The organism is Luteibacter sp. SG786, assembly GCF_011759605.1.
In the GTDB taxonomy this organism is placed as follows: Bacteria; Pseudomonadota; Gammaproteobacteria; order Xanthomonadales; family Rhodanobacteraceae; genus Luteibacter.
This window is the reverse complement of the sequence record NZ_JAAOYX010000002.1, coordinates 229443-686660: the sequence shown is the minus strand read 5'-3', so window position 1 is coordinate 686660 and position 457218 is coordinate 229443. Positions and strand designations below refer to the sequence as shown.

Genomic DNA, 457218 nt, shown 5'->3' with positions numbered 1-457218 from the left:
CGAGGATGAAGGTGGCGATCATCGTCCGCCCGGACGCCGGCGGCGGACGGCCGGAGTACGCACCGAGCATCAGTTCGGTTCTGACGCCCAAGCCGACGAACAACACCGTCGAAGTTTCCGGAGAAGGTTCGAACAGCAACGTTACGGTCGACGTCAGCAGCATGAGGATGCTTCTTGAACGTCTCGCAACGGAAAACAACCAGCAGCGAGTGGCGATGGCAATGCAGACGAAGGCATTTTCGGAAGCCAATGCAGCGAGAGCGAAGCTCTATGCCGCGTTGACATCCACACCGGAGTCAGTGAGGCCAGCGATAAGCAAGGTTCTAACCTCGCCCAATGGCGAAGGGGCAGCAGACGAGATATGTCAGGGGGCGAGCCCGACCGTCTGCGGCTGGGCCCGTATGGCGAATGGCGATGTCGCGTCCGCCAAGGAATCCTTCGCCGTCGCAGCAAACGACGGATCCCTACCGAGCGCAGAGGTGGCGTCTGCCCAGAAGGCGCTCGGCTACGTGTTTCTGACCGAGGGAAAGAAGAGCGAGGCTGTGGAACTCACACGCAAGGCCGAACAATCGGGCGACATCGGAGCAAGCAGACAGCTGCGTGCGATCGAGGCCGAAAAGCAACGGATTACCGCGCCCTCCGGGCAGCCGTAACGGCTGTCATCTCGTCATGCCGACGTCGTAGTCCGTTCCGGCTGCGGACACGAAGGCGTCGCGAACGTGTGGGCGGGATCGCCACGCAGCGATGCCACGATGGGGTGCTCGCTGTCGGTGAACCAGTGTTGCGACGGCCACCACCGTGCGATCGAAGGATGTGTCGTGGGTTCCACGGCCTGTCCCGGCTCGGGCACAAGGACCTCGGCATGGCTGCATCGCGCGGCCGCGAGGATGCGCTCCGCGGGCTCCGTCCACGGGTGATGCGCCAGTTTGATCAGCCCCCAGTGCACGGGAATGAGCACGCGACCGCGAACTTCTTCGTGCACGCGCATGGCCTGTTCCGGGCCGAGATGCCAGTCGGGCCATTGCGGATCGTACTGACCGGATTCGATCATCGTGACATCGAAGGGTCCGAATCGGTTTCCGACATCGGAAAACGTATCGTTGAGGCCCGTGTCGCCCGAGTAGAACGCGCGATGGGCAGGACCGACGATCGCGTAGCCGGTCCATAGCGTCTGGTTGCTGCGCGGCGACAGGCGTCCCGACGCATGACGCGACGGCGTGGAGGCCACGCGCACGTTGCCTACCTTCGCTTCCTGCCACCAGTCCAGCTCGGTGATGCGTTCTTCGGGCACGCCCCATCCGATGAGATGCGCACCCACGCCCAGCGGCACGATGAAGCGGACACCGCGTACGTTCAATGCCTGGATCGACGCGCGATCGAGGTGGTCGTAATGGTCGTGCGACACGAGCACGGCATCGATGCGCGGCAGGTGATCGATCGGCACCGGCGGTTCGTACCAGCGCTTTGGGCCTAGCCACGGAAAAGGCGAGGCTCGCTCGCTCCAGAACGGATCGACGACGAGGTTGGTGCCATCGATCTCCAGCAACATCGACGAATGGCCGAACCAGGTGACACGAAGCCCGCTTTCCGGCGGACGGGCGTACGCCGCCGAGGAATCGACCGTCGGTACCGGTCGGTCGGGTTCCTCGCCGGGTTTCGACTCGAGGATCTGGAAGATGCCGCCCTTGATGTTGCTGTACATCGGCAACGGGTTGTCGAAGCGGTCGCCATGCCATTCCGGTGACGAGGCATAGCGCGACAGGTGCGCTCCGTCCGGGTGTGTGCCGATGTTCGGCCACGCCGAGACGGCGGCAAAAACGACGAAGGCGCCGACAAGTGCGGCGCCGACGCCTATGCTGCGGACGATGCACCTCAAGCGGGCATCGTCGCCATGTCGATCACGAAGCGGTAGCGCACGTCGTTCTTCACCAGGCGCTTGTAGGTTTCATTGATCGAGGCCATGTCCACCACCTCGATGTCGGAGACGATACCGTGCTCCGCGCAGAAATCCATCATTTCCTGGGTTTCCGCCATGCCGCCGATGGCCGAACCCGCGATGGTGCGGCGGGGAAGCATGAGGGCGCCACCGATCATGCCGTCGATCGGGGTGAGCACGCCCACCAGCACCATCGTGCCGTCGAGCCGCAGCAGGTTGATGTACGGGTTGAGGTCATGCGACACGGGAATGGTGTTGAGCAGGAAGTCGAAGCTCGACGCCGCGGCCTTCATCGCTTCGGCATCGGTGGAGAGCAGCACCGCGTCCGCGCCCAGGCGCTTCGCGTCGTCGCCCTTCGCGGCCGAGGTGGTGATCATGGTGACGTGCGCGCCCATCGCCTTCGCAAACTTCACGCCCATGTGGCCGAGGCCGCCGAGACCGACGACGCCCACCTTCTGCCCCGGGCCGACGTTCCAATGGCGCAGCGGCGAATAGGTGGTGATGCCGGCGCACAGCAGCGGTGCCGTGGCCTTGAGGTCGAGCTTCTCGGAGATCTTCACGGCGAAGCGCTCCTGCACCACGATGTCGGTGGAGTAGCCGCCATAGGTGGGCGTGGTCTTATCCTGCTCGGTGCCGTTGTAGGTGAAGCTGGTATGAGTGAGGCAGTACTGCTCGAGGTCGCGCTTGCACGACTCACACTCGCGGCAGGAATCCACCATGCAACCCACGCCGGCGTAATCGCCCACCTTGAACTTGGTGACGCCGGCACCGACGGCCTTCACCCGGCCGACGATCTCGTGACCCGGCACCATGGGGAAGATGCCCGGACCCCAGTCGTCCCGCGCCTGGTGCAGGTCGGAATGGCAGACACCGCTGTAGAGAATTTCGATGTGGACGTCGTTCGGGCCCACGTCGCGGCGCGGCACCTTGAAGGGAGCGAGGGGCGCGTTGGCCTGGGGAGCGGCGAATCCGCGAACTTCGAACATGGGAGTCATCCTTATCGTGGGTGGCTTGAGGCCGCTCACGATAATGGCTCAACAATCTCTTGCGCCAACGGGGATTTCTCGATGAATCGTTGAGTTATCCTTGATAATCATGCGCCCCGACAACCTCTCCCACCTTGCCGCCTTCGCCGCCGTGGCCCGCCATGCGAGCTTCCGCAAGGCGGGTGCCGAGCTGACCCTGACCACCTCGGCCATCAGCTATGCCATCCGCAGCCTGGAAGAGCGGCTCGGCGTGGTGCTGTTCCATCGCACCACGCGCAGCGTCTCGCTGACCGAAGCCGGACAGCGCCTGCTGGAACGTCTCGAACCGGCACTGGCGGACGTGGGCGAGGCACTGGAGGAAATGAACAATTTCCGCGCCACCCCGGCCGGGACGCTGCGGATCAACATGCCGCGAGTCACCGCACAGCTGCTGCTGCCGGGCCTGCTGCCGCGTTTCCTCGCGTTGTACCCCGACATCCACTTCGAGGCTGTCGATAACGACGGACTCATCGATATCGTGGCCCTCGGTTTCGACGCCGGTATCCGCTTCCACGAGCAGGTGCCGGAGGACATGATCGCCGTGCCGATGGGCGGCCAGCAGCGCGGCGCGTGCGTGGCATCGCCCGATTACATCGCGCGGCACGGTGTTCCAGAGCACCCGAACGATCTGTTCCAGCACGACTGCATCCGCTTCCGCTTTCCCAGCGGTCGACTCTACAAGTGGGAGTTCGAGCAGGGACCGAAGAAGCTGGAACTGGACGTCCGCGGCCGCGTCACCTTCGGCGACCTGCGCCTCGCGCTCGATGCCGCTGTTGCAGGCATCGGCTTCACCCTCGTGCTCGACGACCAAGTGACCGAGCTCGTGGCGGAAGGCAGACTGGTGAAGGTACTCGAGGACTGGTGCCCACCCTACCCAGGTTTCATGCTCTATTACCCTCGCCAGCGCCGGATCACCTCGGCGCTGCGGGCCTTCATCGAATTTGTGCGCGAAGAGCTCTAGCAGGCCGCTGTAGGAGCCGCCATGGCGGCGATCCCGCGGCAGTGGGCAAGCTGGCCGCATAGGCCATCCGGGCGTATGCTAGGTCGATGCTGCGACGCATCACAGCGTCGCGCCCCACATCCCCGAGCAACCCATGACCTCCAACGCTCCCGTCTCCCAGCCGGGCACGCCGCCCGTTCGCGCTCCCCACGTCGGCCTGGTGATCCTGGCGCTGGCCGTCGGCGGCTTCGCCATCGGCACCACCGAATTCGCTTCCATGAGCATGCTGCCCCTGTTCGCACAGGGCCTCGGCATCGATGCCCCCACCGCCGGCCATGTCATCAGCGCGTACGCGCTGGGCGTGGTCGTCGGTGCGCCGATCATGACGGTGCTGGGTGCGCGTGTGCCGCGCCGCCGGTTGTTGCTCATGCTCATGGCGATGTTCACGGTGTTCAATGGTCTCACGGGCCTGTCGCCGAGCTACCACTGGATGCTGGTCTTCCGCTTCCTGGCCGGACTGCCGCACGGCGCGTATTTCGGCGTCGCCGCCTTGGTCGCTTCGTCGCTGGTGCCGGCGAACCGTCGCACGCGGGCGATAGGCCAGATGTTCCTCGGCCTCACCATCGCCACTGTGGTCGGCGTTCCTCTCGCAAGCTGGCTCGGACAGGCGGTGGGCTGGCGCTGGGCCTTCGCGCTGGTGGCACTGCTTGGTATCGCCACGATGTCCGCCGTCGCGGCGTTCGCGCCCGAAGTACCCGCCGATGCAGACGCGAGCCCGTTACGCGAACTCGGTGCATTGAAGCGCCCGCAGGTGTGGCTCACGCTCGGCATCGGTGCCATCGGTTTCGGCGGCCTCTTCGCGGTGTACACCTATCTCGCCGACATCCTGCTCTCGGTAACGCACATGCCGCTCAGCGCGGTGCCATGGGTCATCGGCGTCTTCGGCATCGGCCTCACCGCAGGCAACATGATCGTGCCTGCGTTTGCTGATCGCGCGCTCATGCGCACGGCCGGCGTGCTGCTGGTATGGAGCATGGCGATGCTGGCGGCCGTGCCGTTCACCGCCGGCAACGTGTGGACGCTGGGCTTGAACGTTTTCCTCATCGGCGTCGGCGGTGCACTGGCTACCGTGCTGCAGACGAGGCTGATGGACGTGGCCGGCGACGCGCAGGGTCTTGCCGCCGCGCTGAACCATTCGGCGTTCAACACGGCGAATGCGCTCGGGCCGTTTCTCGGCGGGCTGGCCATCGCGCACGGTTATGGCTGGACGTCACCGGGCTGGGTGGGGAGTGCGCTCGCGCTGTGCGGCCTGTTTATCTGGGCGATGTCGGTTACTGCGGATAGCCGCGAGCGGGACATGGCGGCCGAGTCGTGCTGACGAACGTCACTTTCCGATACAGAACGAACTGAAGATCGCACCCAGCAGATCGTCGGACGAATAGGTGCCCGTGATCTCCCCCAACGCCTGCTGCGCCTGGCGCAGTTCTTCGGCAGCCAGTTCACCCGCATGGCTGTCGTGCAGTGCATCCGCCGTCCTAGCCAGATGATCGCGCACGACTTCGAGCGCCACTACGTGGCGTCGTCGCGCGCTGAAGGCACCTTCGCCTGCGCCAGCGGTGGCTAGGTCACGAAGCAGTGCGCGAAGCGCATCGAGGCCTTCGCCGGTGCGCGCCGAGAGCCACAGCGTCTCGTGATTTCCGCGTGTCTCGCGATGCGCGACTTTGTTGGCAAGGTCGATCTTATTGATCGCCACGATGCGCGTGGCGTGTGCCGGCGTGCCGTCGAAGAACGCGAGATCGCTGTCGACGTGGTCCACATCGGTAACCAGAAGGGCAACATCGCAGCGTTCGAGTTGCGCGCGTGCGCGGCGGATGCCTTCGCGTTCCACGATGTCTTCCGACTCGCGCAACCCGGCGGTATCCGCCAGTTCGAGAGTGGCGCCGTCGATGGTGACGGATTCGCGCAGCACGTCGCGCGTGGTACCGGGTATGTCGGTGACGATGGCGCGTTCCTGCCCCGCCAGTGCATTCAGAAGGCTGGACTTGCCGGCATTCGGACGGCCAACGATCGCCACGGCGATGCCGTCGTTCAAACGCACGCCACGGCGCGTTTCCACAAGTAACGCATCCAGGTGCGCGCGTAGCGCGGCAAGCTTCTCGCCGATGACGGGATCGGCGAGGAAGTCGATTTCCTCTTCGGGGAAATCGATGGCGGCTTCGATGTGCACGCGCAATCCGATCAGTTCGGCAAGCAGCGATTCCACGCGCGCGGAGAACACGCCTTCCATGGAACGCAGCGCGGCACGCGCACCGGCTTCGGAGGTGGCGGCGACCACGTCGGCCACCGCTTCCGCCTGGGCGAGATCCAGCTTGCCGTTGAGAAACGCGCGCTCGGTGAATTCGCCAGGACGGGCGAGGCGGGCGCCAAGTGCAACGACGCGGCGAAGCAGGGCATCCAGCAACACCGCGCTGCCGTGGCCTTGCAGTTCGAGCACGTGCTCGCCGGTGTAGGACGCCGGCGCAGGGAAGTAGAGCAGGATGCCGCGGTCGATCAGCTCGCCGTTACCGTCGCGAAACGCGGCGAAGTGCGCATGACGCGGAAGCGGTTCGCGACCGAGCATCGCGCGCGCGATCTCCGGCACCCGTGGCCCAGACACGCGAACGGCGCCGACACCCGCCGCGCCCGCGCCGGTGGCGATGGCTGCGATGGTGTCGTCGCCGTGGTTCATGCGTTGCCTTCGATGGCCGGACGGCGCGCCTTGCGACGCGCCGTCCGGAAGATCATGCCGTCTTGGCCTTGAGGTCGGCCTTGTCGACGCTACGGTTGATCCACCACTGCTGGAGCAGGCTGGTGGCGCCGTTCACCGTCCAGTAGAGCACGAGGCCGGCCGGGAAGAAGGCGAAGAACACGCCGAAGATCAACGGCATCACCTTCATCATCTTGGCCTGGGTGGGATCCATGCCCGCGGTGGGCATCATGCGCTGCGTGAGCAGCGTGACCAGGAAGTAGAGCACCGGCAGCACATAGAGCGGATCGGGCGCCGACAGGTCGTGGATCCAGCCGAAGAACGGCGCCTGGCGCAGCTCGATGGATTCGGAGAGGACGCGCAGCAGGCCGATGAAGATGGGGAAGGTGATGAGGATGGGCAGGCAGCCCGCCATCGGATTCACCTTTTCCTTCTTGTACAGCTCCATCATCGCCTGCTGCATCTTCATGCGGTCGTCGCCGTAACGCTCTTTGAGCGCGGCGACACGCGGCTGCAGCTTGCGCATGCGCGCGCCGGAACGGAACTGCGCATCGGTGAGCTTGAACAGCGCGGCCTTGATGAGCAGCACGAGCAGGATGATGGCCACGCCCCAGTTGCCGCTGATGGCGTGCAGCTTCGACAGCAGCCAGTGCAGGGGCTGGGCGATGATCGTCAGCCAACCGTAATTGCTGGTGAGTTCGAGGCCCGGCGCGATGACGTCGAGCGTGCCCTGCAGCTTGGGACCAACATACAGGCGCGCGACGCTATCGGCACTCTGGCCGGGCGCCACCTGGATGGCGGGGCCGAAGGCGCGCACGAGATAACGCGGGGTGGCGGAGTTGGGATCGACGATGTTGCTGCTGTACGTCACGCCCTGGTCGGCCGGCGGAATCCAGGCGACGAAGAAGTAGTGCTGCAGCATGCTGATCCAGCCGCCGGTGATCTGGCGATTGAGCGGCTTCTTCGCGAAGTCGTCGAAATGCAGCGACTCGAACTTGTTGTCGGGGCTGTACCACGCGGCACCGAAGAAGCTGTGCTGCTCCGGATCGGTGTAGGCCTTGAGCCAGCTGGCCTTGGGTGCGGGCACGCGTTGCAGCTGCTGGTACGCATTGCCCGTCCAGGCGGCGGCCGAGCCGTTCTCGATGCGCTGATCGAGGTCCACCACATAGTTGGTGCGGTTGAGCGTGTAGCGCTTCACCACCTTCACGCCGGACGGGTCGGTCCAGGTGAGGTCGATGCTGGCCGTCTTCTGGCCATCGGCCAGCGTGACGTTGGTCTGGTCGGTATGGAAGAGGGCGCGATGATCGGGCGCGGCTCCGGTGCTGCTGACGAGGCCGTTCTGGGCCGCGAAGAAATGCGCGGGGTCGTCGTTGAGTAGGCGGGCCGGCGGCGGATTCGGATCCTTCTTCGTCACCGGGTCGCGCGGGTAGGCCAGCAGTTCGGAACGCACGATGCTGCCGCCGCGGGTGTCGATCGTCAGGCGCAGCACGTCGTTCGACAGCGTGACCAGTTCTCCCTTGCCGTCGGCCGGCGCTGCCGTCTCGTTCGGCACGGCGGCCGGAGCGGTGGAACCCGGGACGCTGTTGTCGGCGTTCGCCTTGCCGGCGCCGGCGGCCGCATCGGTCTGCGCGGCGGGCGTCGGTGCGACCGGTTGCGGGCCGTAGTCCTTCTCCCATTCCGTCCACAGCAGGTACGCCACGAACATGAGCGCGAAGAAGAGGAGCGTGCGCGTTTGATTCATTGCTTAGGCCAGATCCGAAGGGAGTCACGGCCTGCTGGCCGGGAAAGGCGGGAAAACGGTGAGGTCAACGCACGATTGTGCCGTCGGCACCCTCGCGCTTCAACGGCCGGATACGGCGGAACAGACCATCGAGCTCGGCCAGCAGGACCGTGCCCGGCTCGCCGACGGCGCTGTCGCGGGCCATGACAAGGATGTCGACCGGCGGCAGCGCGGGACGCGCGCGACGAAAGGCCTCACGGGCAAGGCGCTTGATCCGGTTGCGATCCACCGCGCGCTTGGAACAGCGCTTGGAGATGGCCAGGCCGAGCCGGGCGGTGCCGGCATCGTTGTTTCCGAAGCGCAAAAGAAAACAGCGGCCGCCGAGGCGACCGCTGACTGTTCGCAATGCAGCGAAGTCGGCGGCGCGGCGTAGCCGCGCATCGCGCGGCAAGGCGGCGGCGCGCACGACAGGCGAGCCGCTTACGGGATCAGGCGCTTGCGACCCTTCGCACGACGGGCGTTGAGGATCTTGCGGCCGTCGGCGGTGGCCATGCGGGCGCGGAAGCCGTGCGTGCGGGCACGCTTGAGCTTGCTGGGCTGGAAAGTACGCTTCATGGCGCTACATCCGGATGAAGATGGAAAAAGGCCTGAGAGTATGCGTGACATTCCGTAGGACTGTCAACCGCTTGGGCGAAGGACGACATGCCGGCCTTGCGATGGCCGGAGCCCGAGGTGGGGGCGGAACACTGGTAGACTTCGTCGTCCACCCCGCGCGCACGCGCCCTAAGCTGTGGCAAGAATACCTGATGAGTGATCTCTGGAGGCGCTGTCTCGAGCGTCTTGAAGGCGAGTTGACGTCCGAGGACGTCCATACCTGGCTGATGCCGCTGCAAGCCAGGGAGGACGGGCACGGGCTGTTCCTCTACGCGCCGAATCCCTATTCGCTGGACACCGTGCGCGAGCAGTACCTGGGCAAGATCCAGTCGATCGTCGAACACCTGAGTGGTCGCGCCCTGCCCGTTCGCCTGGAGGTCGGCTCGTCCGGCACCCGCGCGATGCCCGGCCGTCCGGCGTCGTCCATCGCACCCACGCCGTCCCAGGCGGCGCCGCGCGTGGCGGAGCCGGCGCACGAGCCGCCGCACGTGCACAACCTCGACCCGCACTACACGTTCGAAACCTTCGTCGAAGGCAAGTCGAACCAGCTGGGCAAAGCCGCAGCCATGCAGGTGGCCATGAACCCGGGGCGCGCGTACAACCCGCTGCTGCTCTATGGGGGCACCGGCCTCGGCAAGACCCACCTCATGCATGCCGCCGGCAACATGCTCATGCAGAACAATCCGGGCGCGAAGGTGCTCTATCTTCGTTCGGAGCAGTTCGTCAGCGGCATGGTGAAGGCGCTGCAGCAGAAGAACATGGACGACTTCAAGCGCCGCTTCCGTTCCGTGGACGCGCTGCTTATCGACGACATCCAGTTCTTCGCCGGCAAGGACACGACGCAGGAGGAGTTCTTCCATACCTTCAATGCGCTGTTCGAGGCGAAGCAGCAGATCATCCTCACCTGCGACCGCTATCCCAAGGAACTGGACAAGCTCGAGCCGCGCCTGAAATCGCGTCTGGGCTGGGGGCTGTCGGTAGCCATCGAGCCGCCCGATTTCGAGACGCGCGCCGCCATCCTGCTTTCCAAGGCGGCGGAGAAGGGCATGGAAGTGTCCGAGGACGTGGCGATGTTGCTGGCCAAGCGCATCCGCAGCAACGTGCGCGACCTCGAGGGCGCGCTGAACACGCTGGCGGCCCGCGCCAACTTCTATCGCAAGCCGATCACCACCGACTTCGCCGAAGAAACCCTGCGCGACCTGCTCAACACGCACGCGCAGGCCGTCACGGTGCCGAACATCCAGAAGACCGTGGCCGATTACTACCAGGTGCGCCTGTCCGACCTGCTCTCGAAGCGCCGTGTGCGCTCGCTGGCGCGTCCCCGGCAGGTGGCCATGGCCCTGTCCAAGGAACTGACCGAGCACAGCCTCCCTGAAATCGGAGAGGCGTTCGGCGGTCGTGACCACACGACGGTGCTGCACGCCTGCCGCACGATCCGCGGTTTCTGCGAGAAAGATGTACGCATGCGCCAGGACTGGGAGCAGCTCATACGTATATTGACGGGCTGAGAAGCTGTGGATAATAGGTGGATGGACGGAGGACGGTTTCGACGCCCAAAGTTATCCACAAGGCACCCACACGAAACCGCGTGTTGGAGCCAGTCGATATCTTGAATCAAGTTTTTGAATCTTAAATGGTTTTCTGGCTTTTCAAGATATCCACCGGCCCAACAACTACCACCAATAAAATCTTAAAAACTTAAAAGCAGGAGTAGGGGACGCATGCAATTCAGCATCCAGAGGGAAGTACTGCTCAAACCCCTGCAGCAGGTGGTGGGCGTCGTGGAACGCCGCCAGACGCTGCCCGTGCTGGCCAACCTGCTGGTTCGCGCCTCCGGTAGCGAGGTGTCCTTCACCGGTACCGATCTCGAAGTGGAGATGATCGCTACCACGGCGGCCGATGGCGTGCAGGAAGGCGAGATCACCATTCCCGCCCGAAAGCTCTTCGACATCGTTCGTGCGTTGCCCGACGGCGCGAAGATCGACATCAAATTGAACGGCGAGCGCATTGCGTTGAATGCCGGGCGTAGCCGCTTCACGCTGGCCACGCTCCCGTCCAGCGAATTTCCGACCGTCGACGAGATCGAACTGGTCGAGCGCGTCACGCTCCCGGAAGAGGTGCTGCGCGATCTCATGGACCGCACCGCCTTCGCCATGGCGAACCAGGACGTGCGCTATTACTTGAACGGCATGCTGCTGGATCTGCAGGAGCACACGCTTCGCTGCGTGGCCACCGACGGCCATCGTCTTGCGCTCAAGGAAACGAAGCTCGAAAGCTCCGTGTCGGCACGCCGCCAGATCATCATTCCGCGCAAGGGCGTGAACGAACTGATTGGCCTGTTCGAATCGGGCGAGGGCTCCGTCGAACTGGAATTCGGCCGCAACCATTTGCGTGTACGCCGGGGTGGTGTGGTGTTCACCTCCAAGCTCATCGACGGCCGTTTCCCGGACTACGAGGCCGTGATTCCGCTCGGTGCCGACAAGACGGCCACGATCGAACGCGATGTGCTGCGCAGCGCCCTGCAGCGCGCGGCCATCCTCTCGAACGAGAAATACCGCGGCGTGAAGCTGGAGCTGACCCCGGGCCGCATCAAGATCGTCGCGCACAACCCTGAGCAGGAAGAGGCCCAGGAAGAGGTGGAGGCGGAGACTGTCGTCGACGACCTGGCCGTGGGTTTCAACGTGGGTTACCTGCTCGACGCCCTGGGTGCCCTGCGTGGCGAGAAGGTGCGCATCAATCTTCGTGACGCGCAATCCAGTTGCCTGCTGCAGGAAGAGGGCAATGACGAGGCCCGCCACGTGGTGATGCCGCTCCGTCTCTGATTCATACGGCCGAAAGGTCGTGGCGAAACAAACCGTGGGAAGCGCGCTGGTGCGCGAAGGGCATTGCCGCAAGCCTCTTCGCCCGCCAGAGCGCTTCCCACAATGTTTTTCGGCGCCCGTCGCCGGATGGGCTAGGGTCCCCTGATGAAGTTCGAGTCGCTCCGGATCTCTGGATTACGTTGCCTTGAAGGGGTGGCCGTGACGCCCGCTGGCGGGATCAACGTGTTCGTCGGCCCCAACGGCGCGGGGAAAACCAGCATCCTGGAGGCTGCCTACCTGCTCTCCCATGGCCGCTCGTTCCGGGCAGGCTCGCGCGATGTGCTGTTGAAACGTGGCGCAGCCTCGCTCGCCGTCTATGCCGAGGTGAGGAAGGCTGACGGGAGCCTCCGCCGTCTGGGGCTCGGCCGTGAGGGCGGACGGTGGCAGGCGAGGGTGGACGGAGACCCCGCGGCCTCCCTGGGTGCCCTGGTGCAGGAATGCGCGGTGGTCTGCTTCGAGCCCGGGTCGCACGACTTGATCGCTGGCTCGTCCGACGAGCGGCGGCGCTATCTCGATTGGGGCATGTTCCACGTGGAACATGGTTTCGTAGGCCAGTGGCGGCGCTATCAGCGCGCCCTGAAGCAGCGAAACTCGCTGTTACGCCAGGGAGGCTACCCGGACCCCTCGCTTTTGGAACCCTGGGAGACGGAGTTAGCAGCTGCCGGGGAGGCGATCACGGCTTACCGGCGCGATTACCTTTCCAGGGTGATTCCCCATATCCAGGGCTTCATGGGGAATGTACTGCCGGAGCTGGGCGCCTTTTCACTCAGATACCGCCCCGGTTGGGACGAAACCTCCGATCTCTCAACCACGCTGGTCGAACGCAGGCAGAGGGATCTTGCTCGGGGACACACGACCGTCGGACCCCACCGGGCCGACTTCTCCGTCGCATTCGAGCATGCGCCGCTACGCGAACACCTTTCCAGGGGGCAGGAAAAGCTCTGTGCACTGGCTTGCCTGCTGGGGCAGGCTTCGCTGCACGCGGAACTGCGTGGTGAGTGGCCGGTCGTCTGCCTCGACGACCTTGCATCCGAGCTCGATCGCACCCATCAAGAGTGGGTAGTGGGGCAACTTCTCGGGCGCGACGCGCAGGTGTTCGTAACGGGCACGGAACTGCCGTCGGCTCTTGCTGGGCAGCCCATTGCGTTGTTCCACGTGGAACATGGAACGGTTGGGGCAAGCTAGGGACAGAAGACGGCAAGCGGGGCTAGCGGCCGCCGCGCTAGCGACCAGTCACTTGGGTTGTACAAGGCCCCTTCCACAGCCCGACGCACCCACATGGCCGCCCCCGACTGTTCCACGTGGAACACGAAGCGACGGACGTCCCATCCCGGCCACTCCAAAGAGCCACCCCCCAAATTTGCTATAATTTATGGATTGCCCTGCCGCCCATCTACGCTGCGTCGGGGCCCCATCACTGGGTATCGCATGAACGAACCTCTCGATCCGACGACGAATTCGACCGCCTACGACTCTGGCAGCATCAAGGTCCTGAAAGGGCTCGATGCTGTCCGTAAGCGCCCCGGCATGTATATCGGCGATACCGACGACGGCACCGGCCTCCACCACATGGTGTTCGAGGTGGTGGACAACGCCATCGACGAAGCTCTGGCCGGCTACTGCGACTACGTCAAGGTCACCATCCACCAGGACGGTTCGGTCGGCGTCGACGACAACGGCCGAGGCATTCCGGTGGACATGCACCCGGAAGAGGGCAAGTCCACCGCCGAGGTGGTGATGACCGTGCTCCACGCCGGCGGCAAGTTCGACGCGAACTCCTACAAGGTTTCCGGCGGCCTCCACGGCGTGGGCGTCTCGGTCGTGAACGCGCTCAGCGAGAAGCTGTGGCTCACGATCTGGCGTGACGGCAAGGAATACCGGCAGCAATACGCCCACGGCGAGCCCCTGGCCCCCATCGAGGCCGTCGCAGACGCCAATCGCCGCGGCACCCTCGTGCGCTTCCTGCCCAGCCCGGCCACCTTCACCAACAACATCGAGTTCCACTACGACATCCTGGCGAAGCGCCTGCGCGAGCTGGCCTTCCTGAACTCGGGTGTCACCATCGAACTGGTGGACGAGCGGAATGACCGTAAGGACATCTTCGCCTACGAGGGCGGCATCAAGTCGTTCGTGCAGCACCTGGCGCAGCTGAAGACGGCGCTGCATCCCAACGTGATCAGTTTCAGCTCGTTCTCCGAGGGCATCACCGTCGAAGTGGCGATGCAGTGGACGGACGCGTACCAGGAAACGATGTTCTGCTTCACCAACAACATACCGCAGCGCGACGGCGGTACCCACCTCACGGGCTTCCGCGCGGCGCTCACGCGCACGCTGCAGAACTACATCGAGAAGGAAGGCCTGGCCAAGAACGCCAAGGTGGGCCTCTCCGGCGACGACATGCGCGAAGGGCTGATCGCGGTCCTCTCGGTGAAGGTGCCGGACCCGAAGTTCTCCTCGCAGACCAAGGACAAGCTGGTTTCCAGCGAGGTGAAGACGGCGGTCGAGCAGGTCGTGAACGACAAGCTCGCCGAGTTCCTGCTCGAGCACCCGGCCGAGAGCAAGGCCATCGCCTCCAAGGCGGTGGACGCCGCCCGTGCCCGCGAGGCTGCCCGCAAGGCGCGCGAGATGACCCGCCGCAAGGGCGCGCTGGACATTGCCGGCCTGCCGGGCAAGCTCGCCGACTGCCAGGAAAAGGATCCGGCGCTTTCCGAACTGTTCCTGGTGGAGGGTGATTCCGCCGGCGGTTCCGCTAAGCAGGGCCGCAACCGCCGCACGCAGGCTGTGCTGCCGTTGAAGGGCAAGATCCTCAACGTGGAGAAGGCCCGCTTCGACAAGATGATTTCCTCCGCCGAAGTCGGCACGCTGATCACCGCGCTGGGCACGGGTATCGGCAAGGAGGAGTACAACCCGGACAAGCTGCGCTACCACCGCATCATCATCATGACCGACGCGGACGTGGACGGTTCGCACATCCGCACGCTGCTGCTCACTTTCTTCTACCGCCAGATGCCGGAGCTCATCGAGCGCGGCCATGTCTACATCGGCCTGCCGCCGCTGTACAAGGTGAAGCAGGGCAAGCAGGAGATGTACATCAAGGACGACAGCGTCCTGAACGAGTACCTCATCGCCAGCGCCGTGGACAACGCCTCGCTCGCGCCGGAAGAGGGTGCACCGGCCATCGACGGCGTGGCGCTCGAGAAGCTACTTCGCGATTACCAGGTGGCGCTCGACCAGATCCAGCGGCTCAGCCATCGCTTCGACGTGGTGACGCTCACTGCCATGATCGAACATGCACCGCTGGACGAGGGCCACTGGACGGATGCCGCCCGCATGCAGGCCTGGCTCGACGGCATCGCCACGCGCCTCAGTGCCAGCGGTTTGGGTAAGCCCACCTATGCGCTGCGTTTCCGTCCGGCACTGAACGAGCAGGGCGCTGCGATCGAAGTGGAGCGCATGCAGCATGGCCTGAGCCACACCTGGGTCATGCCGCAGGCGTTCTTCGCCGGCACCGAGTTCCGCGCCATCCAGGCGATCGCGCAGCAGCTCTCGCAGCTGGGCCTGCAGCCGGGTGCCGTGGTTCGCCGCGGCAATGCCTCGCGCGGTGTGCTCTCGTTCGCCGACGTGCGCAACTGGCTGCTCGACGAAGCCAAGAAGGGCCGCACCATCCAGCGCTTCAAGGGCTTGGGCGAAATGAATCCGGAGCAGCTGTGGGAAACCACGGTGAATCCCGAAACCCGGCGCATGTTGCAGGTAGGCATCGAAGACGCCGTGGCCGCCGATCAGATGTTCTCGATGCTGATGGGCGAGGCCGTGGAGCCGCGTCGCGACTTCATCGAATCGAACGCGCTGAAGGTTGCCAATCTGGACATCTGATCAGCCCTTAAAACAGCGCGCGGCAGCCTAAACGCCCGGTCGGACAGCGACCGGGCGTTTTTTATGCGCTCCGTCACAGTTCCGCGCCAGGTGGATAAAAATGGCGTTTTCAAGGCAACCTTTTACCTACAAATCGGTAAGCGCCAACATTCTCCTAACAAGTCATTGTTTTGACTCCTCTTTTTTCTTGCACTGCGACTTGTTCTTAGGAATCGAATCGGGTTAACCTCTGTAGTCCCCCGGAGAGCTGCCTTGTGCGGTGACTCCTACAACCGAGGTCATTCAATGAAACAGGGTTCCCTCAGCAAGTTCGCGCTCGCCACGGCCATCGCGCTTTCCCTCGTCAGCGGCGCGGCTGTCGCTCGCGACACCAAGTCCCAGGACAAGAAAGAAGCGCTGTACCCGAACGCAACCCGTACGGAACCCAAGCTCGACCTCAAGAGCGAAAAAGACCAGAAGGCCCTGAACGAAGGTCTGGACGCTGCGAACAACGGCGAGAAGGACAAGGCCATGCAACTCCTGCAGCCGTTGGCCGACGGCTCGGGCACGAGCAGCAAGTACGCCCAGGCGCTGGCCCTCCAGGGCATCGCCAACATGAAGTACAACGACGGCGACGTTAAGGGCGCCATCGCCACGCTGAAGCAGGCCCTCGACATCGGTGTGATGCCGAACGACACCTACTTCCAGCTGAAGTACATGTACACGCAGTTCCTCGTGGCCGACGAACAGTACGCTCCCGCGCTGCAGTCGCTGCAGGAATGGCGCAACGAGGGCAAGAAGGAAACCGCCGACTCCTACGGCCTCGAGGGCAACATCGACTATCGCCTCGAGAAGTATCCGGAAGCGATTGCCGCGATCACCAAGGCCAAGTCCATGCCGGACGCGAAGCCGCAGGGCTCGTGGGACCAGATCCTCGCCGCCAGCTATGCCGAGACGGGCCAGGGCGACAAGGCCGCCGCGCTCGCGACCGAAGCGCTGCAGAAGAACCCGAACGACGCCACGGCCCTCAACAATGCCGCCTCGTCGCTCATCCAGGCGCAGAAGTATCCGGAAGCCATCCAGCTCCTCGAAAAGGCGCGCAGCGCCGGCGCCTTCAAGGACGAGAAGCAGTACGTGAACCTTGCGAAGGTGTACCTCATCGACGGCCAGGATCACTCCGAGCGTCAGGTGGCGAATGCCGGCAAGGCCGCCGCGGTGCTGAAGGAAGGCTTCGACAAGGGCGTGGTGCAGAAGACGGGTGAGAACTACAACCTGCTCGGCGACTCCTACGTCACCGGCGACGACATGAAGAACGCACTCGCCGCCTACCAGGAAGCCGCGAAGGTCGCCACCAACGGCGAGCCGGCCCTGAAGGTCGCGCGGGTGCAGCTCCAGGAAAACCAGTACGCCGCCGCTGAAAAGTCGGCGACGGATGCCATCAGCAAGGGTGTGCAGCATAAGGGCCAGGCCTACATGCTGCGTGCGGAAGCCAAGCGTGGTCAGAAGAACAAGCAGGGTGCCATCGCGGACATGAAGCTCGCGGCCCAGGACCCTGAAACGTCTGCCAAGGCCAACGCCTGGTTGAAAACCGCAGGTACCGGCAAGTAAGCGGTTGTAAAGACCCGGAAGGGGGGGATATGAATCGATATAAATCCGCCCTTCAGGTGCTATACAAACGCCATATGCTGGTGTAACTTGCATATCTTTCCGCTTGCAGAAACCTGCGTTTTCGGCATTGTCAAGCCGTCGACGCCGGACGAGCAGTGCGGGCTCACTTCCGCTTGATTAGCTCTTGATAGTGACTGATGGCCTCAAGTAACGAATCAACCGGCCAAGCGCCGTTCAGTTGGGGGCGCACAAGTGCGTTGGCAGTAGCCATCGCGCTGCACTCGTTCGCCTTCCTGCTGCTGGTCGCGCCCATGGCGCCGCCCAAGACGCAGGAAAAGCAGAAAGAGAAGGTGGTGCAGGTCGACTTCATCGAACCGCCGCCGCCTCCCCCGCCTCCCCCGCCGCCGCCGCCGGAACCCCCTAAGCAGCCGCCGCCGAAAATCATCCAGCAGGTGAAGCCGCCGCCGACACCGCCGCCGCCGGCCCCGCCGCCGCCGGCCGTTGAAGAGGCGAGCACGAATGCCGTTCCGGCCCCGCCGCCGGCGCCTCCCGCGCCGCCAGCTCCGCCGGCCGACATCGCGCCTAGCGAGAATCTGTCGTACCGTCAGCGTAATCCGCCAAGGTATCCGCCGCAGGCGATCCGTCAGCGGCATGAAGGTACGGTGGTACTTCTGGTCCTCGTGGGTGTCGACGGTTCGCCGAAGGACATCAAGGTCGACCAGTCGAGCGGTTTCCGCGAACTGGACAAGGCAGCGCAGGATGCGGCAAGGAACTGGCGATTCAACCCGGGCAAGCGAGGCGGTCAGGCCGTCGAAGGCTATGCACGTGTCCCCGTTACGTTCAACCTAAACCAGCTGTAAGTTAGTCCTCACACTTACTTACATCTCTGTTCACGCTTGACTTCCCAAGGGTAGCGTTATGTTGCAAGACACCTCCGCTCAGCCTGCTAATCCAGGTCAAAACTCCAATGCCGACGCCCTCAAGCAGATGGGCTTCGATCACCTGATCCACAACTTCGACTTCCTCGGTTGGATTGTGTTCGTGGTGCTGGTCGCGATGTCCGTGCTCTCGTGGTACTTCATCGTCGCCAACTTCATCCGTAACAGCATGGTGCGTGCTCGCGCCGACAAGGTCATCCAGGGCTTCTGGAACACCTCGTCGACGCAGGAAGCCATTCGTATGCTCGAAGAGCAGCCGAAGGGCGAACCGTTCTCGAAGATCGCTCTCGATGCCGCTTCGGCCGTGGCTCACCACCAGCAGGCTGCTGGCGGTCGTCTCGCCGAGACGCTGTCGCGTTCGGAATTCATCGACCGCGCCCTGCGCCAGGCCGTCGCTCGCGAGAGCCTGCGTCTGGAAGGCGGCCTGACCCTGCTCGCCACGGTCGGTTCGTCGGCCCCGTTCATCGGTCTTCTCGGTACGGTGTGGGGTATCTACCACGCGCTGATCGGTATCGCCGCTTCGGGTTCCGCGTCGATGGACAAGGTGGCCGGCCCCGTCGGTGAGGCGCTGATCATGACCGCGTTCGGTCTGTTCACCGCTATTCCGGCCGTGCTTGCGTACAACTTCTTCATGCGCTCGAACCGCCTCACCTACGCCCAGTTCGACGAATTCGCGCACGACCTGCACGACTTCTTCGCCACCGGCGCCCGCGTCGAAGGCACCGCTCCGGCTGCCGTCGTCAAGAAGTAAGAGGAACTGACCCATGGCTATGAGCAGCGGGGGCAACTCCGGTGGTCCGATGTCGGAAATCAACGTCACGCCGCTGGTCGACGTGATGCTGGTTCTGCTGATCATCTTCATGATCACGGCGCCGCTGATGTCCCACAAGGTCCAGATCGATCTGCCGAAGGCTAATCCGAACGTTAAGGATGACACCCCGGTCGAACCGATGGATCTCGCGGTCAAGCCGGACGGTACGTACTTCCTCAATGACGGCGAAGTCACTGAGGCTGAACTGAAGGCCCAGTTCGCGGTTGCGGCGGCGAAGTCGCCGCAGCCGGAACTCCAGATCCGTGCCGACCGCACCACCGAATATCGCGTGGTGAAGAAGATCCTTGGCGATGCCAAGGAAGCCGGTATGGTCCACGTCGGCTTCATGTCGACTGGCAAGGCGGGGGAGTAACGAACATGGCATTCAGCTCAGGCAACTCCGGTGGCCCGATGTCGGACATCAACGTCACGCCGCTCGTCGACGTGATGCTGGTGCTCCTGATCATCTTCATGATCACGGCTCCGATGCTGTCGCATAAGATCAAGATCGATCTGCCGCAGCCGAACCCGAACATCGTCAACCCAGAGAATCCGCCGGATCCCGTCCGGCTGCAGATCCGCCAGGATGGCTCGCTGTATTGGAACGACACACCGGTCGACGAACTGGGCCTGCGCGCCCAGATCGCGGTGATCGCCCAGCAGTCGAACCAGCCGGAACTGCAGATCGACGCGGATGACGCGGTTCAGTACGAGGTCGTGGCACGCGTGCTTTCCGACGCTAAGGGCCAGGGCCTGACCAAGATCGGTTTCGTCAACGCGCAATAACCGATCGGTTTGTCCGGTAAGACGAGAAACCCCGCCTCACGGCGGGGTTTTTTTGTGTTCTTGTGATCTGTGTGGGAGCCGCTTCAGCGGCGATGGGTGCTCGCGACAAGCCTGCCCGCTGCCGCGGGATCGCCGCTGAAGCGGCTCCCACAGAGTGCTATTCGGCACTACTTCAGGATGTCGAGGTAAGCACGCACCGTGTTGCCGAGGCCCTGATAAAGCGCCTCGCTAATCAACGCATGCCCGATCGACACCTCGGCCAAACCCGGAATGGCGGCCTTGAACGTGCCGAGGTTCGCCTGGCTCAGGTCGTGGCCCGCGTTCACCGCAAGGCCTGCCTGTTGCGCCCGCCGTGCGGTATCGGCGAAGGCGGCCAGTTCCGCGCGCGCGTCGCCGTCGTGGAAGGCCTTCGCATAAGGTCCTGTATAGAGTTCGATACGCTGGATACCGATGGCCTTCGCCGCTTCGAATCCATTGCCGCCGGCGTCGACGAACACGCTGACGCGGCAACCCAGTTCGCGAAACGCCGCAACCACCGGCTTCAGCGTCTCGATGTCCTTGGTGAGGTCGAAACCGTGATCGGAAGTGATCTGCCCATCGCCGTCCGGCACGAGCGTCACCTGCGTGGGGCGCACTTCCCTAGCCAACTCCAGCAGGCCCGGATAGGCGCCACGCGGCCCCGCGAACGGATTGCCCTCGATGTTGTATTCCACCCGCCCGCGCAGCAGGCCGGCCAAGGTGCGCACGTCGTTGGGCGTGACGTGACGCATGTCGGGACGGGGGTGCACCGTGAGACCGCCGCACCCGGCATCGATGCAGCAATTGGCGGCGGTGGCGATATCGGGTTCGTCGCCACCCCGGGAATTGCGCAGGACGGCGATCTTGTTGAGGTTGACGCTGAGGAGGGTCATCGACGGTCCATAAAAAAATCGCACGCCGCCAAGCGCAGCGTGCGTAATGACTGTCATCCCAGCATAACTCGCCACGTCCCTGTGGCGCACTCCACGGTCACACTCACACACACAGGTAATCAGACACGGCTCGCCGGGAAAAGGTTCAAAGCGGAAATGTGAAGACGCGGAGCGTGCGTGCTTCGCCGCGCCAGGCGACGGCAGCCACCAGTCCGTCGTTCAGCGAGAGACGGTGTACCTGCCACTCCCCTGCGCGGCCCACGTCTCCGTCGAAGGTGGCGGGCAAGGCGCCTTCATCGTCCAGCGTGAATGAGACCCGATGCAGGCCATACGATAGCCCGCCGCCGTGCGCCTTGAGCACGGCCTCCTTCGCCGTCCACAAGGTGAGGAAGCCCTCCAGGCGCGCACTCTCGGGAAGCGCCCGCAGGCAAGCCGTCTCATCGGGCGCGAAGAACCTCTGTGACAGTTCCAGTGCGCGCGCCCGCGGCCGCACTGTCTCGACGTCCACGCCCACCTCGAAGCCTGCGCCACCACGGCCGAGGGCCAGCAAGGCCACGTCGCCGCTATGCGACCAGTTGAAGCCCAGTGTGTCGTGCGGCGGCGCGAAATGCGGCTTGCCGTGCTCGCCCCGGACGATGGCCGCGTCCTCGGCGCCGGCATAGCGCTGGAGAATCCCGGCAAAGGCGCGCTCCCCGGCACCCCCGGCCCAGCGGCAGCGCCAGATGTGGATGTCGTCGGGGGCCAGCGGTGGCAGTTCGAGTTCTTCGTGGTTCATCGGGGTGAATCGTAACGCGGCAAAGACAAGAAGCCTTCCCTACAATGGGGCCGTATCGCCCAGGGGAGGACATAAGTGATCGCAGGCTGGCTATTGCTGCTGGTGTCGCTGCTTTATGTGGGCTTGCTGTTCGGCATTGCCTGGCTGGGCGATCGTCGGCCGCTCTACCCCCGCCAGCCGAAGCTCCGGCCGCTGGTCTACAGCCTTGCGCTCGCTGTGTACTGCTCGTCGTGGACCTTCTACGGCGCGGTGGGCACCGCCGCCGTCTCCGGTCTCGCCTATTTGCCGATCTATCTCGGCCCCCTGCTGCTGTTCGTGCTCGGCTTCGGCTTGTTCGAACGCCTGGTGCTCGTGGCGCGCGAACGCAACATTACATCGATCGCCGACTTCATCGCGGCACGCTTCGGCAAGTCGCATGGATTGGCGGCGTTGGTGGCCGTCATCGCCGTGGTCGCTGTCATTCCCTATATCGCCCTGCAATTCAAGGCAGTGGCCATGTCGTTCACCGTGCTCGGTGCCGGCAATTCCGCCTGGTGGTTCGGCGACACCGCGCTGTGGTGCGCCGCGCTGCTCGCCGTGTTCGCCATCCTGTTCGGCACGCGCAACATCGACGCCACCGAACACCACCACGGCATGATGTTGGCGGTGGCTGCGGAGTCGTTGGTGAAGCTGCTGGCCTTCGTTGCCATTGGCGTCTATGCATACATGCACGGTCCCGGCTTCGTCGAAACGCTGCGCGCACCCATGCTGCAGCTGGACAAGGGCAACATGCCGCCGGGATTCGTTGCGCAGACCTTGCTCGCGTTCTGCGCGATGTTCTGCTTGCCGCGGCAATTCCAGATCGGCGTGGTGGAATGCGAAGACCCTCGCGACCTGAACCGGGCGCGCTGGTTCTTTCCCATCTACATGATCCTGATCTCCGTGGCGGTGCTGCCGATCGTCAGCGCGGGATTGAACCTCCCGCAGGTGACGCAGGGCCATGTGGATGCATGGGTGCTCAACTTGCCGATCGCACTCGGCGACAGCGGCGTGGCGTTGCTCGCGTTCGTGGGTGGATTCTCCGCCGCCACCGGCATGGTGATCGTCGCGGCCGTCGCACTCGCCACCATGATCAGCAACGACCTCGTCATGCCGGCCCTGCTTCGCGTGAAGCGGTTCGACCTGGAGCGTCGTGGCGACCTGTCCCATATCGTTCTGCTTGTGCGCCGCGTGGCCATCGTGGTGTTGGCCGCGCTTGCGTATGTCTATTACCGCATCATCGCCGATGCCGAAAATCTCGCGGCAACAGGCCTGCTCTCGTTCGCCGCGGTGGCACAGTTCGCGCCGGCCATCGTGTCGGCCTTGTACTGGCGCGGTGCGAGCCGCGTGGGTGTCTACGTCGGCTTGCTGGCCGGCTTCACCGTCTGGGCGTACACGCTGCTGCTCCCCGCCATGACGCGTGCCGGCTGGCTGCACTCCGCGTGGATGGACGAAGGTCCCTTCGGCATGAGCTGGCTCAAGCCGACCGAGTTGTTCCACCTCACGGGATGGGAGTCCGTCACGCACGGCACCTTCTGGTCGCTGCTGTTCAACGTGGCGTTCCTCGTGTTCATCTCGCTGCGTTTTCGTCCCAGTGTGGCGGAACGACTGCATGCCGCGCTCTTCGTCGATCCCTTCGTTCGCAGCGCTACCGGCGCCGGCGATTGGCGCGGCCGGGTGACGGTACGCGACCTGGGAACCATCGCGGGACGTATCGTCGGCGACCGCGTGACGATGCGCGCCTTCAACGAATACGGGCAGCGCCATGGCGTGACGCTCTCCCCCACCGACTCGGCCGACCGCCCACTTATCCAATTCACCGAACGTCTCCTCGCCAGCGCCGTGGGTGCCGCGAGCGCGCGCCGCATCCTCATGGGCGCGCTCTCGGGTACTGGCCTCGACATTGCCGAAGCCATGGCGCTGATGGACGAGGCATCGCAGGAACTGCGCTTCAATCGCGAACTACTTTCCACGACGCTGGAAAACGTATCGCAAGGCATCAGCGTGGTGGACGGCGAGATGCGCCTGGTCGCCTGGAACCGGCGTTACCTTGAACTCTTTGGCTATCCGGACGGCATGGTGTACGTGGGCCTGCCCGTGGCCGACCTCATTCGCTGGAATGCGGAACATGGGGAATGCGGCCCCGGCGAAGTGGACGAGCACGTAGCCAAGCGCATCCGCTACATGCGCGCCGGCTCGCCACACGTGTTCCAACGCGTTCGCCCCGATGGCACTGTGATCGAAATGCGCGGTCGCGCCCTGCCGGGCGGCGGCTTCGTCACCACGTTCACCGACGTCACCGCGTACAAGAGCGTGGAGCAGGCGCTCATCGACGCGAACGAGACGCTGGAACAACGCGTGGAAGACCGCACGGCGGAGCTTTCGGAAGCGCTGAACGCCACGGCCATCGCGCGGCGTGAGGCCGAAGCGGCCAACGCGTCCAAGACGCGTTTCCTCGCCGCGGCGAGCCACGACCTTCTGCAACCGCTGAACGCGGCTCGTCTCTTCACTTCCGCCCTGCGCCAGCATCCGGGGCTCGATGGCGAAGTGGCCCAACTGGCGGAACGCATCGATGCGTCGTTCCGCGCGGCGGAAGACCTGCTCGATGCACTGCTCGACGTATCGCGACTCGACGCAGGAAGCTATCGTCCCGAAGTGGCTCCCTTCGCGTTGGCCGACCTGTTCGATTCGCTGCGACAACAGTTCGCCGTGGTGGCCGAACAGCGTGGCCTTACGCTGCGCGTTGCCCCCACCTCGCTCGCCGTGCGCTCCGACGCGCAGCTGCTCCGCCGCATCGTCGCCAACTTCCTGTCGAACGCGCTGCGCTATACGCGCTCCGGTGGCGTGCTGCTTGGCGTTCGGCGCACGGGAAGCACCGTGCGCATCGAAGTATGGGATAGCGGCCCCGGCATCGCCGACGAACAGCAGGCGAGAATCTTCGGCGAGTTCCAGCGCCTGGAGCGTCCGTCGCCGTGGGGAGAAAAAGGACTGGGCCTCGGTCTCTCGATCTGCGATCGCCTTGCCGGCATCCTCGACCATCCGCTGGGCCTGCGCTCCCGCGTGGGTGCGGGTAGCTGCTTCAGCATCACCGTGCCGCGGGCGGAAGCGGTATCGCGCAAACTCGTTCCCGCCGTCGTCCGGCCCGGTAGCGAGCAATTGCCGCTGACCGTGCTGTGCCTGGACAACGACGAGGCGATTCTCGAAGGCATGTGCGCCCTGCTGGGGCGCTGGGGTGTGGACTGTCGCGTTGCGCTGGACGCCCACGCCGCGCTGGAGATCCTCACGGCCACGCACGTCGACCTGATCCTGGCGGACTACCACCTCGGCGATGGCATGGACGGCCTGGAGGCTCTGCATTTCATCGGCAGCAAACTGGCACGCGTGCCGCCGGCGGCCATGGTCACAGCCGACGGGAGCACCGAACTGAAGCAGCGTGCCCGCTCGCTCGGCTATCCCCTGCTACACAAACCCATACGCCCGGCGGCGCTGAGAGCCTTGCTGGTGGCGTTGGTGAAGCGCGCAGGAACGCACGCGGCCTGACGTTCAGCCTTCCTGCGATACCCCGGGAAACGCTTCCTTTTCCACATCCAGGTGGCTGGCAGCCAGCGCCACCTGCGTGCGGTTGGACACGCCGAGCTTTCGCATGATCGCGGTCATGTGCGCCTTCACCGTGGCCTCCGACACACCGAGGTCGAAGGCGATCTGCTTGTTGAGCAGGCCCTCGGCGATCATGTTCAAGACCCGGAATTGCTGCGGCGTGAGCGAGGCGACGCGCGCGGCCACGTCGGCTTCGTCGGCCTTCAGCTCCACGCTGCCGCCAACGAGCTGATGCGGCAGCCACACATCGCCGTCGAGTACCGCGCGCACCGCTTCCACGATCTGTTCCACCGCGGCCGACTTGGGAATATAGGCCGACGCCCCGTGTGCCAGCGCGCGTCTCGCGATCTGCCCTTCCTCATGTCCCGACACGACGATCGTCGGGAGCCCCGGGTACTGCCCGCGGATATGCGCAAGCGCGGAATAGCCCCGCGCTCCCGGCATATGAAGATCCATCAAGAGCAGATCCGCATCCGGCAACGACTCGATCAGCGCGAACAACGCCGGCACATTGTCCGCAGTGTGCACCGTGGCACCCGGCACCGCCGCCAGCACCGCGCGCTGGAGTGCATCGCGGAACAGGGGATGGTCGTCGGCGATGAGGACATGCATGTCTTGAGTAAACCGTAAGAGAGTGAGCAGTGAACCGTGAACAGTGAACCGTGAACCGTAGCAGCGAGTCGTGACGCAGGCGGAAGTGGAACGGAAACAGCATGCAGTGAATCGAGGGCTTGACAGTGAAGCGCCAGTCCTACGCTTCACTGTTCACTGTTCACTGTTCACTGTTCACTGTTCACTGTTCACTGTTCACTGTTCACTGTTCACTGTTCACTCCTTGATCAATCGCTCTTCCACGAGGTTCTTCACCACACCGGGATCGGCCAATGTGGAGACATCGCCGAGCTGGTCTGGCTGGTTCTCCGCGATCTTGCGCAGGATGCGGCGCATGATCTTGCCCGAACGCGTCTTGGGGAGGCTCGGCGCCCATTGCAGATAGTCGGGCGCGGCAATCGGGCCGATCTCCTTGCGCACGCCGGCAATCAATTCCTTCGACAGGGCTTCGCTGCCGGTTTCCCCGGCCACCAGGGTCACGAACGCATAGATGCCCTGTCCCTTGATGTCGTGCGGGCAGCCGACCACGGCGGCCTCGGCAACCTTCGGATGGGCCACGAGGGCGCTTTCCACTTCCGCCGTGCCGATGCGGTGGCCGGACACGTTGATCACATCGTCGACGCGCCCCGTGATCCAGTAATAGCCGTCCTCGTCGCGTCGCGCGCCGTCGCCGGTGAAGTAATTGCCGGGATAGGTCTTGAAGTACGTGTCGACGAAGCGCTGGTGGTCGCCGTACACCGTGCGCATCTGGCCAGGCCAGGAATCGGTGATAACAAGGTTGCCGCTGCATGCGCCTTCCTGCGGCTTGCCGTCGGTATCCACGATGGCGGGCTTCACGCCGAAGAAGGGCAGGGTGGCGGAGCCGGGCTTGAGACCGATGGCGCCGGGCAGCGGGGTGATCATGAAGCCGCCGGTTTCGGTCTGCCACCAGGTGTCCACCACCGGGCAGCGCTCGTCGCCCACCACGCGGTAGTACCAGTTCCAGGCTTCCGGGTTGATCGGCTCGCCCACTGTGCCCAGCACGCGCAGGCTCTTGCGCGAGGTTTTCTTTACCGGCTCCTCGCCCTCGCGCATCAGCGCGCGGATGGCGGTTGGCGCCGTATAGAAGAGCGTGACCTGGTGCTTGTCCACCACCTGCCAGAAGCGGCTGTAGTCGGGATAATTGGGCACGCCGTCGAACATCACCACCGTGGCGCCGTTCGCCAGCGGGCCGTAGACCACATAGCTGTGCCCGGTCACCCAGCCGACATCGGCCGTGCACCAGTAGATGTCGTCTTCGCGCAGGTCGAAGGTCAGTTCATGGGTGAGGCTGGTATAGACGAGGTAACCGCCGCTGGTGTGCAGCACACCCTTGGGCTGACCGGTGGAACCGGAGGTGTACAGGGTAAATAGCGGATCTTCCGCGTTCATCGGCTCCGGGTCGCACACCGCGGACTGGCCTTCCATCAGCGTGTGGTACCAGCGGTCGCGCGGCGATTGGAACTGCACGGCCCCGCCGGTACGCCGCACCACCACCACGGTTTCCACGCTGTTCGTGCGCGGACGGGTCAGCGACTCGTCCACGTTCGCCTTCAGCGGAATCTTCTTGCCGCCGCGGCAACCTTCGTCGGCGGTGACGATGAGCTTGGCGCCGGAATCCGCGATACGGCTGGCGAGGGAATCCGGCGAGAAGCCGCCGAACACCACGGAATGCACCGCGCCGATGCGTGCGCAGGCGAGCATGGCCACGGCCGCTTCGGGAATCATCGGCAGGTAGATCACCACGCGATCGCCCTTGGCGATGCCCAGGTTCTTCAGCGTGTTCGCGAACTTGGATACCTCGGCATGCAGCTCGCGATAGGTCAGGCTGCGCGTCTCACCTGGGTCGTCACCCTCGAAGATGATGGCGGTCTTGTCGCCGCGTTTTGCCAGGTGGCGGTCGAGGCAGTTCGCCGACACGTTGAGCTGGCCGTCTTCATACCAGCGGATGTAGAGGTCGGCCGGGTCGAACGAGACGTTTTTGATCTTCGTGGGCGGCACGATCCAGTCCAGGCGCTGGCTCATGTCCTTCCAGAAGCCTTCGGGATCCTGGACGGACCGGGCGTACATGCGCTCGTAGTCGTCCTTGCGGATGCGCGCGGTGGCGGCGAAGGCGGGATCGACCGGGTGAAAATCGGACATGCTGGCTCCAGAGGGCTGTGCTATGGCATGAAGTTTAGCGTCGCGGCGCAGCATTAAGGTGCGGAGCCGCTACGACTTTGGTCGAGGTTCGACCTTTGGCGAATGGCAGCCCCAACGGGTGTGTCACATGCTCGGCCTGCCAATGGTTGGGGAGACCATGATGAAAACCACTCGCTCCGGTGGCCGCAAGGCCATCGCCCTCAGCGTCGCCTGCGCCCTGATGCTGCCGATGGCGGCCATTCCGGACCAGGCTCATGCCCAGTCGAGGGCGAAAAAAACAACGCGCGAAGCGCAGCTCGAATCCCGCGTAAGCCAGCTCGAGCAGCAACTGGCCGAGCTGAAGGCAATGATCCAGGAGCAGAAGACGGCCACGAGCCAGGCCACCGCAACCGCCCAGGCGGCGCAGAGCCAGGCACAGCAGACCGACGAAAAGGTGGCCAAGGTCGAGAAGACCGTGGCGGCCGTGCCGGCGAAGCCCACCTTTACCTCGGCACCCGGTGTTTCCGTCGCGCTGCACGGCTTCATCAACGCCAACGCGTTCAACCAGAGCAAGGCCTTCACCTACGGTAACGGCGCCAATGCGGAATACCCGATTCCCGGCCAAGGCGGACGCGTGAACGATTCGCTGAGTGGTGTGGACATACGCAACACCCGCTTCTGGCTCGACTTCACCGGGGCGAAGTTCAACGAGAACTGGGCCGGCAGCGGCCGCATCGAGATGGACTTCTTCGGCGGCTTCAACGGCACCGGTCCATATAGCCAGCAGCAGCCCACGCCGCGCCTGCGCCAGGCGTACATGGACCTGGCCAATGCGTCCACGGGCACCACGTTCCGCATCGGCCAGATGTGGGATCTCATGTTCCCGCTCGAATACGTGCCGCAGTCGCTCTCGCACATTGCGTTCCCGCTGGGCTACGGCACCGGCATGATCGGCTGGCGCTATCCCGGCATCATGGTGATGCAGGAACTCAACCACGGGTCGGAAGGCGTGAAGTGGCGCTTCGACCTGGGCGTGTTCGAAGGCAGCTGGAATGGCCCGGGCCTCACGACCAACTACCTCACCGCGGGCAATGCGGGCTTCAAGCCGCAGGTGGAGGCACGCCTCACCGCCAAGGGCAGCAACTGGCAGGTGTTCGGTTCCACGCACTACAGCAAGCTGGACCTCCACGGCGTGGACGGCCAGACCGTCACGCCGATCAAGAGCAACATCAAGAGCACGGCGTATGAAGTGGGCGGCATGTGGATGCCCGGCAACTTCATCGTCAAGGGCGCCGTTTACACCGGCACCGCCATTGCGCAGATCTTCGGCGACCTGTCGCAGTTCGGCGACATCAAGGACAAGGGCGGCTTCCTCCAGGTGGGCTACAAGTTCACGCCGAACTGGAGCCTCTACGGCACGCTTGCCGCCAGCAAGCCGAACGAGAACGACGTGCTGCGCTGGCGCGCCGCCAATGCTCCAGGTCTGCTGAAGAACCGCCAGCAGGCGCTCAGCCTGCAGTACACGGCAGGCGCTTACGACTTCAGCGTGGAGTGGCTGCACTCCAACCTCGACTCGACGACGGCCAACGGCCTTGGCCGGCAGAAGACATCGGCCAACGAAGTCACCCTCAACGGCAATTACCGGTTCTGATCGGAGACCCACATGGCAACTACGGCAGGCGGCCTTCGCGCCGACGGCACCATCGGCAGCAGCCACAAGCGGGTGATCTTCGCATCCAGCCTGGGCACGGTATTCGAGTGGTACGACTTCTATCTCTACGGCTCGCTGGCCGCGATCATCGGCAAGCAGTTCTTCACCGGCCTCAATGAAACGAGCCAGTTCATCTTCGCCCTCCTCGCGTTCGCCGCTGGCTTCTTCGTGCGCCCGTTCGGCGCGATCGTCTTCGGCCGCGTGGGCGACCTCATCGGACGCAAGTACACGTTCCTCGTCACCATCGTGATCATGGGTACGTCCACGTTCCTCGTCGGCGTGCTACCTGGTTATTCCACCATCGGCGTGGCGGCGCCCGTGCTGTTGATCCTGCTGCGATTGCTGCAGGGCCTGGCACTGGGCGGCGAATACGGCGGCGCCGCCACCTATGTGGCGGAACACGCACCGATGGGCAAGCGCGGCCTGTACACCAGCTTCATCCAGATCACGGCTACCTTCGGTCTCTTCCTGTCGCTGCTGGTGATCCTGGGCACGCGCATGGGCATGGGCACCGAGGCCTTCGAGGCCTGGGGCTGGCGCATTCCGTTCCTGATCTCGTCGGTGCTCGTGGGCATCTCGGTCTACATCCGCATGCAGTTGCAGGAATCGCCGGTCTTCCAGCAGATGAAGGCGGAAGGCAAGCACTCCAAGGCGCCGCTTACCGAAGCCTTCGGTCGCTGGCCCAACCTGAAGCTGGTGATCCTCGCGTTGCTGGGCGCCACCGCAGGTCAGGCCGTGGTCTGGTACACGGGCCAGTTCTACGCGCTCTACTTCCTCACCCAGAGCCTGAAGATCGACGGCACCACGGCCAACCTGCTGATCGCCGCCGCCTTGCTCTTCGCCACGCCCTTCTTCGTGTTCTTCGGCTGGCTGTCGGACAAGATCGGCCGCAAGACGGTGGTGCTCGCAGGCTGCCTGATCGCCGCGCTCACCATGTTCCCGATCTTCAAGGGACTCACCCACTTCGGTAACCCGGCCGTGGAAGCCGCGGCCGCCTCGGCTCCGGTGGTCGTCACCGCCGATCCGAACGCCTGCACCTTCCAGTTCGACCCCGTGGGCAAGAAGACCTTCACCAGTTCGTGCGACGTGGCCAAGAGCGTGCTGGCGAAGAAGGGTATTCCGTACTCCAATGCGCAGGCACCGGCGGGCACGCTGGCGACGGTGAAGATCGGCGACGAAGTGATCGAATCGTTCGAGGGCGGGCAGCTGGACAAGGCCGCGTTCGCTGCGCAAAGCAAGGAGTTTACGGCGAAGGTCGGCGCACAGGTGAAGGCGGCGGGTTATCCCGACAAGGCCGATCCTGCGGCGATGAACAAGCCGATGCTGGTGGTGCTGCTGTTCCTGCTGGTGCTTTACGTCACGATGGTCTACGGCCCGATCGCCGCATGGCTGGTGGAGATGTTCCCCACCCGCATCCGCTACACGTCTATGAGCCTTCCGTACCACATCGGCAACGGCTGGTTCGGCGGATTCGTGCCCACCATCGGCTTCATGCTCGTGGCCTGGAAGGGCGATATCTACTACGGCCTGTGGTACCCGGTGATCGTTGCGCTCATGACGGTCGTCATCGGCCTGTTCTTCGTGCGCGAGACGAAGGATCTTCCGCTGGAACACTGAGCCCGGATAGCCGGCGGGGCTGGAAGCGCCGCCGGCTACACCGTGAACCTTGTACGATCGCCATTCCTTACCTTCAAGGATAGGCACGCGTGACGCTCGAAACGGTTGAGATAAAAGCTTTCGTTCCCGCTAAAGACTTCGAGCTTTCCAAAGCTTTCTACACCGACCTGGGATTCGAGGTCGCGTTTTCCGACGACAGCCTGGCTTATATCAAGGCCGGCGACTGCGCCTTCCTGTTGCAGCGTTTCTACGTGAAGGAACACGCCGAGAATTTCATGATGCACATGCTGGTGACCGACGTAGATGCCTGGTGGCGTCGCTTGGAACAGAGCGGCTTGGCAACGAAGTACGGCGTGCAGGCTTCTCCTCCGCAAGACCGGCCCTGGGCCATCCGCGACTTCATCATCAAGGACCCCACAGGCGTCCTCTGGCGCATCGGCACCAACATCGATCGCAAGGGCTAGCGGCCGAGCCCCGTCGTGCAGTCACTACGGCAGCGGCAGGCTGATCGCATGCGACTTCATGGAGGCCGACAGGCTGGGGAATGGGTCCACGCCCGACATCGTGGTGATATCGCTCACCGACACCACCGTGCAGGCGTACTGCTGAAGGTTGGTGCAGAGGTAAGCACCCGTGCCGACACCCGGCTCGTAGATGGCCTTCCACGTATAGTCGGGCACCGCTACCTGGTCGGCGCCGATGGTGGCGGTGGAACCCGGCTCGAACGCGGGACCGGTCACCACATAGACTTCGCCCTGGTCGGTCGCGACCGAGCGCACGTAGTTTTCGATGCGCTCCCACTGGCCTGCGTTGAGCGAATGGAACTGCGGCACCACGTTCGCCATCGAGAAGGTTTCCTTCTCGTTCGACAGCGTTGAGGCGTCGCCGGCCGGGGACATGTGGCCGCGGTCGTAGTCGCTGTTGGTGTAGTCGGACGACTGGGAGCGATCGGCGGTCGGGATGCCGGTTTCCGCGTGCCACGTGCCGGTACGGCCGATGGATTCCGCGCCGGCGATCTGCTTGGCGGTAAGATGTTCGGCCGAGTAAATCGGGCCCTTGGTGACGCCCGACGCCAGAAGCACATATTCGGTATGGCATACCTCGGTGGTGCGCGCGGTCAACGACATATCGATGGCCGGTTCGGCGCCGCCGGTGAACAGATCAGGACACGCGGTACCCGCATAGCACGAGCCGGACACGACGAAGCACGCGACGAACAGCCAACCGCTCAGACGATTCATGTGGTTTTCTCCCCAGGGGTGTCGTCCGGCGAGTCTAGGCGCGTCATGTTTCAGACCCGCGCAAATCGTGCGCATGAACCTGCGGAATCGCTCGTTTTGTGACAAACGGCACGTCGGTCGTGCTCTTGCCGGATCGGGGTATGACGAAACGATACTGTTGTGCATTGGCAGCAACACCGATCCGTATCGGCCGATTGAAAAGAAGTGGCTTGCGCGAGATCTCAAGTAGCGACCTTGGCCGCCGTTAACCTGACCAGAGGACGATATATGCAGATTCCCGTTGTGTATGTCCAAGGATTCATCGGTCATCTCGACTTCCCGGAGTTGAGGGAGGGACTCGATGCAAGCCGCACGCTGAGTCCTACCCTCCTGGGCTACGGCGCGCTCGCAGGCACGTTGCCAACTGGGCTTGGCGACCAGGTGGCGCACCTCGATCGAACGTTGAAAGCCCATTTCGGTGAGGAGCCCGTCGTTCTCGTGGGACATTCCGGCGGAGCGGCCATCTGCGTGGAGTTCGCCACCCAGTTCCCGGAGCGCGTGGCGGCTTTCGTCAGTGCGGAAGGAAATCTCGCCCCCAGCGATGCCTTCCTTTCGTCCCGCCTGGCGCCGATGACCCGTGCCCAGGTCGAACAGTGGTTGGTCTCCGCCCAGGCGGATCCGGCCGCCTTTTCTGCTCGCAAGCGCCTGGACGTGGACGACGCGTTGCTTGATCGCCTGCGCGACTGGTTACACCACCAACCCGCGGCAACCATTCATATCATGGCGCGCTCGCTCCTGATGGAGACGGTCAGCCCCAGATATGCATCCCGTGTGGTCCAGGTCATGACCAACATCCCCACCTATCTGGTTCGTGGTGCCCGCTCGGAGGTAGCGCTGGGTGCTCCGCCGCGGCTTCGCACATTGGCGGCCGGGTCGTTCGCCATTCCGGACACCGGGCATTTGATGATCCTGGAGCAGCCCGGCGCGGTGGCGGCCATCGTGCGCACCATCCTCGAGAGCATCACGGCAGCCAGCGATACGCCCACGCGGCCGCGCTGGACGGGGCAGTCGATCGAACCTGCAGACTCGTCTGACGAGGTGAGCTAAACGCGACCCCAAATCACGGACCGTCCGTCGAATCGTCACGTTCGAACGCCTAACGTTGGCGAATGCACCCTTCCTCGCCATCTGTGAGGTGAAACGGTGAAAGACGACGAGGCATCGCCGTCCCGGCGCAACTTCCTGCGACAGAGCGTCGCTGGTCTCGGCTATATCGGTGCGGCCGGCATGAGCGGGGCGTGGCTGATGGATGGTGCGGCTCGTGGCAGGGCAACGCCGGCAGGCGCTGCCATCGTACGAGCGCCGCGCGAGCTGATCATGTTCCATGGCCAGTCCAATGCCGTGGGTACGGGCGGCAAGCCAGCGCTTACGTTGCAGGAGATATACGCTAACGTCACCTTCAACGGCGGCGTGCGGCCGGGTACCGACCCCGCCGCGATGACCGGCTTCTCGCCGCTCGTGGAATACGACGGTGGTCACGGCACAGGCGGTGAAGTCGGCACCAATGCGTGTGCAGACGGGCTCGTGGAATACACGGCCGCACTCGCTGGTCTTCCATTTGCGGCGCAGTTCAGCCGGTATGCCACATTCACCAGCGGCGAGGGCGGGCGGCCGATCGGATACTTCTCCAGCTTCCTCGACGACGAAAACCTCGGTGGCTACCAAGGATGGAAGAACAGCGAGGTAAGACTGCGCAACATGATCGCGCTGATGCGTGCGGAGGCGACGGCGAATGCCGCCAACTTCAGCTGGCTGGCTACCACATGGCAACAAGGCGAAGCCGACTCCACCGGCCTTACCGAGACGCGAAGCAGCTACGCATCGAAGCTGACCCGGCTCGAACGTGCACACTGGCTGAAGCTTTGCCAAGTATTGATACCCGAGCAGGCATGGCGGCCGCTATGGCTGGTGGCCCAGGTTTGCAGCCATAACAGTTATGGCAGTGATAGCGCTGCCTTTTGCAATCCCTTCATAGCACTTGCGCAGCGGGACGCCTGCCTCGCCAGCACAACGATGAGGATGGTGAACCCGCAATACATTTTCGATTACTTCGATGAGTCGGAACTCGGGCAGCCGATGCTGCACCTCACGAACGAAAGCCATCGCTGGCAGGGCCGCTACTTCGCACGTGCGATCTACCAGCTGATCCAGGACAGCCAGGCGGGACGGGCCCTGCGCCATCCCGCGCTGGACATGGTGTCCGCTACGGTGTGGAGTCCCAACACCATCTATGTCACGTTCAATGTGCCGGCCGGCATCCTCACGCTGGATACGAGCTGGGTTGCACCAACCCGAAACCACGGATTCGATGTGCGCGATGCGGCAAATACCGTGGTACCTGCCAGTGCCGGTCAGGACAACCTGATTGCTGCCATCACGGTGGTCGCGAAAGACACGTTGAGGCTGAGCTTGAGAACGAATCTTCCCGAGGCGGCGACCAAACTGACGCTGGGCTGGGGCGATGCGACCGAACCCGCATCGATCGCGGGCCGCCATGGCGGCCCGCGCAGCAACATCCGTGATTCCGCAGGCGATGTCGATGTCTACACCGCAAGCGACGGTACCCTACGCCCCATGCACAACTATGCGCTGGTAGGCGAAGTGCCGCTGACGATGTCGCGGCCCACACGCCAGGGGAGCGTTACGCGGGCGACTCCGTAGGGCTCTCCTCGAAGTACTTCCTGATCGGCTTGCCAAGACACATGGCATACGCATAGAGGGCAGCCGGTCCCACGAGCATCGCCCAGACGAGCACTTCCGCCCCGATCGTCGGAGGGCGGCTCGTCGCCGCGACGATGACCAGGAAGGCGGCGACGCACAACGAAAACACCGCCGCCAGGACGCGTCCCCACGCGGGCTTCTGGAAGATCGCGTGGAACGTCATCGCCACCAGTATCAGTGCGGCCGCCCGGAATGCGAAGAAATAGAGATTCGCGCCCACCCAACCCATGACCACCTTGTACAGGACGGCAAGGCACAAAAACGCGGTGACCCAGATGGCGAACGGCCGCCTGAGGTTCACGCCCAGCACCATGATCGGCTTCTCTTCCGGCACGAAACCTTCGGGCACGAAGCGGTGATACGCGAAGTTGCCTCGCACGGCGTTGACGAACCCCATCAGGAGAACCAACGCCAGCGCCAGACCCATAACGGACTTGGGCTGGGTGATCAACTGGTAAACCTTCTCGAACAAGAAGAGAAGCAACCCGGCTAGGGCAGCCACACGCGATCGCCGGCGTATGCCCCAACCGGCGAGAGCGAACAGCGTCGCATCCACGTATGCACTCGCGTCGACACCGATAATGGCGGTGTGTAGAACGAGACTCAGGGTGGCGGCGATCGCATTCACGCCGGCCACCAGCAACGCCACCACGAAACCCATGTCGGACGCGCTGGAAGCCTGGTCTAGACTCCCGACATCCGGCCACCAGACGTTGGCAGGTTTACTTTTTCTGGCCGACACTCTTCCCTTCATCGCTTCCGCGAATTCTTCTGGCGTCTTCAAGCACTTCCCCTGGCAGAGTGACACGTCTCTACAGCCCCCTGTGGTCGCACGGATTGCCCAGGCGCCACGCGTCGGCGACGTTCTCAGCAGCGGGTACGGACGTCAAGCAGCAAGATATTGCGCGATGGAACAGGTGACCTTGATGCCGACCTGCGCCCCTCCCCCCCGACCGCGGCAGGCGCGAAATCGGCAAAAGTGCGGAAGTGAGGGGCGTATCGCGCCACCTGAGACGAGAGATGCGTACATTTGTACGTATGTCAGACCCGATTCCCATGATCCGCCGACACAAGGGCCGCGGCGCCGCCTCCAATCCGGAAGGTCGTTTCGAGTCCACGCGGTACCAGGCCGAAGACGACGGCTGGCACCGCGAGGACGACGAACGCCGTCCGGCCACGGAAGTACGCGAGGAACTGGCCCGCAGCGTCATCAGCCGCAACGACTCGCCCGACGTCGGTTTCGACCAGGCGACCAACCCCTACCGGGGCTGCGAACACGGGTGCATTTATTGTTTCGCCCGCCCATCGCACGCCTACCTCAACCTCTCGCCGGGTCTCGACTTCGAGACGAAGCTGTTCGCCAAGACGAACCTCGAAGAGATCCTTCGCGGCGAACTCTCGAAGCGCAACTACGTGTGCAAACCGATCAACATCGGCAGCAACACCGACCCGTACCAGCCGATAGAGAAAAAGTGGCGGCTCACGCGCGCCGCGCTGGCATTGCTCAACGAGTGCAACCACCCGTGCACTATCGTCACGAAGAATGCGCTGGTGGAACGCGACATCGACATCCTCGCACCCATGGCCGAGCGCAAACTCGTGCAGGTGTTCGTGTCGATCAACTCGCTCGACAACAAACTCGCCTCCAAACTGGAGCCGCGTGCATCCGCGCCGCATCGGCGCATGAAGGCAGTGGAAACGCTGGCGAGCGCCGGTGTACCCGTGGGGGTTCTCGTTGCACCGATTATTCCGGCACTCAACGAGCGTGACGTCGAAGCCATCATCGAACAGGCCGGCGCAGCCGGCGCCAACTCGATCGGGTATACCTGCGTGCGGCTACCGTACGAACTGAAGCAGCTGTTCCGCGAGTGGTTGGACCTGCATTACCCCGACCGTGCCGCGCACATCATCAGCCTGATCCAGCAGATGAATGGCGGGAAGGATTACGACTCGAACTTCGCCACGCGTATGCGGGGGCAGGGGGTGTTTGCGGACATCATTCGGAAGCGGGTGCAGGTGGCTACGCGTAAGGCTGGGTTGGATCGGGCTTGGGATACGGTGTTGGATACGTCGAGGTTTGTGCCGCCACGGGTTCATTCGCCGCAGGGGGAGTTGTTCTAGACACGGCAAGGACGTGTATCGAAGCGTTTCGAGAAACATCTGCTCACAAATTCACTGGCGCACGACGTAGTTCGCTAACAATTTGAACTTAATCTCTGCGTCTTCCACCGTGTGAAGACGATCATGCCCGAAACAACAGATATGTATCGCCGCACGTTGATGCAGGTGGCCGTTGGCGCCCCTCTCCTGCTTGCGGCCGCCGCCGTTGCGCATAAAGCTGAGGCGCGGCCGGCGGCTGCGGGCCCGGCGGCCCGCAACACCTTCGTCAAGCACGGGTACGAGGAGCACTCGGTGAATCTCGGCGAGGTCACCATGAACTATGTGACGGCTGGGTCCGCCAGCAAGCCTGCACTGCTGCTAATCCCCGGTCAAACCGAGTCCTGGTGGGCTTATGAGAAGGCCATCGGTCTGTTGGCGCCCGACTTTCAGGTGTTCTGCGTGGACCTGCGCGGCCAAGGCCGGACAACCTGGACGCCCGGGCGCTATACCTACGACAACATGGGCGGCGACTTGGTCCGTTTCATAAGCTTGGTTATCCAACGCCCTACAATTACGAGCGGCTGTTCCTCGGGCGGCGTTTTGTCTTGCTGGCTTTCCGCGTTCGCCATGCCAGGCCAGATACGCGCCTCGCACTACGAGGACCCGCCCCTTTTCGCGTCGGAGTTTAACCCGCTTTACGGCCAATCCATCCGACAAGCTGCGGGGCCGCTGTTCGAAGGCTTGTCGCGCTACTTGGGAGACCAGTGGAGCGTCGGCGACTGGGCCGGTCTCGTGGCTGCACGCGCCCGACAACTCGGATCGTTTGCGCGTGGCGCAGGCAAATCGACTGAGCCGCCGCAAAACCTCAAGGAATACGATCCGGAATGGGCACGCGCCTTTTACGAAGGCACGGTCGGTCAAAGCTGCCCGCACCAACACATGCTCGCACAGGTCAAGGTTCCCGTACTCGTCACCCATCACTTCCGCAGCATTGACCACGCTACCGGCCACCTGATTGGCGCTATCTCGGACTTTCAGATGGCTAAGGTGCGAGAACTGATCGCAGCTACGGGCCAACCCCTGGAGTATGTCGATCTTCCCACCGCGGCGCACACCATGCACGAGGCCGATCCCGTGCTGTTTGCCAAAGTGCTTGGCGGATGGGCGAAGGGTCTAAAGGCCTAGTGAACCGCGGCTTCCGGCAAAGGACACCCAAATGTCTACCCTGAAAGCGAAAACAAAAACAGCGTCACTGTCGCTACTTTGCGCCTTGGTGGCGTTGGGTTGCGGGGCAGCGCGGGGGCAGTCAGCGAAATCTGTTTGGGTTGAGCTTGGCACCCAGGCTGGTCCGATCCCAAACCCGACGCGCTCAGAACCGGCCCATGTTCTTCTCTGGCGGGATCAACCGATTCTTGTGGACGTTGGTGATGGCGCCGCTGAGCAACTCGCGAAGGCGCACATACCGATCGATAGTATCCACGCGGTTTTTATCAGCCATCTCCATTTCGATCATACCGGTGGCCTGTTCGCATTCCTTGGCATGCGTGACCAGGGCGGCGGCCCGGGCAGGAAGTTAATTACGATCTACGGGCCACCCGGCACGAAGGCCATGGTCGACGGTCTTCGTTCCGCAATGCAGTCGGGAAGTGCGCTGCTTCCCCAGAAACCGTCCGACTATAAAGTCGTCGAACTCAGCGACGGCTCATCCGTTTCCGTAGGAGACGTTAAGGTCACCACTGTAAGCAACAGCCACTATCTTCTTTGGCGCGGATCAGGCGCGCAACCGGTCTCGCTATCCTATCGCTTTGATCTCCCTGATCGATCAATCGTCTATACCGGTGACACTGGCCCAAGCGCCAACGTTGAAAAGCTGGCCCATGGAGCCGATCTACTGGTGAGCGAGATCATGGATGCGGACACTGCGCTCGATGAGCTAAAGCGCGACCGGCCCGGCATATCAAAGGTCACCTACAACTTCGTTCGTGACCACTTCACCAAGGAACATCTTACGCCCAATCAGGCCGGGCTTCTGGCGGCTCATGCCGGGGTCCGCGCGCTGGTCCTGACACATTTCGGCGGCGCGACGGGATATCCCGATCAGATCGCTCGATTGACCAAAGTAATCGGCGAAAACTTCCACGGATCGATTCGTTTCGCGACCGACCTGGACCAATTTTGACCATGACGACTTTGTCAGAAATGCCATACGGATGCGACAAGGTTCGTGCCGCCGAGGGTTAATTTGCCTCAAGGCGAACTCTTTTAGAGCGCTACGCAAGCTGCGTCGGCGGGGGCGGGTGACATGCGTCCCGGGCAGCATCCGCTGCAATGAGCCGCCTTCAAGATGTGCCATGCTGCCTCGGTCAACCACCCAACGGGGGATTCACCATGGCAATCTCATCCGATGCAGCGATCGACTACGACGGCCTCATGCAGGCCAATCTATTCCAGGTCTTCAGCGAACGCGATGCGGAGAAGCGTCTTCTGGCTATCCAGGAGTTGTATGCCGAGGACGCCGTGCTGAACGATCCGCAGGCTTCCGTTCGGGGTAGTGCGGCGATTTCCGAAGCCGTCACCACCTTGCTGTCGTCCCTGCCGCCCGACTTCAAATGGCTGCACGTGTTCATCGATCCCGTGACAGGCTGACCTTGCAGCCCTTTGAGCGAAGAAGGAGAGACAAGCGTGAAGGTGGGGAAAACAGCTAGTGCGATGCGCTATGCCGCACTGAATTTGGTTCTCGGCACAACCCTTTGTCTTCCAGCAAGCGCCACCACCCTGTCCGAGCTTCGTGGAAGCTGGGCCCTCCATATCGACGGGAAGGCGATGATGGTGCTGCGACTGGCGGATAACACGGCCACGCCCACCGGCGAGATGGTCCAGCCGAACGGAATGAGCGTAACCAACGGACTTTTCTCCGTCGGCGACAGCAATCCGGATATTCGCCGGTTATCCCGGTTCGAAGATAAAGGGGACTATGCCCTGGTCACGTTTCGTGATGCTACCGGCAAAACGTCTGACTTCGAGCTGCGCAGCAAGGCAGGTCGAGTCGAAGTAGCTATTGCTGGCGTTCCATCCGGTGTGGGCCTGGGGCCGTGGATATTCGACCGCGCGCGTCCCAACGAAAGCGTGGCAAGCGATTGGCAACCTGGCCGCTCGTACGTCGTGGGAGACACCGACGAGCCGAACGCGGAGATGGCGCGGTTGTACCGAGAAGATCAGGAGGCGCGCCAGAAAACACCCATCGATTGGGCTGTCGTGTTGCCGGCTGACGAATCGCGCCGGAAGCGGACGCTCGAACTGATCGGGAAAGGTTTGCTCCACACGGGAGCCGACTTCAGGGAAGCCGCATTCGTCATGCAGCACGGCACGACGTCTGACGATTACCTACTCGCTCACTCGCTGGCATTGGCCGCTATGGCAAAGGGCGACGCATCGGCCGCCTGGATAGCAGCTGCAACGCTGGACCGATTTCTTTGGTCCAAGAACCTTCCCCAGATCTACGGAACGCAGTTCAAGGAAGACGCAAACGGTGGGAGGACAACTCAACCGTCGAATGACAACCTCATCGACGATCACCTGAGGGAACAGCTCGGCGTAGCCAGAGCGGTGCCGTAAGGCCCATGGCACGGCTGCAGCCCGGTCGCTAATCTGAGCGGAAACAAGGGGGAACAAAGCGATGACCGTCGAGGACATGCTAAAGAAAGGAATCGACCTGGCCTGGTACACACTGCTGGCGTACTGGCTGTGGAACGCACGGGGCAACAAAGCCGCGATTCGTACGGAAAGCTGGCTGGTGCAGGCATTGCTGTACTGGGCGCCGCTCGTGGTCGCCTTCCTCCTGCTGGGCCCGGGCGACTGGTTCGGTCATAGCTGGCTGCGCGAGGGCATCGTGCCGCACACGGTGCCGTTCTTCGCGCTGGCATTTGTCCTGGTGGTGAGTGGCGTGGGCTTGGCCTGTTGGTCGCGCTACCTGTTGGGACGCAACTGGAGCAGCGTGGTGCAGGTCAAGCAGGAGCACGAACTCGTGGAGGATGGCCCTTACCGCCATATCCGCCATCCGATCTACACCGGGCTATTGCTTGCCTTCGTGGGAAGCGCGGTGGCTGTCGGTGATGTCCGTGGCATCTTCGCGGTACTGATCGTGTTCGTATCGTTCTGGCGCAAACTCAGGATGGAGGAGCGCCTGCTCGAAAGCACCTTCGGCGACACCTATCGGCATTACCGGAGTCGCACGGCGGCGCTCATTCCGGGATTGCTCTGATAGTTACGATAAAGGCGCAACAGCCGCCGGCGTCCCGCCCGGCGGCTGTTGCGTAGCGAACGACGAGACGTCAGAAACGAACACCGACATCCACAGCGGCGAGGTTCACACTACCGCCATTCCGACGATCAACCTGGAAGCGATCGAAGTTCACGCTCACATCCATGTTCGGGCTGATGGCATAACCCACACCGACACCCGCGAAGGCGTCGATGCGATGCGTGTTGCGCTCGTGGCGGGTCACGTTGGTACCGACCGTGTTGCTGCTCAGGCTGGACACCACGGTGGTGTCGGTGGTGAGCCTGGAGTGGGCACGGAATGCACCCAGCTCGGCGGTGGCGAACAAGTCGCCGCCGAAGGACATGCGTGCGTTCGCGCCGACGAAAGGTCCATCGAGGCGAAGCGTGCTACGCGCGGAGACGGTGGCGTGCGGGTGCACTGCCGCCGCGGCGCCCTGGCCGATGGCGGGACCCGGCCCGGTGACGAGGTCCGGGCCATGATGGCCGGTGGTGCGCGAGGACACGCCGCGCGCACGCGCGGAGCGCAGGTAGCCACCTTCGGCGCCGAGCGAGAAGCTGTCGCTCAGGTTCCAGCGATAGCCGCCCTTGATGGCGAAAGCATTGACGGTGTGCTTCGACAGACCGCTGTTGGTGAAGTTGGCACGGCCTGCGGCGAGATCGACGAAGGCGCGACCGTCGGCCGCGTGGCTCACAAAAGGCGCTGCCGACAGGACGGCCACCAGTGCCGTGGAAACGAGAAGCTTGTTCAAGAAAAATCTCCGGTACGAAGGTTCGGGGTTGGCCGGATAGGACCAATGGCAGGCTAGGGAAACACCGAACAGTCGTGGATGGGATTTGTCTCCTTTTCACCAGGTGCCGATATCGAATTTTCCGCGGCAACCGTGCGCGGCCCAGATGCCTCTTTCGGTGAATCCGTAGCTATAACCCTCTTCGCAGCGGGCCTTGGAAGTCTGCTCGACCAAGCGCGCACCCGGACCTACCGGCCAGCTGCAGAACACGCGGCGATTGTCGTTGCTGTCGCAGGAAACGATCTTCCCGTGCCTGGGCTCGGGACGCGACATAGGTTGGGTCCCGCCACCGATCGGCGGATACGGGTCGCCGCCACGGCGGTGCGGACGATTTCCCCAATGGTCATGGCGGTCGTACGTGGCGTCGGCAAAGGTCCCGCGGCAGCCATCGGTCACCCAGATGCCCCGGCTGCTCAGATCCCAGTTCTCGCCGCGAATGCACGGCGTCTTGGACTCTTGCTCCAGCAGCCTGGCATCGCCCCACATCACCCGGCAGAACGATCGCTGGCCGTTCACGCTGCCGCAGCGAACCGTGTTCGGGTAATCCTGACCATGCGCCGTCGTCGACGTCAGGCTGAGCACGCCGATGAACGATACCGCCACCAGCCACCAGATATAGAACGCCGCCACCGCGGGCCGTTTATGAGTCTGCATATCGCGATCCTCGAAAGTGATAGGAACGCGCAGAGGATCGTCCGGGCGTAGGCGACGATCCCAGGGGATTCGTCTCAGATGAGACTTTTCCGCCCGTTGCCGGAAGGACCGCCGCTTATCGTGGAGAGTTACTCCATTAGACCCCCAAGGCCATGCGAAAAGACAACTACATCGCTGCCATGCAGCGCCTTATCCGATCGACGCCTATGAACGGAAAGGACCGGGACGCTCTCCTGAGCGAGTTCGAAACCCACGGACATGCGGCATCGATTCCACCGGACGAGCCCCTTCCCGAGGTGTGCGCCGTATTGAATGCGACGATGCTTGCGCTCCTGGCGCGCGCCGAGCACCTTTATGGCCGTGCGCCGGCCGGAAGCCTCGCCTCAGTCATCGACCACCCCGGTACGGACCGCCTTCCGGTTGCACTGGACTGCAAGGATCCCCGTCACTACTGCGTGCTCGTCAACAGCCTCGCAAACACCTGGGAAGAAGCGTTCTATGTGCTCGCGCACGAGGTTGTCCACCTGCTGAATCCGGCGTCGTCGGAAAGCGATGCCGTGGCAACGCTGGAAGAAGGCGTCGCCATCGCTTTCGCGGAAACCGCGTATACCGAATACATCACGCCGTATACGGGGAGCGGCGCACAACGCTCGCCTCTCCGTGGCGAATACACCGCCTACATCGCCGCCTACGACGCCGCTGCGCTCATTACCGCGAGCACATTGGCCCGCGTGAGAGAAACGTTCGGAAGTTTTGCGCATGCCATGGACAAGGCAACGATGCAGCGCATCTGCGGCGATGAGATCACGGATAAACAGGCGCGCCTGTTGACCGCGCCCTTCGAGTTCTGATCCGGATGAGACAAGTCACCTGTTGGCGCACCGCCGCAATTTGAACAATACATCCACTCGCCGGACGCAAGACGCCTGCGGGGACGATGGAGGCGCAGGGGGGTTCCCGCCCGTCGCCTTCGGGCTGGCAGAAGCCAAACACCATTCACTCAATCAAAGGTCTCTTTACCATGAATGCCAAGTTCCTCACCTCCACCATCGCCGTCGCTCTGCTCGGTGCCGCTTCGCTCTCGGCCAACGCCGCCGGTGCGAGCACGCTGGCCCATCCGGACGGCACGCTGTCGGTTTCGGGTTCTGTATCGGACACCACCTGCGACCTCGGCGGCACGCCGGGCGCGAACGACATCAGCGTTTTGCTGGCGACGGCTCCTGTCGCTTCGCTGGGCACCGCGGGCAAGACATACGGCGAGAAGGAATTCGACATCAACCTGACCGGTTGCACCGCGGGCGCTCAGGCCAAGGCTCCGTCGGTTCGCTTCGACGCTTCGGGTGTGTCGGCGAACGGAAATATCAAGAACATTGCCACCGGCGGCAATGCAGCGAGCAATGTGGAACTGCAGCTTCTCGATGGTCAGAACTCGTGGGCTCCGTTGAACCTCGGCACGCAGGATCCTGCCGACGGCGGGAACCTCGGCACCGGCTCGGGCACGCTGAAGTACAAGGTCCAGTACATCGCCACGGGTGCCGCCACCGCCGGCGACGTCCAGGGTCAAATCCCGTACGAAGTCATCTACAACTGATGAACCCGGCATGGCTCCTCGTAGGGCGGGGAGCCAGCCGAATCCACAGCACGCAACGTCATTCGAGCCACCGTCTCTTCAAGGGGTAAACCATGAAACGCACGAACCGACTCCTGGCAGCCATCGCACTCACTCTCGGTACCGTCAGTGCCGCCCATGCAGGTGTGGTCATCATGGGAACCCGTGCGGTTTATCCATCCGATGCCAAGGACATCACCATTCGCCTGACGAACAAGTACGACCGCCCCGCGCTGGTGCAGAACTGGATCGACAAGGGCGAAGCGAACGAGTCGCCGGACAACCTCAAGGTTCCCTTCACCATCACGCCGCCGGTGGCACGCATCGAAGCCGGTAAAGACCAGGCGCTGCGCGTAATCTTCACAGGCGACCGCAGCAAGCTGCCGTCCGATCGCGAATCGGTGTTCTGGTTCAACATGCTCGACGTTCCGCCGAAGACCAGGACCGAAGGCAACTTCCTCAAGCTGGCCTTTCGCACCCGTATCAAGCTCTTCTACCGTCCCAGCGGTCTCCCGGGTTCGCAGCTGGACGCCGAGAAGGGCATCCGCTGGAGCCTCGTGCCGAAGGGTAATGGCTACCTGCTGCACGGCGTCAACGATTCTCCGTACTTCGTCTCGTTCAATCACCTCGAGGTGAAAGCCGACGGAAGCACCTTCCCAGTGGAACTCGGTACGACCGGCATGGTGCCGCCGAAAGCGAGCGCGGACTTCCCCGTGACCAATGCTTCGGGAAATCTCTCGGGCGCCACCGTTTCCGGCGCCGCCGTAACCGACCTCGGCGCCTTCACCGACATCGAGCAGCCGATCGCGCGCTGATGCGCTGATGCGCGGCCCCGGCCGGGGGCCATGTCCCTTCTCACTCAGACGCGGCGGCAAAACGCTCGCGGCGGATGAGTCATGCCCAAATCCTGGATTCGCCATGTTCAACGCCGCACGCAAATCGACGAGCAACACCACGATGCCGCTGTCCGGCATGCGCGTGAAGATGTGTGCCGCGGCCCTCGCCGCGGCCATCTGGGGTGGCCCGGTATACGCGGAGGCACCTGCCGCCGCGGCCGCCTCTCCCTCCGAAGTGGACTTCGATTCGTCCTTCCTGATGGGCGGCGGTACCGCGGTGGACGTTTCCCGGTTCGACAAGGGCAATGTGGTGCTGCCGGGCGAATACAGCGTGGACGTAGTGGTGAAGGACGGCTGGTCCGGGCATCGCAACGTCACCTTCAAGGCGCCGACTGCGAGTGCTAATGCCGAGCCCTGCTTCGACAAGAGCATGCTCACCCTGTTCGGCGTGGATCTGGCGCGGGTACAGACGGAGGCGCGGAAGAGCGGCCACCCGGTACCTGCGCCGTCGGATAAGCTGGAATGCGGCACCATCGCTACTTACGTGCCGGGTGCCAGCACCAGCTTCGATGCCGGCGAGCAGCGGCTCGACATCAGCGTTCCGCAGATCTATCTGCTGCGTAACGCGAAAGACACCGTGAATCCGTCGCAGTGGCAGCACGGCATCGATGCCGGCCTGCTCAACTATGATTTCAGCAGCTACAGCTCGCGTGTCGGTGGCATGCGGGACGACAGTGCCTTTGTCGGCCTCATGGCCGGCGTGAACCTGGGCGGCTGGCGCTTTCGCCACCAGGGCAACCTGCAGTGGTCCAATCGTGGCGGCAGCCAGTACGTTTCAGGCCTGGCTTATGCGCAGCACGATCTCACTCGCTGGAAGGCGCAGCTCACGGTCGGCGACACCGCCACGGACGGCAGCATGTTCGACGCGGTACCCGTTCGCGGTGCGAGCATCACGTCCGATCCGCGCATGCTCCCGAATCGCGACAACGTGTTCGCACCCATGGTGCGTGGCGTCGCCGACAGCAATGCGCAGGTCACCGTGCGTCAGCACGGCCAGGTGATCTACCAGACCAGCGTGCCGGCCGGTCCGTTTGAGCTTTCGGATGTGAACCCGATCAGCAACGGTGGCGACCTCGATGTGTCCATCAAGGAAGCCGACGGTCGCCAGCACGGTTTCACAGTGCCGTACTCCGTGGCGCCGGGCATGCTTACGCCTGGCACCCAGCGCTTCAGCCTTGTAGCGGGTACCGCGAACCTCACGAACATGCATCGCCGCGTGCCGATGTTCCAGGCCACCCTCCAGCGCGGCTTGTCCAATCGACTGACGGCCTATGCCGGCCTCACGGGCGCCTCCGGCTATGCGGCGGCGGTTGCCGGTGCTGCGCTGAATACGCACCTCGGCGCCTTCAATGCCGACGTGACGGTGGCGCACCTGCAACTGCCGGGCGGTCCGACGGAGCAGGGCCACAGCATTCGCCTAGCCTATTCGAAGGGCCTCAACGATCTGGGTACCAACCTGTCGCTCGCCGCCTACCGGTATTCGAGCAGCGGTTACCACTCGCTCAGCGATGCGGTGACGCTGCGTGGCAACTGGGCGCATGGCGCCGGCAGCGATACGTTCCAACCCGTGCGTGAACGTAACGAATTCCGCGTTAGCCTCAGCCAGCGTATTGGCGAGCGCGGTTCACTGTATCTCCAGGGTTCCTCCACGCAGTACTGGCACGGCGATTCGCAAGTGACCTTCAGCGCGGGCTACAGTGCGCAGATCCGCTCGGTGAGCTACGGCGTGACGCTGCAGCGCACCCGGGTCACGCGCGATACTGCTGCGTTCGGCCGCCTGCCGGGTCCGCCACCGCTCACTGCGATGCCGCGCCACCCGATGGACACGCAGATCATGTTCAACGTGAGCATGCCGCTGGGTTCCGTGGGCAGCGCGCCGATCCTCTCCACGAGCTACACCCGCAACACGAACGGTTTGGCGAACGCCCAGGCCCAGCTCACTGGCACCGCCGGCGCCGCTCGCGCCATCAATTACGGCGTCGCCGCCAGCCAGGCCAGCAGCCGCGGCAGCCGGAGCAACAGCGTCCGCGCCTACGCCGGCTACACCGGCAGCAAGGGCATGGTGATGGCGAACGCATCGACGGGCAGCGGCGCCACGCAGTTCGGCTTGAATGCCTCCGGTGGCCTTGTGGCCCATTCGGGTGGTATCACGCTGTCGCAGTCGCTGGGCGAAGCCGTGGCCATCGTCCATGCGCCAGGCGCTGCCGGCGCGAAGGTCGAGCAGGGTTCCAACGTCCGGGTGGATCGTCGCGGTTACGCCGTGGTGCCGTACCTTACGCCATATCGCAACAACACGGTGAACCTCGATCCGAGCGGCATGTCGCTGTCGGCAGAACTTAAGCAGACCAGCCAGATTGTCGCGCCACGCGCCGGTTCGGTGGTCCGCCTCGAATACAAGACGGTAACCGGGCGCAGCGCCATCATCGACGCGACGCAGCCTAATGGCGCACCGCTTCCCTTCGGTGCCGAAGTCACCGATGCCAACGGCCAATCCGTGGGCGCCGTGGGGCAGGGTAGCCAGGTGCTGGTACGTGGCGTGCCCGATGCCGGCCACCTCGACGTGCGCTGGGGCGGTGCGCCCACTGATGCCTGCTCGCTGGAATACAGCATCGCGCCGGACAGCGGCGACGCCTACGCCCAGGCCTCGGGCACGTGTGTCGCGCCGAAGGCCGCGGCTTCCCAGACAAATCCCGGTCCGGTCGTCAAGGCGGATTGAGACCATAACGGCATAACCCGAGGCATACCAATATGAAGACGCTCTTCAAGGCCGTACCGCTTCTCTGCTGTCTCGCACTCTCCGGTGTGAGCGGGCAGGCTCGAGCCGATGCGCCGACCGAGGTCGATTTCAACTTCTCGTTCAAGCTCGTTCCGCCGACGTGCGATATCAGCGGCCTGGCTTCGCAGACCGTCACTCTCGCAGACGTTCCTGCCTCGATGGCGCAAGGTTCGGCGGGCGCGTGGTCCTCGGCGAGAGTCTTCCTCCAATTTTGCGATGCGCGTATCAGTCAGCTGCAGTTCGAATTCGATGGCGCGCCTTCTCCTGGCAATCCCGATGACTTTCGTCTGGGGGCGCAGGATGCCCTCGCCCTGGAGATGTACCAAGGGCAGAACGGCAGCGGCGAGCGGGTCAGGCCTGGGGTCCCGCTTGCGCCAGTCGACTGGACTAGCGCGATGCAGAACAGGTGGTACTACTTCAGTGCGCGTGCCGTGCACGTTGGCTCACAGCAGTTGACGGCCGAAGCGAACGCGACCGCCACGTTGACCGTCAAGGTCAGCTACCTGTGAGGGGAACACGATCATGAACTGGACAAAGCCAACCGTGATGGTTGCGGTAATCGTCGCAATCGCCGTGTGCGGCATCCCGTCGGCACGTGCGGCGCAGGCACGACCGCTGCTCAGCGGCACGTGGACGTTCACCACGAACGTCGTCGCACCCACCTGCAACTTCACGACATCCGGCACCACCATGAGTTTGCCTGCTGTGGAAGCCAATGACCTGCGGGCGGCGCATGTCGACGAGATGGTGGGTACCAGCAATACGGCCACCATCATCGTCGACCATTGCCAGAACGCCACCCATATCGATGTGGCCTTCTCGGGTACTACCGATGCATTGACACCCGCGCTCTTCAAGAACACCGCGGCCAGACCGGCCGCCGGCGTCGGCGTGTACCTGAAGGACAAGGACACCGGAACGCGCGTCGCCGCAAACGACAACGGCGGCCAACCGACCATCGTGAAGCCGGTGGTCGGCACCGGAACCGGCGCCGGCGCCACGTTCAACCTCGTTGCCGGCTATGCGCGCACCGGAGCCGGCAGCGTCGGTCCCGGCGACGTGCAGGCGGCGATCGATTTCCAGGTGACTTACAAGTAACCCCGCGTCAGAAGGAACAGGTGATGTCCCAGGCCATATCCGTGGATGACGCGGCGCCGGTTGCCGAGCAAGGAGAAGGCCAGCTCCGGCGCGTACTCACGGCGCGCCATCTCGTGATGCTCGGTGTGGGCGCCGTCATCGGCGCCGGCATCTTCGTGGTCACCGGCCAGGCGGCAGCCGTGCACGCAGGGCCTGCCCTGGTCATCAGCTTCGTCATCGCGGGTATCGCTTGCGCTCTTGCCGCGCTGTGCTACGCAGAGTTCGCTGCGATGCTTCCCGTCTCAGGCAGTGCCTATTCCTACGCGTATGCCACGCTTGGCGAATACACGGCCTGGTTCGTCGGATGGAACCTGGTGCTCGAATACCTGTTCGCCGCCTCCGCCGTGGCAGCGGGCTGGTCAGGGTATTTCAACGACGCCCTTCGCATGCTCGGCCGCTCGCTCGGTGTGAGCCTGCAGTTTCCGGGCGTTCTGGCAGAAGCGCCCATCGATATAGTGGGCGGTCAATTCCACATGACCGGCGCGGTGGTCAACCTGCCGGCGGTGATCATCATCGGACTGCTGTCCTCGCTTTGCTACCGCGGCATCACGCGCTCGGCGTTCGCCAATGCGGTCATCGTGGCGCTGAAGGTCACCGTTATTGCCTTGTTCGTCGTATTCGCTGCGAAAGCCATCAACATCGCCAACTGGCATCCCTTCATCCCTCCGTCAGAGAGCGCGGGACACTTCGGATGGGGCGGGGTGTTCCGCGGCGCCACCATCGTCTTCATGTCGTATATCGGATTCGACGCGGTCTCGACGGCCGCGGGCGAGGCGCGGAACCCGCAGCGCGACATGCCCATCGGCATCCTCGGTTCACTCGCGATCTGCACCGTGCTGTACATCGTCGTATCGCTGGTACTCACGGGCATTGCGCCATTTCGCTTGCTGAACACGGCCGAGCCCGTTGCTACGGCGCTGTCCCTCCACCCCAGTCTTGCGTGGCTGGAGGACATTGTCGTCGTGGGCGCCATCTGCGGTCTGGCCTCGGTGATTCTCGTGCTGCTGCTCGGCTTGCCGCGCGTCCTGCTGGCCATGGCGAAGGACGGGCTGTTGCCCCGCCGCCTCGGCCACGTGCACGTGCGTTTCGGTACGCCCTCCACCGGCACGGCTGCAGTGGGCGTGGTGGCGGCGGCGATCGCGGCGCTGTTCCCTATCGGTATGCTGTCGGAACTCGTGTCGATGGGCACACTGTTGGCGTTTGCCACGGTCTGCATCGGCGTGCTGGTACTGCGTTACACGAAGCCCTCGTTGGAACGCGGCTTTCGTGTGCCGTGCGTGTGGGTCACATCAGTAGGCGGAGCTGCGGCCTGCCTTTATCTCTTCTGGCAGGCCTTCGAGTCGCACTGGCAACTGATGATCGCCTGGGCGGCGATCGGGCAGGCGATCTACTTCGCTTACGGCTATCGCCACAGCGTGCGTCGTCGCTTAGCGCAATGAGGTCGCTTCGAGCGGCCCCGGCGGTGGAAGCGTGATCTTGCAGCTCTCCGGCAGCCGTTCCAGATGTGCCGTGGAACGCTCATAGCCTGCGCAGTGGCTGTGCCGCACTTCGAACTGTTGTTCCATCATGCAGGCAAAAACGAGAAAGAAAGCGAGCGCAAGAGCGATGAGCGGCAAGAGGTCGGCAAGGCGGCGCATGGGGTGCCTCCAGGCGGTGGAATCAGTGGATGCGGCGCCCGGCGATCCAGCGGCGCGTGTCGGAGAAGCTCATCGGCCGTGCCACGGCAAATCCCTGGATCACGGTGTTCGCAGGGCAGCAAGCGTGAGCCCAGGCCAGATCGTCGGGTGCTTCCACGCCTTCCAGCACCGTTCTGAGACCGAGACGCCGGCCGACGTGCATCAGCCGCGCAAGTCGGCGCGCGCGCGTGCCGCACTGCGACACGCCATGCACCAGTTCGCGTGCGATCTTCCATTCGTCGATGGGCAGGCGGCGCACGCGGCGCATGGTCGAAGCCTGTGTGCCGAAATCGTCGATAGCGATGCGTACCCCGGCCTCGCGCAGGCGTTCGAGTGCCCGCACCAATCGGCGTTCGGAGCCGTGGTACGGCGTTTCGAGCAGTTCCAGGGTGAGACTTCCATCGCCGGCGGTGCCGGCGAGCTCGTGCGTGAGCCAGGCGACGAAGCCCGGGTCGGCAATCACGTCGGGCGGCGCATTGACCGAAACATTGAGGGGGCGGCCGACCGCCGTCTGCCACGCAATCAGGGCCAGGGCACGCACGCACATGCGACGGGTAAGCGTCGCTGCGCCGCGCTCCCTGCCTACTCGCGGCAGGAACTGGTCCGGCGTGAGCAAGTCGCCGTTGGGACGTTCCCAGCGGGCGAGTGCTTCCGCGCCGTCCACCGTGCCGTCCAGGCGCTGCTGCGGCTGGAAGTAAGCGATGGGCGTGCCTGACAGTTCAAAGGGATGATCGGTGGACATGCGGGCCAGCCGTATTTGGTTGGCCTTAGCGTAGGGAGGGGCGCCGCCGCGATCGCCGGGACTTGTCTCATCCTCTTCGCATGGAAGGCGGCAGATGCCCGGCACAGCCGCTCACCAGGTAATACACCTCCATGTCGAATCCTGGCTGGTAGATCAGAGATGCACGGATGACACCGCGCTGCTTGAGGCGACTGATGATGTTCATCGCGCGCAGGTGCGTCATGGCGCACTCGCGGGCGAGTTCCAGGGATGTCGAAGCACTATCGAGCCGTCGAATGCGTTCCAGCAGACAATACACGTCCTGGCGCCGTTCGGCACCGTCGGGGTCGCTCGCGCTGTCGGGATGGTTCGACATGTGTCCTCTGCTTGGCGAGTCGACGTCCGTGGGTTGCATGAGCCCATCGTAACGAGCGCTGCTTGCATTCGCCGGGCGACATGTCTCATGTTTGTGCCACACCGGCAAAGGAGATCCACATGCTTCACATGAATCGGTTTGGTGTCCTGCTTGGCATGACCATCGCCTTCGCCATGCCCTGTTTTGCCGACCAGGCAACGTCTGCCGACGCGTTGCCACCCGCGGTAAAGAAGCGGGTGGAGGCGTCCATCGCCAAGCTTCGGCACCCGGAAGAGCGCGCACTGGCACATGATTGGTCGCCGGCCAAACAGGTGGCGGAGACGCTTTGCTCGCCGTTTGCGCTCAAGCAGTGGAAGAAAATGGACCCTACCGCCGACCGCATGGTGCTGGGCGACGACGGCGAGAAGTCTCTCGAATTGAAGGACGGTGGTTCCATTGCGGGGCATGGACAGGTGCGACACAAGGACGGCTGGACGTCGTTCCGCTTCACGTGCACGGTCGATGCGCGTGACGGTTCCGTGAAATCGTTCCAGCACACCGACGAGAACAAGTGAGACAAGTCTCATCATTCTCGCGATTTCTTGCCTCGCGCCAGCCAGGGGTGGTCTCCTGCACATGTCAGGTCCGCCATGCGCGTTACCCGTACCGGCGGGAAGCCGGCACAGCGCTACCGGGTATCCCCCCCCCGGTGCAGCCCTGGACAGATACCCCCTGTCCGCTGGCCTAACCTGGCATGGGGCCGCCTTCACAGGCGGCCCTTTTTTTGCCTTGGTGACAGCGGTCGAAGAATCTCAATATCCTTGGGCCGGATATGGGAGCTCAAGGCAGAGGGCGATGATGAACGAGTACGCCGTACCGAAAGTCTTTCTCGCGGACGATCATCCAATCATCCGCTATGGAGTGCGCATGGCCCTTGAGGCGCAGGGCGCCGCGAAGGTGATAGGCGAGGCCGGTTCCGCGAATGAGTTGCTGGAACTCCTGCGCCAGTCCAGATGCGACATCATCGTCACCGACTTCTCGATGCCCGACGATCAGGGCCGCGACGGTCTCTCGCTGATCGAGCGGTTGCGCAGGCTCTACCCCGACATTCCAGTGGTCGTCATCACGGCCTTGCGCAACGCGGGTTTGCTCGCATCGCTGATGCGCCAGGGTGTAGCCGGTCTGGTCGAAAAGGAAGGCGACGTCGGAGAGCTGGGACTGGCCCTCCAAGCGGCCTCCAAGGGCCGCGAATTCGTGAGTCGCAACCTGCGCACGCTTCTCCTCGAGAACGAGGTGGCCATGAAGGGCAAGGACACCCCGAAGCTAACCGATGCGGAAATCGAAGTGCTGCGCCTGTTTGCGTACGACGGGCTCACCTCACAGCAGATATCGGAACGGCTCAACCGCTCGCGCAAGACCATCAGCCGGCACAAGCGCAGTGCCCAGGCCAAGCTCGGCCTGAACACCAACCAGGAACTGCTCGACTATTGCCGACAGGTGGATCTCAAGGGCTAACCCTTGAGGAACGCATTCACGGCGGCTTCGAGTTCCGCCAGGGCTTCTTCGTGACCGCGTTCCTCGCTCGCGGCATCCTCGAAGCCTTCCGCGGCGTCGATAATGCTTTCGAGCTTGAACCATCGCGCCGCGCCGAGAATGCGGTGTGCCGCGGCGGCTGCATCCGTCAGGTTGTCGTGCGCGTAGGTCTCGCGGAGCTTGCGCATGTCATCTACGAAGCCCTCTCGCAGGCGCGCCAATAGCGCCGGCATCTGCTCGGCAGGAATGCCCGGTGGTATGTGCACCGGCGGCGCGTCGGTCGTGGACGGCGTGCTCTGAGCTTTGTCCGAACCCGGACCCACGGCCCGCTTGAGCAGGGAGGACAGCTGCTCGAGTTCGACCGGCTTGATCAGCACTTCGTCGACACCCGCCTCCATGCATTCGGTCTTCTGCGTATCGGTGGCGTTGGCCGTGAGCGCTACGAGGTAAGCACGCGGGGCGCCCCCGGCTTCGCGAGCCCGGATGCGGCGGATCAATTCCACGCCGTCCATCACCGGCATGGCGCAGTCGGTGATCACCAGAGGGAAGTGGCCCTTGTCGAGTGCCTTCAACGCTTCCTGCCCGTTTCCGGCAAGTTCGTAGTCCGTCACGTGCAGCGCCGCCAACTGGCGCAGCAATAGTTCCTGGTTGATCGGCTGGTCTTCCACCACGAGTACCCGGCCGGGGAACGAAATACTCGCCACTCCGGCGCCCACGTCCGACGAAAGGCTGTCGAGCGCCGGCCCGTCCGAGTCTTCGGCGTCGGCCACGCGCAAGGCGGCCACGATCTCGGCCCAGCGTAGCGGGTTGATGCTCAAACGGTGGTCCCCACCCTGCATGCCCAGCATCGGCGCCTCCACATCCCGGCTTACCTCGAACACGACGAGCGGGCGTTCGATGAGCGGTAGTGCGAGCCGCGTTTCGCGGAACACCAGAAGGGTCTCCTCGCTGGCCTTCACGAGATCCGCCGACGTAACGATGCGCACGTTCAGCGCTTTCAGGTACTCGGCCAGGGCGCGCTGGGCCGCCTGATCGCCGATGGAAAGCCATGCCTCCCGTGCCCGCTTCGACCGCGTGGTATCGCGGATCACCGGCAGTGCGATCTCCACCACGACCTCGGTGCCTTCGCCGGGGCGGCTGTGCAACGTCACCGTGCCGTCCATCGCCTCGGCAAGCTGGCGGCAGATGGCCAGCCCCAGACCCGTACCGCCGAAGCGGCGCGAGGTCGACGCGTCGGCTTGGCTGAAGGGCACGAAGAGGTGGTCCTGGTCTTCCTGGGCAATGCCGATCCCGGTGTCGCGCACCTTCAGGCGCAGGCGCTGGGAGCCGCCCTTTGTCTCGTCCCCTTCCACCGCGATCGACACCCCACCGCTCTCGGTGAACTTGAGTGCGTTGCTCACGAGGTTCAGCAGCACCTGGCTTACGCGGTGCTGGTCGCCCACGTGGCGCATGGCCACCTCGGAGCGTACCTCCACGTCGAAACGCAGGCCTTTGCGATGCATCTCGGGCGCGAAGAGCCCGGACACTTCGTCCACCAGCTCGCGCATGGCGAAGGGGATAGCCTCCAGCGCAAGATCGCCGCGCTGGTTCTTGGAAAAATCGAGAATATCGTTGAGGATGCGCATCAGCGTACCGGCCGAACCGCGCGCCATGTCGAGCAGGTGCTGCTGGTCGGCTGACAGCGCCGAGCGGTTCATGAGGTCGAGCACCCCGATCATGCCGCTCATCGGTGTGCGTATCTCATGGCTCATCGTGGCGAGGAAGGTGTCCTTCACTCGCGAGGCTTCTTCCGCCGCATGCTTGGCGGCGGCGAGCGATTCGGCCTGTCGCTTCGCGTAGGTCACATCGATGAGGTAACCGCTGAGGATGTGCGCCGATCCGGTATCGGGCCGCGACACCGCTTCCAGTCGCACCCACGCCTCGTCGCCGTCGGCTCGGCGCAGCGGAAACTCCAGCTCGCGCATGCTCTGGCCGCGCACGGCTTCGAGCAGCGCGCGTTCCACACGGCGCCAGTCGGCCGGTGGCACCCTTTCGAGGAAAAGCCGTGGCTCTTCCACCAGTTGCTCCGGCGATAGGCCCACCAATGCGCGTGCGTGCTCGCTCACGAAGATCGGCGTGAAGCCCCAGTGTGGCGTGAAGCGCAGCTGGAAGGTCACAGCCGGCAACATCTTGGTCAATTCCTCGAGCTGGAGCTTGAGCTCCATCTCGCGCCGCTCGATGTTGCGCAGCTCGGTGAGGTCGATGGAGGCGCCGAGCACGGCACGAGGTGTCTTGTCGTCGGCGTAGCAAAGGCGAAGCCAGTACATGGCGTCGCGCGTCTCGCCGCGGCTCGACACGTATTGCAACGAGCCATGGGCCGGTTCGCCGGTGGCGATCACCTGCTCGCTGAGCTGGTTGAATCGGTCCGCGCCTTCCTTTGCCACATGGGAGGCCTGCAGGCTGGTCTTGCCCAGGAGGTCCACGGCACGGACGCCCACCGTTTCCTCGTAGGCCGGATTGATCGCCACATAGCGGTTGTCCAGGTCCTTGACGAAGATCGGAATGGGCACCGTGTTCATCAGCATCTGCTGGAACTGCCATTGGTAGCGCAGCTCGCGCTCCGTCCAGCGCCGCTGCCGCACTTCGCGCCGCAGGAAGAAGATGATGACGCCCAGCACCGCGATGAATGCCAAGGTGACGATCGCCACCGGCACGATCACGTGCCAGAGCGTACGCGCCGGCAGCTTGTACTGCACGCGGGTGGAGAGCCAGGTGTTCTGAATTCGCTCGTGGTCGTCCTGCGACACGGCCTGGAGCACACGATCGATAAGCGGCAGCAGATCGGCGTATTGGGACGAGACGGCAAAATGCAGCGACTCGCTGTACCCGGTGGGCGCAGCGACCCGCAGCACCCCGGGGTAGTTCCTGCGAATAAGGGTTTCCACCACGCCGAGGTTGCCGATGTACGCGTAAACGGAACCGTGTGCCACGCGCGCGAGGCCATCCTCGGCGGATGTCGCGGTAATGAACTGCACGTTCTGCGTTTCCGGCTCGAAACCGACGTCGCTGCCTTCGATCACCGCCACGCGCGACCCAGTGAGGTTGCCGATACCGTCTACGTAGGGCGCTTCCTGCCGCGTGACGATCACCGAAGGATATTCGTTGTACTGACGGCTCAGGAGGAACCCGGATCCCAATGCGGTGTTCTGAGTGACCGACGCGAGCAAGTCCACCCGGCCCTGGTTGGCGAGCTTGAGGGTCTCCGGCCACGTGGCACTCGGCACGCGCTCCACCTTCAGGCCGAGCGAGGTGGTGATGTAGCGCAGATAGTCACCGGAGATACCGCTCGGATGACCATCGGCGTCGACGAAGGCGAACGGCTGCCAGTCGGGCGCGATCCCCAGGCGCAACGTCGGCAGCGAGGCCAGGTACGCCTTCTCGTCGTCCGTCAGCGGGATCTTGAGATCGAAACGTTCGTCGAACGCTTCCGCGTGCGGGTCGGATTCGACGGGCGTTGCGTGCAGAAGCGGCGTCGCCAAGGCGAGGAAGAGGGCAACCAGGCAAGGCACGATGACGCGCAGAGCGGGGGCCCTCACCCAGGACGACATGGTTCCCGAACTCATGGACACCCCCTGTTCGATGTATCGCTGCAGGCTACAAGAGCTTGATTCGCACAGGCAACCCGGCAATGGAACGGTTCGGGTTTCATAGGAGATGAGCGATGGTCCGGGAAACCCGAGCGATCCTCCACGGGATTTGTCTCAGGCGTACCTGATGCAGTTCGACACTGCGAGACAAATCCCATCGGAAGGAAGCGCCTGCTTCGTCAAGATGGCTCCCATCCAGGAAACGGCGATTCGCCGCGGGAGCCCATCACCATGCGCAACACATGCATTACTCTTCGAATCTTCGCCTCGCTATTCCTGCTGGCGTGCGCTTTCGCGTCGTCGCACGCAACAGCGGCGACGACGTGCGACGCGGCGCCGTCCTCGAAGGGCTCGGATACCGGCACGTCGATCACGAGCTCCCGTCGAAGCTTCGGCGCGAGAGAGGTCATCACGCCGAATCTCGTCAACTTGAATTGGCTGCGTAGCGGCAACGGATCCACCGTCGTGACCGGAGGATTTCAATCGTGCTCTGAAGGCGGGGAAGACACAGGAACGTTGCAACTGGCGATAAACGGCACGCCGGATGGGCTTACGCTGATCGGAAATTCGCCTGCCATCACGTTCGACATCGGAAACCCCGACTATCTGGTAGCGATCGCCATCGAGGCGAGCAGTCAAGGCCGATCGGGCGGCTGGCAGTGGCTGAACAATCAATCGTTGACGTTTACCGCACCCCGCATCAATGCAGGCGGCAGCATGGTCTTCAACACCCGCGCGATCCTTGTATCCAGTCACGCCCTGTCCCCGCCCGTCGACTTCCCATCCAGCGCAGATATCGGGATCACAATAAGCGGTACGGCCACCTACGGTGGCACCACTGTGCCCCTGTCGTCAGGGCCGCTCAAGATGCAACCGGTGACATTCGTGCCAGTTACCTGCGACTGGTCGCCTTCCGACACGGATGTGTCGTTCGGTGACATAAATATCCTCGGTCTCGAGACACAGCCAGTGACGAAGCCCTTCAACATCGCGGCGAACGGCTGCAACGCGGAGAGCGTGAAAGTCAGCTTCAGCGCCGTTCCAAACATGGAAGACCCTACCCTGTTCGAAACATCCGACGAGCACCTCGGTCTGTATATCCAGGATGACAACGGCACCATCGTGGCGCCCGGCAACACCCGCACCTGGCCGGTCAATAGCAGCATCAGCCATACGTTCACCGCGACGCTGAAGAAAACAGGCACCGCACCGCTCACGCCGACGGATAGTGGAACGGCACAGATAAAGATGCTGATCGATTATCCCTGAAGTCCGCCGCGTTCGCCGCGGTGTCAGAACGACAGTGCGCCACACATGAACACACCTGGCGAACTGCTGCCACGGCCGTCGGCCAGGCAACGGAAGGAAAAGTCCACACGCCGGGTTTCGATCTCAATCATGAGACAAATCGAATCGTATCGGCGCCCGCGACCGGATGTAATTCAACTGCTTTGGTCTTACTGAGGCAATCAATCAACCAATCAATGGAGTCTGCAAAGTGGAAATCAACAAGTCAAAGCGTCGCTTCGACAGCCAGAAGGGTTTCACCCTGATCGAGGCCCTCGTCGTGATGATCGTGGGTATCGTGATCCTGGCCGCGGCGGCCGCCGGCATCGGCAAGCTGTTCCGTACGTCGGAAATATCGACCGAAGCGGCGAACATCACCCAGATGGCGGCCAACCTGCGGTCGCTTAAGAACGGTGCGAATGGCTACACGGGCCTCGATACGAAGCTCGCAGTCCAGTACAAGGCCGTGCCCGCCAACATGTCGCAGACCAGCGCTGGCGTGGTCAAGAACAGCTGGAACGGCGACGTGACCATCGGTGAGACGACGACTCACCAGGAATACACCATCGAGTACGCGAACGTTCCGGACGACGCCTGCATGCAGTTGGTGCAGAAGCTCGCCAATGCCGGTTGGTCGAAGGTCGAGGCAGGCGGCAAGACGCTCACTCCGACCTCGTCGCTGTCCGACATCCAGGCCGGCTGCACCGACCCCACGGCCAACGCCATCACCTTCACCTCCGCCAACTGATCCCGCGGACCGACGGCGCGGGCAGTCATGTCCGCGCCGCTCCCGGGTCCTTTACGAAGAGCCTTTCCATGATCTCCAGCCCGACGACATCGCCATGGTGGACCACCGCCTTCGCAGGGTTCGTGGGTCTGTGCGTGGGAAGCTTCCTAAACGTGGTCATCCATCGGCTTCCGCCGCTGCTGTTTGCCCGCGCTGCCGATGAAACGGTTACCGAAGGGCTCTGTTTCTCGCGATCGCGGTGCAATGCGTGCCGCACCGCTATCGCAGCACGCGACAACATTCCGCTGCTCAGCTACGTGTTACTTCGGGGGCGTTGTCGTCGGTGTCATGCGTGGATTTCCCTGCGTTACCCCATCGTCGAAGGATCGGTAGCGCTGCTTTTCGGTTACCTCGCTGCCGCGAAGGGCCTGAGCTACACGACCGTCGGGCTGGGGGCGCTGTTCGCCTGCCTCGTCGTCCTGGCGGCCATCGACCTGGACCACATGTTGCTGCCGGACGTCATCACGCTTCCGCTGCTGGCAGCAGGTTTGGCATTCAATGCGGGCCCGGGCCTGGTGGCCTTCCCGGCCGCGGCCGTCGGTGCGGCGATGGGACTGCTATTCCTGTGGGCCGTGGCGCTGGTAGCGAAACGGCTGGCCGGCCGTGAAGCCCTCGGCTTTGGCGATGCGAAGTTGCTGGCAGCCGTGGGCGCGTGGCTCGGCTTCGCGTGCATCGTGCCGACGGTGCTCATCGCCATCGTCGTTACATCCGCGGCCATGCTGGGTGCACGCTCCTGCCCGCGTCTGCGTCACACGTCGCCCATGCCATTCGGACCCGGCCTCGCCCTCGGCGCCGTCCTGGTGGCGCTCTACAACCATTGAGACATGACTATGCAGTGCATGAATACAACTTATGGACGATCTGCACGAGGCTTCACCCTGGTTGAGGTGATCGTCGCGCTCATCGTGCTCACCTCAATGCTCGCTGTTGGCGCCGTGTTCCTGGCGCGGCACGATGACCAGGTGGCGAACGAAACCGTGGCTGGACAGATGAAGCGACTGGGCGACGCCGTGTCGCACTACGTAGACGATAATTACGCATCGCTGACCGGGGGCGCGGGCACTGCATCGATCAACTGGGTAGACGTCAAGCCTTACCTTCCCGCGGGCATCGATCAGAACACGGTCAACCCATTCGGCACGCGTTATGACGGCGCCCTCCGCGTCGTGACCATGCCCGGTGGCAAGAAGCGCGTGGACGCACTGATTTATACGGTACCTGTGGCTGGTGCCACTCAACCTGATGTGGCGACCCACTCCATGAAGGTGGCGCAGATCATCGGTGCGGGTGGCCTGTACCTGGATCACGACAGCCGCAATCCAGGCGCCGGCGCGAAGTACTGGGGCAGCTACGGAGAGATCGCCGATCAGGCCAGCATGGGCGGTTTCTTCGGCACCGCGCCCACTGCCATCGGCCAGATCTTCTATGCGCCCTTCATGCGCGATACCTCCACCTACGGCCCGGGCACGCTTGCCGGCGACCTGCTCCATCGCAAGGCCACTGCCGGTCATCCGGAGTGGAACCGCATGGAGACCGACATCGACATGAACAGCCACGAGCTCAACAACGTGGACACCATGGCGATGCAGGGTAACGGTGTGATCAGCGGCGTGAATCGCGTGGAGTTCGGTGGCGGTACGCATTCGTACATTACCCAGAGCACGACCGGTGACATCGTGGCGACACCCGCGGGCATGCCCGGCAGGCCCGGCACCTTTATCGTGAGCGACGGCGCCGGGGGTACTGGCGCAGTGCTCGCGAAGAGCGTGCATGCGGAGGCCGGTGTTCTTTCCGATACCGACGTCGAGGCGACGAACGACGTGGTCGCCGGAAACGATCTGTTCATCGGCAAGCACGACAAGGTCGCAGGCGCGACCTGCCCAAACCTCGGCCACGTCGGCATGGACCGCGACGGCGACGTCATGATCTGTAAGGACGATGGCGCAGGCCTCGTGTGGAACAGCGTCTTGACCCAGAAGCAGTTCGATCATCCGTACGGCGGCGGCATGGCGTGGTATGGCACGAGCGGAGGGGACTCCAGCTTCGGACAGACGAAGGGAAATACCCAGCCGATGGAGAACCCGCTGGACGTGCCGATCTTCGTCACCGCCGCTACGGGCGGAGTTTCGGACAAGTGGCACGCACGGTGCGCGATCTTTGTCTATGAGGCCAATTCGTCAGGCAACACGCCCGATGGCGCCTGGCCGATCGCCCTTCAGCAGGTCGGCATGCATAACACATCCTATTCATCCGGTTTCCTTCGCATGGATACCTGCAGCACCAGCTTCATGGCCCGTCCGCACGCGCGTTACAACATCACAACGCTCAACTCGACGGGCATCAACTTCGCATACACGTACTGAGCCGAACCCAGGAGAACGGCCATGTGGCCCCTAGCTATCGTCCTCGTCATCGCCTTGTATTTCATGCACATCGTCACCGGTGTGTCGTCGAATGAGCAACACATCCAGAACGTTCGTGAAAGTGAAGGCGCCGCGTCGCTCTTTCGCAGCTACGACGCTGCCGGTGCGTCGATGATTGCGGCGAACCCTGCGTTGTCCGGAGCGATCGACAGTGCGCATATGAACAGTGCGCTGCGCGATGTGCACATGGACTGGGCCGGCACCGCCGGGTGGTGCGACCGCGGTGTCGTCAACTGTAGCTGGGGCGCGATCGCCGACAGCGGACAGTTCTACGTTTACCGCAACGATCTTAGCGAGGGTACCTTGCTGAGGAGCGTTTATCGCGACTTGCTGACATGGACGTCCGCACCCGATCAACTCGGCTTCAAGCGGGGCAGCAACCTGCTCGGGGCCGACGGCATACCCCTTCGCGGACGAACGTTGCCCTTCTCGGTTCAGAGCAAGGTGCCCGATGGCGCGTTGCTGAAGATCCTCTGATCGACCACCGCCGACGTATCCAACCTGCCGCATGCGTGCGGCGGGCCAGGCTTCGACGGCCCGAAGAATCCCCAAAGGAACCCACGACGATGAAAAACCCGATGATTTACGCCCTGGTGGCGGTGGCCTGTGCGATGAGCGCCTGCGCCTGCGCAGCTACCTCGACCAACGATCCCACCGAGCCGCCGACGGCCCCGGCGACGGCCGCGCATCCCGCGAGCGTCTGGCAGGCCGTACCCGGCCAGAGTCTGCGCCAGGTCGCCAAGACCTGGGCTTCCCGTGCCGGCTACGAAGTCGTCTGGGACGCAGGCTTCGACTACCCCGTTCGCGCAAGCCTGCGCATGGACGGTGACTTCATCAACGCCATCACCGGCTTGTTCGACGCGTATGCCGCGGCCGATCGCCCGCTGTCGGTGGACATCTACAAGGAACAGAAGCTCGTGCACGTGCAGGCACGGGGAGAATGACCATGACCACGATTCGTACGCTCGTCCGGCTCACCATGGCCGCTTCCATCGCCGTCGCGCTCAGCGGCTGCGCCACCTCCGCCCTGCGCAGTGCCGAGCGCACGAACGACCAGGACATGTCCCTCGCGGGTGCGCAGGTTGCCACCATGCGTGCCATACAGGCTCCCACGGTGCGCGTGCACGAGCATGGCTACTGGGTAGCCAAGGAATCGCAACCGCTGTCCGCGGCGCCGGAAACGGTCTCCTGCGACCTCACGATGTTCGAGGCCAGCCCGGTCACGCTGAGCCAGTTCGCCGACAAGGTGTCGCGCATCTGCAAGATTCCGGTGCATGTGAGCGCCGATGCATTGCACGTGCCGCAAGCTTCGGGCAAGGGTGGCGATGACAACGTCGCCGGACACACCGTGATCCTCGGGCCGCCGCAAGCGAGTGCAAACAATGCGCCGGAAGAACCGCGGGTGTCGCTCAACTGGCAGGGTTCCCTCGTCGGCCTGCTCGATTCCGTGGGCGCGCAGCTTGACCTGCACTGGCGTGTGCGCAACGGCGCGGTGCACATCTTCCGCACCGAAACGCGCACCTTCCAGATCTATGCGCTTCCGGGCACGGACGCGCTGTCGAGCAGTGTCACGACGAGCACGATGTCGTCGATGGGCATCGGTGGCGGCTCGAGTGGTGGTGGCGGCAGCGGCGGAGATTCGGGCGCTTCGGCGGGTGCGTCCCCGGGCGGTGGTGCCGGCGGTGCCGGTGGCAGCGGTGGCGGCGTCAGCGGCCAGGCAGGCAGCGCGCAGTCGGTGGCGACCACGCTTACCAGCTCGGTGATGGACGACGTGTCCAACGCCGTATCCGGCATGCTCACGCCGGGCCAGAGCAAGTTCACCCTGTCGAAGGCCACGGCTTCGATCACGGTGACCGATTCCCCTGACGTACTGGACCGCATCGCCTCGTATATCGACCACGAGAACAAGCTGTTGACCACGCAGGTGGTCCTGAACGTAAAGATCCTGAATATCACGTTCGACCGCACCGACCAGTACGGCGTGGACTGGAACCTCGCCTACAACAGCGCCCGTGCCGGCTCGATCGGCACGGCAGCGACCGACGTGAAAGGCAACACGGCCAACGTCCACATTCTCAAGGGCCCGTTCAAGGACTCGTCGCTGCTGATCAAGGCCTTGTCCGAGCAGGGTAAGGTGTCCGTCGTGACGCAACCTTCGGTGACCACGCTCAACCTTCAGGCGGTTCCCATGCAGGTGGCCACGCAGAAGGCTTATATCGCCTCGGTCAGCAACACCGCGGTTGCTCAGGTCGGTACGTCGACGGGTATCCAGCCCGGCACGGTGACCACCGGCTTCAACATGATGCTGCTGCCATACGCCATGGCCGACAACCAGCTGCTGCTCCAGTACAACATCAGCCTGAGCGACCTGGCGGACCTGGTCACCATGGGTGACAAGGATTCGCCCACCTCTATCCAGCTGCCTACCGTGGACCTGCGTGCATTCGCGCAGAAGGTGCGCCTGCGTTCGGGCGAGACTTTGGCGCTGTCGGGTTTTGAACAAAATACTGACGACAGCCAGCGCTCCGGTGTGGGCAGCCCGAACAACCAGTTCCTCGGCGGTAGCCGCAAGGCGGTGAAGAACCACAGCGTGATCGTGATCCTCATCACGCCGGTCGTGGCGAGCTGAGCCATGGCCAGGACCGACAAGGGGGCGGCGCAAGCCGCCCAAACGAAACTGTACGGCAAGGCGCTGGTGGCGGGCCTCGTCTGGCAGCCGCCCGTGCCGAAGATCAGCCGCGCGGCCATGCAACGCCAGGGCAAGGCCGCCGACTTCGGCCTGGCCGTACGGCACATGGCGGGCGCGGCCACGCAAATCGGCTATGGGCCGAAGGACATCGGCGAGCCGGGCTTCCATTCGCTGGCCGCCGTGCTGGCGAAGGCGGTGGACAAGCCGGACTGGATCGGTGCGTTCCGCCTGCCCGATACCCGCTACGCGCTGGTCGGTGTACGGCAGGGTGCCATCATGGCCGGTCGCGACATCATCGGTACTCGTGGCGAGGTGGAAGCGCTGTTGCGCGACACCGTGCAACTCGTGGAAGACGCGGGCGAAAAGTGGGATGCCATCTACGCGCCGAAGGAGTTCGAAACACCGTGGCCGGAGGCGCCGCTGGTATCGCTCCTGCCGCGATCGGCGCTGAAGTCGGCCGGCAAGCTGGAATCGCTGACGGGCGAGATGACCCGGCAGCAGAAGAACCTGCTGTTCGGTATCGCCGCGGGTGTGGTGATCCTCGGCGCGGCGGGCTGGGCGATCCACGCGTATCGCGACCGGTTGGCGGCGCAGTTCGCCGCGCGCTCGAATGAAACGGTCCAGGTGCCGCCCCCGCATCCGTGGAAGTCGCAACCGCGTCCGTTGTTGCAGCTCGCCGTGTGGAAGCAGGCGATGAATCGCATTCCGTTGACCCTCGCCGGTTGGCGTGCGGATTCGATCGCACTCGATGCCGGCTCGGCAACGGTGGACTACCGCCGCGACAACGGCATGCCGGTCGCCGTGTTCCAGGCTGCCGCCGTCGCCGCTTTCGGCCAGGGACCGCAGGTCTCGCAGATGGGTGAACAGGCGCAGGTCAGCTTGGCGCTGCAAGCGGCGCCAGGCGAAGAGGAAGCACTGCAATCACAGGACACAGCCCTGATCGGACTGACCTCGCACTTCCAGTCGCTCGGCCTCAAGGTGCCGTCGCTGACGAAGGGCCAGGCCCAGCTTCCGCCACCACCACCCTCCGTACCCGGTTCGCCGCGGCAAGTATGGGCACCGGCCGACTGGCAGACCTACAACTGGACGCTCACCACCACGATGCCGCCGGACACGCTGCTCGCACAGCCGTTCCCGGGACTGCGCGTGACCACCATGAAAGTTCTCTTTTCTGACAGCGCCCCACAGTGGTCGCTCAATGGAGTGTTTTATGCGAAAGACTAATGTTGTGCTGCTTGCCGCGACGGGCCTGCTGGCCGCCTCCGCGATCCATGCACAGACTCTTCCCGTTGCGCCGGCGCCGGCCTCTGCGGCAACTACTGCCCCGGCCGTTCCGGTCGCACCCATGGACGACGCTGTGGCCACGCAGCTCGAGAAGCTGCAGACCGAAGTGATGCTGCTGAAGGCACAGACCGCCCGCGCACAGGCACAGGCGGATCTGGACAAGGCCTCAGGGGTGGGTGCCCCCGGCGGTACGTCCGCCATCGGCATGCCTGCCGTGAAAGCCATCTACGGCCGCGGTGGGGCGCTGAGCGCCACGCTCCGCCTGAACAGCGGTAGCGTGATGGACGCCCGCGTCGGCGACAGCGTACCGGGCGGCTATCGCGTGTCCCGTATTTCGGCCGGCACCGTCACCTTCAGCAAGGGCGGCCGCGAATACAGGGCCGGCCTCACGGCCGACATGCCGGCACTGCCGGGGATGCAGGGTAACGGGCTGATGGTCGCGCCACCCTTGCCAGACCGCAGTTGACGGGGAGGACGGTGCGATGAACTACACGCTTTCCGACCTGATCGCGTTGGTCCTGAATGGCGCGCGCATCCTGTCTACTGAGAAGGGCGCGCTCGAGGTCGAGGAAGACAACCGGGGGTTGATGTGCCTGGTCGAGATTCCGAGGCAGCCGGGCCGTTGCATCCTGGCCGTGTCGTCCTCGCACCGTCTCGACCCGCACGTGCTCAGCTACCACGAGACCGCGCGCCGGCATGGCTTCGAGTGCGAGGTGATCACCTGCGGCATGCGCAATGTGCTGGACCTTTACCGCCTGGGCAAGGGCCGGCAGCGTCAGTCGGTGGGCAGCGAGAGCGAAGCGCAGCGCTACATCGTGGACCTGATTCGCGAAGCGACCGCGATGCGCGCGTCCGATCTGCATATCGTGGCCCGCCACGACTACTGCGAAATCCGTTGCCGCATCGACGGCTACCTGCGCCCCGTGGAACAGCTTCGCCCCGACGAAGGGCTGCGCATCTGCGCCACGATCTACCAGAGCATGTGCGACGTCGCGGAGCCGACGTTCAAGCCCATGCAGGCGCAGCGCGCGCGCATGAAAGACGAGTTCCTGAGCGAGTGCGGACTGTCCGGCGCACGCATCAATACGCGTCCCCTGGACCGCGGCATGATGATGGTGCTGCGCCTGCTGTACGCCGACAGCCCGGGCGCGGCGCCCAAGCTGGCCGACCTCGGCTACCTGCCGGAACAGTGCGAGGCCATCGAGGAACTGATGGAACATCGTACCGGCGTGGTGCTGCTCTCCGGCCCCACCGGCAGCGGCAAGAGCACCACGCTCAAGGTGGTGATGCAGAAGCTGATGGCCGAACACACCGGCATCCACCTGCTCACGCTGGAAGACCCGCCGGAATACGAGATCGAGGGCGCCAACCAATCGCCCGTGAGCGGCGAGCGAGGCAGCAGCGCGGGCGTGGAACAGGAATGGGCGAACGCCATCGCGGATGCGATGCGTCTCGACCCGGATGTGATCATGGTGGGCGAGGTGCGCGATGCCGTGACGGCCAAGATGGCCTTCCGTGCCGCGATGACGGGCCATCTCATCTGGACCACCATCCACGCCAACGATGCGCTGGCCATTCTGCCGCGCCTGGAAGACGAAGGCGTGATGCAGTCGCTGCTCACCGATTCCAGCCTCGTGATCGGCCTCGTCAACCAGTCGCTGGTGCAGCGCCTCTGCAACGAGTGCAGCATTCCGCTCAAAGGCAATGAGGAACTGCTGGGCGAACGCCTGATGAAGCGCCTGACGCGTTACTGCGACCTCGACGGCGTGCGCCTGCAAGGCGACGGCTGCGAGCGCTGCAAGCAGCAGGGAACCGCCGGCCGAACCGTGGTGGCCGAGGTGATACGCACGTCGCCGGGCCTTATGCAGGCCTACATCCGCGGCCACCACCTGGAAGCCACGCGTCACTGGATCCAGGAAGGCGGTGGCATCGGCAAGGCCGATGCGCTCATTCGCAAGATCAACCAGGGCATCGTGGACCCGCGCGCCGGCGAACGCATTGTCGGCCCCATCCGCTCGACGGGAGCTTCGTTCCACCTGCCGGACGCCATCTCATGAGCAGCGCACTCGAACGACTGAACCACAAGATGGCCAAGTTCCAGTTTGGAGCGAAGAAGCGCATACGCTTCTATGGCCACCTCACCATGATGCTGGAAAACCGCATCATGCTGATCGACGCGCTGCGCGAGATGTACAACGTCGCCAGCGAGGAAGGCAAGAAGCCGGGGAACGGGTACGCCATCATTCTCGACAGTTGCTACGAGGCCGTGAGCCAGGGCAGCACGTTGGCCGAAGGTCTGCGTCCCTGGGTGAACGCGAACGAGGTGGCGGTGATCGCCGCCGGCGAGCAATCCGGTGACATGCGCAGCGCGTTCCAGGATGCCATCGCCATGATCGAGGCCGGCTCCAAGATCCGTGGTGCGATCATCGGTGCCTCCATCTACCCGGTGGTGCTGCTGGCCATGCTATGCGTGCTGTTGCATATCGTGGCGGGCAGCCTGGTGCCGAAGCTCTCGGCCATCTCCAATCCGCAGACGTGGTCGGGCGCCGCGTATTTCCTCTACGAACTGGGCACCTTCGTCAATGAATGGGGCCTCTATGCGCTCGCATTCATCCTGATCCTGGCCGTCGGTATCGGGCTTTCGCTTCCCTTGTTGGGCGGACCCGTACGAACCGTGGTGGACCGCTTTCCACCGTGGTCGCTCTATCGAACGATCCACGGCAGCATCTTCATGCTCAACGTCTCGCTGCTGATCCGCTCGGGCATGATGCTGCAATCGGCGTTGGAGCTGCTTCTCGAACGGGCCGGCTCGCGATGGCTGCGCGACCGTATCGAGGCCACGCTGGAAAACATCGCGGCGGGCTCCGGCTTCGGCGATGCGCTGCGCGACACCGGTTACAACTTCCCCGACGGCGAGGCGATCAGCTACCTGCGCCTGCTGTCGCGACTGCAGGGTTTCGACCAGTCGATGGCCAAGTTCGCACGGCACTGGCTCGACGAGACCATCGCCAAGGTGCAGGCGGCCGCGCGCGGATTCCTGCTGGCGTCGATCCTGCTGATGGGCGGCATGCTCGTGCTGGTGGTGACGGCGGTGTCCGACATCGAGAACACCATCCAGCAGTCCGTCTCGCAGCCGGCCGGTTAAATCATCCTTTCCTATCGAGATTATTTCCATGAACGTTTCATCCGCTGCGCAGGACCTGCGCGAAAATGACCTGGCGGCCCTGCGCGCCGCGTGTGGACCCGTCATCCTCGAAGCCCTCGACGACACCGACGTGGTCGAAGTCATCGTCAACCCCGATGGCAAGCTGTGGATCGAGTCGCACAAGGCGGGCATGTGCCTCGTCGATCCGGCCTTTCCCGAGGACCAGGCCGCGGCCATCCTTCGTCTGGCCGGCAGCTTGCAGACCTCGCCCATCCCAGCTACCGAGTCGATCATCGAGGGAGAATTCCCGCTCGACGGCTCGCGCATCGCGGGGCTGCTTCCGCCGCTGGTGACCGCGCCGACGTTCGCACTGCGCAAGCGCTCGCCCGCGGTGTTCTCGCTCGGCGACTACAAGGACAACGGCATCATCAAGCCGATAGGCGCGGCACCGTTACGCTCGGCCGCCGAGGCGGCGGCTGGGCGGCAGCGCAGCTTCGAGCACCCGGTCGATGCGATTCGCGAAGCGGTCGCCTTGCGCAAGAACATCCTTATCGTGGGCGGCACCGGTAGCGGCAAGACCACATTGACCAACGCGATCCTGCACGAGATTGCCGAACAGTGCCCGCGCGACCGCATCGTGGCGCTGGAAGACACGATGGAACTGCAGGTCACGGCGCAGAACCATGCGCTGCTGCGCACGGGCAAGGACGCCGACATGCGTCGGTTGCTGCGCGTCACCATGCGTCTCCGCCCCGACCGCATCGTGGTGGGGGAAGTGCGCGGCGGCGAGGCATATACCATGCTCAAGAGCTGGAACTCCGGCCATCCGGGCGGCGTCGCCACCATGCACGCCAATTCCTCCGAGGAAGGCCTGCAGAAGCTGGCGCACTACATCTACGAAGACCCGGCGGCGCAGAGCTTCACGCCGGAGGCCATCGGCTGGATGATCGCCAGCGCCGTCAATCTCATCGTGGTGATCGAGAAGACCGCCGCGGCCCCTGGACGCATGGTGAGCGAGATCTGCGAAGTCACCGGCTATATGAACGAGCGTTACACCCTCAACGTGCTCCGCCTGCAGACGGGTACGGGGCGCAACGAGTTCAAGCTCAGGATCTGACGCGGCGGCCATGACCATGTTTCCGGCCACCTGGCGCCGCCTCGTCGTCGCAGCACTCGTCGTGCTGAGTGCCGCGTGCGCGCCGTCCTCGCACGCGGCACCCGCGCAGGAACGTATCGTCTGTTCGATCGTGGCCGCGGTGAAGTACCAGATTCCGGTCAACGCCATGCTGGCCGTGGCGGAACAGGAAGGCGGCCGGCCCGGTCTTCGCGTGAAGAACCATAACGGCACCTACGATCTCGGTGCGATGCAATTCAACACGGCCTACCTGGGCGAACTACGGAAATACGGCATCTCGGAACAGGACGTCTCCGGCGCCGGCTGCTATCCCTACGAACTGGCCGCGTGGCGTATCCGCACGCATATCGTGAAGGACGGCGGCGACCTCTGGACCCGTATCGCCGATTACCATTCCCGTACTCCCAGGTACAACGCCGAATACCGGCAGGCCGTGATGGCCCGGGCGGCGCGCTGGGCGGAATGGCTCAGGGCAAGGTACAGGACCTACGACGCCTACTGAGATAGGCGTCGATGCGGCGCCCCGGCTCATGTCGAAATCGGGAGCGCCCGTTCGACGGTACAGTCAGAGGGCCTTCCTCTGCCATCGTATCGAGGTGAAACCATGGGTACCGTCAACCTGCATCGCGTCCTGCGCACCACCCCCGAGCGCCTGTTCAAGGCCTTCACCGATCCCGACGCCATGGCCAAGTGGCTGCCGCCGTACGGGTTTACCTGCAAGGTCTTCGAGATGGACGCGACGGTCGGGGGCAGCTTCCGTATGGCGTTCACCAACTTCAGCACGGGTAACGGCCACGCTTTCGGCGGCAAGTACCTCGAACTGGAGCCGGGCAAGCGGCTTCGCTATACCGACGTGTTCGAAGACGCGAACCTCCCGGGCGAGATGGTCACCACCGTGACCATGACGGCGGTGAGCGTGGGTACCGCGCTCGAGGTGACGCAGGAGGGCATCCCCGACGTCATTCCGACCGAAGCCTGCTACCTCGGTTGGCAGGAGTCGCTGATGCAGCTGGCACAGCTCGTCGAGCCCAACATCCCGGGCTGACCTGCCGCAGCTGAAGATGTGCCGGAAGTTGGGGAGCCAATGGCACATCTCCCGGCATGCCCGAGCGTATACCTTGGTCGCCGTCATGACGTGGGGGTACGCATGCTCGGCTATTACCTGGAACTGGCACTGCGCCATGTGAGGCGTAACCCCATGCTCACGGCTTTGATGGTGCTGGCCATCGCCGTGGGTATCGGGACCAGCATGACCACGCTCACGGTGATGCACCTGCTTGCGGGGGATCCGCTTCCCGGGCGCAGCCAGCACCTTTATTACCCCCAGATAGATGTGAGCCCGGAATCCAAGGGACGCGAGCCTTACGACGTGCTCGATTACCGGACGGCCATCGACCTGTGGAGCTCGCGCAAGGCAGATCGGCAGGCATTGATCGTCAACAGCCCGGTGAAGCTGGAGGCGCCGGAAACCACGTTGCCGCCCCTGATGCTGCCCATGCTGTCCACCACCGCGGACTTCTTCCCGATGTTCGACGTTCCGTTCCGCTACGGCAGGGGCTGGAGCGCGGAGGACGACGAGGCACGGGCCCGCGTGGCCGTCATTTCCTCGGATCTGAACGAAAAGCTCTTCGCCGGTGCCAACAGTGTCGGCCGCACGCTGCGGCTGCGCGGCAAGGACGTTCGCATCGTCGGTGTGCTGGCGCCCTGGCGGCCGTCCCCGCTGTTTTACGACGTGAGGGGCGGGCGCTTTTCCAACGGCGACACGGCGGACTTCTACAGCAAGCCCGAAGACGTGGTCACGCCGCTGAACACGGCGCTGGAAATCAACGACGGCAACTTCCAGCAGTTCACCTGCTGGGCCATGCCGCCCACACCCGGCCACCTGCAGAATTCGCCATGCGTATGGGTGGCGCTATGGGTGCAGTTGGGCGACGCGACCAAGGTGGCCGCCTATCGCCGTTATCTCGACGACTATGCGGCGCAACAGCAGGCCCTGGGGCGCATCAAGCTGGGGAACAACAACCGGATGCGGTCGCTCATGGAGTGGCTGGACTTCAACGGCGTGGTCCCCAACGACGTGAAGCTCCAGACCATGCTGGCGTTCGCCTTCCTGGTCATTTGCCTGTGCAACGTGGTGGGCCTGCTCCTGGCCAAGTTCCTGCGCCGCGGTGGAGAGATCGGCCTGCGCCGGGCTCTCGGCGCCACGCGCCGAACCGTCTTCGCGCAATACCTGGTGGAGGCGGGCGTCATTGGAGTCGTCGGTGGCGTGGGCGGCTTGTTGCTCACCCTGCTGGGACTCGCACTCGTACGTCGGCAGCCGGTGCCCTATGCCGATTTCATTCACCTCGACGTGTCGATGTTCCTCACGACCTTCGCGCTTTCGGTGGGCGTCAGCCTGCTCGCCGGCTTGCTGCCGGCCCTGCGCGCGAGCCTTGTCGAGCCTGCACTGCAGTTGAAGGTGATCTGACATGACCATGGTGCAGGTCCAACCTGTTCTCGCCGCGCTCCGCAAGCACCGCATCGCCACCGTGCTCATCGCCCTGGAGATCGCGCTGGCATGCGCGGTGCTGTGCAATGCATGTTTCCTCATCATGCAGCGCGTGCAGGCGATGCATATCGTCAGCGGCGTCGACGAAGACGCACTGGGCACCCTCAAGCTCGACGGCTTCGACCCGGAGCAGGCCACCGATCTCAATGCGCGCGTGCTGTCGGCGTTGCGTGGGATAGCCGGCGTACGCGCGGCAACTGTCGTGAACGCTGTGCCCTTCAGCCAGCACGCCGGGCGTGCCGGCGTGTTCCTCGACGCGGACAAGGCTCAGTTCGGCGGTGTCGTGGAGTTCTATCTCGCGAGCCCGGGTTCGGCGGAGGCATTCGGGCTGCGTCTCGTCGCCGGGCGCTTTCCGACGCAGGAGGAATATGCCCCGGTCGGCACGTTCGTGCCGAAGGATCCGCCGGTCGTGATCACGCGCGCGTTGGCCGAGCACTTCTGGCCCGGCGAGAACCCGCTCGGAAAGACCTTCTGGAGTGGCGACACCTTCCGTGTGATCGGGGTGCTGGATCACCTGGCTGTGCCGGAGCCCGGTGGCGGGGAAGCAAAAGATCCCGACTGGTCGGTGTACGTTCCCGCCCAGCCCGGGCCGCAGTTCGCCGGCAGGTACCTGGTGCGCGCCGATCCGGCCGACCTGCCCGGTGTCATGGCGCGCGCCAGGGAGGCGGTGCTCAAGGCCGCGCCCGAGGCGGTGCTGGATCAGGCGCAAAGCCGGACCATCGCCGAGTTGCGCCACTCCTATTTCCTGGCTTCCCGCGTCATGGCCGGATTGCTGGCCGGCGTGGTGGTCGCATTGCTGGGCACGACGGCGCTCGGCATCGTGGGCCTTGCGAGCTTCTGGGTGGCGCAGCGCAGGAAGCAGATCGGCGTGCGCCGTGCCCTGGGCGCTACAAGCGGCGACATCCTGCGCTATTTCCAGATCGAAAACTTCCTCATCGTCACCATCGGCATCGCGCTCGGCATGGTCCTGGCCTTCGGCATCAATGCCGGCCTGATGAAGTTCTACGAGTTGCCGCGTCTTCCCGCGTGGTACCTGCCTGTCGGCGCGGTGACGCTGTGGGCGCTCGGCCAACTGGCCGTGCTCGCACCCGCGCTGCGCGCGGCCGCCGTTCCGCCCGTTGCGGCGATGCGTTCCGCCTGATGGTGACCGAGGGTGTCCGCGCTCGGCGTCCGCGGACAGGTTCCGCGGCGGACGCGGCGCGCCTCGGGCGGCCCGCATTGCGCGCGTCGGTCGTTTCCGGCATCCGGCACGCTTCTTGCTGATCCGGCCCCATCGATACGTACGTCATAGGGGTAGACATGCAGAAGCGGAAGCTAACCACGTGCCTCGGCCTGTTGCTGGCACTTGCCGGCGGCGTGCCCGTCGCGGCCCGTGCCGAGGATCTCCTCGACATCTACCGCGAGGCGGTGGCCAACGATCCCGTGCTTGCCACGGCCAGTGCGCAGCGCCAGGTGGTAGCGGAGGGCGTGCCGCAAGCGCGGGCCGCGCTGCTTCCGCAGCTGTCGGCGGGGCTCAGCCTGCAACAGTTCCACCCCGGCAACGCCGGCGTCGTGAACGACAACAACGGCAATCCCGAGGTTGTTGCGGGTGGCGGCCATAGCCGCCAGCGCGACTTGTCGCTCAACCTCAATCAAACGGTGGTCGACCTTTCGAAATTCGCACGCGAGCGCCAGGCCAAGCTGACGGCCGAATCGCAGGATGCGACCTACGAAGGCGAATTGCAGGACCTCTACGTCCGCGCGACATCGGCGTATTTCCGGGTGCTCGTTGCGCAAGACCAAGTGGAGGTGTTCCGTTCCTACGAGGACGCGTACAAGCAGCAGTATGACCAGGCCACCACGATGTTCCAGCAGGGTCTGGCGCCCGAGGCGGACCTCACGCAGTCGCAGGCGTATTACCTCTATATCAAGTCGTCCCGCGTCGATGCGGAAAACTCGCTGAGGGACGCGCGCCGTGCCCTCCAGCAGCTGACCGGCAAGGAACCGGGCACCCTCAAGACCTTGCGCGACGACCTGCCCATGGAAAAACCGACGCCCGACAACGCCGATGCATGGGTACAGCAGGCGATGGCGCAGAGCCCGGCCGTGCTCGCGGCGTCGCACCTCGTCCATGCCGACGAGCATTCGATCAATGCCGCGCGTGCCGGCCACCTTCCCACGGTGAACCTGTCGGTGGGTTACGACAAGGCCGGCGCGTGGTCGAACCGGCTTCCGGGGAGCGCGAGCTATGGCACCGGCAACACGACGGTGGGCCTCGTGCTTTCGGTGCCGCTTTTCAGCGGGGGCCTTACCCAGTCACAGGTTCGCCAGGCCATCTCCCAACGCGATGCCGACCAGGGACAGCTGGAAACGGTGCGCCGCCAGACGGCGCGCGACGCGTACAACTACTTCAATCTGGTGGAGACGGGCATCGGCCAGGTGAACGATGCACGCAACGCCGTCGATGCCGCGAAGAAGGCTCTGGCCTCCATGCGCGCCGGCTACGACATCGGTACACAGAGCCTCACCAACGTGGTGGTGGCGATCCAGACGGTGGCGGAGATCCGCAGTCAGTACACCGCCCTGCGCCATCAGTTCATCCTCAACAAGCTCCTCCTCAAGCGCACCGTGGGCGCGGCCACGCTGAAGGACGTCGAGGACATCAACCGGTTGCTTCAGTGATATTGGCCGGGTGCCGGCCGCCAAAAAAGGATGAAGAGATGCAAAGTAAAAGCACCCGCCTGTTGCAGGCTCTGGGCTTTTGCGCCGTCGCGATGCTTTCCTTACCGGCGCATGCCGCTGATGATGACGAATCCCGTATCCGCGCCGTGGATGCGAAGTTCTGGCAGGCATACAACGCCTGCGATCTACAGGCGATGGATGGATTCATCACCGAGAATGTCGAGTTCTACCACGACAAGGGTGGCCTTACCGCCGGCCGCGAAGCGTTGATCGAATCGCTACGCAAAGGTCCTTGCGGCGATCCGAAGATGCACCTAAGACGCGTCGCGGACGAGAAGAGCGTCGCGTTCCATCCCATGAAGGGCGGCTACGGCCTTCTTACCGGACACCACTTCTTCTACGTCACCCATGTAGGAAGTCCCGAACGCCTCGACGGACAAGCCGAGTTCACCACCCTCTGGAAGCTCGACGGCGGGCAATGGCGGATGCATCGCGTGCTCAGCTACGACCACGGACCAGCCACCTATACGCCCCCCGCCCGTACGTTCAACTTGCCCGCCTCCGCGCTTGCTGCGTTCACGGGCCGGTACCGGTCGCCGCACGTGGGCGACATCGTGGTGGTGGTGGAGGGCGATCACCTGAAGCTGACCGCGGGCAATCTGATCGTCACCCTCTACCCTGAAGCGGCAAACCGATTCTTCGCGAAGGAACGCGATCTGCGCTTCCAGTTCGACGTGGGCAGCGAAGGCAAGGCAGGCGCGCTGGCAGTCTATGAAAACGGCACCGTGAGCGAACGCGCGCAGCGCCTGCCTTAACGCGTTGCCGATACCGAAGGCACGCCGTCTTTCAGCTCGAAGCGGAACGCGTAGTCGAGGCTGAAAGGTGCGGTGGTGCGCGTCGTATTGAAGTTGCCCTTGGCGTCCTCGTGGTCCTGTACGACCGTCATGGGCGTATAGCGCCAACGGAGCACCGCATCCCGCACCGCCGCGAAGAACGCCGCGTGGTGTTCGCCGCCCATGGTGTCGAGGTCGCGCACGTCGGTGACCTTGCCCTCGCCGTCGACGATCACCTTGGCGTGGATCGTGGCGGCGAGGTTCGCCGATACCAGTTCGGGCGGATACACCGGCGGCGGATTGTCGATGGGCTGTGCGCCGAAGGTGTGCTGGCTCTTCGTCATCTGATACCGGTTGGCGTCGCTTTCCGGCATGGCGTCGTAGCTCACCTTGGCATCTTTCGTGGGGCCGGGAGCGGCGGCGTGCATGGACGGCTGGTCATGGGCGCAGCCCGCCAGTGCGAGCATGGCCGCGACGGGGATCGCGGTGCGCAGGAAGATCCTGGTCTGCTTCATGGAGTACCCCTGGTCGATGTGGCGCCATCATATCCATGCGGGAGGCGCTCGGGGGCGCTCTCAGGTAGCGGATCTTGCGCGCTGCCGGTGTGCCGTCTGCTTCGCCCGGTTTCCGCACGCCGCCATGCTGCACCAGCGGCGAACGTGGCCGCGCGTGTGGTCGGCAAAGAGCAGGGTGCAGGTCGGGCCCTCGCAAGCCTTGACGTATGAGAAGTCTTCTTCGGCGACGAGCTTCGCCATGGCTTCGCCGATCGGCTGCAGCAACGACTCCGGCGACGACCATCGACGCGTGCGAACGAACCGAAGTTTGCCCCCACCTTCGCTCGGCACGATCGACGCATAGCCCTCGTCGCGCGAGAGCAACTGGTTGAGGGGTTCCAGCTCCTTCAGGTCGTCGGCACCCAGCGCGCGGCCCTTCTTAGTGCGTACGAAACCCCGGAACCATTCGCGCAGGCTGCGGGCCTGACCGGCAAGGCGGTCGAGTTCGCCCGGCATGGCGCGCTCGCGCATGGCATCCAGAACGTCCGAAGGAACCATCCCGGCCTGTTCCAGCCAGGCGAGAAGCCCGGCGCCGTCGTCGATCCAGTCGACAGGCGCGTCCACGGGCGTCGCCACCGAATTCAGAAAGTCCAGGCCGGGGGCGTCGGCGATGAACATGGGGGGCAGGGACTGGGACATGGATGACGACCTCCGGCTGAGGAAAAGTAACCGCCTAAAAAACGCTTGACAAGTTACTACGAGCAATCATAACCTCCTCAAAAACATTTAGGCGGTTACAGTGGACTTCAAGCGGAGAGGTTAGTATGTATACGTCCGACACGACATTTGTCCTGGCACACGGCGCATGGGCGGACGGCTCAAGCTGGTCCAAGGTGATCACACGCCTCCACCACGGAGGGCACAAGGTGGTTACGGCCCCTCTGCCGCTGACGACATTTGCCGACGACGTGGCCTCACTCGAACGCACTGTGGAAAGGGTTGGCGGACCGGTCGTCCTCGTGGCGCACGCCTATGCCGGCGCCGTCGTCGGCGCGGTACGACATCCGGCCGTGAAGGGCCTGGTTTACGTGGCCGCACTCGTGCCGGACGAGGGCGAGACGGTTGCGGACGTCTTCTACCGGGCCGAGCCGCACCCCATGGCGCCGCATCTGGCAGCGGATGGCCATGGCGTCATCTGGCTTCCCGAGCGGGCGTTCGCCCAGGCCTTCGCGCCGAACGCCACAGAGGAGGAGCAAGCGCTTCTCGCCGCCACGCAGCGCCCGATATCGGGAGGCTGCATCACCGTCGCCGTGCCTCGACCACTTTGGAAGGACGTGCCGACCTGGTACCTGGTGGCCGAGCAGGACCGGATGATCGTGGCAAACACCCAGCGATTCATGGCGGAACGCGCGAACGCGAGAATCGTGTCGCATCCGGTCGATCACGCACCCGGCGTCACGGCGCCTGATGCTGTGGTGGACCTGATCCTCCAAGCGGCCCGGACCGTTTCGGCCTAAGCCTGTGGACGCCTCATTCGCCGACAAACAACGACGCCACGACCTGAGTTCCATCACTTACGGAGGCAATGCCATGAGCACGATCAACTACCGCACCGCCAACGTCGACGGCTTCAACGTGTTCTACCGCGAGGCCGGCCCGGCGAACGCGCCGAAGCTGCTTCTGCTCCACGGCTTCCCGTCGTCGAGCCATATGTTTCGCGACCTGATCCCGCTGCTTGCGGATCGTTTCCATATCGTGGCGCCGGATCTGCCGGGCTTCGGTCTCTCCGACATGCCGCCGCGCGAGACCTTTGCCTATACCTTCGACCACCTGGCCGACGTGATCGACCGTTTCACCGAGGTGGTCGGCTTCGACACCTTCGCCGTCTACGTGTTCGACTATGGCGCGCCCACGGGCTTCCGCATCGCGGTCCGCCATCCCGAACGGATCACGGCGATCATTTCGCAGAACGGCAATGCCTACGAGGAAGGACTGAGCGAAGGCTGGAACCCGATCCGCGCGTATTGGCAAGACCCCACCCCGGCGAATCGCGAGGTGTTGCGAGACATGCTGAAGCCGGAGACCACGCGCTGGCAGTACGTGCATGGCGTGGGCGACGAGTCGCGGGTGTCGCCCGACGGCATAGCGCTCGACAACTACTACCTGGCCCGCCCCGGCGCCGATGAAATCCAGCTGGACCTGTTCGGCGACTACAAGAACAACGTAGCGATGTACCCCGCCTTCCAGGCGTATTTCCGCGAGCACAAGCCACGCTTCCTCGCCGTTTGGGGCAAGAACGATCCGTTCTTCCTGCCGCCGGGTGCGGAGGCGTTCAAGCGGGATATTCCCGGCGCGGAAGTGCGCTTCTTCGACACCGGACATTTCGCGCTGGAAACCCATGCGCCCGACATCGCGAAGGCCATCGGCGACTTCCTTTCGCGATGAACCCGTGCGTCGTTGGGGCAACCGCTTTTGTTCCGGGCGGAGAAGAAATTACTCATAAGCGTCATATAAGTGGGCGTCGGCAGGCTGTGCATCCTTCCCCATGCCGAGTGTTCCGATGTTCCTCGCTTTGCTTTTCGTTACCAGTGTTGTTGCGTTCGCGATAAGCACCGTGAGCGGCGGCGGCGCAGGCCTCGTCCTGATGCCTGTCCTTGGCCTCGGCCTTCCTGCAGCGCACGTACCGGCGGCGCTGTCGTTGGGGAGCGCGATCAGCAGCACCGCGCGCTTGGGTATATTCGTAAGACATATCGAGTGGTCTGTGGTCCGGTGGTTCGTGCCGCTGTCGCTTCCCGGTGCCTTTCTCGGCGTCTGGCTGCTGGACCATATGAGTCCGATCTACATCGAGGCGATGCTTGGCCTTTTCCTGCTGGGCAATCTTCCGATGCTGTTCCGTCGGTGCCCCGAGCATGTGGCGGGGCAGGTCGCGCCGAGGAAGATCATGGCTCTTGGTCTTGCCGCCGGGTTTGTCTCCGGCCTTACGGGAGCCGTCGGTCTGCTCTTCAACCGGTTCTATTTGCAGTACGGTCTGAGCAAGCAACAGGTGGTGGCCACGCGCGCGGCGAATGAGATCATGCTTCACCTGACAAAGCTTGCGCTGTACGCCGCCTTCGGCCTGCTCGACAAACATACATTGGGAGCCGGAGCCCTTGTCGGTGTGGCCGCGGTGGCGGCGGCCTTCGGTTCGACGAGGCTCCTTCCTCACCTGAGCGAAGGGCTGTTTCGTCGCATGGGCTATGCGGCGATGATCGTCGCCGGAGCCGTCATGACCGGCAAGGCCGGCCAGGGGCTGGCGGCCAAGCATGAAATAAGTATCGAATCGCGCCATGTGCGCGACGGCATGAACATATCGCTAGGCGGCTTTGGCGGATGGGTCACGTTCGAGCTCCGCCTGCATGTCTATCGTGATGGCGTGCTGGAGAAGTACGAGATCTGATTTGCCATGAACAACCAAGGCGGCCGATACCGCGTCCGTTATCGGAGGTTTTGGGAGAACCGAGCGATGGCGTCCGCTGCGATTGAGTTTGGAGTAACCGCTTTTTCGCTGTCGCTTCACGCGTGCAGTCGGATGTTCCCCAGGTCCAGGTTGGTCTGTTCGGCCTCCGCCGCCGTGGCAGTCCCCGCGACGATGTTTTACGCTCCAACGGCTAGTCCAGCCCGCCTGTCCAGGCTAAATCCCCAACAGCGCTGAGGACTCGATCATGGCTCCATCGAACGACTGGAAGTTCACGCGGCGCGATGTCCTCAAGATGGGCGCCATGTCGGTCACGGCCCTGGCGGCCCCCCGCCTGGTCACGGCTGCCTCCGAACCTGGAGCCACCGGCAAGCCGGTGACGGCGAAGGTTGCCCTCGAGGTCAACGGCACGCCGCAGGCGCTGGAACTCGATACGCGCACGACCCTGCTCGACGCCCTGCGCGAGCACATGCACCTGACCGGCACCAAGAAGGGTTGCGACCACGGGCAATGCGGTGCCTGCACCGTCATCGTCGACGGCCGCCGCATCAACAGCTGCCTCACGCTGGCGGTGATGCACGAAGGCGCGAAGGTCACCACGATCGAAGGCCTGGGCAAACCCGGCAGCCTCCACCCGATGCAGGCTGCATTCGTGAAGCACGACGGCTACCAGTGCGGGTACTGCACGCCGGGACAGATCTGCTCCGCGGTGGCGGTGCTGGACGAGATCAAGGAGGACATCCCAAGCCACGTGACGGGCGATCTGACGGCGAAGGCCCGATTCAGCCGCACGGAGGTCCGGGAGCGCATGAGCGGCAACATTTGCCGCTGCGGCGCCTACTCCAATATCCATGACGCGATCGAGGAAGTGGCGGGGGGTGCGGCATGAGGCCCTTCACCTACGAGCGCGCCGAATCGCCTAAGGCAGCCGCCGCAGCCGCCGCGATGACGCCGAACGCCAGGTTCATCGCGGGGGGTACGAACCTGCTTGACCTGATGAAGATCGACATCGAGCAGCCGGCCCACCTGATCGACGTGAACGGCCTGGATCTTGCCCGGATCGAAGGCACGGACGATGGCGGCGTGCGCATCGGTGCGCTGGTGCGCAATACCGATCTTGCCGCCGATGCACGCATCCGGCGCGATTACCCGCTACTCTCCCGCGCCTTGCTGGCTGGCGCATCGGGCCAGTTGCGGAACAAGGCGACCACGGCCGGAAACCTGCTCCAGCGCACCCGTTGCCCGTACTTCTACGACACCAACCAGGCATGCAATAAACGCCTGCCGGGCAGCGGCTGCGCCGCACTGGGCGGCTTCAGCCGATCGCATGCCATCGTTGGCGTCAGCAAGGCCTGCATCGCGGTGCACCCGAGCGACATGGCGGTGGCGATGCGCGCCCTCGACGCCACCGTGGAAACCATAAAGCCCGACGGCAGCGTGCGCCGCATTCCCATCGCGGATTTCCACACGCTCCCGGGCAACACGCCGCACATCGAGAACGTGCTGACGAAGGGTGAGCTCATCACGGCGGTCACCCTGCCCAAGCCCATCGGCGGGCACCAGCTCTATCACAAGGTGCGCGACCGCGCGTCGTATGCCTTTGCTCTCGTATCGGTCGCCCTGGTGGTACAACCCGACGGTAGCGGACGCGTCGCGCTCGGCGGCGTGGCACACAAGCCCTGGCGCATGGAGGCTGCGGACGCCGAACTGCCAAAGGGCGCGAAGGCTGCGGCGGCACGCCTGCTCGCCGGCGCACAGACTACCGACGACAACGCGTTCAAGCTGACGCTGGTCGAACGCACCCTGGCTGCGACGCTGGCCGAAGCGAAGGAGCGGACCGCATGAAATTCGACACGCCCGCCACCACCAATCCCATCGACCGTCTGAAGGTAGTCGGCAAGCCCCTCGACCGCATCGAAGGGCCGCTGAAGACCACCGGTACCGCGCCTTATGCGTACGAGCGACACGACGTGGCGCCGAATCACGCCTATGGCTACGTCGTGGGGTCGTCGATCGCGAAAGGGCGCATTGTCGCTATCGACACGTCGAAGGCACGCAGGGCTCCGGGCGTGCTCGCCGTCGTCACCGCCCAGAACGCCGGCAAGCTGGGAAAGGGCAACTTCAACACGGCGCGCCTGCTCGGCGGCCCCGACATCGAGCACTACCACCAGGCGGTGGCGGTGGTGGTGGCAGAAACCTTCGAGCAGGCGCGTTCCGCGGCGCAGCTCGTCCACGTGGACTATGCGCGCGCCAAGGGCACATTCGATCTCGCCGCAGCCAAAGGTTCCGCCACCAAGCCGAAGGACGGCAAGCCGGACACGGCGGTGGGCGACTTCGATAAAGCCTTCGCCGCGTCGGCCGTGAAACTGGATGCCACGTACACCACGCCTGACCAGAGCCACGCCATGATGGAGCCGCACGCGACTATTGCGGCGTGGGAGGGCAACAGGCTCACCCTGTGGACGGCAAACCAGATGATCGACTGGAGCCGCGGCGACGTGGCGAAGACCTTGGGTATTCCGAAAGAGAACGTACGCCTGGTGTCGCCGTACATCGGCGGGGGCTTCGGCGGAAAGCTCTTCGTTCGCGCAGACGCGATCATGGCGGCGCTCGGTGCGCGCGCCGCGGGCAGGCCGGTGGCCGTTGCCTTGCAGCGTCCGCTCATGATGAACAACACCACGCACCGTCCCGCCACGATCCAGCGCATACGCATCGGCACGTCGAAAGACGGCAAGATCGACGCCATCGCGCATGAAAGCTGGTCCGGCGACCTTCCCGGCGGCGGTCCGGAAACCGCGGTGTCGCAGACCCGTCTGCTCTATGCGGGCCCGAACCGCATGACCGCGATGCGCCTGGCGGTGCTCGACCTGCCCGAAGGCAATGCCATGCGCGCCCCGGGCGAGGCGCCGGGCATGATGGCGCTGGAGATCGCCATCGACGAGATCGCCGAGAAAGCGGGTGTGGATCCCGTAGAGTTCCGCATCCTCAACGACACGCAGGTGGACCCGGAGAATCCGAAGCGGCCGTTCTCGCAACGCCGCTTCGTGGAGTGCATGCGCACGGGGGCGAAGAAATTCGGTTGGGAGCGGCGCGCGACGCGTCCGGGCAGTGTGCGCGAAGGGCGTTGGCTGAAGGGCATGGGCGTAGCCTCCGCTTTCCGCAACAACCTGGTGATGAAGTCTGCGGCCCGCGTGCGTCTGGAGCGCAGCGGGCGCCTCGTCGTCGAAACGGACATGACCGACATCGGCACGGGCAGCTACACCATCATCGGCCAGACCGCCGCGGAAATGCTCGGCCTGCCGTTGGACCGCGTGGACGTGCGCCTGGGCGATTCCAGCTTCCCGGTGTCGGCGGGATCGGGCGGACAGTGGGGCGGCAACAGCTCCACGGCCGGCGTCTACGCGGCCTGCGTGAAACTGCGCGAGGCGATTGCGCAAAAGCTTGGTGTCGATGCGAACACGGCGGTATTCGACGGCGGCGACGTCGTGGCGAACGACCGGCGTGTGCCGCTGGCCAAGGCCGTGGCGGACGGAGATATCGTGGCCGAGGACGGCATGGAATACGGCGACCTCGACGAGCGCTACCAGCAATCCACGTTCGGTGCCCACTTCGTGGAAGTGCGGGTGGACGCCGCCACCGGCGAGATCCGCATCGATCGCATGCTGGCCGTTTGCGCCGCAGGGCGCATCCTCAACCCCAAGTCGGCGCGCAGCCAGGTGATCGGCGCGATGACCATGGGCGTTGGCGCGGCGCTCATGGAAGACCTGGTGGTCGACAAGCGGCTGGGTTTCTTCGTGAACCACGACCTCGCCTCGTACGAAGTGCCGGTGCATGCCGACATTCCGCACCAGGAGGTGGTATTCCTCGACGAGACCGACCCGATCTCCTCGCCCATGAAGGCCAAGGGTGTCGGCGAACTGGGCATCTGCGGCGTGGCTGCCGCGGTGGCGAACGCGGTGTACAACGCGACCGGCGTGCGCGTGCGCGATTACCCCGTCACGCTGGACAAGTTCCTCGACAAGTTGCCGCCGGTTTGATGTAGGAGCCGCATCAGCGGCGACGGGTACTCGCGGCAAGCGTGCCCGTTGCCGCGGGATCGCCGGCATAGCCGGCTCCCACACGGCCCCCCTCGCCCAACGGCAGTCCCGCTATGCTTGGCGGAAACCGCACTGCACCGGTGAGACCATGGCCGCCTGGAAAGACCGCCGTATCCTCGATCTGCTCGCGATTGAGCAACCCCTGCTGCTCGCGCCCATGGCGGGCGCCGGGCTGGCGCCCCTGGCCATTGCAGTGGCGAAGGCCGGCGGCCTGGGTGCGATCCCGTGCTCCTCCCTGCCCGTGGAGAAGGCGGCGGCCGAGGTGGTCGCATTCCGGGACGCGGTGGACGGCCCGATCAACCTCAACTTCTTCGCCCATCGGCCCGAGGCACCCACGGCGGAAGCCAACGCGCGATGGCTCGAAAGGCTGGCGCCGTATTTCGAGGAATTCGGCATCGACGCGAGCGACCTGCCGCCCGCCGGTGGCCGCGCGCCCTTCGACGAGGCCATGTGCACCATGGTCGAATCGTTGCGGCCGGAGGTGGTGAGCTTCCACTTCGGGCTGCCGCAGGAGCCGCTGCTCGCCCGCGTGAAAGCCACCGGGGCCGTCGTGCTCTCCTCGGCCACCACCGTGGCGGAAGGCCGTTGGCTCGCGGAGCGAGGCTGCGATGCAGTGATCGCGCAGGGCTACGAGGCCGGCGGTCACCGCGGCAACTTCCTCACCGACGACATGGCCACCCAGCCCGGCACCATGGCCCTCGTGCCGCAACTCGTCGATGCACTGCACGTGCCCGTGATCGCCGCTGGCGCCATCTCGGACGGGCGCGGCATGGCAGCGGCGCTATGTCTGGGTGCGTCGGCCGTGCAGGTGGGCACCGCGTTCCTCCTGGCCGAGGAAGCGACCACGGTGACGGTGCATCGCCAGGCCCTGCGAGAGGCTCGCGACGACAACACCGCGATCACCAACGTTCTCACCGGTCGCCCCGCGCGCGGCGTGTTGAACCGCGTGATGCGCGAGCTGGGCCCGCTGACCGGCGATGCCCTGCCGTTCCCGCTCGCGGGCGGTCCGCTCGCACCGTTGCGCAAGGTGGCCGAAGCGCGGGGCCTTGGCGACTTCCAGCCGCTATGGGCAGGTCAGTCGGCGGCGCTGGCCCGGGACGGTTCGGCCACGGCCATCACCCGCGACATCGTCGAAGTGGCCGCGCGCTTGTTGCGCGTTTGAGGCAAGCACCCATCGCCGCTGAAGCGGCTCCCACAAAAGGCCAGGCCGCTCGGGCTGATCTGTGTGGGAGCGGTTCCCACACGAATGCCAGGTTGCCCTGTGTGGCAGCCGGCTCTGCCGGCGATCCCGCGGCAGCGGGCAACGCGCCTAGGGCTTCTGCCCCTGCTGCAACAACCAGAGCTTCACGTACTTGCGTCGCACGTATTCCACGCGCAACAGCGCGTAGACGATGCCCCGCCAGCCGTCGAGGAAGCCGGCGCGCAGCACATAGCCGCGGAAGAAGCGCCACATCGGGCTGAGCACGATCTGCGCGAGCGTGGCGCGTTTGCCGGCGGCGAATTCCTCGGTGGCCATCATGTGTGCATACCGTTCCTGCTTCGCCATCAGTTCCGACAGCGAGCGGTACGGATAGTGGTCGAGGAAGCCGGATAGCATGCGCACCTCGCCGTCGACGCTCACCGACTCGTGGATCTCGCGCGGGCCACGCCAGCCGCCCCGGCGGCGATCGAACAGCCGCAGCACTTTGTCCGCCCCGGCGTTGCCGTAACGCATGAAGCGGCCGAAGAAGTCGTTGCGGCGATGGAAACGGTAGCCGGCGGCGTCGAAGCCCTTGTCGCAGGCCGCTTCGATAGCCGCGCGGAGATCGGCACCGACGCGCTCGTCAGCGTCCAGGCAGAGCACCCAGTCGTTCTTCGCCTGCGCCACCGCGAAGGCTTTCTGGCTGCGGAAGCCGTCGAAGGGCCGCGACATGACGCGGGCCCCCGCCTTCCGGGCGATATCGAGGGTGTCGTCGGTGGAGCCGCCGTCGACCACCACCATGTCGTCGCAGAAGCCGGCGGCGGAAGCCAGGCAGTCGTGGATGCGATCGGCCTCGTTCTGGGTGATCACGCAGAGGGAAATGGGCCGTAGGGTCATCGAGATGCGGGGTCGGGTAGCGAGCCGTCATAATGCCACGTCGTCCCTTGCGGAGTGCCGCCCTTGCCCGCGTGCCTGATGTTCGCCACCGAGTCCTACGGCCTGCCGATCCTGCGTCCCCTGGCCGCGGCGGCGCGCGCGCGAGGCATCGATGTGGGCTGGGTAGTGCCGGCGGCTGTCGCGGCGCAGCTCGCGCCAGACGAGCACCGCGTGCGCAGCCTGCGCGAAGCGCATGCCCTGCGGCCGGACGCCGTGTATTGCGCCGCCAACTGGGTGTCTCCGGCGTTGCCCGGCATCAAGGTGCAGGTGTTCCACGGATTCAATGCGCAGAAGCGTGAGCCCGACCGCGGCCATTTCGCCATTCGCGGGTTCTTCGACCTCTACGTGACCCAAGGGCCGGCGACCACCGTGCCGTTCGAGGCGCTGGCGCGCGAGCATGGCTATTTCGCCGTGGTCGAAACGGGCTGGCCGAAACTGGATCCGCTGTTCGCGCCGTCGTCGTCGTCGCCTACCGGACTTCCGTCGCGCGACGGGCGGCCGGTAGTGATGTACGCCTCGACCTTCAGCCATCGCCTCAGCAGCGCACCCGCCATGCTGGAGCCGCTACGCGCCATGATCGCGCGCGGCGACCGCCAGTGGTTGCTCACGCTGCATCCGAAGTGCGACGAAGCACTGTTCGCCGCATATCGCGGACTGGAAGCGCCCAACGCGCGTTTCCTCACATCCGATCACCTGGTCGAGATGGAACGGGCCGCGGATGTACTGGTGTGCGACACCTCGTCCGTCGTCCACGAGTTCGCGGTGATGGGTAAACCGGTGGTCACGGTGGCGAATCGCGTGCCGCAACCGTTCATGCTCGACGTGCCGACACCCGCCGACGTGGACGCCGCCATCGACCTCGCGCTGTCGCACCCCCCCGAACTGATGGCCGCCATCCGCGCGCACGGCGACGACATACACCCCTACCGCGACGGCCACTCCAGCGACCGTGTGCTGGACGCGGTGGAAGCCTTCCAGCGTGGCGAATTCGGCATGCTGAAACGCAAGCCGCTGAACCTCGTGCGGCGGTTCAAGGCGCTGCGGGACATTCGCGAACTGCTCGACCTGGGCTGATACGTCGCCTTCCGGGGGCGCGCCCTCTTGAGATTAAGCTCATCATCCATAAAAGTATGGGCGTAATTCTTTCCCCAGGTAAGCGCCCGTGTCCGCCATCGCCGATTCCGTCATTGCCAGTTCGACCAGAAAGAAACCCTGGAAAATCCTTGCGTTAGGTTTAGCCGGATGCGGCGTCGCGCTTTATGGAATCCATTGGTGGACGGCGGGGCGATTCGTGGTCGATACCGACGACGCCTACGTCGGCGGAGACATCACGGTGATCGCTCCGAAGGTGTCGGGGTACATCCAGACGGTGGCGGTAACCGACAATCAGTTTGTCCACAAGGGCGACCTGCTGGTGAAGATCGACGACCGGGATTACCGGGCGGCCGTGGAGCGCGCGGACGCGGCGGTAGTGGCCCAGGAGGCCGCGCTGCGCAACCTCGACGCGGTGGAACGCCTTCAGCACAGCAACATCGCCCAGGCCCGGGCGGGGCTGGACGCCGCGCAGGCAGAAACCACGCGTTCCAGGCTAGACGACGAACGCAGCCGCCAACTGGTGGCGCGCGCGGCGGTGTCCGTGGAAAGCGCCCAGCGCGCGACGGCGACCTTCCAGACCGCGCGCGCCGCGACCGACCGCGCCGCGGCTGCCGTGCTTGGCGCGCGGCAGCAACTGGACGTGATCGCGACGCAGAAAAACCAGGCGCAGGCTGCGCTGGACCAGGCACGCGCCGAAGCGGAGGTGGCGAGGCTCAATCTCTCCTATACCGAGCTGCGCGCGCCGGTGGACGGCGTGATCGGAAATCGCCGCGCGCGAGTGGGCAGCTACGCGGCAGCCGCCACACAGATGCTCGTGGTCGTGCCGGCGCACGGGCTGTGGGTGGACGCAAACTTCAAGGAAGACCAGTTGGCGCACATGCGCGTGGGACAGGTGGTGGACGTGCGCGCGGACGTCTTGCCTGGGCGGGTGTTCAAAGGGCGCGTCGCCAGCCTGGCTCCGGCAACCGGCGCGCAGTTCAGCGTGCTGCCGCCCGAGAACGCCACCGGCAACTTCACGAAGATCGTGCAGCGTGTACCCGTTCGGGTGACGCTCAATGGCGCGGATGGTGATCTCGGCGTGCTGCGGCCCGGCCTGTCCGTCACCGCGCGCATCGACACGAAAGCCCCATGAGCCCCGTCGCCCACCTCACGCAAGGGCAGAAGATCTTCGCCTTTGCCACGATGTGCCTGGGCATGTTCATCGCCTTGCTGGATATCCAGATCGTGTCGGCATCGCTGCGCGATATCGGCGGCGGACTCTCTGCCGGCGCGGACGATACGGCATGGGTGCAGACGAGCTACCTGATTGCCGAGATCGTGGTGATCCCACTGTCGGGCTGGCTAAGCCGGGTGTTCTCGACGCGCTGGCTGTTCGCTGCGTCGGCGGCGGGATTCACCGTGACCAGCCTGCTTTGCGGTTCTGCATGGGATATCCAGAGCATGATCTGGTTCCGCGCCGCGCAGGGCTTCCTCGGTGGCTCCATGATCCCGCTGGTGTTCACCTCCGCCTTCGTTTTCTTTGAAGGCAAGCAACGCACGATCGCTGCGGCCACCATCGGAGCCATAGCCTCACTGGCACCCACGCTGGGCCCCACGCTGGGCGGATGGATTACCGACAACTATTCCTGGCACTGGCTGTTCTTCGTAAACCTTCCGCCCGGGATCTTCGTGGCCGTTGCCGTACCCCTGCTGGTCAAGATCGACGAACCGAACCTCGCGTTGCTCAAAGACGGCGACTGGATCGGTATCGCCCTGATCGCCATCTTCCTCGGCTGCCTGGAATACACGCTGGAGGAAGGGCCGCGATGGAACTGGCTGGACGACGGAACGATCCGCGCCACGGCATGGACCAGCGCCGTGTCCGGCCTGCTTTTCGTCTGGCGAGGGCTGGCGGCCGAACATCCCGTCGTCGACCTGCGTGCGCTTCGCGACCGTAATTTCGCCCTCGGCTGCTTCTTTTCCTTCGTGACCGGCATCGGCCTGTTCGGCACGATCTACCTCACCCCGCTATTCCTCGGGCGCGTGGAAGGTTATAGCGCGCTCCAGATCGGCCAGGCGATCTTCTCCACAGGCGTGTTCCAGATTCTCGGCATTCCCGTTTACGCATGGCTGGCCGGCCGTGTCGATCTTCGCTGGATCCTCATGGGCGGCCTTGCCCTGTTCACTGTCTCGATGTTCGAGTTCACGCCGATCACGCACGACTGGAGTTGGCGCGAACTGATCTTTCCGCAGGCGTTGCGTGGTTTCGCGCAGCAGTTCGCCGTGGCGCCGACGGTGATCCTGACCCTTGGAGGCCTGCCTCCGGCCCGCCTCAAGCAGGCGTCGGGCCTGTTCAACCTGATGCGCAACCTGGGCGGCGCCATGGGCATCGCGGGTTGCGCCACCATCCTCAACGACCGCACGAACCTGCATTTCCAGCGCATGGCGGAACACCTCACACCCGCCAGCGAGCCGCTCAACCATCTTATGGAGGGTATCCAGGCCGATACGGATGCCTACACGACGGCACTTAAATCGCTCTGGCAACTGACGTTCCGCGAGGCGCAGACACTGACCTTCAGCGACGCCTTCGCTTCCATCATGGTCTGCTTCGCCCTCGCGACGATCATGGTGCCCCTGATGCGAAAGGTAAGGCCGCCGTCGGCTCCGTCGGCTGACGCGCACTGAGCCGGCGTCAGCAGGTACGTTGCCGTTATGGGAATGAGAAGAATTCGCAATATTGCGTAGGCGTGGGCCCTTCGGTCATAATTGTAATGAGATTCATTCGCAATAATGACCACGTCACCGATCCGTCGGTGACGTCCGTTCCCGCGGAAGTCCATGACCTTGAACAGAAATATCCTCTTCGTGCTGCTCGCCGGCACATTGGCGCTGCCGACGTCCGTCCTCTCCCAGGATGCCTCCCCTCCCGAGGCGACCGGTGGAAAGGCCATACAACTCGCGCCCGTGGACGTGCACGGCCAGCGGCTGGACGAAGGCTATGCGCGCACCGATGCCTCCGGCGCCACCAAGACCGACACACCGATCGTGGAGACGCCACAGGCCATCTCGGTGATCTCGGCCACGCAGATGCTCGACCAGGGCGTGCTCACCGTGCAGGACGCCTTGCGCTATTCCGCCGGCGTTCGCGCGGACGCCTATGGCGTGGACAGCCGCGGCGACGATGCCTTCGTGCGAGGCACCTCGTTCACGCAGTACCTCGACGGGCTTCGCCAGTACTTCGGTTATGCCTACGCGCGCACGGAACCGTACTTCCTCGACCGCATCGAGATCGTGCGCGGCCCTTCATCGGTGCTGTATGGGCAGGGCACCACGGGTGGCCTCATCGCCTTGAACTCGAAACTGCCGCAGTTCACCGCCTCGCACGAGGTGGAAGCGCAACTCGGCAATTCGCAGCGCCGGCAGGTCGCCTTCGATTTCACCGGACCGCTGGACGCGGCGGGACATTGGGCTTATCGCCTCATCGGCGTATACCGCGATTCGGATTCGCAGATCGACCACGTGCCGGACGACCGTAAGGCCATCGCGCCCTCCATCACCTGGGCACCCGACGGCGACACGCGCTGGACGCTGTTGGCGAACCTGCAATTCGACCACAACGGCACCTCGCTCAACTTCCTTCCGCATGCGGGCACGCTGCTACCCAACCCCAACGGCCGGATAGACACCCACCGTTTCGTGAGCGAGCCGGGTTTCGATCGCTACGACACGAACCAGCGTTCGGTGACCTCGCTGTTCGAGCACCGTTTCAACGATACGTGGAAACTCGTGCAGAACATGCGCTACTCGCACGACAACGTGGACTACCGCACGCTCTACCCCGACGTCTATTCAAACCCGGCATATCCCTTCCTGGATGCCGATGAGCGCACCGTGGCGCGGTACAGCTACATCTCGATCGACCGCCACAAGCGCTTCGTCACGGACACCCACACGGAAGCCGACTTCGACTTCGCGGGCATGCGGCATCGGGTGCTCGTTGGCCTCGACATCGGCTATTCGCATACCGACAGCCGCCAGGGCAACGGATACGATGGCGTGCCGTTCGACCTTTACGCGCCGGTGTACGGCAACGGCTTCGTCGCGCCCGACGTCTTCCCGATCGCAAGCAGCCGCACTCGCCAGACAGGCCTGTATGCGCAGGACCAGATCAACTGGGGCGACCACTGGATCGCCACCGTGGGCATCCGCCACGACCGCGCCACGCTCACTACCGGCGACGACCGCTCGGTGGACAATGCCACGACCTCGCGTTTCGGCGTGATGTATCGCTTCGACAGCGGACTGGTGCCGTACCTGAGTTACACGGAATCCTTCCAGCCGCTCGACAGCCTGGACTTCTACAACCGTCCCTATGAACCCCTGCGCGGGAAGCAGTATGAGGCGGGCGTGAAGTACCAGCCGCCCGGCTCGGCGACGCTCCTCACCGCGACCTACTACGACCTTCGCGAGGAAAACCGCCTGGCGCCCGACCCGGAAAACCCGCTCAACCAGATCCAGGCCGGCAAGGCGAAAACCCGCGGCGTGGAGCTGGAAGCATCGACGCGTATCGCATCGCACCTCGACCTCATCGGCACGTACACCTGGACCAAGGCGCGGCCCGACGATGGGACCATCGTGGCGGGTTTACCGAAGAACCAGGGCTCGGTGTGGGGCGTCTATCATGTGAACGATGCGGAGAGCGACGGCCTGAGCTTCGGCGTCGGCGCGCGCTACATCGGCGTGAACTACGACGAGACCGGCACGCTGCGGGTGCCGCACAAGACGCTGTTCGATGCGATGGTCGCGTACACACAGGGCCCCTGGCGGTTCTCGTTGAACGCGGCGAACCTTACCGACCAGGTCTACAACGCAAGTTGCCTCGCACGCGGCGACTGTTTCTACGGACCGCGTCGCAGCATCCTGGGTAGTGCCCGCTACCGCTTCTGAGCCCACGGGTTGGCATCCGGACGTCCAAACCCGCTAGGATCGGATGTTCGAATCTGGCCGAAGGGGTGTGGGGATGGGCTTTCGCAACTTGCTGGGGGGCGCGCTGCTGGCTGCGCTGACGTCGACGGCGGCTTTGGCCGCACCGCCTCCGGGCCACGCCGGCAATCCCGTGTTCCCCGGCTGGTACGCCGATCCGGAAGCCGCGATCTTCAACGATACCTATTGGATCTATCCCACCACGTCGCTGAAGTACGCCGAGCAGCGCGGCTTCGACGCGTTCTCGTCGCCGGACCTCGTGCACTGGACAAAACATGCCGACGTCCTGGACATCAAGGACATTCCCTGGGCGAAGAAGGCGCTTTGGGCGCCCGCGCTCGTCGAGAAGGACGGCAAGTATTATTTCTTCTTCGCTGCGAACGACATCCAGAGCGACAAGGAGCTCGGCGGCATCGGCGTGGCGGTGGCGGACAAGCCCGAGGGTCCGTTCCGCGACTTGATCGGCAAGCCGCTGATCGGCGCGTTCCACAACGGTGCGCAGCCGATCGACCAGTTCGTGTTCCACGACGACGACGGCACCTGGTACATGATCTACGGCGGCTGGAAGCACGCCAACATCGTGAAGCTGAAACCGGACTTCACCGGTGTCGAGCCGATGGCCGACGGCACCGTGTTCAAGGAGATCACCCCCGCGCCCGAATACGTGGAAGGGCCGCTGATGTTCAAGCGCAACGGCAAGTACTACTTCATGTGGTCGGAAGGTGGTTGGACGGGTCCGGACTACTCGGTGGCGTATGCCATCGGCGATTCGCCGCTGGGGCCGTTCAAGCGCATCGGGAAAATCCTCGAGCAGGATCCGAAGGTCGCCACCGGGGCGGGGCACAACTCGGTGTTCCATGTGGCGAAGGACGATTCCTGGTACATCGTTTACCACCGGCATCCGCTCGGCGACACGAACGGGAACCATCGGCAAACGTCCATCGAGCACATGTACTTCGACAAGGACGGGAAGATCCTCCCCGTGAAGATCACCAATGAAGGGGTGAAGGCCAACCCGCTGCGACCCTAACCTAGGCAGCTAAAGCTCGACCTTTCGACACGCAAGGATTCGCTACAATCCCCGCGGGGCAGGACCATTCCTGCGGGAGTGAGGCAGCATGCGTTACGAGAAAGGGCATAAAGAACAGACGCGCCAGAAGATCGTCGAGGCAGCGTCGCAGCGCTTCCGCGCCGAGGGCATCGACGGGGTCGGTGTCGTCAGCCTCATGGGCGAGGTGGGGCTCACCCAGGGCGGCTTCTACAATCATTTCGGATCGAAGGAAGACCTCGTCCGCGAAAGCGTGGTGGCGGGAGCCGCCTGCGCCATCAAGCGGCTCACGGCGAAGGTGAACGCGTCGCGCGGCGAGAGTTACCGTGCGTTGATCAATGGTTATCTGTCCGCCGAGCACCGCGATCAGCCGGAAACCGGCTGCGTCGCCGCGGCGCTGTCGGCCGAAATGGCCCGCCGGCCGCTGGAGACGAAAACCGCTTTCACCGACGGCTTCGCCGAAATGGTGGATCTGATCGCCTCGACGTTGCCCGCCACGGTGCGTGGCAAGCGCCGTCGCACGCTGTCGATGGCGGTGTTCGCCTCGCTGGTGGGCTCGATGTCGCTGGCGCGTGCCGTGGCCGACAAAAAACTCTCCGACGAGATCCTTTCGCTGGGTCGCCAGGCTGCTCTGGAGCTGGTGGAAGCGGGCTGACTACTTCGTGGTGGGCGCGTTGCCCATCGCGGCGGTTTTCGCGGCCAGCTTCGCCTTGATGGCCGGCATGGCCGCGAGTGCCGCACGCTCGCCTTCGAGGATGGCGACGTTCTTCTGATCGAAGTCGGTGGGCCCGATCTGGCCCACCTTCGGCCGGATGACGATGTCGGCGCGCCCGAGCTCCTGTTCGGCGAGTTTGCGGCCCATGATGGTGATCGACTGGCCCACGATGCCCACCATGCTGTCGGGATTGCTGCCGTCGGGCCGTGCCGAGATGTCCACGGCGATGACGATGTCGGCACCGAGCTGGCGCGCGGCATCCACGGGAACCGGGCTCACGACGCCGCCGTCGACGAAGTGCTTGCCCGCGATCTCCACGGGTTCGAACACGCCCGGAATGCTGCTCGAAGCGCGCACGGCCTGTCCGGCGTTTCCGCGGATGAAGACGGCGCGTTCGCCGTCTTCCAGTTCGGTGGCCACGGCGGCGAAGGGAATGCGCAGTTTTTCGATCGGTGTCTGCCGCAGCAGCTGGTTCACGTAATCCTGCAACTTTTGCCCCTGCACCAGGCCGCCGGAGAAGAACCGCACGTCGCGGATCTTTCCTTCGTCGAGCGAGAACGCTGTCTCCTGCAACTGGAACGCGTCCATGCCGCTCGCGTACAACGCGCCGACGACGCTGCCGGCGCTGGTGCCGGAAACCACGTCGGGGTGGATGCCGTTCGCTTCCAGCATCTTGATGACGCCGATATGCGCGAAGCCCTTGGCGGCGCCGCCACCCAGCGCCAGCCCCACGCGCGGTTTCGCCGCCAGGACGGGCAGGGCGTTCTCGGGGCGGGCATCCGGCTTGCTGCCGCCGAAACAGCCGGCGAGCAGGGCCGCGCAAAGGAGCGGAAGCCAGGAACGGGGGCGGGGAAAGCGCATGGGGGGCACGGTAGGAGAGAAAGGCAGCGGCATCATCGGGCCTCCGCGCGGCGGAGGCCTGACAGGTTCATGGCGAAAGCAGGGCCGTTCAGCCGCGGGTGTCGTCGGCTTCCAGGTGATAGCGGGTGACGATGTCGATCTCGTTCCGCGAGCCGAGGAATACCGGCACCCGTTGGTGCAGGGCCGTGGGCTGGATATCCATGAGCCGCTGGCGGCCGGTGGTGGCTGCGCCGCCGGCCTGTTCGACGATGAAGGCCATGGGATTCGCCTCGTACATCAGCCGCAGCTTGCCCGTGCCGCCCTTCGCCGTGATCTTCGCGTCCAGCGGATAGATGAAGACGCCGCCGCGGGTGATGATGCGGTGCACGTCAGCCACCATGGACGCCACCCAGCGCATGTTGAAGTCGCGGCCGCGCGGTCCGGTGGTGCCGGCCAGCAGCTCGTCGATGTAACGCTGCATCGGCGCTTCCCAGTGGCGCTGGTTCGACATGTTGATGGCGAACTCGCTGGTGTCGGCGGGAATGACGATGTCGCGGCGGGTAAGCACGAAGCTGCCGTGCTCGCGGTCCAGCGTGAACTCGTGCACGCCATGGCCGAAGGTGAGCACCAGCAGGGTGCTGGGGCCGTAGACCACGTAGCCAGCTGCGACCTGCTCGGTACCGGACTGGAGGAAATCGCCCACCTTGGGCTCGGTGACACCGTCCGGGCAGCGCAGCACCGAGAAGATGGTGCCCACGGAAACGTTCACGTCGATGTTGGACGAGCCGTCGAGCGGGTCGAACAGGAGCAGGTGGTTGCCCTTCGGGTAGGCGTCGGGAATGGGCTGCGGATCGTCCATTTCTTCCGATGCGCAGGCAGCGAGGTGGCCGCCCCAGGCATTCGCTTCCAGCAGGATCTCGTTGGAGATGACGTCGAGCTTCTTCTGCGCCTCGCCTTGCACGTTCTCCGAACCGGCATTGCCGAGCACCCCGCCCAGGGCACCCTTGCCGGTGGCGACGGAGATGCGCTTACAGGCGCGGGCCACCACCTCGATCAGCAGGCTGAGCTGGGCATTGATGTGCCCGGCGCGCTTCTCTTCGATCAGGAACTGGATCAGGGAAATCGGTTTCGTCATCGGGCGGGACTCTGGCGCGAAAGCCGGCATTGTCCGCGTCGGCGATGAACCGCGCCAGTGGGACTGCTGACAGTACGTTGTCAGCAGCCCCCGGTCAGACTTTCCCCTCAAGCAACGGGGAGGACATGCCATGAACCGCTTTCTCGACCGGCTCGCCCGTCTTTATGCGCCGCTGGGCCGCCGCGGCCTGCTGATGGACGGGCAGTTTCGCTTCGCGCCCGACGCGCCGCGCCGCACGGGCGGGCGGAAGGCAAGGGCTCGCGCGCCCACCACAAACGCTGTAGGAGCCGCTATGGCGGCGAGAGGGAAGCTTTCGCCGCTATAGCGGCTCCTACCGTTTCCGGCTTCCACAGACATCGCTCCAACGACCATCGACAAGGACCCTCGCATGAACACGCCGCATCGGATCAAATTCCATCACGCCCCGAACAGTCGCTCGGGCAGCACCTTGATGCTGCTGGAAGAACTCGGGGCGCAGTACGACATGCACGTGATGGATCTGAGGAAAGGCGAGCAGCGCCAGCCCAGCTACATGAAGGTGAACCCGATGGGGAAGGTGCCTGCCATCGAACACCTTGGCGGTCTGGTGACCGAACGCCCCGCGATCTTCACCTACCTCGCCGACCTCTATCCCGCCGCCGGCCTGGCGCCCGCGCTCGACAGCCCGCTGCGCGGTCCGTACCTGCGCTGGCTGGCCTTCTACGGTTCGTGTTTCGAGCCGGCGGTGATGGACCGCTTCATGAAGCACGAGCCCGGTCCGCCGATGACCTGCCCCTACGGCGACTTCGACACCGTGATCGACCTGATCGAGGCGCAGCTGGCGCCGGGCCCGTGGCTGCTCGGCGAGACCTTCACCGCCGCGGACATCCTCTGGGCCAGCGCACTGGACTGGACGATGAAGTTCGGCATCGTTCCCCGCCGCGACGCCTTCGAGGCGTATGTCGCCCGCCTCATGGTGCGTCCGGCCATCGTCAGGGCTGCGATTCAGGACGAAGCGCTGGCCCGTGCACAGTCCCTGGCCGCCGCGTGAGCCGCGGCGATGCGGCCTGCCCCGAAGAGGTTCGGCCATGCCCTGGTCACCGGCGGGCCGCACCGTGACTTCCATCGCTTCCCGCGCCGCGCGCGGGAAGCGATGATGTGCGAATGCGCCGTGCCGACCGCCTGTTCCTCATCATCAACGCCCTTCGTGGCCGGCGAACGGCGCTGCCTGCCCGGCAGCTGGCGAGCACGCTCGAAGTGTCGTTGCGCACGGTGTATCGCGACGTCGCGGACCTGCAACTCTCGGGCGTTCCGATCGAAGGCGAGGCCGGTGTGGGCTACCTCCTGCGCAAGGGCTCGGACATCCCCCCGCTGATGTTCTCCGCCGACGAACTGGAAGCCCTCGTGGCCGGCACGCGTTTCGTTCGCGCGTTCGCCGGCGAACGGCTGGCGCGCGAGGCACAGGCCGCGCTGATCAAGATCGAAGCCGTGCTGCCGTCCGAGCTGCGCGAGAAGGCGGCGCAGTCGCGCATCTTCGCGCCGATCTGGCGCGACCCCTTCCAGAACCACATCGCCACCATGCTCGACCGCCTGCACGAGGCCGTGCTCGCGCGCCGGGTGCTTTGCCTGGAGTATTGCGACGCCGAAGGACGAAGCAGCACGCGCGAGGTGGAGCCGCTTTGCCTGTCCTTCTGGGGCGGGGCCTGGACCCTGGGCACGTGGTGCCGCCATCGCCAGGCCTTCCGCAACTTCCGCCCCGACCGCATCGCCGAGTGCCGCGACGCCGGCGAAACCTTCCCCGACCTGCCGGGCCGCAACCTCGAGGCCTATCTGGAAACGATGCGCGGACACTACGCGGGGCTGGAATAAATCCGTGTGGGAGCCGGCCAGGCCTTTGTGGGAGCCGCTTCAGCGGCGATGGGTGCTTGCGGTTAGCTTGCCCGCTGCCGCGGGATCGCCGGCATAGCCGGCTCCCACAAAGGCGCAGCCGGCTCCCGCCGCGCGGTACGGGATGCGATGATCGGGAAATACGTCCCCCGATAACGGAGCCTGCATGTCCCCCTGGATTCGCGCCATCGCCTTCGCCGGCCTGTTTGCCGGCGCCGCTCATGCCGCCACGACCCCCGACGATTCGTTCCGCGCCATCTACACGAAGGAATGGGCATGGCGTAACGGGCAGGCCGGGATCCTCACCTCGGGCGAGGCCCAACCGGGCGACGGGCGTCTGGATACGGTGGACGCGGCGAACCAGGCGAAGCGGCTCGCCTATTGGAACGACGTGCTTGCCCAGCTTGATCACATCGACACGAAGGGCTTGAGCGGCAAGGCTCGCGTCGACTACGAGGTCTATCGTGCGCAGATCGCCAACCTCGCGGCTGCGCAACGCTTCCAGCAATGGCAGATGCCGTTCAACAGCGATTCGGCGTTCTGGTCCGACATCGGCTATGTGCTGCACGGCGACGACCTGCGCACGCGCGACGACTATCGCCATTACGTGGAGCGTCTGCGCCAGATTCCGGCGTACATGGACCAGGAGATCGCAAACATGCGCCTGGGCCTTGCGCGCGGGTTCACGGTGCCGCGCGCGGTGCTCGACGGTCGCGACGTTTCCATCGCCGCGGTGGCCGAACTGAAGCAGCCGGAAGACAGTGCGCTGTACAAGCCGTTCAAGTCGATGCCGAAGAACCTACCGGAAGCGGACGCCGAAGCGCTGCGGAAAGAAGCGCGCGAAGCCATCGCGAACGGCGTGATTCCCGCCTACGGCCGCCTTCTTGCGTTCTTCCGCAACGAGTATGTGCCGAAGGCGCGAACCACGCTCGCGGCCGAGTCGCTCCCCGACGGCAAGGCCTACTATCGGCAGCAGATTCGCGAGTACACCACGCTCGATCTGTCGCCCGACGACATCCACGCCATTGGCCTGCGTGAAGTGGAACACATCCACGCGGCCATGCTGGAGACGATGAAGGAGACCGGATTCAAGGGCGACTTCCCGGCCTTCCTGACGTTCCTACGCAAGGACCCGCAGTTCTACGCGAAGACGCCCGACGAACTGCTGATGCGCACGGCATGGGTGGCGAAGCAGGTGGATGCCAAGTTGGGCAAGTTCTTCGGCCTGCTGCCGCGGCAGCGTTTCGCCATCGAGCCGGTGCCGGCCGACATCGCGCCGTATTACACCTCCGGTCGCGGCGGTGCCGACGTCTATATGGTGAACACGTACGACCTGCCTTCGCGCCCGCTGTTCAACATGCCGGCGCTGACCCTGCACGAATCGATGCCGGGCCATTCGCTGCAGCTGGCGCTTTCCGCCGAGCAGCAGGGGCTGCCGGAGTTCCGCCGCGACGGTTACATTTCCGCGTATGGCGAGGGCTGGGCGTTGTATTCGGAGTACCTCGGTAACGAGATGGGCATCTACCACACGCCGTACGAGCGCTTTGGTTATCTCACCTACCAGATGTGGCGCGCGTGCCGCCTCGTCGTCGATACGGGCATCCACCACCTCGGGTGGACGCGCCAGCAGGCGATCGACTACCTCACCCAGAACACGGCGCTCAGCGATCGCGAAATCGCCAACGAAGTGGATCGCTACATCAGCTGGCCGGGCCAGGCCCTGTCGTACGAGCTGGGTTATCTGAAAATCCGGGAACTGCGGGCCAGGGCGGAACAGCAGCTGGGCGAGAAGTTCGACCTGCGGGCATTCCACGACACGGTCCTGGCCCTGGGCTCCGTACCCCTGCCGGTACTCGAGCAACACGTCGACGCCTGGATCGCATCCCGCAAGTAGGGGCGTTGGTACAGCATTTTCTCTCTGTATGGAGTACACTGCGTCACAACTCCACAGGTGAAGCGACGATGCAGAACGCCATCCATGCCGAACCGATCCACCTCGCCGACGCCGGCGGCCCGGCGCTGAGGGCCTTCTTCGCGCTCGCCGAGCGCTGGAAGCTCCGTCCCCCCGAGCAGCGCACGCTGCTGGGGGAGCCGCCGGAATCCACCTATTTCAAGTGGAAGAAACAGCAGGACGGTACGCCGTCGCGCGACGTCATCGAGCGCATCAGCTACCTGCTCGGCATCTGGAAAGACCTGCAGATTCTCTTTCCCGACCCGAACCAGGCGGACGCCTGGGTGCGCAAACCGAACGATGCGCCCTTGTTCGGCGGGCGCTCCGCGCTCGACCGCATGCTCTCGGGCAACGTTGCCGACCTCTACGTCGTCCGTCAGTACCTGGACGCCCAGCGCGGCTGGAACGGATGAGCGCCGCGCCTCCGCTCCGCCGCATCCGCTGGAGCCAGGCCTATCGGATCGTGTCGAGCCGCTTCCCGCCCGTCGGCCTTTTCGACCGTATCGCCGATCCGAAAGACATCGACGCCGTCATGGCCATCGAATCGATGACGAACCCGCGCCTGCGGGAGGAAATGGGCGCGTTGCGCCTCGTACCCCCTGACCGTCGCGTCTCGGGGCAGGGTACGTCGCCGATCATGGCCGCCTTCACCCATATCTCGCCCGAGGGAAGCCGATTCAGCGACGGCCATTGGGGCGTGTTCTACGCCGCGCACAGCGTGTCGACGGCCATCGAGGAAACGGTATTCCATCGCGAGGCGTTCCTCGCGGCCACGCGCGAACCGCCGATGGACGTGCAGGTGCGCTGTTACAAGACAGCCATCACGGGCCGCTTCCACGACATCCGCGGCGGCTGGGCCGCCGAGCACGATCCGGATTCCTACGCGGCCAGCGTGAAACTTGCCCGCTCGCTGCGCGAGCAGGGCTCCAACGGCATCGTCTACGACAGCGCCCGTCATGCCGGCGGCGAGTGCGTGGCCGCGTTCTATCCGGACGTGGTGGCGCCCTGCATCCAGGCGGAGCACTTCATCTACCGCTGGAACGGCACCCGAATCGAAGCGGTGTTGAAGGTGACCCCTGTGGAGCGGCATGGGGGCAGGGGATGAAGGCACGTGGTGCAGCGCAATTTGCCCCGGCATCTCCATAGGTTTACGGTGGAGCGGATGAAAAAGCTCGCGCTCCTCCTCACCCTCCTCGTCCTTTCCTTCGGCACTTACGCCAAGGGCCCCGACCACAGCCAGTGGGAACACGACATCCAGGCCTTCGAGGCCGCGGACAAGGCGTCCCCGCCCCCGTCGAACGCCGTGCTCTTTATCGGCAGTTCCTCCATCCGCATGTGGACGACGCTGGCGCAGGATTTTCCGAACTACCGCGTGATCAACCGCGGCTTCGGTGGCTCCGACCTCGACGACAGCACGGCTTTCGCCGATCGCATCGTCACGCCGTACCACCCGGTGGCCATCGTGCTGTACGCCGGTGACAACGACCTGCAGAACGGTGACACGCCCGAGCAGGTGCGTGACGACTTCGCCGCGTTCGTGGCCAAGGTGCGCAAGGACCAGTCCGACCTGCCGATCGCCTTTATTTCGATCAAGCCGAGCATCGCGCGGCTTGCCCTTCTGGGGAACATCCAGCGCGCGAACAAGCTGGTGCGCGACTGGTCCATGGGGCAGAAGGGGGTGGCATTCCTCGACGTGGCGCCCGCGATGCTCGACGCGAACGGTCAGCCGAAGCCAGCGCTTTTCCGCGACGACGGCCTGCACATGAACTCTGCGGGCTACGCGCTCTGGGTGGCGCAGGTGCGCCCATGGCTGGCCGACCACGCGCAGGCCGCCGAAGTTAAACGGGAACCAAATGCTCCTGTGCAGTGAGACGGGAACTTCACGGGATTGGCCTTATCTAAGTATTCGATCGCCGAGAGGCGACCTGTTGGCAAGCGACGCTTCAATGAGTCGATTGTCCCGGGTCCCGCTATTTCCCCTGATAGCCTGGACCCGACGCGACCCCGGCAGCTCCTCCCCTGGCTGCCGGGGTTTTATTTTGTCTGCTCGTCGCGAGCACCCATCGCCGCTGAAGCGGCTCCCACAGAAAGCGGGGTGTCTCTTTAGAGAGCGGGCTGCCCTTGTGGGAGCCGGCTATGCCGGCGATTCCGCGGCAGCGGCAAGCTGGCCGCGAGCACCCATCGCCGCTGAAGCGGCTCCCACAAAGAGCCATGCCGCGGCTTCCACAAAAAGCCGGGCCGGTCTTTGAAAAAGACGGTTGCTCCCGCCCGGAGCGGGTCAGGCGTGCTGCGCCCGCGGGAAATACGGCTTGATGGACGTGTCGAACGCGCGCCAGACACCGTCGTTGCCCTGGATGTTGAGCACGATGTCGGACGCCGCATTGGCGGCCTCGATCCGGCGAGCCTCCCTGAGAGCGCATTCGAGTGCGTCGTCCCGCGAGCAGAACTCGCCGACCTCGCACTCGTTCTTCTGCAGCAGCCACAGACCGGGACCCACGGACTCGAAAGGAATATCGAAGACAACCACGGCGGAATCACCCCTGTTCATTGCACGTAGCCCCCATCCTAGGGAGCCACGTGTTAGGTCTCCGTCGAGCCTTAGTTGTCCCCGCCCGAAGCGAAGCCTTCGCGGGTGCCCCGGCGGTACACCTTGTCGGTCGGAAGGATCTGGGCCGCGGCGACCGGGGTGCCCTGGGCCAGCCTGGCATAGATGGGGGTGAAGTCCGGGCCGGTGGCTTCGAACAGCTGCTCGAAGTCGTCGATGACGAAGTAGGTCTGCTGGTAGGTGTCGATCCGGTACTTCGTGTTCATGACCCGCTCCAGGTCGAAACCGATGCGGTTCGGCGCCGGGGAGTCGATGGAGTAGATGGATTCGCCCTTGGAGCTGACGATGCCGGCCCCGTAGATGCGCAGGCCCTTATCCGTGCGGATAAGCCCGAATTCCACCGTGTACCAGTACAGGCGCGTGAGGTTCATCAGTGCCTCCGGCCCGATGGCATGCGCCTTCATGCCGCCCTTGCCGTAGGCCTGCATGTAGTCGGCGAACACCGGATTGAGCAGCAGTGGCACGTGCCCGAACAGGTCGTGGAACAGGTCGGGCTCCGACAGGTAGTCCAACTGGTCCGGCTTGCGGATCCACCAGCTCACCGGGAAGCGCCGGTTCGCGAGGTGGTCGAAGAACACCTCGTCGGGAAGCAGCCCTTCCACGGCCACGAGCTGCCAGCCGGTGGCCTTGCCCAGCACCTTGTTCAGTTCGTCGAAGCGCGGGATGCCGCCGTCGCCGAGGCCGAAGCGTTCCACGCCATCGAGGAATTCCTGGCAGGCATAGGCCGGCAGCAGTTCCCGCTGGCGGCGGTACAGGGTGTCCCAGACCTCGTGGTCGGTCTTCGAATAGCTGGCCCAGGGTTGCTCGACCGTGCCGGTGGCATACACGGGCACGTATCCACGGTCGGTCTGCTGGTGTTCGACGCGGCGGGGGGTGTCCATGGCTGTCTCCGGTGGTTGAAGCAACAGCATAGCGACGGACGGGCGCAATAGGCTTGCAATGTTGCGCGTGTAAGGGGCGGTATGACAATAATGAGCGTCATAAACCCAATATGACGAAAGAATCGTGCAAGCCACCCTCGATCGAACGGACCTGCGCATCCTGGCCACGCTCCAGGCCAACGGTCGGATGAGCAATGCGGAACTCGCCGCCGAGGTGAGCCTTTCTCCATCCGCCTGCCTTCGCCGCGTGCAGAAACTCGAATCCGACGGCGTCATCGCGGGGTACGGCGCCCGGCTGGAGCCACGTGCGCTTGGGCTGGGGTTGCAGGCTTTCGTGCGCGTGCAGCTCTCACGCCACGAGTCCGACGCCATCGATTCGTTCACCGAGCGGGTGGCCGCATGGGACGAGGTGGTGTCCTGCTATGCCCTCACTGGCGACATGGACTACCTGCTCCAGGTATACGTGGCGGACCTCGATGGCTTTTCTCGCTTTCTGCTCGACCGCCTGCTCAATGCGGCGGGGGTAGCGGACGTGAACACCAGCTTCGTCCTGAGGACCGTCAAGGCCTCTACCGCCTTGCCCCTCGGTAATGTCCGCCCCTGAAGTACCTCAACCACCCGTTCCCTAAGAATAAAATCATGCTCCCCTAGCGGCAGGCAGCGCCCCTCGTTAATCTTGTGCGCTCGATGGAAGCCGCCTCCGCCAACCCGACGCCCCCCGACCGCATGCGACCGCTTCGCTATCTGTGGCGGGTGCCGCTGTTGCTGCTCCACATCCTGTTCGGCATCGTCATTTGCGCGCTGATCCTGAGCTGGGCCGGCGGCGTGATGAAAGACGGCCGCGAACCGCTGGCCCATCGCACCATCCGCATGTGGTCCACCCTGCTCCTGCGGGTGTTCGGGTTCCGCAGTCGCCGCTTCGGCACGCCATTGCCGGATCCGGTGCTGTTCGTCGCCAACCACACCTCGTGGCTCGACATCGAACTGCTCCATTCGCAGCGGGCCGCCTGCTTCGTCGCCAAGGCGGAGATCGCCAGCTGGCCGCTGGTGGGTTGGATGGCTTCCCGCGGCGGCACGATCTTCCATCGCCGCGGGAACAACCACTCCCTGTCGTCGGTGATGGCCGCCATGGTGGAGCGCCTGCGCGAAGGCCGTTCCGTGGCGGTGTTCCCCGAAGGCGGTACCGGCCACAACGGTGTGCTGCGTGTGTTCCATGCGCGCATCTTCCAGGCCGCCCTCGACGCCGAGGTGCCGGTGCAGCCGGTGGCCCTGCGCTTCGCACGGCACGGCCGCCGGGTCGTCGACGCCGGTTTCCGCGAGGGCGAAAGCTTCATGGGCAATTTCCTGCGCCTGCTCGGCGAGCCGCCGCTCGACGTGGAGGTGCACTTCCTGGAGCCCGTGCCGGTGTCGCCGGAGGGGCGCCGCCGCATGGCCGAAGCCTCGCGCGAGCGCATCGCGGTGGCCCTGGATACCGACACGCCGGCATGAGCCTGCCGACGGGCTCCGACTTCCGACCGCCGTGGCCACTCCGCAGTGGCCACATCCAGACCATGTTGTCGTCCAGCGGCATCCGGCGCCGGCTGTTGCCCAAGCAGGCGCGGCGGGTGCAGGAAAACGCGCAGGAAGTGCTGGTGGATGTCGGCCACGGCGACCGCCTGAGCGGCCGCTACACCGCCCAGCGCACCGGTCGCGAGTCGCGCGGCCTCGCCATCCTCTTCCACGGCTGGGAAGGCAGTGTGGATTCCACCTATGTCCTGCAGACGGGCAGCCGCCTGCTCGACGACGGCTGGGACATCTTCCGCCTGAATTTCCGCGATCACGGCGATAGCCACGGCCTCAACGAGGCCCTGTTCCACTCGTGCCGTATCGACGAGGTGGTGACGGCGATGGGCGAGATCGCGCGCATGTTCCCCGCGAAGGCCATCGGCGTGGCGGGTTTCTCCCTCGGCGGCAACTTCGCGCTGCGCGCCGGCATGCTGGCGCCCTCGCAGGGCGTGCCGGTGGATTATGTGCTGGCCGTGTGCCCCATCATCGATCCCAGCGAAGGCCTGTTCTCGCTGGAAAGCGAGGCGCCCTGGTTCTACCAGGCGTATTTCATGCAGAAGTGGCGCCGCTCGCTGCGCCTGAAACAGCAGGCATTTCCGCAGCAGACGTATTTCGAGCTGGAGGAACTGCGCCAGAACATGCGCGACCTCACGCGTTCCCTGGTGCTGCGCCACACCGACTTCGGTTCGCTCGAAGCCTACCTGGACGGCTATTCCGTTGCCGGCGACCGGCTGATGGACCTGCACCTGCCTGCCACGATCCTCACGTCGCGCGACGATCCCGTGATTCCGGTGGCCGCGTTCGACCAGCTGCGCCTGCCGCCCAACGTCGAGCTCGACATCGCGGCCTACGGCGGCCATTGCGGTTTCATTCGCGACTACAGCATGACCAGCTTCACCGACGACTACATCGCCGCCCGTTTCGACGCCATAACCCGCTGATTCCAGTCGGGCGCCATCCCAAGGAGTCCCGTACATGCGTAGCGTTCTCGCACTCGCCCTGGTCCTCCTCGCCAGCCATGCCGTTGCCGCCACGCCGGACATGGCGTCGCTCAAGCTTCCGCCCGGCTTCCATATCGCGGTGTGGACCGACCAGGTACCGGATGCACGGGAAATCGCGCTCGGCACCGACGGCACCGTGTTCGTCGGCTCGCGCGACGCCGGCAAGGTGTATGCCGTCTCCTACGATCCCGACGGGTCGGTGCGAAAAGTGCGCACCGTCGCCACCGGATTGCAGCTTCCGGTGGGGGTGGCCTTCCACAACGGCGATCTCTACGTGTCGGCCGTGAGCCGGATCTACGTGCTGCGCGACATCGAGAACCATCTCGACGCGCCGCCGAAACCGGAGGTGGTCACCGATAAACTGCACACCGAAACGGCGCACGGCTGGAAGTTCATCGCCTTCGGTCCCGACGGGAAGCTCTACGTGCCCGTGGGTGCGCCGTGCAACATCTGCGACCGCGGCGACGAGGGCTTCGCCCAACTGCTGCGCATGAATCCCGACGGCAGCGGCGTGGAAACCGTGGCCAAGGGCATCCGCAATACCGTGGGCTTCGACTGGCGGCCCACCGACAAGTCCCTGTGGTTCACCGACAACGGCCGCGACATGCTGGGTGACGACCTGCCGAGCGACGAGCTCAACCGCGTCACGAAAACCGGTGAACATTTCGGATATCCGTACTGCCACCAGGGCGACACGCCGGATCCGGAGTTCGGAAAAGGCAAAAACTGCAAGGACTACACACCGCCCGTGCTGAAGTTGGGACCGCACGTGGCCGCGTTGGGCCTCCGCTTCTATGAGGGCAGGCAGTTTCCCGCCGCCTGGCACGGTGCGCTCATCGTCGCCGAGCACGGTTCCTGGAACCGCTCGGTCAAATCCGGTTACCGGGTGATGACGGTGCGCCTCAACGGCAACAAGGTCGCCAGCTACGAGCCGCTGGTGGAAGGTTTCCTCAAGGACGGGAAGGTGTCGGGCCGGCCGGCCGACGTGCAGCCGCTGCCCGATGGCAGCCTCCTGGTGAGCGACGACGACAACGGCGCCATCTATCGCGTGACCTACAAGAAGTAAGAAGGAGTTAAAGCATGCGTCTCAAGAGCGACAGCATCGAGCACGGCAAGCCGATTCCGGCAAAGTTCGCGTTCATGGAGCAGGGCGAACCGGCAAAGCCGGCCGGCAACGTCACGCCGCACCTCGCCTGGATCGAGGTGCCCGAGACCGCGAAATCCTTTGCGATCGCCGTCATCGATACCGACGTGCCGTCGAAGCCCGACGACGTGAACGTGGAAGGCCGCGAGGTCCGCCGCGACCTGCCCCGCGTGGAGTTCGTCCACTGGCTGATGGCGAACATTCCGCTGGAATGCCGAGAGCTGGGCGAGGGCGCGTGCGGCGAGGGCATCGTGCCGCGCGGCAAGCGGGAGCCCGTCGGCCCGCCCGGCTCGGTCCAGGGCCTCAACGACTACACCGGCTGGTTCAAGGGCGACCGGGAGATGGAAGGCCATTACCACGGCTACGACGGCCCTTGCCCGCCGTGGAACGACACCATTCCGCACCATTACCATTTCCACGTCTATGCGCTGGATGTGGAGCGCGTACCCCTGGAAAACGGGTTCTCCCTGGCCGAACTGCGCGACGTCATCAAGGGCCACGTGGTAGATGAGGCGGTGCTCACCGGTACCTACTCCCTGAACCCGAAGGTGAAGGCGTGACGGGGCGGTGAACCCGTTGCCTGAACGCGTATTGAGCGGGGGCGTTCGGCTTCACGCGGCCTGCGCGGGGCGCGGGACTAAATGGTCCCGCGTCACTCCACGGAGAAGCCATCATGCTGCACTATGCCCTTGTCTTTCTCGTCATCGCGATCATCGCGGCCGTGTTCGGTTTCGGTGGCATCGCGGGTACGGCGGCCGGTATCGCGAAGATCCTGTTCGTCATCTTCCTGATCCTGGCGATCATCTCGTTCTTCCGGGGCCGCAGCGTCTAGCGGCCCGTGACCCAGGCGTCACTTCCTTTGACCTAACGTGCCAGACCCCGTAACGGAGAGAACTTCATGAACAAGCCCGCCGACCATGTCGCCAACGCCGCGACTGCCGCAGCGAACACCGTATCGGCTGCCGAGCGCATCGATGCGCGCGCGGAGCGCGTGAAGCAGGCCACGTCCGAGGCCGTGGACCGCACGAAGGATGCCGTCGAGCGGGCCGCGGACAAGGTCGAAGCCGGCCTCCACACCGCCACCGACAAGGCAGCCCACGGCGCCACCCGCGCCGCAGAGAAAGCCGAGGAAGTGAAGATGCGCGGCAAGGAGGCCTACGACGAAGCCGTGGACAAGACCAACGACTGGCTGGACACCGCACGCGAATACGTGCGCGAGAAGCCGGTGCAGTCGATAGCCCTCGCACTGGCCGCGGGCTGGTTGGCCGGCCGCATCCTGCGTAACTGATCGACGACCCCAGGGGACGCAAGCGCATGTTGGACGACGGTCCCTCGGGGCGACGGGAAGCGGACGGGCCGGTTCCGGGTGAAGGCGCCGCCGCGGGCGGCGCCAAGCCGGAATCGCCGTCCTGGCTGGACGATCTTCGGCGTCTCGGTGCCGGTGCGAAGGAGCTTTTTGCCGCGCAACTGAGCCTCCTCTCCGCCGAAATCGGGCTCGCCAGAAGCGGCATCGTGCTGATGCTGTTCATGGGCCTGGCGGCCATCGTCTTCGCGGTGGCGCTGGGCTTCACTCTGCTGGCGCTCGCCGGCTGGGGTCTGGCGCAATGGTTCGGGTCGTGGGCATGGGCGCTCACCGTGCTCGCGGCGCTACAGCTCGTGTTGCTGATCGGCGCCATTCTTGCCTTCCGCCGCGCCATGCACTGGCTCACACTGCCAGCCTCGCGAGCCGAGATCGCCAGTCTGGCGCGCGAAGCTGCGCGGCGTGGAAAAGCGGAAGGCGAGCGGGGGGAGTGAGCACATGAGCATCTTCAAAAGCATGGCCAAGGTCACCGCCGCCCGTGCGCGAGTCATGGCGGCACGGGAAGAAACGGTGCGCCCCGCGGCGGCCCTTATCGCTCGCGGTTACGAACACCCCCTCACCGTGGTCGGCCTCGCGGCCGGGTCCGGCTTCCTGCTCAGCAATATCAAGCTCAATCCGCTCGCAGTTCCGGGCATGAGCGGCGTGGTGGCAGGCGGCGTCGCCGATCTCATCGCGCGGGGCGTTTCCGTCGCCGCCGGGAGTTTCCTCGGCGAATTTGCCAGCGACGCAGCCGACGTCGCCGACGAGGCCCCGTGAGCGACTTTCCCAGCCCCCTTCCCACGCCACTGCCATCCACCGCAGCACCCGGCGTCGCGGTGTCGACGCTTGCCACCCGCCCCCGCCGCAAGCCCGGCAGTAGCCGGAGCACCCGGCGCATTTCGCGCCACCTGCGTTCCATCCGGATTTCGCTCACCGGCATCATCCTGCTGGCGCTGCTCTATACGGTGGCTATCGGCAAGTCGATCCTCGTGCCGTTGGTGCTCGCCGCATTTATCGGCCTGGCGCTCAACCCGATCGTCGCCTCCGCGGCACGGGCCCGCATACCGCGATGGTTGGCGGCGGTGACGGTGATGCTCCTGCTGGGCGCCGGTCTTGTGTGGGGTGTGTCCACGCTATCCACGCCGGCGCTCAACTGGTTTCACGAAGCGCCGACCGCAATGCGCGCTTTCGCACCGAAAATCAAACCGATGACGCAGCAGATCGAGGCGGCCAGCCGCGCGACGCAGACGCTCGTCGGTGGCACCGTCGCGCGTGCGGCACCGCAGAGTCCGAACTCCTTCGCCTTCACCGCATGGGACGTGGTGGCCAATGCGCCGAAAGTGCTGGCGAGCATCCTCACCGTCGCACTGCTGGTGTTCTTCTTCCTCGTGTACGGCGACGAGATCCTTCGACGAGCGGTGGAGATATCGCCCACCTTTTCGTACAAGCGGCATACGGTAAGCATCGTACGCAGCATCCAGGAAGAAGTGTCCAGCTACCTGCTGATGACGGCGTCCATCAACGTGACACTCGGGCTCGTCACCGCCGGCATGCTCTACATGTACGGCGTGCCCGATCCGCTACTCTGGGGCACGGTTGCGACGGTCGCCAACTTCATTCCCTACGTGGGCGCCATCACCACCACGACAATCCTCGCCATCGTCGGTGCGCTGCATTTCCAGGACCTGGGCGCCGCGCTCATCCCCGCGGGAACGTTCGCGGGGATCACCGCCATCGAAGGCAACCTGATCACCCCCATGCTCCAGGGCCGCCGCTCGCGCTTGAGCCCCGTGGCCATCCTGTTGTGGTTGCTGATCTGGGGATGGCTATGGGGCATTCCGGGCGCACTGCTCGCCGTGCCGATGCTTACATGCGTGAAACTGATCACCGCGAAGCTGCGCGGGTGGCAGTGGTTCGCGCACATCATTTCGCGCTGAGGCGTCTATTCTTCGCGACGGCCAGACTATGAGCCGTAACTTGGCTTACGCATACATCAGGCATTGAACCTTCGAAAAATCGTAGGTTATTTTCAGAATTTTCCCGTATCTTTTGAAGTCTTCGGCCTTCAGCCTGGCGGCTCTATAGTTCGCAGGGAAGAAAGCCATGCCGTTCTATCGGTTGTCGCGCACGCGGTTTGCACTTCATCTACCTGAAAAACTGCTGCTCCTTATCGTTTCGATGTTGCCATCGACGAGCCTTGCCGTGCAGAAACGCGACGCTGCACCCTTCGTTGAGTACAAGTCTCCTACTGCCGAATTCTTCCTGACTCACGAAGAAGCGGCAGCAGTAGCCATGGCCTATCATTGTGCGCGGAGTGGCTATGCCGAATGTATCCTGGAGGCATCTGAGGACACGGATATCGGCTACGCTTACACCTATTCCTATGTTTTATTCGGACAACGTCTGACTGGGAGGCAAGTAGGTGCGGCCTACTACTCCTGCCCATCGTCCTACGCCCTTTACACGCAAATCGGCAACACTCTATTCGGTCCCCATGGCAACCGAGAGATTGTGCGCTCGCAAGGCGGACTGGATCTCGTCTGCTTGCGCGCACAGCCCCCCGAAACCGCAAGTGAATTCCAGAGCGATCTGGGTAGCAATCAATGCAACGCCATGGTCGGCAATCCGATCAATGTCGGAGCCGGAAACAAGTTCGAGACTCACATTGATATCGCGCCCACGAGCGCATCGCCACTGACGTGGGAACGTTTTTACAACAGCGGCGTCGTCTGGGCGGATCGTGAGAATAATCAATCGATCGGTACGACCACCCCCGCGACCGCGAGGCTCGGCAGCCGCTGGCGTGGCAGTTACGATCGTTCCCTCGCGTCCACCACCGTGTCGACCCCAGTGGGTCCTGTTCTAGGCATCCGCTTGTATCGCCATACGGGAGAGCGCATCGATTACGTCGAGAGTGGTTCACGCTACGAGAGTGTTGTCGATCCCCGAGGTCTCCTTCGCAGAGTCGGCGCGGGATGGATCTATCGCACACCGGCTGGGGAACTCGAGACATACGATGTGGCGGGCCAATTGGTAAGCATCGAAGGGACTGCAGGTCGACGCATCGATTTCACCTACAGCGACGCCTCGACGCGACCGGAGGTAGCACCCGAGAGCGGACTCCTCATCCGCGCCACGGACCATAATGGCCGACACCTGGCCTTCGACTACGATGCCGAAGGACGCGTGGCGTCGATTCGCCAGGCTGGCGGCGCTACGGTCACCTATACCTATTCGGAAGAGGACGGGGGCGGACTTAAGGCGGACCTGTCCAATGTCATGTACGTCGATGGACGCTCGATCGAATACCGCTACAACGAGGCGGAGTACACGCAAGGGGCCGAGTTGCCCCATCACTTGACCGGCATCATCGACGAGCATGGACGCCGCTTTGCGACCTACTCGTATGACGAGGCAGGCCATGCTCAAGGTAGCGAACATGCGCTCGGTGCCGGCAAGGTCATGGTGGGCTACTCGATGGACCCGGCACAGAGCATCGTCTTCGGCCCCACCGGAGGCATACACACCTATAGCTTCGAGACCGTCCGCGGCTCGCAACGTCTTGTCGGCATCGACCAGCCTGGGGGTTCCGGCTGTGACCCGGCGTCGTCGAAACTGGAGTACGACAGCAACGGCAAGGTCGCGGCACGGACGGATTTCGACGGGGTGGTGACCCGCTTCATGTACGATGACTACGGCAACGAGACCGAGCGCGTCGAGGCTGCCGACACGGCGCAAGCGCGCCGCGTGACGACACAGTGGCACCCGGACCTCCAACTGCCGGTGCGCACCGCGGCGCCGGGATACGAAGAGACGCTGGCCTACGATGCGCGCGGCAACGTAACCCAGCGACGTGTCGCCGGTGCGATCGATCCGTCCGAATCGGCCGCGACGCCAAGTGTGGTCCGCACCTGGACATCGACTTATGACTCGTCTGGGCATCTTCTGTACGTCGATGGCCCGCGTAGCGACAGCACGACTCCACAACGCCTGCTCACCCATGCCTATCGGCCAAGCGCCGACCCCGGCTGCGCCGCCGGCGGCGCCTGTGCCTATCGCCAGGGCGACCTGTGGAAGGTCGAAAACGCCCTCGGACAGGTCGAAGAAATCCTCGCCTACGATGCGGCCGGCCGCGTCCTTCGCCGACGCGACGCCAACGGCGTGACCACCGCATACACCTATACGCCACGTGGTTGGCTGGCGACCGAGACCGTCACCGATGTCCAAGGAGCCGTGGCCGTTACCCGTTTCGACTACACGGCCAGCGGGCAGGTGGAGCGGATCACGGACGCCGATGGCGTACCGGTAACCTTCGAGTACGACGATGCGCAGCGCCTCATTGGCGTCACTGACGCTGCGGGCCACCGCATTCGATACACGCTTGACGCCGCCGGTCAACGCACGGCCGAACAGATCGAAGACAAGGACGGCACCCTCGTTCGCCGGTTGAACCGGACGTACGATGCCCTGGGTCGTGTCGCCACCCAAACGGACGCTTACAACCACACCATATCGCATACTTACGACACCATGCATCGCTGGACGGGTTCGACCGATGCACGCGGCACGCGCACGACAGCTTCCTATGACGCGCTCGGCCGGCTGCGCGAAACCATCGGCGACATCGATGGCGTAAAGGCGCGCATCGCGACGGAGCATGACCCTCTTGATCAGTTGATCTCGCTCACCGATCCGAAGGGACTGACCACGGCTTACCTGACGACTGGCCTGGGAGACCTCTTGTACCTCGACAGCCCGGACACCGGAAAGGCTTGGAGCGAATACGACGCTGCCGGTCTGCTTACCCTGCACGAAGCACCCGGCGGCATCGGCAGCCATTCGGTTACTCGCGACGCCCTGGGCCGGATGTTGACGAAGACATTCGCCGACCCCGCCCTAGCCATCACGATGACTTACGATGTCGCGGACAGCCGATGCCCGGCGGACGAGCGGTACGTCATCGGTCGCCGGACGTCCATGAGCGACGGCTCCGGCAGCACCGCGTATTGCTACGACTCGGCTGGCCGTATCGCGCGAAAGTTCCAGACCGCGGGCGGGCGCGACCTGAGCGTGGCCTACCGATACACCAAAGCCGGACGCCTCGCGGGTGCCACGCTTCCTGACGGCAGCATGGTGAGTTGGCGTCATGACAGCTTTGGTCAGGTAACGGGCATCGACGTCGCTCCCGCAGGAGGCATTACCGCCCCGCTGCTATCCGACGTCACCTGGAACGCACTCGGCAACGCGGCCGGTTGGTCCTACGGTAACGGCCGTCACCTCGCACGCAGCTATGACGCCAACGGCCGCCCCACCGGCGTCACCGACATGGCACCTGGTGGGCTCCGTCACACATTGAGCTACGACGAGGTGGGCCACGTCGTGGGCCTCGATGCCGACGGCGCCTCACGCTCCTTTACGTACGACGGGCTCGGCCGCCTCACGGAAACACGCGATGCCGGCACCAACGTTGCGCTTCATCAGTACACCTATGACGCCACCGGCAACCGGACCTCGCTCACCGTTGGCGGCGCCACAGACCACTATGTCTATGCAACGGAAAGCCATCACCTCACCACTGTCGACGGAGCCTTGCGTCGTTACGATGCAGCCGGTAGCACGATCGCCATCGGCGCCCTGGAATCGATTCACGATGTGACGGGACAACTGGCTTCCATCCGCCAGACCGGAACCACCCTGGCCAGCTACCGCTACAACGGCGACGGCCAACGCGTAACGCGGATTGAGGGCACCGACACCACACACACGTTCTACGACGAAGCGGGCCATTGGCTTGGCGACTACGATGCCGATGGCAAGGCTATCGGCCAGGCGATCTGGCTAGGAAACTACCCGGTCGGCCTGATCGTCGATGGCCGCGTCCTGTACATCGAACCGGATCACTTGGGCACACCGCGTGCGATCATCGATCCAGTGCGTAACGTGGCGGTGTGGCAGTGGAAGCTCGAAGGTGAGGCCTTCGGTGCGGATCGGCCGAGCGAAGACCCCGATGGCGACGGCCAGACATTTACGTTCGATCTGCGCTTCCCAGGGCAACGGTACGACGCGGTCTCCGGCCTGTACTACAACTACTTCCGCTATTTCGATCCGGTGAGTGGGCGATACATCCAGAGCGACCCGATCGGATTGGCGGGTGGCATCTCTACGTATGCGTATGTGGCGAATAATCCGTACGTGCGAACCGACAGGTTCGGATTGGATGACTCGGCCGCAATGTACAACCCTGAATTTTGGGGGCGACCGCAACCGTCACATCCCGATTATTACCATGTAACCATCAACTACCTCATTGGAACTGCCAGCTTTACGCTGACCCGCAGCGGAACGGTTTACTCCGGTGTTGGGCCCGTATACGGGGGACCGAAATCTTCGGTGAACACTAGAGTCCCAGGTTTTTCGGTCTCTAGCGGTCTACTCGGAGGATGCGACCACAGCCCGGAAACCGTTGATGGATACGTGCAAGGCGCGGCTACGGGAGCATCAGCCTATTACGGTGTAGGTGGTGGCATGTCGTACAACAGTTCAGGCTGGGCGATCGAGACAGGATTTGGAACGCCAGGCGCAGCCTATCAGGTGTACGAATACAATAGGCCCGTTCTTGACACAGGAATATCATGGTGACGGTGGCCGTGAGCAGGTGGCTGATCGGAACATTCATACTGTCGGCCGCAGCCTTTCTGTATCTACATATTTCGGATTGGTATGTGTGGCAGGGCCATGTTGAGTCACGTCCGCAGCCGACAATTGCCAAGCTGAAGGAAGGATTTCGGGAATTCCCGTTTGCCAATGAAGCCAGATTGATTAGTTCCTTCGATAAGGACGAATCGGTGTCAGTAAACTACAAATTTCAAAGCGACTTGCCTCCGGCACAGATCGCTGGGGCATTCAAAGTAGGATTGAAGCGGCTTGGCTGGCATATGGAAAGGGAGAATATTGCTAGAGATGCCATGCTCAAATTCTGCCGTAGCGGAACCGCTACGACTATCAGGTTGATTTCTATCGACCCTGGAACAGAGGCAAACGTGCATCTTTCCTGGACGTACAACGTCCGGTCACCAGATTACTGCGCGGTAGCGCCATGATCGCTTTCCATAGGGCAGTTATCGGCTACCGTCGCCACGCCCGAGCGCAACGTCCGCGATGCGATGATGAAATCGATCCAGCGACAACAAACCTATTCCAGGGCAGCGGCACGATGCGGCCTCCGGCCTGCACTACAACTACTTCCGCTATTTCGACCCGGCGAGTGGACGATATGTCCAGAGCGACCCGATCGGATTGGCAGGCGGCATCTCTACGTATGCCTATGTCGCGAACAATCCACATGTGCGGATTGATCCGCGGGGGCTGCGGGCCGATATGGATCTATGTGCCGGGCTAAGCGCCCACGCTTGCATGGCGATGGGTATCAACTTCTTGCCCGATTACGTAGTGATCAATGCAACCGTCCCGTCTCTCTTCGAGTTTGGGTACACCTTCACGAAGTCAGGAGCGGTGTTCAGTCACGGCGGAGGCGCCGTCGGAAACCCAAAGGGTATGCTGACTGGCAAGAACTGGGGCTTTTCGGCAGCTGCGGCTCGGATGACCAAGACTTGCACCGCCGAAGAGGTCGATAGCTTTATACAGGGAGGGACTTGGGGTGCTTCGTTGTACCGAGGGATCGGTGGCGGGATTGCAACAAACCGATCGGGTACAGCATTTGAAACTGGGTTTGGATTTGGGGGAGGCGCTATCGACTATACATACTCGGAGCAGATCGTTCTCCCTGGTGCTGAACGGTGAGATATCTGTTCTCGGCGCGCTCCCTCGCTCTAGGCCTCTATTGGTCATGTGCAGTAACTGCACTATGGCTAGTGGGTAGAGCTATTGATAGGAGTGAACAGCAAACCTATCCGGGAGAGCCCGATCGGGAGCTAATCTTGAGTAGTTTCAACGAGGCTGTGTCGTCAATTGAAGGCGTTCCTGCTGGTTCTCCGAAGAACTTCCACAGGGGCGGTGAATCTGGGATCAGCCAAGTATTCTCGCTGCATACGCCTCTCCAAGTGTCAATGATTAGGATCGAGGCGTTGATGAGCGGTCGCGGATGGAAGGTTGTGAAAAGAGGAATGTATAAAGGCTACCCCAGTTACCTGAAACTCTGTAGGAGTGAGCTTTCCGCGATGTTCAGTGCGGACCGAACCTACGCGGAGAAGCGTTTTGACGTCCGCGTCGTCTGGGCAAAGGAATCACACCAATCGGGATACTGCCCCAGATGATGGCCAATGAATGCGATCGATAGAAAGCAGACACCCTGCCTATGCTGCTTTCGTTCCAAAGATCCGCCACGCCCCAAGGAGCCGGCGGCCGCCGTTTCCGGAGCGATTCCGCAGGGAGGCGAAGGCCGGACGAGGACTTAGCGACGGAAATGGCGGCCGTCGGCGACGCGCCGCCACGTCCGAACGCGACAACAGCAAGCGCGATGGCGAAGCCGAGCCAGCGACAACAAACCTACCAGGCGATCTTCGTCCGATCCCGAAAGAACCCGCCCGTCGCCGCCTCGCGTTCCGGTAGCAAGGCAGCCCACACGATGCCTTCCGCGCTTTCGGCCGCAGGCCTGCCGCCACCGCCGCCTAACTCGGTGGCGGTCCAGCCTGGGCAGACGGCATTCACGAGGATGCCGCTGCCTTCGAGTTCGCGGGCCAGTACCTGCGTGTAGGCATTCAGCGCCGCCTTCGATACCCGATAGGCGGGACTGTTCTCGCCGCACATGGCGTGGAGGGCGCATTCGCTCGACACATTCACCACGCGGCCATAGCCGTGCCGCTTCATCAGCGGCAACGCTGCCGCGGTAAGACACCATGCGCCGATCAGGTTCACGTCCAGCGCGCCGCGGATCATCTCCAGGTTCGGCGCGGAAGGTACGGCATCGGGGTCGTAATACCCCCCGGCATTGTTGATCAGGATGTCGAGCCGGCCGAAATGCTCGCCGATATACGCCACGACGCGGTCGATGTCCTTCGACTTCGTGACGTCGAGCTTGATGGCATGCGCGTCGCCGCCGAGTTCCCGGATGATGCGCGCCGCCTTCTCGCCCTTGCCGGGTTCGCGCATGCCCATGAATACCGTGACGCCGAGGGAGGCGAGCTGTTTAGCCACCTCGAGGCCAATGCCGCGGTTCGCGCCGCTCACCAGCGCGACGCGCTGGCTGAGCGGCGGCTCTACCGATACGGCTTTGCTGCGCCGGTTCTGCACGGGCAAGTGATGGACCTTCGCCGCGCTCATGGCACCTTCGCAACCTCGCTGCACGCGTCGTTGCCACATGCCTGCCAGCCGCCACCCAGCGCCTTGTAAAGTTGCACGGCGCGCAGGTTGATGCCGGCTTCCGCTTCCGCCAATTGGTCTTCCGCCGCCAGTTGCGTGCGCTCGGCGTCCAGCAGCTCGAGGTAGTCGGTGCGGCCCGCGTCATAACGCAGTTTCGCAAGCTGGGCGGCCCGGCGGCTCTCGGTCGCCTGCACCACCAGCTTCTCCACCCGCTCACGCTGGCGGTTGAAAGCCACCAGCGAGTTGTCGACGTCCTCGAGCGCGGTCAGTACCGTGCGATCGTAATTGGCGCGTGCCTCGTCGGCACGGGCTTCCGCGCCCTTCACGCCGGAACGCACGCGCTGCACGTTCAGCCCCGACCAGGAAATGCTCGGCGCGATGGACCATGCCCGCGAATCCGCACCGCCAAAGTCGTTGCTGCGGCCAGCGAGGAAGCCGATGAAGCCACCCAGCGAGATGTGCGGGAAATAGTCGGCCTTGGCGACACCGATGCGCGCGTTCGCGGCGGCGAGCTCGCGCTCCGCGATGCGGATGTCCGGACGGCGCTGCAACACCTCGTCCGCGCCGCCGATGGCCAGCGTGGCGTCGATCGGCTTGAACGATGCGGGCGAGAGATCGATGTCCAGTTCGCCGGGACGTTCGCCTAGCAGCACCGCCAGCCGGAACTGATCGGCACTGGCCTGGGTTTCCAGCACGGGAAGCTGTGCTTCGACCGCCGCGAGGCGGGCCTTGGCACTGGCGAGATCCTGCTCGGCGCCCGTGCCCACTTCCACACGGGCCGAGATCACCTTCAGCGAATCCTGCTGATTGGTGATGTCGCGCTTTGCCACATCGATGCGCAACTGGGTGCCGCGCAGGTCGAAGTAGTTGCGCGCGACTTCCGCGAACAACGTCACCTGCGCGTCCTGCAACGACGCCTGGCCGGCCGCGGCATCGGCGCGCGCGGCTTCCACCGAGCGACGGATACCGCCGAACAGATCGAGTTCCCACGACGCGTCGAAGCCGGCCTGGTAAGCCGTGACCGTCTGTCGCTGATCGCTGAAGCCCGGTTGCTGCTGCCGGCTGCGCTGATACGACACGCCTGTTTCGATATCGGGAATCTGCTGCGACTTCGCCGTGCCCAGCGCCGCGCGTGCCTGGGCAAGGCGCGCCACGGCGATCTTCAGGTCCGGGGCATTCTTCGCGGCGCGGACGATCAGCGCGTCCAGCGTGGGGTCGCCGAACTGCTTCCACCACTGCGCCTGGAATCCTGCGTTGTCCTGATGGGCGGCATCGACGCCTTGCAGCGCCACCGGCGCTTCCTTCGGCGCGTGGTAATCGGGACCCACGCTGGCGCATCCGGCGAGGACGAGCGCGGCGAAGAGGGCGGTACTGCGGAACATCGTTTTCATGATCAGGACTCCCGTGCCGCATGTTCCAGGAGACGGCGCTCGCGGCGCGCCTGGCGGCGGGCCTCGGAGCGCTCGTTCCAGGCGCGGATCAGCACGTAGAAGAGCGGGGTGAAGATAAGGCCGAAGAAGGTGACGCCGAGCATGCCGGAGAACACGGCCACGCCCATGGCATGGCGCATCTCCGCGCCCGCGCCGTGCGACGTCACCAGGGGCACCACGCCCATGATGAAGGCGAACGACGTCATCAGGATCGGGCGCAGTCGCAGGCGGGCGGCTTCGAGCACCGCGTCGACGCGGTTCATGCCTTCGATTTCCGCTTCGCGTGCGAACTCCACGATCAGGATCGCGTTCTTGCAGGCAAGGCCCACCAGCACGATCAGGCCGATCTGGGTGAAGATGTTGTTGTCGCCGCCGGTGATGAACACACCGAAGATCGCGGACAACAGCACCATCGGCACGATCAGGATCACGGCCAGGGGCAGGCTCAGGCTCTCATAGAGCGAGGCCAGCACCAGGAAGACCAGCAACACCGACAGCGGGAACACCAGCACGGCGGTGTTACCGGCGAGGATCTGCTGGTAGGTCAGCTCGGTCCACTCGAAGCTCATGCCGTTAGGCAGGTTGGCTTTCACCAGCGCTTCCATCGCGTCCTGCGCCTGGCCGGTGCTGTAACCCGGTGCCGGGCCGCCGTTGATCTCAGCGGTGGGGTAGCCGTTGTAATGCTGCACGCGGTCGGGGCCGTTGGTCTGGCGCACGGTGAGGAACGAGCCCAGCGGCACGAGGTCGCCGGCGGCGTTGCGGGTCTTCAGGCCCACGATGTCGGACGGCTCGTGACGGAACGACGGCTCGGCGGACACGTTCACCTGATAGGTGCGGCCGAAACGGTTGAAGTCGTTGACGTAGAGCGAACCGAGGTAGGCCTGCATCGTCTGGAACACGTCGCCCAGGTCGATGCCTTCCGACTTGGCTTTCTCGCGGTCCACATCGGCGTCGAACTGCGGCACGCTCACCTGGTAGCTGGTGAACAGGTGCGCGAGTTCGGGCGTCTTCTGGCTGGCGGCGATGATGCCCTGCGTCTGCTTGAAGAGTTCCTCGAAGCCCAGGCCGCTGCGATCCTCGATCTGCATGCGGAAACCGCCGATCGTGCCGAGCCCGTTGACGGGCGGCGGCGGGAAGATCGCGATGTACGCATCCTGGATGGAGGCGAACTTCTGGTTCAGCGCCGCGGCGATGGCATCCGCGGACACGTCGGCATTACGGCGTTCCTCGAACGGCTTGAGCGTCACGAAGACGATGCCGGCATTCGTGCTGTTGGTGAAGCCGTTGATGGAAAGGCCCGGGAACTGCACGGCACTTTCCACACCGGGTTGGGCCAGGGCGATGTCGCCCATGCGGCGGATCACGCTCTCGGTGCGATCCAGCGAGGCCGCATCCGGCAGCTGGGCGAACGACACCAGGTACTGCTTGTCCTGCGAAGGCACGAAGCCGGTCGGTACCTTCGAGAAACCGAGGAAGGCAAGGCCAACCAGACCCGCGTACAGGACCAGCACGATGCCGGAGAAGCGAAGGATCTTCTTCACGCCGCCGACGTAGCCGTGCGCGCCGCGCTCGAACGTGCGGTTGAAGGGACGGAACAGCCAGCCGAGGCTGCGGTCCATCCATACCGTGAGCTTGTCCTTCGGTTCGTCGCGGCCCTTGAGCAGGATGGCCGACAGCGCCGGGCTCAGCGTCAGCGAATTGAACGCCGAGATCACCGTGGAGATGGCGATGGTGAGCGCGAACTGGCGATAGAACTGTCCGGTGAGGCCACTGATGAAGGCGGCGGGCACGAACACGGCGCAGAGCACGAGGGCCGTGGCCACGATGGGGCCGGTGACCTCGGTCATCGCCTGGCGCGTGGCCATCTTCGGATCGAGCCCGTGCTCGATGTGTCGCTCCACGTTTTCCACGACCACGATGGCGTCGTCGACCACGATGCCGATCGCCAGCACCAGGCCGAACAGCGACAGCGCGTTGAGCGAGAACCCGGCGAGATACATCACGGCGAACGTGCCGATCAGCGACACAGGCACGGCCACCAGCGGAATGATCGAGGCGCGCCAGGTCTGCAGGAACAGGATCACCACCAGCACGACGAGCACGATCGCTTCGAACAGCGTGTGCACCACGGCGTCGATGGAGCCGCGCACGAACACCGTGGGGTCGTAGACGATGGAGTAGTCCACGCCTTGCGGGAAGTCCTTCTTCAGCTCGGCCATCTCCTTGCGCACTTCGTCGGAAATGGCGATGGCGTTGGAGCCGGGACGCTGGAAGATGGGAATCGCCACCGCCTCGCGGTTGTTCAGCAGGCTGCGCAGGGCGTAGTTGTTCGAGCCCAGTTCCACGCGCGCCACGTCGCGGAGATGGGTGACCGAACCGGACGCGTCGCTGCGCACGATGATGTTGAGGAAGTCGTCCTCGGTAATGAGACGGCCGCGCGTGTTGATGTTCATCTGGAACGCAGCGGTGCTCGGGCCCGGGGGCGCGTTGAGCGAACCGGCCGCCACCTCGATGTTCTGCTCGCGGATGGCCTTGATCACGTCACCCGTGGTGAGGTTGCGGATCGCGAGCTTTTCCGGGTTCATCCAGATGCGCATGCTGTACTCGCCGGCGCCGAACAGCTGGACGTCGCCCACGCCGTCCAGACGGGCAAGCTGGTCCTTGATGCGCGTGCGGGCGTAGTTGGACAGGTACAGCATGTCGTAGCGGTGGTCCGGCGACGTGAGGTGCACGACCATGGTGAGGTCGGGCGAACTCTTGTTCGTCGTGACACCGAGGCGCTGCACTTCCTCGGGCAGGCGCGGCAGTGCCTGCGACACGCGGTTCTGCACCTGCACCTGCGCGTTGTCGAGGTCGGTGCCGAGGGCAAAGGTGACCGTGAGGGTCATCGCGCCGTCGCTGGTGGCCTGCGAGGAGGTGTAGAGCATGCCTTCCACGCCGTTGATCTGCTCTTCGAGCGGCGTGGCGACGGTTTCGGCGATCACCTTGGGGTTGGCGCCGGGGTAGGAGGCCTTCACCACCACGGTTGGCGGGACGACCTCCGGGTATTCGCTGATCGGCAGCTTGAACACGGCGATACCGCCCGCGATCAGGAACAGCACCGACAGCACGCCCGCGAGGATCGGGCGGTCGACGAAGAATTGGGCGATTTTCATGGATGGATCAGTCCTGGTTCTGCGCCACGCTGTCGACGCCGGCCGGGCGCGACGCGACATTGCGCGCGCTATCCGGTACCAGCGACGCCATCGCGACACGCTTCGCATTCACTTCGACACCGGGGCGCACCCGCTGCAGGCCGTTCACCACCACGACGTCATCGGCGCCAAGGCCCGAATCGACCACGCGCAAGCCGTCCACCAGTGCGCCGGTGGACACGCGGCGGTATTCCACCTTCTTATCCTTGCCCAGCACGTAGACGAACTTGTTGCCGAGATCGGTGCCCACGGCCTTGTCGTCGATCAGGGCGCGAGGCTGGGTGTCGGCGCTACGCAGTTCCACGCGGGCGAAAAGCCCGGCGGTAAAGGCGCCGTCGGCGTTCGGGAACACCGCGCGCAGGCGGATCGTGCCGGCGCCGGAGCGCACCTGGTTGTCGATGAAGTCGATCTTGCCGACGTGCGGATAACCGTCCTCGTCGGCGAGGCCCATTTCGACAGCCGGTGCGCGGCCGCTCTGGCGGCGCAGGCGGTCGAGCTTCAGGAAGGTCTGCTCGTCCACGTCGAAGTAGACGTACATCGGGTCGACGCTGACGACGCTGGTGAGCGTGTCGTTCGGCGTGACGAGGTTGCCCGCGGTGATCTGGGCGTTGCTCACCTTGCCGTCCACCGGTGCGCGCACCTGGGTGAACGAGAGATTGAGCTGCGCGGCATCGAGGGCGGCCTGCACCGACGCCACCTGCGCCTTGGCGCTGGCCGCGGCGGTATCGAGGCGGTCGGCTTCCTCGCGCGACACGGCATGCTGTTCCACCAGCTTGTTGCCGCGACCGGCGTTGGCTTCGGCATTCTTCGCCTCGGCCTTCGCCTGGGCCAGGTTGGCGGCGAGGCGGTCCACTTCGGCGCGGTAAGGACGCGGGTCGATGGTGAAGAGCAGGTCGCCCTTCTTCACGGCGGCGCCTTCGCGGAAATGGATCGAGTCGATGTAGCCGCTGACGCGCGGCTTCACCTGGATGGTGTCCACCGCCTGGATGCGGCCGGTGAAGGCATTGGTGTCGGCCACCGGGCGCAGCAGGACCTGGGCCACGGTGACTTCCGGTGCCGGCGGCGCCGCGGCAGGCTCGCTGGCGTGGCTGGCCGAGCTGCCGGCGCTCAGCCAGACCGCCGACGCGATGGCTACCGCGAGGGCGGACGAACCGAACAGGATTTTCTTCTTCATGGGAGGTCCTGGAGCTTCGATTGGGATGGGTAAGGGGGGCGGGGCCGGCAGCCTGAGGCCTCAACCTTGGTTGAGGTCAAGCCGGTCCATCGCAGGCTGCGAAATCTAGGTCTTGCTTCGAACGCGAAAAATGGGTCTACAATCATTCCGGCTGTGACCCTCAGTCACGAATCACGATCCCCGGAGTTAGCGATGGAAGACTTTTCCGCTATCAGCGTTTTTGTCCGCGTGGTGGAGGCCAAGAGCTTTTCCTCGGCCGCGCAGCACCTGCAGATGACCCCGTCCGGGGTTAGCCGCGCCATCTCCCGCCTGGAGGAAAGCCTCGGCGCGCGGCTGTTCTTCCGATCGACACGTTCGCTGCGGTTGACCGACGATGGCTCCGCGTTCTATGCACGATGTAAGGAGATTCTTGCCGATCTGACGGAGGCCACCGAGGCCCTCGGGTACGCCAAGACCAAGCCGGCAGGCAAGCTGAGGGTGGCCGCGTCGTCGGCGGTCGGGCGCGCCGCAATCATTCCGAATCTGGCCGAGTTCGAGCAGAAATACCCCGACATCCGGCTCGAATTGACGATGTGCGATTTCCCGTTCGATCTGAACGAGGAAGGCTTCGACTGCGCCATCCGCATGGGGGAACTGGCCGATTCCAGTCTCATCGCACGCAAGATCGGCCACTTCAGCAACGTGCTCTGTGCCGCGCCGTCGTACCTCGCAAGGCACGGCACGCCCACCTCGATCGAGCAGTTGAGGAACCACAAGGCGGTGAACTTCGTGCACCCGAGCACGGGCAAGCCGTACCAGTGGCAGTTCGACTCCCCGAGCGGCCGCGTGTCGGTCGATGTCGACGCCCACATGCTGATCAACGACGGCGAATCGGTGATCCAGGCGGCCATCGCCGGTCTGGGCATCATCCAGGCGCCGCATTGCCTCGCCAGCAGCGCGCTCGAAAAGGGCCTGCTGGAGATCATCATGACCGACACGATCTCCACCGGCTCCAACCTTTGGATCGTGTATCCGCAGAAGCGGCACCTCTCCGCTCGCGTCCAGGCGTTCATCGAATGGACCAGCGAACTGTTCCAGCGCACCAGCGAGCCCAAGTGCAAGCTTGTGCAGCAACAGCAGGCGGAGCTGGCTCGCAAGCGCACCATGCGCCAGGAAGAGATCGCCGCGGTGGCGTGAAAGACCCTGTGGGAGCCGGCTCTGCCGGCGATCCCGCGGCAGCGGGCAACCTTGCCGCGAGACCCATCGCCGCTGAAGCGGCTCCCACAGAAAGCCGGTCTGCTCTGTGTGGGAGCCGGCTATGCCGGCGATTCCGCGGCAGCGGGCCAGCCTGCCGCACGCACCATCGCCGCCGAAGCGGCTCCACGACGGCCTTCATAAAACTTCAGACGCTTTTCAGGCGCTTCAGGCGCGGCTTCGCTTCACTCGGGCTCCCACGACAGGAGCCGATGCCATGCGCCATGCCTTCCGTACCCTCGCCGCCACGATGGCCCTCGCGGGAGCGCTGCCCGCCACCGCCGGAACGTACCGCCCACCCACGCGGGCCGACGATGGCTGGCCCGTGGCCGATGCCGGCACGCTCGGCTGGAACACGGCGAAGCTCGGCACCCTTGAGGACAAGGTGGCCGACGGCAGCTACAAGAAGATCACCAGCGTCCTCGTCGCCGACCATGGCCGGCTTGTCTACGAGCACTACTTCGACGGCGGCTCGCCGGATCTGCTGAACGACGTGCGGTCGGCCAGCAAGAGCCTTACGGCCATGCTCGTGGGCGCGGCCATCCAGCGCGGTGCAATCCCGACTGTGAAAGCGCCGGTATACGCCTTCTTTCCGGACATCCACATCGAGCACCCCGATCCACGCCGCGCTGGGGTAACCCTGGAAGACCTGCTCACCATGAGTTCCATCCTGGAATGTGACGACGAAAACGCGTTCTCGTCCGGCAACGAGGAACGAATGTACGTGAGCGAGCGCTGGCTGGATTTCGCGTTGAACCTGCCGATTCGCGGATATGCGCCGTGGGTGAGCCGCCCAAAGGATTCGCCATACGGCCGCACGTTCTCGTACTGCACGGCCGGCAGCTTCGTCGCCGGTGCAGTGGTGGAGCGGGCGACGAAGAAGCCGCTCGCCGCATTCGCCCACGAAGCGCTGGAGGAGCCGCTCGGCATTTCGAAGGTGAAGTGGAACGTGTCGAGCGAGGGCATCGGCATGGGCGGCGGCGGCACGCGCTACCGCACACGCGACCTCGCGAAGCTGGGTCAGCTCGTCGCCGACGGCGGCCGTTGGAATGGCAAGGCGGTGCTGCCTTCCAAGTGGGTGCACGCGATGCTGACACCGCACGCGCAGGCGCGTGACGATGCGGATTACGGGTACCTGTGGTGGCAGTTTCGCTTCCCGATCCACGGGGCGGAAGCCAAGGTCTGGGCGATGGGCGGAAACGGCGGCAATTACGTCTTCGTGTTGCCGGAACGCGGACTCGTGGCGGTGATCACCAGCCAGGCGTACAACCAGGGCTATGCGCACCCGCAGTCGCAGGCGATCTTCCGCGACATCGTGCTGGGTGCGATGCCGTGACCCTTCTGTAGCTCCTCTGGGGAGTTAGGATGCTTTGTGTGGGAGCCGGCTCTGCCGGCGATCCCGCGGCAGCGGCAAGCTCGCCGCGAGCACCCATCGCCGCTGAAGCGGCTCCCACAGAACTTACCGTGTACCGGAAGCGAGCAGCTCCTTCGGGCACCACGGCGCCGCGAGTACCCGCTCGCGTTCGGATGCCACGCGGCGGTCGATGGCATCGATCACCGCCGTGAAGCCCGGGTCCGCGCGTAGCGGCGCGAAAAGCGGCGACGCACGCAGATAACCCGCGTCGCGCCAGCCCTTGTCCACGGCGTCGGACAACGCCGCCAGCGCGCCACGCCGGTCGTGCGCTGCCTCCAGAAGCAGTGCCAGTTCCAGCCGGCTGCCCGGCCACGGATCGCTCGGCAAGGCAGCGCGTGCCATGGCGATCCGGTCGCGCAGCCACGCGGTGTCGGCCGGCGTCGGGCCGTACAGCGCGGCCAGCGTGGTGGGCAGGGTGGCCGACGGGCGCAGCGCCTTGGCTTCCGCGAACGCCTTCGCCGCCGCGACGGAGTCGCCTTGGCGCAACGCCAGCTCGCCCTCCATCTGGGCCAGCTCCGCGCGTGCCGTGCCGCGTCGTTGCGCTGCGGCGAGTGCCACGCCCGCTTCGTCGAAACGCTTCTGCGCGAATAGGAAGGCAGGCCAGGCGATGTTCGCGAAGACGTTGTCGGGCGACAGTTCGAACACGTGCCGGTAACGGGCCTCCGCTGCCGCGGCGAATCCCAGCAATTCGTATTCGCGCGCCACCTGCACGTCGCGGAAGCGGACCCTGGACGGGTCGCCGCGCATGTCCATGTTGGCGTGCAGCGCATCGGCCAGACGGCCCTGCTCCTGGTAGAGGTACGCAGCCGACGAGCGGGCGGCATCGTCGGCGGGATCGAGCCGCACGGCGCGCTCATAGGCCGAGATGGCGCCAGGAATATCGCCGAGGCAATCCCGTGCGTATCCAAGTGCGGACCATGCGCCGGCATGGTCCGTGCGGACGGAAACGGCACGCGTGGCCAACCGCAGTGCCTCGCGGGCTTCGTCCGGCCCGGCGTTGTAGAGACAGGTGCGTGCCGCGCGCGTACGGCTGGCGCCGGCGAGTGCGTCGACGTCATCGGGTGCTTCGCGCAAGGCGCGGTCGTAGAGCGCGAGGGCCCGTTCGTTGTTGTCGCGCTGGCCCATCGCGCCGTACCAGCGCGCGCGCTCGAGGATCTCGTGTTGCGCACTGGTGGCCGGTTTCTGTTCGCGCGCGAGGAAGCCCACACCCACGGCCGCGGCGGCAAGCACACCCACCGCGGCGAAGGCGGGCCAGAGCGTACGGCGCCGAGGGGTGTCCTCGGCGGGCATCGGCACGGGCGGCGCGCCCAACTGGTAGCCGCGGCTGCGCACGGTGCGCACGTAGCGCGGCTGGCGAGCGTCGTCGCCCAGTGCCTGGCGGAGCAGGCGCACGCGCTGGGTCACCGTTTCCTCATTCACCACCGCCGGTGCCCAGACCTCCGCCATCAGCTCGTCGAAACCGACGACGCGGTCGCCGCGCTCGACCAGGCACGCGAGCAGCCTGAAGCTGAGTCCCGCCACGTCCAGCGGCACGCCATCGCGTTCGACCCGCTGGCGCGCGAGGTCGATCGTGAGATCGAGCAGGCGGTAGCGGGTGGCCTCGGGCACCGCGTCAGCCGCCCGCGGGCAGGAACAGCAGAAGCGCGATGCCGAGCGCGATGCGATAGATCGCGAAGGCAGTGAAACGATGCGAACGGATGTAGCCGAGCAGCCATTTCACGGCCGCGAACGCGACGATCGTGGAGACGACGAACGCCACGGCCAGGCCGGTCCAGTCCTCCCCTGCCGCGCCGCCGTCGTGTACCGTCTTCAGCAGCTCGTATCCCGAGGCGGCGTACATCGTGGGAATGCCGACGAGGAAAGCGAACTCCGTCGCCGCGGCGCGGTTGTTCGTTCCGGCAAGCATCGCGATGAAGATGGTGGCCGCGGAGCGCGAGGTGCCGGGAAACACGCCCGCCACGATCTGCGCAAGGCCGACCAGAATCGCCACCTTCCAGGTAACGGCCGTATGGTCCGGCCGGTTCGCGGCGAACCTCTCGGCAAGCAGCATCCACACGCCGCCGACGACGAGCGCCCAGGCGATGGGCGTGACGGTCTCCGGAAGCTTGAAGCCCAGCTTGGACACCACGAGGCCGAGCGCGGCGGTGATGAGGAAGGCCACGGCCAGTTTCATCACGTAGTCGCGGGTTTCGGGGCGGCGCCAGTTCTGCAACATGCTCCACAGCGTGCGCCAGTAGATGAAGGTGACGGCGAGGATCGCTCCTGCCTGGATGGCGACGTTGAAGAGGTCGGAGCGGGCGCCGAGCCAGCGTTCGGCGATGAGCAGGTGGCCCGTGCTGGAGATCGGCAGGAACTCGGTGATCCCCTCGACAATACCGAGGAGGATGGCGCTGAGCAGGTCGTTCACGTGGTGGGGATTCCTGTGGGGACGCCTCCATAGCTTAGGGCCTGCCCTTGCCCGTGACACCCTCGCCCCGTCACGCATTGCCCACGCAGTGCGCTGATATGTTCGCCCGGACGCGGCGAACGGACGCGATATCCGGCCGACCGCAAGAATTCTCGAACGGACTTGCCATGGTGCCAGAGCCTTCCCCACCGGGCCGCCTGCGCGGTTCGCATGCTGTCGTTTTCGCTGTCGCGCTCCTGCTCGGCGCCTGCGCGCCGCCGGTGCGGCCGCCCGCGTTTGCGCCGCGCGAGGAGGTACCACTCGCGGGCATTTCGGTCGGCAAGGCTGGCTGGCCATCGCCCGAATGGTGGCGGAGCTATCGCGACCCGCAACTCGATCGCGTGGTGGCGCTGGCCATGCGTGGCTCGCCCGACATGGAACAGGCCGAAGCGCGTTACCGCGCCGCGCACCGGGCGGTCGACAGCGCCCGCGCGGAACTGAATCCGCAGGTGCGCGGCCTGTTGAACGGCGGCCACGGCTACAGCGATGTGGATGTGCGCGGCGAAGTGCCGGGCGCACCGGGCAACGCGCAGGGATTCCAGTTGAATCCCGGGCACAGCTGGAGCAACAGCGGCGCGGCCGGCGCCCTCGCCACCTGGGATCTCGACCTCTGGGGCAGGCAAAAGGACGCTGTGGCGGCCGCCGTGGGGCAGGCACGGGCCGCGGAAGCGGAACGCGCCGCAGCCGCCACCTCCCTGCAATACAACGTGGCCAACACGTACTTCGACTGGCAGGCGCAGCAGGCGCGGCTCGACGTGGCGCGGCACGCCGCGGCATCCGCCGCCGACTATCGGGAACTCGTGGCGCTGCGGGTGAAGCACGGACTGGACGACCCCACGGCCCTCGACCAGGCCGATGGACGATTGGCGGGGATGCGACGAGCCGTGGCCCAACTGGAAGGCGCGGCCAGCCTGGACCTCGTCCAGCTCGCGGCGCTGGCCGGTGTGTCGCCGAAGGAACTCGGCACGCTGTCGCCTTCGCCGCTACCCGTGCCGGACACGAGCCTGCCGCCCGACGCACGCCTGGAATTGCTGGCACGCCGCCCTGACATCGCCGCGGCTCGCTGGCAGATCGAGGCCTCGTCGAAGAACATCGACCAGGCACGCAAGGCGTATTACCCCAATGTGAGCCTCACCGCGCTGGGCGCCTTCCTGCGCACGTATCCGGATCTCGGCTCGGGTACGCGCACGGACCTCACCATCGGCAATATCGGTGCCGCCGTGCAGCTTCCGATCTTCAGTGGTGGGCGCCTGCGTGCGCAGTACGAGAGCGCGCAAGCCCAGCTAGACCTCGCCGTGGCGCAATACGACGGCGCCGTCGTGCAGGCGGCGGGACAGGTAGCGCAAGGCGTCGCGACGCTTACCGCGCTGGACGAGCAGCGCGTGCAGGTGGACCGCCAGTACGAGGCCAGCGCGGCGCAGAAAGGCAAGGCTGCCGACCGTCGCGCGAAGGGTCTCATCGACGACCGCACCTGGCTCGATGCCGACATGCAGCTGGACCAGCAGCGCGATGCGCGCCTGCAACTGACCAGCCAGATGCTCTCCGCCAACCTTTCCCTCATCCACGCGCTGGGCGGCGGCTACCGCGCCGACGACCTGCCCGAGCTTCCGGCCGCCCGCGGCGGCGAGGATTCCACCCGATGACCCCCGAAAACGACGACCCACGCGACACCGACGAGAGCGGCGCGCCGCTGCCGTACAAATACCGCTACAAGTACCTGCACAAGTACGGGGACGACTCGCCGCGCGGAGAGCGCGACGCCGATCGTGAGGACGACGACGAGGAGGACCGCAAGGATCGGTCTGAAGACAGCGACGACGAGGGCGAGAAAAAAGACGGGGAGAAGAAGGAAGACAAGGACAAGAACGACAAGGACAAGAAGGAAGACCCGAAAGCGAAGCGCCGCAAGGTCATCATCCTGTCGGTGATCGCCGCCGTCTTCCTGCTGGCCGGCCTTGCCTGGCTGCTGCTCTACATCTTCGTCTTCTCGCAGCGCGAAACCACCGACGACGCCTACGTGAAGGGCGACATGGTCACCATCTCCTCGCGCATCGCGGGCACCGTGATCGAGGTAGCCGTGGAGGAAACCGAGCGTGTGCACCGGGGGCAGGTACTGATCAAGCTGGACCCGGTCGATGCGCGCGTGAGCCTCATGAACGCGGAAGGCCAGCTCGCGCAGGCGGTGCGCGAAGCACAGGCACGCATGCAGCAGGCCAACCAGGCCGACGCCGCCGTCCCGCAGCGCCGTGCGCAGTACGAACAGGCGCGCGACGAATACAACCGCCGCCACCCGCTGCTCGCACGCCGTGCCGTGTCGGCCGAGGAAGTCGATACCGGGAAGCGGCAGATGCAACAGGCGCTCGCGGCGTTGCAGGCGGCCGAGCGCGAAGCCGCAGCGGCGCACGCACAGGTGGACGGCACCACGGTGGAAGATTTCCCAGCCGTGATCCAGGCGCGCGCGCAGTTCCGCAATGCCTGGGTGAACAACGGCCGCAACGCCATCGTATCGCCCATCGAAGGCTATGCGGCTCGGCGCCAGGTGCAGGTCGGCCAGCGCATCCAGCCCGGACAGGACCTCCTGACCGTGGTGCCTCTCTCGGACGTCTGGGTCGACGCGAACTTCAAGGAAACTCAGTTGGAGAACATCCGCATCGGCCAGCCGGTGAAGGTCACGACGGACATGTACTCGGATGTCGAATACCACGGCAAGGTGGTGGGACTGAACGCCGGCACGGGCAGCGCGTTCTCGCTGCTTCCGGCGGAAAACGCCACGGGTAACTGGATCAAGGTGGTGCAGCGCCTGCCCGTGCGCATCGCCATCGATGCGAACGAACTCGAGAAGCACCCGTTGCGCCTGGGACTGTCTGCCGACGTCAACGTGGATACGCACGATCGCGACGGACGCGTGCTCGCCGAAACGCCGCGAAACAAGCCGCTGGCCAGCACCGATGTCTACGCGCAGGAAATGGATCGCGCGGATGAACGCGCCGAGGAGATCATCCGCGCGAACACCGTCACCACCACGCCGAAACCGGTTCCGGCCCGGCCCGGCCACTGAGCGATGGCGAAGCCGCGGCAGGACAATGGCCGGAAGCCGCTGACCGGCGGTGCGCTCGCCCTGCTGACGGCGGGCGTGGCGCTGGCCACCTTCATGGAGGTGCTCGACATCTCCATCGTGAACGTATCGGTGCGCACCATCGCGGGCAACCTGGGCGTCAGCAGCAACGAAGGCACCATGGCCATCAGTGCCTATTCCATGGCGAGCGCCGTGATGCAGCCGCTGACGGGATGGATTGCCAAACGCTTCGGCGAGGTGCGCACCTTCTCCATCTCGGTGATGCTGTTCGTCGTGTTCTCCGCGCTGTGCGGGCTGTCGCAGAGCATGACGATGCTCATCGTGTTCCGCCTTTGCCAGGGCGCCGTGTCGGGGCCGATGGTGCCGTTGTCGCAGACGCTGCTGCTCAATAACTACCCCGTGGCGAAGCGACCCATCGCGCTGGCGCTATGGGCCATGACCGTCGTAGTGGCGCCGGTATTCGGTCCGATCCTCGGCGGTTGGATCACCGACAACTATCATTGGTCGTGGATCTTCTTCATCAACATTCCGGTGGGCATCTTCGCCATCGTCATAACTTATGCGCTGCTGCGCGACCGTGAATCGAAGACCGCGAAGTTGCCGATCGACGCCATCGGCCTGTTCCTGCTCGCAGTGGGTGTCGGGTGCCTGCAATTCATGCTCGACAACGGTAACGACGACGACTGGTTCACCTCGCGCACCATCACCGTGCTGGCCATCGTCTCGCTGGTGTGCCTCACCTTCCTCGTGGCGTGGGAGCTGATGCACAAGAGCCCGGTCGTCGACCTTCGGCTGCTGGGGAAGCGCAACTTCCTTGTCGGCGTGATCTGCCTGTCGCTCGGCATGTTCGCTTTCTTCGGCGGCACGGTCGTCATGCCGATGTGGGTGCAGGAGGTGCTCGGTTATACGGCCACCTGGGCGGGTTTCGTGGTCGCGCCGATCGGGTTGCTGGCCATCGTGATGTCGCCGCTGGTCGGCGCGTTCCAGAATAAGTTCGATCTTCGCCTGCTGAATACGGTGGGGTTCGCGATCTTCGCCGGCGCGTCGTTCTACATGTCGACCCTGAGCACCAATGCGCCGTACAGCGAATTGGCGCTACCCCGCATGTGCATGGGTGCGGGCGTGGCGCTGTTCTTCGTGCCGGTGAACCAGATTATCCTGTCCGGACTGCCGGACGAGCAGGTAGCCAGTGCGTCGGGGTTGTCGAATTTCTTCCGCACCCTGGCGGGCAGTATCGCGACCGCCGTGAGCACCACCATGTACTCGCACCGCACCACGTATCACCACGCGGTGCTGGCCGAACATGTGAGCGACGGAAGCCGGGCCACCGGCGAGTACCTGGAGCGCTTCCAGGCACTCGGCGCGCAGGGACCCACGGCGAATGCCGCGCTCAACCGCATTGTGGACATGCAGGCCGCCACCCTGGCGGTGAACGACGTGTTCTGGCTCTTCGGGCTGATGTTCGGCCTGGCGATGTTCGCGGTGTGGTTCGCGAAGCCGCCGTTCGCATCCGGCGGTACCGCCGGCCACTGAGGTCGGTGGAGTACCGCGCCTTGTGGGAGCCGCTTCAGCGGCGATCCCGCGGCAGCGGGCACGCGCTTTCACGAGCACCCATCGCCGCTGAAGCGGCTCCCACAGAGAGCGCTTCCGCAAAAATGCCAGCGATCAGGCGAACTGAAGCGTTTCGGTCAGGTCGCCCGGTGCGGGGCCACCCGCCGCCAGCATTGCCTTCTCGCGCTCGACGAGCCCCGGCAGTTTCTCCAGCTTGAAACGGCGGGTGATGAAGCGTGCGATCGACCCGGTGTCGTAGACGGTGTGCTCGACGTGCCCCTTCTTCGCGTGCGGCGAGATCACCAGGGCGGGGACGCGCGTGCCTGGCCCCCAGCGATCGCCCTTCGGAGGAGCCACGTGGTCCCACCAGCCGCCGTTCTCGTCGAAGGTGACGATCACCAGCATGTCGTTCCAGTGCGGGCTTTTGCGCAGCGCGTGCACCACGTTGGCGATATGTCGGTCGCCTGCCTCCACGTCGGAGTAGCCGGCGTGCATGTTGAGGTCGCCTTGCGGCTTGTAGAACGTGACCGGCGGCAGCTTGCCGGCCGCGACGTCGGCGAGGAAGTGGTTGGTGGATGGCGTTTCGCCGAGACCGCCATCGCGCAGGTGGCGCTTGCGCGCTTCCGTGCCGGGCGCCAGCGATACGAAATAATTGAGCGGCTGATGGTGCGGCTGGAAATTGGGCGTCTGCGGAAAGCTGCCGTCGTCGCCGTCGCCCTTGCCGTCGAGCGCGGCCTGGAAGGCGCCGCCGTACCATGCCCAATCGACGCCCTTCGCCGAGAGCATGTCGCCGATATGCCGGTGCGATTGCGGCGGCAGCGTGTTCGGGCTGCTGGCATCGGCCAGCAGCGGGTTCTTGCGGTCGACGTTGAAGCCGGGCGAGTAGGGCGGGCCGATGGTGTTCACCGCCCAGAAGTCCGGCGTCAGCGTGTTGTGGTGCGCGAACTTCGGTTTGCCGTCCATCGCGCTCTTCGGCGAGTCTTCGGCCATCTTCAGGCGATGGTCCTTGGGATCGCCGCTTTCCGTCACCGCGATATTGAATTGCGCCGGACTCTTGTCGGCATTCGGGTAGAACGGCGGCTGCGCCGCGACGAGGTACTGGTGATTGAGGAACGAACCGCCGAAAGCGCCCATGAAGAAGTTGTCGCACAGCGTGAACTGCTCGGCCAGGCGCCACAGCCGCAGGTGCACGGGCGCGCTGGCGTAGTGGCCCATGGTGAGCGCGCCGTTGTCGCCCCACGCCACGAACCCGTCGTTCCTGCCACCGTTGATCTGCAGTTGGTTGTTGTAGAACGCGTGCACGAGGTCGCGCGTGACGACGCCGTGCGGCAACGGCGTGTGGCGATCGCCGGTGTGCAGGGCCCACGGCGCATTCGGCAGCCCGACGATGTCCTTTTCGAGAATCTTGTACGTCTTGTGGTCGACCACCTGCTCGTGCGGAACGAGGCCGCCCCAGATCGGGGGCAGCGTGTCGAGCACCTTGCCGTCGCGATCGCGCTGGAGGTAACGCTCCTTCGGAACGGCGCTCAGCGGGCTCTGCAATCCGGGGAAGTCGGCGAACAGGTTGTTGAAGCTGCGGTTTTCCGCATAGATGACGACCACGTGCTGGATGTGCTTCTCGAGCAACGCATCCATTTCCTTGCCGCCCGGTGCGACAGGGGCCGCCTGCGCGGCATTCGCGGTTGCGTCGGGAAGGCCTCCCAGCGCCAGCAACGCGCCCGTGGTGGCCATGCCACCGAGCAGGCGGCGCCGGCCAGCGTCGAGGGTATCGTCGTCGTGCTTGTTCGTCATGTCGTGATCCGATGGGGGTCTGTGGCCGCCCATCGTCATGGAACGATCTGTACGACCTGTGACAGCGGAGAGACACCTCGCTCGTCGAAGGCCTCCACGGCCACGACGTAACGAACGCCCTTGTTGAGGCTACGAAGGGTAAACGAAGTCGGCCGATCCGCGAAACGCTGGTACGTGGAATGCAGGCGATCGGCGGCAAGGCCCCAGCGCACGTTGTACCCCACCGCGCCCGGTACGGGCTTCCACGAAATAGTGGCGTCCCTCTCGTCGCTGCCGCGTTTCGCCTTGACGCCCTGCGGAGCGGCCGGCGGCGCGCCGTCGGCATTGCCGAACACCCGCAGATCGGAAATCGCAAGATGCTTCGCGCCCACATGCTTGTGCACGTAGCGAATGAAGCGCAGCTTCTGCGGTTGTTCCAGTTCGATGTACGCGTTGGGGCGATCGCGTGTTTCCTTCGACAGGTCGGCCAGCGTGATCCAGCGTTCGCCGTCCGTCGATCCTTGCAGGACGAACTGCGTGACAATGTCGGGGGCGTCGCCGTAGCGGCCGGACTCGAAGTCGGCGTAGTTGACCTGCACCGCACGGACGGTCGGCGTTCCACCGAGGTCGAGCGTGAGCGTCTGGCCGGCTTCGTTCGCCTTGGCCACCCAGAACGTGCGCGGGTCCTCGTCGGTCAGCGTGGAAGCCGGGTGCGCGGGCAGCGACGACGACGCCACCACCGGCCTGCGGTACGACAGCAGCATCCAGCCGGTGAATGTGTCTTCGTTCTCGTGCAGCTTGTGGTCGGGCATGCGATGCGGGAAGTCGCCGAAGCGCGTGTCCACCCACATCTGCCCGTCGTCGTGCCACCCCGCGGGAAAAAGGTCGATGCGGCGTTCGAAGGTCCAGTTCACGCCAAGCCAGGCGGTGCCCGTGTTCCAGGCGTTGCCGTACACGTCCTCGAAGGTGGAACCGTGGCCGGCTCCGGTGACGAAGCCGCCGGGCTTGTACCCGACCGGGTTGTAAGGGGCGTATTCGAACGGCCCCAGAGGCGTCTTTCCGACGTACACGCCCGTGGCGTACACGTTGTATTCCGTGCCCGGGCCGCCGTATTGGAAGTAGTAGCGGCCGTTGTGCTCGTTCATCCAGGCCCCTTCGATATACGAGGGCTTGTCGCCCATCGTATGGTCCGGGCCGAAGCGCTCCCAGCCATGGTTCGCCGGATCGAGACGCAGGAAGGCGCGGGGCTTCGTCGCGAACGAGAGGCGCTTGCCCTCGCCCTCCGTGGAGGCAAGTTTCAGGTCAAGCTCCGCGCCGTAGAGCGGATAGACGTACGAGGAGCCCCAATACAGGTACACCTTGCCGTCCCTGTCCTGGAACAGGCCGGGATCCCACGGCCCCTGCGGCAGCTCATCGGGCTTCAGCAGCACGCCGGGTTGCTCGTTCCGCACGGCACCCGGCACGGGGGGCAGCAGGCGCGTCCAGAACTGCCACCGTCCGCTGGCCGGGTCCGTGCTGACCATGAGCGGCCGCGGCGCGACGGCCGACTGCATGAGGAACAGCTTGCCGTCCGCGACCAGCGTCGCCGGCGCCACCAGTCCGTCGAACGGCCAATGGTCCGGCTTCACGAAATCCCAGTGCACCAGATCCTTGGACATCCAGTACCCGTCGGCGAGCGTCTGGAACAGGTAATACGCGTCGCCGAAGCGCACCACGGCCGGATCGGCACCGGTGCGGTACGACACGCCCTCGTTCATCTGCTCGAAGTTGTAGCGGTAGTCGATGTCGATGGGGTTGGCGTAGGTCCGCTGCGCGGCATGGGCCAGGACGGGCGAGAGCCCGAGGGCGGCGGCCAGGGCGATGAGGGAAAGACGCATGCTCATTCCTGCGGGGTAATGACCGCATCCTGCCAGCGTAATCCGCGTTACGCCTAAGCCGGGCGTCCCTGGTCCCCGGTCTTTCCTGGTCCCGGGCTTGGTGCAATATCATGCCATTTGCACCAACGTGGTGCTTTTGCACGGGGCGCTTACGGCCGTTCTATGATGCGCCGGCTTGGTCCATGCCGGTCCGCCGTGCGCGACGGCGCTGGCATAGCGATTGCTAACCGCATCCCGCCCCATACCCATTCGAGGTTTGTATGTCCGCCGCTTCCAAAGTGCTGAACCTGATCCAGGACGAGGAAATCGAGTTCGTCGACCTGCGCTTCGCCGATATCCTCGGCAAGCACCACCACGTCACGTTCCCCGCCCACGCCATCGACGAAGGTACCTTCGAAGACGGCAAGATGTTCGACGGTTCGTCGATCGCGGGTTGGAAGGGCATCAACGAGTCCGACATGGTGCTCATGCCGGATCCGGACACTGCGCACCTCGACCCGTTCAGCGCGCACAAGCAGCTGATCCTGCATTGCGACGTGCTCGAGCCGAGCACCATGCAGGCCTATGGTCGCGACCCGCGCTCCATCGCGAAGCGCGCCGAGGCTTACCTGAAGTCCACCGGCATCGCCGACACCGCCTTCTTCGGCCCGGAACCGGAATTCTTCATTTTCGACTCCGTGCGCTGGCAGAACGACATGGGCCGCGTGTTCTATGAAATCGGCTCCGAGGAAGCGGCCTGGTCGTCGCGCTACAAGTACGACGGCACGAACACCGGCCACCGCCCGGGCGTGAAGGGCGGCTATTTCCCGGTCAGCCCGGTGGACAGCCTGGGCGACCTGCGCGCCGACATGTGCAAGGTGCTGGAATCGCTGGGTCAGGTGGTGGAAGTGCACCACCACGAAGTGGCCAACGCGGGCCAGTGTGAAATCGGCACCCGCTTCAACACGCTGGTGAAGAAGGCCGACGAACTGATGACGATGAAGTACGTCATCAAGAACGTCGCCCACCAGGCCGGCAAGACGGTGACCTTCATGCCGAAGCCGATCGTCGGCGACAACGGTTCGGGCATGCACGTGCACCAGTCGCTGTCGAAGAACGGCGAGAACCTTTTCGCCGGCGACCTGTACGGTGGCCTTTCGCAGACCGCGCTGTGGTACATCGGCGGCATCTTCAAGCACGCCAAGGCCATCAACGCGTTCGCAAACTCCACCACCAACAGCTACAAGCGACTGGTGCCGGGCTTCGAGGCGCCGGTGATGCTCGCCTACTCGGCGCGCAACCGTTCGGCCTCCTGCCGTATTCCGTACGTCTCCAGCCCGAAGGGCCGCCGTATCGAAATCCGCTTCCCGGACCCGATGCAGTCGGGCTACCTCACCTTCACCGTGCTGATGATGGCCGGTCTCGACGGCATCCTGAACAAGATCGACCCGGGTGCGCCGGCCGACAAGGATCTTTACGATCTTCCGCCGGAAGAAGAAAAGAACATCCCGCAGGTGTGCGCCAGCCTCGACGAGGCCCTGGTGGCCCTCGACAAGGATCGCGAGTTCCTGAAGGCCGGCGGCGTCTTCACCGACGACTTCATCGACGGCTACATCGCGCTGAAGATGCAGGAAGTCACGCGCTACCGCGCGAGCACCCACCCGCTCGAGTTCCAGATGTATTACGCCATCTGACGTTCGATCGGTCGGATGAAGAAAAGGGGCGCTTCGGCGCCCCTTTTTTTGGTTCTTCACGCGCCCTTTTAAAGACATGGGCGAGCCTGCCGATGAAGTGAGTGCGGGATTGAGCGGATTCTCAAGCACGCTATAGTCATTCATTGTCGCAAGCCGGTGCCGCCGGCTCGCTTGAGAGGGGTTTCACCGTGAAGAAGACCATCGTCGGCGCAGTCGCGCTGATCGCTCCCGTGCTCGGCGCGGTCGCCGCGCCGTTGCCCAACGACTACGACTGGCGCACCAACTGGCCCACCCACTACGTGTTCGCCGATGGCACGGACGTCGGCCTGTCGCTGAAGTATCAATACGATCTGGACCGCTTTTCGCACGACGAGGGTACGTACGAAGACGCGCAGACAAACCGCCGCAAGGAGTTCGGCTTTTTTGTCCGCAAGAAAGGTGTATACGACGGCACCGTGGTGTTCGACTTCCAGACGAAGACGTGGCTGGACGTGTTCTTCCGCATGCAGAGCAAGGCCCTGTTCGGCAATGACGTGGGCGCGTTCCGCGTCGGCTTCATGAAGACGCCCGTCGGCTTCGAAGGCAACACAAGCACCGGCAGCACCTCGTTCATGGAAACCTCGCTGCCGATGCAGGCGATCTACGCGGCCCGGCGCCTTGGCGTCGATTGGGCGCTGGCGCGGAAGGCGTACCTCGTGCAACTCGGCTACTACAAGGGCGGCAACCTCCAGGGCGATCTCGATGGGCGCATGGTGGCCGCTCGCGCTGCATGGACACCGATGAACAGCCCGGGCAATGTGCTCCATTTGGGTGGCTCGTACTCACGCGAAAACCCGGACGGCAGCACCGACGGCCGCGGGCGCTACAACCCGCCGAGCGTGCGCTTGCGCGCGCTGCCGGAGGCAGGCCTCGCCACGCGCCGGCTCATCGACTCCGGCGCGCTCAGCGTGGCCGAACACGTCGAGCGCCGCGGTCTGGAAGGCCTGTGGATTCGCGGCCCCTGGTCCATGCAGGGCGAGTACCTCTCCGCGCGCGTGAAGCTCAAGGACAAGCCGACCTATGACGCCCACGGTTGGTATGCGTTCGGCAGCTGGGTCGTCACCGGCGAGTCGCGCACCTACAGCGCGGGCAACGTTGGCGACGTCGTTCCGAAGGGGCCCTGGGGTGCGCTGGAATTCGTGCTTCGCTACAGCACGCTGGATCTCGACGACGGTCCCACGTCGGGTGGCACCGAGCATGACTGGACGCTCGGTGCCAACTGGTACCTCACGAAGTACCTGAAGTTGCAGGCCAACTACGTACGTGCCACCAGTGACCGACGTGACCTGCGCATCGATCCGCACATTTTCCAGATGCGTGCGCAGGTCATGTTCTGATTCACATCGCTATCGGAGTTCGTCGTGAGCCGCCGGTGCCGGCAGGGTCACGGCGACAGGCTCGACGACGGGCGGAGGCGGCTCGCCGGGAATGCCTTCCAGCGGGCTGCCGAGCGTGCCGTCGCAAGCGAAGGCCCGGGAACCGGTCTCGGGCAGCTGGCCGGTGGCGAGATAGCGTGCGGCGGTGAGCTCGATGCACGGCGACCGCGTGAAATTGAAGAGGCCGTGTTCATCCGAGTTGCGCACCAGCAGCATGCGAGCGTTGGCGAACCTGTCGAGCACGTTCATGGCGCCAGTGAGCGGAGTCGATGTGTCGGCGTCCGACTGCAACATCAAGAACGGTGGCGCGAGTTCGATGTTCGCACTCACCATGGGCCTTGCTGTCGGCGGGCCCCATCGCAGGCAGACGATCTCATCCAATACTTCGTGTCCGGTCGTGCTCAGGTAGCGACGGGCATTTTCGCGTGCCGCCCGACGAACGGCGCTTTCGCTGCGTGTCCACGGCATGTCGTTGCATGGAACGACGACGCGAACGGAGTCTCCTTCGGGTCCCGATTGGAACCTGGGCGTGGTGCCGGGCGGCGCGTACACCAATGTCGCCAGCTTGTTCGCCATGTGACGCAAGCGCGCGTCCATGTTCGGGTCAGGCGCCAACGGGTTCCGCAGCAGGCGCAACATGGCGTTCAGCGTGGCGGGTTTGCGCACCTCCCACAAGTTTGCGAGGTGCAATGTGGCCGCCAGTTCCTCCGGCGTTTGGATGGCCGCCAGACGCAACTTGCGCATGCGCGCGGGAAAGTTGTCGACGGTTTCGGCGACGATGCCAGGGTCGCTGCCGAAGCCGTACCGTGCGGGATCGCGGAGGATGGGCGCGAGTGCCTTGCGCATGATGGCCTCGTGCTGGGCGGCTACGGCGCTCTGGAGCGCAGTGGCATAATCGCGCGTGACGTCCAAACCGGAATCCCAGAGCATCCGCCCGGTGTGGTAGGGGTAGACCGACGCATACCATGCACCGACAAGGGACCCGTAGGAAATGCCGTAAAAATGGAGGCGCTGGTCGCCGAGCGCGCGACGCAACATGTCCATGTCGTGTACGTGCTGTTCGGTATTGATATAACGCGCATGCCATGGCGCGCGACAGGCGTCGGCGATGGCCTGCGCTTCCGAGAGCATCAGGTTCCAGTTGGCGTCGCTCAGGTCGCCTGACAGGGTCTCGTAGGAAGGCGGCATGCCGGTCACGCAGCGCAACTCGCCACTGCCGACGAGTCCACGCGGAATGACGGCGACGAGATCGAAGCGCTCGCTCAGGTGGTGCTGGTATATCAAGTCGGAGTCCGTCCAGGCCCTCGCGATCGCTTGCAGAAGCGTGCCCGGGTGCGCGCCCGGGCCGCCGGCCTGGAAGAAGATCGAGCCTTCGCGCAGCGCCGGCACGGCGGCGCGTACACGTATGACACCGATCTCCAGCAAATTGCCGTCAGGTGCTTCGTGATCGAGTGGCGCCGACATGCTGCCGCACTCGAGGCGGTTGCCGAGATCGGGTGACGCGGGACCGGTCCATGCATCTGGGCATGGACTCCACGCGATGGAGGGCACTGTAGCGGTGGTGTTGTTCACGCTGGCTTGTGCCGGCGAGATGGCGATGGCGAAAAGGGGCAGACAGGCGGCGTGGGCCACAAGGCGAAGTATTTTCATGGGGCGCATCCTTAGAGTTCCTCGTGCACGGCCGGGGCGGGCGAGGGTACGGGGGCGGCGGTGGGGCGCAGCGGGGCACTCGGAATGACGTCCACCGCGTTGCCTTGCGTGCCATTGCACGTGGCCACGCGTGTCGGTGTGTCAGGTAGCGCGCCCGTCAGCAGATAGTTGGCGGCGGTACTTTCGATGCATGGCGAGAGGGTGAAGTTGAACAGCCCATGGATGTTGGAATCCCGCACCATCAGAAGGTGCGCGTTCGGGAAGCGCTCCAGGATGTGTGCCGCACCGCTCGGCGGAGTTGTGTCGTCTTTGTCGGATTGAAGCATCAGGAACGGCGATGCCTGCTCCAGCGTGGCAAGGTCTGGCTGCCGGGCCGTGGACCCTCCCCATTGCAGGCACATAAGCTCCTGCATGGTGGTGTCGCCTGTGTAACTCCAGTAGCGGGTGGCATCCGCCTGCGCCCGCGCGCGGATTTCCTGTTCGCTTAGTGCCCAGGGGATGTCGTTGCAGACGACGATGGACCGGACGGAATCTCCCTCCGGAGAGTCGGCGAACAGCGGGGTGGTTCGCGGCGGGGCATACAGCTTTGTCGCCAGCAATCTGGCCGCGAGGCGGATCCTGTCGGCAATTCCGGCATCGGGAGTGATCGGCGCCCGCTGTATGAGCGTTTCCATGGCGTCGTAGCTGGGCGGCCGCGCGTCGCGCCACCACGGTGCAACGAGCAGGGCGGCAGCAAGCTCCACAGGGGATTCCATCCCGGCGAACCACACCTCCCTGATGCGAGAGGGAAGGTTGGCAATGGCCATGGCCACTGCTTGAGGGTCTCTGCCGAAGCCGAAGCGCGCGGGATTGTCGAGTACCGGCTGCACGACTTCCCTTTGGATGGTGTCGTGCCGCGCCCTCAGGTTAAGGCGCACCGCGGTCACATAGTCGTGGGTGAAGTCGAGGGTGGAGTCCAGGAGCATGCGCCCCGTGTTCTGCGGATAATTTGCCGCGTACCAGGCGGCGATCATGCCGCCGTAGGACGCACCATAGATGTGTATGCGTGCGTCGCCGAGCGAGCGACGGACCATGTCCATGTCGTGCACGTGCTGCTCGGTATTGATGTAAGGGGCGTGTGCAGGCGTGGCGCACGCCCGTACCGCCGAAGCCGCGGCAACGGTCATGAGACCCCAGTTGACGTCGTCCAGGTGCGTCGGTACGTAGGCATGTGCACCCGGAAGACCGTTAAGGCACCGGACTTCCGTGCTGCCCACCAGACCGCGCGGAATCACTGCGACGATGTCGAAGCGGTCGGCGAGGAGGCGTTTGCTGCCTTCATGCGGATCGCTTGCGTCGGTATCGGCCCAGCCCTTGACGATGGAACGAAGGAACCTGCCCGGGTGGATGCCGGGGCCGCCGGGATTGAAGAAGATCGATCCCTCGCGCTGCGACGGAACACCCGCGCGCACGCGAATCACACCCACGGCGAGTGTTCGTCCGTCACGAATCGCATGGTCGAGCGGCGCCTGGATCGTGGCGCACTGCAGACGGTCGCGAAGCCTGCCGGGCGTGTTCCCCACCCAGGCATCCGGACAGGTGCCCCAGGCGATGGGCAGGCTGGGAACGGGAGCGGCATATGCCGCCGTGGCGTGGGATGTCTCGGGCGCGACGAGGATGCCGAACATCCCCGCCGTCATGACGAGCGCGCGTAATCGGAGCATGCGTGTGTTCCTTCGACGATGAAGGACACGATGCTAGGTAGCGCTTATTTTCCGCCGTATCGGTGCAGCGCTCCGCAGCGTGGAGTCACGGCCTACGTGCGCCGTCAGCGGTCGCGCAGAGTGAAGCTCGCCGCGTTGCCTGTCGCGGACGAGCCGGCTATCCACACCAGGAATTCGCCGGGCTCGGCTTCGAACGTACGGCCGTCGCGATGCGTGAAAGCGAGATCGGCACGCGTGAGTTCGAATGCCACGTCTTCCGATGCACCGGGACCGAGCAGGATCTTCCGGAAGGCTTTCAGTTCGCGCACAGGGCGAACGCGACTGGCCACACGGTCGTGAATGTAGAGCTGCACCACTTCTTCGCCGGCGATGTCGCCGGTATTGGTCACGTTTGCGGACACGACGATGGTCTCGTCCCAGCCCACGGTCGAGGCGACGCGCGGCGATGAGTAGGCGAAGCGCGTATAGCTGAGACCGTGCCCGAACGGATACAGCGGCTCGAAGGTGACTTCCCGGTAGCGAGCCTTGAAGGCGGGCGGCTGGTCGGCCAGTTCGGGGCGGCCCGTCCGCGGATGGTTGTAGAAATAAGGCTGTTGCCCCGAGTCCTGGGGAAAACTGACCGGTAGGCGCCCCGACGGGTTGTAGTCGCCGAACAGCACGTCGGCAATGGCGGGGCCGGTCTGGCTCCCGAGGAACCAGGTCACGAGGATGGCACCGGCTTCGCGCACCGCGCCGGTCAGTGCGAGCGCCCGCCCGTTCTTCAACAGCACGACGACGGGTTTGCCGGTGCCGGCCACCGCTTCGGCCAGTGCCTGCTGCGCGGCCGGCACGACGATCTGCGTGCGCGACTGCGCTTCGCCGGAGTAGTTCTGCGGTTCGCCGATAGCCAACAGCACCACGTCGGCCCGGCGCGCGGCGGCCACGGCCGCCTCGATGCCGCCCTCCAGCGGAGCCTCCAGGCCCGATCCAGGCACCACTTCCAGTGCCGAGGCATCCGCCAGGGCGTCGCGCAGGCCGCGCTCGATGGTCACGTGCCGGGACGCGTCGCCGAACAGCGTCCAGCATCCCTCGAGGTTTTCGGTATCGGTGCCGAACGGCCCGATCAGTGCGATTTTCTGGCCGCTCTTGCGCAACGGCAGCACGCCTTCGTTCTTCAGCATGACGATGGACCGGCGCGCGGCGTCGCGTGCCAGCGCCGCATGATCGGCGTCGCGCGAACCGTCGGCCTCCGCGGCGGGGTCGAGCGAACGATACGGGTTGTCGAAGAGGCCGATGGCGTCCTTCACCGCGAGCACACGGCGCACGCCTTCGTCGAGCACGTCCATCGGCACCGCGCCGGATTCGACGAGCGCCGGCAGGTGGGCTGCGTAGAAGCCGCTTTGCATGCTCATGTCCACGCCGGCCAGGAACGCGAGCCGTGTCGCGTCGCGTTCGTCTTCGGCGAAACCATGCGCGATGAGTTCCATGTCGGCCGTATAGTCCGACACCACGAGCCCGCGAAACCCCCATTCACCACGGAGGATGTCGGTCATCAACTCGCGATTGGCCGATGCCGGCACGCCGTTGATGTCGTTGAACGCGCTCATGAACGTCAGCGCGCCTGCGTCCAGCGCGGCCTTGAACGGCGGCAGGTGGACGTCGCGCAGGGTCTGCGGCGAGATATCCACCGTGTTGTATTCCATGCCGGCTGCGACGGCGCCGTAGGCGGCGAAATGCTTGGGCGTGGCCAGCAGCGAGTCCTCGGCCATGAGGTCCGGACCCTGGAAGCCGCGTACGCGGGCGGCGGCGAATGCCGAACCCAGCACCACGTCTTCCCCCGCACCCTCGGCGACGCGGCCCCAGCGCTGGTCGCGCGCGATGTCCACGGCCGGGGCGAACGTCCAGTGCACGCCGGCGGCAGTAGCCTCGATGGCCGTGGCTCGCGCGGTGCGCTCGGCCAGGTCCGGTTCGAACGAGGAGGCTTCGGCCAGGGGGATGGGGAATACGGTGCGCATGCCGTGGATGACGTCGGCTCCGAGCAGGAGCGGGATGCCGAGCCGGCTCTCCTCCACGGCCACGCGCTGCGCCTCGCGGCCTTCGGCGGCGCCCACGCCGTTGAACAGCGCGCCTACGCGTCCCGCCCGGACCTGTTCGAGGACGTCGGCGGCCCCCCGTGCGTTCACCTCCGGATTGATGTCCGGGGCGAACGGACGCACGGCATCGGCGAACACGCCCAACTGGCCCACCTTCTCGTCGAGGGTCATGCGGGAGATCAGGTCTTCGATGCGGGAATTGCGGTTCATGGGCTGGCCTTGGGACGAGGCGACGGGGGATGGCGCGTCAAGCGGACAAGGATACCGGCATCGGGTACGCAAGTGCGCACGTAAATGACGTTACAGGTAAACGTTTACGCCCTTGGGCCCCAAGACGTTCAGGAGACACCGCAGCGTCGTCGCGGCCCATCGTTCGGATGAGCGGCGCCAGCGGCTCGATATGGGCAAATCGGCAGGCGATGCACGGCGACGCAACTATCGTTACGTCTTTCCGGCAACATCGGGAAGATTGCTATTCGAGACGGGTTTGGCCGCCATTACAAGCCATCGCGCTGCGTTATGTTGACCCCATACGGAGTCGTGCGATGCAGTGCTTCACCAATCCAACGATCATCGAGATGCGAGGCGTCGGGAAAGCGTTTCCCGCAGGCTCCGCCGACTGTCACGTGCTGACCGACATTCACCTGAATGTGCGGCAGGGCGAATTCGTCTCGGTGGCCGGGCCTTCGGGTTGCGGCAAGACCACGCTCCTGTCGCTGATGGGCCTGCTGGACGTGCCGACGAAAGGCGAGCTGCGGTTCGCGGGCCAATCGGTGCACCATCTGGGGCGCGCGGAGCGCGCCATCCTGCGCAATAGGCACATCGGCTTCGTGTTCCAGGCGTTCAACCTCATCGACGACCTGAGCGTGGCGGAAACGTCGCGCTGCCCCTCTCGTTTCGAACGGGCGTTTCGCGGCACGAGCGCCAGCGTCGTGTTCGGGATGCGCTGGCGGGCGTAGGCATGGCGCACCGCATGCGTTACTACCCGTCCCAACTGTCCGGTGGGCAGAAGCAACGCGTTGCCGTCGCGCGCGCGCTCGCCGGCAACCCATCCATCCTGCTGGCGGACGAACCGACGGGAAACCTGGACCTCCGGAATGGCGAAGCCGTCATGTCGCTTCTCTCTCGCCTTCATGCCGAGGGGCGGACCATCTGCATGGTGACTCACGACGACCGGTTTGGAGCCATGGCCGAGCGCACGGTGCGCCTGTTGGACGGACACATCGTTGACGAGAGCACGCACCAGCAGCGGCTCGCCGAATCGGAATCGGGCCTGGACCAGTACAGCCTCGGCGAGCCCGTGCAGTGAAGCGGCCTCCGCAGCCTTCTCGCGACGCGCATGCGCTCGCGCGCTGGCCGGCCTTCATGTTGCTGGCTGCCGGAACGCTGTCGTTGGGAGTCGCCGCCGCGATCGGCGGGGTCACCCCGCTCGACGCCGTGCTGCAACCCCCACCTTGGCCGAACCACGAGCGAGTGGCGATTTACGGGCGCCGCACGCCCGACGACCCCATGCGCGCGATCTCGCCGCAACTGTACGACGCCGTTGGCCAACCGGCGATGGTGCTGTCGCGTGGGATCGCGAGCATTCCCGAAACGGTGAACGTCGTAGCCGGCCGGCACAAGGAAATCCTTCGCGCCCAGCGGGTCGACACCGGGTTCCTTCGCACGCTTGGCGTGGTTCCGTCAGGCATCACGGACGGTGGGACGGGGCAGGGCGCCCTGGTGTCCGAATCCCTGCGCGATCGCCTGGCGGACATCGCACCGCAGGTTGTCGGCCAGACGATCGTCGTCGACGGGTCGAATGTCGAGGTGCGCGGCGTGCTGCCCGCGGACTATCGCTTCTTTTCCGATGTCGACCTGCTCCTTTCGCTCGACCCGTCGAACGGCTCGACGGCCCTGGCGGGCAACATGACGGCCGTGGCGCTGTTGTCGTCCGCGAGCGACATCGGGTCGTTCTCGGCCCACGTGGTGCGTGCCGCCCGCACCATCAGCCCGGACCCGCACGGTGAGGACGTCCGATGGAGCGGCGCCACGCCCATAGACGATCTTGTGGCGGACGGGGCGCGCGTGCCCTTGTGGGGCTTTGCTCTGTCGGGCGTGCTCGTGCTTACCGTGGCCGGGATGAATGTCTCGCAGCTGATATCGACGCGCATGTTCGGTCGCATCGATGGAACGGCGGTGAAGATGGTGTTCGGCGCGAGGTGGGAGCCCTGGCGATCGGCAGGGGGCGATGCCCTGGCCGTGGGCGTGCTCGCCTTCGCCGCGGGCCTACCCGCAGGTACGGCGCTGGTGCGCCTGTTCAAGCCACACATTCCTCCCGCATGGCTGGTCTCGGCCGCCCCTCTGGCGCCCGGCTGGCGCGTGCTGTTGCTGGTAGCGGCGATGACGCTCGTCATGCTCGTCCTGGCGACCGTCGTCGGAACGACACGCGTGATGGGACGCCTGCGCCATCGGGAACGCACGATGATGAGCGGCGCCCCGGCCATGCGTGCGGCGACCGGCTGGACGGCTTCCGCACTGGTTCTCGCCCAGGTCGCGTTGGCGACCCTGCTCGTCTCGTACGGCATGATCGCGGTGTCGCGGGCATGGCTACTGGCCGGCACGTCTCCGGGCTTCGACAGCGCGGACGGTGTCGTGGTGGAACTGCATCCCTCGATGCGCGCATATCCGGAGTCGAGCGGTGTTGTCCGTTTGGCCGATACCATCCGCTCGTCGGTATCGGCGTTGCCCGGCGTGAACGCGGTGGGCTGGTCGACCGACGTCCCGACGGGCCGGGGGTTCCGCATGCCCTTCCTGCTTAGCGACGGCGGCATCCGATTCATACCCTTCGCGGTGGTTTCGCCTGGCGGAAACGAGGCCATGGGTCTGCGGCTGCTCGCCGGCCGGACCATCGGCGACAGCGACGGCTCCGATGCCAGCCGCGTTGCCGTGGTGAACGAAGCCTACGTGCGTACGTTCGGCAGCCGCGGCATCGGCGATGTCGTCCGGCCGGCGGGCCGGGGCGCGAGCGACGCCCGTATCGTCGGCATTGTCGGCAATACCCGACGCGACGCGAACGATGCTGCGATGCCGGTGGTCTATGTTCCGCTCGCGCAGGTCGATCCGCATGTCTTCGCGTTGATGCGCCAGCTGCAACCCCTGTTCGTCGCGATCCGGGGCCCGGCGGCCGCCGTGGTTGCGAATGACGCATTGCCATCGATCGTCGACGGCGCCGCGCCGTCGCTTGCGCTGTCGCCGCCCATTCCGCTCGAACGGATAGCCGACGCGCCGTTGGCAGGAGCGCACCGCGACGTCGCACTCTTCGCCACGCTTTCCGGCTTTGCCGTGAGCCTGACCGCGGCGGGCCAGTATGCGATGCATTCCGTGGAGGTCGCCGCGTCACGCTATGCGTTGAGCCTGCGCATGGCCCTTGGTGCCACCCCGGGCCAGCTTTTTGCCCACGTGGTCCGGAAGGCGTTCCGCGTGGCCCTGGGCGGCATCGTCCTCGGCCTGTTCGGTACGTGTGTCATGCAGCACTTCTCGCTCGGAATGGCCATGCCCGTAGGTACCGCTATCGGCGTGTCCGTGGCCGCGGCCCTCGTCATGGTGTTGGGGACCTTGGTTGCCGTGGCCGCGCCCGCGAGCCATGCGGCGGCGCTCGAGCCTTGGCGAGTGCTCCGCAGCGACTGAAACGTGGGGAATGGCAGGTATGTCCAGAAGTCCAGAATCCGCAGCGCCGGTGCTCGTCGTGGACGATCATCCGGACGTCCGACTTGCGCTACGCATCCTGCTGCAATCGGAAGGTATCCCGTCGATCGACGTCGGCTCCGCGGCAGCGGCACTGGACGTCGCGGCACGGACCGAATTTGCCTGTGCCGTCGTCGATCTCAACTATGCATCGGACACGACGTCCGGCCTCGAAGGTCTCGAGCTCGTCACCCGTCTGCGTCAGGAAGTCCCGGAATTGCCGGTGGTGACCATGACCGCCTGGGGCAGCATCGATATCGCCGTGCGCGCCATGCGCCTGGGCGCATCCGATTTCATCGAGAAGCCCTGGAACAACGCCCACATGGTGCACACCATCCGCACACAGATCGCCTTGCGCCGGATGCAGGAGGAAAACCGGCGGCTGCGGGCCGAAGCCGCCTTGTCGAGGGAGGCGGGCGACATGCTTCGGCTCGGCGAATCCTCGTCCATGCGACGCGTACTGGACCTGATCGACCGCATCGCCGGTGGCGATGCCAACGTGCTCGTGCTCGGCGAGAACGGCACCGGCAAGTCGCTGGTGGCACGCGAGATCCACGCCTTGTCGCCCCGCGCGGAACATCCGGTCATTCGCGTCGACATGGGTACGCTGCCGGAGTCGCGCTTCGCGGAAGAAATGTTCGGAGAAGATCAGCCCACACCACGTCCCGGCCGATTCGAGCTGGCGCATGGGGGCAGCCTCATCCTCGAGGAGGTGGGCAGCATCCATCCGCTCCAGCAGGCGAAGCTGCTGCGCGTCGTGGAAGAGGGCGAACTTGAACGTTGCGGCGGCATGCGCACGCGACGCGTGGACGTACGTGTCATCTCCACGTCGAATGCCGATCTGGACGCCGCCATCCGGCACGATCGTTTTCGCCGCGACCTGCTCTACCGGCTTAATGCCATGCAGGTGCGCCTGCCGCCACTGCGCGAACGGCAGGAAGACATCGTACCCCTGGCTCGTCACTTCATCCTTCGCGAGTGCCGTCGACGGGGACGTGGCGCGATGCTGCTGACGCCGTCGGCCGAGAGGGCTCTTCGCGGCTATGCGTGGCCCGGCAACGTGCGCGAACTCGAACACACGATCGAACGCGCCGTGCTGTTGACCCCGCGTGACGACATCGATGCCGACGCCCTGTCGCTGCAGCGACGTGCGGACGAACCCGTGGTGCTCGACAGCCTCACCCTCCCCGAGGCCGAAGAACTGCTGATCAAGCAGGCGCTCGAACGCCATGGCCATAATCTCCAAAGGGCGGCCGACGCTTTAGGCATCTCCAGGCAGGCCCTGTACCGCCGTCTCGAAAAGTGGCGGGCCCGGACCGGGCTGGCGCCGATCAGCTGAAAGCTCAATCAACCTTTTTTTCGTCGGGATCACCTTGAACCTCGACGCACGTTCGACCAACCTGGCCTACGGAGCGATGCCTGCCGTAGGTATCGTGCTCCTGCCCGTGGCCGCGATGGGCGGGACGCTCGTCGTCATGGAGGGCCTCTCCTGGCAGCTTCGGCTGGGCCTTTTCAGCTCGGGCATGTCGCTCACCCTCGCGCTGGCGTGGCTCGTTGGGAGCCGCATGCTGCGGACGCTGGGCACGATAACCGAACTGCTTGGCGCGCTTCGTGAGGGAGACTTTTCGCTCCGGGGACACGTGCGGCCGGGAAGCGATCCCCTGCAGGGAATCGTGGCGGACGTCAACCTGTTGTCCGACGCGCTGAGTGAAGCACGGCGCAAGCGTACGGAAACCTCGCGCTTCCTGAGCAAGACGGTCACGGCGCTGAAGGACCCGGTGTTCGTTGCCGACGACGAAGGGAAACTGCGTCTGATCAACGCGGCCGCGAGGATCTTGATCGACGCGGAGAGCGTCGCCGTGCTCGGCCGAGACCTCGCGTCCCTGGGCCTCACGGAAGCTTTCGATATCCCGGACAACGCCATCTTCCATGGCCGCTTCCCGGGTGGCGAAGGGCGGTGGGCCGTGCGCCACGTGGCATGGCGAAGCGATGGCCGCGAGCATCGTCTGGTCATGCTGCGTGACCTCAGCGCGGCGCTGGGACAGGAGGAGCGCCGAGCATGGCAACGCCTTATCCGCGTGCTGAGCCACGAGCTCAACAACTCGCTGGCGCCGATCGCATCGCTGGCAGGCAGCCTCGCCAGCCTTCTGGAGGATCGCCCCGCGGAGGAGGTGCGTGCCGACCTGCACATCGGCCTCGACGTGATCGGGCGGCGCGCCAATTCCCTTGCTCGTTTCCTTTCCGGATATGGCAGGCTGGCCCGCCTGCCGCAGCCACGATCGACTCTGTTCCGCCTCGATCTTGCATTGTCCCGGCTGGCGCTACTGGAGCGCCGGATCGATGTCGTCGTGCTCGGCAGGGAAGCCGTGATGCTTTACGGCGACGAAGACCAGTTGGGCCAGGCATTCATCAATCTCGTGCGTAACGCCGCGGAGGCGGCGCTGCCAGTTCGCGGTGGTGTGCGCCTGAACTGGTTCACCGAGGGGCGACGCATCCGGGTGGTGGTGGAGGACGACGGCATGGGTCTGCCCGATAGCGACGCATTGTTTGTGCCATTTTTCACCACCAAACCCGATGGATCCGGCATCGGTCTCAGCCTGACACGGTTGATCATCGAAGCTCACGGGGGCACGGTCGAACTGACGAACCGGCCCGGCTCTCGCGGCGCGATCGCCACGGTACGGCTTCCTTTGCCCGATTGAGCCCGCGCTGTCCGTTGCCGGACACGACTGTCCGTTTCCGGACATTTCGGTGACCGTTTTCGATACGGCCCTGCGAAAAATCGCATTTTAGGCGACCGGAAACGGAATCCCCGCGAATTTCATCTTGAGCATGCAAGTATCCGGTGCCTAGATTCGCGCGGCGCAAAGGGTGCGCACGAATCGATCACAGAGGACGACATGAACCGGATCCTGGAACTGCAACTCCTGCAAGTCGACACCGCGACGCAGAACGAGACGAACGAAACCAACTACAGCACCTGCAGCCATAGTGCCTGCTCGACGGCGAACGGTGACGGATTCGAGGATCTCTGAGGCACGGGGCGGTGTCGGGAGAGCGCCGCCCCAACCGCAGGGCAAGGACTTTCGGGGGAGCGCGCAGAATGGAGCGGTACACGGAACTGTTGCAATACACCGCGGTCGATCGGGAATTCTTCGAACCCTACGGCAATCGCGAGATCGATCTCGCCGACTTCGCCAAGCCTGTGCAGAGCATCCTTCCCGCCACGTGGACGATGCGGCGATCGGGCATATGGATGTACTGTCAACCGCCCGGGGTCGATCTACCTGACCAGGGCTGGAAAATACACGTCTCCAGCGTGGCATCCACCGCACGCATCGTGCTGTCGATTGCCGCGGCGACGCTCGCGGCCTCGCACACCGCCTTCAAGTTCGCCGCCGACGCGCGCATGCTCGCGGCGATCAACGGAAAGCGCTGGCCGCGCGGTGGATCGGGGAAGTTCATCACCGTGTATCCGGTCAACGTGGAAGACTTCCGCCGCATCATCGACGACCTGCACGTGGCGCTGTCAGGCTACGTTGGGCCTTACGTCCTCAGCGACCGACGCTATCGCGATTCGCGCGTGCTCTATTACCGCTATGGCGGTATCGCGGGCCCATATCGCACTACCGCCGACGGCCGGCGTGAGTATGTGCTGCGCTCGCCCGATGGAAGTCTCGAACCAGACGAGCGCAAGCCACACTTCCACCTTCCCACCTGGCTGCGCGATCCGTTTCCCGAGGAAGACGCCGACCCGAGGGGGCAGCGCGCTCACCTCGGCGGTGGTCGCTTCCGCATTCGCCAGGCGATTTCCTTTTCCTCCGCCGGCGGCATCTACCTCGGTGACGATCTCGACGCGGGCCGCCGCGTGATCATCAAGGAAGCACGCCCTTACATAGGCGGCGGCGATACATCCGTGGCGACGCTGCGCAAGGAATTTCGCCTGTTGCGCCGTCTGGCGCCGCACGGTGTCGCCCCCTTGCCTGTGGCGCACTTCCGGGACTGGGAGCACAGTTATCTCGTCGAGGAATACATCGAGGGCGACACGCTCCGCCACTGGCTGGCGCGGCGGTACCCGTGGCTGAAAACGCGAACGACGCGCGATGACGTACGCCGTTACCTCGGGGAAGTCGTCGCCGTTTTCACGCGGTTCGCCGAAGCGCTCCAGCTGGCGCACGGTGCAGGCGTTTCGCTGGGCGACCTTTCGTTCCACAACTGCATCGTCACGCCACAAGGGAACCTTCGCCTGATCGACCTGGAGACGGCGGTCGAGGAGGGCCTGGATCTTCCGGTGGACGTGCGTACGCCTGGCTTCGCCTCGCCGCGGCCCCTGCGCGATCATCCCGACGGCGCACGCGCCGAAGATGCCTACGCTTTCGGCGCCAACCTGCTGGCCGCAGTCATGCCGATGAACGCCATGCTTTCTCTGGATCATCAGGCAGCGGAACGTTTCGTGTGCCGACTGAGCGAAGACCTCGGCTATCCGCACGAACTCGGCGCCATCATTGCGTCGCTGCTGGATACCGAGGCCACGAGGCGCACCTCGCCGGTGGCGGCGATGGAGCGCCTGCGTGCCGCACTCGACGCCTCATCGACGGCCCGCCCCACGGTGAGCCATGCGCCGCCGCCGGACCCTGCGGACGCCCTTTTTGCCTACATCGACGCGATGGCGAAACAGGCGCGACCGGATCGCTATGTACCCGCGGGGCCGGAAGTGTTTCAGACCCACCCCTGGGGCGTGGCGCACGGCGCGGCGGGCGTGCTGCACGCCTACCTGCGCGCCGGCCGGAAGGCGCCGGCAGGACTTCTGGCGTTCATTACCGATGGCGCACGGCGGAGGCGCGACCGCGGTACGAGTCTCATGCACGGCGACGCAGGCATCGCATGGGTGTTGTTCGACGCGGGTGAGGGCGAGCTGGCCGCGGATCTGCTGCGCGACCGGATGCCGGACACCACCCTTTGCGTGCGTGCCGGATTGCACGACGGTCTGGCCGGGTGGGGTCTTGCACGGATCAAGGCATGGCGCGAGACGGCGGAAGAAGGCTTTCTCGCCGCCGCCGCCGAAGCGGGCGAGGCGCTGCTCCGGAAAGCGGTGCCCGGTGACGGTTCCTTGTGCTGGCCAGCGGGCGACGTGCAGCCGGTCGGTCTTGGTCATGGGGCCGCAGGGGTTGCGCTCTTCCTTCTCCACCTGCACGTGGCCACGGGCGACGAGCGCTTCATGCGTGCCGCCGACGCCGCGCTGTCGTTCGATCTTGCCCAGTGTGGCAGCAATCCCGATGGCGATCCCACGTGGCCGAAGCAGGTCGGCGGCGCCACGATGTTCCCCTATCTCCGGCACGGTACGGCAGGCATCGTCGCGGTGGCGGCGCGCTTCCATGCCTGCACCGGCGATGCGCGGTACCGTCATGCCGTGCGCGGCGCCGAAGCCGATCTGATGCGCCGGCATGCGATTTCACCGGGCCTGTTCGAAGGCCTTGCGGGCATTGGCGAAACGCTGCTGGATCTTGCGGGGATGTTTCCGGATAGCGCTTCCGGCTATCTGGCAGCCGCGTGTCATATCGCACGCGGCATCGAGCCGTTCCTCGTCCCCCGACACGAAGGGCTTGCCGTGCCAGGCGTTGAACTTCTTCGCCTGAGTTGCGATTTCGCCACCGGCAATGCGGGCGTGGGTGCCTTTTTTGATCGTCTCCATCGCGGTGGCTCTGCGTCCTTCATGCTCGACGAGCACCTGTCGCTCGCCGCGTGGAAACCGGTGGCTGGCGTGGTGGTGAGCTCATAGATGAAACTTGACCTCGACCAGCCAGGTTCGCGAAGGGTACGGGTAATACACGTAGTAGCGCCGGTTGGTGAGGTTATCCACGCCTGCGCCTAGGTCCACGTGGTCGTTCGCTTTCCAGGTCACCTTGGCGTCGAAGGTCAGGAAGTCGCTTGCGCCACCGAATGTGTCGGGGTTCACGTCGCTGTGGTCGAGGGTGTTGTACTGCCGCCCCGAGTATCGCCCCGCCAGAGTGAGCGCGAGGCGTTCAGTGGCGCGCCAGGTGGCTACCAGGTTCGCCCGCCAGCGCGGGATGCGATAGAACTGCTTGCCTTCGGAGGCGGGGTTGCGGCGATTGCGCACCGTGGTCGCCTGCGTATAGGCCGCGTTCGCCGTGAGGTCGAAACCCTGCCACAGCACGTCGCGCGCGTCGTAGCTGGCTTCGGCGCCGCGGGTGCGCACCAGCCCCACGTTCTGCACGTTGGTGACGTTGGGAAACACGGTGGTGTCGGTCTGGCTGAAGAGGGTGTTCCTCGTGTCGCTGCGGAACACGCTGAACCGTGCCACGCCGTTCTCGCGATACCACTCCGCCGACAACTCGCGCGACAGGTCGTTCTCCGGTTTCAGGTTCGGATCGTTGTTCACGAGGGCGATGCCGTTGAACGTGCCCTGGAACAATTCGTTGACGGTGGGGAAGCGGTAGGCACGGGCCGCGGACAGGCGCAACAGCACGGCGTCGCTGGCCGACCACGCCAGCGAGGCTTTCGGCGAGGTGTGCGACTCCTTGCGCTCCGGGTAGCCGATGCGCGCCGTTGCCGTCGAACGCGTGCCACCGAAGGCACGCCACTGCTCGTAGCGTGCACCCACGGTGAGTCGCCAACGCTCCGCCAGCTGCCATGCATCCTGCAGGTAGACGGCCTGGGTTTGCGTGCTGCCGCCGTTCGCTGCCGTGAGCGCACCGGCGTCGTCGTTGCGCCACGCATCCAGCATGTAACTGGCGTTTACCAGCCGATATCCATCGTAGTGGTAGCCGAAACTCACGGTGTGCGTGTTCGCTCCCGCTTCCGTCGGCGTGTGGCTGGCGCGCAGGTCGAACGTACGCCAGCGGCTGCCGTCGCCGGCAGTGAGCAGGCCCGCGTCGTCGTAGGTCACCGCGGAGGCGACACGATCGCGGTTCCGGTCCATGTCGAAGTACGACAGGTTGCCCTCGACGTTCCAGCCCGAGTCCTTATGCGTACCCAGCGAAAGGCCATAGAGGTAGTTGCGGCTTTGCCGCGTGCTCGGTGCGAAATAGTTCGCGGGCAGCGTGTATTGCCTGCCGTCGATCGTGACGGGGCCCGACCACACGGGCTGTCCCTGCGCGTCGCGCAGGAATGTTTCGGTACGGTGCGACAGATCCTGTTTCCAGTAGCCCGCCGTGAATGCGCCGGTGAGTTCGGGGGTGACGTCGTAGGTGAGGCGCACATGCGCTTCGTCCTGGCGGGTCGCTTCCTGTCCCTCGCTGTTGATGCCGACCACCTGCCGGGGCAAACCGTTGGCACCGGTATCGGCGATCGCGCCTGTTACGGGGCGGGCAAGACCCGGGCGCGCCGAGGTGGCCTGCGTGGCGTATACCAGCGGTTGGCCGTTCGCCTGCAGGTGCGACACGCCGACGAGGAAGGCGAAGCGGCCCGAGCGGTTGCCGATGGTGGCCGCCTGGCGGCTGCCGCCGAAGTCGCGGTCCACGCCGTATGTATCGACGTGCTGGGTAAAGGCCTGGGCCTCGGCGGTGACTTCGAGCCTGTCGGGCATGCGCGTGGTCATGAGCACGGTGGCGCCGATGGCGTTGCCTGGGTAGAGCGCGGAATAGGCGCCGTACATCACGTCGACGCGCGCGAGGTTCCCCGGAAACGCCATGGACCAGCGCGGCGGGTTCGCCCAGTTGTTGCCGAGGAGGTTGGAGAGGAGCAGGCCGTCGAGGTAGACGAGTCCACGCGCGCTCTGCTGGTTGCTGGTGCCCCGTACGGAAAACGTCGCGTTCTCGTCGCCGATGAAACGCTTCCGGATGCCGAAGGCGGGCAGGTACCTCAGGGCGTCCTCGGTATTGACGATGTTGAGGTGGTCGAGCTTCGCTGCGCTGACGGTTTCCACCGCAGCCGGCATGTCGGGGTCGGCGCTGCTGGCGGCGTGCGTTGCCGAAACGCGTACCTCGCGTAATGTGGTGGCACGCTGGGGATCGCTGGCCGGGTTATCGGGCTCGGCGGCATGCGCGGCGAGCGAGGTGGCGCCCATGGCACAGGCGATGGCGCGCGCAAGCGCGCGCCCATGGAGGGAAGGCAAGAGCATGACAAAGGTCCATTGTCGTTGGCGTGGGTCGGGATCGGGTCGATCAGACGCGCGTGGACGGCGGACCTCGGGCGGGAGCATGGACAAGACGGATGGATGGCGCGGTGCGCCTTGCCGGCGTGGTGCCGGGCATGTGTTTCAGCGGCGCGAGCGCATGGCCGACGAAGACGCCGCCCGCCATCGCGGGCTGCTGCGCGAAGAGCGTGCAATAACCGCAGGCGTCGCAGTCGCCATCGTTCCGCGGCGCTTCCGGCATGGATGCGTGATCCATGTCGTGGTGGTGCATGCCGGCCATGGGCGCGGACGCATGCGCATGCGCGGGCATCGCCATCGTGCCGAGGGCGCGCGACGTGGTGGGGGCGAGCACGATGAGCCAGGTGGCGACGAGCGCCATCCAGTTCCACCATGATGTTCGCGCCGGGCCTCGTCGCACCGGAATCACCCTCGTTCAACCCTGGACATGGGTCCAGGGATCATCGCACGCCCCCCTGTGAACCCCATGCGACATGGTGTCGCTGCGCCGTGGCCTACCAGGGGCGGGGTGGCACCGCTGGAGGCGGCGTGCCGATGGCCGGCGCCTCACGCAGGCACAGCACGAGACACACGCCGAGCAGACCCACGACGGCCGCAAGCAGGAAGCCATCCAGTGCGGAAAGCGTGTATGCCTGCGCGCGCACCGCGGCGGCCAGCAGCCCGACGCCGCGTTCCTCGGCTCCGCCGGCGCCCTGGGTGAGAGGGCCCATGGCCTTTGCATAGTTCGCGATCCGCTCCATGGTGAGGGGATCGCCGTTGGCCACGTGCTGGCCGATCAGGTACGAATGCCACTGTTCCGCCTTGCGCGTGAACAGGATCAGCACCGACGTGCCCAACTGCCCGCCGAACAGCCTCGCCGTCTGGATGATCGCGCCGAACGTGATGCCATCGGCGGGGCCGAGATGGTGGCCGAAGAAGTAGATCACCGCCGTGAGTTCGAGCGTTTCGCCCATCGCCTGGAGGAGCAGGGCCACGCTGAAGTTCGATTCCACCCACTGCGAGGTGATGCCGGTCGCCAGCAGGAAGCCGGCGGTAGCGATGGCGAGCCCCGTGCCGATGGCGAAGCGAGGCTCGATGCGGCCGAGCATCCAGGCCACGGTGGGGGCGATCACGAACTGGGGCAGGGCCACCCATAGCAGCGCGTTGCCCACCTCGAGCGGACGCAGGCCGCGTACCTGGATGAGGTAATTGGCGACCAGTGAGTTGCTGGCCGTCACGAGAAAGCGCGTCACCAGCACCAGCACGATGAGAACCATGACGTTGCGCCGGATGAGTAGCGCGAAATCGAGGCTCGGCGTGTCCAGGCTGGCTTCGTGTAACAGGAAGAGGCCCAGCGCGACGACCCCGAGCGCGAGCAGGGTGACCACGAGTGTCGACGAGAACCAGTCCAGCCGGTCGCCCTGGTCGAGCGCGACGAAAACGAGCGTGAAGCCGGCGGCGCCGAGCAGCATGCCGCGGAAGTCGCCATGGCGGAGGTAATCGTGGTCGATGGGCAGGCGGCGCAGGCCGAACCAGTAGAGGACGAACAGCGGGCCGGCCACGACGGTGTTCTGCCAGAAGATCCAGTCCCAGGTCACGTGCTCCACGTACCAGCCTTCCAGCGAGGAGGCCACGTTCAACCCGAGGATGATGTTCATGGCATACGCCGCGAGGCCCCACGGCCACAGCGAGCGCGGCAGGCTGGTCAGGATGAACGCTGCCGTCAGCGGAATGAACGTTCCGGAGCCGAGCCCCGCCATCACCTGAAGCAGCAGGAATGTGCGCAAGTCCGGCGCCAGGGGCAGCAGGAACTCGGCCACGCCGTAGACCACGCAACCGACGAGAAGCACCCGGCGCGGCGTGAAGGCGCGTCCCAGGAAGATGGCCAGCGGGCCGATCATCATCTGCGCGGCTGAAAACGCGGTCGGAATCCACGCGCCTTCGTCGAAGCCCGCCCCGATCGCGCCGCGCACGTCGGCGAGGCCGATGGACGTCAGGCGGGAGGTGAGTGTCGTGGCCACCGCCCCCACCAGCACGGCCGCAATACCGAGCCACGGCAGGGGCGCCGGCTGTGCCGGCGCAGCAACGGCGTCGGCGGTGGCACTCATCGTGGCGCTCCGGCGGACGCCACCGGCTGACGGGGTATGGCATCGCCTTCCTGCCACCCACCGCCAAGGGCCTTGATCAGCGCCACCGTGGCAAGCAGGCGCTGCTGGTCGTTCTGAATGGCGGCGCGGCGGCTCGCCAGTGCCTGACGTTCCGAATCGACCACTTCGAAGTAACCCGCCAGGCCGCGGTCGTAGCGCGAACGCGAAACCTTTGCCGCGGAGGCAGCCGCATCCACGGTCGCGGCCAGCGCCTCGCCCTGCTCGCGCAGCCAGCGCGCATCGCTGAGGGCATCCTGCACTTCCCGGAACGCGACGATGCCGCCTTGCCGCCAGTTCGCCAGGGCGCCGCGGTATGCCGCTTCGGCCGCCTGCAGGTTGGCGCGGTTGCGGCCGCCGTCGAAGATCGGCAGGCGGACGACCGGGCCGATCGACCATGCGCGGCTGTCGCGACCGGTAAGGTCCCCAAGACTGTCGCTGGCAACGCCGCCAGCCGCGGTCAAGCGCACCTGGGGGAAGAAAGCGGCCCGCGCCACGCCAATCCGGGCACTGGCCGCCGCGAGCGCGCGCTCGTCCGCGGCGACGTCGGGGCGCCGTTCGAGCAAACTGGACGGCAGGCCAGCCGGTACGTCGGGCAGCACGGGCGTCCATTCGCGCGCGGCCAGCGTGAAGTCCGGCGCATTGCGACCTTCGAGTACCGCGAGCGCGTGCTCGAGGTTGTCCCGGCGGCGCCGGGCATCGGCGAGATCGGCGCGCGTCTGCGCGAGGTCGGCGCGGGCGCGCAGTACGTCCAGATCGCCGACCACGCCGGCATGCGCGCGTCGCTCCGCCAGCCGAAGCGCGTCGTCGCGCAGGCTTACCGTGCGCACCAGCACCTCGATGTCGCGGTCGCTGCTGCGTAGCGAGACATACGTGGAGGTCGCGGTCGCAGCGAGGCTGAGGCGGACGGCGGCAACGGTATCCGCGCTGCCTTGCACGTCGGCGCCCGCGGCTTCGACGCTTCGTCGCACGCGCCCCCACAGGTCCACTTCATAGGCGACGTCGACGGGTACGCGCCACAGCGTGGTTTCCAGTTCGGGGAGGCGGTTGTCCACGGTGCCCGACGTGCGCGCACGCGCATAGGCCGGATCCAGCGAAACATCCGGGAACTCATCGGCACGTGCCACGCCGAGCAGGGCACGGATGCGGTCATGCCGCGCAAGCGCGGCGGCGAGGTCCTGGTTGGCGGCGAGCGCCGCTTCGACATGGCGATCCAGCTCCTCGTCGCCGAACAGGGTCCACCAGCGGTCCGGCAGCGGGGCGCCCGGCGCGGATGCCTCGCGCCACGCGCCGGGCGCTGCGCTGTCGGGCCGACGGTAGTCTGGCCCGACGACGCAACCGGCGAGGGCGGCGACGAGTAGACACGGCAAGGCGGCGCGTAGCGTCATGGCGCGTCGTTCCCGCCGGCGCGGATCCGCACCACCGTGGACAGGCCCGGTGCCAGCCGTTCGCGGTAGCGGCGCAGATCATCGGCTGCGAAGAGGATCTTCACCGGCACGCGTTGCACTACCTTTGTGAAATTGCCCGTGGCGTTGTCGGGGGGAAGCAGGGCGAATTGCGAACCCGATGCCGGCGAAATGCTGTCCACCCGGCCTGCGAAGCGTATGCCGGGCAGGGCGTCGACGGTCATGTTCGCGACGGTGCCGGGGCGAATGCCCACCAGTTGGGTTTCCTTGAAGTTCGCCACGACCCACACGTCGTCCGCCACGATGGAGAGCAGCGTCTGGCCGGCATTCACGCGCGCGCCGACCTCGACGGTGCGGTGGCCGACATAACCGCTCACTGGCGCGATCACCTTGGTGTAGCCGTACGCCAGCTGTGCGTCGTGCAGCGCGGCTTCCCCCGTCGCCACCTGGGCCTGTGCCGATTCCCGCGCAGCCATGGCGGCCACCTTGCGCGCGGCGGCGCTCGCACGGTTGGCCACCGCGGAATCTGCCGCCGCTTTCGCCGCGTCGTATTCCTGCCGGGAGATGCCACGCGGGGTTTCATTCACCAGCTCCCCCGCACGGCGCAAGTCCAGCGTCGTCTTCCTCACCGATGCGTCGGCGGCGACGATGGCGGCGGAGGCTTCCGCCACCTGCGCCTCCGCGCTGGCAACCTGGCCCTTCGCCCGAGCGATTTCGGCGCGAGCCTGCTCCACGCGTACGTCGAAGTCGCGGGTGTCGAGTTCGAGCAGCACCTCGCCTGCCCGCACGTGCTGGTTGTCGTCCACATGCAGCGTCAGCACGGTGCCGGTGACGCGTGGTGCAACCGGGTGGATGCGGCCGGTCACATAGGCATCGGTGGTGGTTTCGGTGCGGTCCAGCCAGAAGAAAAGGAAAACGGCGAACGTGCCGAGCACGAGCACCCCCCCGACGATGCGCAGCGCGTGTTTCATGCAGAGCTTTCCTGGCGACAGCCCGTCACGCTGCCACCATGGCGCCGCGTTAGCTTGGCGATTCCTGTGTCACGGCGCGGCGGTTTTCACGTTGACCGGTCGCTATATAGGTTCCTATATTGCGATCCTTCCACTCGGGAACCGGCCCATGCGCCTCCGCCCCTTCGTCGCGCTGATCCTGCTCGCCGGGTCGCCGCTGGCCGGCGCCGCCGATCTCGTCGTATCGGCGGCCGCCAGCCTGACCGACGCCTTTCGCGCCACCGCCCAGGCCTACGAGACGGCCCATCCCGGCACGCACGTAGTGCTGAACTTCGCGGCATCGGACGTGCTGCTCCGCCAGATCGTCAATGGCGCACCGGCTGACGTCTTCGCCTCGGCCGATCAGGCGGCGATGGACAAGGCCGTGGCCGCGAAAGCCGTGGAGCCGGCTTCCCGTATCAATTTCGCCCGCAACCGGCTGCTGCTGGTCGTCCCGATGCCCCCGCGTGCGGCCGTCACGTCGCTCGCGTCCCTCGCCGAAAGCGGGGTGAAGCGCGTGGCCTACGGCGACCCGGCCTCGGTGCCGGCGGGCCGCTACGCGAAGGCCGCGCTGGAAGCGTCGGGCCTGTGGGAGGCCGTGTCCGCCAAGGGCGTACTGGCGCAGAACGTACGCCAGGCGCTGGATTACGTCGCACGGGGCGAGGTCGATGCGGGTCTGGTGTTCGCCACGGACGCGGCGATGATGCCCGACCGCGTGCAGGTGGTGGCCACCGTGCCCACCACCGCCCCGGTGACCTATCCCATGGCCGTCGTGGCCGGCTCGAAGCAGGCTGCGGAAGCCGCATCGTTCATCGCTTTCGTCAGATCGGACCCGGGCCGGCGGATCCTGGCCCGCTACGGTTTCGGGGCGCCCTGACGATCATGGACCCACTCTGGGTTCCGCTCGCACTCACGCTCAAGGTGGCCTTGTGGGCGACCGCGATCAATCTGGTGCTCGGCGTCGCCGTGGCTTTCGGGCTCTCGCGCTGGCGCTCGCACATGCGCGAGGTGGTGGACTCGGTGCTCACCCTTCCGCTGGTGCTGCCGCCGACCGTGCTGGGCTACTACCTGCTGGTGCTACTGGGCCGGCGCGGCACCTTCGGCGCGTGGCTCGATCGTCTTGGCATCGAGCTCGTGTTCACCTGGCAGGGTGCGGTCATCGCGTCGACGCTGGTTGCCTTTCCGCTGGTGCAGAAGGCCGCGCGGGCCGCGTTCGAAGCGGTGGACCCGCAACTGGAGGACGCAGCACGCGTGCTCGGGTTGGGCCGCGCGGCGACCTTCTTCCGGGTGTCGCTTCCCCTCGCGAGCCGCGGGATCACCGCGGGAGCCCTGCTTGCGTTCGCGCGGGCGATGGGCGAGTTCGGCGCGACGCTGATGATCGCGGGCAACCTGCCGGGCCGCACGCAGACACTTTCCGTGGCGATCTACGCCGCTGTGCAGGCCGGAGACGATCGTTCCGCGGGCGTCATAGTGGCGGTCACCTCGATCGTGTGTGTCGTGGCGCTGCTGCTGGCCGGCTGGCTGGCGCCCGATCACTTGCGGAAAACGCGGCCATGAGCGTCGACGTATCGATCCGCAAGGTGCTGCGCTCGGGAGACCGCCATTTCGAGCTGGACGTGACCTTCGCGTCGAGCCACCGGCGGATCGTGCTCTTCGGCCATTCCGGCGCGGGTAAGAGCCAGACGCTGCGCGCCATGGCGGGGCTGCTGACGCCGGACGCGGGGCATGTACGCGTCGACGGCGCCACCTTGTTCGACGCATCGGCGGGGGTGAACCTTCCGCCGCGCGAGCGCGGCGTCGGGTATGTCTTTCAGGACTACGCCCTGTTCCCGCACCTCACCGTGGCGCAGAACATCGGCTTCGCGCTGGAGCGCGGCTGGCTCAATCCTCGCCGCCGGGCGCGCGGCGAGCGGGTGCGCCGGTGGATCGACATGTTCGAACTCGGTCCGGTCGCGGAGAGCCACCCGTCGCGCATCTCCGGTGGGCAGCGGCAGCGTGTCGCGCTGGCGCGCGCGCTCGTGGCGGAACCGCGGCTCGTGCTGCTCGACGAACCCTTCGCCGCCCTCGATCCCGCGCTGCGCGCGCGCATGCGCAGCGAGTTGCGCGCGTTGCAGGCACGCCTGGACCTGCAGATGCTGGTGATCACGCACGACCCGGCGGACGTGGAAGCGCTGGACGGGCACACCATCGAACTGCGCGACGGGCGGGTTGTGACAGCGCCTCCTATCCGGCTGCAGGAGCCGCTATAGCGGCGAGGGGAGTGCGACCATTTCGCACGCGTTCTCGCCGCCATGGCGGCTCCTACAGCGTTACGGAACGCCCGTCAGCTCAGTCGGTCACTCCCAGAATCACCGACGATGCGTCGAAGATCGCGACGACGCGTTTTCCCTCGGCGAGTTCCAGCGTGTGCAGGCTCTCCATGGTGACGATGGCGGCGATGTTGCCGCCGCCGTCGAGGGCGATGCTCACCTCGCCGTTCACGGCGCCGGGTAACACATGCGACACCGTGCCCGGCAAGCGGTTCGAAGCGGACAGGCGCAACCCGTCGCCGGGTAGTCCGACCATCACCCAGCTCGCTTTCACCAATGCGACCACGGCGCGGCCCGGAACAAGGCCGAGACTCGCCGCGCTCTCGCGCGTCACCGTGGCGACGAGGCAGGCGTCGCCGGGCAGACGGATCTCGATGGTGTCGTTCACGACGCCCTCGACCACACGCGCCACGGTGCCGGCCAGCTGGTTGCGTGCACTCGTGCGCATCGTGAAACTCCTCAACATGTGGAGATCGTCGGCAGCGTTATCGCCCAATGCCGCGAGACGGTCGACGAAGCGGCGGTGTTCGGTTTCGATGCGGCGAAACGATTCGATCAGGCGTTCGGCACGCGGCGTCAGCCGGGCACCACCGCCGCCACGGCCGCCGGCGGAACGCACGACCAGCGGTTCGCCGGCGAGGTTGTTCATGGTGTCCACCGCATCCCAGGCGCCCTTGTAACTCATGCCCACGGCCTTGGCGGCGGCCGTGATGGAGCCGGTGGCGGCGATCTGCGCCAGCAGTTCCACGCGGTCGATGCCGCCCCAGCGGCGGGCGCCATCGGTCAGCCAGAGCGAGCCTTCGTAATGGAGCATCGTCTTCCCCCCAGGGGTCCCTAGGCCACCGTGGAAGTTTAGGCTTCCCGGCCCGGTCGTGGGATGATTCCCGGCATTCATGACGACACGACAGGCAGGCGCGGCGGTGCTCAGGCAGGACTCGAAGACTTCGAAGGCGATCGTGGCACGGACGGCGAAAATGTTCGTGATGGCCGCGATCGTCGGTGGCGCCGTGTTCCTCCTCCACCGCTATATCGAACGCATGGCCTGGCAGGACGTGCGCGAGGCCATCGACCGCATACCGCGCTGGCACGTGGCGGGCTCCATCGCCGCCACGCTGATCAGCTGGACCTGTCTTACCGCTTACGACGTGTTCGCCGTGGAGACCGTGGTTCCCGGAAAGGTGTCGATGCGGATGAAGATCTTTTCCGGCTTCACCACCCATGCCATCTGCAACGCGCTGGGCTTCCATGCCATCACGGGCACGGCGCTGCGTTACCGGATGCTGTCCACCCAGGGCGTGGGCGCGGCCGATGTCGCGCGCGTGGTGGGGCTGGTCGGCTTCGCGGTCGGCATGGGGTTTGCCTCCGCCGCGTGCCTCGCGCTGATGCTCGAACCGTCCATCGCACGCGGCTGGGGGCGCTGGCCCGGCGTGGCGTTGCTCGTCGCCTTCGTGGTCCTGCTGCGCTGGCTTGCCGGAAAGCACGACGAACTGAAGGTGTGGAAATTCAGCACGCCGGTGCCGTCGGCGCGCTCGGCGGGCACCCAGATAGCGATCGGCGTGGTGGAAATGATCGGCGCCACCGGCGCGATGTACCTGCTGCTACCGACCGAGATCGCCGGCAGCTTCCTCGACTTCGCGCCGATCTACGTGGGCGCGATCCTCGCCGGCATCGTCAGTAACACGCCGGGCGGCATCGGTGCGTTCGAAGCGATCACCCTCGCAGCATTCCCCCAGGAGCAGCGGGCGCAGGTGCTGGCTGCCTTGCTCGCCTATCGCGCGATCTATGGCCTGGGGCCGCTGGCGGTGGCGTCGCTGGCGCTCGCGGCATTCGAGGTGCGGCGCCGGGTGGCCAGCCCCGCATGAAGCACCTGACGATACTGGCCCTGCTGTTCCTGGCGGGCTGTGCGACGACGCATGCCCGGCGCACCGACGTGCTGTTCTGGAACCAGGCGCAGCGCGAAGCATCGTTCCGCGCGATGGAGACACATTACGCAAGCAATGTGGTGCGGCACGGGGTAGCCCACCCGCTGCCGGCCGGAGCGCCGCTCCAGCCCCGGTTCGACGACGGGGGAACGCTCGAAACGTACATGGCCGCTCACCATGTGGCCGGGCTCATGGTGGTGCAGGACGGCCATGTGCGGGTGGAACGCTACGGCCTCGGCGCCGGGCCGTCGACGCGCTGGACCTCATTCTCCGTGGCGAAATCCTTCACCTCGACCCTCGTGGGCGCCGCGCTTCGCGACGGTGCGATCCGCAGCCTCGACGACAAGGTGATCCGATACATTCCCGAACTGGCGGCAGGCGCCTATCGCGACGTCACGGTACGCCAACTCCTCGACATGACATCGGGCGTCCGCTGGAACGAGGATTACGCCGATCCGCATTCCGACGTGGCGATGATGTACGAGGGCACGCGCGAACCGGGCGTGCCGCTGCTCGTGACGTACATGTCGCGCTTGCCGCGGGAATTCGCGCCGGGCGAGCGCTGGGTCTACAAAACCGGCGAAACCGACCTGGCAGGCATCCTCGTCACGCGCGCGACGGGCAAGTCGCTTGCGGCGTACCTGTCGGAAAAGATCTGGAAGCCCTATGGCATGGCGTCGGATGCGCTCTGGCTGAAAGACGATGTGGACGGCACCGAGGCCGGAGGTTCGGGTGTGTCGGCCACTCTGGCCGACTACGCACGCCTCGGCCAGTTCCTGCTCGACGGCGGCGTGGCGGCGGGAAAGCCGGTACTGGCGAACGGCTGGCTCGCCGATGCCACGCGCCGGCACTCCGACATCGGCGTGCCGGGCCGCGGCTATGGATACCAATGGTGGACCTACGACGACGGCAGCTTCGAAGGCATCGGCATCTTCGGCCAGCTGTTGCACGTGGACCCGCGGCGGCACCTCGTCATCGTGCAGCTCGCCGCCTGGCCCGTGGCGACAAGCGACGCGGAAGCCGGCGCGCGCGCGGGCCTTGTCAGGGCGGTGAATCGGGCCGTGGACGGACGGTAGCTGCCGGGCGTCCGTCAAGCACCTAAACTATCGCCTTCCCCCGCAACAGGCGCCCCCCCATGGCCCTCTCCTGGAACGACCTCACCTGCACTCCGGACAAGGAGGCCATCGACGCGCTCGCCGAATCCTGGCGCTGGCGCATCGGGGATGCCTTTACACCGCTTCTGTTCACCGCGCTCGGCGACATGTTCTACGAAGCCGACGAGGGCGGCATCTTCTGGCTCAACACGGGCACGGCCGAGCTGGAACGCGTGGCGGAGAGCGTCGAAGGCTTCAACAACCTGCTGCGCGAGGAGGTTGCCGAGGACTGGCTGCTGCCGTCGCTCGTGGAAGCATTGATCGAGGCCGGCAAGGGCCGCACGGAAGGCGAGTGCTACACGTACGTGACCCTGCCGGTTTTCGCGGAAGGCGAATATTCGGTGGAGAACCTCAATCCGGTGCCGGCGAAGGAGCACTTCGAACTCACCGGCTCCGTGCTGCAACAACTCCAGGACGTGCCCGACGGCACGAACGTGAACATCGACATCACGCATTGAGCGTTCGTGCTGGCTATTCGTGCCGGCTAAAGGAAGTAGTCGTCCTCGCGCTGGTGGCGAAGTGCCAGCAAGGTGACGTGCTCGACGCCGATATGGAACAGCACGACATAGCCGTTGCCGCCGAACGGAACGACGAGCTCGCGGAGGAACGGATCGTCCGCGCCGGCTCGTCGGCAGGTGTAGGGAAATTCCTCGAGGATGCCCACGGCACGAACCAGCGTCTGGATCGCCCGGTCGGCCACGTCCGGGTCTTTCGCAGCGAGAAAATCGGTCAGTCGAAGTAGATCGGCCCGCGCGCCGTCCGTGTAGCGAACCTCGAACTTCATCCCTCTCCCTTTTTCCTCTTGGCGGCAGCGATACGCGCCGCGGCCTCCTTATGTACGTCCGCGGCGGCGTGGTAGCTGCCGGTGCGCTCCGCCTGGGCCAGTGAGGCAAGGCCGCGCGCCAGGAACTCTTTCTGCATGGCGCGTCGTTCCACCGCCTCCGCAACAGCCGTTTCGATGAATGCGGAGAGCGTTTCTTCCTGACCGAGCACCGCTTCCGCTCGCTGACGAAACTCGGGCTCGATACGGATCGAGGGGAAGGTGGCGGTCTTCATGGCGTGTCCTTGCATTGCATTTGCGATGCAAAGCTACCATGGCTGCCGCAGGGATTCCAACCTGGGGAAGGTCAGCTCTGGACGGGCAAGGCGCAGGCTTCGGCGCGGGATTCCAGGAGCCGGCGCTCGCGGTCGTTGCGCGTCATGCCGGCGGCGCGGAGAAAAGCTTCGCGCGCATCCACCGGCCGGCCCAGGCGGAAGAGAAGGTCGCCGTGCACGCTGGGAAGGAGGTGGTAGTCCTTCAACGCGGGCTCGTCGAGAAGCGACTCCACGATGGGCAAGGCCGCTCCCGGTCCTTCCGCCATCGATACCGCCACGGCCCGGTTGAGTTCGACCACCGGGGACGGAAGCACACCCACCAGTTCCGCGTAGAGGGCGGCGATGCGCGGCCAGTCGGTGTCCTCGGCGCGCGCGGCGCGTGCATGGCAGGCGGCAATCGCGGCCTGTAAGGCATAGGGCCCGCGCGCGCCACCCAGTTTTTCCGCCCGCTCCAGCGCCTTCAGGCCTCGGCCGATAAGCAGGCGGTTCCAGCGGCTCCGGTCCTGGTCGAGCAGCAGGATGGGTGCGCCGTCGGCGTCCGTGCGCGCGCCAGTGCGCGATGCCTGGATCTCCATGAGTGCGATCAGGCCGTGCACTTCCGGTTCGGCCGGCATCAGCTCGGCGAGCACGCGGCCCAGGCGCTGGGCCTCTTCGCACAATGCGGGGCGCATCCAGTCGCCACCGGCGGTGGCGGCATAGCCCTCGTTGAAGATGAGGTACAGCACGCGCAGCACCGACGCGAGGCGTTCCTTCAGGGCCTCGCCGCGCGGCACCTCGTAAGCCACCGATTCGGCAGCGAGGCTCCGCTTCGCGCGCACGATGCGCTGGGCCACCGTGGCCTCCGGAAGGATGAAGGCGCGCGCGATCTCGTCGGTAGTGAGGCCGCCCAGAAGGCGCAAGGTGAGCGCCACGCGTGCCTCGATCGACAGCACGGGGTGGCAGGCGGTGAAGATCAACCGCAGCATGTCATCGCCGATGTCGTCGTCGAGCGCGTCGATCAGTTTCTCGTCGTGCGACTCGAGCAGGCCTTCCATGTCCTGGCCCAGCGCTTCGAGCTTGCGTCCGGCCATGCGCTCGCGCCGGATGCGGTCCACTGCGCGATGTTTCGCGGCCTGGGTGAGCCAGGCGCCGGGATTGCGCGGCACGCCGTCGCGCGGCCATTGCTCCAGCGCGGAGACGAGTGCGTCCTGGGCCAGTTCCTCGGCCAGGTCGAGGTCGCGGACCATGCGCGCGATCGTCGCGATCAGCCGCGGCGATTCGATCTTCCAGATCGCGTCGATGGCGCGGTGGGTGTCGTGCGTGGTCATGACCACGCATGACAGCATTCGCCGTCATGCGTGGCAAGCCGCGTTGCGGCAATTACGCGGGGATCAGGTCTTCCATCCGCCACAGCTCGCGGATCTCGAGGCGGGCATCGTCGCCGTCCGGAAATGGAAAGGTTTCCGTCCAGGCAATGACGTCGTCGATGCTGCCCACCCTGAGCACCCAGAAGCCGGCCACCATTTCCTTGATCTCGGCGAAGGGGCCGTCGAGCACCGTCGCCTTGCCTCCGGAAAAGCTGACGCGTTTCGCATGCCGGCTGGAAGACAGGCCGTGGCCGGCGATGAGGAAGCCGGCTTCGTGTCCCGCCCGGTTGGCCTCGCTCATGCGGCCGAGGATCTCCGGACCGGGGTTCCAGTCGGTTTCGCTGCGCTCGTTCGCCTTGAGCATGACGATGTAGCGTGGCTTGGGCGAATCCTCCTCGCTCGGATTGCCGAAACCGGACAACCCCCCGGGACAGCCGATCGGGCGGATTTCTATCTCGGCCTGCCCATTGGCGTCTTCCGCCGGCCAACCCTTCACCCACGCCACGGCCTCTTCCATGGAATCGGCCTCGATGATGGTGAAGCCGGCCACCAGCTCCTTCGTTTCGGCAAAGGGACCATCCACCGTCACCGCCTTGCGCCCCGGAGCGAACGTGACACGCAGCCCGGTGCTGCTCGGCTTCAGCCCTTCGCCGGCCAGCAGCCGGCCCTCGGCCGCCAGCGTGTCGATGTAGTCGCCCATGGCGTCGATCAATTCGCGGCTCGGCTTCACGCCGGCCTCGCTGTCATGGTCCGCCTTGCGGACGATGAGGAACTGCATGGCTCACTCCTTACGGACTGGGTTTGTCGCCTGCGTTGACCATCCACGGCACGCCGAACTTGTCGGTGCACATGCCGAAGCCCTTCGCCCAGAAGGTTTCCTGGAACGGCATCTTCACCTCGCCTCCTTCGGATAGCGCCTCGAAGACCTTGCGGCCCTTCTCGACATCCTCGATGCCGATGGAGATGGAGAGGCCACGGACGGTACCTTCATCCTGCGGGCTGTCCGAGCCCATGAGCATCATCTGGCCGTCGACGGTGAGGTTGACGTGCATGATGCTCTCGTCGAATTTCGCCTTCTGCTCCGGCGTCATCGGGCCACAACCGTTGTCGTCGCCACCCTCCTGTGGGGGCATGTCCTTGTAGCGATGCAATTCGTTGATCTTCCCGCCGAGGGCCTTCTCGTAGAATTTGAATGCTTCTTCGCAGTTACCGTTGAAGAACAGGTAAGGCTGGATATGCATGTGTGGACTCCTTTCGTTTGTTGGGGGTACTTGTTATTGACGGGATGCCAGTTCGGCGCGCAGCCGTTCCTCCTGCGCGCGCGCCTCGGGCGTGAATTCCGCGCCGAAGTCGTCGGCATCGTAGACGCGGCGAATCTCAATTTCTGAGTCGATGCCGCCTTCGAACGGGTTGGGCGCTCGTTTCATCCACTCGATCGCCTCGTCGAGCGAGCGCGCCTGGATCAACCAGAATCCGGCGATGAGCTCGCGGGTTTCCGCGAACGGTCCGTCGATCACCTCGCGGCGATCGCCGAGGAAACGCACGCGGGCCCCGGCGCTGCTAGGGTGCAAGCCCTCGCCTGCCAGCATTACCCCGGCCCGGCACATCTCCTCATTGAAATGGCCCATGGCCGTGAGCAATGCCTCACTCGGCATCTCGCCGGCCTCCGAGGCGGATGTCGCTCTCACCATCACCATGAATCGCATCGTCGTTCTCCTACGCGAAGCCGGGACTCCGGCCTTTCATGGAGACGTCGATTGTGAACCCGTCGGATCGACAAGGGCGACCGACATTTATTCGATGCGTTGCCCGGGAGGGTCAGGCCGGTCGGGCGGGCGCCTCGAAAACGGCCCGAACCCCGTCCGGCTCGAAGCGTACGGCCGCCTCGCCATGCGCCTCGCACGCCAGCGTCCTTTCGATGAACCGGGTGCCGAACCCCCGACGGAGCGGCGGCTTCACCGGCGGGCCGCCGCGCTCCTTCCACTCCAGCCTTACCCGGCCGCCGTCTGTTCGGGAAGAGAAGGTCCAGGCGAGGGTCACCGTGCCGGAGGCTGTTGAAAGAGCCCCGTATTTGCTCGCATTGGTCATCAGTTCGTGCAGTGCCATGGCCACGGCCACGGCGGTTTCGCCGTCCAGCACCAGCGGCGGCCCGGAAAAGCTCACGCGGGCATTGCCCGGGTCGTGCGGTGCGATGGTGGATTCCACCATGCTGAAGAACGCTACGTGCCGGGAGGGCCCAGCCTGCAACAGGTCGTGGGCGCTGGCGAGAGCACGCAAGCGGCTCTCGAAGGCGTCCATCGAGCAGTCGAGGGGACGGTCGCAACGAAAGCTCTGCCGCGCCATGGCCTGCACGACCATGAGGATATTCTTCATCCGATGGTTCAGATCATCGATCACCACCCGTTGGGCGCGTGCCATGTTGCGCAACGTCATCACGTCGTTGAGGGAACTGGTCGCATCGTCGCTCATCGTTTCTACCGTCAGGCCCCTGCGTCCGCCCCCTGATTCCCCGGCGCCGGGCGTTCATGGCGGCAAGGGCGATCCCTGCGCGCCTGCCATTCCGCCCGAAAGCCGAGGGACGTGGCGAAGATAAAGCAAGATAACCACGCGTTACATGACGTTACGCGGTCAGCGTGAGCCACGTCACGCACGAAGTAATTCGGTCTTCTTTTCAGAATATTTCTATTGTGTATTCAGGAGGCAACGGCGCGCGCACTGCCTTTGCTGTGCCAGAATTCCGCCGTCGCTGCGGCATACGTTGCGCACAGCATTGTCCGCAAGGGGATAGGTGGGCCTTAATCCGCCCGTCGCAGTCGCGACGGACGGTCTGCTCGCGTATCCGCAGCGCGCCACGACGCCGTCAACTGGATTGAGGAAAGGAAGGGAAACGACCATGGACTTGCTTCGCTTCATCGCTTTATTGCCGCTGCGCCTCGTCCGCGGCCTTTTCCGGGCACTGGCCTGGGCGTTGCGGCCCCTTTTCGGCAATGTGTCCTGGTCGGCGCCGGCCTGGGTGCCCGCCACCGGCCGCGCGGCGCGCAGCCACCCCCTGAAATTTACCGCGACCGTTGCCGGTGCCCTGCTGCTGGCCGGCGCATGCTGGTTTGGTTGGCACTGGTGGCAGAACCGGCCGCGGCCTGCCGAACCCGAGCGCATCACCTTCGAGGCGCCCGCGCCGCAGATCACCGACTACGCCAATACCCCCATCACGATCCATCCCCTGGTCGTGACCTTCTCGGCCTCGGCGGCAAGGCTGGAATCGCTCGGCAAGCCGGTGACGGACGGCATAGCCATGGACCCGAAGCTGCCCGGCCAGTGGGCCTGGGAAAACGACCGGGTGCTGCGTTTCACCCCGGCGGGCGACTGGCCCGTCGGCCGGAAGGTGAGCGTTCGTTTCGACAAGGCGAAAGTGTTTGCGCCGCAGGCGCTCCTCGCCGACGACCAATTCGCCTTCGAAACCGCGCCGTTCACCGCTCGCGTGGTGAACGGCGAGTTCTACCAGGACCCGCAGGACCCGACCCGCAAGAAAACCATCGTGCAACTCGGGTTCAACTACCCGGTGGACTCGGCGCAACTGGAGAAACGGCTGTCCCTGGAACTGCGCAACGGCAACGAGAAGCGCGGCAGCGATCTCAAGTTCACGGTGACCTACGACGAGCAGCGGCTCAACGCCTTCGTCCATTCGCAGCCGCTGCAACTGCCTCGCGACGACGGATCGGTGGCCCTGAAGCTCGACGACGGCGTCCGTTCCAGCCGTGGCGGCGACGGCACGGAAAAGGAACTGGAAACCTCGGTGCGCGTGCCCGGCCTTTACAGCCTGAAACTCGACGAGGTGTCGGCCACTCTGGTGGACAACGAGCGCTTCGAGCCCGAGCAGGTGGTGGTGATGCAGTTTGGCGGCCCGGTGAGCGACGCCGAGCTGGCGAAGAAACTGCAGGTGTGGGCGCTGCCCATGGACGACCACAAGCACTACGGCGTCGACGCCATCGGCGATGCCGACCTGCGTGACTTCACGCGGCTGAAGCCGGAGATCGTTCCGACGGAAAACGACTGGTCCGAAACGCAGAGCTTCCGTTACCACGCCCAGCCGGGCCAGCGCATCTACGTGCGCGTGGACAAGGGCATGACATCCTTCGGTGGCTACGTGATGCCCAAGGCACGGGCAGACCTGCTCACCGTGCCGGATTATCCCAAACTGCTGCGCTTCATGGCCGACGGTTCCCTGCTGTCGCTGAGCGGCGACCACCGCGTTTCCGTGGTGTCGCGCAACATGCCGGGCATGCGCATCGAGGTCGGACGGGTGCTGCCCGACCAGCTGCAGCACCTCGTTTCGCTCAATTCCGGCACGTACACGAAACCTGAGATGTACAGCTTCACGCCGGATCACATCGTCGACCGTTTCGTGAGCAAGGTGTCCTTCCCGGACGAAGGACCGGGCAAGGCACATTACGAAGGATTCGACCTGGGCAAGTACCTTGCTTCAGGCAAGCGCGGCGTGTTCCTCCTGAAGCTCGCCGGCTTCGACCCGAAGGCCGCCGAGGCCGCACGCGCCGCGCGCGAAAAGGCGGCCCGCGAAGCCGCTGCCCGCGAGGCCGGCGGCGATCCCGATGCGGCGGCCACCGCGGCCGCCGCCGAGGAAGAGAACGACGGCATGATGTACGACGCGCCGCGGGACGAACGCCTCGTCGTCATCACCGACCTGGGCATGATCGCGAAGAAGTCGCTCGACGGCAGCTACGATCTGTTCGTCCAGTCCATCCGCAGCGGCGCCCCGGTTGCCGGTGCTTCGGTGTCCGTCATCGCCAGGAACGGCAGCACGCTGTTCACCCAGGCCACGGACGCCGGCGGAAGTGCGCATTTCGCCAATCTCGCAGGGTTCACGCAGGAGAAGGCACCGGCGATGTTCGTGGTACGCCAGGGCGAGGATCTTTCGTTCCTCCCGATCGGCTCGTACGACCGGTCCCTGGATTTTTCCCGTTTCGACATCGGCGGCGAGCCCAATGCGCACAGCCAGGGCCAGTTGTCGGGGTATCTCTTCTCCGACCGCGGCATCTACCGCCCCGGTGACCTTTTCCACATCGGCATGATCGTGCGGGCCAACAGCTGGACGCGCAGCGTGGCAGGCATGCCGCTCATCGCCGAAGTGGTGGACCCGCGCGGCACCACCGTGCGCCAGGAAACCGTGTCCATGGACACGGCCGGCTTTGCCGAAATGGCATATACGACCGCGGAAACCTCGCCCACGGGCAACTGGACGGTGAACCTCTACATTGCCAAGGACGGCAAGCCGTATTCCCAGATCGGCAGTACCACGGTGCAGGTGAAGGAGTTCCAGCCCGACCGGATGAAGGTGGCCGCGAAGCTTTCCACGACGGTGGCGGAGGGATGGGTGAAGCCCGCGGAGTTGAAGGCGCTGGTGGATGTGCAGAACCTGTTCGGTACACCGGCGGCAAATCGCCGGGTGGAAGGTTCGCTCGTGCTCCGTCCGGCGTTCCCGTCGTTCCCGAGCTATAAGGACTACCGCTTCTACGACATCCGTCGCGCCAAGGAGGGTTTCGAGGAGAAACTGGCCGACGCGAAAACCGACGACAAGGGCCACGCGGAGTTCGCGCTCGATCTCACGCGCTATGCCGACGCCACCTACCAGCTCTACTTCCTCGCCAAGGCGTATGAAGCCGAGGGCGGGCGCAGCGTGGCCGCCGCCACGCAGGGCATGGTGTCTTCCAACGACTGGCTGGTGGGATACAAGTCGGTGGACAACCTGGATTACGTGAGCCGCGATGCGAAGCGCACCGTGAACCTCGTGGCCATCGATCCGGGCGCGAAGCGCATCGAACTGCAGGGCCTGAAACAGGCCATCGTCGAAACGCGCTTCGTGTCGGTCCTGACGAAGCAGGACTCCGGCGTATTCAAGTACGAATCCAAGGCACGCGAGACCACGCTTTCCGAAACGCCGCTCACGATTCCCGCGGCTGGGCTCGACGTGGTGCTGCCGACGGACAAGCCGGGCAACTTCGCGCTGGTGGTGAAGAACGCCGACGGCAAGGAAGTGAACCGCGTGGCATGGTCCGTGGCGGGCGATGGCAACGTTTCACGTTCGCTGGAGCGGAACGCCGAGCTTCAGCTCACCTTGTCCAAGAAGGATTATGCGCCTGGCGAATCGGTGGACGTGGCCATCCGCGCGCCGTACGCCGGCTCCGGGCTCATCACGATCGAGCGCGACAAGGTGTACGCGCACGCGTGGTTCCACGCGGACACGACGAGTTCCGTGCAGCACATCACCGTGCCGGCCGGCTTCGAGGGCAATGGCTACATCAACGTGCAGTATGTGCGCGATCCCTCGTCGGACGAGATCTTCATGAGTCCGCTGTCGTTCGGCGTGGTTCCGTTCTCCGTGAACATGGATGCGCGCCGCGATGCCATCACCGTGGAATCGCCCGCGCTCGTGAAGCCCGGCGACACCGTGACCTTCCACGTCACGTCGCCCACGCCGACCCGCGCAGTGGTGTTCGCGGTGGACGAGGGCATCCTCCAGGTGGCCCGTTACAAGCTGGGCGACCCGCTCCAGTATTTCTTCCGCAAGCGCATGCTGGAGGTCTCCACCTCGCAGATCCTGGATCTCATCATCCCGGATTTCCAGAAGCTGATGGGCATGGCGGCTCCGGGCGGAGATGCCGAGGGCGCGATCGGGCGTCAGCTGAATCCGTTCCGGCGCAAGCGCGACAAGCCGGTGGCGTATTGGTCGGGCATCGTCGACGTCGACGGTTCGCGCGACCTCACCTACAAGGTGCCCGACTACTTCAACGGCAAACTCCGCGTGATGGCGGTGGCCGTTTCGCCCGAGCGCATGGGCACCTTCGAGGGCGCCACCACTGTGCGTGGCGACTTCGTGCTGTCGCCGAACGTACCGACCACGCTGGCGCCCGGCGACGAAGCGGAAATCAGTGTCGGGGTGGCCAACAACCTCACCGGCCTGGGCGGGAAGGACGTGCCGGTGGCCGTCAACCTGAAGCTCGGTCCGCAGTTGCAGATCGTCGGCGACGCCGCGAAAACGCTCAGCCTTGGCGAGATGCGCGAAGGCGTGGCGATCTTCCGGGTCCGCGCCACGGACAAGCTGGGTTCCGGCAACATGACCTTCACCGCGAACTACGGCGGCAAGTCGGCGAAGCAAAGCGTGGACCTCTCGGTGCGGCCCGCCTCGCCGATGCGCACCGACCTGGCATTCGGCCACGTGGATGCGCACTCGCGCGGCGACATCGCCAGCCTTCGCGACATGCACGACGAGTACGCCGTGCGCGACGCGGCGTTCTCCACGGTGCCGGCGGTGCTCGCACGCGGGTTGGCTGCGTACCTCGTGGACTTCCCGCACTACTGCACGGAACAGGTCATCAGCGCGGCGATGCCGGCGCTGGTGTTCGGCGAGCATCCGGAGTTCGGCGACGTGAAGCCGGCGCACATGCAGGACGGCTCGGCACCGCCGGCCGATCCAGTGGCTGCCTTGTTCGACACGCTGCGTGCGCGGCAGAACGGGCAGGGCGGCTTCGGTCTGTGGACGGCCACCCCCGACACGCACACCTTCGCCACCGATTACGCCGTGCATTACCTGGTCGAGGCAAGCGACCGTGGCGTGGCCATACCGCGTGACATGCTCACTTCGGCCGACAATGCATTGCGCCAGATCGCCGCCGACGACTCGGGCGACGCGCTGGCGGACATGCGGCAGCGTGCCTACGCCATCTACCTGCTCACCCGTCAGGGCAACGTCACCACGAACGATCTCGCGTCCGTGCAGCGGCGCCTGCAGGAGGCCTATCCGAAGGAATGGAAGAACGACCTGGCCGCTGCCTGGCTTGCGGCGTCGTACAAGCTGATGCATCAGGACAAGCTGGCCGCCGACCTGATGGCGGGGCCGCGAAAGCTGCTCACGCGTGCACCGGCGGACGAAGCGTACGTTTACTCGGACTACTACGACGCGCCTATTCGCGATGCTTCGGTGCTGTACCTTCTGGCGAAGCATTTCCCCGAAGAGGCCAGGGCGCTTCCGCCGCAGACGGTGGAAAACCTGGTCCGTCCGCTGGGCAAGGGGCATTACAACACCTTGTCGTCCGGCATGATTGTGCTCGCGCTCGACGCCTGGGCGAAGGAAGGCGGCGATCCCGCGAAGCTGTCGATCGGCGCGGTGGCCGCCAACGGCACGGTGACGCCGATCGGCGCGCCCAAGGGCGCCATCCTCGATGCGCATTGGACGGCGGGCACGCAGAGGCTTCGCCTCGTCAACGATGCCGACACCACCGCGTGGTACGGGGTGGCGCAGACCGGCTTCGACCGTAAGCCGTCGACCGATGTGCGCAAGGACGGCCTGGAAATCACCCGCACCTACACGACGCTGGACGGCAAGTCGGTCGACACCGTGAATACGGGCGACGAGGTGAACGTGCATGTTCGCATTCGCGCCACGAAGGACGATGGCGTGGCCGATGTCGCGATCGTGGACCTCCTCCCGGGCGGCTTCGAGCCGGTGCTGGACACGGCGCCCGTGGAGGCGGCGGCGCCCGAGGCCGCGGCGGCGGACGAATCTTCCTCGGAGGAATCGTCCGAGGAGGGCGAAACGGAAGGCAGCGAAAGTCAGGACGACACGCCGGCCTGGCGTTCGCCGGTCGGTCTTCCGGAGTCCACCTGGAAGCCCGAGTACGCGGACGTGCGCGAGGATCGCGTGGTGGTGTACGGCTACGCGAGCCGCGACGTGCAGGAATTCGTCTACCGTATCAAGGCGACCAATGCCGGACGGTTCGTCGTTCCGCCCGCGCTCGCGCAGTCGCTTTACGACCGCACCGTGCAGGCCCGCGCGCCGGGCGGCGGCACGATCACGGTGGAGCGCAAGCCCTGACCGCCCGCCTGTAGGAGCCGCCATGGCGGCTCCTACAGGCGGGCGCCGGTAATCGCATCGCATGAGGTTATTCCTTCCATTCAGGCTTCCCCGCTGGCACAACGCGCTGGCGGCGGTGCTGCTGGTCGCCGGTGTCTTGGTCGGATGTCGTCTCTGGCCGCACGATCCGCTGCGTGCGTCGTTCCCGTCGTCCACGGCGGTCTACGACGCGAACGGGCGGTTGCTGCGCCTCACGCTCGCCAGCGACCAGCAGTATCGACTCTGGGTACCCCTGGAAGATGTGTCGCCGGCGATGGTGAACGCGGTGCTCCTGCATGAGGATCGCTGGTTCCGCTGGCATCCCGGGGTGAGCGCCTGGGGCCTCCTGCGCGGTGCCTGGATGACCTATGTCCGCGGGCGCCATCCGCAGGGCGGATCGACCATCACGATGCAGCTGGCTCGGCTGATGTGGCACCTCGACACACGCAGCCCCCGGGGCAAGCTCGTGCAGGTGGGCCGCGCGTTGCAGCTGGAATTGTTCTATTCCAAGCACGACATCCTGGAGGCCTACCTCAATGCGGCGCCCTTCGGTCGCAACGTGGAGGGGGTTGGAGCCGCCAGCCTCGCGTATTTCGGCAAGGCGCCGTCGCGGCTCAGCCTGCCGGAGGCGCTTACCCTTGCGGTGATTCCGCAGGAGCCCGGCCGCGGCGTACCGGGGCGCATGGACGGCGCGGCGGTGATCGACACGTCGCTGAAGACCTCGCGCGACCGCCTGTTCGCCCGCTGGATAACGCGGCATCCCGAAGATGCCGCCGCGCGTCCTCTCTTCGAACTCCCGTTGCGTCTCAGGCCGTTGTCCCGGTTGCCGTTCGAAGCACCGCACTTCGTCGAGCAAGTACTGGCGGAGCGCCGCATCGACGGCGGCGACGACATGCGCGTTACCACGACTCTCGACCTGGGCCTGCAACACAGCCTGGAAAGACAGGTAAGGCAATACGTGGAGCGTGGGGCCGATCGTGGCATCCGAAACGCGGCGGCGATCCTGGTGGACACGCGAGACATGGGCGTCAAGGCCATGGTCGGCTCGGCCGATTACTTCGACGCCTCCATCCTCGGTCAGGTGAACGGCACACTGGCGAAGCGCTCGCCAGGCTCGACGTTGAAGCCCTTCATCTACGCACTGGGCTTCGATCAGGGGGTGCTGCATCCGGAAACCGTGCTGCGCGATGTGCCGTCCGCCTTCGGCCCGTATACGCCGGAAAACTTCGACGGCCACTTCCTCGGCCCGGTCACGGCCACGCAGGCGCTGGTGCGCAGCCGCAACATCCCCGCCGTGCAGATCGCGGCGAAGCTGGCCTCGCCGAACCTCTACCAGTTCCTGCGCGACGCCGGCATCTCGCGGATGGCCAGCGAACAGCATTACGGCCTGGCCCTCGTGCTCGGCGGTGGCGAAGTGACCATGCAGGAACTGGCCCGGCTGTACGCCATGCTGGCCAACCGCGGCGAGCTTCGGCCGCTTCGCCTTCTCCAGGACGCGCCGAAGGCACGCGGTACGCGCATGCTCAGCGAGGAAGCGAGCTTCATGGTCATGGACATGCTTCGGCAGAATCCGCGCCCCGACGATGCGCTGCCGGCACAACCGTCGCGTCTGCCTGTGTATTGGAAGACCGGCACGTCGTGGAGTTTCCGCGATGCATGGACAGCCGGAAGCTTCGGTCCCTACGTGCTCGTGGTCTGGATCGGCAACTTCGATGGTGCGGGCAATCCCGCCTTCGTCGGCATCGACGCGGCGGCACCGCTGTTCTTCCGTATCGCGGATGCGTTGCGCGCCGAGCGGCCCGGCCTGGCCGAGCCGGTCCGGCGCAATCCACCCAACCTCAGGCGCGTGCCTATCTGCCTCGCCAGTGGCGACCTGCCGAATGCCTGGTGCCCGCAAGTCGGAAGCACCTGGTTCATTCCTGGTAAGTCGCCCATCCGTGTGAGCAATGTGCACCGTCCGGTGGTGGTGGACATCGCCACCGGCAAGCCTGCGTGCCCGCCGTACGATCCTGCGAGGACGCGGGTGGACGTTTACGAGTATTGGCCGTCGGACCTCGCGCGTGTCTTCGCCCAGGCCGGCATGCCGAGGCGCACGCCGCCCGTGCTGCCCGACTGCCAGGGTGGCGGGCAGCCGGCCGGCGATCCGCCCCGGATCACGTCGCCCCTGAAGGGCAGCAGCTACCAGGTCCGCACGTCGCGCCTGGGCAGCGAGCGCATCGCCTTTGTCGCCACGGCCGACGCCGGGTCGCGCACGCTCTACTGGTTCGTCGACGACGCGTACCTGGGCAGCGTCCCGAATGGACAGCCGCTCATGTGGACCCCGGAACACGTGGGGCGCTTCCTCGTGCGCGTGGTGGACGACCAGGGTCGGACCGATTCGAGAACATTGGTTCTCGAAGCACGTCAGTAGGTCAAACCTGTGGGAGCCGGCTTCGCCGGCGATCCCGCGGCAGCGGGCAAGGTCACCGCAAGCACTCATCGCCGCTGAAGCGGCTCCCACACTACCTACGGTATCCACGGCGTGCGTTCCCGGCGTAACGTACGGTTTCCAACGGGAGGGAACTGCCATGAACAGCACGATCATTCCGTGTCTCCGCTACACCCATGCCCTGCAGGCCATCGATTTCCTCTGCAACGCCTTCGGCTTCGAACGGCAGGCCGTGTACACGAATGCGGACGACCCAGGCATCGTCGACCATGCACAGCTCACATACGGCGGCGGCATGATCATGCTGGGCTCAGTGCGGGAGGACACGGCCTTCGGGCGGCACATGGTGCAGCCTGGTGAGGTCGGAGGGAGGGAAACGCAGTGCGCGTGTGTGATCGTGCAAGACGTTCGGGCCCATTACGAGCGTGCACGCAAGGCGGGGGCCGTCATCGTCGATGCATACGAGGAAAAGGAATACGGCGGCGCCGGCTATTCGGCGCGCGATCCAGAGGGCCACCTCTGGTACTTCGGCAGCTATGATCCGTGGGTGCAGGGGGGCGGCGGCGACAACTGAGCGGACGGTCCCTTGACACCCCGGGCGGTCGCCCCGGGCACACGCGTGCCGCCCGGGCGGCGCGTACACAACTTCCATACATGTCACGGCATCCAATGCCGGGATTGCCACGCAAGGAACCGTTGATGGATGCCGCCACGCAGCAAACCCACGCCGCCCACCCCAAGGCGGCCATCGTCACCACCTGTATCCTCGCCGCCCTCGCGGGCCTCATGTTCGGACTCGACGTCGGCGTGATATCCGGCGCCACGCAGTTCATCCAGGCGGAGTTCAAGGTGTCGGACAACGTCATCGAGTGGATCGTCAGCGCGATGATGGGCGGCGCCGCCGTTGGTTCGGTGGGCGCGGGCTGGATGTCGGCCGCACTGGGGCGCAAGCGCTCCCTCATTCTCGCCGGCGTCCTCTTCGTCGCCGGCTCGATCTTTTGCGCCGTGGCGGGAACGCCCACCATTCTGATCGTGGCGCGCTTCGTGCTAGGCCTCGCCATCGGCATCGCGGCATTCACCGCGCCGCTTTATCTTGCGGAAGTGGCGCCGGAGAAGATTCGCGGTGCGATGATCTCCACCTACCAGCTGATGATCACCACCGGCATCTTCCTTGCCTTCCTCTCCGACACGGCCTTCAGCGCCAGCGGCAACTGGCGCTGGATGCTCGGCGTCATCGCCGCACCGGGCGTGCTGTTCCTCATCGGCCTCTTCTTCCTTCCGGACAGCCCGCGCTGGCTGCTGCTGGTGGGGCGGCGGCACGACGCGGAAACGGTGCTGACCAAGCTGCGCGGCGACGAGGACACGGTGCGGCGCGAAATCGCCGACATCGACGAACAGCTCAAGACCCGCCAGCACGGCTGGAGCATGTTCCGCGAGAATCCGAACTTCCGTCGTTCGGTGGGACTTGGTGTCCTTCTACAGGTGGTGCAGCAATTCACCGGTATCAACGTGGTGATGTACTACGCACCGCGCATCTTCAAGGAAATGGGTTACGACACCCACGCCCAGATGGTGTTCACCGCGGTGGTGGGCCTCACCAACATGCTGGCGACGCTCATCGCCCTCGGCTTCGTCGATCGCTGGGGCCGCAAGCCCATTCTCTACGCCGGTTTCGCCATGATGACCGTGGGCCTCGGTGCCGTCGGCACCATGATGTCGCTCGGTATCGCCACGCGCGTCGAGCAGCTGTTCACCGTCGGCATGCTGCTGTTCTTCATCGTGGGCTTCGCGATGTCCGCCGGTCCGCTGATCTGGACGCTGTGCGCGGAAGTGCAGCCGCTCAAGGGCCGCGACTTCGGTATCGCCTGCTCCACGTTCACCAACTGGATCACCAACATGGTGGTGGGCGCCACCTTCCTCAGCCTGCTGAGCGGCTTTGGCAATGCGAACACGTTCTGGCTCTATGCCGGACTGAACGCCGTTTTCATCGTCGTCACCTTCTGGCTGGTTCCGGAAACGAAGAACGTGAGCCTCGAGCAGATCGAGCGCAATCTCATGAGCGGCAAGGCATTGCGCAAGATCGGACAATAGATCGCGGGCGCGCGATAGCACGGCGGGTGCCGGTCTGTCATGAGAACGGCGCCCCATGTTTTACAAAGTGCGAGGCTCTTCGGACTTCCGAAAGGAAGTCCGATTTTTGAGCAATCTTCCATATGGCTTGTAGGCCAAATCCGACAAAATCCTTGTCGCTCGCGTAGACGAGCACTCGGCTGCGTGAGCACGGGGAAAGGCCCCGTGCCTCCCTACGGCCGACGACCCACCCTGGGTCGTTGCTTCTCTAGAACGTAACAAGGTTAATCGGATGAACCTCAAGGCAATCACATCGGCCCTGCTCATCGCAGGGCTGGCGGCTCCGGCCGCCTTCGCTTCCACCGGCACGATCACGTTCACCGGTTCCATCAGCAATGTCACCTGCACCGTCAGCGGCGGCGAGCCCGGCACGGGTAACCCCGACTTCACCGTGCCCATCGAAGGCGTAAACGCCGGCGATTTCCCGAGCGTGGGCAGTCACGCCGGCACCACCGGCTTCCGCATTTACGTGGGCAAGGCAGGCGAAGCGACCTGCACGAACGGCACCCAGGTATGGGCCGCGTTCGAGCCGGGTTCCACGGTCGACCCGCTGACCGGCGCGCTTGTCACCACCGGCGCCGCACAGGGCGTGCAGATCCGTCTGTTCAACAAGAACGGCGATCCCATCGACGTCTGGAGCCCGAACCAGAACGTGATCAAGGAAACGGTTGCGGACAATCAGGCCGTGATCGCCCACTCCGCGGCTTTCGAACGCACCGGCAACATCACCGCCGGTGACGCAAACAGCTCGGTCGTGTACTCGATCCGCTACGAGGCACCGTAAGCAAAAGATCGGCCGCCGGCATGCCGGCGGCCGAACTCCCTCGCCAAGGAATATCCGAACCATGCAAGGAACGATCCGCAAAGCGGGGCGCGGGACCTGTGTTGCCGTCGTCGCGCTGGCAGCCGCTGGCGCGGCGCAGGCCACTGTCGTGATGAACTCGACGCGCTATGTCTATACCGCCGACGCGAAGGAGATCACGGTCAAGGTGAGCAATGTCGGCAAGCTGCCGGCGCTCACGCAGGCCTGGATCGATAACGGCGACGCGAAAGCCACGCCTGAACATGTGGACGTGCCGTTCAACCTCACGCCGCCGATCGCGCGCGTGGAGGCCGGCAAGTCGCAGACCTTGCGCATCTCCTATACGGGGGCACCGCTTCCAGCGGATCGCGAATCGCTGTTCTGGGTGAATGTGCTGGAGGTGCCGCCGAAGCCGGTGGCAAGCGACACGAACAAGATCCAGCTCGCCTTCCGCTATCGCCTGAAGATGTTCTATCGCCCCGCAGGCCTTGCCGGTTCGGCCGACGCGGCCCCCGAGAAGCTGGCGTGGCGGCTCGCCGCGGGGGGCGACCTCACCATCAGCAATCCAACCCCGTACCACATCACGCTCAACGAAGTGCGCGTGAACGGCATCGAGGTGGAACCGTTCTCGGTCCCGCCGCTCGGCACGGTGACGGCGAAGCCGGCGCAGGCCGTCACGCCAGGCGTGGACACGCGCGTCGCCTACAAGAGCATCAACGATTACGGCGGCTTCGTGCCGCACAGCAAGACGGTCGAAGGTCCATGATCCCTCCAATACGACCTCGTTCGCGGCTCGTCCGGCGGCCGCTGGCCGTGGCGCTTGCCCTGCTGGCGCCAGCCATGGCCGAAGCCGTGGCCATCGGTCCGGCGCTGCCCGATCCGTCGCCCGAGCCATCGGCGCCACAGGCTGCCTTCAATGCCGATTTCATTCACTCCACGGGTGGTGCGGTGGACCTCTCGCGCTTCGAGCGCGGCAATGTCACCCTGGCGGGTATCTACAGACCCGATGTGCAGGTGAATGGCGAACGGATTTCCGGCAACCGGGAAATCGCGTTCCGCCAGGTGGCGGGCAGCGAGAGCGCACAGCCTTGCCTCGATCGCACCATGCTGCTTCGATTCGGCCTGGATACGGAAAAACTGGCGGCACGTACGGCCGACGAAGCAGCCGTGCGTCCCCTGGACGACACGCCCTTTTGCGGCAACCTCGCAAGCTACGTTCCCGGGGCGACGATGGACTTCGACGATGCGGAGCAGATCCTTCGCATCACCATCCCGCAGGCCTTCCTCGTCTCTCGCGCACGCGGTTACGTCAGTCCCGAATTCTGGGATCAGGGGGAGCAGGCGGCCATGCTCAACTACAACGCCAACACCTTCCAGGTGCGTCGCGACGGCCGGCGGTCGACGGAAAGCTTCGTGGGCATCAACGCGGGCGCCAACCTCGGCGGCTGGCGCTTCCGTCACGCAGGCTCGCTGTCGCTGGGCCACGGCGACAGCCGCTGGCGTAACACGCTCGTGTACGCGCAGCACGACCTCACCGACGCCAAGGCTCAGCTCACGGTCGGCGAGGCATACACGAGCGGCGACATCCTCGACAGTGTGCGTCTGCGCGGGGTCAGCATCGTCAGCGATCCACGCATGCTGCCGGCATCGCAGCGCGGCTATGCACCTGTCATCCGCGGCGTGGCGGAAAGCAACGCCCAGGTAACCGTGCGCCAGAACGGCTACGTGATCCACAGCACGACCGTGGCGCCCGGTGCCTTTGAGATCGACGACCTCTACCCCACGGGCTATGGCAGCGACCTGGAAGTCACCATCACGGAAGCGGATGGCCGCACGAAGCAACTACTTGTTCCTTACACCTCCGTGCCGCAGATGCTGCGCGAAGGCATGACACGGTTCGGTGTCTGGGCGGGCCAGGTGGACGAAAACAGCGTTTCGGAAACGCCGTTCGTCGCCCAGGGAACACTGCAGTACGGCGTGACCAACCACACCACGCTCTACCTCGGTGGAACGGCCTCCAACAGCTACACCTCGGGCCTCATGGGTGCAGCGTTCAACCTCCCCTTCGGTGCGGTGGCGTTCGACGTGACCGGGTCGCGGGCCGCATTCCGCCATGACGGTATCCTGCGTGGGGTAAGCACGCGACTGCGTTGGTCGCGCTCGGTCGCGGCCACCGGCACGACGTTCGGTGTCGCCGCCCAGCGCTTCTCGACGCGCGATTACCTTGGCGTGGTGGATGCGGCGGCACGCCGAAGCCGCCGGCGTCGCGGTTTGCCCGAGGACGGGCTAGGCGGTGAGCGAAGCCGCTTCGATGCCAATATTGGGCAGGCGCTGGGCAACGGTCAGCTTTCGTTGACCGGATCGGTAGTGGACTATTGGCGAAGCAGATCGCGCAGCGTCGATTACACCATAGGCTATGCCAACAGCTGGCGCTCGCTGTCGTACAACCTCTCCGTGCAGCGATCGCGTATCGGCGACGTGTTCGCGCGTACCGGCGTGCAGGGGCAGCGGGCCGTCACGGACACCACGGTGTACCTCTCCTTCTCCATGCCCCTGGGGACGACACCGGCCGCACCCTCGGCAGGTATCTCGTACAGCCGGAACGACAGCGGCAACAGCGCCTTGCAGGCACGCCTGAACGGCAGGCTGGCCGGCAACGACGACCTCCTTTACACGCTCGCCGCCACGCGGTCGGAGGGGAATGGCAGCATCGCTTCGAACAACGGCAGCGCCAGTCTTGCCTACCGCACACATGCCGGCACGTACCGCGCGGCCGTGGGTCGCGGCAGCCGCGGCAGTACGCAATATTCGCTGGCGGCCACGGGCGCCATCGTCGCCCATCGCGACGGCGTCACGCTTGCCCAGGAACTCGGGGAAACCAATGCCATCGTGCATGCACCCGGCGCGGCCGGGGCACGCATCGAAAGCCACGCAGGCGTTCGCCTCGACAGCCGTGGCAACGCCGTGGTCCGCGGCCTGATGCCATACCAGCTCAACACCGTATCGATCGACCCCCGCGGGTCGTCGCACGACGTGGAACTGGAAAGCACCAGCGAGTCGACGGCACCGCGTGCGGGTGCGTTCGCCCGCCTGGATTACCGTACATCGGTGGCGCAGGCCATGCTGATTCAGGCCATACGCCAGGACGGCAAACCCCTTCCATTCGGTGCTTCCGTCCTCGACGCCGACGGGCAGACGGTGGGCGTGGTTGGCCAGGGCAGCAAGATATTTGCACGCGGCGCACTCGCCGGCGCGCACTTGACCGTCAGCTGGGGCGATGGCGAGGGCGAAAGCTGTCACATTGTCATCCCCGCGACGATCGACGAACTGGAAACGCAGGGTCTGCACCGGTCGCTGTCGACCCCATGCTCGCCCGTCGCAGAAGGACCCGCCATGAAAAAGGCCGCCTGAAGAAGCACGCAGCATTGCGGGCCGCGGAGGCGCCCGCCGGCATCCGGCAACGATAGCGACCATGAGGGTCGCGTCGCCGCCACACGAAAAACGAACCAACTATGGATTCCGGACAAACCGGCGGGCACACCGCGGTCGTGAGAGAGCGCGCGCGTGAAAAGCTCATGCGCGATCTCGGCGACACCTTCATGAACGCATTCAACGATCCCACCACCGTGGAAATCATGCTGAATGCCGACAACCGTTTATGGCAGGAGCGGCTGGGCGAAGGCATGCGCTGCATTGGCACGATGCGGCCGAGCCAGTCCGAGGCCGTGATCAAGACCACGGCCGGGTATTACGGAAAGGAGATCACGCGCGCCAACCCCGTTCTGGAGTCGGAATTTCCCCTGGACGGCTCGCGCTTCGCGGCTCAGCTGCCGCCGATCGTCAGCGGCCCCACGTTCGCCCTGCGCAAGAAGGCCGTCGCCATCTTCGGGCTCGCCGACTACGTGGCGGGCGGAACGATGAGTGAGGCCCACCGCCGTGTACTGCTTAACGCCATCCAGGCGCACCGGAACATCCTCGTCACCGGCGGCACCGGATCGGGAAAGACCACGCTGATCAACGCCATCATTCGCGAGATGGTGGAGGCCGACGCCAACGAGCGGGTCTTCATCATCGAGGACACCGGCGAAATCCAGTGCGCCGCGGACAACTTCGTCCAGTACCGCACGTCGTTCGACGTGGGAATGACTCAGCTCCTGCGCACGTCCCTGCGCATGCGCCCGGACCGCATTCTGGTGGGTGAAGTGCGCGGACCTGAAGCGCTGGATCTGCTCATGGCATGGAACACCGGCCATGAAGGCGGTGCCGCGACGCTGCACGCGAACGACGCGCGCGCCGGCCTCTCCCGCCTGGCGATGCTCATCAGCATGCACCGCGACGCACCGCGCCCCATCGAGCCGCTGATCGCCGAAGCGGTGCACCTGCTCGTCCACATCACGCGTACCCCCAGCGGCCGTCGCGTCCAGGAAATCGTAGCCGTCGAGGGGTACGAGGATGGGCGTTATGTGTTGCGAAATCTCTAGAGGATGAATGACGTCATGAACAACCAAACCCGTAAACGACTGGCCATGGCTGCATGGAGGCTTCTTCCTCTCGTGGCCCTGCTTGTCTTTCCAGCCGTCGCACTCGCGCTTGAAGCGGGTCTCCCGTATGAATCCGGTCTCGACCTGCTGGAAGAATCATTCAAGGGACCTGTTCCTACGGTGATCTCCTTGGCCGGTATCGTCGGATGCGGTGCCATGCTGATCTTCGGCGGCGAAATAAGCGGGTTCATGCGGACCATGGTGTTCATCGTCTTGGTCGTAGCAGTGATCGTCCAGGCCAGCAACATCATTGAGATTTTCAAGCCAGCCTCGAGGTCAGTGGCGGCGGCCATCACTGCGACAAACAGCTCCGGACGCGCGTAAATGGCAATTCGAACTGTGCCGGTGCGGCGTGCGGGTAACCGCGATAACCTTTTTCTTGGCGGCGACAGAGAACTTGTGATGTTCACGGGCCTGCTGGCCGGGGCGCTGATCTTTACCGCGCAGGAAATCAAAGCCGCCATCTTCGGTGGCACGATGTGGGTCGTTGCTCTCCATGTCTTTCGGATCATGGCCAAAGCCGATCCCAAGATGCGCTTCGTCTACCTTCGCCAGCGTCGCTACAAGAGCTACTACGCGCCGCGCTCCACGCCCTTCCGCACGAACGGTCCGGCCGAGGAGCGGCAGTACCGATGATGCTCTGGATCATCGCGGGGATGGCGGTCGTGACCGCCGTCCTCGTCGCCCTGCTGCTCGTGCGCATCCGGCGCCTGGATGCCGAGCCGAAGCTCGACTTCCGCCGGCCGCACGGGCAGGCGGTGGCCGACCTTCTGAATTATGCGGCCGTGGCGGATGACGGCATCATCGTGTGCAAGAACGGCGCCTTCATGGCTGCATGGATGTTCGAGGGCGAGGATGCCGCAAGCAGCACCGACGAGCAGCGAGAAACCGCGTCCATGCGCGTCAACCAGGCGCTGTCGCGTCTGGGCAACGGCTGGATGCTCCACGTGGACGCCGTGCGCCGTCCGGCACATGAGTACGCGCCGGCGGCCACGTCGCACTTTCCCGATCCGGTGTCGGCGGCCATCGACGAGGAACGCCGCCGCCTGTTTCACAGCCTCGGCACGACTTACGAGGGTTACCTCGTGATGACGCTCACCTATTACCCGCCGCAGATCGCGCAGCGGAAGTTCGTGGAAATGATGTTCGACGACGACAGCGAGGTCGCGGGGAGCACGGAGCAGACGCACAGCCTCATCGGCGACTTCCAGCGCGAGTGCCGCAGCTTCGAGAGCCGCCTCTCCAGTGTGTTCCGCATGCAGCGCCTGAAAGGACAGGCGAGCGTCACCGAGGAAGGCCGCAAGGTTACCCATGACGATTTCCTCCGCTGGTTGCAGTTCTGCGTGACCGGGCTGGATCACCCGATCGCGCTTCCCGACAATCCGATCTATATCGACGCGCTGGTGGGTGGCCAGGAAATCTGGGCGGGCGTGGCACCACGCATCGGCCGGCGTTTCGTGCAGGTGGTGGCGATCGAAGGCTTTCCGATGGAGTCGTACCCCGGCATTCTTGCCTCGCTGGCCGAGCTGCCCAGTGCGTACCGGTGGTCCAACCGGTTCATTTTCATGGACCCGCACGAAGCGCTGCGGCAGATGGAGAAGTTCCGCAAGAAGTGGCGGCAGAAGGTGCGCGGCTTCTTCGACCAGATCTTCCAGACGAACACAGGCGCGGTGAACTATGACGCACTGTCCATGATGCAGGACGCCGAAGCCGCGATCGCAGAGATCAACAGCGGGCTCGTGGCACAGGGTTACTACACGAGCGTGGTGGTGGTTTCGGACGAGGATCGTGCCCGCTTGGACCGTTCGGTCCGGCAGATTGAAAAGGCGATCAATGCCCGTGGCTTTGCCGCGCGTGTGGAGACGATCAACACCATGGACGCCTTGCTCGGTAGTTTCCCCGGGCATGGCGTGGAGAATGTGCGCCGGCCACAGATCAACACGCTCAACCTGGCCGACCTGCTGCCGAGTTCCACGATATGGACGGGCGAGGCGGAAGCGCCGTGCCCCATGTATCCGCCGAACTCGCCACCGCTCATGCAGTGCGTGACGCAGGGTGCCACGCCGTTCCGGCTGAACCTGCACGTGAATGACCTGGGCCATACCTTCATCTTCGGACCTACCGGCGCCGGCAAGTCCACGCACCTGGGTCTCCTGGCGGCCCAGCTTCGACGCTACAAGGGCATGTCGCTTTTCTGCTTCGACAAGGGCCGGTCGCTTTATCCCCTGGTGAGGGCCTGCGGCGGCCTGCACTTCGATGTGGCGGGCGATGACGACACGCTCGCGTTCTGCCCGCTGCAGTTCCTCGAAGGCAAATCCGACCGCGGATGGGCACAGGAGTGGATCGACGCGATGCTGGCGCTCAACGGCGTGCAGACCACGCCGTCACAGCGCAACGAGATCGCCAACGCCATCCAGTCCATGCACCTCTCTGGTGCCACCACATTGTCCGAGTTCGTCCTCATGATCCAGGACGAATCGATACGTGAGGCACTGAAGGTTTACACGGCGGATGGCACCATGGGCCACCTGCTGGACGCGTCCGTGGACGGCCTTCGCCTGTCTGACTTCGCTGTGTTCGAGATCGAGGACCTGCTGAATCTAGGCGACAAATATGTGCTGCCGGTACTCCTGTACCTGTTCCGCCGAATCGAGACCTCCCTGAAGGGGCAACCTGCCGCGATCATCCTTGACGAGGCGTGGCTGATGTTGGGGCACCCCGTTTTTCGGGCAAAGATACGCGAGTGGCTCAAGGTGCTGCGGAAGTCGAACTGCCTGGTGGTGATGGCGACGCAGAGCCTTTCCGACGCCGCCAACTCGGGGATCCTCGATGTGATCGTCGAGTCCACCGCGACGAAGATCTTCCTGCCCAACCCTTTCGCACGCGACGACGACGCGTCGGCTCTGTATCGACGCATGGGCCTCAATACGCGGCAGATCGAGATCCTGGCCACTGCCGTGCAGAAGCGCCATTACTACTACGTGTCGGACAAGGGGCGCCGGCTCTACGACCTCGCGCTCGGCCCCCTCGCGCTGGCCTTCATCGGTAGCACCGACAAGGAATCCATCGCCACCATCCGCACGCTCGAGGCGCGCTACGGCGACGCGTGGGTGCACGACTGGTTGCAGCTGAAGGGCCTGCGCCTCGCGGATTACGGAACCTGACCATGAAGACGAAGAAGAAGCATCGCCCGATCGGACCGCTGTTGTCCGCTCCGCAGGGGGTGGCCCATCCCTACCTCAACGCACGGCGCACATGGAATTCACACGTGGGCAGCCTCATCGCGTCGCGCACGCTGTGGCAGGCCATGGCACTCATCAGCATGCTGGTCGCGCTGGCCGCGGTGGGCGGCGTGATCTACATCGGCAGCCAGTCGAAGTTCGTACCTTACGTCGTGGAGGTGAACAAGCTGGGCGAAGCCATGGCGGTGGCCCCTGCCAAACAAGCGGAGAAAGTGGACCAGCGCATCGTTCGCGCATCCGTCGCCGAGTTCATCGTCAACGCTCGAACCGTGACGCCGGACATCGCCATGCAGCGGCGCGCCATCTTCAAGGTGTATGCACTGATGCCGTCGGGCAGCAATGCCACACGCAAGATGACCGCGTACCTCAACGGCTCCCCGGAAACCAATCCATTCAAGCGGGCCGAAAAACAGACGGTGAACGTGGAGATCGTGTCCGCCATACCGCAGACGGCGGCCACCTGGCAAGTGGACTGGATCGAAACGCAGCGCACACGCAAGGGCGAAATCATGGGCAAACCGTACCGCATGCGCGCGCTCCTCAATGTGAGCAGCCAGCCCATGCCGCCCGACATCACCGAAGACCAGATCCGCCTGAACCCCATGGGCGTTTACGTCTCCGACTACTCCTGGTCCAAGCAGTTCTGACAGAGCAGAAACGATGAAAACAGCCCTCATAGTCACCGCGGCGATGCTCGTGGCAGGCACGTCAGCGGCCACCACGGAGACGGAACTGGCAAACCAGTTCTTTTCGACCGAGAACCCCAAGCTCACCGCGCAGGAGAAGGCGGGACTCGACATCTCGCGGAAGTGGATTGCCAGTACCGCTGCCTCGGTAAAGCCGGTGCCGGGCCCTGACGGCACCATCCGCTTCCTGTACGGGCAGTCGCAGCCGAGCATCGTCTGTGCCGTCCTGCAGGTGTGCGACGTCGAACTGGAACCCGGCGAGCAGGTGAGTTCCGTGAACCTGGGCGACGCCGTGCGCTGGCTGGTGGAGCCCGCGCTATCTGGGGCGGGGGACGACGCCGTGCAGCATCTCGTCATCAAGCCGCTCGACGTGGGCCTGGAGACGTCGCTGATGGTCACGACCAACCGTCGCACGTACCACCTTCGGCTTCGCTCGCATCGCACCGAGTACATGCCTCGCGTTGCGTTCTCCTACCCGGAGTCCGCTGAGCAAAAGTGGGCTGCGATGAAGAAGAGAACCGTCGCTTCGCAGACGCGCAGGGAAACTTCTGGCGGCACCGCGAACGAGTACCTTGGAAACCTCGACTTCGCCTACCGGGTGAGTGGCAACGCGCCCTTCAAGCCGACCCGGGTCTACAACGATGGCGTGAAGACGATCATCGAGATGCCTTCCACATTCTCGCAAGGGGAGGCTCCGACGCTCCTTGTCGTGCGCGACAGCGGCAGCGCCTTCAAGAAGGACGACCAGGTGATGGTGAACTATCGTGTCCAGGGCGGCCGATACATCGTCGACACGCTGTTCGAGAAGGCTGTGCTTGTCGCCGGCGTCGGGGTGGGTCAGCGCAAGATCACCATAGAGAGGCGCCGGTGAGCGGCGCGCGCCTGATCGTCGGCGCCATGGTCCTGGCTGTGGCCGGGTGCACCCCGGTGCCGACTCGGAAGCCGGTGTCAGCCGCCGACGTCGATCCGCTGCGCCGGGAGGTGGTCGCCGACGTCGTAGCCGGCTTGAGCGATATCTACGAGCCCACCGGGACCGTGCTGGTTCCGGTCCAGCCGATGTCCGGCGCCTTCGATACGGCTCTGCTGGCAGCCTTGCGTGCCAAGGGCTTCACCGTGAGGGAAGGCGGCAGCGGCGAGCGCTTCGACAGCCGCGTCGATCCGCTGGAAGGGCGCATGTACCGCGTGGTGACCACCGTCGACAAGACCGTTCTCTCCCGTCTGTGGGTGCTGGACGGCGCTACCGCATATCCCGGTGGCGAGTGGACGCGGCAGGAGTGAGCGCCATGGAACGACAACGAACCGGCAATGAAGGCAGTGCCCCAGACCCCGAAGCAGCCGCGCAGGTAGGCGATACGCCCACGGGCGTGCGACGCGTGAACAACATGCCGCTGCTCATCATTGGCGGGGTCCTTGTGGTGTTCGTGATCCTGGTTGCCTTGGTGGCCGCCCAACGCGGTGAAAAGAAGGTGGCCGATCCGGCGCCGGCGAGCGGCCCGCTTCCTGAAAACAGCCAACTGCTCGAACAGATGCTCGCGAACAGCGGTGCGGGAGGCATCATTCCCGATCCTGACGAGGAACGTGTGCCGTCGTTCCCGGTAGCGCGGGTGGAGGACCCTGATTTGCCGCCGCTGCCAAGCGTGCCGCACCCTGCGTCCACGAAAGACGACGACGCGATGGCGAAAGAGCGCATGAAGCTGTTCCAGACGGCCATGCACGCCAAGACCGCCGTGGCGAAGACGGAGGCCAACGTCTCGTTCGAGCCCGAAGCGCCAAAGGAGCCGGACTTGCAGGCCGAGCTTGGCAAGCCGGTCGTCATGCCCGGTTTCGGGCAGGGCCAGCAGCCACCTCTTGTGGCCGACGGCGACTATTCAAAGTTCGATCGCAAACCGCAGGCTGGCCGCCGTGACCGCTGGCTTCTTGGCTCGGATGTCGAAGCGCCGCGCACGGCCTATGAAGTCCGCACCGGCGCGGTGATCCCCGCGACCATGATCTCGGGCATCAATTCCGAGATTCCGGGGCAGATCGTCGCCCAGGTGAGTCAGGACGTCTTCGATACGCCCACCGGCCGCCATCGGGTCATACCGCAAGGCTCCAAGTTGGTCGGCCGTTACGACCACCACGTGCTGATGGGGCAATCACGCCTTCTCGTTGCCTGGCAGCGCATCGTGTTTCCCGATGGCAAGGCGTTGGATATAGGGGCGATGGAAGGCGCAGACGCGGCGGGTTACGCCGGCTTCGGTGACAAAGTGGATCGACATTACGCGCGTTTGTTCGGCTCAGCGATGTTGATGTCTGCGATTACATCCGGTCTTACGTCATCGCGCATCAACCCTGGCAACGATCCGTTCGGCTCGTCCAACCAGGCGAAGTTGAGCCAGAGCCTTGCACAGCAAATCGGTGAGGTAGCTACGAAGATGATCGAGCAGAACATGAACGTCGCTCCGACTCTGGAAATCAGGCCGGGGTACCGGTTCAACGTGATGGTCGTAAAGGACCTCGCCTTCGAAAAGCCATATACGCCGTTCGACTACTGAAGTACCGAGATATTTTCCGCAGGATGCAATGAGGTGCCTACCATGAAAAACGTGAGAAAGAAGATCATGCCATTGGCGACGGCCATGGCTATAGGGCTGACGACGACCTCGCATGCCGGTGTCGGCTACGGTTTGCCGGTCATCGATGCCGCAAACCTGGCGATGAACACAGCAAACACCTTGGCCAATGAGGCAAACGCCGCTGCAAACATCGAGAACGCAGCGGTCAATACGGCATCAGCGCTTTTGAACGGCTTTCAATTGTGGCAACTCAAGAAGATAAACCACCAGCTAAGTAGTAAAAACAAGGGGACGGTCATCCATCACACCGTCAATATCGACAAGAGCATCGAATTCAATACCGAGATAGATAACGATTTCACCTGGATCATCAACAAGGACACGGACAACGAAATCATTCCCATCCCCTTCGAGGTCAAGCAAAAGCTGGACGACGTAAAGGACGGGCAGTCGACGGCCGAGTATACGGCGCACTACCAGACTGTCGACGACTACACAGAGCAAGCGATGGGCAGGTTCGGCGATCCCTCCACCAGCGAATCCTCCCGTGCACGCAAGGCGGCGAACACGGCACTTGTCGAAGCGATATCGGCGGACGAGCTTGCACTGGATTCGGAGGCAAAAGCCATGAAGGATTTGGCCGAGCTGACCAAGACCGTCAAGGGCCACGGCAACCAGATGCAGGTGGCAAATGCGCTCTCGGCGGCCCAGATCAACCAGCTCGCAAAACTGCGCTCCATGATGCTTGTGGCAGAAACGGCGCGTGTCGCCGAGCTCCAGGCGAAGGCGGATCGGGAAGCTCGTGCCGTTGCGGTCGGCAAGCAGTTGCGCGCCGGTCTTGCCGATGCGATGGAGCGCACCAAGGCCAAGCCAGTCAGTTACTGACCCCACCGGTGGGCGGATGCGCCTCGCACCGCCCACTGTCGTCCTTATCGCAGAAGAACCCCATGTATTTCTCGTCAATCGGGCGCTGGCTATTCATTGCTGCCGTCGGCCTGTTCGCCATGCCGGCTGCGGCTGCCGTGTCCTTCGGTCCGGAAACGGTGGTGGGCGATATCATGCAGCTCTTCGAGGCGAGTCAGATCAGCGACACGATCCTCGAAGCCGCGAAATCCCTTTTCTGGTCGTTGGCGCTCATCAGCCTCGTCTGGACCATGGGCATGCTCATCGTCAGGCAGGATATCGGCGAACTGCTGATGGAACTGCTGCGCTTCATCATTGTCACGGGACTCTTTTACTGGGTTCTCGTCAACGCCAGCTCTCGCCAGGGCGGTCAGGGGTTTGTCCAGGACATCGTGATGTCGTTCCTGGGCATGGTCAACGACCAGGCGTCGGACGAATCCTTCAGGAAGAGCGCCAACGACATCCTTGCACGATGCCTGCATGTGTTCTTCATGGTGATCAACGAAACGGCCGATGGACAGGATGCCGATCGGTTGATCGTCGGCGCCATGGTGACAATGATTGTCTGCATTGGCGCCGTCATGGCGGCGCAGTTCCTGATAGCCCTGGTGATGGCGTGGATCCTCGGCTACGCAGGCATCTTCCTCCTTGGGTTCGGAGGAGCACGCTGGACGTCGCCTATTGCCGTCAATTACTACAAACATGTAGTCGCGGTGGGCATCGCCATGCTGGCGCTCAGCCTTATCGGTGCCATCACTGCCAGTTTCATCGATGAACTCGGCCTCTCGCCGAACGGCAGGAATTATTCGAAGTTCGACTACCTTGGCCTCATGCTCGTCGTGATGATCCTCATGCAGGCATTGGCGATCAAGGTGCCGCAACTGCTGTACACGCTCGTCACGGGCTCGACGCTCGGACTCTATGCCGGGTCGGCCAACGCGGCAGGCACGGCCATCGCCGCAGCGGGGAGTTCTGCCTACTCGACGGCTTTCTCGCGCCCATACGGCGGCGGTGGTGCAGGCGGTTCCGGTGCGCCGTTGGGTCCGTCGAGCGGTCCGCCGGGCCATCGCACCGAATCGGTCATGGACGCCGTGCAGCGCTCCGCCTCCGCGACCGGCGGCATGGCCGATCCGTTCCATGTGCATTCGGGCGCCGATCCATTCGGTGTTCGGCGTGCGCCCGATCCGGTGCGCGGCGGACGCGGCGGTAGCGTCTTTGGAAATGTGAGCGTCGGGGCCGCGGCGCCCGCACCCGTCACCGAGCCGTTGGCCGATGCGGCGGGCGTCTCCGAGGTATCGGCTTCGGGTACTCGCGATGCTTACCATGCCGGGCGCCCCGATCGGGAGGCAGGGAACGAGATGCCCACGGGTCCTGCCGCCGGTTCTGTCCCGGCAGCACAGGGCCCTCGCGTGACCGGCAACCACAGCGGTCGCAGTGTGGACGCGGGCGTCGAGAGAGGGACTGTGACCGTGGATCGGGACCTCGAGGATGCGATCGTCCAGCAACAGCACAGTGCGTCGGTAAGCGGTCATCAAGACGCTTCCGGCCAAGCGGTCGAAGACCTCCGTGCTCGAACCCTATCGGCGTCCGAGCCATCAATTGAAGCTCACATCGACACGTCTGCGACGATCCGCGAGGAGGCCTCCGGCATCGTCGGCGACGTGCCGCCGGGGAGTGGACGGGGCACCGGATGGCACGGATCGTCATTGCCGGAAGTGCGGCCAGGGTCGATGCCGGATGCCGGCACGGCGCCGGCAGTGGGGCACCCAGACGATACACGATGGTTCGCCGGTCACGCGGACAGAAAAGTTAAAACGTCCGACGTCCGACATGCGACGTCGCCGACGATGGAAAGTGCCCTGCACGATACAGAGCTTCACGCCGTTCACTCGGGCGCATCGGCGACACATGACTGGCACACGCTGAATTCAACGACGCCACTGCCGGATGCCGAGGTTAACGACGCGCAAGCCCGCAGCCAGGACATTCACGATCACGACGTCCGTTCCGTGGAGGTCCATCACGCCGGCGGGCACGGCACGATCGAGCTCGACACACCTGTCCACATCGCAGGCGTCCACAACGCGAGTGCCCAGGATACGGTTATCCACAACCCAGACATGCGGAACATGCAGTTCGCTCCTGTCCGTCCGCCGGCCGACACGGCAGTGGCTCGCACATCGGCGGCAAATGTCGATGTTGCGTCGATCTCGACCCGAGAAACCGACTCGCCGGTCGTGCCCGACCTGGTGGACCGACGCGCATCGCCGACGACGGTCGATTCCCCGCGGGAGCCAGTCGAAGCCCCCACGACTTCGATTGCCCAGGACGACATGAAAGCGACTCGGTCCGTCGAGGAAGCGCAGGTGGTCATGCCGGGAGCGACTGTCGAGACGCCGGTTTCGATCGACGCACATGTGCTGCCGGATACCGCCGGTGCGTCCGGTGAGATACCACCCCTCGGCCGCAAGCAAGATCGTATGCTGCGAAAGCTGGACCATGCCCCGTCCCCCATGCCGTCGGTGGATGGCGGGGAACGGCCGCAGGAGGACCAGCCATGATGGACACCCTTCCAGACGTCCCGGCGCATCACCAGGAGATGGTCGCCTGCTCGCTAGGCGCCGCGCTGGCCTACGACGTACCCGCCAACATCCTCATCGCTGTCGCCGAGAAGGAGGCCGGCAAGCCAGGCCAGTGGGTGCGCAACGAGAACGGCACGTTCGACATCGGCGCCCTGCAGTTCAATACGGCATACCTGCGCGAACTGGATCGATACGGCATCAAGGCGGCGGATGTGGCTGCGCCCGGCTGCTATCCGTACATGCTCGCCGCGTGGCGCATACGCGGCCACCTCCGCAACGACAGTGGTGACGTCTGGACCCGCGCCTCGAACTACCACTCGCGCACACCACACATCAACGCTCGCTACCGCGCCGACCTGGTCCGCCGTGCCATGCGCTGGACCGCGTGGCTCGATAAGCACTTCCCGACCCACGATGCCGTCGTCGACGTCACTCCTTACGGAAAGAGGTAACCATGAAACAACGGACACAACCATTCCTTCGCCATGCCCTTTGCGGCGCCATCGCCTACGGCGCACTGCACGCCGCACCGGTGGCGGCGTTGCCGGGATGCGTCATGAACAACCTGGCTACGTACCAGATCGGCCAGACGACGTATGTCGACGTGTTCAACGACATACCTGTGGGCACGATGGTGCGCGAGGGTCGTGCCACGGGCGAAGGCAAGCTGCTGCTCACCTGCGGCGCTGGCGACGCCACTTTTCGGGGGCGCTGGCAGGCCGGCAATCCACCCGACGGTCTGCTGCCGCTCACGGTCGGCGGCAAGCCCTCCGGGTTCGGTATCCGCCTCTTCCTTGAAGAAGGCGCAAGTGGCATCCGACGCACCTTCCCCCACGAATTCACGCGTACATTCAACGAAGGCGACACCATTCGCAGCGACCAGGACGTGGTCAGCTACGAGATCTACCGCATGAATGGTCCGGTGGAATTCGGCAACGTGGATGCCGGGGCCATCGCCCAGTCGAACGTGGACCAGCGCGGCGGCGGGCTCGTCGTCTTCCGTTCGATGGAAATCTTCAAGCTGATCTTCCGGCGGCCGGCCTGCTCGATCACCAGCGACAGCATCAACCAGGAGTTCGACATCGGCGACTACAGCGTGGCGAACTTCGCCACGCCCGAGCGGGCCACACCGTGGAAGGAATTCCGCCTCACGGTGGAGAACTGCCTGGAACCCGTGGGCATGGTCGCGCATTTCACCTTCGGCAGTGCCGCCGATGCCGATTCGGACACGCCTGAACTATTTTCGCTGCGCGGTAGCGATGCGCCCGAGAACGTGGGCATTGAAATAGGCGACAGCAGGCGGAACACCATCAAGCCGGGCGAAGAGGTCCGCTTCAACGCACTGGCGACGGGGGAGGACTTCGTTTTCAACGTGCGCCTGCGCGAAAGCAAGCCGACCGTGCGCGGCGGTCGCTTCCGCAGGCCCGTTACGGTCCTCGTCGACTTCATGTGAGCGCGGTCGTGTCTCGGCATCGCACGGCGTGGCTTCCGCGAATCGCACTGGTGTGGCTTGTCACATCGGTCACGGGCTGCGCATCGGTCGCAAACGTCGGCAAGCGCGTCGACGGGGGCGACGACGTCGTGGTTCGCAAGCTGGCGTTGTATTCGTTCGCACCGCTGCAGTCCTTGGGGTCCGAACGGCTGCATCGCGACGCACGGCGGCTGGACGGCGAGCTTGCCAGGCATCTGGCGGCGAACAACATCGATACCGTCGTCACCGACGTGGACGAATCCGTGCGCCGTCATGCGTTGGCCATCGACGTGCGCGTGGCCGACGGCGAGGGCATGCGTCGCAGCAGTGTGTTGCCGGAGAGAGAGTTGCTTGAGGCCCAGCGGCCGGAGGAATCGATGGCCGGCGTCACGCACCGGCTCGTCATCGTGCCTTTGCGCCTGAACGTAGATGCCGGCACGGGCGTGGCGCATGGCGTGCTCCGTTGGCGGGTGGAGGCCGTGGACGGCGCCTCCACCGTGGCCGTGGGCCTGATGCGCTATACGGCGGATGCCAGAGGCTATCCCTCGAGGCGAATGGCGGCCCTCCTCGTGGCGAAGCTTCGTTCCCTGGGCATCCGTTGAGGGGCCTTCGGCGCTAGAATCGAGGCACTCGCAAGCAACGAAGTACGCACCATGCGCAACCCCCTGCAAGAACAGCTCCTCAAGGCCGGCCTCGTGAAGAAGGACAAGGCCGCCAAGATCGTTCGCGACCAGGCGAAGCAGCGTCAGGGCAAGGCACCCGCCGCGCCCGCGGAAGAGCAGGTAGACGCTCGCCGGTTGCAGGCCGAGCGCGCCGAGCGCGACCGCGCCCTGGCGGCGGAACGCAACGCCGAGGCCCGTGCCCGGGAGATTCGTGCACAGGTGCGCCAGATCGTCGAGACCACTCGCGTGAAGCGCGAAGGCGATATCGCCTACCGCTTCCCGGACGGCGAGAAGATCGCCAGTATCTTCGTGAACGAATCCCTGCGCGGCCAGCTCGCTTCCGGCGCACTGGCTATCGCGCGTCTTGGTGACGGCTACGAGCTCATCCCTCGACTTCCGGCGGACAAGATCCACGCGAGGTCCCCCGAAACCATCGTGCTGGATCACGGCCGGAAGGAAGGCGCGGCCGTGCAGTCCGAGGAAGAAGTGGACGATTACTACAAGCAGTTCGTCGTACCCGACGATCTCATCTGGTAAGGCACGGTGGCCGTCCTCGTCACCGGTAGTGCGGGCCACCTGGGCGAGGCGCTGGTGCGCCGTCTGCAGGCCGAGGGCCGCGACGTGCGCGGCCTCGACATTAAACCGTCTGCGCATACGCATGTCGTCGGCTCCGTTCACGACGAGGCCTTCGTGCACGAGGCGCTGTCCGGTGTGGAGCAGGTCATTCATAGTGCCACCCTGCACAAGCCGCACGTGGCCACGCATTCCAAGCGCGAATTCGTCGACACCAACGTGGGCGGCACCGTGGCGCTGCTGGAGGCAGCGGTGGCGCATGGGGTGCGCTCCTTCGTCTTCACCAGCACCACCAGTGCGTTCGGTGCGGCGCTGTCGCCGGCGCCCGGCGAGCCGGCGGCATGGATCGACGAAGACGTGGTGCCGGTGCCGAAGAACATCTACGGCGCGACGAAGATCGCCGCGGAAGGCATGTGCGAACTGGTTGCCCGGAAAGAGGGGTTACCTGTGCTGGTGCTGCGCACCTCGCGCTTCTTTCCCGAGGACGACGACAACGCGCACGTGCGCTCCGCGTTCGACACGGCCAACATGCAGGCCAACGAGTTGCTCTATCGCCGTGCCGATATCGACGACATCGTGCAGGCGCACCTGCTGGCCCTCGAACGGGCCCCCGCGCTGAAGTTCGGCCGGTATATCGTGTCGGCAACGACGCCCTTTTCTCGCGACGACACAACGGCCCTGCGTCGTGACGCTGCCGCCGTGGTTCGCCGCCTGTTTCCCGACGTCGACGCGCTGTACGCGACGCGCGGCTGGAAGCTGCTGCCATCGCTGGATCGCGTCTACGACAGCAGCCGCGCCACGCGCGACCTGGGGTGGAAGCCGAAGCGCGATTTCGCGTTCGTGCTTGAGTGCCTGCGCCGCGGCGAAGATTTCCGCAGCGAGATGGCGCGCGCGGTGGGTGTGAAGGGGTACCACGACACCGTGTTCGAGCACGGACCGTATCCTGTGGTGGGGTGAGGCAAGCACCATCGCCGCTGAAGCGGCTCCCACAGAAAGCCGACAGCTCCAAGGGCAGCAGATATCCCGCCGAGTGCTCTTGGACTCGCCGCCTGTGGGAGCCGGCTCTGCCGGCGATCCCGCGGCAGCGGGCCAGCTACGGCAAGCCCGCGAACTTGCGCTCATGCCGCAGCAGCCAGTCCTTCCGCCACAGCCCGCCGCCGTAGCCCGTCAGCGAGCCGTCGGCACCGATCACCCGGTGGCACGGAATCACGATGGCGATCTGGTTTGCGCCGTTTGCCCTAGCCACCGCGCGCACCGCCGTGTGCCTTCCCGCGGACGCGGCAATCTCCGAATAGCTCCGCGTGGTGCCGGGCGGGATCGCCATCAGTTCGTCCCACACCGCGCGGGTGAAGGGCGAACCATGCATCGTCAAAGGTGTCTCGAACGAGTGTCGCGTGCCCGCGAAGTACTCGCGCAGTTCCGCTTCGATCCGCTCGATGGCGGCCGTGCGGCCGAACGTAACCGTGGAACGCGTGGCCGCGCGCAGGCGTTTCAGTTCGTTCGGCAAGGCGGCGCGGTCGAAGAATTCGAGCAGGTGCAGCGATCGTGCGTCGGCCACCGCGAGCATGCTGCCGATCGGCGTCTCGATCCAGTCGGCCTTCAGCCATTCACGGCCGCGCAGTTCGGCCGGACAGTCGCCCAGCAGTCTGGCGATCGCTTCGCGGAAGCCGCTACCCGACGCGTAGCCCGCCGCCTGCTGCGCGTCGATGACGCTGGCGCCGGCCGCCAACCGGTCCATGCCACGGCCGGCGCGGCGCAACCGGGCCATGTCGAGGAAGGTAAGGCCTAGGTGACGCTTGAAGGAGCGCCGCACCGTGGAAGGGTCATAGCCGAGGCGCACCAGGTCGTCTTCCGACCATATCCGCTCCGGCTCGTCCTCGAGATGGCGCAGCAGTGCGGAGACCATCGGCTCGCGCTCGCCTAGGGGATCAAGCGGCCGGCAGCGCAGGCATGGCCGGAAACCGGCCTCGAAACAGCCCGCGACGGAATCGAAGAAGCGGGTGTTCTCCAGCCTGGGCTTGCGCGCGGGGCAGGTCAGCCGGCAGAACACGCCGGTGCTGGTCACGCCGACGTATACATGGCCGTCGTACGCGGGATCGCGGTCCAGGAGCGCGCGGTAGAGGGTGTCGTGGTCGGGGAGATCGAAGAGCATGGGCGGTAGGGTAGCGCCCGAACGGCCGGCCGCGCCGCCGGAGATCGGGCGGCAATTTCCTACGCCGCGGCCTTATTGTGGGAGCCGCTTCAGCGGCGATGGGTGCTCGCGGCAAGCTTGCCCGCTGCCGCGGGATCGCCGGCGCAGCCGGCTCCCACAGGTAAAGCCTCCCACAGGATCACGCCTTGTTCTTGTCGGTTTCCAACGCCCGGTTGATGCGCAGGGCCAGCAATGTGCAGGCCACGCCGGAGAGCAGGTAGACGCTGACCGCGCCCAGGCCGAAGCGATGGGAAAGGCCCAGGGCCACCAGCGGGGCGAAGGCCGCGCCCACCAGCCAGGCGAAGTCGGAGGTCAGGGCCGCGCCCGTGTAACGGAAACGCCGGGCGAAATTGGCGGTGACCGTGCCGGCCGCCTGGCCGTACGACAGGCCCAACAGCGCGAAACCGATGACCAGGAAGGCGTCCTGGGCCACCTTGCCACCGCCGAGCAGCCAGGGCGAGGCGATGGCGAAGAGCCCGATCAGCACGGCCATGGTGCCGAGCGTGTTGCGGCGGCCCACCTTGTCGGCGATGACGCCCGAGGCCACGGTAGCCAGGATGGCCACGAAGGCGCCCACGATCTGCACGATCAGGACGTTGTTGATGTCCTGCGAGCGGGTCAGCGAGATCCACGACAGGGGGAAGATCGTGACGATGTGGAACAGGGCATAGCTGGCCAGGGCCGCGAAAGCGCCGATGAACAGGTTGTATCCCTGGGCGCGCACCATCTCGATGATGCCGATGGGCTCGAGCTGGCCTTCTTCCAGGAGCTGGGTGTATTCCTCGGTGACCACCAGGCGCAGGCGGGCGAACAGGGCCACCACGTTGATGGCGAAGGCCACGAAGAACGGATAGCGCCAACCCCAGCTGAGGAAGTCTTCACGCGACAGCTGGGTGTTCAGGAACAGGAACAGCGAGGCGGCGATCAGGAAGCCCGTGGGCGCGCCCAGCTGGCCGAGCATGGCGTACCAGCCGCGGCGGTGCTTGGGGGCGTTGAGCGACAGCAGGGAGGGCAGGCCGTCCCAGGAACCGCCCAGCGCAATGCCCTGCAAGAAGCGCAAAACGGCAAGAACCACAATCACCGCGTAGCCGTTCGAGGTGTTAGCGGGCAGGAAGGCGATGCATACCGTGGAGGTGCCGAGCAGGAAGAGGGCGGCGGTAAGCTTGGTGCCACGGCTCCAGTTGCGCTGGATCGCCATGAACAGGGTGGTGCCGATCGGTCGGGCGATGAAGGCGAACGAGAAAATGGTGAAGGCCAGCAGGATGCCGTCCAGCTGGTTCAGGAACGGAAAGAACACCGACGGGAACACGAGGACGGACGCGATGCCGTACGTGAAGAAGTCGAAGTACTCCGAGGCGCGGCCAATGACCACGCCCACGGCGATCTCGCCGGGCGCGACCGCCGCGTGGCTGGTCTGGTGCTGGCGCCGGACGTCGCGTTCGGCGCCCTCGGCGGCATGGTGATCGGCGTGTGAAATCGACATCGTATTCGGCCCGCTCGGGGAAGGTGGATGGCAGGATAGCCAAGGATCGCACTACTCGGCTTGCAGGGCCATGGGACAAAGTGTCCTATGGTGGCCGCGGGCCGTTCGGCGTATTTTTTCGTGTCCCCACGGTTGCCTCCATCATGCGAATGTCCATGAAGATGTTGCGCGGATTACTCGTCCCCGCCCTGGCCCTGCTCTTGTCGGGCTGCGACGCCGTGCTGCTTTCCCCGTCCGGCGACATCGCCCGGCAGCAGCGCGACCTGATCATCATTTCCGTGGTCCTGATGCTGATCATCATCGTCCCGGTGATCGTGATGATCCTGGCCTTCGCGTGGAAGTACCGCGAGTCCAACAAGGCGGCCCATGCCGAATACGATCCGGACTGGAACCACTCCACGGTGCTGGAGCTGCTGATCTGGTCGGCCCCGCTGCTGATCATCATCGCCCTGGGCGCCGTCACCTGGACCAGCACGCACAAGCTCGACCCGTACCGCCCCGTGGACCAGATCGATCATGCCCGCGCCCTGGCGCCGAACACCAAGCCGCTGGTGGTCGAGGTCGTGGCGCTCGACTGGAAATGGCTGTTCCTTTACCCGGAACAGGGCATTGCCACCGTGAACGAGATGGCCGCGCCGGTCGATCGCCCCATCGAGTTCCACATCACCGCCTCCACCGTCATGAACGCCTTCTTCGTCCCATCCCTGGCCGGCATGATCTATGCCATGCCGGGCATGGAAACGAAGCTCAACGCGGTCATGAACAAAACCGGCGATTTCGAGGGCATTTCGGCCAACTACAGCGGCGCCGGCTTCTCCGACATGCGCTTCCGCTTCCACAGCCTGTCCGACGCCGACTTCCAGGCCTGGGTGGCCAAGGCCAAGGCCAGCGGCACAGCCCTGGGGCGCGAGGACTACCTGAAGCTCGAGCAGCCCAGCGAGAAGGAACCGGTGCACTACTACGCCTCAGTGGCCCCGGGCCTGTACAACGCCATCCTCAACCGTTGCGTCGAGTCCAACCGCATGTGCATGAGCGACATGATGGCGCTCGATGCCCAGGGCGGACAGGGCATCGTCGGCACCTACAACGTCACGTCGCTCGATGCGGCCACGCGCTCGCGGGTGGGCATTGCCGACGACAAGCGCTACGTGGGCGCCCTGTGCGTTGCCAGCAATGCCGGCGGCCAGCCGATGACGCCTGCCGGACGGCCGCTTTGAGCGCCCCGGCTTCCAACGAACTCAAGCCTTGCCGAGCCCGGTAATGAACATGCCCGATCTAGCCAAACTGATCTTCGGACGCCTCACCCTCGAGGCGATTCCGTACCACGAGCCGATCCTCATCGGCACCTTCGTCGCGGTGGCCATCGGCGGCATCGCGCTGCTGGCGCTCATCACGAAGCACAAGCTCTGGGGTTACCTGTGGAGCGAGTGGTTCACCAGCATCGACCACAAGAAGATCGGCATCATGTACATGGTGCTCGGCATCGTGATGCTGCTGCGTGGCTTCTCCGACGCCATCATGATGCGCGCCCAGCAGGCCATTGCCTTCAACGGCAATCCCGGCTTCCTGCCGCCGCACCACTACGACCAGATCTTCACCGCCCACGGCGTGATCATGATCTTCTTCGTGGCGATGCCGCTGGTCACGGGCCTCATGAACTACGTGGTGCCGCTGCAGATCGGCGCGCGCGACGTGGCGTTCCCGTTCCTCAACAACTTCAGCTTCTGGATGACCGTGGCGGGTGCCATGCTCGTCATGGCGTCGTTGTTCGTGGGCGAGTTCGCGCGCACCGGCTGGCTGGCCTATCCGCCGCTGTCGGGCCTGGCGCAGAGTCCGGATGTCGGTGTCGACTACTACATATGGTCGCTACAGGTTGCGGGCGTCGGAACCACGCTATCGGGCATCAACCTGATCGCCACCATCGTGAAGATGCGCGCGCCGGGCATGTCGATGATGAAGATGCCCATCTTCACCTGGACCTCGCTCTGCACCAACGTGCTGATCGTCGCCGCCTTCCCGGTGCTGACGGCCGTGCTGGTGCTGCTCTCGCTCGACCGTTACGTCGGCACCAACTTCTTCACGAACGACTTCGGCGGCAACGCCATGATGTACGTGAACCTCATCTGGATCTGGGGCCACCCCGAGGTCTACATCCTGGTGCTGCCGGTGTTCGGCGTGTTCTCCGAGGTCACCTCCACCTTCAGCCGGAAGCGCCTGTTCGGCTATGCGTCCATGGTGTACGCCACGGTGGTGATCACGGTGCTGTCGTACCTCGTGTGGCTGCACCACTTCTTCACCATGGGCTCGGGTGCCAGCGTCAACTCGTTCTTCGGCATCACCACGATGATCATCTCGATCCCCACGGGCGCGAAGATCTTCAACTGGCTGTTCACCATGTACCGCGGACGCATCAAGTTCGACGTGCCCATGCTGTGGACGGTCGGCTTCATGGTCACTTTCGTCATCGGCGGCATGACCGGCGTCATGCTCGCGGTGCCGCCGGCCGACTTCCTGCTGCACAACAGCCTGTTCCTGATCGCGCACTTCCATAACGTGATCATCGGCGGCGTCATCTTCGGCTTGTTCGCCGGTATCAACTACTGGTTCCCGAAGGCATTCGGTTACCGGCTCGATCCATTCTGGGGCAAGGTGTCCTTCTGGTTCTGGCTGGTCGGTTTCTGGGTCGCCTTCATGCCGCTGTATGTCCTCGGCTTCATGGGCGTCACCCGTCGCATGAACCACTTCGAGGACCCGTCGCTGCAGATCTGGTTCCAGATCGCCGCCTTCGGCGCCTTCCTCATCGCGCTCGGCATCGGTGCCTTCCTGGTCCAGCTCTGGGTCAGCTACAAGCGCCGCGACGAACTGCGCGACGTCACCGGCGATCCGTGGCACGGCCGCACGCTGGAGTGGTCCACCTCGTCGCCGCCGCCGGAATACAACTTTGCGTTCACCCCGGTCATTCACGACACGGATGCGTGGTGGGACATGAAGGAGCGCAACGCCGGCCGCCGACTGGAAGGCTACCTGCCCATCCACATGCCGAAAAACACGGGCGCGGGCATCATCCTCGCGGGCCTCGCCTTCGTGTTCGGTTTCGCCATGATCTGGCACATGTTCCTGGTGGCCGGCCTCGCTTTCGTGGCCCTGATCGTCACGGCCATCGGCCACACCTTCAACTACAAGCGCGACTACCACATCCCCGCCGACGTCGTGGCCCGGACCGAGGCCGCCCGCACGGAAGAGCTTGCCGCCCATGTCTGATATGCACGCCACGCCTTCCGCCGCTGTCGCGGACCAGGACGTCGAATTCTGGATGTCCAAGGACCACCACCCGGCCAATGGCACGTTGCTCGGGTTCTGGATCTACCTGATGAGCGACTGCCTCATCTTCGCCTGCCTGTTCGCCACCTATGGCGTGCTGGGGCGGAGCTATGCGGGCGGCCCGTCCGGTGCGGACCTCTTCGACCTGCCGCTGGTGGCGGTCAACACCACCATGCTGCTGCTGTCTTCCATCACCTACGGCTTCGCCGTGCTGGAGATGCAGAAGAACCGCCGCGGCACGATGATGGCCTGGCTCATTGTCACCGGCCTGTTCGGTGCGGCCTTCCTCGGCATCGAGCTCTTCGAGTTCGCCCATCTGATCCACGAGGGCGCCGGTCCGCAGCGCAGCGCGTTCCTGTCCTCGTTCTTCACCCTGGTCGGCACCCACGGTCTGCACGTGACCTTCGGCATCATCTGGCTGATCACGCTGCTGTTCCAGGTGGGCCGCTTCGGTCTTACGCCCGCCAACAAGCGCCGCATCATGTGCCTGTCGATGTTCTGGCACTTCCTCGACGTGGTCTGGGTTGGCGTCTTCACCTTCGTTTACCTGATGGGAGTGCTGCCGTGAGCGCGCACATCGAATCGCACGACCACCACGACGCGCACGATCACCACGAGCACGACGACGGCCATGCCCCCAGCACGCTGAAGGGCTACATGATGGGGTTCTTCCTTGCCGTGGTACTCACGGCGATCCCCTTCTGGCTGGTGATGGACAAGGTCATCCCGAACTCGCAGACGCTGGCGGTGGTGATCCTCACCTTCGCCGCGATCCAGATCGTGGTGCACATGGTCTACTTCCTGCACATGAACACGAAGGCCGAAGGCGGCTGGAGCATGCTGGCGCTGATCTTCACGCTGGTCATGGTGGTGATCACGCTGTCGGGTTCGATCTGGGTCATGTACCACATGAACTCGAACATGATGCCGGGCATGTCGCACGAGATGACCGAGCAGCAGGCCAAGAACCTGCCTTGAGCACACGCGTGGATACGGGTAACGACAAGCAGACGCCGCGCCGACCGCGCGGCGTCTTCGTTCTGGGGGCGCTCGCACTGCTCGGCGCGGTGCTGTTCGCCGGCTTCATGGCGCTGGGCACCTGGCAGGTGCACCGGCGGGCGTGGAAGCACGACCTCATCGCTCGCGTGGACGCGCGGGTGCACGCGCAACCGGTGGACGCGCCGGCCCACGGCCAGTGGCCGGTGGTGACCGCGGCGAACGACGAATACAGGCGGGTGCGGCTCACGGGAACGTTCCTGCAGGACAGGAGCGTGCGCGTGCGCGCCAGCACGGAACTGGGCATGGGCTCCTGGTTGCTGACGCCGCTCCGGATGCGCAACGGCGACGTGGTGCTGGTGAACCGCGGCTTCGTGTCGCCCGGCTGGTGCGGCGGCAAGGCCACGTGCACGCCCGGTCCCTCCGGCGAGACCACGATCTCCGGGCTGCTACGCATCAGCGAGCCGCGAGGCGCCTTCCTCCAGGCGAACGATCCGGCCAACGACCGCTGGTATTCCCGCGACGTGGCCGCCATCGCGGCTGCCAAGGGCCTGGACCATGTGGCTCCCTACTTCGTGGATGCCGACGCAGCCTCGTCCCCCGGTCGCGGCGGTGGCGACGACGGCCCCGTGGGCGGGCTCACGGTGATCGCCTTCCCCGACAACCACCTGATGTACGCAATCACCTGGTACGCCCTGGCCCTGCTCACCCTGCTGGGGGCCTGGATCGTCTGGAAGGACGAGCGTCGCAAGCGCGGCGCCTGAGACAGCCCCATCGCCGCTGAAGCGGCTCCCACACAACGCTCGCAGCTTGCGGCGGCAGTTGGGTCACCATGGGGTGCCAGCATGTGTCGTAGGCAGCAGGGGCAGCCGTCGACCTGTGGGAGCCGGCTATCTGCCGGCGATCCCGCGGCAGCGAGCCATCTCGCGGTGGATTTCAATTCTTCGGGCCTCGCACGTCTTGTAAGGCATGCAGTCCCGATATCAGCACAGTGCGCCTTACGACGATCTCGCCCTGGGTTGGCCTCAGGAGCGCCCCGGACGCGGCCCTCTCGCCCTGGTTCTCGACCATGCCCGCCGGCGCGCGGCGCTGCGGCGGTCGCGGCCGATGCCCGAGCGCCGGCTGACGTACCTGCTGCGCACCCTCGCCGCCTTCCGGCGCCAGGCCCAGTGGCTGCGTCTCGTCGGGGCCTCCCGCACGATGCGGGCGGCGGCCGAGTCCAATCCGCGGGTGTACGAGCGCTGGCAGTCGCACTACATCTCGCGGTCTTTCGACCTGGCGACCCGCGCGCGGCTCATCGAGGCGCACTACCGCTTCGTGGCGCGCGAATTTCCGGAGCGTCTCAGCAGCCGTCTGCTGAAAGGACACGACGTGCGTCTCGCGACGCTGCCGCTTGGCGAGGGTGACGTAGCCTACCTGCACGCGCGGGCCGCCGAGCACGAGTGCACGGGCGAGCTCGGCCTATTCCTCCTGAATGGCGACAAGGAAGTGATCTCCTCCTGCACCATCACTTTTGGCGGGGATGACGGGCTGCTCATCGGCGCGGTGCGGGGCTCCTGGGCCTACCTCGGCCGCGGTGCGATCGCGCGGTTCACGCGCGCCACCGGCGGCGTCCGCCCACGCGACCTGTTGCTGTCGGTGGTGCGCGCGCTGGCCAGGCATTACGGGTTCGCACGGTTGCGCGGCGTGGGCCACGAGGCGCATCCCCTGGATCGTCGCGCAGGCGTTACCGTGGCGGCGTATGACCGGTTCTGGCGGCGTCATGGGGGTGTCGTGGGTGTCGACGGTTGCTACGACATTCCCCTTGTCGATGGGCCGACCGGTTTCGCCGCGAACGACGCATTTCGCAGGGAGGCATGCGATGTCGCGCTGAAGACGTTCGGCAAGTCCGCCTAGCGGGAAGCTTTTTTATGTGCCATCCAGGCCCCTTGTGGGAGCCGCTTCAGCGGCGATGCGTGCTCGCGGCAAGCTTGCCCGCTGCCGCGGGATCGCCGGCAATAGCCGGCTCCCACAAAAATCAAAAGTCGTAGACGCCGGTGAGGAGTACCACGCGGCCTTGCCGGATCGGCACGAAGGTCTCGTCGAAATTCACCGCGTAGAGCGTGCGCGCGAAAAGGTTCTTCACGCCGAGCGTCACGCGCCAGTTCGGGCCGTAGCGCGAGACGTTCGTCTCCACGCTCGCCTGGCCGGGAATGCCGAAATATTGGCCGTCCGCACTCGTTCGGCCGAGGCTCCGGCTGCGCGCCAGCACGCCGGCCGCCACGCCCCACGGCTTCAGCGTTCCGGCGCCGAAGCGGTAGCTTGCCCATACGGCGGCCTGGTGCTTCGGTGCGCCGGTGGGGCGGGTGTCGTCGTTGTTGCGGATGCGCGCCTCGGTGAGGCTCGCCAGCACGTCCAGCCCAGGCGCGATCCGTCCCGCGAATTCCACTTCGAGACCGCGGTTGGTCTGGCCCGGCCCTGGCGTGGCGAAGAAGGGCGGTTCCGGCGATACCAGATCCACGCTGTGGTCCACGCGGATGCGGTAGAGCGCGGCGGTGAGCCGTGCGCGCTGGTCGAACAGGTCGAACTTGCCGCCGACCTCCAACTGCCGCGACGTGGCCACGGGCAGCGGCTGGCCGTCCTTGCCCAGCAACGGGTCGGGCTGGAAACCCGTGGACGTGTCGGCATAGAGCGAGACGTCCGGCGAGACCTTATAGACCACGCCCAATTTGGGAATCCAGCGCGACTCGTCCACGCGGCGCGGCGACCCGTCTTCCCAGCGCGTGTCCAGGCGATAACTGGTGCGGCGCAGGGCGGCAAGCACGTTCCAGCGGTCGCCGATCGCCACCTGGTCCTGGAAATACAGCCCGGCATTCGTCTGCCATGAACCGCCCAGGTGCTGCACCGTGGTGTCGAGCGGCGCGACGAAGGTTTCGAACCTTTTCGAGTAGGCATCCGTTGCGCGCAGGAAGGCGACCGGCCGCGTGACGATCACCGCATTGCGGTTGTCGTCATCTGCGAGGTCGCCTTCCTCGATGCTGCCGCTGCCGTTGTCGCCGGCGTGCGTGCGCGCCAGGTCGAGGCCCACGAGAACGTTGTGAGTGACATTGCCGTGGCGGAAGCTGGCGCTCAGGTCGTTCTGCCAGGTCCAGTACGTGCCGGAATAACGGAAGCTGCGGGCCACGGCATCCAGCGCACCGACGAAACCGGTGGAGAGGTACGACAGGCTGCGGCCGTCGCTGCGCTGGCGCACGTATTGCCCCTGGCTGTGCAGCGTCCAGTCGCCGCCGAACTCGTGTTGCAGTTCGAACACGGCGCGGCTCGTGCGAAAGCGGGAGACATCGTTGGGCTCGTCGCGCGCGCGCGTCGCGAGTGTGGCGGTGGATACCGTGGGCCCGAAGAGCACCGAGTGGTCCGGGCCGGGAACCCGGTTGTCCACGTATTCCAGGCCCGCCATCACGCGGGTGTTCGCGCCCTGCCAGGCGAGCGACGGCGCGAGGTACGCGCCGCGGCCCCCGCCATAGCCTTGCGGGGTTTTCTCGCCGCGTTGTCCGGCGGCCACGAGGCGATAGCTCAGTGCGCCGTCACGCGACGCCGCGCCCGCCAGGTCGACGCCGAGCCGGCCGCCGTCGTATTCGCCGAGCGAGTAGGTGAGGGTCCGCACCGGGTCCGTCTGCGGGCGCTTCATCACCACGTTGATCGAGCCGCCGAAATTGTTGTTCTGCGACGCGTCGCCCAGGATGGCTTCCGGCCCGCGCAGGACTTCGACGCGCTCGATACCGATGAGCGGCGGAAGATCTTCCGTGCGGGCGATGCCGTTGGGCATGCCATCGGTCAGACCGTGCCCGGCGTCGAACCCACGAATGAGGAACAGCGGCGAGCCACCGTAGCCGTCGACGTACTGCACGCCGGCTACATAGCGGGCAACGTCGCCGATATCGACGGCCTGCTGCGATTCGATCACCTCCCGTGTCACCACCGTGACCGATTGCGGCACGTCCGCCAGCGCCGTTTCCTGGCGCGTCACGGTGCGGGTGGTGTCGGCCTTGAAGCCGGTGTCGGACACCAGGCCCTGCACGTCGACGGTGGCCAGGGGCACGACCGTGGTGGGGTCGAAGGGCGCCACCGGGTCGGCGGGCACGGGGGTGGCGTCGTTGGCATTCTGCCGCTGCCGTACGACAACCGTGCGCTGGTCGTAGCGCTCGCGCTCCAGGTCGGTGCCCTGCAGCAGTTCGTCCAGGGCGGCATCGGGTGTGAGGACGCCCTGGGCACCGCCGGAACGCCAGTTGGCGATGGAACCGGATGCGGTGAGCACTTGCACGTTGGCTTGCTTGCCCCACGCGAGAAGCGCCGTGGCGAGGGGCTGCGGGGCGATGGCGAAGGCCATGGCGGGCGGGCCGCCTTCGCCGGAGGCCTCGGCTGCACCGGCGGCCCGGGCGACGAGGGCCAGCGCGAGCGCGCCGGTGAGTACGCGCCGACGCCCGCGAAGCATGTACTGCAAGACCTGCGGCCCCAGTCTGGTTTTTCTACGTGTTCAGCGCGGTCGGGCACCCCGCGCGGCGGTGGTCTGGCGTGCGAGCTCCAGTCGGTCGGGATAGGCGTCGACGCGGACCGGGAACACCCGCGGGAGCGCCGCTACCCAGCTGTCGATGGTATCGACCTGGACGGTGCCGGTAAACGTCATCCGGCCCAGGGACGGATCGGCGAGGCGAATGGGGCGGGCGCTGTAACGGTTCACGTTTTCTACCACCGAGGACAGCGGCTCGTTGACGAATTCCAGCCGATGGCCGCGCCAGGCCGTGGCGGTGGCCGGATCGACGTCCAGGATGCGCATGGCCTGGGTTTCCGGATCGAAGGACACCTCCCGGCCGGCGCCGAGTTCGACCGTGGCGCCATCGCCCTGGCCCGCCAGCGGCGAAACCCGCACCCTGCCTTCCGTGACCGCGACGGTCACCCGGTCGCCAGTGCGGCGCACATTGAACGCGGTACCGAGGTCGCGAATGCGCAACGGCCCCGCATTCACCACGAACGGGCGCTCGGCGTGGGCCACGCGGAAGAAGGCCTCGCCGGATTCCAGGTCGATGGCGCGCTCCTCGCGCCCGTAGCGTGCGGTGACCGACGTGGCACCGCCCAGTTCGATGCTGGAGCCGTCCGGGAGGTCGATGTCGCGATGGCCTGCGCGCTCGCTGGTGTACTGCTGGGGGGCGTCGGACAGGCCCGGGCGCAGTCCGAGGAAGAGACCCGCCCCGAGCACGACCAGGGCGACGGCGGCGGCCAGGCCAAGCACGAAGCGCGAAGGGCCACGGCGGGCACCGCGACCGGAGGCGAAGCGGCCTACGAACGCGCTACGTGTTGCCGCGTCCATGGTGGAGGCGGACTCGGCCAGGGCACAGGCACGGTCGAAAGCGGCAGCGTGGCGAGGGTCCGCTTCCAGCCATTCGCTCCATTGCAGGAGGGCCGGTTCGGGCAGGGCCGGATCGCGCAGGCGTGCCCACCAGTCGGCGGCGGCATGCTCGATCTGCCGGTCGAAGGAATAAAACGTGGCGGTCATTGGGGGGTCTCCGCGTGGTCGCGGCGTTGGCGGCAGTGCGCCAGGGCATTGCCGACGTGGTAACGCACCATGCGTTCACTGAGGTTCATCTCACGAGCTATGGCGGCGAAGTCGCGGCCGTCGATCACATGCATCACGAAAGCCCGGCTCGTCTTCGGCGGCAGTTCGTCCAGGGCCTGACGCAGGTCGCGCCACTGTTCGTGGGCCGAGGCGTGCTGTTCCGGCATGGGCGTGACGTGCCAGTCGTCGTTGTCCGGATCGGCCGGCGCAGCGGCCCGGACGTTGCGCATGCGCAGGCGGTCCACGGCCAGGTTCGCCGCGGCGCGGAAGAGGAAGGCGCGAGGCGAATCGATCTTCATGCCCTCGTCGAGCGAGAGCAGTTTGAGATAAACCTCCTGCGCAACCTCCTGTGCATCGGCCAGCGAGTTGAGCCGTACGCGAAGGAATGCGACAAGGGCCGCGTTGTGCTCACGGAACAGGGCGACCACCTGGGCCGCCCGCGTACCCGGCGGGGACGCGCCCGTCTCGGATGGATCCATGGTCTGCCTGACTGCGTTCATGGGGGCGGTAACTAATGGTCGCACGGTGGGAAATCGGCGCCCGTACGGGCAGGGACGAACGCCGATTTCCGCACCGGCGAAACCCTTAGACGTCCCAACCTCCGAAAATTGAAATGGGCACGTGCCGAATTCGCGCGACAGCCGCTAAGGAAACGGTAGGGCAGGTGACGTCCCGGTCCGTTAGGATGCGTCGATCATTCGACCAGACCCCGCCATGCTTCCCATCGACGAACGCTCATCCCGCCGCGAGTTCGGCTGGTTCATGCTGATCGCCCTGGTCGTGCTGGCGGCGGGCATCGGCCTGCGTTCCCCCTGGCCGCCCGATGAGCCGCGCTTCGCCCTGGTGGCCCGGCAGATGCTCGAATCCGGCCAGTGGCTGTTCCCCCACCGTGGCATCGAGCTGTATTCGGACAAGCCGCCCATGCTGATGTGGACGGAAGCCTTCTGGATGTGGCTCACCGGTGGGTGGCGGGGCGCCTTCCTGCTCACCTCGCTGCTTTCCGGCCTGGGCACCCTGGCCCTCGTCTGGCACCTGGGGCGCCGTCTCTGGAACGCCCGCGTGGGTCTGGTCGCCGCCACCCTGGTGCTGGCGACCGTGCAGTTCGTGGACGTGGTCAAGCACGCCCAGATCGACCCGCTGAATCTCTTCTGGATCACCCTGGGCAACACCGGCATCCTGCTGCACTGCCTGCGCGGCCCGAACTGGCGCATGTACTGGCTGGGCTGCTTCGCCGCCGGCCTGGGGGTCATCACCAAGGGCGTGGGCGTCATCGCCCTGCTGATGCTGCTGCCGTATGCGGTCATGCGGATGCGCCAGTGGCCCGGGGTCACCCGCACGCAAGGCGACGGCTGGCGCTGGGCGGGCGGGGCCGTGGCGTTCCTGCTCGCCATCGCATTGTGGCTGGTGCCCATGCTCACGGCCGCGTACGGGCTGCGCACGCCGGAATACATGGCCTATGTCCAGGACATCCTGTTCCGGCAGACGGCCGAGCGCTATGCCAATTCCTGGCAGCACGAGGAAGCCCCGTGGTTCTTCCTGCTGGTGATCCTCCGCCTGTGGATTCCCACCTGGCTGTTGCTTCCGTTCGTCGTGCCGGGCTGGCGCGCCTCCCTGCGGCTGCGCGACCCACGCGTGTGGATGCCGTTGATGTGGGTTGTGCTCGTGCTGGTGTTCTTCTCCATACCCAGCGGCAAGCGCGCCATCTACATCCTGCCCGCCTTGCCCATGCTGGCGCTGGCGATGGCACCGGACGTGTCGGCCCTGCTGAAGACCCGCTGGCTGCCGAGGGCGGCATTCTGGATCGCCGCTGGCTGCGCAGTCGTCTTCGTCGGGGCGGGCGCCTGGGCGCTGCTGAAGGCGCCCAAGGCGGCGCAGCGCATCGCTTCGGGTTACGAGCTGGCCGGACACGGCGCGCCGTTATGGTGGTGCGTGGTCGCCGTGGGCCTGGGCTTCCTCGTCGCGGCTGCCGTGTTCCGTCCCCGCCGTGGCGTGGCCGCGCTGCTCGCCGGCATGGGCCTCGCCTGGATCATATGGCCCGTAGGAACGTATCCGTTGCTGGATGCGAACCAGTCCACGCGCCAATTGATGCAAGAGGCGGACGAGCACATCGGGCCCGACGGCCAGCTCGGCCTCGTCCTCTGGCGCGAGGAATGGATGTACCAGGCACGTCGCCCGGTCGCGGAATTCGGGTTCGCGCGCGACGCCGCGGACCAGCTCCGCGACGGCCGGGCCTGGCAGTCCGCCGATCCGGCGCATCGTTGGCTGCTCGTCAACGAGGAAGCCCTCGATGCCTGCGTCGTCCCGGAGAAGGTCGTGCGGCTGGGGGTCGCGAACCGCACCACGCTCGCGCTGCTGCCGGCGGATGCGTCGAAACCCGGCTGCGTGCCCGGCGCTGCCGCACCGTAGGGAGCGCGCCCTGTGGGAGCCGGCTATGCCGGCGATCCCGCGGCAGCGGGCAACCTTGCCGCGAGCACCCATCGCCGCTGAAGCGGCTCCCACACATGGGCATCGAGCGCCGTCACGGCACCTGGGGCGCTTCCGCCTTCGTCCTCCGCACCATCCGCTCGTACTTCTTCTTCGTGCGCGATGCGTTGTGCGTACGGCTCATGGAGCAGTGCGGGATGATGTTCTTCTCGCCGAAGCCGTCGATCATCACCAGGCGCGGTCCGCCGCGCGAATCCTCGCCGTACACCACGTTCCATGCATGCAGGTCGGCGGCGATGGTGTTGTGCGAGAGCAATCGCGCATAGAAGGCCTCCAACTCGGCCTGGGTCTTCCCGGTGAACCCTTCGGCCTTCACCCAGTCGTGCAGCGTCGGTGCGAGCCCGCCGTCGGGTGCGCGCACCTTCTCGACGATCTGTCCCAGGCCGATGTCGGTCATCTCCAGCCCAACCACGCGGGCGATGGGGGAAGTAGCGTAGCCCCCGACGTAGATGCCCGTGACGTATTCGCGGAACTCGCGGACGAAATCCTTGTAAGGCCCGCTGCGCGCCATGCGGCGGTACCAGGGGGCCTTGTTCCAGCGCTCCTCGATGGAGCCGCTGGCGATCACCTTGATCAGCAGATCGGCATCATCCGGGTGCTGGTACACCTCACGGACGTGCCCGGTGGCGATCGGCGTGGCCTCGGCCAGTCTGAACATCGTCGGTCCTCGCGCGGCGGCCGAAAGGCCCCCGTAAGTTGTCTGGAAGACCGGCAGTGTAAAGTCTCAGGGCTGTAACATGCGTCTTCCACGCGTGGCGGCCGCCGCGCCCACCCTGGATCACTCAACGTGCGCAAGCTTACCTGGCGCTTCATCGTCGCCGCCCTCGTGTTCCTGACCCTGTCCCGTGTGGGGCTTTCGCTGTGGCAGTGGACCCGCGTCCACGATGCGGGCGGCCTGTGGCCGATCCTCCTGGGCGGCTGGCGCATCGATCTGTCGCTGGTGGCCATGATCGTCGCCTGGCCCGCGCTGCTGTCGCCCTGGCTCGGCCATCGCGCCTGGCCCACGCGCATCGCCGCGTGGTGGTTGCGCTTCTGGTGGCTGGCCTTCGTATTGCTGGAAGTGTCCACGCCCCAGTTCATCGTGGAATACGACACGCGTCCCAACCGCCTGTACTTCGAGTACCTGACCAGCCCGAACGAAGTGCTGGCGATGCTTTGGCACGGCTACAAGTTGGTGGTGGCCGGTGCGCTCATCGTCTTTGCGTTGGTCGGGTGGGTGGGCTTCCGCCTGTTGCCCACGCGTCGTCCCGACCCTGTGCCGATGCGCGGTTGGCTGCGCCCGGTGGCGACGGTGCTGGCCTTCGTCGTCCTCTTCCTGGCCGGCCGCGGTACCTTGCAACATCGTCCGTTGAACGCGTCGCAGGTGGCGTTCACCAACGACGCGATGGTGAATGCGCTGCCGCTCAACTCCCTTTACAGCGTGCTCAACGCCGCCATCGCGCTGGGCAACGAACGTTCGGCGTCCGCCGTGTACGGCAAGATGCCCGAAGCGGAGATGCAGTCCATCGTGCGCGCCACCGCCGGTTTCGAAGGCGCGCCGCTCGATCCGCAATACCCGAGCCTGCATCGCCAGCAAGCCACGCGCCAGGGCGACAAGCCGCTCAACCTCGTCATCATCCTCGAGGAAAGCCTCGGAGCGCAGTTCGTCGGCAGCCTTGGTGGCGCGGGCTACACGCCCGAACTCGACAAGTTGTCGAACGAAGGCTGGTGGCTCGCCCGCACGTACGCCACGGGCACGCGCAGCGCGCGCGGCCTGGAGGCGGTGACCACCGGGTTCCTGCCCACGCCGGCCGAGGCCGTGCTGAAGCTTCCGCGCAGCCAGCGCGACTTCTTCACCCTCGGTGCGCTGCTGGATACCTTCGGCTACCACACCCGCTTCCTCTACGGCGGCGAGGCGCATTTCGACAACATGCGCTCGTTCTTCTTCGGCAACGGGTTCAACGAGGTCGTCGACCGCGCCACCTTCAAGACGAAGCCGGCCTTCGTCGGCTCCTGGGGCGCGTCCGACGAGGACATGTTCAACGAACTGCACCAGCGCCTGCTCGACGACGGCGACAAGCCGACCCTGACCGTCGCCTTCTCCGTATCCAATCACACGCCGTGGGAATATCCTGCCGGCCGCATCAAGCCGGAAGGCGATCCGGCGAGCAATGCAAATGCGGTGCGCTACGCCGACTGGTCCATCGGACAGTTCTTCGCCAAGGCGAAGCAGTCGCCGTACTGGAACCACACCGTGTTCCTTGTGGTGGCCGATCACGACGCGCGCGTATTCGGCGCCAGCCTGGTGCCAGTGCGCCACTTCCATATCCCGGCGCTGATCATCGGCGCCGGCGTGCCGGTGAAGAAGGACGATCACATCGTCAGCCAGGTGGATCTCGCACCGACCCTGCTCTCGCTCATCGGCATCAGCAGCGAACACCCGATGCTCGGCGCCGATCTCACCCGGCATTACCCTGACCGCGCCATCATGCAGTACGGCGACAACTACGGTTATCTGAGCAACGACACCCTCATGGTGTTGCGCCCGAACCAGCCTGCCGCGCAGTACCGCTACACGGTGGAGGGAGAGAAGCTGGAACCGGAGGCCGTGGACCCTCAGCTCGAAAAGGTGGCCTTGGCACACGCGCTGTGGCCCAGCTGGGCCTATGGGCACCAGCGATACCGCCTCCCGCAGGCCATCGGCAAGAAGGACTGAGCGCCGCCGGCCCCAGCACTGCGCGACTACCTCGTGCGCAACCTGCGACTCGGCGGCAAGGGCCTCACCATGGCAGGAGCCGCCACCCCTGCGGCGTTGGTGACAGCCGGTCCGTGAGGGCGAGCCGGTCGAGGAACGCCTCGTCGTGCGATACGACGACGAGCGTGCCTTCGTACTGCATCAGCATGGCCTCGAGGGCCTCGAGCGAAGCGATATCCAGGTGGTTGCCCGGTTCGTCGAGCAGCAGCAGCTCGGGCGGCGGGTCCGCTACCAGCGCGTGGGCGAGGGCCGCTTTCAGGCGCTCGCCGCCGCTGAGCGAACCTGTCGGTATACCGATCTTCTGCGCGTCCAGGGCCAGCAAGGCAAGGCGCAGACGCAAAGTGTCTTCAGCTACCGAAGGCGCGGCCTCGCGCATTTGGACGATAAGTGGACGTGCCGGATTCAGGGTGGCAAGGCGCTGATCGAGCCAGGCAACGCGAACGGGCACATCGATGCTTCCGGACAAGGGCGCGATCCTCCCTGCGAGCAGGTGCAGCAGCGTGGACTTGCCGCTTCCGTTCGGCCCTGTGACACCGATGCGCTGGCTTCCCCTGAGCACCAGGTCGATCGTTCGCGCGCCGCCACGCACGTGGGGGAGCACCACGTCCTGGAGCATCGCGACACGCTTGCGGGCAACCCGAGCGGTGCCGGGTACCAGCAGCGTGGGTGCCACGTCCTCGTTCACGCGGCGTGCCGCGTCAGCCACCTTGGCCGCAAGGGCTTCGCGAGTCGCTTCCCGCTGCTGCTCCAGCTTGCCGGCCGTCGCTTCGCTGCGGCTCTTCCTTCCGCCGAGCATGATGCGCGGAAGGTTGGCGTCGCTGGCGTCGCGCCGTCCGCGCGCCTGCCGCCGCGCCTGTCGTTCCTGCTGTTCGCGCATCGCCTGTGCGGCACGTTTCCGTTCGAGCTTGCTCGCATCCAGCGATCGCTGGGCAGCGTCCCGTTCCTGGGCGTGCATTTCCGCATAGAACGCGTAGCCCCCGCCGTAGCTGCGGAGCCCCTGCGGCGAAAGTTCGACAATGCGCGCCATGTCGCCGAGCAGTTCGCGGTCGTGGCTCACGACCAACAATCCACCCGTCCACGTGCGAAGCCAGCGTCGCAGTTCGCTTCGCGCCTCGCGGTCGAGGTGGTTGCTGGGCTCGTCGAGGATCAGGTAGTCGGCGCCACACAGACGTGCGCCGAGCAGGCCGACACGCATGGCTTCGCCGCCGCTCAGCGTATTCGTTCGCGCATCAGGAGCGAGATGAGCGAGCCCCTCGGCCTGCAATGCATCGAGCAGGCGTTCGCGCGTGTCCCAACGCTCGTCCACGACATCGAAGTCGCGTTGATGGCTGCTTCCCGCTTCGATTCGTGCCAACGCCGCAATGATCTCGCCGACACCGGCAAGCTCGGCCACCGAGTTCGCGGCGTCATCGGCGGCGCGTTGCGCCAGGTAATAGGTGGTGCCGCCCCGCCCGATCCGGCCGCGCGCAGGCGCGGCCTGTCCGGCCAGCATGCGTGCAAGCGTGCTTTTGCCCACGCCGTTGCGGCCGACGAGCCCCGTCGGGCGTTCGTCGAACGATTCGTGGAGATCGGAGAAGAGCGTCCGGCCGTCCGGCAGGACACAGGCGACGCCGTCGAGCGTCAGAAAAATATTCGTCATGCGTTCTTCCAGTCATGCCACACGGTCTCCCAGGATGGGGAGAGTTCGTTGTCGGCCCGAAGATCGGGCGCGGGCACTACTGGCGCATCGGATGAATACCTCGTTGAATGATCTACGAAATCATACTATGGCATCACCTGCTCCACCATCCGTGCCAAAGCTGCCTGCGAATAGGGCTTCGCAAGGCGCGGCAGGTCGATCTGCGGTCCGGCGGGCAGGTCGGCGTAGCCAGTGGCAAGCACGATGGGAAGCGTGGGATACCGTTCGCGCAGCCGGATGGCAAGTTGCGTGCCGGTCATCTGCGGCATGGCGTGGTCGGTGATCACCAGGTCGACCGCGGCTTCCTCGATCAGGTTCAATGCCTCCGCGCCGGAACGCGCGGCGACCACGGCGTAGCCTAAGTCTTCCAGCATCTCCACCGTGGTGGCGCGCACCAGCTCGTCGTCGTCGACGGTAAGGATGCGAAGGGTCCGCGTCGTGGGAATGCGGCAGAATGAGGGCGCGGCAACGGGCGAGGCAGGTGCGGCGGCCTGGAGCGCTGGGGCGGCCGGAAGCCAGATTTCCGCCGTGGTGCCTTCGTCCTCCTTGCTGCGCATCACCAGTGCGCCGCCGAGCTGTTCGGCCAGGCCGTGCACCATCGACAGGCCCAGTCCGGTGCCCTTGCCCACGCCCTTGGTCGTGAAGAAAGGCTCGATTGCGCGATTCAACGTGGCTTCGTCCATGCCCGAACCCGAGTCCGACAACGACAGGCGCACGTAGTGTCCGGGGCGAACGGGTCCATCCGTGTTGCGGACCCACTTCTCCGCGGTGGAGATGACAATGGTGCCGGCACCGTCCATCGCGTCGCGCGCGTTCACGGCCAGGTTGAGCAGTGCCGATTCCAGCTGGTTGACATCGGCCTCGACGGGAGGGACGTCGGGGGCGAATCGGGTCTCGATCACGATGGTGCCCCCGAGCGAGCGCTGCATCAGTTCCTTCATGCCCTCGACGAGCGCACGCAAGTCCACCCGCTCGGCCTTCAGTTCCTGCCGGCGCGCATAGGCGAGCATGCGCCGCGTCAGTGTGCTGCCGCGTTGTGCCCCGGCCATCGCGTTGTCCAGCAGGCGAAGCAGCAGCGGGTCCTGCGGCATGCGTTCGCGCAACAGTTCCAGGCTGCCGTGCACGGCCATCAGCAGGTTGTTGAAGTCGTGCGCGATGCCACCGGTGAGGTTGCCCAGCGCCTCCATCTTCTGCACCTGCATCAGCGCCTGTTCGGCCTTGCGGATGTTTTCCTCGCTGCGCTCCAGGGCGGCGGTGCGCTCGGCCACCTTCGCCTCCAGTTCCTCGCGGAAGCGCCGCTCGCTTTCGCGTACCTCCGCTTCGGCGAGCACGCGCTGGGTCGTTTCCACGACGATGGCGATGACGCCGGCCGGCTTGCCGTCCTCGCCCAGCACCGGCGAATAGTCGAGGTTCATCCAGACCGGTTCGGGTGCGCCGTGCCGGACCAGGGTCAGTTCCTGGTCCTTGTAGGCCAGGGTGCCCCCGGCCAGCCCCACCCGCATCACGTTGTCGTTGAAGTCGGCGACCTCGGCCCAGCCCTTGCGGACTTCCGAGCCGAGCAGCGACGGGTGACGGCTGCCCGCGAAGACGGAATAGGCGTCGTTGTAGATCATGATCCCCTTCTCGCCCCACAGCAGCACCAGCGGCACGGGTGAAAGCAGCAGCAGGGCGGTAACCGTGCGCAGGCTCTGCGGCCAACTTTCGATCGGCCCGAGCCCGGTGGCGGTCCAGTCGAACGCCCGGATCAGCGCCCCGGCCTCGCCACAGCCGTCGAGCCATGCAAGATCGCGGTTATCGGCTGGGGGGCTGCTCGGGGGCGTCATCGTGTCGATCCGTGCGAGTGGATGGCGGCTGGAGTGTATCCAGGGCAGATGTGACGAAGACCGCAACGCCTGACGGGTTCGTTAAGGATGCTTCGAGCGTTTCAGGGCGCCGCTAATGGAATGCCCGGCTCCGGGCTTCGTCGAGCACGCGACAGAGCGTGGTCACGCCGGACAGGATCGAGGGAGAGGGCAGCGCCAGCGTCGGCGCGTCGAGGGGGAGCACGTTGCCGTTCCGTGCGGCCGGGAGGAAGCCGGTGCGCTTCCACTCGTCCAGGGCGCCGCCGTCGCCGCCGCCGAGAATGACATCGGGACGGCGGGCGATCACGGCTTCACGCCCGACGGTGGGTGCAGCCTGGGTGAGGTCGGCGAAGATGTTGTCGCCGCCGCAGAGATCCAGCGCGTCGTCGATGATCTGGGCGCGTCCGACGGTCATCAGGGGCCGGTCCCATACCTGGTAGAACACTTTCAGCCGCCGTTTACCGGCGTAGGCGTTGCGCAGGGTTTCCAGGGACGACTCGAAGGCGCGGGCGTGCCGTTCCGCCGTGTCTTCCGTTCCCGCCAGCACGCCGAAGCGCCGCACCGCGGAAGGGATGTCGGCGAGCCGTGTCGTTTCTGCGTAGAACACGGGCAGGCCCAGACGGACGAGCTTGTCGACCTGCGCGGCGGCGTTTCCGCTTTTCCACACGATGACGATGTCGGGCTTCAGGCCCACGATGCGCTCGAGGTCGATCATCGTGGCGTCGCCCACTACCGGCACCTTCTTCGCTTCCGCCGGGTATTCCGTGAACCGCGAGGTGCCCAGCACGTAGGCGCCCGCGCCCGCGGCGAACAGCGTGTCGGTGATGTTGGGGGCGAGGCTGACGATGCGCCGAGCAGGCGCGGGCAGGGCAACGGTTCGTCCCGCGTCGTCGACCACGCTGACGGAGGCCGCGGCCGATGTGCAGGCGACGAGCAGGGCAAGGCAGGCCAGCAGGTGTTTCACGGGGGCGTTCCGTGCAGGCGCGCGGCGCGGAAGAAGGGCTCATTTCCGAGCAGCACGGCGTGGATGGGATGGTGGAATGCAGCGGTCAGGTGCTCGCTGGTCACCACGTCGTCCTTCAACCCCGCCAGCGCGCCGCCCTTGCCGTCGAGCAGCACGGCGTGCGTCGCATGCTGGAAGGCGAGATTGATGTCGTGCACGGTGTAGACCACCGCCTTGCCATGCGCGGATGCCGCGCGCATCAGTTCGTGCAGGGTCTTCATCTGGTGGTGAAGGTCCAATGACGACAGCGGCTCGTCGAGGAGCAGCATGTCCACATCCTGTGTGAACAGCGTGGCGATGTTCACACGCTGGCGCTCGCCGCCCGACAGCGTGGTCACGTCGCGGTCTGCCAGGGATTCCAGTTCGAAGGTGTGCAAGGCGTGTTTCGCCGGGCCGGTGTCGCGCTCGCCCCAAGCCCAGAAGGGCAAGCTGGGATGGCGTGCCGACATCACCGCTTCCATCACGGTGAGGCTGAACGCGTCCACGATCGTCTGCGGCAGGAAGCCGCGCCGGCGCGCGAGTTCGATGGGGCGATAGCCGCCGATATCGCGGCCACCCAGCAGCACGCGCCCGCCATCGGCCGCACGCAAACCGGCCAGCGTGCGCAGCAGAGTGGATTTGCCGGCGCCGTTGGGGCCGAGCACGCACCACACCTGCCCCGGCGCCACGCGCATGTCCAGCGCTTCGACGAGCGTGCGGCCGCGCATCGACAGCGCGAGCGATTCGGCGACGAGGTCGAGGCTCATCGCCGCCGTACCAGCAGGAACATGAAGGTCGGCACGCCGATGACGGCCATCACCGCGCCCACCGGCAACTGGATGGGATCGGCCACGACGCGCGAGATGGTGTCGGCAATGGTGACCACGATGCCGCCGCCGAGAGCGCACGCGGGCAGAAGCACGCGCTGGTCGTTGCCGACGAGGCGCCGCAGTGCGTGCGGCACCACCAGGCCGACGAAGCCGACCGTTCCCGCGGTGGTCACGGCGACGGCGGTGGCGAGCGAAGCGACGACGAAGATGGCGGACTTGACGACGTTCGGACGCACGCCGAGTGCGCTGGCCGACTCCTCGCCGCGCATCAACAGGTTCAGCTGGCGGCCGAGCGGCGCGACGAAGAGCACGCATGCCAGCAGCATGAGCACGGGCAGCCACGCATGCGCCACGCCGCTCAAGTCGCCCATCATCCAGAAAAGCATGCCGCGCAGGTTCCTGTCGGGCGCGAGCACCAGCATCATGCTGACGATGGCGCCGAAACCCGAGGCGAGCATCACGCCGATCAGGATGAGGTCGGTGGAATCCTCACGCTGCGCCGCGCGGGCGCGAGCGAGCAGGTCGCGATGGGCGAGCACGAACACGGTAACGCACGCGAGCAGCGCGCCGGCCGCGGCGCCCATGGCGGTGATCGCGGCTCCCGCGCCGGCCAGCATGGCCGCCAACGCGCCGACGGCGGCACCGCCGGACAGGCCGAGCGTATAGGGGTCAGCGAGCGGATTCCGCACGAGGATCTGCATGAGGCACCCGGACACCGCCAGCAGGCCACCCACCCCGTAGGCCGCGACGGCGCGCGGCACGCGCAGCTCCCACACGATGGCGTGCATGGCGGTATCCGCCGGCGACACCAGTGCCTGCCAGGACGACGCGATGGTGGAATCGGCACCGCCCAGAAGCACGGAACCCAGCAGTACTGCCAGGCCGCACACCAGCATCACGGCCCACAGGCGAAGGGCCGATGCGAAGGTGGTGGTGCGGGGTAGCGCCGGCTCGCGACGGGCGGCTGCCAGATCCAGGTGGTGTCGTCGATGCATGCCTCGGGAAGCGTAACATGAGGGACTTCATCCGGCCGTCCCCCACATCCCAGCGGAGTTCCCCAGTGACCTACCAGGCAGCCTCGGATCGTTACGACAACCTCATGCCCTACCGCCGCTGCGGACGCAGCGGCATCGACCTTCCCGCCATCTCGCTCGGCCTGTGGCAGAACTTCGGCGGTGCCGACGTGTTCGAGACGGGCCGTGCCATCCTGCGCCGTGCCTTCGACCGCGGGGTGACGCATTTCGACCTCGCGAACAATTACGGCCCGCCGTATGGCTCGGCGGAAGAGAACTTTGGCCGGGTGATGGCGAGCGACTTCGCTCCCTATCGCGATGAGATGATCATCTCCACGAAAGCCGGCTGGGACATGTGGCCGGGCCCCTATGGCGGCATCGGCGGCAGCCGCAAGTACCTCATCGCCAGCCTGGACCAGTCGCTGAAGCGCATGGGCCTCGACTACGTCGACATCTTCTATTCCCATCGCGTGGATCCCACGACGCCACTGGAGGAAACGATGGGCGCGCTCGCGCACCTGCACCGGCAGGGCAAGGCGCTATACGTGGGTATTTCCAGCTATTCCCCGGAACTGACCCGGCAGGCGGCCGCCATACTCGCCGACGAGCGCGTGCCGCTGTTCATCCACCAGCCCAATTACTCCATGTTCAACCGCTGGATCGAGGACGGCCTGCTCGACACGCTGGAAAGCCTCGGTACCGGTTGCATCGCGTTCTCGCCGCTGGCGCAGGGTCTGCTTACATCGAAATACCTCGGCGGCATCCCGGCCGACGCTCGCGTTACCCGCGAGGGTTCGCTCGGCAAGGCGCAGTTGAACGAGACGAACCTCGCGCGCGTCCGCGCGCTCAATGCCATCGCGGAACGCCGTGGCCAGACGCTCGCGCAGATGGCCATCGCGTGGGTGCTCCGCGATCCGCGCGTCACCTCGGCGCTCATCGGCGCCCGCACGGTCGCCCAACTCGACGATTCCCTGGGCGCCCTGCGCGGGCTTACTTTCTCGACGGAGGAACTGGCCGAGATCGATCGCTACGCGAACGACGGCGGAACCGATCTCTGGAAGGTATCGGCGGAACTCTGATCCGCGCTCGCAAACGCCGCAGCGTGCGTGGGTGCTCACCTCGCGCACGCCTGCGGTAACTCTAGTCCGGACGGGTTGAGTCGCTAAAGATTTCGACAGCCGGAAAAGGCTGCTTCGCCTGTACTGCGTACCTGTCTCCTCTCGGGTACGAACACATGCGAAACGGACTGTTCCTCATCGTCTTCCTCATGCTGGCACCGGGCATGGCCGCATGGTCGCCGGCGCGTGCCTCCGACCACCTCGACACGCCCACCGTGGCGAAAGACCCTCGCGCGGACATTGGCGACATCTATGCCTGGACGGCGCCCGACGGGCGCCGGCTGAACCTCGTGATGACGATTGTCGGGCGCAGTTTCTCCGATCGCATCGCCTACACGTTCCATGTCGACAGCGGCAATCGCTTCGGAGAGACGACGGCGAGCACGACGCTTACCTGTCGCTTCAGCGCATCCTATGTCGCACGGTGCGAGTTGGCGGGCGAACGCGCGGATGGCATGGTCGATGCACCAGACGGCTTCGCCTCGCCGAGCGGGCGGCTAAGAGTATTTATTGGCCGGCGCGACGATCCGTTTTTCAACAACGTCAAGGGATCGCGCAGCGCCTTCGAGGTCGCGGCGGCGGCGCTGAAAGGCGGCGTGTCGATGGACGAAGACGGCTTCCCTGCGTTCGATGCCGCGACTGTCGCGTCGATCCGTGAGCATTGGCGGCAGACCGACGGCGGGCCGGGAAGGAACTTCCTCGCAGGCTGGACTCCGTCCGCGATCGTCGCCACAGTCGACCTTGGCCTTGTGAACACCGGCGGCTCCATGCTCGCGGTGTGGGGCGAGACGGCGACCGACCACGGCCGCATCGATCGCGCCGGTCGGCCCCTCACGGGTAACGCGTTGCTGGCGCCGCTCGCTCCCGACACGGTGAGCGACCGGCTGAAGGAGCGCTACAACCGCGCTGAACCCGCCACGTCCGCCCAGTTCGTTTCGGATATCCAGCGCAGCCTCGGACTTTACGATGGGTACGACGGCATTCGTGGGAACCAGTGGCTGGCCGATACGCGGGCGCGCCCGGGGGAACGCTACAAGCGCCTTGCGGTCCTGCTGGCGGACGACCGGCTCTGGGTGAACGTCGCGGCGGTCACTTGCACGCAACTGTTCGCGGTGGAGCTCGCGGCGCTTTCCGGTCGCACCGATCTTGCCCATGACTGTGGCGGTCGCACGCCGAACTACGATGCGTCGAACGTCTACCGCTCCATGCTCGCCGCCGGCGACACGCGCAGCATCGACGACGGCGTACATCGCGACGACCGCGTTCATTCGCCCGTGCGATTCCCTTTCCTGGCCGCAGCCGAAAACGTTGTGCCTGCGACGAAAGCGGATACCGGGGCCAACCCAGGCAGTGAGTACCGTGAATAGGGTGGTTGCTCTCGTCGCCGCGACGATGGCGGCGGGCTGGGTGGAAACGGCCATGGCACACGCGGGAACAGGGCTTGCCGGCGGTTTCGCGGCCGGGTTCAGCCATCCCTTCGGCGGCATGGATCATCTGCTCGCCATGGTCTCGGTGGGCCTGTGGGGAGCCTTCCTCGGCCAGCCCCTGATCTACAGGCTGCCCGTCGTCTTCCCCGGCCTGATGGTCGTGGGCGCGATCTTCGGCATGGCCGGCGTGGCACTGCCACCGGTGGAGTGGGGCACCGCCTTCTCCGTACTCGTGCTCGGTATCTGCATCGCCGCCGCATGGCGGCCTCCCGCCTGGTTCGCGTTGGCCGTCGTGGCCGTGTTCGGCCTCTTCCATGGATACGCCCATGGCAAGGAACTGCCTTCGGCCGCCGATCCTGTCGGCTACGCGGCCGGGTTTGTGCTGGTCACGGGCTCCCTGCACGTGCTGGGCATCGGTCTTGGCGAGGTGAAGCGCCGGCGCGCCGGCATGCGACTGCTTCGCTGCGCCGGTGCGATCGTCGCGGCAGCAGGCGTCGCGTTCGTCGCGGAGGCTGCGCGAAGCGTGCGGGTGGGCCACACGCTGCTGCCGTGGATCGTGTTGGCGGTGGTCGTCGGGATCGTCGCCATGTCGTGCGCCGCCATGGCCCGGCATGCGACGGCGGGCCGCGCCACGCCCGCCGTCGCGTGGCGCGTGCTCCTGAGCTGGTTGCTCGCGGTAGCACTGCTGACTGCGACCCTGGCATGTCTTCCCGTCACCCCGGGGTACGCACCCGACCACCTGGAGTAAGTCCATGCGCCGCACGATCCTCTGGATGTTCCTTGCCGTCGGCGGCCCCGCGATCGCGCACGATTTCTGGCTGCAGCCGCAGGCGTTCCGCGTGCAGCCCGGCGCCGTGACCCCGTTCACGCTGCAAGTGGGACACGGGCCGTACCGGCAGCGCTCGCCTATTCCCGCGAGCCGCATCGTCAGGTTCCAGCGTATCGGACCCGCCATGCGGGACGACTTGCGCAGTTCCTTGCATCCCGGTGGCCGTGCGGACGACGGTACGGTCGCATGGACGGGCAGGGGCACCTACGTGTTGGCCCTCGATACCGACAACCGCGCCGAAAGCCATCTGCCGTCGCTGCGCTTCAACGATTACCTGGTAGCGGAGGGGCTTACGCCCGCGTTGGAACGGCGCACGCGCGAGCATCGCATGGACTACGACGAGACGGAGGTCTATAGCCGGCATGCGAAGGTCATCGTGCAGGCCGGCGATCTCGACCCTGCCGCGCGTGACCAGGTGACCGAACCCATGGGTATGCCGCTGGAAATCGTGCCCGAGGTGAATCCCCATGCGTTGCCGCGGCCGTCGGTGCTACCCGTTCGCGTGCTGTATCGGGGAGAGCCCCTGGCCGGCGCCACCGTGAAGCTTACCGACCTCGACCATGACGAGAAGCCAGTGGAGGTTCACCTCACGAACGCGGCCGGCCGTGCGACGTTCGCACTGCCGGTCCGGGGGCGATGGTTGCTCAATGTCATCTGGACGCGCCCCTTGCCGCCCGATGGAGAAGCCGATTACGAGACCGACTTCGCCAGCCTCAGCTTCGGGTTTTCATGACGCGGACCAGAGCTCCCTTGCTTCGGCAGCGATCACGTCGGGGAACTCCTCGGGAAAGAAAAGCTTCGCCTCGGCGATACGGTGCACGCCTCGGGAATGGGCGAACGTGCGGTCCAGATATGCCGCGCCGGCGGGCGAGAAGATGGTGTCCGACATGCCCCAGACCACGCGCACGGGTGCCGGACAGGCGGCTAACTTCGGCCCGATGCCGGCAAGCGAGTTCTCCTCCAGTGCCAGAGCGTAGGCGTGCGTTCGGTCGGGGTGGGCGACCAGCGGCGAGAGGTACATTTCCAGCGCTTCGTCGGTCGGTTGCCCGGGTTTGCAAAAGGTCATGCCGCCAAGGCCCTGCGACGAGCGTGCGAGCGCCTTGTCCTCCAGCCACGGGCGCAGCCATGTATCCACATAGGTGCGCTGGTGAGACATGGCGATCACCGGGGCCATGGCCGCCGGTGGACATTCGTGCTCGGTGTCGCAATTGGTGAGGAGCGGGCTGCGCACACGATCGGGGTGGCGCGTCGCCAGCAGTTGCGCCACGGCACCGCCACTGTCGTTCGCCACGACATCGGCCTGGCCGATCCCGAGGGTATCCATGAAGGATACGAGCATGTCCGCCTGTTCCGCCGGCGCCACGCTTTGGCCGGCGGCCGGTTCGGTGTATCCGAGCCCGAGGAAGTCGGGCGCGACACAACGGCGCACGTCCGCCAGTTGCGGCAGCACGGCTCGCCACTGGAACCCGTTCAAGGGGAAACCATGCAGGAAAAGGGCGGCGTCGCCGCCGCCTTGCTCGACATAGGCGATGTTGCCAAATCGCGTACGTGCGTATCGCCGCGCGGCGGTGAAGGCACGCGCATCCAGCGCCTTCCGCGACGCGGGCGGCGAGGCCAGCCTCGCTACCCCGGGGGCGCAGGCGGCCAATGTGCCTGCGGCCAGGCTGCCCACAGCCAGGCGTACGAAGGCACGGCGGCCGAAGTCGGTGGTTCCACTGTTCACGATCGCTCTCCCTTGCTGCCGCCCGATGCGGCGCACGTTAAGGAGACCACGGGTGCGTGGGCCGGGCTGTCGAAAAGTTTAGCGCCGCGTTTCCCTGCGGAAGTCGGCCGGGGTGCGCCCGTAGGCCTGGCGGAACGCGGCGGTGAAGTGGCTGTGGCTGGAAAAGCCCAGGTCGGCAGCGAGGGCCGACAGGTCGAGGTCCGGCCGCGCGACGAGATCCAGTGCGCGAGCCAGGCGAAGGCGCAACTGGTAGCGATATAACGGGATGCCTTCCACGCGCTGGAATACCTGGGTGAGGTAGACCGGCGATGCGCCGATTTCCGCGCCGACCTCGGCCAGCGACCAACGGCGCGACAGATCGCTGGCCAGCAGAAGTTTCACGCGATTGGCCAGACGGTGCTGGCCTTCGGTTGCCTGTGCGGCGTGCGTGCTGCGCGGTCCGAGACTGCGGCTCACGAGATCCAACAGCAGCGCCTCGGCTTCCATCGGCTCCATGGTTCCCTGTTCCAGGCCATGACGAAGCGCTGCCACCAGCGCCTGCGCATCGGTATCGATACGTCGGTGCTGGATGCGGAACCCTGGATTCGGCTGCCGATTGAGCAACGCGGCGGGAGCCAGCTCTTCGATGAGAGCGGGCGGCAGTTGCAACGAAAGACTGGCGTCGCTGCCCTGCACCGGATGCGCGATGCTGTAACCCTCGTCGGCGTTGAAGAAAACCACGTGATTGGCGTCGGCCACGGCCTGGTCGCGGCCGACGTGCCGCACGTAGACGCCGCGGTAGGGAAAGACGAGGTACGTCGAGGCGGCGCATTCCTCCGGTCCGCGATGCGCGCACCCGCCATGGCAGACCATGTTGCGCACCGACACGCTCGCCGTATCCAGCGAAGCGCTGACAGTCAGCTCGTTCGTGTCGGTTTGCGGCATCGGCGGGGCCTCCGCCGCGAGCCTAGCACGTGCTTTCGTGTCGCGACCCGGGTACCCGCAGATCAACCGGCCGGACGGGATCGCAGGTCGGCGAGATAGGCGCACACCATGTCCGCCAGTGCGTCGGCATACGTTTCGATTTCCTCGTCGCTGCGCGGTCGTTCCGAGAACTCCTTGCCCACGGCGCTCAGCGTCGTCTTGAGCAGGTCGCCGGCAAGGGCGCGAACCGATGCCGGAGTGTCGGGCAGCGCTTCCGCCATGAAGTCGGCCACGATACGCGCGCCAGCGGCGCGCACCTCGTGCGCCTCCGGCGCGTCGCGATAGAGCGGCGCGGCATCGTTCAGCGCCACACGCATGTCGGCTTCTTCGCATTCCGAACGGACGAAGGCGTGAACCAGCGTGCGCAACCGCTGCGGCGGCGATTGCGACGTGTCCTCGAGGATGCCCCGCAGCATGTCCGTGGTCTGACGCCACTCGTCGCTCTGCAAGCGGAAGAGGATGGCGGCCTTGTTCGGAAAGTACTGGTAAAGCGAACCGACGCTCACGCCGGCCTTCTCGGCAACCCGTGCCGTGGTGAAACGTTGCGCACCCTTCGCCGCCAAAACCTGAGCAGCCGCCTCCAGCACCGCGGAAACCAGATCGTTCGAGCGGGCCTGTTTCGGCTGTTTGCGCGAGGAAATAAGAGGATTCGGTCGCTCGGTCATGACGGTCGTCTCAATGCGAATAGGAAACCTGACGAATCAGTCGCATTCTAATCCGGCCGGCATTTCCTTTGTATTCCGACTGGAGCACGTCCCCATGACCACCCTTTCTTCCGCGCCCCTGGCTTCCCTGCTCGACCGCCTGTTCGAGGAGGCCGATGCCAACTCGCCGATGGCGGTGCCCTCCATCGCCGCCATACCCCGCGACGAACAAGAGCGCCTGATGCGCAGCAAGACCGATTACGCCGAGTTCTATGGGCGGCTGAAAGACTTCCCCCTGGCCGTGTCGCGGGCCACGGGCCGGCTGCTCTACATGCTTGCGCGCGGTTGCGGGGCGCGCAGCATTGTGGAGTTCGGCACGTCGTTCGGCATTTCCACCATCCATCTGGCTGCCGCGCTGCGGGAGAACGGCGGCGGACGATTGATCACCAGCGAGTTCGAGCCGTCCAAGGTCGCCCGCGCCCGGGGCAACCTCGAGGCTGCCGGGCTCATGGATCTCGTGGAAATCCGCGAGGGCGACGCCTTGCAGACGCTGGCGACGAACCTCCCCGAGACCATCGACCTCGTGCTGCTGGACGGTGCGAAGGCGCTCTATCCCGAGATACTGGATCTTCTGGAAAGCCGCCTCCGCCCCGGTGCGTTCGTCGTCGCCGATAACGCCGATTACAGCCCTGACTACCTGGCGCGCGTGCGCTCGGTGGACGGCGGCTACATGTCGCTGCCGTTCGACGAGGACGTGGAACTGTCGATGCGACTCGGTTGAGCCGACCCGGCTGGCGTGACACGATTCGTGCATGTCCAGCCGGCCCGCCACCGCCCAACACCTGCGCGATCTTGCCCGTCTTCGCCGCGTCCGCGACCGTATCGATCGCGACTATGCGCAGCCGCTCGACGTGGAAGCGCTGGGCCGTGCCGCGGGCATGTCGGCAGGCCACCTGAGCCGGCAATTCCGGCTGGCGTATGGGGAGTCGCCGTATTCGTACCTCATGACGCGGCGCATCGAGCGTGCCATGGCGCTATTGCGTCAGGGCGAACTGAGCGTCACCGAGGTTTGCTTTGCTGTCGGTTGCGCATCGTTGGGAACCTTCAGCACCCGTTTTGCCGAACTGGTAGGCGTGCCGCCAAGTGTCTACCGGGCGACGGAAGCGCGAGCCACGGAAGGGTTGCCCGCCTGCGTGGCGAAGCAGGTGAGCAGACCCGTCAGGAATCGAGAAGCGCCCATCGAGGAGTCAACCGTAGACTGATCGCCGTGGAATTCGCCACGCATGGGAATACTCGTGATGGATATCAGCATCTACTCCAGCTTCCTTCCGCAGGTCGACCCCGAAGCTTCTCTGGCCTTCTACCGCGACACGCTAGGCTTCGAGGTGCGCAAGGACGTCGCCTATGGCGGCATGCGTTGGATCACGGTGGGCCCCAAGGGCCAGCCGGACACATCCATCGTCCTGCATCCGCCCGGCGCCACTCCCGGACTCACCGACGACGAACGCCGCACCATTTCGGAGATGATGGCGAAAGGCACCTACGCCATGGTTATCCTCGCTTCGCGCGACCTGGACGCCACCTTCGATCGCATCCAGGCCACCGGTGCGGAAGTGGTGCAGGAACCGACCATGCAGCCTTACGGCATACGTGATTGCGCGTTCCGCGATCCGGCGGGCAACCACGTGCGCATCAATGAAGTGAAGTAACGCGCGAGGCGTGGCTCGCCACGATCACCCAACCGCCGTCCTTGCGTATGTACGTATCGGTGAACTGGAAATCCAGCGCGTAAGGTTTGCCGTCGCTCTTGCCTTCGACCCGGGTGATGCCGGTGACCACGGCGGCATCGCCGTATACACGCACTTTCGAGTCGCGATTGCGGAACACGTCGTACGTCGTGCCGCCGCGCAGGTCGGCCACCTCGTCTGCGCGCGTCGTCACCTTTCCGGTGGAACCGGTGAGCGTGAACGTCGGGTCGAGGTGTTTTTCCAGCCAGTCGGCGTCTTCCCTTTCGTACGCACTGCAGATCTCGCGCTCGGCCTGCAGAATCTGCCGCACGTCTTCGGTCTGCGACGGCGGCACGTTCTTTGCCGGAGCACCCTGGCTCAGGGCCAGCGCGGCGGCGGCCAGCAGGAGTGGCAACAGGCGGCGCGAGCGGGACGGGAGTTCGGCATGCATCGGCTGGCCCTCCTGGTGGGATGCGCCATGGTGCTACATGAACGGCCCGGGCGGGGTGAAGCTGGCCATACCGTGTAAAATCGCGGTTTTTTCTCAATAAGTTAACCGTGCAAGCTCTCCAGCGGACGACCGTCCGCGGCCCGACCTTCATCCGCCTGCTCGCGCGCCTCACGGCCGTCGAGGCCGGGGCATCGGGTCCGTCCCTGCCCGACCGGCTTAGCCGGTGGCTGGACTGGACCCACGCCATCGCGCTCTCCACGGCCCTCGACGGGCGTACGCCCCCGGCGCCGGAAGACGTTCCTGCCTTCGACAGCCGGGAGGAAGCCGAGTGCGCGCGTGCCCGGGCCACGCTGGTGAAGGCGATCGAAGGCGCACGGGAGCTGGCGCCCCGGGCGGCGAACCGCTCCGGCACGGCCGAAATGCTGGCGGATTTCGCGCCGTTCCGGCAGCGCTACCTCACGCTCCAGCGGTCGATGCAAGGCACCACGGGGCAGCTGCGTGGCCGCCTGCGCGACATGCTGGCGCAAGTTTCGCCGTCCACGGCCCGGCTGGCCGAGGTGGATGCGGTCATGGAGATGGCATTGAGCCCCCGCGAACAGAAGCTGCTGGCCACGGTGCCGGCGGTGCTCGGCGACCATTTCGACCGGCTGCGTCGCGCGGGCGAGGCGGAAGCCGCATCCGTGGAGGGCACGGTGCCTTCGCAGGACAGTTGGCTGGACAGGTTCCGCGGCGACATGCGCAGCGTGCTGCTCGCCGAGCTGGACGTACGTTTTCAACCGGTGGAAGCGCTGCTTGCCGCGCTTCGCACCCGCTAATCGGGTAGTCATGGTCAGGAATCTTCTCTACATCGCCGTTTTCCTCGTGGGCTTCGTCGCCGTGGGCTGGATCGGAGTGGGCTATGTCGGCTCCAACCCGCTCGGTGCCCTCGTCGCGGCGCTCATCGGTGCCTGCTATCTGGCGGGTGCCGTGGAACTGCAACGCTACCGCCGCGCCACGCATACGCTGCGCGACGCACTGGCTGGCCTGGACGACGTGCCACCCACGCTCGGACCATGGCTGGAGCGCCTGCACCCGAGCCTGCGCAGCCCGGTGCGCCTGCGCATCGAAGGTGCGCGCATGGCCCTGCCGACGCCTGCGATGACGCCCTACCTCGTCGGGCTCCTTGTGCTGCTGGGCATGCTCGGCACGCTCCTCGGCATGATGGCCACGCTGCGCGGCACCGGCGTCGCGCTCGAAAGCGCCACCGACCTGCAAGCCATTCGTGGTTCCCTCGCCGCACCCGTGAAGGGTCTGGGCTTCGCCTTCGGCACATCGATTGCCGGTGTCGCGAGTTCAGCGATGCTCGGCCTGCTGTCCGCGCTTTGTCGCCGCGAGCGTCTGCTTGTGGTGCAGCGCCTGGACGCACGAATCGCCACGACCCTGCGCCCCTATTCGCAGGCCCACCAGCGCGACGAGGCATTCAAGCTGTTGCAGCAGCAGACGGCATCGCTGCCCGTACTGGTCGAGCGGCTGGAAGCGATGATGGCGACGATGGAGCGGCAGAACCTCGCGGCGAGCGAGCGCCAGCTGGCGAACCAGGAATCGTTCCATTCCCGCACGGAAGCGGTGTACTCGCGCCTTGCATCGTCGGTAGAGCAATCGCTCCGCGACAGCGTGACCGAGAGCGCCCGCGCGGCCGGCGCAGCATTCCAGCCCGTCGTGGAATCGACCATGGCGGCGCTCGCTCGCGAAACCGCTGCCTTGCACGACACCGTGACCCAGGCCGTGCAGCGCCAGCTCGACGGTTTGTCCGGGCATCTCGACGCATCGTCGCGGTCGGTGACAAGCGCATGGAAGGACGCCGTCGCCGAGGCCACCGTGGTGTTCCGCGAAGGCGGCGCCTCGATGCTCCAGGCCGTGCAGCAGTCCCGGGCAGACCTCGAGGCAACCCTCGCCGCACGCGACGCCGAACGGCTGGCCGCATGGACGGATGCCCTCGCTGCCACCGCGGCGGAACTCAATGGGCGCATCGACCGCTCCGGCGAAGAAGCGGCCAACCGGCAGAAGGATATCTGCGACACTCTGGCCCGCACCGCCGCCGACGTGGTGGAACGCACGCAGGCACACGCGAGCCACACGATCGCGGAGGTGTCCCGACTGGTGGACGCCGCGACGGAAGCGCCACGCATCGCGGCGCAGGTGGTTGCGGAGCTTCGTGAAAAGCTCTCCGAGAGCATGGTGCGTGACACGGCGATGCTGGAGGAACGCAGCCGCCTGCTTGCCACGCTGGAAACCCTGCTCGACGCCGTGAACCACGCTTCGACGGAACAGCGCACCGCCGTCGACGCGCTGGTGGCCACATCGGCCGACCTGCTCGACCGCGTGGGCTCGCGTTTCGCGGAGCAGGTGGAGGCCGAGACCGGCAAGCTCGCGAACATCGCCGCGGGAATCACGGGAAGCGCTACCGAGGTGGCGAGCCTCGGCGAAAGCTTCGGCGTGGCCGTCGAGGCTTTCGGCAAGTCCAACGAGTCGCTCATGGAGCGCCTGGACCGCATCGCCGGCGCGCTCGACGCCTCGCTGGCCCGCAGCGACGAACAGCTTGCGTATTACGTGGCGCAGGCGCGCGAGGTGGTCGACCTCAGCGTGCTGTCACAGAAGCAGATCATCGAAGACATGCAGCGTCTCGGCAGCCGCGCCGAGCCGGCCGGAACGGACGCGGCATGAGCGACGAACTGGACATGGAAGGCGAGGCCGGCGTACCCATCTGGGCAGCCTTCGGCGATCTGATGTCGGTGCTGTTGGGCACGTTCGTGCTCATCCTCGTGGGCGTGATCGGCGTGCAGTTGCAGCTGTCGCACCGCCTGGACGAGGAAGTGAAGCAGCGACAGGCCGAGCAGCAGCGCCGCACGTCGCTGGAACAGGCCCTGGCGGCGCCGCTGGCGGCGGGCCGGGTCACGCTGGTGGACGGGCGTATCGGCATTCGCGGCAACGTGCTCTTCGCGTTGAACTCCGACCAGCTCCAACCGGAAGGCCGAGAGCTGTTGAAGAGCCTGGCCGGTCCGCTGACCCGCTACCTCACGTCGCGCGACGAGATCCTGATGGTCAGCGGATTCACCGACGACCAGCAGGTGCACGACGGCAACCGGCACTTCGCCGACAACTGGGAACTCTCCGCCGAACGTGCGCTCACGGTGACCCGCGCCCTCGTCGCCGAAGGCGTGCCGGCGTCTTCCGTGTTCGCGGCCGCGTTCGGTTCGCAGCAGCCGGTGGACTCGAACCAGAACGAAGAGGGCCGCGCAAAAAACCGTCGCGTCGAGATCGCGCCCATCCCGAAGCCTTCCGCCACCGCGGCGACGTCCCATGGCCCGTGAGCTCGACAAGGCCGGCACGTGCGCGGAGCGGCCACGCGGCCCGCTCGGCCGTCTCGTCGACGAACTCGCCGGCTCGGCACAGGCCTCCGTGTACCCCGAGCTGCCGGCACTGGGCGAGTTCCAGAAGATCTGGTCGCGCGTCCGCGCCGAGAGCCAGCTTCGGCAGTCGCTTGAAGACACCCCCGAGAACGCGGGCCCGCTCAATTCCAGTGCCCTGGTGCACCGGTCGATGGCCCTGATGCGCGAAACCTCGCCGGGCTACCTCCGCCATTTCCTTTCCTATATCGACGACCTGTCCTGGCTGGAGCGGCTGGGTGAAGGCAGGTCGGCCGTGGCTGGCACGGGCCAGACGGCGGCAAGCATCGGAAAGCGGCCAAAGAGTCCCAAGGCCCGAAAACCACGCGCGAAGCCGCAGGGCTGATCGACGGATTCCCGCGCGTGCTAGCGCGCGTCGGCGTCCGCTTTCCCGTCGCCGGCGTCGAACGCACCCGACCGAACGAATTCCACGAACGCACGCAAGGGCGAGGGAAGGTGCTTGCGGCCCGGATAGTAGAGGAAGGCCCCTTCGAAGGTCTGGCACCAGTCGTCGAGCACGGTCACGAGCTGGCCGCTGGCCACCTCCGGCGCCAACCAGTCGTCGAACAGGTGGACGATGCCCAAGCCCGCCACGGCGGCCTGTACGGCGAGGTCGAACGCCGCGCCGGTGCGCACGAGCAAGGGGCCGGGCGCATCGACACGGATCACCTCGCCGTCGCGCTCGAACTCCCATGGCGGCGTTGCGCCGCCGGAGAACTGGCCGCGCAGGCAGGCATGTTGCAGCAGGTCGCGCGGATGCCGCGGCACGCCGCGTGCCGCGAGGTACGACGGTGCAGCCGCCGTGATCAGGCGTTGCGCGCGCGGGCCGATGGGCAGGGCGATCATGTCCTGCTCCAGGCGTTCGTCGTAGCGGATACCCGCGTCGCAACCGGCCGCGATGAGGTCGACGAAGCTGTCTTCCACCACCACCTCCAGGCGCACGTCGGGATATCGCTGGAGGAAAGGCACGGCGATGGGCGCGAGCACCGTGCGCGCGATGTTGGCGGGCACGTTGATGCGCAGGGTGCCGGCGGGGCGGTCGCGATAGAGGTTCACCACATCGAGCGCGGCCTCCACCTCGCCCAGGGCCGGTACCAGGCGCTCCGCCAGCCGCGCCCCCACTTCCGTCGGCCGCACGCTGCGGGTGGTGCGATTGAGCAGTCGCACGCCCAGGCGGGTTTCCAGGCGGCGCACGGCCTCGCTCAGGCTGGAGGCCGACATGTCCCCCGTGCGCGCGGCTTCGCGGAAGCCGCCGGCACGCACGACGGAAAGAAAGGCGAGAAGGTCCTGAGGATCGGCGTTCATTGTTCGGTATTCCGTACAACCCGTGCCGATTCCAGCGGATTATCGAGCGACTGGTCAATCCCTATCCTCTGCGGCGTCCATCCACATCCTCCTCGGGAGACGCACATGAGCAGCTTGAGCAAGGCGGGTACGTACACCCTCGGCGACCGCGCCGTGAATCGCATGGGCTATGGCGCCATGCAGCTGGCCGGGCCCCAGGTGTTCGGGCCCCCGAAAGATCACGCGGGTGCCCTGGCCGTGCTCCGTGAGGCCATCGCCGCCGGCGTCAACCACATCGACACCAGCGACTTCTATGGCCCGCACGTCACCAACCGGATCATTCGCGAGGCGCTCGGCCCTTACCCGAAAGACCTGACCATCGTGACAAAGGTGGGAGCGGTTCGCGGCGACGACGCGTCATGGTTGCCAGCCTCCGAGCCGCATCAGCTCGAACAGGCCGTCCACGACAATCTGCGCAACCTCGGCGTCGACGTGCTCGACGTGGTGAACCTCCGGCTCATGGGCGACATTCATGCGCCCAAGGAGGGCTCCATCGAAGCGCAGTTCGCCACGCTGGCAGCGCTTCGCGAGAAGGGGCTGATCCGCCATCTCGGCCTCAGCAACGCCACCCTGACCCAGGTCAAGGAGGCCCAGGCCATCGCGCCGGTGGTCTGCGTGCAGAACCAGTACAACCTGGTGCAGCGAGGCGACGACGCCATGATCGACGCATTGAACGGCATGGGGATTGCCTACGTGCCGTTCTTCCCCCTCGGCGGTTTCTCGCCGCTGCAGTCGGAGGCGCTCAACGCCGTGGCGGCAAAGCTGGGCGCCACGCCCATGCAGGTGGCGCTCGCGTGGCTGCTGCAGCGTTCGCCGAACATCCTGCTGATCCCCGGCACGTCCTCGGTGGGACATCTGCGCGAGAACCTCGCCGCGGCGGAGCTGGTCCTGTCGGCGGAGGTGCGGGCGGAGTTGGAGACGATCTGATCGATCCGGGCCGGCGACGCATCGCCGGCCCGATCATCCACGAGGTCTTCACATGTCGCTGGGCTTAAATTCAAGGTTGCCTTCAGCCAGCGAAGACCATGGATTCCCATCTCCGGACGCGTGACGGCGTCGTCCTTGCCATCGTAGCGCTCATCCTGTTCTCGACCCTCTTGGCGGATGCCGTTACCCCCTTGGGCTACGCCGTCTGGTGCCTCTATTTCGTGGCGGTGGGGCTGACGCTCTTCCAGCGCCGCCTCGGCTTGCCCTTCATAACCGCGGCCATCGCCACGGCGTTCGTTGTGCTGGGCCTGAAACTGTCGCCCGACGGCGCGACGTCCAGCTATTCGTTCGTCAACCGATTCATTGGCGTGGTCTCGGCCTGGGCCATGGCGGCCGTGGTATGGCAGGCATTGCGGGCCCGCGAAGGGGCGGCGCGCATGTTGTGGTTGCAGGAAGGCCAGACAGCCCTGGCCGCGGCGCTGCGAGGCGAACAGACACCGCAGACCGTGGCGCTGAACGCGGTTCGTGCGCTCGCCGGGCGCATCGGCGCGGTCGTGGGCGCCCTGTACCGGATCGAGGGCGACAGGCTGGTGCTCGCGGGAGGGATGGCACTCGATGGTAGCCAGCCAAAAACCCTGCCTCTGCGCGAAGGGCTCCTGGGCGAGGCGGTTGCGCAGAACACTGTTCGCCGCCTCGGCAACCTGCCCGGGGAATACCTGCCGGTCGTGTCCACCCTGGGGCAGGGTAAGCCCGTGGAAGTGCTGCTCATGCCCGTGACGGCCGACGGCGTACCCATGGGCGCGATCGAACTCGGCCTGCTCGATGCCGACGATCCCTATCGCGCCCGCGAGGCGCTCCTGGACCAGAGCGCGGAAGTGGTTGGCGTCGCGATGCGCACGGCCCTGTTCCGCCAGCGTCAGGCGGAGCTGCTCGAGGAAACGCAGCGCCAGAGCGAGGAACTGCAGACGCAGCAGGAGGAACTGCGTGTCGCCAATGAGGAACTGGAAGAACAGAGCCGGGGCCTGCAGCAGTCGCAGGCGTCGCTGGAGGCGCAGCAGGCCGAGCTTGAGCAGACCAACGTGCAGCTCGAAGAGCGCACGCACGAACTCGAAGCGCAACGGCAGGCGCTGATCCGTGCACAGGCGGAGCTCACCCGCAACGCCCGTTCGCTCGAGGCCACCAGCCGGTACAAGTCCGAATTCCTGGCGAACATGTCGCACGAGTTGCGGACGCCGCTGAACAGCTCGCTGATCCTCGCCAAGCTGCTTGCCGACAACAAGTCCGGCACGCTCACCGACGAACAGGTGAAGTACGCCCAGGCCATCCATGCATCCAACAACGACCTGCTGGCGCTGATCAACGACATTCTCGACCTTTCCAAGATCGAGGCGGGTCACGTCGAATTCGCCGCAGAGCCAGTGGCCGTGCCCGCGGTGATGCAGCGCCTGCGCGAAACGTTCGAGCCGCTTTGCCGCGAGAAGGGGCTGGGCCTCGTCATCGAGCAGGCTCCGGGTGCGCCCGGCGAGATCGTCGGCGACATGCAGCGCCTCCTGCAGATCCTGAAGAACCTCCTCGCCAACGCGCTGAAATTCACCGAGGCCGGGCAGATATCGTTGCGCATCGAAGGCGCGGGCGACCGCGTGCGCTTCGTGGTCTGCGATACCGGCATAGGCATTCCGGCCGACCAGACGGAAGTGATCTTCGAAGCTTTCCGCCAGGCGGACGGCAGCACCAGCCGCCGCTTCGGCGGTACCGGGCTTGGCCTCTCCATTTCCCGCGACCTCGCGCGGCGTATGGGCGGCGACATCACCGTGGCAAGCGAGCCGGGACGCGGCAGCTGCTTCACGCTCGACGTACCGGTGGAGCCGCCGGCCGACGATGCCGCACCGCGCGCGGTGTCGCCGGTCGCGGCGGCGCCCATGCCGTTCTCCGGCCCGAGCGAAACCGCCGTTGCCGCGGCCGCTCCGGCATCGGAGCCGGTCTCGCTCGTGCCCGACGACCGGGCGGGCCGTACCCGGCCCGGGAGACTGATCCTCGCCGTGGAAGACGATCCCGTGTTCGCCGAAGCGCTGGTGGGCCTGGCGCACGAGCTGGATTTCGACTGCGTCGTGGCCGGCACGGCCGACGAGGCGCTGCGGCTCGCCGCCGAAATGGGGCCAAGCGGCATCCTGCTCGACATCGGCTTGCCGGATGTTTCCGGGCTCAGCGTGCTCGAGCGCCTGAAGCGCGACCCGGCCACGCGCCATGTGCCCGTGCATGTGGTGTCGGCGATGGAGCGCTCGCAGGTGTCCCTCGAACTCGGCGCCGTCGGCTACCTGCTGAAGCCCGCGAGCCGCGACAAGCTTGCCGGTGCCATTCGCCAGCTGGAGGAGCAGCACCAGCGCGTGGTACGGCGCCTGCTCATCGTGGAAGACGACGAGCAGCTTCGCGCCAATCTGAAGCTTCTGCTGGCGAGCCATCAGCACGAGATCGTCGCGGTAGGCACCATCGATGCCGCGCTGCGCGAGCTCACTACGTCCACGTTCGACTGCATGGTGACCGATCTCGCCCTTCCCGACGGGACCGGTTACGACCTGCTCGAACGCATGGCCGGCAGCGACGCCTTCGCCTTCCCGCCGGTCATCGTCTACACCGGTCGCTCGCTCACGCGGGACGAGGAACAGAAGCTGCGCCGCCACTCGAAGAGCATCATCATCAAGGGCGCCCGCTCGCCCGAGCGTCTGCTCGACGAGGTGACGCTTTTCCTGCACAGCGTCGAGGCGTCGCTCCCTTCCGACCAGCAGCGCCTGCTCAAGGAAGCACGCCAGCGCGACGCCATGCTCGACGGGCGCACCGTGCTCCTTGCCGAAGACGACGTGCGCAATGTCTTCGCGCTCACCAGCGTGCTGGAACCGCTGGGCGTGAAACTGGACATCGCGCGCAACGGCGTGGAGGCCCTGGAGCGGCTGGCCGCCAACGAGCCTGACCTCGTGCTGATGGACGTGATGATGCCGGAGATGGACGGCCTGACCGCCATGCGGCACATCCGTGCCGATCCGCGCTGGAAGAATCTTCCCATCATCGCGTTGACCGCGAAGGCGATGGCGAACGACCGGGAGTCGTGCCTGCAGGCGGGCGCCAACGATTACATGGCCAAGCCGATCGACATCGACAAGCTGGTGTCGCTCTGCCGTGTCTGGTGTTCGCGGCGATGACCGACGATGCCACCGAACTGTTCGACATTGAGCTGAAACTTCTGCTCGATGCGGTGTACATGCGTTATCACTACGACTTCCGCGGGTACGCCATGAGCTCGCTGCGGCGGCGCATGCGGCACGCCATGGGGCGGTTCGACTGCGAACGCATGAGCGACCTGCAACATCGTATCCTGCACGAGCCTGCCTTCTTCGCCGACGCCATGCAGTACTTCACCGTGCAGGTTTCGGAAATGTTCCGCGATCCGGCGTATTTCCTCGCTCTACGGGAGCAGGTACTGCCGGTGCTGAGAACCTATCCATCGATCAAGGTGTGGGTGGCCGGTTGCAGCAGCGGCGAGGAAGTATGGTCGCTGGCCATCCTGCTCGCGGAGGAGGAACTGCTCGAACGGTCCGTGATCTACGCCACGGACATCAATCCGGAAGCGCTCGCGAAGGCGGAACACGGCACGTTTGCCGCGGACCGGCTGCCGCTTTTCAGCCGCAACTACCTCGCCGCCGGCGGACGCGGTTCGCTGTCCGACTACTACACCTCCGCTTACGGCAACGCGATGTTCGATCGTCGGCTGAAGAAGCAGATGGTCTTTGCCGACCACAGCCTGGCGACGGATTCGGTGTTCTCGGAAGTGCACCTGGTGTCGTGTCGCAACGTGCTCATTTATTTCAACCGCGAACTCCAGGACCGGGCCGTGGGGCTGTTCCGCGACTCGCTCGTGCGCAAGGGCTTTCTGGGGCTGGGCGGCAAGGAGTCGCTTCAGTTCGGCGCCCACGCCGATGCCTTCGAACCCTTCGTGGCTAACCAGCGCATCTACCGTAAGGTGGCGCCGTGAGCGCGGACATGGCGTTGCCCCGCCCGTTGGAAGCGCTGGTCATCGGCGCGTCGGCCGGCGGTGTGAGCGCGCTGCAGACCGTGCTCGGCAGCCTCCCCGGGTCGTTCCAGCCGCCGGTGTTCGTCGTGCTGCACGTGCCCAAGGATCGCCCCAGCGGCATTCCGGAACTCCTCGGAGGCTACTGTGCGTTGCCCGTGCTGGAGGCCGACGACAAACAGCCGATTCGGCCGGGCCACGTGTACTTCGCACCGCCCGACTACCACTTGCTGGTGGAGAGCAGGGACGCCGTGGCGCTGTCGATGGACGAGCCGGTGCTCTTCTCGCGTCCGTCGATCGACGTGCTCTTCGAGTCCGCGGCGGCCGTGTACGACAGGGGCCTGCTTGCGATCCTGCTCACCGGCGCCAGTTCCGACGGCAGCGAAGGTGTCGCCGCCGTACGCGCGGCAGGCGGAAAGGCCTGGATACAGTGCCCCGTCGAAGCCGCGTCCCCCACCATGCCCAACGCCGCGCTGGCCCATGCGGGGGCCGACGCGGTCCTTCGCCTCGGCGAGATGTGCGAACGCCTCAAGGGAAGCACCGCATGAGCCTCGCTCCTGACATCGTATCCGTGTCGCCCGGCGGCTCGCCTGAGACGCATATCCTCATCGTCGACGACGTGCCGCAGAACCTCGTCGCGCTGGAGGCGCTGCTGGCCCAGGACGGCGTCGATATCCTGAAGGCCGGCTCGGGCGCGGAAGCGCTGGAACTCCTGCTCCGGTACGACGTGGCCCTGGCGTTGCTCGACGTGCAGATGCCCGAAATGGACGGCTTCGCGCTGGCCGAATTCATGCGCGGCTCGTCGCGCACGCGCCACGTGCCCATCATCTTCCTCACGGCGTCTCCGAACGATCCGGCACGCTCGTTCAAGGGCTACGACGCCGGAGCGGTGGACTTCCTGCACAAGCCCCTCGACCCTCGCGTGTTGCTGGGCAAGGTGAACGTGTTCATCCAGTTGCATCGCCAGCGGCTCGAACTGAAGGAACGCAACGAGCGGCTCGAGCGCTCGCTCCAGCTCAACGAGACGATGATCGCGGTGCTCACCCACGACCTGCGCACCCCGTTGTCGGCCATCAGCCTGTGCGCCGAACGGCTCGTGGAAGAGGCCGACGGCACGCCGCTCGCGCGGACCGCGTCCCACGTGATGAGCAGCGCCGGCCGCATGGCGCGGATGATCGAGCAGTTGCTCGATTTTTCCCGTATCCGGTCATACATCCTCAAGATGGATTTCCAGAAAGGCGACCTGGGCCAGGTGTGCGAGGACGTGGTCGCCGAGATGCGGCGTGCGCACGATGGCCTGCCGATCGGGCTGTCGACCAGCGGAAGCCTGCATGGCGTATTCGACGGCGTGAGGATCGCGCAGGCGGTGTCCAACCTCATCGGCAACGCCGTCCAGCACGGCGAAGCAGGCGAGGTGAGCGTGCACGCGGAAGGCATGGAGAAAGACTGGCTGGAGGTTTCCGTGCGCAATGCCGGCAGGATTCCGGAGCCGGTGCTCGGCCGCCTCTTCGAGCCGTTCAAGGGCAGCTTCCATCCAAGCAAGGGCCTCGGCCTCGGGCTCTACATCGCGGACCAGTTCGTGCGCGCGCACGGCGGAACGCTGCGCGCCGAAAACCTGTCGTCCGAGGTCTGCTTCCGCCTCCGGCTCCCGCGTGTTGGGGTCGCGGCGTAAGGTTAGCTATGCTGGCGCCGGTGCCATCCGGCCAGACATAGGCATTCCGACGCTTCGTGACTTCGTCGAACCACAACGCATGCGGCAGGAACGGTCGTCGCCATGGATGATCTGGAACGAAGTTCCGAAAGGGTTGCGGCCGTTTTCGTCGCACTGATGTCGCTACTGACGCTGGCGGCCCTCAGTGCGCCGCGTTACGAAGAGGAACGGTTGGCGGCCGCGCAAGCGGCCGAAGTCGCGCCCATCATGCCCGCGGTGGAGGTCTGGCTGAGCACCACGGGTAGCAAGCTCCGGCTGGCGCCGCAGCCCTCCCTGACGATGACCGCACGAGGCGATGCGCCCGTCGACATCGCCGTCGATGTCCAGGCCAGGTACCAGAGTGTCACCGGCTTCGGCGCGGCGATGACGGACGCTTCGGCGTGGCTGATCCGGAACCGGCTCGACGAGCCGCACCGCCAGGCCCTCTTGCACGAGTTGTACGGACCGCCGCCCAATCTCAATTTCAACATGATGCGCCTGACCATCGGCGCGTCGGACTTCTCGTTGAACCTCTACACCCTGGACGACATTCCGTTCGGGGAATCGGACCAGGAACTGCGCTACTTCAACGTCGCGGCCAACCTGCACGACCTGATTCCGACGGTGAAGGACGTACTGGCCGTGAACCCGGGCCTTCTCATCGTCGCATCGCCGTGGAGCGCCCCCGCCTGGATGAAGGACAGCCAGAACCTGATTGGCGGCGAACTGCTTTCCGAGTACGAGAGCGCCTTCGCGGACTACCTCATCAAGTACGTCGACACCTATCGCAGTCACGGCATTCCCATTTTCGCGCTTACCCTGCAGAACGAACCGGCCTATTCGCCGATCAGTTATCCGGGCATGATCATGGGCGCGGCGACGCGGGCGCGCATCATCGCGAACTACCTCGGGCCCAGGCTCGCGAAGCGCAAGCAGCGGACGCGCATCCTCGATTGGGACCACAACTGGAGCCATCCCGAACAGCCGCTGGCGGTGCTCGGCGACCCTGCCGCCGCGCCTTACGTCGACGGCGTGGCGTGGCATTGCTATGAGGGAAGTCAGCACGCACAAGGCCGCGTGCACCGCGCGCATCCCGACAAGGACGCCTATATCACCGAGTGTTCCGGCGGCGACTGGTCGTTGAACATGAATGGGGAACTGCTCTGGTCCGCGCGCAACCTGCTGGTGACCGGCATGCGGCAATGGGCGCGCGGCGTGATCTACTGGAACCTCGCCCTCGACGAGAACCACGGTCCGCACTTCGGCGGGTGCACGCTATGCAACGGCGTGATCACCATCGATTCGGTGTCGGGCGAGGTGACCCGCACCGACGAATACTACGCACTGGCCCATTTCAGCCGGTTCGTGTTGCCGGGTGCCGTCCGGGTGCGGTCCACCGATACCGACGCCGACAAGGGCATCGCCAATGTCGCCTTCCAGAACGTGTCCGACGATTCCGTCGTTCTGGTCATGGTGAACATCAGGAAGGAAGCGCGCACCGTCTCCGTCGCGCAGGGACAGACACGTTTCGACTACACCATCCCCCCGGAAAGCGTGGCCACGCTCACATGGAACCCGAACCCGGTGGGTGTATGGATGCGCCGGGCGATTGGCTGGCTCGGCCCGTCTGCGGCGCGCGGACGGGCCGAATAGGCGTGGCGACACGGCTGCGTGCCGCGCGCCACCGTTCGATCAATGCCAGATGCCCTTGATCTGCGACAAGGTCAGATTGTTGATGACGCAGTGGTTCGGGTTGCCCTTCTGGGCGTCGATGATCACCTTGCCGCCCAGGTTGACCGCCGTGGTGACATTGGATTCCATGTAAGCACCCCATGTGCGGGTGGTATCTGTCGCGACCAATCCAGCAGCAGTGTCGTTGCCGCACAGCACCGATACCTGTTGAAGCGTCCCGTCGCTTGCCTGGTCCTCCTTGTCATAGTTGGCTTTGGTGTTGGCCGCGCCACCTCGTACCAACACCCATCCCTTCGGAGCGGGGTCGCCGTTCTTCGCGACGGCAAGCGATGCGCTGCAAAGCAGGACGGCCGCGAGGGCGGTGGTGAATATCGTCTTCTTCATGGGAATGACCTCAATGTCGTGTCGTCAGCGGCCAGAGAGGGACTGCATACGCGCTCGTCCGGACGGTGGCTGGCCGACACGACGCCATCCGCCCGCCGTCAGCGTCGCTGTGCGGGCGTGCGGGGCGTATCGGCCATATGCTGATTTGCGGCGCGATCCTTGCCGATCGGGCGATGGAGATTTCGCGTGGGGCTACTTCGGCCGCAAGGGGTCGAGCAGCCGCTTCAGGCCGTTGTGATCGAGTTCCAGCGCCAGCGCGAGCAGGCTGCCGAGGCGGCCGGGCGGGAAGCCCTTGCGCGCGTACCAGGCCAGGTACGCGCCCGGAAGGTCCGCGATAAGGCGTCCCTTGTATTTCCCATAGGGCATCGCGGTGGTGACGAGGCTTTGCAGGTCTTCGGGTTGCATTTGCTACTCTGGACGACGTGATGCTGGCCGGGTGACCGCTACCGTGGGGAAGGGGGGATTATGAAGGTTGAATCGAAGGCAAGGTGCCTGTTCCTCGCAGCGGCGCTCGCGGCAGGCGGCGCGGCCCATGGCGCCGGTACGGTCAAGCCTGCGGCGCCGTCCCTGCTGGGCACGTGGTCGCTCGACACCTCGCGCATGCCGTTGCCGCCGGAGCAGCGACCGAAGAGCGTCCGCTTTGCCTTCGCCGATGCGGGGGCCGGCAAGCTGTCCGTGCACGTGGACATCGTCTACGCACCGGGCTCCGAGGTCCATTCCGCCTCGGAAGGGTCGGTGGACGGCGGTGCCGTCGCCGTGGAGAACAGCCCCGAAGCCGATCATGTGACACTTCGGCGCCCCACGCCCGGCGTACTGGTGATGGGACTGCAGAAGAACGGCGTGCTCGTTTCCACGCGCATCTACGCCGTGACGCCCGACAACCGCGGCCTGGTCGAAACCAACGTCCATCCGGGCGAAAACGGCGACCTCGTGATGCGCACGAACTACTTCGAGCGCTCGCGGTAGTCTGCCGAGCCGGGCCATGTGCCCCGTGGGCGGTCGGAACCATTCTGAAAGGTAGGACCGCCACAATCTTGCGACCCACGTTCTTGCGGCGGCATTCACCCCATGGCCAGATACCTGGTCTTCGCCCTGCTGGTCGGGGCTGGCCTGGCCGGTTGCGCCAGCCAGCCACTGCCCGATCTCCACGCACCCGTTCCCGGCGAGTGGCGGCACCCCGTGGCCGACGCTCCCGCGGGCGCGCCCGTCGACCTTCGCGGCTGGTGGCATAGCTTCGCCGACCCATCCCTGGACGCGCTGGTGGACCGCGCGCTGGCAAACAACCTCGACGTAGCGCAGGCAGCGGAACGCGTGCGTGCCGCGCGGGCGTTGCATGGCGTGGCCAGCTCGGCCTTCCTGCCGCAGCTGCACGCGAAAACCGAGGATGTGGAGGCCCCTGACGCAGGAGCCTCGTATTTCGTGGCCGGATTCGACGCCGTCTGGGAACTGGACCTGTTCGGCCGCGGCACGGCCTTGCGTCGCGCGGCCCAGGGCGACCTCGATGCGGCGGCGGCCGATCTCCAGGGCGCCAGGGTTTCCCTTGTGGCCGAGGTGGTGCGCGACTGGCTTCAACTGCGCGCCGCGCAACAACAGTTGCAATGGCTGCAGCAGGTGCGCGATGCCCGCCAGCGCCAACTCGACCTGTTGCAGGTGCGTGAGCGCCTGCGGCTGGCGGGCGCGGAAAGCGTGCAAAGGGCCGACGCCGCGCTCGCGCAGGCAGACGCGGCCATGGTTGAACCGCGTGAGACGATAGACGCGAACGCGCAGCGACTGGCTGTCCTGCTCGGCACGGCGGAGCCGGACCCGGCCTGGACGAATGCGGTGCCGCTTCCCACGCTGGGCGCATGGAGCCTGCAAGCCGCACCTGCCGACCTGCTCCGTTCGCGGCCGGAGATCCGGCATGCCGAGGCCGATGTGTTGCGCGCCGCCGGTGCCGCCGGCATCGCCCATGCCGACCGCTATCCGCGCGTCGCCATCGGCGGCTCGCTGACCTGGTCGGCCAGCTTGCAGTCGAACCGTGGTGGTGGATCCAGCCCGGTCGCGTCCATCGGCCCGCTTATCGACATTCCGCTATTCGACTGGGGCATGCGCGCGGCACAGGAGGATGCGAAGCGGCACGAGTTGCAGGCGAGCGTGCTGGCGTATCGGCAATCGGTGCTGGAAGGCGTGGCCGACGTGGAGACCGCACTCGGACGCCTGCAACGGCAAGGCGAGCAGGAACGGCAGTGCACCGAGGCGACGGCGGCGCTCGCGCGCGCCGATACCGTGGTGGCGAAGCGTGCCGCGTTACACCTTGCCGGTGCGGACGAGGAGATCGAAAGCGCCATCGCCCACGACGAGGCCTCGCTGGCGCTCGTGCAGGCGCAGGCCGGACACGATCTCGCGTTCGTGTCGCTGTTCAAGGCCCTTGGCGGCGCACCGCTCCCTCCTGCCGAGCGCGCGACCCAGGAGGGCCGGCACTGATGGTGGCCCTGGCGCGCAAGACACTCGTGCACGAATGGCGCCGCTTCCTGCCGGCGATCCTCGCGGTGGGTTTCGCGGGTATGTTGCAGTTGTTGCAGGCCGCCCTGGTGCTGGGCATCTTCAGCAGCGCGAGCATTTACGTCACGGGCTCGTCGGCAGACCTCTGGGTGGGCTATCCCGGCACGCAAAGCGTCAGCCTGGGTCGGTCCATCGACCCGAACGTAGAGGGGCGCCTGCTCATGGACCCGGCGGTCGAGCGCGTCGAACCCTTCATCTGGCTCGACGCCGACTGGCGCGGTCCATCGGACACGGGCGGCGAATCGGTTTACGTCTCGGGCATCGACCCGCGTCCCGACGGGCTCATGTTCGCGCGTGTGCTGCCGTCCGCATTGCGCATGCGGTTGCGAGAGCCCGATGCCGTGATCGTCGACGAGGCCGACATGGACAAGCTCGGCGTCAGGGTGGGAGACAGCGCCACGATCGACGGCCATCGGGTACGCGTCGTGGGCGCGAGCAGCGGCTTGCGTGCGCTCGGCGGCGTGAACGTCGTCGCCTCGTTGGATACCGCGCGCGTGCTCGATACGGACCCCGCCGATCGCGACCGGCCGACCTACCTCGTTGCCCGGCTGCACGACCCGGCTGCGGCCGATGCGGTGGCGCACCGGATCGCCGGCGCGCGTGGATTCGACCGCTACGAAGTGTGGACCGCCCCCGCCTTCGCTCGCCGCTCGGTGCTCTACTGGATGCTGGACACGGGCGCGGGTGCCGGTGTCCTCTTCCTGGCGGGCGTCGTCTTCGTGGTGGGGGCGATCATCACCAGCCAGACCCTGGTGGCCGCCGTGGCCGGTTCGGTACGCGAATACGCCACGCTCAATGCCCTCGGCGTGGGCATGCGTGCCCTCCGCTGGGTGGTGCTGGAGCAGGCAACCTGGGTCGGCGTGTTCGGGCTGCTCTGCGCCAGTGTGTTCGGCGCCGCGTTGCTCGCCCTCGCGCGGGGACAGGACGTGCCGGTGGTGCTGGACGTGCCGGTTGCGCTCGCGTGCGCGGTGTTGACGATGGGGCTCACCACGGTTTCCGGGCTTGCGGCGATTCGCAGCCTGCGCCATGCCGATCCGGCGAGCCTGTTGCGATGATGACCACCACCTCATCCACCGCTCGCGTAACGCTCCGTGCCGAGGACATCGGCAAGGCGTTCATGTCCGGCAAGGTACGCACGCCGGTGCTCGACGGCCTTTCGCTATCGGTGCGGGCGGGCGAACTCACGCTGATCTCCGGGCCGTCCGGCTGCGGCAAGAGCACGTTGCTCGCCATCCTCAGCGGTTTGCAGCGGGTGGACACCGGCCGTGTGTTCGCTCTGGATCATCGGCTGGACGACCTGGATCCCAGGGCCCTGGAGCGCTTCCGGCTGCTGCACACCGGCTTCGTCTTTCAGGGCTTCAATCTCTTTCCCGCGCTGACTGCCTGCGAGCAGGTGGAATTGCCGCTGCACTACCTCGGCATTCCCCGGCGCGTTGCGCGAGAGCGCGCGGCGCGTTCGCTCGAAGAGGTGGGGCTCGCGCATCGCATGGCCCTGAGGCCGGCGGAGCTTTCCGGCGGCGAGAAACAGCGCGTGGCGATCGCCCGTGCGTTGTCGAAAGAGCCGCGCCTGCTGTTCGCCGACGAACCGACGAGCGCGCTCGATGCCGCCAGCGGGCAGATCGTCATCGACATGCTGCATCGTATCGCCAGAGTGCATGGCACCACCGTGCTATGCGTAAGCCACGATCCGCGCCTCATCGGACATGCCGACCGCGTGCTGTCGATGGAGGACGGACGGATCCTCAACGACCGGCGCGAACCCACGCCACGTGTCCCGACGGAAGGGCTCGTACCATGACGCTTTCCATCTTTCGCCACGCGGCCGCGCTCGCGTTTGCGACGACCCTCCTTGCCGGGTGCGACGGCCACCGCGACCAGACCGCGCCAGCGCAGGTGCCTGCGCCTTCCTATGCGGCCGTGGCCCGAGGCCGCGTCGACGTGGAAGGCGGCCTGTTGAACCTGGGCATGCCCAGCGAGGGCACCCTGGCGGAAGTGGACGTGCACGAAGGCGACCATGTGCTGCGTGGCCAGCCGCTGGCGTCGCTGGATCTGGAGCCGGGCAAGCTCGCCGTCGCGGCGGCACAGGCCGAGTTGGATCAGGTGCAGGCGCAGCTCAAGCTGCTCGGCGACAAGCTGGCCACGACAAGGGAACGTGCCGGCCGCCTCGTCGCGGCGGAGCGGGCAGGCGCCGGCGACGGTCACAGCGCCGACGAGGCGCGCGAGCTGACAACCGAACTTGCCGCCCAGCAGACCGCCATGCGAGCGGAGGTGGCAGGCGCCGAGCAGAAGCTTGCCGCCGCACGCTTCGACCTTGCCCGCCGCACATTGCGTGCCCCGATGGACGCGGACGTGCTGCGTGTGACCGCCCAGCCGGGCGCGAATGTATCGCCGCAGGGCGGCCCATTGTTCGTGTTGCTGCCGCGCGCACCGAGGATCGTGCGCGCCGAACTGAGCGAGGCCTATGCCGACGCGGTACACCCCGGCATGTCGGCCCTCGTGACGGCGGATGCCTCGGCGGATACCGACCCGTGGCCGGCTCGCGTGTTGCGCGTCGGCACGGTGGTGGGACCTTCCTCCCTCGAGGACGATCCGCAGGTGCGTGCCAACAGCCGCACGGTGGAGTGCGTGCTGGCCCTGGACGCCGGGCGGACGCCACGCGTGGGCGAGCGCGTGATGGTCCGCTTCGGCCCCCGGGATTCGCGGATTCATGCGAAAGGCGAATGAAACGGCTGCGTGCGAGCCTTGTGACATCCCATTCGAGGTAGCCGCGTGATCCGCCAAGCCGAATTCTTTCTCGAAGGCGACAGCCGGGGTGTCCTGCTGATCCATGGCCTGACCGGTACCCCGACGGAAATGCGGATGCTGGGCAAGGGCCTGAACAAGGCCGGCTTCACCGTCCATGGCATGCAGCTGGCCGGCCATTGCGGCGATGTGGACGACCTGCTCGCCACCGGCTGGCGCGACTGGTACGCGAGCGTGCAGCGCGCGGCCGACGCGATGCTGACGAAGGTCGACACGCTGTTCGTGGGTGGCCTTTCGATGGGCGCGCTGCTCGCGCTGAAACTGGCGGCCGACCGCCCGGGGCAGATCGCCGGCGTGGGCGTCTACGGCGCCACCTTTCGCTACGACGGTTGGAGCGTGCCCTGGACGGCGAACCTCTCGTTCCTGCTGCCGCTTTTCAAGCGCCTTGGCATCGGGCGCGACCGCGCATTCCTCGAACAGCCGCCCTATGGCTTGCGCGACGAGCGCCTTCGCGAGCAGGTGAGTGCGGCGATGCGCAGCGGCGACAGCACCATGGCCGGGCTGCTCGGCAATCCCTGGCATTCCCTGGCCGACCTCTACCTGCTGTCGGCACAGGTACGCCGGCAACTTCGCGACGTGACCTCGCCCTGTCTGGTGGCGCACGCGAGCAACGACGACATCGCCAGCGTGCGCAACGCCGAGCTGGTGCTGCGCGAGGTGAACGCGCCCGCCGAGCTGCTGTTGCTCGAAGACAGCTACCACATGATCACGATCGATAAGGAACGGCGCACACTGATCGACCGATCCGCGCGATTCTTCGACACGATTGCCCCCGCGCGCACACTTACCGCGATGGCGGGCTGACGGTCATGGCGCCGCTGACGCTCGGCCTCTGGATCGCCAATGTGGTCTTCGACACAGTGGGCCAGCTTGCATTCAAGGCCGCGGCGAGCGGGCCGGACGAAGATGGAAGCCTGGCCCATTGGCGCGCCATGGCCATGCGCCCCTGGCTATGGCTTGGCATCGCCTGCTATGGCGTCGAATTCCTCGTGTGGATTGCATTCCTTTCGCTGGTACCGCTGTCCGATGGCGTGCTGCTGGGTTCCATCAACATCGTGGCGATCATGCTCGCCGGCCGGTGGCTGTTTGGCGAGAAGCTCACCGGGCTGCGTGTCGTCGGTATTGGCTTGGTGAGCCTGGGCGTCGCGATCGTGGGAGCGGGCGGATGAAGCGCTTCTACGTCATCGGGTTCCTGCTGCTTATGGCGTTCGACACGCTTGCGCAGCTGTCGTTCAAGCTGGCCGGCAGCCATGCGCTGCCGGTGACGGCGGATGCCGCGTGGGTGGCGCGCGTATTTGCGCAGCGGTGGGTGTACGGGGCCGTTGCCGGCTACATCGGCGCCTTCTTCACCTGGATGACCTTGCTGCGGCACGCACCCATCGGTCCGGCCTTCGCGGCATCGCATCTGGAAGTGGTGAGCGTGACCCTGCTGTCCGCATGGCTGCTGCACGAGCCGCTGACCTTGCCGCGCATACTCGGCGCGGCGACGATCGTGGCCGGCATCCTGTGCCTTGCCGCCGCTGAGCGGGAGACGCTTGCGGTCGCGCCCGGCACGGTTGGCTGAGTGCCATGCGCAGGCGGCCGTTCCACGAGGTTCCACCGACCGACGGCCTGCCGCTCCGCCTTGCCGACCTGCTGCCGGGCTCCGGTGACCTCGCCGGGACGCTTGCCGCGCAGCTCGGCACGCCGCCGATGCTGCTGACCTGCTCCGGTACCGCCGCGTTCATGGTGGCGTTGCGCACGCTCTCCGAACGCGAACCGCGGCGCCGCGAGGTAGTGGTGCCCGCATACACCTGCCCATTGGTGGCGATTGCGGTGCATGCGCTCGGTCTGCGCTTGCGGCTTTGCGATACACGCGCCGGACACTTCGACATGGACGAAGCGGCGCTGTCGAGCGTTTGCAGCGAAGAGACGCTGGCGGTGGTGCCCACCCATCTTGCCGGGTTGGTCGCCGACGTGGACGCCGCAAATCGCATCGCCGGACGCGTGGGTGCATGGGTGATCGAAGACGCCGCGCAGGCGTTGGGTGCGACGCAGCACGGGCACAGCGTCGGCCTGCGCGGCGACATCGGCTTCTTCAGCCTGGCTGCGGGTAAGGGCCTGTCGATCTATGAGGGCGGGCTGCTGACATCGCGAGATGCCACGCTGCGCGAAGCGATGCGGCGCACGCATGAGGCGATGCTGCCGTACGATCGCGGCTGGGAATGGCGGCGCAGCCTGGAACTGCTCGGTCTGGCAGCGCTCTATCGACCCGTAGGCCTGACTGTCGCGTACGGCATGCCGTTGCAGCGACGGCTGCGGCGCGGCGACACCGTGGCGGCGGTGGGCGACGATTTTCCCGCACGCATTCCCATGCACCGCGTGGGAACCTGGCGACAGGGCGTGGGTGCGAGGGCGGCGGCACGCTGGCCCGGTTTTCTCGCCGAACGTCGCGCGAGGGCGGCGCAGCGCATCGACCGCCTTCGGCGTATCGACGGCCTCGCTGTGCTGGTGCCGCGCGAGGACAGCGAAGGAAGCTGGCCCTTCCTGCTGCTGCGCTTCCCCGACGCGGCACGCTGTAATGCGGTGTTGGGCGACCTATGGTGTGCAGGCGTCGGCGTCAGCCGGTTGTTCGTGCATGCGCTGACCGATTACGCTTATCTCGCCGATCGTGTGCCCCGCGCCCCCACGCCCCATGCGCGCTCCTTCGCGCAATGCACGGCCACGCTGAGCAATAGCGCATGGCTGGATGACGCGACCTTTGAGCGTGTGGCCCAGGCGATGGAGCGCGTCCTCACGACGGACGAGGCGCCGGCTATGTCCCCGTGCGCTCCGCGATAGCGGCAAGCAAGCGCTCGTTGAGCCGCTGCTGTTGCGCCTGCCACAGGGCCAGCTTCCTCGTGTCCACGGTCGGCTGTGCGTCCCTCGCCGAAAGCAGGCGTTTCCACAGGCTGCGGTAGCGGTAGTGGGACACCTCGCCGGTGATGTCGCTGCCCACGAGACCGCTGCGCAGGGTGTCGATGATGGCGAGGGCGTCTTCGAGCTGGAATATGCCCTGGTCCCAGTTGGTGCGGGCCACGTCTTCGGCGAACACATCCTTGTCGATGGAAAGGTAGGCCGGTAGCGGACGGTCGGCCTGGTATTCGCGGAATGCCTCGGTCAGTGCCGCTGCGCTGTCGAATCCGCGGAACGCATGGCCGAGCCCCGAGCGGGCCGCCCACGAGACGTCGACGCCCACACTCCAGTATGTCAGCCGCCCGTCGCGCAGCGGCGCGCGATAGTTCTCCCAGGCGTGGCCCGCGCCGATGTCTCCGGAACCGATGCCCACTACGTGCACATGGGCGACCCGGGGCAGCATGGCCACGCGCCGCACCCACGAACCGCAGTGCACGCCGAACGGGAACAACATGTTGTCCGGGTGGTTGTCGAGGACGACGACCTGGAACGTTTCACTGCCCGACACCAGCGTGATCAGGGGCCAGCTGAGGTGGTGGAAGTCGCCACTGCCGAGCAGCACGGGGCCGCGCAGGGGAAGCTCCGCCAGCAAGAGCTCGAAGCGCCTGAGGGTACGCAGCGAACAACCGAAGCGCAGGGCCTCCTGCCAATGGTCCAGCGGCACCACGAGGCTTTCGGCAGGCGGATCGACCGAGTGATCGATGTCCAGGACCGTGAGGCGGCTCATGCGCAGACCCCCACGCGACCGTTGGCCACCGGCTCGCCCTCGAAGTGACGCGCGAACCGGCGCAGCAGCATCCGCAGCACCGGATTGCGAAGGTATACGGCATGCCGCGTATAGCTGAGTCGTGCGCCGAGGCGCGACTTCACTTCCGGGTCCGTCCAGCCGGCCACGTAGTGGCTCAAACCGTGCTGACGGGCATATTCCAGGTTGTGCATCCAGCTCACGGCGTAAAGGTTGTGCTCGCGCGCCTGCGGGTAGGCGAAGCCGATGTACTTGTCGATCAGCATGCCGCCGTATTCGTAGCAGAGGTTCCAGCCGATCAGGCCGTCAGCGCCCCGGTACATGAAGACAACCCCGTTGCTGTTCGCGTCGCGCAGCACGGCCGTGAAGAAGGCCTTGCTGAGGAGGTCGAAGTGGATCTCGCTCTGCGCGTGCACGTTGCGGTAGAGCGCGTAGCATTCATCGATCGCGGCATCGTCGTCGAAGTACGCCGAGCCCGTGGCCCATGCCTCCACCTGCACGCGATCCCGTGCCTTCAGCTTGCGCCGGACGTCCTTCCGCCGGCTGGACGACAGCCGGGCGATGTACTCGTCGACGGAGTCGAAATCGATCGGCACCCAGGCCAGCGGCATGCCTTCCAGGATGACGAAGCCGCGCGCAGCCAGGGCTGCCGCGAACGCGCCCGTCTTCGCGTTCGCGGAGGTGTTCAGAAGGGGCGAGTCGACCGCCAGGTCTTTGACGATGAGGAGCGGGCACTCGCGGCCGTACGTTGCCAGCAGTTCCGTCACCAGGTCGTCCGCCGCGGGACGCACCGGCACGGGTGCGTACTCGGCGACGGTGCAGCCGACGAAACGCACGCGCCAGTGGAGCAGGCGTCCCCACAGGCGATACAGCGGCAGCGACGTGATCCGCTGGCGCAAGGCTTCGTCGGCCGTGGTGAGTATGTCGAAGCGCGTGTGGAAGGTGGGCATGCCAGACGCGGAGCGATCAGCCGTGAACCCTTCGGGCGGATGATCCAGGAAGTGTTCGACGAGCGACACGGGCTCCAGGGCGGTGCAGAACGGCATGGCTGTGGTACTCAGATCCGTTTCAATGCGAGTACGGCGTTCAGCCCGCCGAACGCGAAGGAATGACTCAACGCCGCGCGCACCGGCCGATCGCGCGCGGTGTGCGGCACGTAATCGAGGTCGCATGCGGGGTCCGGCTGGTCGAGGTTGGCGGTAGGCGGTACGACGCCTTCGGCCATGGCACCGAGCACCGCGACCAGTTCCAGCGCACCGGAGGCACCCAGGGCGTGGCCGTGCATCGATTTGGTGGACGACACGGCAAGGCGTAGCGCATGAGGCCCGAACACCTGGTGGATGGCGCGGGTTTCGCTGAGATCGTTTGCTTGCGTGCCGGTGCCGTGGGCATTGATGTAGTCGATGTCCTCGACGTTGAGCTGCGCATCCGCCAGCGCCTGCGCGATGGCTGCGGCGGCACCGGCCGAGGTCGGCGCGACGATGTCGCCCGCGTCGGCGCTCATGCCTATGCCGGCGAGCTCGGCTAATGGCACAGCGCCGCGAGCGTGCGCGTGGTCCGCGGACTCGAGCACGAAGACCCCGGCGCCCTCACCGAGCACCAGGCCGCGCCGGTTGGCGCTGAAGGGACGGCAGGTATCCTCGGCGAGCACGCGCATCGCTTCCCACGCGCGGAGGGCGGCATACGTGAAGCACGATTCCGTGCCGCCGGCGATCGCCACGTCGGCCAGGCCCGCGCGAATCAGCAAGGCGGCCTGTGCGATCGCATGGTTGGACGAAGCGCAGGCACTGGCCACGCCGAACGCGGGGCCGCGCAGGCCATGCGCGATGCTGATCTGGCTTGCCGGTGCATTCGCCATCATGCGCACGATGGTGAGCGGGTGCACCCTCGGCGCATGTTCCGCGTAGAGTCGCTTCGACTGCTCGTCGTGCGATGTCTCGCCACCCGCGCCCGTGCCGATCACCACCGCCGTGCGCGAGCCGATGCCGTTCGAGGCGAACTCGATACCCGACTGTGCAATGGCCTCACGCGCGGCGACCATGGCGAACTGCGAGGTGCGGTCAAGCAGGGGCAGAACGCGCTCGTCGAACCGCGTCGAGGGATCGAAGCTTTCCGGCACCTGCGCCGCGACCTTCACCCGCAGCTCGCTGGCCTGCGCGTGACGCAGCGGTCCGATGGCGCTGCGCCCTTCCCGAAGGTTCCGCCAGAGGGCGTCGGCGCCCTCGCCGAACGGGCTGACGGCACCCATGCCGGTGATGACGACACGCTTCGCGACTGAACTCACACCACCGTCCCGGTGTGGCCCGACTGAGCCGTCAAGGCGGCCTGTACGGCGCTTATCAGGTGCCCGACGGAGTCGGACTCGAAATTCGCGCCTTCATCGGGAAAGTGGATGTCGAAGTGCTCCTCGAGTTCGAAGATCAGTTCGATGGCATCCAGGGACGATATGCCGAGATCCTTGAGCGTGGCCTCCGGAACGAGCGATGCGGGTTCCACGTGGGTCTGCCGGGCCACGATGGCGATGATCTGTTCGCCGACATGGTCGGCGAGTGGCGAGACGTTCATGGTGCATCCTCCGGTGGACGCGCTCGGCTTCAGGCACGTTTTGCGCGCGTCAGCAGTTGGTCGAGCAAGGCGATCGCCAGGTCGATCTCCTCGTGCGTGATGTCGAGCGACGGCGCAAGCGTGATCACGTTCTTGTACCAACCGCCCACATCCAGCACGAGGCCGATCTTCTTGCCGTTGTGCTCGAGATCACCGGCAAGTCCGATATCCACCATGCAGTCGAGCAGGGCCTTGTTCGGCGTGAACCCGTCCTCGGTGCAGATCTCGGCACGGAGCGCCAGGCCCAGGCCGTCCACGTCGCCGATTTCCTTGTGGCGCTTCTGCAGGTCGCGCAGGCCATCCAGGAAATGGGCGCCCTTGGCCGGCACGCTGGTCTCGTAATCCAACTCGTAGCCCATGCGGATGACTTCCAGGCCCACCGCCGTACCCAGCGGGTTCGAGTTGAACGTGGAGTGCGTGGAACCCGGCGGGAACACCACGGGATTGATCAGCTCCTCGCGCGCCCAGAGGCCGGACAGCGGATTGAGGCCGTTGGTGAGCGCCTTGCCGAACACGAGCACGTCGGGCGTCACGCCAAAATGTTCGATCGACCAGAGCTTGCCGGTGCGCCAGAAACCCATCTGGATTTCGTCCACCACCATGAGGATGCCGTACTGGTCCAGCACCTTCTTCAGGTCGCGGAAGAAGTTCATGGGCGGGATCACGTAGCCGCCGGTGCCCTGGATCGGCTCCACGTAGAACGCGGCATATTCCGCCTGGTTCACCTTTGGATCCCACACGCCGTTGTATTCGGTTTCGAACAGGCGTGCGAACTGGCGCACGCAGGCGTCCGAGTATTCCTCGGCCGTCATGCCCTTGGGCCGGCGGAACGGATACGGGAAAGGAATGAACATCGCGCGCTCGCCGAAGTGGCCGAAGCGGCGGCGATACCGATAGCTGGAGGTGATGGACGATGCGCCGAGCGTACGGCCGTGGTAGCCGCCTTCGAACGCGAACATCAGGCTCTTGCCGTTGGAGGCGTTACGAACGAGCTTCAGCGAGTCCTCGATGGCCTGCGCGCCGCCCACGTTGAAATGCACGCGGCCCTTGCGACCGAACTTGCTTTCCACGTCTTGCGCGATGGTCTTGGCGAGCTGGATACGCCCCTCGTGGAGGTACTGGCTGGCCACCTGCGGCAGCACGTCGATCTGGCGCTTCAGCGTATCGTTCAGGCGCTGATTGCCGTAACCGAAATTGACCGCGGAATACCACATCTGCAGGTCGAGAAAGGGCACGTCCGCCGTGTCGTACATCCAGCTGCCTTCGCAGCGGCGGAAGATCTTCGGCGGGTCCACGTAATGCACGGTGTCGCCGAAGGAGCTGTACTGGGCTTCGTCGCGCAGCAGCTGCGCGTCGTCGATGGCAGCGGAAGCGTGCTTGTCGAATACGTTCATGAGGGTTCCGTAAATCAGGCGAGGCTGTCTTGGATGGCGGGTAGCGTGAGGTGTTCTTCCAGCGTTCCATCGAGCAACGCGGGCAGCAGCGCCAGCGCGTCCTCGAAGCCGGTGATCGGCATGTAGGGAATGCCGGCGGCGCGGCAATGTTCGATCAGGCGGTGCTTGGCGAATACGTAGTCGACGCGGTCGGCGGCGCAGAAGTCCGAGGCACCGTCACCGATGAGGAGGGTCTTGCGGCCGTTGGAAGCGCGGCTGCGCTCGACGCAGGCGCATTTGCAGGTGCCGCTGCCGCAGCCTTCGGCCTGGAAGGGCGAGCTGAAGCTCCAGCGCTGCGGCGGAGTACCCGGCGCCAGGTGGTTCGCCGCCACGGGCAGATCGTCCAGGCCATGGCGGCGCAGGATGCGATGGATGGCGTAGTCGAGGCCATCGCTCACGATGTGCACGGGCACATCGAGTTCTCGGGCCCTCGCCACGAAGGCGGGGAACGCATGGTCGATGCGCACGTTGGCGAGTTCGGCGTCCAGTTCTTCCGCGCTCATGTCGAGCAGCGCCACCTGTCCGCCCATGCATGCGCGGGAGCCGATGAGGCCTGCTCGCCAATCGCGTTCCAGTGCTTCCCAGCCCGGGCGCCCGTAACGATCCAGCAGGGAGTCGATCACGTCTTCCACGGAGACGGTGCCGTCGAAGTCGCAGAGGATGGTCCAGTCGCGCAGGCTCATCGGGAGTTCGCAGTCGTTGCAGGTGGGTGTGGACGCTAGACCCACGATCTTTCCCGCCCCTTTCCGCGCTTTTCACTGGGTTTGCGCTAAGCCGCGGCTAAGGCAGCCGGTATGGGCCTGCTTGCTGCGGGGGGCGTCAGCGAGGCGGCCAGGACTAGCCGCGGCTGCGGGGACCCGGGTGGAATGGTGGTGGCGAAGGGGTTACGGTCGGTGGTGTCACATCATTGGAACGAGTGAATGCTTCCCATCAACGTCAAAGGTGCCCTCAATGCGGTGCTGCTGGGCACGATCGTCGCGGCCTTCTCGCTTCCGGCCGTGGCCGCCGACCTGATGAGTTTCTGGGATACGCAGCAGAAAGGCGCGAACAGCTTCAACAAAACCCCTCCGGACGAAGCCTACTTCAAAGCTTTGGCGGCTACGGGTGCGACATGGGTCCGTCTGACCTTCAGCAAATGGCACGGCGAAGACAGGGACTTCCTGATCGGCAACGCCGATCGCTACCAGGGGCTCAAAGAGAAGGATCTGGCGCTCTTGATGAGAGTGCTGGACGCCGCGTCTTCGGCAGGCCTCAAGGTGGTCATCGTGCCGTTGAGCCTGCCCGGCGCCCGTTGGACGCAGCAAAACAAGGGGAAATTCGACGACCGCCTGTGGCGAGGCGGCACGTATCCAGAGCAGGCGGTTCGCTTCTGGGCGGATCTTGCCGGGAGGCTGAAAGACCATCCCGCAGTCGCGGGGTACAACCTGATCAACGAACCGGCACCGGAGAAAACGACAGGCCTTGAGGAAAACGCGTCGATGGAGGTGCTTCGAACATGGCAGGAAACCCATCGGAACGGGCCCAGGGATCTTCAGGTGTTCTATCGGAACGTGATCGATGCCATTCGCAAGGTCGACCCCGCGACACCCGTGATGGTGGACGGTGGCTACTACGCCAACGCCCGCTCCCTCGCGGCGTGGCCCAAGCCGCTCGACGACGCCAAGGTTCTATATGCGTTCCACATGTACGAACCCTATGAGGCCACCAGCTTCCCCAATATGAAACACAAGTTTCAGCTGCGTTACCCCGGCGTGGAAACGCGTTATGGCGGCACCGAGATCAAGTGGAACCGGGAGGCAGTAGCTGCGCACATCAAGCTACCTTTCGAGTGGGCGAAGATGAACGGCTTAAGTGCGAACAGGATCGTCATGGCCGAGTATGGCTGCATGAGGCTCTGGCCTGATTGCGCCGCCTACCTCGTCGACGTCATGGACGCAGCCGATAAGTATCATGGGCACCGTGCCTTCTACGCATTTCGTGAAGACGAATGGGATGGGATGGACTATGAACTGCCGCCGAGCTTCAAGCCTGGGCAGTTTTACTGGCTCAGGGAGCAAGGAAAGCAAGATACGATTCCTCGGAATGGGAAACTTATGATGCTGCTTGAGAAGCGTATGTAGGGCGAGTGGGACACATGGCTGAACTCCGGATCGCCGTTTCTTCAAAGTCTCAGTCAAGTCGCGGCGATCGCAATCGAAGAGACACGCCGAACAGCCACGCGAACAGAACCAGTACGAAAAAACGGTTCGCGAGGCCATATGGCATCCCCTTGTGCAGGGTGAGGAACTGGATGACGAATCCGGCCAATATCAGGGAGGTCAGTATCCAGGCGGTTCGCCGAAAGGATCGCCACGCGGGGTGCGTTCCAAAACTCGCAGATAGCAGGATGCTTGCGATGAAGATGCTTCCGACATTCACGAGGAAGCTCTGATCGTGGATGGCCCCCGACCGGGTAGACGGCGCGCCGGGAATATCCGTGGGAAACACGGCCGAGACGACCAACCCAATCGCTGCGACCAGGAGCAGAAACATCCCCAATCGGGCGGTGATGGAGCGCAGGCCGCTGGTATGGAGGCCCGCCACAAGTGCCAGCAAGCCGCAGCTCATCGCCAGGAACCAGGTCGTCATGATCCAGCCATGGGGACCCACCGCGTAGTTGCTGATGAAGTTGGTTGCCGGAGCGTAATCGGGCCGCAGGATGTGCAGCGTCAAGAGAGCTACCGTGGCGTAGATGAAACAGGCCAAAGCGGTGGTCGCGAAGGCGACGGATGATGAACGTGATCCTTTCCCGGCGTTCTCGATGGCCATGAGCGAATCCCCTGGCTTCTGCAGGTTATTGGAAGGCTTCTTGATCCCTTTAGCTGTCGGTTGCCGCGGAGCTTGACGGTAGAGCGGTCGACGCCGATGGCGACTTTACGCGATTTCGACCCTCCCCCTTGGCCTGGTAAAGCAGCCTATCGGCCAAAAGGACTAGTTCGGTCACGGAGCGGCGCGGCTGACCGGAGGCCACCACGCCCACGCTGATGGTCACGCCCAGGCGCTCGCCTGAAATCGTCTGCAGCTGGCGCTCCGTTTCGGAACGCAGGCGCTCGGCCACGTTGATCGCTTCCTGCAAGGAGGTGTCGGGGAGCACACCCACGAACTCTTCCCCGCCAAAGCGGAAGATCCAGTCGCGTTTGCGAAGAACGCGCTCGGCCAGACGAGCCACCGCGACGATGACCTCATCCCCGACAGCATGGCCAAAGCGGTCGTTGATGCGCTTGAAATGGTCGATATCGAAGAACAGGACGGCCCGGTCCCGGTATGTCGGCTGCACGTCCCACTCGCGGAGCCGCTGGGTAAAGAATCGGCGGTTGTAGAGACCCGTCAAAGGATCCCGCGTGGACTGCTGGTAATACGAGTCCGCCGTCCGCTCCTTTCGGATGGCCACCATGAGAACGACGGCGATCAGGACTTCCGCGATCATCTGCACGTTGTAGAAGATCACCGCCCACGGCCTGGGCGGGAGCGCGCCGAGCGGTTCCGGCAGGATGGCGACAAAGGGAAGGCTGACCCACGCCAGCACCGCGGCCGCGGCAAACAGAATCGTCAGCGGACGCACCGACGGCAATCGCTCGCTGCGATGTTGCCTCAGTGTGAGTGCGGCGCGCGACATGTAGAAGGCGACCAGGGCGACGCGGAAGCCCGCGCTGATGCTCCGCAGTGGGAAATTGTCGAACACCGCGAACGCCAGGATGAGCCAGACGAGGGACGGCAGCGCGAGCCATCCCATGCGAGGCGGCTCGTCGAACAGCGCCCGCACCGCCTGCCAGCCGAACGCATAAGCCAGCGAGATGAAAAAGGCACCCAGGTGAAGGGCGCTGCGGCCAGGCAGCGCGTGCGGCTGAACCATGAAGAGACAGCCCACCCCGCCCATCAGGAACGGCAGCGCGAACCAGAGGCTGCGTTGCCCGGTGCTGCGCACGAGAGCGGCCACCACGGCCACCAGAATCAGGAGAACGCCGCTGTAACCGAGGAGCGTGGGGATGTCGACCATCGACCTCGCCGGAAGTCAGGAGCGGCCATTATTGCAAAGCAGGCAATGTCGGCGACAAATCCATATCGCCCCTGAAGCAAGCTTTTACGAGCGTGCCGCTGTCGTAAACCTTCGGGCAACCTGTCCGTTAGTTGGGAGTGTTACCCCTGTAACGGAGGTTTCATGCGACCGCTCGCCGCCTGCCTGCTGGCCCTGACCGCCCTGCCTGTCCTGGCGGATGACGCTGCACTGCCGAAGGAAGACGCCTATTGGCTCAACCGGGTTACTTTCGGCGCCGATTCGGCCACCCTCGCCAGCTTTCGCGATCTTGGCAAGCGGCGCTTCCTGGATCGGCAGCTTCACCCGTCGGGTGACGGTCTGCCGGCGGCGATCCAGGCGCGGATCGCCGGATTCGACGCGGTGAAGACGCCCGTGACCGTGCTGATGGCCCAGGTGCGTGACCAGGCCCAGGTCATCAAGGCCATGCCCGATGGCGACGCCAAGCAGGAAGCGCGCAAGGCCCAGCGGAAGCAGGGCAACGAATACGCCCAGCAGGCGCAATCCGCCGTACTGCTCGAAGCCATCTACGACGAGAACCAGCTGCGCGAGCAATTGGTGTGGTTCTGGCTGAACCATTTCAGCGTGTTCCGTGACAAGGGGCGTGTGCGCTGGTTGCTGGCCGATTACACGCAAAACACGATTCGCCCGCACGCCCTGGGCAAGTTCCGCGATCTGGTCATGGCCACGCTCAAGAGCCCGGCCATGCTCGAATACCTCGACAACGCGCAGAACGCACGCGACAAGATCAACGAGAACTACGCACGCGAACTCATGGAGCTGCACACGCTCGGCGTGGGTTCGGGGTACACGCAGGCCGACGTGCAGGCCCTGGCGCATATCCTGACCGGCGTGGGCGTGAACTTCGACGGTCAGCCGCGCAAGATCCGTCGCGACCTCCAGCCGTATTACCTGCAGGAGGGCGTGTTCGAGTTCAATCCCAACCGGCACGACTTCAGCGACCAGGTGCTGCTCGGCCACACGATCAAGGGCGGCGGCTTCGACGAGGTGGAGAAGGCCGTGGACCTCATCGTGAGCCAGCCGGCCTGCGCGACGTTCGTCTCCACGGGGCTGGCGAAGTATTTCGTGGCAGATGACCCGCCGCCCGCCCTGATCGAGGCCATGGCGAAGACCTTCCGGCACACGGACGGCGACATCGCGCAGGTGATGAAAACCATGCTGACCTCGAAGTACTTCATCGCTTCGCTGGGCAAGCGTTACAAGGATCCGACCCAGTTCCTCGTATCGGCCATGCGCCTGGCCTACGACGGTAAACCCGTGGAGAATCCGCGACCGCTGGCGAACTGGGTGCAGCAGCTGGGCCAGGCGCCGTTCGGACGCATCACGCCGGACGGCTGGCCGATGAGCAGTTCGGAGTGGACCAGCTCGGGCCAGGTGGCAAAGCGTTTCGAGATCGCCCGCTCGATCGGCAGCGGCGCCAATCATCTCTTCGATCTCACCGACGACGGCTCGCAGCATCGCGGCGGCTTTCCGCAGCTGACCACGCCGACCTACTACGCGACCATCGATCCCTTCCTCGGCCCGAAGACGCGCGACGCGCTCTCGCAGGCCACGTCGCAGCAGGAATGGAATACCTACCTGCTCTCGTCCCCCGAATTCAATTACCGCTGAGGTCCGCCATGGATCGTCGTCAGTTCCTTTTTACCCTCGCCGCCACCGTGCCCGCGCTGACCCTCGGGGGCAAGGTGTTCGCCGCGCCGGCCACCTCGCCTCGCTTCCTGCTCGTGTTCCTGCGCGGCGGCTACGATGCCAACAATCTTCTCGTGCCGTACGCGAGCGACTTCTATTACGAGTCGCGGCCGAACATCGCCGTGGCCCGGCCCGATCCGCAGAACGAGGGTTCGGCGCGCGCGCTTGACGCGAACTGGGCCCTGGCGCCGGCCGTGCTGAAGTCGATGGGGCCGTTATGGGACCGCAAGCAGCTGGCCTTCATTCCCTTCGCGGGCACCGACGATCTGTCGCGTAGCCACTTCGAAACCCAGGACAACATTGAATCCGGCGAGGCGGGCGACTCGCGCCGCTACGCCTCCGGCTTCATGGGCCGCTTGAGCGGTGTGCTGCGCGGCGTGCCGCCGATCGCTTTCACCGACGCGCTGCCGCTTTCGTTCCGCGGCGCGGGCGACGTGCCCAACGTGTCGCTGAAGGGCAACGGCAATGCCACGTTCGACGATCGCCAGTCGAAGATCCTCGCCGGCATGTACCAGGGCACCCCGCTGCAGGCACAGGCCGCCGATGGTCTGCAGTTACGCCAGGACGTGGCCAACGATCTTAAGATGGAGATGACCGCGGCCAGCCGCGGCGCGGTGAATGCCCGTGGCTTCGCCCAACAGGGCGAGCGCATGGCGACGCTGATGCGCGACCGCTTCCGCCTCGGCTTCGTCGACGTGGGCGGCTGGGACACGCATGTGAACCAGGGCGGCGCGCAAGGCCAGCTCGCGAACAATCTGGACAACCTGTCCCAAGGCCTCGCAGCCTTCGCCGACGGCCTGGGCGAAAAGGAATGGAACGACACTGTCGTAGTCGTCGTCTCCGAATTCGGCCGTACCTTCCGCGAGAATGGCAACAAGGGCACCGATCACGGGCACGGCACGACCTACTGGGTGCTGGGCGGCAAGATCGACGGCGGGCGCATCGCGGGGCAGCAGGTGGCGATCAACGCGGGGAGCCTGCTGCAGAATCGCGACTATCCCGTGCTCAACAATTACCGCGATGTGCTGGGTGGGCTGATGCGGCGGATGTATGGGCTATCGGACAAGGACCTCGGTGCGGTGTTCCCCGGGGCCAAGCCGGCCGACTTGCGCCTGGTTTAGGCGCCGTGACATCCCTGCGGCGCGCCACGGGCGCTCACGCGCTTATGCCGCCATCCACAAGAATGCCCGAACCGGTGACATAGGCAGCGCCTGGCCCGGCGAGGAAAGCCACCGCATCGGCTACCTCGCGCGGCTTTCCGTAGCGGGCAATGGATAGGTGCGGAAGGATGGCGGCAGCCAGGGTGCCGTCGGCCGGATTCATGTCGGTGTCGATAGGGCCCGGACGCACGAGGTTCACGGTAATGTCCCGAGGCCCAAGCTCGCGCGCGAGGCCGCGAGTAAAACTCTCCATAGCGGACTTCGTGGCCGCATACACCGCAATGCCTGGAAACGGAACGGCCAGCCCCGCATTCGACCCGATGGTAACGATGCGCCCGCCATTCGGAATGTGCTTCAACGCCGCCTGCGTGGTCACGAACACCCCGCGCACATTCACGTTCAACTGCAGATCCATCTCCTCCAGCGACAAATCCGCAAAAGGCCCTGCGACAAGGACGCCCGCGTTGTTTACGAGGATATTGAGACCACCCAGTGCGGCCACGGTCCGTTCCACAGCCGCCACAGAGGCCTCCGGGCTGGCAGCATCGGCCTCGATCGCAACGGCATTGCGGCCCAGCGCACGCATCTCCGCAGTGAGGGCTTCCGCCTTCTCCGCCGACTTCGAGTAAGTAATGGCGACATCGGCGCCGTGCTCGGCCAGCTTCAGGGCAATTGCCGCGCCGATACCGCGCGCAGCGCCGGTGACTAGGGCTCGCTTGCCGGCGAGAGGAAGAGACTGTAGGGTCACGGCGGCACCTGATATATGTATCGAGCGATACATAAAGACTACGCGCAACTGAGCGTAGCGGCAAGCGACTTGTGCATCGTCGGATCTGAATGCCTGCTCCCCCGCCTCACCGCCCGAGCGCCCCTGGCGTCAGTCCTCAGGACTAGTACACGCGGCGTACCGATCGCCCTCAATCCGCGTGATTTCGTCACCCCCTTCGGCGGTCACACTGCCCGTGTAGTGCTTGGCACTATCGAAGTCCACATGGGCCGAAGCCCGCGAAGCGCCTTTGCAACTGAGCGTCCACGCCAGCGAGGTGCTCCGGCGTTGCTGGTCCGCCGCGTCGCATTCGCCCGCGCCGGGCGTCCACGCAGCGAACGTGGTCCACGGATCGGCCCCCTCATCCACACAATGCCAATGCACCTCCGGTGTGCCGGCCTTGCCATGCGTCACGCGCCGCACCTGAACCTTCCATAGTCCCGGCATGGCGCCGAAGTCGCCTGCATCGGCGTGGACGGATGCGGCGCCGGCGAGCGAACTCAGAACCAATGCCCGCAAACCCCATTTGCACAGGGAAAGCCTCATCGTTATCTCCTCCTTCAATCGAGAAAACCCTGCCTGCTTTCGCGGGCAGGGTCTGTATCGAGCGAACAGTGAGCGCTCAGTCGGCGATCGCGGTGGCGTCGCTGACATCCTTCCGGGCGAAGTTGAACATGTCCATGAGGTTGCCGATGGCCGGCGCGTTTACCGGGACATACGGGTTTTCCCGGAATGACACCGGGTTCGGCAGGTTGTCGCGACTGCGGGCGGAGATCTGATCCCTCAGGTTCCAGTTGGCCTCGACGAATTTGTCGAACGAGACATGGTCGTAATAGGTGTGCACGACCTTGCCGCCTACGGAGTACTTCGACACCACCAGCAACGGGATGCGCGTGCCGTCGCCGAAGAAGTCGATCGGCTGGATGTAGCCGGAATCGTAGTAGCCACCACCTTCATCGAAGGTCACCATGATCGCGGTGTCGTCCCACACCTTCGGGTTGGCCTCGACCATTTCGACGATCTTGCGCACGTATCCTTCGAACAGATCAAGTTTCGACGAAGACGGATGGCCATCGAGGATGCCGTCCGGCTTGGCGATGGAGACGGCCGGCAGCGTGTCGTTCTGGATGTCGTCGTACAGGTCGTTGATGTCCTGGTTCTTGGCACGGAGTTCCGGGTTGGTCATGACCTGGGTGGAGTACAGGAACGGATTGCAGATGTTGCAGAAGGTGCCGCCCTCACCGTCTTCCTTGCCTCCGGCGAAGCCCTCGCCGTAGTACTTCCAGGAAACGTTGTGCTTCTCCAGCAGCAGCGCCAGGTTTTCCTGTGTGGTCGGCGGGATGGTGAACTGGTCGTCGCCCAGCGGTGCCGGCGTGCCGTCACCCAGGTAGCCCGGGTTGTAGTTGTTCACCAGGTAGTAAGCCTTGGGTTTGCAGTCCGTGCCTTTGAACGTCTGGTACGGCAACGAACGCAGATAGTTCTTGATCTGCTTCACGCCCGGCTGGCTTTCGTCGGAGCAATTGACGTAAGAGCCGCCGCTGTAACCGTCCTGCACCCACCAGTTGTTGGTACCGAACTGGGAATCCGGGTTCTCGATCTGGTTTTCCGGCGGCGTGGCGGGTTTGCCGTTCGCATCGGCGTAGTAGATCAAGGTGCCGTAGCCAAGCATGATGTGGTTGGCGCCCGTGCCGCCCATCACCGACTGGTGGAAGTTATCGCTCAACGCGTACTTCTGGGCCAGTTTCTTGAAGTAAGGCGCGTCGCCCTGGGCCATGTTCAGGAACTGCATGGCGGTGGCGCCTTCACCGGTGCTCTGGTCGGTGAAGTTCGCCGGCTGCTCCTTGCCGTTGCTGCCCGCGCCGATGGTGGTTTCCACCCAGGGGAAGAGATCGTTGCGACAGCCGCTGGGGTTGGATGGGGTAGCGGCCCGGGTATCGCAATCGAGCTGCTGCCACATCTGGAAGAAGCGATGCACGGGGCTGTTGGCATAGGCGTCGTAGCTGATCGACGCATGCAGGTCCACCGGCGCGTTGGGTAGCTCGGCCGGGAAACGGGTATCGACCACTTTCTTGGGCAGGCCGGTGCCGCCGGCAGCGAGCATGTCGTAGGTGCCGTCGGGCAGCGCCGGCTCGATGGCCTGCGCCTGCGCTGCGGACGCGAAAGGTGCTTCGGTAGGTGCGCCGCCGGTGTTCATCTGCGGAAGCGTCTTGTACTTGCCGGCCTTCTTCGGCGACATGTCGAACTTGCCGGTGCTCGAAGCCATGAACTGCGCGGCAAGGGCCACGTTCGGACCCGGCGTGCCATCGGCATTGACGATGCCCTTGGATAGGAGGTTGTCCACGTACTGCCCCTTCGGCGCAGTGTAGGTGCCGTAGACGTGGTCGAACGTGCGGTTCTCGCCGATCAGCAGGATCACGTGCTTGATCGGGGTGACGGTGTTGTTGCTGTTGTCCTGGCCACGCGGCGGCTTGTGCAGTACGACGATGCCACCGGGAAGGCCGGTCTGCCCCTTGAAGGGAGCCACAGGTACATTCTGGCGGAACTGCGCGTCGTGGTCGGGTGGAGTGGTGTCCTGTGCGCTGACGATGCCGGTAAGGCCGACAGAAAGCGCAGCGATCAACAGCGGCGAAAGCCGCGTGTGGCGCAACCATGTAACCATTGTGAGTCTCTCCCTACTGGAAGTCTTCCCCCTGATGCGTGTCGACTAAGGATGTGGGTGGCCCGTCGACAGCCGTGAGCATCTGCCCGGCATATGACGAATCGTTGGCGTGCAGGCGACAATGCGCGAGGACGTGATGACGCTCACGTGTCAACGCAAGATGTTGCGAACAATTCAGACCAGTTCGTAAGGACGCATCATTTCGTTGTCTTCGTGCTCGAGGTAATGGCAGTGCCAGACGTATTTGCCTGGCTCGCCGTCGAAGCACGCGATGATGCGTGTGACCATGCCGGGATCGCAGCGCACGGTGTCTTTCCAACCGGCTTCGTGCGCGGCCGGCGGTATCGATGGCCCGGTGAACTTCAGTTCCTTCCGCGCGTTCCACGCGAAGAGGTCGAACGGACGGCGCTCCACTATCTGGAAGCGCACAAGGTGCAGATGCATGGGGTGCGCATCGCCCGTCACATTGACGAACGTCCAGGTTTCAACCGTGCCTTTCCTGGGTTTTTCGCTGATGGGATCGCTCCACATCTTTCCATCGAGCACCATCGTCATCGGACTGCCGCCCGAATCGTCCTGTTCGCCCAGCGCAAGCACACGGTCCTGCACCGCGGTGGAAGGATCGATGCGTTGAACGTCCCGCAATGCTGCCGGTACCACGGAGGTATCGCGGCGACCCTTGGCGCGAACGCGGAACTCGACGATGCCTTCGGACTGGTGACGCAGCTGCACCGACTGACCTGCGTAGGCACTGAAGTCCACGATCACCTCGGCGCGTTCGGCCGGGTAGAGCTCGATGTTCGGGCGGTCGGTGGGCGCTGCCAGTAGCCCCTGGTCGCTGCCAATCTGCTGGAAAGGCTTGCCATGGGACAGCGACAGGTTGAAGAAGCTGGAATTGGCCACGTTGATCAGCCGCAAACGGTAGCGGCGCGGCTCCACGTCGAGATACGGATACAGCTTGCCGTTGCACAGCACCGCATCGCCGTGACATTCGGACACCCAGGGGGCCTCTGGGTCTTCCGAAACCGGGTAGTAGAGCTTGCCGCTCTTGGCGAGCAGGCGGTCGTACAGCACCAGCGGAATGTCGAATTCGCCGGAGGGGAGGCCCAGTGCCTGCTCTTCGTCGTCGTGCACCAGGAAGCTGCCGAAGAGGCCTGCGTAGATGTTCAGCCGTGTGATGCCCATGGCGTGATCGTGGTACCACAAGGTGGTGGCGTCCTGGTCGCCCGGGTAAAGGGAGGTTACCGACTTGCCTGGCACGTACCAGTCTTCGGGCCAACCGTCGTTCGGCGCCGAGACACGTGCACCATGCACATGGGTGACGGTGCGAACCTCGGGTTTGGATTTCTCCGCGCCATGAATGCCGTGATCGATAGGCAGGAAATGCCGGACAGGAAGCTCGTTGGGCCATTCCACAAGCACCGGCTCGCCACGGCGCGTGACGATGGTGGGGCCTGGCGTGCACCCGGCATAGCCCCATTGCGGCGTGGGTGGAAGATCCCGGTGCACCTTGGCGCTGAATGCCCGCATCGGCAGGCGATAAAGCGGCAGTTGTCGCGCAGCGAACGCGGGGTGGGCACGCTTGCCGACAGGCAACGCGATCGGTGGCACCGGCAGGGCATCGACGAACTTTGCCATGGTGACCGGATTCACCAGCGGCACGTTTGGCACGGCCAGCCCGGGCATGGTCATCCGCTGTTTCATCGGCATGGCCATCGACGCATCCATGGCGTGCGCAACGCGCCATGGTTCGACGAGAACGCATGCACCGGCGAAGCCGCCGGCGACGCCCAGGAAACGGCGTCGAGACTTATCCATGGGAGTTGCCGTTGTTTGCTGTCGAGCGACCCACCGTAGGTCGCCGGAATGACAGGGACGTTTCAGTCCACGGCATCAACCATGTGCAAGAAATTGCGTCGCGTTCCGCGCCGTCAGGCGCGCATCGAACCCGTGTCCAGCCAGCGCTGGTGCCACGACAGCGCTTCCGGCAGCAGGTGCGGCGTGTGCTTGCCGAAGCTAGCCCGCGAAGCCCGCTCGAAATAATCCTCAAGCTGTGCCCGGTACGATGGATCCACGCAATGATCCAGCATCTGCCGGGCACGATGTCGCGGCGGCAGACCGCGCAGGTCGGCCAGGCCGTGCTCGGTCACGATGATCGATACATCGTGCTCCGTGTGGTCGACATGGCTCACCATCGGTACCAGCGCCGAGATGCTGCCGTTCTTCGCCGTGCTCGGGCTCAGGAAGATCGACAGGAAGCTGTTGCGCGCGAAGTCGCCGGAGCCGCCAATGCCATTCATGATCTTGCTGCCCATGACGTGCGTGGAGTTCACGTTGCCATAGAGATCGGCCTCGATCATCCCGTTCATCGCGATACAGCCAAGGCGGCGCACCAGTTCCGGATGATTCGAGATCTCCTGCGTGCGCATGATGATGCGCTCGCGATAGAAGTCGATGTTTCGCTTGAACTCTTCGTTCGCGGCCGGGCTCAGGGCGAAGCCCGTGCACGAGGCCACGCGCAACACACCGTCGCGCAGCATGTCGAGCATGCCGTCCTGGATGACTTCGGTGAACGCGGCCATGTCGCGGAAGCCGCTTTCGGAAAGTCCCGCCAGCACGGCATTGGGAATATTGCCCACGCCTGACTGCAGCGGCAGAAGGTTCGCCGGCAGGCGACCCTTCTTCACCTCATGCTGCAGGAACTCGATCAGGTGCGAGGCGATGCGCTTGCTCGTTTCGTCCACCGGCGCGAAGGGGCTGTTGCGATCGGGGCCGTGCGTACGCACGACGGCCACAACCTTGTCCGAATCTACGCGCAACGACGTCTCGCCGATGCGGTCGTCTGCATGAAGCAGCGGAATCGGCTTGCGGTGCGGGGGCAGGGCGGTGCCGTAGTACACGTCGTGCATGCCGTCGATGCCTTCCGGCTGCCAGTCGTTGACCTCGATGATCACCTTCTTCGCGAGGTCCAGCCATGTCTTGTTGTTGCCGATGGAGGTGGACGGAATCAGCGAGCCGTCCTCGCGAATACCAGCCACCTCGACCACGGCGGTATCGATATCGCCGTAGAAGCCGAACCATACGTGCTGTGCCACGTGGCTCAGGTGGATGTCGATGTAATCGAGCGTGCCCGCATTGATTCGCTGGCGGGCATCCGGATCGGTCTGGAACGGCATGCGCAGTGCGATGCCGTCGGCCTTGGCCAGGGCGCCGTCGAGCTCCGGTGCGGTGGAGGCGCCGGTCATGAGCCGGATGCGGAACTCCTGCCCGGCCACGTGCGCATCCTCGATGCGGCGGGCCAGCGCCAGCGGCACGGCCTTCGGGTAACCGGAGCCGGTGAATCCGCTCATGGCCACGGTCTCGCCCGGCTGGATGAAGGCGGCGGCAACCTCAGCGCTGACCACGCGGTCGCGCAGGAGGGGGGAGCGGATGCGATCGGTGGACATGGATAGGATCGTAAGGCGAAAAGGACCGGGCATTTTCCCACCGGCCCTGGGGCAGCGCACGTTCGACCATGGTGGTATGGCAATGTGCCGCAGGGGTGGGCGGCTGACCTCCCCGGCAGGGCGGACTAACGCTCGACGGGGACGCCCTTCCGGGAGGCGGTGAGTAGGCCGAGAGAAACCATATCATTGCAAGGGAATGCCATCGCGACACCCGAGGATATACCGCACATGCCTGTCCCCAATCTAGATCCCGTCAATGGCCGCGATCGGTGCGTCGAACGGCTGCTCTCACGACATGTCGAATCACTCGACATTGCACGCACGCTTTCCTCGATGGGCGAGAGCTTCGTCGGCAAGCTGGAAATCGACGCGAACAACCCACTTCACGTCATCCCGGCATGCCTGCTCATTCGGCAGATCTCGGGCCTCAGGTCCCTGTGCCTTCTTGCCGTCAATGGCTTCTACACCGAGGCGCTGGGTCATCAGCGAAGCCTCATGGAAGCGTTGGCGCGCATCACTGCGCTCGCCAAGAATCCCGACTTGATTCACGACTATCTCGCCCAAGACGTCCTGAACAGGATTAAGCTCATCGGCGACATCCTGAACTTCCGTAGCGATTGGGGCCCAGAGATTCCCCGAGAGCCTTCGGACTTGGAGCTGCGGAAGAAAGTTACGAAAGGCCAGTCTTGGCTGGAGGGCTTCCAGAAAGCACACGGACGCAAGGCGCGCGACGTCAAGACATTTGACTGGGCGCAGACCGGTGGTGTGGCGCATCTGCTGTTCGGCAGGTTTGTCATCTCATCCGAGGCCATGCACTTCTCGCCTAAATCGCTCGACCACCTGATGGTCACCGATGGCGACCAGATTAAGGCGATCCGAGTCGGTCCCGAGGACAAAGATATCGACCACCTGATACTCAGCTCGTGCAAGTACGTGTTCGTGGGTATTCAGAGCTTGGCAAACTCCCTTTCCACGAGCGTTCCGGATGAGATCGATGTGCTGTACCGTCGCTTCGAGGCTCTTTACGTGCAGAAGGCGAAGGATGCACTCGGCGACCCGACCCGTGAGGAGCATGCAGACCCGACGCTTACCTTGCCTCTGCCACGGATGGACTAGGGCCCTGTGGAGTTACCTCTCTAGCAATGGGTGAGCATGGGACGCCTCCATTTCGCATCACAGAAGACGAATCAGCGCGAGGACAGACGGATCCGCAGCTTGCGGAGGACGGCAAGGGGGCTTCGGTGACGGAGCTTCTCAGTCGCTGGATTATGCTCGAACAATAGGCCGGCCGAGGAAGCGATCGGTCAGCAGGCCGATCCAGCGAACGCTACGCAGGCACCGCCTCAAGCAAGAAAGCGTTCGCCCAGCTGTAGGCGTGGACATGCGTCACGCGGACCACGCGAAACCCGGCGTCCGCAAGTTCAATGATCCAGGCAGTCTTGGACTGTTCGTGATTGGAAGGCGCGGCGGCGCGAAGTTGGCCCAGAAGCATCGGTGCAAGAAATCCGCCGGCGACGAGATCGGCGTCTTCGCCACAGTCCGAAGCTGCCTGCTCGTAGCGAGTCGCCAGGGAGGCGTGGTACTCGGGTGTGCCGGCCACGAGATTGGGCACGTCGAACTCGACGATGACCAGCCGGTCCACGTGCGCGGCAAGCAAGCGAAGCGCAGCCTGGCGCGCGGCAGGCGCGATCGACTGGAGCGCGAAGGTCGACTGCGCCATGTCCCAGTGCGCGGTGGCTGGCAGGTCGGAAGCAAATTGCTCCAGTGTCGTCTCGTGCCCCTCGACCGTGGGTAGGTTCGCCATCAGGCCGGCGAGTAACGTGTTGTTTGGTTCGACCACATCAAGGCGGGGGATGGCGTGATCAGAAGCGCGTATCGCCGGCGCGAGCGCCATGCCGTCACCTGCGCCGATGTCCAGCAATGAATGAGGGCGATGGGTGGCGTATATGCTCGCCAGTTCCGCGCTCACGGCGTCGTAGAGTGCACGATTGCCGTCACCTCGAATGAAGCGTTCGAACGCGCGTGGCTGGTCATAGGCATTGGAAACGTCGTTGCCGGCCAGTGCTCGGAGCAGGCCTGCGGCCATGGATGAGCCGCGCTCCGACGCCATCGCCAACAGATCGCGCGCGTCGCTGTCCTTTCCAGCTTCGAGTGCCGCGAGCGCGTTCGCAAGGAGAGTTGACCATTCCTGAGTATTCATGACCACCGATCCTCTACGTTTCGAAGGTGCCGGGAGCGAGGGCATCGACCATGTAGTCGATGAAGCAGGTGATGCGCGAGGCGAGTGTTGTATTCCGGTAGTAGACAGCATTGATCGACTGCCGGACATCGAGCGTCGACTTCGGCAGCACCTGCACCAGGTGCCCGGCTTTGCGATCGCCCGCTGTCATGAAATCCGATAGACAGACGATGCCCTCGCCAGCCAGCGCCAGCTGTCGCAAGGTTTCGCCACTGGACGATGCGAGATCGGGGCGGATATGCAGCGGGTTGCCCCCTGCGTCGCGCACCGGCCACTGGTTCAGGGACTCCGGCTGCGTGAACCCCAGCAGCGAATGGCCAGTCAGATCCGCGACTTGCTTGGGCGCCCCGGCGCGCTCCAAGTAGGCTGGGCTGGCCAGCAAACGCAGACGGCTGGTGCCGACCGGGCGCGCGTGCAGCGTCGAGTCCTTCAGCGGGCCTATGCGGAACGCCACGTCGGTGCGCTTCTCCAGAAGGTCGGTGATGCCTTCGTTGCTGGCAAGTTCCAGTTCCACCTTCGGAAATCGCTCCCGAAACCCGGCGATCCTCGGCACGATCACATGCAACATGAAGGGTGTGGCGGCATCCACGCGCAGACGCCCAACAGGCTGCTGCCGTCGCGCGGCCATCTGCTCCTCGGCCTCCTCGACCGAATCCAGGATGGCGCGGGCTCGGCCCAGGAAGGTCGCGCCCTCCTCGGTCAGTTCAAGTCGGCGGGTAGTCCGACGCAGCAACGTCGTTTCCAGTTTGGCTTCCAGACGGCCCAGGGTGCGGCTGATGCCCGATATCGTCTGTTCCAGGTGCTCGGCGGCCGCCGTGATCGAACCCGTGTCGACCACTGCTGCGAAGGCCTGAAGCTCAGTCAGGGTGATCTTCATTGTTGGCGCCAAGTCAAAGGTACTCGGGCTATTAGAATATTTCCGCGAAAAATGTAAAGGCCCTCAGATTGTTTGTTGAGGTCGAATTCTGTTGCCAATTCGCTGGTATTTATTCATGCAACGCCAATCCCGACACTGAGTTTCGTTCGAAGCATCCAGCTTCAAGGAGCGAGCTCATGTCGACCTCCCCGCGTATCCAGCCCCGCCAGATCGAAGCGAAGACCATCCAGTCACACCGCCACGCAACGTCGCGTGCGGCATGGAACCATCTTTGCGCACGAGCAGCGCCCATCGGCTATGCGCTGCTGCGGTTGGTTTTCGGCGCCGTGTTGTTTACGCACGGCCTGCCCAAACTGCTGCGCACGTCGCACGGATCGATGGCGGATCCGATGGCCGGATCGATCCATCTGATTGAGAATGTCATGCACTTGCCAGCCGCACCCGCGCTGGCGATGCTTGTCACGCTACTGGAGGCCATCGGTGGTGTGATGCTCGCCGTCGGCTTGGGCACTCGCCTGATCGCCCTGGGGGTGGCGGTAGAGATGATCGGCATCAGCTACGCGCTGGGACCGACCTGGCCGTGGATTGATCGCGGCATCGAGTATCCGGTGCTTATGGCGTTTTTAGCCGCGTACATAGCCGCCCATGGTGGCGGGCGCTGGTCATTGGATCGTTTGATCGAACGCAAGTTGTAACGGCAGCCTTGCAAGGAGCTCAATGGAGACTCGGTCTGGACCGCATACGCAGGGAGAGCGCTACGACCTGATCGACGCCTTGCGCGGCTTCGCGCTGCTGGGAGTGTGTCTGGCCAACCTCTCGCCCCTGAGCTTGTACGAGTTTCTCGGCCCAGAAGAGCAAGCGGCGCTACCCACCAGCGGGTTCGACGTCATTGCCCGACATGTTGTCGAGGAGCTGGTGAGCATCAAGTTCATCACGATCTTCTCCCTGCTCTTTGGTTTGGGTTTCGCGGTGCAGTTAGAGCGAGCGCAGGCACGGGGCCATGGCATGGTGCCAGGGTACGTGCGTCGATTGCTGGTCCTGCTGGGAATCGGGGCCATCCACGCCTGGTTTGTCTGGTGGGGAGACATCTTGTTCACTTACGCGGTGGTCGGCTTGTTGATGCTGCCTTTGCGGCATGCGTCCAACCGCTTGCTGCTCGCCGGCGGGCTTGTCGTAGCCATGCTGCCACCATTGATCGCCCCAGCGGTCCGCCCTCTATTACCCGACCTAGCCTCGCAGGCGCAGATGTACGGCCGCGCCTTGGAGGTATTCTCCGGCGGATCATGGGCACGTGCCGTTGAGTTCAACATGCAGATGTCCGGATGGGCGCGCCTGTCCAATTGGGCGCTCGTGTGCTTCGTTCTTGGCCGGTTCCTGTTGGGCTATTGGGCTGGTCGTGCCGGCTTGTTGCAGGAACCGGGACGACACCTGCCGTTGCTGCGTCGAATTTTGCTTGGTGCGTTGCTTGCGTGGATCGCCGCGACGACGCTCGCGCAGGTGCAAGCGCCCATGCGCGCGGCCTGGCCTCCCATCGACATCGAGCCCGTCAGGGTGGCGATACGCATGTTGGTCAGAATCGGGCCGTTGGCGCTGGGCATCGCATACGCCATTGGGTTCGCCTTGCTGTACAGGCGGCCGGCCTGGGAACGTCGACTGCGTTGGCTTGTACCCCTGGGTCGCATGGCCCTGACCAACTATCTGGCGCAAAGCCTGCTTGGCATCGCACTGTTCTATGGTTGCGGTGTGAACCTTGGTCCGCGCTATGGGATGGCGGGCATTCTCGCGGCTTGCGTGCTGGTGTTGACCCTGCAGGTGGGCTGGAGCCGCTGGTGGCTCCATCGATTTCAATATGGGCCCGTCGAATGGCTTTGGCGTTGGGCAACTTACGGGGAGCGGCCGCCCATGCGTCGCCGAACTTCTTTCTCGCACTAAGTTGCCCGTCGAGGACACCACGTTCCGGAGCCGGAAGAATGCCGCCGATCGCGTGCGCCTGGAACATGCGCTTGGCCTGATTGAATAACAAATTGGCACCAATTCGCCATCGAGCCTGGGCAGCTCCGTTGTTAAATACGGCGTCTAAATGATAATGAGTATTGTTTAAATGCCCAGGTCCACGAGCGCTGGAAAGTTTTTCAAGCATACGCGCGTCGAGCGTGCCCCCCATCTTCGGCCGTGGGGACCATGCGAGGGGTCACTCAAGGGCGCATCACGCACCACGCTGGTCTCGGTCATCGCAGTGGTCCTCGGCGTTGGCGCCCAGAGCGCTTTCGCCGTCGGGCTCGCGCCGGTCCAGGACAGCGCCGGAGAGCAGGCGTCCAAGGAAAGGGTGACCTTGCCGGTCGTTACCGTCACGGGCAGCGTGGATCCCGCGGCGACCGAGGGCACGGGCTCCTATACGACGAGCAAGACGGCGGCGGCCATGCGCCTGCCGCTTTCCTTGAAGGAGACGCCGCAGGCGGTCACGGTGATCACGCGCCAGCGCATGGACGACCAGCAATTGAATTCGGTGCAAGGCGTGCTGGACAACACCGCGGGCATAACCTCGTACCAGTCCGACAGTGAACGGACGAGCTTCTATTCCCGTGGTTTCCTGATCAATAACGTCCAGTATGACGGCATTCCCACCATCGTCGGCGACATCGTCAACGGTAGCGGCATCAGTTCTCTCGATACCGCGTTTTACGATCGCGTCGAGGTGGTGCGTGGCGCCTCCGGCTTGCTGACCGGCACCGGCAATCCCTCCGCCGCCATCAACCTGGTCCGCAAGCGGCCGACGCGCGATTTTTCCGCGTCCGCCTCACTCGGTGCGGGCAGCTGGGATACCCGCCGGGGAACGGCGGACATCTCGACACCCCTTACCCAGGACGGTCGTGTCCGTGCGCGCGTGGTGGGGACGTACCAGGACGGAAACTCCTACCTCGACGGGTACAAGCCGCAAAGAAAGGCGTTCTACGGCATCATCGAGGCGGATCTGACGCCCGACACATCGGTGAGCCTGGGCTATGACTACCAGGACAGCACTCCGAAAGGCCCCACCTGGGGTGGGCTGCCCCTCTGGTTCAGTGACGGCACGCAAGCGGACTATCCGCGTTCCAAGGCCTACTCGCAGAAATGGAGCCGCTGGGACAGCGGCCTCAAGACGGCATTCGCCGAGCTGGAACACCGCTTCGCCAACGGCTGGAATCTTCGGGCCATCGCCAATCAGTATCGCAGCGACTTCGATGCCCACCTGCTCGGCGTGGTGGGCCGTCCCGATCGGGCCACGGGCCTGGGCACCTACCCTTTCGGAGCCTATCCGGTCGCCCTGGCCTCGGAAAGTCGCAGCCATCAAAACAGCTTCGACGTGATGGCGAATGGTCCCTTGGAACTGTTCGGTCGCTCCCATGACCTGGTCGTCGGCGCGATGAGTTCGCGGCGCAACGCCAGCGAGCAGGATATCCCGCCTTTCTATCCGGGCTTCGTGCCGGTCAACGTCTACGACCTGAGCTCCCCCTACCCCCGGCCCGACTTCGAGTCGATGGCTTCGATACCTACCCAGACCCGGATCAAGCAAAGCGGGGTCTACGGTGCAGCCCGGTTTTCGCTCGCCGATCCGCTGAAACTCGTCGTCGGTGGCCGCTTCAGCACCTACGAGATCGACGAGAGCGTCAGCGGCGTGCCTTTCCACTACAAGAAATCCGGTGAGTTCGATCCCTATGCCGGCCTCATCTACGACATCGACAGCACTTACTCCGCCTACGTCAGCTACACCGGCATCTTCAACCCGCAAACCGACTACCGGGACAGCAACGGCAACGTGCTCACGCCGGCCAAAGGAAAGACCACGGAAATCGGGTTGAAGGGTGATTATCTCGATGGGCGCCTCAATGCCTCGGTCGCCCTGTTCGATACCCGTTTGGACAATGCCGCTCAGATCGTCGCTGGAACCTATACGCCGAGTGGTTCCCAAGCCTACAAGAGCGTGGATGGAACGAAGTCGCGCGGTATCGAGATGGACCTGCAGGGCGAGTTGGCGCGCGGCTGGAATATCTATGCGGGCGTCGCCCACTTCACGGCCAAGGACGGCGACGGCGTGCGCCTGAACTCGCAGCTGCCGCGCACCACCGCCCAGTTCTTCACCACGTACCAGTTGCCCGGAAGCTGGAACCGATTGACGCTGGGCGGCGGCGTGAAATGGCAAAGCCGGTTCTACGAGGCGGCGAACACCGGCACCAGCACGCTGGGCGGCGAGCAGAAATCGTATGCGCTGGTATCCCTGATGGGGCGTTACGTGATCGCGAAGGGTACCGACGTGGCCATCAACGTCAACAACCTGCTCGACAGGAAGTACGCGCTGCAGAAGGGCGACTTCGACACGGTGGGTTACGGCGCACCACGCAACGTGATGGTGACGCTGAATTTCAGGTACTGACGCCATGCGCTGCCCAAGGATCGCCCATGAATAGACACGACAAGTTCGCTTTGCTCTGGTTGACAACGGCCATCGGAGCCGTGCTGTTCGTGACGCTACAGTCGTTCTCCTTCGTAAACGACTACGTGAAGTCGCACGGATCGATGCCGGCGATCACGTTCGAGGCAGGAGCGCTGTGGATGTTCTCCGTGTTCTACGGCGCTTGGATCGTCACGGCGCTTCTGGCCATCGTCGGAACACGCACGACGCAATGGATTGCGCTGATCCTCGGTGGGACGCTCGTCTGCCTGAATGCCCTGGGAGGCATCGTCGACGGGCTGCGCGACGGCGGCCACATCGCCTTCTCTGCCGTCTTCTTCATCACCCTTCCCGGCGCGTTTGCCACCGTATCCACGTGGCGCCACATCAGGAACAAAGGAGCCACCCATGTCGATGAATAGTTCCGACTTCCCCTTGGTCTGGATGAGTTTTTCACAGCAACCTGGACAAGACCCTCAGAAGGACTTCGATGAGTTCGAGGCCAACCTGAGGCGCGGTGAGCCATTCGTCATCCTGAGCGATTCCACGCCCACCGAGGATCACGAGCACACGCCGGAAGAAAAGAAGCGCGTCTCGCTTTGGATGAAAAAGCACAAGCTCGAACTGCGAAAGCTTGTCCTGGCCATGATTCTCGTCGAGCCAAACCAGGCGAAACGCCTGGGCTACAAGGCATTTTCGGTCATGTTCGCCAAGTTCTGGGGCTACCCCATGCTTCTCGCGGCGTCGCGGGAACAAGCCGTCGATATGGCCAGGGAAGTACTGTCGACAGGTGTTGTGCCATCTCCGTGATCGCTCGAGGCATAGTGGCCAAGCGTCCAGGTGCCACTTGGCAGATGCCCTGTCACGCCCTCAAATTAAGGCAGGCTACTCATCTCCGCTACGAGGCGCGACACCTACCATGTCGGTCCATGCCACCACAGATATGATCGCACCGACGGACATCGACGACGTGCCAAGGCGTGTCGTCGCCTTGAGCGCCACGTCGGTGGGAAAAGACTGGGAAAACGCCAGGCATCGGCACCACAAGGCACAACTGATCTACTCCGTTCGCGGCATCCTTAACTGCGAGATCGAAGACGGTGTCTGGATCGTACCGCCGCAGTGCGCCATATGGATCCCGGGCAATTTGCCCCACTCCGCACGGGGGTCGGGTGAAACGGAATGCCATTGCCTGTTCGTGGAGCCCGATGCCGCATCGGATCTTCCGAAAACCTGTTGCACGATCTCCGTTTCGCCACTGCTGCGCGAGCTACTTTTGAAGGCAGTCAGTTTTCCTGCCTTATACGCACCCGGCGGGCGGGAGGATCGTCTGATTGCCGTCCTGCTGGACGAGTTGGGCCAGGCTCCCGTGGAGGGCCTGCATCTTCCCATGCCGCGCGACACCCGGCTGCGACGCCTCGTGGAATTGCTCCTTGGCGCCCCCTCGGACAAAAGCTCGAAGACCGACTGGGCTTCCCGCATAGGCATGAGCGAGCGAAGCATGAGTCGTGTGTTGCAAAACGAAATCGGAATGGGTTTCGGGCAATGGCGTCGCCAATTGCACGTGATCCTTGCACTCCAGCTTTTGACGAAGGGTGAAAGCGTGCAGGCGGTGGCTTTCACGCTGGGATACGAGAATGCCAGTGGCTTCGTCACCATGTTCCGCAAGGCCGTCGGCAAGCCGCCCGCACGATACCTCGCTGAACGCGTGGCCGATCGGGAACCTGCCTTGGTACCGGGTATTGTGCTGCCCGGTAGGGACTGATCCGATCGATGGCGACGGCGCCACGACGAGCGACCGGAATGGCGTCAGTCAGTCCAGCCCCGTCTTCCCAGGCGCCCAGTACGCCTTCGCCTGGAAGCGGTTTGGGCCGATGCCCAATCGCTTGAGCAACCTGCGCATGTGCTGAACCGAACTGGCAACGCGTGAACCCACTTCGCGCCTGGGGCATCGCCATGCATGTAGGCGAGGATACGCGTGCGCCCGCTCGCTTCATCCCATTCCATCGGCGTGAAGGTGCGCTGGACCCAACCGCCTAGTTGGACCTGGAGCTTGTCGCCGGCTGTCCACTGTACGTGTCTCAGCGCGTCCCCGCCCAGGGTGATGAGACGGAAGCGCCTACCGATATCGTCGATACCCACTACTTTTGCTTTGCGCGTGAATAGCTTGAGCACCGCCGATTCGAGCAGGCCGGCACGTTTCGTCATGACTGGGTCGTTCATGGCATGTGTTCCGGACAAATCATTCAGGTGATGGGAGGATGCGGAATCCTGTCACCTCTAGCGGCCGCGCTTGCGGAACTTCCGACAGCTTGCGCACGTCACGGTGACGGTAAAGGCGGACTCGCTGTCGAGATCGAAACTTTCCTTGACGGCGAGCGATCGCAGATGCTCACGCAATGTCTGGTCCTCGATAACGATCAGTCGCGTGCCACAGTGGCATCTCAGCGTGTCGCATTGAGTCACTTTCCCATAAGGTTTGAAGGCATAAAACGCGCGACCATATGCGCCTTCGGTACGAATCAGTAGCCCCGCCATCCATAAATCTTTCAGCGCGCGGTAGATCGTGGACGATGTAATGCTCTCGTACTGAGGGCTGAGAATCCGGTACACCTGGCCAGCGTCGAGACAACCAGGCACCGCCTTCTCCAGAACGTCCAGTGCACTGATGCGAGCGAGCGTGGGGCGTAAATCGCATGCCTGAAGACGCTGTTCGTGGGACGGGGTCACGACGATGTTTTCGATCTCATGCACGGGGCGCCTCATGCGCTTGGATACGAGGCTGCTCTTGCTTTCCAGTGATGTAATCAAGTCGATGATCCGCAGTGATTCGTCGTGCAAGGCCATATGGGTACCTTAGCTATGCCGACTTGCTCCGGTTGCCTGTCGCAACGTGGAACGGCTTGGCTGTGAACGGTGTTGCAGACCATGCACGCGGAATGAGGCATGACAGGCTACGACGACATGTAGCCTAGCCTCACAGCCGATCTTCTACATTTCGAAACCGGGTCAACTTGTTTCGCAAGGCGGCCATTAAAACGAACAGGCTGAACAGGTGCGCCGGTAGCGACTGCGGCATGGGCGGCCCTGACGAGAGCTCGGGGCGGTGGACACGAGTGCCTCAGGCGTTCGAAATCTAGCGAACGTTAGGTAGGGATTGACGCCCCGGGATTCAGGCCGTAGTCTACAACCAACCTAACGACAGGTAGGGTTCATTGGCGAGCCTCCCTTTCGCCGTCACCACCAAACCGAGATGACCATGAGCAACGAACTGATCTTCAAAGACGCCACCCGCCTTGCGGAACTGATCCGTACCCGGGAGGTGTCACCTGTGGAGGTGATGCAAGCCCACCTCGATCGCATCGCTGCCGTGGAGCCGCGAGTGAACGCGCTTGTGACGCTCGCCGATACCGCCATGGACGCGGCCAAGGCCGCCGAGGCGGATGTGCTGGCGGGTAGGGAACTCGGCCCCCTGCACGGCGTGCCGTTCACCGTGAAGGACTCGATCGATACCGCGGGGGTGCTCACCCAGCGCGGCTCCCCGATCTTCAAGGGGAGGCTGCCGGAGCAGGACGCGACCAGCGTTGCACGTATGAAGAAGGCCGGCGGCATCCTCCTGGCCAAGACCAATCTCCCCGAATTCTCCTACTGGATTGAGAGCGACAACCTGCTGTCCGGTCGCTCGAACAACCCCTGGGATCTGACCCGTACGCCGGGTGGCTCCAGCGGCGGCGAGTCGGCCGCCATCGCGGCGGGCATGTCCCCCCTGGGCCTGGGCACGGACCTCGCCATTTCGGTGCGCGGTCCGGCTGCACAGACCGGCATCGTGTCTTTGAAGGCCACGCATGGGCGCATTCCGATGACGGGTATCTGGCCGCGCGCCCCGCGCCGGTTCTGGCATGTGGGTCCCATGGCCCGCAGCATCCGCGATCTGAAGCTCGCCTTTGAGCAGCTCTATGGCCCCGATGGCCAGGACGCGTTCTCGACGATGACCGTACCGTTCGATGCCGGCATCGGCTCGGCACCGGTGCGACCGTTGCGCGTGGGCTGGTTGGTTGAGCCCGGCTTTGGCCCGGTGGATCCGGAAGTGTCTGCGGTGGTGAAGTCCGCGGCCGATGCGCTCGCAGGCCTGGGCATGGTCGTTGAGCCGGTCCGCATCCCGGCCCTGGAGCGTGACTTCGCGCTGGACGTCTTCAACCGCCTGCACGTCATGGAGATGAAGCCGGCGTTCGCCGAGGCCACGGCGGGCCGACGTCCGGACGAACTCTACAAGATGGCCAAGACCATGCTCGGCCTGCCGGATACCTCGATGGCGGACTATATCGACGCCGAACAGGCTGCCGAGCGACTGCGCGACGGATTCGCCGAGTACTTCTCGAAGTACGACGTGCTTCTGACTCATGTCCTGCCCATCCCTGCCCACAAGCACGGTGTGGAGCAGTTCGTCATCAACGGCCAGAGCGTCGATGCCACGTACCTGCAGGGCGCGACCGTGCCGCTCAACATCACCGGTCTGCCGGGTATTGCGATGCGCTTTGGTACGAGCTCGGAAGGCCTGCCGATCAATGTGCAACTGGTTGGCAGCTGGCTGGCTGAGTCGACGATCCTGCACGTGGCGGGCTTGCTCGAGAGCGTCAGCACCGTCCGTGATCTGCACGCGTCTCTTTAATCACCCTACCTGTCGCCCGGTAGGTTAAAATGCGGGCTTAGGCCTGGGCCCTTGTGGGCCCGGGCCTAACCGTTTGCATCGCTGGAGTATTTGCATGAGCACGAATTCCAAAGAGGCCATCCTGCAGGCCGCACGCAATACCGTGCAAGCTCACGGCTACAGCGGTCTTTCTTACCGCGACCTCGCTGCCGCAGTGGGTATCAAGGCAGCGAGTATCTACCACCACTTCGCGAGCAAAGCGGAATTGGGTGCGGCCGTCGCTCGCCGCTACTGGGAAGACGCCGCCGTCAATCTCGAGGCGATCGACGCTGAGTATCCCGATCCACTTGACCGCCTGCGAAACTACCCGCAGATGTTCCGGCGCTCGCTCGTCAACGACAACCGCCTGTGCCTGGGAAGCTTCATGTCGGCCGAGTACGACGATCTGCCCGATGGGGTGAAGACCGAAGTGCAGGCGTTCGCGGACGTCAATGTGGCCTGGCTCGCCAAGACGCTCACTGCCGCCGGCATCGTCGACCAAACCGAAAGCCGGGCGCGCGCCAAAGCCATCTTCGCTGCGATTGCCGGCGCACAGTTGCTCGCCCGCAGCCGATCGGATCTGAGTTTGTTTGATGGGTTGATTGCGAGCTACCGGCAGGCGGGGCTGTTCCCTGGTTAGGTGACCTCATCACTGAAGCGCGGCTACGACATCCTTTGGGATAGGCTGCGTGAAGGTCAGCTTGGTCAACTTGGTATCAACGTGGCGATGTCCCGATCGCCAATCATCAAAACCGAGGCTCCGTCGGTCACGCTGCTGGAGGCCATCGGTGGTGTGATGCTTGCTGCTGGCTTGGACGCTCGCCTGATTGCCGTTGCAGTGGCGGTGGAAGTGATCGGCATCAGTGGGCCCGACTTGGCCGTGGGTCGACCGTGGCATTGAGTATCCGGTGCTGATGTCGTTTTTAGCTACGTTCATAGCCGCCCATGATGGAGGAAGCTGGTCATTGGATCGTTTGGTCGGGCGTGAGTTGTGATAACCGGCGGTTACACGGCCTGCCAACGCAGCGTATCGACTGGCGTCGGGCAGCACCGTCCTGGAGCGCTATCGCTTACTGGCCTGCGAGCGCGGTCGCGAGGTTGAGCAGTATCGGTGCCGCGCCTGAGCGCGCGGGCACGATATAAAAGGTATTTAAAGCAGGAGGCGTGCCACCTCGTGGGCTGCGGGGTGCACCATTCGCGCTATTGCAACGGAAGGCATCCAGGCGTTCCATGGCGGCTCCGAATCAGGGGGCGACGTGATGGAAGGTGCGATACGCATGTCCAAGGCCATTGCGCGGTCGGGTATGGAAGGTCATCTGCGGACTCTGGTCACAGCGGCTTGCCTTGGTGTCTTGCTGTTAGCAGCCGGGTGCGCCAGGATCGTCCCCTATCGGACGCAAGCCACGTCCGCGTCCCCGATCGATTGCACGCCGCAAGTCGTGAGCGATTCAGGCAAACAGGACGCGGTCGATAGCCAATGCGATCGGCTCATCGCAGAGCACGCTGCGGGTCGGAGGGACGTCGGGCTAGGGCCATACGACCTGAACTTCATCGAATTCGACGACCAGGGGCTTCCGTTTCCGGCCATCCCTCAGTTCGGCGACGCTTCCCGGCAGATCGACCTTACCCTGGACTCACTCAGGCAATCGCCGCTCGAGCAACCCACGAGCATCGTCGTATTCGTTCATGGATGGAAGCACACGGCGCAAAGCTCGGACGAGAACGTCCGTTGGTTTCGCATTCTCCTTGGGCAGCTTAGTGCGATAGAAGCCCAATCCACCTGCAGGATGAAGGTCGTTGGAGCCTATGTTGGATGGCGTGGCGCAGGAACTCGTTTTGACCCGACAAATCTCATTGGTGATGGCATCGAGTCGACCACGTTCTGGAGTCGGAAGAATGCAGCTGATCGCGTCGCTAAAGGAAGTATCCGCGAGTTGTTCGGACGCCTTCGATCCTTCCAGGACGCGCGCAACGTTGCGTGGAAAAAGGAGGTCGAGAACGCGATAAACGATCCCGATTACATATCTGAAATCGGAGGCGATCACTGCACAAAGAAAGTTCGCCTCACCATTGTGGGGCACAGTTTCGGCGGGTTGATCGTCTACTCCGCACTGTCGCCGTCCTTGGTGCGCGACATGACCGATCTGAAAGAGAACATCCGTCGCCGGAAAGACGAGGGTCTACAGCATGACCCTCCCTTCAGTAGGGAAGGGGATGTCGTCATCGCCATCAATCCGGCTGTGGAAGCCGCGGTGTTCGCCCCTCTTCATCGCATTGCGTTCGATGAAAAGGACGGCAGTGAAAGGGTTGGAAGCTACCACTCGCCTGTCTTCGTATCCATCACGAGCACTAACGACAAAGCGACGGGAAAGGCGTTTCCCATCGCCCGCTTCTTCTCGACGCTGTTTCATCGCTATCCAAAAGGGGCGGGGGTGGAGCGAGTCGCGGCCAGGCAGACCATCGGACATGACGCGGACTATGTCGACTACGACTTGACTTATGACCAGCAAAAACTGAAAGCCACCAGCTACCTGACACTTTCTCCGGTGGAGGATGGCGGTTGGATAACGCAAAAAATAGTGAGAGAAAAAGACGGAAGCCAAGCGCTGGACTGGGGTGATCTCGACGTATTTGTGCGAAAGGTGAGGCGGGCGTCCGGCGACGCGAACACGGCGGGGGTTTATCCCCGCGTGATGTCCGCCTGGAAGACTGAGGGCCATGGCGGCGAATTTCGCAATGCCTTGATCCTGACCCCCCGGAACAAAGCGCTCAACGTTAACGTGCCAGTCTGGAACGTATCGACAGGCAAACCGATAGTTGACGGCCATTCGGACCTGGGAAATCCCCTCTTGAAGAGGTTCTTGCTGCAGCTATACGGAGAGGGAGTTCGGCCAGAGATCGCTCGCATGGTGTCTATTCCGGAGGGGCCGTAAGCACATAAATAGATTGCGAGTATCGCTATCTTTTCCGCTCGAAGCGCCGCGAGTGCTTGTGCTAGGAGGGACAAGCACGCTTGGGTAAGACCGACCACATCAGATCTCCAGCGCGAGGCCTTGAGCGGATACCCATTCCCTTCTCGATATCTCGGTCGCGCCTTCGTATGCGGGGCGTGCGGTTGTGTTAAATCCAGCAAATCAAAGGCACGGGGCTCATCGTAGCCGTAGCCTGAGTCAGCCGCGCGCAGGCGGAAAGACGGAGCATAGCGGTGCGAGCGCGGGCGGGTGCCATTTGCCCTTATCCAAGCGTTGTTGCACGAAGGCGCGGTAGGCGGCAGGTGGCGGCGGGAATTTGCGTCTGTGCCGGCGCGCGTTACATATCCAGCATGCCGCCGCGATGTTGCTGGCCATGTTCCTTCCGCCGTCCTGGCGTGCCGTCAAGTGCTCGGCAGTGCAGCGTAACATCGCGGCCGTTCGTGAATGTAGGCCGAAGGGCTTCAGTTCGTCAGGAGAGTCATTCCACATAGGCAGGCCGCAGTAGTAACAGCGGCCACGCTGGGCGTGGAACGCGCGGATCCTCAGGCTTCGGAGTTTGGGCATAGCAGATCCATGGCGGAATCAGGAGGCTTTCCCGCTGTCTCTTCAGAGAACGGACGGGCACCTGGCGCCTATGGCTATGCAGGCACAACACCGGCGCTTGAGCGAACCGGCAGTGGATTTATCGCGCCGCGGCCGCATCCGTGTCAAGAGCGTTGATTTATGGCGATCAGGGCTAGGCATATGGATAGGTGCCCTGCCTCAGCGAAGGCGACTGAGCCTGTGCGACGAGGCCGAGGTATCCTGCTGCGGGTACGCTGGTAGCTAAGATAGGAAGCCATAATGCACAGGGGGGAAGCACTTGGACGCCAATATCCGTCAACTCGAAGCCATCTTTGACCCGAACGTTTTTTTTCAAGTGCCGCTGTTCCAACGGCCTTATGTCTGGAACGAAGCCGAGAACTGGGAGTACCTGTGGGAAGACATCCGAGCGCTGCTTGATCGCCAGCTGCGCACCGGGAAAACCCGCACCCACTTCTTGGGCGCGATCGTGCTGGAGCAGTTGCCGCATCCAGCCGGCTCGATTGAAACGCGCCAAGTCATCGACGGCCAGCAGCGCTTCACAACACTGCAGATTTTCCTCATGGCAGCTCGCAATCTTGCCGGTACTCAAGGTGCTGGCAAGTACGCGGAACGCTTTGCGGCACTGGTCGAAAACAATCCCTCGAGGGTGGAAGACCCTGTCGAGAAATTCAAACTATGGCCAACGAACAGTGACCGGACTCCATTCAAGATAATTCACGGTTGCAAGTCGCTCCAGGACCTCGACCAGAAGGTAAAGGGCAAGCCCACCTTGGCCAGTAACAACTTGGTGGGGGCCTATCGCTACTTCCACGGAAAGCTCGCCGCTTGGCTGGTTGGGCAGGACGACGACGAGGATGACAAGGCCGAACTGGCTAGCAAGACCGTCGAAGACCGCATCGAATCGTTGTGGCAGGTGGTCAAGGGCGGTCTCCAGCTGGTGGTGATAAACCTGGACCCCGACGATGAGACCCAAGTAATTTTTGAAACCCTTAACGCTCGTGGCACGGAATTGCTACCGGCTGATCTCATCAAGAACTATCTCTTCCGCAAGGCGCTGGTGCAAAACGCGGAGGTGGAGGGACTCTACGAGGACCACTGGGCCCGTTTCGAGGCCGAGTTCTGGCGAAAGGAGGTTCAACAGGGCCGTATCAAGCGCCCGCGAATTGATCTATTTATCAACCACTACCTGACGTTGATGACGCGGGACGAGGTGAAGAGCACGCATTTATTCAATGCGTTCAAGTCCTTCGTGGAGAATGCCGAACCGTTAGCCGGGTCTAAGGTTCCGGTGCCGGCCGACGCAGCCGGGCATATTCGCCAGCTCGCACGGTACGCCGACGTATTCGACGCCCTGCAAAACCCGAATGGGCATCCGGTACTAGCGCAGTTCATGCGTCGGCTGGAAGCAGTGGACACGGCCACGGTGCTGCCCTTCCTGCTACACGCATATGCCGAGCTCATGCCGGACGATCAGAGCGAGTTCGACAAGGTGCTGTCGGTTCTCGAATCGTTCCTCATGCGTCGGCTCATTACCAATTTTACGCCCAAGAACTACAACCGCTTATTTGTTGACCTCATCAAAGCGGTCGAAAGGAGTGGGGAAACGATGGCGAAGGCCGTGGCCCTGCAATTGGGCAAGGGTACGGGCGAAAGCACTAAGTTCCCCTCCGATATGGAATTGCTCACGGCGGTGTGCGAGTGGCCGCTTTACGGGCGCATCGCACAGTATAAGGTGCGTGCGGTTCTCGAAGCGTTGGATGCCGCGGAACAATCCACTAAAAGCCCGGTGTTGGCTCTCCCCGCTAATCTGACGATCGAGCATGTGTTGCCGCAGACGTGGCAAACGCATTGGCCGTTGCCGGCGGAGGCGAAGGTCGACCCGGCGACTGAGCAGAAGGCTACTGCGCGGCGAGAGGTGATGCTCAACACCCTTGGCAATCTCACACTCATCACCGGCTCGTTCAATTCTTCGCTGCAGAATGCCGCCTGGGGTGCCAAGAGGCCCGAGCTGTTGAGGTACGCTAAAATCAACTTGACCCAATATTTTTATGGTCCGGAGGCGGATGACTGGCATGAAGATGCCATCCGCAAGCGCAACGAACACATGTTCGGATTGTTGCTCAAGGTGTGGCCGGACGCTGGAAAGTTCGCTGCTTAAGGCGAGAGCAGATGCCGATCCCATTGCTTTCGGCGGCAATGGCTTAGTGTGATGCAGCGGTTCGAACTTCTGGCCTTCTGCTTGGCTAGCTATAAAACAAGTTGGTCTTCCAGCAAAAGCTGTCAGCGGAATTACCAGCGGAACACGTCAAAACTGACGGCAATCGCTGGGAAGGCCACAAGTTGCAACTGTCAGCTGTCTATATGGTGGGCCCACCAGGACTCGAACCTGGAACCAAAGGATTATGAGTCCTCTGCTCTAACCATTGAGCTATAGGCCCTGCGCTGAGCGGGAAGTTTAGCCGATGCGGGGGAGGGTTTGGCGTAGGTATTTTTCGCCGATCTCCGCAGCTCTCGGCACCATGGGAGCCCGGAGGCGCTGGGTTCCTGCCTTCGCAGGAACGACGGTGGGTGGGAATTCGGCAAGCACAAAAGAAAACGCCCGCTTGCGCGGGCGTTTTCGTCTAGCCGGATGTCGTCGTCAATCAATCGATATCAAGGAACGACCGCAGCGTCTCCGAGCGGCTCGGGTGGCGCAGCTTGCGCAGGGCCTTGGCTTCGATCTGGCGGATGCGCTCGCGGGTGACGTCGAACTGCTTGCCGACTTCTTCCAGCGTGTGATCCGTGTTCATGTCGATGCCGAAGCGCATGCGCAGCACCTTCGCTTCCCGCGGGGTGAGGCCGGCCAGGACGTCGCGCACGGTTTCCATGAGGCCCGTTTCGGTCGCCGACTCGATGGGCGAGCTGGCGTTGGTGTCTTCGATGAAGTCGCCAAGATGCGAATCTTCGTCGTCGCCGATCGGGGTTTCCATGGAGATCGGTTCCTTTGCGATCTTCAGGACCTTGCGGATCTTGTCTTCCGGCATCTCCATTTCCTTCGCCAGCTCTTCCGGCGTCGGCTCGCGGCCGAACTGCTGGAGCATCTGGCGGGAGATGCGGTTCAACTTGTTGATCGTTTCGATCATGTGCACCGGAATACGGATGGTGCGGGCCTGATCGGCGATCGAACGGGTAATGGCCTGGCGGATCCACCACGTGGCGTACGTGGAGAACTTGTAGCCGCGACGGTATTCGAACTTGTCCACGGCCTTCATCAGGCCGATGTTGCCTTCCTGGATGAGGTCGAGGAACTGCAGGCCGCGGTTGGTGTACTTCTTGGCGATGGAGATCACCAGGCGAAGGTTGGCTTCCACCATTTCCTTCTTCGCGCGGCGGGCCTTGGCCTCACCCACCGACATGGCGCGGTTGATTTCCTTGATGTCGGTCAGCGGCAGGTACAGGGTGCGCTCGATCTGGGCGAGCTTTTCCTGCTCCGCGTCGATGGCCTCGCGGAAGTTCTTGATGTTCGGCGACCACTTCTGGCGCTTGCGCGACAGTTCGGCGGCCCACTCGAGGTTGCCCTCGTTGGACGGGAAGCTCTTCAGGAACTCGGCACGGGGCATCTTCACCTGCTTGACGAAGATGTCCATGAGCACGCGCTCGTGGTGACGGATGTCGTTCACCACCTCGCGCAGCTTGCGCACGAAGCTGTCGATCAGGGCCGAAGGGAGCTTGAGGTTGAGGAAAGCCTCCGACATCTGCTCGCGGATCTTCGCGACCTTCTTGTCGTTGATCTCGGCCTTCGGCGCAGCCTTCTGGAACTTCGCGTGCAGCGAGCGCAGTTCTTCCATGCGGCGCTTCACTTCTTCCGGGTCGGGACCGGTCGGACCGGTGTCCTCGTCCTCGGTGGCGGCCTCGACTTCCACGTCGTCGTCGTCGCTGTCGCCATCCACTTCGACAGCGGCATCGGCTTCGGCCTGGGCGGCGTCGGCGGCTTCTTCCAGATCGGCGAAGCCGGCCAGGATCTCGCTGAGGCGGCGCTTGCCTTCCACGTGCTGGTCGTATTCCTCGAGCAGCAGCTGGATGGTGAGCGGGAAGCTGGCCAGCGCGGTCTGCACCTGGCTCAGGCCTTCCTCGATGCGCTTGGCGATGGCGATTTCGCCCTCGCGGGTCAGCAGCTCGACGGTGCCCATCTCGCGCATGTACATGCGCACGGGGTCGGTGGTGCGGCCCACCTCGGCGTCGACGGCCGACAGCAGCGCCACGGCTTCTTCGGCCGCGGACTCGTCGTCCGTGCTGGTACCCGGGGCGGCGCCGTCGGAGATGGTGTCGGTGTCGGGTGCGGAATCGTGCACCTCGATGCCGACGCCCTTGAGCACCGCCATGATGTCTTCGATCTGCTCCGGATCGACGATGTCGTCGGGCAGGTGATCGTTGATTTCGGCGTAAGTCAGGTAGCCCTGCTCCAGACCCTTGGAGATGAGCTGTTTGATTTCAGACTGTTGCTCGTGAGCTTTATTAGTCATGCCGACCGCCGCGGGTTACAGGAACCGATCAGTATAGTCATTTGATGATTTTTTGACCAGTTTTCAAGTGGATCGGGCTCATCGTCGACACGCAAGAATCGCGCCATAGGGCCGTTTCGGCCGGGCCGATTCCATTGGCGATGAGAAGAGTGCGGACCTCGAAATCTCCGCGCAGTGACGCCTCAGCGCACCTCCAGGCGGAAAGTGACCGGGCCGTCGTTTATCAGATGTACCTTCATATGGGCACCGAACCGCCCGGTTTCCACCCCCGGCTGGGCGTCGCGGGCCAACGCCACCAGGCGGTCGAACCAGCGCCGGCCCTCTTCGGGAGGGGCCGCCGTGGTGAAGCTGGGCCGCATGCCCTTGCGGGTATCCGCTGCCAGGGTGAACTGGCTGACCAGGAGCAGGCCGCCACCGCTCTCGGCGAGGCTGAGATTCATCTTGCCCTCGGCGTCCGAGAACACCCTGTAGCCGCGCAGGCGCTCAAGCATGCGCACGCACTGCGCCTCGCCGTCACCGGGCTCCACGGCCACCAGGGCGAGCAGCCCGGCGCCGATGGCCCCTACGGTCTCGCCTCCGACGTCGACGCGAGCGGATTCGACCCTCTGGATGACTGCGATCATGAGTGCGTTAGCGGCTGGTGGGCGCCAAGCTTAATCGCGAATTACACTTCGCAGGATGCGTCCCGATATCTATGTGCTTTACCTGCTGCTCAGGCTCGTCAGCCTGCTTCCCCTGCGAACCGTCCACGCCATCGGCGCCTGGATCGGCCGCCGCTCCCTGCGTTCGAACTCGCGCAGCGCGCGTTTCACCGCGGTGAACCTGCGCCTTACCCGGCCGGAACTGGGGGAGGGGGAGCGTGCCGACCTGCTGCGCCGGACCATGGAGGAAGCGGGCAAGTCGGTGACCGAGGTCGCCGCCATCTGGGGCGGCGGGGCGGAAAAGTCCCTGGGGCTGGTGCGTGAGGTGGTGGGCGGGGAACTGTTCGCCGACGCACTGGCGTCCGGCAAGGGCGTGATCGTCGCCGCGCCGCACCTGGGTTGCTGGGAACTGCTGAACTATTGGCTCTGCAGCAAGACGCCCATGGCCATCCTCTACCGGCCGCCGCGCATCCAGGCCATCGAAGCCCTGCTGCGCAAGGTGCGCGGCAAGCTGGCGCCGGAGCAGGTGCGGGCAGAAGGTGCCGGCGTGCGCACGCTGTTCAAGCGACTCGGCGCCGGGGGCACCGTGGGCATCCTTCCCGATCAGAAACCGCGGGAAGGCGAGGGCGAGTTCGCGCCGTTCTTCGGCGTGGAAGCGCTCACCATGGTGCTGCTGCCGCGCCTGGCGGCGCGTACGGGCGCCATCGTGCTCTTCAGCTTCGCGGAGCGCCTGCCGGATGGTGCAGGGTTCCGCATCCATGTACTGCCGGCCCCCGAGGGCATCGACAGCACCGATCTCAAGGTGGCCTGCACGGCGCTGAACCGTGGCGTGGAGCAGTGCGTGGAGCGTGCCTTCCCGCAGTACCAGTGGCACTACAAGCGGTACACGGCCCACGACAGGCCGGACCCTTACAAGGTCACGGCGAACGCAACAGGCGGTTGAGGAAGACCGACATTTCCTTCGCAGCCTGGATGTCGCCACGGCCGCTGGCGGTTTCGATACCCGAGCGCCACGCGGCCGCGGCGCCCTCGGTGTCGTCGACGGCGAGCAGCGCCTTGCCCAGCAGCTTCCACGCTGCCGAGTAATGCGGATCGAAATCGATGGCGTCGCGGAAGGCTTGCGCCGCATCCGCGTATGCCCCCTCGCCCAGGAACGCGTTGCCCAGCGAAAAACGCAGCAGGGCCCCGTCGCGGGGGCCGCCGAGTTGCGCGCGCAGGCGTTCGACGAGGGGATCGGTCATCGCGCGGCGGTCCGGGTGCGCCAATAATCCTGCGGATAGAGGAGCGTCGGTTGCCGCGGTTCCGGCGGCAGGCGGCCGCTCTGCAACGCATTGAGCGTGGTTGCGTCCCAGATCATGAGCCAGCCGGTGCGCGAAGGCTGGATCAGGCGCGCGTAACGAAACGCATTGGCCGGCGGGTGCTTCGCGTACGAGACGATGAGGCCGTCGGGATGGTGGCTGGCGAAGTCGGCAAGGCTGTCGCCGTCGTGCACCACATCGTCGTCGTCTTCGTCGACTTGCGCGGCCATGCCCGGGGCGAGCGCGATCTTCGCGATGGGATGCATCAAGCGTCCGGCGAAGTGGTACTGGCCGTTGTACGACACACCCAGGTTGCCGATGGGGCGGCCCGCGGCATCGGCCTGGGCAAGGAAGAGCGCGGCGGGTGTCAGGTCGTACCGGTACCAGAGCCCCAGCGTGAACAGCGCATTGAGCGCCACGGTGCCGATGAGGCCGGCAAAGGCCAGCCGGCGCATCTCGCCTCGGCCGCGCAGGAGCAGCAGCCCGCCCAGCACGATGAAGATCACGCCGAAGAAGCGGGCATAGGGTGCCATGCCCACCAGCCAGATGTTGTCCGGGAAGCGCGTGGGCACCACGGAAGGCATCGCGAACAGCACGAGCGCGAGCAGGAACGCGCCCAGCGAAAGAGGCCACGTGCCCAGCGCATAGTGCGATGCCAGCCCGGTGTGGCGCTCGCGCAGATCGGCCACCGCCGCCGCCACGAGCATGACGGCCCCGGCCAGCTCCGGCAGCACGTAATAGAGCTGCTTGCCGGTGATGAGCGAGAAGGTGAGCAAGGTGGGCAGCAGCCAGGCCACGAGGAAACGCAGGCCCGGCTCCAGCGGCTGGCGGACGAGCGCCACGAACAGCGGCAGGACGAAGAGGACGACGAGGACGTTACTCACCCACGCCGGAACGTTCGTCAGTGCGGTGGCGAGGAGCAGAACCAGGGCTATGCAGGCAGCGACGATGGCGGCGCCGGTACCGGCGCGCCACGGCCTGCGGAACAGCGCCGTGGGCACCGCAACGATGCCGCGCAGCCAGCCGGACAGCGGAAAGAGAATGACGGGGAGGAAGACGAGGTAATACCAGGCGGGCCTTGCGTGGTTCTGCAAATCCGGCGACTTCGTATCGACCACCCGGCCCGCGGTTTGCGTGAAAAAGAGCCGCTGGCGATAGGCTTCGCCGCCCACTTCGGCGGCGGGAAGGGCCCAGGCCAGGAGCAGGGCGAAACCGAGCAGCAGGCCGAGCACGCCGAAGCCGTACCAACGCCCCTTGTTCTGCCGGGCCCAGTCGTTCCACCAGGGGCCGAGCAGGAACGGGAACAGCACGTGCACGATCATCACCGGGCCCTTGGTGAGCAGGCCGGCGCCGACCATCAGGCCGAACAGCCACCAGCGCGGGGAAGCGCGCGTGGCCGTGGGTGTAAGGCAGAGCAGCGCGGCCAGCACCCAGACCACGAGGAGTACCTCGTACATGATCTGCAGGCCGAACAGGAAGGAGTAGGCCAGGGCCATGAGCAGCCACGGTGTGGCCTTCGATACCCACGGATGCGACGGGAACAGGCGGCCCGCAAGTACCGAGGCGAGCACCAGTTGCACGCCGCCGAAGATGACCTCGAGCACGCGCGGCCACACGTCGCTGACACCGAACACCGCCCAGCCCGCGTGGATCATCCAGAACAGCAGCGGCACCTTCTCGCTGTACGGTTCGCCGTTGATGTGCGGCACCAGCCAATGGCCGTGTGCCCACATTTCCCAGGCCACGGCCAGCGTGCGGGTCGAGAACATCGGCATCGGGCCGTGCGCGAAGATGGCAAGCAGGGCCATCGCGGTCCACAGCGGCAGCCAGGGCCACAGGGCGCGAATGTGTTCCGACCGGGTATAGGCGCTGTTGAACAAGGGCGTCGTCACCGCAAAGGGATCATGAATTCTAAACGAACGATATCAGAGCAGTGCATCCAGCGCCCTGCGCAGGCGTTCTGCGAAACCGGCCTGATTCCTCTCGTACCAGGCACGCGCGTTCCGCCCGAGGCGGTTCACCTCCTCGTCCGGCATGGCCGCTGCTTTCGCCACGCAGGCCTCCAGCGCCGCCTCGTCGAACTGCCACAGTGCGGAGGCGTTGAGCGTGCCGCTCTCCGTGGCGCCCACCAGCAGGCCGCGGTCGCCGCTCACCAGCTCGTTCATGGGCGGGGCGTCCGTCGTGAGCACCACGGCGCCACAGCTCATGGCCTCCACGATGTAGTGCCCCCATCCCTCGGCCTCGGAAAGGCAGACATGGAAAGCATGGGCGTTCTGTAGCCTGCGGATGGTTTCGATATCGTCGACATAGGCCACGCGATGGTCGAGATTCGCGGCGGCCGGAGGCCGATCCGGCCTGGCTGTCGACGGCGACTGCAATACGTGCAGCGTCGGCCATTCGGGATGCCGTCGCCAGACGTCGAGCAGGCGCTCCGTGCCCTTCATGCGGCTGGCTCCCGCAAGATGCAGGAAGCTCCTGTCGCGTTCGATGCCCTCGCGGCGGCAGTCGATGCTCTGGAAACCGATCACGTGCACGGGCAGGCCTTGCGCCGCGAACGTGGCGCGCGCCACTTCGGTCTTGCACAGGATGGCATCGAAACGCCGGAGTTGGCGGCGATCGCGGCGCGACAGCCATTCGGGATTCGGCACCAGCGCGTTGCGTCGGGCGAGCGCCAGGTAGGCCGTGTGCACGTGTTCGAGCGTGATGCCGAGATCGTGACGGCGCGGGCCGCGGCCCGCCAGCCAGCGCAGGTGCATGTGCAGTGCCTGCCGCCACGCGCGCCACGGAATCCCGCGGCTGCGCCGCGGCACCGGCGTGATCGACACCGAGTGCCCGAGCTCGCGCAGCGCGGCTTCGAGCAGACGGATGTCGTGGCTCAAGCCCCGCCCGTTGTCGCAGGCGATCAGGTGGATCGACGCCATGTCAGCGCCCCGCCTGCCCGTACGGGGAGAGCTGCCGTCCGATATAGACGGCTAGGCCAAGGGTCAGGAAGAAATAAAGCGAATGCGGCATGGCCCGGTAGAACACGTTGTCCGTGAGGCCGCAGAGCGCATACATGCACGCAGTGCTGAGTCCGGCCGTTGCGGGCATGGCAATGGCGTTGTCCGGATGCAGTGCATACCGCCCGAAGAAGACAAGCGCGCCTCCGAACAGGAGAACGAGCAAGGCAAGGCCCGGAATGCCCCCCGTCACTGCCCACTCGAGGTACTCGCTGTGCGGGTGGTCGTAACGTTCCACCGTGGCGTTCACTTTGCCTTCGGCAATGCGAGCCCGCGCGTAGTCGCCGAACTGGTTGAGGCCGAGGCCGGCCAGCGGGTGGTCCGCCACCGCCATGCGTGCCGTGCGCCACATTTCCAGTCGCTCGCGCACGGCACCGGTCGCGTCCTGTTCGCTATAGGTGGACATCTCCTCGGACACCGCGGCAAAACGCGAAAACATTTCCCCGTGCAAGGTGGCCACGGCCACCACAGCGGTGCCGACCGCCAGGGCGATGAAGAGCAGCCCCTCGCGCCAGCGCCCGGTGCGGCGCGACTGGACCAGCACCACGACGGCGAACGCGGGCAGGAAGGCAAGCAGCGGTCCGCGGCTTTGCGTGAGAAGGCCGCCGTAGATACCCAGTGCGGCGCAAAGGCCATGGAGAAGGCGCTCGCCGTGCCGCAGTTCCTTGCGCATCGCCTGCGCCAGGGCAACCAGCGACAGCACGAGCATGAACATGCCGAATTCGATGGCGCCCCACAGGCCGTTATTGATGCCGTAGACCCGGTCTATGCCTTCGATGTAGTGCTGCTCAAGACAAATGCACCCCAGCACCGCCGCCGTCAGGCTGAAGCCCACGCGCAGTACCACGGTGCGTAGCGGCGCGGCGAAGTTCGCGGCGATCAGCAGGAAAGCCAGGATGTGCGAGGTGACGTCGAATTCACGCATGTCCACGCCGTGACCCGCAACGTTCACCAGCCAGAATACGAAGGCGAGTGCGGCGGGGACCACCACCCATGCGGCACGACGATAGGCGAGACGGGTTTGCGGATCGCGTAGCAAAGCCCACGCGCCGGCCAGGAAGAGGACGGCCGCCGGGACCGATTTGGCCTTGAGCGGTAGTGCGAACGTGAGTGGCATGACGGCAATGAGCACCGAGACGATCCACATGCGCCATGGATTGGAATTTTCGAACACTCGGCACCTTGCTGGGATCGGGACGGCACGACGGCCACGCCTCACGGCGACCCCGGCCGCCGGAGTGGCGCGAGGGCATGGTACTTTAACTGATGGCCGATGCCGCCCGGCGTGCGCTGGCACAGCGGCCGGAATTCAGCTTTCCCAATGGCCATCCGGAACCATGGCGCCCGATGAAGCTCCTCTTCACGAATTTTCACGATGGCGACGGCGGCGGCCACACCACTTACATCCTCGGGCTTGCACGCGGACTCGCCGCGCACCACAGCGTTCATGTCGCGGCGCCTCCCGGCAGTCGGCTGAACCGGGAGGCACGAGGGATCGCGGGCGTCCAGGTGTTGGACCAGCCGTTCCCTAACGGGCTGGGGCGCTTGCCGGCGCGACTTCGAGCCAGGCGCCAGCTGGCCGCCTGTCTGCGTCGTGAGCGTTTCGACGTCGTGCACGTGAACGGGTCGGCCGACCATCGCCTCACCATGTCGGCCTTGCGCGGCATCCGGCCGCGTCCGGCCATCGTCCTCACCAAGCACAACTCCAAACCGATGACCGGCATCGGCCACGCCTGGCGCGCGCGCTTCGGTACCGACCAGGTCATCGCGGTGTGCGATTTCGTGCGGCGCCAGGTGCAGGCGTCGCCGTATGCGCGTTGCCGCATCGCCACGGTCTTCAATGGCGTGGACATCCAGCGCTTTTCCCCCTTGCTACCCGACCCGGTGCGGCGGGCGAGCTGGCTCCAACCTGCCGAATCCGCTGAGCCTCTTCTCATCGGCAGCAACGCCGGCACGGCGCGCTACAAGGGTTGGATGGATCTGGTCGAGGCGCTGGCCTCGCTGCCGCCCGAGCAGCGATCGCGCTTGCGTGTGGTGCTTGCCGGTGGCCTGCCCAACGCGGATGACGTTGCGCGCATCGACACCCTGGGCGTCGCCGCGCAGGTTCATTTCACCGGACGGCTGGACGACGTGCGACCCATGGTGGCCGCACTGGACGCCGGCTTCGTGCTGTCGTGGGACGTGGAAACCATTTCCTTCGCATGCCGGGAGATGATGGCGATGGGAAAACCTGTGCTGGTCAGCAATTACGCAGGGCTGCCGGAAAACATCCACGCAGGCGAGGACGGCTGGATCGTGCCGGCGCGGAATCGCCAGGCGATCGCCGCGGCGCTGTCGGGAATGCTCGACGAGCGCGCGACCCTTCCGGCGATGGGGCGAGCGGCCCGCGCGCATGCGGAGGCCGAATTCGGCATGGATCGATTCGTGAGCGCGACCGAGGCCGTTTACGCAGCGCTCGTGCGCGACCTTTCCAGCAAGGCGTAGTACATGCCGTCGAGGTCGCCGTCGCCGGGCAGCACCTGCCAGCCGACCAGGGCCGGCCGGCCTACAGGAAGCGAGAAGGGTATGGGCGAGGCGTCGGGGGTGCCGGCAAGGAAGGCATTCACCACGCCCTCGTTCTCCCGTCGCAGCAGCGAGCACGTGACATAGAGCAGCCGGCCACCCGGCGCCAGCGTTTTCCAGCAGGCCGCGAGGATGCGTTCCTGCTGCGCCACCAATGCGTCGATATCGGTGGCCCGACGGTGCAGGCGCACGTCGGGCCGCCGGCGGATCACGCCCGTGGCCGAACAGGGCGCGTCGATCATCACGCGATCGAAAGGCTGCCCGTCCCACCACGCGGACGGATCGCCCGCATCGCCGACGACCACGTCCGCACGGAGGCCCAGGCGTTCCAGGTTCTGGCGGATGCGCGGCGTGCGTTTTGCCTCGAACTCCACGGCCAGGAGGTTGAGGCTTGCCCGCTCCAGCGCGTGGCAGGCCTTGCCGCCCGGGGCGGCGCAGGCATCGAGCACGCGCTGGCCGTCGGCAAGGTCGAGGAGGTCGGCGGGCACCTGTGCGGCGCCGTCCTGCACGGCGAAAAGACCTTCCGAGAATCCTGGCAGGCGCGTGACGTCGGTGCTGTGCGGCAGGACCAGGCCATCCGCCAGCCAGGGATGAAGCGTGACCTCCTGCCCTGCCTCACGCAGCCGTTCCGCCAGCGTGTCGCGCGTCGTCCGCCGCCGGTTCACGCGCAGCATCAACGGCGGCTCGGTGTTGGCGGCTGCCAGTACGTCGTTCACTTCTCCGGGCCAGTCACGCGCGATGGCCTCGGCAAGCCAGGACGGGTGGGCATGGCGCGTGGCGGGCGTGGCATCGAGCGTGGCCGACAAGGCCTCGCGTTCGCGCTGCCAGCGGCGCAGCACGGCGTTCACCAGCCCCGCGAGGCGAGGACGGCGAAGTTCGCGGGCCGCTTCGACCGTGGCGGCCACGGCGGCATAGCCCGGCAATTCGAGTACCTCGAGTTGCACCAGTCCGCTCACCAGGAGCGCGTGGATTGACGGCTCGCTGCGTCGGATCGGCTTGTCGAGCAGCAGGTCGAGCGCCGCGTCGAAACGCGGCCACCAGCGCGAACCGTCGTTCAGCAAGGCGGTGAGCAGGGCGCGGTCGCGCGGGTCGGGCAAGCGCGGCAAGGCACGGTCGGCCACGTCGCGCAACGAGTGGCCGGACAAGGCGATGTCGGCAAGGGCCTCGGCCGCCAGCGCGCGCACGGAGGGGGCGCGATTCACGAGGCGGCCTGCTTCAGCTCCGGTCGCGCGTTGAGGTAATCCGCGGCGCCGATCCGGCGGCCGCCGGCCCGCTGTACGGCGAGAAGACGCAGCGCGCCGTCGCCACACGCCACGTCGATGCCGTCGCGGGTGGCGGCGAGGACCTGCCCAGGCTCGGCACCGGGCACGCCTGGCACCGCACGCGCGGACCAGATGCGCAGGCGTTCGCCGGCGATATCGGCTTCCGCCACAGGCCACGGGTCGAAAGCGCGAACCTTGCGCTCCAGGTCGATGGCCGGTTGCGCGAAGTCGAGGCGTGCTTCGGCCTTGTCCAGCTTGTGCGCGTAGACGACGCCTTCCTCCGCCTGTGCGTGCGGCACGAGGGTTTCGCCCGCCATGACGCGGCGCAGCCCTTCCGCGAGTGCATCGGCACCGAGCGCCGCAAGGCGGTCGTGCAGGCTGCCGCCCGTTTCGTCTGCCGCGATGGGCGTGCGCCGTTCGATCAGTACGGGGCCCGTGTCGAGACCGGCTTCCATCTGCATGAGATCGACGCCGCTTTCCGTGTCGCCCGCGAGGATGGCCCGCTGGATGGGCGCCGCGCCGCGCCAGCGTGGCAGCAGCGAGGCATGCACGTTCCAGCAGCCGAGGCGTGGTATCGCCAGCACCTTGCGCGGCAGGATGAGTCCGTAAGCCACGACGACCATCAGGTCGGGCGCATGGGCGGCCAGCCGCGCGCGGTCTTCCTCGGCCTTGAACGATTCCGGCTGCTCGACGGGTATCCCGGCGGCGAGTGCGGCTTCCTTCACCGGACTGGCAGCGAGTTTGCGCCCGCGGCCCGCCGGGCGGTCAGGCTGGGTGTAGACGGCCACGATCTCCGCGCCGGAGGCGCGGCAGGCTTCGAGACAGGGAACGGCGAAATCCGGCGTTCCGGCGAACACCACCCGCAGGGAAGGGCTCGCCATCGGTCAGGCGCTGGCCTTGCGCTGCTTTTCCATCCGTTTGAGCAGCATGCCGCGCTTCAACGGCGAGAGGTAATCCACGAAGACCTTGCCGGCAAGGTGGTCCATCTCGTGCTGGATGCAGACCGCGAGCGGGCCTTCGGCCTCCACGACGATCTCGTTGCCCTCGACGTCCTGCGCGCGAACCTTCACGTGCAGCGCGCGGGTCACGTCGGCGTAGATGCCAGGGAACGACAGGCAGCCTTCCTGGTAGACCTGCTGGCCGTCCTTTTCGAGGATTTCCGGGTTGATCAGCACCATCGGCTCGTTGCGGTCGTCGCTCATGTCGGCGACCAGCACGCGCTTGTGCACGTTGACCTGGGTGGCGGCCAGCCCGACGCCGTTGGCGGCATACATGGTTTCGTACATGTCGGCCACGAACTGCTTGAGTTCGGCGTCGAAGACGGTGACCGGCGCGGCAACGGTGCGCAGGCGCGGATCGGGGAATTCGAGGATGTCGAGGGTGGACACGGTGTCACCTTGAACGTTCACGGGCCGGTGCGGCGCCTCGTCCGCGGATTTGCGGGCAAATCGGCGAAATCCAAGCAGCGGCGAAGGTAGGATGCCCGCGTATTCTAGCGCGGGGCACGTATTGTGCCCATTAACGATTCGGTTACACTCGCGACAGCACCGGGGAAGGGGGAAAACCCGCCATGATCAAGAAGTTCGCCATGCTGCTTGGCGGCATGCTGTTCACCGTGGCCGCTTATGCGGCAGTGTCCGAGCTCCGTCCCGACCATCCGGACACCTACACGGTGCGCAAGGGCGACACCTTGTGGGATATCTCGGCGCGATTCCTTCGCAAGCCCTGGCTCTGGCCGGAGATCTGGCAGGCCAATCCGCAGGTGCGCAACCCCCACCTGATCTACCCGGGCGACGTCCTCAACCTGTCCATGTTCGGCGGCGGTCCGCGCATCGGCCTGCAGCCGCGTGTGCGCAGCGAAGGCGAGCCGATCACGGCCATTCCGCTCAGCGAACTGCGTATGTTCCTGAAGGAACTGCGCGTGATGAACGCCGACGAAGTCGAACAGTCACCCTACCTGGTGGGCTTCGAGGAGGCACACCTGCGTGCCACGCCGGGCAACAAGATCTACGCCCGCGACCTCGACGCCGCGCAGCCGGGCCAGCGCTGGGCCATCGTGCGCCCCACCAACCGCTTCCGCGACCACGGCGGCGACCAGGGCGGCTTCGACATGCTGAACAACCCGTCGCACGGCTCCTTCGTGGCCGACGAACTGGACAGCGACGTGTCGATGGCGCCCAGCCCCTGGCGCGAGGATTCCCGCCACGACACCCACACGGGCAAGGGCGAAGACCGCGGCGTGGAAGTGTCCGTGATCGGCACGGCCGAGGTCATCGCCACCAACGGGGACGTCGCCAGCCTCGTGCTGGTCGATTCCACCCTCGAGGTGCGCAAGGGCGACCGCCTGATGCAGGTCGATGACAAGCCGTACGACCCCTATTTCTACCCGCACGCACCGAAGTCGATGCCGGCCGACGCGCGCGTCATCGGCTTCACCGATGCATTGAACGGCGTGGGCAGCCGTCAGGTCGTGTCCATTTCGGCCGGCTCGGCCGATGGCGTGGACAACGGCACCACCTTCACTGTGATGAGTCAGGGCGAAACCATCGCCGACGAAGTCAGCGGCAACTACAACCGCCGCGACACCTCGCGGAAGGTGAAGCTGCCGGACGAATACGGCGGCCACCTCATGGTCTTCCGCACCTTCGACCACGTGAGCTACGCCCTGGTGATGGACGCGCTGCGCCCGCTGAAGAAGGGCGACAAGCTGGTGATGCCGGAATAACTCCGGAGCCTGCCGTGCTCGCCTGTCTTTGCGAGCCGCTCTTCTGTGAGAGCCGCTTCTGTGGGAGCCGCTTCAGCGGCGATCCCGCGGTAGCGGGCACGCTTGCCGCGAGCACCCATCGCCGCTAAAGCGGCTCCCACACAAAGCTCGCCTGCGTGGCGGCTCCCACAGCGGGCGGCTTGCCGCATAGAGTTGTTTTTCCCACGGGATGCAGGGGCCCGTTCCGACAGGAACGAGCCCCCGGCCCCCTAAACTGCGCGGATGACCGAGCCCGACCACGACCTGCGCGACTGGCTGATCCTCCTCCGCATTCCCGACTTCAGCGCGCGGCGCCTGCGCGAGGGCCTCGTCGCCCGCGGCAGCGCGTCCGCCCTGCTGCACTGGCTGCAGCGCCACCCAGACGCCCTGGGCCCCGATGCCCAAGCCTGGATCGAGCGTCCCGATGAGGCCACGCTGGCCCACGACCTCGCCTGGCTGGCCGGGGACGACCAGCGCATGGTCCGCTGCACGGAGGAAGATTTCCCGCCGCAGTTGGAGGCCATCCCGGACCCGCCTGCCGCGCTGTTCGTGAAGGGCGACGCGTCGCTGCTCCTGCGGCCGCAGGTGGCCATCGTAGGTGCCCGCCGGGCCCAGGAGCCGGGCCTGGCCAATGCGCGGCGCTTCGCCGCCGAGCTGGCCAGCGCCGGGCTCCTGGTTACCAGCGGGATGGCCGACGGCATCGACGGGGCGGCACACGCCGCGGCCCTGGACGCCGGCCAGCCGACCGTGGCCGTGATCGCCACGGGCCCGGACCGGGTCTACCCGCGCAAGCACCACGCCCTGGCGCGCCGCATCGCGGCGGAGGGCGCCATTGTCAGCGAGTATCCGCCGGGGGTCCCGGCCCTGGCGCACCAGTTTCCGCAGCGGAACCGGATCATCGCCGGCCTCAGCCTGGGCGTGGTGGTGGTCGAGGCCGGGCTGCGCTCGGGCTCCCTCATCACCGCCCGCTACGCCGGAGAGCAGGGGCGCGAGGTCTTCGCCCTGCCGGGGTCGATCCACAATCCCCTGGCGGAGGGCTGCCACGCCCTCATCGGCGACGGGGCCCGTCTCGTCCAGCGTCCGGACGAGGTCCTGGCCGCCCTGGCCCCTGCCGCCATGGAACTGGGGGCCGAACTGCGGGCCAGGCTGGAGCACAGTAGCCCGGCAGGCGGGGCGGGCAGACGCAAGACCGGCCCCTTCGACTGGCGGCAGGATGAGGAATATCGCCGCCTGCTCGACGTCATGGGGTACGATCCCGCCTCCCTCGACGCCTTGGTGGGCACGACGGGCCTTTCCCCCGGGGCGCTGTCGTCGATGCTGCTGATACTGGAACTCGAAGGCGAGATCGCGACGCTGCCCGGCAACCGTTACCAGCGCGTGGTCCGGTAGCCACGGCTTGACAGCCGTCACGGCGATATGTTTCCAACTAAATATATACATGCGCTGGGGTTCACTCGCTCCGCGCTCTTGGGAATCGGTTAACGCATGGCAAAGAACCTCCTCATCGTCGAATCGCCGGCCAAGGCCAAGACGATCAACAAGTACCTGGGAGCCGACTTCCAGGTGCTGGCATCGTATGGCCACGTCCGCGACCTCCGGCCGAAGGAGGGCGCCGTCGATCCCGAGCACGGCTTCCGCATGGCCTACGAGGTGATCGACCGCAACGAGAAGCACGTCGACGCCATCGCCAAGGCCGCCAAGGCCGCCAGCAGCATCTATCTCGCGACCGACTTGGACCGCGAAGGCGAGGCCATCTCCTGGCACATCAGCGAGATCCTGCGGGAACGCGGCCTGCTGGAGGGCAAGGACGTCCAGCGCGTGGTCTTCAGCGAGATCACGCCGAAGGCGATCAAGGAAGCCGTGGCCAACCCGCGCAAGCTGTCGCACGACCTGGTCGACGCCCAGCAGGCCCGCCGCGCCCTGGACTACCTGGTGGGTTTCAATCTCTCCCCGGTGTTGTGGCGCAAGGTGCAGCGGGGCCTTTCGGCCGGCCGCGTGCAGTCGCCGGCGCTGCGCATGATCGTCGAGCGCGAGCTCGAGATCGAAGCCTTCAAGGCGCGCGAATACTGGACCATCCAGGCCAGCCTCACCCACCCGGAGGGCGCCTTCGAGGCCCGTCTGGTCAAGCTGAACGGCAAGAAGTTCGAACAGTTCGACCTCACCAACGAAGCCGACGCCATGGCGGCGCGCGGCGCGCTGGAAAAGGCCGCTGCCGGCCGGTTCACGGTCGGCGAGGTCACCAGCCGTGAGCGCAAGCGCCGCCCGGCACCGCCGTTCACCACCTCCACGCTGCAGCAGGAGGCCGCGCGGAAGCTCGGTTTCTCCACCAGCCGTACCATGCGCGTGGCCCAGGGCCTCTACGAGGGCGTGGCGCTCGGCAGCGAGGGCAACGTCGGTCTGATCACCTACATGCGTACCGACTCCGTCGCGCTCTCCGAAGACGCCGTGGCCGAGTTGCGCGACCTGATCGGGCGCGAATACGGCAAAGGCGCGCTCCCTGACGGGGTCCAGGTCTACAAGTCCAAGTCCAAGAACGCACAGGAAGCGCACGAGGCCGTTCGTCCCACCTCGGCCATGCGCACGCCCCGCAGCGTCGCCTCGTTCCTGAACGACGACCAGCGCAAGCTCTACGAACTGATCTGGAAGCGCACCGTCGCCTGCCAGATGGTGCATGCCACCCTGAATACGGTGTCCGTCGAATTTCCGGTGGCCGACTCCGCCTTCCGTGCCAGCGGCACCACCGTGGTCGACCCCGGCTTCCTTGCCGTTTACGAAGAAGGCCGCGACCAGAAGAACGAGGACGACGACGACCAGCGCCGCCTTCCGCGGCTGGTGCAGGGCGACGTGGTGCCGGTGTCGAAGATCGACGCCGACCAGCACTTCACCGAGCCGCCGCCGCGTTATTCCGAAGCCAGCCTGGTGAAGGCGCTCGAGGAATACGGCATCGGCCGCCCGTCCACCTATGCCAGCATCATCCAGGTGCTGCTCAGCCGCGAATACGTGCTCCTCGAGAATCGCCGCTTCAAACCGACCGATGTCGGCCGGGCGGTGAGCCAGTTCCTCTCCGGACACTTCGCCCAGTACGTCGATTACGACTTCACCGCGCGTCTGGAAGACGAACTCGACGCGGTCAGCCGCGGCGAAGAGGCCTGGGTGCCGTTGCTCGAACGCTTCTGGCAGCCGTTCAAGACCCTGGTGGACGACAAGACCGAATCCGTCGACCGCAGTGAAGCCACCGGCGCGCGTGAACTCGGTACCGATCCCAAGACCGGCAAGCCGGTGTCCGTGCGCCTTGGCCGCTACGGCGCCTATGCGCAGATCGGCAGCAAGGACGACGAGGACAAGCCCACGTACGCCAGCCTGCGCCCTGGCCAGAGCATGCACACCATCACGCTCGACGAGGCGATGGAACTGTTCAAGCTGCCGCGCACGCTCGGTCAGTCCGAAGCCGGCGAAGACGTCACCGTGGGCATCGGCCGTTTCGGTCCCTTCGTGAAGCAGGGCAGCACGTACGCATCGCTGAAGCCCGAGGACGATCCGTACACCATCGAACTGCCGCGCGCCTTGCAGCTCGTGCAGGAAAAGCTCGAAGCCATCGCCAACCGCACCATCCTCGATTTCGGCAACGGCGTGCAGGTGCTCAACGGCCGCTATGGGCCTTACATCACCGACGGCGAGAAGAACGCGCGCATCCCGAAGGACAAGGACCCGAAGACCCTCACCGAAGCCGAGTGTGCCGAACTGCTGGCCGCCGCTCCGGTGAAGAAGCCGCGTGGCGGCCGCGCCGCGAAGAAAACCGCCACGAAGAAAGCGGCGGCGAAGAAGGCCGTCGCCAAGGACGCTACCGCCAAGAAGGCCGCCGTGAAGAAAACGGCAGCCAAGAAGGCGACGAAGAAGGCGAGCGCGAAAAAAGCCCCGGCCAAGAAGACGGCTGCCAAGAAGACCGCGGCGAAGAAGGCTGCCGTGAAGACGGCGGCGGCCAAGGCCACGAAGACGGCGTCGCGCGCGGCGGACTGACATGCGGCGCTTGCAGCTCTCCGAACTCGACGCGGCCGTCGCGATCCTGCGCGACGGCGGCGTGCTCGCATATCCCACCGAGGCCGTCTTCGGCCTCGGCTGCGATCCTCACGACAGGACGGCGTTCGAGCGCATATTCGCGTTGAAGGGTCGCCCGGCCACGCAGGGCGTGCTGTTGATCGCCTCGGACTTCGCGCAGGTCGAGCCGTATATCGACCTCGCCCAGGTGCCCTCCGGCGTCCTGGCGCAGGTGCGCGCCTCCTGGCCCGGTCCGAACACCTGGGTCTTCCCGCGAAGCGCCGAGGTTCCCGATTGGGTCGCGGGCGCACATGCCGGCATCGCGTTGCGGGTGACCGCCCACGAACCTGCGGCCGCGTTGTGCCGTGCCTTCGGCCGGCCGATGGTGTCCACGAGTGCGAATCCGCATGGCGAGCCGCCGGCCCGGGATCTCGCCACGCTGGAGCGCTACTTCGGCAACCGCCTGGACGGTGCGCTGGACGCGCCCCTCGGCGGCCTCGATCGGCCCACCGTCATCCGCGACGCTCTGAGCGGCGCTATGATCCGCGCCTGAGCCGGGGGAAAGCCGTTGTCGTCGAACGTTCATGAGATCACCGGGCGCCTGCTGGGCGCATCCTCGCCATTGCTCGTCGGCGCGCTGAACCGGCCTGTGGCATGGCGTGAAGGCCGTCCGGTCAGCGCCGCGACCTTCCTGGGCCACGTGCGCCAGGTGGCGGCCCTGCTTCCCGAGGCCGACAGCGCGGTGAACCTCTGCGAGGACCGCTACGCCTTCCTCGTCGCGTTCGCGGCGCTGGTCGTCCGCGGCCAGGCCAACCTCCTGCCCCCCTCGCGCGCGCCGCATGCGGTCGACGAGGTCATGACCGGCCATCCCGGGTCCTACGCGATCGGCGAGCTTCCGTTGTCGCCCGCACCCGTCGGCTACGTGCGCATGCCGCCTCTGCGCGACGACGTGGCCCCTGGCCACGACGTTCCGTCCATACCGGCGGATGCCGTGGTCGCCATCGGCTACACGTCCGGTTCCACGGGCCGGCCGAAACCCAACATCAAGACCTGGGGCGGTTTCGTCGCCAGCAACGCGGGCAACGCGCGGATGCTCGACAAGGCGGTCGGGGGTTCCTTCGACCTTGTGGCCACTGTGCCCCCGCAACACATGTACGGCATGGAGATGTCGGTGCTGATGCCGCTTCTATCCGAAGTGAGCGTGCACGCCGGTCGTCCTTTCTTTCCCGCCGACGTGGCCGCGGCGCTGGGCACCATGCCCGAACCGCGCGTGCTGGTCATCACGCCCGTGCACCTGCGCGCCATCGTGGAATCCGGCGTGCAGCTTCCGACGCTCGCGGCGTTCGTGTCCGCCACCGCACCGATGCCGGCCGAACTGGCGGCGGAAGCGGAGAAACGTTTCGGCGCCCCGGTATGCGAAGTCTTCGGTTCCACGGAAACCTGCGTCTTCGCCAGCCGGCGCACGTCGGTGGATGAAGAGTGGACGCTCTACGACGGCGTCACCTTGCACCCGCAGCCCGACGGCACGCTGGTGCACGCCCCGCAACTGGCCGAACCGATCGCGCTTGCCGACATCGTCACGCTGCACGACGAAGGCCGCCGTTTCCGCCTGCGCGGACGCAACACCGACCTGCTGGAAATCGCAGGCAAGCGCGCATCGCTCGGCGACCTCAATCGCCGCCTGCTGGCCATCGATGGCGTGCGCGATGGCGTGCTGTTCCAACTCGACGAACCCGACGCCTCCGGCATCCGCCGCATCGCCGGCCTCGTGGTCGCCCCTGGCATGACCGAGCAGGCCGTTCTCGCCGTGTTGCGCCAGGCGATGGATCCCGTCTTCCTGCCCCGTCCGCTGCGTCTGGTGGAGGCCTTGCCGCGCAACGAAACCGGCAAGCTTCCGCGCGGCGACCTGCTGACGCTCATTCGACCGGCGCTTTAGTGCAGGCCCCTGCACCCAGGGGCCAAGTTAGAATGGCCAGCTCGACATCCGGAGAATCCCATGAAAGTCCTCGTCATCGGCGGCGGCGGGCGCGAACACGCGCTGGCCTGGAAAATCGGCCAGTCCCCGCGCGTGGACGAGGTGATCGTGGCGCCAGGCAACGCCGGAACGGCGCGTGAGCCCGGCATGCGTAATGCCGCGGTTGCCGTGACCGATATCGATGGTCTGGTAGCGCTGGCGCGCAGCGAGGGTGTCGGGCTCACCGTGGTGGGCCCCGAAGTGCCGCTGGTGGCTGGCGTGGTCGATCGCTTCAAGCGGGAAGGCCTGCGTTGCTTCGGCCCGACCGCCGCCGCCGCGCAGCTCGAGGGCAGCAAGGCGTTCGCGAAAGACTTCCTCGCCCGTCACGGCATTCCCACCGCGCACTACGCCGTGTTCACCGAACTGGCACCCGCGCTCGCGCACGTTCGCGAGAAGGGCGCGCCCATCGTCATCAAGGCCGATGGTCTTGCCGCCGGCAAGGGTGTGATCGTGGCGATGACGCTCGCCGAAGCCGAGGCGGCACTCGAAGACATGCTGGGCCAACAGGCCTTTGGCGACGCCTCGTCTCGCGTGGTCATCGAGGAATTCCTCGACGGTGAAGAGGCGAGCTTCATCGTGATCGCGGACGGCGTGCACGCCCTCCCGATGGCGACCAGCCAGGATCACAAGCGCCGCGACGACGGCGACAAGGGCCCGAATACGGGAGGCATGGGCGCGTATTCGCCGGCCCCCGTGGTGACGGACGAGGTATCCGCTCGTGTCATGCGCGAAGTGATCGAGCCCACGCTCGCGGGCATGGCGGCCGACGGCATGCCCTTCACCGGTTTCCTCTATGCCGGCCTCATGATCGACAAGACCGGTGCGCCCAAGGTCATTGAGTTCAACGTGCGCTTTGGCGATCCCGAAACGCAGCCGATCATGCTGCGCTTGCGCTCGGATCTCGTGGACCTCGTCGAGGCAGCGCTCGACGGCCGTATCGCCGCCGTGCAGGCGGAGTGGGATCCGCGCCCCGCGCTGGGCGTGGTGATCGCCGCGGACGGTTATCCCGGGAAGGTGCGATCGGGCGATCCGATCGAGGGAGCGGACACCGACTTCGGGCCGGACGTGAAAGTATTCCATGCCGGTACCGCGGAAGGCGCGGATGGATGCCCGGTCACCGCGGGCGGGCGTGTGCTCGCCGTCTGTGCGCTCGGGGCCGACCTGGTCGAGGCACGTGAGCGAGCCTATGCGGCTGTCGATGGCATTCGCTTCAGCGGCGCCTTCCATCGCAGTGACATCGCACACCGCGCACTGTCACGCCGGTAAGGAAAAGGGGCGGCGACGGAACGCCCGCTCGCCGCGCACGGCAGACCGCCACGCAAACTCCAATACGGCCCTTCTGATAGGAGTGCGTCAGCGCGACCGGCTACACTGCCGTGAACCCACACGGTGGCACCGGATGTCGCAGTTCTCCCTTCTCGCCAAGCGGCGCTTCGCGCCGTTCTTCTGGACGCAGGCGCTCGGTGCCTTCAACGACAACGCGTTCCGTAACGCGATGGTCATGCTGGTGGCATTCCAGATGGGGCTGCCGGACAAGCAGGTGTCGCTCTACACCAACCTTGCGCCCGCGCTCTTCATCCTTCCGTATTTCCTGTTCTCCGCCACCGCCGGTCAGCTCGCGGAGAAGTTCGAGAAGACGCGGATCATTCGCTACGTGAAGTTGTTCGAGATCGCGGCCATGGGGATCGCCGCCGTCGGCTTCTTTACCCACCACGTGTCCCTGCTGCTCGTGGTGCTGTTCCTCATGGGCGTGCATTCGACCGTCTTCGGGCCCATCAAGTACTCCATCCTCCCCCAGGCGCTGGAGCGCAGCGAACTGGTCGGCGGGAATGCACTGGTGGAAACGGGTACGCAACTTGCGATGCTGATCGGCATGATCGTCGGCAACTCGCTGATGCTGATCGCCGGCTATGGCACGCTGGCCGCCTCGCTCACGACGATCGGTATCGCGTGTGCCGGCTACCTCGCCAGCCGAGCCATTCCCGCCGCCCCCGCCACCGCGCCGAGCTTGCGATTCAACTGGAACCCCTTCAGCGAAACCTGGCACGTGCTGAGAATCACGCACGAAGACCGTGCGGTGTTCCATGCCGTGCTGGGCATCTCCTGGTTCTGGTTCTTCGGCACGGTGATGATCGCGCAGCTACCCACCTATACGCGCCACGTGCTGGGCGGTGACGGGTCGGTCAACACGCTGGTGCTCACGCTGTTCTCGCTGGGAACGGGCGTCGGTTCGCTCATGTGCGAACGGTTGTCACGCAAGCGCGTCGAAATCGGCCTGGTACCGATGGGCGCGTTCGGACTCACCGTGTTCGCCATCGACCTGTACTTTGCGCGCCCCGCCACTGTGCCGGGCATGGCGCTGGACTGGTTGGCCTTCGTCGGCGTGCCGGGCGCGTGGCGCGCCATGATCGACCTCACCATGATCGGTGCGTTCGCCGGTTTCTACGTGGTGCCGCTGTTCGCCTTCGTGCAGAGCCGCGCACCGCGCGAGCGCCTGTCGCGGGTGATTGCCGGCAACAACATCGTGAATGCGTTGCTGATCTGCGCCGCTGCGGCGTTCGGCATTGGCCTGACGGCGTTGGGTTTCGATGTGCCGACGATCTTCCTCGTCACCGGGCTGGTTAACATCGCGGTGGCCGTGTACATCTTCACGCTCGTCCCCGAATTCATGATGCGCTTCGTCACCTGGGTGCTCGTGAATACGCTCTATCGGGTACGCGTCGACGGATTGAAGAACGTGCCGGACGAGGGTGCGGCGCTGGTGGTGTGCAACCACGTGAGCTTCATGGACCCATTGATCCTCATGGCCAGCGTGCGCCGGCCGATGCGTTTCGTCATGTACTACAAGATTTACGACATTCCCGTGCTGAGTTTCGTCTTCCGCACTGCGAAGGCGATCCCGATCGCGGGGCGGCACGAAGATCCGCAGTTGATGGAGCGCGCGTTCGAAGAGGTGGACGAGGCGTTGGCCCGTGGCGAGGTGGTCTGCATCTTCCCGGAGGGTGGCATCACGCGCGACGGCGGCATCCAGAACTTCCGTCCCGGCATCGACCGCATCCTCGCTCGCCGGCCGGTTCCCGTCGTGCCGCTGGCATTGCGCGGCATGTGGGGCAGCATCTTCAGCCGCAGGGACAGCGCGTTGCACCGCACCCGCCTGCCAAGGCGCTTCTGGTCTAAGATCGAGCTGGTGGGCGGTGCGCCGGTACCGGCCAACGAAGCCAATGCGGCTGTGCTGCAGGCGCGCGTAAGCGAACTGCGCGGCGACGACCTCTAGGAGCGCGCAGGGCGCGCTCCTACGTCATGCGAACCAGGCCGCCAACACGATCACCGCCACCACTGCCAGCCACACGATGAGTACGCGGCGGATGACGCGGCGGGCGTCTTCCAGTTCTGCGATGGGATCGCTCACATCCTGCACATAGCCGTCGCCGGCTTCCACATCGGCGTCGACGCCCGCGCGTGCCACCGCGCCCAGGAAATCCGGCTCCAGCCGCGAGCGCGGGCTGCCCGAGGTGCGGTGCCATTGTTTCCAGGCGCCCATGACGGCGTCGAAGTCGGAAACAAGCGCCATCGCGAACACCATCAGGTGTGCCGGAATCCAGTCGAGCGCATCGGCCAGACGACGCGCGCTGGCGCGCGTGGCGGTATCCAGGCCCATCGCGGCGTCGCGGGCGAGGGTCTGTGCAAGCCGATAGCCGAGCGCGCCGGCGGGGCCGAGAAGGAAGAACCAGAGCAGCACGCCGAAGCGACGACGCAAAGCGCCGTAGAACGCGGCTTCCACGAGCACGGGCGCAAACCAGCCGAGTGGCGCGTCGTCGTGGCGCAGCGCCGCCACCGCTTCGTCGCGGCGCAGGGTGTCGCGTGCGCGAAGGACGGCGTCAATGTCGGTTTCGATTTCGCGTGGGCCCAGCGCGTAGACGAGCACGGCGATGGCGAAGACGAGCCAACCCAGATCGAAGAAGGGCAGGGAACGAAGGATGCCCGCCACGATGACGCAGGCGATCACCGGTACCAGCAGCACGACGGCGACCTTGCCCGGGCCGGAAATGTCGGCGAGACGGCCGACCCACAGACGGAACCAGCGGTCGTCACGCCAGCGGGCCAGTTGCGGCACGCTCCAGACGATGACGAGGGCGACGAGTACGGCGAGGAGACGTAAGGCCATGGGCAGACACGATCCGCGGGTCGATGCCTCGATTGTAGGCGAAGCAGGAGGATCAGCGCGCGGTGCTGGCGACCAATTCGTCGAGATCCACGCCGCGCATGCCCAGCCAGTGCTCGATCAGGCGGTACGACACCGATAGCGGTGGCGGTACGCCGAGCGTGCCCGACGCCATGCCTTGCACGATGTCGTCCACGGTGAACCAGCGGGCATCTTCCAGCTCGTCGTCGCGCAGGTGTATCTCGCGCGTTTTCGCCGTGGCGGTGAACCCGACCATCAGCGAGGCGGGCAGCGGCCAGGGCTGCGACGAATGGTAGGTGGCATGCAGTACTTCGACGCCGGACTCCTCGCGCACTTCGCGGCGCACGGCATCTTCCAGCGATTCGCCCGGCTCGATGAAACCGGCGAGCGTGGAATAGCGGCCGGGCGGCCAGCCACGCTGCCGTCCGAGCAGACACGCGTCGCCGTCTTCGACGATCACGATGATGGCGGCATCGGTGCGCGGAAAGTGCATGTGGGCGCCGTCGGGGTTCGTGCACTGCACACGATGACCTGACGCCACCACGAGGGTCGGTGCGCCGCACTGGCTGCAGAACCGGGTCTGCCGTTGCCAGTGAACGATACCCTTCGCATAGGCGAACAGCCCGGCGTCGAAGGCATCGAGGACGAGCCCGGCCTCGCGCAGCGACATGCGCCGGGCACCGGTGAGAGAAACAAAAAGCTCCGCCTGCACCTCGTCGACGACGAGCGCGAACCACGCACGGCCCGCGGCAAGGCCCAGAAAGGTGGACGGTATGTCGCCGAAGCGCTCGGCGCGCATCGTGGGCGACATCCACTGTGGGGAGTCGGCTTCCGCGAGAACGAAGGCGCGGCCTTCCGCGTCCAGCACGAGGAAGTGGCTGTCGGGCTGCGCCTCCATCTCCTCCACCCACAGGCGATCGTCGCGCCGTTCCGACATGCGATCGATGTCGATGCCGGCGAACACGTTTTCCCGGGCGCGCATGGCGGCGGCCTTGTCGCGCTCCTGCTCGACGCTCACGCCCAGGAACCGGTCATGCGCTGAAGGAGGACCCGCAGCCGCAGGTGGTCTTTGCGTTGGGGTTGCGAATGACGAACTGCGAGCCGCTGAACGACTCGGCGTAGTCGATTTCCGCACCCGTGAGGTACTGCAGGGAGAGCGGATCGACAAGAAGCGTGACGCCCTCGCGGGCCACGGCCAGGTCGTCCTCCGCCTGTTCCTCGTCGAAGGTGAACCCGTACTGGAACCCGGAGCAACCGCCGCCGCTGATGTAGACGCGAAGCTTGAGACCCGGGTTGCCTTCTTCTTCGATCAGCTCGTGCACCTTGCGGGCGGCGGCTTCGGTGAAGACAAGCGGAGCCGATCCCGAGCGGTAGTCGGGCGCGCCGGTCGGAGCCATGGGGAATGGGTTGTTCATGCCGGACATAATGGCGCCGTTCCGGTCCAGGTCAAGCCTCGTCCAGGGCCGGCGAGGTCTGGAGCGCTGCCTGGGTCAGCTGCCGGATGGTCTGCGGGGCATGGTGCACCATCTTTCCGTTCACCTGCGCGCCGGCCGCCATTTCCAGCACCTGGTAATGCACGTCGCCTTCGATCCGGGCCAGCGGAGCCAGTTCCAGCCGTTCGGTGACGTGAATATCCCCGGTGACGCCGCCGTTGATGACCGCGTGGGGCACTTCGATCCGCCCCGAAACCCGGCCGGTCTCGCTGATGGTGAGAACGCCGTCGCTTCCCGCATCGGCATGGACCGAGCCTTCGACGGCGCCGTCCAGGTGCAGCGCGCCGCTGAAGAAGACGTCGCCGCGAAGCGTGACGCCACGGGCGATGAGGCTGGTGGCCGCGGCGTTGACGGCGGGAGCCTGGTTCTTCCGGTTATTGCTGAACATCGTTGGCCTCTTCGTTGCGCAGGGCATCGGCCCACATCACCGTTCCGGTGATCGCCTGGCCGCCTTTCACATCGGCGACGAGTCGCAGCCGGGTCGGCTTGAAGCCGGCCGGCAGGATGAAACTGCCCTGGATCTGCTGGAAGTATTTGAAAGAAAAAGGAAGGTTGGTGGCCTGAGCCCCCTGCCCGAGCGCGGGCCCCTCGAGCGTGGCGACCTTGTTGTCCTGGATGCCTTCCACGGCGAATTTCAGCGAGCCCTCGACCACCTCGCCCCGCCGGGCGTTCTGGGTCAGCGTGACCACCAGGTTCCATGCGTTGTCGGCGCCCTTGACGGGCGTGCTGCGGGCGCCCTGGATCTTCAGGCCGTCGCGCTGGCCGCCGCCGCCCACCAGGCGCGAGTAAAATGCGAGGTCGGTGCGGAGGCCGCTGATCTCCTCGTCGCGTTCGGCAAGGTTCCGTTTGAGTTCCTTCGCAGCCACTTCGGCCACCTGGCCGGCGCGTTGCAGGTTCGCCACCTGCTGGCGAAGATCCTCGTTGTCCGCCTTCAACTGCCTCACGCTGCTGCGATCCCCTGCAACCGCGGGCGCGCGCTCCGCCGCGAACCACGCACCGAGGCCCACGAGGATCAGACTGAGCGCCCACGCGCCTGCCACCAGAAGGCGCGTCCGGCGCTGGCTGGCCGCGTCGTCGAGCGTGCGCACGACGAACCGTGGCGGTTGGCGTGGAGCCATGGCAATTCCGTGGAGGAGACGTGAAGACCGGGCATGGTATAGCCCCCGCCTCCTTCAATGGTCAAGGAACGGGTCCCGGAAAAAGAAAGGCCGCCTTGCGGCGGCCCTTGAATCCGGGTGGCGTGTGGGAAGCGCGCTCGCGCGCGAACGCCACGCCGCGAACGTTCAGTCGTGCAACGAGCCCACCTTGCTGAGCATGTAACGCTCGGGCCCGATATCGGAGATGAGGCTGAACTGCGTCTCCAGCCAGTCGATGTGCTCTTCTTCCTGGCTGAGGATGAACTTGAACAGGTCGCGGCTCACGAAATCGTGGATGCCTTCGCTATAGGCGATGGCCTCGCGCAGGTCCTTGGTGGCCAGGAGTTCGAGGTCCAGGTCGCCCTGCAGGGCCTCCACGACGTTCTCGCCGATCCGGAGCTTGCCCAGGTGCTGGAGGTTCGGCAGGCCGTCGAGGAAGAGAATCCGCTCGATCAGCTTGTCCGCGTGCTTCATCTCCTCGATGGATTCCTCGTACTCGTGCTTGGCCAGTTCGTTGTAGCCCCAGTCCTTGAACATCCGGTAATGGAGGAAGTACTGGTTGATGGCGGCCAGCTCGTTATAGAGGACCTTGTTGAGGTATTCGATGACCTTCGCGTCGCCCTTCATGGGTGATCTCCCTGGTTGTTCAGGGCACGACTATACGTGGCCGCTGAGGACCTTGGCGTAACGAGAATGAAGGCGGTTCGCGTCCTCACTGGGACGCGAACCGTCAGGCCGGAGACGGGATGAAGGCGAGCGCGGAACGGGCGGCGTCGACGGCTTCGCGCAGGCACTGCCGGGCTTCCGGTTCGCAGGCGCCGCAGCAGTCCGAACAACCCGTGCGGGCCTGGAGCTCGGCAAAGGACTGGACGCCCTCGGCCGCGGCGCGGCGGATGGCGTGGTCGGTAACGGCATTGCACATGCAGATGTACATGGGAGCGAATTCGAACGCGAATGCGAACGATTGTCAACTACCGAGGCGTGAAGGCGTTTAGGAACCGGTGTCCCGGGTTGCCACGGCCTGCTGCGGACAGCGCCCCACTTCGACCCGGCAGACCGTTTCCACGGTGGGCGCGAACTGGCGCAAGGCCCTTTCGTAGACCTGCCGTTTGAAGTTCACGACATGGTGGGCGGGATACCAGAAGTCGACCCAGCGCCAGAGGTCGAACTCGGGCTTCTCGCAGGCGTCGAGCCGGAAGGCGTCTTCGCCGCATTTCAGGCGAAGAAGGAACCAGACCTGCTTCTGGCCGATGCAGGTAGGCCGCTGGTGGTGGCGGACGAAGCGACTCGGCAGGCGGTAGCGGAGCCAGCCGCGGGTTTCCGCCAGGACCTCCACATGCTGGGCAAGCAGGCCGGTTTCTTCTTCCAGCTCGCGGTACATGGCCTCCAGCGGCGTCTCGTCGCTGCGCATGCCGCCCTGGGGGAACTGCCAGCCATCGCGATTGACGCGGCGCGCCCAGAACAGGCGGCCGTCTCCGTTCAGGAGCACGATCCCCACGTTCGGTCGATAGCCATCAGCGTCGATCATCCGTCCTCCGCGAGCAGGCTGCCGGCGGCAGGCCGGTACGCTCGTTGCGATCGATTCAACCACAGCGCGAGAAGCGCGGGCAAGGCGCCACTTGAATGGAAAGCCAGCCGCGATTAAACTGCCCGGCCTTCGCGGGCCTGCCCGCGGACGACCAGGTTCCATGGCTAGGTAGCTCAGCTGGTCAGAGCGCGGCACTCATAATGCTGAGGTCGGCGGTTCGAGCCCGCCTCTAGCCACCAAAACAAAAAAAGCCGTGCCCATGGGCGCGGCTTTTTTTTGTGGGAGCCGCTTCAGCGGCGATGGGTGCTTGCGGCAAGCTTGCCCGCGCGGGATCGCCGGCATAGCCGGCTCCCACAAGATGCCGGCTACAGCACGATCGGTTCCTCGTCCACGCGGGGCGCCAGATCGAGCACCGCGCGCGCCAATTCCACCACGTTGTGCACGCGCAGCTTGGCCATGAGGTTTGCGCGGTGGAGTTCCACGGTCTTGGGGCTGATGCACAGTTCGCTGGCGATCACCTTGTTGAGCTTCCCGCACATGATTCCTTCCAGCACCTGCGATTCGCGGCGCGTGAGCGAGACGTCCGGCCGCAGGGCAGCGAAGCTGCTCGCCGCCGGCTCGTCGGTATGTTCGTCTTCGGGCAGGGGCATCAGGAACACCGCGTGGAACGCTTCCGGGGGCACGTCGAGCAATTGGCGTGTCATGCGATAGCGTCGGGGCGGCACATGGGGATCGCGGAGCACAAACTCGTCCGCGGCACCGGTGGGATGAAGGTGTTCCTGGAGCCAGACGGGGCCGGCACGGCCCCGCGCCGTGCCGAATTCGCGTCGAAACGCTGCGTTGACCATCACGGCCCGCTCGCCATCCTGGCGCCACACCACACAGGGCCATGGCAAGGCGGCGAACACTTCCTCGGCCAGCCCGCACGTATGCGAGCCGTCGATTGAATCACGAGCAAGGCACATCGATGCCTCCTGGTGTGCGCATGGAAGCCGGCGATCCTCCCCCTACGCAGTCACGCCGGTAGTTGCCACTGCAACCGTTCGGCGGTGAAAAGTCCATGAACGACAGTCTACGAATTTCCCGAAGTGCGAACCCCGTCGTGAAGGGGCGCGGTTATCGGGAGCTATTTGCCACGTCCGCTACAATGCGATCCATGCGTATCTTCAAGACCTTCAACATCGAAGCGGCCCACCGTTTGCCGAATGTGCCCGAAGGGCACAAGTGTGCCCGCCTGCATGGCCACTCGTTCCGGGTCGAGCTGCACGTGGAAGGGCCCACCGACCCCGTGCTGGGCTGGGTCATGGATTTCGGCGACCTCAAGGCGAGGTTCCAGCCGCTCTACGACCGGCTCGACCACCATTACCTCAACGACATCGAGGGCCTCGAAAACCCCACCAGCGAGAACCTCGCCCGGTGGATCTTCGAGCGCCTGAGCCCGGACGTGCCCGGCTTGGCGAAGGTGGTGGTGCACGAGACCTGCACCTCGGGTGCGGAATATTCCGCATAGCTGCCATCGCAACAATTCGCGGTTGCTGCGCTGCGGCGCACGGGACTACACTCCGGCCTCCCCCGTTCCCCGACGGCCCGCACCCATGTCCGAAGTAAACGGTTACGCCGATCTTGCCCGGCTCGTGGAGCAGGCCGCAGCCGCGCAGGCCGTCGCCTGGCGCGGCATGGAGCGTGTCGCCGACCTGCAGTTGGCGGCGATGGAAGGGCACGCGCGCGCGGCAACGGGGCTGATCGCCGACGCCATGCAGGCAAACGATGCCGATGCCGTGCAGGCACTGATGCGCCGGGGCGGAGAGCTCCAGCGCGAAGGCGTGCAGCGCGCCGCATCCGCCGTGGGCGACATCCTCGACGTGGCCGTGCAGACCGCCACGTCCCTTGGCGTGCTGGCAGGTCAGCCCGCCAGGGCCTGATCGCCGGCGCCACCTCCACAACGACGCGACACAGGGTCGCGCCGGCGGGTGGTTATGGCCTTTCGCAGCTTGTCCCGTCGTTTACGGCGCTGGTATACTTTTCCAGATTAAACCGTGGCCCGTTGAACCAGCTGGTGCCGCCTTCGAGCGAAACCACGGGAGCCTCGCGTTGCTCAATAGTCTTGCCGCCGGTCGTCACCTCGCCATGCGCATCGTCATCGCGCAACTGGTGGTGGCCGTCGTCGCAGGACTCGCTTTCTCCCTGCAGGGTCGTCCAGCCGCGCTGGCCGCCTTCGGGGGCGCCCTGATCGTCGCTATCGCCACCGCGCTGCTTGCCGCGCGAGCGTTCAGCGCGCTGGGTGGGGCGGGAGCAACGTTCATGCGGTTCCTCGTGGGCATGATCCTTCGCTGGATCATCCTCATCGGTGGACTGGCTCTCATCCTGGTTCAGTGGAAGCTGCCACCCTTGCCCGCACTGGCGGGATTGGTGGCCGGCTACGCGGTCAACGTATTTGCATTCAGATTCAAGGGTTGAGGCATGGCGAGCGAACCGCAGGGCGGTCTGACCGAATACATCCAGCACCATCTGAACCACCTGACGGTGAATTTCAGCGCCGACCATTTCTGGTTCTGGAATCTGCGCGCCGATTCCATCGTCGTCTCGTTCGTCCTTGGTGCCGCGTTCTGCCTGTGGTTCTGGCTGTTCGCACGCAAGGCCACGTCGGGCGTGCCGTCCAAGGGCCAGGCCCTGGTGGAGCTGGCCATCGAGTTCGTCGACACCCAGGTGAAGGACACCTTCCACGGCGACCGCCGCACGGTCACGCCGCTGGCGCTGTCCATCTTCATGTGGGTGTTCCTCATGAATGCCATGGACCTGCTGCCGGTCGACCTCGCCGGCTGGCTCGTGCACACCTTTGCGGGTGACGAAGTCGCGCACCACACCTACTTCCGCATGGTGCCCACCGCCGACATCAACACCACGGTCGGCCTGTCGGTGGCTGTGCTGTTCATCGTCATCGGCCACGGCATCAAGGCCAAGGGCGGTTTCGGCTTCGGCAAGGAACTCCTCACCGCGCCGTTCCATGCAAGCAACCCGATCGCCAAGCTCATCCTGGTGATCCCCAACTTCCTTCTCAACGTCGTCGAAACCCTGTCGAAGCCCGTGTCGCTCGCCATGCGACTCTTCGGCAACATGTACGGCGGCGAACTGGTGTTCATGCTGATTGCCGGTCTGATGGTGAGCTGGATCAGCTTCGTGCCTGGCGTCGTGTTCAACACGGCGTGGGCGATCTTCCACATCCTGATCATCGCCCTCCAGGCGTTCATCTTCATGATGCTCACGATCGTCTACATCGCCACCGCGCGGGAACACCACTAACTCACCGCACCGACGTTAGAACCTTCGGCTCCATCCTTTTTCATTTCCACCCTTTCGTTATTCGTTATCCCAGGAGAACACCATGGAACTCGCCTCGCTTCTCGCCCACGTCCAGGGCATGACCGCCATCGCCATCGGCGTCATCATCGGCCTCGGCGCGCTGGGCGCCTGCCTCGGTATCGCCGTCATGGGCTCGAAGTTCCTCGAGTCGGCCGCTCGCCAGCCTGAACTGGTCCCGCTGCTCCAGGGCCGCATGTTCCTGCTCGCCGGCCTGATCGACGCGGCGTTCATCATCGGCCTCGCCGTGGCCCTGCTGTTTGCGTTCTCGAACCCGCTGGTCGGTGTCGTGCGCGCTGCCGTCGGCGGCTAAGCAACGTCCGTCCTGTCGCCGTGACCCTTCCGGTCACGGCGATCGTCAGTACCCAAGCGTTCGGAGTCTTTCGGAGAGATCATGGAAATCAACATGACCTTCCTGGGCCAGATGATCTCTTTTGCGATCCTGGTCTGGTTCACCACCAAGTTCATCTGGCCCCAGCTCAACGGCGCCATCGAAGAGCGCCAGAAAAAGGTGGCCGAGGGCCTCGCTGCCGCCGAGCGCGCGCGCGCCGAGCTCAAGGATGCCGACGCCAAGGTCGCCACCGAGATCAAGCAGGCTCGCCTGCAGGCGACCGAGATCATCGACAAGGCCCAGCAGCAGGCCAACCAGATGCTGGACAAGGCCCGTGCCGAAGCCACCGCCGAGATCAACCGTCTGAAGGCCCAGGCCCAGGACGAGATCGCGTCGATGGCGCAGCGGGCGCGCGAGCAGCTGCGTGAGCAGGTGGGCGCGCTGGCCGTGAAGGGTGCGGAGAAGATCGTCCAGCGTGAAATCGATCCGGCGGCCCACAAGGCACTGCTCGATCAGCTCGCTGCCGAGATCTGACCATGGCCCAGGCGCTCACACTCGCCCGTCCGTACGCACGCGCCGCTTTCGAAGTGGCGCATGCGTCGGGTGCGCTCGCCGACTGGTCGGCGGCGCTCGGATTCGCCGCCGCGGTCGCGGCCGACCCCCAGGTCGCCGGGCTCGGCAACGATCCGCGCGTGCTGCCGGCGCAGCTCGTCGCCCTCCATCTTCCGCAAGGCATGGCTGCCGATGCGCCGTTCGCCCGTTTCCTCGAGGAACTGGCGGAAAACGGCCGCATGCACCTGCTGCCCGAAATCGCCGCGCTCTACGACCAGTACAAGCTGGAGTCGGAGTCGACCCTGAAGGTCAAGGTCACGAGCGCGCTGGATCTCGACGCGGCGCAGACCGAAACGCTGCGCGCCTCGCTGAAGCGCCGCTTCAAGCGTGAGATCGAACTGGATACGCACGTCGATCCGGCGTTGCTCGGCGGTGTCGTCATCGACACGGGCGAGCAGGTCATCGACGGTTCGGCGCGCGGCCGCCTCCAGCGGCTGGCCGGCGCGCTGACGCACTGATTTCATATAGGAACCGACCATGTCCAGCACCACTCTGAACCCGTCCGAGATCAGCGAACTGATCAAGACCCGCATCGAGCAGTTCAAGCTCGGCGCCGAGGCACGCAACGAAGGCACGATCATCAGCGTGTCCGACGGCATCGTGCGCATCCACGGCCTTGCCGACGTGATGCAGGGCGAAATGATCGAACTGCCGAACAACACGTTCGCCCTCGCGCTGAACCTGGAGCGCGACTCGGTCGGCGCCGTGGTGCTGGGCGAATACCAGCACCTGCGCGAAGGCGACGCCGCCAAGACCACCGGCCGCATCCTCGAAGTGCCGGTCGGCCCGGGCCTGCTCGGCCGCGTCGTCGACGCGCTGGGTAACCCGATCGACGGCAAGGGCCCGATCGACGCCGTCGGCACCAGCCCGGTGGAGAAGGTCGCTCCGGGCGTCATCTGGCGCCAGTCGGTCGACCAGCCGATGCAGACCGGCTACAAGTCCATCGACTCGATGATCCCGATCGGCCGCGGCCAGCGCGAGCTGATCATCGGCGACCGTCAGACCGGCAAGACCGCCGTCGCGATCGACGCGATCATCAACCAGAAAGACTCCGGCATCCGCTGCATCTACGTGGCCATCGGCCAGAAGCGCAGCTCGATCGCCAACGTCGTGCGCAAGCTCGAAGAGAACGGCGCGCTGGCCAACACCATCGTCGTCGTCGCCTCGGCGTCCGAAGCGGCCGCGCTGCAGTACGTCGCGCCGTACTCCGGCTGTGCCATGGGCGAGTACTTCCGCGATCGCGGCGAAGACGCGCTGATCGTCTATGACGATCTGTCGAAGCAGGCTGTGGCCTACCGTCAGATCTCGCTGCTGCTGAAGCGTCCGCCGGGCCGCGAAGCCTATCCGGGCGACGTCTTCTACCTGCACTCGCGTCTGCTCGAGCGCGCCTCGCGCGTCAGCGCCGAGTACGTCGAGAAGATGACCAACGGCGAAGTGAAGGGCAAGACGGGTTCGCTCACCGCGCTGCCGATCATCGAGACCCAGGCCGGCGACGTGTCCGCGTTCGTGCCGACCAACGTGATCTCGATCACCGACGGTCAGATCTTCCTGGAAACCGACCTGTTCAATGCCGGTATCCGTCCGCCCGTGAACGCCGGTATCTCGGTGTCGCGCGTCGGTGGCGCGGCCCAGACGAAGATCGTGAAGAAGCTCTCCGGCGGCGTGAAGCTGGCCCTCGCGCAGTACCGCGAGCTGGCCGCCTTCGCCCAGTTCGCCTCCGACCTCGACGCCGCCACGCGTGCGCAGCTCGACCGCGGCCAGCGCGTTACCGAGCTGATGAAGCAGTCGCAGTACTCGCCGCTGTCGATCGCCGAACTCGGCGTGTCGATCTACGCGGCCGAGAAGGGCTACCTCGACGACCTGCCGGTCAACAAGGTGCTGCCGTTCGAAAAGGGCCTGCACGCCTTCATGCGCCAGAACCACGGCGAACTGATGGCGAAGATCGACGAGACCGGCGACTGGGACAAGGACATCGAGGCGACCTTCAAGGCCGCCGCCGACGAGTTCAAGAAGACCGGTAGCTGGTAATTGCGTAAAGCGTGAACCGTGAACAGTAAGTTACAGCTCGCAACTTACGGTTCACGGTTTACGGTTCACGTTCCTCAGTAATCAAGTAACACGACCACGGCGAACCTCATGGCAAGCGGCCGCGAAATCAAAACCAAGATCAAGAGCACGCAGAACATGCGCAAGGTGACGCGCGCGCTCGAAATGGTCTCGGCGTCGAAGATCCGCAAGGCGCAGGACCTGATGAAGGCCTCGCGTCCTTACGCGCGCCTGATGCGCAAGGTCATTGCGCACGTCGCCCAGGCCAGCACCGACTTCACCCATCCGTTCCTCACCGAGCGTGGCAACGTCGCGCGCGTCGGCTTCATCGTGGTGTCGACCGACCGCGGCCTGGCCGGCGGCCTCAATTCCAACCTGTTCCGCCGCACGCTCACGTCCATCCGCGAGTGGCAGGGCAAGGGCGCGGAGATCGACGTCGTTGCCGTGGGCCAGAAGGCCGTGCAGTTCTTCCGCCGCATCAAGGGCGTGAACCTGATCGGCACGGCCACGCACCTCGGCGAGAAGCCGAAGCTGGAAGACCTGATCGGCGTCATCAAGGTCGTGCTCGATGCCTATTCGGAAAACCGGCTCGACCGCGTGTTCCTGGTCTACAACGACTTCGTGAACACCATCGTGCAGAAGCCGCGCATCGATGCGCTGCTGCCGCTCTCGGTGGTCGCCACGGAACTGGAACATGCCGAGGGCTCGGCGTCCGAAGGCGTGAAGGTCGAGCAGGCGCACGACTGGGACTACATCTACGAACCCGACGCGCGCACGGTGCTCGAACACCTGATGACGCGCTACATCGAATCGGTGGTGTACCAGGCGGCGCTCGAGAACCTCGCCAGCGAACACGCCGCGCGCATGGTGGCCATGAAGGCCGCGTCGGACAACGCCAGCAAGGTCATCGGCGAACTGACGCTCGTCTATAACAAGGCGCGCCAGGCGGCGATCACGCAGGAAATCTCGGAAATCGTCGGCGGCGCCGCGGCGGTCTAACGAAAAGCGATGGCGACGCGTAAGCGGCGCCGCTACAGAACCTACATAGATTCATCCGGAGCATTCCATGAGCCAGGGTAAAGTTGTTCAGATCATCGGCGCGGTCGTCGACGTCGAATTCCCGCGCGACCAGGTACCGCAGGTCTACGACGCACTGAAGATCGACGGCACCGAGATCACCCTCGAAGTGCAGCAGCAGCTCGGCGACGGCATCGTCCGCGCCATCGCCCTCGGTTCCACCGACGGTCTGCGCCGCAACCTGATCGCCCGCAACACCGGCGAAGGCATCAAGGTGCCGGTCGGCAAGGCCACGCTCGGCCGCATCATGGACGTGCTCGGCAACCCGATCGACGAAGCCGGCCCCATCGGCGAGCAGGAAAAGTGGGTCATCCACCGCGAAGCCCCGTCGTACGACGACCAGGCCGCCGCGAGCGAACTGCTGGAAACCGGCATCAAGGTCATCGACCTGATGTGCCCGTTCGCCAAGGGCGGCAAGGTCGGCCTGTTCGGCGGCGCCGGCGTGGGCAAGACCGTGAACATGATGGAGCTCATCAACAACATCGCGAAGGCGCACTCGGGTCTGTCCGTGTTCGCCGGCGTGGGCGAGCGTACCCGCGAGGGCAACGACTTCTACCACGAGATGAAGGACTCCAACGTCCTCGATAAGGTCGCGATGGTGTACGGCCAGATGAACGAGCCGCCGGGCAACCGCCTGCGCGTGGCGCTCACCGGCCTCACCATGGCCGAGTACTTCCGCGACGAGAAGGACGAGACCGGCAAGGGCAAGGACGTGCTGCTCTTCGTCGACAACATCTACCGCTACACGCTGGCCGGTACCGAAGTGTCGGCGCTGCTGGGCCGCATGCCGTCGGCGGTGGGCTACCAGCCCACGCTCGCCGAAGAAATGGGCGTACTGCAGGAGCGCATCACCTCGACCAAGACCGGCTCGATCACGTCCATCCAGGCCGTGTACGTGCCCGCGGACGACCTGACCGACCCGTCGCCGGCGACCACCTTCGCCCACTTGGACGCCACGGTGACCCTGAGCCGCAGCATCGCTTCGCTGGGTATCTACCCGGCCGTGGATCCGCTGGACTCCACCAGCCGCCAGCTCGATCCGGGCGTGATCGGCCAGGAGCACTACGACGTGGCCCGTCGCGTGCAGGGCACGCTGCAGCGCTACAAGGAACTGAAGGACATCATCGCCATCCTCGGCATGGACGAGCTGTCGCAGGAAGACAAGGAAGCCGTGTCGCGCGCCCGCAAGATCGAGCGCTTCTTCTCGCAGCCGTTCCACGTGGCGGAAGTGTTCACGGGTTCGCCGGGCAAGTACGTGCCGCTGAAGGAAACCATCCGCGGCTTCAAGATGATCGTCGACGGCGATGTGGACTACCTGCCGGAGCAGGCCTTCTACATGGTCGGCGGCATCGACGAAGCGATAAAGAAGGGCGAAGAGATGGGCGCAAAGAAGGCTGCCTGACGGAGCCTTTCTTTGCGTGAAGCGTGAGCGGCGGCTGCGCCGCCTTGTAAACAGTGAACCGTGAACAGCAATCGCAACTTACGGTTCACAAGGCGGCGCCAGCCGCCGCTCACACTTCACCAAGCCATACCTCAACGCAACCTATAGAACGACAAAGCCGGAGCCCCCCATGCCCCACACCATTCGCGTCGACATCGTCAGCGCCGAAGCCGAGATCTACTCCGGCGAAGCCACGCTTGTGGTCGCCACCGGTGAGCTTGGCGAGCTGGGCATTGCGCCGCGTCACGCCCCGCTGATCACCCGCCTGAAGCCCGGCCATGTCGACGTGGTCACGGCCAACGGCGAGCGCCAGCAGTTCTTCGTCTCGGGCGGCATCCTCGAAGTGCAGCCGCAGGTGGTCACGATCCTCGCCGACACGGCGGCGCGTGCCTCCGATCTCGACGAAGCCGCCGCCCTGAAGGCGAAGGAAGAAGCGGAGGCCGCCCTGGCCAACCGCGGCCCGCAGATGGACGTGTCGGAAGCCCAGGCGAAGCTGGCCGAGGCACTCGCCCAGCTCCAGGCCCTGGAGCGCATGCGCAAGACGCTCAAGCACTGATCGCAGCAAACGAAGGGCCGGCGTTGTTCCTCAACGGAACGACGCCGGCTTTTTTTTTCGCCCTGTGGGAGCCGGCTACGCCGGCGATCCCGCGGCAGCGGGCAACCTGCCGCAAGCACCCATCGCCGCTGAAGCGGCTCCCACACAAAGCTCGCCTGCGTTTCTGGTTTGCGAACTCTTGTGGAGAGGCCTTGTGTGGGAGCCGGCTATGCCGGCGATCCCGCGGCAGCGGGCAATCTCGCCGCGAGCACCATCGCCGCTGAAGCGGTTCCCATAGGGCGCTATCGAAAACCTGGCGCAGCCATCACTGCCAGCCGCGCAGCCACTCCGAAAAGAGACGTGTATCCGCCGCCATCGGCTCGGCGAACGATTCGCGCTCCAGCATCGCCCTGAGTGCGTCCGGCACCTCCACGCGTCGACCGATCAGCGGCTCGACGATGCTTTCGAACTTCGCGGGATGCGCCGTGGCGGCGACGGTCCATTCGCGGCGGTCCCCTGCCATGCGCAGCCGCTCGAACACACGGATGCCGGTGGCGGTGTGCGGGCAGAACACTTCGCCGTCGCTGGCCGCGTGGCGGTGGATGGTGTCGCGGATCTCGGCATCGTCTACGCTCTCTGCGTGGCCGTGCAGGCGCGTGGCCTCGTCGCTGCCGAACAGGTGGCGCAGGCGCTCGAAGTTGCTCGGTGCGCCCACGTCCATGGCGTTGGCGATGGTGGGGACGGCATCGCGAGCGCGGTAAGGCTTGCCCGCGAAGAATTCCGGCAGCGTTTCGTTCGCGTTGCAGGCGAACACCACGTCCCCAATGGGCAAGCCAATCTCGCGCGCCCAGAGGCACGCGACGGCATTGCCGAGATTGCCGGTGGGAACGATGGTATTCATCCGCCGGGCGGCACTCAAAGCGGCGTGGCCGAAGTACGCCATCTGCGGCAGCAGGCGGCCGAGGCTGATGCTGTTTGCCGAGGACAGCGGTACGTCGGCCTGGAGCGCGGCGTCGCCCAGAGCGGCTTTCACCAGCCGCTGGCAGTCGTCGAAGCTGCCGGCCACGCGAAGCGCGCGCACGTTGTCTCCGAAGCTGCCGAGTTGGTGGGCCTGGCGCGGGGATACGCGCTGGTCGGGATAGAGGATGACTACGCGCATGCCGGGCACGCCGTCGAAGGCCGCGCCGACGGCAGCGCCGGTGTCGCCCGAGGTGGCGACGAGGATCGTCAGCGGCCTGTCCGCGTGCCTGCGAAGCCTGAGGAGGCAGGCGGCGAGGAAGCGCGCGCCGAAATCCTTGAAGGCCGCGGTCGGCCCGTGGAAGAGTTCGAGCAGGTACGCGCCGTCGATGCGCAACTCGCGTCGCGGCGCGGGATAGGCGAACGCTTCCGCGCAGATGGCCGGCAGTTCCATGGCGAGCGGATCGCCCGCGAAGAACGGCTCCAGCATGTGCACCGCCGTGCCGGCGAGGTAACCCGACGATCGCGGCATATCTACGCGCGGCATCGCCTCGGGTACATACAGGCCGCCGTCGGGCGCGAGGCCCGCTGCAATGGCACCGGAAAGCCCGACGGGCGCGGCATCGCCGCGCGTGCTGACGTAGCGCACGGTCACAGCACCCTGGCGGCGGGGCCGTCGATGGACCCCACCAACGCATCGCTGTCGTAACCGGCCGTTGCGAAGGCCTTGCGCATGTCGCTCGCGGCCGCCTCGGCGGAAGCGCGATCCTCGAACCAGCCGAAGACGCTGGGGCCGGCTCCCGAAATGCTGGCACCGAGCGCGCCATGATCGAGCGCCGCCTGTTTCACTGTCGCGAACCCCGGAATGAGCGGTGCCCGCCGCGGCTCCACCAGCACGTCGGAAAGCCCTTCGCGAACCAGCGCCGCGTTACCGGTGTAGCAGCCGGCGAGGACGAGCGAAAGATGGGCGCTCTGCTCGACGAACTCGCCGAGCGCATAGTGGCCCGCCAGCGCCGCACGCGCGCGCCGCGTTTCCAGCACCACATGTGGATGCACCAGCGCGCAGTGCCATTCCGGCGGCACGGGAATGCGCACGAGGCGCGAATGCGTGGCGAGCACGAGCCCACCCAGAAGCATCGGCCCGAGGTTGTCGCCATGACGGCTGCCGCTGGCGACGACCTCGCCATCGAGAGCGAACGGATACAACGCCTCGCGCGACAGAGGCTCGTCGAGCAGCGCGTTCGCCGCGACCACCGCAGCCACCACGGAGGCTGCCGATCCGCCCATGCCCGAGCCGAGCGCGATGCCCTTGTGCAGCGTGATCTCGAAACCGAAGGGAAGGTCGAGCCCGTGCGCCATCGAAAGCAGGGCTGCACCGGCGGTGTTGCTTGGCGCATCGTGCGGCAGATCGGTGACTACCCCGTGGATGGCGGCGATGCGCACTTCCCTGTCCGGAATACGCCGCACTTCGGCGCGATCGCCGGCGCCGGCAACGGTATGACCGAGGATGTCGAAGCCGATGCCGACGTTGCCGACACTGGCGTAGGCCTCGGCGATGGCGACATCCGCACGGACCCGGGGCGAGGTTTCTTCTTTCAGCATGCGCACCGTTTTACTCCCATCGCGCCCGCCACGCGCAGCAGGTCGGCGAATACCGCCGCCGCCGTGACTTCGGGACCGGCACCCGGGCCCTGGACGACCAGCGCATTGTCGCAGTATCGGCGCGTGGCGAAGCGCACCACGTTGTCGGTGAGGCGGGCATGGGCGAACGCATGGTCGGGTTCGACCACCTCCACGCCGACCGATGCACGCCGCCCGTCGAGCCGCGCGACATGGCGAAGGACTCCGCCGGCGAGGCGTGCCTCGGCGAGCAGGGCCGCCATCGGCGCGTCCAGCGCTTCGAGGTTCGCCATGAACGCTTCCCTGTCGCAGCCCCCCAACTCCGCCGGAACGAGTCCGCGGATCGCGACATCCTCCAGCGAGAGCGCGATACCGGCCTCGCGTGCCAGGATCACCAGCTTGCGTGCCACGTCCACGCCGGAAAGGTCATCCCGCGGGTCCGGCTCCGTGTATCCCAGCGCATGGGCTTGCCGGACAAGCGCCGAGAAGGGCAGGGTGCCGTCGTAGCGATTGAACAGCCAGGCCAGCGTGCCGGACAGCATGCCCTCGACGCCGGTCAATTCGTCGCCGGTGTCGAGAAGATCGCGCAGCGTGTGCACCACGGGTAGCCCGGCGCCGACGGTGCCCTCGTAATGCAGTCGCGCGCCACTGGCGCCTGCGGCGGCGCCGATCCTGAGCCAGCGGTCGAGAGGCCCGCTGACCGCGCGCTTGTTCGGCGTGACGACATGGATCCCAGCGGCAAGCCAGCCGGCGTAGCGATCCGCCACCGCGTCGCTGGCGCTGCAATCGGCGAGCACGGCGGGTGCGCCGCCATCGCCGGCCACATAGGCGGCGAACTCGTCCAGCTCGGCCGGACGCCAGGTCTGTGCACCATGGGTACGGCCGTTGAGCGCCTCGTCGTCGCAATCGAGCCACATATGGCGGCTGTCGCTGACCGCGCGCAGGCGCAGGTCGAGGCGGCAGTCTCGCAGCAGGCGTGGCGCGGCGAGCCGGAGCTGGGTCAGCAGCGCGCTGCCCACCTTGCCCGGGCCGATGAGGCCGACATGGACGACAAGCGGGGCGGCCGGCAGGCGCAAGGGCGTCGCAGGCGGAGCATGGCGTGGTGGTGCGATGGCGATGGACACGGTGGAAACCTCCTGATGGGAGGCCCGTCACGTCGCGTCAGGGGGAGCGGTGGAGCTTCGGCGCCGATCCCGTCCTGCGGGAGGGTCGGGGCCGGCAGCGACAAGGGACTAAGCGCGCGCGAACTCCGATCCTCCGACCAGGGTAGTGGTCGTGGTGGTCGTAGTCGCGGTGGTGGACACGGACGCGAGCGCGCCGGCCGGAACAGCCGGGGTGTAACGCAGCGCTGGCGAGAGGGAATGCATGGCCCGACGTTATGCCCCGACCGGGGGCGGTGTCAACGGCAGGGCCATAGGCCAGACGGCCGAGTCGGCCGCCTGGTTCCTCGTGTCAGTGCTTCGACAAGTCGATGGCGTAGACCGCCGTGCCGTCGCCGTTATCGCGCAGCTGACGGATGGGCAGGCCCAGCGAGGCGGCCACATTCGCCTTGCCGGCCGCCGAGGTGAACGTGACCGGACCCTTCGTGCGCACCGGCGCGAAACGCCACGAGCGCTTCTCCACGTCCTTGCTGCCGATCGTCTTCTTCGCCTCCACCCAGTGGATCACCACTTCGCGATTGCCGTCCGGCGCGCTGAGCACGATGTTGTCGCCGCTCATGCCGGGGAACTCGCCGCCGCCGCTGGCGCGGTAATTGTTGGTGACCACCACGAACGGCTGCGACGGCTTTACCGGCTTGCCCTTGTAACGCAGGTTGCCGATGCGCTCGCCTTCCGGCTTCGACACGTCGATGGTGTAGGTGAGGCCGCCCTGCATCTGGTCGAAGTTGTACCCCGGCAACTTGCCGATGAGTGCCTGCTCGCCGTCCTTCGCCGGATCGATGCGATTGAAGCGGGTGGCTGCCTTTTCGAGCCATGCCTTCACGCCCGCGCCGTCGGTTTTCACAGCCGCCAGCGTGTTGGGATAGAAATACAGGTCGGCCGCGTTGCGGATCGTCATGGGGCCGGCGGGCACGTCGGTGAAATCTTCGGGTCCGCCGAAGCCCGTGCGGAACGCAGACGCCGACGAAAGGACGGGAACGTCCTTCAGGTCGGGGCGCGAGCGTGCCAGCTCATCACGCGCGTAGTCGATCTGCGCGGCATTCACCACGGCCAGTGCAGACATGTTGCCCTCGTCGGCGAAATAGCTCGTGAGCGCATGGTCGGTCGCGCCGATGGGCGTGTTGACGTAGGCCACCGCGGCTTCATGCGCGTCGCGAACGATCGGTGCAATGGACGGGTCCGGCGCCACGCATTCGTTCTTCTTCGGGCAGATCGGGCGCACCTGGCTGTGGCTCTTGTCCTTCTGCACCACCCAACGCCCACCTTCGCGCTGCAGCGTCATCTGGATGACACCGAGGTCCTTGCCGAAGAAGCCGCCCATCACCGCAGGCACGCCGCGCACGATGCCGCGCTTCGCGTCGACGTCCTTCATGCCCGCATAGTGCGGCCCCGGGAACTCGGTGTGCGAGTGGCCGAGCAGAAGGGCATCGATCCCCGGTACGCCCGCGAGGTACCAGCCGCCGTTCTCCATCTGCGGGGTATACGGCGCGGTGTTGAGGCCGCCGTGGAGGATGGCGACCACGATGTCCGGTTTCTGCGCGAGCACTTCCGGCATGTAACGGTTCGCGGCTTCGACGACGCCGTCGACGGTCACCTTGCCGGCAAGGTTGCGCTTGTCCCAGTCGAGGATGGGCGGTGGCGTGAAGCCGATGATGCCGATCTTCAGCGTGGCGGACTCGGGCTTGCCGTCGCTGCCCGTGGCAGTGACCTGCTTCGTCACGATCGTCCACGGCTTGAAGATGGGCTTGCCGTCGCGCGCACTGTAGACATTCGACAGTACGAGCGGAAATTTCGGCCCGGCGCACTGGCGCGCGGAGACCCCGTCGACATTCATCGCGGTGTTCGTCACCTGCGCGAGGAACGGCAGGCCATAGTTGAATTCGTGGTTACCCGCGGTGCCACCGTCGTAACCCACGGCATCCATGGCCTTGTAGATGGCCAGTTCGGAATCGCAGCCGAGCGGCTTTACCAATGCCTGGTAATCCGCAAGGACGGTACCCTGTATGGTGTCGCCGCTGTCGAACAGCACGGTATTGGGGAACTCGCTGCGCGCCTGGCGAATCAGCGTGGCCACGCGCTCGTAACCGAGCGTCGGGTCGTCCTTCTGCTTGTAATAGTCGTACGACAGGATGTTGGAATGAACGTCGGTGGTTTCCAGGATGGCAAGATCCAGCGTCGCGCCGTCTTTCAATCCGGCGCCAGGCGCGGGTTTCTCGGCGGAAGCGCCGGCGCAGCCGGCGAGCAGGGCGGCCGAAAGCACGGCCAGGGCAAGGGGCTTGAACATCGTGGAGTCCGGCAGGAACAGGGGTCGGAGCGGAAAACTAGCAGAAACATCATGACGCTACCTACCGTGCCGCATCGAACGAGGTTTGCCCTATGCTCGGGCATCCTGGCCCTCGCCTTGGGAACGTTCGCCATGTCCACGCCTTCCGCACCGACGCGGCCCATCGCCGCGAAAGTGCTCGTCATCGGCCACCGCGGCGCCAGCGCGCTGCGTCCGGAGCACACGCTGGCCTCCTATGCCGTCGCCATCCGGGACGGTGCGGACTTCGTCGAGCCCGACCTGGTGGCGACCAAGGATGGCGTGCTGGTGGTGCGCCACGAGAACGAGATCGGCGGCACCACCGACGTGGCCGCGCATCCCGAATTCGCCGCGCGCCGCACCACGAAAACCGTCGATGGCCAAAGCGTCAGCGGCTGGTTCACCGAGGACTTCACCCTGGCGGAACTGAAGACGCTGCGCGCACGCGAGCGGCTTCCCGAGGTGCGGGGGGCCAGCGCGCGCTACGACGGGCAGTTCGCGGTGCCCACGTTCGAGGAAATGATCGAATTCGTGGCGGCGGAGGCCTCCGCGCGGGGCCGCGTGATCGGCATCATTCCGGAGATCAAGCATTCCACCTATTTCCGCTCCATCGGGCTTTCGATGGAAGACAAGGTGCTGGCGGCGCTCGCCGCGCATGCCTATACGCGCACGGTACCGGTGGAGATCCAGTCGTTCGAGGTCGGCAACCTGAAATACCTTCGGGAAAAGCTCGGCAGGCACACCCCCAACGTGCGCCTGCTGCAACTCATGGAGGACGCCGCCGACCGGCCGGCGGATGCGCCCGGCACCACTTACGGACAGATGATGACCCCCGCCGGACTCGCCGTGGTCGCCGGATATGCGGACGCCATTGGCCCGTCCACGCGCAGCATCATCCCGCTGGCACCCGATGGCCGGCTGGCCCCGCCCACGTCGTTGGTGCGCGACGCCCACGCGGCGGGCCTCGAGGTTCATCCGTACACGTTCCGGCCCGAAAACCGCTTCCTCGCTCAGGAATTCCGCAACGCGGCGGGCGCGGACGCGCGCAACGAGACCGGTTCGCTGGCTGAGATCCGGCGCTATCTGGCGACCGGCATCGATGCCTTCTTCACCGACGACCCGGCACTCGGGCGCCGGGCCCTGGATACGCCCTGAGGCCGACGTCCGGGTATTTCGGACGGTTCCCTGACGACACCCTGCGGCGGCCCCGTTATGATCCCGGGTCAGCCAGTCCAGGGGTCACCCGATGTCGTTAGCCAAATTCCTCCGCCACAAGTCCGTCGAGCAATTGCAGGCCGAGGTCGGCCAGCGCAAGGACTTCCGGCGCGTGCTGGGTTTGTGGCAGCTCACCGCCATCGGCATCGGCGGCATCATCGGCGTGGGCATCTTCGTTCTGGCAGGACAGCAGGCGGCACTCAACGCCGGACCCGCCGTGGCCCTCAGCTTCATCATCGCCGGCTTCGGCAGCGCCTGCGCCGCCCTCTGCTATGCCGAGTTCGCCGGGCTCATTCCGGTCACCGGCAGCGCCTACACCTACGGCTACGCCGTGTTGGGCGAGGGCGCGGCATGGATCATCGGCTGGGACCTCCTCCTCGAATACGCACTGGTGGTAGCGGTCGTGGCCATCGGCTGGTCGGGCTACGTGCAGGTGTTGCTCGCCACCGCCGGCGTCCATCTGCCGGAGTGGGCGCAGAAGAGCATGAGCGCCGACACCATGAAGTATTACTGGCAGCAGGGCATGGCCTCCGTCGGCATGCACGCGGCGCACCCGATCGCGGCGCCCACCGACGGCCATCGTTTCAACGTCATCGCCGCGGGCGTGTCGCTGCTCGTCGCCGTCCTTCTTTCGGTGAAGACCGAGTGGGGCGCGCGCCTCAACACGGTGATCGTCGGCATCAAGGTGCTCGGTGTGGCGCTGGTGATCGGCGTCGGCGCGTTCTTCATCAACACCGCCAACTGGCACCCGTTCATCCCCGAGCGCATCTTCGACGACAAGGGCGTGGGCCACTTCGGCTGGCATGGTGTGCTGACCGGAGCGAGCGTGGTGTTCTTCGCCGTGTTCGGTTACGACACGCTGACCACCGCCGCCGAGGAAGCGCGCAACCCGCAGCGCGATCTGCCGCGCGCCGTGCTGCTGTCGCTTGCGGTCGCGATGGTGCTCTACATTGCGGTGTCGCTCGTGCTCACCGGTATCGTTCCCTACGCCAGCCTCAGTGGGGAGGCTTCCGTGTCCGACGCGTTCAACGCGATCGGTCTGCCCTGGATCAGCAATGTGATCGCCGTGGCCGCGATGATCGGTGTCATCAGCGTGCTGTTCGCCTTCATGCTCGGTGCGGCGCGCATCTGGTTCGCGCTCTCCCGCGATGGCCTGCTCCCTGCCTGGTTCGCGCGCGTGCACCCGCGCTACGGCACGCCGGCCCGCCCGACGATGATCCTCGGTATCTTCACCGCCGTCGTGGCCGGCCTGCTGCCCATCGGCGAAGTGGCCGAGCTGGTGAACATCGGCACATTGAGCGCGTTCATCCTCATCTGCGCCTCGGTGCTCGTGCTGCGCGTGCGCAAGCCCGAACTGGAGCGCAAGTTCCGCACGCCGGCCGTGTGGTTCGTGGCGCCCCTGGGTATCCTCTTCTCGCTGGCGCTCATCTGGGGCCTGCCGTGGATCACGTTCGAGCGCTTCGCCATCTGGATGGCGCTCGGCCTGATCGTCTACTTCACCTACGGCGTGCGGCACAGCAAGCTCAACGGAAGCGACAGACGCTGAGCGGCGGTTTGCCCGCCCCCTTGCATGAGCCGGAGCCGGCGTATCGCTCCAGGCGTCGCCCGAAGCCATGCGGTTTTCCGCAATAATGGGTTGCCGGCGATGGGTCGGCAGGAACACATCAGGGGAAAGACAGTGAGGAAGTGGACCTATCTTGCGCTGCTCATGTTCGCTGCGGCGCCAGCGGCGTTCGCCGCGGACAGCGTGACCGTGCAGAAGCCCGTGAGCATCAACGACGACGCCGACGTGCCGCAGGCGGTGCTCGACGAATGCAAGCTCGACAGCGAAGTGCCCGATGCCGTGGCAGCCAAGGCGAAGGCGGCCGGCGTGACCACCACGTTCGCCGAGAAGGTGAGCGGCAGCGAAAAGGGCAGGACGTTGCAGATGGAGATCACCGACGTGGTCTCGGATGGCAATGCCTTCCTTGGCCATCACAAGTCGATGACCGTGAAGGGCAAGCTGTACCAGGACGGCAATGTGGTCGCCACTTTCAGGGACCGCCGCAACTCCATGGGTGGTGCGTTCGGCGGCTTCAAGGGCAATTGCGCCGTGCTCGCGCGCACGGCCAAGGCCATCGGCGAGGACATCGGCGAATGGCTCGCCGCGCCGAAGATGGACGCCAGGCTGGGCGACCTCGAGTGATGCGTTCCGATCGCACCGGTGGAGCGATCCACCGGTGCGTCGAGCACTTTTCAAAATGACGGAAGCGGTTCGCGCCGCCTCCAACGTGCATCAGAAGCGGTATGCCAGGCTCGTGGTGTAGGTGGTGGCGCTCCATACGCTGGGCTTCCCACCGGTGTGTTGCGGCCGAATGGCCTTCCTTCCGTAGCGGGTCAACTGTACGCCGAGGTCGAGCGAGTCGGTGAGGGCGTAGCTGGCGCCGAGACCGATGTAACGCGCATTGCGCGTCACCTCCGAGCCCTGGCGCTTCCACTTCCGGTCATCCGCTGCACGGTTCTCGAACTTGGTTACCGTCCAGGCGACGCCGACGCGGCTTTCGAGCGCGAACGTCTCGGTGAGGTACCACTTCGCATTCATGCCGATGACCCAGGCACCCGTCGTCAACCGGCTGCGGGTCGCACTGCCGTTGGCGGACGCGGAATGGCGGGACTGCGTGGTCTGGCCAAGGCCGACGAGGCCGCCATCGAATCCGAGCGCGAAATCGTTTGCCAGGCGCCAGCGGTAGCCGCCGAGGAGGGCGGAGGTGGGCGTCTTGCCGTCGTGGCCCTTGAAATCGGTGATGTGGTTGGCCCTGCCCAGGCCGAGGTGCACGAAGGCGCCGCTGGCGGCACCGCGTTGCGCGTAGGCCGCGTCGTCGGCGAACGAAGCGAAAGAGGCGAAGGAAGCGGAAGCCGCGAGTGTGGTCGCGACAATAAGCTTATGCATGACGAGTCCTTGTGTCGTTGAGGTTGCCTGCGAGAATTGCGCGCGCGGCCGGCGAAATCTTACGCAAGCCAGGCAGCGACAAAAGCGCAAGCGGGCTTGCGGCGGCGAAAGCCTACGCAACGTGAGGGAGTTGGCGTTCGTGAGCGTTCTGGCGCCGGTATCGCTTGCCCTGGCGAGGCATGGCTGGCGGCGGGCTGCATTGAATGGTGGTCGTACGCGCCTTATCTTCAGAGTTTCCGGCTCGAGGAAGCACCGCCATGCCCGATCTTTCCGCCTACCCGATCACGCAGCGCTGGCCCGCCGCGCATCCGGATCGCATCCAGCTTTATTCGCTGAATACGCCCAACGGGGTGAAGGCCTCGATCATGCTCGAGGAACTGGGCATTCCGTACGAGGCGCATCTCGTCGACATCATGAAGAACGAGAGCAAGCTTCCCGAATTCGAAGCGCTCAATCCGAACGGCAAGATTCCGGCGATGATCGACCCGAATGGCCCGGACGGGAAGCCGATCGGCCTGTTCGAATCCGGCGCCATCCTGCTCTACCTCGCCGAGAAGACCGGCAAGTTCCTTCCGAAGGATGCCGCCAAGCGGTGGGAAACCATCCAGTGGCTGTTCTTCCAGATGGCCGGCATCGGTCCGATGTTCGGGCAGGTGGGGTTCTTCAACAAGTTCGCCGGCCGTGAGTGGGAGGACAAGCGTCCCCTTGAGCGCTACGTCGCCGAGGCGAAACGTCTGCTCGGCGTGCTGGATCGGCAACTCGACGGTCGTCCATGGATCGTTGGCGACGAATACACCATCGCGGACATCGCCACCCTCGGCTGGGTCAACAACCTGGTGACGTTCTACAACGCGCGGGAGCTGGTCGGCTTCGACGACTTTCCGAACGTCATCGCCTGGCTGGAGCGTGGCATGTCGCGGCCAGGTGTCGAGCGCGGGCTGAAGATTCCGTCGCGGACCTGATTTCGACTGCGTCGGAGGATGGGCGCCGGCAAGGCGCCCATCCCTCGTTTGTCAGAAGCGGTATTCCGCCGAAGCACCAAGCACCCGGACTCGGGTGGTATGGAACCCAGAGACGAAACCGTCCTCGAACCGAACCCAGTACATATCGGCGTTGAGCGCAAGCGTAATGCTGGGCGTGAGATCATATCCGAAGCCAAGTCCAGCGTACTCGCCGTTGCTGGTGGTTTTCGTATGCCGGCTGCGCGTAAGAACGCAAAGGTCGTCGCGTTCGTCGTGGGTCGCGTGAGTGTGCGCAGCGCCCGCATGGGCCGTGAAAGTCCATGGGCCCGAAACGTTCCATTTCATCGCAGCGCCAAGTACAGCAGCGCGGCTGCTCACTCGCCAAGAGTCACCCACCCCGCAGGTGGCCGGAAATCCTGGAAGGGAAATTGGAAACGGAACGGACTGGATGTTATTCGATTGCGATTGGCCCAAACGGGTATAGCCGCCCTCGATTCCAAGCGAGTACGTGTCTGTGATAGCCCAGCGGTAGCCGATCAATCCACCTTTGGCGAAGTCGGACCTATCGGGGTGGTGCCTGCCTTCGAGGTGTCCCTCGTCATAGCTGGAATTCGAAGCACCAGCCTTCACCTGAATAAACCAGCCGTCAGGTGTGGTGGTCTGCCCGGTCTGGGTTACCGACGCGGAGTCGGCAAGAGCGGCGAGCGAGGAAAACAGCGCGGCGGCTGCGACGATGCTGAGCGTCAGTCTTTTCATTGAGTGTCCCTGTGTCCTTTGTTCCTGGATGGTGCAAGGCGGCCGTGCCCGGCCGGCGGCGATTATACGTTTGGCTCCTCGTCTCCATCTCCCTAGAGTAAAGACGAACGGCAGCGCATTTTCTGAAGACTCACGGCCCGCAACATATTGCGTTTCGCCATTGCGGCACGAGGGTCCACCCGTGACCTATGGCATAGGGCGCCCCGCACGGTGGCGTTTAGCATCGAGAGCTTGCGCGGACCACAGGGGACCGTGCCGATCCGCTCGCAGGGATGGCAGGGCGACTTACCCGCTCTCGGAGACTTACCCAGTGAAATCCACCCTTCTCGCTTCCGCGCTCGTGGCGGCCCTGGCCGGCGTCGGCGCTTCGGCCATCCGCGCCGATGACGCCCCCGCAGTGCCTGCCCCGCAGGACGTGGCCTTCAACGGCACCCTCAAGCTCACCGTCGATGCCACCGACGTCGATCACCGCATCTTCCGGGTGAAGGAAACCATTCCCGCGCAGCCCGGTCCGCTGGTTCTGCTCTTCCCGGAATGGATTCCCGGCCATCACTCGCCGACCGGTCCGATCGACCAGTTCGCCGGCCTGGTGGTGACCGCGGGCGGCAAGCGCCTCGAGTGGGTTCGCGACAAGTACAACGTGTACGCCTTCCGTGTCGACGTGCCGGCCGGCGCCAGTTCGGTCGACGTGGAATTCCAGACGCTGACGCCGCAGGACCCGCGCCAGGGCCGTGTCGTGATGACGCCCGACATCGTCAACGTGCAGTGGAACCAGGTGTCGCTGTATCCCGCCGGCTACAACGCCGACCGTATCCCCATCGACGCCTCGGTGAAACTCCCCGCCGGCTTCCAATACGGCAGCGCTCTCGAGCAGGCCGGCAAGGACGGCGACACGGTTACCTTCAAGACCATCGATTACGACAACCTGGTGGACTCGCCGGTGTTCGCGGGCCGTTACTTCAAGCGCGTGGACCTCGATCCGAACGGCCGCTCGCCGGTGCACCTGAACATCGTGGCGGACAGCGCGAAGGCGCTGGAGATCAAGCCGGAGGCGCTGGAAGCTCATCGCAACCTCGTCAAGCAGATGGACAAGCTCTACGGGGCTCGCCATTACAACCACTACGATTTCCTGCTGGCGCTGACCGAGAAGCTCGGCGGCATCGGCCTCGAGCATCACCGGTCGTCCGAGAACAGCGCCTCGCCGAACTACTTCACCGAGTGGGACAAGAGCTGGCTCGGCCGCGACCTGCTGTCGCACGAATACAACCACTCCTGGGACGGCAAGTACCGTCGTGGCGCCGACCTCGCCACGCCGAACTTCAATGTGCCGATGGGCGACAGCCTGCTGTGGGTGTACGAAGGCCAGACGCAGTTCTGGGGTAACGTCGTCGCGGCGCGCTCGGGCCTCCTTTCGCAGGACCAGGCGCGCGACCTGCTCGCCTTCGTCGCCGCTACCTACGATAAGGGCCGCCCGGGTCTCTCCTGGCGCAACATTCAGGACACGACCAACGATCCGACCATCGCCCAGCGTCGCCCGCTCTCGTACCGCAACTACCAGATGAGCGAGGACTACTATTCGGGCGGCCAGATGGTGTGGCTCGACGTGGACACCAAGTTGCGCGAACTCACCAAGAACAAGCGCTCGCTGGACGATTTCGCCAAGGCCTTCTTCGGCATGAAGGACGGCGACTGGAAGGTGAATCCGTACACGTTCGAGGACGTGGCATCCACGCTCAACGGCATCGCGCCGTATGACTGGGCCACCTATCTGCGCGATCGCATCGACGGCCACAAGGGCGACCTGGAAGGCATCGAGCGCGGCGGCTGGAAGCTGGTGTACAACGACAAGCCGTCCGACGTGGTGAAGGCCGCGGAAGGTCGCCGCCACTACACCGATCTGACCTACTCGGCCGGTTTCGCGGTTTCGTCGAAGGGCTCCATCTCCGACGTGCTCTGGGACGGCCCGGCCTTCAAGGCCGGCCTCTCGCCGGGCATGACCGTGGTGGCGGTGAACAACAAGGAATTCGACGGCGACACGCTGAAGGACGCCGTCACCGCTGCGAAGACCGACAAGGCCCCGATCGAACTGCTGGTGAAGAACTTCGACACCTACAAGACGATCAAGATCGACTACCACGAAGGCCTGAAGTACCCGCACCTCGAGCGCGACAAGGGCAAGCCTGACTGGCTGAGCGAGCTGTACAAGGCGAAGTAAGAACGACAAGAGGGGGCGCCGCGAGGCGCCCTCTTCGTTTCCCTACCTGGGCAAGCCCTGTGGGAGCCGCTTCAGCGGCGATCCCGCGGTAGCGGGCAACTCGCCGCAAGCACCCATCGCCACTGAAGCGGCTCCCACACAAAGCGCCGACCCCGGTCCGGGCGGGCACAGGCTAGGCCCGCGTGGTCATTCCCGCTACAATGCCGGTCCGCTGCATACGCGCCCGTAGCTCAGCCGGATAGAGTAGTGGCTTCCGAAGCCATTGGTCGGGGGTTCGAATCCCTCCGGGCGCGCCATTTCATTCTCCTGACCGGGCGATCAGCCACCGACCGTTCCATGCCTTTCGCGCAGGAAGTCGATGAACACCCGTAGCTTGCGCGGCATGTGCATGCGGCTGGGGTAGTAGACGTGGAACGGGCTGTAGGTGGGCCAGTAATCGCGCAGCACCGGGATGAGGGCACCGCTTTGCAGATGCGGCGACGCAATGCTTTCGAAGTGGCATCCCACGCCTACGCCATCGATGGCTGCCGCGAGGAGAAGGCTGTCGTCGTTCGTGATCATGCCGGCACGGGTGTCCACTTCAACGATGCGATCGCCCTGCATGAATTCCCATCGCATGGGGCTGCGATCGTGGTCCAGACGCACGCTCACGCAGCGATGTTGCAGAAGGTCGGCCGGCGTTGCGGGAGCGCCGTATGCCCGCGCATAGCGAGGAGAGATGAACGTGGCGATGCGCTGCGGCCCTCCGATGGGGTGCGCCACCACGTCCTTCCCCAACGACTCGCCGATGCGGAACCCGGCGTCGAAGCCTGCCGCGACCAGATCCACGAAACGGTTGTCGCACTGTAGTTCGACGATCACGTCGGGGTATTGGGCCTGGAACGCGGCCAGGTGGGGCATGATCAGGACGTCGGCGATAGCACGCGGCAGATTGATGCGCAGAAGGCCGGCCGGTACGTCCCGCGTCTCCGTTACCGCCGCCATGGCCGACGCGAGTCCATCCAGCGATGGCCGCACATCGTGCAAGAACCGCTGCCCAACCTCGGTCAGACCGACGCGGCGCGTGGAGCGATCCAGCAGCCGTGCACCGAGGCGTGACTCGAGTGTGCGCACGGTTTGCGATAGCGCGGAGGTGGATACCCCGAGTTCGGCGGCTGCCCGGGTGAAGCTGGCGTGCCGGGCTACACAGGCAAACGCTGCCACGGCGGGGAACAGGTCGGGCGACATGCGGAAGCCCATTGTGAAGGAGGGCTTCAAAGCGTATGCGCGTTCGCCCGCTTTATCTACATGGTGCCGCTACCTAGATTCCAGTGACCCTTTCTGGAGCAGCCCCCATGAGCAAGCAACTCACCGATTACATCACGCTGGGCCGGTCCGGCCTGCGCGTCAGCCCCGTGTCCATCGGCACCATGACCTTCGGCAAGGACTGGGGTTGGGGTGCCACCGAAGAGGATGCCCGGCGGATGCTGGACACCTATATGGAACGCGGCGGCAACTTCATCGATACCGCCAACTTCTACACCGGCGGTACGTCAGAACGTCTGCTCGGCGAGTTCCTGCGCGGACGGCGCGATCGCGCCGTACTGGCCACCAAGTATTCGCTCAACGTGGATCCGACCAACATCAATGCGGGCGGCAACCATCGCCGCAATATGGTGCGGGCGGTGGAGGAGAGCCTGAAGCGCCTGGGCACCGACTACATCGATCTCTACTACCTGCACGTGTGGGACGAAACCACGCCCGTGGAGGAGGTGATGCGCGCTTTCGACGATCTGGTGCGCGCCGGCAAGATCGTCTACGCGGGCATCTCCGATACGCCCGCGTGGCAGGTGGCGCGCATGCAGATGCTGGCCGATCTGCGCGGCTGGTCGCCTCTCGTGGCGTTGCAGATCGAGCACAGTCTGGTGGAGCGCACCGTGGAGCACGATCTGATCCCCATGGCGCGCGAGCTGGGTCTTGGCGTCGTTGCTTGGTCGCCCCTGGCCAACGGGGTGCTGTCCGGCAAATACACGCGCGCTGACATCGAAGCGCACAAGGGGGCCGACATGTTCACCGGTGGGCGCGCGGCGGTGGCCGCGGGCGTCGGTTCGCTGAGCGAGCGCAACCTCGACATCGTGGACGAAGTGAAGGCCATCGCGTCCGAGGTGGAACACAGTGCCGCCCAGGTCTCGCTGGCGTGGTTGCTCGCGAAGAACGCGCCAGCGATCATTCCGATCCTTGGAGCGCGCACGGCTGCCCAGTTCGAGGAGAACCTGGATGCTCTGTCGGTGTCGCTGTCGGACGAGCAGATAGCACGACTCGATCGCGCCAGCGAGATCGCCCTGCCGTTCCCGCATCGCTTCCTTCCTCTCGTGCAAGCCCAGGTGCTGGGGCAGGCACGGCTCACCGTAAGCCGCTGAGCCGGAGGGGGTTCAATCGTCCACGCCGACGACGATGCCGGCGTCGAGCCAGTCGGCAAGGAGGGCGCCGGCACGCGCCACGCCGGCTTCTTCACCCAGGCGCATCACCAGTGTGTCGCACATCGCTGCGAAGTGCCCCTTCCCGATGGCGAGGCGCAAGGCGGCGTCGTCGTCGGCGTCGAGGCGACGCAGGCGCGAATGGAAGCCCTGGCGCCACACCACCAGGGCGCCGGCGACGTCGAGCATCTCGCCGTCGGGCACGCTGTCCGCGTCGTTCTGCAGCGCGGACCAGACGTCGTCGGCGTTCGTCGTCGCCACCCGATGGCGCAGGCTTGGTGTCAGGCGAAGCCGCGCTTCATCCCAGTTAACGGACCAAAGCGCTTCGCGTGCCAATGGCGACGCATCCGGAGCCACGAAAGCCTCGGACAGCGACCACTCGATCCACGCCAGTTCGTGCAGGTCGGGGTTGCGCGGGAACAGGGCCACCAGCGTATCGACAAAATCGGCGCCATAGGTGTCGAGTGTCCAGCCTCGCGGCGGATGCGCGTCGATGTGGGCCATGGCGGCGTTTCGGAAGTTCCCTTCGCCGACACGCCGCAGCAACTGCGGGTAGCTCACCTCCAGGCAGGTCACGAGCTGCGTGCGGTAATTGTTCTGGTACACCGTGAGGCCCGGCCACGCCCGATCCCCGAAGGCATCGGCGCTGGTGGCGGAGCCGGTGGTCAGCCAATCGCGAAAGCCTTCCTGCCATTGGGCCAGTTTCATGCGGCCTCCCGCGCCACGGTGCCCAGGCCGCGGGCGATATCCAGTTCGTCCAGCAACTCCGCCAGCGGGGGAATGGCGTCGTCGCGCTCGATCATGGTGGCAACCGGACCAAGCAGCGACATGGCCGTGCGGTAAAGTGCCCATACGTCGTCGCACACCGGTTGGTCGTGGGTATCGATCAACAGGCCGGGCCCTTGCGAGTGCCCCGCCAGATGCACCTGGCGCACGCGCGCCGCGGGAATGCCGCGGAGGAACGCATGCGTATCGAAACCGTGATTGCTCGCGCTCACGAAGACGTTGTTCACATCGAGCAACAGACCGCATCCCGTGCGTTTCGACATCTCCGCGAGGAATTCCCACTCGCTCATCGTCGCGCCGTCGAAGGCGACGTAGCTGGACGGATTTTCAAACAGCATCGAGCGCCCGAGCACGTCCTGGGCCACCTCGATGTTTCGGCAGACGAGGGCGAGGGCCTCCTCTGTGTACGGCACGGGCAGCAGGTCGTGCGAACTGAAACCGGCGACACGCGACCAGCTCAGGTGATCGGAGACGAACAGTGGCTGCACTTCATCGGCCAGCGCCTTCAGCCTTCGTAGATAGGCGATATCCACGCCATCGGCGGAACCGATCGACATCGACACACCATGCAAGGCGACGGGATGCTTCTCGCCGACCCGGCGCAGGATGTCCCGCGGTTGCCCGCCGTCCACCATGAAGTTTTCCGAGATCACCTCCACGAAATCGACCGGGACGTCGCCGTCGAGAAAGTCGCGGTAGTGCTCCTTGCGCAGGCCGAGGCCGTATCCGGAGAATGGCGGGGGAGGCGTGAACATGACGGAATTCCTCTGTATTGGCGTGGCGTTGCCGCGGTGCGGCGTCTGGCGTCCCCGTCAACCGGTGGAGACGCCGGACGCCCTCTTTGCGGGACTTACTTCGGCTCGGTCAGCGTGCCGCCAGCCGCCTTGCATTCGCTTGGGGTCTTCACCAGCACGCCCTGGCCCTTGCACGTATTGAGGCCCTTGCAGTCGTTCTTTGCGGTGGCGCAGAGGCTGGTGCCCTTGCAGGTGTTGATGCCGTAGCAGCGGCCCGGTTCTTCCTTCGGCGCGGCGTTGTCGGCTGCGCGTACGGGTGTGCCGATGGAGGCGACGGCGAGGGCGACGAGCGCGGCGGCCGCGGCAAAGCCGGTGCGGGATTTGGTGGCGACAATGTTCATGGGTTTCTCTCCTGGAATGGGTCCGACGTGGACCGAAAAGGTGGCGGTACGCCGTTCAGTGCACGCTGCGGGCAGCGTCTTCGATCACCTCCGCGACCGCTTCGGGTTGCGAGATGTAGGCGACGTGGCTCGCCTTGATTTCCGTGACCTTCGCGTTGGCGCGCTTGTACATCCAGCGCTCCAGTTCGGGACTCAGCGCGCGGTCCTCCGTGGCAACCACGCCCCACACGGGCTTCGTGTGCCACGCGGCCACCTGCATCGTGGCGCCGAACGCGGCAGTGGTGGCAGGTACCTGCGACACCGCCATGAAGTCGGTACGGTTCTTCGTGAGATCGCCGGCGAAGTCGGCGCCGAATTTCGCCTGGTCGAAGTACAGATGGCCGTCGCGAGTGGGAACGACGTCGTTGCTCGGTGCCGGCATGGAGCCGACGAGCTGCGACAGGCTCTCGCCGACGTCGGGCACTACAGCGGCCACGTAGACCAGCGCCTTCACCTTGTCGCGATTGCCGGCTTGCGTGATGACGGCGCCGCCGTAGCTGTGGCCGACGAGAACCACCGGGCCATCCTGTTTGCGGATTTGCTCACGGGTCAGTTCGATGTCGTCGGCCAGCGTGTCGATACGCGGCTGCACCACGCTCACCGTATAGCCCTTGTGGATGAGGATGTCGTGGACGACGCGCCAGCCGGAGCCATCGACGAATGCACCGGGTACGATGACGATGTTCCTGACGCCCGGGGGCGCGGGTGTTTCTGCCGCGGAAGCAATGGCGCCGGTGCCCAGTGCGAATGCGGCGATGGCGATGCTGAGAAGTTTGCGCATGGAGTTCCCTGCGATAAGCGAGTGGATGGAAGGAAGCGTCAGCGGCGAAGCAGGCGATCGATGGACCAGGCGCCACCGCCGCGCGCCAGCAACGGCAGCAGCAGGCCAGCCCAAGTGAGATGCGTCGGCCAAGCCTCCGGATAGACGAAGACTTCGATCACGGTGGTCATCGTCAACAGCCCTAGTGCGGACACCCGGGTGAAGAGGCCGAGCACGAGCAACACCGGGAAGAAGTGTTCGGCATACGTCGCCAGGTGTGCCGCCACGTTCGGCGACACCAGCGGCAATGCGTACTCGGAGGCGAACAGGTCGTACGTGGACGGCTTGATGCTCAGGAATCCCTCGACCTTGGTTCGGCCGGAGAGGAAGAACACGGAGGCGATCCCAAGCCGTGCCACGAGCAGGAGCAGGCTGTCCGGAAGCGCCCTTTGCAGGGTGCCCGCCACGTCGCCGCGCCGCGAGGGAATCACGCCTGCGGCTCCAGCGTGCCATGACCCTTCGGCGTCTTGATGGTCACGCAGGTGCCCTTCTCGACCAGCACCCAGGCGTTGCCCTGATAATCCTTCTTCGAGGTGGCGGCGCAACTGGTGCCGGGGCCGGCCGCGCAGTCGTTCTGGCCGGCCTTGGCCACGCCGTAACACTTCTCCATGGGCTTCTTCGCCTCTTCGGCATGGGCGACCGAGACGAGGGACACGAGGCCGAGGGCGAGGGTGGCGGCGAGCGAAGCGTGCTTGCGGTTCATCGGATGACTCCTTGGTGAGGGATGCGTGGAGGGCATGGCGGATCAGGCGATCTGGAACGACACGTCGATGTTTCCGCGCGTGGCCTTGGAATACGGGCAGGTGGCGTGCGCGGCCTCGACGAGTTCCTGCGCAAGGGCGGTATCGATGCCGGGGAGGCTCACGGTCAGTCGCGCCTGCAGGAAATAGCCGCCCTCGCCGGTACCGAGGTCCACTTCGGCGTCGATGGCGGTGTCCTTCGGCAGGGCGACCTTACGCTCGGCGGCGGCGTGGCCAAGAGCGCCGATGAAGCAGGCGGACCAGCCGGCGGCGAACAGCTGTTCCGGGTTGGTGCCGGCACCCGGGCCGCCGGGCGAGGACAGCTTCACGTCGAGACGGTCGTCGGAGCTGCGGGCCTGGCCGTTGCGGCCGCCGGTGGTGTAGGTCTTACCGGTATAGAGAACGTTCTGGATGCGGGACATGGCAGGTTTCCGTTGCAGTGGGAAGGTGTGCAAAGGAAACCGCGGCGGCGTATCCGGCCTGTGTCGCGAAGCGGGTCGAATCGCATCGAAACGTGTAGCGCGGGGCCGCGGATACATTCGGATACAAAGTGGGTCGGTTTGTACAAACCGATACAAAAAGCCAAGGTCCCGGACATGAGGTAGACAACACGCGGGATTCCAATGGATCCATGCGGGTACCACTCCCGCGCCCATCCGAGGTCACCTCATGAAATCCATTCGTCTTGTCGCCGCCGTTCTCGCCGTGGGTCTCGCGTTCGCCGCGGCCTGGCCATCGGGATGGGGCGCGGCGCGCGCCGGCGATTCAGCGGCCGCTCCAGCCGCGCCCGAATTCGCCGGTATCGACCGCTGGTTCAATTCCCCGCCGCTGACCCTGGCTGGCCTCCGCGGCAAGGTGGTGCTGGTGGAGTTCTGGACGCATGAGTGCATCAACTGCCTGCACGTGCTTCCGCATACGAAGGTGCTCTACGACACCTATGCGAAGCAGGGGCTGGTCGTGGTGGGCGTGCACACACCCGAATTCGAGGAGGAGCGCGACCCGGCGCGTGTCGCTGCCGCCATCCGCCGATATGGCATCACCTGGCCCGTGGCCACCGACAACGACATGCGCACGTGGAATGCGTGGGGCAACCAGTTCTGGCCCGCGCTTTACCTCATCGATCGCGACGGGCGGGTGGTCTATCGCCACTTCGGTGAGGGAAACTACGAGGAAACCGAGCAGCGCATCCGCCAACTCCTGGCCAAGGCATAACCCTGTATGGAACACACCGACAACATCCTCGTGGTCGACGACGACCACGGTATCCGCACTGGGGTGGTGGACTACCTGCGCAAGAACGGCCTTCGCGCGACCGGTGCGGCCGACGGCCGCGAAATGATGGCCGCACTGGATGCGTCCGCTTTCGACCTCGTGGTGCTCGATATCATGATGCCCGGCGACGACGGACTGGTGCTCTGCCGCAACCTGCGCAGCGGCAAGCACCGCGCCCTGCCAGTGCTGCTGCTGACCGCGCGCGACGACGAGACGGATCGCATCATCGGGCTGGAGATGGGCGCGGACGACTACGTGGTGAAGCCGTTCTCGCCACGTGAGCTGCTCGCCCGGATCAAGGCGGTGATCCGCCGCACGCGCATGCTGCCGCCCAATCTGCGCATCACGGAAACAAGCGACATCATCTCGTTCGGTCGATGGCGACTGGACACGACGGCGCGCCACCTGCTGGACGAGGAGGGCACCGTGGTGTCGTTGAGCGGTGCCGAGTTTCGCCTGCTGCGTGTGCTGCTGGATCATCCGCAGCGGGTGCTGTCGCGCGACCAGCTGCTCAACCTTACCCAAGGGCGCGACGCCGAGCTCTTCGACCGTTCCATCGACCTGATGATCAGCCGCCTGCGTCAACGTCTGCGGGATGACGCGAAAGAGCCTGCGTACATCAAGACTGTGCGCAGCGAGGGCTACGTGTTCGCCATGCCGGTCACCGTGCACGGGGACGCGCGGTGACGGCGGCATCGCGCAGCTGGCGTCCCTGGCCACGGCGCATGACCTCGCGTATGTACCTCATCCTTTTCGCCGGTCTTCTGCTGGCGCACGGGCTCTCGTTCGGGCTCATGTTCTATGAGCGTTACCAGTCGGCCACCAGCGTCATGCTCAATACGCTGGAGAACGAGGTGGGGACGTCGGTAGCCATCCTCGACAGGCTTCCCGCGAGCGAGCGCCCGCAGTGGTTGCCGCGGCTACAGCGCGACAACTACCGGTTCGTGCTCGGCCCGGGGCAGCCCGGCGTGGCGCTCGCCACGCAGCGCTCGCGCGATGTCACGGCGATGATCGCGAAGGAGATCGGCGCGGGTTACCGGGTGCGAGGCGATACCCTTTCCATGGCACCCGAACGGTATCAGGTGCACCTCACGCTCCACGACGGTTCCCCCCTCACGCTCGTGGTGACGCCGCGCGGTGTCATGCCGCTGGCCGAGTGGTTGCCGTTCGTGCTCGTGCTGCAAGTGGTGTTGCTCCTCGCCTGCGGCTGGTTTGCGGTGCGGCAGGCCTCGCAGCCGTTGGCCCGCCTGGCGAGGGCGGCGGAATCCATGACGCCCGCCGCCGACGGTCCGCGCGTGGACGAGAGCGGCCCCGCCGAAGTTGCCCATGCGGCCATGGCCTTCAATGCCATGCAGGACCGCATCGGTCGTTACCTCAAGGAGCGGCTGCACATCCTCGCTTCCATATCGCACGATCTGCAGACACCGATCACCCGCATGCGCCTGCGCGCGGAGTCGCTGGAGGAAGGCATCGAGCGTGACAGGATCCTCGACGACCTCAGCGAGATGGAACATCTCGTGCGCGAAGGCGTGGCCTACGCGCGCAGCGCCCATGGCGGCGATGAAACCCCGGTACGCATCGATACCGCGGCATTCCTCGAGAGCCTCGTCTTCGACTACCAGGACGTCGGCCAGCCGGTCACGCTTGCCGCTGCGGCGGAAGGTGTCGCCACGGTACGACCGCGTGCGCTTCGGCGTGTGCTCGGCAACCTGATCGACAACGCTATCAAGTATGGTGCGGCGGCCGAGGTGGGCGTCTGCCGCGACGAGCAAGGCCGCCTCTGCGTCACGGTATCGGATCGCGGCCCCGGCGTACCGGAGCACGAACTGGAACAGGTGCTGCAACCGTTCTATCGCCTGGAAGCGTCACGCAACCGCGACACCGGCGGCGCGGGTCTTGGCCTTGCTATCGCCACGCAATTGATGCGTTCGACCGGCGGCGATCTTCGCCTCGCGAATCGGGAAGGCGGTGGGCTTGTGGCAACGGTGGTGTTGCCCTGAGCATCGCCCGGCTGTGACCTGCCGCGGCGCCTAATCCGCCCAGCAGCGCTCGACGAAGCGGACGATCTCCTGCTGCAACTCGCGATCTTCCGGCGTCGCGCCGCCAAAGCCGCCGTGGGGCATGGCCTCGAAAACATGCAGTTCGGCGGATACCCCCGCCCGACGCAATGCGCGGTGCATTCGCACGGTGTTCGAAAGAAACAGGTCGCGCGTGCCCGATTGCAGGAAGGTAGGCGGAAAGCCGGTCAGATCGGCGAACAGTGGCGACACGTCGGGCTGCGCCAGGTCGGCACCATTTGCGTAGAGCAGATTGCTCGACCTCAGCGAGCCCGGCAGCACCACGTCGATCAGTTGGTGGGTTGCGAAGCTGTCCCCGGATTCGGTCAGATCGACCTGCGGCGACAGCAGGACCAGGCCGGCGGGCAATGGCAGCCCTTCGTCCCTCGCCCTCAGCAATGTCGCCACGGCGATGTTGCCGCCTGCAGAGCGTCCGCCCACCACGATATTTTTCGGTCCATGGCGTTCGAGTGCATGGCGGTAAGCAGAAACACCGTCTTCCACGGCCGCCGGAAAGGGATGTTCGGGAGGCATCCTGTAGTCGACGCCATAGCAGAGCACGGCGTGTTGGTCGGCCTGCATCTGCGCCCCTGCGCGACAGGCTTCGCCCCCGCCGAATACCAACGCGCCACCATGGAAGTCGATATAGGCGCGGTCCGGCATTTTCTGTGCGGCAGGCGTAGCGACATGAACCGTCGCCGCGTCGATCGCGATGGTTTCCACGGTCGAATGCGTGCGGCCTGCGAGTCCCTTCAACGCGTTCGCGTATTGCCCGTCGACCGCAGCCTTCATGCGCATCCAGCCTTCATGATCGTCGGGCCCAGGCGTGACGAAGGCAGCGTTCAAAACGCTGCCATCTTCCCCGACGAGTCGCTCCAATGCGGTGCGCGCCTCCACACTTATCGAGGAAGGGAAGGGGACGGTGTGTGCGGGAGTCGCTACACCGCGCTTTGGATCTTTTGTCGTCGTCATACCGGCGTCATTGTGGCAGGCTTCGCGGCGAAATTGGTTTACACGCATACGCAAACGGAGTTGTGTCCGTGAACTCCTGTAGAGCTTGTTCGCGGTGATCCGCCTTCAGGCTGCAGCAGGCTCGAACACCAACGCCTGATGCAGCGACGTTCCCGCGGTCACACCGTCGGCCGCTGCCAAGGTGGCGTTATGCCACATGCGCGCCGCATCCCCGGCGGCATAAACGCCGGGCACGGTGGTCAACTTGGCGGCATCGGTTCGAATGATGGGCCCCAAGGGGCCCTCGTCGAGCAGGCAGCCGAGTTGCTCGGCGATGGGACTGTTCAACCGCGTACGTGGTCCGAGGAAGAGCGCATCGATCCCGACCTCTCGTCCATCCGAAAGCACGACCGTGGACAGGGCGGTGTTCTCCCCACGAACCTCCACGATCGGCGCAGGCTCGATCATGACGCCGCGTCGATGCAGTTTGGCCGTCGTCTCGGCATCGGGTGCCTCGCCGCCGTTGAGATAAAACGTCGTCGGGCCCCAGTCGGCGATCAACTGCGCCTGATGCGCCGACAGCGGCATCGTCTGGAGCACGCCGAGGCGTCCGCCCGCATATTCGAAGCCGTGGCAATAGGGGCAATGCAGCACGCTCTTGCCCCAGCGTTCCGCGAGGCCCGGTACATCGGGCAGCGCGTCGGAGATGCCGAACGCCAGTACGAGCTTGGTCGCGGTCAGCACGTCGTCGTTGGCAAGCCGAACCTTGAAGCCGCCGGGGATGGCGGATGCACCGACAGCTTCGCCGGCGATCGTTCGCACGGTCGGATATCGCTGAAGTTGCGCACGAGCCTTCGCGATCATGGCTTTTGGGTCATCGCCATCCTGCCCGAAGAAGCCATGCGAGGCATCCGCGAAGCGATTGCGAGGAAGGCCGGTGTCGATGACGCACACCGAACGGCGCGCGCGGGCGATGTGAATGGCGGCGGACAGGCCGGCGAAGCTGCCGCCGATGACGATCGCGTCATGCTGCATGAGCGCTCTCCAGGTCGATGGTTTTCCCGCTCGCCACCATGCGAGCGTGGAAGTCGGCACTGAGCGCCGCGAGCGTCACCTCGCCGAAGCGCTCGAGCAACAGGGCTTCGGCATCGCGAAACGCACCGTCGAGCGCGGCATTGACGGCCTGTTCCACGAGGCAACCCGGCGATTCGGTGCGATGGCCCAGTGCGAAAGGCTCGGGTGCGCCGAGGGCCGTGTAAACGTCGCGCAGGGTTATCGAGGCGAGGTCTCGCGCCATCGTCCAGCCCCCGCCGTGTCCTTTTTCCGAGCGCACGAAGCCCATATCGCGAAGGCCCGCCATGGTCCGGCGGACGACGACGGGGTTGGTCTGCATGGCTCTGGCCATGGCCTCGGATGTGACCGGACCCCCGGTCTCGGCCATATGCAGAAGGACGTGGAGCACGCCCGACAAGCGACTGTCTCGTTTCATGCAACTTTATATATTGCATGAGTTGGGAAAAATCAACGGGCGCCCGGCATTAACGCTAATCCTCCGCGCCGACGATCCAGCCCAGCCCAAGTCTGTCGAGGAGCAGGACGCCATCGTGGATCTCTTCCCCGACGCGCCTCGCAAGTGTCCGGCACATGCCTTCGAGCTGGTTGTCGCCCTGCGTCGGAGAAGTCGACGTGTAGAAAGGCAAGCCGGATGACACGACGAGCACTGGAAGGAGGGCGCAGATGACATGCGCCTTGCTCATCGGGCCGTTTCCTCGTCCTTGAGGCCATGCCGCCGCAGCACGTCCGAAATATCGAACCGCCACAGGTTGCGCGAACCGTTCAGTGGTCCGGACAGCCTTTGCTGCAACGAGTTTGCATCGTCGCGCTTCTTGGGAAACGTTGCTGCCGGTTGGCGATCGCTGGCGACATACAGTTCGCCGAAATGGGGGCCGAGCGACGGGGCGTTTTCGAGTCCCTCGCTGTTCACGTCGCCGGCGAGGTGCTCGGGTTTGCCCCAGTGTCCGTCCGCTTCGCGGAAGGCGATGTAGAGGTCGGCGCGACCGAGTGAGTCGCCTTCGTCGCCGGCGTAGACGATGAAGCGCTGGCCAGGATCGATGGCCGGGTCCATGCGATTCCGGGTCATGTCGCCGAGCTCGACACGCTGTGGCGGCGCGAGGCCCTGCGGGGTCTGGCGCGACACATAGATCTGGAACAATCTGCCGGAATCGGCACGGTGTGCGGAGAAATACACGTCGCCGTTGGCGGCGACCGATGGGTTGTAGATCATGGCGCCGTCGTTGAGCGCGCCATCGACGTGCACGGGGTTGCCCCAACGGCCGTTCGTCTCGCGCGGCACGTACCAGAGGTTCGTCCCCGGAAAACGGTGTCCGCCCATTTCGGCGACAAGCGGTGCGTCACCGGAGTGCGGTGGTCTGTTGGACACGAAATACAGGCGGCGACCATCCGGTGAGAACGTGGGCTCGGAGTCGTGCCACTCGCCCGAGAACGTAGGCACCTCGGGCGTGGACCATTGCCCTCCCTGGCGTCGGGACAGCAGCAGGGTATCGTCCTTCTCCGCCAGATCGGAGCGCATGAAGACCAGCGTGTTGCCGTCGGGCGATACGGCGGCGGTGGTTTCCTGAAGGCCGGTGGAAACCATGCCCGGGGCGAGCAGGTCGCCGGCGCAGGCGGCATGGCAAGAGAGGGCCAGTGCCATGGTCCAGGCGATACGGTGCGAAGTCATGCATGGCTTCCTTGTGGGGCGAGCATGCAGGATGGACCGTCACCGGGGTGTTCGCGCCGGGTTTGTGACGAACGGTCGTATCGCGGCGGCAAGCGGAACGCGTCGCGGGCGAAGGGTGCTTTCAGCCGATGCCGAGCGCCCGTCGGGCATGCACACGGAAGCGGCGGCTCAGGTTGAGGCGTGTGCCGTCGTGGAGGACGACCTCGGCATTCCCCTGGAACAAGGGATGCACTTCGCGAATGCGCTCGACGTTCACCAGCGTGCCGCGGTGGATGCGGAGGAAGCGTTGCGGATCGAGTGTGGCGAGCAGGCCGCGAAGCGTGTCGCGGTGCAGGTAACACTGTGTGCCGAGATGGATCTGCACGTAGTTCCCGTCCGCCTCGATCCAGTCGATGGCGTCGGTGGCGATCACCCGCACGTGCTCGCCCACGCGCACGCTTATTCGCTGCAGCGGTACGGTGGATGCCTTCGGCGCCGCTGGCGATGTATTCGCATGCAGGCCGTGCCAGTGTCGCCGCACGCGGTCCATCGCCTGGTCGAAGCGTGCCTGGTCGAGCGGCTTCAGCACGTAGTCGAGCGCATTGGCATCGAATGCGCGCAGCGCATGCTGGTCGTATGCGGTGGTGAACACGACCATCGGCAAGGTGTCGGGCTTCAGTTCACCCAGCAGTTCGAAACCGTCCAGGCCGGGCATGCGGATATCGAGGAAAAGAAGGTCGGGAGTGAGCGCGGCATAGGCCTGCAAGGCTTCGGCCGCGTTTCCGCATTCCCCGACGATCTCCACGTCCGGGTGCGCGCAGAGTGCCTGTCGCAGCGCCAGGCGCGCCAGGACCTCGTCGTCCACCAGCAGCGTGCGTATCGCCTTCATGCCGCGTACTCGCGGAACGGGAAGCGCAGCTCCACGCGCGTGCCGCCGTCGGCGTTGCGGCTCAGTTCCATGGTGGCTTCCGCACCGAACAGCACGTCGAGCCGCGCACGCGTATTGCCCAGCCCCACGCCTTCGCTCACCCCGCCGGGGGGCAGGCCCAGGCCGTCGTCGTCGACGCGAAGGTGGAGCACGTGGCCTTCCCGATGGCTGGCGACACGCAGCTTGCCGGGCTCGGCCTTGGCAAGCAGGCCGTGGCGCAGGGCGTTCTCCACCAGCGGCTGCAGGATCATGCTGGGCACGGCGGCGCGCAGTGTGTCGTCCGCTACGTCCAGGCGCGTCGAGAGGCGATCCTGGAAACGCACCTGCTGGATGTCCAGGTAGCAGCGCAGGAATTCCATTTCCTGCGACAGCGGCACCTGCTGCGCATGCCGCTGTTCCAGGGTCATGCGCAGGAAGTCGCTGAGCCGCGCGATCATCAGGCGGGCCCGCAGGGGCTCGGCCAGAGCGAGGGCGGAGATCGCATTGAGGGTGTTGAACAGGAAGTGCGGCTGCAATTGCATGCGCAGGGCCTGCAATTGCGACTGCGCCAGTTGCGTTTCGAGCTGCGCATTGCGCAGGCGTTCGTCGCGCAGCCGTCGTCGCGATTCCAGGCCGCGCAGTACCACGAGGATGAGCCAGTAGGTGAGCAGGGCAAGGTGGAAGTTGTAGGCGAACTGCATGCCCACGAAGCCGGTGAGCGAATGCACGGGCGCATGGCCAGGCCCGCACAGGACCCAGAACACCGACAGCTGGGCCAGCATCTGCACCAGGGCCACCAGCAGGCTTGCCGGTACGTGCACGGCGCAGAAGCGCTGCCAGCCCGCGCCCGTTGCCTGGCGCCCGAGCCAGCCGACCAGCGGCACCAGAACCATCCACAGCCAGAAGTTGGCCAGGTTCCACACGAGCGCACGCGACCAATCCGGCGTTCGGCCCTCGCTGATGGAGGAGAGCACCGCGCTGATCGAGTACGAGAGCGCAAGGAGCGTCCAGAAACCGAACGCCAGCGCTGGCCGCGCCAGCCGGGCGTTCTGGATCGAGTTCACTTCGGATGCCTCCCCATGCGAGCCAGGAGGCAGTGTGCGGCCAACCCGTGCCCGGGGAAAGTGCGGTGAGGATGAGCGGCACGCTGGTGGTGACGAGCGGCATGGCCTGCAAAGGTTCATTCGCCAAGGCGAATGCATGTGTCCTAGCGGCTGGCGCCGCCGTCAGCTTTGACGGTGAGGCCAGAGCCTTCGGTGTCCACCCTCGCTGCTCAGACAGTCCTCCGCGTTCGGCAAGGAGGGGCCGCTGACGCGGCCCGTTTATCTATCTGGCCTTCGGCCGCTCTCTTGTGCGGAACTCGCCTCGAGGATGGACACCGAAGACTCTCCCCGTCTTTGAGGCGGCCTGTCCGGAGAGCCGGCACAGCCGAAGGCAGCCGCTGCGAGCGGGACAGCATCGCCTCGCCTCGCCGCACCAGCGCCGGTCAGCCAGTCGCGACTTCATGCTCCCCTTGTCGGGCACCGTTTCACACATCAGGCATTGCTTGCGCAGACAACCGATCGAACGCCGCCGCTCTCCCATCACGCTACCTCACCGCCCGGAAGAGACCTTGGTGTCCACCCTCGAGGCGAGTTCCGCACAAGAGAGCGGCCGCAGGCCAATTAGTACATGGGCCGCGGCAGCGGCCTTCCTTTTCGAACGCGGAGGACCTGTCTGAGCAGCGAGGGTGGGCACCAAGGTCTCCTGCGAGACGCTCCGGTGTAACGCGCTTTGGCGATACCGGAAAAGCGAACGCCACGACGAGCCTGTCGAAGCCAGTGGCGTCGACTCGAAGCCTGTACTCACCCCGGTAATGCGTGAAGACCAAAAAAAGCCCCGGTCTGGGGCCGGGGCTTTGAGTGCTCTCGGGATGCTGCCGACTAGACTCTTGGTCCGCGACGCAGACCGCCGAACAGCAGCGAAAGGATGAACAGGATAAGGAAGACCACGAAAAGGATCTTCGCGATGCTGGCGGCACCGGCGGCGATGCCGGTGAAGCCGAAGACCGCGGCGATAAGCGCGATCACGAAAAAGATGACGGCCCAATGAAGCATGGTGTGTTTTCTCCTTCAGCGAATGGGGGTGGGATCAATGCTTCCGATCGTAATGTTCGAATTCTTTGCGGAATTCCTTCACCTGCCTCTCGGCTTCGTCCTTCGCCACGCCATAGCGCTCCTGGACCTTGCCGGCGAGGTATTCGCTGCTGCCTTCGGCAACCTTGAGGTCGTCGTCCGTGAGCTTCCCCCACTTTTCCTTTACCTTGCCGCTCAACTGCTTCCATTGGCCCTTAAGGGTGTCTTCGTTCATGGCGTTTCCTCGATCGGGTGGTGCCGGCACGATGGCTGATCGCCAGGCCGGGGCGGGGGTCATTCGAGCATCGGGGTGTTGAACGCCGTGTCTGTGACGGGTGAGGCGGTGGCTCACCGCGTTTTGGCGTCTCCTACACGATCCATGTCCGAATCGGCGCCCGAAAGGCGGTTGCGTAGCCCCGGAACTTGGTGGATGGTTGCAGCTTCCTTCGTCCCGGGAATAACGCCGCATGAACGCCCAACGCCTTCGCGACCTGCATAACGGACCGGCCCTTCTCGTGCTGCCCAACGCGTGGGACGCCGCCAGCGCGTCGGTGGTGCAGCATGCCGGCGCCAGCGCCGTGGCCACGACCAGCGCCGGCGTGGCCTGGTCCTGCGGGTGGCCGGACGGCGACCGCTTGCCGGCGGAGGAGATGTTGGCTGCGCTCAGCCGTATCGTCCGCGTGATCGACGTCCCCCTTACGGCCGACATCGAAGAGGGGTGTCACGATGATCCGTCCGCCGTGGCCTCGTTCGTTTCCCGGCTCGTGGACGCGGGCGTGGCGGGCATCAACATCGAGGATGGCAACAAGGACCCGGCCCTGCTGGCGGCGAAACTGCGCGCGATACGCGAAGCCCTCGGGCAGCGCGACCTCTACATCAACGCGCGTACCGATGTCTTCCTTCGCGGCATGGCCTCGGGCGACGCGGGTGTGGAAGAAGTGCTACGGCGCGGCGCGCTTTATCGCGACGCAGGCGCCGACGGGCTCTTCGTGCCAGGCATCAAGGTCATCGACGAGGTGCGCCGGGTGGCCGCCGGGATCGCGCCCATGCCGCTCAACGTGATGCTGGTGTCCGGGCTCCCGTCGCGCCAGCAGCTGTTCGATGCCGGTGCGCGCCGGCTGAGCGCCGGTATCGCGCTTTCGCTGGAAGCGTATGCCACGGCGGGGCGCATGGCCGCCGAACTGCTGGAACGGGAGGCGCCGGACGTCGGGTACGGCACCCTCAACGAGTGGCTGGCTCGCTAGTACGTGCCCGGGGAGGCATCCATCCACGATGCGCATGCCTCTTGCCACGCAAAACGTTCCAGGAGGCGGCCCCAGGTATCGTCCAGGCCGGCGGCGATGGTGAGGGGACGTCCGTCGGACGGATTAAAGAGGGACAGCGACGCCGCGTGCAGAAGCAACCGATGCGAGGCGAAGTGCTGCTTGAACAGGCGGTTGTGGTCGCCGCGGCCGTGCTGGCTATCGCCCACGATCGGATGATGGATATGGGCGAAGTGCTTGCGGATCTGGCGGAAGCGACCCGTCTGCGGTTCCGCCGCCACCAGCGCATAGCGCTGCTTCTCGTAGCGCCCCAGTGGGATGTCCACCTCGACGGTGGCGAGGCGACGATAGTCGGTTCGGGCATCCTTGCGCGGCCCGGTATCGCGTGAGCCGGGGAGGGGATAGTCCACCGTTCCCTCGGCGGGCTCCGGCCACCCGCGAACCACCGCGAGGTAGCGCTTGCGCACGCTTCGCCCCATGAACTGTTCGCCGAGATGCGCAGCCACCTCAGGCGACCGGCCTACCAGCAACACACCGGACGTGGCGCGGTCGAGGCGATGTGCGAGGTGGAGACGGCCTTCCACCTGTTCGCGCAGGAGGTCGACGAGGAAGGCGTCGTCCGGGCCGACGAACTTCGACCGGTGCACGGCGAGGTTCGCGGGCTTGTTGACGGCGACGAGGTCGTCGTCCTGGTAGAGGATCTCCAGCACGGCTCAGGGCAGCCGGCGCGGCCAGCCCGCGGCGAAAGCGACAAGCCCCGCGACCGCCACGGCCACGGCCGGCCACACCGCCCGTGGCGCCAGCGTGCCGATCAACGCGGCGCAGACCAGCAGCGCCGCGCCGAGCAGGGCGCAGGCCACGAGCCGCCGCATGCGCCGCGCATCCTCGCGCGCTAGCGCTAGCGCCACCGGGTCCGTCACCTGCATCTGGCGCCCGCTTGCCACCTGGCGCAGGGCGTCGCGTACGAGTTCCGGCATGCGCGGGGCGTTGTGCATCCACTCGGGCAGGCGTCGGCGCACGTCGCGGAGCGTGGCGCGCACGCTGTAGCGTTCGCGCAGGATGCGCCGCAGAACAGGATGCGCGACGGCCCAGATATCGATCTCCGGATCGAGCATGCGGCCGACGCCCTCGATATTGAGCAGCGTCTTCTGCAACAGGATGAGCTGCGGTTGCAGCGTCAGCTCGAAGCGTCGCGCGGTCTGGAACAGCTTGACCACCAGCTCCGCGATGGAGATCTGCGAGAGCGGACGGGTGAAGTACGGTTCGCACACCGTGCGCACGGCCGCTTCCAGTTCGTCGATGCGGATGGTGGACGGCATCCAGCCAGCCGCCACGTGCAGCTGCGCAATGCGTGCGTAGTCGCGCTCGAACAGCGCGATGAAGTTTTCCGCCAGCCAGTATTGGTCCGCTTCGGGCAGCGACCCCATGATGCCGAAGTCGAGCGCGATGAAACGCGGTTCCTCCAGGCGCGAGGTGTCCACCCAGATGTTTCCCGGATGCGCGTCGGCATGGAAGAAGTTGTCGCGGAACACCTGTTCGTAGAAGAGCCTGACGCCTTTCTCGGCAAGCTGCTTGCGATCGAGGCCCGCGGCGTCGATCGCTTCGATGTCGTCGGAACTCACGCCGCGCACGCGTTCGAGCGTCAGCACGCGTTCGGTGCTGTAGTCCCAGTGCACTTCCGGCACGTAGAGGTCGATGCCGCTGGCGAAGTTCCGGCGCAGCAGGCTGGCGCTCGCGCCTTCCCGCTGCAGGTCGAGTTCGTTCGAGAGCATCTTCTCGACTTCGGCCACCACGTCGAGCGGGCGGATCTTGTCGGCGTTGGGATGCCAGCGCTGGGCGAGCCGGCCCAGCGCATGCAGGAGGTCGACGTCGCGCGCGATGCGCCGGTCGATGCCGGGGCGCAACACCTTGACCACGACCTCGCGGCCGTCGTGCAGCGTCGCGGCGTGCACCTGGGCGATGGATGCGGAGGCCAGCGCGGTTTCGTCGAAGGCCGCGAACAAGGTACCGATGGGCGCGTGCAGTTCCCGTTCGACGATCGCGCGCGCCTCGCTTCCCGGGAACGGGGGGACCTGGTCCTGCAGCAGGGCAAGCTCGTCGGCCACGTCGGCGGGCACGAGGTCGCGGCGCGTGGAGAGCACCTGCCCCGCCTTGACGAAGATGGGGCCGAGTTCGGTCAGCGCGAGACGAAGGCGCGCGCCGCGCGGCAGGGCGCGCACATCGGCCGGCGGCCCCGGAAACAGCGGACGCACGAGCTTCAGCGGACGGAAGAGGTGCGCGCCGTCCACCAGTTCGTCGAGTTGGTATTTAAGGAGGACGGCGGTGACGCGCAGCAGGCGCGGCGCAAGGCGCAGCGACGTCATGCGCCACGCTCCTTCAGCGCGCGCTCAAGCCGGGCCAGCCGCGCCTCGGCCCGCTCGGTACGCTCGCGCACGGCGTCCACGCCGTCGAGGAATCCATCCATCTCGCCGGGCGCCACCGCCACCCGGCCCTCGTCGCGCAGCCAGTCGGCCGTGTCCTCGCTGAGGTGCGCGAACGATTCCTTCGCGTGCGTCAGTGCCTCGCGCAGCGCCTTGGCCAGCGGCACCCCGATGACATCGCCGAAGGTTTTGGCAAACGCCTCCTCGACGTCGGGAGCGTATTGCCTCGCAAGGCGTTCCAGCCGGCGGGCCAGCTCGGCATCGCCTGCGATCTCCACCTTGCCCGGCGCCACGCCGTCGTCGTCGCGCCGGAGCGCCATGGCCAGCAGGCTGCCCGGCGACGCATTTAGACGAAGGCTGCCGCCTTCTTCGGGCGGCCCGACTCGGAGCCGGCCCTTGCCGACCGAGATGCGCAGAGCCAGCTCGGGACCGTCGAGGTGCACCTGAACGCTGCGGCCTTCGAGGGCGTCGAGCCGAGAGCGGGTGTCCGGGTCGAGGTCGACCGCACGATTAAGCGCGGCTTCCATCGCGCGGCCGGCAAGGACGCGCAAGGGGCGGGGCAGGAAACGATTGGGGCCGGCAGCGGCCTCGGGGCGGTCGGTGGTCATGCCCGGATTGTAGCTTGGGCTTAGGTGGCGGCGCCGTCGAATCCCGTCTGGCGCCACGCCTCGAACACGGCGACGGCGACGGCATTGGAGAGGTTGAGGCTGCGGTTGCCGGGGCGCATGGGCAGGCGGATGCGCTGCTCGTCCGGAATCGCGTCGAGCACCGTGTCTGGCAGGCCGGCGGTTTCGCAACCGAACAGCAAGGCGTCGCCTTCCGCGAAGGCAATGTCCGTGTGCAGCCGGCGGCCACGGGTGGAAAAGGCGAAGACGCGGGGATGGCCGATCGCGGCGAGGCAGGCGTCGAGGTCGTCGTGGACGGCGACGCGGGCGAACTCGTGGTAATCCAGTCCGGCGCGGCGCAGGCGGGTGTCGTCCAGCTCGAAGCCAAGCGGTCGCACGAGGTGCAAAGCCGCGCCGGTATTGGCGCAGAGGCGGATCACGTTGCCCGTATTGGGCGGAATCTCAGGTCGGAACAGGATGACGTGGGGCATGCGCCCATTATGAGGCCGCGAAGGGGCACACGACGCCATCCGGCGGGAGCGGGCAGGCCGGGGCGGTGCTGCTGACGCTCGCCGCGCTCAGGTGGGCCAGTTGGATCGGCTCGCCGGCGTAGGTAAGCATGTTGCCGAGGATCAGGCCACAGACGAGCAGCGAGGCCACCAGTAGGCTGCGGAGCATCAGGAGTTCGTGTTTCATGGTGTCGTTTCCTTGCATCGTGTTGGTACGCATGGTCAGAACATCTGGCCGAGGGTCAGGCCGCAGATCAGCATCGTGGTGACCAGCAGGCTGCGGAGCATCAGCATTTCGTACTTCATGGCGTTCTCCCGTCGGTGTGCCGGGGGGTGTCTCCACCGGCTTCGTATGCCTAGTAACGCAAACGCCGTGCCAGCTTTTAAGTTCGCGCAATCAGCTGATTCGCATGAGGTTTGTCAGGTCGTCCCGGTGCGCGTGGTTGTCCGCGGACACTGCCCGGGCCCGAGCGGACACCGTCCGCGACCATGACCAGGGGCCGATTGCGCCGGACGGACGACGCGGGCTAGCCTCGACGAGTCGAGGCCACGAAGGCCCTGAGGAGCCATAGATGAAGAAGTGCTACGCCCTGCTTGCCGCGGGGCTGATGTTCCTGGTCGGCGCCGTGTCCGCCGCCCCGGCATCGACCGATGCCATCCCCGATATCCCCTTCACCCGATTCCAGTTGTCCAACGGCCTTACCGTGGTGGTCCACGAGGACCACAAGGCGCCGGTGGTCGCGGTCAGCATCTGGTACCACGTCGGTTCCGCCGACGAGCCGAAGGGCAAGACGGGCTTCGCGCACCTCTTCGAGCACCTCATGTTCTCGGGCTCCGAGAACCGCAAGGGCACGTACTTCCAGCCGTTCGAACTGGCCGGCGCCACCGACATGAACGGCACCACGTGGTTCGACCGCACGAACTACTTCGAGACCGTGCCCACCACCGCGCTCGACATGGCGCTGTGGATGGAGTCCGACCGCATGGGCCACCTGCTCGGTGCCATCGGCCAGAAGGAACTCGACACGCAGCGCGGCGTGGTGCAAAACGAAAAACGCCAGGGCGAGAACCGCCCCTATGGCCGCGTTGACGAGAACGTCCTGCTCAACACGTATCCGGCGAATCACCCCTACCACCACGACACGATCGGCTCCATGGCCGATCTGGACGCAGCCTCGCTCGCCGACGTCAAGAAGTGGTTCCACGACTACTACGGCGCCGCGAACACCACCCTGGTGCTGGCTGGCGACATTACGCCGGCACAGGCGAAGGCGAAGGCCGAGAAATACTTCGGCGACATTCCGGCCGGTCCGCCGGTACCCCGCCAGCAGCCGTGGATCACTCCGGTGCAAACCTCCACGCGCGGCGTGCAGCACGACCAGGTGGCGCAGGTTCGCATCCTGCGTACGTGGGTCGTGCCGCAACTCGGCAGCGACGACGCCATCCAGCTCGACCTCGCCACCACCGTCCTCGGCGGTGGCAAGACCTCGCGCCTCTATCAGCGTCTCGTGTACCAGGACAAGCTCGCCGACGACGTCAGCGTCGGCATCGCTCCCTTCGCCCTTGCCAGCCAGGTGCAGCTGAGCGTCGACGTGAAGAACGGCGTCGATCCCGCGAAGGTCGAAGCGGCCATCGCCGACGTGTGGAAGGAATTCCTCGCCACTGGTCCCACGGAAGACGAACTGGCTCGCGCCAAGGTGCTCAACAGCGCAAGTTTCATTCGCGGCATCGAGAAAGTGGGTGGGTCCGGCAAGGCGGCGATCCTTGCCGAGGGGCAGGTGTACCGCAACGATCCGGCGGCCTACAAGACAGACCTGGAGCGCGCGCAGGCCGCCACGGTTGCCTCGGTACTGAAGGCTTCCAAGACCTGGCTGGCGAAGGGCGACTACACCCTCACCGTGCTTCCCGCCGCTCCCGGTTTCGATCCCGCGGCCGAAGACAAGGCGGTGGTGGGGCTCGGTCCTTCGGGCAAGAAGCCCGCCCCTGTGTTGCCGAAGCCCGGCAACTACACCGTGGCCAAGTCAGACGTGGACCGCGCCAAGGGCGTGCCTTCGGTCGACAGCTTCCCCGACCTCGTCTTCCCGGCTCTTCAGCGCGGCAAGCTGAAGAACGGCGTGGAAGTGGTGCTCGCCGAACGCCACACCGTGCCGGTGACGCAGGTGCAAGTGCTCTTCGACGCCGGCTACGCCGCCGACCAGGGCCGCAAGCTCGGCACGGCGAGCTTCACCTCCACGTTGCTGGAAGAAAGCACGGCGTCGCTGGATTCGGTGGAAGTGGCTCGACGCAAGGAACGCCTCGGCGCCTTCGTCACCGCCAACTGCTCGCTGGATACCTGCGCTGTCGGCCTCAACGCGCTCAATGCGCAGTTGAAGCCTTCCCTGGATCTGTTCGCGGATATCGTGCGTCACCCGGCATTCAAGGCGGAGGACATCGAGCGCATCCGCGGGCAGTGGCTCGCCGGCATCGCGCAGGAAAAGACCGAGCCGACCGGGCTCGCGCTGCGCACGCTTCCGCCGCTCCTTTACGGCCCCGGGCATGCCTACGGCATTCCGTTCACGGGTAGCGGCACCGCGGAGGCCATTGCCTCGCTGAAAGCCGACGACCTGAAAGCCTTCCAGCGCGACTTCCTGCGTCCGGACAACATGCGCATCCTCGTGGCCGGGGATACCACGCTGGCCGAGATCCTGCCGCAACTGAATGCGGTTTTCGGCGACTGGACGCCGCCGGCGAGTCCTGTGCCGAAGAAGAACCTGGGCATGGTCGCCGTGCAGCCCAAGCCACGCGTCTTCCTCATCAACCGCACCGACGCGCCGCAGTCGCTCATTCTCGCCGGCCTGATCGCGCCCTCGACGAAGGCGAAGAACGCACTCGACCTCGGCATCGCCAACGGCGCCTTCGGCGGCACCTTCACCTCGCGACTCAACATGAACCTGCGCGAAGAGAAGCGCTGGGCGTATGGCGCCGGCAGCATGCTGTCGGATGCGCAGGGCCAGCGCCCCATGCTCATCTACGCGCCGGTGCAGACGGACAAGACGGCCCAGTCGGCGGAGGAAATCCTCAAGGAAGCGAAGGCCGTCGTCGGCGCGAAGCCGTTGACCGACGACGAGATCGCCAAGATTCGCGCGCAGCGCGTGCGTGCCCTCCCGGGCAGCTTCGAGACGACCAGCGCCGTGCTCGGCGCGATGACCGGTATCCTCGTGTACGACCGCCCGGACGACTACGTGCAAACGTTGAAGCCGCGCATCGAGGCAGTGGATCGCCGCGCCGCCGAGGCCGCCTTGTCCGAGGTGGTTCGCCCCGACGCGCTCACCTGGGTGATCGTGGGCGACCTGCGCAAGATCGAGGCCCCCATCCGGGCGCTGAACCTCGGCGAAGTGCAGGTCATCGATGCCGACGGTCACCCGGTGAAACAGGCGGGCGCAGGGCAGGGCAAGCCCATGGCCGCGTCCGCGAAATGAACGCAAGGGAGGCGCGATCCGTGGATGGATCGCGCCTCGATGGTCATCCCCGTTAGCATAAGCACCGAACGTTCTGCCGGAGCCTCCCATGCGCAAGATCCTCTTCCTCCTCATTCCACTCGCGCTTTCCGGTTGCGACTGGGGCATCAAGCTCGACGACAGCGCGCGCAACGTGCGCACGGCGTGGAACGGCGACGTCGGCAGCTGCCGCGATCAAGGCAAGATCACCGTCTCGGTCACCAGCCGTATCGGTCCCGTCGATCGCAACGATCTCAAGGTGCGCGACGAACTCGAAGTCATGGCGCGCAACGAAGCCGCGAAGATGGGTGCCGACACGGTGAAGCCGCTGGGCGAGCCCAACAACGGTTCGCAGGATTGGGGCGCGTACACCTGTGGCAGCCGCAACCTGACGCCGACGCGAAGCGACACGCCGCCTCCGCCGCCGGCAAGCACCACGCCGCAGGGCGGTTTCGAAACCGTGCCCCTCAAGAACTGATACACAACCCCCACCTGCGCGGGCGGTACCGACCGATAGGATCCGCACCGCCCGGCACCTAACTTCCATGCTCCACTGCATGGGAGTTTTGTATGACCGCATCTTTTTCCGGTACCGCGCTGTTGCGCGTTGCGGTATTCGCTTCGCTGGGCGTGTTGGCCGTGTGGCCCGCAGCGTCTGCCGCGGAAGTCCTTGCCTACCGGAGCCTGCGCCTGCCCAACGGCCTGAAGGTCGTCGTGCATGAAGACCACAGCGCGCCGATCGTGTCGCTCGCCGTGTGGTATCGCGTGGGTTCCGCCGACGAGCCGGCCGGCCGCACCGGTTTCGCCCACCTGTTCGAACACCTCATGTTCCGCGGGTCGAAGCACTACAACGCACCCTTCCTCGACGCAATGCACGACATGGGCGGCGGGAACGTCAACGCCGATACATCGTTCGATCACACCGCGTACTACGCCACCGTGCCGACGGTCGCACTGGACAGGGCGTTGTGGCTGGAGTCCGATCGCATGGGGCATCTGCTCGGCCCACTCGACCAGGCGCGGCTGACGACCGAGCGTGCGGTCGTCCGTAACGAGAATCGGGATACGCTGGACCTTCCTTACGCACGTACACACCCGCACCTGCTCCGTCATCTGTTTCCAGCGAATCATCCCTACCACCATGACGTCGACGGTCACGCGCCGGATCTCGACAACCTGACCGTCGAAGACGCGCGTTCCTGGTTCCGGAACCATTACGGCGCCGCCAATGCCACGCTGGTGGTGGCCGGGGACATCGCGCCGGAAGCCGCAAGGGAAAAGGCCATGACTTACTTCGGCGACCTGGTGCCGGGCCCCGACCTGGTGCGACAGCAGCCGTGGGTCGTTCCTTTGCGTGTGGCGGCTCGCGGCACGATGCACGACCACGTAGCCACCCATCGCATCGTCCGGGCGTGGCCCATCCCGCAGGCAGGGACCGATGCCGCGGCTCGCTTGCGGCTGGCGGCGCGCATCCTGGGCGACGGCACCGCGTCGCGCCTGCATGCCCGGTTGGTCACACAAGACCGCGTGGCCAGCGACGTCGCGGCGTATGTTCCGTCCCTCGCGCTTGCCGGCATGTTGTGGCTGGTCGTCGATGTGGCCGAAGGGGCAGATTCCGCGGCCGTCGAATCGGCACTCGACGATGAGTTGCGCCGGTTCGTGGCAAATGGTCCGGATAGCGACGAGATGGCCCTTGCACAGGTGCGGGAGAACACGGCTTTCCTGGCGGGAACCGAGCGTATGGATGCCAAGGCGCGACGCCTGGCTCGGGGGCAGGCGTTGCACGACGATCCGGGAGAGGAGTGGGTGGTCCAGTTACGGATGGCACACGCGGATGCCGAGTCGGTACGCCGCGAGGCAGCGGCCTGGCTCACTCAACCCAGCTACACGCTGACGGTGCTGCCAGCGCCGGAAGGATTCGATGCCGAGGCCGAAGATGCGTCCGACACGGGCCTTGGCGTCGCCGAAGGACAACCTGCACCGGGGGTCGTGGCGACCGGAGCCTTCCGCGCCTCGCACGGGTGGGCGGTCGACCGCCAGGTCCCGCCGCCCGTCGTCGAAAGTGCCGCGGAATTCTCGTTCCCCGCCGTGCACCGGCGTCGACTCCGCAGTGGGTCCACGCTGGTGTCCACGCAGCGTACCGGTTCGCCGTTCGTGCGCGTCCGCTTCCTGTTTGGCGGTGGCAGCGCCGGCGACTTCGGGCGGCTGCCCGGCACCGCGCTGTTCACCATGTCATTGCTCGAAGGCGCCGCCACGATGCAGGCAGATCGTCTCGGCGCCACGTTCGAAACCGGTTGCGAGGTCGACGCATGCACGGTCGGCCTGCGCGTGCCTCGCGATAGGCTGCAAGCCGGCCTTGCGCTCATGGTCGATGCCATCCGCCACGACGTCGGCCAGGAAGACATCGATCGCGTGCGAACGCAGCGGCTGGCAGCAGCCGATACGGGGGCGATGACTTCCTTCGGCCTCGCCCACGGGCTGATGAATCGCCTGCTTTTCGGTGAAGGCCATCCCTATGGTTTTGCGGCCTTTCCCCATGGCACGCGCGAATCGCTGCAAGCACTGGACGCAAATGCGGCCGGCGCCTATCGCCGCGATTACCTGCGGCCCGACAACCTCACCGTGGTCATGGTCGGGGACGTAACGCACGAGGAGGGCGCACGCCAACTCGAAAGCGCGTTTGCAGAGTGGGTGCCTCCCGTCGCGCCGATACCGTCCGCGCCGATGCATGCCGTGACGCGAGAGCCGGGCGACATGGCTTACCTCGTCGACCGGCCGGGCGCCCGGCAAGCACACATTGCGGTCGGCTCACTGGCCCCGCCGGCAAGCGAGGACCTGAATCTCGATCTGGCAAGCCAGGTGTTCGCCGACCTGCCGGGCTCACGCCTGAATGCCAACCTGCGGCAAGACAAGGGGTGGAGCTACGGCGTGGCGGGTGGCCTGTCCCGCCAACGCGGTCCGCGAACGTTCACCGTCCACGCGCCGGTCCAGGCCGATCGCACGGCCGATGCTGTCGCCGAGATCCGCCGCGAAATATCCGCGTTGGTGGACGGCTCCACGCCCCTTTCGGACACGGAAGTGGCCAGCGTACGCACAGGCCTCGCGCGCTCGCTGACGGCGGCGCTGCAAACGGACCAGGCATTGATGGCCAATCTTGCCATGTCGGTGAAGCTTGGGCGCCGCGACGACTTCTGGCAGACGCTGCCTGCCGTGCTTGGGGGGTTGAGCGCGGAGCGCGTCAGCGGCGCGCTGGCGGACCTTCTTCGCACGCAAGGCAGAACCTGGGTGATCGTCGGCGACCGCAGCAGTATCGAAGCCCAGCTGCGGCAACAATTCCCCGCGTTGCACGTCGTGGACACGGAGGGCCGCATCGTCGACTGACGATGGCGTCAGACCACGGTGACGCCCTCGCCGGCACGTGCGCTGAACGTGCCGGCGAGCCAGTCGATGAATACGCGCACACGTGGCGAAAGCTGGCGGCTGTGCGGATACAGCAGGGATACGGGCGAGGGTGTCGGCGGCTGGTCGTGAAGTACACGCACCAGCGTGCCGTCGGCGAGATCCTTCGCCACGTGATAGAGCGGCACCTGGATCAGGCCGAGGCCGAGACGAGCGAGCATCGTGTTCGTCTCCGCACCGGAAACGGTCACGACCGACGGCAGCGTGACGTTGCGCACCTCGCCTCCGTGCACGAACTCGAGCGGCAGGGTGCTCCCGGTGGCCGTGGACACGAAGCCGATGGCAACGTGGCCATCGAGGTCGTCCAGGGTGTGCGGCGTGCCATGTCGCTCGAGGTAACCGGGGCTGGCACAGGTCACTTCCTCCAGCATCGCAATGCGCCGGCCCACCATGCTGCTGTCGTGGAGATCGCCGACTCGCAGCACGCAGTCCACGCCCTCGCGCACGAGGTCCACAAGGCGGTCGCCCTCACCGATATGCACGCGCAGGCCCGGATAGCGGGCCAGGAAATCCGGCAGGTCGGGAAGGACGAAGGTACGCGCGAGGGTGCCCTGCACATCCACGCGCAGTAGCCCGGTCGGCCGCGCGTCCGTGAATGCGGCCTCCGCGTCTTCCACGTCCGCCAGGATGGCAAGGCAGCGTCGATGGTAGGCCTCGCCGTCGAGGGTGGGGCTCACATGACGCGTCGTCCTCTGCAGCAGGCGCACGCCGAGACGGCTTTCCAGGCGCTTGATGGCCTGGGTCGCCGTCGAGCGGGGTAGGTCGAGGTCGTTCGCGGCGAGGGTGAAACTGCGCCGTTCCACGATCCGGACGAAGAGCCGCATGGTGTCGAATCGGTCCAGAGCCATCTAATTATTCCATCTGATGGAATGCTATTGCCAAATTCTGGCCGATTATCCGTTGCAGGACAACGCGCATGCTTATCTCCACCCGGCAATGGCGCCGGAATCGGAGGATCGACATGAACGCGACTACCCAAACCAGGACCGCCCTCGTCACGGGCGCCTCGCGCGGCATCGGCGCCGCAGTGGCCAAACGCCTCGCCCGGGACGGGTTTACCGTGGTGGTGAACTACGCCGGCAACGCCCAGGCCGCCGAAAACGTCGTGCGCGACATCGAGTCCGCCGGCGGTCAGGCCATCAGTGCGCAGGGCGACGTGTCCAAGGCGGCCGATGTCCGCCGCCTGTTCGACACCGTCGAAGAGGTTTACGGCGGGATGGATGTGCTCGTGAACAACGCCGGCGTCATGCAACTCGCACCGATCGCCGAGTTGACCGAAGAGGATTACGACCGTCTGTTCGACATCAACGTGAAGGGCAGCTTCAACACCATGCGCGAAGCGGCTCGGCGCCTGCGCAAGGGCGGCCGCGTCGTCAACTTCTCTTCCAGTGTCGTCGGTCTTCTGCAACCCGGGTACGCGGCTTACGCGGCTACGAAGGCCGCGATCGAGGCCGCCACCATGGTGCTTGCCCGCGAACTGCGCGGTCGCGAGATCACGGTGAACGCCATCGCGCCCGGTCCCACTGCAACGGACCTCTTCCTCAATGGGAAGTCGGACGAATTGATCGACCGCCTCGCCAATCTCTCGCCGCTCGAGCGTCTGGGTACGCCCGAGGACATCGCGGCGGCCGTCGCGTTCCTCGTCGGGCCGGACGGCGCATGGATCAACGGGCAGGTGCTTCGCGCCAACGGCGGCGTCGTCTGATCTCTCAAGCGGAGCCATACGTCATGAAGCAGATCATCCTCATCACCGGCGCCTCCAGCGGCTTTGGCCTGTTGACCGCGCGCGCCCTCGCCGACGCCGGCCACACCGTGTACGCGAGCATGCGCGATATCGCGGGCCGCAATGCGGCCCAGGCGGACGCCGTCCTGAAGGAGGCGAAGGAACGGAACGTCGACCTGCGCGTGGTCGAACTCGACGTGACCTCCGACGCCTCCGCCGACGCCGCGATCGAACAGATCCTGAAACGCGACGGCCGGCTCGACGTGCTCGTGCACAACGCGGGGCACATGGTCTTCGGGCCGGCGGAGGCCTTCACCGCGGAGCAATACGCGCAGCTCTACGACGTCAACGTGCTGGGGACCCAGCGCGTGAACCGTGCGGCGCTGCCCGCGATGCGCCGCCAGCGACGCGGCCTGCTGCTCTGGGTATCGTCGAGCAGCACACGCGGTGGAACGCCGCCGTTCCTCGCGCCTTACTTCGCGGCGAAAGCGGCGATGGATTCGCTGGCGGTGAGCTACGCGGGCGAACTCACCCGCTGGGGTATCGAGACCTCCATCATGGTGCCCGGTGCGTTCACGAAGGGAACGAACCACTTCGTGCATGCCGGCAAGCCTGCCGACACGGCACGCGAAGTGGAATACATGGAAGGCCCGTACGCCGGCATGCCCGACAAGATCCTCAAGGGGCTGGCAGCCCTGGAGCCGGCTGACGCGGACGCCGCCGAGGTAGCGCGCAAAATGGTCGAGGTGGTGGACATGCCCTTCGGCAAGCGGCCCTTCCGCTTGCACGTCGATCCGTCCCAGGACGGCGCCGAGATCGTGAATGGCGTCGCCGACCGCGTGCGCCGCGAGCTGTTCTGGCGCGCCGGCATCGAAGACCTGCTGCAGCCGCGCGGCTGATCCCCCAATCAGGCGTCGCTCGCCGTGCGCAGCTTCGTCAACTCGGCCGCCGTGAGTGCGAGCGTTGCGCTCTTCGCCAATTCGTCGAGTTGTTCGCGCGATGTGGCGCTGGCGATGGTGGCGGTGATGCCCGGCTGGGCCATCGTCCACGCCAGGGCCACCTGTGCCGGCGTGGCGCCGTGCGCCGCGGCCACGTCGTCCAGCGCGGAAAGGACACGCGAACCGCGCTCGCCGAGGTAGTTCTTCACGCGTGCACCGCGTGCCGTGCTCTTGGCGAGGTCGGCCTCGCTCCGATATTTGCCGGTGAGGAAGCCGCTGGCGAGCGAGTAGTAGCTGATGACGCCCACCTGTTCCTTCACGCATAGCGCCTGCAAGGCATCTTCGAAGCCGGCGCGATCCATGAGGTTGTACTCCGGCTGCATCGACTCGTAACGTGCGAGCCCCTTCGACGTGCTGGTGTCCAGCGCGTCGGCGAGCCGGGTGGCCGCGTAGTTGGACGCGCCAATGACGCGCACCTTGCCGGCCGTTACCAGGTCGTCGAACGCGCGCAGGGTTTCCTCCAGCGGCACCTTCGGGTCGTCCTCGTGCGACTGGTAGAGATCGATGTGATCCGTGCGCAACCGGCGCAGCGAATCTTCCACCGCCTCGCGGATATTCGTCGGCGACAGGCCCGGGTATCGCGCCCACTTGCCCACCTTGGTCGCGATCACGACCTTGTCGCGCTTGCCGCTGCGTGCCAGCCAGTTGCCGATGATCGTTTCCGACTCGCCGCCTTCGTTGCCGGGCACCCACGCCTCGTAGACGTCGGCGGTGTCGATCAGGTTGAAACCGTGGTCGACGAAAGCGTCGAGGAGGTCGAACGAGCGGGGCTCATCGACACTCCATCCGAACACATTGCCCCCGAAGGCGAGGGGAGCCACCTGCAAGGGCGAACGGCCAAGTTGGCGAAGCGTCATGCGTGATCTCCGATAGGGCGGAAACCTCGATGATGACGCAGGCAAGGTTGAGGCGGCGTATCCGTCAGCAGGTGGCGCAGGCCACGCCCGCGGGTGCCGGCGGAGGCGAGGGGGCCGGCTTCTCGGCGGCGCGCGTGCCGGTTCCGCGTGCCGGTTCGCTCCTGCCGAGGCGAAGTACGAGTTCGCGGTCGACGATGTGCCCGTGCATGAAGGCCAATCCGGTGAAAATCGAAGCCATGACAACCTCCTTCCGAAGTGACGCCGCAAGGAGCTGCGACTACAATGGGAGTAAAGGGTGCCCGTACCGCGGGCGGTATAAAAGCGATATGTTTGCAACCCGGTCTTGAGGATTTTTCACATGTCCCGCCTGCCGCTCGGTTTGCTTCAGGGGTTTGTCCTGGTCGCCCGGACGGGCAAGCTCTCGCGTGCGGCGGAGCAGCTGAACCTCACCGTCAGCGCACTGAGCCACCAGATCCGCAACCTGGAGGAACGCCTGGGCCGGCCGCTGTTCGACCGGGGCCCGCGCGGCGTCACCCTCACCACCGAGGGCGCCAACCTCCTCGAAGCCATCGGCCACCACTACGAGGGTATCGAGCACGCGCTCGGCAGATACGAAAGTCGCCACCAGGACGCCGTGACGGTGAGTGTGCTTCCCTCGGTGGCGTCGAGCTGGCTGGTGCCCCGGCTGCCTCGGCTGGTGGGCAAGCACCCCGAACTGGAACTCAGCCTGCATTCGTCCGTCTCGGTGGTCGATTTCGACCGAGAGCCCACGGTCGACGTGGCGTTCCGGTACGGACTCGGCTCCTGGCCGCGGACGAAGGCGGAGCGGCTGTTCGACGAGTACATCGTGCCGATCGCCAGTCCCTCGCTGGTACGCCGCATGGGCGGCCTGCCGGGCGCATCGCTTTCCGGGTGGCCGCTTCTCGGCGACCCGTCCGGCCGCTGGAACGATTGGGCCGAGGCCTTTGGCATGCCCTTGCCCTCGCGCTACGTCGCCCGCTTCGACAATACGGAGCACCTGCAACGCGCGGTGCTCGAAGGCATGGGCGTGGCCCTCGGCCGCCTCGTGATGGCGCGCTCGCTGATCGAGTGCGGCGCGCTCACCGTGCTGTGCGAAGAGCGCCTGCGTGTCACGGAAGCCTATTACCTCGTGTACCCGAAACGCTCCGAAGGCCACAGCGGCGTATCGCGCTTCCGCGAATGGCTGCTGGCCGAGGCTAAGGAATACGAAGAGGGGCTCGGCGACGGCACGCGCTTGGGGGCGTGGCGGTACCTGCCGTGACAGAGGATGCGATTCAGAGCCAGACCAGCTCGGATCCGTGTTTCTTCGCGAAATTGGTCATACGAGTATGGAAACTTTGGCCAAACCAGCGCTTCGGAGCGGAGGAAGCTTCCGCGGGGTGTACGGCAATCGTCTTTATTCCGCCTGTTAGTGGGATTTCTGTATGCGCTTGCCATTCGACATAAGGATTTAGAGGGCGGTCGACAGGGCTGCCCTCTGCAAGCATCCTGTAGTGCTTCAACTGGTCCGGGGTCGCGTATCTAACGAGAGGGTAAGGATTCGCAAAGTTGGCGAGGCGACTCTGAAACTCAGCCATTCCCGCATCGCCTGAGTCCGCACCCGATTCCCAGTAAAGATTCATGGAATCGTCCGGCGTGAATGTCATGTAATTCACGACGTTGTCGTCAATGAACAACGCGGAAAGACCGTAGTCCCTGCGCATGCTTTCTGGTACGGCCCCTTCGCGCGTAGAGGGGCTATGGAGCTGGATTGCCCCATGTATCGGGTGCGACCTGGGGTCGAAATCAATGTTTGTCTCGCCACTGGGTGTGTTAAGCGCAAATACCTTTCGAAAGGATTCGCCTGCTGTGTCGATGCGTACGAGAAGTTCGTCTCTTATCTGGCGGCGGGCGAGGTACGATTCGGTTCGCCGGGTGCCTGACTCGAAAGCGTTCTGAATATGGCTGCCACTGAACTGCAAAAGCCGCGTGGCATTGACATTGATGGAGAACGGCGCGCCACGGACGGCACTGACGATGGATTCGAGGTGCCGGGTAGCTTCAGGCTCGCTCACACCCCATTCCTCGACTAGGCGGCCGGTGGCCCGATCTCTGTCTGCTTCTGCTCTCTCGACAATGAATGGCTTCACGTTTGTGCTGTAGTTCTGCCTTAGCAGTTGGATGGGTGTCATCTGCATGCCGGTCTCGTCGGCATAACGAATGGGCGAGTTGCCGACCATGGCGAACAGGTTGAGCCCATCGATCTCGCCTGCTGGGTCAGGATTGAGCCAGCGCCCCAGCCATGGGACGTAGTAACGAGAGCCGTAATAGTAGAGACCGGTCCCATCTCGCTCCTCACCGCTGTATCGCACTGTGCGGTAATCGGCCTCGATGGCGCTGCGCGCCGATCGCCACGCGGTGCTTCCGTAAGGGTAGTAGTGTTCTGCAGAGATGAGGGCTGCGTCGCCGTCGAGCTCGACGACAGCGCTGCCCAGGTGATCGGCGAACGTGTAACGCAATTGGAGATCTTCGATTCCCTGCGGTCGCCCGGCTTTCCAGTGGAGCCCAGTTATTGTGATCCTGCCCATCGTTGCGGAGACTACTTCCAGAATCTCGCTGCGATGCGAACTTGTCCGCAATTGCAGGCCGGGCAGGTAGCGTGTCTCACTGATCTGCGCGGTGTTTTCTGTCAAGCGCGTGCAAACTTTGCGCAAGCGTTTTCCGCTGCCGTCATAGACGTACACCTCGTCATCGTCGGGCGCGGCCGTTCGACTTACAGACACTACCCTGCGCAGTTGATTACGGCCATTCCAGCAAAGCGTCGATCCGCCAGGCTGCAGGCGCTTCGGATTACCACTGCCGTCGAATGCCCCTTCAAAATCAGGGTCCGGATCACCGGGTGTCCATGGAATGGCCCGATTGCTGTGGGGTGCAACTCTTATCTCGTTGGTGTATGAATTCGTCCCTGTGTGTTGCATACAGGCCAAGTTACCGTTTGCGTCGTACGTGTAGGCTTGGATATAGGGAGTCAACACCGTGTCGTCCCCGATAGGCTGGTAAGGGGGAAGCGTGGGAAGAATTCCCGCCCCCGCGCTTTCCTGGCCCGTCGCCTCCACAAGTTGATACAGGGTGTCGTAACGAAATGAGTTCATGCCACCGCTGCGGCGATTGCGCCAGTAGCGAACCGGCAGTGTCGTGTCGTTGATGGAAGCGACGTTACCTGCTGGGTCGTAGCCGTACGACATGGCTTGCACCACGTGACCGTCGGCTCGCTTTGTCACGAAATCCAGGAGGCGACCACTGGCTGGGTCGAAGGTCGTACTAGTGATCACACCGTTGCCAGCTTTCTGAGCAGTAATCCGGCCCTGGGCGTCGTACTCCAAACCGTCCAGCAGTAGATGTTCACCGCCATTGGCCCACGTCAACCGGACCGCGGAAAGGTTACCTCCCATCCCAAAAGAATTGGCCCGCCGATGGCCGGCGGCATCCACTTGAAGGATAGGGGAGCCGACGGCGTCGTAGGTCCACCTTGTTACGTACTCTTCATCTTCGAGCAGAGCATCACCATCGGATTCTGCCTCCGGCCAGTCGGGAGGAGTCAGTGTGCTCAAAAAACGGCGGGTTTCTACGCGAGGCTGATCGTCGATGGAGCGCTCGGTCCACTCTAGAACTCCTGCGGGATCTTCGTGCCGTCGAATTCGCCCGCAATGGTTGGAGTCAGCCCCCTCCGGCCCGGAATAGCGCCGCCTCTCCAGGCAGCGGCCGGAGTCCTCATCAAGCATCTGTTCGTGCCACGCTACGGGTCTTGATTGCGAATCGTAGGTAATGGACGTCACGGTGCGGCGCTCGTCCCACATCAATACGGCAACTCCAGTCGCCGCGTATAGCGAGGTTCCGGCGCCCTTGTCGGCGTTGTGCCGTCGAAGTACGGCACCGAAAAGGCTGTAGGTCAGCGTCAGTTGGGGGCGATCGTCGATGCCGCTTCGCCCGGGACTCCACTCGGCGACCCGGCGGCCGATACGGTCGTATCCGGAGCGCGAAAGACATATTTCTGCCGGAAGGCTCTCCTGCCTTCGGTTATAGCGTATTGCACGCACCACCAACCCACGCGGGTCCACCGCAGTGATGAACGGCGTATTGGAATCGAGGGAGGCCATGGTTTCATATCCCTATGAACCCTTCCATGCGAAGGAGCTTGGCTCTCCGGGTGTTATTTCCCCGTGACGACAGACGCCGGCGCCTTGGGGCGTGGCGGTACCTGCCGTGACATCGTGAACGGGTCGCAACAGCCGGGGCGGCGGCAGTTCGCGCCCTTGACCGATCCACGCTGCGGCGCGACAATTCGCCGGCTACCACACGATGTGTCGCGTGGCGGCACCTTCCTTACCTTACCCAGGCATATGGACGTCTACCCTAGTCGACGCGCCGGCTCCCGCACGCATCGGGTCCCGGCGCTGGCAAAACTCATCGCCCGCGGCGACCGCACCCGGTCGGCCGGCGCTTTCCTCCGCTAGGGAAAGTCCGGCTCTCCTCGTCCGGAAGCCGTGAGCTTCCGTTATTTCGAGGATTGAGCCATGAACCTCCAGCTCGAAAAGACCGGTCCGCGCATGTTCGGCCGCCGTCTCGCTTTCGCACTCGCCCGTCGCCGCGCTACCGGACCCGTGCCGGCCAAGCGCACGATCACCGTGCCGCGTTCGCTCGAAGCCACCGAAAGCCAGACGAAACCGGCGGATGGCAAACTCCCGCGGCCATGAACTGCGACATAGACACGACGGCGCGGCTTACGCCGCTCTCCGCCCGATTCCATAGCGACACCGAACGTCGGCTCCGTGCCGGCGCGCCCGCTCTCGGCTAACGCCGACGACCGCTCGCGCCTCCGGACCGGGGTCCGGAAAGGCAGCGAGCCATGAAGATCCACACCTCGCCGGCAGCCACCGCTGCCAAGACCCCAACCATCGCAAGCGCGGACGCCTACCGTCCGGCGGACGAACTGCTGCGCGCGCTCGACACGCGTCCCGACGGCCTGGACGAAGCCGCGATCGCGGAACGCCTGGACCGCGACGGCGTCAACGAGGTGGGCCACGAGAAACCACCGCACTGGTCGGTGCAGTTGCTGCGTGCGGTCCGCAGCCCGTTCATCGTGGTCCTGCTTGCGCTCGCGGTGGTGCAACTCTTCACCGAACCCGACGACTACACCGGCCCGATCATCATCGCCGCGATGGTCGGCATCAGCGTGGTGCTGTCTTTCACCCAGGAATTCCGTTCGTCGCGCGCCGCCGAAGCGCTGAAGGCGATGGTGCGCAACACGGCCACCGTGACGCGCCGTGCCGACGACGGGCACGCCGAGCGCATCGAGGTACCGGTAGAGGAACTCGTCGCAGGCGACATCGTGCACCTCGGCGCGGGCGACATGGTGCCTGCGGACCTCCGCCTGCTTGCTGCAAAGGACCTGTTCATCAGCCAGGCGATCCTTACGGGCGAATCCATTCCCGTGGAGAAGTGGGCGCCGAACGGAACGACGGCAGCCGGGAACGCCGGCCCGCTGGACCTTCCTACGGTGTGCTACATGGGCACGAACGTGGTGTCCGGCACCGCGACCGCCGTGGTGCTCGCCACCGGACCGCGCACCTACCTCGGGTCGCTGGCCCGCACCCTTTCCGGCGAACGCGTACAGACCAGCTTCGACCGCGGTATCGCCTCCGTGAGCTGGCTGCTGATCCGCTTCATGGCCGTGATGGTGCCGGTAGTGTTCGTCATCAACGGCATCGACAAGCACGACTGGCTGGAAGCCTTCATGTTCGGCCTCTCGGTCGCCGTCGGCCTCACGCCGGAGATGCTTCCGCTGATCGTCACCGCCAACCTCGGCAAGGGCGCCATCGCCATGTCGAAGCGCAAGGTGGTGGTGAAGCGCCTGAACGCCATCCAGAACTTCGGGGCGATGGACGTGCTGTGCACGGACAAGACCGGCACGCTCACGCTCGACAAGATCGTGCTGGAGCGCCACGTCGATCTCTCCGGCGACGACAGCGACGAAGCGCTGGAATACGGCTACCTCAACAGCCGCTTCCAGACCGGCCTGCGCAACCTGATGGACAAGGCGGTGCTGGCCCATCGCGACCTGGAGCCGTCCGCGGGCCGTTACCGCATCGTCGACGAGATTCCGTTCGACTTCCAGCGTCGGCGCATGTCGGTGGTGGTGACAGACGGCCAGGGCGAACAGCTCCTGGTGTGCAAGGGGGCCGTTGAGGAAATGCTGGCGATCTGCACGCAGGCGCGCACCGGCGACGTGGTCGAGCCCATGACGGAGGAAAAGCGCCTGGCGATCCGCGCCATGACCAATCGCCTCAACGAGGATGGCCTGCGAGTGCTGATCGTCGCCATCCGGCGCGATCCCTCCAGCGACCGCGCCTATGGCGTGGCCGACGAGTCCGGCCTCACTGCGGTGGGATGCCTGGCGTTCCTCGATCCTCCGAAGGACTCCGCCGCCACGGCCATTCGCGCGCTGCACCACCACGGCGTGGCCGTGAAGGTGATCACCGGCGACAACGAGGCCGTCACGCGGAAGATCTGCGTGGAAGTGGGCCTGGACGTGGAAGCGTCCGCACTGGGGCGCGACATCGAGCAACTCGACGATGCGGCGCTCGACGCCATGGTCGAGCACACCACCGTGTTCGCGAAGATGTCGCCGGTGCAGAAGGCCCGGGTGGTGAAGTCGCTGCAACGGCTGGGCCACACCGTGGGCTTCCTGGGCGACGGCATCAACGACGCGCCGGCGTTGCGCGACGCTGACGTGGGCATCTCGGTGGACACCGCCACGGACATCGCGAAGGAGTCGGCGGACATCATCCTTCTGGAAAAGAATCTGACGGTGCTGGAAGAAGGCGTGGTGGAAGGCCGCGTCACGTTCGGCAACATCATGAAATACATCAAGATGACCGCCAGCTCGAACTTCGGCAACGTGTTCAGCGTGCTGGTGGCCAGTGCCTTCCTGCCGTTCCTGCCGATGATGCCATTGCAGATCCTGGTGCAGAACCTGCTGTACGACCTGTCGCAGCTTTCGATTCCGTTCGACCGCATGGACGAGGAATACCTGCGTCAGCCGCGCAAATGGGATGCGGGAGACATCGGCCGCTTCATGGTCTGGATCGGGCCGGTGAGTTCCGTGTTCGACATCACCACGTTCTGGCTCATGTGGCACTACTTCGGCGCGAACGACGTGGCGCACCAGTCGCTGTTCCAGTCCGGCTGGTTCATCGAAGGCCTGTTGTCGCAAACGCTGGTGGTGCACATGATCCGCACGCGGCGCATTCCGTTCCTGCGCAGCATGGCGTCGGCGCCGGTGCTGGCGCTCACCGGGGCGATCATGGTGGCCGGCATGTTCATCCCGTACTCCGCACTGGGCGCGCGCATCGGCATGCAGCCGTTGCCTGGCGTCTATTTTGCCTGGCTGGCGCTTACGCTGGTGAGCTATTGCATGCTTACGCAGTTGGTGAAGACGCTCTACATCCGCCGCTACGGGCGCTGGTTGTAGCGCCTATCGCTACGGCCCGGCGTGGGCGGCGGTGGCAGACGCGATGTGACGGAAGGGGGTTCCATACGCGCTCGCCCCCCATGGAGACGCCGCCATGCGCCATACCTTTCTGGCCATCGCCTTGTTTGTCTTTCCCACCGCTTGCCTTGCGCGGGCGGTGGGGGATATGCCCCCGCGCTACGTCGACGCGATCGATTGGCCCACGAAGGAGGCGGGCTTGCAGAAGTTCGCGCTGGCCGAGCATATGCTCTCGTTGAGTTTCGACAGGTTCTGCGGCGACGCATTCTGCGAGGGCCCGTACCCGAACCTGCGGCCCATACAGCTGAGCTGCTCGGTAGACACGTCGAATGGCACCATGAAGCGCTGCCTCTGGATCTTCGCGGGCAGCGGCACATCGGTGGATGCTTCCAACGGTGCCGTACGGTCGTCGGCCAAAGTTTACAAATGCAACCTGCGGCTCGCGCGGAACACCCCGGTCGACGTGTTCTACGAAGCGATGCACGACGGCGAGCTGCTCAGCAAGAAGCTGCCGATGACGCGGCATACGGTGTACGACAGCCTGGTCGGCTGTCTTCCATGATGCAACGGACTACAAGGTTCCGTGGGCAGGAGCGAGCAGACCCGCGTACGCATTGAGGGTTTCATACGTGCTCCTTTCAACGGAGACAAACGCATGATCCGAAAGACCCTCGCCGCCAGCCTGTTCGTCGTCACCGCCGCCGGCTTTGCCGGCACTGCCTTCGCGGCCGAGCCCGTCGCCGAGCGTTACGTCGACGCCACCGACTGGCCGGCCCATGAAGCGGGTATCGATCGCTTTGCGAATGCGGAGGCCAAGCTCGTCGCGGGCTTCAATCGCATCTGCGGCGACACGTTCTGCGAAGGCGAATTCGCCAACCTGCGTCCGATGGAACTGCGCTGTTCGGTCGATGTCACGAAGTCCACGCTGAAACAGTGCCTGTGGACGTTCTCGGGCAGCAGTTCCTCCGTGAACAAGAAAACCGGTGCGGTGACGACCAGCGCGCGGCTGTTCAAGTGCAAGCTCATGCTCGCCAAGAACACGCCGATCGACGCCTTCTACGAGGTGGTGGACGGCGAAAACCCGCTGGACGCGAAGCTTCCGATGTCGCGTCACTCCGTTTACGACAGCATCAACAGCTGCCTGTAACGCGTCGGCCGGGCCTTCCTCTGGAAGGCCCGGCACAGCTCCACCTTCAGGACCGGGCCAGCCCGAGCGGCTTCGACGCCAAGGGCGCCATCGGCGCCCGCGCTTTCCCGGCGTCCGAATGCGCCACCGCCACCACGACCCGGTCGCGTCCTGCCGATTTACCTTCGTAGAGCGCTTCGTCGGCGACCACGAGCAGACGGTCGAGGTCGGCGCCATGGCGCCGTGTGCAAGCGACGCCGAAGCTCGCCGTCACCCTGGCGCTCGAAGGTCCTCCGGCGGGAGGCGCGGCGATGGCGGCGCGGATCAACTCCGCGCGTCTTGCTCCGTCGGCCTCGTCGACGCCGGGCAACAGGATCGCGAACTCTTCGCCGCCGAGGCGGCCGAACACGTCGTCCTGGAGCAGGTGATCGCGGCATTCCGCGACCACGCGCAATAGCACCCAGTCGCCTTCCGAATGGCCATAGGTATCGTTCACCAGCTTGAAGTGGTCCAGATCGAACAGGATCAGGCATGAGGCCCTGCCTGCCTTGTGGGAAGCCAGCAATGCCTGCTGTGCCCGTTCCACGAAGTGCTGTCGATTGCAGATGCCGGTGAGGCTGTCACGGCGCGCCATGCGCATGAACCGCAACTGCGCGCGCTTGGTGCGGATCAACCAAAGCGCGATGGCACTGGCCACCGTCAGCAACAGCACGATGTAGAGCCGGCTCGTTTCGATGGACCGCCTGTCCACCTCGCGCTGCAGGTGGAGGATCTGGTTCTGCCTGTCGAGGGCGTCTGCTTCCATGCGGCTGGACACGACCTGCTGCTTCACCATCTGATAGGCGAGGGCACTCGCGCTCACGTCGTCGAGGTAGCCCTTGTCCGCTTGCATGTAACGTTCGAGCCACTGCGTCGCGGCCTGGAAGTCGCCTTGTTTCCTCGCAATGAGGTACAAGGTGCGCAAGGCTACCGCGAGGGGCTCGGAATATTCGCCGCTGGGCGCGCTCTTCACCGCCGCGCTGGCGTATTTGCCGGCGGCTTCACTGTTGTTCTCGTTCCAATAGGCCTGCGCCAGCAGCGATTCCACCTGCGAGGTCAGGCTGGGATAACCGTAGCGAAGCACGTCGGCGTAGTGCGATTCCAATAGGTGGATGGCATCGCGTGGCTGCCCGTTGCGAATCGCGGTATCCGCCACGTCGGCGCGCAGCGCGTTGGCGATGAGGTTTTCTCCTGCCGTCTGGCAGTCGGCGATGCCTCGCGCATAGCGGTCGTCGGTTCCGTCGATCCGCTTGCCGCGGAACATCGCGTGCAGCTTGATGAACGTACCCTTGCATGCGCTGTCGCCGGCCGGGGTGCTTTGGATCATGCGTTCCGCGTAATCGGCGGCCAGGTCGTACTGTCCCGCCGTCGCGAGCATCTGGGCGGCCTCGCCGAGGCCCTGAACGCGCGCCTGGGGATCGGTGACCGCGGGAAGCATGTCCGTCAGTTCCGTCAGGCGGGAAAACGCCTCCTGGTAACGGTGGCCAATGCCGAGGATGTTGATCAGCGTCGCCGTGGCGCGAAACCGCAGCACCTTGTCCGGCGAACTGCCGGCGACGGTCTCCAGCAGCGGCGTGGCCGCGTCGTAATCGCCGGCGTAGGCCACCTGCCACGCTTCCAGGTACTGGAGATGGGCCCGTTGCTTCTCGGTCAGTCGCGTCGAATCGTTCTCCAGCCGGACCAGGGTATCGACGAAATGCTGGTGATCGGAGGTCTTGTTGGCGTCGGCCCGGGCGAGGGTCGCGGTCGCGTCCTCGCCCGGTTGCAGCTGCGCGAACGCGACGGCGGCATGGCCGCACAGGGCAAGCAGCGCGACGAACGGCCGGCAGCAGCGTCCGATGCGGCGTGCCATGTCCATGGCGAAGCGCTTACGCCCTGCGTTGTGCGAAACGAACGGACGATTCTTCGTCGCCGTCTTCCTGCTCCTCGGGTTCCTCTTGATCGAGCTGGATGCCGAAGAACTTGCCGGGTGCGAGCCGGTCGCGAAGCGTGGCGTCATCGCCGGCGAGGATCGCGGCAGCGAGCGTGGGTTCGACGTCGCAAGCGGTCAGTTCGTTGGCCAGGTCGGCCTTGCCGGAAGTGCGCATCGTGGCGCTGGCGCCCATGCGCGCAAGAAAATCGATGATGTTCGACATGTGTTCCCCTGATTGGTGGCGCCGTACACCTCCCCAGGTGCACGTACGCGGCCCGATCATAGCGCGACCCAGCCGGCCGCCTGTTAAGGGCCGTGGTTCAGGTTTGTATACCGAGCGCGGCCAGCCGTTCGCGAACGATCGGATCGGGCACCAGGGCGCGGCCTGGCGGTACCGCCAGCGTGTCGGACATCCCCAGCGCGGCCCGTGGCAGATCGGCCAGCGGCATGCGCTCGATGCGCGGCTCCTGGAAGGGAAGCGTGGCGGCGCGATAGACCACCACCTCGTGCGTTTCCGGGTAGTGGCGGGCAAGCACATCCACAAGCAGCGCGAGGCGGCCCGGGTCGGTCTCGAAGCGTCCGCCGCTGAGGTCGCCGGCAATCCCTACCTGCCAGAGGATCAGCCACGCGGACGGGTCGACCCTGCGCCGGTTGAGCATGAACTGCGTGGCCTCGAAGTGTTGGCACCCGAACCGCCCCGGGTCGATGCCGAGGTCGGCATACAGGCAATCCTCCGATGACACACCCGGTTCCATGCGCGCGGCGTAGCCTCCCTCGCGGGCACGTGCGATCGCCTCGTGGGGCGCCTGCGCGAACACGCCCGGGTGGCCGTAGAACACGCCGCAAACTTTCCGGCCAGCCCGGACCTCGGCAAGCATGGCATCGACCATCTCGCGGTAGGTGGCCTGCCGCGGCTTGTCGTCGGCATAGAAGGCCTGCAGGCTGCGCACGTCGCGATGCATCTGCCGCACCCACTGCTCCACGAGACCGTCCGATACGGCAACGAACACCACGTCGGCCGATTCGATGTGGCTGCGCGCCAGCGGCGTGAGATGGGAACCCAGGGTCATTCCCACACCCACACAGGCGAGCGAGCCGGGTGCCGCTTCCGTCATTGCCAGTTACCCCGTCGTTCGTGTGCGGGCATCTTACCGGTCGCGGTGCGACCGGCGCATTGCCCGCAAATCGCCATGACCCGCGCCGCGGCATGTCCCGCCGATGGCCGAACATCGCGCCACGAACAGGGGGAAGACACCGATGCACAGGACGCCTGGCTTGGACACGCTTCGCGCCATCGCGATCGTCTGGGTGATGTTGTTCCACAGTTATCTGGTCGGCGGGCTGGGCGAAGGTTTCGGCGCCCTGGAGCGCTCCGGCTGGATGGGGGTGGACCTGTTCTTCGTGCTCAGCGGTTACCTCATCGGTTCGCAGGTGATGAAGTCGCTGCGCGACACGGGCCGTATCGATGCCGCAGGTTTCTATTGGCGGCGATGCGTGCGCATCTTGCCTGCCTTCTTCGTGGTGTTCGCGATCTACGCCCTCGTGCCTGGCTGGCGGGAGACGCCCGGCATGCAGCCGTGGTGGCAGTTCCCGACCTTCACCTTCAACCTGCTGTTCGACAACAGCGACAACTACGCGTTCTCGCACGTATGGTCGTTGTGCGTCGAAGAGCATTTCTATCTCGTGTTCCCGTTCCTCGCCTTTGTGCTCGCGCAGCGCCCGGCGGCATGGAAGTTCGCCGCCGTGTGTACCGCCGTGGTCGTCGGCGGCGTGCTGTTGCGGGCCTGGTTGTGGACGCACGAGGTGGCACCCCTCCAGACGAGCGGCGGGAACGACGGGCTGGCGTATCTGCGGCATCTCTATTACCCCACGTGGTCGCGACTCGATGGGCTCATGGCCGGTGTGGCCCTCGCCGCGTGCCGGGTGTACCGGCCGGCGGCCATGGCCTGGATGCAGGCGCGGGTAAGCGCGGTGCTGGCGGTCGGAGCGATTCTCCTGATCGCATCGCTGGTACTGTTCGACGGCGCCCGTACGGCGTTCTGGCCATGCGTGATCGGCTACCCGTTGCTCTCACTGGCGCTGGCCGCCTTCGTGGTGGCGGCCAGCGGTGCCACCTGGCTGGCACGCCTGGACATTCCCGGTGCCGGTTGGCTTGCGCGTGCCTCCTATAGTCTCTATCTCAGCCACAAGCTCGTCTTCGCCATGGTGGAGAGACATCTGGATGGCTATCTGCTCGACCATCGTTACCTGCGCTTCGGCATCTTCGCCGCCGCGACCCTCGCCGGTGGCGCCTTGCTGCATTACACGGTGGAGCGCACGTTCCTGCGCTGGCGTGACCGCCGCGCCCCGGCTTCGGCTACACTGTCGCCGCCCAAGGTGATCCAAGGCATCAGTGCCGCGGATTGAAACGGGAATCCGGTGACGCGCGCGGTCTCCATGCCGCCGCCATTCCGGAGCTGCCCCCGCAACGGTAGGCGAGCAAAAGGTCGGCATCCAGCCACTGTGCCCACGAGGCATGGGAAGGCGCCGTCCGGCAGGCAACCCCTGCGCTCGCAAGCCCGGAGACCGGCCTCGAGGTACACCGGACAGGCGGAGGGCCATGTCGTGGGTGGCCGTCGCCTCTCGCCGCCGGCATCCCGCGTTTCCCTGCACCCGTCCCTCGCCATTCATGCCGCGCGGGTCGGCGCGGTCAGCAGGGAGTCACCACGTGTCGTTTCGTTCTTCCACCCTCGCGCTCGCTATCGCGACGGTTTTTCTCGTGCCCGCCGTGTCGTTCGCGGACGGGGCTTCCACCGACATGGATTCGGTCGTCGTCACCGCCAGCCGCACCGAGCAGTCGCTGAATCAGGTACTGGCCGCCTCCACGGTGCTCGACCGTGCCGACATCGAGCGCCTGCAGCCGCGCTCGCTGGCCGACTTGCTGGGCAGCACGCCGGGCGTGTCGATCGCCAACAACGGCGGCCCGGGCAAGGCGACCTCCGTGTTCATGCGAGGCACCGAAGCGGACCACGTGCTCGTGTTGGTGGACGGCGTGAAGGTCGGATCGGCCACGTCCGGCACCGCCGCCTTCCAGGACATTCCGGTCGACCAGATCGAGCGCATCGAGATCGTGCGCGGTCCGTACTCGAGCCTGTACGGCTCCGACGCCCTTGGTGGCGTCATCCAGATATTCACGCGCCATCCCGAAGGTGCCTTCGTGCCGAATGCCTCCATCGGCGTGGGCAGCTACGACACCTTGCGCGGTTCCGCCGGATTCGCGGGCCGCGGCACACAGGGCTGGTACTCGGTGGAGGCCAGCCACGACCAGACCGACGGGATCAACGCCTGTCGCGGCAAGCCCAGCCCGCGCGGCGGCGGTTGCTTCACCTACGAGCCCGACAAGGACGGCTATCGCAACAATGCCTTGTCCCTGAAGGGCGGCTGGCGTTTTGACGAGCAATGGGACGCCGACGCGACTGCCACGCGCACCGAAGGCCGCAACCATTACGACGGTACCAGCAGCAACTTCGCGGAGTCGGCGACGCAGGTGCTCGGCGGCCGGTTGCGCTATAGGCCGGCCCGAGACGTCGTGGTCACGGCCAACGTCGGCCGCAGCGAAGACCTTTCCACCGATTACGAAGACGGCATCTACGCCGATGCGTTCAACACGCATCGCGACGTGGCGTCGTTGCAGGCGGACATTGGTCGTGTGTCCAGCAACACCGGACTCACCACGCTCGGCTTCGACTGGCAGCGCGACCGCGTGGTCGGCAGCACCGATTACCTCGTCGACGCACGCCGCAACCACGCACTGTTCGCGCAATGGCAGGGCGAATTCGGCGACAACTCCGTGCAAGCGAGCCTGCGTCGCGACGAGAACAGCCAGTTCGGCGGCAAGACCACCGGCAGCCTCCAGTACGGCTATGCGCTGACGAAGAGCCTGCGCGTGACCGGCAGCTACGGCACGGCATTCAAGGCGCCGACGTTCAACGATCTGTATTACCCCGACTACGGCAACCCCGACCTCGGCCCCGAAACCTCCCGGAACTGGGAGCTGGGCCTGCGCGGTACGCCGGGCTGGGGCAACTGGTCGGTCAACGCCTTCCAGAACAGGATCGATAACCTCATCGTCTTCGACTCGAGCTTGAGCGGACCGCTGTTTCCGTTCGGGGGAGCGAACAACATCGCCCGGTCGCGTATCCGTGGCGTGGAGCTGGCGGGCGACACCACGCTGGGCGCGTGGCGCCTGTCGGGTAACGCTACGTGGCTGCAACCGGAGGACGAAAGCGACGGCCCCACCGACGGCAACCTGCTTCCCCGACGTGCGCGCCGCACGGCACGCCTCGACGCGGACCGCAGCTTTGGCCCGTTGAGCATCGGTGCCAGCGTCTCGGGCTTCAGCTACCGCTACGACGACACCGCGAATGCCAACCGCCTCGGTGGGTACGCCCTTACCGACCTGCGCGCGGCCTACGCCTTTGCAGACGCGTGGAAGGTGGAGCTGTCGGCGAACAACGTGTTCGACCGCCACTACGAAACGGCCCGCTACTTCAATCAACCCGGCCGCAACTGGCTGCTCACGCTGCGTTACCAGCCGCGTTCCTGATCCGCCCACCCTGGGAGAGTCCGTCATGAAACCGTTGTCCCGCCCCATGTTCACTGCCGTCGCCGCGATCTTCGCCATGGTCATGATCGCAACCCGCTTTCACCACTTCGGCGATGCACTGCACCTGCCGGACGCGTCGATGGCACTGTTCTTCCTGGGTGGCATCTATCTGCGCAAGCATCTCGCCTTCGTGGGCTTTGTCGTCCTCTCGGTGCTGGTGGACTGGTATTCGATCCGCTATGCGGGGGTAAGCGACTTCTGCATCACGATCGCGTACTCGTTCATGCCGCTCGCGTACGCCGTGCTCTGGTATGCCGGCCGTCTGCTCGCGCCGCGCTATGACGGAAGCCTGGCTTCGCATGTCACTGTATTCGCCGGCATCCTGGTCAGCGCCACGTTGTCGTACGCAGTGTCCAACGGTGCCTTCTATTGGCTGGGCGGGCGCTATACCGACCCGAACATGGCCCAGTACGTGCAACGCTTCGCCCAATGGGCGCCGTTGTTCGTTCGTGCCGCGGCGGGTTACGTGCTGGTTGCACAGGCGATCCAGGCCCTGGTGTTCCGCTTCGCCCCCCGCGCCGGCGACGGCAGGACCGCACGGGCATGAGCGGCGCCGCGCCGTGGCAGGACATGGACGAGGATGCACGCCACCGCGACCGCATGCGCCGCAAGAAGGAGCTGATCGACCGGCGCATCGCGCGGGCCACGATCGACCGCGGCGTACTGGTGGTGAATACCGGTAACGGCAAGGGCAAGAGCTCGTCCGGTTTCGGTATGCTGGCGCGGTCGCTCGGTCATGGTTTTCGCTGCGGCGTGGTGCAATTCATCAAGGGAAGTTTCTCCACGGGCGAGGAGGCGTTCTTCCGCATGTTCGAAGACGGCCCACTCGACTACCACGTGATGGGCGAGGGCTATACCTGGGAAACCCAGGACAAGGCGCGCGACATCGCGGCAGCCATGGCCGCGTGGCAGGAAGCCGAGCGCATGCTCGGCGATGCGTCCTACGACTTCGTGTTGCTCGACGAGCTCAATATCGCCCTCGTGAAAAACTACATACCGCTCGACCGCGTGCTGCACGCCATCGCCACGCGCCCCGAACGGCAACACGTGGTCGTAACCGGGCGCGGCGCGCCCGATGCCCTCGTCGACGCGGCGGACACGGTCACGGAGATGCGCGTGGTCAAGCATGCCTACCAGGCGGGCATCCGCGCGCAAAAGGGTGTCGAACTGTGACCCGGCACTGCTCCGCGCTCCTTGTGTCCGCCCCGGCCTCGGGACAGGGCAAGACGAGCGTCACGGCGGCACTCGCACGAGCGCATGTGCGCCAGGGGCGCCGTGTGCGCGTGTTCAAGACCGGACCCGACTTTCTCGACCCGATGATCCTGGAGCGCGCGAGCGGCGCGCCGGTATACCAGCTCGACCCGTGGATGGGCGGCGCGGACGACGTGCGTGCACGGCTGTATGACGCTGCCGGCGAAGCGGACCTCATCCTGGTCGAGGGTGTCATGGGTCTGTTCGACGGGGCGCCGTCCAGCGCCGATCTCGCCGTCGCGCACGGCTTGCCGGTCATGGCCGTGATCGACGGCAGCGCCATGGCGCAGACTTTCGGCGCGCTTGCGCAGGGCCTTGCCGGCTACCGGCGCGATCTGGTGTTGAGCGGGGTACTCGCGAATCGCGTCGGCAGCGCTTACCACGCCGAGCTGCTCCGCGGCAGCCTGCCACCGGGCATCGACTGGTACGGCGCATTGCCGCGGGACGCGGCCATGGCGCTGCCGGAGCGGCACCTCGGCCTCGTCGCGGCGGGCGAGCTGGCCGATATCGACGCACGCCTGGATGCGCTCGCGGATGCATGGCTCGCGCAAGGGGTGACTGCGCTTCCACCGGCCGTGGCGTTCACGGCACCGCCGGCCGCTGCGAGCGTGCGCCTGCTCGAAGGTGTGCGGATCGCCATCGCACGCGATGCAGCTTTCGCATTCATCTACCAGGCCAACCTCGACACACTGCGCGCGGCCGGTGCGGCACTCACGTTCTTCTCGCCCGTGGCCGGCGAAGCCCTGCCTGCCTGCGATGCCGTCTGGCTGCCGGGTGGCTATCCGGAACTGCATCTCGACGCACTCGCGGCCAACCATTTCCTGCGTCGTGACCTGCACGCGCACGTGGCCGCCGGACTTCCGCTGCTCGCCGAATGCGGCGGATTGCTCTACGCCCTGGACCGGCTGGCGGACCGCGGGGGCCGCGAGGGCGACATGGCGGGCCTGTTGCCGGGTAGCGCCACGGTGCAGCCGCGGATGGTCGCGCTGGGCATGCAGGAAGCCCGTCTCCCCGAAGGCATCTTGCGCGGCCACTCCTTCCACTATGCGAAGGCGGACATCCGCGCCGAACCGCTGGCGAAAGCCACGAATCCGCATGGTGGGCCCACGGCGGAAAGCGTGTACCGTCACGGGCGCATGACGGCGAGCTTCGTGCATTTCTACTTCCCCTCGAACGCGGACGGCGCCGCGCGACTGTTCCTGCCATGACACCAGCGCTGGGCATGCCGCTGGCGCTCATCCTGGACGCCATCCTGGGCGAGCCGCGGCGCTATCACCCGCTGATCGGCTTCGGTCGCTTCGTGACCTGGGTGGAGACGAAGATCTATGCCGACACGCGCGCCGCGGGCGCCCTCGCGTGGTGCACGGCCGTGCTCGTTCCGGTCGGTGTGTTCTGTATGCTGCGCGCCGCGTTGCCCGCCGCCGTGGTTTTCGCTCTCGATGTGTCGGTGGCCTATCTCGCGATCGGCCGCCGGAGCCTTGCCGATCATGCTCGGCCAGTCGCGCGAGCCTTGTCCGACGGCGACCTTGACGCGGCACGGCACGCGGTGGGCCGCATGGTGAGCCGCGATACCGAAGCACTCGATGCGGGTCAGGTGGCCGCCGCCGCGACGGAATCCGTGCTGGAGAACGGACACGATGCCGTGTTTGGCGCCTTGTTCTGGTTCGCGTTGCTGGGCGGCCCGGGCGTGCTGCTCTTTCGCCTGGCTAACACGCTGGACGCCATGTGGGGCTATCGAACGCCACGGTACGAGCGTTTCGGTTGGGCGGCCGCGCGCGCGGACGATCTGCTCGGGTATCCATCCGCGCGGCTCACGGCGCTCACCTATGCGTGCCTTGGCGACTTCGCGAAGGCCATTCGCTGCTGGTGCCGGCAAGCTCCCTCGTGGGACAGCCCTAACGCCGGACCGGTGATGGCGTCGGGCGCCGGCGCGCTCGGCGTGCGGCTGGGTGGCGCCGCGCCGTACCACGGCCGTTGGGAGGAACGGCCCGTGCTCGGCGAAGGCAATGCGCCCGTTGCGAACGACATCCTGCGCGCGCTGCGGCTGGTGGATCGCGGCACCGTCGCATGGATGGCCGTTGCCGTCGTCATCGGAGTCGCGGCCCATGCTTGAGCATGGCGGACGCCTTGGGCGCGCGGTTCGCGACTACGGCATTCCACGCGAGGCATGGCTCGATCTCTCGACGGGCGTGAGTCCTCATGCCTGGCCCGTTCCGCCGATACCGCCGGCGGCATGGCACCGGCTCCCCGAAGACGACGATGCACTCCTCGAAGCGGCGCGTACGTACTACGGTGCACGGCATGTTCTGCCCGTGGCCGGTTCGCAGGCAGCCATTGCCGCGCTGCCACGCCTGCGTCCGCCCTCGCGCGTGGCGGTGGTCCAACCCGGATACGCCGAGCACGCGCACGCGTGGCGGCAGGCAGGGCATGACGTGGTGACGTTGCCCATGGATGCATTGCTCGCGCGAGCGGGCGAGTTCGATGTCGTCGTGCTGATCCGCCCGAACAACCCGACGGGTGACTGCCCGGACATGGAAGCCCTCCTGGCTCTCCAGACTAGGGCAGTATCTGTGGGAGCCGCTTCAGCGGCGATCCCGCGGCAGCGGGCCAGGCCGCCGCGAGCACCCACCGCCGCTGAAACGGCTCCTACAGGAAAGCCGTGGCTCGTCGTGGACGAGGCGTTCATCGACGGGCGGCCGGAGCAGAGTCTCGCACCCCACGTGCGCGAGGGAATCATCGTGCTGCGTTCGGTCGGGAAGTTCTTCGGGCTCGCCGGTGCGCGTGCCGGTTTCGTCGTTGCCTGGCCCGGCCTGCTCGATGCATTGGCCGAAACGCTTGGGCCGTGGACGCTGACCGGCCCCACGCGTCATGTGGTGGCGCAGGCGCTGTCCGACCGCACGTGGCATGCGTCGGCGCGGATACGGCTTCGCGAGGATTCGTCGCGACTGGCGAACCTCCTGACGAAGCATGGCCTGTCGCCGTCCGGTGGCTGCGAGTTCTTCCATTACCGTGTGCATGCCGAGGCATGCGCGCTGCAGCATGCACTGGCCGAACAGGCCATCCTCGTGCGCCACTTCGACAACCCGCAGGCTTTGCGCTTCGGCTTGCCGGGCGACGACGAGGCATTCGCGCGGCTGGACCGGGCCCTCGCGGCGGTGCTTGCATGAGCGCGCGCGTCGTCATGGTGCAGGGGTGCACGTCGGACGCCGGCAAGAGCACGGTGGTGGCCGCCCTGTGCCGCTGGCTGCGCCGCCGCGGCGTGGCTGTCGCTCCGTTCAAGCCGCAGAACATGGCGCTCAATTCCGCCGTGACGGTGGACGGCGGGGAGATCGGACGGGCGCAGGCCGTACAGGCGCAGGCAGCAGGCGTGGCGCCGCACACCGATTTCAATCCCGTGCTGTTGAAGCCGAACAGCGACACCGGTGCGCAGGTGATCGTGCATGGCCGCGCCGTGGGAAACATGGACGCCGTGGGCTACCACGCCTACAAGCGCGTGGCGATGGACGCGGTGCTGGCGTCGCATGCGCGCCTGGTGTCGCGGTATGCCGCCGTCGTGGTGGAAGGCGCGGGCAGTCCGGCCGAGATCAACCTGCGCGACCGCGACATCGCCAACATGGGGTATGCGGAGGCGGTGGATTGTCCGGTGATCCTGGTCGCCGATATCGATCGTGGTGGCGTCTTCGCCCACCTCGTGGGAACGCTGGCACTGCTGTCCGAGAGCGAGAGGGCGCGTGTCGTCGGTTTCGTCGTCAATCGCTTCCGCGGCGACATCGCATTGCTGCAGCCGGGGCTCGACTGGCTGGAGCGGGAGACGGGAAAGCCGGTGCTCGGCGTGCTCCCCTATCTACACGGACTGGTGCTCGAGGCGGAGGACGCGCTGCCGCGATCCCGCGAAGCGAACGAAGGGGCACGCTTGCGCGTGGCCGTGCCGGCGTGGCCCCGCATAAGCAACCACACCGACCTCGACGCCCTGCGCCTGCACCCGGAAGTGGAATGCCTGTTCGTCGGACCGGGCGAAACCTTTCCGGCCTGCGACCTCGTGGTGCTGCCGGGTTCGAAGTCCACCCGCGCGGACCTTGCATGGTTGCGTGCGCAAGGCTGGGACAGGGCGATTCTTCGCCACGTTCGTTACGGCGGCAAGGTCATAGGCATCTGTGGCGGCATGCAGATGCTGGGTCGTGCCGTGCACGATCCTGAAGGCATCGAGGGCGCGGCGGGTTCGGACGAAGGCCTGGGCCTGCTCGACCTCGAAACCACGCTGGCGCCGACGAAGCAATTGCGCAATGTCCGTGGCCACCTGCTGCCGGGCGGCGCGACCGTCACCGGCTACGAGATCCACTGCGGCGTGAGCACCGGTCCCGGCATGACGATACCGGCGGTGCAACTGGACGACGGGCGCAGCGACGGCGCGCGATCCGACGACGGCCGTGTGCTCGGAACCTACCTGCATGGTCTTTTCGATGCCCCGGACGCGCTCGCGGCCTTGCTTGGCGACGCGGGCCTCGACCGTGCGGCGCCGCTTGACCTCCTCGCCCTGCGCGAGGCGACCTTCGACCGCCTGGCGGACACCGTCGACGCACATATGGACACGACCATGCTCGCATCGCTTTTCGGTTTGCCGCCATGCTGAGTCTCGTCCTCGGCGGCGCGCGTTCGGGCAAGAGCGCCCTGGCGGAAAGGCTCGCCATCGAGAGCGGCCGCGAGGTGCTTTACGTCGCCACTGCGCAGGCGCTCGACGGCGAGATGAGCGAGCGCATCGCGCATCACCGCTCGCGCCGTCCGGCGGAGTGGGGGCTCGTCGAGGAACCGCTCGCGCTCGCCGATACGCTGCTCCGCCATGCGCGCGACGGCCGCTTCGTCATCGTCGATTGCCTCACCCTGTGGCTTTCCAACCTTCTCGGTGCGAAGGACGCCACACGCTTCGAGACGGAACGCGACGCGCTGCTGCGCGGCGTGGCCACTTTGCCCGGCGACGTCTGCTTCGTCAGCAACGAGGTGGGCCTCGGCATCACGCCGCTGGGCGAACTCACCCGCCGCTTCGTCGACGAAGCGGGCCGGCTTCACCAGTCCCTTGCGCGGCGATGCGACCGTGTCGTCTTCGTTGCCGCGGGCCTGCCCCTGACCCTCAAAGGAACGCCTCCATGAACGACTGGCTCGCGAGCCCCTGCCGCGTACCGCACCAGACCGCCGCCGATGCGGCCGCCGCACGGCAGGACACGCTTACGAAGCCGCCCGGATCGCTGGGCAGGCTCGAAGCACTGGCGATCCAATTGGCAGGCTTGCAGGGAAGCGCACGGCCAAGCGCGGCACGCGTGCGCATCGCCGTGTTCGCGGCAGACCACGGCGTGGCGGCGGAAGGCGTTTCGGCATTTCCACAGGCGGTGACGGGCGAGATGCTGCGCAATTTCGCCCGTGGCGGTGCGGCGATCGCCGTGCTCGCGCGCGAGCTGCAGGCGACGCTCGAAGTGGTGAACCTGGGCACGGTGAACGATCCGGGGGAGATATCCGGCGTGCGTCGTCATGTCATCGCCGCATCCACGGCGAACTTCTGCACGGGCCCCGCCATGACCGAGGCGCAACTCGAAGCGGCCCTGGCCGCGGGTGTCGCCAGCGCCGCCGATGCCGTTGCCATGGGTACGGATATCTATATCGGCGGCGAGATGGGCATCGGCAACACGACCGCCGCCACCGCGCTCGCTTGCGCACTGCTCGGCGAATCCGCGGTAACGTTGACCGGCGCGGGCACCGGCCTGGACGCGGACGGTGTGGCGCGCAAGGCGAGCGCGATCGCGCGTGCCCTCGACCTGCACGCGGGTGCCGCCACACCAAGGGAATGGCTGCGCCGGCTCGGTGGATTCGAAATCGCGGCACTGGCCGGCGCGTTCATCGCGTCGGCGCAACGAGGCCTGCCCGTTCTCGTCGACGGCTTCATCGCCAGCGTGGCGGCGCTCGCCGCGGTGGCGCTGCGTCCGGATGCACGGCCGTGGCTGATCTTCGCGCACCGCTCGCAGGAGCGCGGCCATGCACGCGTGCTGGAAGCGCTGGCGGCGGAGCCCCTGCTCGACCTGCACCTTCGCCTGGGTGAAGCCAGCGGTGCGGCCGTGGCTGTGCCGTTGCTGCGTCTGGCTTGCGCGTTGCACGGATCGATGGCGACCTTCGCCGAGGCGGGAGTGTCGGAAGCATGAGCATCCATCTACTCCGGCATGGCGACACCGCGCAGCGCAGTTACCGCGGACAACTGGACGATCCGCTGTCGGCACTGGGCTGGCGGCAGCTGCGCGAGGCCGTCGAAGGCATGGCGTGGGATCATGTGGTGTCGTCGTCGCTGTCGCGTTGCGCCGCGTTCGCCAGGGAGCTTTCGGAACGCCGCGGCTTGCCGTTGCGCATCGATGCGCGCCTCGTCGAATACCATTTCGGCGCATGGCAGGGCGTTCCCATCGAAACCATCGCCGAACGCGAAGGCGAAGCGCTGGGACGCTTCTGGCGCGATCCGGTCGCCTATCCGCCGCCCGGAGGCGAAACGTTCGGCGCATTTCGTGCGCGGCTCTCGGAAGCGCTCGACGATGTGGCAGTGGAAGCATCGTCGGCACGCGTGCTGGTGGTGACGCACGGCGGCGCGATCCGGCTACTGCGTTGCATGGCCGAGGGCCGCGATTTCGGCGACATGGCGGGCATCGACGTGCCGCATGCTTCGCTGCATTCCCTGGCCTGGCGGCGCGTTGCGGCGGCACGCGAAGCCATCCGCTCGTCGGGGGCGTGATGCGGGGCCTGCTCATCGCATTCGGCTTCCTCACCCGCTTGCCCGTGCCTCGGATCGAGTTCCTGCCGGGGGCGCAGGCCGGTTCGCTCAAGTGGTATCCGCTGGTGGGTGTCGTGCTCGGTGGGCTGCTGGCGGGCGCAGCAGCGCTGTCGTGGACCGTGCTTCCGTCGATTCCGGCGGCGGCGGTGGTTCTCGTGGCGTGGGTCGCACTCACCGGTGCGTTGCACCTCGACGGCCTCGCCGACAGTGCCGATGCCTGGATCGGCGGCATGGGGGACCGCGACCGCACGCTCTCCATCATGAAGGACCCGCGCAGCGGCCCCGCGGGCGTCGTTGCGCTCGTGCTGGTGTTGTTGCTGAAGTTCTCGGCACTCGCGACGCTTGCCGATCCCTGGTTGCTCGTCTTGCCGCCCTTCCTTGGGCGCGCCGCGATCGTCGCGTGGTTCCTCACCACCCCCTATGTCCGCGTGGGCGGCCTGGGCGACCCGCTGCGCGGCGCCCCGGCCACCGGCTGCCGTGTGGCGCTGGCCATGGCAGCGTTATCGCCGCTGTGTTTCGGCAAGTTGGGCCTGGTCGCGTTCCTCGCCGCGCTCGCCGCCGGCTGGTTGTGGCGCCGCACCGTGCTCCGCCGACTCGGCGGTTTCACCGGCGACACGGCCGGCGCCCTGGTCGAGATGGTGGAGGCCGCGACCCTGATCGTTCTCGTCTCCCGATAAGGGATAAAGGCACAGCGCCGCCATCGGCCATTCTGCCGATGGGCAGGTGCGCCGGACGGGCGTAGATTCCAACGTTCCCGCGGACACGCGATGACCGTCGAACGGAGTCTGACATGACCGGTTTCCTGCGCTTCCTCGCCCTGTCGCTGTTCGCGGCGACCGCCGCCCAGGCCCAGGAGATGCACGACCACGGTGCGCCCGAGAAGCTGGGCGACGTGTCGTTTCCCACCTCCTGCGCACCGTCGGTGCAGGCATCGTTCAATCGCGGCGTGGCGCTTCTGCATTCGTTCGCCTACGCCGCGGCGCGACAGGCTTTCGAAGGTGTCGTGGCGAAGGACCCGACATGCGCCATGGGCCACTGGGGCATCGCGATGGTTTTCTTCCATCCGGTATGGTCGCCGGCCTTGCCGTCCGACACGATGGCCCGAGGACAGGCGGAGGCCCGTACGGCAGCGCGGCTCGCGGCCAACGCGTCGCCGCGGGAGCAGGCATACATCCATGCGCTGGGGCGGCTCTATGCAGCCGGCGAGGTCAAGGCCGCGCAGCGCACGCTCGACTACGAGCAGGCGATGGCCGGCGTGGCGCGCGACTATCCCGACGATGTCGAAGCACAGGTGTTCTACGCGGTAGCCCTGCTGTCGAACGCGTCGATGGCCGACAAGACACACGCGAAGCAGAAGCAGGCCATCGCCATTCTCGACCCGCTATTCCGTGCGCATCCGGAGCATCCCGGCATCGCGCACTACCTGATCCATGCTTGTGACAGCGCCGAGCTGGCGCAACGCGGCCTGCCGGCGGCGCGAAAGTACGCCGACATCGCGCCCTCGGCGCCGCATGCGCTGCACATGCCCTCGCACATCTTCACCCGGCTTGGCCTGTGGGACGATTCGATCCGCTCCAACCTCGCATCGAAGAAAGCCGCGCGCGAGCAGGGCGACACCATGGGCGAGGTGCATGCGATGGATTACCTCGTCTACGCGTACATGCAGACCGGCAGGGACCGGGAAGCGCGGGAGGTCATCGGCGAGTTGAAGGCCATGCGCGACCTGGACATGGACGACTTCGGCGTCGCCTATCCCGTGACGGCCATGCCGATTCGCGAGATCGTCGAACAAGGACGATGGAACGAGGCTGCGACGATCGCGCCACCAGCCGGCGCTCCCGCGTCGGTTGCCGCCATCGCGGTGTGGGCAAAGGGTGTCGGTCTCGCACGCACGGGCCATGCCGAAGAAGCTCGCGCCCAGGCCAGGCGCCTCGACCAGATCCAGGCCCAGCTCAAGGCATCGGGCGATGACTATTGGTCCGTGCAGACCGGCGTCCTCGCCTCCGAAGTGAAGGCGTGGGCCACCTACGCCAGCGGCGAAGGCACGGCCGCCGTGGCCCTGATGACCGAGGCGGCGGAACAGGAAGACAGGGTGGAGAAACGCCCCGTGACGCCGGGACCGATCATTCCCGCGCGCGAGCAACTTGGCGAGCTGTTGCTCGCGCAGAAGCAACCGGGGCCCGCACTGGCGGCATTCAAGACGGCACTCGCCCAAGCCCCGGGCCGTGCCGGCGCGCTGCGCGGCGAGAAAGAGGCCGAAGCGATGCGATAAGGTTCATTCGCCAAAGGCGAATGCATGGGGCCAGCGGCTGGCGCCGCCGTTGCTCGGACGGTAGGGCCAGAGTCTTCGGTGTCCACCCTCGCTGCTCAGACAGGTCCTCCGCGTTCGTAAACGAGGGGCCGCTGACGCGGCCCATGTTCTTATCGGCCTTCGGCCGCTCACTTGTGCGGAACTCGCCTCGAGGGTGGACACCGAAGACTCTCCCGATACATGAGGTGCCGTGTCGGGAGAGCCGACAGGGCCGAAGACGGCAGCCGCTGCGAGCGGGATTGCATCGCCTCATCACACCCCGCGAGCCTCGGTCAGGTCTTTCGTGACTTCGGGAGAATTCCTTGTGGCGACCCCCTGCCGCGCCTCGAGCATCGCTCGCGCAGGCCGTCGCCTCGGACGCCCGCCGCTCTCCCATCACGCGCCCGCACCGCCCGGAAGGGTCCTTGGTGTCCACCCTCGAGGCGAGTTCCGCACAAGTGAGCGGCCGAAGGCCGATAAGAACATGGGCCGCGGCAGCGGCCATCCTTTTCGAACGCGGAGGACCTGTCTGAGCAGCGAGGGTGGACACCAAGGGCCCATGCGAAACGCTACGGTGCATAGCGCTTTGGCGACTCCAGGCTCGCGGACGCCGAGACGAGCCCGTGGAAACCACAGGCGTCGACTCGAAACCTCTGCTGCCCCGTAATGTATGAAGAATCCAAAAAAAAGCGGCGCCCCGAAAAGAACGCCGCTTTGCTTTACCGCGATTGCTCGAAACCTTAGGCGCCGATCTCTCGCATCCACGCATCCATGCCGCCTTCCACGTTGAAGACCTGCGTGAAGCCGTGCGCTGCAAAGCGTTCGGCCGCGGCGCGGCTGGAGGCGCCCACGTTGCAGATGAAGGCGATGGGGGTGTCTTTCGGCAACTGCGCCAGGGCTTCGTAGCCTTCGTTCTCGAGGATGCGCGCACCTTCGATGGGGGCAACCATCGCGCGGTTCTGCGCGGGGCGCGTGTCGACCAGCACCACGTCGCCCGCATCGAGCTTCGCCTTCAGGTCCTGCACGCTCAGCGAGCCGATCTCGACGGAGCCAGGAAACTTCAGGCTGAGGCCTTCGCCCTGCACGGTGGAAACCCAGTCGATGACGATGCCCTTGGCGCGAGCCGCGCTACCCGGATCGAAGTGCACTTCGATACCGCTCGCCACCGTCACGATGTCGTGGTCGCCCGCCGGCGCGAGCTGGAAACCGGCGCTGTGGTCGGGGCCGATCTCGAGATGCAACGCCATGCCCTGCGCATTCGCCATGCCGCCGCGGATGGCCTCGGCGGCCTTCTCGGTGATGGTGATCTCCGGCGGCGTGCGATCCGGCGCCGGGGCGCCGAACAGGGTGTAAAGCTCACCGCTGGTGTACATCTGGCGGATGATGTCCGAGCCGCCGATCAGTTCGCCCTTCACATAGAGCTGCGGAATGGTGGGCCACTGGCCGAATTCCTTGATGCCCTCGCGGATCTCCGGGTCTTCCAGCACGTTCACCGTGTGGTAGGTGGGAACCACGTCGTTCAGGGTATTGATCGCCGCGGCGGAGAATCCGCACATCGGCTGCTGGCGCGTGCCCTTCATGAACAGCACGACGTCGTGCTGGCCGAGCAGGGATTCGATGCGCTCGCGGGTGGGTGTATCGAGGGCCATGGGGGTCACCGCGGGAAGGAAGGGGGCCATTTTAACGGCATCCCTCGCACATGGGCCCATTCGCCCCGGATTCAACCGGGGACGGCGACCTCGGCGCCCCGCAATCCGGACAGGTCGGTCCGGCAGTCCACCAGCGGAGCGAAGCCCAGGACGGCCTCCGGCGAGGGGAGTACCGTCTCCCGGCTGGCCCGCCCCAGGGGCGTCACGCGGTCGGTCCAGTGGATCAGTTCCATGGCGCCCGTGAAGTCCTCGACGAGGGCGGTGCAATGCTCGACCCAGTCGCCGTCGTTCAGGTAGAGGATCCCATCCATCGGCCGCACGTGCCCGAAATGGATGTGGCCGCAGATGTGGCCGTCGAGCCCTCGCTCCGCCGCGTCGCGAGCCACGCGCTGTTCGTAGTCGCGGATGTAGGCCAGTGCGGCGCCCACGTGCGACTTCAGGATGATCGAAAGCGGGAGATAGGGCAGCTCCAGGCGCGAGCGCACGGCATGCACGCGGCGGTTGGCCCAGCAGATGAAGCGATGCAGGGTATCGCCCAGCCACGCGATCCAGCGCCGCCCGACGTGTTCGGGGTCGAACTCGTCGCCATGGCTGACCCGGTAGCGGCGGCCGTCGGCGCCCTCGTGAATGGCGTCCAGTTCCACGCGGACACCCGCGATGCTGGAGCCGACAAGGCCGCGCATCTGGCAGTCGTGGTTGCCGGGGATGTAGATCACTTCCACGCCGCGTGCCGCCAGGGCGACGAATTCGGCGAGGACCGCGGTGTGGTCGGGATGCCACCAGTGGCGTTTCGCGAGCGCTTCCAGATCGACGATGTCGCCGACGAGGTAGAGCCGCTCGCAATCGACGTTGCGAAGGAAGTCGAGGAGGTATGCAGCCTTGCAATCGGGCGTGCCGAGGTGCACGTCGGAGATGAAGGCGCTGCGGCAGGTGAGCTTCGCCATGGCATCGGTTCCCGGGGTTGTCCCGGGTCGTCAGTGTCGGGATGCGAGGTAACCGGGGCATGGCGGCGATGTTGCAAGGGTGTTGCGAACCAACCCTGTGGGAGCCGCTATAGCGGCGAGAAGCCAACGAAGCGGCGAAGCTGCAACCTCGACTCCTGAGGCCATACTCTCGCCGCCATGGCGGCTCCTACAGGGGCAAGGCCACGGCGGCCCTGGCTTCCGGCAGGATCGCCTTCAACCACGCCGCGTACTGCTTGCCCGAAGGATGCAGCCCATCGTCCACCAGCATGTCCGGCTTGGCTCCGGCTTCGCGCGAGGCGGGTGTCACATCGCCCCATCGCGCGTGCATGCGGATCGTCTCTTCGCGGGCGATGGCGTTGAACGCGTCGATGTCGCGGGCGATGGCGGCGCGGTCGCGGCCTTCTGCGAAGGCGGTGACGCCCCAATCGGGAATGGAGACGACCACGACACGTCGCGGATCGCCGGCGAGCGCCACGGCACGCCGGAGCAGGGCAAGGAATGGCTGCCGATACTCGTCGGCCGGCCGCCCGCGATATTGGTTGTTCACGCCGATCAGCAGCGTCACCAGGTCGTATCGATCGCCGAGCGTGGCGGCATCCATCGCCGCCGACAGTTCGTCGGTGGTCCAGCCGGTGGTGGCGACGATGCGGGGCGCTTCCACCGCGATACCAAGCTCGCCAAGCCGCGCGACGAGCTGTACCGGCCAGCGGTCGGCTTCTTCCACGCCCTCGCCAATGGTGTAGGAGTCGCCGAGGGCGAGGAACGTCGCCTTTGCCATGGATCAGGCGACCGCGCTGGCGGCGGGTTCGGCTTCCGCGGCCATGCGGCCCAGCACGCGATCGATGCGGACGAATACGTCCCGAAGTTGCGCGGGCTCCGGCAACAGCGTGAGGCGCAGGTGCCGGCTGGCAGAAAGATTGAAACTGGTACCGGGCACGAGGAGGACGCTTTCTTCCTCGAGCAGGCGCAGGGCGAACGCGGTGTCGTCGAAATGCGCGAGTGCTTCCGCACGCACCTGCGGGAACGCGTAGATCGCGCCACCGGGCGCCACCACGTCGAGGAACGGACTGGCCGCCACGCCTTCGAGGACGATGCGGCGGGCCTCGTGCAGGCGGCCGCCCGGCGCGGTGAGTTCGCCGATGGTGGGCTTGTCGAGCAGGGCGGGGCGCACGGCCCACTGCGCGGTGACGTTGGCGCACAGGCGCAGCGCGGCAAGCAGCTGCAATGCGTCGCGATATTCGGCGGTGCGCGCGGGGTCGCCGGAAAGGCTCATCCAGCCCACCCGGTAGCCGCAGGCGCGATGCACCTTGGACAGGCCGCCGAAGCTCACGCAGGGATGGTCGCCCGCGACGGCCGCCAGCGGCTGGAAGGGGGCGCCGTCGTAAAGAATCTCGTCGTAGATCTCGTCGCAGAGCAGCAACAGCCCGTGCCGGCGCGCGACCTCCACGATGCGCTCCAGCAGGGCGGCCGGATACACGGCGCCCGTGGGATTGTTCGGATTGATCAGCACCAGTGCCCGCGTGCGCGGGCCGACGAGGGCGTCGATCTCTTCCGGATCGGGGAGGTGGCCGTTCGCGGCCAGACAGCGGTAATAGCGCGGGTTGCCGTCGTTGAGGATGGTCGCCGCGCTCCACAGGGGGTAGTCGGGGCTGGGCAGCAGCACCTCGTCGCCCGGCTGCAGCAAGGCGCGCAACGAGATGTCGATCAACTCGCTGACCCCGTTGCCCACGAAAACGCGCTCGACGTCGACCTGGCTGGCCCCGCGCGCGCGCTGCTGGGCGACGATGGCTTCGCGGGCTTCTTCCAGGCCCTGTTCGTGGCCGTAGGCCTCGCTGTCGGCCAGGTGCGTGGCGATGGCTTCGCGCAGGTGCGGCGGTGTGGCGAAGCCGTAACGACCGGGGTTGCCGATGTTGAGCTTGATGATCGGCTGACCGGCAGCCTCCATGTCGCGCGCGCGGCGGGTAAGCGCACCCCGGATTTCGTAACGCACCTCCGAAAGATGCGCGCTGGGCTTGATCGGTGACACGGCGTACGTCCACTGTCTGCGCCGGACCCTCCCGGCGGTCGTGCCCCGATCCTAACAGCGTCATGGTGCTTGCGATAACTTGTCAGAGCATCCCTAGCCTGCGACCGGGCATAATTCCGCCATGACCGACTCCCCGGACCTGGCGCGCCTGCGCCACATCGGCTGGCGCGACGCTGCCTTGCCCGACGATCCACGCCGCCTCGTGCGTGTGGTGGCGCAGCATCGTGCCGGCTACGAGGTGCACGATGGGTCGACGGCCTTCAACGCCCAGCCCGCGGGTCCGTTCCTCAAGCGTGGCCTGGATCCCTCGCTGCGGCCTGCCGTGGGCGACTTCGTGTTCCTGGACCATGCCAGCCATCCGGTGATCGAAACGGTGCTGCCTCGGCGCTCGGTGCTCACTCGCGCCGCGGCCGGCGAGCGTTACGAGCGGCAGATCATTGCCACGAACATCGATTACGTGCTGGTGCTGACCGGCCTGGACGGCGACTTCAATCCGTCGCGCATCGAACGGTACCTCACCCTGGTCGAAGGATCGGGCGCACGGCCGGTGGTACTGCTGGGCAAGGCGGATACCGACGTCGATGTGGAAGGCGCGATCGCCACGCTCGTTCCGCGCCTGCCCGCCGATGCCGCTGTGCATGCCGTCAACGCGAAGGACCCGGCCACGGTGGCCCTTCTGGCGCCTTATCTCGGGCCGGGCATGAGCGCCGTGCTGGTCGGCTCGTCCGGCGCGGGCAAGTCCACCCTCACGAACACGCTGCTTGGCGAGGAGCGCATGGCCACCGGCGCCGTGCGTACGCACGACAGCCGCGGCCGCCACACCACTACCCATCGGGCGCTGCTCAGCCTGCCCTCGGGCGGTTGCCTCATCGACACGCCGGGCATGCGCGAGTTGAAGCTCACCGGCGAGGAAAACCTCGACCTGTTCGCCGACATCGAGGCGCTTGCCGCACAATGCCGTTTCGCCGATTGCAGCCATGGCAACGAGCCCGGTTGCGCGATCCAGGCGGCACTCGCGTCCGGCGAACTGTCGCCGCAGCGCTGGCGCAATTACCTCAAGCTGCACGACGAGCGCGAAGAGCAGGCGGCAACGCTCGAGGCACGTCTGAAGCGCAAGTCCGGACCCAAGCCAGGCGGTAAACCGAAACGTGGTGGCTGGTCGCGCGACGAGGATTGATTCCCTCTTCCGACTTTCGTCGCGCAGCCATCCGACATACGCCGTCGGCACCGATGCCTAACGTTTCCTGCTCCGATCCCAGAGCAAGGAAGGCGCATGGTTACCAACGCTCCTGCACGCGGTGCCATGGCCGTCGCCATGGCCACCGTCCTGGCCGCGCCTGCAGCCGCTCGGGCGCATCCGGCCCGCCTCATCGTAGCGAGCGAAACCGCGGAGGCGCTCGATCCAGGCGAGATCCTGCGCACCGCGGGTCCCGGCAGCATGGCGGTACACGTGGAAGCGCAAGCCACGCTCGATGCGGAGGGTGCCGGCTTCTTCAACGATGGCGGCGGCACGACTGTCGAGCGCGCATTCGGCGCGTTCGTCTCCGATGGCGGCGGGCTATCCCTTGCGGGTGGCCACGTGCGGGTGAGCGGACCCTGGGGCATCGGCGTGCAGGCGCAGGGCAAGGCCAGGGTGGACCTGTCACGGTCGCTGGTCGAGGTACCGGGCGACGCGGGCATCGGCATCGTCGCGCGGCGCGAAAGCGAGTTCGCGTTCGATGGCCTCACCCTGCGGGTCGACGGACGGCAGGGCGTGGCATTGTCCGTTTGGGGCGATTCGCGTGTCGTGGCGACACGTAGCCAGGTGTTCGCGAACGGCAACAGTGCCATCGCGCTCTCTATCGAAAGCGGTGAAGCGATCCTGCGCGGGAGCCTGCTCGAAGGCGCCGGGGGGCACGCCGTTCGCACGCCTGAACGAGGCGAAGGCGCGGCCGTCGTCCGAATGGCGCACTCCCGTGTACGCGGTCGCATCGAAAGCGGCGCGTCCGGCCTCTCGGTACATGCCATGGGCGGTCGCATCGACGGCGACATCGTGCGCGGCGGCACGGGGCGTCTCGACGTGAACCTCGTGGAAGGCGCATGGCATGGCCGTGGTAGCCGCTTGACCGCGCTGTCCCTGGAGCACGCGATCTGGACGCTGACCGATAACAGCGATGTCGACACGGTTCGGCTCGAACGCGGCGGCCGCATCGACATCGGCGGCGGACATCCTGCCTTCCGCACACTGCGTGTGGGCACCTGGCGCGCGGAAGCGGGTGCCACGGGGGTCGTTCTCGGAACCCGCCTGGACGCGGGCGGCACGCTGCGCCGGCAGGCCACGGACCGCCTGCTCGTCAGCGGCGATGCCGTGGGGCGCACCGCCTTGCACGTGACACACGTCGGGGGACACGGCGCGGACACCGCCGGGCGCGATGGCGCTAACGGATCGGGCGACGGCATCAGCGTCGTGCAGGTCGCCGGCGCGGCTAGCGCCGAATCCTTCCATCTCGCCGGAGACTACGTGGCTGTGGGCCCATGGCAGTACCGGCTCCGTGCCTTTGGCCCAGGAGCGAGCGATCCGGCGCAACGGCTGGTCGGAGAAAACGGTGGGTACTGGGACTATCGGCTGCAAAGCGTGCGCACAGGCACGAAGGCACGCGCTGCGCTGGTGCCGCAGGTACCCGCGTACCTCGTGCTTGGCCATGCGCTGTTCGGTTATGGCCGCATCGCCATCGACGCGTTGCGTTCCCCCGACGTGCCCCCCTTGGATGCGCCGGCCCTTCGCGTCCGCACGTTCGGCGGCAACGCCATGTATCGCGGTGCGCCGCGCACCGACGACGGCATCGCTTACCAGCGCGTCGATCGCGGGCTGCACGTAGCAAGCGACCTGCTCGTCCACCGCATCGGCGACACCACGCTGCGTACCGGCGCCTCGCTATCCGCAGGCACGGTGCGCGCCACGCCGCGCGCCTTGGACGGTCGGAGCGATCTGCGTGCCACGGCGCGAGGCATCGCGTGGCACGCGGTGCTCACCAGCGAAAGGGGCTGGGACATTGCCTCGTACTACGCCCACACCCGATACCGCATCGACGTGCATACACCGTTGCGCGGTCAGGTGTTGCCGCGCATGCGTGAGACCACCGACGAGGCGATGGTGTCCTCCGCCTTTCGCTGGCGGCCGACGGAACGCCTGCTCGTCGAACCGGGCGTCTCGCTCCTCTGGCAGCGCCTTGGCGCCGAACGCATGCGCGATCGCGACGGCATCGATGTGTCGATAGGCGCACCTCGCCGCGTCACCCTTCGCGGCGGTGCCAGGACATCGATATCGTTCCGCCCCGAGGGGCGGATGCTCCGTGCCTGGTCACCCTATGTCGATCTTCGCTATGGCGCGGCTTTCGATGCGGGCGCGCATGTGCGTGCGGCCGGCGAACACCTTCCCGCCGCAAGGGCGGGACACCGTGTGGATCTCGCCATGGGAGCCTCGTTCGAACTCGGCGAACGATGGATCGCCTGCGCCGATGCCACGGCCAGCCTGGGCCACGGCCGCCATGCGGAGACGGGTCGGGGCGTGCATCTCGGGGCGGCCTGGACATTCTAAGCGTCATGTAAAGCATGCTTGACACGGCCGACGCGAAGTCGCAGCATGGTGTCAAGCGAGCTTGACACCGGCTCGATGGGGATAGGACGGGGAAAACCATGCGAGCCGTACACAAGCGTTACATGCGCGAATTCTTTCCGGCGATGTTCGCCTATGTCGTGCTGATCCTGCTGTCGGTGAGCTGGCTGAAGTCGCTGGAGGGCACCGCCCTGCGCACGATCGTCACGCTGCTGCCCGTGCTGCCGATCGCATTCGTCATCCGGGCGATGGTGCGGGTGATCCGCGACCAGGACGAGTTCGAGCGCCGCGTCGACCTGGAAGCCATCGCCATCGGTGGCGCCGTGGCAGGTTTCGGATTCTTCACCTACGGCATGTTGCTGAATGCCAGGGTGATCGCGCCGCCTTCGGCGGAATCCGTGGCGATCTGGGTGTTGCCGGCGCTCATGGGCAGCTTTGGCGTGGCCAAGTGCATGCTCGGCTGGTACTACCGCTCGCGATGAATAACCGCGTCCGCGAATTGCGCACATTGTTGGGATGGTCCCAGGCCGACCTGGGCGACAAGCTCGACGTTTCCCGGCAGACCGTCAATGCGATCGAGACAGGGAAATACGATCCCAGCCTTCCGCTGGCCTTCAAGATAGCCAGGTTGTTCGAAATGCCCATCGAATCCATCTTCACTCCCGGGGAGCAGGCATGAAACGGATGCCACGGATCGCCATGGTGGTCGTCATACTCGCCGCGGCTTTCGCCGTGCGGCAGTGGACACGACACGACGGTGCCGACACGGCGACGGGCACCCAGCCTCTCGCCGCCACGAAACCCGCACCGCCGCGCGTCTGGAAACTGGGCTCGCTGGAACTACGCCCCTGCGAACTCGCGCAACCGCATTCCGGACTGTCGACCGCCGCCTGGTGTGCGCCTTTCGAGGTACCGGAAGACCGCTCGCATCCCGAGGGACGGAAGATATCGCTTCGCCTGGCCGTGCTGCGCAGCAGTGCGCAGGTGCCCGCGCCCGACATGGTGACCTTCATCGCGGGAGGTCCTGGCCAGTCGGCGGCGGAAAGCTACACCGCGATCGCCCCGGCGCTGGCGCCTTTGCTGACGCACCGCAACGTGCTGTTGCTCGACCAGCGCGGCACAGGGGAATCGAATCCCCTGAGCTGCCGTGACGACGAACCGGGTGTACCGGGCGGCGCGGATGACGAGAGCGGCTTCGATGCGGCGGCGGTGCGGAAGGAAACCCTTGCCTGCCTGGGCCGTCTTTCCAAAGAGGCCGACGTCCGCTTCTACACGACCACCGATGCGGTGGCCGACCTGGAAGACGTTCGCCGCGCGCTGGGCTCGCCACAGTTCGACATGCTGGGCGTGTCCTATGGCACGCGCGTGGCGCAGCAATACGCCATGCGCCATCCCGACGGCTTGCGCACGCTGATCCTGGACGGTATCGCGCCGAACGGCCTGGTGCTCGGCGAGGACTTCGCGGTGAACCTCGACGCCGCGCTCAAGGCGCAGTTCGCCCGATGCCATGCCGACGAGACCTGCCGTTCGCGCTTCAGCGACCCTTACCAGACGCTTTACCAGTTGAGGGACGCGCTGCGCGCCAACCCGCACAAGGTGAGTTTCCGCGACCCGCAGAACTACGCCTCGGTGCAGCGCGTGCTCAGCGAATATTCGCTGGCGACGGTGGTGCGCATGTTTGCCTATTCGCCCGAAACCGCCGCGCTGCTTCCCTTATCCATCGATGCTGCCGCGCATGGCGACGTTGGCCCGCTCCTCGGGCAGGCCAAGCTTCTCACCGGCGACCTCGGCGACAGCATGGATGGCGGCATGCAGTATTCGGTGATCTGTTCCGAAGATGCCGACCTGCTGCGGTCGCGGCCGGAAGACAAGGACACCATCCTCGGCGACACCATGATCGAGGCGTTCCGCACCGCCTGTTCGGTGTGGCCGCACGGCACGCGTCCCGCGGACTTCCACCAGCCGCTCAAGAGCGCCGTACCGGCATTGCTGATGTCCGGCGAGTTCGATCCCGTGACGCCGCCCCGCTATGGCGACGACGTGCTGAAGGGCTTGCCGAACGGCCGCCACTTCGTACTGAAGGGCCAGGGCCACAACGTGGTGGCGCGCGGCTGCATGCCGCGCCTGCTGGATCGTTTTATCGACAAGGCCGATGCGAAGGGACTGGATGCCAGCTGTCTCGACCGCCTCGCGCCATTGCCGGTCTTCGTCGGTTTCAACGGAGCCACCCCATGATCGAAGTCAGGGATCTGCACAAGACCTTCGGCGACGTGCGCGCCGTGAATGGCGTGAGCTTCACGGCGCGCGACGGCGAGATCACCGGCCTGCTCGGGCCCAACGGCGCGGGAAAGACCACCACGCTGCGCATGCTGTACACGCTGATGGCGCCGGACTCGGGACAGGTGCTCGTCGACGGCGTGGACGCTTCCGTCGATCCGACCGCGGTGCGGCGGCAGCTTGGCGTGCTGCCCGATGCGCGCGGCCTGTACAAGCGGCTGACGGCGGCGGAGAACATCGATTACTTCGGCCAGCTGCATGGCGTTCCCGCCGGGCTGCTGCGCGAACGCCGCGAAGCGCTGATCGATGCATTGGACATGCGCGACATCGCCGGCCGGCGCACCGAAGGGTTCTCGCAGGGCCAGCGGGTGAAGACGGCGATCGCGCGTGCGATGGTGCACGACCCGCGCAACGTGCTGCTGGACGAACCCACCAATGGGCTCGACGTCATGGCCACCCGCGCCATGCGGCACTTCATGCATCGCCTGAAAGCCGAGGGCCGTTGCGTGTTGTTTTCCAGCCACATCATGCAGGAGGTCGCTGCGCTGTGCGACCGCATCGTGGTGATCGCGCACGGCCGCGTCGTGGCGGACGAGACGCCCGATGCGTTGCTGGCGCAGACCGGCGAGACCACACTCGAGGATGCCTTCGTGAAGATCATCGGAACCGACGAGGGCCTCGCCGCATGAACGCGTTCACCACCGTCTACTGGAAGGAAGTGCGCGAAAACCTGCGCGACCGGCGCACGCTGATCAACGCGTTGATCACCGGGCCGCTGCTGGGGCCGGTGATGTTCATCATGCTGATGAACATCATGATCAACCAGCAGCTGTCGAAGTCGGACCGGCCCCTCTCGGTGCCTGTCATCGGTGCCGACCTCGCCCCCAACCTCGTCGGCGCGTTGCGCAGCGCGGGCATCGACGCGGCACCGGCGCTCGCCGATGCGGAAACGGCCGTGCGCGAACAGCGTGCCGACGTGGTCGTGCGCATCTCCCCTGCCTATGCGAAGGCCTGGAGCGAGGGACAGGCCGTGCAGGTGGAGCTGATCTACGACTCCTCGCGGCGGGACGCATCGACCCCCGTTGCGCGTGTGCGCAATGCCGTCGAGTCATATGGCAAGCGGGAAGGCGCCATGCGCCTCATCGCTCGCGGTATGTCGCCCACCACGGCATGGCCGGTACAGGTGGCCGAGCGCGACCAGGCCACGTCGCAATCGCGGTCCGCGCTCATGTTCTCGTTCCTGCCGTACTTCTTCGTGCTTACCGTGTTCCTGGGGGGCATGTACCTCGCCATCGACCTGACCGCCGGCGAGCGCGAGCGGCAGTCGCTCGAGCCGCTGTTCGTCAATCCGGTGTCGCGCTGGAAGATCCTCGCCGGCAAGCTCGGCGCCATCTGCAGTTTCTCGGTGGTGAGCCTGCTCCTCAGCGTGGCCGCCTTCGCCACCGCACCGTGGTTCATCCCCACCGACAAGCTCGGCATCGCGCTCGATCTGGGCTTCCGCTTCGGGGCGCAGGTGGTATTGCTGATGCTGCCGTTGATTCTTCTGCTTGCCGCGCTGCAGTCGCTGGTGTCCGCCTTCGCGAAAAGCTATCGCGAGGCGCAGACGTACCTGTCGATCCTGATGATCGTGCCGGTGCTGCCCAGCGCGCTTCTTTCGGTCATCCCCGTGCGCGCGGAGCCGTGGATGTACGCGGTGCCGCTGCTGGGTCAGAACCTCGGCATCGTGCAGCTGCTGCGTGGCGACGGCGTGCCCGGCTGGCAGATGGGCCTGTGCCTCGCCGGTGGCTTCGCCGCGGCGATACTGGCCGTATGGGCCACGGCATGGATGTACCGCTCGGAGCGTCTGGCGATTTCGGGCTGATGGCTGGGCCGCTGCCGCGGGATCGCCGGTGAAGCCGGCCCCCCCAGAAGACATCCTTCCATACAAGGCGAGCATGCTTTGTGTGGGAGCCGCTTCAGCGGCGATGGGTGCTTGTCGCAAACGTGCCCGCTGCCGCGGGATCGCCGGCGAAGCCGGCTCCCACAAAGAGCAGCCGGCTCTCACAAGGGAGCACGGTTACCGCCAGCGCACGTCCACACCCACCAGGAACGTGCGGCCCGGCGCGGGTTCGTAGTAGCGGCCGTTCCCGTCGTTGACGATCACCGAGCCGACCACGTGCCGGTCGGCCACGTTGTCCACGCGTGCGAAAGTGTTCACGCGCCACGGGCCCTGGTCGAACACATAGCCTCCCGAGAGCCCGAACAAGGCATAGCCGGGCGCGGATTCGCTACCCAGGTCGTTCACCGGGGTGGCGCCCATCGCGCTCACATCGATGCTTGCCTGCCATCCCTTCGTGGCGCCGTAGCGCAGTGCGGCATAGCCCGTGGCGCGCGGGACGCCGGGGATGCGTGTGCCGGCCTGTACCGGCGTGTCCGGCGCAGGGCACCCCGCGGAGACGCAGGTCAGGAACGGTGTGCGGAAGCTGGCCTGCAAGTGGGTGTACGACGCGACGACATGCAGATCGTTCGTCAGCTCGTCCTTGAACGATGCCTCGATGCCCTGGCGGCGCGAGCGCGCGATGTTCTGGTAAGTCGTGCGGCCACCGAGGTTGGTCGCCACGGCGAGTTCGTCGTCGCTGTCGGCACGGAAGAGCGCAAGGCCCGCCTCCATGCCCTCCGCCGGGCGAAGTTTCAGGCCGAGTTCGGCGTTGCGCGAATGCGACGGCTTGAGGTCGAACGCGAGGCCCGGGCCGCGATCCGCCCGGTAGCCCAGCTCGGAGAACGTTGGGGTTTCGAAGCCCCGGCCCCAGTTCGCATAGACATGCATCCATGGCGCCGCGCGCCACAGCACGCCGAACACGGGCGTCGTCGCGGAGTACCTCACCGTGCCGCTGTCGTCGGGGTTTCCCGGCGCGACATAGCGGTCGGTCGAACGGAAGCGCACCTCGCTGTGCCGCGCGCCGCCCATCAGGGTCCAGTCGTCGGCCACGCGCCAGGTGGCCTGTGCATACTGGTCGAAGTCGAACACGCGATCGATCTCGTCGCGGCGCTTCTTGCCACGCACGCCCAGCGTGTCGTCCACGAAGTTCTCGTAGCCCTGCCGATGCTGCTCCTGGTTGTCGTACGCGATGCCGGCCGCCAGTTCGAAGGGGCGCCCGGCAAGCGTGTCGCGCCAGGTCCAGCGCACGTCGCCGCCGCCGTAGTCGTTCGACAGGTCCACCACGCCGCCCGAATTGCCGGGCTGCGAGACCTGCGTGGCCACGGGGATCGACAGGTACTGGGTGACGCCGCGCTGCCCGTAGTACCCCATCACGCGAAGACTGTTGGCGTCGTCGATACGCTGGTCGTAAATGAGGCCCGCCTGCTGCTGGTCGGCCGACTTGCGTGTGTCGAACGTCTTCGCCACGGCGGCCACCTGACGCGGGTCGGCCTGGTACTGCGCGCGGGTGAGGCCGAGCGGGTCCTGCGCGTCCGGCACGTCGAGCGTGTTGACCACGAGGGTGAGCTTCGCATCGTCGTCGATCTTCCAGCCGATCTTGGCGTTGCCCGATTCCCGGCGCGCGGCACTGTGGTCGCGGTAGCCGCTGGTGCGGAAGTGGGTGAAGTCGACGTTGTAGTCGACCGGCCCCTCCACGCCCCTGGCATTCACCGACGCCCTGAGGTTGCCGTTGCTGCCTACCGCGACACCGAAGCGCAGTTCCGGGGGATCGGTGCCGTCGGCGGTGAACAGCTGCACCACGCCTCCGGAGGCGTTCCCGTAGAGCGCGGAGAAGGGTCCGCGCAGCACTTCCACGCGATCGGCCGAATCCAGGTTGAAGTGCGACACCTGTCCCTGGCCGTCCGGCATGCTGGCGGGGATGCCGTCGGTGTAGAGGCGCACTCCGCGAATGCCGAAGGTGGAACGGGCACCGAATCCGCGAATCGAAACCTGCGCATCCTGGGCATAGTTCTGCCGGTCGCGCGCCACGATGCCGGGGATGGCCTGCACGCGCTCCGAGAGGTTCACGTCGAGCGACCCGTCCGGTGGACTTGCCGCCACGTCGATGGCGGCGGGGATGTCGTACGGGGCCTGCTCGGTGCGGGTGGCCGTGACCACGACGGGAGCGAGCCGGGCCTCCTGCGCCGCGGCCGTTGCGCACAGCGCGAAGAAAATAGCGCCGGCCAGGGTGCGGGCGTGGGTCATGGGCATGCGCGGCTTCCCGGGGACGTGGGCAGACAATGGTGCTTAAGGAAGTGTATGCGTTATCTCAAGGCGGCAGGCCCGGCTTGGCGTGCTAGCCTTCCCGCCCACCCCCACAGGAAGCGGCGCCGCCATGAAGAAATTCGCGAAGAAGTTCATCGTTGCCAATGTGATCGGCCTCGTGGCCTCCGTCGTGGCCGTTGCCTATGACGTCGACCAGCCCAGGCAGACCACGCCGCCGGCCAGTGCGGGACAGGTGGCCTCCGCCCAGCTCCAGCAGGCCGTGAACGGCAACTGGCGCTCGGAAAAGAACAAGGCCCGCGACCCCTATCGCCATCCGGCTCAGACGCTCGGCTTTTTCGGCATCCGGCCCGACATGACCGTGATCGAGATCTGGCCGTCCGGTGGCTGGTTCACCGAGATCATCGCGCCGTTCCTCAACGCCAACGGCCACTACATCGGCGCGGTGCCGACCGGGTCCAAGAGCAAGGTGGCGCTGGAAAACAAGTTCAGGTTCGACCAGGCGCACTTCGGCAACGCGAAGCTCGTCGAGTTCGACGACAAGGCGCCCAACCTCGGCCCGGACGGCTCGGCCGACATGGTGCTGACCTTCCGCAACGTGCACAACTGGGCCGCCGACGGCAACGCTGAAGTCATGTTCAAGGCGTTCTACAAGGTGCTGAAGCCGGGTGGCGTGCTGGGCGTGGAAGACCATCGCGCCGACAAGGGCAAGACGCTCGACCAGGTGGTCAACACGGGCTACCTGCCGACGGATTACGTCATCAAGCTGGCGACCGACGCGGGCTTCAAGCTCGACGGGCAGAGCGAAATCAACGCCAACCCGAAGGACAACCACGATCACCCGAAGGGCGTCTGGACGTTGCCGCCCACGTATGAACTGGGCGAGCAGGACAAGGCGAAGTACGCTGCGATCGGCGAGTCCGACCGCATGACGCTCCGCTTCGTGAAACCCTCCACCGCGAAGTGACGCGAGCGGCACTGGATCGCGCCGTGCAAGGTCACGGCGCGCGGAGGATTTGCTGAGTGCTGGTGGCGTTGAACAAGCCCTTCGGCGTGCTCTGCCAGTTCACGGGCGAAGCCGGCCGGCGCACGCTGGCCGACTTCGTGCCACAGAAGGGTGTCTACGCAGCCGGCCGGCTCGACCAGGACAGCGAAGGGCTGTTGCTGCTGACCGACGACGGGGCGCTGCAGCACCGCCTTGCCGATCCGAAGCACAAGCAACCGAAGACCTATGTGGTGCAGGTGGAAGGGTCGCCTTCGGAAGAAGCGCTCGAACGCCTGCGTCGCGGCGTGGTGCTGAACGACGGTCCTACGTTGCCGGCCGGTGTCGAGGCCATCGATGAACCCGAATGGCTATGGCCGCGCGACCCGCCGGTGCGCTACCGCAAGACGGTGCCGGACGCGTGGCTGCGCATCGTGCTGCGCGAGGGCCGCAACCGCCAGGTTCGCCGCATGACCGCCGCGGTGGGATTGCCGACCCTGCGTCTGATCCGCGAAGCCGTAGGCAGCTATCGGCTGGATGGCCTGGCACCGGGCGAGGTGCGGGTGATCGATGCCCGGGCGGCCGCGGCAGGCCCGAATCGCCGCTGAAGCGGCTCCCACACAACGCAATGGCGACAATCTTTCGGTGAACCGCTTCGGCGCAGCGGGCGGATTGCCTGTATGGGTATCCTCACCATGGAATTGGCGAGGCTCCTTGTGGGAGCCGCTTCAGCGGCGATCCCGCGGCAGCGGGCAAGCCGCCGCCACGCTCACCACTCCGCCACGGACCCGTCCGGATGCCGCCACAGCGGGTTGCGCCAATCGGCGGCGTCGCGGCTGCGTTCGATCACCAGTTCCTCGTTGACCTCGATGCCGAGGCCCGGCGCGGTGAACGGTTTCGCGTAACCGCCTTCGTCCAGTGCCAGTGCCTCCTTGTTGAGCACGTAGTCCAGCACTTCGCCGCCGCGGTTGTAGTGGATGCCCATGCTCTGTTCCTGCAGCGTGGCATTCCAGCTGACGAAGTCGGCGTGCAGACAGGATGCGAGCGCGATGGGCCCCAGCGGACAATGCGGCGCGAAGGCCACGTCGTAGGCTTCGGCCATGGCCGCGATGCGCACGCACTCGGTAATGCCGCCGGCATGCGACAGGTCGGGCTGCACGATGGCGATGCCGCCGCGCTCCAGCACGTGCTTGAATTCGAAGCGCGAATACATGCGCTCGCCGGCGGCGAGGGGAATGGATGTCTGCGCGGCGATGCGGGGGTAGTACTCGGCCTGTTCCGCGAGCACCGGTTCCTCGATGAAGAGCGGCCGGAACGGTTCCAGTTCCTTCACCAGCACTTTCGCCATGGGTGCGGAAACACGGCCGTGGAAATCGAGGCCGAACTCGATGGTGTTGCCGAAGGCCTCGCGGATTTCCGCCACCCGTGCCACGGCATCGTCCACGGCCTTGCTCGAGCCGATCATGCCCATCTCTTCGCAACCGTTCATCTTGAACGTGTCGAAGCCGTGCGCGAGACGTTCGCGGATCTGCGCGATGATGTCGGCGGGACGGTCGCCGCCCACCCAGCAATAGGTCTTCATGCGGTCGCGCACGCGGCCGCCGAGCAGTTCGAACACCGGTGCGCCGAGGGCCTTGCCCTTGATGTCCCACAGGGCCTGGTCGATGCCGGCGATGGCACTCATGAACACGGCACCCCCGCGGTAGAAACCGCCGCGGTACATGGTCTGCCAGAGGTCGTTGATGCGGGAGGGATCCTTGCCGATCACATACTCGGACAACTCGTGCACCGCTGCCTCGACGGTGCGCGCACGGCCTTCGATCACGGGCTCGCCCCAGCCGACGATGCCTTCGTCGGTTTCCATCTTCAGGAACATCCAGCGGGGCGGGACGCGATAGGTAGTGATGCGGGTGATCTTCATGCTTATACCGAGCGATAGGCTTTGACGAAGGCCTGCGCGCGCTCACGCGTGCGCGATACCGGCTGTCCCGCTTTATACAGGTCGCCGCCCAACCCTGCACCGATGCAGCCGGCGTCGAGGAACTGGCCGATGTTCTCGGGCGTGACGCCACCCACGGCGAGCAGGGGCACGTCGGGCGGCAGAACGGCGCGGATCGCCTTCACGTAGCCCGGCCCCCATTGCGACGCCGGGAACAGCTTCAGCGATTGCGCGCCCGCCGCCAGGGCGGTGAAGGCCTCGCTGGGCGTGGTGAAGCCGATGGACGTATACATGCCGCGCTCGCGGCCGCGACGGACCACGGAGGCATCGGTGTTCGGCGTCACCAGCAGGTGGCCCCCGAGGTCGGCCACGGCATCCACGGCATCCGGCGTGAGCACGGTGCCGGCGCCCACGAGGGCGCGGTCGCCAGCCGCCTCGAGTGCCAGTGGGATACTGCGCTGCCAGTCGGGCGAGTTCAGGGGTACTTCGATGGCGTCGAAGCCGGCTTCGAGCAGTGCCTCGACATGGGCGACCACCTCGTCCGGGGTAATGCCGCGGAGGATGGCGATGAGGGGTAGGGCGGTCGGCCAGGCCATGGCGTTCACTCGTGGTAGAGCTGGGAGCGGCCGCCGTCGATGCGAATGTCGGCGGCGTTGATGTAGCGGGCTTCGTCGGAGGCGAGGAACAGTGCGGTATAGGCAATTTCCTCCGGCTCGCCGATACGCTTGTTGGGCAGTATCTCGGTCTGCTTCCGCCGCTCGGCCTCGGGATCGGGCGCGGCGGCGAAACCGGCTTCGGCGATCGCGGTGAGCACGAGGCCGGGCGAAATCGAATTCACCCGGATGCCACGCGCGGCGTATTCGATGCCCAGGGCCTTCGTGAGGCCGATCAGGCCATGCTTGGCGACTGGGTAGGGGAAGCAGTGCGGAATGATCTTGTGCCCGTGCACCGAGGCGATGTTCACGATGCTGCCGCGCCCGAGCGCGAGCATGCCCGGCAACACCGCCTTCGCGCAGTTCCAGGCGCCTTTCAGGTCCACCTCGAAGCAGCGGGTCCATTCCTCGTCGCTCAACGACAGCGGGTCGTTGAACACGTTGATGCCGGCATTGTTCACCAGCACGTCGGGCGGCCCGAAGCGTTCGTTGGCGGCGGCGACCATGCGCTCGATGGCGTCGGGCCGGGTGACATCCGCCTCGAAGAGCATGGCGTCGTCGGTGTCGAGGCTGGCGAGCGTGTCGCGCGCCTGCGCGTTGTCTTCGAGCACGTTGAGGACGATCTTCGCGCCATGCGCGGCGAAGAGCCGCGCGGTGGCCGCGCCGATACCCTGGGTGGCGCCGGTGACGATGGCCACCTTGCCGGCGAGCCGGGGAAGCGGTGTGGTGCGGGGATCGGGGCGGCGGGTCATGCCTTCACTCCGTGACCGTAGCGGGCTTCCGGCAGTCCGCGGCCGTGCGCCGGGCTGCCGATGAAGATGGCGCCGTTGGCGGGCTCGTCGCGCAGCACCGCCTCGTCCAGGCCCTTGTGGGCCGAGGTGATCACCATGCGGTCGAGCTCGCGGCCGGCGAAGCTCACGCAGCTGGGTTGCCGCGCCGGCAGTTCGATCGTCGCGTCGACCCTGCCGTCCGGCGCGTAACGGACGACGCGCGAACCGCCCCACTGGGCGTTCCAGAGGAAGCCTTCCGCATCGACCGTGGAGCCGTCCGGCTCCAGTCCGGGCGACAGTGCCGCGAATACCCGGATACGGTCGACCTCGCCGCTGGCTGCGTCGTAGTCGCAGGCCATGATCTGGGCGGTGGGCGAGTCGGTGAAGTACATCGTCTCGCCGTCGGGGCTGAAGCAGATGCTGTTCGTGATCGCTGCCTTGGGCAGGGCCAGGCGGCCCAGCTTGCCGTCGTGCGTATAGCGCCAGAACGAAGCCGTCTTCTCCGGACCGCGTTCGTTGAGCGTGCCGAAGACGAAGTTGCCGCCGCGGTCGCAGCGGCCGTCGTTGGCGCGCATGCCGGTCAGGTCGGGCTCGATGTCCTCCAGCACGTGCAGCGTGCCGTCGTGGGTGTCATAGCGCGCCAGCTGTTTCTCCAGCGCCAGCAGCAGCACGCCCGGCACGTGGGTCAGCGCGAAGCAGCACAGGCGGGCGGGAAGCACCGCCTCCGACACGGCGCCTGTGGCGGGGTCGTAGGCGTACAGGCGCGAGGTGGCGATGTCGGTCCAGCGCACAAGGTTGGCGTGGTCGTCCCAGATCACGCCCTCGGCGTGGGCCTGGCGTTGTGGCGAAATCGGTTTGAAGTCGGTCATCAGCGGGATTGCCTGCGGTTCTTTAGCTGGTCCACGAGCACGGCGATCAGGAGGATCGCGCCACGCACGAGGTACTGGTAGAAGGCGTCGATGTTCATGAGGCTCATCGCATTCTGCACGGTGCCCATGATGAGCACGCCAACGAGCACGCCGCTGATGGTGGCACGGCCGCCCATGAGCGACACGCCGCCCAGCACGCACGCCGAGATCACGTTGAGCTCGAAGCCCTCGCCGGCGTTGGGCTGCCCGCTGGTCATGCGCGAGGCGAGGATCACGCCCGCCAGCGCGGCAATGAGCCCCTGGATGAGGAAGATGGCGATGCGCACGCGGTCGACGGCCACGCCGGCGAGGCGCGCCGCATCGGGGTTGCCGCCGATGGCCAGGGTGTTGCGGCCGTAGATGGTCTTGTTAAGCAGCACGCCGAAGACGACGAAGCAGGCGAGCGTGACCCATACCGGCACCGGAAGGCCCAGGAACTGCGAACTGCCGAGGGTGAAGAAGGCTTCGCTGCTGACGCCCACCGCCTGGCCGTGCGAGGCGATGAACGCAAGGCCGCGCACGATCTCCATCGTGGCCAGGGTGGTGATCAGCGCGTTGATCTTGAGCTTCGCGATGACCACGCCGTTCACGAAGCCCACGAGCGCGCCGGCGACGATGGCCGCGGCGATGCCGATGACCACGCTGCCGGTGGCGTTGGACACGATGGCGCAGAACACGCCGGCAAACGCCACGGTGGAACCGACCGAAAGGTCGAAGTCGCGCGAGGCAAGGCAGAACATCATGGTGCAGGCGACCATGCCGATCTGCGACACCGACAGGGCCAGGCCCACGACGTTGTCCCACGAGAAGAAGTAGCGCACCGTCATGCTCAGCACGGCGAACAGCACGATGAAGATGCCGATCAGGCTGTAATCGTCGACAAGCTGCCAGAGCAGGGCGCGGCGGCGGTCGCGGGGCGTCTCGCGAGTCGCGGCGATGGCGGCGGCGTTGGACTCGGTCATGGGTCAGGCATTCCTTGGAAGGGTGGTTCCCGCGCCTTCGGGCAGGGCGGCGGCGAGGACGTTCTGTTCGTTGGCCGAGGCGCGATCGAACTGCCCCGTGATGCGGCCGTGGCACATGGTGATCACGCGATCGGAAACGCCGAGCACTTCGGGAAGTTCGCTGGAGATCATCACCACGGCGACGCCGCGTTCGGCGAGCTCGTAGAGCACGTTGTAGATTTCGTTCTTGGCCCCCACGTCGATGCCGCGCGTGGGTTCGTCGACGATCAGCACCCGCAGGTCCTTTTCGGCGAGCCAGCGCGAAAGCACGGCCTTCTGCTGGTTGCCGCCGGAAAGCAGGCGGATTTCCTGCCGGCGGTGCGGCGTGCGGATGCGCAGGCGCTCGATGAAGCTGTCGGCCGTGCGTGCCTCCACGCGGTCGTTCACGAAGAGCCCCGCCGTGAGGTGGTTCCGGCGGGCGCTGATGTTGATGTTCTCCGACACGGAACGCACGCCGATGATGCCTTCCTCCTTGCGGTCCTCGGGGCAGAGGACGAGGCCGTGGCGGATGGCGTCGCGAATGCGCGAGGGCCGGACCGGATGCCCGTCCACGCGCACTTCGCCCGAGACCCGCCGATCGGCGCCGTACACCACGCGCATGATCTCCGACCGTCCGGCCCCCACGAGGCCGAAAAAGCCCACGATCTCGCCGGCGCGCACGTCGAAGCTGGTCGGCACCGGCAACGCGCGGCCCGTGACGCCCTCGACCGAAAGGCGCACGTCGCCCTGTGTGCGGGGGCGGTAGCCGAAGATGTCGCTGATCTCGCGGCCGACCATGCGCTGCACCAGCGTGTCGCGCGTGACGCCTTCCAGCGTGTCGAAATCGGCCACCTTGCGGCCGTCGCGGAAGATGGTGGCGGCGTCGCAGAGTTCGAAGATCTCGTCCATACGGTGCGAGATGTAGATCATCGCCTTGCCCTGCGCGCGGAGGTCGCGCACGAGGCGGAACAGTACATCCGTCTCGCGGTGCGACAGCGAGCTGGTGGGTTCGTCCAGGGCGAGGATCTTCGCGTCGCGAAGGATGGCTTTCACGATCTCCACCATCTGCCGCTGGCCGATGGAGAGCTTCTTCAGCTTCGCGCGCGGGTCGAGATCGACGCCCAGCGCATCCAGTCGTTCGCGGGTCCAGGCCAGCGCGCGGCGGCGATCGACAAGGCCGAAGCGTGTCGGCAGGCGCCCGAGCAGAAGGTTCTCCATGACCGAAAGCTCCGGCACGTACTGGAGTTCCTGGTGTATCACCGCCACGCCGGCGTCGATGGCGTCGGCGGCACTGCGGAAGTGCATCGTCCGGCCGTCGATGGCCACCTCGCCCTCGTCGGGAATGTATTCCCCGCCGAGGATCTTCATCATCGTGGACTTGCCTGCGCCGTTCTCGCCGAGCAGGCCGTGCACGCTGCCGGCGCGCACTTCGAAGCCGACGTCACCGAGCGCCCGCACGCCGGGAAAGGTCTTCCCGATATGGCGGAACTCGAGCCGCGGAACGTCGGCCATGGTCAAAGCCCCATTTCCTTGCGGATCTCGTCCGCATTGGCGCGCGTGATGAGCTGGCCGGTGGTGAGCGTGAGCGCCGGCGGTGCCTTGTCGTTCTTGATCCACTCGTACATGTTCACCGAGGTCTCGTAACCGTGCCGCTTCGGACTGATGAGCACGCTGCCGAAGAACCCGGTGGCCTGTGCCTTGGAGAACTCGTTGAGGGCCGATTTGCTGCCGCCGATGCCCACGCCGATGACGTTCTCGGCCGAGAAGCCGCGGCCTTCCGCCGCGCGCACGGCGCCGAGCACGGCTTCGTCGTTGAGGCCGAATGCCACCCAGTGTTTGAAGTCCGGATGCTGGGTGATGGCGATGTTGGCCGCGTTGAAGGCATTCTCGGTATCGGTTTTCGCCTGGGGCGCGTTGACGATGTTGTCCTTCGGGAACCCGGCCGCGCTGAGTGCCTCGATCGCGCCTTCGGTACGTTCGCGTGCGGTAGGCAGCTGGTCGTAGGACACGCGAAGCGCGCCGGTTTCTTCCGGCTTCCAGCCGCGCTTCTTCATTTCGTCGGCGATCGCCTGGCCGACCTGCTCGCCGATCTTCGATGCGGAAATGCCCATGTGCGGAACCGCTTCGATGGGCTTGCCGGCACCGTCGACGAGGCGGTCGTCCACCGTCATTAGCTTGAGGCCGTCGGCCTTGGCCTTGGCGACGATCGAAGGGCCGAGCTTCACGTCCGGCGTGCAGATGATGAAGCCCTGGGCGTGCTGTGCCTTGAGGTTGTCGATGGTGGTGAGCACCTGGCCGCCGTCGGGGGCGCCGATCTTCACCAGGGTGAAGCCCTTCTCCTTCGCTGCCTGCTCCGCATACTTCCATTCGTCCTGGAACCACGGTTCCTCGGGCTGCTTCACCACGAAGCCGATCTTCACTTCGTCGTTGGGTGCCGCGGAGCAGCCGGAAAGGGCGAGCGCCAGGGCAAGCGCCTTCAGACCATTGGCGATATTCATCTTCATGTGCTGCTCCTCGTGAAACGAAGTAGGTTTAGCCGACCAGCCCGCGCTGGCGTGCCACGGCGATGGCGCCGTGTCCTGCAAGGTCGCGTTGCTCGTCGTCGCCCAGCACCGTGACGGTGCCGGAAAAGAAATCGTCGCCTTCCACCAGGCGGGCGATGGCCTCGCGCAGGATGGGCTTGCCGCTCACCACGAAGCGCGTGCCCGGACTCATCCGGATCGCGCTGGAATTCTTGAGGGTAAGGAGGTCGGAGCCGAGCACGGCGCCGAGCAGGAAGTTCGCGCGCGCGTTGGCGTCGTACACGGCGAACTGGTCGAGAATGCGCACGCTGAAGCAGGCGCGGCCCAGGCCGATCTTCTTCGCCGAGGCGGCGCCCGCGAGCAGCATCTCGGCATCGATGCGCTGTGCGAAGCCTTCCTTGAGCGAACTGGCGAGGATCGTGTCGTGCGAGATCACGTGCAGCAGTTCGCCGGCAAGCGTGGTGACGCAGCCCTCGATCCGGCGCTCGGCGTCGATGCTCACGAACTTGGAATGCGAACCCGGCAGCACGATGACGGTGGGTTCGTCGAGGCCGAGGCGTTCCACCAGCGCGAAGGATTCCACTTCCTCGCCGCGCATCATGTCCATGGCCTCGCAGTTGTGCAGGCCGATGTGTTCCACCGCGTTCCGTACGCCCGGCACGAACCAGATGGGGTCGCGCCACACGTTGGGCAGGTGGCTTTCGCGCATGGCGCCGGCCAGGTCGTCGATGCCCACCGCCGCCACGACGTGCGGAATCTCGCACAGGCCCATGTTGGAGGTGATCATGCCGGAGGCCAGGGCCCGATCGATGTCGCCTTCGCCCAGTTCCGCTGTGGCCAGGGCTTCGGCGATCGTTTCGCGAACGCCCTCTTCGAGCCGGGTGCGGCTGCCGGTGATGGCCGTGTCGCGTACGCCGACCTGCCGCGCTGCCTGTCCGATGACGGCGCCGTGCTGCCACACGCTGACGCGCGTGTTGGTGGTGCCGGTGTCGATGGTGAGGATATTCATCGGGGATCCGCTCTGGGTCGCCCCGGATTCTTGGCGTGGCCTTCCGACGCAGGCAAACTAGAAATTCTTCGGGCCTTCCCCAAATTTTTCTTGATGACCTTGCAATGAAGCGCTCGCTACCCCTCAACGCCGTGCGCGTGTTCGAGCTTGCAGCGCAGCATTCGAGCTTCACGAAAGCCGCGGAGGAGTTGGCTCTTACCCCTGCGGCGGTCAGTGCGCAAGTCAAATTGCTGGAGTCGTACCTCGGCACACCGCTATTTGTGCGACGCAACAATCGCTTGAAACTCACGGCCGCCGGCGAGAATTACTTTCCGCGCATTCGCGACGCTTTTCGTGCACTGCAGCAAGCGACCGACCAGGTTCTCGGTCAGCGGAACGCCTCGCTGCGGGTCTCGGTGCCACCGACGTTCGGCACAAAATGGCTCGTACCGCGCCTGTTCCGCTTCTTCGCGAAGCACCCGGATATCGCCGTCGAGGTGGTCACCGACGGCGGCGATGGCGGCGATTGGGATCTGGCGGTGGACGATCGCCTCGGCGAGGGACGCGAGCAATCCATCCTTGTCGTGAGTCGTTACACCCCGGTGTGCTCGCCGGCCGTGGCAGGGCAATTGCGCGGCCCCGAAGACCTTCCCACCCAGGTGCTGCTACACGAGCGTCCCGGCCGCCGCGCGGCTCCCGCCGTGGGCTGGGACCAGTGGTTCGAACGAGCCGGTGTCGCTCCCGGCGTCGTGTCGCGCGAAATGGGTTTCGGCGACGGCACGATGATGTTGCAGGCCGCCATCGAAGGGCAGGGCGTGGCCCTGGCCCAGGAACTGCTGGTGGCTTATGACGTGGCCGCGGGCAGGCTTGCGGAACCGTTCCGGCTCGACGTTCCGTTGCAGCACACGTATTACCTGGCCGTATCGCACGAGGCGACCGCGCGGGAAGAAACCGAACTGTTCAGGGCCTGGCTGTTCGCCGAACTTGGCGGCGCCCGGTAAAGACGCTGGGCCCCTGCCCGCGCAGGGGCGACGGTGTTTCCCGACGTTGCTCGCAACACACCCACCTACCGCAGTCGCCCCTGCGCAGGCAGGGGCCCAGTGCCTCCCGCGCGGCTCAGCAATCCCGTGCCGCTTTCCGTTTTCGCCACCAGATCACGCCGAGCACCACGACGGCGGCGGCAATGGCGAGCCATACGCCGGTCTGGCCGCGGCGGATCCACATCGCCAGCCACTCGTGGTTGTGCGCGCCGAAATAGCCAAGGTAGACCCAGATCGGCACGCTGATCGCGGCGGCGAGGCCGTCGAGGAGCAGGAAACGGAAGAAGCCCACGCGGTGCGTGGCGCCGGCCGTGATGAACACGGCGGTGCGCATGCCGGGCAGGAAGCGTGCGACGAACATCATGCGGTTGCCGTAGCGCTCGAATTTCTCCTGCACCTTGGCATAGCGTTCCGGCGTGAGCAGCCGGGCCACGAGGCGCCAACTCATGATGCGCCCCCCGAAATGGCGGCCGAGCAGGAACATCGTGGAATCGCCCACCAGCACGCCGGCCATCCCCACGCCGACCATGGTGTGCACGTCGCCGTAGCCCAGACCGGTGATGATGCCGCCCGCGACCAGACTGATGTCTTCGGGAAGCGGAAGGCCTGCGCCGCACAGCATCAGCGCGAAGAAGACGGCGAGGTAGCCGTTCCTTCCGAAGAAATCGACGAGGTCGTTGAGCAGGTCCATCAGTGGCGCACGAATCCGGCCCGGGCCGGTCCCTTGGAAATACGAAGGCGGGATGATCCCACGGATCGCGTTATGCCCGCGATGCGGCGCATCATTCGCCGTCCGCCGGGGCGGGTGCCGCGCGGGCGGCGAGCAGCACGCGCAGTTCGGCTTTCTCGGTGTCGTCGAGCACGCCCTCGCGGCTGCGGGCGATCAGGTACTCGCGGCGTTGCGTAGTGACCTGGCGCTGCATCTGGGCCAGGGCGTCGAGGAACTCGACGCGCTGCATGTCGGCCTCGCCGATCACTTCGGCCTGCATCAGCTTCTGCAACGACGGATACTCCGGCCGGTCGAGGAAATGCTCGACCAGCACGGCCGGGTTGATGCCAGGACGGGCGCGGGCGACGTCGATCAGTTCGGCCAGCAGATCGACGCCTGGCCTGTCCAGGCGCAGGAAGGCGTAGGGCGGCTCTACTTCGTCGGCCAGCGAGGGTTGCGCCAGGAGGAGGGTGATGGCGCTGCGGACGAGGCTGCGCTGCACGTTTGCCGGCCGGGCCGGCGCCCGGCGCGCCGGTTCCGGCTCGGCCTCGAGCACGGCGCGTGCGCCCGTACGGCGCTGGAGTTCCTGCGCCATCAGGTCGCGGAAGGCGCCGTCGGGCAGTTTCGCGATGAGCGGACGGGCCCGTTCGGCGAGACGTGCCTTGCCGTCGAGGCGGCTGGTGTCGACGTCGCGACCCAGTTCCTCGAAGAAGTACTCCGACATCGGCATGGCGTTCTTCATGCGCTGCTCAAAGCCGTCCTTGCCCTCCTTGCGCACCAGCGTGTCCGGATCCTCGCCGTCGGGCAGAAACAGGAAATGCGCCTGGCGGCCGTCGCGCATGCGCGGCAGGATCGATTCCAGCGCGCGCCACGCTGCCTGGCGGCCGGCGCGGTCGCCGTCGAAACAGAAGTACACGTCGGGTGCGGCGCGGAAGAGCACTTCGGCATGCTCTGGCGTGGTCGCGGTACCCAGCGTGGCCACGGCGATCGGCAGACCCGCCTGGTGCAGCGCGATGACGTCCATGTAGCCCTCCACCACCATGATCCGGGTGAGGTGCTGGTGGGCCTGCTTCACCTGCCAGAGGGCGAAGAGCTCGCGGCCCTTGTGGAAAAGGGGCGTTTCCGGCGAGTTGAGGTACTTCGGGCTCTGCTCGGACGACAGCACGCGGCCGCCGAACGCGATGACGCGCCCACGCCGGTCGAGGATGGGGAACATCACCCGTTCGCGGAATCGGTCGTACCGGTTGCCGCGCTCGTTGCTGGCGACCATGCCGGCCTCGTTGAGCAGCTGCCGCCGACGATCGGTGGTGCCCAGCGCCTTCAGCACGCCATCGAATCCGGCCGGCGCCCAGCCGATGCGGAAGCGCTTCACGATGTCGTCGTCGAGCCCGCGGCGGTCGATGTAGGCGCGGGCTTCGGGGCTGTTGCCCAGTTCGCGCTGGTAGAACGAGGCGGCTTCATCGAGCAGCGTGTAGAGGTCGCTGCGGTCTTCCCGCGGCTTATCGTCGCGGGCGCCTTCGTAAGGCACTTTCAGGCCGGCCGACTGCGCCAGTTCCTCGATGGCGTCGGGAAACTCCAGGCGGTCGTAGTCCATGATGAACTTGATCGCGCTGCCGTGTGCGCCGCACCCGAAGCAGTGAAAGAACTGCTTTTGGGGGCTCACGTAGAAGGAGGGCGAGCGTTCGTTGTGGAAGGGGCAGCAGGCCGTCCATTCCCGGCCTGCCTTCTTCAACGGCACGCGCCGCTCGATCACGTCGACGATGTCGACGCGGGTCAGCAGTTCATCGATGAAGCTGTCGGGAATTCGGCCACGCATCAGTCCCCTAGGATGCCATGCATCCGCTTCCGTATGGAGTCTGGCAGGGGCGTCAGAAGGCGAGCTTGAAGACGCCGATGACGGCCAGGATGGCGATCACGAACAGGATCAGGAAGATGGCGAAGCAGACCTTGGCGATGGTCGCGGCCACGCCGGAGACGCGGCTGAAGCCGAGCGCGCCGGTCACGAGCGCAATCAGGCCGAAGATGATGGCGTACTTGAGCATGGAGATCCTCCTTGGGGCGCGGGGAGGATGCGGCGGCGTGCGTGGGGAGGCCGTGAAGCCCCGGACGCATAGGGGAACCGAAAACCTTTGGTAACCGGCAACCATGTGGGAGCCGGCTATGCCGGCGATCCCGCGGCAGCGGGCACGCTTGCCGCGAGCCCCCATCGCCGCTGAAGCGGCTCCCACACAAAGCTTGCTTGGCTTGTGTGGTGTGGGGGTCTTTTGTGGGAGCCGGCTATGCCGGCGATCCCGCCGCAGCGGGCACGCTTGCCGCGAGCACCCATCGCCGCTGAAGCGGCTCCCACACAAAGCTTGCTTGGCTTGTGTGGTGTGGGGGTCTTTTGTGGGAGCCGGCTATGCCGGCGATCCCGCGGCAGCGGGCACGCTGCCGCGAGCCCCCATCGCCGCTGAAGCGGCTCCCACAAAGGCCCTCAGTAAAGAGGTGGCTCAGGCCAGTTTCGCCTTCACCTTGCCGGCGACGGCGGCCATATCGGCTCGGCCGGCGGCCTTCTCCTTCACCAGGGCGACCACCTTGCCCATGTCGCGGGCGGAGCTGGCGCCCGATTCGGCAATGGCCGCGGCGATGATGGCGTCGAGTTCGGCCTCGTCGAGCTTGGCGGGCAGGTAGCCGGCGATCACGCCCATCTCGTAGCGCTCGACGTCGGCCAGGTCGGTGCGGCCGGCCTTGTCGTACTGCTCGATCGAGTCGCGGCGCTGCTTCTGCATCTTCTCGAGCACAGCCAGCACCTGGGTGTCGTCGAGCTCGATCCGTTCGTCGACCTCGCGCTGCTTGATCTGGGCCTGGACCAGGCGGATGACGCCCAGGCGGTCCTTCTCCCCGCCCTTCATGGCGGCCTTCATGTCTTCGGTGATCTTTGCCTTGAGGCTCATGATTCTTTTCTCCGGGACGACGAAAAGCCGGCTTCACCTTTCGGCAAAGCCGGCTCGGGATTTCCGCCTGCTTGCGGCGGCGGCGAAAACGCGCCAGCCGCGGTACCATGCCAGCCCGGGAAGGGCCGGCCGGTGCATCAGTACATGCGGGTCCGGCGCGTCGTGTCGCGGGACAGACGGCGCAGGTGGCGCTTCACAGCAGCGGCGCGCTTGCGCTTACGCTCCTGGGTCGGCTTTTCGTAAAATTCGCGCTTGCGCGTTTCGGCCAGCACGCCAGCCTTCTCGCACGTACGCTTGAAGCGGCGAAGGGCAAGCTCAAACGGCTCGTTCTCGCGGACTTTAACGCTCGGCATGGAAACTCCACTTGGTTAAACTGACCCGTGAATCCGGGTGAGCCGTGGATTATAACGTGAGTCTGATGAGAAATTCAAAGCCCGTGCTTGGCGTGGAAACGTCCTGTGACGAGACGGGCGTTGCCCTGCTGCGTTGGGACCCGGACCAACCGGGTCGCGGGCTCCTTTCGCACGCGCTTTTCAGCCAGATCGCCCTGCACGCGGAATATGGCGGCGTCGTGCCGGAATTGGCCAGTCGCGACCACGTGCGCAAGCTGCTGCCCCTGGTGCGCCAGGCCCTGAAGGACGCCGGTCTGACGCCGGCCGACCTGGGCGGTGTGGCCTATACCGCCGGTCCCGGCCTCGTGGGTGCCTTGCTCGTGGGCGCCTCGGCGGCGCGGGCCATGGCTTGGGCGCTCGGCGTGCCGGCCATCGGTGTGCACCACATGGAAGGCCACCTCCTGGCGCCGCTGCTCGAGGACGATCCGCCGGAGCCGCCGTTCGTGGCGCTGCTGGTTTCGGGCGGGCATTCCATGCTGGTGGAGGTCAAGGCCATCGGGGAATACCGCATCCTCGGCGACACGCTGGACGACGCCGCGGGCGAAGCGTTCGACAAGACCGCGAAGCTCATGGGCCTGCCGTACCCGGGTGGCCCGGCGCTCGCGAAGCTTGCCGAGCAGGGCACCCCCGGCCGGTTCCGTTTTTCCAGGCCCATGGTCGACCGCCCGGGGCTGGATTTCAGCTTTTCGGGGCTGAAGACCCAGGTGCTCCTGGCCTGGCAGGCCTCGGACAAGAGCGACCAGACCCGCGCCGACATCGCGCGCGGGTTCGAGGAAGCCATTGTCGACACCCTGGCCATCAAATGCCGGCGTGCACTGGAAGCCACGGGCGCAAGGCGGCTGGTGATCGCCGGTGGCGTGGGCGCGAACAAGCGCCTGCGCGAACAACTGGCGCAGGCCGGAGCCGCCGACGGTTTCCGCGTCTACTTCCCGCGCCTGGCGTTCTGCACCGACAACGGGGCCATGATCGCCCTTGCCGGTGCCATACGGCTGGCGGCGGGCCAGCACCAGGACGAAACCATCCAGGTGTTCCCGCGCTGGAACCTCGAGACGCTGCCCGCGGCCTGAAAGCGTGGGGAGCCGGCTATGCCGGCGATCCCGCGCAGCGGGCCAGCTTGCCGCGAGCACCCATCGCCGCTGAAGCGGCTCCCACAGAAAGCAGCTCCAAAGAAAGCAGGCGCTTGCGCAATCGGCTTTCCTCGCCGACCCTGTACGGCCCTCTTCATCGTTGCACCCGTATGGACATCGTCTTCATAGAGGACCTGCGCATCGACGCGGTCATCGGTATCTACGATTGGGAGCGGCGCATCCGCCAGACGCTGTCGTTCGACCTGGAAATGGCTTTCGACAACCGCCGTCCCGCGGCCAGCGACGACATCGCCGACACCCTCAACTACAAATCGATCTCCAGGCGCCTCCAGGCCTATGTGGAAGCTTCGAGCTTCGGCCTCGTCGAGACGCTGGCCGAGCGTTGCGCCGAGATAGTGCAGAACGAATTCGGCGTGGCCTGGGTGCGGCTCAAGCTGTCCAAGCCCGGCGCGGTGCGCGGCGCGAAAGCAGTCGGCGTGCGTATCGAACGCGGTACGCGGCCGCAATGATCGAGCCCCGGGACATACAGGCCTTCCTCGACGAGGTCATTCCATCGACCGTGTGGCGCAGCGTGGTGATGGTCGGTGGACTCGTGGTCATCGCCTGGCTGGTGGACCTGCTCGGCCGCCTGTTCCTCCATCGCGTGGTGCGTGCCGCCACACGGCACACGCATTGGCGCTGGGACGACGCGCTCTATGAATTCGGCTGCTTCCGCTGGCTGGCGCGCGTGCTGCCCGGCGTTGTCGTCTACTACGGCATCGCCCTGTTGCTGCCGGTGGACGACGGCGTGGGCGCGTTCGTGCGCAGCCTTGCCGTCTGCTGGATCATCGTGTGCGTGATCTCGGCCATGGGCCGCGCCCTGCTCGCGTTCGAATCGCTCTACAGCGCGACGCCGGCGGGAAAGCGATCGATCAAGGGTATCGTCCAACTGTTGCAGATGGCGTTATGGATCGTGGCGCTGGTGCTGGTGATCACCAAGCTCACCCATCAGAGCGTCGGCTTGCTGCTGTCCGGCATCGGCGCCATGTCCGCCGTGCTGCTGCTGGTGTTCAAGGACACCATCCTGGGCTTCGTCGCCGGCATCCAGCTGAGCACGAACGACATGCTGCGCATCGGCGACTGGATCACCATGCCCTCCGCGGGCGTCGACGGCGACGTGATCGACATCACGCTGCATACCGTGAAGGTACGCAATTTCGACCGCACGATCGTCACGGTGCCCACCTGGAAGCTGATTTCCGAGTCGTTCCAGAACTGGCGCGGCATGGCCGAATCGGGCGGGCGACGGATCAAGCGCGAGCTGTTCATCGATGCGGCCTGCGTGCGATTCCTCGAGGACGAGGAAATCGAACGCTATGGAAGCGTGTACCTGCTCAAGACCTACCTGGAGCGCAAGCGCGAGGACATCCGCCGCTGGAACGAGGCGCTGGGTGAACCGGGCAAGCTCCCGGTGAACCGGCGCCGGCAGACCAACATCGGCGCCTTCCGTGCCTACGCCGAGGCGTACCTCGCGGCGCACCCGGACGTGCACGACAAGATGACCCGCATGGTCCGCATGCGCGATCCCGGCGCGCAGGGCATTCCGCTGGAGGTCTATTGCTTCACCAATACGGTGGTGTGGCTCGATTACGAACGCATCCAGGCGGACATCTTCGACCACCTGATCGCGATCCTTCCGGAGTTCGGACTGCGGCCGTTCCAACAGCCGTCGGGCGGCGACGTGCGCGATGCCGTCGCGGGTATTCGTCTTGCGGTCACCCAGGAGGCCTGACGTGGCACGCGCCTACCTCAGCCTGGGTTCCAACATCGATGCGGAGCACTGGCTCGGCCTTGCCGTGGCGGAACTGCGGGCGCGCTTCGGCAAGCTGGACGTGTCGCCGGTCTACCGCAGCGCTGCGGTCGGTTTCGACGGGCCCGATTTCCTCAATCTGGCCGTGGGTCTCGACAGCGACCTCGCTCCCGAAGCCCTGAACGACTGGCTGCACGCCCTGGAAGACAGGCATGGCCGTGTGCGCGGTGGCAGGCGTTACGCCAGCCGCACCCTCGACGTGGACATCGTCCTCTACGACGACCTCGTGCTGAGCGGCGAGGGCCACCTCCAGGTGCCTCGCGGCGAACTTCGCCATGCTTTTGTGCTGAAGCCCATGGCCGACATCGCGCCCGAGGTCCGCCACCCCGTCAGCGGGAAGACGATGGCGGAACTCTGGGCGGCGTTTCCGGCCGGGAGCGAGCCGCTGGCGGTGGATGAGGGGTGCTCTGCTTCGATAGGAGCCGCCATGGCGGCGAAGTAATTTGCCGAAAGGCCCATCGGCACCGAACTGTGGGAGCCGGCAACTGGCGGGCCACCGGCCAAGATGCTACAACGCGTCCACATCGGACCATGGGGAAGCAAGGAAATGGGTAAGTTCGGACGCAGTTGGGCGCTGATGAAGGCCAGCGCCAATATCCTTCGCCAGGACAAGGAGCTGATGCTCTTTCCCTTGCTGGCGGGCCTGGCATCGCTGATCGTGATCGCCACCTTCGCATGGCCGGTCTACACCCTGTTCGCGCACCATCAAGCGGATTTCGAAGGCCAGCGCCGGCACGTCTCGCCGTTGTTCATGCTGGTGAGCTTCCTGTTCTATTTCGTGCAGTACGGCGTGGTGATCTTCTTCAACGTCGCCCTGGCCTCAGCCGCGCTCATTCGTCTGAACGGTGGCAACCCCACGCTCGGCGACGGTATGCGCACGGCGATGGGCAAGCTGCCCAACATCATCGGCTATGCGCTCATCGCCGCGACCGTCGGCATGATCCTGCGCGCCTTGCAGGAACGCCTCGGCTTTGTCGGGCGCATCGTTGCGGGCGTGCTCGGCTTCGGCTGGACGGTCGCGACGTTCCTCGTGGTGCCGGTGCTCGCGGCGCAGGACGTGGGGCCGGTCGATGCCGTCAAGCGCAGCACTTCGCTGCTCAGGCAGACCTGGGGCGAGAACCTGATCGGCAATGCCGGCATCGGCCTCGCCGGCGGCATTCTCACCTTCTGCCTGATCTTCGCCAGCGGCGTGCTTTTCTTCGCCGCCGCGGCGACGCACTCCGTGGCGCTGATGGTCATCGTCGGTGTCGTGGCGGTGATCGCGCTGATCGCCCTCAGCCTGTTCCAGACGGCGATGCACGGCGTGTACTCGGCCGCGCTCTACCGCTTCGCGGAGGAAGGCGATCCGGGCCAGGGTTTCGACCGCGCGCTGCTCGAATCGGCGTTCCGTCCGAAGAACTGAAACACGCTCCAGGGGGAGCACCGGAACCGTCGGCGTGCGGGCTCGCACGCCGACGGGGCCGCGATCAGATCGTCAATGCGCGACCGCCGTCCACGCGGACGACCTGGCCGGTCGTGTAGCGCGCGTCCAGCAACAGCCAGCGAACGGCCTCAGCCACGTCCTCGGGTTCGCCCTTGCGTCCGAGCGGCGTTTTCGCGATGAGGCTTTCCGCCGCTTCCTCTGGCTTGCCCGAGGCGGGCCACAGGATGGCGCCGGGCGCGACGGCGTTGACGCGCACCTCGGGGGCCAGTTCCTTCGCCAGCGACAGGGTCAGCATGGCGAGCGCGGCCTTGGCCATCGAATACACGGTGTGCCCGGCGAGCGGCCGTTCCGCATAGATGTCGACGATGCTGACGATGGCTCCGCCGGTCTCCTGCAGGGCCGGCGCCGCGGCCTGGGCAAGAAAGAACGGCGCCCGCGCGTTGGCCGAGAACAGGTCGTCCCAGTGCGCCGATGTCGTCTCGCCGATGGGCGTGGGATAGAAGGCCGAGGCGTTGTTCACCAGTCCGTCCAACCGCCCGAAGCGTTGCACCACCGCTTTGATCAGCGGGTGAAGCGCCGCGTCGTCGTCGAGCGCCGCCGGGAATGTGGCCACGCTGCCCGCCCGCACGGCATCGAGTTCGCGCGCGAGCGCTTCGGCGTCGGTACCGGAATGGCGGTAGTGGATGGCGACCGAGCAGCCCGCCGCATGCAGGCGCCGGACGATGGCGGCACCGACACGGCGGGCACCGCCGGTGACGAGGACGACCGGGGACGGATTCACGGCAAGCTCCTTTTCGCAACGCGCACGAGCTTGCCGCAAACGGTGCCGCGCGTCACGTGGAAGCCAACAAGGTTAACGTTCAACCCGCCTTGCGGCGTCTGGCCACGGTTTTCTTCGCGGCAGCGGCAGGTGCGACGGCTTTCGTCGCCTTCTTGCGCGCGGCGGTCTTCTTGGTGGTCGTCTTCCTGGCCGCTGTCTGCTTCACCGTCTTTCTGGCCGTCGTCTTCGCTCTGGCCTTCGGGGTCGATGCGCTTTCCGCCGCGCGCGCGTGCCCGCCGGACGCCTTCGCCGCGGCGCGGCTCTTTCCTGACGCGGGCGCGTCGCCATCGTCGATGTGCACCTCGCCGCTGAAGAGGTCGATCGCGGTTTTCGCCACCTGCCCGGTGTCGTAGTACGCATAGGCACCTACACCGAGCGCGCCGACGATCGGCAGCCAGCGCGAGACGCCCTTGCCGACCGCACGCTTGGACACGCTGACGCCGATGCGGCCTGCCACGCGCTGCAACGCGCTGGTGGCTGCGGTGCGGAACACGAGGCGGTCGCCGACGCGAATGGCCACGTCGCGGAACGCCTGGGCGGCGGTATGCCGGAACAGGCACCAGAGCATCTGTTCGCGTCCGAGCGTGGCGGTCTTCCCGTACGCGGCGGCAATGTCGCTGACCAGCTGGCCCTGGATGCGCCAGATCGCCACCAGCTCCGGAAGCACCGTGAGCCAGCCCAACGGGCCGGGCGGCAAGGCGAGCGAGCCCGCCGTGATCGCCGCCTTGTTGGCCGCGGTGCTTGCCAACTGCCGGCAGGTTTCCTCGGCGGAGCCCTTGCCGGCACGAGGCACCTCGCTGTCCGGGATGCGGCTGACGAATTCGAGGATCGCCTTCGCGACAGGACTGTCGCCGCGGTCGGCACTGACGGGAACGATCTCCTTCGATGTCGAAGCCGGATCGCGTTTTGCCATGTCGTTACTCCGGATGCGAATGCGTGGACATGGTCGCCGCCGTCGCGTGATTCGTCCATGAAGCGCCGGACCTGCCCGCGCCGAAAGCGAGGCGAAAGCTTCGCTCTCCAGACTAATTGATACGTTATAACATTTTACGAAGTGAGCCCATGACTCCCGTTCGCCTCGCGTCCTGCATCGCCCTCGCACTCCTGGCCGCCGCCGCCCATGCGGACGACGCCCCGCCGCAGAAAGCCACCAACCTCGGCGAGGTCGACGTGACCGCGCGGCTGGACGAGGCGCGCAACAGTCTGTCGCCCGATACCGGCAGCAGCCAGTACGTGATGGACCGCCAGACCATCCAGGCCCTGCCGCTGGGAGACTCCACGCCGCTGAACCAGGTGATCCTCCAGGCACCGGGTGTGGTGCAGGACTCCTACGGACAACTGCACGTGCGCGGCGACCACGCCAACCTGCAATACCGCATCGACGGCGTGCTCATCCCGGAAAGCATCGGCGGCTTTGGCCAGACCCTGGATGCGCGGATGATCCAGAACGTGAAGCTGCTCGACGGCGCCTTGCCCGCACAGTACGGCGAACGCACGGCGGCGATCGTGGACATCACCACCCGCACGCCCTCGAAGGACGGCATCGGCGGCAGCGTGGGCGTGACGGGCGGCCAGTTCGGCACATTGAATCCGAACGCAACGCTGTTCGGGCGAAGCGGTGCCTGGAGCTGGTTCCTCACCGCCAACTATCTCGAGAACGACGTCGGGATCGAGAACCCCACGGCAAGCCGCAAGCCGATCCACGACCATACGAACCAGGTGAAGGCGTTCGGCGATGTCTCCTACCTGATCAACCCCGATACGCGCCTCAGCTTCCTTTTCGGCGTCACCAACAACCGCTTCGAGATACCGAACAACCCCGGCCAGGAACCGGCGTTCGGTTATCTCGACGTGACGAACTTCGATTCGGCGCAGTTGAACGAGCGACAGCACGAAAAGACGCGCTTCGGCGTCCTCAGCCTCCAGGGCAAGCTCGGTGACACCGCCTACCAGGTATCGGCCGGGCAACGGTACAGCGGTCTGACCTTCACCCCGGACGACATCGGCGACCTGATGTTCAACGGCGTCGCGTCCGACGTGCGTCGCGCCAACCGTGCCAGCACGTTGCAAGCCGACTTCGCCACCCCGCTGGGCGACAACCATACATTGCGCTACGGCATGTATGCGTCGTTCGAACGGGCGAGCGCGACCAACGATGCTCTCGTCTTTCCTGCGGACGCCGACGGCAACCAGACGTCGACCACGCCGCTCTCCATCGTCGATGCCAGCCGCATCCTCGCGCGCACCTATGCGCTCTACCTGCAGGACGAGTGGAGCATCGGCGAGAAGTGGACAGTGAACTATGGCGTGCGCGCCGACCGCTACGACGCCTTCCGTCCCGAGAGTCAGCTCAGCCCGCGCGTGGGCCTGGTCTACCAGCCCACGGACAGCACGACGATCCACGCGGGCTATTCGCGCTACTTCACGCCGCCTGCGTCGGAGATGATCAGCCCGACCTCGATCGCGAAGTTCGCGGGCACCACCAACGCCTTGCCGGACAACGGCAACGATACGCCGCTGGCCGAGCGTTCCAGCTACTACGATGTGGGGATCTCGCAGAAGATCGGCACTGCCTGGACCGTGGGGCTCGACAGCTACAAGCGCAACGTGTCGCGCATCCAGGACGAGGGTCAGTTCGGCACCGCGCTGGTGTACTCCACGTTCAATTACGACCAGGGCAAGGTGAAGGGCGACGAGTTCACGCTGAACTACGACGGTGGCGCGCTCACCGCGTACTTCAACTTCGCGTACAACCGTTCCGTGGGCAAGCGCATCATCACGGGTCAATACAACTTCAGTCCTGACGACCTCGCGTATATCCAGGATCATTTCATCCACCTGGACCACGACCAGAAATACACCGCGTCGGGCGGCATCAGTTACGCGATCGACGACGACACGCGCATCGGGGCGGATTACCTCTTCGGCTCGGGCCTGCGCCGCGACGGTCTCGTGCCCAACGGCGACACGATGCCGGCGTATTTCCAGATGAACTTCAGCCTCTCGCACGACTTCCACCTGACCCCGGCGGGCGCCACGCATACGCAGCTGGCATTGGTGAATGCGTTCGACCGCACGTACGAACTCCGCGACGGGTCGGGCATCGGCGTCGGGGCGCCCCAGTTCGGACCGCGCCGGGGCGTGTTCCTGTCGCTGCAACAGGATTTCTAGAACGCCGCCGGGAGGGGGCGGTACTTCTGCCAGATGGCGGGCTCTGTGTGGGAGCCGCTTCAGCGGCGATGGGTGCTCGCGGCACGCATGCCCGCTGCCGCGGGATCGCCGGCATAGCCGGCTCCCACAGGAGCTGAGGCCAGGCCCTTATCGGTGGGGCTTGACGCTGTGCGGGCCACTATCCGTTATCCTGCGGGTTCGATCTCGAACACGCACGGCATGAACCCGAAACTCCCCGAACCCGCCGCCGACGAGCGCGCCCACTCCGACCACCTCGCGGCCCTCCTTCGCGAGGAAATCGCGGCCCGGGGGCCGATGCCTTTCTCGCGCTTCATGGAGCGCTGCCTCTACGCCCCCGGCCTCGGTTATTACAGCGCCGGCAAGGCCAAGTTTGGCACCGAGGGCGACTTCGTCACGGCCCCCGAACTGGGCACGCTCTTCGCACGGTGTGTTGCGCGCGCCTTCGAACCGGTGCTGGCCTCGCTGGGTCCTCAGGCCGACTTCCTTGAACTTGGCGGCGGTACCGGTGCCTTCGCCGAAGCCGCCTTGCTCGCGCTCGACGCCGCCGGCCGCGCACCGCGCCGTTTCATGATCCTGGAACCGAGCGCCGACCTGCGCGAGCGCCAGCGCGAGCGCCTTCGCGAAGCATTGCCGCCCTCCCTGTTCGCCCGCGTGACATGGCTCGACGGCCCGCTCGAAACGCCATGGGACGGCGTGCTGTTCGCGAACGAAGTCATCGACGCCCTGCCTACCACGCGCTTCACTACCCGCGACGGCGAGGTGTACGAGGAACACGTGGTGCTGGACGGCGACGGGAGGTTCGTTCGCAGCGACCGGCCGGCGGACAGTCTGGTGGGCGGCGCGGTGCGCCATGTCGAGCGCGACCTCGGCCGCGAGTTCGAGGCGGGGTATCGCAGCGAGATCCTGCCGCAGTTGCCGTACTGGGTGCAGGCGGTGGCCGGTACGCTCCAGCGCGGCGCCATGATCTTCTCCGACTACGGTTATACACGCGGGGAGTTCTACCTTCCCGAGCGCACGGATGGCACGCTGCGCGCGTTCTATCGTCACCGCACGCACGCCGACCCGTTCCTGTTGCCGGGCCTGCAGGACCTCACCGCGTCCGTGGATTTCACCGCCCTTGCCGAAGCGGGCAACAGCGCCGGCTTCGGTGTCGCCGCCTATATGCCTCAGGCGCAGTTCCTTATCGCCTCGGGCATGCAGGAATTCTTCGAGAACGATTACCTCGCCCTCGACGACGAGGCAGCCCGTTACCGGCTGGCGCAGGAAGTGAAAAAGCTCACGCTGCCCGAAGAGATGGGCGAGCGCTTCCAGGTGATGATGTTCGCCAAGGGCATCGACGCCGCGGCGCTGCCTGCCGACGTGATGGCAGCGGACCAGGGTTCGCGGTTGTAGCTTTCGCCGAGCTGTGGGAGCCGCTTCAGCGGCGATCCCGCGGCAGCGGGCACGCTAGCCGCGAGCACCCATCGCCGCTGAAGCGGCTCCCACACAAAACCGAGGTTACGGAGCAGGTTTGGCCACCGAGGCGATGGCCTTCATCTGCGCCTTCTTCATGGCCTCCCCAATCGCAGGCCCTTCGAGGCCTTGCTCCACGAAGGGGCGTGACACGACCGACGCGGCGGCCTCGCGACACGCGCGCAGGAAATCGGCCTGCGGATAGCTGGCGTCCTCGCTGCCCAAGCGTCCGCGCTTGTCGGCCATGCAGGCGAGCAGGAAGGTTTCCAGCCGCGCGGGGCGGCGCAGGGCGCCCAGTCCTTCCAGCAGGCGCAGGATCGTCGACGGTTTCAGTTCGAGTGCCATGTGCGCGTTGAGGTGGTGTTTGCACACCATCTCCGCCATGAACGCGTAGTCAACCGGCACCTTCAGCCGCGCCGACATGGCCCGCACCGGCTCGATGCCGCGCTGCTCATGCATGATGTGCCGTGGCAGGATGTCCTGCGGCGTGAGCGCCTTCCCCAGATCATGCGTGAGCGCGCACCATCCGACCAGCGCATCGCCGGGTGCGAGTCGCGCCGCGGCATCGAGCACCAGCTCAACGTGCACACCCGTGTCTACCTCCGGATGGAACTCCGGCCTCTGCGGCACGCCGTACAGCGCCTCCACTTCCGGAAAGAGCACGCGCAACGCGCCGCTTTCGCGCAGCACGCGCAGGAAGGCCGACGGCATGGGTTCGGCGAGCGCCTTTCGCGTTTCCGCCCACACGCGTTCGGGAACCAGATGGTCGATCTCGCCGTCGTCCACCATGCGCCGCATGAGCGCCATGGTCTCGTCGGCGACGGTGAAGCCCAGCGGTGCGTATCGTGCGGCGAACCTCGCCACCCGCAACAGGCGCACCGGGTCTTCGACGAACGCGTCCGACACGTGCCGCAGCGTGCGGCTTTCGATATCGCGCACGCCGCCGAAAGGATCGACGAGGGTGCCGTCTTCGCGCTGCGCGATGGCGTTGATGGTCAGGTCGCGGCGCTCCAGGTCCTGCTCCACCGTGACCGACGGGTCGGCATGGAACGCGAATCCGTGATAGCCACGCCCGGTTTTCCGCTCGGTGCGCGCAAGCGCGTATTCCTCCTTGGTCTGACCGTGGAGAAACACGGGGAAATCCTTGCCCACCGGGCGGTAGCCGGCTGCGAGCATGTCTTGGGGCGTGGCACCCACGACCACCCAGTCGCGGTCGGTCACGGGGCGCCCGAGCAGTGTGTCGCGGACGGCGCCGCCCACCAGGTAGATATCCATGCGTCAGGGCCGGCGTCGTGCACGCGCCGCGTCGAGGCGTTGCTGGCGCACGGACGGTCCGAGCAGGCGCGGCAACCACGCGGAGAGCCGCTGCGGCTGGATGCCGAGTTGTGCCAGACCGTCGGTGTGGCCGACGGAGTCGGTGAGCAGCGAGCGGAAGTTGTCGGGACTGAACGGCTTGCCGGGCACGAACTGCGCCACCTGTGCCTGCACGCGTCCCAGCATGTCGGGCATGGGGAGCACGGCCCGGCGGCGGCCCCGTGCATCGCGGATGGCGCGCACGATGTCGATCAGCGTCCAGGTTTCCGGACCGTAGAGCTCGTAGGTGTGCAGCAGGGACGCGTCGTCGGACACGCAGCGTGCGATCGCCTCCGCGACATCGCCGACGTACACGGGTGCCATCTTCGCTCCAGGGCGGGGTAGCGGCACCACTGGCGACATGCGCAGCAGGCCGTCAAAGCGCGAGACGAGTCCATCCCCGGGGCCGAAGATCGTGCTTGCCTCGTAGATGGTCCAGTCGAGCGTGGACGCCTTGACCAGTGCTTCCGCTTCACCCCGCGAGCGCAGGTAATGGGAGGTCCCCTTACCTGCCTGCAGCGAACTCATAAGGTGTAGCCGATGCACGCCGCTATCGACGCAGGCTTCCACCACCAACCGGACGAGATCGACGTGGGCGCGCTGGAACGTGTTGCGGCCGCTTTCGTTGAGGATACCGACGAGGTGGATGACCGCATCTGCGCCGGCGAGATATCGGCGCAGCGTGGGCGGATCGTAGATATCGGCAGTGGCCACCGTGACGTAGCGGCCCACCGTGCGCTGTCGGTGAACTTCCCGGTTGCGGGACAGCAGCAAGAGGCTATGCCCATCGGCGGCAAGCCGGGGCACGAGAACGCCCCCGAGGAACCCGGTGCCGCCGAGGATGACGATGCGTTGCGACTTCATCCGCGAAGCGTAGGCTGCTTACCTTGCCACGCCAAGCCCGTCACTGGCGCGGCTCGTCCGGGCTGGGCGCCGACGAGGCGGCGGCGGGTGCCGGTTCGACGGCGGCCGGCGGAGAGGGCGGCGTGGGCTTCGCCACGGCGGGCGACGGGCAGCTCACGGGCTTGCGCACCGCGCCGCTCGTCGGCAATGCATAGGCACTGCCGATCGGCGTCATGCGGCTGCTGAGCGACAGCGCGTTGCCGTTGAGCCGCCAGTCGTAGATCACCGCGAACGCCATCACGCGGGCCACATACTCGCGGGTCTCCTTGAACGGAATGCTGGCGACGAAAAGGTCCGGTGCCAGTCCGCCCCGCGCGGCCACCCATTGGTCGACCCTGTTCGGGCCGGCGTTGTAAGCGGCGCTGGCGAGCCAGGGAGCGCCGTTGTATCGCGCCGCCATCTGGGCGAGGTAGCGCGTGCCCAGCACGATGTTCGTCGTCGGCTCATACAGGCTCTCGCCGCCGCTCCAGGCAAGGCCGTTGCGCCGTGCCACCAGCTCCGCCGTGCCCGGCAACAGCTGCATCAGGCCGCGCGCGTCGGCACCGGAACGCGCGTCGCTCATCCAGGCGCTCTCGGCGCGGATGATGGCGTACGCCCAAGGGGCCTCGATGCCCGCCTGGCTCGACTGTTCCACCACGCCGTCCTGCCGTGCCAGAGGGAAACGCTGTTCGTAGAGGCGCAGCGCGTCGCCGGACGAGAGTCCGAACACGGCGCGGTCGTACCAGCCCTTGCGGAAGGCGAGGTCGGCGGCGAGCCGCCGGGTGTCGCTGTCGCGGCCGGCCAGCGCGGCGGCCCACTCCCGCCGGGCGAACTTCTGCAAGCCCACGGCGTAGAGTTCGAAGGCGCGATCGAGCCCCGGGTCCGAAAGGAGCGCGGCTTCGCGGGTCTCGTCCGTGGCCATGCTGGCAGGGCAGATGGCATAGGCGGCGTTGACGCGGTCGGCGGCCAGGAAACCGAAGTACGTGGCTTCCTCGGCCACGGAACGGAACAACGCCTGCGCCTGTTCCTCCCGTCCGAGCTTCGCGAGCACCACGGCGCGGAAGTAGCGCCACTCGCCGTCGTCCTTCTGCGCCTCGCCCAGGGCGTCGAGCGCGGTCAGCGCGGCTGGCCAGTCTTCGCGGGCGAGCGCCACGCGCACGCGCCACTCCCGGGTGGCGTCGGTTTGCGCACCCGGGGCGAGGGCGGCCAGACGGCTGAGCGCCGATTCGTCGAAATCCGTGGCATGGAACAGCGCCAGGGCGTTCTCCACGGCACCGCGCTGCTGCTCGCTGAGCGTGAAGCGTGGACCGAGCGACTGCCAGGCGGCATCCGCCGCGGTGGACTGCTTGCGTGCCATGCGTTGCAGGGCCAGCGTCAGTGCCTGCCGGTGACGTGGCGTATCGGGCCAATCCGAGGCGTCGCGCAGGGCGCCGGCCGGATCGTTGAGGGCCTGGCCGATGCGTTTGCCCGCGGGGGCGTCCGACGGCGGCAGCCACGGAGCGAGAGAGGCCACCGTGCCGCCCTTGCCGGCTTCCGCGGCGCTCTGGATGCGGGCCCAGAGCCGATCGGCCGTGAGCAGGCCTTGGTCGTGCGCGGCGGCGATGACCGGGTCGCAAGCATTGGGCAGGTTGGGCTTTTTCCACAGGTCGGCGAGATCGCGCTCGAACACCAGCGGTTCGTTGCGCGCGAGCCGGGCCTGCAAGGCGAAACAACTCAGGCTGTCGCCCAGGCCCGGTTGGTACATCGCGGTGAAGGTGGTCCAGTCCTTGCGGCGCGCCAGTTCGCCGAGGAAGTCGCGGCGAAGGTCGGCGGCGGGAATCAGCCCGGGATACTTGGTGAGATAAGCCTCAACGCGCGCGCGGTCGAGCGTGCGCAGATCGTGCTCCAGCGCGGCGGCTTCCAGATAGGGGAAGAGAACGTACTGCTCGAGGCCGGTGGCTTGCGCGCGCCATGCGTCGCCCCCTTGCTGCGCGGCGGCGTACGCCTGGCGGAAACGGGCGCGCTCGGCATCCGTGCCCACCGCCATCGCGGCGGTCGCCAGGAGTCCGGTGGCGGCGAGGGCGATGCAGGCCAGGGTGCGGAGGGAGCGGGCGGCGCGTCGCGATGCCGGAGCAGCCATCATCGGGGTTCCTTCACGAAGACATGTCGGTCCATTGTAGGGAACAGCTCGCGCAAGTCGGATGAACGAAGGACTTCGGGGGTATTCGCCCTCGGCGGCGCCGCCCGCTAAGCTTGCGGCGCTTTCCCCTTGCTTCCGATTGGACCGGCATGACGCCCCACACCTCGTATGCGCGGCTTGCGCGACCGCTAGCATGGATCGTCCTGGTGCTCGCCGCCGTTTTCGGTGCCGGCTACTGGTGGTCGCTCGGCCGACCGGTGCCCTTGCCGGATTCGCCGACCACCAGGATCGCCTGCGTATCGTATGCGCCGTTCCGTTTCGACGGCGAGACGCCCTTCGATCCGCACGCCTTCGTATCGCCCGAGCGCATCGATGCGGACCTCAAGGACCTGTCCACCCGTTTCGACTGTGTGCGCACGTATTCGATGGGGCAAGGGCTTGGCGCGGTGCCCGAGATCGCCGGCCGCTATGGCATGAAGGTGCTGATGGGCGTTTGGCTCGGGCGCGATCTCGCCGCGAACGAGCGGGAGATGCAGCTCGCGATGGCATCCGCGAAGAAACACGCCGCCAACCTGCGCGGCATCGTCGTGGGCAACGAGGTGCTGCTGCGCGGCGAACTGACCGAGAAGGCGCTTGCGGGCTACATCGCGCGCATGAACGCGGCCACCGATGTGCCGGTCACCTATGCGGACGTGTGGGAGTTCTGGCAGCGCCATCCTGAGCTCGCCAAGGTCACCGACTACGTCACGATCCATATCCTTCCTTATTGGGAAGACGAGCCGGTGGCCCCGGCGCAGGCCGTTCGTCATGTCGCCGATGTCTACCAGCGCATGAAGGCCGAGTTCCCGGGCAAGGCGGTGATGATCGGCGAGACGGGCTGGCCGAGCCAGGGACGCACGCGTCGGCAGGCCAGCGCCAGTCTGGTGAACGAGGCCCGCTACATGCGGCAGTTCCTCAACTACGCCGCGACTGTCGACATGCCCTACAACGTGATCGAAGCCTTCGACCAACCCTGGAAGCGTGACCTCGAAGGCACGGTGGGTGGTTATTGGGGCATTTTCGACGTGCAGGGGCGGCCGAAATTTGCCATGACCGGTCCGGTGGTCGAAGAGCCGCGCTGGGCGTGGGCCCTGGGCGCGGGCGGGGTGCTGGCGATCGTCTTCCTCGTGGCCGGTGCATTCCGTCGCCGTTGGCGAGGCGTGGCGGGGTGGATATCCCTGGCGTTAGCCGGCTTCGCGACCGGAACGGCGCTCGCCGCGCATGCCCGGCTGCTGGAATTCGCTTGCCGCAACCGGCTGGAATGGACCGTGGGCATCGCTGTCGGAGTGGTCGGGGCCTGGACCGCGCTGTCGCTGGCACGCGCCATCGCATCGCGCCTTGCGGCACCCGTGAATCCCGCGGAAGTCGCGCCGACGCCTGCGGAGCGGCGACTCCTGGGCATCGCATGGACGGATCGCTTCACGCCGCAGCGCTTCTTCTGGATGTTCGTCCTGGCGCTATACGGCATCCTCATGGTTTTCAACGGCCGCTACCGCGACTTCCCCATCGGACTGTTCGCGATGCCGGCTGTCGCTTTCCTCGTGCTTGCCCTGCTGCGCACGCGCGAAGACCCGCTGAAGCCCCTGTTGGAAGAGCGGCTGCTCGCGGTCTGGCTGGTATTGCTGGGGGGTGCGGTCGTGGTGCAGGAAGTAGGCGCAAACGCCGTCGCATGGGGCTGGCTGCTGCTGAACGTCGCCATGGCGTTGCCGGTGCTGCTGGCGTGGCGCCGAGCTGGCACATCGCGTTAGAACACTGAGCTTTGTGTGGGAGCCGCTTCAGCGGCGATGGAAGCTTGACGCTACCTTCCCGCTGCCGCGGGATCGCCGCTGAAGCGGCTCCCACCGGACTGCACGCGCACCAGGCGCAGCGTGCCCACCAGCAACGCGAGCGCGCCGCCTTCGTAGCAATACAGTTGCAACGCGATGACGCCGAGGCACACAGCCAGCACGGCGGCGAAGGCGTGCCGCCAGAACACCGCCAGCAGTGCGGCAAGTACCGCCGCGTAACCGTAGCCGTAAGAGAGAAAGCCTTGTACGACGAGGTTACGTGTGGCGCACCACCACGGCCCCGTCTGGACCTCGCACGCGTGCGCGATATGCGGGGGCTCGACAAACCCATAGCGCACGACGCTTGCCGCCAGTGCCACGCCGACGATGACGGCCCAGGGCAGGGCGGTTCGGAAGATGGATTTCATGTGCGTGGAGCGGCCTCGTCCGTGGTTGCCGCGCCGGCGGCCTGCGCGAGGGAGAGCGGCAGGCGGATTTCGGCGGCGAGGGGCAGATGATCGGAGAAAGCGCGAGGCAATGTCCACATCCGGTCGAGCTTGATGTCGGCGGACGTGAGGATGTGGTCGAGTGCGCGGCGCGGTTTCCAGCTCGGGAAGGTGGGTGTCGCCACCGAGGGCGGTTGCAGCGCCGTTCGTGAGAAGAGTTGCCGCATCTCGGTGCTGCTGGGCTCGGTGTTGAGATCGCCCATGAGCACGGCGTGCGGGTAGGGCGCGAGCAATTCCCCGATGAAAGCCAGTTGCCCCATGCGAGCGGCGGCACCGAGCGAGAGATGGGCGATGACGACCACCAGTGCTTCCGTGCCTTCGCCGAAACGCACGAACAATGCGCCTCGCCCCTTGATCCGGCCGGGCAACGGGTAGTCGATGACTTCGCTGGGCTCGATACGGCTGAGCAACCCGTTTGCCGAATGCGCCACCCGCGCCATCGGCCGGTTCGGTTGGTGGCTCCAGTACGGCATGCCCGACGCTTCCGCGATATAGCGCGTCTGGTTGAGAAAACCCGAGCGCAGGCTGCCCGCGTCCGCCTCCTGGAGGCCCACTACATCGAATTCATGGAGCAGTTCCGCCAGCGAATCCAGGTTTGCCAGTTTCGACCGGCCGGGCAGCACGGCGTTGACGCTGCGGGTGACATAGTCGCTGTACCGCTGGACACTCGCGCCGGCCAGGATGTTGCAGCTCAACAGACGCAGCGTGCGTTCCGGAGCGGTGAGGATGTTCGGCTTGGCGAGCGTCATGGGTGCTGCGTCTGTTCTCGGCTGGCCCAGGAGGCCAGAGGATGCCCCCCGCCATGTGAACGGGGGGCATCGGTCGGGGGCGGATTACTTCCCGCCCTTCAGTTCCTTGTCCACCAGGTACTTGGCGACACCGTTGAGTTCGTCGAAGTCCTTGATCTGGGCGCTGCGATACTTGCCGTTCACCACGAGGGTGGGCGTGCCGTCGATGCCCCAGCCCTGGATCAGCTTGCCGTCGGCGAGGATGCGCTGGCGGATACCGTCGTCCTTGGTGGCCAACGCCACGAACTTCGCCTTGTCGACGCCGTAGTTCGTGGCATACCAGTCGGCAAGCTCGTCGATGGTATGGATCGGATAGTGGTCCGTATGGATCGCCTTGAACAAGGCAGCATGGGCCTTCTGCGCGACACCGAGCTTCTGCGCCGCGTAGTAGGCCTGCGCGTAGGGCAGCCAGGCGTCGTTGAACGCTGCGGGCACGACGCGGAACGTGACCCCCTTGGGCAGCTGCTTCTGCAACGCCTCCGCATACGATTCGTAGTGTGCGCAGTGAATGCAGCCGTACGAGAACACCTCGACGACTTCCATCTTGCCGTCCTTCGGATCGAGGCGCTGCGGCGTGGTGGTGGCCACGTACTGCTGGCCTTCGGTATAGGTGGCCGCGCCATCGGCGGGACGCGCGCTGCACGCGGCAGTCAGCGCAAGGCCGACGAAGAGGAGCGAAAGACGCTTGAACATGGATATCTCCGGCTTGGGACGAATCGCGGTCACTTGCCCGCGGCTTCCTTGGTGACGAGCCACTGGGTGAGTTCCACGGCCTGCGGGTAACCGCCGGCGCTGTTCGGGGTGAGGCGGTACTTGCCGTTCACCACGATCGTGGGCGTGCTATCGACCTCATAGGCGCGGATCAGTTCATCGGCGCGCTTCATCTTCGTGTTGATGGTGAAGGAGTTGGCAGTGGCGACGAATTCGTCCGGTTTGACGCCGAACTTCGCATAGAACTTGGCGACGTCGTCGATCGTGGGCCAGGCGGCGGGCGGCTTCGGCTTACCGGCCTTCTGGTCCATGATGCCGAGTTCGCCACTCTTGAAGACGGCGTCGAACATGGCGTCGTGGCTCTTCTGGTCGACGCCGAACGCCTGCGCCGTGAGGTAGGCGCGCTGCAGCAGCGGCCAGTTCTCGTCGGGGCGGAACGATGCCGGCGTGTAGGTCATCACCGTGCCCTTGGGCAGGCTCTTCGCCAGTTCGTCCACGATGCCGTGGAACTGGAAGCAGGCCGGGCAGCCGTACGAGAACACCTCGGTGACCTCGATCTTGCCCGGGGTGCTCGTCGGCTGGGCGGGATCGATGCGGAAGTAGTGCTTGCCTTCCACCCACTTGCCGTCGTCGACGAAGGGCTTCGGCGCGGGGCGCTTGTCGTCGGCATCGGCCGCCGGGGCGGACGCGGTCGGTGCTGCCGCGGTGCCGGTCGTCGCGGGAGCGGCTGTTGCGGCGGTGGATGCGGCGGCGGGGGGCGTGGCGGTCGTCGCCGGCTGCGCAGGGGCGGCCGGCGCCGTCGTAGCGGTGGATGCCGCGGCCGGGGCGTTCGCGGCCGTGTCGTTGTTGCCGCCGCTGCAGGCGGCGAGGCCGATCAGGGTGGCGCAGAGGAGGGGAAGGCGCATACGCATGGGGGGTCCTTTTCTTACCTTCTTAAACAGGAACGGGCCCGAAGGCCCGTTCGATCGTCCAACTTTAACGCCTTCAGGGCGTGGCCGGCGCGGCAGCGGCCGGTTCGTTCGTGTGCAGGCCTTCGAGATAGCTCGCCACGGCGGCGATGTCTTTCTCGTCGAGCTTCTGCGCGATGCCGGCCATGATCTTGGTGTGCGGGTCGTCGCTCTGCGTGCCGTTGTCGTGCCAGCCCTTCAGGCGCGCCTCGACGTACTTGGCGTGCTGGCTGGTGACCTGCGGGTAGTGGGCGCCCGGGTTGCCGCGGCCGTCCGGGCCGTGACAGGCCATGCAGGCCGGAATGCCGCGGTCGGTGTCGCCCTGGCGGTACAGCGTCTGTCCCTGCTCGACCAGGGCCTGATCGGCCACGCCGGGCAGGGAGGTCTTGGTGGCGAAATACGCCCCGAGGTCGTTCATGTCCTGCGCGGACAGCGGCTGCGCGAAGCCCATCATGATCGGGTTCATGCGCTTGCCCGACTTGAAGGCGGCCAACTGCGCGGCGATGTATTGCTCGCTCTGACCGGCAAGGCGCGGGTATTGCGGATCGGTGGAGTTGCCGTCCATACCATGGCAGGCGCCGCAGACAGCGGCCTTGCCCTGGCCAGCCGTGGCGTCGCCCGGCTTCAGCGCGGCGGTGGCCTCGGCACCGGCCGGTGCGGTGGGCGTCTCGGCCTTCGGCATGCCCGGCGTGGCCGGATCCGTGGCGGCGTTCGCACCCGGCTTGGCTTCGGCGGTGGCGGGAGCCGGCGTGGATGCCGGCTTCGCAGGGGCGGCGGTCTGGGCCGCAGCTGCATTCATGACGAGCAACGCGGTGATGGCAGCGGCGGCGTGCCGAAACTTCATAAGTCTCTCCAAAGGGGAACCTTCCGGACCGGGGCGCGCTCCCTGCCGCGCCTCAACCAAAAGATTATGGCGGGCGCGAGAGAGCCCGGTCAAACCGCGTCGGCAGGCGCGCCGCGACCCGATCGCATACACTCCCCGACCTTCGTTATCGATGCACCCCAGGCGCTTTACGTACCCATGTCTTCGAATCCCCTGAACGGCGCGCGCTTCGTCCTTGCCGCCCATGAAATCACCCAGCTTCCCTACGACCAGGGGGCGGAGGTGGCCTTCGCGGGGCGGTCGAACGCCGGCAAGTCCAGTGCGCTGAATGCGCTGACGGGGCACAACGGCCTGGCGCGTACCTCGAAGACGCCGGGCCGCACGCAGCTCATGGTGGTGTTCGATCTGCCGCCGCTGAAGGTGGAGGGCGCCGCGCCGCTCGATGCGCGCCTCGTCGATCTTCCCGGCTACGGCTACGCCAAGGTGCCCGAAGCGATGCGCCAGCACTGGCGGGGCGAGATCGACGCGTATCTGAAAATGCGCCGAAGCCTCCGCGGCATCGTCCTGATCGTGGACATCCGTCACGAACTGAAGGATTTCGACCGCACGATGCTCGAATTCTGCGCGGCCACCGAGCTGCCGTGCCACGTGCTGATGACGAAGGCCGACAAGGTGTCGCGCGGCCAGGCGTCGACCGCGCTGGAGGCGCTGCGCAAGGACTTCCGCAAGAACGGCGTACCCGGCACGGCGCAGATCTTCTCTTCCACGGCGAAAACCGGCGTGGACGAGGCACGTGCGCGGATCATGGAACTCCTGGCGACCCCGCGGCCCCACGAGTTGTAGGAGCGAACCCTGTGGGAGCCGGCTATGCCGGCGATCCCGCGGCAGCGGGCAGCCTTGCCGCAAGCACCCATCGCCGCTGAAGCGGCTCCCACAGAGGGCAGGGTCAGCCCAGCGTGGCCATGAAAACCCGGCACAGCGCCTCCATGCCCTTGCGGTCTTCGTCGTCGAAGCGCGCCACGGAGGGGCTGTCTACGTCCCATACCCCGAAGAGGGTGCCGTCGGCCTTGACCAGGGGCACCACGATTTCCGAATTCGATGCGGCATCGCAGGCGATGTGTCCGGCGAACTCGTGCACGTCGCGCACCACCTGGGTCTGGCGCGTCTGCGCCGCCGTGCCGCACACGCCGCGGCCGAGCGCGATGCGGATGCAGGCCGGCTTGCCCTGGAACGGTCCGACGACGAGCTCGTTGCCGTCGAACAGGTAGAAGCCTGCCCAGTTCAGATCCGGCACGGCATCGTAGACCAGGGCGGCGAAGTTGGCGGCATTGGCGATGGCGTTCGGTTCGCCGTGCATCAGGCCTTCCGCCTGCTGGACCAGCTCGGCGTACAGGGCAGCCTTGTCGTCGGTGGCGATGGCCTTGGCTTCGAACATGGCGGTACCGGTGCGATTCGTGGACAGAAGCCGTGTATGGTGCCACGTCCCCGCTTCCGCAAGGCCGCCTATCCATGCCCAGGCACCTCTTCGTTGCCGGTACCGACACCGGCATTGGCAAAACCCACGGCGCGCAGGCGCTCGTGCATGCGTTCCGACTGGCCGGGGAGCGCGTGGCCGGCATGAAACCCGTGGCCAGCGGTTCCGCGCGGGCCGGCGGCAGCGGCTTGCGCAATCAGGATGCGCTCGACCTGCAGGCGGCCAGCCTGCCGCCGCCCGATTACGCCCTGGTCAACCCGATCGCCCTGGAGGAAGCGGTGGCGCCGCACCTCGCTGCCCTCCGCTCGGGCATCCGGATCGCGTGGCCGCCCCTGGATGCCGCGTTCCAGGCGCTGGTCCGCGACTACGAGCGCGTGGTGGTGGAAGGCGTGGGCGGATGGATGGTTCCGCTGGGCGACGGTATGTCGATGGAAGACATACCCCGGCGCTGGGACCTCGACGTGGTCCTGGTGGTCGGCATACGGCTCGGCTGCATCAGCCATGCGCGACTCACGGCGCGAGCCATCGAGGCCGACGGATGCCGTTTCGCCGGATGGATCGCGAACGTGTTGGAGCCGACCATGCCGTTGCTGGAGGAAAACATCGCCACGCTGCGCGAATGCCTGCCCGCGCCATGCCTCGGCGTGCTGCCCTACCGCGTCGCGCCCGCCTCCGCGGCCGTGATGCTCGACGTCGCGTCGCTCGCCTGACGGCCCCTTCACACCGACCCGCTTAACTAGTTGACCCATGACGACCTACTTTCTCTCCGTCAAGGACATGGAAAAAGCGAAGGGCCCGGACCCCGAGCTTTCCTTCGAGGGCATCGGCCCGGACAAGCTCGCCGCCGACATCGCCGCCGCCATGCGGGGCGATGCCCTTTTCCAGCGCTGGCGCGCCAAGCAACCTGAGCCCGACGAGGTGGACCCGTCCCTGGGCGTCACCGATGCGGGCGCCTCGGCCAAGGGCGAGCTTTCCAACGGGCGTACCGACGTGCAGCTCACGACGTCGCTGCCGATGCGCATCGTGAAGCATCGCCTCAACCTGTTGATCGGATCGAGCTGGGAGCTTCGCGACACGCGGTGATCGCAGGCCTGACCTGTGGCGGTTGTCCCAGGCCGGCGCGGGCCGCTAGAGTCGGTGCTTTTCACCGCTCAAGGGGACAAGCCCGTGCCGAAGCTCCGCCTGCTCGCGATCGCCACGTCGATCGCACTCACCGCCGCCTGCTCCTCGTCCAACGACGCCGAAAAGGCGGCCCCGGTTCCGGCTCCGGCCGCCCCCGGCACCGCCCCTACCGCACAGGCTTCGCACGTGAATCCGCTGCTGACCCAGAGCTCGCTTCCCTTCCAGGCCCCGCCGTTCGACAAGATCGTGGATGCCGACTTCCAGCCGGCGATCGAAGAAGGCATGAAGCAGCAGATCGCCGAGATCGAGGCGATCGCCAATTCGTCCGACGAGCCCACCTTCGAGAACACCATCGTCGCGATGGAGAAGTCGGGTGTGCTGCTCAAGCGCGCGGAAGCGGCGTTCAGCGCACTCACCGGTGCGAACACGAACGACACGCTGCAGAAGGTCGAGGAAGAGGAATCGCCTAAGCTCGCTGCGCACAGCGATGCGATCTACCTCAACGACAAGCTGTTCAAGCGTGTGGAGACGCTGTACGACAAGCGCGATTCGTTGAACCTCGATCCGGAATCCGCACGCCTCCTGGAGGTAACGTACAAGGATTTCGTGCATGCGGGCGCGAAGCTCTCGCAGGCGGACAAGGAGAAACTGAAGGCGATCAACAAGGAGGAGTCCACCCTCAGCACGAAGTTCACCAACCAGCTGCTTGCAGCCACCAAGGCCGGCGCCCTGGTGGTCGACGATCCGAAGGCGCTCGACGGCATGTCCGAGGGCGACATCCAGGCCGCCGCGCTGGCAGCAAAGGACCGTAAGCTCGACGGCAAGTACGTGGTCACCCTGCAGAACACCACACAGCAGCCCGCGCTGCAGGCGCTCAACGACCGGGCCACACGCGAGAAGCTGTTCAAGGCGTCGTGGGAGCGTGCAGAACACGGCGATGCCAACGATACCCGCGAGATCGTCACCCGCATCGCCCAGCTGCGCGCGGATCGCGCGAAGCTCCTCGGGTTCCCGAATTACGCCGCCTGGAAGCTCGACGACCAGATGGCGAAGACTCCCGACGCCGCCGAGAAGTTCATGGAGCGCCTCGCGCCCGCGGCGGTGGCGCGCGCGAAGGCCGAGTCGGCGGACATCCAGAAGGCGATCGACGAAGAGAAGGGCGGATTCCAGGTGCAGGCCTGGGACTGGGACCATTACGCGGAGAAGGTGCGCAAGGCCAAGTACGACCTCGACGAGTCGCAGATCAAACCGTACTTCGAACTCGACAACGTGCTGCAGAACGGCGTCTTCTATGCCGCCAACCAACTTTACGGCATCACCTTCAAGGAGCGGAAGGACATTCCGACGTGGCAGCCGGACATGCGCGTGTTCGAAGTGTTCGACAAGGACGGCACGTCCATGGCCTTGTTCTATTGCGACTACTTCAAGCGCGATAACAAGGGCGGCGGCGCCTGGATGAGCAACCTCGTCGACCAGTCGAAGCTCCTCGGCACGAAGCCGGTGGTGTACAACGTCACGAACTTTACCAAGCCCGCGGCCGGACAGCCGGCACTGCTGTCGTTCGACGACGTGACCACGATGTTCCATGAGTTCGGGCACGCGCTGCATGGCATGTTCGCCAACTCGCAGTATCCGTCGCTCTCCGGCACCAGCACCGCGCGCGATTTCGTGGAGTTCCCGTCGCAGTTCAACGAGCAGTGGGCCACCGATCCGAAGGTGTTTGCCAACTACGCCAAGCACTACCAGACGGGCGAGCCCATGCCGGCTGAACTGGTGGCCAAGATCAAGAAGGCGAAGAGCTTCAACCAGGGCTATGCGATGAGCGAGTTGATCTCCGCCGCGCTCCTCGACATGCGCTGGCACATGCTGCCCGCCGGCGGTCCGAAGCAGGACGTGGACGCGTTCGAGGCCAATGCGCTGAAGCAGGCCGGGTTCACCCTGCCGCAGGTGCCGCCGCGCTATCGTTCCAGCTACTTCCAGCACATCTGGGGCAATGGCTACGCGGCGGGGTACTACGCTTACCTGTGGACGCAGATGCTCGATTCCGACGCGTTCGAGTGGTTCAAGGAACACGGTGGCCTTACCCGCGAAAATGGCCAGATCTTCCGCGACAAGATCCTCTCGCGCGGCAACACCGAGGAACTCGGCAAGCTCTACCGCGACTTCCGCGGCAAGGACCCGAGCATCGAACCGATGCTGAAGGATCGCGGCCTGAAGTAGGAGCGCGCCCTGCGCGCGCTGAGTTTTTCGCCGAACCTCGGAGCTGGCGCGCCAGCTCCGGATGTGCCGCGAAAAGCCGTTGCGCGCAGGCTCACTCCTGCCATCAAGGCTCCAGGTGAATGTGACTGAGCTTGAGGTTTCCGCCGCGCCACACGATGCCCTGTACTTCGTCGAGTGCGGGCGCGTGGTAGTCGATGGTATGGCGAAGGCGGCTGCCCTCCTGGGTGCGCAGCGGCTTGGGCCGGTGGAGCGTGAAGGCCTGCATTTCTGTCAGCGTGGTGTGCCTTAGCAGGCCGATATGTGCGTCCGCAGTCCGGTCCTCCATCTCAACCTGGAAGGACACGTGCTGGTAAGCGTGACGGAACAGTAGCTTGCATGCGCTGCGCAGCCGGGGCTTGCCTTCATGCATCACGGTAAGCGCAAGTCCGTCGTCGTCGTCGTCGACGATCAACAGCGGCTCTTCGCCGGTGACGACGAGAATTTCGCCGAGATCGTGCGTCTCGTTTGCAGCCAGCGTGCGTGTGGCGGCATGGCCGAACGTCTCGGTGTACGGGGCCGTCGCGGCGGCGCCCTTGCTGCCGTGCAGCGCGGAAAGGACGTCCTTTCCGGATCGTGATTCCATGGTCATGGCTTGCTTCCTTCCGTGGATGTCGCTCGTTGCCAGCATAGGCGATGCGGTTCCTTCCGCCAGCGATATGAGAATGCCCCTTCGCGGGAAAGGGAAGGGGCTTGGCGTCGCGGTGCCGGAAATGCGCCGCGTTTGCCGGTTGCCGCTATTCGTCGGCCAGGTCGAAGACGTTACGCGACGCGTCCACCGAGATATTGTCGACGTAGGCGCCACGAAGGAGATGAAGCATCACGCGCTGGAAGGGCTCTTCGCTGCCGTTGCGGAGGAGCTCCACGCGCACGTGGCGGCGGTCAGTGCCGTGCCAGAAGAGCGTCGCGTTCG

At 65.6% G+C, this 457218-nt stretch carries 413 protein-coding genes, 3 tRNA genes, 4 pseudogenes and 1 riboswitch (2 of these 421 running past the window's edge); of the genes and pseudogenes, 251 read left to right on the top strand and 169 right to left on the bottom strand.

Annotation, left to right across the window (positions count from 1 at the left end; translation table 11 throughout):
- On the top strand, positions 1 to 653 hold the 3' portion of the coding sequence (locus FHS47_RS14925) for a hypothetical protein (RefSeq protein ID WP_167029539.1). The gene continues 214 nt to the left of window position 1, outside the view; 653 of the gene's 867 nt are visible here — the last part of the coding sequence; the start codon falls outside the window, past its left edge; its stop codon occupies positions 651 to 653.
- A 14-nt stretch (positions 654 to 667) separates the two neighbouring features.
- On the opposite strand, the gene FHS47_RS14920 is transcribed toward FHS47_RS14925, so the two are convergent.
- Positions 668 to 1876, bottom strand: coding sequence for an MBL fold metallo-hydrolase (locus tag FHS47_RS14920; RefSeq protein WP_208382040.1), 1209 nt, complete (start codon positions 1874 to 1876; stop codon positions 668 to 670).
- Positions 1873 to 2922 carry an NAD(P)-dependent alcohol dehydrogenase gene (locus tag FHS47_RS14915; protein ID WP_167029536.1) on the bottom strand — a complete coding sequence of 350 codons (1050 nt, stop codon included), beginning with the start codon at positions 2920 to 2922 and terminating at the stop codon, positions 1873 to 1875. Before FHS47_RS14915 ends, FHS47_RS14920 begins: the two co-directional genes overlap by 4 nt.
- Before the next feature lie 109 nt (positions 2923 to 3031).
- On the opposite strand from FHS47_RS14915, the gene FHS47_RS14910 reads away from it, so the two are divergent.
- Positions 3032 to 3922: a LysR family transcriptional regulator gene (locus FHS47_RS14910; protein ID WP_167029533.1), complete on the top strand. Its 891-nt coding sequence runs from the start codon at positions 3032 to 3034 to the stop codon at positions 3920 to 3922.
- 133 nt (positions 3923 to 4055) lie between these two features.
- Positions 4056 to 5279, top strand: coding sequence for an MFS transporter (locus tag FHS47_RS14905; RefSeq protein ID WP_167029530.1), 1224 nt, complete (start codon positions 4056 to 4058; stop codon positions 5277 to 5279).
- A 6-nt stretch (positions 5280 to 5285) separates the two neighbouring features.
- Here the strand turns inward: FHS47_RS14905 and mnmE are convergent, their stop codons facing one another.
- The 4 genes from mnmE to rpmH all read right to left on the bottom strand — a co-directional run bounded on the left by mnmE (position 5286) and on the right by rpmH (position 8982).
- On the bottom strand, positions 5286 to 6629 hold the full coding sequence (mnmE, locus tag FHS47_RS14900; protein ID WP_167029527.1) for a tRNA uridine-5-carboxymethylaminomethyl(34) synthesis GTPase MnmE: 1344 nt from the start codon (positions 6627 to 6629) through the stop codon (positions 5286 to 5288).
- A 52-nt stretch (positions 6630 to 6681) separates the two neighbouring features.
- On the bottom strand, positions 6682 to 8388 hold the full coding sequence (gene yidC, locus FHS47_RS14895; protein ID WP_167029524.1) for a membrane protein insertase YidC: 1707 nt from the start codon (positions 8386 to 8388) through the stop codon (positions 6682 to 6684).
- A gap of 64 nt (positions 8389 to 8452) precedes the next feature.
- Positions 8453 to 8833, bottom strand: a complete 381-nt coding sequence (gene rnpA / locus FHS47_RS14890) for a ribonuclease P protein component (protein WP_167029521.1) — start codon at positions 8831 to 8833, stop codon at positions 8453 to 8455.
- 14 nt (positions 8834 to 8847) lie between these two features.
- Positions 8848 to 8982 carry a 50S ribosomal protein L34 gene (gene rpmH / locus FHS47_RS14885; RefSeq protein ID WP_008211413.1) on the bottom strand — a complete coding sequence of 45 codons (135 nt, stop codon included), beginning with the start codon at positions 8980 to 8982 and terminating at the stop codon, positions 8848 to 8850.
- A 191-nt stretch (positions 8983 to 9173) separates the two neighbouring features.
- Here rpmH and dnaA point away from each other — a divergent pair, with 191 nt between their 5' ends.
- From dnaA to FHS47_RS14840, 9 genes are all read left to right on the top strand, one after another.
- A complete protein-coding gene (gene dnaA / locus FHS47_RS14880; RefSeq protein WP_167029518.1) occupies positions 9174 to 10529 on the top strand; it encodes a chromosomal replication initiator protein DnaA in 1356 nt (451 codons plus the stop codon).
- Between the two features lie 213 nt (positions 10530 to 10742).
- Complete coding sequence (dnaN, locus tag FHS47_RS14875; RefSeq protein ID WP_167029515.1) at positions 10743 to 11843, top strand: DNA polymerase III subunit beta; 1101 nt, start codon at positions 10743 to 10745, stop codon at positions 11841 to 11843.
- A gap of 144 nt (positions 11844 to 11987) precedes the next feature.
- Entirely contained in the window at positions 11988 to 13067 is a 1080-nt protein-coding gene (gene recF, locus FHS47_RS14870; protein ID WP_167029512.1) for a DNA replication/repair protein RecF, read from the top strand.
- A gap of 243 nt (positions 13068 to 13310) precedes the next feature.
- A complete protein-coding gene (gyrB, locus tag FHS47_RS14865) occupies positions 13311 to 15755 on the top strand; it encodes a DNA topoisomerase (ATP-hydrolyzing) subunit B (protein WP_167029508.1) in 2445 nt (814 codons plus the stop codon).
- 285 nt (positions 15756 to 16040) lie between these two features.
- Entirely contained in the window at positions 16041 to 17342 is a 1302-nt protein-coding gene (locus FHS47_RS14860) for a tetratricopeptide repeat protein (protein ID WP_167029505.1), read from the top strand.
- Between the two features lie 197 nt (positions 17343 to 17539).
- Positions 17540 to 18202 (top strand): energy transducer TonB, encoded by a 663-nt coding sequence (locus tag FHS47_RS14855; protein ID WP_166700194.1) that lies wholly within the window; start codon positions 17540 to 17542, stop codon positions 18200 to 18202.
- A gap of 58 nt (positions 18203 to 18260) precedes the next feature.
- On the top strand, positions 18261 to 19031 hold the full coding sequence (locus FHS47_RS14850) for a MotA/TolQ/ExbB proton channel family protein (RefSeq protein ID WP_167029502.1): 771 nt from the start codon (positions 18261 to 18263) through the stop codon (positions 19029 to 19031).
- Between the two features lie 13 nt (positions 19032 to 19044).
- Positions 19045 to 19464 carry a biopolymer transporter ExbD gene (locus FHS47_RS14845; RefSeq protein WP_167029499.1) on the top strand — a complete coding sequence of 140 codons (420 nt, stop codon included), beginning with the start codon at positions 19045 to 19047 and terminating at the stop codon, positions 19462 to 19464.
- 5 nt (positions 19465 to 19469) lie between these two features.
- A complete protein-coding gene (locus tag FHS47_RS14840) occupies positions 19470 to 19877 on the top strand; it encodes a biopolymer transporter ExbD (RefSeq protein ID WP_072323403.1) in 408 nt (135 codons plus the stop codon).
- 167 nt (positions 19878 to 20044) lie between these two features.
- Here the strand turns inward: FHS47_RS14840 and FHS47_RS14835 are convergent, their stop codons facing one another.
- Together FHS47_RS14835 and FHS47_RS14830 are read right to left on the bottom strand one after the other, a co-directional pair.
- Positions 20045 to 20788: a pyridoxine 5'-phosphate synthase gene (locus tag FHS47_RS14835; RefSeq protein WP_167029496.1), complete on the bottom strand. Its 744-nt coding sequence runs from the start codon at positions 20786 to 20788 to the stop codon at positions 20045 to 20047.
- A 145-nt stretch (positions 20789 to 20933) separates the two neighbouring features.
- Positions 20934 to 21563, bottom strand: coding sequence for a 4'-phosphopantetheinyl transferase superfamily protein (locus tag FHS47_RS14830; RefSeq protein WP_167029493.1), 630 nt, complete (start codon positions 21561 to 21563; stop codon positions 20934 to 20936).
- Between the two features lie 75 nt (positions 21564 to 21638).
- Here FHS47_RS14830 and FHS47_RS14825 point away from each other — a divergent pair, with 75 nt between their 5' ends.
- A complete protein-coding gene (locus FHS47_RS14825) occupies positions 21639 to 25121 on the top strand; it encodes a PAS domain-containing hybrid sensor histidine kinase/response regulator (protein ID WP_167029490.1) in 3483 nt (1160 codons plus the stop codon).
- A 3-nt stretch (positions 25122 to 25124) separates the two neighbouring features.
- On the opposite strand, the gene FHS47_RS14820 is transcribed toward FHS47_RS14825, so the two are convergent.
- Complete coding sequence (locus FHS47_RS14820) at positions 25125 to 25790, bottom strand: response regulator transcription factor (protein ID WP_167029487.1); 666 nt, start codon at positions 25788 to 25790, stop codon at positions 25125 to 25127.
- A gap of 216 nt (positions 25791 to 26006) precedes the next feature.
- Positions 26007 to 27950 carry an acetate--CoA ligase gene (gene acs / locus FHS47_RS14815; RefSeq protein ID WP_167029484.1) on the bottom strand — a complete coding sequence of 648 codons (1944 nt, stop codon included), beginning with the start codon at positions 27948 to 27950 and terminating at the stop codon, positions 26007 to 26009.
- Positions 27951 to 28110: 160 nt separating this feature from the next.
- On the opposite strand from acs, the gene FHS47_RS14810 reads away from it, so the two are divergent.
- From FHS47_RS14810 to FHS47_RS14800, 3 genes are all read left to right on the top strand, one after another.
- A complete protein-coding gene (locus FHS47_RS14810) occupies positions 28111 to 29580 on the top strand; it encodes a bZIP transcription factor (protein ID WP_167029482.1) in 1470 nt (489 codons plus the stop codon).
- Between the two features lie 12 nt (positions 29581 to 29592).
- Positions 29593 to 31257, top strand: coding sequence for an MFS transporter (locus FHS47_RS14805; protein ID WP_167029479.1), 1665 nt, complete (start codon positions 29593 to 29595; stop codon positions 31255 to 31257).
- 89 nt (positions 31258 to 31346) lie between these two features.
- A complete protein-coding gene (locus FHS47_RS14800) occupies positions 31347 to 31721 on the top strand; it encodes a VOC family protein (protein ID WP_167029476.1) in 375 nt (124 codons plus the stop codon).
- A 24-nt stretch (positions 31722 to 31745) separates the two neighbouring features.
- Here FHS47_RS14800 and FHS47_RS14795 read toward each other — a convergent pair whose 3' ends face one another.
- Positions 31746 to 32498 carry a DNA/RNA non-specific endonuclease gene (locus FHS47_RS14795; RefSeq protein WP_167029473.1) on the bottom strand — a complete coding sequence of 251 codons (753 nt, stop codon included), beginning with the start codon at positions 32496 to 32498 and terminating at the stop codon, positions 31746 to 31748.
- A gap of 267 nt (positions 32499 to 32765) precedes the next feature.
- Between FHS47_RS14795 and FHS47_RS14790 the strand changes: the two genes are divergently transcribed.
- Together FHS47_RS14790 and FHS47_RS14785 are read left to right on the top strand one after the other, a co-directional pair.
- The gene (locus tag FHS47_RS14790; RefSeq protein WP_167029470.1) at positions 32766 to 33584 is read left to right on the top strand and encodes an alpha/beta hydrolase; all 819 of its coding nucleotides are present in this window, start codon (positions 32766 to 32768) and stop codon (positions 33582 to 33584) included.
- Between the two features lie 96 nt (positions 33585 to 33680).
- Positions 33681 to 35198: a hypothetical protein gene (locus FHS47_RS14785; RefSeq protein ID WP_167029467.1), complete on the top strand. Its 1518-nt coding sequence runs from the start codon at positions 33681 to 33683 to the stop codon at positions 35196 to 35198.
- On the opposite strand, the gene FHS47_RS14780 is transcribed toward FHS47_RS14785, so the two are convergent.
- On the bottom strand, positions 35179 to 36042 hold the full coding sequence (locus tag FHS47_RS14780; RefSeq protein WP_167029464.1) for a hypothetical protein: 864 nt from the start codon (positions 36040 to 36042) through the stop codon (positions 35179 to 35181). The genes FHS47_RS14785 and FHS47_RS14780 overlap by 20 nt on opposite strands.
- Positions 36043 to 36314: 272 nt before the next feature.
- On the opposite strand from FHS47_RS14780, the gene FHS47_RS14775 reads away from it, so the two are divergent.
- From FHS47_RS14775 to FHS47_RS14750, 6 genes are all read left to right on the top strand, one after another.
- Entirely contained in the window at positions 36315 to 37379 is a 1065-nt protein-coding gene (locus FHS47_RS14775) for a PA0069 family radical SAM protein (RefSeq protein WP_208382037.1), read from the top strand.
- Positions 37380 to 37502: 123 nt separating this feature from the next.
- Positions 37503 to 38543: an alpha/beta hydrolase gene (locus tag FHS47_RS14770; protein ID WP_208382036.1), complete on the top strand. Its 1041-nt coding sequence runs from the start codon at positions 37503 to 37505 to the stop codon at positions 38541 to 38543.
- A 31-nt stretch (positions 38544 to 38574) separates the two neighbouring features.
- Complete coding sequence (locus FHS47_RS14765) at positions 38575 to 39537, top strand: MBL fold metallo-hydrolase (RefSeq protein ID WP_167029459.1); 963 nt, start codon at positions 38575 to 38577, stop codon at positions 39535 to 39537.
- Between the two features lie 209 nt (positions 39538 to 39746).
- On the top strand, positions 39747 to 40004 hold the full coding sequence (locus tag FHS47_RS19605) for a nuclear transport factor 2 family protein (protein ID WP_208382035.1): 258 nt from the start codon (positions 39747 to 39749) through the stop codon (positions 40002 to 40004).
- Between the two features lie 36 nt (positions 40005 to 40040).
- On the top strand, positions 40041 to 40973 hold the full coding sequence (locus FHS47_RS14755) for a hypothetical protein (RefSeq protein ID WP_167029456.1): 933 nt from the start codon (positions 40041 to 40043) through the stop codon (positions 40971 to 40973).
- A 76-nt stretch (positions 40974 to 41049) separates the two neighbouring features.
- Entirely contained in the window at positions 41050 to 41619 is a 570-nt protein-coding gene (locus FHS47_RS14750; RefSeq protein ID WP_208382034.1) for an isoprenylcysteine carboxylmethyltransferase family protein, read from the top strand.
- A 70-nt stretch (positions 41620 to 41689) separates the two neighbouring features.
- Here FHS47_RS14750 and FHS47_RS14745 read toward each other — a convergent pair whose 3' ends face one another.
- Together FHS47_RS14745 and FHS47_RS14740 are read right to left on the bottom strand one after the other, a co-directional pair.
- Positions 41690 to 42388: an outer membrane beta-barrel protein gene (locus FHS47_RS14745; RefSeq protein WP_167029450.1), complete on the bottom strand. Its 699-nt coding sequence runs from the start codon at positions 42386 to 42388 to the stop codon at positions 41690 to 41692.
- Between the two features lie 96 nt (positions 42389 to 42484).
- Complete coding sequence (locus FHS47_RS14740; protein ID WP_167029447.1) at positions 42485 to 43081, bottom strand: DUF3011 domain-containing protein; 597 nt, start codon at positions 43079 to 43081, stop codon at positions 42485 to 42487.
- Between the two features lie 206 nt (positions 43082 to 43287).
- Between FHS47_RS14740 and FHS47_RS14735 the strand changes: the two genes are divergently transcribed.
- The 7 genes from FHS47_RS14735 (at position 43288) to FHS47_RS14705 (ending at position 50938) form a co-directional block, all read left to right on the top strand.
- A complete protein-coding gene (locus FHS47_RS14735) occupies positions 43288 to 43932 on the top strand; it encodes a hypothetical protein (protein WP_167029443.1) in 645 nt (214 codons plus the stop codon).
- A 170-nt stretch (positions 43933 to 44102) separates the two neighbouring features.
- Complete coding sequence (locus tag FHS47_RS14730) at positions 44103 to 44672, top strand: fimbrial protein (RefSeq protein ID WP_167029440.1); 570 nt, start codon at positions 44103 to 44105, stop codon at positions 44670 to 44672.
- A 92-nt stretch (positions 44673 to 44764) separates the two neighbouring features.
- Positions 44765 to 45505 (top strand): fimbria/pilus periplasmic chaperone, encoded by a 741-nt coding sequence (locus FHS47_RS14725; RefSeq protein WP_167029437.1) that lies wholly within the window; start codon positions 44765 to 44767, stop codon positions 45503 to 45505.
- Positions 45506 to 45608: 103 nt separating this feature from the next.
- Positions 45609 to 48302 carry a fimbria/pilus outer membrane usher protein gene (locus FHS47_RS14720; RefSeq protein WP_167029434.1) on the top strand — a complete coding sequence of 898 codons (2694 nt, stop codon included), beginning with the start codon at positions 45609 to 45611 and terminating at the stop codon, positions 48300 to 48302.
- Between the two features lie 32 nt (positions 48303 to 48334).
- Positions 48335 to 48871, top strand: coding sequence for a type 1 fimbrial protein (locus FHS47_RS14715; RefSeq protein ID WP_167029431.1), 537 nt, complete (start codon positions 48335 to 48337; stop codon positions 48869 to 48871).
- Positions 48872 to 48884: 13 nt separating this feature from the next.
- A complete protein-coding gene (locus FHS47_RS14710; RefSeq protein WP_167029428.1) occupies positions 48885 to 49460 on the top strand; it encodes a fimbrial protein in 576 nt (191 codons plus the stop codon).
- A gap of 23 nt (positions 49461 to 49483) precedes the next feature.
- Positions 49484 to 50938 carry an amino acid permease gene (locus FHS47_RS14705; RefSeq protein ID WP_167029425.1) on the top strand — a complete coding sequence of 485 codons (1455 nt, stop codon included), beginning with the start codon at positions 49484 to 49486 and terminating at the stop codon, positions 50936 to 50938.
- On the opposite strand, the gene FHS47_RS14700 is transcribed toward FHS47_RS14705, so the two are convergent.
- From FHS47_RS14700 to FHS47_RS14690, 3 genes are all read right to left on the bottom strand, one after another.
- Complete coding sequence (locus FHS47_RS14700; protein ID WP_167029422.1) at positions 50927 to 51136, bottom strand: hypothetical protein; 210 nt, start codon at positions 51134 to 51136, stop codon at positions 50927 to 50929. The two genes, FHS47_RS14705 and FHS47_RS14700, sit on opposite strands and share 12 nt — an antisense overlap.
- Positions 51137 to 51158: 22 nt before the next feature.
- A complete protein-coding gene (locus FHS47_RS14695; RefSeq protein WP_167029419.1) occupies positions 51159 to 51917 on the bottom strand; it encodes an EAL domain-containing protein in 759 nt (252 codons plus the stop codon).
- Positions 51918 to 51984: 67 nt separating this feature from the next.
- On the bottom strand, positions 51985 to 52272 hold the full coding sequence (locus FHS47_RS14690; RefSeq protein WP_167029416.1) for a hypothetical protein: 288 nt from the start codon (positions 52270 to 52272) through the stop codon (positions 51985 to 51987).
- A 119-nt stretch (positions 52273 to 52391) separates the two neighbouring features.
- Between FHS47_RS14690 and FHS47_RS14685 the strand changes: the two genes are divergently transcribed.
- A complete protein-coding gene (locus FHS47_RS14685) occupies positions 52392 to 52826 on the top strand; it encodes a hypothetical protein (protein ID WP_167029412.1) in 435 nt (144 codons plus the stop codon).
- A 280-nt stretch (positions 52827 to 53106) separates the two neighbouring features.
- Positions 53107 to 53766, top strand: coding sequence for a response regulator transcription factor (locus FHS47_RS14680; RefSeq protein ID WP_167029409.1), 660 nt, complete (start codon positions 53107 to 53109; stop codon positions 53764 to 53766).
- Here the strand turns inward: FHS47_RS14680 and FHS47_RS14675 are convergent.
- Positions 53763 to 57386 carry an ATP-binding protein gene (locus FHS47_RS14675; protein WP_167029406.1) on the bottom strand — a complete coding sequence of 1208 codons (3624 nt, stop codon included), beginning with the start codon at positions 57384 to 57386 and terminating at the stop codon, positions 53763 to 53765. The genes FHS47_RS14680 and FHS47_RS14675 overlap by 4 nt on opposite strands.
- A gap of 255 nt (positions 57387 to 57641) precedes the next feature.
- Between FHS47_RS14675 and FHS47_RS14670 the strand changes: the two genes are divergently transcribed.
- From FHS47_RS14670 to FHS47_RS14585, 18 genes and pseudogenes are all read left to right on the top strand, one after another.
- Positions 57642 to 58679: a fimbrial protein gene (locus tag FHS47_RS14670; protein ID WP_167029403.1), complete on the top strand. Its 1038-nt coding sequence runs from the start codon at positions 57642 to 57644 to the stop codon at positions 58677 to 58679.
- A gap of 229 nt (positions 58680 to 58908) precedes the next feature.
- The gene (locus tag FHS47_RS14665) at positions 58909 to 59445 is read left to right on the top strand and encodes a type 4 pilus major pilin (protein WP_205287602.1); all 537 of its coding nucleotides are present in this window, start codon (positions 58909 to 58911) and stop codon (positions 59443 to 59445) included.
- Positions 59446 to 59513: 68 nt separating this feature from the next.
- Positions 59514 to 60305, top strand: a complete 792-nt coding sequence (locus FHS47_RS14660; protein ID WP_167029400.1) for an A24 family peptidase — start codon at positions 59514 to 59516, stop codon at positions 60303 to 60305.
- Between the two features lie 18 nt (positions 60306 to 60323).
- Positions 60324 to 61847, top strand: coding sequence for a shufflon system plasmid conjugative transfer pilus tip adhesin PilV (pilV, locus tag FHS47_RS14655; protein WP_167029397.1), 1524 nt, complete (start codon positions 60324 to 60326; stop codon positions 61845 to 61847).
- Positions 61848 to 61868: 21 nt separating this feature from the next.
- On the top strand, positions 61869 to 62384 hold the full coding sequence (locus tag FHS47_RS14650) for a hypothetical protein (protein WP_167029394.1): 516 nt from the start codon (positions 61869 to 61871) through the stop codon (positions 62382 to 62384).
- 89 nt (positions 62385 to 62473) lie between these two features.
- On the top strand, positions 62474 to 62851 hold the full coding sequence (locus FHS47_RS14645; RefSeq protein WP_208382033.1) for a toxin co-regulated pilus biosynthesis Q family protein: 378 nt from the start codon (positions 62474 to 62476) through the stop codon (positions 62849 to 62851).
- A gap of 2 nt (positions 62852 to 62853) precedes the next feature.
- Positions 62854 to 64536 (top strand): PilN family type IVB pilus formation outer membrane protein, encoded by a 1683-nt coding sequence (locus tag FHS47_RS14640; protein WP_167029392.1) that lies wholly within the window; start codon positions 62854 to 62856, stop codon positions 64534 to 64536.
- Between the two features lie 3 nt (positions 64537 to 64539).
- A complete protein-coding gene (pilO2, locus tag FHS47_RS14635; RefSeq protein WP_167029389.1) occupies positions 64540 to 65820 on the top strand; it encodes a type 4b pilus protein PilO2 in 1281 nt (426 codons plus the stop codon).
- Positions 65807 to 66346, top strand: coding sequence for a type IV pilus biogenesis protein PilP (gene pilP / locus FHS47_RS14630; protein ID WP_167029386.1), 540 nt, complete (start codon positions 65807 to 65809; stop codon positions 66344 to 66346). The genes pilO2 and pilP overlap by 14 nt, the downstream gene beginning before the upstream one ends.
- Before the next feature lie 16 nt (positions 66347 to 66362).
- Positions 66363 to 67937 (top strand): ATPase, T2SS/T4P/T4SS family, encoded by a 1575-nt coding sequence (locus tag FHS47_RS14625; RefSeq protein ID WP_167029382.1) that lies wholly within the window; start codon positions 66363 to 66365, stop codon positions 67935 to 67937.
- Positions 67934 to 69025: a type II secretion system F family protein gene (locus FHS47_RS14620; protein WP_167029379.1), complete on the top strand. Its 1092-nt coding sequence runs from the start codon at positions 67934 to 67936 to the stop codon at positions 69023 to 69025. The genes FHS47_RS14625 and FHS47_RS14620 overlap by 4 nt, the downstream gene beginning before the upstream one ends.
- A gap of 28 nt (positions 69026 to 69053) precedes the next feature.
- Positions 69054 to 70142 (top strand): ATPase, T2SS/T4P/T4SS family, encoded by a 1089-nt coding sequence (locus FHS47_RS14615; RefSeq protein ID WP_167029376.1) that lies wholly within the window; start codon positions 69054 to 69056, stop codon positions 70140 to 70142.
- A gap of 64 nt (positions 70143 to 70206) precedes the next feature.
- Positions 70207 to 70653, top strand: a pseudogene (locus tag FHS47_RS14610) (hypothetical protein); the annotation flags it as partial.
- A 111-nt stretch (positions 70654 to 70764) separates the two neighbouring features.
- Positions 70765 to 71205 (top strand): SRPBCC family protein, encoded by a 441-nt coding sequence (locus FHS47_RS14605; protein ID WP_167029373.1) that lies wholly within the window; start codon positions 70765 to 70767, stop codon positions 71203 to 71205.
- Between the two features lie 102 nt (positions 71206 to 71307).
- Entirely contained in the window at positions 71308 to 72627 is a 1320-nt protein-coding gene (locus tag FHS47_RS14600) for an ABC transporter permease (RefSeq protein WP_167029370.1), read from the top strand.
- Positions 72628 to 72637: 10 nt separating this feature from the next.
- Positions 72638 to 73849, top strand: coding sequence for an FtsX-like permease family protein (locus FHS47_RS14595; protein ID WP_167030231.1), 1212 nt, complete (start codon positions 72638 to 72640; stop codon positions 73847 to 73849).
- 158 nt (positions 73850 to 74007) lie between these two features.
- Complete coding sequence (locus FHS47_RS14590) at positions 74008 to 75369, top strand: TolC family outer membrane protein (protein ID WP_167029367.1); 1362 nt, start codon at positions 74008 to 74010, stop codon at positions 75367 to 75369.
- Between the two features lie 38 nt (positions 75370 to 75407).
- Positions 75408 to 76184: a DUF4440 domain-containing protein gene (locus tag FHS47_RS14585; RefSeq protein WP_208382031.1), complete on the top strand. Its 777-nt coding sequence runs from the start codon at positions 75408 to 75410 to the stop codon at positions 76182 to 76184.
- On the opposite strand, the gene FHS47_RS14580 is transcribed toward FHS47_RS14585, so the two are convergent.
- Together FHS47_RS14580 and FHS47_RS14575 are read right to left on the bottom strand one after the other, a co-directional pair.
- On the bottom strand, positions 76181 to 76717 hold the full coding sequence (locus FHS47_RS14580; RefSeq protein ID WP_167029364.1) for an energy transducer TonB: 537 nt from the start codon (positions 76715 to 76717) through the stop codon (positions 76181 to 76183). The two genes, FHS47_RS14585 and FHS47_RS14580, sit on opposite strands and share 4 nt — an antisense overlap.
- A gap of 60 nt (positions 76718 to 76777) precedes the next feature.
- A complete protein-coding gene (locus tag FHS47_RS14575) occupies positions 76778 to 77395 on the bottom strand; it encodes an ABATE domain-containing protein (RefSeq protein WP_208382030.1) in 618 nt (205 codons plus the stop codon).
- A gap of 125 nt (positions 77396 to 77520) precedes the next feature.
- On the opposite strand from FHS47_RS14575, the gene FHS47_RS14570 reads away from it, so the two are divergent.
- The 7 genes from FHS47_RS14570 (at position 77521) to FHS47_RS14540 (ending at position 85409) form a co-directional block, all read left to right on the top strand.
- Positions 77521 to 78213, top strand: coding sequence for an alpha/beta hydrolase (locus FHS47_RS14570; protein ID WP_167029361.1), 693 nt, complete (start codon positions 77521 to 77523; stop codon positions 78211 to 78213).
- A gap of 73 nt (positions 78214 to 78286) precedes the next feature.
- Positions 78287 to 79141, top strand: a complete 855-nt coding sequence (locus FHS47_RS14565) for an alpha/beta hydrolase (protein ID WP_167029358.1) — start codon at positions 78287 to 78289, stop codon at positions 79139 to 79141.
- Positions 79142 to 79256: 115 nt separating this feature from the next.
- Positions 79257 to 80132, top strand: coding sequence for a sulfite exporter TauE/SafE family protein (locus FHS47_RS14560; protein ID WP_167029355.1), 876 nt, complete (start codon positions 79257 to 79259; stop codon positions 80130 to 80132).
- A 265-nt stretch (positions 80133 to 80397) separates the two neighbouring features.
- Complete coding sequence (paoA, locus tag FHS47_RS14555; RefSeq protein WP_167029352.1) at positions 80398 to 81039, top strand: aldehyde dehydrogenase iron-sulfur subunit PaoA; 642 nt, start codon at positions 80398 to 80400, stop codon at positions 81037 to 81039.
- A complete protein-coding gene (locus FHS47_RS14550; protein WP_167029349.1) occupies positions 81036 to 81995 on the top strand; it encodes a xanthine dehydrogenase family protein subunit M in 960 nt (319 codons plus the stop codon). Before paoA ends, FHS47_RS14550 begins: the two co-directional genes overlap by 4 nt.
- Positions 81992 to 84187 carry an aldehyde oxidoreductase molybdenum-binding subunit PaoC gene (gene paoC / locus FHS47_RS14545; protein ID WP_167029346.1) on the top strand — a complete coding sequence of 732 codons (2196 nt, stop codon included), beginning with the start codon at positions 81992 to 81994 and terminating at the stop codon, positions 84185 to 84187. Before FHS47_RS14550 ends, paoC begins: the two co-directional genes overlap by 4 nt.
- 148 nt (positions 84188 to 84335) lie before the next feature.
- Positions 84336 to 85409 carry a nitronate monooxygenase family protein gene (locus tag FHS47_RS14540; protein ID WP_167029343.1) on the top strand — a complete coding sequence of 358 codons (1074 nt, stop codon included), beginning with the start codon at positions 84336 to 84338 and terminating at the stop codon, positions 85407 to 85409.
- Between the two features lie 147 nt (positions 85410 to 85556).
- Here the strand turns inward: FHS47_RS14540 and FHS47_RS14535 are convergent, their stop codons facing one another.
- Positions 85557 to 86324, bottom strand: a complete 768-nt coding sequence (locus FHS47_RS14535; protein WP_167029340.1) for a glycosyltransferase family 2 protein — start codon at positions 86322 to 86324, stop codon at positions 85557 to 85559.
- Between the two features lie 78 nt (positions 86325 to 86402).
- Here FHS47_RS14535 and FHS47_RS14530 point away from each other — a divergent pair, with 78 nt between their 5' ends.
- The 6 genes from FHS47_RS14530 (at position 86403) to FHS47_RS14505 (ending at position 94126) form a co-directional block, all read left to right on the top strand.
- Positions 86403 to 87437: a CDP-glycerol glycerophosphotransferase family protein gene (locus FHS47_RS14530; protein ID WP_167029337.1), complete on the top strand. Its 1035-nt coding sequence runs from the start codon at positions 86403 to 86405 to the stop codon at positions 87435 to 87437.
- An 88-nt stretch (positions 87438 to 87525) separates the two neighbouring features.
- Positions 87526 to 88590: an HlyD family secretion protein gene (locus FHS47_RS14525; RefSeq protein WP_167029334.1), complete on the top strand. Its 1065-nt coding sequence runs from the start codon at positions 87526 to 87528 to the stop codon at positions 88588 to 88590.
- Entirely contained in the window at positions 88587 to 90125 is a 1539-nt protein-coding gene (locus FHS47_RS14520; protein ID WP_167029331.1) for a DHA2 family efflux MFS transporter permease subunit, read from the top strand. Before FHS47_RS14525 ends, FHS47_RS14520 begins: the two co-directional genes overlap by 4 nt.
- A 153-nt stretch (positions 90126 to 90278) precedes the next feature.
- Positions 90279 to 92387: a TonB-dependent siderophore receptor gene (locus FHS47_RS14515; protein ID WP_167029329.1), complete on the top strand. Its 2109-nt coding sequence runs from the start codon at positions 90279 to 90281 to the stop codon at positions 92385 to 92387.
- A 73-nt stretch (positions 92388 to 92460) separates the two neighbouring features.
- Positions 92461 to 93453, top strand: a complete 993-nt coding sequence (locus tag FHS47_RS14510; protein ID WP_167029326.1) for a glycoside hydrolase family 43 protein — start codon at positions 92461 to 92463, stop codon at positions 93451 to 93453.
- Between the two features lie 88 nt (positions 93454 to 93541).
- Positions 93542 to 94126: a TetR/AcrR family transcriptional regulator gene (locus tag FHS47_RS14505; RefSeq protein WP_167029323.1), complete on the top strand. Its 585-nt coding sequence runs from the start codon at positions 93542 to 93544 to the stop codon at positions 94124 to 94126.
- Here FHS47_RS14505 and FHS47_RS14500 read toward each other — a convergent pair whose 3' ends face one another.
- Positions 94127 to 95047 (bottom strand): patatin-like phospholipase family protein, encoded by a 921-nt coding sequence (locus FHS47_RS14500; RefSeq protein ID WP_167029320.1) that lies wholly within the window; start codon positions 95045 to 95047, stop codon positions 94127 to 94129.
- An 88-nt stretch (positions 95048 to 95135) separates the two neighbouring features.
- A complete protein-coding gene (locus tag FHS47_RS14495; protein WP_167029317.1) occupies positions 95136 to 96161 on the bottom strand; it encodes a class 1 fructose-bisphosphatase in 1026 nt (341 codons plus the stop codon).
- Between the two features lie 388 nt (positions 96162 to 96549).
- Here FHS47_RS14495 and FHS47_RS14490 point away from each other — a divergent pair, with 388 nt between their 5' ends.
- The 6 genes from FHS47_RS14490 (at position 96550) to FHS47_RS14465 (ending at position 101848) form a co-directional block, all read left to right on the top strand.
- The gene (locus FHS47_RS14490) at positions 96550 to 97191 is read left to right on the top strand and encodes a glutathione S-transferase family protein (RefSeq protein ID WP_167029314.1); all 642 of its coding nucleotides are present in this window, start codon (positions 96550 to 96552) and stop codon (positions 97189 to 97191) included.
- A gap of 113 nt (positions 97192 to 97304) precedes the next feature.
- Positions 97305 to 98009: a YafY family protein gene (locus tag FHS47_RS14485; RefSeq protein WP_167029311.1), complete on the top strand. Its 705-nt coding sequence runs from the start codon at positions 97305 to 97307 to the stop codon at positions 98007 to 98009.
- Between the two features lie 184 nt (positions 98010 to 98193).
- Positions 98194 to 99921, top strand: a complete 1728-nt coding sequence (locus FHS47_RS14480) for a DUF885 family protein (RefSeq protein WP_167029308.1) — start codon at positions 98194 to 98196, stop codon at positions 99919 to 99921.
- A 68-nt stretch (positions 99922 to 99989) separates the two neighbouring features.
- The gene (locus FHS47_RS14475; protein ID WP_167029305.1) at positions 99990 to 100391 is read left to right on the top strand and encodes an MbcA/ParS/Xre antitoxin family protein; all 402 of its coding nucleotides are present in this window, start codon (positions 99990 to 99992) and stop codon (positions 100389 to 100391) included.
- Entirely contained in the window at positions 100388 to 101083 is a 696-nt protein-coding gene (locus FHS47_RS14470) for an RES family NAD+ phosphorylase (protein WP_167029302.1), read from the top strand. Before FHS47_RS14475 ends, FHS47_RS14470 begins: the two co-directional genes overlap by 4 nt.
- A gap of 57 nt (positions 101084 to 101140) precedes the next feature.
- The gene (locus tag FHS47_RS14465; protein WP_167029299.1) at positions 101141 to 101848 is read left to right on the top strand and encodes an SGNH/GDSL hydrolase family protein; all 708 of its coding nucleotides are present in this window, start codon (positions 101141 to 101143) and stop codon (positions 101846 to 101848) included.
- A gap of 408 nt (positions 101849 to 102256) precedes the next feature.
- Here the strand turns inward: FHS47_RS14465 and FHS47_RS14460 are convergent, their stop codons facing one another.
- A complete protein-coding gene (locus FHS47_RS14460; RefSeq protein ID WP_167029296.1) occupies positions 102257 to 102526 on the bottom strand; it encodes a hypothetical protein in 270 nt (89 codons plus the stop codon).
- A 50-nt stretch (positions 102527 to 102576) separates the two neighbouring features.
- Complete coding sequence (phhA, locus tag FHS47_RS14455) at positions 102577 to 103464, bottom strand: phenylalanine 4-monooxygenase (protein WP_167029293.1); 888 nt, start codon at positions 103462 to 103464, stop codon at positions 102577 to 102579.
- Positions 103465 to 103588: 124 nt separating this feature from the next.
- Between phhA and FHS47_RS14450 the strand changes: the two genes are divergently transcribed.
- From FHS47_RS14450 to FHS47_RS14390, 13 genes are all read left to right on the top strand, one after another.
- Positions 103589 to 104068, top strand: a complete 480-nt coding sequence (locus FHS47_RS14450) for an Lrp/AsnC family transcriptional regulator (protein ID WP_167029290.1) — start codon at positions 103589 to 103591, stop codon at positions 104066 to 104068.
- Positions 104069 to 104151: 83 nt separating this feature from the next.
- Complete coding sequence (locus tag FHS47_RS14445; RefSeq protein ID WP_167029287.1) at positions 104152 to 104952, top strand: lysophospholipid acyltransferase family protein; 801 nt, start codon at positions 104152 to 104154, stop codon at positions 104950 to 104952.
- Positions 104949 to 105950: an alpha/beta fold hydrolase gene (locus FHS47_RS14440; RefSeq protein ID WP_167029285.1), complete on the top strand. Its 1002-nt coding sequence runs from the start codon at positions 104949 to 104951 to the stop codon at positions 105948 to 105950. Before FHS47_RS14445 ends, FHS47_RS14440 begins: the two co-directional genes overlap by 4 nt.
- A 34-nt stretch (positions 105951 to 105984) precedes the next feature.
- Entirely contained in the window at positions 105985 to 107076 is a 1092-nt protein-coding gene (locus FHS47_RS14435; protein WP_167029282.1) for a PQQ-dependent sugar dehydrogenase, read from the top strand.
- A 14-nt stretch (positions 107077 to 107090) separates the two neighbouring features.
- Complete coding sequence (locus FHS47_RS14430) at positions 107091 to 107714, top strand: YbhB/YbcL family Raf kinase inhibitor-like protein (RefSeq protein WP_167029279.1); 624 nt, start codon at positions 107091 to 107093, stop codon at positions 107712 to 107714.
- Positions 107715 to 107827: 113 nt separating this feature from the next.
- A complete protein-coding gene (locus FHS47_RS14425; RefSeq protein ID WP_046965775.1) occupies positions 107828 to 107986 on the top strand; it encodes a DUF1328 domain-containing protein in 159 nt (52 codons plus the stop codon).
- Between the two features lie 66 nt (positions 107987 to 108052).
- Positions 108053 to 108442 (top strand): DUF883 family protein, encoded by a 390-nt coding sequence (locus FHS47_RS14420; RefSeq protein WP_167029275.1) that lies wholly within the window; start codon positions 108053 to 108055, stop codon positions 108440 to 108442.
- 26 nt (positions 108443 to 108468) lie between these two features.
- Positions 108469 to 108948: an ABC transporter ATP-binding protein gene (locus FHS47_RS14415; protein ID WP_167029272.1), complete on the top strand. Its 480-nt coding sequence runs from the start codon at positions 108469 to 108471 to the stop codon at positions 108946 to 108948.
- A gap of 4 nt (positions 108949 to 108952) precedes the next feature.
- On the top strand, positions 108953 to 109270 hold the full coding sequence (locus FHS47_RS14410; protein WP_167029269.1) for a hypothetical protein: 318 nt from the start codon (positions 108953 to 108955) through the stop codon (positions 109268 to 109270).
- Positions 109267 to 110430, top strand: a complete 1164-nt coding sequence (locus FHS47_RS14405) for an AI-2E family transporter (RefSeq protein ID WP_167029266.1) — start codon at positions 109267 to 109269, stop codon at positions 110428 to 110430. Before FHS47_RS14410 ends, FHS47_RS14405 begins: the two co-directional genes overlap by 4 nt.
- 166 nt (positions 110431 to 110596) lie before the next feature.
- On the top strand, positions 110597 to 115132 hold the full coding sequence (locus FHS47_RS14400) for an RHS repeat-associated core domain-containing protein (RefSeq protein ID WP_167029264.1): 4536 nt from the start codon (positions 110597 to 110599) through the stop codon (positions 115130 to 115132).
- Positions 115126 to 115593: a hypothetical protein gene (locus FHS47_RS14395; RefSeq protein WP_167029261.1), complete on the top strand. Its 468-nt coding sequence runs from the start codon at positions 115126 to 115128 to the stop codon at positions 115591 to 115593. The genes FHS47_RS14400 and FHS47_RS14395 overlap by 7 nt, the downstream gene beginning before the upstream one ends.
- Before the next feature lie 94 nt (positions 115594 to 115687).
- Positions 115688 to 116293, top strand: a complete 606-nt coding sequence (locus tag FHS47_RS14390; RefSeq protein ID WP_167030223.1) for an RHS repeat-associated core domain-containing protein — start codon at positions 115688 to 115690, stop codon at positions 116291 to 116293.
- A 705-nt stretch (positions 116294 to 116998) separates the two neighbouring features.
- Here FHS47_RS14390 and FHS47_RS14385 read toward each other — a convergent pair.
- From FHS47_RS14385 to FHS47_RS14370, 4 genes are read right to left on the bottom strand one after another with little or no spacing between them, the layout of a single operon-like run.
- Complete coding sequence (locus FHS47_RS14385; protein ID WP_167029258.1) at positions 116999 to 117772, bottom strand: SDR family NAD(P)-dependent oxidoreductase; 774 nt, start codon at positions 117770 to 117772, stop codon at positions 116999 to 117001.
- A complete protein-coding gene (locus FHS47_RS14380; RefSeq protein ID WP_167029255.1) occupies positions 117769 to 119202 on the bottom strand; it encodes a TolC family protein in 1434 nt (477 codons plus the stop codon). Before FHS47_RS14380 ends, FHS47_RS14385 begins: the two co-directional genes overlap by 4 nt.
- Positions 119203 to 119204: 2 nt before the next feature.
- A complete protein-coding gene (locus FHS47_RS14375; RefSeq protein WP_167029252.1) occupies positions 119205 to 122396 on the bottom strand; it encodes an efflux RND transporter permease subunit in 3192 nt (1063 codons plus the stop codon).
- A 7-nt stretch (positions 122397 to 122403) separates the two neighbouring features.
- Positions 122404 to 123609 (bottom strand): efflux RND transporter periplasmic adaptor subunit, encoded by a 1206-nt coding sequence (locus FHS47_RS14370; protein ID WP_167029248.1) that lies wholly within the window; start codon positions 123607 to 123609, stop codon positions 122404 to 122406.
- A 192-nt stretch (positions 123610 to 123801) separates the two neighbouring features.
- On the opposite strand from FHS47_RS14370, the gene FHS47_RS14365 reads away from it, so the two are divergent.
- Positions 123802 to 124785 carry a LysR family transcriptional regulator gene (locus tag FHS47_RS14365; RefSeq protein WP_167029245.1) on the top strand — a complete coding sequence of 328 codons (984 nt, stop codon included), beginning with the start codon at positions 123802 to 123804 and terminating at the stop codon, positions 124783 to 124785.
- Positions 124786 to 125059: 274 nt separating this feature from the next.
- On the top strand, positions 125060 to 126178 hold the full coding sequence (locus tag FHS47_RS14360) for a serine hydrolase (RefSeq protein ID WP_167029242.1): 1119 nt from the start codon (positions 125060 to 125062) through the stop codon (positions 126176 to 126178).
- Positions 126179 to 126301: 123 nt separating this feature from the next.
- Here the strand turns inward: FHS47_RS14360 and FHS47_RS14355 are convergent, their stop codons facing one another.
- Positions 126302 to 127864 carry a winged helix-turn-helix transcriptional regulator gene (locus FHS47_RS14355; RefSeq protein WP_167029240.1) on the bottom strand — a complete coding sequence of 521 codons (1563 nt, stop codon included), beginning with the start codon at positions 127862 to 127864 and terminating at the stop codon, positions 126302 to 126304.
- Positions 127865 to 127868: 4 nt separating this feature from the next.
- Complete coding sequence (locus tag FHS47_RS14350; RefSeq protein WP_208382028.1) at positions 127869 to 128663, bottom strand: undecaprenyl-diphosphate phosphatase; 795 nt, start codon at positions 128661 to 128663, stop codon at positions 127869 to 127871.
- A gap of 167 nt (positions 128664 to 128830) precedes the next feature.
- Between FHS47_RS14350 and FHS47_RS14345 the strand changes: the two genes are divergently transcribed.
- From FHS47_RS14345 to FHS47_RS14335, 3 genes are read left to right on the top strand one after another with little or no spacing between them, the layout of a single operon-like run.
- The gene (locus FHS47_RS14345) at positions 128831 to 130345 is read left to right on the top strand and encodes an efflux transporter outer membrane subunit (RefSeq protein ID WP_167029234.1); all 1515 of its coding nucleotides are present in this window, start codon (positions 128831 to 128833) and stop codon (positions 130343 to 130345) included.
- A complete protein-coding gene (locus tag FHS47_RS14340; protein ID WP_167029231.1) occupies positions 130342 to 131760 on the top strand; it encodes an efflux RND transporter periplasmic adaptor subunit in 1419 nt (472 codons plus the stop codon). The genes FHS47_RS14345 and FHS47_RS14340 overlap by 4 nt, the downstream gene beginning before the upstream one ends.
- A gap of 3 nt (positions 131761 to 131763) precedes the next feature.
- Positions 131764 to 133311, top strand: coding sequence for a DHA2 family efflux MFS transporter permease subunit (locus tag FHS47_RS14335; protein ID WP_167029228.1), 1548 nt, complete (start codon positions 131764 to 131766; stop codon positions 133309 to 133311).
- A gap of 132 nt (positions 133312 to 133443) precedes the next feature.
- Here FHS47_RS14335 and acpA read toward each other — a convergent pair whose 3' ends face one another.
- Both acpA and FHS47_RS14325 read right to left on the bottom strand, forming a co-directional pair.
- Positions 133444 to 135120: an acid phosphatase gene (gene acpA, locus FHS47_RS14330; protein ID WP_208382027.1), complete on the bottom strand. Its 1677-nt coding sequence runs from the start codon at positions 135118 to 135120 to the stop codon at positions 133444 to 133446.
- A 35-nt stretch (positions 135121 to 135155) separates the two neighbouring features.
- Positions 135156 to 136976 (bottom strand): family 43 glycosylhydrolase, encoded by a 1821-nt coding sequence (locus FHS47_RS14325; protein ID WP_208382026.1) that lies wholly within the window; start codon positions 136974 to 136976, stop codon positions 135156 to 135158.
- A gap of 260 nt (positions 136977 to 137236) precedes the next feature.
- On the opposite strand from FHS47_RS14325, the gene glnA reads away from it, so the two are divergent.
- Complete coding sequence (gene glnA / locus FHS47_RS14320; protein ID WP_167029222.1) at positions 137237 to 138649, top strand: type I glutamate--ammonia ligase; 1413 nt, start codon at positions 137237 to 137239, stop codon at positions 138647 to 138649.
- 188 nt (positions 138650 to 138837) lie between these two features.
- The gene (locus FHS47_RS14315) at positions 138838 to 140025 is read left to right on the top strand and encodes a porin (protein ID WP_208382025.1); all 1188 of its coding nucleotides are present in this window, start codon (positions 138838 to 138840) and stop codon (positions 140023 to 140025) included.
- Between the two features lie 9 nt (positions 140026 to 140034).
- Here the strand turns inward: FHS47_RS14315 and FHS47_RS14310 are convergent, their stop codons facing one another.
- The 3 genes from FHS47_RS14310 to FHS47_RS14300 all read right to left on the bottom strand — a co-directional run bounded on the left by FHS47_RS14310 (position 140035) and on the right by FHS47_RS14300 (position 145699).
- Positions 140035 to 141714: an alpha/beta hydrolase gene (locus FHS47_RS14310; protein ID WP_167029219.1), complete on the bottom strand. Its 1680-nt coding sequence runs from the start codon at positions 141712 to 141714 to the stop codon at positions 140035 to 140037.
- Positions 141715 to 141725: 11 nt separating this feature from the next.
- Complete coding sequence (locus FHS47_RS14305) at positions 141726 to 143417, bottom strand: alpha/beta fold hydrolase (RefSeq protein WP_167029216.1); 1692 nt, start codon at positions 143415 to 143417, stop codon at positions 141726 to 141728.
- Positions 143418 to 143521: 104 nt separating this feature from the next.
- Complete coding sequence (locus FHS47_RS14300; protein ID WP_167029213.1) at positions 143522 to 145699, bottom strand: glycoside hydrolase family 3 N-terminal domain-containing protein; 2178 nt, start codon at positions 145697 to 145699, stop codon at positions 143522 to 143524.
- A 335-nt stretch (positions 145700 to 146034) separates the two neighbouring features.
- Here FHS47_RS14300 and FHS47_RS19820 point away from each other — a divergent pair, with 335 nt between their 5' ends.
- The 7 genes from FHS47_RS19820 to lanKC all read left to right on the top strand — a co-directional run bounded on the left by FHS47_RS19820 (position 146035) and on the right by lanKC (position 154994).
- Positions 146035 to 146448 carry an ATP-binding cassette domain-containing protein gene (locus tag FHS47_RS19820; RefSeq protein ID WP_247741461.1) on the top strand — a complete coding sequence of 138 codons (414 nt, stop codon included), beginning with the start codon at positions 146035 to 146037 and terminating at the stop codon, positions 146446 to 146448.
- Between the two features lie 2 nt (positions 146449 to 146450).
- Positions 146451 to 146798, top strand: a complete 348-nt coding sequence (locus FHS47_RS19815; RefSeq protein WP_247741460.1) for an ATP-binding cassette domain-containing protein — start codon at positions 146451 to 146453, stop codon at positions 146796 to 146798.
- A complete protein-coding gene (locus tag FHS47_RS14290; protein ID WP_167029211.1) occupies positions 146795 to 149158 on the top strand; it encodes an FtsX-like permease family protein in 2364 nt (787 codons plus the stop codon). The genes FHS47_RS19815 and FHS47_RS14290 overlap by 4 nt, the downstream gene beginning before the upstream one ends.
- 19 nt (positions 149159 to 149177) lie before the next feature.
- Positions 149178 to 150554: a sigma-54 dependent transcriptional regulator gene (locus FHS47_RS14285; RefSeq protein ID WP_167029208.1), complete on the top strand. Its 1377-nt coding sequence runs from the start codon at positions 149178 to 149180 to the stop codon at positions 150552 to 150554.
- Positions 150555 to 150588: 34 nt separating this feature from the next.
- Positions 150589 to 151917 (top strand): ATP-binding protein, encoded by a 1329-nt coding sequence (locus tag FHS47_RS14280; RefSeq protein ID WP_167029205.1) that lies wholly within the window; start codon positions 150589 to 150591, stop codon positions 151915 to 151917.
- A 198-nt stretch (positions 151918 to 152115) separates the two neighbouring features.
- Complete coding sequence (locus tag FHS47_RS19950) at positions 152116 to 152250, top strand: hypothetical protein (protein ID WP_282097579.1); 135 nt, start codon at positions 152116 to 152118, stop codon at positions 152248 to 152250.
- A gap of 68 nt (positions 152251 to 152318) precedes the next feature.
- On the top strand, positions 152319 to 154994 hold the full coding sequence (lanKC, locus tag FHS47_RS14275) for a class III lanthionine synthetase LanKC (RefSeq protein WP_167029202.1): 2676 nt from the start codon (positions 152319 to 152321) through the stop codon (positions 154992 to 154994).
- On the opposite strand, the gene FHS47_RS14270 is transcribed toward lanKC, so the two are convergent.
- From FHS47_RS14270 to FHS47_RS14250, 5 genes are all read right to left on the bottom strand, one after another.
- Positions 154989 to 157295 (bottom strand): TonB-dependent receptor, encoded by a 2307-nt coding sequence (locus FHS47_RS14270; RefSeq protein ID WP_167029198.1) that lies wholly within the window; start codon positions 157293 to 157295, stop codon positions 154989 to 154991. The genes lanKC and FHS47_RS14270 overlap by 6 nt on opposite strands.
- 43 nt (positions 157296 to 157338) lie before the next feature.
- Positions 157339 to 157689, bottom strand: a complete 351-nt coding sequence (locus FHS47_RS14265; protein WP_167029195.1) for a DUF2946 family protein — start codon at positions 157687 to 157689, stop codon at positions 157339 to 157341.
- A 133-nt stretch (positions 157690 to 157822) separates the two neighbouring features.
- A complete protein-coding gene (locus FHS47_RS14260; RefSeq protein WP_167029192.1) occupies positions 157823 to 159415 on the bottom strand; it encodes an MFS transporter in 1593 nt (530 codons plus the stop codon).
- Positions 159412 to 160839 carry an efflux transporter outer membrane subunit gene (locus tag FHS47_RS14255; protein WP_167029189.1) on the bottom strand — a complete coding sequence of 476 codons (1428 nt, stop codon included), beginning with the start codon at positions 160837 to 160839 and terminating at the stop codon, positions 159412 to 159414. The genes FHS47_RS14260 and FHS47_RS14255 overlap by 4 nt, the downstream gene beginning before the upstream one ends.
- Positions 160836 to 161828 carry an HlyD family secretion protein gene (locus FHS47_RS14250; RefSeq protein ID WP_167029186.1) on the bottom strand — a complete coding sequence of 331 codons (993 nt, stop codon included), beginning with the start codon at positions 161826 to 161828 and terminating at the stop codon, positions 160836 to 160838. Before FHS47_RS14250 ends, FHS47_RS14255 begins: the two co-directional genes overlap by 4 nt.
- Positions 161829 to 161976: 148 nt before the next feature.
- Here FHS47_RS14250 and modA point away from each other — a divergent pair, with 148 nt between their 5' ends.
- From modA to FHS47_RS14235, 3 genes are read left to right on the top strand one after another with little or no spacing between them, the layout of a single operon-like run.
- Positions 161977 to 162723, top strand: a complete 747-nt coding sequence (gene modA, locus FHS47_RS14245) for a molybdate ABC transporter substrate-binding protein (RefSeq protein ID WP_167029183.1) — start codon at positions 161977 to 161979, stop codon at positions 162721 to 162723.
- 5 nt (positions 162724 to 162728) lie between these two features.
- Positions 162729 to 163403 (top strand): molybdate ABC transporter permease subunit, encoded by a 675-nt coding sequence (gene modB, locus FHS47_RS14240; RefSeq protein WP_167029180.1) that lies wholly within the window; start codon positions 162729 to 162731, stop codon positions 163401 to 163403.
- Complete coding sequence (locus tag FHS47_RS14235) at positions 163400 to 164095, top strand: ATP-binding cassette domain-containing protein (RefSeq protein WP_167029177.1); 696 nt, start codon at positions 163400 to 163402, stop codon at positions 164093 to 164095. The genes modB and FHS47_RS14235 overlap by 4 nt, the downstream gene beginning before the upstream one ends.
- A 79-nt stretch (positions 164096 to 164174) precedes the next feature.
- Here the strand turns inward: FHS47_RS14235 and FHS47_RS14230 are convergent, their stop codons facing one another.
- Positions 164175 to 164969, bottom strand: a complete 795-nt coding sequence (locus FHS47_RS14230; protein ID WP_167029174.1) for a TOBE domain-containing protein — start codon at positions 164967 to 164969, stop codon at positions 164175 to 164177.
- A 79-nt stretch (positions 164970 to 165048) separates the two neighbouring features.
- Between FHS47_RS14230 and FHS47_RS14225 the strand changes: the two genes are divergently transcribed.
- Genes FHS47_RS14225 through FHS47_RS14215 form a run of 3 tightly spaced genes read left to right on the top strand, consistent with a single transcriptional unit; the run spans position 165049 to position 167689 of the window.
- Positions 165049 to 166017: a YbhN family protein gene (locus FHS47_RS14225; RefSeq protein WP_167029171.1), complete on the top strand. Its 969-nt coding sequence runs from the start codon at positions 165049 to 165051 to the stop codon at positions 166015 to 166017.
- Positions 166014 to 167153 carry a serine hydrolase gene (locus tag FHS47_RS14220; protein ID WP_167029168.1) on the top strand — a complete coding sequence of 380 codons (1140 nt, stop codon included), beginning with the start codon at positions 166014 to 166016 and terminating at the stop codon, positions 167151 to 167153. Before FHS47_RS14225 ends, FHS47_RS14220 begins: the two co-directional genes overlap by 4 nt.
- 59 nt (positions 167154 to 167212) lie before the next feature.
- Positions 167213 to 167689, top strand: coding sequence for a T6SS immunity protein Tdi1 domain-containing protein (locus tag FHS47_RS14215; RefSeq protein WP_167029165.1), 477 nt, complete (start codon positions 167213 to 167215; stop codon positions 167687 to 167689).
- A gap of 26 nt (positions 167690 to 167715) precedes the next feature.
- Here the strand turns inward: FHS47_RS14215 and FHS47_RS14210 are convergent, their stop codons facing one another.
- From FHS47_RS14210 to FHS47_RS14180, 7 genes are all read right to left on the bottom strand, one after another.
- Positions 167716 to 168015 carry a type II toxin-antitoxin system RelE/ParE family toxin gene (locus FHS47_RS14210; protein WP_167029162.1) on the bottom strand — a complete coding sequence of 100 codons (300 nt, stop codon included), beginning with the start codon at positions 168013 to 168015 and terminating at the stop codon, positions 167716 to 167718.
- Complete coding sequence (locus FHS47_RS14205) at positions 168012 to 168287, bottom strand: YlcI/YnfO family protein (protein WP_167029159.1); 276 nt, start codon at positions 168285 to 168287, stop codon at positions 168012 to 168014. The genes FHS47_RS14210 and FHS47_RS14205 overlap by 4 nt, the downstream gene beginning before the upstream one ends.
- Positions 168288 to 168358: 71 nt before the next feature.
- Positions 168359 to 169633: an RNA polymerase sigma factor gene (locus FHS47_RS14200; protein WP_167029156.1), complete on the bottom strand. Its 1275-nt coding sequence runs from the start codon at positions 169631 to 169633 to the stop codon at positions 168359 to 168361.
- A 52-nt stretch (positions 169634 to 169685) separates the two neighbouring features.
- Complete coding sequence (locus FHS47_RS14195; protein ID WP_167029153.1) at positions 169686 to 170450, bottom strand: YciI family protein; 765 nt, start codon at positions 170448 to 170450, stop codon at positions 169686 to 169688.
- Between the two features lie 10 nt (positions 170451 to 170460).
- On the bottom strand, positions 170461 to 170913 hold the full coding sequence (locus FHS47_RS14190; protein ID WP_167029150.1) for a VOC family protein: 453 nt from the start codon (positions 170911 to 170913) through the stop codon (positions 170461 to 170463).
- Between the two features lie 33 nt (positions 170914 to 170946).
- A complete protein-coding gene (locus tag FHS47_RS14185) occupies positions 170947 to 171378 on the bottom strand; it encodes a YciI family protein (protein WP_167029147.1) in 432 nt (143 codons plus the stop codon).
- 112 nt (positions 171379 to 171490) lie between these two features.
- Positions 171491 to 172141 carry an HWE histidine kinase domain-containing protein gene (locus FHS47_RS14180; protein ID WP_167029144.1) on the bottom strand — a complete coding sequence of 217 codons (651 nt, stop codon included), beginning with the start codon at positions 172139 to 172141 and terminating at the stop codon, positions 171491 to 171493.
- Between the two features lie 424 nt (positions 172142 to 172565).
- On the opposite strand from FHS47_RS14180, the gene FHS47_RS14175 reads away from it, so the two are divergent.
- The 22 genes and pseudogenes from FHS47_RS14175 (at position 172566) to FHS47_RS14070 (ending at position 202109) form a co-directional block, all read left to right on the top strand.
- A complete protein-coding gene (locus tag FHS47_RS14175) occupies positions 172566 to 178559 on the top strand; it encodes an alpha-2-macroglobulin (protein ID WP_167029137.1) in 5994 nt (1997 codons plus the stop codon).
- Positions 178560 to 178620: 61 nt separating this feature from the next.
- Positions 178621 to 180987, top strand: coding sequence for a penicillin-binding protein 1C (gene pbpC / locus FHS47_RS14170; RefSeq protein ID WP_167029134.1), 2367 nt, complete (start codon positions 178621 to 178623; stop codon positions 180985 to 180987).
- A 157-nt stretch (positions 180988 to 181144) separates the two neighbouring features.
- Entirely contained in the window at positions 181145 to 181579 is a 435-nt protein-coding gene (locus tag FHS47_RS14165; RefSeq protein WP_167029131.1) for a VOC family protein, read from the top strand.
- Between the two features lie 125 nt (positions 181580 to 181704).
- Positions 181705 to 183096 carry a sugar porter family MFS transporter gene (locus FHS47_RS14160; protein WP_167029128.1) on the top strand — a complete coding sequence of 464 codons (1392 nt, stop codon included), beginning with the start codon at positions 181705 to 181707 and terminating at the stop codon, positions 183094 to 183096.
- Positions 183097 to 183367: 271 nt separating this feature from the next.
- Positions 183368 to 183919 (top strand): fimbrial protein, encoded by a 552-nt coding sequence (locus tag FHS47_RS14155; RefSeq protein WP_167029125.1) that lies wholly within the window; start codon positions 183368 to 183370, stop codon positions 183917 to 183919.
- A 61-nt stretch (positions 183920 to 183980) separates the two neighbouring features.
- Positions 183981 to 184703, top strand: a complete 723-nt coding sequence (locus FHS47_RS14150; RefSeq protein ID WP_167029122.1) for a fimbria/pilus periplasmic chaperone — start codon at positions 183981 to 183983, stop codon at positions 184701 to 184703.
- Positions 184700 to 187348: a fimbria/pilus outer membrane usher protein gene (locus FHS47_RS14145; protein WP_167029119.1), complete on the top strand. Its 2649-nt coding sequence runs from the start codon at positions 184700 to 184702 to the stop codon at positions 187346 to 187348. The genes FHS47_RS14150 and FHS47_RS14145 overlap by 4 nt, the downstream gene beginning before the upstream one ends.
- 101 nt (positions 187349 to 187449) lie before the next feature.
- On the top strand, positions 187450 to 188418 hold the full coding sequence (gene trbB, locus FHS47_RS14140; RefSeq protein ID WP_167029116.1) for a P-type conjugative transfer ATPase TrbB: 969 nt from the start codon (positions 187450 to 187452) through the stop codon (positions 188416 to 188418).
- Between the two features lie 15 nt (positions 188419 to 188433).
- On the top strand, positions 188434 to 188802 hold the full coding sequence (locus FHS47_RS14135; protein WP_167029112.1) for a TrbC/VirB2 family protein: 369 nt from the start codon (positions 188434 to 188436) through the stop codon (positions 188800 to 188802).
- A complete protein-coding gene (locus tag FHS47_RS14130) occupies positions 188803 to 189114 on the top strand; it encodes a conjugal transfer protein TrbD (RefSeq protein ID WP_167029109.1) in 312 nt (103 codons plus the stop codon).
- Entirely contained in the window at positions 189111 to 191642 is a 2532-nt protein-coding gene (locus FHS47_RS14125) for a VirB4 family type IV secretion/conjugal transfer ATPase (RefSeq protein WP_167029106.1), read from the top strand. The genes FHS47_RS14130 and FHS47_RS14125 overlap by 4 nt, the downstream gene beginning before the upstream one ends.
- A gap of 2 nt (positions 191643 to 191644) precedes the next feature.
- On the top strand, positions 191645 to 192367 hold the full coding sequence (locus FHS47_RS14120) for a VirB8/TrbF family protein (protein WP_167029102.1): 723 nt from the start codon (positions 191645 to 191647) through the stop codon (positions 192365 to 192367).
- 13 nt (positions 192368 to 192380) lie between these two features.
- Positions 192381 to 193277 (top strand): P-type conjugative transfer protein TrbG, encoded by an 897-nt coding sequence (trbG, locus tag FHS47_RS14115; protein WP_167029099.1) that lies wholly within the window; start codon positions 192381 to 192383, stop codon positions 193275 to 193277.
- Positions 193274 to 193684: a hypothetical protein gene (locus FHS47_RS14110; protein ID WP_167029096.1), complete on the top strand. Its 411-nt coding sequence runs from the start codon at positions 193274 to 193276 to the stop codon at positions 193682 to 193684. Before trbG ends, FHS47_RS14110 begins: the two co-directional genes overlap by 4 nt.
- Before the next feature lie 5 nt (positions 193685 to 193689).
- Positions 193690 to 194940 (top strand): TrbI/VirB10 family protein, encoded by a 1251-nt coding sequence (locus FHS47_RS14105; RefSeq protein ID WP_167029093.1) that lies wholly within the window; start codon positions 193690 to 193692, stop codon positions 194938 to 194940.
- Between the two features lie 42 nt (positions 194941 to 194982).
- A complete protein-coding gene (locus FHS47_RS14100) occupies positions 194983 to 195846 on the top strand; it encodes a hypothetical protein (protein ID WP_167029090.1) in 864 nt (287 codons plus the stop codon).
- A gap of 62 nt (positions 195847 to 195908) precedes the next feature.
- Positions 195909 to 198425, top strand: coding sequence for a P-type conjugative transfer protein TrbL (gene trbL, locus FHS47_RS14095; protein WP_167029087.1), 2517 nt, complete (start codon positions 195909 to 195911; stop codon positions 198423 to 198425).
- Positions 198425 to 198865: pseudogene (locus FHS47_RS14090) on the top strand (hypothetical protein); the annotation flags it as partial. The gene trbL and the pseudogene FHS47_RS14090, both read left to right, overlap by 1 nt.
- 35 nt (positions 198866 to 198900) lie before the next feature.
- Positions 198901 to 199899, top strand: a complete 999-nt coding sequence (locus tag FHS47_RS14085; protein WP_167029081.1) for a fimbrial protein — start codon at positions 198901 to 198903, stop codon at positions 199897 to 199899.
- Between the two features lie 8 nt (positions 199900 to 199907).
- A complete protein-coding gene (locus tag FHS47_RS14080) occupies positions 199908 to 200519 on the top strand; it encodes a hypothetical protein (RefSeq protein WP_167029079.1) in 612 nt (203 codons plus the stop codon).
- Positions 200520 to 200570: 51 nt separating this feature from the next.
- The gene (locus FHS47_RS14075; protein ID WP_167029076.1) at positions 200571 to 201116 is read left to right on the top strand and encodes a DUF2058 domain-containing protein; all 546 of its coding nucleotides are present in this window, start codon (positions 200571 to 200573) and stop codon (positions 201114 to 201116) included.
- A 6-nt stretch (positions 201117 to 201122) separates the two neighbouring features.
- Positions 201123 to 202109: an NAD(P)-dependent oxidoreductase gene (locus tag FHS47_RS14070; RefSeq protein WP_167029072.1), complete on the top strand. Its 987-nt coding sequence runs from the start codon at positions 201123 to 201125 to the stop codon at positions 202107 to 202109.
- A 136-nt stretch (positions 202110 to 202245) separates the two neighbouring features.
- Here the strand turns inward: FHS47_RS14070 and FHS47_RS14065 are convergent, their stop codons facing one another.
- Together FHS47_RS14065 and FHS47_RS14060 are read right to left on the bottom strand one after the other, a co-directional pair.
- Entirely contained in the window at positions 202246 to 203304 is a 1059-nt protein-coding gene (locus FHS47_RS14065) for a trifunctional transcriptional activator/DNA repair protein Ada/methylated-DNA--[protein]-cysteine S-methyltransferase (protein WP_167029069.1), read from the bottom strand.
- A gap of 178 nt (positions 203305 to 203482) precedes the next feature.
- Complete coding sequence (locus FHS47_RS14060) at positions 203483 to 204826, bottom strand: MFS transporter (protein ID WP_167029065.1); 1344 nt, start codon at positions 204824 to 204826, stop codon at positions 203483 to 203485.
- Between the two features lie 143 nt (positions 204827 to 204969).
- Between FHS47_RS14060 and cyoA the strand changes: the two genes are divergently transcribed.
- The 6 genes from cyoA (at position 204970) to FHS47_RS14030 (ending at position 211039) form a co-directional block, all read left to right on the top strand.
- Positions 204970 to 206043, top strand: a complete 1074-nt coding sequence (cyoA, locus tag FHS47_RS14055; protein WP_247741459.1) for a ubiquinol oxidase subunit II — start codon at positions 204970 to 204972, stop codon at positions 206041 to 206043.
- A 70-nt stretch (positions 206044 to 206113) separates the two neighbouring features.
- A complete protein-coding gene (cyoB, locus tag FHS47_RS14050; RefSeq protein WP_343203531.1) occupies positions 206114 to 208087 on the top strand; it encodes a cytochrome o ubiquinol oxidase subunit I in 1974 nt (657 codons plus the stop codon).
- A 52-nt stretch (positions 208088 to 208139) separates the two neighbouring features.
- The gene (gene cyoC / locus FHS47_RS14045) at positions 208140 to 208715 is read left to right on the top strand and encodes a cytochrome o ubiquinol oxidase subunit III (protein ID WP_208382077.1); all 576 of its coding nucleotides are present in this window, start codon (positions 208140 to 208142) and stop codon (positions 208713 to 208715) included.
- Complete coding sequence (cyoD, locus tag FHS47_RS14040) at positions 208712 to 209125, top strand: cytochrome o ubiquinol oxidase subunit IV (protein WP_208382024.1); 414 nt, start codon at positions 208712 to 208714, stop codon at positions 209123 to 209125. The genes cyoC and cyoD overlap by 4 nt, the downstream gene beginning before the upstream one ends.
- Positions 209122 to 209907: an SURF1 family protein gene (locus tag FHS47_RS14035; RefSeq protein WP_208382023.1), complete on the top strand. Its 786-nt coding sequence runs from the start codon at positions 209122 to 209124 to the stop codon at positions 209905 to 209907. The genes cyoD and FHS47_RS14035 overlap by 4 nt, the downstream gene beginning before the upstream one ends.
- A 205-nt stretch (positions 209908 to 210112) precedes the next feature.
- Positions 210113 to 211039, top strand: a complete 927-nt coding sequence (locus tag FHS47_RS14030) for a DUF535 family protein (RefSeq protein WP_167029056.1) — start codon at positions 210113 to 210115, stop codon at positions 211037 to 211039.
- Positions 211040 to 211160: 121 nt separating this feature from the next.
- Here FHS47_RS14030 and FHS47_RS14025 read toward each other — a convergent pair whose 3' ends face one another.
- The 3 genes from FHS47_RS14025 to FHS47_RS14015 are packed head-to-tail and all read right to left on the bottom strand — an operon-like array spanning position 211161 to position 215212.
- On the bottom strand, positions 211161 to 213614 hold the full coding sequence (locus tag FHS47_RS14025) for a TonB-dependent receptor (RefSeq protein ID WP_167029053.1): 2454 nt from the start codon (positions 213612 to 213614) through the stop codon (positions 211161 to 211163).
- Positions 213615 to 213656: 42 nt separating this feature from the next.
- Positions 213657 to 214673 carry a FecR domain-containing protein gene (locus FHS47_RS14020; RefSeq protein WP_167029050.1) on the bottom strand — a complete coding sequence of 339 codons (1017 nt, stop codon included), beginning with the start codon at positions 214671 to 214673 and terminating at the stop codon, positions 213657 to 213659.
- A complete protein-coding gene (locus FHS47_RS14015; protein WP_167029047.1) occupies positions 214670 to 215212 on the bottom strand; it encodes a sigma-70 family RNA polymerase sigma factor in 543 nt (180 codons plus the stop codon). The genes FHS47_RS14020 and FHS47_RS14015 overlap by 4 nt, the downstream gene beginning before the upstream one ends.
- Before the next feature lie 235 nt (positions 215213 to 215447).
- On the opposite strand from FHS47_RS14015, the gene FHS47_RS14010 reads away from it, so the two are divergent.
- On the top strand, positions 215448 to 217139 hold the full coding sequence (locus FHS47_RS14010) for a glycosyltransferase family 39 protein (RefSeq protein WP_167029045.1): 1692 nt from the start codon (positions 215448 to 215450) through the stop codon (positions 217137 to 217139).
- Between the two features lie 112 nt (positions 217140 to 217251).
- Here FHS47_RS14010 and FHS47_RS14005 read toward each other — a convergent pair whose 3' ends face one another.
- Complete coding sequence (locus tag FHS47_RS14005; protein ID WP_167029042.1) at positions 217252 to 217875, bottom strand: YrbL family protein; 624 nt, start codon at positions 217873 to 217875, stop codon at positions 217252 to 217254.
- A 129-nt stretch (positions 217876 to 218004) separates the two neighbouring features.
- Between FHS47_RS14005 and FHS47_RS14000 the strand changes: the two genes are divergently transcribed.
- Positions 218005 to 219912 carry an LTA synthase family protein gene (locus tag FHS47_RS14000; protein ID WP_167029039.1) on the top strand — a complete coding sequence of 636 codons (1908 nt, stop codon included), beginning with the start codon at positions 218005 to 218007 and terminating at the stop codon, positions 219910 to 219912.
- A 64-nt stretch (positions 219913 to 219976) separates the two neighbouring features.
- Here the strand turns inward: FHS47_RS14000 and FHS47_RS13995 are convergent, their stop codons facing one another.
- The 5 genes from FHS47_RS13995 to FHS47_RS13975 form a co-directional block, all read right to left on the bottom strand.
- Positions 219977 to 221590 carry an ATP-binding cassette domain-containing protein gene (locus FHS47_RS13995; RefSeq protein ID WP_167029036.1) on the bottom strand — a complete coding sequence of 538 codons (1614 nt, stop codon included), beginning with the start codon at positions 221588 to 221590 and terminating at the stop codon, positions 219977 to 219979.
- 125 nt (positions 221591 to 221715) lie between these two features.
- Positions 221716 to 223452 carry a response regulator gene (locus FHS47_RS13990; RefSeq protein WP_167029033.1) on the bottom strand — a complete coding sequence of 579 codons (1737 nt, stop codon included), beginning with the start codon at positions 223450 to 223452 and terminating at the stop codon, positions 221716 to 221718.
- A 112-nt stretch (positions 223453 to 223564) separates the two neighbouring features.
- Positions 223565 to 224434 (bottom strand): cobalamin-binding protein, encoded by an 870-nt coding sequence (locus FHS47_RS13985; RefSeq protein ID WP_167029030.1) that lies wholly within the window; start codon positions 224432 to 224434, stop codon positions 223565 to 223567.
- A complete protein-coding gene (locus FHS47_RS13980; protein ID WP_167029027.1) occupies positions 224431 to 225219 on the bottom strand; it encodes an ABC transporter ATP-binding protein in 789 nt (262 codons plus the stop codon). Before FHS47_RS13980 ends, FHS47_RS13985 begins: the two co-directional genes overlap by 4 nt.
- A complete protein-coding gene (locus FHS47_RS13975) occupies positions 225216 to 226277 on the bottom strand; it encodes an iron ABC transporter permease (RefSeq protein WP_167029024.1) in 1062 nt (353 codons plus the stop codon). The genes FHS47_RS13980 and FHS47_RS13975 overlap by 4 nt, the downstream gene beginning before the upstream one ends.
- A 65-nt stretch (positions 226278 to 226342) precedes the next feature.
- Between FHS47_RS13975 and mgrA the strand changes: the two genes are divergently transcribed.
- From mgrA to FHS47_RS13955, 4 genes are all read left to right on the top strand, one after another.
- Positions 226343 to 227374 carry an L-glyceraldehyde 3-phosphate reductase gene (gene mgrA / locus FHS47_RS13970; RefSeq protein ID WP_343203528.1) on the top strand — a complete coding sequence of 344 codons (1032 nt, stop codon included), beginning with the start codon at positions 226343 to 226345 and terminating at the stop codon, positions 227372 to 227374.
- Positions 227375 to 227529: 155 nt separating this feature from the next.
- Positions 227530 to 228780 (top strand): DUF4331 domain-containing protein, encoded by a 1251-nt coding sequence (locus FHS47_RS13965; protein ID WP_167029018.1) that lies wholly within the window; start codon positions 227530 to 227532, stop codon positions 228778 to 228780.
- Entirely contained in the window at positions 228773 to 229588 is an 816-nt protein-coding gene (locus FHS47_RS13960) for a HupE/UreJ family protein (protein ID WP_208382022.1), read from the top strand. Before FHS47_RS13965 ends, FHS47_RS13960 begins: the two co-directional genes overlap by 8 nt.
- 4 nt (positions 229589 to 229592) lie before the next feature.
- Positions 229593 to 230402: a DUF4198 domain-containing protein gene (locus FHS47_RS13955; RefSeq protein ID WP_167029015.1), complete on the top strand. Its 810-nt coding sequence runs from the start codon at positions 229593 to 229595 to the stop codon at positions 230400 to 230402.
- Here FHS47_RS13955 and FHS47_RS13950 read toward each other — a convergent pair.
- From FHS47_RS13950 to FHS47_RS13940, 3 genes are all read right to left on the bottom strand, one after another.
- Complete coding sequence (locus FHS47_RS13950; RefSeq protein ID WP_167029012.1) at positions 230397 to 231392, bottom strand: alpha/beta fold hydrolase; 996 nt, start codon at positions 231390 to 231392, stop codon at positions 230397 to 230399. The genes FHS47_RS13955 and FHS47_RS13950 overlap by 6 nt on opposite strands.
- Before the next feature lie 78 nt (positions 231393 to 231470).
- Positions 231471 to 232316, bottom strand: coding sequence for an AraC family transcriptional regulator (locus tag FHS47_RS13945; protein ID WP_167029009.1), 846 nt, complete (start codon positions 232314 to 232316; stop codon positions 231471 to 231473).
- Positions 232317 to 232378: 62 nt separating this feature from the next.
- The gene (locus tag FHS47_RS13940; protein WP_167029006.1) at positions 232379 to 233020 is read right to left on the bottom strand and encodes a TetR family transcriptional regulator; all 642 of its coding nucleotides are present in this window, start codon (positions 233018 to 233020) and stop codon (positions 232379 to 232381) included.
- A gap of 94 nt (positions 233021 to 233114) precedes the next feature.
- Here FHS47_RS13940 and FHS47_RS13935 point away from each other — a divergent pair, with 94 nt between their 5' ends.
- The 3 genes from FHS47_RS13935 to FHS47_RS13925 are packed head-to-tail and all read left to right on the top strand — an operon-like array spanning position 233115 to position 234708.
- Positions 233115 to 233780, top strand: a complete 666-nt coding sequence (locus FHS47_RS13935; protein WP_167029004.1) for an O-methyltransferase — start codon at positions 233115 to 233117, stop codon at positions 233778 to 233780.
- A gap of 31 nt (positions 233781 to 233811) precedes the next feature.
- Positions 233812 to 234261: a helix-turn-helix transcriptional regulator gene (locus FHS47_RS13930; RefSeq protein ID WP_167029001.1), complete on the top strand. Its 450-nt coding sequence runs from the start codon at positions 233812 to 233814 to the stop codon at positions 234259 to 234261.
- Between the two features lie 36 nt (positions 234262 to 234297).
- Positions 234298 to 234708, top strand: coding sequence for a VOC family protein (locus FHS47_RS13925; protein WP_167028998.1), 411 nt, complete (start codon positions 234298 to 234300; stop codon positions 234706 to 234708).
- Here the strand turns inward: FHS47_RS13925 and FHS47_RS13920 are convergent.
- Positions 234692 to 235177, bottom strand: a complete 486-nt coding sequence (locus FHS47_RS13920) for a nuclear transport factor 2 family protein (protein ID WP_167028995.1) — start codon at positions 235175 to 235177, stop codon at positions 234692 to 234694. The two genes, FHS47_RS13925 and FHS47_RS13920, sit on opposite strands and share 17 nt — an antisense overlap.
- A 107-nt stretch (positions 235178 to 235284) precedes the next feature.
- Between FHS47_RS13920 and FHS47_RS13915 the strand changes: the two genes are divergently transcribed.
- The 4 genes and pseudogenes from FHS47_RS13915 to FHS47_RS19810 form a co-directional block, all read left to right on the top strand.
- The gene (locus FHS47_RS13915) at positions 235285 to 235992 is read left to right on the top strand and encodes a DUF3348 domain-containing protein (RefSeq protein WP_167028992.1); all 708 of its coding nucleotides are present in this window, start codon (positions 235285 to 235287) and stop codon (positions 235990 to 235992) included.
- 10 nt (positions 235993 to 236002) lie between these two features.
- A complete protein-coding gene (locus FHS47_RS13910; protein WP_167028989.1) occupies positions 236003 to 237880 on the top strand; it encodes a hypothetical protein in 1878 nt (625 codons plus the stop codon).
- Positions 237877 to 238527, top strand: a complete 651-nt coding sequence (locus FHS47_RS13905) for an OmpA family protein (protein ID WP_167028986.1) — start codon at positions 237877 to 237879, stop codon at positions 238525 to 238527. Before FHS47_RS13910 ends, FHS47_RS13905 begins: the two co-directional genes overlap by 4 nt.
- A gap of 34 nt (positions 238528 to 238561) precedes the next feature.
- Positions 238562 to 238840 (top strand): annotated as a pseudogene (locus FHS47_RS19810) (DUF2894 domain-containing protein); the annotation flags it as partial.
- A gap of 128 nt (positions 238841 to 238968) precedes the next feature.
- Here the strand turns inward: FHS47_RS19810 and FHS47_RS13895 are convergent.
- Positions 238969 to 239907, bottom strand: coding sequence for a LysR family transcriptional regulator (locus FHS47_RS13895; protein WP_167028980.1), 939 nt, complete (start codon positions 239905 to 239907; stop codon positions 238969 to 238971).
- Between the two features lie 105 nt (positions 239908 to 240012).
- Here FHS47_RS13895 and FHS47_RS13890 point away from each other — a divergent pair, with 105 nt between their 5' ends.
- The 6 genes from FHS47_RS13890 to FHS47_RS13865 all read left to right on the top strand — a co-directional run bounded on the left by FHS47_RS13890 (position 240013) and on the right by FHS47_RS13865 (position 248276).
- Positions 240013 to 240873, top strand: coding sequence for an aldo/keto reductase family oxidoreductase (locus FHS47_RS13890; protein WP_167028977.1), 861 nt, complete (start codon positions 240013 to 240015; stop codon positions 240871 to 240873).
- Positions 240874 to 240971: 98 nt separating this feature from the next.
- Positions 240972 to 244067 (top strand): response regulator, encoded by a 3096-nt coding sequence (locus tag FHS47_RS13885; protein ID WP_167028974.1) that lies wholly within the window; start codon positions 240972 to 240974, stop codon positions 244065 to 244067.
- Positions 244040 to 244897 carry a CheR family methyltransferase gene (locus FHS47_RS13880; protein ID WP_167030200.1) on the top strand — a complete coding sequence of 286 codons (858 nt, stop codon included), beginning with the start codon at positions 244040 to 244042 and terminating at the stop codon, positions 244895 to 244897. The genes FHS47_RS13885 and FHS47_RS13880 overlap by 28 nt, the downstream gene beginning before the upstream one ends.
- Before the next feature lie 8 nt (positions 244898 to 244905).
- Entirely contained in the window at positions 244906 to 245481 is a 576-nt protein-coding gene (locus tag FHS47_RS13875) for a chemotaxis protein CheB (protein WP_167030197.1), read from the top strand.
- A complete protein-coding gene (locus FHS47_RS13870; protein WP_167028971.1) occupies positions 245478 to 246605 on the top strand; it encodes a hybrid sensor histidine kinase/response regulator in 1128 nt (375 codons plus the stop codon). Before FHS47_RS13875 ends, FHS47_RS13870 begins: the two co-directional genes overlap by 4 nt.
- A 102-nt stretch (positions 246606 to 246707) precedes the next feature.
- Positions 246708 to 248276 (top strand): glycoside hydrolase family 30 beta sandwich domain-containing protein, encoded by a 1569-nt coding sequence (locus tag FHS47_RS13865; RefSeq protein ID WP_167028968.1) that lies wholly within the window; start codon positions 246708 to 246710, stop codon positions 248274 to 248276.
- Between the two features lie 39 nt (positions 248277 to 248315).
- On the opposite strand, the gene FHS47_RS13860 is transcribed toward FHS47_RS13865, so the two are convergent.
- Entirely contained in the window at positions 248316 to 248699 is a 384-nt protein-coding gene (locus tag FHS47_RS13860; RefSeq protein WP_167028965.1) for a hypothetical protein, read from the bottom strand.
- 192 nt (positions 248700 to 248891) lie between these two features.
- Complete coding sequence (locus FHS47_RS13855) at positions 248892 to 249104, bottom strand: DUF3820 family protein (protein WP_167028962.1); 213 nt, start codon at positions 249102 to 249104, stop codon at positions 248892 to 248894.
- A 60-nt stretch (positions 249105 to 249164) separates the two neighbouring features.
- Between FHS47_RS13855 and FHS47_RS13850 the strand changes: the two genes are divergently transcribed.
- The 9 genes from FHS47_RS13850 to FHS47_RS13810 all read left to right on the top strand — a co-directional run bounded on the left by FHS47_RS13850 (position 249165) and on the right by FHS47_RS13810 (position 256862).
- A complete protein-coding gene (locus FHS47_RS13850; RefSeq protein ID WP_167028959.1) occupies positions 249165 to 249665 on the top strand; it encodes a hypothetical protein in 501 nt (166 codons plus the stop codon).
- A 102-nt stretch (positions 249666 to 249767) separates the two neighbouring features.
- Positions 249768 to 251162, top strand: a complete 1395-nt coding sequence (locus tag FHS47_RS13845; RefSeq protein WP_167028956.1) for an efflux transporter outer membrane subunit — start codon at positions 249768 to 249770, stop codon at positions 251160 to 251162.
- Positions 251162 to 252295 carry an ABC transporter permease gene (locus FHS47_RS13840; RefSeq protein ID WP_167028953.1) on the top strand — a complete coding sequence of 378 codons (1134 nt, stop codon included), beginning with the start codon at positions 251162 to 251164 and terminating at the stop codon, positions 252293 to 252295. The genes FHS47_RS13845 and FHS47_RS13840 overlap by 1 nt, the downstream gene beginning before the upstream one ends.
- Positions 252295 to 253038, top strand: coding sequence for an ABC transporter ATP-binding protein (locus FHS47_RS13835; RefSeq protein ID WP_167030194.1), 744 nt, complete (start codon positions 252295 to 252297; stop codon positions 253036 to 253038). Before FHS47_RS13840 ends, FHS47_RS13835 begins: the two co-directional genes overlap by 1 nt.
- Positions 253035 to 253964 carry an HlyD family efflux transporter periplasmic adaptor subunit gene (locus tag FHS47_RS13830; protein ID WP_167028950.1) on the top strand — a complete coding sequence of 310 codons (930 nt, stop codon included), beginning with the start codon at positions 253035 to 253037 and terminating at the stop codon, positions 253962 to 253964. The genes FHS47_RS13835 and FHS47_RS13830 overlap by 4 nt, the downstream gene beginning before the upstream one ends.
- Before the next feature lie 45 nt (positions 253965 to 254009).
- Complete coding sequence (locus FHS47_RS13825) at positions 254010 to 254846, top strand: alpha/beta fold hydrolase (protein WP_167028947.1); 837 nt, start codon at positions 254010 to 254012, stop codon at positions 254844 to 254846.
- A 5-nt stretch (positions 254847 to 254851) separates the two neighbouring features.
- Entirely contained in the window at positions 254852 to 255211 is a 360-nt protein-coding gene (locus tag FHS47_RS13820) for an EamA family transporter (protein WP_167028944.1), read from the top strand.
- Positions 255208 to 255606 carry an EamA family transporter gene (locus tag FHS47_RS13815; RefSeq protein ID WP_167028940.1) on the top strand — a complete coding sequence of 133 codons (399 nt, stop codon included), beginning with the start codon at positions 255208 to 255210 and terminating at the stop codon, positions 255604 to 255606. The genes FHS47_RS13820 and FHS47_RS13815 overlap by 4 nt, the downstream gene beginning before the upstream one ends.
- 5 nt (positions 255607 to 255611) lie before the next feature.
- Entirely contained in the window at positions 255612 to 256862 is a 1251-nt protein-coding gene (locus FHS47_RS13810; protein WP_167028937.1) for a DegT/DnrJ/EryC1/StrS family aminotransferase, read from the top strand.
- Here the strand turns inward: FHS47_RS13810 and FHS47_RS13805 are convergent.
- The 6 genes from FHS47_RS13805 to FHS47_RS13780 are packed head-to-tail and all read right to left on the bottom strand — an operon-like array spanning position 256837 to position 262441.
- Positions 256837 to 257703, bottom strand: coding sequence for a hypothetical protein (locus tag FHS47_RS13805; protein ID WP_167028934.1), 867 nt, complete (start codon positions 257701 to 257703; stop codon positions 256837 to 256839). The genes FHS47_RS13810 and FHS47_RS13805 overlap by 26 nt on opposite strands.
- Positions 257700 to 258767 carry a GNAT family N-acetyltransferase gene (locus FHS47_RS13800; protein ID WP_167028931.1) on the bottom strand — a complete coding sequence of 356 codons (1068 nt, stop codon included), beginning with the start codon at positions 258765 to 258767 and terminating at the stop codon, positions 257700 to 257702. Before FHS47_RS13800 ends, FHS47_RS13805 begins: the two co-directional genes overlap by 4 nt.
- 11 nt (positions 258768 to 258778) lie before the next feature.
- A complete protein-coding gene (locus tag FHS47_RS13795; RefSeq protein WP_167028928.1) occupies positions 258779 to 260005 on the bottom strand; it encodes a beta-ketoacyl-[acyl-carrier-protein] synthase family protein in 1227 nt (408 codons plus the stop codon).
- Positions 260002 to 260286 carry a phosphopantetheine-binding protein gene (locus tag FHS47_RS13790; protein WP_167028925.1) on the bottom strand — a complete coding sequence of 95 codons (285 nt, stop codon included), beginning with the start codon at positions 260284 to 260286 and terminating at the stop codon, positions 260002 to 260004. Before FHS47_RS13790 ends, FHS47_RS13795 begins: the two co-directional genes overlap by 4 nt.
- A gap of 29 nt (positions 260287 to 260315) precedes the next feature.
- A complete protein-coding gene (locus tag FHS47_RS13785; RefSeq protein WP_167028922.1) occupies positions 260316 to 261719 on the bottom strand; it encodes an aminotransferase class III-fold pyridoxal phosphate-dependent enzyme in 1404 nt (467 codons plus the stop codon).
- Positions 261720 to 261733: 14 nt separating this feature from the next.
- Positions 261734 to 262441 carry an MtnX-like HAD-IB family phosphatase gene (locus FHS47_RS13780; protein WP_167030191.1) on the bottom strand — a complete coding sequence of 236 codons (708 nt, stop codon included), beginning with the start codon at positions 262439 to 262441 and terminating at the stop codon, positions 261734 to 261736.
- Between the two features lie 237 nt (positions 262442 to 262678).
- Here FHS47_RS13780 and FHS47_RS13775 point away from each other — a divergent pair, with 237 nt between their 5' ends.
- Complete coding sequence (locus FHS47_RS13775; RefSeq protein WP_167028919.1) at positions 262679 to 263878, top strand: cellulase family glycosylhydrolase; 1200 nt, start codon at positions 262679 to 262681, stop codon at positions 263876 to 263878.
- A gap of 49 nt (positions 263879 to 263927) precedes the next feature.
- Here the strand turns inward: FHS47_RS13775 and FHS47_RS13770 are convergent, their stop codons facing one another.
- Positions 263928 to 264566: a DUF998 domain-containing protein gene (locus FHS47_RS13770; RefSeq protein WP_167028916.1), complete on the bottom strand. Its 639-nt coding sequence runs from the start codon at positions 264564 to 264566 to the stop codon at positions 263928 to 263930.
- A gap of 49 nt (positions 264567 to 264615) precedes the next feature.
- On the bottom strand, positions 264616 to 265794 hold the full coding sequence (locus tag FHS47_RS13765; RefSeq protein WP_167028913.1) for a GGDEF domain-containing protein: 1179 nt from the start codon (positions 265792 to 265794) through the stop codon (positions 264616 to 264618).
- A gap of 162 nt (positions 265795 to 265956) precedes the next feature.
- Between FHS47_RS13765 and FHS47_RS13760 the strand changes: the two genes are divergently transcribed.
- Positions 265957 to 267462: a DUF1800 domain-containing protein gene (locus tag FHS47_RS13760; RefSeq protein ID WP_167028910.1), complete on the top strand. Its 1506-nt coding sequence runs from the start codon at positions 265957 to 265959 to the stop codon at positions 267460 to 267462.
- 8 nt (positions 267463 to 267470) lie between these two features.
- Positions 267471 to 268661: a DUF1501 domain-containing protein gene (locus FHS47_RS13755; RefSeq protein ID WP_167028907.1), complete on the top strand. Its 1191-nt coding sequence runs from the start codon at positions 267471 to 267473 to the stop codon at positions 268659 to 268661.
- Between the two features lie 34 nt (positions 268662 to 268695).
- Here FHS47_RS13755 and FHS47_RS13750 read toward each other — a convergent pair whose 3' ends face one another.
- The 5 genes from FHS47_RS13750 to FHS47_RS13730 all read right to left on the bottom strand — a co-directional run bounded on the left by FHS47_RS13750 (position 268696) and on the right by FHS47_RS13730 (position 275571).
- Complete coding sequence (locus FHS47_RS13750; RefSeq protein WP_343203527.1) at positions 268696 to 269448, bottom strand: SDR family oxidoreductase; 753 nt, start codon at positions 269446 to 269448, stop codon at positions 268696 to 268698.
- Positions 269449 to 269577: 129 nt separating this feature from the next.
- Positions 269578 to 270012 carry a DUF3617 family protein gene (locus FHS47_RS13745; RefSeq protein WP_167028900.1) on the bottom strand — a complete coding sequence of 145 codons (435 nt, stop codon included), beginning with the start codon at positions 270010 to 270012 and terminating at the stop codon, positions 269578 to 269580.
- A 76-nt stretch (positions 270013 to 270088) separates the two neighbouring features.
- Positions 270089 to 272125, bottom strand: a complete 2037-nt coding sequence (locus tag FHS47_RS13740) for an alkaline phosphatase family protein (protein WP_167028897.1) — start codon at positions 272123 to 272125, stop codon at positions 270089 to 270091.
- A 174-nt stretch (positions 272126 to 272299) separates the two neighbouring features.
- Positions 272300 to 273943: a multicopper oxidase domain-containing protein gene (locus tag FHS47_RS13735; protein ID WP_167028894.1), complete on the bottom strand. Its 1644-nt coding sequence runs from the start codon at positions 273941 to 273943 to the stop codon at positions 272300 to 272302.
- A 113-nt stretch (positions 273944 to 274056) separates the two neighbouring features.
- Positions 274057 to 275571 (bottom strand): acetyl-CoA hydrolase/transferase family protein, encoded by a 1515-nt coding sequence (locus FHS47_RS13730; RefSeq protein WP_167028891.1) that lies wholly within the window; start codon positions 275569 to 275571, stop codon positions 274057 to 274059.
- Positions 275572 to 275799: 228 nt separating this feature from the next.
- Here FHS47_RS13730 and FHS47_RS13725 point away from each other — a divergent pair, with 228 nt between their 5' ends.
- Positions 275800 to 276687, top strand: coding sequence for a DUF5677 domain-containing protein (locus FHS47_RS13725; RefSeq protein ID WP_167028888.1), 888 nt, complete (start codon positions 275800 to 275802; stop codon positions 276685 to 276687).
- A 211-nt stretch (positions 276688 to 276898) separates the two neighbouring features.
- Here FHS47_RS13725 and FHS47_RS13720 read toward each other — a convergent pair whose 3' ends face one another.
- The gene (locus FHS47_RS13720) at positions 276899 to 277771 is read right to left on the bottom strand and encodes a hypothetical protein (RefSeq protein WP_167028885.1); all 873 of its coding nucleotides are present in this window, start codon (positions 277769 to 277771) and stop codon (positions 276899 to 276901) included.
- A 13-nt stretch (positions 277772 to 277784) separates the two neighbouring features.
- Positions 277785 to 278687 (bottom strand): LysR family transcriptional regulator, encoded by a 903-nt coding sequence (locus tag FHS47_RS13715; protein ID WP_167028882.1) that lies wholly within the window; start codon positions 278685 to 278687, stop codon positions 277785 to 277787.
- A gap of 176 nt (positions 278688 to 278863) precedes the next feature.
- Between FHS47_RS13715 and FHS47_RS13710 the strand changes: the two genes are divergently transcribed.
- The 6 genes from FHS47_RS13710 (at position 278864) to FHS47_RS13685 (ending at position 284881) form a co-directional block, all read left to right on the top strand.
- Entirely contained in the window at positions 278864 to 279382 is a 519-nt protein-coding gene (locus FHS47_RS13710; protein WP_167028879.1) for a DoxX family protein, read from the top strand.
- 22 nt (positions 279383 to 279404) lie between these two features.
- Positions 279405 to 280619 (top strand): DUF418 domain-containing protein, encoded by a 1215-nt coding sequence (locus FHS47_RS13705; RefSeq protein ID WP_167028876.1) that lies wholly within the window; start codon positions 279405 to 279407, stop codon positions 280617 to 280619.
- A 400-nt stretch (positions 280620 to 281019) separates the two neighbouring features.
- A complete protein-coding gene (locus FHS47_RS13700) occupies positions 281020 to 283098 on the top strand; it encodes a TonB-dependent siderophore receptor (RefSeq protein WP_208382018.1) in 2079 nt (692 codons plus the stop codon).
- A 26-nt stretch (positions 283099 to 283124) separates the two neighbouring features.
- Entirely contained in the window at positions 283125 to 283538 is a 414-nt protein-coding gene (locus tag FHS47_RS13695; RefSeq protein WP_167028870.1) for a hypothetical protein, read from the top strand.
- Positions 283525 to 283926: a hypothetical protein gene (locus tag FHS47_RS13690; RefSeq protein ID WP_167028867.1), complete on the top strand. Its 402-nt coding sequence runs from the start codon at positions 283525 to 283527 to the stop codon at positions 283924 to 283926. The genes FHS47_RS13695 and FHS47_RS13690 overlap by 14 nt, the downstream gene beginning before the upstream one ends.
- 181 nt (positions 283927 to 284107) lie before the next feature.
- Positions 284108 to 284881: a helix-turn-helix transcriptional regulator gene (locus FHS47_RS13685; RefSeq protein WP_208382017.1), complete on the top strand. Its 774-nt coding sequence runs from the start codon at positions 284108 to 284110 to the stop codon at positions 284879 to 284881.
- Positions 284882 to 285396: 515 nt separating this feature from the next.
- On the opposite strand, the gene FHS47_RS13680 is transcribed toward FHS47_RS13685, so the two are convergent.
- The gene (locus tag FHS47_RS13680; protein ID WP_167028864.1) at positions 285397 to 285963 is read right to left on the bottom strand and encodes a transcriptional repressor; all 567 of its coding nucleotides are present in this window, start codon (positions 285961 to 285963) and stop codon (positions 285397 to 285399) included.
- Positions 285964 to 286375: 412 nt separating this feature from the next.
- On the opposite strand from FHS47_RS13680, the gene FHS47_RS13675 reads away from it, so the two are divergent.
- The 4 genes from FHS47_RS13675 to FHS47_RS13660 all read left to right on the top strand — a co-directional run bounded on the left by FHS47_RS13675 (position 286376) and on the right by FHS47_RS13660 (position 290736).
- A complete protein-coding gene (locus FHS47_RS13675; protein WP_167028861.1) occupies positions 286376 to 287785 on the top strand; it encodes an amidase in 1410 nt (469 codons plus the stop codon).
- A gap of 94 nt (positions 287786 to 287879) precedes the next feature.
- Positions 287880 to 288443, top strand: a complete 564-nt coding sequence (locus FHS47_RS13670) for a TetR/AcrR family transcriptional regulator (RefSeq protein ID WP_167028858.1) — start codon at positions 287880 to 287882, stop codon at positions 288441 to 288443.
- On the top strand, positions 288444 to 288704 hold the full coding sequence (locus tag FHS47_RS13665; RefSeq protein ID WP_167028856.1) for a hypothetical protein: 261 nt from the start codon (positions 288444 to 288446) through the stop codon (positions 288702 to 288704).
- A gap of 376 nt (positions 288705 to 289080) precedes the next feature.
- Positions 289081 to 290736: a hypothetical protein gene (locus tag FHS47_RS13660; RefSeq protein WP_167028853.1), complete on the top strand. Its 1656-nt coding sequence runs from the start codon at positions 289081 to 289083 to the stop codon at positions 290734 to 290736.
- Positions 290737 to 290973: 237 nt separating this feature from the next.
- On the opposite strand, the gene FHS47_RS19805 is transcribed toward FHS47_RS13660, so the two are convergent.
- Positions 290974 to 291204, bottom strand: a complete 231-nt coding sequence (locus tag FHS47_RS19805; RefSeq protein ID WP_282097584.1) for an HNH endonuclease — start codon at positions 291202 to 291204, stop codon at positions 290974 to 290976.
- 433 nt (positions 291205 to 291637) lie between these two features.
- Here FHS47_RS19805 and FHS47_RS13650 point away from each other — a divergent pair, with 433 nt between their 5' ends.
- Complete coding sequence (locus FHS47_RS13650; RefSeq protein ID WP_167028848.1) at positions 291638 to 293518, top strand: DUF262 domain-containing protein; 1881 nt, start codon at positions 291638 to 291640, stop codon at positions 293516 to 293518.
- A gap of 204 nt (positions 293519 to 293722) precedes the next feature.
- Here FHS47_RS13650 and FHS47_RS13645 read toward each other — a convergent pair.
- The 3 genes from FHS47_RS13645 to dtd all read right to left on the bottom strand — a co-directional run bounded on the left by FHS47_RS13645 (position 293723) and on the right by dtd (position 296485).
- Positions 293723 to 293798: transfer RNA gene (locus FHS47_RS13645), tRNA-Ile, on the bottom strand.
- 204 nt (positions 293799 to 294002) lie between these two features.
- Entirely contained in the window at positions 294003 to 295862 is a 1860-nt protein-coding gene (rpoD, locus tag FHS47_RS13640) for an RNA polymerase sigma factor RpoD (protein ID WP_167028846.1), read from the bottom strand.
- Between the two features lie 182 nt (positions 295863 to 296044).
- The gene (dtd, locus tag FHS47_RS13635) at positions 296045 to 296485 is read right to left on the bottom strand and encodes a D-aminoacyl-tRNA deacylase (protein ID WP_167028843.1); all 441 of its coding nucleotides are present in this window, start codon (positions 296483 to 296485) and stop codon (positions 296045 to 296047) included.
- Between the two features lie 55 nt (positions 296486 to 296540).
- Here dtd and FHS47_RS13630 point away from each other — a divergent pair, with 55 nt between their 5' ends.
- Positions 296541 to 297446, top strand: a complete 906-nt coding sequence (locus FHS47_RS13630) for a lipid A biosynthesis acyltransferase (RefSeq protein WP_167028841.1) — start codon at positions 296541 to 296543, stop codon at positions 297444 to 297446.
- On the opposite strand, the gene FHS47_RS13625 is transcribed toward FHS47_RS13630, so the two are convergent.
- The 4 genes from FHS47_RS13625 to FHS47_RS20040 are packed head-to-tail and all read right to left on the bottom strand — an operon-like array spanning position 297421 to position 301974.
- A complete protein-coding gene (locus FHS47_RS13625; RefSeq protein ID WP_167028838.1) occupies positions 297421 to 297744 on the bottom strand; it encodes a tetratricopeptide repeat protein in 324 nt (107 codons plus the stop codon). The genes FHS47_RS13630 and FHS47_RS13625 overlap by 26 nt on opposite strands.
- A complete protein-coding gene (locus FHS47_RS13620) occupies positions 297741 to 299681 on the bottom strand; it encodes a glycosyltransferase family 39 protein (protein WP_167030185.1) in 1941 nt (646 codons plus the stop codon). Before FHS47_RS13620 ends, FHS47_RS13625 begins: the two co-directional genes overlap by 4 nt.
- Positions 299682 to 299726: 45 nt before the next feature.
- Positions 299727 to 300722: a glycosyltransferase gene (locus FHS47_RS13615; RefSeq protein WP_167028836.1), complete on the bottom strand. Its 996-nt coding sequence runs from the start codon at positions 300720 to 300722 to the stop codon at positions 299727 to 299729.
- A gap of 1 nt (position 300723) precedes the next feature.
- On the bottom strand, positions 300724 to 301974 hold the full coding sequence (locus FHS47_RS20040) for an O-antigen ligase family protein (protein WP_167028833.1): 1251 nt from the start codon (positions 301972 to 301974) through the stop codon (positions 300724 to 300726).
- 92 nt (positions 301975 to 302066) lie between these two features.
- On the opposite strand from FHS47_RS20040, the gene FHS47_RS13605 reads away from it, so the two are divergent.
- Positions 302067 to 303284 carry a glycosyltransferase gene (locus FHS47_RS13605; protein WP_208382015.1) on the top strand — a complete coding sequence of 406 codons (1218 nt, stop codon included), beginning with the start codon at positions 302067 to 302069 and terminating at the stop codon, positions 303282 to 303284.
- Here FHS47_RS13605 and rsmB read toward each other — a convergent pair.
- Genes rsmB through def form a run of 3 tightly spaced genes read right to left on the bottom strand, consistent with a single transcriptional unit; the run spans position 303245 to position 306012 of the window.
- Positions 303245 to 304564: a 16S rRNA (cytosine(967)-C(5))-methyltransferase RsmB gene (rsmB, locus tag FHS47_RS13600; RefSeq protein ID WP_208382014.1), complete on the bottom strand. Its 1320-nt coding sequence runs from the start codon at positions 304562 to 304564 to the stop codon at positions 303245 to 303247. The two genes, FHS47_RS13605 and rsmB, sit on opposite strands and share 40 nt — an antisense overlap.
- Positions 304561 to 305505 (bottom strand): methionyl-tRNA formyltransferase, encoded by a 945-nt coding sequence (gene fmt, locus FHS47_RS13595; RefSeq protein WP_208382013.1) that lies wholly within the window; start codon positions 305503 to 305505, stop codon positions 304561 to 304563. The genes rsmB and fmt overlap by 4 nt, the downstream gene beginning before the upstream one ends.
- Before the next feature lie 3 nt (positions 305506 to 305508).
- The gene (gene def / locus FHS47_RS13590) at positions 305509 to 306012 is read right to left on the bottom strand and encodes a peptide deformylase (RefSeq protein ID WP_167030174.1); all 504 of its coding nucleotides are present in this window, start codon (positions 306010 to 306012) and stop codon (positions 305509 to 305511) included.
- Between the two features lie 182 nt (positions 306013 to 306194).
- Here def and FHS47_RS13585 point away from each other — a divergent pair, with 182 nt between their 5' ends.
- The 7 genes from FHS47_RS13585 to FHS47_RS13555 all read left to right on the top strand — a co-directional run bounded on the left by FHS47_RS13585 (position 306195) and on the right by FHS47_RS13555 (position 316690).
- The gene (locus FHS47_RS13585; RefSeq protein WP_167028831.1) at positions 306195 to 307349 is read left to right on the top strand and encodes a LysM domain-containing protein; all 1155 of its coding nucleotides are present in this window, start codon (positions 306195 to 306197) and stop codon (positions 307347 to 307349) included.
- 261 nt (positions 307350 to 307610) lie between these two features.
- Entirely contained in the window at positions 307611 to 308756 is a 1146-nt protein-coding gene (gene dprA, locus FHS47_RS13580) for a DNA-processing protein DprA (RefSeq protein ID WP_167028828.1), read from the top strand.
- Positions 308757 to 308852: 96 nt separating this feature from the next.
- Positions 308853 to 311384: a DNA topoisomerase I gene (locus FHS47_RS13575; RefSeq protein WP_167028825.1), complete on the top strand. Its 2532-nt coding sequence runs from the start codon at positions 308853 to 308855 to the stop codon at positions 311382 to 311384.
- Position 311385: 1 nt separating this feature from the next.
- Positions 311386 to 311955, top strand: coding sequence for a Sua5/YciO/YrdC/YwlC family protein (locus FHS47_RS13570; RefSeq protein WP_167028822.1), 570 nt, complete (start codon positions 311386 to 311388; stop codon positions 311953 to 311955).
- Between the two features lie 15 nt (positions 311956 to 311970).
- A complete protein-coding gene (locus FHS47_RS13565; RefSeq protein WP_208382012.1) occupies positions 311971 to 313338 on the top strand; it encodes an AMP-binding protein in 1368 nt (455 codons plus the stop codon).
- A gap of 60 nt (positions 313339 to 313398) precedes the next feature.
- Positions 313399 to 314682 carry a phosphoribosylamine--glycine ligase gene (gene purD, locus FHS47_RS13560; RefSeq protein WP_167028819.1) on the top strand — a complete coding sequence of 428 codons (1284 nt, stop codon included), beginning with the start codon at positions 313399 to 313401 and terminating at the stop codon, positions 314680 to 314682.
- A gap of 133 nt (positions 314683 to 314815) precedes the next feature.
- Complete coding sequence (locus FHS47_RS13555; RefSeq protein WP_167028816.1) at positions 314816 to 316690, top strand: MFS transporter; 1875 nt, start codon at positions 314816 to 314818, stop codon at positions 316688 to 316690.
- Between the two features lie 24 nt (positions 316691 to 316714).
- On the opposite strand, the gene FHS47_RS13550 is transcribed toward FHS47_RS13555, so the two are convergent.
- The 8 genes from FHS47_RS13550 to FHS47_RS13515 all read right to left on the bottom strand — a co-directional run bounded on the left by FHS47_RS13550 (position 316715) and on the right by FHS47_RS13515 (position 321756).
- Positions 316715 to 317581 carry a beta-lactamase induction protein gene (locus FHS47_RS13550; protein ID WP_167028813.1) on the bottom strand — a complete coding sequence of 289 codons (867 nt, stop codon included), beginning with the start codon at positions 317579 to 317581 and terminating at the stop codon, positions 316715 to 316717.
- Positions 317582 to 317633: 52 nt separating this feature from the next.
- Positions 317634 to 318617, bottom strand: a complete 984-nt coding sequence (nudC, locus tag FHS47_RS13545; protein ID WP_208382011.1) for an NAD(+) diphosphatase — start codon at positions 318615 to 318617, stop codon at positions 317634 to 317636.
- Positions 318618 to 318630: 13 nt separating this feature from the next.
- Complete coding sequence (gene erpA / locus FHS47_RS13540; RefSeq protein ID WP_167028810.1) at positions 318631 to 319023, bottom strand: iron-sulfur cluster insertion protein ErpA; 393 nt, start codon at positions 319021 to 319023, stop codon at positions 318631 to 318633.
- 22 nt (positions 319024 to 319045) lie between these two features.
- Positions 319046 to 319480 carry a polymer-forming cytoskeletal protein gene (locus FHS47_RS13535; protein WP_167028807.1) on the bottom strand — a complete coding sequence of 145 codons (435 nt, stop codon included), beginning with the start codon at positions 319478 to 319480 and terminating at the stop codon, positions 319046 to 319048.
- A complete protein-coding gene (locus tag FHS47_RS13530) occupies positions 319467 to 320210 on the bottom strand; it encodes a DUF6776 family protein (protein ID WP_208382010.1) in 744 nt (247 codons plus the stop codon). Before FHS47_RS13530 ends, FHS47_RS13535 begins: the two co-directional genes overlap by 14 nt.
- Before the next feature lie 165 nt (positions 320211 to 320375).
- Positions 320376 to 320855 (bottom strand): bacterioferritin, encoded by a 480-nt coding sequence (bfr, locus tag FHS47_RS13525; protein ID WP_167028804.1) that lies wholly within the window; start codon positions 320853 to 320855, stop codon positions 320376 to 320378.
- 103 nt (positions 320856 to 320958) lie between these two features.
- Positions 320959 to 321162, bottom strand: coding sequence for a (2Fe-2S)-binding protein (locus tag FHS47_RS13520; RefSeq protein ID WP_167028801.1), 204 nt, complete (start codon positions 321160 to 321162; stop codon positions 320959 to 320961).
- Positions 321163 to 321219: 57 nt separating this feature from the next.
- The gene (locus FHS47_RS13515; protein WP_167028798.1) at positions 321220 to 321756 is read right to left on the bottom strand and encodes an RNA pyrophosphohydrolase; all 537 of its coding nucleotides are present in this window, start codon (positions 321754 to 321756) and stop codon (positions 321220 to 321222) included.
- A gap of 162 nt (positions 321757 to 321918) precedes the next feature.
- On the opposite strand from FHS47_RS13515, the gene FHS47_RS13510 reads away from it, so the two are divergent.
- Positions 321919 to 321995, top strand: a tRNA-Met gene (locus tag FHS47_RS13510).
- A gap of 126 nt (positions 321996 to 322121) precedes the next feature.
- Here the strand turns inward: FHS47_RS13510 and FHS47_RS19945 are convergent.
- Positions 322122 to 322721 (bottom strand): LuxR family transcriptional regulator, encoded by a 600-nt coding sequence (locus FHS47_RS19945; protein WP_167028795.1) that lies wholly within the window; start codon positions 322719 to 322721, stop codon positions 322122 to 322124.
- 191 nt (positions 322722 to 322912) lie between these two features.
- On the opposite strand from FHS47_RS19945, the gene queD reads away from it, so the two are divergent.
- From queD to FHS47_RS13450, 11 genes are all read left to right on the top strand, one after another.
- Positions 322913 to 323266 carry a 6-carboxytetrahydropterin synthase QueD gene (gene queD, locus FHS47_RS13500; RefSeq protein ID WP_167028793.1) on the top strand — a complete coding sequence of 118 codons (354 nt, stop codon included), beginning with the start codon at positions 322913 to 322915 and terminating at the stop codon, positions 323264 to 323266.
- A gap of 85 nt (positions 323267 to 323351) precedes the next feature.
- Positions 323352 to 323678 carry a phasin family protein gene (locus FHS47_RS13495; protein ID WP_167028790.1) on the top strand — a complete coding sequence of 109 codons (327 nt, stop codon included), beginning with the start codon at positions 323352 to 323354 and terminating at the stop codon, positions 323676 to 323678.
- Between the two features lie 169 nt (positions 323679 to 323847).
- Complete coding sequence (locus tag FHS47_RS13490; RefSeq protein ID WP_208382008.1) at positions 323848 to 324213, top strand: ATP synthase subunit I; 366 nt, start codon at positions 323848 to 323850, stop codon at positions 324211 to 324213.
- A gap of 3 nt (positions 324214 to 324216) precedes the next feature.
- Positions 324217 to 325056, top strand: coding sequence for a F0F1 ATP synthase subunit A (atpB, locus tag FHS47_RS13485; RefSeq protein WP_167028787.1), 840 nt, complete (start codon positions 324217 to 324219; stop codon positions 325054 to 325056).
- Between the two features lie 82 nt (positions 325057 to 325138).
- The gene (gene atpE / locus FHS47_RS13480; protein ID WP_089975626.1) at positions 325139 to 325426 is read left to right on the top strand and encodes a F0F1 ATP synthase subunit C; all 288 of its coding nucleotides are present in this window, start codon (positions 325139 to 325141) and stop codon (positions 325424 to 325426) included.
- Positions 325427 to 325507: 81 nt separating this feature from the next.
- Positions 325508 to 325978 (top strand): F0F1 ATP synthase subunit B, encoded by a 471-nt coding sequence (locus FHS47_RS13475; protein ID WP_166699947.1) that lies wholly within the window; start codon positions 325508 to 325510, stop codon positions 325976 to 325978.
- 2 nt (positions 325979 to 325980) lie between these two features.
- Entirely contained in the window at positions 325981 to 326514 is a 534-nt protein-coding gene (locus tag FHS47_RS13470; RefSeq protein WP_166699946.1) for a F0F1 ATP synthase subunit delta, read from the top strand.
- A gap of 19 nt (positions 326515 to 326533) precedes the next feature.
- Positions 326534 to 328084 (top strand): F0F1 ATP synthase subunit alpha, encoded by a 1551-nt coding sequence (gene atpA, locus FHS47_RS13465; RefSeq protein ID WP_167028784.1) that lies wholly within the window; start codon positions 326534 to 326536, stop codon positions 328082 to 328084.
- A gap of 108 nt (positions 328085 to 328192) precedes the next feature.
- Positions 328193 to 329101 carry a F0F1 ATP synthase subunit gamma gene (gene atpG / locus FHS47_RS13460; protein WP_167028781.1) on the top strand — a complete coding sequence of 303 codons (909 nt, stop codon included), beginning with the start codon at positions 328193 to 328195 and terminating at the stop codon, positions 329099 to 329101.
- 67 nt (positions 329102 to 329168) lie between these two features.
- Positions 329169 to 330581 carry a F0F1 ATP synthase subunit beta gene (gene atpD, locus FHS47_RS13455; RefSeq protein ID WP_167028778.1) on the top strand — a complete coding sequence of 471 codons (1413 nt, stop codon included), beginning with the start codon at positions 329169 to 329171 and terminating at the stop codon, positions 330579 to 330581.
- Between the two features lie 169 nt (positions 330582 to 330750).
- Entirely contained in the window at positions 330751 to 331176 is a 426-nt protein-coding gene (locus tag FHS47_RS13450; protein WP_167028774.1) for a F0F1 ATP synthase subunit epsilon, read from the top strand.
- Positions 331177 to 331480: 304 nt separating this feature from the next.
- Here FHS47_RS13450 and thrC read toward each other — a convergent pair whose 3' ends face one another.
- The 4 genes from thrC to FHS47_RS13430 form a co-directional block, all read right to left on the bottom strand.
- Positions 331481 to 332761: a threonine synthase gene (gene thrC / locus FHS47_RS13445; RefSeq protein WP_167028770.1), complete on the bottom strand. Its 1281-nt coding sequence runs from the start codon at positions 332759 to 332761 to the stop codon at positions 331481 to 331483.
- A 2-nt stretch (positions 332762 to 332763) separates the two neighbouring features.
- Positions 332764 to 333714, bottom strand: coding sequence for a homoserine kinase (locus FHS47_RS13440; protein WP_167030158.1), 951 nt, complete (start codon positions 333712 to 333714; stop codon positions 332764 to 332766).
- Positions 333708 to 334808 (bottom strand): homoserine dehydrogenase, encoded by a 1101-nt coding sequence (locus tag FHS47_RS13435; RefSeq protein WP_247741476.1) that lies wholly within the window; start codon positions 334806 to 334808, stop codon positions 333708 to 333710. Before FHS47_RS13435 ends, FHS47_RS13440 begins: the two co-directional genes overlap by 7 nt.
- Positions 334809 to 335184: 376 nt before the next feature.
- Positions 335185 to 337176: a bifunctional 2',3'-cyclic-nucleotide 2'-phosphodiesterase/3'-nucleotidase gene (locus FHS47_RS13430; protein ID WP_167028764.1), complete on the bottom strand. Its 1992-nt coding sequence runs from the start codon at positions 337174 to 337176 to the stop codon at positions 335185 to 335187.
- Between the two features lie 132 nt (positions 337177 to 337308).
- Here FHS47_RS13430 and FHS47_RS13425 point away from each other — a divergent pair, with 132 nt between their 5' ends.
- The 3 genes from FHS47_RS13425 to FHS47_RS13415 all read left to right on the top strand — a co-directional run bounded on the left by FHS47_RS13425 (position 337309) and on the right by FHS47_RS13415 (position 340594).
- Positions 337309 to 338349, top strand: coding sequence for a glycerophosphodiester phosphodiesterase (locus FHS47_RS13425; protein ID WP_208382005.1), 1041 nt, complete (start codon positions 337309 to 337311; stop codon positions 338347 to 338349).
- Positions 338350 to 338440: 91 nt separating this feature from the next.
- On the top strand, positions 338441 to 339955 hold the full coding sequence (locus FHS47_RS13420; protein ID WP_167028758.1) for an amino acid permease: 1515 nt from the start codon (positions 338441 to 338443) through the stop codon (positions 339953 to 339955).
- A 132-nt stretch (positions 339956 to 340087) separates the two neighbouring features.
- Positions 340088 to 340594 carry a hypothetical protein gene (locus FHS47_RS13415; RefSeq protein ID WP_208382004.1) on the top strand — a complete coding sequence of 169 codons (507 nt, stop codon included), beginning with the start codon at positions 340088 to 340090 and terminating at the stop codon, positions 340592 to 340594.
- 90 nt (positions 340595 to 340684) lie between these two features.
- On the opposite strand, the gene FHS47_RS13410 is transcribed toward FHS47_RS13415, so the two are convergent.
- Positions 340685 to 341338: an outer membrane beta-barrel protein gene (locus FHS47_RS13410; protein ID WP_167028752.1), complete on the bottom strand. Its 654-nt coding sequence runs from the start codon at positions 341336 to 341338 to the stop codon at positions 340685 to 340687.
- Positions 341339 to 341595: 257 nt separating this feature from the next.
- Between FHS47_RS13410 and FHS47_RS13405 the strand changes: the two genes are divergently transcribed.
- Positions 341596 to 342300, top strand: a complete 705-nt coding sequence (locus tag FHS47_RS13405; RefSeq protein WP_167028749.1) for a glutathione binding-like protein — start codon at positions 341596 to 341598, stop codon at positions 342298 to 342300.
- A gap of 51 nt (positions 342301 to 342351) precedes the next feature.
- Here the strand turns inward: FHS47_RS13405 and FHS47_RS13400 are convergent, their stop codons facing one another.
- Positions 342352 to 343056, bottom strand: coding sequence for an outer membrane beta-barrel protein (locus tag FHS47_RS13400; RefSeq protein WP_167028746.1), 705 nt, complete (start codon positions 343054 to 343056; stop codon positions 342352 to 342354).
- Positions 343057 to 343366: 310 nt separating this feature from the next.
- Here FHS47_RS13400 and FHS47_RS13395 point away from each other — a divergent pair, with 310 nt between their 5' ends.
- Together FHS47_RS13395 and FHS47_RS13390 are read left to right on the top strand one after the other, a co-directional pair.
- Positions 343367 to 345271, top strand: coding sequence for a M61 family metallopeptidase (locus tag FHS47_RS13395; RefSeq protein ID WP_167028744.1), 1905 nt, complete (start codon positions 343367 to 343369; stop codon positions 345269 to 345271).
- A gap of 219 nt (positions 345272 to 345490) precedes the next feature.
- A tRNA-Arg gene (locus FHS47_RS13390) sits at positions 345491 to 345567 on the top strand.
- Positions 345568 to 345589: 22 nt separating this feature from the next.
- Here the strand turns inward: FHS47_RS13390 and FHS47_RS13385 are convergent.
- Entirely contained in the window at positions 345590 to 346498 is a 909-nt protein-coding gene (locus FHS47_RS13385; RefSeq protein ID WP_167028741.1) for a LysR substrate-binding domain-containing protein, read from the bottom strand.
- A gap of 107 nt (positions 346499 to 346605) precedes the next feature.
- Between FHS47_RS13385 and FHS47_RS13380 the strand changes: the two genes are divergently transcribed.
- Complete coding sequence (locus FHS47_RS13380) at positions 346606 to 347670, top strand: aldo/keto reductase (RefSeq protein WP_167028738.1); 1065 nt, start codon at positions 346606 to 346608, stop codon at positions 347668 to 347670.
- A 12-nt stretch (positions 347671 to 347682) separates the two neighbouring features.
- Here the strand turns inward: FHS47_RS13380 and FHS47_RS13375 are convergent, their stop codons facing one another.
- The 7 genes from FHS47_RS13375 to FHS47_RS13345 all read right to left on the bottom strand — a co-directional run bounded on the left by FHS47_RS13375 (position 347683) and on the right by FHS47_RS13345 (position 351669).
- Positions 347683 to 348435: a DNA-binding domain-containing protein gene (locus tag FHS47_RS13375; protein WP_167028735.1), complete on the bottom strand. Its 753-nt coding sequence runs from the start codon at positions 348433 to 348435 to the stop codon at positions 347683 to 347685.
- Complete coding sequence (locus FHS47_RS13370) at positions 348432 to 349268, bottom strand: DUF692 domain-containing protein (protein ID WP_167028732.1); 837 nt, start codon at positions 349266 to 349268, stop codon at positions 348432 to 348434. Before FHS47_RS13370 ends, FHS47_RS13375 begins: the two co-directional genes overlap by 4 nt.
- 95 nt (positions 349269 to 349363) lie before the next feature.
- Complete coding sequence (locus FHS47_RS13365; protein ID WP_167028729.1) at positions 349364 to 349648, bottom strand: hypothetical protein; 285 nt, start codon at positions 349646 to 349648, stop codon at positions 349364 to 349366.
- A 55-nt stretch (positions 349649 to 349703) separates the two neighbouring features.
- Positions 349704 to 350468 carry an alpha/beta hydrolase gene (locus tag FHS47_RS13360; RefSeq protein WP_167028726.1) on the bottom strand — a complete coding sequence of 255 codons (765 nt, stop codon included), beginning with the start codon at positions 350466 to 350468 and terminating at the stop codon, positions 349704 to 349706.
- 38 nt (positions 350469 to 350506) lie between these two features.
- Entirely contained in the window at positions 350507 to 350938 is a 432-nt protein-coding gene (locus FHS47_RS13355; RefSeq protein ID WP_208382003.1) for a DoxX family protein, read from the bottom strand.
- Positions 350935 to 351210, bottom strand: a complete 276-nt coding sequence (locus FHS47_RS13350; protein WP_167028723.1) for a DUF2282 domain-containing protein — start codon at positions 351208 to 351210, stop codon at positions 350935 to 350937. Before FHS47_RS13350 ends, FHS47_RS13355 begins: the two co-directional genes overlap by 4 nt.
- 42 nt (positions 351211 to 351252) lie before the next feature.
- Entirely contained in the window at positions 351253 to 351669 is a 417-nt protein-coding gene (locus FHS47_RS13345) for an organic hydroperoxide resistance protein (RefSeq protein WP_167028720.1), read from the bottom strand.
- Between the two features lie 247 nt (positions 351670 to 351916).
- Here FHS47_RS13345 and FHS47_RS13340 point away from each other — a divergent pair, with 247 nt between their 5' ends.
- The 3 genes from FHS47_RS13340 to FHS47_RS13330 are packed head-to-tail and all read left to right on the top strand — an operon-like array spanning position 351917 to position 354519.
- The gene (locus FHS47_RS13340; RefSeq protein ID WP_167028716.1) at positions 351917 to 352459 is read left to right on the top strand and encodes a redoxin family protein; all 543 of its coding nucleotides are present in this window, start codon (positions 351917 to 351919) and stop codon (positions 352457 to 352459) included.
- Between the two features lie 6 nt (positions 352460 to 352465).
- Complete coding sequence (locus tag FHS47_RS13335; RefSeq protein WP_167028713.1) at positions 352466 to 353206, top strand: response regulator; 741 nt, start codon at positions 352466 to 352468, stop codon at positions 353204 to 353206.
- 38 nt (positions 353207 to 353244) lie between these two features.
- A complete protein-coding gene (locus tag FHS47_RS13330; protein ID WP_167028710.1) occupies positions 353245 to 354519 on the top strand; it encodes a HAMP domain-containing sensor histidine kinase in 1275 nt (424 codons plus the stop codon).
- Positions 354520 to 354549: 30 nt separating this feature from the next.
- Here the strand turns inward: FHS47_RS13330 and FHS47_RS13325 are convergent, their stop codons facing one another.
- The 9 genes from FHS47_RS13325 to FHS47_RS13285 all read right to left on the bottom strand — a co-directional run bounded on the left by FHS47_RS13325 (position 354550) and on the right by FHS47_RS13285 (position 361502).
- Entirely contained in the window at positions 354550 to 355473 is a 924-nt protein-coding gene (locus FHS47_RS13325; protein ID WP_208382002.1) for an alpha/beta hydrolase, read from the bottom strand.
- 180 nt (positions 355474 to 355653) lie between these two features.
- Complete coding sequence (locus FHS47_RS13320; RefSeq protein ID WP_167028707.1) at positions 355654 to 356562, bottom strand: NAD(P)/FAD-dependent oxidoreductase; 909 nt, start codon at positions 356560 to 356562, stop codon at positions 355654 to 355656.
- Entirely contained in the window at positions 356552 to 357016 is a 465-nt protein-coding gene (locus FHS47_RS13315) for an Rrf2 family transcriptional regulator (protein ID WP_167028704.1), read from the bottom strand. The genes FHS47_RS13320 and FHS47_RS13315 overlap by 11 nt, the downstream gene beginning before the upstream one ends.
- 55 nt (positions 357017 to 357071) lie before the next feature.
- Positions 357072 to 357284, bottom strand: a complete 213-nt coding sequence (locus FHS47_RS13310; RefSeq protein ID WP_167028701.1) for a hypothetical protein — start codon at positions 357282 to 357284, stop codon at positions 357072 to 357074.
- Positions 357281 to 358267 carry a PD40 domain-containing protein gene (locus tag FHS47_RS13305; RefSeq protein ID WP_167028698.1) on the bottom strand — a complete coding sequence of 329 codons (987 nt, stop codon included), beginning with the start codon at positions 358265 to 358267 and terminating at the stop codon, positions 357281 to 357283. Before FHS47_RS13305 ends, FHS47_RS13310 begins: the two co-directional genes overlap by 4 nt.
- A 121-nt stretch (positions 358268 to 358388) precedes the next feature.
- A complete protein-coding gene (locus FHS47_RS13300) occupies positions 358389 to 359135 on the bottom strand; it encodes a LytTR family transcriptional regulator DNA-binding domain-containing protein (RefSeq protein WP_167028694.1) in 747 nt (248 codons plus the stop codon).
- Positions 359132 to 360217 carry a histidine kinase gene (locus FHS47_RS13295; RefSeq protein ID WP_208382001.1) on the bottom strand — a complete coding sequence of 362 codons (1086 nt, stop codon included), beginning with the start codon at positions 360215 to 360217 and terminating at the stop codon, positions 359132 to 359134. The genes FHS47_RS13300 and FHS47_RS13295 overlap by 4 nt, the downstream gene beginning before the upstream one ends.
- Before the next feature lie 858 nt (positions 360218 to 361075).
- Entirely contained in the window at positions 361076 to 361249 is a 174-nt protein-coding gene (locus FHS47_RS13290) for a DUF1328 family protein (RefSeq protein ID WP_167028689.1), read from the bottom strand.
- 34 nt (positions 361250 to 361283) lie between these two features.
- A complete protein-coding gene (locus FHS47_RS13285) occupies positions 361284 to 361502 on the bottom strand; it encodes a CsbD family protein (protein ID WP_167028686.1) in 219 nt (72 codons plus the stop codon).
- A gap of 232 nt (positions 361503 to 361734) precedes the next feature.
- Here FHS47_RS13285 and FHS47_RS13280 point away from each other — a divergent pair, with 232 nt between their 5' ends.
- Positions 361735 to 362511: an isocitrate lyase/phosphoenolpyruvate mutase family protein gene (locus tag FHS47_RS13280; protein ID WP_167028683.1), complete on the top strand. Its 777-nt coding sequence runs from the start codon at positions 361735 to 361737 to the stop codon at positions 362509 to 362511.
- Here the strand turns inward: FHS47_RS13280 and FHS47_RS13275 are convergent.
- The 5 genes from FHS47_RS13275 to FHS47_RS13255 are packed head-to-tail and all read right to left on the bottom strand — an operon-like array spanning position 362508 to position 366250.
- A complete protein-coding gene (locus FHS47_RS13275) occupies positions 362508 to 363239 on the bottom strand; it encodes a pseudouridine synthase (RefSeq protein WP_167028680.1) in 732 nt (243 codons plus the stop codon). The genes FHS47_RS13280 and FHS47_RS13275 overlap by 4 nt on opposite strands.
- Positions 363240 to 363242: 3 nt before the next feature.
- Positions 363243 to 364892 carry a ubiquinone biosynthesis regulatory protein kinase UbiB gene (gene ubiB, locus FHS47_RS13270; protein ID WP_167028677.1) on the bottom strand — a complete coding sequence of 550 codons (1650 nt, stop codon included), beginning with the start codon at positions 364890 to 364892 and terminating at the stop codon, positions 363243 to 363245.
- Complete coding sequence (locus tag FHS47_RS13265) at positions 364889 to 365557, bottom strand: SCP2 sterol-binding domain-containing protein (RefSeq protein ID WP_167028674.1); 669 nt, start codon at positions 365555 to 365557, stop codon at positions 364889 to 364891. Before FHS47_RS13265 ends, ubiB begins: the two co-directional genes overlap by 4 nt.
- Before the next feature lie 20 nt (positions 365558 to 365577).
- Complete coding sequence (locus tag FHS47_RS13260) at positions 365578 to 366045, bottom strand: tRNA (cytidine(34)-2'-O)-methyltransferase (protein ID WP_167028671.1); 468 nt, start codon at positions 366043 to 366045, stop codon at positions 365578 to 365580.
- Between the two features lie 7 nt (positions 366046 to 366052).
- Entirely contained in the window at positions 366053 to 366250 is a 198-nt protein-coding gene (locus FHS47_RS13255) for a hypothetical protein (RefSeq protein ID WP_167028667.1), read from the bottom strand.
- 385 nt (positions 366251 to 366635) lie between these two features.
- Here FHS47_RS13255 and FHS47_RS13250 point away from each other — a divergent pair, with 385 nt between their 5' ends.
- The 3 genes from FHS47_RS13250 to FHS47_RS13240 all read left to right on the top strand — a co-directional run bounded on the left by FHS47_RS13250 (position 366636) and on the right by FHS47_RS13240 (position 372920).
- Positions 366636 to 369521: a pitrilysin family protein gene (locus FHS47_RS13250; protein ID WP_167028665.1), complete on the top strand. Its 2886-nt coding sequence runs from the start codon at positions 366636 to 366638 to the stop codon at positions 369519 to 369521.
- Between the two features lie 88 nt (positions 369522 to 369609).
- Positions 369610 to 370017 carry a DUF4156 domain-containing protein gene (locus FHS47_RS13245; protein WP_167028662.1) on the top strand — a complete coding sequence of 136 codons (408 nt, stop codon included), beginning with the start codon at positions 369610 to 369612 and terminating at the stop codon, positions 370015 to 370017.
- 92 nt (positions 370018 to 370109) lie between these two features.
- Positions 370110 to 372920: a pitrilysin family protein gene (locus tag FHS47_RS13240; protein ID WP_167028659.1), complete on the top strand. Its 2811-nt coding sequence runs from the start codon at positions 370110 to 370112 to the stop codon at positions 372918 to 372920.
- A gap of 8 nt (positions 372921 to 372928) precedes the next feature.
- On the opposite strand, the gene FHS47_RS13235 is transcribed toward FHS47_RS13240, so the two are convergent.
- Entirely contained in the window at positions 372929 to 373840 is a 912-nt protein-coding gene (locus FHS47_RS13235; RefSeq protein WP_167030141.1) for a LysR family transcriptional regulator, read from the bottom strand.
- Between the two features lie 119 nt (positions 373841 to 373959).
- On the opposite strand from FHS47_RS13235, the gene FHS47_RS13230 reads away from it, so the two are divergent.
- Both FHS47_RS13230 and FHS47_RS13225 read left to right on the top strand, forming a co-directional pair.
- A complete protein-coding gene (locus FHS47_RS13230) occupies positions 373960 to 374703 on the top strand; it encodes an SDR family oxidoreductase (RefSeq protein WP_167028656.1) in 744 nt (247 codons plus the stop codon).
- Positions 374704 to 374726: 23 nt separating this feature from the next.
- A complete protein-coding gene (locus tag FHS47_RS13225; RefSeq protein WP_167028653.1) occupies positions 374727 to 375620 on the top strand; it encodes an SDR family oxidoreductase in 894 nt (297 codons plus the stop codon).
- An 8-nt stretch (positions 375621 to 375628) separates the two neighbouring features.
- Here FHS47_RS13225 and FHS47_RS13220 read toward each other — a convergent pair whose 3' ends face one another.
- Positions 375629 to 376576: an aldo/keto reductase gene (locus FHS47_RS13220; protein ID WP_167028650.1), complete on the bottom strand. Its 948-nt coding sequence runs from the start codon at positions 376574 to 376576 to the stop codon at positions 375629 to 375631.
- 64 nt (positions 376577 to 376640) lie between these two features.
- Complete coding sequence (locus tag FHS47_RS13215) at positions 376641 to 376814, bottom strand: hypothetical protein (RefSeq protein ID WP_167028647.1); 174 nt, start codon at positions 376812 to 376814, stop codon at positions 376641 to 376643.
- Between the two features lie 120 nt (positions 376815 to 376934).
- On the opposite strand from FHS47_RS13215, the gene FHS47_RS13210 reads away from it, so the two are divergent.
- Complete coding sequence (locus FHS47_RS13210; protein WP_167028645.1) at positions 376935 to 377858, top strand: LysR substrate-binding domain-containing protein; 924 nt, start codon at positions 376935 to 376937, stop codon at positions 377856 to 377858.
- Positions 377859 to 377871: 13 nt separating this feature from the next.
- Here the strand turns inward: FHS47_RS13210 and FHS47_RS13205 are convergent, their stop codons facing one another.
- The gene (locus tag FHS47_RS13205) at positions 377872 to 380733 is read right to left on the bottom strand and encodes an RHS repeat-associated core domain-containing protein (RefSeq protein WP_167028642.1); all 2862 of its coding nucleotides are present in this window, start codon (positions 380731 to 380733) and stop codon (positions 377872 to 377874) included.
- 417 nt (positions 380734 to 381150) lie between these two features.
- Between FHS47_RS13205 and FHS47_RS13200 the strand changes: the two genes are divergently transcribed.
- The 4 genes from FHS47_RS13200 to FHS47_RS13185 all read left to right on the top strand — a co-directional run bounded on the left by FHS47_RS13200 (position 381151) and on the right by FHS47_RS13185 (position 385272).
- Positions 381151 to 381330: a hypothetical protein gene (locus tag FHS47_RS13200; protein ID WP_167028640.1), complete on the top strand. Its 180-nt coding sequence runs from the start codon at positions 381151 to 381153 to the stop codon at positions 381328 to 381330.
- Between the two features lie 152 nt (positions 381331 to 381482).
- Positions 381483 to 384107, top strand: coding sequence for a magnesium-translocating P-type ATPase (gene mgtA / locus FHS47_RS13195; RefSeq protein WP_167028637.1), 2625 nt, complete (start codon positions 381483 to 381485; stop codon positions 384105 to 384107).
- 94 nt (positions 384108 to 384201) lie between these two features.
- Positions 384202 to 384687, top strand: a complete 486-nt coding sequence (locus FHS47_RS13190; RefSeq protein WP_167028634.1) for a hypothetical protein — start codon at positions 384202 to 384204, stop codon at positions 384685 to 384687.
- Positions 384688 to 384780: 93 nt separating this feature from the next.
- The gene (locus FHS47_RS13185) at positions 384781 to 385272 is read left to right on the top strand and encodes a hypothetical protein (RefSeq protein WP_167028631.1); all 492 of its coding nucleotides are present in this window, start codon (positions 384781 to 384783) and stop codon (positions 385270 to 385272) included.
- A gap of 46 nt (positions 385273 to 385318) precedes the next feature.
- Here FHS47_RS13185 and FHS47_RS13180 read toward each other — a convergent pair whose 3' ends face one another.
- The 3 genes from FHS47_RS13180 to FHS47_RS13170 form a co-directional block, all read right to left on the bottom strand.
- Positions 385319 to 387148, bottom strand: coding sequence for a GGDEF domain-containing protein (locus tag FHS47_RS13180; RefSeq protein WP_167028628.1), 1830 nt, complete (start codon positions 387146 to 387148; stop codon positions 385319 to 385321).
- A gap of 10 nt (positions 387149 to 387158) precedes the next feature.
- Positions 387159 to 387425, bottom strand: coding sequence for a hypothetical protein (locus FHS47_RS13175; RefSeq protein WP_167028625.1), 267 nt, complete (start codon positions 387423 to 387425; stop codon positions 387159 to 387161).
- A gap of 97 nt (positions 387426 to 387522) precedes the next feature.
- The gene (locus FHS47_RS13170) at positions 387523 to 388317 is read right to left on the bottom strand and encodes an SAM-dependent methyltransferase (protein ID WP_208381999.1); all 795 of its coding nucleotides are present in this window, start codon (positions 388315 to 388317) and stop codon (positions 387523 to 387525) included.
- Positions 388318 to 388459: 142 nt separating this feature from the next.
- Here FHS47_RS13170 and FHS47_RS13165 point away from each other — a divergent pair.
- The 13 genes and pseudogenes from FHS47_RS13165 to FHS47_RS13105 form a co-directional block, all read left to right on the top strand.
- Positions 388460 to 389536 (top strand): annotated as a pseudogene (locus FHS47_RS13165) (acyltransferase); the annotation flags it as partial.
- Positions 389537 to 389559: 23 nt separating this feature from the next.
- Positions 389560 to 389791, top strand: a riboswitch (cobalamin riboswitch).
- 118 nt (positions 389792 to 389909) lie between these two features.
- Positions 389910 to 391787, top strand: coding sequence for a TonB-dependent vitamin B12 receptor (btuB, locus tag FHS47_RS13160; RefSeq protein ID WP_208381998.1), 1878 nt, complete (start codon positions 389910 to 389912; stop codon positions 391785 to 391787).
- 25 nt (positions 391788 to 391812) lie between these two features.
- A complete protein-coding gene (locus FHS47_RS13155) occupies positions 391813 to 392394 on the top strand; it encodes a hypothetical protein (RefSeq protein ID WP_167028622.1) in 582 nt (193 codons plus the stop codon).
- 23 nt (positions 392395 to 392417) lie between these two features.
- Positions 392418 to 393020: a cob(I)yrinic acid a,c-diamide adenosyltransferase gene (cobO, locus tag FHS47_RS13150; RefSeq protein ID WP_167030128.1), complete on the top strand. Its 603-nt coding sequence runs from the start codon at positions 392418 to 392420 to the stop codon at positions 393018 to 393020.
- Positions 393017 to 394306, top strand: a complete 1290-nt coding sequence (locus tag FHS47_RS13145; protein ID WP_208381996.1) for a cobyrinate a,c-diamide synthase — start codon at positions 393017 to 393019, stop codon at positions 394304 to 394306. The genes cobO and FHS47_RS13145 overlap by 4 nt, the downstream gene beginning before the upstream one ends.
- Positions 394303 to 395211 carry an adenosylcobinamide-phosphate synthase CbiB gene (gene cbiB / locus FHS47_RS13140; protein ID WP_167028618.1) on the top strand — a complete coding sequence of 303 codons (909 nt, stop codon included), beginning with the start codon at positions 394303 to 394305 and terminating at the stop codon, positions 395209 to 395211. Before FHS47_RS13145 ends, cbiB begins: the two co-directional genes overlap by 4 nt.
- Positions 395204 to 396265, top strand: a complete 1062-nt coding sequence (locus FHS47_RS13135) for a threonine-phosphate decarboxylase (protein WP_167028615.1) — start codon at positions 395204 to 395206, stop codon at positions 396263 to 396265. Before cbiB ends, FHS47_RS13135 begins: the two co-directional genes overlap by 8 nt.
- Positions 396262 to 397728: a cobyric acid synthase gene (locus FHS47_RS13130; protein WP_167028612.1), complete on the top strand. Its 1467-nt coding sequence runs from the start codon at positions 396262 to 396264 to the stop codon at positions 397726 to 397728. Before FHS47_RS13135 ends, FHS47_RS13130 begins: the two co-directional genes overlap by 4 nt.
- Positions 397722 to 398243: a bifunctional adenosylcobinamide kinase/adenosylcobinamide-phosphate guanylyltransferase gene (gene cobU, locus FHS47_RS13125; RefSeq protein ID WP_167028609.1), complete on the top strand. Its 522-nt coding sequence runs from the start codon at positions 397722 to 397724 to the stop codon at positions 398241 to 398243. Before FHS47_RS13130 ends, cobU begins: the two co-directional genes overlap by 7 nt.
- Positions 398240 to 399283, top strand: a complete 1044-nt coding sequence (cobT, locus tag FHS47_RS13120) for a nicotinate-nucleotide--dimethylbenzimidazole phosphoribosyltransferase (protein WP_167028606.1) — start codon at positions 398240 to 398242, stop codon at positions 399281 to 399283. Before cobU ends, cobT begins: the two co-directional genes overlap by 4 nt.
- The gene (locus tag FHS47_RS13115) at positions 399280 to 399858 is read left to right on the top strand and encodes a histidine phosphatase family protein (RefSeq protein WP_167028603.1); all 579 of its coding nucleotides are present in this window, start codon (positions 399280 to 399282) and stop codon (positions 399856 to 399858) included. Before cobT ends, FHS47_RS13115 begins: the two co-directional genes overlap by 4 nt.
- The gene (locus FHS47_RS13110) at positions 399855 to 400574 is read left to right on the top strand and encodes an adenosylcobinamide-GDP ribazoletransferase (RefSeq protein WP_167028600.1); all 720 of its coding nucleotides are present in this window, start codon (positions 399855 to 399857) and stop codon (positions 400572 to 400574) included. Before FHS47_RS13115 ends, FHS47_RS13110 begins: the two co-directional genes overlap by 4 nt.
- A 113-nt stretch (positions 400575 to 400687) precedes the next feature.
- Positions 400688 to 402169, top strand: a complete 1482-nt coding sequence (locus FHS47_RS13105) for a hypothetical protein (protein WP_167028597.1) — start codon at positions 400688 to 400690, stop codon at positions 402167 to 402169.
- Positions 402170 to 402927: 758 nt separating this feature from the next.
- Here the strand turns inward: FHS47_RS13105 and grxD are convergent.
- From grxD to FHS47_RS13085, 4 genes are all read right to left on the bottom strand, one after another.
- Positions 402928 to 403836: a Grx4 family monothiol glutaredoxin gene (gene grxD, locus FHS47_RS13100; RefSeq protein WP_167030122.1), complete on the bottom strand. Its 909-nt coding sequence runs from the start codon at positions 403834 to 403836 to the stop codon at positions 402928 to 402930.
- 71 nt (positions 403837 to 403907) lie between these two features.
- Entirely contained in the window at positions 403908 to 404780 is an 873-nt protein-coding gene (locus tag FHS47_RS13095) for a UDP-2,3-diacylglucosamine diphosphatase (protein WP_167028594.1), read from the bottom strand.
- A 187-nt stretch (positions 404781 to 404967) separates the two neighbouring features.
- On the bottom strand, positions 404968 to 405579 hold the full coding sequence (locus tag FHS47_RS13090) for a GDSL-type esterase/lipase family protein (RefSeq protein ID WP_167028591.1): 612 nt from the start codon (positions 405577 to 405579) through the stop codon (positions 404968 to 404970).
- A gap of 3 nt (positions 405580 to 405582) precedes the next feature.
- Positions 405583 to 406827, bottom strand: a complete 1245-nt coding sequence (locus FHS47_RS13085; RefSeq protein ID WP_167028588.1) for an aminotransferase class I/II-fold pyridoxal phosphate-dependent enzyme — start codon at positions 406825 to 406827, stop codon at positions 405583 to 405585.
- A gap of 121 nt (positions 406828 to 406948) precedes the next feature.
- Between FHS47_RS13085 and rsgA the strand changes: the two genes are divergently transcribed.
- The 7 genes from rsgA (at position 406949) to FHS47_RS13050 (ending at position 414560) form a co-directional block, all read left to right on the top strand.
- Complete coding sequence (rsgA, locus tag FHS47_RS13080) at positions 406949 to 408004, top strand: ribosome small subunit-dependent GTPase A (RefSeq protein WP_167028585.1); 1056 nt, start codon at positions 406949 to 406951, stop codon at positions 408002 to 408004.
- Between the two features lie 96 nt (positions 408005 to 408100).
- Entirely contained in the window at positions 408101 to 410404 is a 2304-nt protein-coding gene (locus FHS47_RS13075) for an autotransporter outer membrane beta-barrel domain-containing protein (protein ID WP_167028581.1), read from the top strand.
- A gap of 98 nt (positions 410405 to 410502) precedes the next feature.
- The gene (locus tag FHS47_RS13070; protein WP_167028578.1) at positions 410503 to 410904 is read left to right on the top strand and encodes a hypothetical protein; all 402 of its coding nucleotides are present in this window, start codon (positions 410503 to 410505) and stop codon (positions 410902 to 410904) included.
- Positions 410901 to 411101 (top strand): helix-turn-helix transcriptional regulator, encoded by a 201-nt coding sequence (locus FHS47_RS13065; RefSeq protein WP_167028575.1) that lies wholly within the window; start codon positions 410901 to 410903, stop codon positions 411099 to 411101. The genes FHS47_RS13070 and FHS47_RS13065 overlap by 4 nt, the downstream gene beginning before the upstream one ends.
- Positions 411098 to 412657, top strand: coding sequence for an alpha/beta hydrolase (locus FHS47_RS13060; protein ID WP_167028572.1), 1560 nt, complete (start codon positions 411098 to 411100; stop codon positions 412655 to 412657). The genes FHS47_RS13065 and FHS47_RS13060 overlap by 4 nt, the downstream gene beginning before the upstream one ends.
- The gene (locus FHS47_RS13055) at positions 412654 to 413388 is read left to right on the top strand and encodes an ATP-binding cassette domain-containing protein (RefSeq protein WP_167028569.1); all 735 of its coding nucleotides are present in this window, start codon (positions 412654 to 412656) and stop codon (positions 413386 to 413388) included. The genes FHS47_RS13060 and FHS47_RS13055 overlap by 4 nt, the downstream gene beginning before the upstream one ends.
- Positions 413385 to 414560, top strand: coding sequence for an ABC transporter permease (locus FHS47_RS13050; RefSeq protein ID WP_167028566.1), 1176 nt, complete (start codon positions 413385 to 413387; stop codon positions 414558 to 414560). The genes FHS47_RS13055 and FHS47_RS13050 overlap by 4 nt, the downstream gene beginning before the upstream one ends.
- 195 nt (positions 414561 to 414755) lie before the next feature.
- On the opposite strand, the gene FHS47_RS13045 is transcribed toward FHS47_RS13050, so the two are convergent.
- Positions 414756 to 416867 carry a TonB-dependent receptor gene (locus FHS47_RS13045; protein WP_208381993.1) on the bottom strand — a complete coding sequence of 704 codons (2112 nt, stop codon included), beginning with the start codon at positions 416865 to 416867 and terminating at the stop codon, positions 414756 to 414758.
- Positions 416868 to 416991: 124 nt separating this feature from the next.
- Here FHS47_RS13045 and FHS47_RS13040 point away from each other — a divergent pair, with 124 nt between their 5' ends.
- Positions 416992 to 417846 carry a class I SAM-dependent methyltransferase gene (locus FHS47_RS13040; RefSeq protein ID WP_167028563.1) on the top strand — a complete coding sequence of 285 codons (855 nt, stop codon included), beginning with the start codon at positions 416992 to 416994 and terminating at the stop codon, positions 417844 to 417846.
- Between the two features lie 56 nt (positions 417847 to 417902).
- Positions 417903 to 418469 carry a pseudouridine synthase gene (locus FHS47_RS13035; RefSeq protein WP_167028559.1) on the top strand — a complete coding sequence of 189 codons (567 nt, stop codon included), beginning with the start codon at positions 417903 to 417905 and terminating at the stop codon, positions 418467 to 418469.
- A gap of 161 nt (positions 418470 to 418630) precedes the next feature.
- Here the strand turns inward: FHS47_RS13035 and dgoD are convergent, their stop codons facing one another.
- Genes dgoD through FHS47_RS12995 form a run of 8 tightly spaced genes read right to left on the bottom strand, consistent with a single transcriptional unit; the run spans position 418631 to position 426642 of the window.
- Positions 418631 to 419782 carry a galactonate dehydratase gene (gene dgoD, locus FHS47_RS13030; protein ID WP_167028556.1) on the bottom strand — a complete coding sequence of 384 codons (1152 nt, stop codon included), beginning with the start codon at positions 419780 to 419782 and terminating at the stop codon, positions 418631 to 418633.
- Between the two features lie 2 nt (positions 419783 to 419784).
- Complete coding sequence (locus tag FHS47_RS13025; RefSeq protein WP_167028552.1) at positions 419785 to 420396, bottom strand: 2-dehydro-3-deoxy-6-phosphogalactonate aldolase; 612 nt, start codon at positions 420394 to 420396, stop codon at positions 419785 to 419787.
- Between the two features lie 5 nt (positions 420397 to 420401).
- The gene (locus FHS47_RS13020) at positions 420402 to 421205 is read right to left on the bottom strand and encodes an SDR family oxidoreductase (RefSeq protein ID WP_167028549.1); all 804 of its coding nucleotides are present in this window, start codon (positions 421203 to 421205) and stop codon (positions 420402 to 420404) included.
- Positions 421202 to 422092 carry an SMP-30/gluconolactonase/LRE family protein gene (locus FHS47_RS13015; protein ID WP_167028546.1) on the bottom strand — a complete coding sequence of 297 codons (891 nt, stop codon included), beginning with the start codon at positions 422090 to 422092 and terminating at the stop codon, positions 421202 to 421204. Before FHS47_RS13015 ends, FHS47_RS13020 begins: the two co-directional genes overlap by 4 nt.
- Positions 422092 to 423093 (bottom strand): L-arabinose ABC transporter permease AraH, encoded by a 1002-nt coding sequence (araH, locus tag FHS47_RS13010; protein ID WP_167028543.1) that lies wholly within the window; start codon positions 423091 to 423093, stop codon positions 422092 to 422094. The genes FHS47_RS13015 and araH overlap by 1 nt, the downstream gene beginning before the upstream one ends.
- 3 nt (positions 423094 to 423096) lie before the next feature.
- A complete protein-coding gene (gene araG, locus FHS47_RS13005; RefSeq protein WP_167028540.1) occupies positions 423097 to 424623 on the bottom strand; it encodes an L-arabinose ABC transporter ATP-binding protein AraG in 1527 nt (508 codons plus the stop codon).
- Between the two features lie 2 nt (positions 424624 to 424625).
- Positions 424626 to 425615: an arabinose ABC transporter substrate-binding protein gene (locus tag FHS47_RS13000; RefSeq protein ID WP_167028537.1), complete on the bottom strand. Its 990-nt coding sequence runs from the start codon at positions 425613 to 425615 to the stop codon at positions 424626 to 424628.
- 28 nt (positions 425616 to 425643) lie between these two features.
- Positions 425644 to 426642, bottom strand: a complete 999-nt coding sequence (locus tag FHS47_RS12995; protein WP_167028534.1) for a 2-dehydro-3-deoxygalactonokinase — start codon at positions 426640 to 426642, stop codon at positions 425644 to 425646.
- 104 nt (positions 426643 to 426746) lie between these two features.
- On the opposite strand from FHS47_RS12995, the gene FHS47_RS12990 reads away from it, so the two are divergent.
- The gene (locus FHS47_RS12990) at positions 426747 to 427622 is read left to right on the top strand and encodes a LysR substrate-binding domain-containing protein (RefSeq protein WP_167028531.1); all 876 of its coding nucleotides are present in this window, start codon (positions 426747 to 426749) and stop codon (positions 427620 to 427622) included.
- Between the two features lie 115 nt (positions 427623 to 427737).
- Here FHS47_RS12990 and FHS47_RS12985 read toward each other — a convergent pair whose 3' ends face one another.
- The 5 genes from FHS47_RS12985 to rpsU all read right to left on the bottom strand — a co-directional run bounded on the left by FHS47_RS12985 (position 427738) and on the right by rpsU (position 431656).
- Positions 427738 to 428352: a DedA family protein gene (locus tag FHS47_RS12985; protein WP_167028528.1), complete on the bottom strand. Its 615-nt coding sequence runs from the start codon at positions 428350 to 428352 to the stop codon at positions 427738 to 427740.
- 91 nt (positions 428353 to 428443) lie between these two features.
- Positions 428444 to 430186, bottom strand: a complete 1743-nt coding sequence (dnaG, locus tag FHS47_RS12980) for a DNA primase (protein ID WP_167028525.1) — start codon at positions 430184 to 430186, stop codon at positions 428444 to 428446.
- 52 nt (positions 430187 to 430238) lie between these two features.
- Positions 430239 to 430412 carry a DUF1328 domain-containing protein gene (locus tag FHS47_RS12975; RefSeq protein ID WP_072322409.1) on the bottom strand — a complete coding sequence of 58 codons (174 nt, stop codon included), beginning with the start codon at positions 430410 to 430412 and terminating at the stop codon, positions 430239 to 430241.
- A gap of 447 nt (positions 430413 to 430859) precedes the next feature.
- Positions 430860 to 431303 carry a GatB/YqeY domain-containing protein gene (locus FHS47_RS12970; protein WP_167028522.1) on the bottom strand — a complete coding sequence of 148 codons (444 nt, stop codon included), beginning with the start codon at positions 431301 to 431303 and terminating at the stop codon, positions 430860 to 430862.
- A gap of 137 nt (positions 431304 to 431440) precedes the next feature.
- Positions 431441 to 431656 (bottom strand): 30S ribosomal protein S21, encoded by a 216-nt coding sequence (rpsU, locus tag FHS47_RS12965; RefSeq protein WP_029213735.1) that lies wholly within the window; start codon positions 431654 to 431656, stop codon positions 431441 to 431443.
- A gap of 65 nt (positions 431657 to 431721) precedes the next feature.
- On the opposite strand from rpsU, the gene tsaD reads away from it, so the two are divergent.
- The 5 genes from tsaD to FHS47_RS12940 all read left to right on the top strand — a co-directional run bounded on the left by tsaD (position 431722) and on the right by FHS47_RS12940 (position 436034).
- On the top strand, positions 431722 to 432762 hold the full coding sequence (gene tsaD / locus FHS47_RS12960) for a tRNA (adenosine(37)-N6)-threonylcarbamoyltransferase complex transferase subunit TsaD (RefSeq protein ID WP_167028519.1): 1041 nt from the start codon (positions 431722 to 431724) through the stop codon (positions 432760 to 432762).
- Between the two features lie 170 nt (positions 432763 to 432932).
- Positions 432933 to 433292, top strand: a complete 360-nt coding sequence (folB, locus tag FHS47_RS12955; RefSeq protein ID WP_167028516.1) for a dihydroneopterin aldolase — start codon at positions 432933 to 432935, stop codon at positions 433290 to 433292.
- Complete coding sequence (locus FHS47_RS12950) at positions 433289 to 434554, top strand: mechanosensitive ion channel domain-containing protein (protein WP_167028513.1); 1266 nt, start codon at positions 433289 to 433291, stop codon at positions 434552 to 434554. Before folB ends, FHS47_RS12950 begins: the two co-directional genes overlap by 4 nt.
- Position 434555: 1 nt before the next feature.
- Positions 434556 to 435074, top strand: coding sequence for a 2-amino-4-hydroxy-6-hydroxymethyldihydropteridine diphosphokinase (gene folK / locus FHS47_RS12945; protein ID WP_167028510.1), 519 nt, complete (start codon positions 434556 to 434558; stop codon positions 435072 to 435074).
- Positions 435075 to 435179: 105 nt separating this feature from the next.
- Positions 435180 to 436034, top strand: coding sequence for a DUF6159 family protein (locus tag FHS47_RS12940; protein WP_167028507.1), 855 nt, complete (start codon positions 435180 to 435182; stop codon positions 436032 to 436034).
- A 64-nt stretch (positions 436035 to 436098) separates the two neighbouring features.
- Here FHS47_RS12940 and FHS47_RS12935 read toward each other — a convergent pair whose 3' ends face one another.
- On the bottom strand, positions 436099 to 436836 hold the full coding sequence (locus FHS47_RS12935) for a pteridine reductase (RefSeq protein WP_167028504.1): 738 nt from the start codon (positions 436834 to 436836) through the stop codon (positions 436099 to 436101).
- 79 nt (positions 436837 to 436915) lie between these two features.
- Positions 436916 to 437788, bottom strand: a complete 873-nt coding sequence (locus tag FHS47_RS12930; protein WP_208381992.1) for a hypothetical protein — start codon at positions 437786 to 437788, stop codon at positions 436916 to 436918.
- A 149-nt stretch (positions 437789 to 437937) separates the two neighbouring features.
- Between FHS47_RS12930 and FHS47_RS12925 the strand changes: the two genes are divergently transcribed.
- The gene (locus FHS47_RS12925) at positions 437938 to 440046 is read left to right on the top strand and encodes a TonB-dependent receptor (protein WP_167028501.1); all 2109 of its coding nucleotides are present in this window, start codon (positions 437938 to 437940) and stop codon (positions 440044 to 440046) included.
- Positions 440047 to 440265: 219 nt separating this feature from the next.
- The gene (locus tag FHS47_RS12920; RefSeq protein WP_167028498.1) at positions 440266 to 441459 is read left to right on the top strand and encodes an SAM-dependent methyltransferase; all 1194 of its coding nucleotides are present in this window, start codon (positions 440266 to 440268) and stop codon (positions 441457 to 441459) included.
- 105 nt (positions 441460 to 441564) lie between these two features.
- On the opposite strand, the gene FHS47_RS12915 is transcribed toward FHS47_RS12920, so the two are convergent.
- From FHS47_RS12915 to FHS47_RS12905, 3 genes are read right to left on the bottom strand one after another with little or no spacing between them, the layout of a single operon-like run.
- Positions 441565 to 442794 carry a multifunctional CCA addition/repair protein gene (locus FHS47_RS12915; RefSeq protein WP_167028495.1) on the bottom strand — a complete coding sequence of 410 codons (1230 nt, stop codon included), beginning with the start codon at positions 442792 to 442794 and terminating at the stop codon, positions 441565 to 441567.
- A 3-nt stretch (positions 442795 to 442797) separates the two neighbouring features.
- Positions 442798 to 443736, bottom strand: coding sequence for a complex I NDUFA9 subunit family protein (locus tag FHS47_RS12910; protein ID WP_167028493.1), 939 nt, complete (start codon positions 443734 to 443736; stop codon positions 442798 to 442800).
- A gap of 40 nt (positions 443737 to 443776) precedes the next feature.
- Positions 443777 to 445876, bottom strand: a complete 2100-nt coding sequence (locus tag FHS47_RS12905) for a transglycosylase SLT domain-containing protein (RefSeq protein ID WP_208381991.1) — start codon at positions 445874 to 445876, stop codon at positions 443777 to 443779.
- 146 nt (positions 445877 to 446022) lie between these two features.
- On the opposite strand from FHS47_RS12905, the gene FHS47_RS12900 reads away from it, so the two are divergent.
- Entirely contained in the window at positions 446023 to 447660 is a 1638-nt protein-coding gene (locus tag FHS47_RS12900; RefSeq protein ID WP_167028490.1) for a glycoside hydrolase family 17, read from the top strand.
- A 50-nt stretch (positions 447661 to 447710) separates the two neighbouring features.
- Here the strand turns inward: FHS47_RS12900 and FHS47_RS12895 are convergent, their stop codons facing one another.
- The 5 genes from FHS47_RS12895 to FHS47_RS12875 form a co-directional block, all read right to left on the bottom strand.
- On the bottom strand, positions 447711 to 448106 hold the full coding sequence (locus FHS47_RS12895) for a hypothetical protein (RefSeq protein WP_167028486.1): 396 nt from the start codon (positions 448104 to 448106) through the stop codon (positions 447711 to 447713).
- Positions 448103 to 448933 (bottom strand): endonuclease/exonuclease/phosphatase family protein, encoded by an 831-nt coding sequence (locus FHS47_RS12890; protein WP_167028483.1) that lies wholly within the window; start codon positions 448931 to 448933, stop codon positions 448103 to 448105. The genes FHS47_RS12895 and FHS47_RS12890 overlap by 4 nt, the downstream gene beginning before the upstream one ends.
- An 84-nt stretch (positions 448934 to 449017) precedes the next feature.
- Complete coding sequence (locus tag FHS47_RS12885) at positions 449018 to 449665, bottom strand: thiol:disulfide interchange protein DsbA/DsbL (protein WP_167028480.1); 648 nt, start codon at positions 449663 to 449665, stop codon at positions 449018 to 449020.
- Positions 449666 to 449694: 29 nt separating this feature from the next.
- Positions 449695 to 450594: a thiol:disulfide interchange protein DsbA/DsbL gene (locus tag FHS47_RS12880; protein ID WP_167028477.1), complete on the bottom strand. Its 900-nt coding sequence runs from the start codon at positions 450592 to 450594 to the stop codon at positions 449695 to 449697.
- Positions 450595 to 450667: 73 nt separating this feature from the next.
- The gene (locus FHS47_RS12875) at positions 450668 to 451474 is read right to left on the bottom strand and encodes a c-type cytochrome (protein WP_208381990.1); all 807 of its coding nucleotides are present in this window, start codon (positions 451472 to 451474) and stop codon (positions 450668 to 450670) included.
- Between the two features lie 177 nt (positions 451475 to 451651).
- Here FHS47_RS12875 and yihA point away from each other — a divergent pair, with 177 nt between their 5' ends.
- Complete coding sequence (gene yihA, locus FHS47_RS12870) at positions 451652 to 452296, top strand: ribosome biogenesis GTP-binding protein YihA/YsxC (protein WP_167028473.1); 645 nt, start codon at positions 451652 to 451654, stop codon at positions 452294 to 452296.
- 103 nt (positions 452297 to 452399) lie between these two features.
- Here the strand turns inward: yihA and FHS47_RS12865 are convergent, their stop codons facing one another.
- Positions 452400 to 452888 carry a GAF domain-containing protein gene (locus FHS47_RS12865; RefSeq protein WP_167028471.1) on the bottom strand — a complete coding sequence of 163 codons (489 nt, stop codon included), beginning with the start codon at positions 452886 to 452888 and terminating at the stop codon, positions 452400 to 452402.
- Positions 452889 to 452962: 74 nt separating this feature from the next.
- Between FHS47_RS12865 and bioD the strand changes: the two genes are divergently transcribed.
- The 3 genes from bioD to dcp all read left to right on the top strand — a co-directional run bounded on the left by bioD (position 452963) and on the right by dcp (position 456269).
- On the top strand, positions 452963 to 453637 hold the full coding sequence (gene bioD / locus FHS47_RS12860) for a dethiobiotin synthase (protein ID WP_167028468.1): 675 nt from the start codon (positions 452963 to 452965) through the stop codon (positions 453635 to 453637).
- Positions 453638 to 453674: 37 nt separating this feature from the next.
- The gene (locus FHS47_RS12855) at positions 453675 to 454010 is read left to right on the top strand and encodes a hypothetical protein (RefSeq protein WP_167028465.1); all 336 of its coding nucleotides are present in this window, start codon (positions 453675 to 453677) and stop codon (positions 454008 to 454010) included.
- 84 nt (positions 454011 to 454094) lie between these two features.
- Positions 454095 to 456269 (top strand): peptidyl-dipeptidase Dcp, encoded by a 2175-nt coding sequence (dcp, locus tag FHS47_RS12850; RefSeq protein ID WP_167028460.1) that lies wholly within the window; start codon positions 454095 to 454097, stop codon positions 456267 to 456269.
- Positions 456270 to 456372: 103 nt separating this feature from the next.
- On the opposite strand, the gene FHS47_RS12845 is transcribed toward dcp, so the two are convergent.
- Together FHS47_RS12845 and FHS47_RS12840 are read right to left on the bottom strand one after the other, a co-directional pair.
- Positions 456373 to 456897, bottom strand: coding sequence for a hypothetical protein (locus tag FHS47_RS12845; protein WP_167028457.1), 525 nt, complete (start codon positions 456895 to 456897; stop codon positions 456373 to 456375).
- A gap of 145 nt (positions 456898 to 457042) precedes the next feature.
- Positions 457043 to 457218 carry the 3' portion of a hypothetical protein gene (locus tag FHS47_RS12840; protein WP_167028454.1) on the bottom strand. It continues 376 nt past the right edge of the window, so the window shows 176 of its 552 coding nt (coding positions 377-552); its start codon lies off the right edge, out of view; it ends in the stop codon at positions 457043 to 457045.

What these genes read in the sequence shown, in the direction of transcription:
- FHS47_RS13170 (WP_208381999.1), bottom strand. Translation starts at nt 388,317, where the DNA reads ATGACGGAAGCGGCACCCGGCTCGCTCGCCTGTGTGGGTGTGGGAATG.
- FHS47_RS14155 (WP_167029125.1), top strand. Translation starts at nt 183,368, where the DNA reads ATGAACCTCAAGGCAATCACATCGGCCCTGCTCATCGCAGGGCTGGCG.
- FHS47_RS13690 (WP_167028867.1), top strand. Translation starts at nt 283,525, where the DNA reads ATGTCGATGAATAGTTCCGACTTCCCCTTGGTCTGGATGAGTTTTTCA.
- pilO2 (WP_167029389.1), top strand. Translation starts at nt 64,540, where the DNA reads ATGGCCAGGACCGACAAGGGGGCGGCGCAAGCCGCCCAAACGAAACTG.
- FHS47_RS14625 (WP_167029382.1), top strand. Translation starts at nt 66,363, where the DNA reads ATGAACTACACGCTTTCCGACCTGATCGCGTTGGTCCTGAATGGCGCG.
- FHS47_RS13340 (WP_167028716.1), top strand. Translation starts at nt 351,917, where the DNA reads ATGAAATCCATTCGTCTTGTCGCCGCCGTTCTCGCCGTGGGTCTCGCG.
- FHS47_RS13365 (WP_167028729.1), bottom strand. Translation starts at nt 349,648, where the DNA reads ATGAACATTGTCGCCACCAAATCCCGCACCGGCTTTGCCGCGGCCGCC.
- FHS47_RS14465 (WP_167029299.1), top strand. Translation starts at nt 101,141, where the DNA reads ATGAAAAAGCTCGCGCTCCTCCTCACCCTCCTCGTCCTTTCCTTCGGC.
- FHS47_RS13705 (WP_167028876.1), top strand. Translation starts at nt 279,405, where the DNA reads ATGGAGACTCGGTCTGGACCGCATACGCAGGGAGAGCGCTACGACCTG.
- FHS47_RS19605 (WP_208382035.1), top strand. Translation starts at nt 39,747, where the DNA reads ATGGCAATCTCATCCGATGCAGCGATCGACTACGACGGCCTCATGCAG.
- FHS47_RS14065 (WP_167029069.1), bottom strand. Translation starts at nt 203,304, where the DNA reads ATGCTCTTCGATCTCCCCGACCACGACACCCTCTACCGCGCGCTCCTG.
- cyoC (WP_208382077.1), top strand. Translation starts at nt 208,140, where the DNA reads ATGTCCAAGGACCACCACCCGGCCAATGGCACGTTGCTCGGGTTCTGG.
- FHS47_RS13730 (WP_167028891.1), bottom strand. Translation starts at nt 275,571, where the DNA reads ATGTCCACCGATCGCATCCGCTCCCCCCTCCTGCGCGACCGCGTGGTC.
- FHS47_RS13220 (WP_167028650.1), bottom strand. Translation starts at nt 376,576, where the DNA reads ATGACGCTTCGCCAACTTGGCCGTTCGCCCTTGCAGGTGGCTCCCCTC.
- FHS47_RS14480 (WP_167029308.1), top strand. Translation starts at nt 98,194, where the DNA reads ATGTCCCCCTGGATTCGCGCCATCGCCTTCGCCGGCCTGTTTGCCGGC.
- FHS47_RS13575 (WP_167028825.1), top strand. Translation starts at nt 308,853, where the DNA reads ATGGCAAAGAACCTCCTCATCGTCGAATCGCCGGCCAAGGCCAAGACG.
- glnA (WP_167029222.1), top strand. Translation starts at nt 137,237, where the DNA reads ATGTCCGCCGCTTCCAAAGTGCTGAACCTGATCCAGGACGAGGAAATC.
- FHS47_RS13840 (WP_167028953.1), top strand. Translation starts at nt 251,162, where the DNA reads ATGGTGGCCCTGGCGCGCAAGACACTCGTGCACGAATGGCGCCGCTTC.
- FHS47_RS13260 (WP_167028671.1), bottom strand. Translation starts at nt 366,045, where the DNA reads ATGCCCCACGTCATCCTGTTCCGACCTGAGATTCCGCCCAATACGGGC.
- FHS47_RS14005 (WP_167029042.1), bottom strand. Translation starts at nt 217,875, where the DNA reads ATGTTCAGACTGGCCGAGGCCACGCCGATCGCCACCGGGCACGTCCGT.
- FHS47_RS14025 (WP_167029053.1), bottom strand. Translation starts at nt 213,614, where the DNA reads ATGCTTCGCGGGCGTCGGCGCGTACTCACCGGCGCGCTCGCGCTGGCC.
- FHS47_RS12975 (WP_072322409.1), bottom strand. Translation starts at nt 430,412, where the DNA reads ATGCTCAAGTACGCCATCATCTTCGGCCTGATTGCGCTCGTGACCGGC.
- FHS47_RS13895 (WP_167028980.1), bottom strand. Translation starts at nt 239,907, where the DNA reads ATGAACGCCGATCCTCAGGACCTTCTCGCCTTTCTTTCCGTCGTGCGT.
- pilP (WP_167029386.1), top strand. Translation starts at nt 65,807, where the DNA reads ATGCGAAAGACTAATGTTGTGCTGCTTGCCGCGACGGGCCTGCTGGCC.
- FHS47_RS14605 (WP_167029373.1), top strand. Translation starts at nt 70,765, where the DNA reads ATGGGTACCGTCAACCTGCATCGCGTCCTGCGCACCACCCCCGAGCGC.
- FHS47_RS14680 (WP_167029409.1), top strand. Translation starts at nt 53,107, where the DNA reads ATGATGAACGAGTACGCCGTACCGAAAGTCTTTCTCGCGGACGATCAT.
- FHS47_RS13945 (WP_167029009.1), bottom strand. Translation starts at nt 232,316, where the DNA reads ATGCCGCAAACCGACACGAACGAGCTGACTGTCAGCGCTTCGCTGGAT.
- FHS47_RS14645 (WP_208382033.1), top strand. Translation starts at nt 62,474, where the DNA reads ATGAAAAACCCGATGATTTACGCCCTGGTGGCGGTGGCCTGTGCGATG.
- FHS47_RS14175 (WP_167029137.1), top strand. Translation starts at nt 172,566, where the DNA reads ATGGACTTGCTTCGCTTCATCGCTTTATTGCCGCTGCGCCTCGTCCGC.
- FHS47_RS13535 (WP_167028807.1), bottom strand. Translation starts at nt 319,480, where the DNA reads ATGTTCAGCAATAACCGGAAGAACCAGGCTCCCGCCGTCAACGCCGCG.
- FHS47_RS14195 (WP_167029153.1), bottom strand. Translation starts at nt 170,450, where the DNA reads ATGCAGTTCCTCATCGTCCGCAAGGCGGACCATGACAGCGAGGCCGGC.
- FHS47_RS14615 (WP_167029376.1), top strand. Translation starts at nt 69,054, where the DNA reads ATGAACGTTTCATCCGCTGCGCAGGACCTGCGCGAAAATGACCTGGCG.
- FHS47_RS19805 (WP_282097584.1), bottom strand. Translation starts at nt 291,204, where the DNA reads ATGTTACGCTGCACTGCCGAGCACTTGACGGCACGCCAGGACGGCGGA.
- FHS47_RS14640 (WP_167029392.1), top strand. Translation starts at nt 62,854, where the DNA reads ATGACCACGATTCGTACGCTCGTCCGGCTCACCATGGCCGCTTCCATC.
- FHS47_RS13995 (WP_167029036.1), bottom strand. Translation starts at nt 221,590, where the DNA reads ATGACGAATATTTTTCTGACGCTCGACGGCGTCGCCTGTGTCCTGCCG.
- FHS47_RS13440 (WP_167030158.1), bottom strand. Translation starts at nt 333,714, where the DNA reads ATGCTGAAAGAAGAAACCTCGCCCCGGGTCCGTGCGGATGTCGCCATC.
- FHS47_RS14425 (WP_046965775.1), top strand. Translation starts at nt 107,828, where the DNA reads ATGCTGCACTATGCCCTTGTCTTTCTCGTCATCGCGATCATCGCGGCC.
- FHS47_RS13280 (WP_167028683.1), top strand. Translation starts at nt 361,735, where the DNA reads ATGAACGCCCAACGCCTTCGCGACCTGCATAACGGACCGGCCCTTCTC.
- FHS47_RS14570 (WP_167029361.1), top strand. Translation starts at nt 77,521, where the DNA reads ATGTATACGTCCGACACGACATTTGTCCTGGCACACGGCGCATGGGCG.
- FHS47_RS14265 (WP_167029195.1), bottom strand. Translation starts at nt 157,689, where the DNA reads ATGGCGCTCGTCGCCACCTGGCTCATCGTGCTCGCCCCCACCACGTCG.
- FHS47_RS13735 (WP_167028894.1), bottom strand. Translation starts at nt 273,943, where the DNA reads ATGGATAAGTCTCGACGCCGTTTCCTGGGCGTCGCCGGCGGCTTCGCC.
- dnaG (WP_167028525.1), bottom strand. Translation starts at nt 430,186, where the DNA reads ATGCGTGGCCGAATTCCCGACAGCTTCATCGATGAACTGCTGACCCGC.
- FHS47_RS13935 (WP_167029004.1), top strand. Translation starts at nt 233,115, where the DNA reads ATGACCACCCTTTCTTCCGCGCCCCTGGCTTCCCTGCTCGACCGCCTG.
- FHS47_RS13075 (WP_167028581.1), top strand. Translation starts at nt 408,101, where the DNA reads ATGGTTACCAACGCTCCTGCACGCGGTGCCATGGCCGTCGCCATGGCC.
- atpB (WP_167028787.1), top strand. Translation starts at nt 324,217, where the DNA reads ATGGCGAGCGAACCGCAGGGCGGTCTGACCGAATACATCCAGCACCAT.
- FHS47_RS13790 (WP_167028925.1), bottom strand. Translation starts at nt 260,286, where the DNA reads ATGAACGTCTCGCCACTCGCCGACCATGTCGGCGAACAGATCATCGCC.
- FHS47_RS13345 (WP_167028720.1), bottom strand. Translation starts at nt 351,669, where the DNA reads ATGTCCCGCATCCAGAACGTTCTCTATACCGGTAAGACCTACACCACC.
- FHS47_RS13775 (WP_167028919.1), top strand. Translation starts at nt 262,679, where the DNA reads ATGCTTCCCATCAACGTCAAAGGTGCCCTCAATGCGGTGCTGCTGGGC.
- FHS47_RS13890 (WP_167028977.1), top strand. Translation starts at nt 240,013, where the DNA reads ATGAGCAGCTTGAGCAAGGCGGGTACGTACACCCTCGGCGACCGCGCC.
- FHS47_RS14120 (WP_167029102.1), top strand. Translation starts at nt 191,645, where the DNA reads ATGAAGACGAAGAAGAAGCATCGCCCGATCGGACCGCTGTTGTCCGCT.
- FHS47_RS13670 (WP_167028858.1), top strand. Translation starts at nt 287,880, where the DNA reads ATGAGCACGAATTCCAAAGAGGCCATCCTGCAGGCCGCACGCAATACC.
- FHS47_RS14735 (WP_167029443.1), top strand. Translation starts at nt 43,288, where the DNA reads ATGAACGGAAAGGACCGGGACGCTCTCCTGAGCGAGTTCGAAACCCAC.
- FHS47_RS19820 (WP_247741461.1), top strand. Translation starts at nt 146,035, where the DNA reads ATGCAGTGCTTCACCAATCCAACGATCATCGAGATGCGAGGCGTCGGG.
- FHS47_RS14590 (WP_167029367.1), top strand. Translation starts at nt 74,008, where the DNA reads ATGCAGAAGCGGAAGCTAACCACGTGCCTCGGCCTGTTGCTGGCACTT.
- FHS47_RS13055 (WP_167028569.1), top strand. Translation starts at nt 412,654, where the DNA reads ATGATCGAAGTCAGGGATCTGCACAAGACCTTCGGCGACGTGCGCGCC.
- FHS47_RS13615 (WP_167028836.1), bottom strand. Translation starts at nt 300,722, where the DNA reads ATGGCGTCGATCCACCTGATCGCCTGCGACAACGGGCGGGGCTTGAGC.
- FHS47_RS14670 (WP_167029403.1), top strand. Translation starts at nt 57,642, where the DNA reads ATGCGCAACACATGCATTACTCTTCGAATCTTCGCCTCGCTATTCCTG.
- FHS47_RS14770 (WP_208382036.1), top strand. Translation starts at nt 37,503, where the DNA reads ATGCCCGAAACAACAGATATGTATCGCCGCACGTTGATGCAGGTGGCC.
- FHS47_RS13760 (WP_167028910.1), top strand. Translation starts at nt 265,957, where the DNA reads ATGCGACCGCTCGCCGCCTGCCTGCTGGCCCTGACCGCCCTGCCTGTC.
- phhA (WP_167029293.1), bottom strand. Translation starts at nt 103,464, where the DNA reads ATGGACACCCCCCGCCGCGTCGAACACCAGCAGACCGACCGTGGATAC.
- FHS47_RS13105 (WP_167028597.1), top strand. Translation starts at nt 400,688, where the DNA reads ATGACCGGTTTCCTGCGCTTCCTCGCCCTGTCGCTGTTCGCGGCGACC.
- folB (WP_167028516.1), top strand. Translation starts at nt 432,933, where the DNA reads ATGGACATCGTCTTCATAGAGGACCTGCGCATCGACGCGGTCATCGGT.
- FHS47_RS14310 (WP_167029219.1), bottom strand. Translation starts at nt 141,714, where the DNA reads ATGAAAATACTTCGCCTTGTGGCCCACGCCGCCTGTCTGCCCCTTTTC.
- FHS47_RS13305 (WP_167028698.1), bottom strand. Translation starts at nt 358,267, where the DNA reads ATGACTTCGCACCGTATCGCCTGGACCATGGCACTGGCCCTCTCTTGC.
- FHS47_RS14250 (WP_167029186.1), bottom strand. Translation starts at nt 161,828, where the DNA reads ATGAAACACGCGCTGCGCATCGTCGGGGGGGTGCTCGTGCTCGGCACG.
- cobT (WP_167028606.1), top strand. Translation starts at nt 398,240, where the DNA reads ATGAACGACTGGCTCGCGAGCCCCTGCCGCGTACCGCACCAGACCGCC.
- FHS47_RS13990 (WP_167029033.1), bottom strand. Translation starts at nt 223,452, where the DNA reads ATGACGCCCCCGAGCAGCCCCCCAGCCGATAACCGCGATCTTGCATGG.
- FHS47_RS13040 (WP_167028563.1), top strand. Translation starts at nt 416,992, where the DNA reads ATGAAGAAATTCGCGAAGAAGTTCATCGTTGCCAATGTGATCGGCCTC.
- FHS47_RS13335 (WP_167028713.1), top strand. Translation starts at nt 352,466, where the DNA reads ATGGAACACACCGACAACATCCTCGTGGTCGACGACGACCACGGTATC.
- FHS47_RS12875 (WP_208381990.1), bottom strand. Translation starts at nt 451,474, where the DNA reads ATGAAGTTTCGGCACGCCGCCGCTGCCATCACCGCGTTGCTCGTCATG.
- pbpC (WP_167029134.1), top strand. Translation starts at nt 178,621, where the DNA reads ATGAGGTTATTCCTTCCATTCAGGCTTCCCCGCTGGCACAACGCGCTG.
- lanKC (WP_167029202.1), top strand. Translation starts at nt 152,319, where the DNA reads ATGGAGCGGTACACGGAACTGTTGCAATACACCGCGGTCGATCGGGAA.
- FHS47_RS13370 (WP_167028732.1), bottom strand. Translation starts at nt 349,268, where the DNA reads ATGTTCACGCCTCCCCCGCCATTCTCCGGATACGGCCTCGGCCTGCGC.
- FHS47_RS14440 (WP_167029285.1), top strand. Translation starts at nt 104,949, where the DNA reads ATGAGCCTGCCGACGGGCTCCGACTTCCGACCGCCGTGGCCACTCCGC.
- FHS47_RS13520 (WP_167028801.1), bottom strand. Translation starts at nt 321,162, where the DNA reads ATGTACATCTGCATGTGCAATGCCGTTACCGACCACGCCATCCGCCGC.
- FHS47_RS14535 (WP_167029340.1), bottom strand. Translation starts at nt 86,324, where the DNA reads ATGACCCTACGGCCCATTTCCCTCTGCGTGATCACCCAGAACGAGGCC.
- FHS47_RS14765 (WP_167029459.1), top strand. Translation starts at nt 38,575, where the DNA reads ATGTCTACCCTGAAAGCGAAAACAAAAACAGCGTCACTGTCGCTACTT.
- FHS47_RS14550 (WP_167029349.1), top strand. Translation starts at nt 81,036, where the DNA reads ATGAGGCCCTTCACCTACGAGCGCGCCGAATCGCCTAAGGCAGCCGCC.
- FHS47_RS14075 (WP_167029076.1), top strand. Translation starts at nt 200,571, where the DNA reads ATGCGCAACCCCCTGCAAGAACAGCTCCTCAAGGCCGGCCTCGTGAAG.
- FHS47_RS13955 (WP_167029015.1), top strand. Translation starts at nt 229,593, where the DNA reads ATGCGCCGCACGATCCTCTGGATGTTCCTTGCCGTCGGCGGCCCCGCG.
- FHS47_RS14135 (WP_167029112.1), top strand. Translation starts at nt 188,434, where the DNA reads ATGAACAACCAAACCCGTAAACGACTGGCCATGGCTGCATGGAGGCTT.
- FHS47_RS13300 (WP_167028694.1), bottom strand. Translation starts at nt 359,135, where the DNA reads ATGAAGGCGATACGCACGCTGCTGGTGGACGACGAGGTCCTGGCGCGC.
- acpA (WP_208382027.1), bottom strand. Translation starts at nt 135,120, where the DNA reads ATGACGAACAAGCACGACGACGATACCCTCGACGCTGGCCGGCGCCGC.
- FHS47_RS14185 (WP_167029147.1), bottom strand. Translation starts at nt 171,378, where the DNA reads ATGCGATTCATGGTGATGGTGAGAGCGACATCCGCCTCGGAGGCCGGC.
- FHS47_RS13585 (WP_167028831.1), top strand. Translation starts at nt 306,195, where the DNA reads ATGATCAAGAAGTTCGCCATGCTGCTTGGCGGCATGCTGTTCACCGTG.
- FHS47_RS14530 (WP_167029337.1), top strand. Translation starts at nt 86,403, where the DNA reads ATGTTCGCCACCGAGTCCTACGGCCTGCCGATCCTGCGTCCCCTGGCC.
- FHS47_RS13865 (WP_167028968.1), top strand. Translation starts at nt 246,708, where the DNA reads ATGGATGATCTGGAACGAAGTTCCGAAAGGGTTGCGGCCGTTTTCGTC.
- FHS47_RS14460 (WP_167029296.1), bottom strand. Translation starts at nt 102,526, where the DNA reads ATGAACAGGGGTGATTCCGCCGTGGTTGTCTTCGATATTCCTTTCGAG.
- FHS47_RS14540 (WP_167029343.1), top strand. Translation starts at nt 84,336, where the DNA reads ATGGCCGCCTGGAAAGACCGCCGTATCCTCGATCTGCTCGCGATTGAG.
- FHS47_RS13570 (WP_167028822.1), top strand. Translation starts at nt 311,386, where the DNA reads ATGCGGCGCTTGCAGCTCTCCGAACTCGACGCGGCCGTCGCGATCCTG.
- FHS47_RS13710 (WP_167028879.1), top strand. Translation starts at nt 278,864, where the DNA reads ATGTCGACCTCCCCGCGTATCCAGCCCCGCCAGATCGAAGCGAAGACC.
- FHS47_RS13810 (WP_167028937.1), top strand. Translation starts at nt 255,612, where the DNA reads ATGCGCAGGCGGCCGTTCCACGAGGTTCCACCGACCGACGGCCTGCCG.
- FHS47_RS14910 (WP_167029533.1), top strand. Translation starts at nt 3,032, where the DNA reads ATGCGCCCCGACAACCTCTCCCACCTTGCCGCCTTCGCCGCCGTGGCC.
- FHS47_RS13940 (WP_167029006.1), bottom strand. Translation starts at nt 233,020, where the DNA reads ATGACCGAGCGACCGAATCCTCTTATTTCCTCGCGCAAACAGCCGAAA.
- FHS47_RS14730 (WP_167029440.1), top strand. Translation starts at nt 44,103, where the DNA reads ATGAATGCCAAGTTCCTCACCTCCACCATCGCCGTCGCTCTGCTCGGT.
- FHS47_RS13045 (WP_208381993.1), bottom strand. Translation starts at nt 416,867, where the DNA reads ATGCCCATGACCCACGCCCGCACCCTGGCCGGCGCTATTTTCTTCGCG.
- FHS47_RS14010 (WP_167029045.1), top strand. Translation starts at nt 215,448, where the DNA reads ATGCTTCCCATCGACGAACGCTCATCCCGCCGCGAGTTCGGCTGGTTC.
- FHS47_RS14375 (WP_167029252.1), bottom strand. Translation starts at nt 122,396, where the DNA reads ATGAAAATCGCCCAATTCTTCGTCGACCGCCCGATCCTCGCGGGCGTG.
- FHS47_RS12970 (WP_167028522.1), bottom strand. Translation starts at nt 431,303, where the DNA reads ATGAGCCTCAAGGCAAAGATCACCGAAGACATGAAGGCCGCCATGAAG.
- FHS47_RS13530 (WP_208382010.1), bottom strand. Translation starts at nt 320,210, where the DNA reads ATGGCTCCACGCCAACCGCCACGGTTCGTCGTGCGCACGCTCGACGAC.
- FHS47_RS14750 (WP_208382034.1), top strand. Translation starts at nt 41,050, where the DNA reads ATGCTAAAGAAAGGAATCGACCTGGCCTGGTACACACTGCTGGCGTAC.
- FHS47_RS13855 (WP_167028962.1), bottom strand. Translation starts at nt 249,104, where the DNA reads ATGCAACCCGAAGACCTGCAAAGCCTCGTCACCACCGCGATGCCCTAT.
- FHS47_RS13185 (WP_167028631.1), top strand. Translation starts at nt 384,781, where the DNA reads ATGATCCGAAAGACCCTCGCCGCCAGCCTGTTCGTCGTCACCGCCGCC.
- FHS47_RS12905 (WP_208381991.1), bottom strand. Translation starts at nt 445,876, where the DNA reads ATGATGGCTGCTCCGGCATCGCGACGCGCCGCCCGCTCCCTCCGCACC.
- FHS47_RS13550 (WP_167028813.1), bottom strand. Translation starts at nt 317,581, where the DNA reads ATGGCCTTACGTCTCCTCGCCGTACTCGTCGCCCTCGTCATCGTCTGG.
- FHS47_RS13310 (WP_167028701.1), bottom strand. Translation starts at nt 357,284, where the DNA reads ATGAGCAAGGCGCATGTCATCTGCGCCCTCCTTCCAGTGCTCGTCGTG.
- FHS47_RS12845 (WP_167028457.1), bottom strand. Translation starts at nt 456,897, where the DNA reads ATGACCATGGAATCACGATCCGGAAAGGACGTCCTTTCCGCGCTGCAC.
- FHS47_RS13630 (WP_167028841.1), top strand. Translation starts at nt 296,541, where the DNA reads ATGCGTCCCGATATCTATGTGCTTTACCTGCTGCTCAGGCTCGTCAGC.
- FHS47_RS14335 (WP_167029228.1), top strand. Translation starts at nt 131,764, where the DNA reads ATGGCGAAGCCGCGGCAGGACAATGGCCGGAAGCCGCTGACCGGCGGT.
- trbL (WP_167029087.1), top strand. Translation starts at nt 195,909, where the DNA reads ATGTATTTCTCGTCAATCGGGCGCTGGCTATTCATTGCTGCCGTCGGC.
- FHS47_RS14500 (WP_167029320.1), bottom strand. Translation starts at nt 95,047, where the DNA reads ATGCGCTTTCCCCGCCCCCGTTCCTGGCTTCCGCTCCTTTGCGCGGCC.
- rpsU (WP_029213735.1), bottom strand. Translation starts at nt 431,656, where the DNA reads ATGCCGAGCGTTAAAGTCCGCGAGAACGAGCCGTTTGAGCTTGCCCTT.
- FHS47_RS13875 (WP_167030197.1), top strand. Translation starts at nt 244,906, where the DNA reads ATGGCGTTGCCCCGCCCGTTGGAAGCGCTGGTCATCGGCGCGTCGGCC.
- FHS47_RS14620 (WP_167029379.1), top strand. Translation starts at nt 67,934, where the DNA reads ATGAGCAGCGCACTCGAACGACTGAACCACAAGATGGCCAAGTTCCAG.
- FHS47_RS14340 (WP_167029231.1), top strand. Translation starts at nt 130,342, where the DNA reads ATGACCCCCGAAAACGACGACCCACGCGACACCGACGAGAGCGGCGCG.
- FHS47_RS13980 (WP_167029027.1), bottom strand. Translation starts at nt 225,219, where the DNA reads ATGAGCCTCGACCTCGTCGCCGAATCGCTCGCGCTGTCGATGCGCGGC.
- FHS47_RS14365 (WP_167029245.1), top strand. Translation starts at nt 123,802, where the DNA reads ATGGAAGACTTTTCCGCTATCAGCGTTTTTGTCCGCGTGGTGGAGGCC.
- FHS47_RS13400 (WP_167028746.1), bottom strand. Translation starts at nt 343,056, where the DNA reads ATGAAAAGACTGACGCTCAGCATCGTCGCAGCCGCCGCGCTGTTTTCC.
- FHS47_RS14725 (WP_167029437.1), top strand. Translation starts at nt 44,765, where the DNA reads ATGAAACGCACGAACCGACTCCTGGCAGCCATCGCACTCACTCTCGGT.
- FHS47_RS12855 (WP_167028465.1), top strand. Translation starts at nt 453,675, where the DNA reads ATGACGACCTACTTTCTCTCCGTCAAGGACATGGAAAAAGCGAAGGGC.
- erpA (WP_167028810.1), bottom strand. Translation starts at nt 319,023, where the DNA reads ATGTCCGGCATGAACAACCCATTCCCCATGGCTCCGACCGGCGCGCCC.
- FHS47_RS14790 (WP_167029470.1), top strand. Translation starts at nt 32,766, where the DNA reads ATGCAGATTCCCGTTGTGTATGTCCAAGGATTCATCGGTCATCTCGAC.
- atpD (WP_167028778.1), top strand. Translation starts at nt 329,169, where the DNA reads ATGAGCCAGGGTAAAGTTGTTCAGATCATCGGCGCGGTCGTCGACGTC.
- FHS47_RS12895 (WP_167028486.1), bottom strand. Translation starts at nt 448,106, where the DNA reads ATGAAATCCATCTTCCGAACCGCCCTGCCCTGGGCCGTCATCGTCGGC.
- atpG (WP_167028781.1), top strand. Translation starts at nt 328,193, where the DNA reads ATGGCAAGCGGCCGCGAAATCAAAACCAAGATCAAGAGCACGCAGAAC.
- purD (WP_167028819.1), top strand. Translation starts at nt 313,399, where the DNA reads ATGAAAGTCCTCGTCATCGGCGGCGGCGGGCGCGAACACGCGCTGGCC.
- FHS47_RS14220 (WP_167029168.1), top strand. Translation starts at nt 166,014, where the DNA reads ATGAAGCACCTGACGATACTGGCCCTGCTGTTCCTGGCGGGCTGTGCG.
- FHS47_RS12900 (WP_167028490.1), top strand. Translation starts at nt 446,023, where the DNA reads ATGACGCCCCACACCTCGTATGCGCGGCTTGCGCGACCGCTAGCATGG.
- FHS47_RS13770 (WP_167028916.1), bottom strand. Translation starts at nt 264,566, where the DNA reads ATGGCCATCGAGAACGCCGGGAAAGGATCACGTTCATCATCCGTCGCC.
- FHS47_RS14305 (WP_167029216.1), bottom strand. Translation starts at nt 143,417, where the DNA reads ATGCTCCGATTACGCGCGCTCGTCATGACGGCGGGGATGTTCGGCATC.
- dnaA (WP_167029518.1), top strand. Translation starts at nt 9,174, where the DNA reads ATGAGTGATCTCTGGAGGCGCTGTCTCGAGCGTCTTGAAGGCGAGTTG.
- atpE (WP_089975626.1), top strand. Translation starts at nt 325,139, where the DNA reads ATGGAACTCGCCTCGCTTCTCGCCCACGTCCAGGGCATGACCGCCATC.
- FHS47_RS14345 (WP_167029234.1), top strand. Translation starts at nt 128,831, where the DNA reads ATGGTGCCAGAGCCTTCCCCACCGGGCCGCCTGCGCGGTTCGCATGCT.
- FHS47_RS13835 (WP_167030194.1), top strand. Translation starts at nt 252,295, where the DNA reads ATGACCACCACCTCATCCACCGCTCGCGTAACGCTCCGTGCCGAGGAC.
- yihA (WP_167028473.1), top strand. Translation starts at nt 451,652, where the DNA reads ATGTCTTCGAATCCCCTGAACGGCGCGCGCTTCGTCCTTGCCGCCCAT.
- rsgA (WP_167028585.1), top strand. Translation starts at nt 406,949, where the DNA reads ATGACCGACTCCCCGGACCTGGCGCGCCTGCGCCACATCGGCTGGCGC.
- FHS47_RS13060 (WP_167028572.1), top strand. Translation starts at nt 411,098, where the DNA reads ATGAAACGGATGCCACGGATCGCCATGGTGGTCGTCATACTCGCCGCG.
- FHS47_RS14860 (WP_167029505.1), top strand. Translation starts at nt 16,041, where the DNA reads ATGAAACAGGGTTCCCTCAGCAAGTTCGCGCTCGCCACGGCCATCGCG.
- FHS47_RS19950 (WP_282097579.1), top strand. Translation starts at nt 152,116, where the DNA reads ATGAACCGGATCCTGGAACTGCAACTCCTGCAAGTCGACACCGCGACG.
- FHS47_RS14165 (WP_167029131.1), top strand. Translation starts at nt 181,145, where the DNA reads ATGAACAGCACGATCATTCCGTGTCTCCGCTACACCCATGCCCTGCAG.
- FHS47_RS14015 (WP_167029047.1), bottom strand. Translation starts at nt 215,212, where the DNA reads ATGGATCCATCCGAGACGGGCGCGTCCCCGCCGGGTACGCGGGCGGCC.
- FHS47_RS14505 (WP_167029323.1), top strand. Translation starts at nt 93,542, where the DNA reads ATGCGTTACGAGAAAGGGCATAAAGAACAGACGCGCCAGAAGATCGTC.
- FHS47_RS14715 (WP_167029431.1), top strand. Translation starts at nt 48,335, where the DNA reads ATGAAGACGCTCTTCAAGGCCGTACCGCTTCTCTGCTGTCTCGCACTC.
- FHS47_RS13320 (WP_167028707.1), bottom strand. Translation starts at nt 356,562, where the DNA reads ATGCAGCATGACGCGATCGTCATCGGCGGCAGCTTCGCCGGCCTGTCC.
- FHS47_RS13885 (WP_167028974.1), top strand. Translation starts at nt 240,972, where the DNA reads ATGGATTCCCATCTCCGGACGCGTGACGGCGTCGTCCTTGCCATCGTA.
- FHS47_RS14700 (WP_167029422.1), bottom strand. Translation starts at nt 51,136, where the DNA reads ATGCGCCGCCTTGCCGACCTCTTGCCGCTCATCGCTCTTGCGCTCGCT.
- araG (WP_167028540.1), bottom strand. Translation starts at nt 424,623, where the DNA reads ATGGCCGACGTTCCGCGGCTCGAGTTCCGCCATATCGGGAAGACCTTT.
- FHS47_RS14775 (WP_208382037.1), top strand. Translation starts at nt 36,315, where the DNA reads ATGATCCGCCGACACAAGGGCCGCGGCGCCGCCTCCAATCCGGAAGGT.
- dgoD (WP_167028556.1), bottom strand. Translation starts at nt 419,782, where the DNA reads ATGAAGATCACCCGCATCACTACCTATCGCGTCCCGCCCCGCTGGATG.
- FHS47_RS13240 (WP_167028659.1), top strand. Translation starts at nt 370,110, where the DNA reads ATGACCGCATCTTTTTCCGGTACCGCGCTGTTGCGCGTTGCGGTATTC.
- FHS47_RS13330 (WP_167028710.1), top strand. Translation starts at nt 353,245, where the DNA reads ATGACCTCGCGTATGTACCTCATCCTTTTCGCCGGTCTTCTGCTGGCG.
- FHS47_RS13020 (WP_167028549.1), bottom strand. Translation starts at nt 421,205, where the DNA reads ATGACCCGCCGCCCCGATCCCCGCACCACACCGCTTCCCCGGCTCGCC.
- FHS47_RS14285 (WP_167029208.1), top strand. Translation starts at nt 149,178, where the DNA reads ATGTCCAGAAGTCCAGAATCCGCAGCGCCGGTGCTCGTCGTGGACGAT.
- FHS47_RS13265 (WP_167028674.1), bottom strand. Translation starts at nt 365,557, where the DNA reads ATGACCACCGACCGCCCCGAGGCCGCTGCCGGCCCCAATCGTTTCCTG.
- FHS47_RS14130 (WP_167029109.1), top strand. Translation starts at nt 188,803, where the DNA reads ATGGCAATTCGAACTGTGCCGGTGCGGCGTGCGGGTAACCGCGATAAC.
- FHS47_RS12890 (WP_167028483.1), bottom strand. Translation starts at nt 448,933, where the DNA reads ATGACGCTCGCCAAGCCGAACATCCTCACCGCTCCGGAACGCACGCTG.
- FHS47_RS14705 (WP_167029425.1), top strand. Translation starts at nt 49,484, where the DNA reads ATGTCCCAGGCCATATCCGTGGATGACGCGGCGCCGGTTGCCGAGCAA.
- FHS47_RS12915 (WP_167028495.1), bottom strand. Translation starts at nt 442,794, where the DNA reads ATGGATATCTACCTGGTGGGCGGCGCCGTCCGCGACACACTGCTCGGG.
- atpA (WP_167028784.1), top strand. Translation starts at nt 326,534, where the DNA reads ATGTCCAGCACCACTCTGAACCCGTCCGAGATCAGCGAACTGATCAAG.
- FHS47_RS13625 (WP_167028838.1), bottom strand. Translation starts at nt 297,744, where the DNA reads ATGACCGATCCCCTCGTCGAACGCCTGCGCGCGCAACTCGGCGGCCCC.
- FHS47_RS14030 (WP_167029056.1), top strand. Translation starts at nt 210,113, where the DNA reads ATGCAGTCCCGATATCAGCACAGTGCGCCTTACGACGATCTCGCCCTG.
- FHS47_RS12940 (WP_167028507.1), top strand. Translation starts at nt 435,180, where the DNA reads ATGGGTAAGTTCGGACGCAGTTGGGCGCTGATGAAGGCCAGCGCCAAT.
- FHS47_RS13725 (WP_167028888.1), top strand. Translation starts at nt 275,800, where the DNA reads ATGCCTGTCCCCAATCTAGATCCCGTCAATGGCCGCGATCGGTGCGTC.
- yidC (WP_167029524.1), bottom strand. Translation starts at nt 8,388, where the DNA reads ATGAATCAAACGCGCACGCTCCTCTTCTTCGCGCTCATGTTCGTGGCG.
- FHS47_RS13830 (WP_167028950.1), top strand. Translation starts at nt 253,035, where the DNA reads ATGACGCTTTCCATCTTTCGCCACGCGGCCGCGCTCGCGTTTGCGACG.
- FHS47_RS13475 (WP_166699947.1), top strand. Translation starts at nt 325,508, where the DNA reads ATGGAAATCAACATGACCTTCCTGGGCCAGATGATCTCTTTTGCGATC.
- queD (WP_167028793.1), top strand. Translation starts at nt 322,913, where the DNA reads ATGCGTATCTTCAAGACCTTCAACATCGAAGCGGCCCACCGTTTGCCG.
- FHS47_RS14445 (WP_167029287.1), top strand. Translation starts at nt 104,152, where the DNA reads ATGGAAGCCGCCTCCGCCAACCCGACGCCCCCCGACCGCATGCGACCG.
- FHS47_RS14235 (WP_167029177.1), top strand. Translation starts at nt 163,400, where the DNA reads ATGAGCGTCGACGTATCGATCCGCAAGGTGCTGCGCTCGGGAGACCGC.
- FHS47_RS14675 (WP_167029406.1), bottom strand. Translation starts at nt 57,386, where the DNA reads ATGAGTTCGGGAACCATGTCGTCCTGGGTGAGGGCCCCCGCTCTGCGC.
- cbiB (WP_167028618.1), top strand. Translation starts at nt 394,303, where the DNA reads ATGACACCAGCGCTGGGCATGCCGCTGGCGCTCATCCTGGACGCCATC.
- FHS47_RS13210 (WP_167028645.1), top strand. Translation starts at nt 376,935, where the DNA reads ATGTCCCGCCTGCCGCTCGGTTTGCTTCAGGGGTTTGTCCTGGTCGCC.
- FHS47_RS14160 (WP_167029128.1), top strand. Translation starts at nt 181,705, where the DNA reads ATGGATGCCGCCACGCAGCAAACCCACGCCGCCCACCCCAAGGCGGCC.
- FHS47_RS14650 (WP_167029394.1), top strand. Translation starts at nt 61,869, where the DNA reads ATGTGGCCCCTAGCTATCGTCCTCGTCATCGCCTTGTATTTCATGCAC.
- gyrB (WP_167029508.1), top strand. Translation starts at nt 13,311, where the DNA reads ATGAACGAACCTCTCGATCCGACGACGAATTCGACCGCCTACGACTCT.
- FHS47_RS13905 (WP_167028986.1), top strand. Translation starts at nt 237,877, where the DNA reads ATGAGCGACGAACTGGACATGGAAGGCGAGGCCGGCGTACCCATCTGG.
- FHS47_RS13180 (WP_167028628.1), bottom strand. Translation starts at nt 387,148, where the DNA reads ATGGACATGGCACGCCGCATCGGACGCTGCTGCCGGCCGTTCGTCGCG.
- FHS47_RS13910 (WP_167028989.1), top strand. Translation starts at nt 236,003, where the DNA reads ATGGTCAGGAATCTTCTCTACATCGCCGTTTTCCTCGTGGGCTTCGTC.
- FHS47_RS13050 (WP_167028566.1), top strand. Translation starts at nt 413,385, where the DNA reads ATGAACGCGTTCACCACCGTCTACTGGAAGGAAGTGCGCGAAAACCTG.
- FHS47_RS19815 (WP_247741460.1), top strand. Translation starts at nt 146,451, where the DNA reads ATGGCGCACCGCATGCGTTACTACCCGTCCCAACTGTCCGGTGGGCAG.
- FHS47_RS13675 (WP_167028861.1), top strand. Translation starts at nt 286,376, where the DNA reads ATGAGCAACGAACTGATCTTCAAAGACGCCACCCGCCTTGCGGAACTG.
- FHS47_RS13605 (WP_208382015.1), top strand. Translation starts at nt 302,067, where the DNA reads ATGGCCGATGCCGCCCGGCGTGCGCTGGCACAGCGGCCGGAATTCAGC.
- FHS47_RS14600 (WP_167029370.1), top strand. Translation starts at nt 71,308, where the DNA reads ATGCTCGGCTATTACCTGGAACTGGCACTGCGCCATGTGAGGCGTAAC.
- FHS47_RS13025 (WP_167028552.1), bottom strand. Translation starts at nt 420,396, where the DNA reads ATGGCCTGGCCGACCGCCCTACCCCTCATCGCCATCCTCCGCGGCATT.
- bfr (WP_167028804.1), bottom strand. Translation starts at nt 320,855, where the DNA reads ATGAAGGGCGACGCGAAGGTCATCGAATACCTCAACAAGGTCCTCTAT.
- FHS47_RS13495 (WP_167028790.1), top strand. Translation starts at nt 323,352, where the DNA reads ATGTCCGAAGTAAACGGTTACGCCGATCTTGCCCGGCTCGTGGAGCAG.
- FHS47_RS14840 (WP_072323403.1), top strand. Translation starts at nt 19,470, where the DNA reads ATGGCATTCAGCTCAGGCAACTCCGGTGGCCCGATGTCGGACATCAAC.
- FHS47_RS14695 (WP_167029419.1), bottom strand. Translation starts at nt 51,917, where the DNA reads ATGTCCACCGATCATCCCTTTGAACTGTCAGGCACGCCCATCGCTTAC.
- FHS47_RS13255 (WP_167028667.1), bottom strand. Translation starts at nt 366,250, where the DNA reads ATGAAACACGAACTCCTGATGCTCCGCAGCCTACTGGTGGCCTCGCTG.
- grxD (WP_167030122.1), bottom strand. Translation starts at nt 403,836, where the DNA reads ATGGCCCTCGATACACCCACCCGCGAGCGCATCGAATCCCTGCTCGGC.
- FHS47_RS13070 (WP_167028578.1), top strand. Translation starts at nt 410,503, where the DNA reads ATGCGAGCCGTACACAAGCGTTACATGCGCGAATTCTTTCCGGCGATG.
- FHS47_RS13860 (WP_167028965.1), bottom strand. Translation starts at nt 248,699, where the DNA reads ATGAAGAAGACGATATTCACCACCGCCCTCGCGGCCGTCCTGCTTTGC.
- FHS47_RS13450 (WP_167028774.1), top strand. Translation starts at nt 330,751, where the DNA reads ATGCCCCACACCATTCGCGTCGACATCGTCAGCGCCGAAGCCGAGATC.
- FHS47_RS12885 (WP_167028480.1), bottom strand. Translation starts at nt 449,665, where the DNA reads ATGTTCAAGCGTCTTTCGCTCCTCTTCGTCGGCCTTGCGCTGACTGCC.
- FHS47_RS14150 (WP_167029122.1), top strand. Translation starts at nt 183,981, where the DNA reads ATGCAAGGAACGATCCGCAAAGCGGGGCGCGGGACCTGTGTTGCCGTC.
- FHS47_RS12910 (WP_167028493.1), bottom strand. Translation starts at nt 443,736, where the DNA reads ATGAAGTCGCAACGCATCGTCATCCTCGGCGGCACCGGGTTCCTCGGG.
- tsaD (WP_167028519.1), top strand. Translation starts at nt 431,722, where the DNA reads ATGAGAAATTCAAAGCCCGTGCTTGGCGTGGAAACGTCCTGTGACGAG.
- dtd (WP_167028843.1), bottom strand. Translation starts at nt 296,485, where the DNA reads ATGATCGCAGTCATCCAGAGGGTCGAATCCGCTCGCGTCGACGTCGGA.
- fmt (WP_208382013.1), bottom strand. Translation starts at nt 305,505, where the DNA reads ATGGCGAGCCCTTCCCTGCGGGTGGTGTTCGCCGGAACGCCGGATTTC.
- FHS47_RS14685 (WP_167029412.1), top strand. Translation starts at nt 52,392, where the DNA reads ATGCTTCACATGAATCGGTTTGGTGTCCTGCTTGGCATGACCATCGCC.
- FHS47_RS14510 (WP_167029326.1), top strand. Translation starts at nt 92,461, where the DNA reads ATGGGCTTTCGCAACTTGCTGGGGGGCGCGCTGCTGGCTGCGCTGACG.
- FHS47_RS14915 (WP_167029536.1), bottom strand. Translation starts at nt 2,922, where the DNA reads ATGTTCGAAGTTCGCGGATTCGCCGCTCCCCAGGCCAACGCGCCCCTC.
- dprA (WP_167028828.1), top strand. Translation starts at nt 307,611, where the DNA reads ATGACCGAGCCCGACCACGACCTGCGCGACTGGCTGATCCTCCTCCGC.
- FHS47_RS13245 (WP_167028662.1), top strand. Translation starts at nt 369,610, where the DNA reads ATGCGCAAGATCCTCTTCCTCCTCATTCCACTCGCGCTTTCCGGTTGC.
- FHS47_RS13000 (WP_167028537.1), bottom strand. Translation starts at nt 425,615, where the DNA reads ATGAAGATGAATATCGCCAATGGTCTGAAGGCGCTTGCCCTGGCGCTC.
- FHS47_RS13250 (WP_167028665.1), top strand. Translation starts at nt 366,636, where the DNA reads ATGAAGAAGTGCTACGCCCTGCTTGCCGCGGGGCTGATGTTCCTGGTC.
- FHS47_RS14200 (WP_167029156.1), bottom strand. Translation starts at nt 169,633, where the DNA reads ATGACCACGCACGACACCCACCGCGCCATCGACGCGATCTGGAAGATC.
- FHS47_RS14660 (WP_167029400.1), top strand. Translation starts at nt 59,514, where the DNA reads ATGATCTCCAGCCCGACGACATCGCCATGGTGGACCACCGCCTTCGCA.
- FHS47_RS13410 (WP_167028752.1), bottom strand. Translation starts at nt 341,338, where the DNA reads ATGCATAAGCTTATTGTCGCGACCACACTCGCGGCTTCCGCTTCCTTC.
- pilV (WP_167029397.1), top strand. Translation starts at nt 60,324, where the DNA reads ATGAATACAACTTATGGACGATCTGCACGAGGCTTCACCCTGGTTGAG.
- FHS47_RS14215 (WP_167029165.1), top strand. Translation starts at nt 167,213, where the DNA reads ATGGCCCTCTCCTGGAACGACCTCACCTGCACTCCGGACAAGGAGGCC.
- FHS47_RS14830 (WP_167029493.1), bottom strand. Translation starts at nt 21,563, where the DNA reads ATGAACCACGAAGAACTCGAACTGCCACCGCTGGCCCCCGACGACATC.
- araH (WP_167028543.1), bottom strand. Translation starts at nt 423,093, where the DNA reads ATGACCGAGTCCAACGCCGCCGCCATCGCCGCGACTCGCGAGACGCCC.
- paoC (WP_167029346.1), top strand. Translation starts at nt 81,992, where the DNA reads ATGAAATTCGACACGCCCGCCACCACCAATCCCATCGACCGTCTGAAG.
- FHS47_RS13285 (WP_167028686.1), bottom strand. Translation starts at nt 361,502, where the DNA reads ATGAACGAAGACACCCTTAAGGGCCAATGGAAGCAGTTGAGCGGCAAG.
- FHS47_RS13785 (WP_167028922.1), bottom strand. Translation starts at nt 261,719, where the DNA reads ATGAACGTATTCGACAAGCACGCTTCCGCTGCCATCGACGACGCGCAG.
- FHS47_RS13660 (WP_167028853.1), top strand. Translation starts at nt 289,081, where the DNA reads ATGTCCAAGGCCATTGCGCGGTCGGGTATGGAAGGTCATCTGCGGACT.
- recF (WP_167029512.1), top strand. Translation starts at nt 11,988, where the DNA reads ATGAAGTTCGAGTCGCTCCGGATCTCTGGATTACGTTGCCTTGAAGGG.
- FHS47_RS13720 (WP_167028885.1), bottom strand. Translation starts at nt 277,771, where the DNA reads ATGAATACTCAGGAATGGTCAACTCTCCTTGCGAACGCGCTCGCGGCA.
- FHS47_RS13975 (WP_167029024.1), bottom strand. Translation starts at nt 226,277, where the DNA reads ATGCATCGACGACACCACCTGGATCTGGCAGCCGCCCGTCGCGAGCCG.
- FHS47_RS13470 (WP_166699946.1), top strand. Translation starts at nt 325,981, where the DNA reads ATGGCCCAGGCGCTCACACTCGCCCGTCCGTACGCACGCGCCGCTTTC.
- ubiB (WP_167028677.1), bottom strand. Translation starts at nt 364,892, where the DNA reads ATGACGTCGCTGCGCCTTGCGCCGCGCCTGCTGCGCGTCACCGCCGTC.
- FHS47_RS19945 (WP_167028795.1), bottom strand. Translation starts at nt 322,721, where the DNA reads ATGTGCCTTGCTCGTGATTCAATCGACGGCTCGCATACGTGCGGGCTG.
- FHS47_RS14380 (WP_167029255.1), bottom strand. Translation starts at nt 119,202, where the DNA reads ATGAAAACGATGTTCCGCAGTACCGCCCTCTTCGCCGCGCTCGTCCTC.
- rpmH (WP_008211413.1), bottom strand. Translation starts at nt 8,982, where the DNA reads ATGAAGCGTACTTTCCAGCCCAGCAAGCTCAAGCGTGCCCGCACGCAC.
- FHS47_RS14810 (WP_167029482.1), top strand. Translation starts at nt 28,111, where the DNA reads ATGAAAACCACTCGCTCCGGTGGCCGCAAGGCCATCGCCCTCAGCGTC.
- FHS47_RS14205 (WP_167029159.1), bottom strand. Translation starts at nt 168,287, where the DNA reads ATGAAGACCGCCACCTTCCCCTCGATCCGTATCGAGCCCGAGTTTCGT.
- FHS47_RS14180 (WP_167029144.1), bottom strand. Translation starts at nt 172,141, where the DNA reads ATGAGCGACGATGCGACCAGTTCCCTCAACGACGTGATGACGTTGCGC.
- mnmE (WP_167029527.1), bottom strand. Translation starts at nt 6,629, where the DNA reads ATGAACCACGGCGACGACACCATCGCAGCCATCGCCACCGGCGCGGGC.
- FHS47_RS14720 (WP_167029434.1), top strand. Translation starts at nt 45,609, where the DNA reads ATGTTCAACGCCGCACGCAAATCGACGAGCAACACCACGATGCCGCTG.
- FHS47_RS13200 (WP_167028640.1), top strand. Translation starts at nt 381,151, where the DNA reads ATGAACCTCCAGCTCGAAAAGACCGGTCCGCGCATGTTCGGCCGCCGT.
- FHS47_RS13695 (WP_167028870.1), top strand. Translation starts at nt 283,125, where the DNA reads ATGAATAGACACGACAAGTTCGCTTTGCTCTGGTTGACAACGGCCATC.
- FHS47_RS12920 (WP_167028498.1), top strand. Translation starts at nt 440,266, where the DNA reads ATGAACCCGAAACTCCCCGAACCCGCCGCCGACGAGCGCGCCCACTCC.
- FHS47_RS14400 (WP_167029264.1), top strand. Translation starts at nt 110,597, where the DNA reads ATGCCGTTCTATCGGTTGTCGCGCACGCGGTTTGCACTTCATCTACCT.
- FHS47_RS14415 (WP_167029272.1), top strand. Translation starts at nt 108,469, where the DNA reads ATGTTGGACGACGGTCCCTCGGGGCGACGGGAAGCGGACGGGCCGGTT.
- FHS47_RS13065 (WP_167028575.1), top strand. Translation starts at nt 410,901, where the DNA reads ATGAATAACCGCGTCCGCGAATTGCGCACATTGTTGGGATGGTCCCAG.
- FHS47_RS14795 (WP_167029473.1), bottom strand. Translation starts at nt 32,498, where the DNA reads ATGAATCGTCTGAGCGGTTGGCTGTTCGTCGCGTGCTTCGTCGTGTCC.
- FHS47_RS13800 (WP_167028931.1), bottom strand. Translation starts at nt 258,767, where the DNA reads ATGCCGTTCTGCACCGCCCTGGAGCCCGTGTCGCTCGTCGAACACTTC.
- FHS47_RS12930 (WP_208381992.1), bottom strand. Translation starts at nt 437,788, where the DNA reads ATGGCAAAACGCGATCCGGCTTCGACATCGAAGGAGATCGTTCCCGTC.
- FHS47_RS13815 (WP_167028940.1), top strand. Translation starts at nt 255,208, where the DNA reads ATGAAGCGCTTCTACGTCATCGGGTTCCTGCTGCTTATGGCGTTCGAC.
- FHS47_RS14385 (WP_167029258.1), bottom strand. Translation starts at nt 117,772, where the DNA reads ATGAGCGCGGCGAAGGTCCATCACTTGCCCGTGCAGAACCGGCGCAGC.
- FHS47_RS14360 (WP_167029242.1), top strand. Translation starts at nt 125,060, where the DNA reads ATGCGCCATGCCTTCCGTACCCTCGCCGCCACGATGGCCCTCGCGGGA.
- FHS47_RS13405 (WP_167028749.1), top strand. Translation starts at nt 341,596, where the DNA reads ATGCCCGATCTTTCCGCCTACCCGATCACGCAGCGCTGGCCCGCCGCG.
- FHS47_RS14210 (WP_167029162.1), bottom strand. Translation starts at nt 168,015, where the DNA reads ATGAAGTTCGAGGTTCGCTACACGGACGGCGCGCGGGCCGATCTACTT.
- FHS47_RS14225 (WP_167029171.1), top strand. Translation starts at nt 165,049, where the DNA reads ATGACGACACGACAGGCAGGCGCGGCGGTGCTCAGGCAGGACTCGAAG.
- FHS47_RS13385 (WP_167028741.1), bottom strand. Translation starts at nt 346,498, where the DNA reads ATGTCGCCCGACCTGTTCCCCGCCGTGGCAGCGTTTGCCTGTGTAGCC.
- FHS47_RS14420 (WP_167029275.1), top strand. Translation starts at nt 108,053, where the DNA reads ATGAACAAGCCCGCCGACCATGTCGCCAACGCCGCGACTGCCGCAGCG.
- FHS47_RS14485 (WP_167029311.1), top strand. Translation starts at nt 97,305, where the DNA reads ATGCGCCGTGCCGACCGCCTGTTCCTCATCATCAACGCCCTTCGTGGC.
- FHS47_RS14105 (WP_167029093.1), top strand. Translation starts at nt 193,690, where the DNA reads ATGGAACGACAACGAACCGGCAATGAAGGCAGTGCCCCAGACCCCGAA.
- FHS47_RS14125 (WP_167029106.1), top strand. Translation starts at nt 189,111, where the DNA reads ATGATGCTCTGGATCATCGCGGGGATGGCGGTCGTGACCGCCGTCCTC.
- FHS47_RS13680 (WP_167028864.1), bottom strand. Translation starts at nt 285,963, where the DNA reads ATGGCCTTGCACGACGAATCACTGCGGATCATCGACTTGATTACATCA.
- FHS47_RS14430 (WP_167029279.1), top strand. Translation starts at nt 107,091, where the DNA reads ATGCGTCTCAAGAGCGACAGCATCGAGCACGGCAAGCCGATTCCGGCA.
- FHS47_RS14475 (WP_167029305.1), top strand. Translation starts at nt 99,990, where the DNA reads ATGCAGAACGCCATCCATGCCGAACCGATCCACCTCGCCGACGCCGGC.
- FHS47_RS14270 (WP_167029198.1), bottom strand. Translation starts at nt 157,295, where the DNA reads ATGCTCTTGCCTTCCCTCCATGGGCGCGCGCTTGCGCGCGCCATCGCC.
- FHS47_RS13380 (WP_167028738.1), top strand. Translation starts at nt 346,606, where the DNA reads ATGAGCAAGCAACTCACCGATTACATCACGCTGGGCCGGTCCGGCCTG.
- FHS47_RS14740 (WP_167029447.1), bottom strand. Translation starts at nt 43,081, where the DNA reads ATGCAGACTCATAAACGGCCCGCGGTGGCGGCGTTCTATATCTGGTGG.
- FHS47_RS13740 (WP_167028897.1), bottom strand. Translation starts at nt 272,125, where the DNA reads ATGGTTACATGGTTGCGCCACACGCGGCTTTCGCCGCTGTTGATCGCT.
- FHS47_RS13230 (WP_167028656.1), top strand. Translation starts at nt 373,960, where the DNA reads ATGAACGCGACTACCCAAACCAGGACCGCCCTCGTCACGGGCGCCTCG.
- FHS47_RS13375 (WP_167028735.1), bottom strand. Translation starts at nt 348,435, where the DNA reads ATGAAACTGGCCCAATGGCAGGAAGGCTTTCGCGATTGGCTGACCACC.
- FHS47_RS13755 (WP_167028907.1), top strand. Translation starts at nt 267,471, where the DNA reads ATGGATCGTCGTCAGTTCCTTTTTACCCTCGCCGCCACCGTGCCCGCG.
- FHS47_RS13290 (WP_167028689.1), bottom strand. Translation starts at nt 361,249, where the DNA reads ATGCTTCATTGGGCCGTCATCTTTTTCGTGATCGCGCTTATCGCCGCG.
- FHS47_RS14560 (WP_167029355.1), top strand. Translation starts at nt 79,257, where the DNA reads ATGTTCCTCGCTTTGCTTTTCGTTACCAGTGTTGTTGCGTTCGCGATA.
- FHS47_RS13350 (WP_167028723.1), bottom strand. Translation starts at nt 351,210, where the DNA reads ATGAACCGCAAGCACGCTTCGCTCGCCGCCACCCTCGCCCTCGGCCTC.
- FHS47_RS12985 (WP_167028528.1), bottom strand. Translation starts at nt 428,352, where the DNA reads ATGGACCTGCTCAACGACCTCGTCGATTTCTTCGGAAGGAACGGCTAC.
- FHS47_RS14100 (WP_167029090.1), top strand. Translation starts at nt 194,983, where the DNA reads ATGAAAAACGTGAGAAAGAAGATCATGCCATTGGCGACGGCCATGGCT.
- FHS47_RS14470 (WP_167029302.1), top strand. Translation starts at nt 100,388, where the DNA reads ATGAGCGCCGCGCCTCCGCTCCGCCGCATCCGCTGGAGCCAGGCCTAT.
- FHS47_RS13850 (WP_167028959.1), top strand. Translation starts at nt 249,165, where the DNA reads ATGAAGGTTGAATCGAAGGCAAGGTGCCTGTTCCTCGCAGCGGCGCTC.
- FHS47_RS13820 (WP_167028944.1), top strand. Translation starts at nt 254,852, where the DNA reads ATGGCGCCGCTGACGCTCGGCCTCTGGATCGCCAATGTGGTCTTCGAC.
- FHS47_RS14060 (WP_167029065.1), bottom strand. Translation starts at nt 204,826, where the DNA reads ATGTCGATTTCACACGCCGATCACCATGCCGCCGAGGGCGCCGAACGC.
- FHS47_RS14020 (WP_167029050.1), bottom strand. Translation starts at nt 214,673, where the DNA reads ATGACCGCCACGTTTTATTCCTTCGACCGGCAGATCGAGCATGCCGCC.
- acs (WP_167029484.1), bottom strand. Translation starts at nt 27,950, where the DNA reads ATGTCCGATTTTCACCCGGTCGATCCCGCCTTCGCCGCCACCGCGCGC.
- trbB (WP_167029116.1), top strand. Translation starts at nt 187,450, where the DNA reads ATGGATTCCGGACAAACCGGCGGGCACACCGCGGTCGTGAGAGAGCGC.
- FHS47_RS13315 (WP_167028704.1), bottom strand. Translation starts at nt 357,016, where the DNA reads ATGAAACGAGACAGTCGCTTGTCGGGCGTGCTCCACGTCCTTCTGCAT.
- FHS47_RS13845 (WP_167028956.1), top strand. Translation starts at nt 249,768, where the DNA reads ATGGCCAGATACCTGGTCTTCGCCCTGCTGGTCGGGGCTGGCCTGGCC.
- FHS47_RS14855 (WP_166700194.1), top strand. Translation starts at nt 17,540, where the DNA reads ATGGCCTCAAGTAACGAATCAACCGGCCAAGCGCCGTTCAGTTGGGGG.
- FHS47_RS13225 (WP_167028653.1), top strand. Translation starts at nt 374,727, where the DNA reads ATGAAGCAGATCATCCTCATCACCGGCGCCTCCAGCGGCTTTGGCCTG.
- FHS47_RS13095 (WP_167028594.1), bottom strand. Translation starts at nt 404,780, where the DNA reads ATGGCGAAGCTCACCTGCCGCAGCGCCTTCATCTCCGACGTGCACCTC.
- FHS47_RS14145 (WP_167029119.1), top strand. Translation starts at nt 184,700, where the DNA reads ATGATCCCTCCAATACGACCTCGTTCGCGGCTCGTCCGGCGGCCGCTG.
- FHS47_RS14585 (WP_208382031.1), top strand. Translation starts at nt 75,408, where the DNA reads ATGCAAAGTAAAAGCACCCGCCTGTTGCAGGCTCTGGGCTTTTGCGCC.
- FHS47_RS12950 (WP_167028513.1), top strand. Translation starts at nt 433,289, where the DNA reads ATGATCGAGCCCCGGGACATACAGGCCTTCCTCGACGAGGTCATTCCA.
- FHS47_RS13965 (WP_167029018.1), top strand. Translation starts at nt 227,530, where the DNA reads ATGCGAAACGGACTGTTCCTCATCGTCTTCCTCATGCTGGCACCGGGC.
- FHS47_RS13090 (WP_167028591.1), bottom strand. Translation starts at nt 405,579, where the DNA reads ATGGCAAAGGCGACGTTCCTCGCCCTCGGCGACTCCTACACCATTGGC.
- cobU (WP_167028609.1), top strand. Translation starts at nt 397,722, where the DNA reads ATGCTGAGTCTCGTCCTCGGCGGCGCGCGTTCGGGCAAGAGCGCCCTG.
- FHS47_RS14395 (WP_167029261.1), top strand. Translation starts at nt 115,126, where the DNA reads ATGGTGACGGTGGCCGTGAGCAGGTGGCTGATCGGAACATTCATACTG.
- FHS47_RS13155 (WP_167028622.1), top strand. Translation starts at nt 391,813, where the DNA reads ATGAAACCGTTGTCCCGCCCCATGTTCACTGCCGTCGCCGCGATCTTC.
- rpoD (WP_167028846.1), bottom strand. Translation starts at nt 295,862, where the DNA reads ATGACTAATAAAGCTCACGAGCAACAGTCTGAAATCAAACAGCTCATC.
- FHS47_RS13555 (WP_167028816.1), top strand. Translation starts at nt 314,816, where the DNA reads ATGTCGCAGTTCTCCCTTCTCGCCAAGCGGCGCTTCGCGCCGTTCTTC.
- FHS47_RS12925 (WP_167028501.1), top strand. Translation starts at nt 437,938, where the DNA reads ATGACTCCCGTTCGCCTCGCGTCCTGCATCGCCCTCGCACTCCTGGCC.
- FHS47_RS14905 (WP_167029530.1), top strand. Translation starts at nt 4,056, where the DNA reads ATGACCTCCAACGCTCCCGTCTCCCAGCCGGGCACGCCGCCCGTTCGC.
- bioD (WP_167028468.1), top strand. Translation starts at nt 452,963, where the DNA reads ATGCCCAGGCACCTCTTCGTTGCCGGTACCGACACCGGCATTGGCAAA.
- FHS47_RS13215 (WP_167028647.1), bottom strand. Translation starts at nt 376,814, where the DNA reads ATGGCTTCGATTTTCACCGGATTGGCCTTCATGCACGGGCACATCGTC.
- FHS47_RS13920 (WP_167028995.1), bottom strand. Translation starts at nt 235,177, where the DNA reads ATGCATGCCGAACTCCCGTCCCGCTCGCGCCGCCTGTTGCCACTCCTG.
- FHS47_RS14835 (WP_167029496.1), bottom strand. Translation starts at nt 20,788, where the DNA reads ATGACCCTCCTCAGCGTCAACCTCAACAAGATCGCCGTCCTGCGCAAT.
- FHS47_RS14515 (WP_167029329.1), top strand. Translation starts at nt 90,279, where the DNA reads ATGACCTTGAACAGAAATATCCTCTTCGTGCTGCTCGCCGGCACATTG.
- FHS47_RS13925 (WP_167028998.1), top strand. Translation starts at nt 234,298, where the DNA reads ATGGATATCAGCATCTACTCCAGCTTCCTTCCGCAGGTCGACCCCGAA.
- FHS47_RS14190 (WP_167029150.1), bottom strand. Translation starts at nt 170,913, where the DNA reads ATGCATATCCAGCCTTACCTGTTCTTCAACGGTAACTGCGAAGAAGCA.
- cobO (WP_167030128.1), top strand. Translation starts at nt 392,418, where the DNA reads ATGGACGAGGATGCACGCCACCGCGACCGCATGCGCCGCAAGAAGGAG.
- FHS47_RS13190 (WP_167028634.1), top strand. Translation starts at nt 384,202, where the DNA reads ATGCGCCATACCTTTCTGGCCATCGCCTTGTTTGTCTTTCCCACCGCT.
- FHS47_RS13420 (WP_167028758.1), top strand. Translation starts at nt 338,441, where the DNA reads ATGTCGTTAGCCAAATTCCTCCGCCACAAGTCCGTCGAGCAATTGCAG.
- FHS47_RS14850 (WP_167029502.1), top strand. Translation starts at nt 18,261, where the DNA reads ATGTTGCAAGACACCTCCGCTCAGCCTGCTAATCCAGGTCAAAACTCC.
- trbG (WP_167029099.1), top strand. Translation starts at nt 192,381, where the DNA reads ATGAAAACAGCCCTCATAGTCACCGCGGCGATGCTCGTGGCAGGCACG.
- FHS47_RS14370 (WP_167029248.1), bottom strand. Translation starts at nt 123,609, where the DNA reads ATGAAGAAGAAAATCCTGTTCGGTTCGTCCGCCCTCGCGGTAGCCATC.
- FHS47_RS14230 (WP_167029174.1), bottom strand. Translation starts at nt 164,969, where the DNA reads ATGCTCCATTACGAAGGCTCGCTCTGGCTGACCGATGGCGCCCGCCGC.
- FHS47_RS13930 (WP_167029001.1), top strand. Translation starts at nt 233,812, where the DNA reads ATGTCCAGCCGGCCCGCCACCGCCCAACACCTGCGCGATCTTGCCCGT.
- FHS47_RS14300 (WP_167029213.1), bottom strand. Translation starts at nt 145,699, where the DNA reads ATGAACCGCAATTCCCGCATCGAAGACCTGATCTCCCGCATGACCCTC.
- FHS47_RS14820 (WP_167029487.1), bottom strand. Translation starts at nt 25,790, where the DNA reads ATGCATGTCCTCATCGCCGACGACCATCCCCTGTTCCGCGATGCACTC.
- FHS47_RS13430 (WP_167028764.1), bottom strand. Translation starts at nt 337,176, where the DNA reads ATGTTCAAGCCCCTTGCCCTGGCCGTGCTTTCGGCCGCCCTGCTCGCC.
- FHS47_RS14255 (WP_167029189.1), bottom strand. Translation starts at nt 160,839, where the DNA reads ATGACGCTACGCGCCGCCTTGCCGTGTCTACTCGTCGCCGCCCTCGCC.
- FHS47_RS12880 (WP_167028477.1), bottom strand. Translation starts at nt 450,594, where the DNA reads ATGCGTATGCGCCTTCCCCTCCTCTGCGCCACCCTGATCGGCCTCGCC.
- FHS47_RS12990 (WP_167028531.1), top strand. Translation starts at nt 426,747, where the DNA reads ATGAAGCGCTCGCTACCCCTCAACGCCGTGCGCGTGTTCGAGCTTGCA.
- FHS47_RS13870 (WP_167028971.1), top strand. Translation starts at nt 245,478, where the DNA reads ATGAGCCTCGCTCCTGACATCGTATCCGTGTCGCCCGGCGGCTCGCCT.
- FHS47_RS13135 (WP_167028615.1), top strand. Translation starts at nt 395,204, where the DNA reads ATGCTTGAGCATGGCGGACGCCTTGGGCGCGCGGTTCGCGACTACGGC.
- cyoA (WP_247741459.1), top strand. Translation starts at nt 204,970, where the DNA reads ATGCGAATGTCCATGAAGATGTTGCGCGGATTACTCGTCCCCGCCCTG.
- FHS47_RS13130 (WP_167028612.1), top strand. Translation starts at nt 396,262, where the DNA reads ATGAGCGCGCGCGTCGTCATGGTGCAGGGGTGCACGTCGGACGCCGGC.
- FHS47_RS14805 (WP_167029479.1), top strand. Translation starts at nt 29,593, where the DNA reads ATGGCAACTACGGCAGGCGGCCTTCGCGCCGACGGCACCATCGGCAGC.
- FHS47_RS13765 (WP_167028913.1), bottom strand. Translation starts at nt 265,794, where the DNA reads ATGGTCGACATCCCCACGCTCCTCGGTTACAGCGGCGTTCTCCTGATT.
- FHS47_RS14565 (WP_167029358.1), top strand. Translation starts at nt 78,287, where the DNA reads ATGAGCACGATCAACTACCGCACCGCCAACGTCGACGGCTTCAACGTG.
- FHS47_RS14490 (WP_167029314.1), top strand. Translation starts at nt 96,550, where the DNA reads ATGAACACGCCGCATCGGATCAAATTCCATCACGCCCCGAACAGTCGC.
- FHS47_RS14845 (WP_167029499.1), top strand. Translation starts at nt 19,045, where the DNA reads ATGGCTATGAGCAGCGGGGGCAACTCCGGTGGTCCGATGTCGGAAATC.
- FHS47_RS12995 (WP_167028534.1), bottom strand. Translation starts at nt 426,642, where the DNA reads ATGAATATCCTCACCATCGACACCGGCACCACCAACACGCGCGTCAGC.
- FHS47_RS13715 (WP_167028882.1), bottom strand. Translation starts at nt 278,687, where the DNA reads ATGAAGATCACCCTGACTGAGCTTCAGGCCTTCGCAGCAGTGGTCGAC.
- FHS47_RS14435 (WP_167029282.1), top strand. Translation starts at nt 105,985, where the DNA reads ATGCGTAGCGTTCTCGCACTCGCCCTGGTCCTCCTCGCCAGCCATGCC.
- FHS47_RS13425 (WP_208382005.1), top strand. Translation starts at nt 337,309, where the DNA reads ATGTCCACGCCTTCCGCACCGACGCGGCCCATCGCCGCGAAAGTGCTC.
- FHS47_RS14575 (WP_208382030.1), bottom strand. Translation starts at nt 77,395, where the DNA reads ATGTCCCAGTCCCTGCCCCCCATGTTCATCGCCGACGCCCCCGGCCTG.
- mgtA (WP_167028637.1), top strand. Translation starts at nt 381,483, where the DNA reads ATGAAGATCCACACCTCGCCGGCAGCCACCGCTGCCAAGACCCCAACC.
- FHS47_RS13360 (WP_167028726.1), bottom strand. Translation starts at nt 350,468, where the DNA reads ATGCGCAAACTTCTCAGCATCGCCATCGCCGCATTCGCACTGGGCACC.
- FHS47_RS13205 (WP_167028642.1), bottom strand. Translation starts at nt 380,733, where the DNA reads ATGGCCTCCCTCGATTCCAATACGCCGTTCATCACTGCGGTGGACCCG.
- FHS47_RS14085 (WP_167029081.1), top strand. Translation starts at nt 198,901, where the DNA reads ATGAAACAACGGACACAACCATTCCTTCGCCATGCCCTTTGCGGCGCC.
- dnaN (WP_167029515.1), top strand. Translation starts at nt 10,743, where the DNA reads ATGCAATTCAGCATCCAGAGGGAAGTACTGCTCAAACCCCTGCAGCAG.
- FHS47_RS14710 (WP_167029428.1), top strand. Translation starts at nt 48,885, where the DNA reads ATGAACTGGACAAAGCCAACCGTGATGGTTGCGGTAATCGTCGCAATC.
- FHS47_RS13015 (WP_167028546.1), bottom strand. Translation starts at nt 422,092, where the DNA reads ATGACCGACTTCAAACCGATTTCGCCACAACGCCAGGCCCACGCCGAG.
- FHS47_RS14325 (WP_208382026.1), bottom strand. Translation starts at nt 136,976, where the DNA reads ATGCGTCTTTCCCTCATCGCCCTGGCCGCCGCCCTCGGGCTCTCGCCC.
- FHS47_RS14580 (WP_167029364.1), bottom strand. Translation starts at nt 76,717, where the DNA reads ATGAAGCAGACCAGGATCTTCCTGCGCACCGCGATCCCCGTCGCGGCC.
- FHS47_RS12865 (WP_167028471.1), bottom strand. Translation starts at nt 452,888, where the DNA reads ATGTTCGAAGCCAAGGCCATCGCCACCGACGACAAGGCTGCCCTGTAC.
- FHS47_RS13805 (WP_167028934.1), bottom strand. Translation starts at nt 257,703, where the DNA reads ATGAGCCGCCTCACGGTCCTGGACATCGATCACTCGGTCGATCCGCCT.
- FHS47_RS14495 (WP_167029317.1), bottom strand. Translation starts at nt 96,161, where the DNA reads ATGACGAAACCGATTTCCCTGATCCAGTTCCTGATCGAAGAGAAGCGC.
- modA (WP_167029183.1), top strand. Translation starts at nt 161,977, where the DNA reads ATGCGCCTCCGCCCCTTCGTCGCGCTGATCCTGCTCGCCGGGTCGCCG.
- FHS47_RS14410 (WP_167029269.1), top strand. Translation starts at nt 108,953, where the DNA reads ATGAGCATCTTCAAAAGCATGGCCAAGGTCACCGCCGCCCGTGCGCGA.
- FHS47_RS13115 (WP_167028603.1), top strand. Translation starts at nt 399,280, where the DNA reads ATGAGCATCCATCTACTCCGGCATGGCGACACCGCGCAGCGCAGTTAC.
- FHS47_RS13515 (WP_167028798.1), bottom strand. Translation starts at nt 321,756, where the DNA reads ATGATCGACGCTGATGGCTATCGACCGAACGTGGGGATCGTGCTCCTG.
- modB (WP_167029180.1), top strand. Translation starts at nt 162,729, where the DNA reads ATGGACCCACTCTGGGTTCCGCTCGCACTCACGCTCAAGGTGGCCTTG.
- FHS47_RS13745 (WP_167028900.1), bottom strand. Translation starts at nt 270,012, where the DNA reads ATGAGGCTTTCCCTGTGCAAATGGGGTTTGCGGGCATTGGTTCTGAGT.
- FHS47_RS14260 (WP_167029192.1), bottom strand. Translation starts at nt 159,415, where the DNA reads ATGAGTGCCACCGCCGACGCCGTTGCTGCGCCGGCACAGCCGGCGCCC.
- paoA (WP_167029352.1), top strand. Translation starts at nt 80,398, where the DNA reads ATGGCTCCATCGAACGACTGGAAGTTCACGCGGCGCGATGTCCTCAAG.
- FHS47_RS14690 (WP_167029416.1), bottom strand. Translation starts at nt 52,272, where the DNA reads ATGTCGAACCATCCCGACAGCGCGAGCGACCCCGACGGTGCCGAACGG.
- FHS47_RS13175 (WP_167028625.1), bottom strand. Translation starts at nt 387,425, where the DNA reads ATGTCGAACATCATCGATTTTCTTGCGCGCATGGGCGCCAGCGCCACG.
- FHS47_RS14520 (WP_167029331.1), top strand. Translation starts at nt 88,587, where the DNA reads ATGAGCCCCGTCGCCCACCTCACGCAAGGGCAGAAGATCTTCGCCTTT.
- FHS47_RS13780 (WP_167030191.1), bottom strand. Translation starts at nt 262,441, where the DNA reads ATGAGCCTGCGCGACTGGACCATCCTCTGCGACTTCGACGGCACCGTC.